Raw genomic sequence first — 448,859 nt, 5'->3', positions numbered from 1 at the left:
CTGCTCGCCTGCCACTGTCCATCACTCCCAGTCGGGGTTCGCGGGTGGTCTCACCGGGCCGAGTGGCCCGTCCCGCACGCCTCAAACCTCACTGTGGAGCCGGACGTGGTCGACGGCGGTGAGCCTCAGTGCCCCTTCGTGGCGACCGTGAACAGGCGGCGGAACGGGAGGACCGTGCCGTAGGACGTGGCCGGGTAGGCGACGCGGAGGAGGTCGCGGTATTCGGTGACGAAGGTGTTGCGGGCCTCGGGGTCGTCGGCGAGGGCGTCGAGGACGGGGCGCAGGCCGGTGCCCTTGACCCAGTCGAGGGCGGGGTCCTCGCCGAGCAGGACGTGCTGGTACGTGGTGGTCCAGACGTCGGTGACACAGCCGAGGCGGGCCAGGCGGTCGAGGTAGACGCCGGGGGCGTGGACGGAGTCCCGGGGGCGCAGGACGTCACCGAGCCGGGCACGCCAGCGCGGGGAGGCGCCGAGGTCGCGCATCAGGGCGTGCAGGGGCGCGTCGACGTTGTGGGGGACCTGGAAGGCGAAGGTGCCGCCGGGTGCGACACCGTCGAGCCAGGCGGGGAAGGCGTCGAGATGGCCGGGGACCCACTGGAGGGCGGCGTTCGAGACGAGCAGGTCGTACGTCTCGCCGGGCGTCCAGGTGGTGAGGTCGGCGTGCGCGAAGTCGAGGCGGGGGCCGGCGTGCGCGCGGGCGTCTTCGAGCATCCGCGGGGAGTTGTCGTAGCCGGTGACGCGGGCGGTGGGCCAGCGGTCGGCGAGGACGGTGGTGACGTTGCCGGGGCCGCAGCCGAGGTCGCCGATCCGGGGCGGGTCGCCGGGCAGGGCCGGGACGCGGGCGAGGAGGTCGGCGAAGGGACGGGCGCGGTGGCCGGCGTGACGCAGGTACTGGGCGGGGTCCCAGGTGGGGTTGCTCGTCATGCTTCCATCCTTCACCCCCTCTCTCGATATCAAGAGACTCGACATCAAGAGACTTCACGTCGACACAACCACTACACTGATCGTCATGGAGGACGAGGTCGATCGGCTGGTCGCAGCGTGGCGCCGGGAGCGCCCGGACCTCGACGTGGAGCCGCTGGAAGTACTCAGCCGGGTGAGCAGACTGGCCCGGCACCTGGACCGCGCGCGCCGTCTGGCGTTCTCCGAGCATCAGCTCGAACCCTGGGAGTTCGACGTCCTGACCGCGCTGCGGCGCGCGGGCGCCCCCTACCAGCTCTCCCCGGGGCAACTGCTGACACAGACGCTGGTCACCTCGGGCACGATGACGAACCGCATCGACCGGCTCACGAAGAAGGGCCTGGTGGAGCGGCTGCCGGACCCCAGCGACCGGCGCGGTGTGCTGGTCCGGCTCACGGACGACGGCAAGGACCGCGCCGACCAGGCGCTCGCCGGACTGCTCGACCAGGAGCGGGCGATCCTGGCCGAGCTGTCCCACGCCCAGCGCGGTGAACTGGCGGCGCTGCTACGCCAGTTGACCGCCCCGTTCGACAACATCCCCGGTTAGGTCCACGGGTCCCACCCCGGCCCGGCGGGCCAGCGCGACCGCGGCGAGCGTCGAGTGGACGCCGAGTTTGCCGAGGACGTTCTGCATATGGGTGCGGACGGTGTGCGGGGAGAGGAACAGCCGCTCGGCGACGGCCTTGCGGCCCAGCCCGGCGACCATGCAGCGCAGCACCTCCCGTTCCCTCGGCGTGAGGGACTCCACCAGCCGCTCGCTCTCGGTGCGGTGCTTGCGGGCGGCCGTCAGCTCCCGCAGCACCCCGGTGAGCAGGGCGGGCGGCAGATGCGTCTCCTCGCGCAGCACCCCGCGGATGACGGTGAGCAGCCGCGACAGCGAGCAGTCCTTCGCCACCCAGCCGGAGGCACCGGCCTGGAGGGCGAGGGCCGCGCGGCGCGGATCGTCCTTCTCGGCGAGGACGACGATCCGGATGTGGGGCTGCGCGCCCCGCACTCCGGCGACGAGCGAGATCCCGTCGACCGGCCCGTCCTCCCCGACCTCCTGCACGGGCACCGCCGGCCGTAAGCCGGGCAGGCCGGCGCCGAGATCGGCGTCGACGAGCAGCACGTCGTAGCGGCGCCCCTCGGCGGCCGCGCGCTCCAGCGAACGCAGTGCCGCCGGGCCGCTGCCGGCCGCGGAGACGTCCACGTCCGGCTCGGCGGCCAGCGCCGCGGCGAGCGACTCGGCGAAGATACGGTGGTCGTCGACGACCAGGACTCGGATGCGAACCACGAAACCCCCTTCCCCAAGCTCCTTGTCAGAGCAGGGGATACCCCAAGTTCCGGAGACGGAGAACGACAACCTGCGCGGGTACGACGCCCGGAGAGGATGCCGATGCCGCACGGCCGCCGCCGTGCAGAGACTGCTACCCCCACCGCGGGCGTCGTACCCGGCTGTCTCGCCCCCTGATCGGCACCGGCCCCCACCGGCGCTGTTCACAGGGTAGGGCTGCGGGCGGGCGGCGGTAGGCGAATTGCGGAACTGGTTGGCCAGCGCGTTTATGGTGTGCTGCATGTTCCGTATGGAGACAGAAGTCGACAGGGCGCGGCGCGATCTTCTTCGTTCCCGGCTTCTCGACGCCAACACGGCGGCCTCCCCGGTCCTGCGTGCCCTGCGCGGTACGCCGGCGGAGCGGGAGGCGCCGCTGCACGTGTGGGCGTCGGACGCCGGGGGCGCCCTGGCGGGCGGACTGGTCGGCCACACGTGGGCGGGCTGGCTGCACGTCACCTACCTGTGGGTCGACGAACGGCACCGCGGGGCGGGGCTCGGCGCCCGGCTCCTCGCGGAGGCGGAGCGGGTGGCCCGCGAGGACCGGGACTGCCGTCATGCCCGCCTGGAGACCTGGGACTTCCAGGCCCCCGGCTTCTACCGCAAGCAGGGGTACGAGGTGGCCTGCGTCATCGAGGACTACCCGCCGGGCCTGACCGAGTACACGCTGACCAAACGGCTGGGCTGAGCGGGGAGTTCAGAGCAGCCCGGCGCTCTCGACGACGGCGTCGGCCTCCCGCGCCTCCTCGGTCCCGGCGGGGTGGACCACACCGAGCAGGAACGCGGAGCGGCTGTCGTCCACGGAGACGAGCGTGAGCCGCAGATGGCCCTCGCCGCCCGTCTCCTTGTCGGTCGTCCTCAGTACGACGGTGTGGGCGGGCCGCCCGCCGACCTCGACGGCACGGGACTCCTCGACGCGCGAGGTGCCGTCCGGGTAGAAGAACTCGGCGTTGGACCGGGCCGCGCTCTCGGCCCGGGCCCGCAACCCGTCCCGCGTCACGGCCTCCCCCTTCCCGGCCAGCACGATACTGCCGCCCTCCGCGTCCATACGCCGTGTGACGGAGGAGGTGAACCCGGGAATCAGCCCCTCCTCGTCCCCGGCGGTCCACCCTTCGGGAACCCCGTACGAAACCCCGGCAACGGCGTCCGACACCCTCGGCCGCCCCTCCAGCGGGCGAACATCACGGGCAGCGGACGGGGACACCCGCGACCGCGCCTCGTCCACCGCCCCGCCGTCCCGAGCACTGGCCCGCCACGCGGTGAACCCACCGGCGGCCAGCAGAACCGAAACGGCCACGAGAAGAACGACCCTCCTCCGAGCCCCCCGACCGGCGGGAGACTGCGGGGAAGATTCTGCGGAAGGCATCGAATGCGTCATGCCCCCACCCTCCCGCCCCCAACTCCCGCTTCCCTGAGCACGCGTACTCAGTCAGCTACTCAACATCGCGGAGGCTCGGGAGGCATCGGAGGGTAGGCAGGCCGCGGCGGAACGGGCCGCCGCATCCCGACCGGCGGAGGCGGAGGGGGTCCGTCCGGCACCCTGAACCTGGGCCGGGGCGGGGCGGGCGGCCCGACCGGGGGGCGGCGCGGACGGTGGCGGAGGCGGCACGTCCGGCGCCCCCGACACCACCGGCCCCCCGGCCCCCCGGCCCGCAACCGCGCGACAGCCTCCTCGGCCCGACGCCGGGCCCGGGGATCGTCGTCCCGCTCGAACCGCATCCGGACGCCGACGTAGGGACCGTAGTTGTCGACGCCGACGAGCCGGTAGCCGAGAGCACGGCCGATCTCCTCGACCCGACCCAGTCCAGCCTGCCCCACCATCAACGCGACCCGCCCCCGCCCGTCGAACTCCGTGACGATCTCCTCGTCCGTCACGGGCTCTCCTCGTAGCGCGGCAGTTCCGCGGGCAGGTCCCGTCCCTTTCCACACTCGGCCAACTCGTAGGTGTGCCGGCTCATCCGGTACGCGACATCGGTCAGGATCTGCCGCAGTTCCGCGCCCGTCACCCTGCTGTCGTCGCTGACGCTGAACTCGGTGACAACGCCGTACTCCGCGGAGGCGTTGTACGAAGGAACACTGGGCGGCTCACACGGCACGTACACCCTGGCACTGCGGGACGCGAGTTTCGCCACGGCCTCGATGCCCCCGTCCGCGGAGACATGGGCGACCCTGTCGCCACTCCCGCTTCCCCGAGAGCTCTTGAGCCACTTCTCCCTTGAGACGGGCAGCACTTGCGCACGACCGTCGAGGTAGGACCCCTCACTCGTGTTGACGTGGCAGTAGAAGGCGAGGTCGGGTCCGGCGCCCTGAACACGGGACCCTGCGTCCGCCGCGCGCGCCTGCGGCAGCACCCGGGTGACCGTGCCCCGCTCGAGCGTGCCGTCGCACATGTCCCCAGGGAGCAGATGGAGCCCCTTGACGAAGAAGATCCACGTCCCACCGCCCAGGAGGCACACCAACGCCAGGCCGGCAGCGAATCCCTTCGCGCTCGCCCGCGTCGCAGCCCGCCGCTCCCTGATCCGACCGACGCCGTCAGCCACCCCGGCCCTCCCCCATGTCCGTACGACCGCCCCGCACCCTACCGACCGGCGCGGGGCAGTCCGGGGTCAGGAAACCCGGTGTGCCCCCTGGGACGGGACCGCTTCGAAGACTCGGGGGGCCGTGAAGTCCGCTGTGGCGAAGGCTTCCTCGATCGTCTTGGTGAGGGTTTCCGCGTCGGCCGCTGTCGTGAGGACGATCGCCGAGCCTCCGAAGCCGCCGCCCGTCATTCGGGCGCCGAGGGCTCCCGCGGTCACCGCCGTGTCGACGACCAGGTCGAGTTCGGGGCAGGAGACGCGGAAGTCGTCGCGGAGGGAGGCGTGGCCCTCGGTGAGGACCGGGCCGATGGCGCGGGGGTCGCCGGATTCGAGGAGGGAGACCACCCGTTCGACGCGGGCGTCCTCCGTGACCACGTGGCGGACGAGGCGGCGGACCTCCTCCTCGTCGCCGAGGCGGGCCAGTGCCGCGTCCAGGTCGGCGAACGGGATGTCCCGCAGCGCGTCGACGCCGAGGAGCGCCGCGCCCTTCTCGCAGCCGGCCCGGCGCTTGCCGTACTCGCCGCTGCTGTGGGCGTGCTTGACCTGGGTGTCGACGACCAGCAGCCGCAGGCCCTCGGCGGCGAGGTCGAAGGGGATCTGCTTCTGGGAGAGGTCCCGGGTGTCGAGGAACAGCGCGTGGCCGGCCTCGCAGCAGGCGGACGCCGTCTGGTCCATGATGCCGGTGGGCGCGCCCACGTAGACGTTCTCCGCGCGCTGGCAGAGGCGGGCGAGCTGCCAGCGTGCGAGCCCGAGGCCGTACAGGTCGTTCAGCGCGAGCGCGACGACGACCTCCAGGGCCGCCGAGGAGGACAGCCCCGCGCCGGTCGGCACGGTCGAGGCCAGATGGACGTCCGCGCCGGTGATCGGGTGCCCGGCCTCGCGCAGCGCCCAGACGACCCCCGCCGGGTACGCCGTCCAGTCGTCGTCGGAGCCCGGGGCGAGCGCGGCCACGTCGAGTTCCGCGACGCCGCCCTCGACGTCGGCCGAGTGCAGCCGCAGTCTGCCGTCCGTGCGCCGGGACACGGCCGCGAGCGCGGTGTGCGGCAGCGCGAACGGCATCACGAAGCCGTCGTTGTAGTCGGTGTGCTCGCCGATGAGGTTGACGCGGCCGGGCGCCGCCCAGACCCCGTCGGGTTCCGTGCCGTAGAGCGCCTTGAAGGCGTCCCGGACCTGCTGTGCCCCCACTACTGCTCCTTCGCGATGTACTGCGCGAACTCCCAGGCGTCCGCGACGATTCCGGCGAGGTCCGCGCGGGTCGGGTTCCAGCCGAGCCGCTCGCGGGCGGTGGCCGCCGAGGCGACCAGGACGGCCGGGTCGCCGCCCCGGCGCGGGGCCAGGACCTCGGGGATCGGGTGCCCGGTGACCTTGCGGACGGTCTCGACGACCTCGCGGACCGAGAAGCCGTTGCCGTTGCCCAGGTTGCAGATCAGGTGCTCGCCGGGGGCCGCCGCGGCGAGGGCGAGCAGATGGGCCTCGGCGAGGTCGGCGACATGGATGTAGTCGCGCACGCAGGTGCCGTCCGGCGTCGGATAGTCGTCGCCGAAGACGGAGACGGCCTCGCGGCGGCCCTGCGCGACCTGGAGGACGAGCGGGATGAGGTGCGACTCGGGGTCGTGCCGCTCGCCCTGGGTGCCGTACGCCCCGGCCACGTTGAAGTAGCGCAGCGAGACCGCGGCGAGGCCGTGCGCCGCGGCCTCTCCGGTGATCATATGGTCGACGGCGAGCTTGGTGGCGCCGTAGGGGTTGGTGGGGCTGGTCCGCGTGGTCTCCACGATCGGGACCTGCTCCGGCTCGCCGTAGGTCGCGGCGGTGGAGGAGAACACCAGCCGGCGCACGCCCGCCTCGCGCATGGCGGCGAGCAGGGCCATCGACCCGCCGACGTTGTTCTCCCAGTACTTCTCCGGCTTGGTGACGGACTCGCCGACCTGCGAGGACGCGGCGAAGTGGAGCACACCGTCGAAGGAGGCGTCGAGCCACTTGCCCGCGTCGCGGATGTCGCCCTCGACGAAGGCGGCGCCGGCCGGGACGCCCTCGCGGAAGCCGGTGGAGAGGTTGTCGAGGACGACGACCTCGTGCCCCGCCTCCAGCAGGTGCTGGGCGACCACCCCGCCGACATACCCCGCACCACCCGTGACCAGATACTTTCCGCTGCTCATCAGCTCGCCACCTCTCGCAGTCGCTCGGCCGCGCGCTCCGGCGGCACGTCGTTGATGAACACGCTCATGCCGGATTCGGAACCCGCGAGGAACTTCAGCTTGCCGGACGTCCGGCGGACGGTGAAAAGCTCCAGATGGAGCGCGAAGTCGTCGCGGTTGACGCCCTCGAACTCCTCCAGCCGGAACGGCGCCTGGTGCCAGGCGGCGATGTACGGCGTCGGCGGCTCACCCTCACCGAAGATACGGTCGAAGCGCCTCAAGAGTTCCAGGTAGACCTGGGGGAACTCTGTGCGCGCGGCCTCGTCCAGCGCCAGCAGATCGGGCACGCGCCGCTTGGGGTACAGGTGCACCTCGTACGGCCAGTGCGCCGCCCAGGGCACGAAGGCCGCCCAGTGTTCACTCTCCAGGACGACCCGCTCACCGGCGAGTTCACGCTCCAGGACGGCGTCGAAGAGGTTCTCCCCGCCGGTCGCCTCCTTGTGGGCCGCGAGCGAACGCAGCATCAGCGCGGTGCGCGGCGTGGTGAACGGGTAGGCGTAGATCTGCCCGTGCGGGTGACCCAGTGTCACACCGATCTCGGCGCCCCGGTTCTCGAAGCAGAACACCTGATCGACGGAGGGCAGATGCGACAGCTCGGACGTGCGGTCCGTCCACGCGTCCAGGACGAGCCGTGCCTGCGCCTCGGTCAGATCGGCGAAGGACGCGTCGTGGTCGGAGGTGAAACAGACCACCTCGCACCGCCCGGAGTCGCCGGCCAGCGAGGGGAAACGATTCTCGAACACGACGACGTCGTACGAGGAGTCCGGGATCTCGCTCAGCCGGTCGCCCTGGGAGGGGCACAGCGGGCATTCGTCGGCCGGCGGGTGGTAGGTGCGCCCCTGCCGGTGGGAGGCGATCGCCACGGAGTCGCCGAGCAGCGGGTCCCGGCGTACCTCCGAAGTGGTGACGGTGCGGTCCAGGGGACGGCGGTCCACCGCGTCGCGCACCGAGTCGTCCCGCTGGTCGTAGTAGATGAGCTCACGACCGTCGGCCAAGCGGGTCGAGGTCTTCTTCACCGCGACTCTCCATCCGTACACCGATCGATATCGACATTGCCGGTCAGTCTTCAGACAAGTCTTCAAACAAATCTTCAAACAGAACCGAACACATCAAACCACAAACCCCCACGGTAGTCACCATCACAACCGAACAAAGACCACCAGACAAGGTTGGCTCCGGATGCACACCCCCACATATGCCCCCACATATGCCGCCACGCCCGGCCAGGTGCACGGCCCCGCGCACGCCCTGGACCTGGCGGCCGAGCTGCGACTCCCCACGAACGCACTCGACTACACGATCCTCGGCATCTACTTTGTCGTCGTCCTGGGCATCGGCTTCGCCGCCCGCCGGTCGGTGAAGACCAGCCTCGACTTCTTCCTCTCCGGGCGGTCGCTGCCCGCCTGGATCACCGGCCTGGCCTTCATCTCGGCCAACCTGGCGGCCACCGAGATCCTCGGCATGGCCGCGAACAGCGCGCAGTACGGCGCGTACACCGTCCACTGGTACTGGATCGGCGCCATCCCGGCCATGGTCTTCCTGGGCCTGGTGATGATGCCCTTCTACTACGGCAGCAAGGTCCGCTCGGTCCCCGAGTTCCTGCTGCTGCGCTTCGACAAGGGCGCGCATCTGCTCAGCTCGCTGCTGTTCGCCTTCGCGGCCATCCTGATCGCGGGCGTCAACCTGTACGCGCTGGCGATCGTCGTCGAGGCGCTGCTGGGCTGGCCGCAGTGGGTCGCGATCGTGGTCGCCGGGTTCTTCGTCCTGGCGTACATCACGCTGGGCGGTCTGTCCTCGGCGATCTACAACGAGGTGCTCCAGTTCTTCGTGATCCTGGCGGCGCTGATCCCGCTGACCGTGCTCGGTCTGAAGAAGGTCGACGGCTGGGGCGGTCTGACGGACTCCCTGACCGCCTCGCACGGCGACGACTTCGTGACCGCCTGGGGCGGCACGGGCATCGGCAGCGACAACCCGCTCGGCGCGAACTGGCTGACGATCGTGCTCGGCCTCGGATTCGTGCTGTCCTTCGGCTACTGGACGACGAACTTCGCCGAGGTGCAGCGCGCCCTGTCCGCCAAGAACCTCTCGGCGGCCCAGCGGACGCCGCTCATCGCCGCGTACCCGAAGATCTTCATCGTCTTCCTGGTGATGATCCCGGGCCTGGTCGCCGCGGTGCTGGTCCCGAAGATCGGCACGTCCGGCTCGGACCTCCAGTACAACGACGCGATCCCCTACCTGATGCAGGAGCTGCTGCCGAACGGCGTGCTGGGCATCGCGGTGACGGGCCTGCTCGCGGCGTTCATGGCGGGCATGGCGGCGAACATCTCGTCCTTCAACACGGTGTTCACCACCGACATCTGGGCGAAGTACGTGGTGCTGGGGCGCGAGGACGCCTACTACGTCCGCTTCGGCCGGCTGATCACCGCGATCGGCGTGATGGCGTCGATCGGCACGGCGTTCCTCGCCTCCTCCTTCTCCAACATCATGAGCTACCTCCAGACGCTGTTCTCCTTCTTCAACGTGCCGATGTTCGTCGTCTTCATCGTCGGCATGTTCTGGAAGCGGGCGTCGATGAAATCCGGCTTCTGGGGGCTGCTGGCCGGCACCACGGCCGCGATGATCAACTACTTCGTCCTCTACAAGCAGGACGTCATCGGCATCCCCACCGACCAGGGCGCGAACTTCGTCTCCGCGATCGCCGGGTTCGTGGCGGGCGCGGTGGTGATGGTGGCGGTGTCGCTGTTCACCGCGCCGAAGCCGGAGGAGGAGCTCCAGGGCCTGGTCTACGGCACGGTCTCCCCCGGCATGGCCGAGCCGCCGGCGGCGGGCGACGACGCCTGGTACCGCAAGCCGGCCCTGCTGGGCTGGGGCGCCGTGATCCTGGCCGCCGCCTGCTACATCCCGTTCTCGTTCTGACCCGGCCGCGGGAGACTGGAGAGACCATGTCCGAGCAATTCGACCCCGCCGACCGCCCCGACTCCGACGAGGCGGCCGAGCGGCTGCGGCGCGCGGGGTACTCCGAGGCGGACGTCCAGCGCGAGGTCACCGAGCTGGAGCAGAAGTCCGAGACCGCGGCCCGCATCTTCGACCTGCGGCGCATCATCGGCGGCCTGTTCGTCCTGTACGGCGTCATCCTCACGATCACCGGTCTGACCGACAGCGACGCGGAGATCGACAAGGCGCAGGGCATCAACATCAACCTGTGGACCGGCCTGGGCATGCTGGCCCTCGGCCTGTTCTTCCTGGCCTGGCTGTGGCTGCGCCCGACGTCGCACCCGACGCCGTCGCTGCCGGCGGAGACGCTGGAGAAGGACGAACAGTAGGGGGCCCGGAGCCTGGATGCCGAACGGGGCCGGTTCCGCCGAGCAGTACGGCGGTTCCGGCCCCGTAGGGCGTCGAGGGGGGCGTTACGTCAGCCGAGGAGGCCGCCCAGGAGGCCGCCCGACTGCTCCGTGCCGATGCCCGAGCCCGTCAGCGTGCCGCTGTCGTTGCCGTTCACACAGCTCTGCTGGATCGCGGTCGACTCCGTGAGGTTGCCGAGGAGCGGCAGGTTCAGGTTCGGGATGTTGATGAGCCCGTTGTTGATGGAGGGCTTGGTGGCGGCGCCCTGGGTGCACTCGCGGCCGGAGCCCCCGTCACCGGCGGCGGCGACACCCGCGCCGGCCATGCCGAGGCTGCCGATCATGGCGGCCACGAGAGCGACCTTGTGAAGCTTGCGCATTGCTTTCCTTTTCGCTTGTCAGACGTGTTTCGTTACAGAACGAAACGGTGCAGTTACGCACAGTATGTTAGGCTTATCCGTTTTGCACCTCACCACGCCTGAGCGACACCGAGTTCACACCACACGAGCTTCCCGCCCCGCCCGAGCCGGGAGAGGGGCTGCCACCCCCAGGTGTCGACACAGGCCCGCACGAGGGCGAGCCCGCGCCCACGCTCGGAGTCGACGAGCTTGCCGAAGTCACCGGGCGGCTCGGGAGGCCGGGGGTCCCCGTCCCAGGCCCCGACCTGACCGCCAGATCTCCCTCGCCCAACTCCGTTGCATCCTGGATCAGATCGAGCAGAGCCACGTCACCGTGAGGGTCATCCCCATCGATCAGGACGGCTTCGCCGGGGCCGGAGCCTCGATGGTGTACGCCGGCGGGCCGCTCCCCCGGCTGGACACGGTTCTCCGCGACGCGCCCACAGGGGTCGTGTTCGTCGATGCGCAACCGCAGTTGGAACACCTCCGAACACTCCTTCGTAAGGTGGAGGAAGCATCCCTGGACGCGGCAGCATCGCGGGACTTCATCCACCGCCTGACGAAGGAACTGTGAGGCCCTCCATGAACCAGACCCTGCGCTGGCAGAAGTCCACGTTCTCCGACGGCGGCGAAGGAGACACGTGCGTCGAACTCGCCGTCTCCCTCACCACCCTCCACCTCCGCGAAAGCGACACCCCGGGCACCGTCCTCACGACCACCCCGTCCGCCCTCGCCAGCCTCCTGAAAGGCATACGCACCGGCGGACTTGAGTCCGGATGATCGCCTACGAGACCCTGACCTGGCAGAGGTCCACGTCGGCGTCGATCATCTTCCGCACATGCTCCGGCAACGCGTCGCGCGCGGCCTGGGCCTTGAGTGTCCAGTCCATCTGCCAGGGCGGGCCCATGAACTCGTCGGTCACTGGCCGGGCTCCAGTCGTTGCACCTGGTAGCGGATGTGCGACACCTCTTCGAGGATCGCCCTGGCCTCGGCGAGGTCGGTGGACTCGGCGGCGCGGTGTTCCAGGCCGTTCACATGGGCGTCGAGCTTCGGATCGCGGGCGATCGCGTACTCGCCCCACCAGCGGGCCATGAACGCGGGCACGGTGCTTATGTCGTACGCGTCGGCGACAGCCCACTTCCAGTGCTCGTCGAAGTCGGGGAGCAACTGGGGCGCGTTCTGGGCGATGGCCTCGCGCAGTGCCTTCGGGGTCCGCTCGGGCATGGGCGGGGCGACCGGTGCGGGTTCTGCGGGGTGGGCAGTCATGACCGTTGTGCTCCTTGGTGCTCCTCAGACACGCCGTGCCTACGACGATAGCCCGCGGCCGCGAAGGAAAGGCAACGGATCGGACGAGGCACAACCGTCCGGGCGCCCCCTTACTCCGGGCTCGGCGTGCCCTTGGGACGTGGGAGGAACTGGTCCGCGGCCATCATGAGGATGCCGGTCAGGAGGAGCGCGCTGCCGGTCAGGGTGCCTGCCTGGCGGATGCCCGAGGTGTCCACCAGGAAGCCGAAGACGAGCTGCCAGCACAGGGCGAAGGCCGCCAGCAGTTGGCCCGCGCCGTGGAGGCGGAGGCGGTGGACGTGGCGGCGGTTCCAGGGGAGGACCCAGCCTCGGGTGATCGCGGCGATGCCGGACGCGGCGAAGAGGGACGACAGCAGCACTATCGCCGCGATCAGGTACAGCTTCATGGCCTCTCCGTCCCCCGTCGTGATGATCAGCCTATCGTTCAATCGCGTACTACGGGACCCGCCCGGTCCAGCAGACCCGTGCGGGCGGCCAGTGCGGCCGCCTCCAGGCGGGAGCCGACGCCGAGTTTCATCAGGACGCGCTGGACGTGCGTGCGGGCCGTGGAGGGGGCGATGCCCATGCCCGCGGCGATCAGGCGGGTGTCCTCGCCGTCGGCGACCCGGACCAGGACCTCGACCTCGCGCGGGGTGAGCATCTGGAGCAGCCGCTGCCCCTCGTCGTCCGGCTGGGCGGCGGGGTTGAGCAGCTCGCTGAAGGCTCCCTGGAGCAGTTGCGGGGCCACCGCCGCCTCACCGGCCCGTGCCTTCATGATCGCCCGCTCGACGCCCTCGATGCGCTCGTCGTGCCGTACATAGCCGGAGGCCCCCGCCGCGAAGGCCGCCGCGATGCCGCGCGGGTTCGGCACCGGGCCGAGGACCAGGACCGCCACCTGCGGACGCTCCCGCTTGATGCGGACCACCGGGTCGAACATGCCCGGCTCGGCCGGGGTCGCCGTACCCAGCAGGCACACCTCGGGTGCCCGGGTGATCACCAGCTCCGCCGCGCCCGCGGCCGGTGCCGCCGCGGCGAGCACCCGGTGTCCTCGCAGCTTCAGCGCCGAGGCCAGCGCCTCGGCCAGCAGGCGGTGGTCGTCGACCACCATCAGCCGCACTCCCATCGAGCCAACCCCCCAGTCCCCCCACGGAACACGACATGCATGGCACACGGACAAGGGGTGCCCCCCGGCACCCCGTCCTTCATGCCCCCGGAAGCTACACGCTTGTTCGACGTTGCGCTCCCCCTACCCATGAGAAGTGCCCCGGATCGCCGAAATTCCTCGGATTCGAGGGTGATGAGCGGTACGTGCACGGCCCCGCCCCTGAGCAGGGACGGGGCCGTGAGCCACCGAACTAGTACTACTAGATGATCAATTGGTCCTGCCGAACGCCAGCGCCAGATACTCCGGGTCGCTGGGCGTGGACACGTCGGCGTACACATCGGACATGAACAGCCGGCCGTCGGCGTAGATGAACTCCGAGTACTCCGGCAGCATGCCGGTCTCCGCGTCCACCGACTCCTTCGCGTCCGAGTTCTGGAGCAGCACGGTCTCCTTGAAGGAGCCGCCGTCGATGCTGACGACCTGTCCGCCCTTGTCGTACGGCGGCCGCTTGTAGGCGATCAGGCTGTTGCCGTCCATCCGCAGCGGGTAGATCGTGTAGCCGTCGCCCGCGTCGGCGCGCTGGCCGGTCTGCTTGCCGGTGGCCAGGTCGAACGCCACGATCTCGTTCGTCCGGCTGTACTCGGCGGTGCCGTCGTGCTCCTCGGTCGGGATGTAGATCCGGTCGTTGCCGACGGCCAGGCCCGAGCACTGCTCGATCCGTGTGATGCCCTCGCAGTCGGCCGCGAAGTCGTCGCCCGGCGCGGAGATACGGGTGCGCAGCTCGCCCGTCTTGTTGTCGATGGAGAAGAAGTCGGAGATCCCGCTGCCGTCACCGGCGCTGTCGCCGACGTCGGCCGCCACGACCAGCGGCTCGGTCGAGACGATGGACGCGTACTCGATGCCCTGGGTCATCTTGTACTCGGAGATCACCTTGCCGGAGGCCGGGTCGATGGTCTGGACGTGGAGCTGCGGGTCGTCGTAGCCGCCGCACTTGCGCAGCGCCACCAGCTTGGGGCCGCCGCCGTACCCGGCGTCGTAGCAGGTGTCGCTCGTCTTGGGCGCCCAGAGCTGCTTGCCGCTGGCGATGTCGAAGGCCGCGCCGCCGTCCGTGCCGCCCACGGCGACGGTGTTCGCGCTGACGGTCACGTTGTCGAAGTCGATCTGGTAGTCGCCGGCCGTGACCGACTTCTTCCAGAGCTGCTTGCCCGCGCTGAGGTCGATCGCGGCGACCTGGTCGCAGCGGGCGGTGTCCTCCTTGCTCGCCTGGAAGACGATCGCCGTGCGGTGGTCCTCGGTGGCGAACCGGCTGGCCTCGCACACCGGACCCGGCAGCGGCACCGACCACAGCTTGGTGCCCTTGTCGAGGTCGTAGCCGGAGACCTCGCTCGCCCCGGTCTTCACATACGCCTTGTCCGTCAGCCAGGAGCCCCGGACGCTGATGTTGTCGTCCTTCTTGACCGGGGGCATCGGCACCTTGAAGAGCATGGTGGCCGCCGGGTCGTCGGGCGCCTTCTCCCCGCCGGACGTGCCGCCGGAGCCGCCCTTGTCGTCGCCCTTGCCGCCCTTGGTGCCACCGGTGCTCGTGGTGTCCTTCTTGCCGCCGCCGTCACCGGAGTTGGCGTACCAGATGCCGCTGCCGACGATCAGCGCGATCGCCACGACCGCCGAGACGATGATCGCGACCTGCGCGTTGATCTTCTTCCCGCCGCCCGCGCCGGGGACCGGCTGGGCGGGCATGGGCAGGGTGGGCCCGCCCGGGTAGCCGTAGCCGGGGGCGGCCGGGGGCTGCTGGCCCGGGTAGCCGTAGCCCTGCTGGCCGTAACTCTGCTGGCCGTAGGGGGCCGGCGGCTGCGGGGACTGCGCGTACGGCGACGGCGCGGGCGCCTGGCCCGGGTAACCGTAGCCGGGCGCCGTCGGGGGCTGGGGCGGCTGCGGACCGCCCGCCTGCGGATAGCCGTACGCCGGGGCCGGCGGGGTCGGCGGCGCGCCGGGCGGGACCTGGCCCGGGTAGCCGTACGCCGGCTGCGGCGGGGTGGGCGGGGTCTGCGCGGGCGGGACGGGCGGGGCCGCGCTCTGGTGCGGCATCGGGCCGCCGCCCTCGGGGGTCTTGCCGAGCTGCGGGCCCCCGGGCGGGGCGAACGGCGGGGCGGCAGGCGGAGGCGTCTGGGGTGCCTGCGGTGTCTCCGGCGGGCCGAAGCCCCCCGCGGCGGCCGGAGCCTCCGGTGCGGCGGGCGCGGGCTGCGGCGGGGTGTCCTGCGGTCCGTCCACGGCTCCCGTCCGCGCCGCGTCGTCCTGCGGTACGGCGTCCCGCGGCGGCGTGTCCTGCGGCTCGGGCGGGCCGAAGGCGCCCGGCTGCGGAGCGCCCTGCTGCGGGGGCTGGTCCTGGGGCGGCTGGTTCGGGGGCGGCGGCTGCGTCATGGTGTGGGTACCTCGGGAAAGCTCAGACGTGCGGCGGGCTGGCGGACAGGGCGGGAACGGCGGCGGGTCGGCGCACCAGGCGCCCTACTTGCCGTAGGCGAGCATCAGCTTCTCCTTGTCCTCGTCCCGGCCCGTCAGTCGCGTGGTGGAGATGTAGAAGCGCCCGTCGGCCCAGGCGATGTCGCGCGAGGAGAAGCCGCGCTCGATCGCGGTGGTGCCCTCGGGCAGTTGCAGCAGCTTCACCGGCTGGTGCGCGGACCCGGTCGTCGGGATCGACACGACCTGTCCGGGCTTGCTGTAGGACGCCTCCATGTAGGCGACGAGCTTGCCGCCCTCGACGGACACCGGCAGCATCGACGAGTCGCCCGGGGACTTCGCCCGCCACTTCTCCTTGCCGTTGGAGAGGTCGATCGCGACGATCTCGTTGGGGCCGGTGGTGGCGGAGGTCGGCAGGTACAGGGTGTTCGCGTCGGCGACCGCGCCCAGGCAGCCCTGGAGGTCGCGCTGGAGGACGCCCCAGCCGCACTCGGGAGCGAAGTCCTCGTCGAAGGCGACCTGGGAGCGGAAGCCGCCGGTCGGCTTGAAGGCGGCGATGTTCCAGGTGTTCTTGTCGCGGTTGGTGCTGTAGACGACCAGCGGGTCGACGGAGTAGGTCCGGGCGACCGTCCACCCCTTGTCGAACTTCTGGGTCCACTTGACCTTGCCGGTGGCCGGGTCCAGCTCCTGGAGTTCGTCGTGCTCGTCGGGCTTGGTCGCCGCGCACGAGGACACCGCGATCAGCCGGGCGCCGCCCGCGAACGCGCTCGGGAAGCAGGAGTCGCCGTACTTCTTCTTGTCGAACAGCTTCTTGCCGGTGCGCACGTCGTACGCGGTGCCGGACATCGAGCGGCCCACCATCAGGGTGTTGCCCGTGACCGACATGCCGATGCTGCTCGTGCTGTCGAACAGCGCGCCGTCGGCGACCTCGGCGGTCCAGCCCTTGGCGCCGGTGTTCAGGTCGATCTGCTGGAGCTGGTTGCAGTTGGCGCGCGAGGTGGTGCCGCTCATGTACGCGACGACGACCTTGTCGTCGGCCGTCTTCTGCGGGGTGACCGCGCAGATCTTCTGCGGGAACGTGATGGTGCCCCAGGCGGGACGGCCGTCGCCGACGGTGTAGCCGACGAGGTCCTTGTACGCCGCCTTCACCGCCGTCGTGGACGTGATCCACATGCCGGGGGCGTCCGCGCCGGAGCCGGGGGCGTCCGGGGCCTCCTTGTACCAGAGGACCTTCGCCTCGCCGGGCTTGCGGCCCTCGTTGAAGTCCTCGGACTCCTCGGCGCCGTCGCCGCTGCCGTCACCGGGGTTGACCGGGGACTCGCTCGCGGTGGCCTTGCCGTCGTCGCTCGGGCCCGCGACCGGCTTCTTCTTGCCGCCCTCGTCGTCGCCGCCCATGGTGACGGCGACCACGGTGCCGCCGATCACCAGCAGGGCGGCCACGGCCGCGCCCGCGATCAGGGCGGGGCGCCCCTTGAAGGGGTTGCGCGAACCACCGCCGCCCGGCGGGACGCCGGGTGCGCCGGGGAACTGCGGCGGCTGCGGGTAGCCGTATCCCGGCTGCTGCGGGGCGTAGGGGCCGGGCTGCTGGGCGCCGTACGGGCCGGGCCGGCCGTAGGGTCCGGGCTGCTGCGTGTAGGGGCCGCTCGGCTGGCCGTACGGGCCGGGCTGCGGCGGCTGTTGGGGGGAGCCGTACCCCGGCTGGGCGGGGGGCTGGGGCGCGCCGAAACCACCCTGCGGCGGGGTCGGCGGGGCCGCCGGTGGCACGGCGGACGGGGGCTGCGGCGGCTGGGCCGGGGCCTGCGGCGGCTGGTTCTCCGGCGGGCCGAACCCGCCCTGCGGCGGCTGATTGGGCGGCTGAGCCATCAGCGTGCTCCCCCTCGTCACTGATTTTTAGCCAGCCCTTTGTATCACCCACCTACGACAGCCCAGCGGCCCTGTCCGCCCCTGTTCCCAAGGGCGGACCGGCCCGTGACGCCCTCGTTATGCGCCTTCACGCACCCTTCACGCGGCGCACGCGCCCCCGACGCACGCCCCTGAGTGCGGTCCGGTGGAGGGCGAGCGTGCCGCTGTCGGGGCTACGCGTCCTCCGCCAGTTCCAGCCAGCGCATCTCCAGCTCCTCGCGCTCCCCCGCCAACGTCCGCAGCTCGGCGTCGAGTTCGGCGACCTTCGCGAAGTCGGTGGCGTGGTCGGCGATCTGGGCGTGCAGGGTGGACTCTCGTCCGGAGAGCTTGTCCAACTGCCGCTCGATCTTCTGGAGTTCCTTCTTGGCGGCGCGCTGGTCGGCCGCGCTCTTCTCGGTGGTAGCCGGCTTCGGCGCGGCGGCCGGGGCCGAGGCGGCGGCGGCCTCCTCCATCCGGGCCCGGCGCTCCAGGTACTCGTCGATGCCGCGCGGGAGCATCCGCAGGGTGGCGTCGCCGAGGAGGGCGAAGACGCGGTCGGTGGTGCGCTCGACGAAGAACCGGTCGTGGGAGATGACGATCATCGAGCCGGGCCAGCCGTCGAGGACGTCCTCCAACTGGGTGAGGGTCTCGATGTCGAGGTCGTTGGTGGGCTCGTCGAGGAAGAGGACGTTGGGCTCGTCCATGAGCAGGCGCAGGAGCTGGAGGCGGCGGCGCTCACCGCCGGAGAGGTCGCCGACGGGCGTCCACTGCTTCTCCTTGTTGAAGCCGAACGTCTCGCAGAGCTGACCGGCGGTCATCTCCCGGCCCTTGCCGAGGTCGACGCGCTCGCGCACCTGCTGGACGGCCTCCAGGACCCGCAGGTCGGGGGCGAGTTCGCCGACCTCCTGGGAGAGGTAGGCGAGCTTCACGGTCTTGCCGACGACGATCCGGCCCGCCGCGGGCTGCACCTCGCCCTCGGTGCGGGCGGCCTCGGCCAGGGCGCGCAGCAGGGAGGTCTTGCCGGCGCCGTTGACCCCGACCAGGCCGATGCGGTCGCCGGGGCCGAGGTGCCAGGTGATGTGCTTGAGCAGCACCTTGGGGCCGGCCTGGACGGACACGTCCTCCAGGTCGAACACGGTCCTGCCGAGCCGCGACGACGCGAACTTCATCAGCTCGCTGGTGTCGCGGGGCGGCGGCACGTCCTTGATCAGCTCATTGGCGGCCTCGACGCGGAAGCGGGGCTTCGAGGTGCGGGCGGGGGCGCCGCGGCGCAGCCAGGCCAGCTCCTTGCGGACCAGGTTCTGCCGCTTGGTCTCCTCGGTCGCGGCGATCCGCTCACGCTCGGCGCGGGCGAAGACGTAGTCGGAGTAGCCGCCCTCGTACTCGTGGACGGTGCCGCGCTGGACGTCCCACATCCGGGTGCAGACCTGGTCGAGGAACCAGCGGTCGTGGGTGACGCAGACGAGGGCCGAGCGCCGGGCGCGCAGGTGGGCGGCGAGCCAGGCGATGCCCTCGACGTCGAGGTGGTTGGTCGGCTCGTCGAGGACGATCAGGTCCTGCTCGTCGATGAGCAGCTTCGCGAGCGCGATACGGCGGCGCTCGCCACCGGAGAGCGGTCCGATGACCGTGTCCAGCCCCTGCGGGAAGCCGGGCAGGTCGAGCCCGCCGAACAGCCCGGTGAGCACGTCACGGATCTTGGCGTTGCCGGCCCACTCGTGGTCGGCCATGTCCCGGATGACCTCATGCCGGACGGTGGCGGCGGGATCGAGGGAGTCGTGCTGGGTGAGCACGCCCATCCGCAGCCCGCCGGAGTGCGTGACCCGCCCGGTGTCGGCCTCCTCCAGCTTGGCCAGCATCCGGATCAGCGTGGTCTTCCCGTCGCCGTTCCGCCCGACGACCCCGATCCGGTCCCCTTCGGACACACCGAGCGAGACACCGTCGAGCAGGGCACGGGTGCCGTACACCTTGCTGACGTTCTCGACATTGACCAGATTGACGGCCATTTCTCTCCTGCCCGGGGGGATCGATCGACCCTCAAGGGTAGTCGCGCGGACGACCGTCCGGTCGGGGCGTCCACGGGGGGCGCCTTCCGGGGGACGGGCCCGCCCTACGGCGGCCACGGGCGCCGGCCCGGTCGCGGCGACGACGGCGACGGCCGAAGCGGTGCCGTCAGGCGATCGGCGCGCGGGTGTCCGTCTCCGGCGCCGTCCGCTTCGTGGGGCGCGCGGCGGGACGGGCAGGCCGACTCCGACCCGTCAGGTGATGATCGTCGCGCCCGGGGCCGGGGACGAGGTCGGGCGGACTGTGCGGCAGGTGGTCGACGTGCGCAGGGCGTCGGCGATCTTTTCGGCGGAGGCCGCGTCGCGGGCGAGGTAGGCCGTCGTGGGGCCCGAGCCCGAGACCAGGGTGGCGAGGGCGCCGGCCGCGTGGCCCGCGGCGAGGGTGGCGGCGAGGTCGGGGAAGAGGGACAGCGCGGCGGGCTGGAGGTCGTTGGAGAGGTGGGCCGCGAGCGCGTCCGGGTCGCCCTTGGCCAGGGCGTCGAGGAGTTCGGGGGACGCCACCGGCTCGGGGATGTCGAGGCCCTCGCCGAGCCGGTCGAACTCGCGGAACACGGCCGGCGTCGACAGCCCGCGCACGGCCATCGCGAACACCCAGTGGAAGGTGCCGCCGACCTCCAGCGCGGTGAGCTTCTCGCCGCGCCCGGTGCCGAGCGCGGCCCCGCCGACCAGGCTGAACGGCACGTCACTGCCCAACTCGGCGCAGATGTCGAGGAGTTCCTCGCGGGACGCGCCCGTGCCCCACAGCGCGTCGCAGGCGAGCAGCGCACCCGCGCCGTCCGCGCTGCCGCCCGCCATCCCGCCGGCGACGGGGATGTCCTTGGCGATGTGCAGATGCACGTCGGGGCTGCGGCCGTACCGTTCGGCGAGCGCGATCGCGGCCCGCGCGGCGAGGTTCGTCCGGTCCAGGGGGACCTGGTCCGCGTCCGGCCCCGCGCAGGTGACCGTCAGCGCGTCGGCCGGGGTCGCGGTGACCTCGTCGTACAGGCCGACCGCGAGGAAGACGTTCGCCAGGTCGTGGAAGCCGTCCGGGCGCGCGGCACCCACCGCGAGCTGGACGTTGACCTTGGCCGGCACACGGACGGTGACGCTCACTCGGACCCCTTGCTCTCGGCGTGCTCGGCGATGCGGGCGAACTCCTCGACGGTGAGCGACTCCCCGCGCGCCTGCGGGGAGACCCCGGCGGCGACCAGGGCCGCCTCGGCCGCGGGCGCCGACCCGGCCCAGCCGGCGAGGGCGGCCCGCAGGGTCTTGCGGCGCTGGGCGAACGCCGCGTCGATCACGGCGAACACCTCCCGCTGAGAGGCGCTCGTCTTCACCGGCTCGCTGCGGCGGACCAGCGAGACGAGCCCGCTGTCGACGTTCGGCGCGGGCCAGAAGACGTTCCGCCCGATCGCCCCGGCCCGTTTGACCTCGGCGTACCAGTTCGCCTTCACGGACGGCACGCCGTACACCTTCGAGCCGGGCGCGGCGGCGAGCCGGTCGGCGACCTCCGACTGGACCATCACGAGGGTGCGCTCGATGCTCGGGAAGGTCGCGAGCATGTGCAGCAGGACCGGCACGGCCACGTTGTACGGCAGGTTCGCCACCAGCGCGGTGGGCGCGGGCCCGGGCAGCTCGGTGACGTGCATCGCGTCGGAGTGCACCAGCGCGAACCGCTCGGCGCGCTCCGGCATGCGCGCCTGGATCGTCGCGGGCAGCGCGGCGGCCAGGGTGTCGTCGATCTCGACGGCGGTGACCCGGTCGGCGGCCTCCAGCAGGGCCAGGGTGAGGGAGCCGAGCCCCGGCCCGACCTCGACCACCACGTCGTCCGGCCGCACCCCGGCGGTGCGGACGATACGGCGGACCGTGTTGGCGTCGATCACGAAGTTCTGGCCGCGCTGCTTGGTGGGCCGTACGCCGAGGACCGCCGCGAGTTCGCGGACGTCGGCGGGGCTCAGGAGGGCGTCGGGGGTGGGGCTGCTCACGGGACAAGGGTACGGGGCGGCGACACCGGGCAGCACTGACACCGCCCCCGCCCGAAGCCGGCCAGATCCGAAGAACGGCCCTAGCCCTGCAAGCGTGCCCCGCAGTGCGGCCACGGGCTCGCGCCCCTGCGGACGTACAGCTTCTTCGCCCTGAACGTCTGTTCGGCCGCCGGTGCGTCCTGCGGGCGCCCCTTGCCGCCGAGGCTCTGCCAGGTGCGGGTGTCGAACTGGTAGAGCCCGCCGTACGTGCCCGAGGGGTCGACCGCGCCCGGCCGGCCGCCGGACTCGCAGGCGGCCAGGGCCTGCCAGTCGAGCCCGTCCGCGCCCCGCACGGAGGTGGGCAGCGGCCGGGTGCCGACCTTGACGAGCTGCGCGCGGGGCTCGCGGACGACCTCGGTCCGGATCCGCCGCGGCCGCTGCTTCACGCCGTTGACCGTGCGCACGGAGTACGTGATCCGCCGCAGCCCGGCGCGGCCCGGCCGCTCCACCACCTCGGTGCCCCGGAACAGGGTGGGGTCGTCGGTGCGCCGCACGGCGTACGCGATCGCCTCGTCGTGCACCTCGTTGCCGCCGGTGATCCGCAGCACGGTGACGGTCTGCCCGTCGCGCGGGAAGCTGCCCGCCGGGACGGAGGTGGCGTCCTGGCCGCGCAGGGTGATCCCGGCCTCCTGGACCGCCTCGCCCACGGTCGCCGCGTTGGTGCGGATGGTGCGGGCCCGGCCGTCGGCCATGACGGTGACCGCACGCTCGGTGCGCACGTCGAGCGTGAGCCCGGCGCGCCCGATCCGCTGGGAGCGCGCGAGCGAGAGATACGCGCCCTCCGCACGCACCCCGAGCTGCCGCAGCGCGCCCTCCACCGTGCGGGCCGTCGTCCACACCTCGCGCCGCTGCCCGTCCAGGGTGAGCCGTACGGGACGCCCGTAGTGGACGGCGATCTCGTCGCCGTCGCCGAGGGCCGTACCGGGGGCGGGCGTGACCACGTCGTGCGCCCCTACGCGTACGCCCTCCTCGGCGAGCAGTTCGGTGACGTCGTCGGCGAAGGTGTGCAGGGTGCGGGGCGTGCCGTCGACGGTCAGCTCGACCGCCTTGTCCTCGGCGACGAACGCGGTGGTGCCGCCGGCCAGGAAGGCGACGACGAGCGCCTGCGGCAGCAGCCGGCGCAGCGCCGACTCGGGGCGCTCGGCGTCCCGCCGTCGGCGGCGCGCGGCCCGGCCCCCGGCCCCGGCGCCCGCACCGGCCCCGACGCCGATCAGGGTGGGCGCCTCGGAGCCGGGCACGGTCCGCTGCGGCGGCAGGGGGTCGGTGAGCTGGAGCGTCGGGGGCGGCTCGGACGCCGCCTCGTAGGCGGGGTGGTAGGTGTCCTCGTAGCCGTACGGGCCGCCCGCACGATGGGCCTCGTCGTAGGCCCCCGGCGCCGCGTACACCCCGTACGCCAGCGTCTCGGCCTCGTGCAGGCCGGTGTACGGCTCGGGATCGGGGGGCTGCGCGTACCGCGCATCCGGCAGGTACTGGGAGTTGCTCACGCCGACACGCTCCAGGGGTCCTGGGAGTCCGGAGAGTCCCGACCCGGGGGTCCGGATCGGGGCCCCCAGAACCTAGCGGAGCGATCGTCACTCTCCAAAGCGACGCGGCTACTCAGGGTTGTGTTCGGATGTCCCGGCGCCCGACGCCTCAGTAGTCGAACGCGCGGGCGGTGTTGGCGGCCAGCGCCGTGGCGAGCGTGTCCTCGTCGGTCCCGCGCACGGCGGCCATCGCGCGCACGGTGACCGGGATCAGATACGGGGCGTTGGGCCTGCCGCGGTGGGGCGCCGGGGTGAGGAAGGGAGCGTCGGTCTCCACCAGGACCAGGTCGAGCGGGGCGACGGCGAGGGCGTCCCGCAGGTTCTGGGCGTTCTTGAAGGTGACGTTGCCCGCGAAGGACATGAAGTAGCCGGCGCGGGCGCACACCGCGGCCATCTCGGCGTCGCCGGAGTAGCAGTGGAAGACGGTCCGCTCGGGCGCGCCCTCCTCCTTCAGCACGCGCAGCACGTCGGCGTGGGCGTCGCGGTCGTGGATGACCAGGGCCTTGCCGTGCCGCTTGGCGATCTCGACATGGGCGCGGAAGGAGTGCTCCTGCGCCTCCTTGCCCTCGGGGCCGGTGCGGAAGTAGTCGAGCCCCGTCTCGCCGACGCCCTTGACCTGCGGGAGCGCGGCCAGCCGGTCGATCTCGGCGAGCGCCTCGTCGAGCGCCGCCGTACCGCCCGCCTCCCGCGCACCTTGCCGGGACCAGCCGTCGGGGTCGCCGTGCACGATGCGCGGTGCCTCGTTCGGGTGGAGGGCGACCGTCGCGTGGACGGCGTCGTACGCGGCGGCCGTCTCGGCGGCCCAGCGCGAGCCCTTGAGGTCGCAGCCGACCTGCACGACCGTCGTCACGCCGACCGACGCGGCCTTCGCGAGCCCCTCCGCCACCGTGCCGGACTGCATGTCGAGGTGGGTGTGGGAGTCGGCGACCGGGACCCGCAGGGGCTGCGGGAGCGGTGGGGCGGTGCTGGCGTCGGCGTTCGAAGGCATGCCCCGATCCTACGAAAGGGGCACGCCCCGGGTCCTCCCCGTTTCCCTCAGCCCGCCTTGCGGTGGAAGGGGTGCAGAAGGTCGGACAGATGCCAGTGGTGGTGCGGCGCGGCCGCCGGGTCCGTCGTCCCGGCCGGTTCCTCCGGGGGCGCGGGGCGGGTCCGGCGCGCGGCCCCGAGTACCGACGAGACCTGTCCCGCGCGCATGATCCGCACGACGTGCCCGTCGCAGTACTGGCACGCGGGGCGGCTCAGCGGCGACGGCACGACCCGGCCGTCCGCGACGTAGAGGACGAACGTCTGGCCCTCGGCGTCGGTGTGGTGCTCGATCTCGTACGACTGTTCCCAGCCGTGCCCGCAGCGCATGCAGGCGAAGGAGTAGGACTCGTGCACGACCGGGGTCGTCACGGTGCGCGTGCCGGTCTGCCCTGTGGTGTCGCTCATGCCGGCTCCTCATGGTCCGCTGGAGCGGGACGGCTGCCGTCCCACGACCCAGTGGACGCCCGCGCCGACGCGAATGCACGGGGCCTGTCGAGTGTTGGGTCCGATTTGGACCTTCCTTGCCAAAACGGGCCGCCGGCAGGGGGCGGAACTTTGCCTTCCGCACTGGCGCTTTGCCCCCGCATGGGGCGCATGCTCATCGGACATGCGCCCTGCTCAGAGGGGGTGTGAGCCCTTTGAGAGCCGGTGTGCTCCACGGGCTCGGCAAGGACTCGGCAAGGGCTCCGCTACGACGCCCCGCCCGTCCCCTTGCCCGCCCCCTTGGCCGCCACCACCGCGTCGAACACCTGCCGCTTGGGCAGCCCCGCCTCCGCCGCGACCGCCGAGATGGCCTCCTTGCGGTGCTCGCCGGCCTCCTCGCGCGCCCGGACCCGGCGGACGAGTTCCGCCGCGTCGAGTTCCTCGGGGCCGCGCTCGGGGGCGCCGGAGACGACGACGGTGATCTCGCCGCGCACGCCCTGCGCCGCCCACTCGGCCAGCTCGCCGAGCGGACCGCGCCTGATCTCCTCGTAGGTCTTGGTCAGTTCGCGGCAGACGGCGGCCCGCCGGTCGGTGCCGAAGACCTCGGCCATCGCGGCGAGGGTGTCGTCGAGGCGGTGCGGGGCCTCGAAGTAGACGAGGGTGCGCCGCTCGTCGGCGACCTCCCGCAGCCGGGACAGCCGTTCGCCCGCCTTGCGCGGCAGGAAACCCTCGAAGCAGAAGCGGTCCACGGGCAGCCCGGACAGGGCGAGCGCGGTGAGCACGGCGGACGGCCCGGGGACGGCCGTCACCTTGATGCCCTGCTCGACGGCGGCGGCCACCAGCCGGTAGCCGGGGTCGGACACCGACGGCATGCCCGCGTCCGTCACCAGCAGCACCCGCGCCCCGCCGAGGAGGTCCTCGACCAGTTCGGGGGTGCGCGCGGACTCGTTGCCCTCGAAGTACGACACCACCCGCCCCTTGGGGGTGACCCCCAGGCCCTGGGTGAGGCGGCGCAGCCGGCGGGTGTCCTCGGCGGCGACGACATCGGCCCCGGCCAGCTCCTCGGCCAGCCGGGGCGGCGCGTCGGAGAGGTCACCGATCGGGGTACCGGCGAGGACGAGGATTCCGGGCGGGGTTCCTGGCTGGGTTCCTGGAGCGACTGTCACGTTTCCCATCCTCGCAGGGGCGAGCGGGGCCCATGCACGGGACTCACACAGCGCGGTTCCCTACGATGGCGCGGTGACCAGTACCGCGTCCTCCATGGACTCCACGGGTTCCACGGGCTCCACCGGCATCAAGGGCTCCGCCGGCGCCACCGACGACCACCGGCTCGCCCCGCCGGAGCACGACCGGCGGCCGTCGTCGTGGCAGCGGCGGCTGCGCCGATTCGGCCATGCCGCGGTCCCCTCGGGCGATGTCCGGGAGCGGCTGGTGCCGCCGTACGCGAAGCCCTCGCCCCGGCTGTGGCGGTCGCTCGGCGTGCCGCCGGTGTGGACCGACCGGATCCTGCGCTGGTCGGGGTGGGGCGGTCCGCTGCTGGTGACGCTGGTGGCCGGGGTGATCCGGTTCTGGAACCTGGGCAGTCCGAAGGCGGTGATATTCGACGAGACGTACTACGCCAAGGACGCGTGGGCGCTCGTCCACCGCGGGTTCGAGGTCAACTGGGACAAGAACGCCAACGACGCGATCCTGTCTTCCGGGGGCCATGTCACGATCCCCTCGGACGCGGCGTACGTGGTGCATCCGCCGGTCGGCAAGTACGTGATCGGGCTCGGTGAGCTGATCTTCGGTTTCGATCCGTTCGGCTGGCGGTTCATGACCGCCCTGCTCGGCACGCTGAGTGTGCTGATGCTGTGCCGGATCGGCCGCCGGCTGTTCCGCTCGACGTTCCTGGGCTGTCTGGCCGGCGCGCTGATGGCCGTGGACGGGCTGCACTTCGTGATGAGCCGCACCGCGTTGCTCGACGGGGTGCTGATGTTCTTCGTGCTGGCGGCGTTCGGCTGTCTGGTGGTGGACCGCGACCGGGCGCGCGAACGCCTCGCGGCGGCGCTCCCGCCGGACGCGGACGGCCGTCACCGCCCGGACGCGCACATCGCGGAGACCACCCGGCTGGGGCTGCGGCCCTGGCGCTGGGCGGCCGGTGTGATGTTCGGCCTGGCGATCGGCACCAAGTGGAACGGCCTGTACATCATGGCCGCGTTCCTGCTGATGACGCTGCTGTGGGACGTCGGCTCGCGCAAGGTGGCGGGCGCCCGCCGGCCGTATCTGGCGGTGCTGAAGCACGACACGGGCTGGACGTTCCTGTCGACCGTCCCGGTCGCGCTGGTCACCTACCTGGCCTCCTGGACGGGCTGGATCCTCTCCGCGACGGACGGCTCGGGCGGCTACTACCGCGACTGGGCGGCGAACGACGGCAAGGGCGGCGACTGGACCTGGCTCTTCCCCGACTGGCTGCGCAGCCTGTGGCACTACGAGCACGAGGTGTACCAGTTCCACACCCACCTCACCTCGCCGCACACGTACCAGTCCAACCCGTGGTCCTGGATCCTCCTGGGCCGCCCGGTGTCGTACTTCTACGAGTCCCCCGCCCCCGGCGCGGACGGCTGCCCGACGGACGCGGGCGAGAAGTGCGCCCGCGAGGTCCTGGCCCTCGGCACCCCGCTGCTGTGGTGGGCCGCCTGCTTCGCGCTCCTGTACGTCCTGTGGCGCTGGCTGCTGCGCCGCGACTGGCGCGCGGGCGCGATCGCCTGCGCGATCGCGGCGGGCTACCTGCCCTGGTTCCTCTACCAGGAGCGCACGATCTTCCTCTTCTACGCCGTCGTCTTCCTGCCCTTCCTGTGCCTCGCGGTCGCGATGATGACCGGCGCGCTGGTCGGCCCACCCGGCTCCTCGGACACCCGCCGCGTCGCCGGCGCGACGGCCGCGGGCGTCCTGACCCTCCTGATCGCCTGGAACTTCATCTACTTCTGGCCCCTGTACACGGGCGAGGCCATCCCGATCGACGACTGGCGGTCACGTATGTGGCTGGACACATGGGTCTAACGATTCCGGCAACTGCCGCCCCACACGCGCCCCTCCCTGTCTATGGTGAGCCCGAGCAGATGCTTTCTGAACGCGTTCAGAAAACGCCCGCGAGGGCATCGACGGGGAGGGTTCGCACATGCGCAAGGGGGCCAAGGCCGCGATAGTCGGGTCCGTGTTCACCGTGATGGTGGGCGGGGCCGCGTACGGGGCGTTCAACATCGTGGACGCCTTGAACGGGGGCGGCCCGGGGGCCGGTGGGAGCGGTCCCGCGCCGGTGCGGACCGGGCCGCCCAGCGGGTCGGAGGTGAAGGAGACCAGCGCCGCCTTCTTCGCGGCCTGGGAGAAGGGGCAGCCGAGTGCCGCGGCCGCGCTCACCAACAACGCGCAGAAGGCCGAGGCGCTGCTCACCTCCTACGACGGCGCCGCCCACATCTCCGGGGTGAAGATCACCCCCGGCGCGGCGGGCGGGGCCACCGTCCCGTTCACCGTCAAGGCCACGGTGTCGTACGAGGGGAAGAGCCGGCCGCTGGCCTACGAGAGTGCGCTGACGGTGGTGCGCGGGGTCACCACCGGCAAGGCGCTGGTCGACTGGCAGCCCTCGGTCGTCCACCCCGAGCTGAAGGACATGGACGACACCCTGGTCACGGGCGAGTCCGCGGCGCCGCCGATCGAGGCGGTGGACCGCGACGGCAAGGTGCTGACGAAGGAGAAGTACCCCTCCCTCGGGCCGGTCCTGGACCAACTGCGCGCCAAGTACGGCGACAAGGCCGGCGGCACGCCCGGCGTCGAACTGGCCGTCCATCACGCCGAGCCGGAGACCGCCGACTCCCCGCTGCTGACCCTCACCGAGGGCAAGGCGGGCCGACTGCCGACCACGCTCAGCGCGCGCGTCCAGGCGGCCGCGGAGAAGGCTGTGACCAAGTACCCGGAGTCGTCGGTGGTGGCCGTCAGACCCAGCAGCGGCGAGGTGCTCGCGATCGCCAACAACCGCACCGACGGCTGGAACGCCGCCGTCCTCGGCCAGGTCGCGCCCGGCTCCACCATGAAGATCGTCAGCGCGGCCACGTTCATCGACAACGGCGTCACCACCGCGAGCGGGCCCGCGCCCTGCCCGTCCGAGGCCGTCTGGCAGAGCCAGACCTTCCACAACATCGACGGCATGAAGCCCGACGAGAACGCGACCCTCTCGGAGAGCTTCGCCCGCTCCTGCAACACGGCGTTCGTGAAGTACGCGGACGACCTGAAGGTGGACACCCTCACCGCCGAGGCCCGCGACCGCTTCGGGATCGGCCTCAACTGGCAGACCGGCATCGTCTCCTTCGACGGCTCCGTCCCGGCCTCCGGCGGCCCCGACACCGCGGCGAACCTGATCGGCCAGGGCCAGGTGCAGATGAACCCGCTCACCATGGCCTCGGTGACGGCGACCGCGATGACGGGCGCCTTCCGCCAGCCGGTGATCGTGCCGCAGAGCCTCGACGGCCGTGAACTCGCCCGCGCGCGGGGCCTCTCGGCCGGCACCGTGTCCCAGTTGCGGGGCATGATGAACCGCACCGCGACCAGCGGCACCGCGGCCGGTGTGATGTCCGGTCTGAGCGGCCGGATCGGCGCGAAGACCGGCTCCGCCGAGGTCGACGGCCAGGCCAAGTCCAACAGTTGGTTCACCGGCTACCGCGACGACGTCGCCGCGGCGGCGATGGTCCAGGACGGCGGCCACGGCATCGACGCCTCCGGCCCCCTGGTCGCGGAGGTGCTGCGGGCGGGGTAGCCGGGCGGGACACGGGGGGTGGCTGACGTCACACATGGCGTCACCCCCGCCGGACGGGACTCTAGGGTGGTGTTCGTCGTTGGGTGGGTGAGGGCAGCGAGGGCATCGGGGCGTGGGGGCCCCGCCCCTGGGGATCCGGAGGATCACAGGCCGTGGGCAAGAGAAGACGCGTCGACGAGCGGCGCACCAAGCGGCGGCCGGCCGTCGTCGGCGGCATGGTCGCGGTGGTCGTCGGCGCCACCGGCGTCGGCGTCTACGCGCTGTACGGCGGCGCGGCCGCCGAGGACGGCGCGGGCGGCGAGAAGAAGGCCGCCGTCAGGACCGGCCCGCTGTCGGCGGCCGAGGTCACCACCGCGGCGGAGACGTTCCTCACGGCCTGGCAGAAGGGCTCCGTCACCAAGGCCGCGGCCGCCACCGACGACACGGCGGCCGCCACCGCCCTGCTCACCGGCTTCGGCAAGGACGCCCGCATCACGGACGTCACCCTCACCCCCGGCACCCGCACCGGCGACAAGGTGGCGTTCTCCGTCAAGGGCACGGTCACGTACAAGAAGGTCAGCAAGCCGCTCGCCTACGACAGCGCGCTGACCGTCGTCCGGCGGGCGCAGGACGGCAGGCCGCTGGTCGACTGGGAGCCGTCCGTGGTCCACCCCGACCTCACCGAGGGGGACACCCTGGTGACCGGCGAGGCCGGCGATCCGCCCGTCAAGGCGCTGGACCGGGAGGGCGGGGAGCTGACCACCGCGAAGTACCCCTCCCTGGGCACCGTGCTGGACGGCCTGCGCGAGAAGTACGGCAAGAAGGCCGGCGGTACGGCCGGGGTCGAACTGCGCGTGGTGCGCGGCAAGGCGGCGAAGGCGAAGAAGGTCTCCGACAAGACCCTGCTGGAGCTGAGCAAGGGCACCCCGGGCACCGTCGAGACGACGCTCAGCCCGGCCCTCCAGGCCGCCGCCGAACAGCAGGTGGCGTCCCGCTCGCGGGCGTCGGTCGTGGCGCTGCGTCCGTCCACGGGCGAGATCCTCGCGGTGGCCAACAGCAACCGCGGGTTCAACGTGGCGCTCCAGGGCTCCCTGGCCCCCGGTTCCACGATGAAGGTCATCACGTCGTCGCTGCTCATCGAGAAGGGCCTGGCGTCGGCGGACAAGGCGCATCCGTGCCCGAAGTACTTCACGTACGGCGGCTGGAAGTTCCAGAACGACGACAAGTTCGAGATCAAGGGCGGCACCTTCAAGGCGAGCTTCGCCCGCTCCTGCAACACGGCCTTCATCAGCCAGGCCCCCGAGCTGGACGACGACAGCCTGACCAAGCAGGCCCAGCAGGTCTTCGGTCTGTCGCTGAACAACTGGTCGGTGGGCGTGCCCACCCTCGACGGCTCGGTGCCGGTGCAGTCGAAGGCCCAGATGGCGGCGGAGCTGATCGGGCAGGGCGGGGTGCGGATGAACCCGCTGAACATGGCGTCGGTCGCGGCGACCGTGAAGTCCGGCACCTTCCACCAGCCGTATCTGGTCGCCCCCTCGGTCGACGGCCGCACCCTGGCCACCGCCGCGCGCGCGATGTCCGCGGACACGCTGGCGCAGCTCCGGGAGCTGATGAACTACACCGCCGGGTACGGCACGGCCGCCGGGGCGATGTCGGGCCTGGGCCCGGACTACGGCGCGAAGACCGGCTCGGCGGAGGTCGACAACCAGGAGAAGCCCAACGGCTGGTTCACCGCGTACCGGGGTGATCTCGCGGCCGCCGGTGTCGTCCAGGCGGGCGGCCACGGCAGCGACACGGCGGGGCCGATCGTGGCGGCGCTGCTGAAGACGGGCGGCTGAACGCCGTACGCCCGGGTCAGAGGGACTCGGTGGTCGTGGTGGTCAGCGCGGCGACCGGCAGGCCCTCCGCGTAGGTGCGGCGCAGAAATCTGACCAGCGCCTTCGACTCGAACTGCACCACCGACACACCGTGCGCGGAGTGGAACTCGACGACGGCCTGCACCCGGCCGCACGGCCACACCCGCACCTCGCCGGTGCCGGCCGGTGCGCGCAGCCCCTGTTCGAGGAGCGTGCGGGCGAAGGTCCACTCGTGCCGGTCGGGGAGCCCGACGCACACCGAGCGGGGATCGTCGTCGGGGTCGTAGCGCAGGACGACGGGGACGGCCGTGCGTTCCTCCTCGACCATGTCCGCGTCGGTGACGATATGGGCGCGCGCGTACTGCTCGACTACGGACATCGGCCGACCCTCTCACGCAGCGTGACCTGGGCGGAAGTCGTCGCACGGAAGCCGCGGCGACCACTTCCTCCTCCAATGTCGCACATCTGGCGGAATATGCCCTTTCGTACCCCGCCTCATCTCACATCCGCGATAAAACCAGCCACTCGCTCTTGCGAACCGTTCGCATTAAGCCACTATCATCGAACGGTGCACGTACCCGACGGATTCATCAACGCCCCGACCTCCGCCGTCGCCGGAGTCGTCGCCGCCGGCGCCATCGCCGTGAGCCTGCGCGGCGCGCGCCGTGAACTCGACGACCGCACGGCCCCGTTGGCCGGCCTCGTGGCGGCGTTCATCTTCGCCGTGCAGATGCTGAACTTCCCCGTCGCGGCGGGGACCAGCGGCCATCTGCTCGGCGGCGCGCTCGCCGCGATACTCGTGGGCCCCTTCACCGGGGTCCTGTGCGTGTCCGTGGTCCTGCTGATGCAGGGCATCCTCTTCGCCGACGGCGGTCTGACCGCGCTCGGCGTCAACATCACCGTCATGGCCGGTGTGACGACGGTCGTCGCGTACGCCGTCTTCCGCGGTCTGCTCAAGGTGCTGCCGCGCAGCCGCCGTTCGGTGACCGCGGCCTCCTTCACCGCCGCGCTGCTGTCCGTGCCGGCCGCCGCCCTCGCCTTCACCCTCATCTACTGGATCGGCGGCACCACCGACATCCCGATCGGCAAGGTCGCGACCGCCATGGTCGGCGTGCATGTGCTGATCGGCATCGGCGAGGCCGTGATCACCGCGCTGACCGTGGGCGCCGTCATCGCCGTCCGCCCGGACCTGGTCCATGGCGCGCGCGGTCTGACGCCCCGGCTCCGGCTCCGGGTCAACGGCGAACTCGTGGACGCGCCCCCGGCCGAGGAGGCGCCCACGGCGCCCGTCGCGGCGCGCACCTCCCGGCGCACGCTGTGGATCGGCGGCCTGGTCACCTCGCTCGTCCTGGCCGGCTTCGTCAGCTTCTACGCCTCCGCCAACCCCGACGGCCTGGAGAAGGTCGCCGCGGACAAGGGCATCGACAAGAAGGTCGAGGACCACGCGGCCGCCGACTCCCCGCTCGCCGACTACGGCGTCAAGGACGTGACGAACGCCCGGCTGTCCGGCGGCCTCGCGGGCGTGATCGGCGTCGGCGTGACCGTGGTCGCGGGCAGCGCGGTGTTCTGGGCGGTGCGCAGGCGCCGTGCGGAGGACGTGTCCCCGGCGAGCACGAGCGTCTGACATGGGAGCGGGGCACGCCCACCGGCTGTACCGGCACGGGCACTCGCCGGTGCACGCGCTGCCGCCGCACACCAAGCTCGCCGCCGCCTTCGCCTTCGTGGTCGTCGTCGTCTCGACGCCGCGCGAGGCGATGTGGGCGTTCGGGGTGTACGCGCTGCTGCTCGCGGTCGTCGCGCACCGCGCGCGCGTACCGGCCGGCTTCCTGCTGAAGCGGCTGCTGATCGAGGTGCCGTTCGTGGCGTTCGCCGTGCTGATGCCGTTCGTGGCGGAGGGCGAGCGGGTGGACGTCCTCGGCCTGTCCCTCAGCGTCAACGGCCTGTGGGGCGCCTGGAACGTGCTCGCCAAGGGCACCCTCGGCGTCGCCGCCTCCGTCCTCCTCGCCGCCACCACCGAGCTGCGCGCCCTGCTGCTCGGCCTCCAGCGGCTGAAGCTGCCCCCGCTGCTGGTCCAGATCGCCTCCTTCATGATCCGCTACGGCGATCTCATCACCGACGAGATGCGGCGCATGCGGATCGCCCGGGAGTCCCGCGGCTTCGAGGCGTCCGGGGTCCGTCACTGGGGGGTGCTCGCGAAGTCGGCGGGCGCGCTGTTCATCCGCTCCTACGAACGCGGCGAGCGGGTGCATCTGGCCATGATGAGCCGGGGGTACGCCGGTGCGATGCCGGTGATCGACGAGGTGAGCGCGACCCGGGCCCAGTGGTCGTACGCCTTCGCCCTGCCGGCCGCCGCGCTGGCGGTGTGCCTGGTGGGGTGGACGCTGTGAGTTCCGACGACTTCGCCGGCCGTGGTGGGATGGATTCCGTGAGCACTGCTTCCCTGGAGGTCTCCGGCCTCGCCTTCGCCTATCCCGACGGCCATCAGGCCCTGTTCGGCGTGGACTTCTCGGTCGCGCGCGGCGAACGGGTCGCGCTGCTCGGGCCGAACGGCGCCGGCAAGACCACCCTCGTGCTGCATCTGAACGGCATCCTGAGCGGCGGCGCCGGCACGGTCACGGTCGCCGGACTGCCCGTCGGCAAGCGGCACATGGCCGAGATCCGGCGCAAGGTCGGCATCGTCTTCCAGGACCCGGACGACCAGTTGTTCATGCCGACGGTCCGCGAGGACGTCGCGTTCGGCCCGGCCGCGGCCGGGGTGAAGGGCGCCAAGCTGGAGGAGCGGGTGGACCGCGCGCTCGGGCAGGTCGGCATGGCCGAGTTCAAGGACCGCCCGCCGCACCACCTCTCCTTCGGACAGCGCCGCCGGGTCGCCGTCGCGACGGTGCTCGCGATGGACCCCGAGATCCTGGTCCTGGACGAGCCGTCCTCCAACCTCGACCCCGCCTCGCGCCGTGAACTCGCCGACATCCTGCGGGCGTTGGACGTCACCGTCCTGATGGTCACGCACGACCTGCCGTACGCCCTCGAACTGTGCCCGCGCGCCCTCATCCTGAGCGACGGCGTGATCGCGGCCGACGGGCGCACCGGCGAACTGCTCGCCGACGAGGCGCTGATGAGCGCGCATCGGCTGGAGTTGCCCTTCGGGTTCGACCCGCGCACCGCGACAATGGGCGCGTGACGAACCAGGAGAGCGACGGCTCACTGCTGCTCGACGACCAACTGTGCTTCGCGCTGTACGCGGCCCAGCGGGCGGTGACCTCCGCCTACCGTCCGCTCCTCGACGAACTCGGCCTCACCTACCCGCAGTACCTCGTGCTGCTGGTGCTGTGGGAGCGCGGCGAGACGACCGTCAAGGAGCTGGCGGCGGCGCTGCGGCTCGACTACGGCACGGTGTCGCCGCTGCTGAAGCGGCTGGAGGCGGCCGGGCTCGTGCGCCGGGAGCGCGCGGCGCGGGACGAGCGCTCGGTGCTGGTCGCGTGCACCGGGCGCGGCGAGGAACTCAAGGGGCGCGCGGCGCGGGTGCCGGGCGCACTGATGGCGGCGACGGATCTCGCGGACACGGAGGTCGCGCGGCTGCGCGAGGAACTGCGGCGGCTCGCGGACCGGGCACAGGCGGCGGCGGGACGGCTCGATGATGGTTACCTGAGGTAACTTCCCCCTGCCGAGAGACTCTCGACCTACCGGCCGGTACCTTGTGCACGATGCAGTTGGGCACAATGCTGGGAGGTCCCCCGCCGTGACAGAAGGCGCCGAGACGGAAGCGGTCGACACCCGTCCGACGAAGATCATGTACGTCGCCGAGGCCACCGCGCACGGCGGCCGCGACGGCTTCGTGACCAGCCAGGACGGGCAGATCAAGCTGAAGGTGGCGATGCCGCCGGAGCTGGGCGGGGACGGCAACGGCACCAACCCCGAGCAGCTCTTCGCGGCCGGCTACAGCGCCTGCTTCCACAACGCGCTGATCCTCGTCGGCAACCGGGCCGGCTACGACCTGGCCGGCTCGACCGTCGCCGCGAAGGTGGGCATCGGCCCCAACAGGACCAAGGGGTACGGCCTCGCCGTCGCCCTCAGCGTCTCCCTGCCGATCCTCGACGCCGGCCTCGCCGAGAAGCTGGTCGACGCGGCGCACGAGGTGTGCCCGTACTCGAACGCCACCCGCGGCAACATCGACGTGACGATCCTGCTGGGCTGACGCCGGACAGGAATCAGTGGCCGGACGCGGGTGTTGTGGTGAGCGTCGAAGGCGATGTGGCGGAAAAGGGGCGGATGGACGTGGGCGTGGACGTGCACGGTGCGGTGGCCGAGGGCTACGAGCCGGTCCGGGAGGCGTTCGTACGCAACTTCGAGACACTCGGCGACCGGGGCGCGGCCGTGGCCGTCTACCGCGACGGGCACAAGGTCGTGGACCTGTGGGGCGGCACCCGGGACGTCGACGGCACGGCCCCCTGGGAGCGGGGCACCGCGCAGATCGTGCGGTCCGCGACCAAGGGCGTCGCCGCCGCCGTCCTCCTGCTGCTGCACCAGCGCGGCGAACTGGACCTGGACGCGCCGGTGGGGGCGTACTGGCCGGAGTACAAGACGGCGGGCAAGGAGCGGACCCTGGTGTGGCACGTGCTCGCCCACCGGGCGGGCGTGCCCGCGCTGGACCGGCCGCTGACCCCCGCCGAGGCCGCCGATCCCGACCTCGGCGCCGCGGCCGTCGCGGCACAGGCCCCGGCGTGGGAGCCGGGCACCGACCACGGCTACCACGCGCAGACCTATAGCTGGCTGACGGGCGAGCTGGTGCGCCGGGTCACCGGGCGCAGCGTCGGCGCGTGGATCGCCGACGAGATCGCCGGACCGGCCGGCGCCGACCTGTGGCTCGGACTGCCCGAGGCGCAGCGGGCGCGGGTGGGGCGCGTGGGGAAGATCGACGCGCCGGCGCCCACGGGGGCGCTCAGGACCAGGCCCAAGCCGGCCGTCACCGCCGCCTGGACCGACCCCTCCTCCCTCACCCGGCGCGCCTTCGCCGCGATCACCCCGCTGCCCGACGAGAACGACCCCGGCTACCGCGCGGCCGTCCTGCCCGCCTCCAACGGCATCGCGACGGCGGACGGCCTGGCCCGCTTCTACGCCTCCCTCATCGGCGAGGTCGACGGCGGGAAGCGGCTGTTCACCCCGGAGACGGTCGAACTGGCCCGCGGTGAGCGCTCCGCCGGACCGGACCGGGTCCTGGTGGTCCACACCCGGTTCGGCCTCGGCTCGATGCTGCACGGCGCCGCGTCCCCGCTGCTGTCACCCGCCTCCTTCGGCCACCCGGGCCGCGGCGGCGCCCTCGGCCTCGCCGACCCGGAGTCCGGCCTCGCGTTCGGCTATGTCACCAACGGCTTCCGGACGAGCGTGACGGCGGACCCGAGGGCCCAGGCCCTGCTGAGAGCGCTGCGCACGGCTATACGTTGATCGGGTGCGAGGTCCGCCCCGACGCCTCGTCGATCTCCGTGTGCGCCTTGGTGAGCAGCCGCATGGCGATCTCGTTCAACGCGCGGGCGCCCGCTATCTCCTCGCCCACCCGTGGCTGGTCGGAGTCGATGGTGTGCCGCACCGCGTGCCCGTGCGCCCGGACCTCGGTGCCGTCGGGCAACCGGACCAGGGCCGCCGCGTCCGTGCGCCGCCCGTCCTCCTTGAACTCCAGCTCGACATGCCATCCCACAGTGGTGTGCATCATGACGATCACCTCCGGAAGACCTGCTTCCAGGGTGCGCCTCCGCACGCGCCCCCGCACCCAGTCACCTCCGGCACCGTCCGGAATCCCCGTTGCGACGGAGGATGCCGGCGCACTACCGTCGGCCGGGTGACTGCCGGGTCGGCCTTGGGCCACGCACGAGTGAGACGCCCGGCCTCGGCGTGATCCCGGGGCGGGCCAGAGCCCCGCCACCCTCTCCGTCCTCCCTGCTGCTCTTCGGCACCACCACCCCAGGACACGGAGACCCTTCACATGACCGCACTCGCCCGGCTCGACCACACCGCCGTCTACGCGAGCGACCGCCGCCGCTCGGCGGAGTTCCTCGCCGACGTCCTCGGCCTCACGGTCGGAGCCCCCTTCGGCCCCTTCCTCCCCGTCGACCTCGGCAACGGCGTGACCCTCGACTACTACGAGAAGCGCGACGAACCGATCCAGCCCCAGCACTACGCCTTCCTCGTCCCCGAGGAGGCGTTCGACGCGATGATCGCCCGCCTGGAGGCCCGTGGCGTCACCTACTACGCCGACCCCTCCCACACCGAACCGGCCCGCATCAACCACCTGTTCGGCGGCCGCGGCGCCTACTTCCCCGACCCCGACACCCACAACATGGAAATCCTGACCCGCCCTTACGCCCGCCCGTAGGGCGCGTCACCCCCGGCGGCAGACGAGGATGCCGCCCAGGCACGTGACTTCGAAGGCCCGGTGCCGCGCGATGCGTTCGGCAAGGATCGCGCGGGCCCGGTCGATCGTGGCCTCGAACGGCACGTCGTGCTGGTCCGCCCATGCCCGGTAGGAGGCCATGTGCGCGATCACCGGTTCAGGATCGTGGACGGTGATGGTGCCGGGCAGCTCGATCGTCTCCACCTGGCCGAACTCCTCTCCCAGGTAAGCCGGGGCCTTCTCCAGAGAGAACCGGGCGCTGAGCGAGATGCGAGCCGGACCACGCCCGGTGCCGAGCACGTCACCCGCGGCCCGGCGCCACAGGCCGTCCAGTTCACCCTTGTCCCGGTCGCTGTTGGTGGAGACGATCACCGACCCGTCGCGGGTGACGACGCGAGACAGCTCCCTGACCGCCCGCGGGATGTCGGGAACGTGGTACAGCATGTGCAACGCCAGGACGCCGTCGACGCTCTCGTCGGCCAGTGGCAGGCGGGTGGCATCCGCCACGGCGACCGGGCCGGGCACTCCGGCGAGGATGCCGGGGGCGATGTCCAGACCGAGCAGCGACAGATCTGGCCGGTCCTCGCGAAGCCGCTGGACGAACTTGCCGTTGCCGCAGCCGACATCGACCACCCGCCCGCGCACGCCGCTCAACCGGTCGGCGACGATGCCGGGCAGGTCGTAGCGCGGTGTCTGCCACTGGTACAGCGACTGGCGGGCGGCGAGATCCCGATCGCTGCTGTAGGCGCTTCCGGCGAGGCGGCCCCGGTCGGTGACGGCGGCGGCGCGTGCGGCGGACAGGTCGGTCACGTCGGCGGCTCCGGAGGACGGGCGGCGGGCGAGGCCGCGAGGACGGCCGTGTGCTGGAGTCGGTCGCGCAGGTGCGCAGCCTGCGCGACCCCACCGTACTGCGGCCCGCTCAGCTCCCGGCCCAGAGCGACGAGCCGTCTCACGATGCTGGCCGACATGCGCTTCGGCGAGGAGTCGAGGACGAAGCCGAGCATCGCCTCGGTGCCGTCCAGATCGCCGAGCAGCAGATGGCCGCGGGCGAGATCGACATGGGCGGCGAACAGATCACCCACCGACCGGTCGTCGTCCTCGGCACTGCGGTAGAGCCGGATCGCGGTGTCCGCGCTGACCACGGCCTGTCGGACGTGCTCCCGCCCGCCCAGTGCCAGGTGACTCGTACCGGCGTACGTGAACTGCTTGGCCGCCGGGAACGCGAAAACGCCGGGCACCTCGTCCTGCTCCGCCATGGCCTCACGAAAACGCTCGGCGTCCGCCAGCGCGGCCACCACGCCCACCCGGTCCCCGGCCATGGCGAGCGCCCGCGCTTCCAGGCTCGCCAGCCGGGCCCCGATGCTCCCGCCGGCCCGGTGCTGTCGCCCCATCTGTGCCAGTCGTGCCGCCTGCTCGTACCGTCCGGTCCAGTAGGCGATCAGGGATTCGACGGCTCGTACCCAGGCCGACATCCCTTCGTGGCCGGCGGCCTCCGCGCACATCCGGGCGGTACGGGCGTGCGTGGCCGCGGAGTCATAGTCACCCAGGTCCAGACAGACGTGGGCGGACAGGCCGCACAGACGCGAGGCCGCGACGTACAGGTCGGTGGTCTGCCGGGGATGCTGCCGCCCGCGCAACAGCTCGAACACCCCGTTCCGCAGTCGCTTGATCTCGACATACAGCTCCAGCAGGGGGTGACTGACATAGCTCCGGGCCAGCCGGGCGACATCGGCTTCCACCTGCTCCACGACGAGCACGTCGGCGTTGCGGTGCACGATGAACCGGGCGAACTCCGCCGACTCCACCGCGTCCGCCGACACGGCACCCGTGGGTAGGCCCGAACGCCCCAAAGCAACTGCCGACAGCCCCTGTTGCGGAACTTCAGTGCTGCTGCCGCTCCGTCGGCTCTTGCTGACCCCGACCGCCCGGTCGAGCTCCGCGGCATCGACGCCGAACACCAGAGCCAGGTACTTCCGCGTGTACGGCACCGGGATCCGCACCTCGCGCTCGTAGCGCCCGATCTCCTTGCCGGTCTTGGTGGCGCGCCCCTCCAGGGCGTTGAACTCGTCGGCCACCCGCTGCTGGGACCAGCCGCGCTCGGTACGCAGCACGGTGAGCAGTGCGCCGATCCCCCTGTCGCCCATCCCCTCTCCCCGTCGCCGTGAGGTCTGGCCCCCATAGTGGCCCCTCGCATGGCCCCCGCGCTGGCTCCCGACCCGAACGAGCGACAGCGGTTGGCTGTTGGTCATGCCCAGCAGACTGTCCGAGCCGGACGCCCTCGCACCGGATCAGGCCGCCGACGGTGCCGTCGAGCGAGAGACGATGCTCTTCCACCGACGCCGGATGACCCCGAGTGCCGCCCGCTCCTTCGTCGCCGAGACGCTTGCCCGATGGGGCCGGACCGAACGCCTCGACGACATCCGACTGTGCACTTCCGAACTCGCCACCAACGCTGTCCTGCACGGCGCGCCCGCGGGCGGTCGGATCCTCGTACGCGTCGAGTTGCACGCCGGTGTGCTGCGCGTCGAGGTGCATGACGCGGGCAACGGCACACCCGTCGAGCGAGAGGCGCGGAGCACCGACTCCGGCGGCCGCGGCCTCTTCCTCGTCTCCGCGGTCGCCGACCACTGGGGCGTGGATGAACGCCATGGCCCCGGCAAGTGCGTCTGGGCGGCGTTCCGCCTCGGCCCCGACTCACCCCAGGGGGACATCCCATGACGACCCACCCCACCTCACCGACCACCGTCCTCGCCAACGCCCTCCATCGCGCCGAGGACATCCTGCGTCCACGCATCCGGGCCACCGCACCCCAGCGGATCGTGCTGATCGTCGGCACTCAGATCAACGGCGCCCCGCACATCGGCACCTCACTCGTGCAGTCCCTGGCCTTCGCCATGGCCGGCCGTCTGCGCGACCGATTCGGCATCCCGTCCGAAGTCCTGTTCAGCGCACTCGACAACGCCCCCTACGAGCTGACCACCGACCCGGTCAGCGGGCATCGCTACCAACGCGCCTACGCCCAGGCTCTGGGTGACCAGGCACTGAGCGACCTCGTCGGAGCCCTCTACGAGCCCCTGTTCACCGCGCTGTCCCGGCGGCTGGACGTCCCCCACCAGGTCGAGACCTACAGTCGTCAGCAGGGCGGCGAGTCGTTCCGCCGGACCTGGCTGCGTCTGTTGCCCCGCATCGACGCCGCCCGCTGGTGGCTCGCTCCCTCCACCGGTATCCCGCACCTGCGCATCCCCTGCCCGCACCACGGCTGCGGTTGGGCCGAGAAGCACGCCGAGCGCACGCATGTCCGCCTCACCGACCGCGAGACTGCCCAGGTGGTCGCGGTCTGTCTCCATCACGGCCCCTTTCGGACCGCCGTCACACGGGCCGGAGGCGCCTACCTCGACCTGGCCACGCTGTACCGCAACCTGGTCAAGGAGCTGGCCCTTTCCGACTCCCCCGGCACCCTGCACGTCATGGTCAAGGGTGGGGACTGGGTCTTCGGATGCCATCTGGTCGACGAAGCCCTTCAAGCCGTCGGCCTCACCCGTGGCCGGCTTCCCGCTCGCCTCTTCTGCCCGCAGGTCGTCACCGACACCGGCGCCAAACTGTCCAAGTCGCTGATCCGCGAGGGCCACGCGCCCTTGCCCGAGGGTGCGTCCGACTGGATGCTCGACACCCGGCGATGGCCCGGCACCGTCGGAGAGTACGCGGATCAACTGCTGTCCATGACCGATACCTTGCTGTCCTCGCCCCCCGCATTTCTTCCGTTCGTACTCGGCCACTGAGATCGGCCGCATGATGACCGCACAGGCATCCAGGAGTGTTCCCGCCCCATGACACACACCAGCCCTCGTGTCCGCGAACTCCACCTCTACCGCGAGTACTTCGACCTCGTCACCGCAGGAGCCAAGACCATCGAGGTACGGGTGAAGTACCCGCACCTCGCGGACCTCGCCGTCGGCGACATCCTTCGCTTCCGCATCAAGGGCACCGACGAGACCTGTGACGTGAAAGTCGAGCGGATCACCGAGTGCCCCGACTTCGAAGCCCTGCTCGACGGCGAGGGGCCGGCCTCGGTGAACCCGACCGCCACCGGCGAACAACAACTCGCCAACATCCGCGCCATCTATCCACCGGAGAAGGAGTCCCTCGGCGCCCTCGCCATCCAGATCACTCCGCCGGACCGTCGGACACTCTGACCCGCGCACTCGGTACCCCCGGGCCACGTCACCCGGCGTGCAGCATCAACCCGATCCCCGCCACCAGCAGCACCGCCGCCGCGACGCGCGGAGCGCCGAAGCGTTCCTTGAAGAAGAGGGCGCCGATGGCCGCGCCGACGATGATCGACGACTCGCGCAGGGCCGCGACCGGGGCCAGTTCGGCTCGGGTCTGGGCCCACAGGACGAGGGCGTAGGCGGCGACCGAGAGGGCGGCGCCCAGGAGGCCGAGGGCGGCGAAGGGGCGGAGGAGGGACGGGGTGCGGTCGCGCCAACGAGCCACGGCGTAGGCCGGGATGACGACGCCCTGGATCGCCATCAGCCAGGCGATGTAGCCGAGCGGGGAGTCGGCGGCGCGGACGCCGAGGCCGTCGACGACGGTGTACGCGGCGATCGTCAGGCCGGTCGCCAACGCGGCGCCGATCGCCGCCCAGTTCGGCCGCCGTCCGCGAAGTCCCCACAGGGCGACGCCGGTCAGGCCCGCGCAGGACAGCGCGATGCCGGCGGCGGCCCAGCCGTCGGGGACCTCGTGGGCGAACACGGCGGCCAGGGCGGTGACGACGAGCGGCGCGGAGCCGCGCGCGAGGGGGTACGCCTGGCCGAAGTCGCCCAGCCTGAACGACCGCATCAGCAGGGCGTAGTAGGCGATTTGACATCCTCCCCCTCTTAAAAGAGGGGGATTCCAACCCATGTGGGTTGGGGTTCACGGACGCTCGACCGCTTGATGGGCGGTGTCGTCCCTCCGGCACCGGCTGTGCGCCGGGGGCGTGGGATACCGCCCTGTCCTGCCGCGACGTTGATTGCTGCGTTGCTGTCCGCGTTGCAGGTGAAGCCGCAGGAGGAGCAGACGAACTCGGCTTGGCTCTTGCGCGAGTTCTTGTCGATCCAACCACAGGCACTGCACCGCAGACTCGTGTAGGGGGCGGGAACATCCTCGACCCGGCCGGGCGCCTTGTGCCCGGTACGCTGCCGCAGGAGGCCCCAGCTCTGGGCGAGGATCGCCCGGTTAAGACCGGACTTCTGTGCCACGTTCCTTCCGGGTTGCTCCACGGCTCCCTTCGCGGAGCGGGTCATGCTCTTGATGTTCAGTTTCTCGAACCGCACCAGGTCATAGGAGCGGGCGAGCATGGTGCTGGTCTTCTCGCACCAGTCCTTGCGCCGGTTCGCCTCCCGCGCCTTGAGCCTGGCCACCTTCGCGTACTCGGCCGACTTCCGGGCGCTGTCCTTCCTCGCCCGTGCCGCACGCCGTTGATGCTTGCGGATCCGGGCGCGTTCCTTGAGGGTGAGCTGCGGGCAGTTCAGCTTCCGGCCGTCCGACAGGGCAACGGTGACTGTGACCCCCCGGTCGATGCCGATCACCGTGTCCGTGCCGGGCGCCGGGACCGGCTCAGGGACGACGGCGAAGGCGATGTGCCACTGCCCGCTGCGGAAGATGACCCGGAACGTCTTCGCGGCGGGCAGCCGCGCGCCCTTGCCCCGGACGCTGAGGCGGAAGCGGACCCAGCCGCAGCCCGGCACCTTCACCTGCGCCCACCGCCGGTTCAGCCTCTGCACCACGACCGAGCGGCCCATGACCTGCCTGCCGGTCTTCGCGTTCAGCTTCGCCGACCCGTCCGCGTGATGTTCCGGCACACGGTCGGTGCCGATGACCCGGAAACCCTCGTGCACATGCTTCCTGCGCCAGGTCGGCTCACCGAACCCGGACGTGAAGCGGGCGTTCTTGGCCCGGGCGAAGTCCTTGAGCGCCTGCTGCTGCACATCCGCGTTCCCCGAACCCAGCCACTCGTTCTCGCGCCGGGCCTCGGTGAGCTGACGGCACTGCTCGACGAAACCCGGCGCGGACCTGCGCCACCGGCGCCAGTGCGCATGCTGCTCGACGGCGAGATTCCAGACGTAGCGCGCGTGCGCGCAGTGCGTGAGCATCTGCTCGGCCTGCGCGGGCGACGGATACATCCGGAAACGAGACATGCCGCGAACCTAGCCACCCCGTTCCCCACCCGCGCACGCCTTCGACCAACATCACCCATGAGAGTGACCGGCAACGCCTTCGTCCATCTGGGCAACCCCGACCGCAGGGCCCTCAACCCGCCGACATCACGAACGGTTCGAGGACGGTCCCAGCCCCACCCGCCGTCCCTCCCGAGACGCCGAATCCCCCTGACGGCGATTCGGCTCCCCCTGCCCCGCCACGCGGGAGCGGGCATTCACCCCGGCCCTGAAGGACCGGGCACCCCACCCGACAAGCAAGGTGGATGCCGGCCGAACCGAACAGATACGGCCAGGCTCCGGGTGCCGGGGTGCGGGTGAAGGGCAGGAGGGCGAGGCCGATGAGCATGCCGCCGCCGGAGATCAGCGTGAAGCCGACGAGTTTGTCGGTGATCCGGTGGGCGATGGCGTTCCACCCGGCGTGGGTGAACGCGGCGAGCAGGACGGCCGTGGTGACCAGCGGGGTCACGAGGTGCGCTCGCGCACGTCCACCAGGGTCGCGGCGGCGTGGGCGACCAGGGCCTCGGGGGCCATGGGGAACACGGTGTGCGGGGTGCCGGCCGCCGCCCACACCTCGTCGTGCGCGAGCAGCGACCGGTCGGCGAGCACCCGGGTCCGGGTGATGTGCCCGAAGGGCGGGACGCCGCCGATGGCGTACCCGGTGGTCTCCCGTACGACGTCGGCGGCGGCCCGGGTGACCCGTTCGGCGCCGAGTTCCCTGCGCACCAGCTCCACGTCGACCCGGGAGGCGCCGTCCATCAGGACGAGCACCGGTTCGCCGTCGGCCGCGAAGATCAGCGACTTGCAGATCTGGCTCAGCTCGCAGCCGATCGCGGCGGCGGCCTCGGCGGCGGTGCGGGTCGCGTCGGGGAAGCGGCGGACGCGCGGCTGCACGTCGTCGAGACCCAGGGCGTGCAGGGCTTCGGCGAAACGGGGGTGGGCGGCTGTCGTCATGGACGGCACGTTAGTGGTGCGTGCCGAACCCGGGCGACTGCATTGTGGGGTCGGGGTCGGGCGCGGGGACCGCGGCGGGGCGCTCGTCCTCGCCGAGCATCATGTCGGGGTCGAACATCACGATGACGGCCGCGATCAGCAGCACCGCCAGCGGGCCGGCCAGCATGAGCAGCAGGAACGCCAGCAGGCTCGCGGACGACTGGGAGATGGCGGTCCCGCCGTGGAGGTGGACGGAGACGCCGGCCATGCCGGTGTAGTGCATGCCGGTCACCGCGACGCCCATCACGAGGCTGGCGCCCAGGCTGGACCAGAGCCCGTGGACGGAGACGGCCGCCCACAGCGCGGCGGTCGCGGCGACGACGGCGATCACCACGGACAGGACGACGGCCGGGGTCGAGTAGTGCACGGTGCCGCTGGTCTGGATCGCCGCCATGCCGAGGTAGTGCATGGCCGCCACCCCGAGCCCGGTGACGACGCCCGCCACCCCGAGATTGAGCGGCGCGGCTCCGCGGTAGCCGACCAGGAAGACGCCGACGGCGACCACGGCGATCGCCACGAGGAGGCTGAGCAGGGTGGTCGCGGGGTCGTAGGTGACCAGGGCGCCCTGGACGCTGAAGCCGATCATCGCGATGAAGTGCATGCTCCAGATGCCGCAGCCGAGGGAGACCGCGCCCAGCATCAGCCAGCCGGCGCGGCGGCCGCGCTGGGCCCTGCGGAGCGAGCGGGTGGTGCACCGCAGTCCCAGCGCCGCGCCCAGACACGCCATGACGTAGGCGGCTATCGGGGTCACGGCGCCGTAGTAGAAACCGGAAACTGTGGCGTTCATGGGGAGGTGGATCTCTCTGCCTGGAGCGTGCGTGCATGAAGGAGCCGGGCGATCAGTTTTCGCCAACTGGCCAGTTAGTTACTGATTCAATCACACGAGTGCACATTTTCCTTACATTCGCCCCCGCGACCGGCCGGGAGCGGACACACCCGCACACACGACGGCGCGCCCACCCCCGAAGGGATGGGCGCGCCTTCCGCGGTGTGCGGCGTCAGTGGCGGTCGCGGCCGTCGTGGCCGTGGCGGCGGTCGTTGTCGTTGCCGTGGTGACCGTTGCGGCGGTCGTCGTTGCCGTGGCGGCGGTCGTCGCCCCAGCCGCCGTGGTGGCGGTCGCGGCCCCACGAGGCGGAGTCGACGAAGCGGCCGCGGTCGGTGCGCAGGGTGGCCGTGTCGGAGCGGTTGTCCCACACCTCGCGACGGCGGTCCTGGAAGACGTCCGTACGGGTGTCGCGGCCGACACCGGTGTGGACGCGGACGGTGGCGCGGGGGGCGAGACGGTAGTTGCGGAACGTGTAGGTGTCACCGTCCCGGTCCGAGAGCTTCCACCCGTTCAGGTTCACCGTCTGGCGGGTGGTGTTGGTCAGCTCGACCCACTCCTGGTTGAGGGAGCGGGCGGAGCGGTCGTTCCGGCCCGGCGCGTCGTACTGCACGGCGCTGATCTTCACGACCGGCCGGTTCGGACGCGCGTCGGCGGCGGACGCCGGCAGCGCCGCCGCCCCGGTCACGGCTGCGGCGGCGAGAGCCGCGGCGGCGAGACGGCGGGCGGAAACAGCGGAAACGGACACAAGATCTCCTTGCTTTGTGCGGGTTGCGACCACTTGGTCGCAGAGCTCACACTTGCGCATCCGATCCGCCACAAGTGACTCGATGGCGCCGTCCGTTACATATCCATCACATATCGGTGACAGTCGACTGCAATGTCCATCAATGCCCTGAATAGGCAGAAGTGCCGACGGCGACGGCGTTCCGGGGACCCGCACGGCCGGGCCGTCACCCGAAAGTGGGTCACAAAGCAGGTCACCACAGAAAAGTGCCGGTGAGGGCGCCCCGTCCCCACGGAGCCCTCACCGGCGGTCTTTTTCAGCAGGTCCGGGCCGTCAGGCGCGGACCAGTTCGCGGTCCTCGTCACCGGCGTCGGACCGCGTGCGCAGCCCCTCGCCCTCGACGTCCACGTTGGGCAGGGCGCGGTCCAGCCACTTCGGCAGCCACCAGGCCCGCTTGCCGAGCAGCGCCAGCACCGCCGGCACGATCGCCATGCGCACGATGAACGCGTCGAAGAAGACGGCGATCGCGAGGCCGAAGCCGATCATCTTGATCATGGACTCGCTGGATCCGATGAACCCGGCGAAGACGGCCATCATGATCACCGCCGCGGCCGTGACCACCCGGGCGCCGTGCCGGAAGCCCGTCACCACCGCCTGGCTCGGCTTCTCGCCGTGGACGTACGCCTCCCGCATCCGGGTCACGAGGAACACCTCGTAGTCCATCGCGAGGCCGAAGACCACGCCGACCATGAAGATCGGCATCATCGACATGACCGGCCCGGTCTCCTCGACGCCCATCAGGCCGGAGAGCCAGCCCCACTGGAAGACCGCGACGACCGCACCGAGCGCCGCCATCACGCTGAGCAGGAAGCCCAGGGCCGCCTTCAGCGGGACCAGGATCGAGCGGAAGACCACGATCAGCAGCAGGAAGGCGAGGCCGACCACCAGGATCAGATACGGGATCAGCGCGTCGTTGAGCTTCTGCGACACGTCGATGTTCATCGCCGTCGAGCCGGTGACCAGCACCTCGGCGTCCGTGCTCGCCTTGATGTCGGAGCCCTTGTCGCGGATCGCGTGGACCAGTTCCTCGGTGGAGGCGGAGGACGGCTTGGAGTCCGGGATGACGGTGATGGTCGCCGTGTCGCCGGCCTTGTTGGGGGCCGCCGGGGTCACGGTGACCACGTCCTTCAGGCCCTTGATCTCGTCGCCGACCTCGGTGAAGGCGGCCTTGGCGTCGTCGCTGCCCTTGGCGTCGACGACGATCATCAGCGGGCCGTTGAAGCCGGGGCCGAAGCCCTCCGAGAGCAGGTCGTACGCCTTGCGCTGGGTGGTGGACGTCGGCTGGGCGCCGTCGTCGGGCAGGCCCAGTTCCAGCGAGGCCGCCGGGACGGCCGCGGCACCGAGGCCGAGCACCCCGAGCAGCAGCACGGCGACGGGACGCCGTACGACGAAACTCGCCCAGCGGGTGCCCATGTTGGGCTTCGCGGCCTTCGCGGCGGACTTGGCGCGGCCGCCGCCGAGCAGCTTGCTCTTCTCGCCCGCCGGACGCACCCGGCGGCCCGCGAAACCGAGCAGCGCGGGGATCATGGTGAGCGCGATGAGGACCGCGATGACCACCGTGCCGGCGGCCGCGACGCCCATCTTCGTCAGCATCGGGATGTTGACGACCGACAGACCCACCAGGGCGATGACGACGGTCAGTCCGGCGAAGACGACCGCGGAGCCCGCGGTGCCGACGGCGCGGCCCGCCGCGTCCTCACGGCTGCGGCCCTCGGCGAGTTCGGCGCGGTAGCGGGAGACGATGAACAGGGCGTAGTCGATACCGACCGCGAGGCCGATCATGGACGCCAGGGTGGAGGTGGTGGAGCCCAGGTCCAGGGCGGCGGCCAGCGCCGCGATCGTCGAGACACCGATGCCGACGCCGATGATCGCGGTCAGCAGCGGCAGTCCGGCCGCGAGCAGCGAGCCGAAGGTGATGACCAGGACCACCGCGGCGATCGCGATGCCGATGATCTCGGTGGCGCCGGTCTCCGGGGTCGTCTGGAGCGCGTCACCGCCGATCTCGACGGTCAGTCCCGCGTCCCGTGCCTCGTCGGCGGCCGTCTCCAGCGCGTCGCGCGAGGAGTCCTCCAGCTCCATGCCGGAGACCTTGTAGCTCACGGAGGCGTAGGCGATGGAGCCGTCCTTGCTGACGGCGTTGCCCTCGTAGGGGCCGGCGACGGAGGCGACCTCGGAGCCGTCGGACAGCTCCTTCACGGTCTTCTCGACGGTGGCCTTGTGGGCGGCGTCCGTCATCTTCTCGCCGTCGGGGGCCTTGAAGACGACCCGGGCGGTGGCGCCGTCGGCGCTCATGCCGGGGAAGCGCTGTTCGAGGAGGTCGAAGGCCTTCTGCGCCTCCGTACCCGGAATGGAGAAGGACGAGTTGCCGGCGGCGGGCGCGGAGGCCGCGCCGACGCCCGCGAGGGTCAGCAGGGCGACCCAGATCAGGGCGACGAAGTGCCGTCGCCGGAAGGCGAGCCGGCCGAGTTTGTAGAGGAACGTGGCCACGGAGGCGTACTCCCGGTCAGGTCGTGTGCGGTACAGGGCAGGGGTGATCAGCCCGGCGCGGAGGCAGGGGTGATCGGCCCGACGACGTGAGCGGTGACGTCAGGAAGGGCGGACCGCGGGGACGGTCGGGTGGATCAGGAGGTGGGGGCGCCGAGGGCGGGGAGGACCACGGCGTCGATGTACGAACGCATGAAGGCCTGGGTCGGCGGCTGGTCGTCCAGCAGCGCCCGGGTGGCGAAGCCACCGACCATCATGTGCAGCAGGAACTCCAGGGCCGGACAGTCCGGGCGGACCTCGCCCCGGTCGACGGCGCGCTGGACCACCTGGTGGAACCCGTTCATCTCGGGCTCCACGAGCTGCGCCCGGAACGCCTGGCGTAGATCGGGGTTGTTGTGCATCGCCATGGCGACACCCCGCATCAGCGCGGAGTTCTGCTCGATGGTGCAGTCGTCCTCGAGCATCACCAGGGCGTGCAGGTCACCGCGGAGGGAGCCGGTGTCGATCAGGTCGGAGTGGTCCGGCTTGCTGTGTCTGAGCGCCTTCACGACCAGTTCGGCCTTGCCGCCCCACTGGCGGTAGAGCGTGGCCTTGCTGGATCGGGTGCGGGCGGCGACGGCGTCCATGGTCAGGGCGTCGTAGCCGACCTCGCGCAGCAGGTCGAGCACGGCCGCGTACAGCTCGGCCTCACGCTCGGGCGTGATGCGACTGCGACGCACCGTCGTGGTCTCAGTCATGCCCCTCACCCTTCCTGCTCCGCCGGTCCGGCGTCTCGGTGTTGCGTACTCCATGAAGATACCCCTCGCCTCAACGAAACGAAACCGTTTCGTACGTGTGCTGGCTCACTTCTGTGAAGAGCACATAAGAAGGCGCCCGGGACGGCGCACCGGCGCGGCACGAGTTGCCCGGCCCCAGTCACCGGAAAAGCATGGGGAGGTGAGCTATCTGCGTCTGCCCCACATCAACGGTGACCTGCTCTGCTTCGTGGCCGAGGACGATCTCTGGCTGGCCCCCCTCGACGGCCCCGGCCGCGCCTGGCGGCTCACCGTCGACCGCACCAAGGCCGGACACCCCCGCTTCTCGCCCGACGGCAGCCGGATCGCCTACACGACCTGGCACAGTCTCGTCCCCGAGATCCATCTGACCCCGGTCGACGGCGGCCCAGGGCGGCGGCTGACCTACTGGGGCAGCACCGACACCCAGGTCTGCGGCTGGACGCCCCCCGACGCCGACGGCCACAGCGACATCCTGGCCGTCACCTCCCAGGGCGAGCCCTTCTCCTACTTCACCTGGGCCTACAAGCTCCCCACCGACGGCTCCCCCGGCCGCAAACTGCCCTGGGGCCCGGTCACCGACCTCCAGACCGCGGACCTCGACGGCGAGCACCGCACCCTGCTGCTCACCGGCACACCCCCGCACGAACCCGCCGCCTGGAAGCGTTACCGGGGCGGCGCCATGGGCCGGCTCTGGCTGCACGGACAGCGGCTGCTGCCCGACCTCGACGGCCATCTCGCCTGCCCGCTGCTGGCCGGCGGCCGGGTCGCGTTCCTCTCCGACCACGAGGGCGTCGGCAACCTCTACTCCTGCGCCTACGACGGCACCGACCTGCGCCGGCACACCGACCACGACGCGTTCTACGCCCGGCACGCCTCCACCGACGGCACCCGGATCGTCTACCAGTGCGCCGGCGACCTGTGGATCGTCGACGACCTCACGGCCGGCTCCGAGCCGCGCCGGCTCGACGTGCGGCTGAGCGGACCGCGGGCCGGGCGGCGGCCCTACCAGATCCCGGCCGCCCAGCACGTGGACGGCATCTCCGTCGACGAGACCGGCCGGGCCAGTGCCGTGATCGTCCGCGGCAGTCTGTACTGGCTCACCCACCGCGACGGCCCCGCCCGGACCATCACCGACACCCCCGGCGTCCGGGTCCGGCTGCCCGAGATGCTCGGCTCCGGCGGCCAGGTCGCCTACGTCACGGACGCCGAGGGCGAGGACGCCGTCGAGATCGCCTATCTGCCCCGGGCCACCGGTGACCGCCCGCCCCGCCGGCTGGCCTCCGGCGAACTGGGCCGGGTGCTGGAGATGATCTCCGACCCCGAGGGCGAACGGCTCGCCATCGCCGCGCACGACGGCCGGCTCCTCCTCATCGACGCGACCGAGGACTCCAACGGGGAGGTGACCGAGCTGATCGCCTCGGTCAACGGGCCCGTCCGGGACCTGGCGTTCTCCCCGGACGGGGCCTGGCTGACCTGGTCGCACCCGGGGATCGGGCGCTCGCTGCGGCAGATCAAGATGGCCCGCATCAAGGACCGCCTGATCGTCGACGTGACCAATGGCCGGTTCGAGGACGAGAACCCCGTCTTCACCCGCGACGGCCGCTATCTCGCCTTCCTCTCCTGGCGCGGCTTCGACCCGGTCTACGACGTCCACACCGGCGACCTCTCCTTCCCGCTCGGCTGCCGCCCCTACCTCGTGCCGCTGTCCTCCGCGACCCCCTCCCCCTTCGCGCTCACCCCGGAGGGCCGTCCCGCCGCCGGGGGCCTGGACCCCACCGAGGACGAGAACGGCGCCGACGGCACGGTCACCGTCGAGGTCGAGGGGCTGGAGAGCCGGGTGACGCCGTTCCCCGTCTCCGCGTCCAAGTACTCGGCGCTGTACCCGGTGGCCGGCGGCGGACTGGTGTGGCTGCGCTGGCCGATCTCCGGCGCGCTCGGCGAGACCTTCGCCAACCCTGACGACACCAGCGGCCGTCCGACCCTGGAGTACTTCAACATCAGCAAGGCGAAACGGTCCGAACTCGTCGGCGACCTCGACTGGTTCGCGGTCAGCGGCGACGGCACCCGGCTGGTCGTGGTCGACGAGGGCGAGCTGCGGGCCGTGCCGTCCACCGAGTCCGGGGACCTCGACTCGACCGTCTGGATCGACCTGCGCCGCATCCTCCACGAGGTCGACCCGGGCGCAGAGTGGCGCCAGTCCTACGACGAGGCCGGGCGGCTGACCCGCGCCTACTTCTGGGACCCCGGAATGTGCGGGATCGACTGGGACGCGGTCCTCGACCAGTACCGCCCGCTGGTCGAACGGGTCGCCTCCCCCGACGAGTTCGCCGATCTGCTGCGCGAGGTGCTGGGCGAACTGGGCACCTCCCACGCCTACGTCACCCCCGCCCGCCGCAACGAGGGACCACCCCACTACCAGCGCCGCCAGGGCCTGCTGGGCGCCAACCTCGTGCTGCGGGACGGCGGTTGGACCGTGCGGCGGATCCTGCCCGGCGACTCCTCCGACTCCAAGGCCCGTTCACCGCTGGCCGGCACCGGCATCCGCGAGGGCGCGGTGCTCACCCATGTCGACGGCCGCCCCGTGGACCCCGTGACCGGCCCCTACCCGCTGCTGGCCGGGGCGGGCGGTACGACGGTGGAGCTGACGTTCACCCCCGCCGAGGGCGAGGCGGGCCGCTCCCGCCGGGTGGCGGTCGTCCCGCTGATCGACGAACGCCCCCTGCGCTACCAGGACTGGGTGGCCAAACGGCGCGCGGTGGTACGGGAGTTGAGCGGCGGCAAGTGCGGCTATCTGCACATCCCCGACCTGGGCGGCTCCGGCTGGGCCCAGTTCAACCGCGATCTGCGCATGGAGGTGTCCCGGCCCGCGCTCATCGTGGATGTGCGCGGCAACGCCGGCGGCCACATCAGCGAACTGGTCGTGGAGAAGCTGACCCGCACCATCCTGGGCTGGGACCTCACCCGCAACGCCCAGCCGGTGTCGTACGCCTCCAACGCCCCCCGCGGCCCGGTGGTCGCGCTCGCCGACGAGGCGACCTCCTCCGACGGCGACATGATCACCGCGGCCTTCAAACTGCTGGACCTCGGCCCCGTGGTCGGCCAGCGCACCTGGGGCGGAGTGGTCGGCATGACCGGCCGCCACCAGCTCGGCGACGGTACGGTGATCACCGTACCGATGAACGCGGCCTGGTTCGACGCGTACGGCTGGTCCGTCGAGAACCGCGGCGTCATCCCCGACCTGGAGGTCCTGCGCACCCCGCTCGACTGGGCCGAGGGCCGCCACGCCCAGATGGACGACGCGATCCGCCTGGCCCTGGACCTCCTCACCACGAACCCCCCGGCATCCCCCCCGGACTACAGCACGGCCCCCAACCGCTCCCGCCCGAAACTCCCACCCCGGCAAGGTTCTTGAGACGCGGGAGCTGTGTTCTTCAGGGGCGCGGGGAGCTGGCGCTTTCAGAGACGCCGGGAGCTGTGTGCTTTTCGGGGCGCGTGGAACTGACGTCTTTCAGAGACGCCGGGAGCTGTGTGCCTTTAGGGGCGCGGGGAACTGCGCGACCAGCCCCCACGCACCCGCACCCGACAACGCACCGCACCGCACCGCACCGCACAACGCAAGGCGCCCTCCCCCCGAAGGGGAAGGGCACCCTGCATCACGCGTGCGACGTCGGTCAGACCTCGTCCCGCGTCAGACGATCCTCGTCCTCGCGCCGCATCCGCTCGGACTCCGCGTCCGTCTCATGACGACGACCACGCTGCTGGACCTGCTCCTTGGCCTGCTGGGCCTTCTGCTTGGCCTGCTGCTGCCACTGCTCGGACTGGTCCTTGAACTTGTCCTTCGTACCCATGTGGGTTCACTCCTGTGGGAGATGAGGGGGGTTGAGGCCCCTTGCCGGGGCCTCGACCAGATTCACACGGGCGGACACGGAGCGCATGTCGATCAACTACGCTGCGTAGCGCGGGCCTCCTCGCGGGCCTCCTCGTCCGCCGCCCCGCCCGCCCCGACCAGCCCGGTCCGCATGCCCGCCAGCCGGGGCGCGAACCGCTTCATCTCCCGCTGCCCCACCGTCCCGATGAGCCCCGGCAGATATCCGCGCACCCCCTGCATCCCGCGCAGCCACCACTGCCCGTACACATGCGAGGAGCGCCGCTCGATACCGGCCACGATCCGGTCGACGGCCGGACCCAGCGGATACGTCTTGTTCGACGGCCACGGCAGCCGCTGCCGCAACTCACGCATGACGTCCTCCTGATCGGCCCCGCGCACCATGTCCGTGTCGGTCCAGGACAGATACCCGACGCCGACCCGCACCCCCCGGTGCCCGACCTCGGCGCGCAGACTGTGCGCGTACGCCTCGACGCCCGACTTGGAGGCGCAGTACGCCGTCATCATCGGCGCCGGGGTGATCGCGGCCAGCGAGGCGATCTGGAGCAGATAGCCGCGGCTCTCCATCAGCAGCGGCAGGAAGGCGCGGGCCGTCACCGCCGAGCCGATGAGGTTGACCTCGATCACCCGCCGCCAGGCCAGCGGATCGGAGTCCACGAAGGGCCCGCCGCTCGCCACGCCCGCGTTGGCGACGACGGCGTCCACCTTGCCGAAGCGCTCCTTCACCTCCGCCGCGACCCGGGCCATCGCCTCGTGGTCGGTGACGTCGGCGTACCAGTGGCCGCTCTCCCCGTGCAGCCGCTCGGAGACCTCCTTGAGGAGGTCCGGCTCCAGGCCGACCAGCGCGATCGTCGCGCCGCGCGCGGACAGCTTGCGGGCGAGCAGCTCGCCGACGCCCCGCGCCGCGCCCGTGACGACGACGACCTGTCCCTCCAGGCTCACCCTGCTCATGCGCCCTCCTTCAACTGCGTGTACGTGGTGACGAGGGTCCGTATCCGCCCGCTGACCAGCTCGGGCGCCTCGACCGGGGTCATATGGCCGAGGCCCGGCAGTTCGGTCAGGCCGAGTCCGGCCGGCAGCGCGTCGGCGATCCGCCGGGCGTGCACCGGCGGGGTCATCCGGTCGCCGGAGCCGACGATCACGGCCGTCGGCACCGTCAACTCCCGTACGGCGTCGTCGAGATCGAGCGTGCTCAGCACCTGCGACCAGGCGTGGCGCACCCGGCGCGGGCAGGCGTGCACGATCCGGGCGCACGCCTCCACCATGTGCGGGGCCGAACCGGCGCCCATCGTGGCGTACTTGAGGATCTTCTTGGCGACCGGCGTGACCGGTCCGAGGGGCGCCTTGGACCCGAGGACGTGCCCGGTCAGCCAGGTCCGCAGCCGCCCGGCCCGCAGTGGTACGACGGTGGACTCGTCGACCAGCCGTGAGGCACCGGTGCTGCACAGCAGGACGGCGGCCGCGTGCGCGCGGAAACGGTCCCTGCGGGCCGCCGCGAGCACGGTCATCCCGCCCATCGAGTGACCGGCGATCACCGCCTTCTCGCCGGGCGCGAGGGTCGCGGCGAGCACCGCCTCCAGGTCGTCGGCGAGCACGTCGGTGCTGCACACCGGGCTGGGCTCGGTCCGTCCGTGGCCGCGCTGGTCGTAGGCGATGACCCGGTGGTCGACGGCCAGGTCGCGGATCTGCGCGGCCCAGAAGGCGGTGGAGCAGGTCCAGCCGTGGGCGAGGACGACGGCCGGGGCGCCGTCGGGGCCGTGCACCTCGACGTGCAGCCGGGTGCCGTCGGCGGAGACGGCGGTCAGCTCGCGGCTCACGCGGTCACCTCGTCCTTGTCGTCCTTCTTCGCCTTCTCGCCTTCGGAGTTCGCGGCGGGCGCGCGCAGCACCTCGTACTCCGCGAGATCCACCCGGCGGGTCGCGCGCCGGAACTCCCCTGTCGTACCGGGCCAGATGGTGGTGTTGCGGCCGCTCGCGTCCAGGTACCAGCTCGTGCAGCCGCCGGTGTTCCACACCGTGCGCTTCATCCGGTCCTGCACCCGCCGGTTCCAGGCGTGCACCGCGCTCGGGCGGGCGTCGAGGGCGGCGCGGCCTCCGAGGACGTCCAACTGGCGCAGATAGTCGGCCATGTAGTTGAGCTGGGACTCGATCATCAGGATCATGGAGGAGTTCCCGAGGCCGGTGTTGGGCCCGATGATCGTCATCCAGTTGGGGAACCCGGACGCGGCGGCGCCGCGCAGGGCCTCCATCCCGTCCTTCCAGCTCTCCGCGAGGGTCCGCCCGTCGGCGCCCACGACCCGCTCGGCGATCGGCATGTCGGTGACATGGAAGCCCGTGCCGAAGACGATCACGTCGGCCTCGGTCTCGGTGCCGTCGGCGGCGATCAGCGTGGACCCGCGGACCTCGCTCAGCCCGCTGGCGACGACGTCCACATTGGGCTGGGTGAGCGCCGGATAGTAGGTGCTGGAGAGCAGGATCCGCTTGCAGCCGATGCGGTAGTCCGGGGTGAGCTTGGCGCGCAGGTCCGGGTCCTTGATCGACCGGGCCATGTTCTGCTTGGCGAGCTTCTCGACCAGGCCGAGCTGGTTGGGGTGCTTGGTGAACGCCTGCACCTGGAGTTCACGGATGCCCCAGAGCAGCCCGCGGCGGAGCTGGGTGGTCAGCGGCAGCGCCCGGTGCAGCGCGCGCTCGGCGCCGGAGATGGCCCGGTCGACGCGCGGCATCACCCAGGGCGGGGTGCGCTGGAAGAGGGTGAGCCGGCCGGCCTTCGGCTGGATGGCGGGCACGATCTGGATGGCGGAGGCGCCGGTGCCGATCATGGCGACGCGCTGCCCGGTGAGGTCGTGGTCGTGGTCCCAGCGGGCCGAGTGGAAGACCTTGCCGGGGAAGGAGTCCAGACCCGGCACCTCGGGCACCTTCGGGTCGGACAGCGGGCCGGTCGCGGAGACGACGACGTCGGCGGAGTACCGTCCCGCGCTCGTCTCGATGTCCCAGCGCAGTTCCTGGGCGTCCCAGGTCATCCGCCGCACCTCGGCGCCCAGCCGCAGATGCGGCCGCAGCCCGAAGGTGTCCGTGACGTGCTCCAGATAGGCGCGGATGTGCTCCTGCCCGGAGAAGGTGCGCGGCCAGTCCGGATTGGGCGCGAAGGAGAAGGAGTACAGATGCGAGGGCACGTCACAGGCGCACCCCGGATAGCTGTTGTCCCGCCAGGTGCCGCCGACGCTGTCGGCGCGCTCCAGCACGACGAAGTCGGTGATCCCCTCCCGGCGCAGCCGTACGGCGGCTCCCAGCCCGCCGAACCCGGATCCGATCACCGCCACGCGTACGTGTTCGGCCATCCCGTCACCTCCCGGTGCGACTCTGCCAGTGAACACTGGCGCAGTTGGACTGTAGAGCAGCTCCGTACCGAGCGGTAGGGGCCGGAAGAAAGCAATTCACATCAGCGGCTGCCGCCGCGGGTACCCGCGGTACAACATAGGCTTCGCGCGTGGCAGACAAGCGTGAGTACCGCATGGAGGAACTGGCCGAGCGGGCCGGGATCAGTGTGCGCACCCTGCGCTTCTACCGCGAGCGCAAGCTGATCCGGCCGCCGCGCCGGGAGGGCCGTATCGCCTGGTACGACGACAGCCATCTGGCCCGGCTGCACACCATCGCCGCCCTGCTGGAACGCGGCCACACCCTCAACGGCATCGCCGAACTCGCCGACGCCCTCGACCACGGCCGGGACGTCGCCGACCTGCTCGGCGTCGACGGACCCAGCGAGGAGGAGCCGGTCCGGCTCACCCCCGAGGAACTCGCCGCCCGCTTCGAGGGCCAGGTCACGACGGAGAACCTCGCCGCCGCCCTCGACCTCGGCTATCTGGGCACCGACGGCGACGAGATCGTCCACATCAGCCGGCGTCTGCTGGACGTCTCGGCCGCCCTGGTCCAGGAGGGCATCCCGCTCGCGGACGTCCTCGCCGCGGGGAAACGGGTCCGCGAACACGCCGACGCCCTCGCCGAACTCTTCACCACCCTGGTCCTCCGCCACGCCGGCGAACCCTCCCTCCCCCGCCTGCGCCCCCTGGCCCGCAGCGTGGTCGAGGCGGAACTCTCCCTGGCCCTGGACCGCCGCCTGCGCAAGGCGGAGGACGGGGCGTCTCCGGGGTCTCAGAGGTCGTAGACGACGGTCACCGGCGCGTGGTCCGACCAGCGCTCGGGGTGGGTGGCGGCGCGCTCCACGGTCGCCTTGACGGCCTTGGCCGCGAGCCCGGGCGTCGAGACGTGGTAGTCGATGCGCCAGCCGGAGTCGTTGTCGAAGGCCCGCCCCCGGTACGACCACCAGGTGTACGGTCCGGCCACGTCCGGGTGGAGAGCACGGACGACATCGACGTAGCCGCCGTCCTGCGGGGTGAGGACTTGGGTGAGCCAGTCGCGCTCGACGGGCAGGAAGCCGGAGTTCTTGGTGTTGGAGCGCCAGTTCTTGAGGTCGGCCTGCTGGTGGGCGATGTTCCAGTCACCGCAGACCAGGACCTCGCGGCCGTCGGCGGCGGCGCGCTCGCGCAGGTCCTTGAGGTAGGCGAGGAACTCGGTCATGAACCGGTCCTTCTCGTCCTGCCGGGGGGTGCCGACCTCGCCGGACGGAAGATAGAGGGAGGCGATCGTCACACCGGGCAGATCGGCCTCGACGTACCGGCCACTGGCGTCGAACTCGGTGGAGCCGAACCCGATCCGGACGGCGTCCGGCTCACGGCGGCTGTAGAGGGAGACACCGGCCCGGCCCTTGGCGGCGGCGGGGGCGTGGGTGACGAACCAGCCCTCGGGTGCCCTTACCCCGTCGGGCAGTTGCTTCGCCTCGGCGCGCACCTCCTGGAGGCACAGCACATCGGCGGAGGTCCCGGCGAGCCACTCCACGAAGCCCTTCTTCGCGGCGGCGCGCAACCCATTCACGTTCACGGAGGTCACGGTCAGCACCCGGGCACGATACCGGCCGATTGTGTATACATCTACTGTGAACGACACGCACATACGCCGGGTGCCCTTCGACCACCCCGACGCCGTCAAGCTCAACGACGAGGTCCAGGCCGAGTACCACGAGCGCTACGGCGACGGCGGCGACGCCACGGTCCTGAAGCCCGCCGACTTCGAGCCGCCGCGCGGCGTGTACCTCATCGCCTACGACGCCACGGACCGCCCCGTGGCCACCGGCGGCTGGCGCAGCCAGGACGCGAACGGCGAGGGCAACCAGGACGGCGACGCCGAGCTGAAGCGCATGTTCGTGATCCGCGACATGCGCGGCCGGGGCCTCGCCCGCCGGATGCTGCTCGCCCTGGAGGACGACGCCCGCACGGCCGGCCGCACCCGCATGGTCCTGGAAACCGGCACCGAACAGCCGGAGGCGATCGCCCTCTACACCTCCAGCGGCTACGAACCCTGCGTGAAGTTCGGCTACTACCGCACCTACGACTCCAGCCGCTGCTACGCCAAGCCCCTCAACTCCTGACCCGGCCTGCCCGGCCGTCACCGCGCCCACATCGCGGTGACGGCACGCGAGTTGCCGCAGAAAAACACGATAGAGCCCCGTCGGCTTCCGCCGACGGGGCTCTATGCTGCGTGGACCTGAGGGGATTTGAACCCCTGGCCCCCTCGATGCGAACGAGGTGCGCTACCGGACTGCGCCACAGGCCCTTGCAACGAGTGAAACTCTAGCATCCCCGTCGGGGTGCTCGGTAATCCGTTCCTCGGGGTCCCGGTGCAGGTCACTCGTTGGCGGCGCGGGGGCGGTCGCCGTCCTCGTACTGGTCGAACAGGGGTGTGCGGCCCCGTTCGCGGGCGCGCCGGGCGGACGCGGCGCGGCGGGCTCCGCTGTGCTTGGCACCGTCGCCGTCGCCGGCACCATCGCCCTCGTCGGCGGCGTCGGCGCCCTTCCGGTCGGCCTCGCCGTCCGACGGTTCCGCGCCGGGCGTCTCCTGGTCCCGGGTGACCGCGCTGGAGCGGGCCGAGCTCCACGCGTCCGGGGTTCCGAGGTCCACGTCGGACGTGGCGCGCGGGGCGACCGGGGCGGTGACGTACGTCGGCAGGGGCACCGGTACCGGGTCCCAACTGTCGCCGTGGCCGGGGCGGCGCTGGCGTTCGCGCTGCTGGTCGACCCACTCCGCGTGGTCGGTCTGCTCGACGAGCGCGCGGCGGTCGGCGGCCAGGGCCAGCAGGCCGGGGTCGGTCTCCGGTTCGGGGACCTCGTGCGGCTCCTCTGGGCCGGCCTCCGGACCGTTGTCGGCCGCGCCGGACGGCGGGGACGACGGGGTGCGGCGGCGCGGCTGGCGCTCCCGCAGCCGCTGCGCGGCGACCTCGGCCTGCCTGCGGTCCATCTGGTAGGCGAAGCGGCGGCGTTCCTGGGTGCGCAGATACGCGATGTACGTGCTGAGCAGCAGGGCCGGCACGGCCGGCGCCCAGAGGAAGGCGAGCCCCCCGACCGCCGCGACGACCGCGCCGAGCGTGAAGGCGAGGAACAGCAGCACGGTGGTGCGTCTGCGGCGCGCGAGCACCTTCGAGCGCTGGGCGCGCGCGGCGGCCGCCTCCGCGGAGGGCGAGGGCGTACGCCGGGCGGCCGGGATCCGCGGGGGTGCCGGGGCGGGGGCGCTGTCCGCGGGGGCGGGGGCGGGCGAAGGGGCCGGTGCCGGTTCGCGGGGTGCCTGCGGCTCCCCGCGGTCCTGGCCGCCCTCGCCCTCCGGGGCGCTCCGTTCCTGGACCGTCGCCTTGGGCTGGGGCCTGGTCGGGGGCATGGCGAAGGCCCGGACGTCCACCGAGCCGGTGGGGGCGTCCGGAGCGTCGGCGTCGGGCTCCCCCTCCTCGGTGGAGCGCGCCCGCAGGTCCTTGGCGTACCGGCGCTCCATGCCCGCCCGTCCGGACAGCAGCCGGATGGCGGTGCTGAAGCGTTCCGTCGGACGGGCCTCGTTCAGCTCGTCCTGCCTACGGAGCCACATCGGCACCAAGTAGGCGGCCCAGGCCCCGACGATGACTGCGTAGAAGAGGCCGCTGCTGCTCACGTCTCACACGGTAGAGGGGTTTGCGTGAGGCCATCCGCCAATTGAGCCGGTGTGTCGCACGATCTGGCTGATATTTCGAGCTTTTTTTGTGATCGATGCGATCAGCGGGCCACCGAGGGAGCGAATTCATTGCCCCGAGTCGGTCATGACTCGATCAGCGCTCCACCATTTTCGAACACTTATTCAATTTCCGGGGCCGGCCGGATTCCCGTGCTCGGAGCGGTGCTCCTGCCTGGGGCGGGTGCGCCGCCAGCGGTTCATCAAGCCCTCCGGCACTTCCTCCGAGGTGAGCGCGAACACCAGATGGTCGCGCCAGGCGCCGTCGATGTGGAGATAGCGCGGCCGCAGCCCTTCCTCCCGGAATCCGAGTTTCTCCACGACCCGCCGGCTGGGGCCGTTCTCGGGGCGAATGCAGACCTCGATGCGGTGCAGTCCGACCGAGCGGAAGCAGTGGTCCACGACGAGTGCGACGGCCGTCGGCATCACCCCGCGGCCGGCCACCGACTGGTCCACCCAGTAGCCGACGTGCCCGGAGCACATCGATCCCCAGGTGATCCCGGCGACCGTCAACTGCCCGACGAGGCGCCCCTGGTACTCGATGACGAACGGCAGCATCCGGCCCGCGCCAGCCTCGGAGCGCAGGTGCCGGACCATCTGACGGTAGGTCGGCCGGTGTGCGATGGGGCCGCTGGGCGTGGGCGGCGGGATGGTCGCCTCCCAGGGCCGCAGCCAGTCCCGGTTGCGCCGGTTCACCTCACGCCAGGGCCGCTGGTCGCGCAGCTTTATGGGCCGCAGGAGGATGTCGCCCTCCGCGAGCACGACGGGCCAGGACGGGCTGTTCAGCTCGCACCCCCGTGACTGGGTCTGGAGTGGTCGCCGCCCCGGAGCTGGTCGACGGCGTGGATCAGCAGGGGCTCCAGGACGGCCAGACCGTCCTTCACCCCGCCGGTGGACCCGGGCAGGTTGACGATCAGCGTGCGCCGCGCCACCCCGGCCAGACCGCGGGAGAGCGCCGCCGTCGGCACCTTGTCCCGGCCGTACGCCCGGATGGCCTCGGCGATGCCCGGCACCTCGTGGTCGACGACCCGGCGGGTCGCCTCGGGGGTGCGGTCGGTGGGCGAGATCCCGGTGCCGCCGGTGGTGACGATCACGTCGTAGCCGCTCTCCGCGCCCTCGCGCAGCGCGGCCTCCACCGGGTCGCCGTCGGGGACCACGCGCGGGCCGTCGACCGTGAAGCCGAGGCGGGCCAGACCGGCCGCGATCAGGGGGCCGCCCCGGTCCTCGTAGACACCGGCGGCGGCCCGGTTCGAGGCGGTCACCACCAGCGCGCGATACGGCGTCCCGCTCATGTCCGGCTCCAGTCGCCCGACTTCCCGCCCGTCTTCTCCTCCACCCGCACGTCCGTGATCACCGCTTCCTTGTCGACGGCCTTGACCATGTCGATCACGGTGAGCGCGGCGACGGAGACCGCGGTGAGCGCCTCCATCTCGACGCCCGTGCGGTCGGTCGTCCTCACCGTGGCGGTGATCTCCACGGCGTCGTCCGCGACCGACAGGTCCAGCTTCACACCCGACACCGACAGCGGGTGGCAGAGCGGGATGAGGTCCGGGGTGCGTTTGGCGCCCATGATGCCCGCGATGCGCGCGGTGGCCAGCGCGTCGCCCTTGGGGACGCCCTCGCCGCGCAGCAGCTCGACCACCCGGGACGACACCAGGACGCGTCCGCTGGCGCGGGCGGTGCGCGCGGTGACGTCCTTGCCGGAGACGTCGACCATCCGGGCGGCGCCCGCGGCGTCGATGTGCGTCAGTCGGTCCTGCGTACTCATGCGGTGTGGCGCTCCCGGTCCGGGCCCTCCGCCGTGCGGCGCGGGGCCTGCTGTGCGCGACACGCTACCCCCATGTCGGCGCGCCGGGCGGAACGGGATCGTCCTGTGGACGGACCCGCGCGCGTGCCCTCCGCCGACCGGTGGCCGGCTCAGCCGAGGAGGACGACCTCGACCTCCGTGCCGGGGGCGACGGACTCCACGTCCTCGGGGACGACGATCAGCGCGTCGGCGTGGGCGAGGGCCGCGACCAGGTGCGATCCGGCGCCGCCGACCGGGCGGACCGTGCCGTCGGTGTGCGTGGCGCGCAGGAACTGTCTGCGTCCCTTGGGCGAGGTCAGGGCGCGGTCCGCGGTGAGCTTCGCGCGCGTGGTGGGCCGGTGGACGTCCTGGAGGCCCATGAGGGTGCGGATGGCGGGGCGCACGAACAGCTCGAAGGAGACGTACGACGACACCGGGTTGCCGGGCAGGGCCAGCAGGGGGATGTGGTCGGGGCCGATGGAGCCGAACCCCTGGGGCTTGCCGGGCTGCATGGCGAGCTTGCGGAAGTCGATGCCGGCGCCGGGTTCGTCCTCGTCGCCGACATGGGACAGCGCCTCCTTGACGACGTCGTAGGCGCCGACGCTGACCCCGCCGGTGGTGACCAGCAGGTCGGCGCGGACCAACTGGTCCTCGATGGTGGAGCGCAGGGTCTCCGCGTCGTCGGCGACGGCGCCCACCCGGTAGGCGATGGCGCCCGCGTCCCGGGCGGCGGCGGTGAGGGCGAAGCTGTTGGAGTCGTAGATCTGACCGTCGCGCAGTTCCTCGCCGGGCTGGACGAGTTCGCTGCCCGTGGACAGGACGACCACGCGCGGGCGCGGGCGGACCCGGACCGTGCCGCGGCCGATCGCGGCGAGCAGGGCGATCTGGGGCGGTCCGAGGACGGTGCCGGCCTCCAGGGCGCGGTCGCCGGCCTTCACGTCGCTGCCCTTGGCGCGCACGTGCGCGCGTGCCTCGGCGGGCCGGTACACGCGCACGTGCCCGGACGCCTGCTCGGGGGCGAGGCTGCGGGCGCGCATCTCGCCGACCGGGCCCGCGCCCAGTCCGCCGTCGGTCCACTCGACGGGGACGACGGCCTCGGCGCCGGGCGGCAGCGGGGCGCCGGTCATGATCCGTGCGGCCTGTCCGGGCCCCACCCTGAGCAGACCGGACTGGCCCGCCGCGACGTCCCCGACGACCTCCAGGACCGCCGGGAACTCCTCGCTCGCGCCCGCGACGTCCGCGACCCGGACCGCGTACCCGTCCATGGAGCTGTTGTCGAACGGCGGCAGGGAGACCGGCACCGTGACGTCGTCGACCAGGACGCAGCCCTGGGCGTCGGGGAGTTGCAGCTCGATGGGTTCCAGGGGGCGGACGGTGGCGAGGATGTCCTCCAGGTGCTCGTCCACCGACCAGAGGTGGTCCTGGCCGGTCGGGCGGGGCGCGGTGCTCAAGGTGGCTACATCTCCTCGGTGACGTAACTGCGAAGCCAGGACCGGAAGTCCGGACCCAGATCTTCACGTTCGCACGCGAGTCTGACAATGGCACGCAGATAGTCGCCGCGGTCGCCGGTGTCATAGCGGCGGCCCTTGAAGACGACGCCGTGCACCGGGCCGGCCGCCTTCTCGTCCTGGGCGAGCTGCTGGAGGGCGTCGGTGAGCTGGATCTCGCCGCCGCGGCCGGGCTCGGTCTTGCGCAGCACCTCGAAGATGCCCGCGTCCAGGACGTAGCGTCCGATGATGGCGTAGTTGGAGGGGGCGTCCGCCGGTTCGGGCTTCTCCACCAGGCCGGTCACCTTGACCACGTCGCCGTCGGCGGTGGTCTCGACGGCGGCGCAGCCGTAGAGGTGGATCTGCTCGGGGGCGACCTCCATGAGCGCGACGACGCTGCCGCCGTGCTGCTCGCGCACCTCGATCATGCGCTGGAGCAGCGGGTCACGGGGGTCGATGAGGTCGTCGCCGAGGAGGACGGCGAAGGGCTCCTGGCCGACGTGCGGGGCGGCGCACAGGACGGCGTGTCCGAGGCCCTTGGGGTCGCCCTGGCGCACGTAGTGCATGGTGGCGAGGTCGCTGGACTCCTGGACCTTGGCGAGGCGCTGGGCGTCGCCCTTCTTCTGGAGGGCCGACTCGAGTTCGTAGTTGCGGTCGAAGTGGTCCTCGAGGGGGCGCTTGTTGCGGCCGGTGATCATGAGGACGTCGTCGAGGCCGGCGGTGACGGCCTCCTCGACCACGTACTGGATCGCGGGCTTGTCCACGACCGGCAGCATCTCCTTGGGAGTGGCCTTGGTCGCCGGCAGGAACCGGGTGCCGAGGCCGGCTGCGGGGATGACAGCCTTGCTGATCCTGGGGTGCGACTGAGTCATGCCGGCAACCTTATCCGGTGGCTTTGTGCGGAATCTGTAGCTCCGGTTAATTAGTGCTCATATGAACCGATTGGAGTGGAACGGATGCCGACGATGCGTCACGGAGGGGCCGGAGCAGAGTCTGACAAACATATGTTGCGGCGAGAGTTCCTGGCCGTGAGGAACAGGTTGACGGCGGACGACCTGCGGGTGACCGCGGCCGCGCTGGCCGACCGCGCCCTGGAACTTCCCGAGTTGGCGCACGCGCGCACGGTGGCGGCGTACGTCTCGGTGGGCGCCGAGCCCGGCACCCGCGCCCTGCTGGACGCGCTGCACGCGCGGGGCGTGCGGGTCCTGCTCCCGGCGCTGCTGCCGGACAACGACCTGGACTGGGGCGCGTACACCGGCGAGGACTCGCTCGCGCGCGTGCGGCACGGCGGCCGGATGGAGCTGCTGGAACCCGTCGGCGAGCGGCTCGGCCCGGACGCCGTGACGGCGGCCGACGTGGTGCTCCTGCCCGGACTCGCGGTCGACGCGCGCGGGATGCGGCTGGGCCGCGGCGGCGGCTCGTACGACCGGGTGCTGGCCCGGCTGGACGGTGCGGGGGCCCGCCCGGCGCTCGTGGTGCTGCTCTACGACACCGAGGTCGTCGCCCGTGTCCCCGCGGAGGCCCACGACCGGCCGGTGCGGGCCGTGGTGACGCCGTCGGGGATCCGCCGCTTCGCCTGACGGGCCGTGACCGGCAAAGAAGAAGGGCCCCTCCACACGCGTGTGGAGGGGCCCTTCCGTGTGCCGCGTCAGGGCTTGAGCAGGAGGGTGTCGCTGGTGCTCTCCTCGACGGCCTTCTTCGAGAACGCCCAGTCGAGCAGCTCGCCCTTGGCCCACTTCCCGGTCTGGTCCGTGTAGTGCGCGCTGAAGGCGTGCCCGGAGGCGCCCGTCAGGTTGATCCACTTGGACTTGTCGGGGTCGGCGAGGTTGACCACCATCCGCATCGACGGCACCCAGACAACGCCGTAGCCGCCCGCCGCGTTCCAGCCGGTCGCGTCGACCGCCGCCTCGCCGCCGCCGAGCTTCCAGGGGCCGCGGTTGAGGACGTACTGGATGAAGTCGGGGCCGCTGGTGCCCAGGGTCTGGTTCTTCAGGAACAGGCGGTGCAGCCGGCCCCAGCTCCAGGTGTCGATGTCCTTGCCCAGCTCCGCGGTCAGCTCCCAGCGGGCGTCGATCATGGCGCGCTTGAGCAGGTCGTCACGGTTGCGGTCGGCGCCCTGGCGGGTGCCCGACTCGGGCGTGGTCCACCAGTCGCTGTCCGGCTTGTCCATGAGCTTGCGCACCACCTGGAACCAGCGGTCGCCGCCGTCGGGCTGCGCCTGGTCGGGCTCGCGCTGGCCGCACTCGCGGACCTTCTGGGTGTTGTCCACGGGGCTGGTGCTGTTGGCCGGGTCGACCAGCAGGCACTGCCCCTCCACCCGCAGCTCCTTGGGCAGCTTGTTGCCGAAGGCCAGCTTCAGGACGTTGCGCCAGACCGCGTTGAAGTAGGCGGCCGCGGCCGAGTCGGCGTCCTGGGTGAAGTTCCAGCCCTGGAGCAGGTCCTGCGCCTCGCGGACCTCCGGGTCGTCGACGTCGATCTTCAGCAGGGTGGGCACCAGCACCTGGGCGATCTCGCTGCTGTTGTCCGTCTGCATCTGCCGCATGTCGTCGGTGGAGATCTTGCCGCCGCCCTTGAGCTTGTTCTTGATCAGCTCGGTGATCCGCTGGCTGCGGGTGCCGTAGCCCCAGTCCGTGGTGAGCGTGTACGGCACCTTGTCCTGGTCGATCACGGCCTGGTTGGCGGTGACGATGTAGCCGCGGTCCGGGTTGTACTCGTAGGGCAGCTCGTCGAAGCCGATCCAGCCGGTCCACTTGTTCTCGGACTCCCAGCCCGCGACCGGGACGGACCCGGTGTCGCCCTTCGCGCGCGTGGGGATGCGGCCGGGGAGCTGGTAGCCGATGTTGCCCGCGGTGTCGGCGTAGACCAGGTTCTGCGACGGCACGTCGAACTGCTTCGCCGCGTCCCGGAAGTCGTCCCAGTCCTTCGCCCGGTTCATGGCGAAGACCGCGTCCATGGTGGTGCCCGCCTCCAGCGCGGTCCACTTCAGGGCGATGCCGTAGCCGTCGCCCCGGTCGGGCGCCGCGTTGTCGACGGTGGCCTTCTGGCCGACCTTCACCAGTTCCTTGCTGCGGTCGGACAGCAGGGGCATGCCGTCCTGGGTCTCCCGGACGACGATCTTCTTGGCGTCCCCGCCGGCGACCTCGATGGTCTCCTCGCGCGTGGTGAAGGGCCGCACCTTGCCGTCGTAGAGGTAGCCCTCGCCGGAGAGCTTCTCCAGGTAGAGGTCGGTGACGTCGGCGCCGGAGTTGGTCATGCCCCAGGCGATGTCCTGGTTGTGGCCGATGACCACGCCGGGCATGCCGGCGAAGGTGTAGCCGGTGACGTCGTACTGGCACTTGGCGGAGACCGCGCGGCAGTGCAGGCCCATCTGGTACCAGACCGAGGGCAGCGACGCCGACAGGTGCGGGTCGTTGGCCAGCAGCGGCTTGCCGGTGATCGTGTGGTCGCCGTCGACGACCCAGGAGTTGGAGCCAATGCCGTTGCCGTTCACACCGACCGCCGCGGGCAGGTCGTCGAGGACGTCGTAGAGGCCCACGAGCTGGCCCTGGAGGCCCGAGGTGTCCGAGGAGGTGCCGGAGCCCGCCGCGGTGCCGGAAGACCCGTCCGTGGCGCCTGTGGCGCCCGCGGTGCCGGTGGCGCCTTCAGTGCCCGCGGTACCCGTGGCGTCCGAGGAGCCCTCCTCCGAGCCGCTCGCCCGGAACGCCTTGTTCAGGGCGCTGTACTCGCCCTCCTGGACGATCGTGTTGGGCTCGCCGTCGACCTTGTACGGGTAGGCCGGGTAGAGGTCCTCGATCTGCTGCGGGCCCAGTCGGCTGGTCATCAGGGCGCGGTCGATCTCGTCCTGCATGTTGCCGCGCAGGTCCCAGGCCATCGCCTTCAGCCAGGACACCGAGTCGACGGGGGTCCACTCGGCGGGCTTGTAGTCGTTGACGAAGCCGAGCGCCGCGTACTCCAGGGAGATCTCCTCGGCGTCCTTGCCCGCGAGATAGGCGTTGACGCCCTTGGCATACGCCTGGAGGTACTTCTTGGTGGAGGGCGACAGCTTCTTGTCGTACTCCTCCTTCGCGACGCGTTCCCAGCCCAGGGTGCGCAGGAACTCGTCGTTGTCGATCTGGTCCGCGCCGAACATCTCCGACAGCCGGCCGGACGTCAGGTGCCGGCGGACGTCCATCTCGTAGAACCGGTCCTGCGCCTGGACGAAGCCCTGCGCCATGAAGAGGTCCTCGTCGGAGGAGGCGTAGATCTGCGGGATGCCGTGGCCGTCCCGCTTCACGTCGACCGGGCCCGAGAGGCCGTCGAGCGTGATCGAACCCGTCGTCTGCGGGAACGAGGCCCGGACGGTGCTGATCGACCAGTACGCGCCGAACGCGATGCCGCCGATCAAGGCCAGCACCAGCACAAGCACGATAAGACGGGCTTTGCGCCCCTTCTTCCTGCCGGACTTGCCGGGCTTGTCACCCGTTGAGGCGGTGGTGTTGGGGGGCATCGCTGTCCTTGCTGTCCTAACGCGAGCGGCAGGCGGTCCTGGAGTGCTGGAGCAACCATAGGCGCAGGGCCTCACGCGACTTGACGCGGACCGGGGAACCAGCACGGAAGGATGTTCGATCTTGCCGCGCCGAGCGTCAAGGAATCGTCAAGAGTTAGGTAAGGTAACGAAGTAGTTGGACCCGTGGCGCCGCCGCTTCGTGTCCACTGGAGAAGTGCGCCCGCGCGCGGCACGAACGCGCGCCAGGGAAGGGAACCGCCGCTGTCTGTCCACGACCTCAACGAACTGCTGCTCGTCTGCTCGCTCGTCCTGCTCCTCGCCGTCGCCGCGGTCCGGATCTCCTCACGCAGCGGGCTCCCCAGCCTGCTCGTGTACCTGGGCATCGGCGTCCTCATGGGCCAGGACGGCATCGGCGACATCAAGTTCGACAACGCCGAGCTGACCCAGGTCATCGGCTACGCGGCCCTCGTCGTGATCCTCGCCGAGGGCGGTCTGGGCACGAAGTGGAAGGAGATCAAGCCGGCCCTGCCGGCCGCCACCGCGCTGGCCCTGGCCGGGGTCGCGGTCAGCGTGGGCGTCACCGCCACGGCCGCGCACTATCTGATCGGGCTCGAGTGGCGCCAGGCGCTCATCATCGGCGCGGTCGTCTCCTCGACGGACGCGGCGGCGGTGTTCTCCGTGCTGCGCCGCATCCCGCTGCCCGCGCGCGTGACGGGCACCCTGGAGGCCGAGTCCGGCTTCAACGACGCCCCGGTCGTGATCCTGGTCGTCGCCTTCTCCGCCTCCGGTCCGGTGGAGCACTGGTACGTGCTGGTCGGCGAGATACTGCTGGAGCTGGCCATCGGCGCCGCGATCGGGCTCGCGGTGGGCTGGCTGGGCTCGTGGGGCCTGCGGCACGTGGCGCTGCCCGCCTCCGGCCTCTACCCGATCGCCGTCATGGCGATCGCCGTCACCGCGTACGCGTCCGGCGCCATGGCGCACGGCAGCGGCTTCCTCGCCGTCTACCTCGCCTCGATGGTCATGGGCAACGCCAAGCTGCCGCACTGGCCCGCCACGCGCGGGTTCGCCGAGGGGCTCGGCTGGCTCGCCCAGATCGGCATGTTCGTGCTGCTAGGCCTGCTGGTCACCCCGCACGAACTGGGCGACGACGTGTGGCCCGCGCTGATCATCGGGCTGGTGCTGACCATGGTGGCCCGGCCGCTGAGCGTGGTGGTGTGCCTGACGCCGTTCCGGGTGCCGTGGCAGGAGCAGACCCTGATGTCCTGGGCCGGACTGCGCGGCGCGGTGCCCATCATCCTGGCGACGATCCCCATGGTGCAGGGCGTCGACTCCAGCCGCCGCATCTTCAACATCGTCTTCGTCCTCGTCGTCGTCTACACCCTGGTGCAGGGGCCGACGCTGCCCTGGCTGGCCGGCAAGCTGCGGCTGGGCGGCGACAGCGAGGCCACCGACCTCGGCATCGAGTCGGCGCCCCTGGAGCGGCTGCGCGGGCATCTGCTGTCCGTCGCGATCCCGGAGGGCTCCCGGATGCACGGCGTCGAGGTCAACGAGCTGCGGATGCCGTCCGGGTCCGCGGTCACGCTCGTGGTGCGCGACGGGACGTCGTTCGTGCCGATGCCCACGACGGTGCTGCGGCACGGCGACGAACTCCTCGTCGTCGCCACCGACCCGGTCCGGGACGCGGCCGAACGACGGCTGCGCGCCGTCGGCCGCGGCGGCAAGCTGGCCGGCTGGCTGGGCACGAACGGCAGCACCCGCGCGGGACGCGAGGTACGGCGGGACGCGCGTTAAGGGCGTATTGCGCGCTGCTCACACGGGTGTCATTCGGAGGCCGGGGCGCCCGTGGTGCTCCTTTTCACAGGTGTGCGCGGCGACACCCCTGTACGATGAAGGCGCACCTTGATCGAACCAACTCTGCCTGACGCAGAGCTGGCGCGACCGTATGGCGGCCGGGACGCACCCTCCAGAGGGCGCCGGTATCTACCGCAGCGCGCAAGAGGACAGCTCTCGGCGCCCGCCCCGCACCAGGGGCCGCGCTACCAGGCGGCAGAAAGGCACGGGCCGTGGCATCCACGGTCACCTCCGAGCCGTCGAAGGAGTCGAAGGACTCGTCGGCCTCCGCCCGCCCCGGCTACGGGCACCTGCTGCGCACCCGCGGCGCCTGGACGTTCCTGCTCCCCGGCTTCGCCGCCCGCCAGCCGTTCGCGATGCTCACCCTCTCCATCGTGCTGCTCGTACAGCACACCACCGGCTCCTACGGCGCGGCCGGCGCCGCCGCCGCGGTCACCGGTGTCTCCATGGCGCTGTTCGCCCCGTACAGCGGCCGGCTCGCCGACCGCTACGGGCAGCGCGCGGTACTGATCCCCGGCGTGCTCGTGCACACGCTGTCCGGGCTCACCCTGACCGCGCTCGCGCTGGCGCACGCCCCGCTGTGGGCGCTGTTCGCGGCGGCCGTGCCCACGGGCGCCTCGGTCCCGCAGATCGGGCCCATGGTGCGCGCCCGCTGGGGCGTGAAGCTGAAGGGCTCGCCCCTGCTGACCACCGCCGCGGCCTTCGAGTCCGTCACCGACGAGCTGACGTTCGTCCTCGGCCCGCTGCTGGCGACCGCCCTGTGCACCGCCGTGAACCCGGCCGCCGGTCTGGTCACGGAAGCCTCGCTGACCCTGGTCGGCGGTCTGCTGTTCGCCGCGCAGAAGAGCACCCAGCCGGCGGTCGCCGCCGCCGGGCACACGCGCGTGGAGCACGCCTCCGCCCTGCGGATCCCCGGCGTGCGCGTGCTGATCATGGCGTTCCTGGGCATCGGCGCCGTCTTCGGCGGTATGCAGGTCTCGCTGGCCGCCTTCACCGAGTCGATCGGCGAGCCCGGCCTCAACGGCGTCCTGTACGGCACGTTCGCCGCCGGCAACATGCTCTCCGGCCTGGTCTGCGGCGCGATCGCCTGGCGGGCCGCCCCGCAGCACCGCCTCGTCGTCGCCTACGCCGCCCTCGCGGTGACCGCCTCCGGCCTGTGGGCCGCGCACTCGGTGCTGGTGCTGGCCGGCCTCGGCCTGCTGGTCGGCATGTGCATCGCGCCCGCGCTGATCACCGGCTACACCCTGGTCGAGGGCCTGGTCCCGGCCGGGGCCAGGACCGAGGCGTTCACCTGGCTGACCGGCGCGGTGGCGCTCGGCCAGGCGGCGGCCGTGACCGTCGCCGGACAACTGGAGGACCGCCTCTGGGGCGGCTCCGGGTTCCTGGTCCCGATGGGCGGCACGCTGCTGGCCCTGGCGACCCTGCTGGCCCTGCGGTCACGGCTCGCGGCCCGCCCCCGGGGACGCACCGTGGCACGTGGCGTCGGTCACCGCGTGCCGGTGACAGTGGACTGAACCCCGGGAATACGTCACTATGGACCGTCGTTAGCACTCATCGAGTGAGAGTGCCAGGAGGAAGACAGTGCCGACCTACCAGTACCAGTGCACCGAGTGCGGCGAGGGCCTCGAGGCGGTGCAGAAGTTCACCGACGACGCACTGACCGAGTGCCCCGCGTGCCATGGCCGCCTCAAGAAGGTGTTCTCCGCGGTCGGCATCGTGTTCAAGGGCTCCGGCTTCTATCGCAACGACAGCCGCGGCTCCTCGTCGAGCAGCTCGCCGGCGTCGTCCGCGTCGAAGTCGTCGACGTCCACCTCGGACTCGTCGACCTCCGCCTCGTCGGCGTCCTCGGCCTCGTCGTCCTCGACGTCGTCCGCGGGCTCGAAGTCGTCGAGCGCCGGCACCTCGGCGGGTACCTCCGCCGCGTAAAGATCCGCTGCCCGGACCCTGCCGTCGTACGACGGCGGGGTCCTCGGCATTTCCCGCGGAACGGCGCGCGTTAGTGTGCTGGGCATGGCGAACGCAGAGATCGGCGTAATCGGCGGCTCGGGCTTCTACTCGTTCATCGACGACGTGACCGAGATCCAGGTGGACACCCCCTACGGGCCGCCCAGCGACTCCCTCTTCCTCGGTGAGATCGCCGGCCGGCGGGTCGCCTTCCTGCCCCGGCACGGACGCGGCCACCATCTGCCGCCGCACCGCATCAACTACCGGGCCAACCTGTGGGCGCTGCGCTCGGTCGGGGCGCGCCAGGTGCTCGCGCCGTGCGCGGTGGGCGGTCTGCGCCCCGAGTACGGGCCGGGCACGCTCCTCGTCCCCGACCAGCTCGTGGACCGTACGAAGTCCAGGACCGGCACCTACTTCGACGGGCTGCCGCTGCCCGACGGGACCGTGCCCAACGTGGTGCACGTGTCGCTGGCCGACCCCTACTGCCCCACCGGACGCGCCGTCGCGCTGAAGGCGGCGCGCGGCCGGGAGTGGGAGCCGGTGGACGGCGGGACGCTGGTCGTGGTCGAGGGGCCGCGGTTCTCGACCCGAGCGGAATCGTTGTGGCACCAGGCGCAGGGCTGGTCCGTGGTGGGGATGACGGGCCATCCGGAGGCGGCGCTCGCCCGTGAACTCGAACTCTGCTACACGTCGTTGGCCCTGGTCACCGACCTGGACGCGGGCGCGGAGTCCGGCGAGGGCGTGTCCCACGAGGAGGTCCTGGAGGTCTTCGCGGCCAATGTGGACCGGCTGCGGGGGGTGCTGTTCGACGCGGTGGCCGGGTTGCCGGCGGCCTGGGAGCGGGGGTGTCTGTGCGTGGGGGCGTTGGGGGGTATGGATCCGGGGTTCGTGCTGCCGTAGGGCGGGGGGTGCGGCCAGGGGCGCAGCGGGCGGGGTGGGCGCGGCGGGCGAGGCGGTGGAACTCCTCGTTCGGGTGAGGGAGTTATCCACAATCACGTGGTCGTCCACGGGCTTCGGCGGGCGGCGGTGAGACAGGGCATCGTGGCTTCGCAGGCCGATACGCCGGCCTGGCCGATTCCCTCGTTCCCGCAGGTGGTGAGCCCCTTGTCCCTTCCTCCTCCCTCGCACCCGGTCCCTCCGCCGTGCGAAGTGCCGCTCTTCGCTCCGGTCCGCGTCCGCGGCGGCCGGTACCGGCTGGCCCGGCTCGTCCGGAACCGGCGGCGGGCCCTCGCGGCCGGTCTCGCCGTCACGGCGGTCGCGCTGGTGGCGGCCGCAGGCCCGCACAACGGAGGACCCGCACGGGGTCATCCGGGGCCCGGGTCGGAATCAGGACCGGCACCGGGCGCCGGCTCCCGTGAAGGGCCGCCCACGTCCGCGCGGTCGTCGGCGAAGGTGACGGCTCCGGTGCGGATCGCCGACGCGGCCACCGTCCGGCTGTTGCGGCCGGGCGACCGGGTCGACGTCATCGCCGCCGAGCGGACGGCGTCGGGGGACGCGGCCGAAGTGGTCGCGCGCGGCGCCCTGGTGACGAAGGTTCCGGAACCCCTGGAGTCCTCGGCCGCGGGTGCGCTGATCGTGCTCTCCGTGCCCCGGTCGACGGCCGTACGCCTGGCGGGCGCGGGCGCGACGGCCCGGTTGGCGGTGACCTTGTGGTGATGTCAAGTACCTCGTTCGTGCTACCGAATTGGACACGCCCGGCACGCGGTGACGTAGGTTGCGGAGCTGTTCGTTCCACAACCTGTGCAGACGAGGAGTGTCCCCGAGGTGAGCGAGAAGAAGGACACGAGCATCCTTCAGGGCTTCAAAGCCTTCCTGATGCGCGGCAACGTCGTGGACCTGGCGGTCGCGGTGGTCATCGGCGCCGCCTTCACGAACATCGTGAACTCGGTGGTGAAGGGCGTCATCAACCCGCTGGTCGGCGCGATCGGCACCAAGAACCTCGACGGCTACAGCACCTGTCTCCAGGACCCCTGCAAGGTCTCGGCGGACGGCACGGTGATCACCGGCGTCCCGATCCTGTGGGGCACGGTGCTCAGCGCCACGCTGACGTTCGTGATCACGGCGGCGGTCGTGTACTTCCTGATGGTCCTGCCGATGTCGAAGTACCTGGCCCGGCAGGAGGCCCGCCGCAAGGCGAAGGAAGGCACCCGCGAGATGATCGAGGTGACCGAGCTGGAGGTGCTCAAGGAGATCCGCGACGCGCTGGTCGCCCAGCGCGGCTCGGGCCACGACGGGCGCTAGCCACGCTGTTCGGGGCCCTGCGGGGAACGCTCCGCGGGGCCCGGACGGGCCGGATCCGCGGCCGGCTTCAGATGTGGTGCGGCGGCTTCTCGTCGAGGAAGCGCCTGAGGTCGGCGGCGCTGTCCCCGGAGGGCGCGGGCCGCTCGCCCCAGCCGCGGTCCGTGTCGTCCGAGGACTGCTGGTCCAGCGGGTCGTCGAAGACCAGCGCGGCCTTCGGGGCGCGCGGCTCGGGAGCGTCGGAGCCGGCGGGACCGGCGGGGGCGGGGGTGCTCATGCCTCCAGGGTACGGTCCCCGGTCCCCCGGACGACGTCCACGCCCTCCCCAGGGCCCCTCCCTCACCCTCCTGACCAGCCCTTCTCCCGACGCGCCGACCCCTTCCGGGCCGTGCGCCGCTCCGCGAGATTTTCGGCCGGATATCTGCTGTGCTGTGACGCATGACGCCCAGCTCCACACCGCCGGCCTCTCCGCCCGGCCCTCCCGAGCACACCAGGCCCCTGCGCCGCCTCACCGCCCGTGGACGCGGCGAGGCACGCCGCGTCGCCACACCGCTGGAACTCTTCTTCGACCTGTGCTTCGTGGTGGCCATCGCCCAGGCGGGCGCCGAGCTGGTGCACGCGGTGGCCGAGGGGCATCCGGGGGAGGGCATCCTCAACTACGCGATGATCTTCTTCGCCATCTGGTGGGCGTGGATGAACTTCACGTGGTTCGCCTCGGCGTACGACAACGACGACGTGCTCTACCGGGTCGTCACGCTCGTGCAGATCGCCGGTGTGCTGGTCCTCGCGGCCGGGGTCTCGACGGCGTTCGAGGACCACGACTTCCTCGCGGTCTGGCTGGGCTACGCGATCATGCGGCTCGCCCTGTGCGTCCAGTGGCTGCGGGCGGCCCGGGCGGGCGAGGGCCCGGAACGGACGACCGCGCTGCGGTACACCGGCGGCGTGCTGCTCTGCCAGGTCGGCTGGCTGGGGCTGCTGGTGCTGCCCGAGGGCGGCAGGCCGTGGGTGTTCCTGGTGATGGCCGTGCTGGAGATGTGCGTGCCACTCTTCGCCGAGAAGGGCCACCAGACGGCCTGGCACCCGCACCACATCGCGGAACGCTACGGGCTGTTCACGATCATCGTGCTGGGCGAGACGATCGCGGCGGCCACGGTCGCCGTGAAGACGGGCATCGACGAGCACGACGCGCTGGACGAGCTGCTCCCGATCGCCGTGGGCGGGCTGCTGATCATCTTCGCCGCCTGGTGGATCTACTTCGTGGTGCCCATCCACGGCCATCTGCGCTCCAACCGGCAGGCGTTCCTGTGGGGCTACGGCCACTACGTGGTGTTCGCCTCGGCCGCGGCGATCGGGGCGGGCCTGGAGGTGGCGGTCGAGCAGACGGTCGGCAAGGCCCATCTCTCCACGCTGTCCGCGTCGGCCGCCGTGACCCTGCCGACCGCGCTGTACCTGCTCGCCGTGTGGGCGCTGCACGCCCGCCACTACAAGGTGGGGCTGGCCCAGCAGTTGGTGCTGCCGGTCACCGCGCTGCTGGTGATCTGCTGCACCTTCCTCGGCGAGTGGGCGGTCCTCGCGGCCGGCCTGGTGGCGACCCTGGCGGTGGCGACCGGGACGACACTCGCGGCCCGGTCGGCGTCGAGGGCGAGGGCGGCGCGGGCGGCGGGGTAACCCGGTCGGCTGGCGCGGCCCCGGCGCCCTCCCCTCACCTTCACCTTCTCCCGCCGCTCCCCCGGGTCTCCCCCGGCCCGTACAGCTCCGCGTACGAGTGCCAGGCGCCGCCCTGTGACCGGGTCGGCTCGGCCGCGCGGACGGCGCGCACGATCGCGCGGGTCACCATGTCGGCGCCCGCCGCCAGGACGTCGTTCAGGGCGAGCGGGTGGGAGGTGTCGAGCGGGCGGGTGCCGGTGGCCAGGGCGAACACCGTGTCGCCGTCGTGGAGAAGGTGCACAGGGCGTACGGCGCGCGCGATGCCGTCGTGCGCGGTGCCGGCGAGCTTCTGCGCCTGGGCCTTCGTCAGGTCGGCGTCGGTGGCGACCACCGCGAGGGTGGTGTTGAGGGGCGGTGGGGCGTTCTTCGCGGCGCTCTCGGCGAGGCGGCGGCGCGCGTCCTCGTGGACGTCCGCCGCCGGGTACGTCACGCGCCCCTGGAACAGTTCGCCGTACAGCGCGCCGGTCTCGGGGTCCATGACCGAGCCCGCCGCGTTGGCCACCACCAGGGCGGCGACCGTGATCCCGGAGTCGAGGACCGTGCTCGCGCTGCCGACACCGCCCTTCATCGGTCCGACGAGAGCACCCGTGCCGGCGCCCACGCAGCCCTGCGGGACGGGCGCGCCCGGCCGGCTCGCGGCGGCCGCCTCGACCGCGGCCCGGCCGGTGGCCGCGTCGGGGCGGGCCCGGAAGTCGCCGCCCCGGCCGAGGTCGAAGACGCAGGCCGCCGGGACCACCGGGACGACGTGCGCGGGGTCCTTGCCGACGAGCACTCCGCGGCGCTGCTCCTCCAGCCAGGCCATCACGCCGGAGGCCGCGTCCAGACCGTAGGCGCTGCCGCCGGTCAGGACGACCGCCTCGACGCGCTGGACGAGGTTGCGGGGGTCCAGGACGTCGGTCTCCTTGGTGCCGGGGCCGCCGCCGCGCACGTCCACGGCGGCGACGGCGCCGCCCTCCGGTGCGAGCACGACCGTCGTGCCGGTGAGCCAACCGTCGCCGGTGTGCGAGGCGTGGCCGACCCGCAGACCGGCGACGTCCGTCAGAGCGTCAACTGTCATGCCGGTCAGTCTCACCCGGCGCGGCGGGGGTTTCGCCGAGGCGGCCGGGTGAGGGGGCGCGCGGCGAGCCGGGTCATTGTCCCGGTTCTGTCACGCGATCGTGTTCATGCTGACCGGGAGGGAACCCGTCCGGCGGCACGACCCCTCCTTCTCCACGTACTGGAGCGGATCACACCGGATTTCCGCACATCACACGAAGCTGGAGCAGCCCGTGACAACGCCGGACATAGCAGCGCGGCGCACCCTGGGGGCCTGTGCCGCCCTGGTGATCGGCGCACTGACCCTCACCGCCTGCGGCGGCAGTGCCGACGCCGGGAAGGACGACTCCAAGGGCGGGTCGGCCGCCAAGACGTCCACCGCGAAGATCGTGATCTCCGCGAAGGACGGGTCGACGGGTGCGTCGATCAACACGACGGGTGTGAAGGTGAGCGACGGCCGGCTCACCGAGGTCAGGATGACGGTGGCGGGCGGCGGCGAGTCCGTGCCGGGCACCCTGTCGGCGGACGGCTCCAGTTGGAAGCCGAAGGAGCAGTTGGAGCGCGGCACGAAGTACGAGATCTCGGCGACCGCGAAGGACTCGAACGGCAAGACGGCCGCCGCCAACTCGATCTTCACCACGGTCACCACGTCCGACAGCTTCATCGGCACCTACAGCCCGGACAACGGCACGACGGTCGGGGTCGGGATGCCGGTGTCGTTCACCTTCGACAAGGCGATCAGCGACAAGAAGGCCGTGCAGTCGCACATCAAGGTCACCTCCAGCAGCGGTCAGAAGGTCGCCGGGCACTGGTTCGGGGAGCAGCGGCTGGACTTCCGGCCCGAGGAGTACTGGAAGGCCGGCTCCAAGGTCACGATGAAGATCGACCTGGACGGCGTGGAGGGCGCCAACGGCGTCTTCGGTGTGCAGAAGAAGACGGTGACCTTCACCATCGGGCGCTCCCAGGTCTCCACGGTCGACGTGAACACGCAGACCATGACGGTGGTGCGGGACGGGCAGACGCTGAAGTCGGTGCCGATCTCCTCGGGCAGCGCGCAGCACACCACGTACAACGGCCAGATGGTGATCTCGGAGATGTTCCCGCAGACCCGGATGAACAGCCAGACGGTCGGGCTGGGCGGGGAGTACGACATCCCGGACGTGCCGCACGCGATGCGTCTGACGCAGTCCGGCACCTTCATCCACGGCAACTACTGGTACAACAAGGGCAATCCGCCGTTCGGCCGGGAGGGCACCAGCCACGGCTGTGTGGGCCTGGCGGACGCGCAGGGCGCGCAGGGCGACACCCCGGCCAAGTGGTTCTACGACAACTCGCTGATCGGCGACGTGGTGATCGTGAAGAACTCCCCGGACAAGACGGTGGCGCCGGACAACGGGCTCAACGGCTGGAACATGTCGTGGGCCGAGTGGACGGCCGGCAGCGCCGGCTGACCGGGAGGCCGGGAAGCCGAGCACGGGGCTGACCAGGGGCTGACCAGGAACGGGCCTTCGACCGGCCATTTCTGACAGATCGTCGGGCCGCGCGGGAACATTTCGCGCGGCCCGGCCGTTTTCCCGGTGTACGTTTTCTCGGTTCCAGGACGCGATGTCCGACCGAGGGGCTACGGTATGCACCCACAAGGTGACATGCAGCAACGCCGGGAGAAGCCTTGAGCGTTCCGTACGAGACCGCAGCGTACGAACCAGCCGAGTCGCCCGAGTCTCCGGAGGAGCACCTCGCGCGACTCCTGGGTCGCGCCCTGAACTCGTTCGAGCTGCCGGACGACACGATAAGGCGGCTCGACTGCGCGCTCGCCCACGACAGCTCGCTGCACTCCGCGCACCACAGCGCGGGACTGCACCGCGAGACCTACCGGCACACCTGGCTGCTGGCCGACGGCTGCGCGCTCACCCTGTGGGAGCTGGTCCACAACACCGCCCTCGGCAGCGAGCCGCAGCACGAGGTGTATGTCGACGAGGAGGAGCTGCGCACCGCCACGGCCCGGCTGCCGCTCCCCCAGGACGCGCCGGACTTCGAGCTTCCGGTGATGGTGTCACTGGCCCCGGTCCGCGCGCCCCGGCATGTGTATGTGCCGGACGACTCGGCGGACCACGCCCGCCGGCTGCTGCGCCGCGCGGAGAACTCCGACTGCCCGGGCGCGGACACGGCGGCGCTGCTGACGACGGCGTTCGCGCACCAGATCACGCAGGCGTTCGGGCGGCCGTGCCGGGCGGGGCGTATCGGGCTGGGCTTCGCGCTCTACGAGCACGCGTTCCTGCTGCGGGACGGCCGGGAGATCTCCCTGTGGGAGGTCGAGCACACGGCGACGCCCGACGGACGGCACATGTGCGAGGTCTACCCGACCGAGGCGGAGGCCCGCGAGGCGATGGAACGGCGGGCGGCGCAGGTGCCGTAGAAGCTGTGGGGCTGTGGGGGCTGTGGGGGCTGTGGGGCCCTCCGGCGGGGCTTCGCTAGCCGGAGGCGGGGTCCGGGCGGCCGTCGCCGAGTTGCCGTACGAGGCCGGCGAAGGCGTCCTGTTCGGCGGGGGTCAGTTCGACGGCCTCGCGGTGCGGGCCCGGCTGGAGCTGGCTCGGCAGCGCGGGCAGCGTGGGCGTGGGGTACGCCGGGTGCGCGGGGCGGGCGGCCCGCGCGGAGTTCGCCGCGGCCTCCTCCCGGAAGCGGCGCAGCATGCGGTTCATACCGATCAGCCAGGCGATGGAGGCCAGGGCGAGGAAGGTCATCCCCGTCAACTGGGAGATCGTGAGGTGCAGCGGCATGCGGTCCAGTAGACACCACGGTCCGGGGCTTTCACCCCGGACCGTGATGTATCTCGCAGGTAGTACAGGTCACGCCAATGCCCTGTACGGAGCGAATCAGTTGTAACAGCGCGGTTCGGCCGTCACGCCGCCACCGGCTGCTTGCTCTGCCCGCTCTGCGCGGATATCGCGCCCGCGCCGTCCCCGGCCGCCGCCGGGCCGATGCCGCCCGGGACCGGCTTGCGCAGGCCCTTGAGGGCGACGACCAGGGCGGTCGTGACACAGACACCGGCCGCGATGGCGACCAGGTAGAGGAACGGGTTGCCGATCAGCGGGACCACGAAGATGCCGCCGTGCGGGGCGCGCAGGGTGGCGCCGAAGGCCATCGACAGGGCGCCGGTGACCGCGCCGCCCGCCATCGAGGCCGGGATGACCCGCAGCGGGTCGGCCGCCGCGAACGGGATCGCGCCCTCGGAGATGAAGGAGGCGCCCAGGACCCAGGCGGCCTTGCCGTTCTCGCGCTCGGTCCGGGTGAAGAGCTTGCCGCGCACGGTGGTGGCCAGGGCCATCGCCAGCGGCGGGACCATACCGGCCGCCATCACCGCGGCCATGATCTTCATCGCGGAGTCGCTCGGGCTGGCGACCGCGATACCGGCGGTGGCGAAGGTGTAGGCGACCTTGTTGACGGGGCCGCCGAGGTCGAAGCACATCATCAGGCCGAGCAGGGCGCCCAGCAGGATGGCGTTGGTGCCGGTGAGGTCGTTCAGACCGTCGGTGAGGGCCTTCTGCGCGGAGGCGATGGGCTTGCCGATGACGACGAACATCAGGAACCCGACGATCGCCGAGGAGATCAGCGGGATCACCACCACCGGCATGATGCCGCGCACCGCCGCCGGGATCCGCACCTTCTGGATCGACAGCACCACGCCACCGGCGATCAGACCGGCGGCGAGTCCGCCGAGGAAGCCCGCGTTGATGGTGACGGAGATCGCGCCGCCGACGAAGCCCGGGACGAGCCCTGGCCGGTCGGCCATGCCGTAGGCGATGTACCCGGCGAGGACCGGCACCAGGAAGCCGAAGGAGACGACGCCGATCTGGAAGAGCAGCGCGGCCCAACTGTCGGCCTGGGTCCACGTGAAGTGGTCCATGACCGACGGCGCCTTGTTGATCTCGTAGCCGCCGATCGCGAAGCCGAGGGCGATCAGCAGACCGCCGGCGGCGACGAACGGGACCATGTAACTGACGCCGGACATCAGCCACTTGCGGAGCTTGGTGCCGTAGCCCTCGGAGGAGTCGCCGGCGCGTTCCACCGGGGTGCCGGGGGCGGCGTCGGCCGTGACCTCGCCGCGTTCGGCCTTGGCCCGCACTTCGGCGATCAGCTCGGCGGGACGGTTGATGCCCGCCTTCACCCCGACGTCGATGGTGGGCTTCCCGGCGAAGCGTTCCTTCTCGCGTACGGGGACGTCGTGGGCGAAGACCACGCCGTCCGCGGCGGCGATCACGGCCGGGTCGAGACGGGTGAAGCCGGCCGAGCCCTGGGTCTCGACGGTCACCTCGACGCCCGCGTCCCGGCCCGCGTTCTCCAGGGACTCGGCGGCCATGTAGGTGTGGGCGATACCGGTGGGGCAGGAGGTGACGGCGACGATCCGGAAGGGCCGCGCGGGGGACGGCGGCGCGGGTTCGGAGGGCCTGTCGGGTGTGGTGGCCGTGGCGGCGTCGGCGGAGGCCGCCGCCGACGCCGCCACGGAGTCCTCGGAAGCGGCTTCCGCCTCGGGGGTCTCGTCCCCGCGGATCAGCGCCGCCGCCGTCGCCGCGTCGTCCGCGGAGCGCAGCGCGTCGGTGAACTCGCTGTTCATCAACTGCCGGGCCAGGGAGGACAGGATCGTGAGGTGCGCGTCGTCGGCACCGGCGGGCGCGGCGATGAGGAAGATCAGGTCGGCGGGGCCGTCCGCCGCGCCGAAGTCGATGCCGGCGGCGCTGCGCCCGAAGGCGAGCGTCGGCTCGGTGACGTGCTCGCTGCGGCAGTGCGGGATGCCGATGCCGCCGTCGAGGCCGGTGGGCATCTGGGCCTCACGGGCGGCCACGTCGGCCAGAAAGCCGTCGAGGTCGGTCACCCGGCCCAGGGCCACCATGCGTGCGGCGAGCGACCGGGCCGCCGCTTCCTTGGTCTCGGCGGACAGGTCGAGATCGACCAGGTCCGCGGTGATCATGTCGCTCATCGCGAGCTCCTTCGCACGCGTATCGCCCGGGATGTGGGGAGGGCGAGGGTGGGGACGGGGGTGGGGTGGGGGGAAGCAAGGGGGAAGGGGAGGGGGCAGAGGCGGGTGGGAGTGCCGGCGGTCAGGGCGCCGCACCGCGCGGGGAGTAACAGCAGGGGCGGCGTCATAGCACCGGCTCCCTCAGCTCGCGGTCCGTCGGGATCTCCGCCGTGACCGTCACCGCCGCCGGGTCCAGATCGTCCGGGGTCGGCATCACGCTGCCGGGAAGCTGGACGGCCGCCGCTCCGTGCGCGACGGCGGAGACCAGCGCCCCCGGACCGCGCCCGCCGGCGACGAGGAACCCGGCGAGCGAGGAGTCCCCGGCGCCGACGTTGCTGCGGACGACGTCGACCCGCGCGCTCGCGAACCAGGTGCCCGTGTCCTCCACCAGGAGCTGGCCGTCGGCGCCCAGGCTCGCGAGCACGGCGCGGGCGCCCATCGCGCGCAGTTCCTCCGCTGCCTTCACCGCGTCCCCGACCGTCGCCAGGGGGCGTCCGACGGCTTCCGCGAGTTCCTCGGCGTTCGGCTTGACCACGTCGGGCCGTTCCCGCAGCGCTTCCAGAAGGGCGCGCCCCGAGGTGTCGAGGGCGATCCGCGCGCCCCCGGCGTGCGCCCGGGCGACGACCTCGGCGTACCAGGAGGGTGCGAGGCCGCGGGGCAGGCTGCCGCAGCAGGCGATCCAGTCGGCGCCGCGCGACTGCTCGCGCACGGTGTCCAGCAGCAGTTCCTGTTCGGCCGCGGTCAGTTCCGGGCCGGGTGCGTTGATCTTCGTGAGGACGCCGTCGGGTTCGGCGAGCGCGATGTTCGACCGGGTGGCGCCCGCGACCGGCACCGGCGCGACCTCGATGCCCTGCGCGTCGAGCAGTTCGGCGACGAGTGCGCCGGGCGCACCGCCCAGGGGCAGGACGGCGACCGTGCGCCGTCCGGCGGCCGCCACGGCGCAGGAGACGTTCACGCCCTTGCCGCCCGGGTCCATCCGCTCACCGGTGGCCCGGACGACCTCGCCGCGGTCGAGGGCGGGGACCTCGTAGGTGCGGTCGAGGGAGGGGTTGGGGGTGACGGTGAGGATCACGCCGCCGCCGGTCCCAGTCGTGCCGGTCCCACTCGTGCCGGTCCCACCCGTGCCGGTCCCGCTCATGCTCGTCTCGCTCATGCTCGTACTACTTCCGTGCCGCCGCGTTCGATCGCGGCCGCGTCCTCGGGGCTCAGCCCGCTGTCGGTGATCAGGAGGTCCACGTCGGCCAGGTCCCCGAAGCGGGCGAAGTGCTCCTGCCCGTGCTTGGAGGAGTCGGCGAGCAGCACCACGCGGCGTGCGGCGGCGACGGCCGCCCGCTTCACCGCGGCCTCGGCGAGGTCCGGGGTGGTCAGCCCGTGCTCGACGGAGAAGCCGTTGGCGGCGAGGAACAGCACGTCGGCGCGGATCTCGCCGTACGCGCGCAGCGCCCAGGCGTCCACGGCGGCGCGCGTACGGTGGCGCACGCGCCCCCCGATGAGATGGAGCTGCATGCCCGGGTGGTCGGCCAGCCGGGCCGCGATGGGCAGGCTGTGCGTGACGACGGTCAGCTCGGCCTCCAGCGGGAGGGCCGCGGCCAGCCGGGCGACGGTCGTACCGGCGTCGAGGATCAGCGTGCCCTCGGCGGGCAGTTCCGTGAGGGCCGCCTTGGCGATGCGGTCCTTCTCGTCGGTGGAGGTGCCCTCGCGTTCGGCGAGGTCGGGCTCGAAGTCGAGACGGCCGGCCGGTATGGCTCCGCCGTGGACCCTGCGCACCAGACCGGCCCGGTCGAGGGCCTTCAGGTCGCGGCGGATCGTCTCCGCCGTGACCTGGAACTCCTCGGCCAGCGACAGGACGTCCACCCGGCCGCCCTCACGGGCGAGCCGCAGGATCTCCTGCTGCCGCTCCGGTGCGTACATGTCCGCCCGCCTTCCGTTCATCTGTGTTCGATGCCCGAACTTGTGGTTTCACTCGGAGGCTACGCCCGGATTTCCGGAAAGTAAACAGGTTCGGGCCCGGTTCGGACATGAACGGACTTTCGCGCCCCACTCCCCGCCCACGCGCGCGGAAGGGCCCGGCGTCCGTAGACACCGGGCCCTTCGACGGTCGTGGCGCGCGAGCGTTCACACGTGAACGCTCAGCCCGCGAGCGCGCCCTCCCGCTCCTTGGCGGGGGCGGTCCCGGAACCGTCGTCCGCGCCTCCCTCCAGATGCTGCGCCGGCCGCTTCGGCAGGGCGAACATCAGCAGGAAGATGACCGCCATCACCGCGGCCACCCACCCGAGGGCGTGCTCGAAGGCGTTGGCGAAGGCGGGGCCCACCTCGGAGCGGGTCAGCCGGTCGCCGATCTCGCCGAAGAAGACGACGGACACCAGGCCGAGACCGAGCGCGTTGCCCATCTGCTGCACGGTGTTGATCAGCCCGGACGCCGAACCGGCGTGCTCGCGCGGCACCTCCGACAGCACCGCGTCCGTCAGCGGCGCCACGATCAGGCCCATGCCGACGCCCATCACGATCAGGGGCAGCGCCATCTGCCAGGAGGCGATGCCGAGGCCGTAGTGGTCGGACTCCCAGAGGTAGAGCAGGACACCGGCGGCCATGGTCAGCGCGCCCGCCTGGAGCACCTTGCGGCCGAACCGCGGCACCAGCTTCTGGACGGACAGTCCGGCGGCCGTGGAGACGGCGATCGAGAACGGCACCCCGGTCAGACCGGCGCGCAGCGGGCTCCAGCCCAGGCCGATCTGCATGTACAGCGTCCACACCAGGAAGAAGATGCCGAGGCCGATCCCGAAGACGGTCTGCACGGCGATGCCCGCGGCGAAGCTCTTCACCCGGAAGAGGGAGAGTTCGATCAGCGGCGAGCCGTCCCGCGCGCCCTTGCGCCGCTCGTACGCGACGAGCGCCCCGAACACCACCAGCGACCCGGCCATCATCAGGTGCCCCCACAGCGGCCAGCCCAGCTCGCGGCCCCGGGTGAGCGGGTAGATCAGCATCAGCATGCCGAGCGTCACGAGCGCGACACCGACGAGGTCGAGCTTGAGCGCCTTCGGCGCCTTGGACTCGGTGATGAAACGGCTGCCGAGGATCAGACCGGCGATGCCGACGGGCAGGTTGATGAGGAAGATCGGCCGCCACTCCAGCCCGAACAGGTTCCACTCCGTCAGCAGCGCGCCGAGCAGCGGACCGGACACCGCCCCGAGACCGACGATCGCGCCGAACAGCCCGAAGACCTTGCCGCGTTCGTGCGCCGGGAACGTGGCGTGCACGATCGACAGCACCTGCGGCACCATCAGCGCCGCCATACCGCCCTGGAGGATGCGGGAGGCGACCAGCATCTCGGGGTTGGCGGCGAAGCCGCAGAGCGCGGAGGCCAGGGTGAAGCCGCCGATGCCGAGCAGGAACAGCCGCTTGCGGCCGTGGATGTCGCCGAGCCGCCCGCCGGTGATCAGGCCCGCGGCGAAGGCGAGCGCGTAGCCGGCGGTTATCCACTGGATCTGGCTCTCGGAGGCGCCGGCCTCCGCCTTGATGGACGGGATCGCGATGTTGACGATCGTGACGTCGACGAGGTCCATGAAGGCCGCGGTCATCACGATCGCCAGGGCGAACCAGCGACGACGGTCCGGCGCGGAGCCAGCGCCGAGGTCCGAAGGGGTTTCGGTGGAGGTCATGGAACAAACCTAGATCCTCATTAGGTCAGATCATGTCCTAGTGGTACGGCATCCTCGAACTCATGACGACGGACACCCCGGCCCGGCTGCTCCAGCTCCTCTCCCTCCTCCAGACACCCCGTGAATGGCCCGGCGGCGAACTGGCCGACCGGCTGCGCGTCTCCCGCCGTACGGTTCGGCGGGACATCGACCGGCTGCGCGAACTCGGCTATCCCGTCCAGGCGACCAAGGGCTCGGACGGCGGATACCGGCTGGTCGCGGGCAAGGCGATGCCGCCCCTGGTGCTCGACGACGAGGAGGCGGTGGCGATCGCGGTCGGCCTGCGCGCCGGCGCCGGGCACGCGCTGGAGGGCGTGGACGAGGCGTCCGTGCGCGCGCTGGCCAAGCTGGAGCAGGTCCTGCCGGCCCGGCTGCGCCACCGCGTCTCCACCCTCCAGGCCGCGACGACCCCGCTGACCAGCGGTGACGGTGCGAGCATCGCCCCCGAGACACTGACCGTCATCGCCTCGACGGTGGCCGGGCAGGAGCGGCTGCGGTTCGGCTACCGCGCCAAGGACGGCATCGAGTCCCGCCGCCTCACCGAGCCGTACCGGCTGGTGTCGACCGGCCGCCGCTGGTACCTCGTGGCCTACGACCTCGATCGCGGCGACTGGCGCACGTTCCGCGTGGACCGCGTGAGCGACCCGTTCGCCACCGGCGCCCGCTTCATCCCGCGCGAGCTGCCCACCGGCAGCGCCGCCGAGTATCTGCGACGGTCGATCCACCGGCGCCCCGACGCGAACGAGTACACGTACGACGTCACCTTCGCGGCACCGGCGGAGTGGGTCGCCGCCCGGCTCCCGGCGTGGCTGGGACGCCCCGAGGACATCGGTGACGGTGGCGACGGCTGCCGGCTGCGCGCGTCGACCAGTGATCCCCTGGAGTGGGTGGCGATGCGACTGGCCCTGCTGGGCTGCGAGTTCACGGTCCGGGAGCCGGTGGCGCTGACGGAGTGCGTACGGGAACTGGGCGGGAGGCTGGCTCGGGCGGGGGCGCCGGACCTCCGGGGCCAGGAGCCGGATCTCCAGGGCTAGGAGGCGTCTCTGTCGGCGTCGGTGTCACCCTCGGTCCACGCGAACCCCCGGAGCGCCCGCAGGTTCCGCAGTGCCCGTTCCGCCGGGCCCTGTGCTCCGCTGGGCGGGAGATCGGTGGCGGCCCAGCTCTCCACGGCGACACGGACGGCGGCGCTGACGACGGCCGCGGCGAAGAGCTGATGCGGCCCCACGGCGACACCCTCCGCAGCCTCTTCGACCTCTTCGGCCCCCTCAGCCTGCTCGGCGTGCTGCTCCGCCCTGCCCACCAACACCTCGGCGAGCGTGGTCTCCGAGGTGTGGCAGACCTCCGCCCACACCTTGCCGAGGGCGGGGCTGGTTCCGGCCAACCGGATCAAGGTGCGCACCCATTCCCAGGACGACGCCGACACCATCCGGCCGGGGACCAGGGTGTGCCGTACGGCATGTTCCAGGGCTTCCGGCACGGGGAGTTCCGCCGGGGCCTCGCGGACCGCTTCCGCCCAGCGGTCGGCGCCCGCCGCGTAGAGCGGGGCGACGGCCTCCTCCTTGGTCGCGAAGTACCGGTAGAAGGTGCGCGGGGCGATACCCGCGGCCTGCGCGATGTCCTCGGCGCGGGTGGCCTTGAGGCCGCGGTTGACGAACAGGCCGGCCGCTGCCCGGGCGATCTCCATCCGGGTGGCCGCTTTGCGCCGCTCGGTCAGCGAAGCCGAGGCGGGGGTGGAGCTGATCACCTCGGCAGGCTATGCCCATGTGGCACAATCTGCCATTCGGGCGGGCCACCCCGTGGTTCAGGTACGGGGTGCCCCGTCTTCTTCGGCGCGCCCGCGGGTTGCCCGCCTTTCCGCTCGCAATCCATGAGCTCACTATCCATAAGCTCGCCATCCATGAGAACGAGCCGGGCCCCGGCACCCAGGGGGAGGGGCGCCGAAGCCCGACTCGGGGAAAGTCCCGGCGCCGGGGGGGGATGTGCTCCGGGACGTGGCTCAAGTGGGTTCTCGTACGCGGTACTTGTACTCGGTCGAGCGGATCGGGCAGATCAAGTGGATCGAGCGGTACTCATCGAGCAGTACTCATCGAACGGTACTCACCGGACCGGCTGCGGGGTCCGAACGCCCGAACTCCCGTGCCTTGAAGTCATGTTCCCCCCGTCCCGCCGCTTGAAGCGGCGTTGTATCGCCATGTTCGCGCGGGCTTTCGCCACCTGGCGCACGCGGGCGGGCACGGCCAGCCCAGGGCCGGCCGCACTTCGCCCCACTTGCCCGCGACAGCGCTTCGGCTCGCCCTACGCCGCCGCCTCGAACCCGGTGTCCCGCGCGAGCTTCTTCAGCTCCAGCAGCGCGTGCTTCTCGATCTGCCGGATCCGCTCCCGGGTCAGTCCGTGCTCCTTGCCGACCTCGGTGAGCGTGCGCTCCCGGCCGTCGTCGATGCCGTACCGCATCTTGATGATGGACGCGGTGCGGGGGTCGAGGCGCTCGATCAGGCCGTCGAGTTCCTCGCTGCGCAGCAGCGTGAGGACGGACTGCTCGGGCGAGACCGCGGACGTGTCCTCCAGCAGGTCGCCGAACTGCGTCTCGCCCTCGTCGTCGACCGACATGTTGAGCGAGACCGGGTCACGGGCCCAGTCGAGGACGTCGACGACGCGCTCGGGCGTGGAGCCCAGCTCGGCGGCGATCTCCGCGGGCTCCGGGTCGCGGCCGTGCTCGCGGTTGAACTCCCGCTGCACACGGCGGATCCGGCCCAGCTCCTCCACGAGGTGGACGGGGAGCCGGATGGTGCGCGACTGGTCCGCTATCGAGCGCGTGATCGCCTGGCGGATCCACCAGGTGGCGTACGTCGAGAACTTGAAGCCCTTGCGGTAGTCGAACTTCTCGACGGCGCGCACCAGGCCGGCGTTGCCCTCCTGGATCAGGTCCAGCAGGGGCAGACCGCTGCGGGGGTACCGGCGGGCGACCGCGACGACCAGACGGAGGTTGGAGCGGATGAAGACGTCCTTGGCGCGCTCACCGGCGGCGACCAGGGCCTCCAACTCCTCGCGGGTCGCGTCGGCCTTCGACTCCTCGAATCCGTCGAGGACCTGCCGCGCGAACACACCCGCCTCGATGATCTGTGACAGCTCGACCTCCTTGGCGGCGTCGAGCAGCGGTGTGCGCGCGATCTCGTCGAGATACATGCCGACCAGATCGCGGTCGGCGATTTCGCCGCCGTGGACGCGAACACTGCTTGCCGCGTCGGCCGTCTCGCCGGTGGCGGACTTACGACGGGCGACGGCACGGGTTGCCATGCGTGCTCCCTTGCGATGGTGGGGTCAGCGGGTGGTCCGTGGACACGGGGCACTCGCTCAGGCCGTCCCCGGACTCTCACCGGGACTCTGCTCGGGTGCCCTGCATCTGATGGAAACAACGACTGGAATCAGGACAGAATTCCCAACCCGCACCCCGATTTTCCTGATCATGCAGTACCCTGCCCGGCCACACGAGGAGGCACGATGTCGTCGGAACGTACAGAGGTGCAGGTCAGGCCGGGAGTCGAGGCGGACCTCGATGTCCTCACGGCCCTCTACAACCACTACGTACGTGAGACGCCCATCACATTCGATACCGCGGTTCTCACTCCGGAAGAGCGCCGCCCTTGGCTGCTCTCCCACCCTGAAGACGGCCCGTATCGCCTGTTGGTTGCCGTGTGCGCGGACTCACAGGAAATTCTGGGGTACGCCACATCCAGCCCTTACCGGCCGAAGGCCGCCTACTCGACGTCGGTGGAGGTGTCGGTGTACCTCCGCCCGGACGCGGGCGGCCGCGGCGTCGGCACGCTCCTCTACAAGGCGCTCTTCGCGGCGCTGGCCGGGGAGGACCTGCACCGGGCGTACGCGGGCGTGGCCCAGCCGAACGAAGCGTCCGTGCGGCTGCACGAACGCTTCGGTTTCCGGTACGTCGGTACGTACCGCGAGGTGGGCCGCAAGTTCGGCCGGTACTGGGACGTGGCCTGGTACGAGAAGGAGCTGTGAGGCACGAAGCCGGGTGAGGCCGCTCAGCCGAACTGCACCGACCTCTTCGCCAGCCCCATCCAGAACCCGTCGATCACCGACTTCTGCGTGTCCAGCTCGCCGACGACCTCCGCCGCGCCCATGGTCACGAAGAGCGGCGCGAAGTGCTCGGTGCGCGGGTGGGCGTACCGGCCGGCCGGGGCCTTGTGCAGGAAGTCGAGCAGGGAGTCCCAGTCACGGTCCTCCATGGCCCGCCGTCCCCAGTCGTCGAACTCCGCCGACCAGCTCGGCACCCCGCTGTGCCGCAGCGCGGCGAGGTTGTGGGTGAAGAACCCGGAGCCGACGATCAGGACGCCCTCGTCGCGCAGGGGCGCCAGCTTGCGGCCGATGTCCATGAGCGCGACCGGGTCGAGGGTCGGCATCGAGATCTGGAGCACGGGGATGTCGGCGTCCGGGAACATCTCGACGAGCGGCACGTACGCGCCGTGGTCCAGGCCGCGGTCGGGGATGTCCTGTACGGGAACCCCGGGGGCGCGCAGCAGCTTGCGGACGCTCTCGGCGAGCGCGGGCGCGCCGGGGGCGCCGTACGTCACCCGGTAGTAGTGCTCGGGGAAGCCCCAGAAGTCGTAGACCAGGGGGACGGGGTCGACCGCGCCGAGGGCGAGGGGGGCCTCCTCCCAGTGGGCGGAGACCATGAGGATCGCCTTGGGGCGGGGCAGTCCGGCGGACCAGGCGGCGAGTTCACCGGGCCAGACCGGGTCGTCGGCGAGCGGCGGGGCGCCGTGGCTGAGATACAGGGCGGGCATACGCTCCGCGGGCACCTGAGATACGGCGGACATGACGGCCACCCCTTTTCCCGAGTTTGCTTGAAAACTAAAACGTCTACACGGGACAACGTACGCCTGATTGGTTTAAAGTTCAAGGAGGAGCCGTCTACACAGTGAAGTGGTGGAGTACATGAAGAACGCGTCCGCCGACGGGCCCCAGTGGCTCACCGCCGAGGAACAGCTCGTCTGGCGGTCCTACCTCCATGCCACCACCCTCCTGGAGGACCACCTCGACCGCCAGCTCCAGCGGGACGCGGGCATGCCGCACATCTACTACGGCCTGCTGGTCAAGCTCGCCGAGTCCCCCGGGCGCCGGCTGCGGATGACCGAGCTGGCCATGGACGCGAAGATCACCCGGTCCCGTCTCTCGCACGCCGTCGCCCGCCTGGAGAAGAACGGCTGGGTGCGCCGCGAGGACTGCCCCTCCGACAAGCGCGGCCAGTTCGCCGTCCTGACCGACCAGGGCCTGGAGGTCCTCGGGCGGGCCGCGCCCGGCCATGTCGCCGTCGTCCGCGCCGCGCTCTTCGACCGGCTCACCCCCGAACAGCAGAAGTCCCTCGGCGAGATCATGGAGATCGTCGCCGAGGGACTCCAGCCCAACGAAGCGGGTGCGGACCTGCCCTGGCTCCGCTAGGTCCTGACGACAGGGCCTGGAGCAGGTCCTTCAGAGGATCTCAGAGGATCAGTGGGCCATCACCGGCACCGCGCCCTCGGCCTCCTGGTCGCCCGAACCGGCCGTCGCGCCCGCGCCCAGGTCGGGCTTGCCGGCGTTGACGAGGGTGAAGGCGATCGCCGCGGCGGCCACCAGGATCCCGACGGCGAACCAGATCGCGCTGGTGTAGCCCTCGACCATGCCCTCCAACTGCACGAGCTGCTGCTGCGGCCGCGAGGTGGCGGAGGCGATGTGGTCCTTGATGTACGCCGTCGTCGCGGACGCGGCGATCGTGTTCAGCAGGGCGGTGCCGATCGCGCCGCCCACCTGCTGCGAGGTGTTGACCATCGCGGAGGCGACACCGGCGTCACGCGGCTCGATGCCGTACGTGGCCAGGGACATCGCCGGCATGAACGCCGTACCCATACCGAGGCCGAGCAGCAGCATCGCCGGCAGCAGGACGGCCGCGTACGAGGAACCGATCTCCAGACGGGTCAGGAACAGCATGCCGAGCGCGGCGACCAGGAAGCCCGGGCCCATCAGCAGCCGCGGTGCGACCCGGGTCATCAGCCGGGTGCCGATCTGGGTGGAGCCCGTGATCATGCCCGCGATCATCGGCAGGAAGGCGAAGCCGGTCTTGACCGGCGAGTAGCCCTTCACGATCTGGAGGTAGTAGGTGAGGAAGAGGAACAGGCCGAACATCGCGATGATCGCGAGGCCGAGGGAGAGGTAGACACCGCCGCGGTTGCGCTCGGTGATGACCCGCAGCGGCAGCAGCGGGGCCTTGACCTTCGACTCGACGACCACGAACGCGGCCAGCAGCACCGCCGAGGCGACGAACATGCCGACGGTCACGGAGTCGCTCCAGCCGTCCGACTCGGCGCGGGTGAAGCCGTAGACCAGCGAGACCAGACCGAGCGTGGACAGGACGACGCCCGGGATGTCGAGCGCGGAACGGTTGCGGCCGCCCTCCGGCTCACGGATGACGAAGTACGCGCCGGCCGCGGCGACGATCGCGAACGGGATGTTGACGAAGAACGTCCAGCGCCAGTCCAGGTACTCGGTGAGGAACCCGCCGAGGATCAGACCGACGGCGCCGCCGCCACCGGCGATCGCGCCGTAGATGCCGAACGCCTTGGCGCGCTCCTTCGCGTCCGTGAACATCACGGCGAGCAGCGAGAGCGCGGCGGGCGCGAGCAGCGCGCCGAACGCGCCCTGGAGCGCGCGGGCGCCGAACATCATCGCCTCGTTGGTGGCCGCGCCACCGAGCGCGGAGGCCACGGCGAAGCCGCCCAGACCGGTGACGAAGGCGCGCTTACGGCCCCACAGGTCGGCGATCCGGCCGCCGAAGAGCAGCAGACCACCGAAGGCAAGGGCGTAGGCGGTGACGATCCACTGCCGGTTGCCGTCGGAGATGCCGAGGTCCTGCTGGGCGGAGGGCATCGCGATGTTCACGATGGTCGCGTCGAGGACGACCATGAGCTGGGCGATGGCGATGAACGCCAGGGCCTTCCAGCGGTTGGGATCGGGAATGCCGGTCGCGCCGGACGCCTTCTGGGCTGTTTGAGACATGGAGGTACCCACTTCGGGACTTCGTGACGGAAAAAAGGTGAGATAAGGGGCGGCGCGTCGGTAGGGACGGCCGTACGAATGACTAGCTAGATGACTGGTTGGCTCACTGGGCCTGGCGCAGATCCTCCATGGTCACGGCCGTGCCCGGCAGGGCGGAGCGGGCGGGGGCCCGCAGCCCGTCCAGGAACAGTTGGAGATGCCGGTGGACGAACCGGTCGGCGCTCAGGCAGGCGGTGCCCGCCGGGGGCCGGCTGAGCTGGGCCACCGCGATCATCAGGTCACCGACGCCGACGTCGGTCCGGAGCTGCCCGGCCTCCTTGGCGCGGTCCATGACCTGCTCGATGATCTGCTCGGCACGTTCGCGGGCGGCCTCCAGGTCGGGGTGGTGCTGGTCGAAGGTGCTGGCGACCATCGGGCACAGCGCGCTGATCCGCTCGTCGGCGGCGGCGTGCACGAACCGTTCCAGCGCCCCGAACGCGTCGCCCGACTCGGCGAGGGCGAGCTGACCGGCCTGGACCGTACGGTCCAGCACCGAGCAGACGACCTCGCGAACCAGTGCGTCGCGGTCGGGGAAGTTGCGGTACACCGTGGCGTTGCCGACGCCGGCCCGGCGGGCGATGTCGTCGAGCGGGACGTCCGGGCCCAGCTCTACGAACATCTCGCGGGCGGCGGTGACGATCCGCTCCCGATTGCGCAGAGCGTCGGCGCGGGGCCGGGGTGCCTTGCGCACGGCGGGGGTCGCGGTCGCGGTCTCCACGGCGTACTCCTCGGGTCTCGGAGGCTCTCGGATCGGATGGCTCGGATGGAACGGGTGGAACGGGTGGAACGGGTGGAACGGGTGGAACGGATCCGGGGATCCACTCCCCGTTTCACTCGGACACAGGGCTAAACGGGGAGGGGGTCCCCGGTTATTTCCCGAACGGAGAACTTTTCTGATGTGACGTGGATCACGCATGCCGAGGAGGCCGTGAGGGCGGCCTCAGGGTCGGCCGCAAAGTCCTCATACCTCCCGGTAACCCACGATCGGCCCTCCCGGCGCGCGGACCGCGACACGCCGACAGAGGGTGAATGCGAGGGTGCAGCCGGTGACGGTGGCTGCCTGGAGCGAGAGGCCCCTGCATGCAGCCGCAGCCCGAGACCGAGCGTCCCTCCCCGGCCGCCGCCGGGGAACCGCTCCGCCGACGGATACGCCCGCGCCGCGCCGCAGCCCTCGCCTCCGTGACCGTCCTGACCCTGGCCGTCAGCACCTCCGCCGGCACCGGCCGGCTCACCCCGCCCGCCGGATCCACCCCGGCCGGCGCCGGCCCCGTCTCCCTGGCCCGCTCCTCCGCCCTCGCCCCCTGCATGATCACCGGCGACGCCGCCGTACAGATGTCGGAGGGCGTCCCCACACCCGGCGGCTACGCGCGCTCCACCGGCACCGTCCGCGCCCTCACCCTGATGATCGACTTCCCGGACGCCCCCGGCGAGGGCAGCGCGCGCTCCCGCTACGAGGAGTTCTTCCCGCAGACCGGAGAATGGTTCCGCACCGCGTCCTACGGCCGCCTCGACTACCGCGCCGAGACCCCGATCAAGCGCTGGCTGCGGATGCCGAAGCCGTTCCGCGCGTACGGCATAGAGCGCGGCGCGCCCTTCGACCCCGGCTACCGCGAACTCGTCCAGGACATCGTGGCCGCCGCGGACCCGACGGTGGACTTCCGCGCGTACGACCTGCTGAACGTGCTGGTGACCCCGAACGCGGGCCCGTCCGCGCTGGACACGGTCCTGTCGGTGACGTTCGCCGGCAACCGCGAGGCCCCGGTCGCCGACGGTGTCCCGGTCGCCAACGCGTCCTTCGTCTACTCCCGCCAGGACGACGGCTCCGGCTCCTACGACCGCACCGGCTACCGCGTCCTCCCCCACGAGAACGGGCACGTCTTCGGCCTGCCCGACCTCTACACCCAGGAGGGCGGGGGCGCGGTCGGCCACTGGGACATCATGAGCGAGGACTGGGGCGCCAACAACGACCTCCTCGGCTGGCACAAGTGGAAGCTCGGCTGGCTGGACGCGACCCAGATCGCCTGCGCGGCCCAGCCCGGCACGACGACGGAGTACACCCTCACCCCGCTCTCCCGCACCGGCGGCCCCAAACTCGTCTTCGTCCCGACGGGCCCCCGCACCGGCTATGCCGTCGAACTGCGCACCCGCGGCGGCAACGACGAGACGGTGTGCCGCCCCGGCATCCTGATCTACAAGGTCGACGCCGACGTCGACACCGGCATGGGCCCGGTGACCGTCTACGACTCCCGCACCGACAGCGGCGGCTGCACCCGCAGCCCCAACGTCCACGCGGAACTCTCCGACGCCCCGTTCGCCCCCGGCGAGTCCTTCCTCGACCGCAAACACGACATCCGCATCACGGTGACGGCGGCGGACCTGAAGGGGGATTACCGGGTGCGGGTGAGGAGGGGTTGAGCGGCTGAGCAGCCGGCTAACGCCCGCCCACCTGCCGAACCACACCCGCTACACTGTCGGCGGTGACGCAACCGTCACTGCCGCCTTCGTAGCTCAGGGGATAGAGCACCGCTCTCCTAAAGCGGGTGTCGCAGGTTCGAATCCTGCCGGGGGCACGGGTCAGGGGCCAGCTCAGGAGGACTTCCTCCGAGGCTGGCCCTTCGCGCTGGGCGATCGGCCTACGGCCGCTGTCGGACCCGTCCGCCAGACTCCCCCCATGCTCACCGCGACAACCGGCCGGGGCCACGTGGTCAAACGCCCCTCGAAGGCGACCATCGGAACCATGCTCGCCAACCTGCGACGCGGCAACGAGCACCTGGTGCCCGCACGCACAGCCACCGAGCTCTGCCAGACCAAGACCGTCTCACAAGAGAAGGTGATGCACGCCCTCCTCAACTGGGCGTCCGACAAACCGAACTGGCATGACGGCTTCATGTGAACCAACATCGGCAACATGCTCACGCCGGACGCCTGATGACCGGTGAGGCTCTCAGGTGGCGGGGAGTTGGTAGGTCAGGACGTAGGCGTCGGCTGCCATGACGGTGTCGCAGACTTCGACGGCCCGCCCTTCGGCGTCGAAGGCAGTGCGGATGAGGTGGATGACGGGCACGCCGGCCGCGAGGTGGAGTGTCTTGACTTCGCTGGGTGTGGGCATCCGGGCGCGGATCTCCTCGTCGAAGTGGTCGAGGTGGTGGCCGAGTTCTTCGAGTCGGGCGTAGATGCCGCCGGGCCCGGGGTTGGGTTCGGCGATCTGCGTACCGCGCACGATGTCGAGCGGGAGGTAGGAGGTGGCGAACTCGACGGGCCGCCCGTCCAGGAGATACCGACGCCGACGCGCGAGCACCCGCCGCAGGGAGCCCAGCCGGGCGGAGACATCGGGGCCGGCCTTCTCCTCCTTCACCTCAAGGCTGTCGACCTGGGGATGGCCACCGGCGGCGTCCGCTTCCACGAGGAACGCGGACTTGCCCTCCTCCCGGTGACGCCGGGCGAACCGGTCGGAGGCGAGGCGCCGCACCGGCGGCCGCGGTCGCACGAACACGCCCTTGCCGTGCTCGGCGTGCACCAGCCCCTCACCGATGAGGACGGAGAAGGAGTTGCGGACGGTCATGCGGGACACCCCGTAGTGGTCCACCAACTCGGCCTCGGAAGGCAGCTTCTCGCCCTCCCGGAACCGCCCACGGCCGATGGCGTCGCGGAGTTGGTCGGCGATCTGCCGGAAGACCGCACGATCACTCGTGGGGTCGAGATCGCCGAGGAGGCCGGAGGGAAGCGAGGGGCTCACGCATGTACTCCTTTAGATATCTAGACGAGTGGGTGAGTGTGGTTGCTACGGTGGTGAGCCTAGCCATCCGAGAGGGCCCAGGAACGTGAGCACACAACGCCCGCACTCCGTGAGCGTGGCCGGCGTCGTCGTCGACGACCGGGGCCGGGCCCTGCTCATCCAGCGCCGCGACAACGGCAAGTGGGAGCCCCCGGGCGGCGTCCTCGAACGCGAGGAGACCATCGGCGAGGCCCTGCAACGCGAAGTCCTGGAAGAGACCGGGGTGAAGATCGCCCTCCCCGCGACCCTGACCGGCGTCTACAAGAACATGAGCGGCCTGATCGTCTCCCTGGTCTTCCGCTGCGAGGCCGCCGACGGCACCCCCACCACCGGCGACGAGACCCGCGCCCTGCGCTGGGCCACCCGCGAGGAAGTCGCCGAACTCGCCGACGAGGCATACGCGATCCGCGTCACCGACGCACTCGACGCGGCGTCTCCGCCGGCCGTCCGCGCCCACGACGGCGTGAAACTCGTCTAGCCCGAACCCGCTGCACATGGCGGCCTATGAGCATGGAGGAACTTGTATGCACGAGTATATGAGTACGGTGCGAGTCTGGGGCCTGTCCTGCCCGGGCTTCCCGGAAGAGGTCAGCCGGGCCCGCCGCTGGACCCGCGACATCCTGCACGGCTCCCCTTTAGCCGACGACGCCGAACTGATCGTGAGCGAGTTGAGCGCGAACGCGATCCTCCACACGGCCAGCGGCCGGGAGTCCGGCAGCTTCCACCTGGCCGTAGCCGTGTCCGCCCAGGTGGTTGCTGTTTCGGTGACGGACGACGGAGGTACGGGCACGGCCCCCAAGGCCGAGCACCAGAACCAGGACGCCGAAGGCGGCCGCGGACTCGGCATGGTCAGCACACTCGCCCACCGAATCGTCGTCCACCAGAGCAAGGCCGGCCACACGGTCACCGCGGAACTCTTCACGAACGGCCACTCATGCTGAGGGCGACGACCCGGCCCGGCTTCTGGTGCGAGTGCTGGACGCGAAACCTGGACGACGGACATCCGCCAGCGCTCTTCGGCTCCTACGCCGCGTACACCGAAGTCGAGGCGAACAACTGGATCTCCACGATCCTGCGCACCATCTCACCAGCACTCGACACGGACGCGTCACAAGCAGCATGGGAACGGCTCCACGACCACCGCGTAAACACCCGACGAGCCCTGCTGCACCGCATGCCCTGGACGGTGTCTGTCACCCACGCCCGCACACACATCACCTGGACCGTGAGCCCAGTGAACTACCTGCCACTCGCACACCGCCAGAGCACCGAACTCCCCATGTGCGCACACACCTTCAAGCCCCTCGGGCCCCGAACGACGGACTGAGTTACAACTTTCCCTACTGGTTTCGAGGCGGCTCGCGCCACTCCCCGCGCGGCCCGGCCCCTGGCCGGGCCTGCGCTCCTGATGGCGTCGTAAGCCGTTGGTCTTGTTCCTGCTGGCAAACGTCTTGAGTGAGCCGACATGCGGTGATCCGTAGCCGCTCCTGATGCCTGACCTCCCGCGACAGAGTCGGCCCCGCAGGCCGGCTTACTCGTTCGTTCCAAACCGTGCGAGGGTGGCGGGGCCGGACCGCGCTCTGGCCTTCGTCCCGCGCGGACCACACCCGCCACGCCCACCGAAGGACACAACAGCGGCCTCGATGGCTCGTGGTCCAAGCCGCCGCCAGGGAACACCTCTCACCGCTGGGAGAACTCCAGTTCCGCTGCTGACCGAAACTCCTGACGACCGGTGGGATTGCGAACGACCGATCGGATGACAGGCCCTTCCCACGACATCGCCCTGCTCGACAACACCGGCATCCTCCTCGCCAAGCTCCGCAGCGATGACAGCCCCGGGGGTCTGACCCAGCTCCTCGACCTCCTGGCCCTCCACGGCAACCCGATCCCGTCGCCATCGAAACCTCTCACGGACTCCTCGTCACCTACCTGCGCGCCACCGGTCGGCCGATTTACGTCATCAGCCCGCTCACCGCCGCCCGCTACCGCTACTCACTCAGCCGCAAGAAGTCCGACCACCTCGACGCCAAAATCCTGGCCCACATCCTGCGCGCCGATACCCCCGAACACCGCCCCTTGCCAGCCGACAGCCACCTTGCCCAGGTCACCACCGTCCTGGCCCGAGCCCAGCAGGACGCTGTCTGGGACCACGTACAGAACAGCAACCGGTTGCGCCCCACCTGCGCGAATACTTCCCTGTCTTCCTCAGCGTCTTCAGGAACTTCCGCGAAGGCCTCGCCTTCTGTCGCACCCTGCTCGCCGCAACACCCACGCCTACGCATGCCGCACAGCTCACCCGCCCGCAACTGCGAGCCATCCTCAAAAGGGCCGGCCACCAACGTGAGCTCGCCAGCGAAGTCGGACGCCTCCACGGCAGACTGCGCGAGCCTCAGATGCATCAGCCACCCCTGGCCAAGAAGGCGATGGGCACCAAATCCCTCGCCTTGCTGCGGCAGTTCGAAGCGGCCTGCACCAGAGCCGACGAGCTGGAGGCTGCGGTCGTCGACGCCTTTACTGCACCCGAGGATGCCGAGATCGTCACCGGCTTCCCCGGCCTCGGCCACCTCACCGGCGCCCGCATCCTGGCCGGGCTTGGCGACGACCACACCCGCTTCACCACCGCCCGCGCCCTCAAGGCCTACGCCGGATCCGCCCCCATCACCAGACCCTCGGGACGCAAGACCACCCTCCTGGCCAGGCATTCGCCTCGGCTGGCCGCATCTGGGCCTTCGCCGCCCTCACCGCATCAGCCGGAGCCCGAGCCCACTACGACCACCGCCGCACAGCCGAGGAGCGCCACGTCGCAGCACAACGCAATCGGGCCGCGACCGTTGAGCGGTCCTTCATCAAAGAAGGGGTACATCGTGGCTTTCCTGGCCCTCCAACAGCCCGCGAATCCGGTACATTTACCCCTCTCAGGGAGGGGCACGATGACCGACGCCTTGGATGCCGCACTTGCGCAGCGTGACGATCTCGACCAGTACGGCTCTGCGAAGCGAATGCTGTTCGCTTTGCAACTATCACTCGATTTGGAAGACATCCATAGCGTCGCTGCTACAGCCCTGACAGATGGACCTGATGACAAATCGTGTGACTTGGTCTACATCGACCGCGACTCGCGATCGATGGTTCTTGCTCAAGGCTACGAAGCAACCAAGGTAAACCAAACGCAAGCCCCACTTGCGAAGGCCACTTCACTGCACCAGGCCGTGAATTGGCTCTTTGGTTCACACTCTGAGAACGATGTACCGCAAAGGCTGCGTAGCGCTTGGAAGGAACTTCACGAGGCGCTCACGGACGACGCCATCGACTTCATTGATGTCTGGTTCGTTCACAACCTGCCTGAAAATCACCAGATCGCTGAAGAGTTGGACGCGGTAGCGAAGGCTACTTACGGGATTATCGCAGCCCGATACAACGTCGACGGAATGTCCGTAGTGGGTACAGAGGTTGGCCGCGAAACGCTATCAGACAGGTATGAAGGATCTCGGACACCTATTCTCGTCGGGGATGAATTCTCCATCCCCGTAAGCGGCGCATTCACCGAGAATGGGGAGAATTGGTCGGCGCTGTGCGCTAGCATTCCGGCATCCTGGCTGCGCTCTCAATTCTCTGAACACCGGGAGCGGCTCTTTTCGGCCAACATTAGGGGCTACCTCGGAAGCACTCGCTCGCAGAGTAATATTAATAATGGAATTCAAGCTACGGCCCGCACGCAGCCTGGGCGGTTCTGGGCTTACAACAATGGCATTACAGCCCTTGTTCACTCGTTTGATTACTCTGGTGGCAATTCGGTAAAGATCACCGGTATTGCTATCGTGAATGGCGCCCAGACTACGGGTGCGCTCGGCTCAACCGACAGTGAAAAAATGGAGGAAGTCAAACTTCTCGCCCGCTTCATCAAGTGTGACGACTCGGCCACCGTCCAGGACATCATTCGCTATAATAACCGACAGAATCCGACCCAGGCGTCCGATTTCCGCAGCAATGACCGGGTGCAGTCGAGGCTCGTAAGAGAGTTCGCCGGCCTCGGTGTCGTTGGTTACAACGGGGGGCGTAGAGGCGGAGCGGAAGATGTTATCCGACGTCCAGGCGAGAATCAGCTTGCAGCCACGGTGGCCGCTCAGGCGCTGGCATCCTTTCATGGACGTCCGGATGTTGCGTACCATGAGAAGGGGCAGATCTGGGAGCAGGATGCAATCTATAGCACTGTTTTTCCGGAACGCGTCAGTGCACGCCACATCCTTTTTGTGTACAGTCTTCTGCGTGCTCTTGAACAGAGCAAGACGGGCCTAAGTTCTCGATCTGGGGCAGTGCAAACCCAGCGCGACCAGGATCTGGCAAAATGGTTCGGCATGCGAGGATCCACATTCCTTGCCGTCACCGCAATTGGCGCATCAATCGAGAGTGTTCTGAACGTTCCGATTCCCGATAGGTACAGCCTAGAGTTTTCGAAGAATCTGGCTATCCCCAAAGCGGTCGAGGCCTGGCTCCCAGTTACCAAGGCGCTCTTGGCGCTGGCGCCCAATCAGCTTTCCGCCCCTCTTTCCAGCACCGGAGGACTGCGCAATCGGGCGGCTGTCGACTCTGCGATTAGCACATTCACGGCTGTCGTTTCCGCCACCAGTCAGGTAAACGAGCCCATCTATTCTGCATTTGCTGAAATAGTGAAGGCGTAGGCGGGACTTTCCTGATTCTCGTCAGATGCTTCTCGCGGTTCAGGAGTGAACGGATCAGGGATTCTCCACCTATTCTCTCTCTATCGAAAAGCGGTTCGCGTACCTGACTCTCCCGCACGGACCTGCCGCCATGGCTTGCTCTGATCGACAGCATGGCAGCCTGGCTGAGGCCGATGGAGGTGCGTCGACTGCACACCCGTGCGTGGGCAGTCGGCGCACCCGCCGTCGTGACTGACTTTCGTCGGCTGAGGCTCCGACACTCCCGGACTTCGCCAAGGAACCTCTTTAGGTGAAGAGACCGTGCCATTCGGGTGCCAGATCCTGCGGGGAACAGCGGGGACTGGTCCCAGGTACAACCAGGGCTCCAACACCACTTCGCCACAGGTCAGCGCAACAACCGCCGCCAAGAAGCTCAAGCTTCCCAAGCTGAGGGCTGGCCCCTGCTCCGCCCCCGCGGCCACCCAGCCGGAGTCTTGGCAAGGGCTGCTGGCAGCATATGGGCAAGCGACCAGATCTCGCTGGCAGACTGCGGCCAATGAAACAGCCTGCCCGTCCGCCTTTGATCCCGCAGCCCATGCGCTCGCTCCGCGGCAACGAGCCAATCATCGGCGTCCCGGACGCAACCGTTGTCGACTTCTGGCGGTTCGCCATGCCAGACATCCGTATGAACAACACACGCGGCCTGTTCGCCGAATTCCTGGTGCACCAGGCAATCGGATCCCACGAGCCCCGTGTGGAATGGGCCAGCCACGACGTCGAGACCAACGACGGACTGCGCATCGAAGTCAAGGCCAGCGGCTACCTACAAGCCTGGGAACAACGGACACCGTCTCAAATCCGCTTCAGTGGGCTCCGCGCTCGCACGTGGTCACCTGATGACGGTTACTCAGGCGCCAAGTCGTGCAACGCCGACGTCTACGTCTTTGCTGTCCAGACCGCCCGTGAACACGCTGCCTATAACCCACTCGACACAGCCCAGTGGGAGTTCTACGTACTCCCACACCCAGTAGTCGCCGCCCTGGACGCAGATAGTGCCAGCCTGGGCGCGGTTCGCGCGGCGGCGGGCCCACCAGTGTCCTTTGCCACCCTCAGTGACTGCATCCGATCGGCTGATCCCCGCCCCGGCGCCACCGGCGACTGGCGGGATCCTCCTGCCACAACCGTGCCAGATACAGGGGTCAAGCACGGTCAACACCGGTGCCCCGCAGTCGAGTACTCACCCGCAGCCCTGGCCGACGAAACCGCAGCTCAGCCGAAGGATGGCACATCGCCACCCGCGCCGTAGAGGACATCAACGCTTTTTAGTCGCTCGGCAGACACGGACGCTCCTTCGATCACCTCGGGAACCTGCGTGTTATGCCTGCACCCGGAGATCGCTCATAGCTAGGCATACTCGGCGACGAAGTCCGGGCGGTATGCGGCTCGGTAGTCGTCGAGCGCCCGCTGAAGCATGGCGGCCCCGCGGGGAACGTGGGCCGCGAGCTGGTCCCAGCCGAGGAAGCGCACATGGTCGGGGATCCAGACCAAGCCGGTGATCGAGTCCCAGAAGGCATCCCAGTTCATGCCGTAGAAGCCCGGGAAGCCCAACTCCCGCATCAGGAGCAGGTGCAGGGCGCGCTCGTCGGTCACCTCGCTGACGTCAATGGTGATCACGGCGACATGCTTGCACGTGGTTGTGCCGTTCCGACATCCACGAGCACGGGCGGCGCAACCAGCAGCCGCGTGCGGCACCGGTTCGCGAGCCGTAGAACGACCGGGGAGAACCTCACCACGCACGGCATACTTGAAGTATGGCGACTCGGAAGATCACCATCACCGTGCCGGAAGAGCTGGTGGAATCGATCAAGGAACGCGTCGACGCGCGCGGGGTGTCCAGCTACATCGCCGCCGCAGCCGCGCATCAGGACGCCCTGGACCGACTGCGCGAATTGGCCGAACGCATCGAAGACGAACACGGCGCAGTGACGGACGACGAGCAGCAATCAGCGCTGGACCGCATCGCAGCTATGGACAGTTGGCACGACGGGCAGCGGCCACATTCGGACGAGGTCGCCTGAGCCGTACGGGCCGGGTAAAGCTGCACCGTCCGCCACAGCGCGTCTTCGTGTTCGACTTCGAGGCTCTCTCCAAAGCGGTTCAGGGCGATCGGGAGATGACTGCGCTGATCAAGGCTGCTCCACGGCTCGACATCCCGATCATCGCCTCGGCCCTCACGACCTTGGAGGCGTGGGATCCACGCGAAACGTCGCGGCAGGCACTGTGGAACTGGACTCTGTCCCGGATTCGCGTAGTACACACGGACGACCAGGTGATCGCCATGGCGCGCGGCATGCTGAGGGCAGCCGGCCCGCACGGGCACAAGTACGCCATAGACGCCGACCTGGCAGCCGTGTCCGGCCGGGAAGCCGCGCAGGGAGCGTAGGCGACCGTCTTCTGAGGGGCCTCGGCTGTCGCGCTAGTCGCAGCACATGACCGTACGATGCGGGCATGACCACAAGCCTGGTGTTCAGGAGTCGCCCCGGTGGGCGGTTCCTGGTGCTGGTGGTCATGGTGGTGCTCTGTGGGTTGTTGGGTATGCATGGGCTTGCTCCCGGTGGGGTGCCGGAGGGGCACTCGATGGTGATGGCTCAGGCCGCCGTCGGGGAGCATGTGGACGACGGTTGTTCGCACACCAGTGATCACCTCGATCACGCTGACGGCACCTGTGCGGCCGCCGGGATCGGCTCGTCGTATGCGCCGCCGGCACTGAGTGCGGCCATTCTCGACGTGCCTGTCTCTTCCGCCTTGTCCGTCGATGCGCCCGCTTCGGCCGAGAGCGGGCGGGCGCCGCCCGATCTGTCCGAACTGCAACTTCTGCGGATTTAGAGCTGCCCGCACGGCGCCGGCCTCTGAGCCGTGTCGTGCTCGCGCACGCCCTGAAATCCGCGAACCCCGCGTGGCCTGTCGTGGTCGCGTGTGAAGGAGTTGCATCTTTCATGAACAGTAAGCGTTTCCTCGTTCGGCATAGCGTCGCGGTAGTTGCCGCCGGTGCTGCGGCGCTCGTTCTGGTCGCCTGTGGTGGTGACCGCGACGGCGACGGCGGGAAGGCCGCGTCGGCGTCCGCCGCCCAGAGCACGTACGGCGCGGCCGACGTCGCGTTCGCCAAGGGGATGATTCCCCACCACCGTCAGGCGGTGGAGATGGCCGGGCTCGCCGCCGGGCGGGCCCAGTCGGCGGAGGTCAAGAAGCTCGCCGAGGGCATCGCGAAGGCCCAGGGGCCCGAGATCGAGACCCTGTCCGGTTGGCTCGCCTCCTGGGGTGAGGAGGTGCCCGCCCCCGGCGCCATGGATCACTCCGGGCACGGCGACGTGCAAGGCATGATGAGTGGTGAGGAGATGGGCCGGCTCCACGACTCCTCCGGTGCCGCGTTCGACACCGCCTTCCTGCGCATGATGATCGAGCACCACAAGGGTGCCGTCGCCATGGCCGAGACCGAGCAGGCGGACGGTGCGTACGCCCCCGCCAAGGCGATGGCCGGGGACATCATCACCTCGCAGACCGCGGAGATCACCCGGATGAGCGCCCTGCTCGGCCAGGACTGATCGCGGGTGCGGGGCGGGCTACGTCGCCGTCTGCCCGCCCCGTGCCCTTCTCCGGCCTGCCGACCTGCCCCAGTAAGCGCATGCTGGCCTCTGTCATACTCGTGAAGCTTTCTTCACATTAGCTTCACGAGTATGAAGATCCTAGAGATTCTCTGACCGCGCGTCAGGGGGAGGGTGTGCGGGCGGATATGAGAGTGCGTCGCTGGTGGGGGACGGGCGCGGTCGTTGCGGCGGGCGTGTGTGGGACGTTGGTGGCGCAGGGGGTTTTCGGGGGGTTTGGTGGTGATGGGAGTGGTGACGGCAGGCCCGGGGCCGTCACGCACGACGTGCGGTCCGCCGCGCTCAAGGTGAGTGGGGGCGGTGGCTCCGCCGCTCTGGCTCCCCGCGACACCGAGGTGTTCAGCATGCTCGGCGTCACCTGGGAGAAGCCTTCCGCCAAGGTCGCCGGCACCGTCGAGGTGCGTACCCGGGCGGTTGGTTCCGGGCGGTGGTCGGACTGGCTGAGCCTCGACGGTGACACCGGTGCGGGTGAGAACGGTGCCGCACGGGGTGGGACCGAGCCCGCGTGGGTCGGGCCGTCCGACGGTGTCGAAGTGCGGGTGGGCGGTAAGTCGGGGGCGCGGCTGCCCGAGGGGCTTCGCGTGGACATGATCGGCGGCTCCGGCAAGGGCTCCGGCTCCGGCTCCGGCTCTGGTGGCGACCTTGAGCCCGCCGCCTTCGTCGCCGACGGCGACAGCAGTGACGAGCCCTCCGCCCCCGAGACCGAGTCCGAGAGTCCCTCTACTTCGGCCGCCCCGGGCGGGGCCGACGGCACCACCGTCGAGCCATCCCCGTCCCCGTCGGATTCGGAATCGGGATCGGTGACGGGCGAGCCATCCAGCCCCGCGTCCCCGACCTCCTCCTCGTCCCCGTCCGACACCCCCGCCCCCAGCGAGTCCACCTCGGCGACCGTATCCCCGTCCCCGTCCGCCTCCGTCCCCACCGCCCCGCCCTCCACCGTCCCCCAGCCCCCCATCACCCCCCGTTACGGCTGGAACGCGGACGAAGGTCTCAGCCCGGAGGAGCCGAGCTACACGCCGGACGGGAAGATCAAGGCGGTCGTGCTGCACCACACCGCTCAGAGCAACGAATACACCTGCGCCGAAGCGCCCTCCATCATCAACTCCATCTACACGTACGACGTGAAGACACTGGGCTGGAAGGACCTCGGCTACAACTTCGTCGTCGACAAGTGCGGCACGGTGTACGAGGGCCGCAAGGGCGGCGTCGATCTGCCGGTCGTGGGCGCGCACGCCTACGGGTTCAACTCGCAGACCACCGGCATCGCGGTCCTGGGCACGTACACCGACTCGGTGCCCTCGCAGGCCGCGATGACGTCCGTCGCCCGGCTCGCCGCGTGGAAGCTGGGCCAGTACGGCATCGCACCCGACTCGACCGTCACGCTCACCACCGCCCTGGACGGCCAGAACCTCGCCGGCAAGTCCTGGGGTCCGGGCGAGGAGATGAGGCTCCCGGCGATCCACGGTCACCGCGACGGCTACAACACCCTGTGCCCCGGCGACGCCTACTACGCCGCGCTCGGCACGGTCCGCGAGCTGGCCGCCGGTCCGGTCACCGGGCTCGCCCTGACCTCCGTCACCGGCACGACGGCGATCGGCTCGACGCCGTACACCAGCGGCCCCGTCACGGTGAACTGGTCGGCCACCACCCCGGCCGCGCTGATCTCCGAGTTCCAGGTGCTGGTCGACGGGAAGACGGCGGCCACGGCCAAGGGCAGCGCGACCTCCGCCAAGGTCACGCTGGGCTCCGGCAAGCACCAGGTGCAGGTCAGGGCCGTGCACCAGTCCGGCAGGACGGCGACCAGTACGGCCGTCACCGTCGTCGCCGACACCACCGCGCCCACCTTCACCACCAAGCCGAACCTGGCCCTCCGCACCGGCACGGTGACCGCCACGGCCGTCCCCCTGACCCTGAACTGGAAGGCCGCCGACACCACCGCCCTCAAGGAGGTGCGCCTCACCGCCCCGGCCAAGACGTACGGGCCGACCGTCACCACCGCCCAGCACACCGCCAGGCCCGGCGCCGCGACCGTATGGTCCATGAAGGCGTACGACATGGTCGGCAACACCGCCACGGCCTCGGTCACCGGCACCCCGGTGATCCTCCAGGAGACCTCGGCCAAGCGGACCGGCACCTGGACGTCCAAGTCCTCCACCAGCTACCTGGGCGGCAAGTCCCTCACCAGCAAGACCAAGAACGCCTCACTGACCTGGACCTTCACCGGCCGCTCGGTCGCCTGGGTCGTCTCCCGGGCCTCCACCTCCGGCCAGGCGTACGTCTACGTCGACGGCAAGAAGGTGACGACCGTGGACCTCAAGTCGTCCACCACGTCCTACCGCAACGCGATCTGGACGAAGACCTGGTCCTCCGCCGCGAAGCACACGGTCAAGATCGTGGTGGTGGGGACGTCCAAGCGGCCCACGATCACCACCGACGGCCTCGTGTACCTGAAGTAGGAGCACCCAAGTCGAGTCCACGTACACGGCGTTGAACCGTCAGCCCTGTGCAGCAGCGGGCACCCCACCCGTCATCCCCGTCCCCACCTTCGCCCTCTAAGGTCATCCGGTGACGAACAGCAGTGCGCGCAAGGTGGGGATCCGGGAGCGGCTCGCATCCGCGGGAGCGGAATGGGGTGCCGCTCTGCTCGTTGCCGTAGGGGCCGGGGTGTTGCGGTTCTGGGGGCTGGGGCGGCCTCGGGGGCTGGTGTTCGACGAGACGTATTACGCCAAGGACGCCTGGGCGTTGCTGCGGCTCGGGTATGAGGGGAGTTGGCCGGACCGGAAGACCGCCGATCCGGGGATCCTGGCGGATCCGCAGGTCGTGCCGCTCTCCGACGCCGGGGCCTTCGTCGCGCATCCGCCCGCCGGGAAGTGGGTGATCGCCGTCGGGGAGTGGGCGTTCGGGCTCGATCCCTTCGGCTGGCGGTTCATGACCGCGCTGCTCGGGACCCTGTCCGTGCTGATGCTGTGCCGGATCGGGCGGCGGTTGTTCCGGTCCACCGTGCTGGGGTGTCTGGCCGGGGTGTTGATGGCCGTCGACGGTTTGCATCTGGTGATGAGCCGGACCGCGCTGCTCGATCTCGTCGTCATGTTCTTCGTCCTGGCGGCGTTCGGGTGTCTGCTGCTCGACCGGGACGGGGCGCGGGCGCGCCTCGCCGATGGGCAGGCCGCCACCGGGTGGCGGCCCTGGCGGATCGCCGCCGGGTGTCTGCTGGGGCTTGCCGCCGCCACCAAGTGGAACGGGCTTTATTTTCTTGCCTTCTTCGTGGTGCTCACGCTCCTGTGGGACGTCGGCGCGCGGCGCGTCGCCGGGGCCCGGCGTCCGTACCGGGCGGTGCTGCGCAGGGACGCCGGACCGGCGCTGCCGTCGCTCGTACCGGTCGCCGTCGTGACGTATCTGGTGACGTGGACGGGCTGGTTCCTGTCCGACGACGGCTACGGGCGGCACTGGGCCGACGGCCGCGGCGGCCCCTGGTCGTGGATACCGGCCCCGTTGCGGAGTCTGTGGCACTACGAGGCTCTGGTGTACCGGTTCAACGTCGGGCTTCATACGCCGCACAAGTACGAGTCGAATCCGTGGAGTTGGCTCGTGTTCGGCCGGCCCGTGCTGTTTCACTACGAGTCGTCGGGCGGCGGCCGTGTGCAGACCGTTCTCGCCCTCGGCACACCGCTGTTGTGGTGGGCGGCGTGCGCCGCGCTCGTGTACCTGCTCTACCGGTGGGCGCTGCGGCGCGACTGGCGGGCCGGGGCGGTCCTGTGCGCGGTGGGCGCCGGGTATCTGCCCTGGTTCCTGTACCAGGACCGCACCGTCTTCTCCTTCTACGCCGTCGTCTTCGTGCCGTATCTCTGTCTGGCCGTGGCGATGCTGCTGGGTGCGCTCCTCGGGCCACCGGGGGCGGGACGGCCGAGGCGCGTGCGGGGTGCGGTGGCCGCGGGGGTGCTCGTGCTGCTCATCGTCTGGAACTTCGTCTACTTCTACCCGCTCTACACCGGGCAGAGCATTCCCTACGACGGCTGGCGGGCCCGGATGTGGCTCGACACCTGGGTGTGACGCCCATGACGCCCATGACGCCCATGCTCCGGGGCACGTCTCAACCGCCGCACGCCGTACGGATCTTGTAGAACGTGCTGAGGTAACGGGCGTGGTACGTCGCGTCGGCGATGCGGACCAGCGCCTCGTCGGCCGAACGCAGCGACGAGCCGATGAAGTTGGCGCTCCCGGTGTAGACGCGGGGCGTCAGGTCGCCGTTGTAGTCGCCGTCGATCAGCATCTCCTTGTTGTGCGGACGGACGTCGATACCGGGGCCGTTGGGGATACGGCAGCGGCGGTGCTGGATGCCCGCGGCGGTCAGCCGGGTAGTGATCGCGGAGTCGCTCTCGGCGTAGACGATGTCGATCCAGCAGCCCCTGGCGCGGAGTTGGGCGAGTTTCTGGGCGACCTGGACGCGTGAGCCGTAGAAGCTGTGCATCACGATGCGGATGTCGGTCTGGTGGCGCAGCCCGTCCGTACCGGTGTAGGTGCAGCGGACCTCGTTGAGCGCGTTGACGACGGTGTCGGTGGCCGGGTTGTAGTACGAGCGGTCGGCGCGCGGGAAGAAGAAGGCGCGGTACGGCGATCCGGTCGGAGTGGAGAAGTAGGCGTTGTTGTTGCCGCGGACGAGGGTGCGGCCGACGCGGAGCCTCTCGTGGTAGGTGACGTATCCGTCGTAGACCGCGTCGTCGGCGAAGGTGACGGCGTCGTTGAAGGACTCGACCTTGTACCAGTGGGAGAGGTTCGAGGAGGTCTGGAAGACGACCTTGGAGTAGCTGGTGCCGTCGTCGAAGGGGCCGATCCGGGAGAAGACGAAGAACTTGTTGTGGTTGTAGGCCGGTTGGGGCGGGGCGACGGCCAGGCAGCCGCGCTGGACGTCGTCCACGCCGTCGGCGTCCTCGAACCTGTCGTCGCAGACGACGATCCAGGAGCGGGCGGAGTCGTTGGTGCCGAGGCCCGCCTTGAGCGTCTGGTAGGGGGCGTTGGGGTACTCGACGCCGTCGCCGTTGACGTACGTCGAGTCGTCCACGACGAGTTTGACGTCGACGCCGCGACGGTGGGCGGCGAGCAGGGCGTTCGCGACCTCCTGGTCGTTGAACTCCAGTACGGCGCCGCGGATCTGGGCGCCCGCCGGGGTCGCGTCGATGAGCTGGACGAGCTGGGTGAAGACCGCCTTCTGCTGGGCCGGGGTGCCCAGCGGGTCGTTGAAGACGGGGCCGTCGACGACCGGCTTGGTCAGCGCGGCGGCCGGGGTCGCACCGGCGAGGACGAGGGTCGCCACCAGGGTCAGGACGGCGGCGACGGCGGCAGCGGCCGTGCCGGGCGCCGTGCGTGGACAACGGGCGGAACGCGGTCGCTTCGTCGCAGGCGTCATCGTCGCTTTCCTACTTTCACGGACCTTCACCGGGCCTTCACCAGGCACGCACGGGGCATGCACGGGAACAGTGAGATGAATTGCCCGTGAAGACACGCAAAAGCTCGTAAAAGTAGGAAAGTCATCCGAAAATCGGCGCTTCGGCCGTACGCCCTGGCCCCAATGAGTGACGCGGCGTCAGTCGTCCGGCCACAGCGACGGCGTCGGAGGGCCGCCCGTGACCCGGTGGTACGCCGCCCGCGCGTGCACGACGCGGGCCAGGGCCGTGCCGAGGAGGGTGGCGGCGCACAGGCAGGACAGCCAGAGAGTGTCCCGGTGGCCGGCCCAGGTGAGGGTGCCGGCCGGCGGGATCGCGAAGCCGTTGAGGAACAGCCAGCACAGCACGGCCGTCCCGGGCGCCGCCGTGAAGCGGGCGCACACGCCGAGCAGCAGGGCCAGCAGGGACAGCGCGGCCAGGGCGGGTCCGGGGTGGTCTCTGCCCACCAGGAACGTGTGGACGGCGACCAGCGTCAGCGCCCCGCCGCCGGCGGTGGCCCACACCAGCGGGGTCGCGACGGGTCGGGGCACGGGACGTGAGCCGGTCCGGAACGCCACCCACTCGACCATGCTCCACGTCTCCTTCCGGTCCTCCCCAGGCCCGCGGGGCACCGGCGGCCACGCCGTCATGGACCTCGGCCATTGTCCCACCCGGCGGTGGGGGCCCGTCCCGGTGCCTGAAATCCGTGCTGGCTAGGGTGTCAGGGGCGGTTGTTCGACGTAACGTCGCTTTCAGACAGCGCGCACCATGCAGCGCACAACATGCAGGACTCAGCAGACAGGGGGCAGTCGTGGGTGGTCCGCGCCTGAGCAGTACGCCGTTGCCGGGGATCGGGGTCCGCTACGACCTGACCACGCGGGAGCAGCGCCGGCTGTCCGTCGTCGCGCACCGCGACGGCACCCGCACGCTCAACGCCTACCAGGAGGACGATCCGGACGCCTGCGCCCTGTCGGCCCGGCTGACGGCGAACGAGGCGGCGGCGCTGATCGACGCGATGATGCCGACGCACCACAGCCCGAACCTGCTCTCCACCACCGAACTGGGTCTGGTCGCCGAGCGCATCGAGCTGTCGTCCGTGTCGTACTGGAACGGCCGGCTCCTCGGCGACACCCATATGCGCACCGAGACCGGGGTGTCGATCGTGGCGGTGCTGCGCCGCGCCGAGGCCGTGCCGTCGCCGAAGCCGGACTTCCGGCTGGTCGGCGGCGACATCCTCATCGTGATCGGCACCCGGGAGGGCGTCGACGCGGCGGCGGCGATCCTCGAACGGGAGTGACCGGGACCCCGCAGCCGACAGCCGGTCTCACACGGGGCGCAGCGGCCGCGCCGGCCAGTCCAGCAGCCGGGCCCCGATCACGGCCGTGTGGAGCATGTACCGCTGGGCCGGGTCGGTCGGGTCCGTGCCGGTCAGCGCGTGGACCCGGTCGAGCCGGTAGGTGAGGGCCCGCACACTGAGCGACAGCCGCCGGGCCGCCGCCGCGGCCACGCATCCGGTGTCGAAGTAGGCGCCGAGGGTCTCCAGCCAGGGCACCGCTCCCCCGCGGGCCCCCTCCAGCGGCCCGAGGACGTTGTGGACCAGGTCGACCAGCGCCTGCCGGTCCCGCGCGAGCACCGGGAAGACGAGCATGTCGGCGGCGCGCAGCAGCGGCTCGTCGAAGCCCATCCGCTGGGCCACGTCCAGCGCGTTGAGCGCCTCCTCGTAGCTGTGGCCGATGCCGAGCGTGCCGGGCCGGGGGCGGCCGATGGCGGCCTGGGCCCGGTCGCCGGCGGCGGCGTAGGCGTGCTTGGCGAAGTGGGTGAGGACGTCGTCCTGGTCGGAGGGGGCGACGCACACCATCCGGCCGTCCTTGGTGGTGAACAGGATGCGCCGGTTCTCGAACCGGGCGAACAGTTCGCTCGCCACCTGACGGGGCACGGGGTCGGTCTCGTCGTACTTCTCGGGACCCTCGGCGACCGCGACCGCGTGGGCGCGGGACAGCCGGAACCCGAAGCGTTCGGAGCGGGCGGCGAGCGCGCCGGAGTCGCCGCGGCCGTGCAGCAGGTCGTCGATGAACTCCCGGCGGGCCGCCTCCTCCTTGCGGATCACGAGGCGCTGGGCGCGCTCGTAGCCGTCGGCGAAGGCGTCCATGGCCTGTTCGACGACGGCCAGGACGCTGTCCGAGTCGGCCGCCCGCGGCCTGCCTTCGCGGCCGGCCACGAGGTGGGCGCGCACCAGGCCGCGCCAGCCGTGCCCGGCCTCCGCGGCCCGCATGCCGAGCGCCCGGCGGGACTCCAGCTCGTCGCGGGTCAGCCGGCGGCCGGTGGTGGCGGCGTCCGCGACGATCTGCTGGAAGCCGTCGAGGAACGGGGCGTAGGACAGGCCCTCGTCGGCACCGGTCGCCCCGAGGGTCTCGGCCTCGCGCGGTTCTTGAGCAGCCGGCTCCGGCTGCGGCGCCGGGAACGCGGCCGCCGCGCCGTGCGCGAGCACCGGCCGGCTGCCGTACTCAGTGGCCTGCATGGACGGCTCCCGCGGCGTCGGCAGAATCGGCATCAGCAGCACCGGCGACACCAGGGGCATCGGTGACACCAGAGGCATCACCGACACCAGCGGCATCAGTCGTACCAGAAGCATCGGTCGTACCAGAGACATCGGTCGTACCAGGGGCATCGGTGGCACCGGCTGTCCCGACAGTACCGGCCGCGCCCTTCGCACCCACCGCCCCGGTCCCCCGGCCGGAGCCGGTCCGTGCCGTGATCCTGCGGGCCACCGGCTCCGTCCAGCGCGCGGCCAGCGGTCCCAGGACGACCAGGATCAGCACGTACGCCGTCGCCAGCGGTCCGATACGGGGTTCGACCCCTACGGCGAGACCGGCGATGACGATGGAGAACTCGCCGCGCGCGACCAGCGTGCCGCCCGCCCGCCAGCGTCCCTTGACGGAGATGCCGGCACGCCGCGCGGCCCAGTAGCCGGTGGCGATCTTCGTGAGGGTGGTGACGGAGGCCAGCGCGAGCGCCGGGAGGAGCACCGGCGGGATGGCCGAGGGGTCGGTGTGCAGGCCGAAGAAGACGAAGAAGACGGCGGCGAACAGGTCCCGCAGCGGGGTGAGGAGACTGCTGGCGCCCTCGGCGACCTCACCGGACAGCGCGATGCCGACCAGGAACGCGCCGACGGCCGCCGAGACCTGGAGGTGCTGGGCGATACCGGCGACGAGCAGGGTCAGGCCGAGCACGACGAGCAGCAGCATCTCGGCGTTGTCGGAGGAGACCGCGCGGCTGATCACCCGGCCGTGGCGCAGGGCGACGTAGAGGACACCGCCGACCGTGCCCAGGGAGATCAGCAGGGTGACGGTGCCGCCGGCCAGGCTCACCCCGGCGAGCAGGGCGGTGAGGATCGGCAGGTAGACGGCCATGGCGAGGTCTTCGAGGACCAGGATGCCGAGGACCACCGGGGTCTCACGGTTGCCGAGTCGGCGCAGGTCGCCGAGGACCTTGGCGATCACGCCGGACGACGAGATCCAGGTGACCCCGGCGAGTGCGACGGCGGCGACCGGGCCCCAGCCGAGCAGCAGCGCCATGACGGCGCCGGGGGCGGCGTTGAGGACGAAGTCGACGGCGCCCGAGGGGTACTGGGTCTTGAGGTTGGTGACGAGTTCGGAGGCGCTGTACTCCAGGCCGAGCAGGAGCAGCAGCAGGACGACGCCGATCTCCGCGCCGGTGGACACGAACTCCTCGCTGGCGCTCAGCGGCAGGATGCCGCCATGCCCGAAGGCGAGGCCGGCCAGCAGGTACAGGGGTATCGGGGAGAAACCCACCCGTCCGGCGAGGCGTCCCAGCAGGCCCAGGACGAGGATGATGGCGCCGAGTTCGATGAGCATGGCTGTGGTGTCGTGCACGGGCGTCTGTCCTCCGTGTCGATTCGGTGGCGGCGTCAGTGCCGTTGCGGGTGCCGGCGGCGCGCTGTTCGGCGCGGATGGGCCGTCCGTCCCCTACGGGGCACGGGCGGGGCCTTAGGGGGGCGGTCGGGTTCGGGTCGGGGTTCCCGTACGGGTCGTACGGTCGCGGGTGCGGGTCGTACGGGCCGGGTGTACGGGTCGGTCGTACGGGTGGCGTACGGTCGTCGGTCACGTGCGGGGTGTGGTGGGTGTGGGGTGTGCGCCGGTGCGTCGGGCCGGTGGCCCCGTCGGAGATGCGGCGGGGCTACGGCGTGCTGGTGCGGCGGGTGAAGGGAGACGTGCGGCGCGGGGGCGGCGGGGCCTGCCGGAGCGCCGGGCGGTGACTCAGACCGCGGCGTCGGTATCAGGAACGCGGTCGCGAGCGGCGTTGTCGACGCGCACGTGGATGACTCGACCCATGTCACGCCCCCTCTGCTCGCGTCGGTGCCGGTTGCACGTACGAACACCCCGCCGGAGCGGGCACGCGCCCGGGCGGAGTGTAAGTGTTTGGTAAAGGAGTCTACCTCATACCGGCAACCGAAGATCACCTGAACCGGCGGAGCAGGGGTTTACGCAGGTCAGGGCAGAGCAGGTCGGGTCAGGCCCGGTCAGCGCCGGTGCGGCCGACGCCGTCCGCGCGGCCGGTGCGGGTCGAAGAGCTGACCCGCCATCCCGGCGAGCACCAGCCCGGTGGCGATCAGCAGCCCGTCGGGGATTATCACCCCGGTGATCAGTACGGCGAGGGCGACGGCCAGCGCCCACCAGGCGCCGGTACGGCGGTACTCACGGGGCCGGGAGGGGCGGCCCGTGCTCATGGCCCGGGCGAACCGGGGATCGTCGCGCTCGAACCGTGCCGCGAGGGCGATCAGCCTCTCGTCGTCGAACTGGGCGGCCATGGCTTCTCCTTCCCGGAACGGGACGCGGCACGGCGCGACGCGGTTCCCCCACCGGTCGGGGGCGGGCGTCGACGGAGCCGAGCGTGAACGGTGAGCGTGAGGGGTGAAGCGAGGTGAGGTGAGCGTGACGAGGCGGGTGTGCGGGCGGGTGGCGCGGGGCCGTTCGTCCGATGCCGGCCCCGGCGCGGGAGACGTGCTGCGGCTGTCTCGACCGACTTCAGCCTTTCGCCCTTCGGCGTCTCCCGCCATCAGGCTCACCCTGCATTCTTCCTGGGGCCCGACCCCTACAAACGCCCGTGCGCGTCCCCCATGTCAGGGGTGGAAACCGGGGCCTCCAGCATCTGGTCCGCGACGTCGGGCAGTCAGCCGTAGCCATGTACGAGTGAGTGTCGTTGTCAGAGCGTGAATCTGACGGAATGGGCGACGAAGGTCGGCCACGGAGTCGTTCGTGTCGAGGCCACCTCGTCCGCCACGGGCCGACGCTCTCCGGTGCTGGAAGCCTCCGAGCATGGCTGACCTCCGCCCGATCACCGCGCCGTTCGTCGCTCCCGGTCCGTCCGGTGTGGCGGTTCGTGGCCGACTGAGGGATCTCACGCCCGAGGACAAAAAGGTTCTGCGCACGGTGGGTGCGCATCTGGGCTCGCTCGCCTCGAAGGACCTCAAAGCGCGTTGCCGGGACGGCCTGGAGCACTCCGCCCAGTCATGGGCGGCCCGTAAGCGAGAACTGACGGCCGAGTCGTCGTCCAGGTGGGCCGGGTCGATCACGAAGGCCACGCATGATCAGTGGGCACTCGCCCGGCGCGGCCAGGCAGCGCACACCCAGTCCCTCGAAGCCGGTGTCACGACGATCCGGCACCGGCTGGCGCTGCCGGTCGGAAAGAAGGGCACCAAGCGGACGCCGGGCGGCTACCGCTGCGCGCACGAGTGGTTCCACAAAGCACGCCGGCTGCATGTGCTGGAGAACCGGCTCGACCAGGTTCGGGCCGACCGGGAAGCGGGCCGGGTGCAGGTCGTGCGGGGCGGCAGACGTCTGCTGGGCACCCGTCACCACCTCGAGCAGGCGCAGCTCACCGAGGCCGAGTGGCGAGAGCGGTGGGAAGCCGGGCGCCGGTTCCTCCGAGCGGACGGCGAGTCGGGGAAAAGGTTCGGCAACGAGACGATCCGCATCACGCCCGAGGGCGAAGTGTCGATCAGGCTCCCGGCCCCGCTCGCCGACCTGTGCAACGCCAAGCACGGCCGGTACGTACTCGCCGCGAAGGTGCGCTTCCCGCACCGGGGGCAGGAGTGGGCCGACCGTGTGGAGGCGAACCGGGCCGTGGCCTACCGCATCCACTACGACACGGGGCGCGAACGCTGGTACGTGGACGCCTCCTGGCAGATCCCTCCCACCTTGCCCATCCCGCTCGAAGCCGCCCTCGTCGAGGGTGTGATCGGCGTGGACACCAACGCCGATCACCTCGCTGCCTGGCGCCTCGACACGCACGGCAACCCGGTCGGGCGGCCGCGCCGGTTCTCCTACGACCTGTCCGGCTCCGCCCCGCACCGCGACGCCCAGATACGGCACGCCCTCACGCGCCTGCGGAACTGGGCCAAGACCTGTGGCGTCAAGGCCATCGCGGTCGAAGACCTCGACTTCCAGGCCGAGAAGACAAGAGAGAAACACGGGCGCAAGCGCCGATTCCGGCACCTCGTCTCCGGCATGCCGACCGGCAGGCTCCGCGCCCGGCTGGCCTCCATGGCCGACGCCACAGATATCGCGATCATCGCCGTGGACCCGGCCTACACCAGCAAGTGGGGCGCCCAGCACTGGCAACAGCCGATGACCGGCCCCACCCGCACCACCACCCGGCACGATGCGGCGAGCATCGCGATCGGACGACGCGCCCAAGGACACCCGATCCGGCGACGGACGGCACCGCCCCGTGCACACCAGAGCGATATGCACGGGCATCGGACCGACCAGGCCGACCGGCGTGCCCCTGGACGTGAGGAACCCCGCCCCCGCACCCCCGGACCACGGACACGATCCGTGCCGCCGAACGCGGCGAGCACGCGGGCGACCAGGACATCCACAACCGCTCGGGGTGTCCGCGGTGACCAGGCATGGGTCCAGGACTCACTCCTGCTCACCGATTAGGAACGGTTACATGGGTGCTGTCACCTACATGGGTGCTGTCACGGATGGCAGCCGTGCGTGTCACCGAGCAGGCTGAATCGTGGAGGCCCGGTGGGTGCGGTGGGCCATGTCGAGGAGGCGATGCGTGGTGCCCCTGTTCTGGCGGATCTTCCTGCTGAACGCCGTCGTGCTGGTGACGGCCGCCGCGCTGCTGCTGGGACCGGTCACCGTCTCCACGCCCGTCCTGCTCACCGAGGCCGCGGTCCTCACCGGCGGGCTGGCCGCGATGCTGGTGGCCAACGCCCTGCTGCTGCGGGTCGGGCTCGGCCCGCTCCAGCGCCTCGCCCGCGCCATGCGGACCACCGATCTGCTCCGCCCGGGGCGGCGCCTTACGGTCCATGGGCACGGTGAGATCGCCGAGCTGATCGCGGCGTTCAACGCCATGCTCGACCGGCTGGAGGACGAGCGCGCCACCAGCAGCGCCCGCGCGCTCTCCGCCCAGGAGGCCGAGCGTCACCGGATCGCCCAGGAGCTGCACGACGAGGTGGGCCAGACCCTCACCGCCGTCCTCCTCGAACTCAAGCGGGTCGCCGATCACGGGCCGCCGGAGATGCGCGCCGAACTGCACCAGGTGCAGGAGACCACCCGGGGCAGCCTGGACGAGATCCGCCGGATCGCGCGCCGGCTGAGACCCGGCGTCCTGGACGAGCTGGGCCTGGCCAAGGCCCTCAAGGCGCTCGCCACCGAGTTCACCAAGCCGGGGCTTTCGGTACGGCACCGGCTCGACCCCGATCTGCCGCCGCTCGGCCGCGACGCCGAACTCGTGCTGTACCGGGTGGCGCAGGAGGGGCTCACCAACACCGCCCGCCACTCGGGTGCCCAGCACGCCGAACTCGCCCTGCACCGCACCCCGGCCGGCGTCGGGCTGATCGTCCGGGACGACGGCAAGGGCATCGGTGACGCGCCCGAGGGCGCCGGTATCCGGGGCATGCGCGAGCGCGCCCTGCTGATCGGCGCCGACCTCGCGGTGGGCTCCGGTCCGGCGGGGGGCACGACGGTGTCCCTGACGGTGCCGGTGCCCACCCGTCCGAGAGCCACCGCCGACGCCGCCGACATCGACCCGCACAACGACACCGCCACCACCACCGACAGCGACAGCGACAGCGATGTTCTTCACGCAACCGTCCCCGACCCCGACCGGACGCCCTGACCTCATGACCGACCAGTCCGTGAACCAGTCCGTGAATCAGTCCATGAAGCAGACCGAGAACCCGCCCACCCGGATCCTTCTCGCCGACGATCACGCGCTCGTGCGGCGCGGGGTGCGGCTCATCCTGGACGGGGAGTCCGATCTCGTCGTCGTCGCCGAGGCCGACGACGGGGCGGAGGCCGTCGCGCAGGCCCGTGCCCTCCGCCCCGATCTGGCGATCCTCGACATCGCCATGCCCCGGCTGACCGGCCTCCAGGCCGCCCGGGAACTCTCGCGCGTCCTGCCCGACCTGCGCATCCTCATCCTGACCATGTACGACAACGAGCAGTACTTCTTCGAGGCGCTCAGCGCCGGCGCCTCCGGGTACGTGCTGAAGTCGGTCGCCGACCGCGATCTGGTCGAGGCGTGCCGGGCCACGATGCGCGGGGAGCCGTTCCTGTATCCCGGCGCGGTCAACGCCCTGGTGCGCAACTACCTCGACCGCGTCCGGGAGGGCCGCGCGCTGCCGCCGCGGGCCATCACCGAACGGGAGGAGGAGATCCTCAAGCTGGTCGCCGAGGGGCACACCTCCCAGGACATCGCGGATCTGCTGGTGATCAGCCCCAAGACGGTCGAGCGTCATCGCGCCAACCTCTTGCAGAAGCTGGGGATGAAGGACCGTCTGGAACTCACCCGCTATGCGATCCGGGTGGGGCTCATCGAGCCGTGAGCGGGTCGTCGTCCGGCACGGTGACCGGCTCCCGCTCCGGCGAGGGCCTGCGCTTCAGCGAGGGCTCCCGGTCCGGTTTCCGAAGCGAGGGCTGCCGCTCCGGATCCCGCTCCGCCTCCGGCCCGCCCGCCGACGCCGACACCGACGGCCGCACGTCCTCGACGCCGCCCTCGGCCCCCCTCGCGTGCTCGGCGTCCCCAGCCGCGTCCCCGACCACATCCCCGGCGGCCGTCTCCACAGCGGCGTCCGCCCGCTTCCGTCCCGCCCCCATCGCCCTCAGCACCCATGCCAGCAGATGCGCGCGTCCCGCGACCACCGGGCCCAGGACGGCCAGCACCAGCACGTATCCGGCGATGAACGGTCCCAGCCTGCGGTCGAGGCCGGCGCTCGCGGCCATCGCGGCGAGGATCAGCGCGAACTCCCCGCGGGCGACCAGCGTGGTGGCGATGTCCGCGGCGTGCGTCGGGCCGTAGTGGTACAGCCGGGCGACGAGCAGACCGGCGATGACGTTCATGACGATCGTCAGGGCGGCCGCGGCGGCGACCGGGCCGGCGACCGCGGCGACGACACCGGGGTCGATGGCGAGCCCGAAGGCGAAGAAGAAGATCGCGGCGAAGGCGTCCCGCAGCGGATGGACCAGTTTGCGGATCCGGGGGCCGGACGGGGTCCCGGCGAGGATCAGGCCGACCATGAAGGCGCCGATGGCGTCGGCGACCCCGAGGAGTTCGGAGACCCCGGCGACCAGGACGGCCGCGCCGAGGAAGCTGATGACGAGCAGTTCGTTGTCGCGGACCTGGATGAGACGGCCGATCAGCCGGATGCCGTAGCGGGCGGCGGCCGCCAGCACCAGCAGGAACCCGAACGCCTTGCCGGCCTCCAGGACGATGTTCGTGACGCCCTGGGCGCCGCCGATGACCGGCTGGAGCGCGGCCAGGTAGAGGGCGAGGAAGATGTCCTCGACCACGATGACACCGAGGATCAGCCGGGTCTCGGGGCGCCCGATCCGGCCCTGGTCGATCAGGATCTTGGTGACGATCGCGGACGAGGAGATGCCGAGGACCCCGGCGAGCACCAGCGCCTCGCGGACGCCCCAGCCCAGGGCGAGGCCGAAGCCGAGGCCGGCTCCGACGTTCAGCGCGAGATAGATGCCGCCCGCGGCCAGCAGCCGCCGGCCGCCGCTGCGCAGGTCGTCGACCTGGAACTCCAGCCCCAGATAGAACAGGAGCAGCACGAGACCGAGCGCGGAGAGCATCTCGAAGTCGTGCGCGTCCTGGACCAGGACGAGCCCCGGGGTGTGCGGGCCGAGCAGTATGCCGGCGAGCATGAACAGCGGGATGGTCGGGAGTCCGATCTTGCCCCCCAGCCGGGCGAGAACGGCGGCGGCGACGAAGGCGCCACCCATGGCCAGCAGCGTGTCAGCATGTCCCACGGATCACCGCCTTCGCATGCGTGTACGGTCGTCGCGGTCGCTTCACATCGCGGGGCTGGATACCGGCCCTCCTTCGTTCACGGCGTGCGGTGGGTGTGATCCACGCTTTCACGACCGTGCCCCCCACAACCATCGGTGCCGACCCCCATTTCCACTGGGGGCCGGCACCCATGAGAAGGTAAAGCCGCAGGTCAGTCGGTTACTTCGACCTTCCCGTTGAGCGCGGCCGGGTCCGTCGTGGCGGCCGCGCCGGCCGTGCCCGCGGTGACCTCGGCGGTCTTGCCGTCGCGGCGGGTGATGCCCTTGAGCAGGTCGGCGAGGTCGAAGCCGGTGGTGGCGCCGAGGAGTTCCATGCCCTGGGCGACGTTGTCGGCGACCGCGCGCGGCAGGCGGCCCGCGCCGTCCGTGGAGATCACGGTCATCTTCTCGATCGCGCTGAGCGGCTCGGACGCCTTGGCGACCACCTGCGGCAGCACCTCGACGAGCATCTGGAGGACGGCCGCGTCGCCGTACTGGTCGAAGGCGTCGGCCTTCTTGCGCATGGCCTCGGCCTCGGCGGAGCCCTTCGCGGCGATCGCGGCGGCCTCGGCCTCACCCTCGATCCGGACGGCGTCGGCAAGCGCGGCGCGGTGCGCCTTCTCGCCCTCACCGGTGAGCCGGGAGCGCTGGGCGTCGGCCTCGGCCTGCTTGACCAGGGCGACCCGGCGGGCCTCGGCCTCCTGCTCGGCCTGGTAGCGGGCGGCGTCGGCGGGCTTGCGGACCTTGGTGTCCAGCTCACGGTCGGTCAGCGCGGCCTGGCGCTCGGCGACCTTCTCCTGCTCGGTCAGGACCTCCTGCCGACGGGCGGCCTCGGCCAGCGGGCCGGCCGCCGCGGCGCGGGCCGCGGCCTCGTCGGTCTCGGCCTTGATCTCGGCCTGCTTCAGCGCGAACGTGCGCTGCGCGACGGCGATCTCCTCCTCGGCCTTCAGCCGGGCCTGCTCGGCGGCCCGCCGGGCCACGGCCTCGGCGATGTCGGCCTCCTGCTTGGCGCGGGCGGCCTCGGGGCGGCCGAGGTCCTCCAGGTAGGAGCCCTCGGTGGTGATGTCCTGGATCTGGAAGGCGTCCAGCACGAGGCCCTGGCCGGAGAGGCTGGCCTCGGCCTCCTCGGCGACCTGTCCGGCGAACGCGGCCCGGTCCCGGATGACGTCCTCGACGGACATCCGGCCGACGATGGCGCGCAGCGCGCCGGACAGCACTTCCTGGGTGAAGCCGACGATGCCGTCCTGCTGCATCAGGAACCGCTGGGCGGCGGCGCGGATCGAGTCCTCGGTGCCGCCGACCTTGACGATCGCGACGCCTTCGAGGTTGGCCTTGATGCCGCGCAGGGTGACCGCGCCGCGCACGGCGACGGGGATGTGCCGCGAGGACAGGTCGAGGGTGAAGCGCTGCTGCACGAACGGCACGACGAACACGCCGCCGCCGACGACGACCTTCTGGCCGCTGTTGTCGGTGAACACCCGCCCGGTCTCCGGGTCGGTGGCCGTCTTGCCGCGCCGGCCGGTGACGATGAACGCCTCGCTCGGTCCCGCCACCTTGTAGCGGGTGACGACGACGAGCGCGAGCAGCACGAGGAGGACGAAGACCCCCACGACCGCGAGTACGACTGGACTCATGAGAGTGCCCCCACATCACATACGGAAAGAACGGATTGAACGGAAGGAGATCGGGTTCGGCGAGCTTCAGCGGTCGACGGGGCGGACCACGACGGAGGTCGCCGAGGGCGCCGCCTCCACCCACACCTCGGTGCCCCGGGCGATCGCCACCGCGCTGCGCGCCGCGCATTTCACCGGCTGCCCGGCGAGCCGCAGCAGCACCTCGCCGTAGCCGCCGACGGGAATGGCGGTCACGACCCGGCCGGCCGTGCCCACGAGGTCGTCCCCGCGCGGTGCGACGGCGGTCCGCCCGCGCATCAGGGCGCGTGAGAAGCGGTACGTCGTCCAGGCCGTGCCCGCGCCGAGAACGGTGCCGACGGCCGTGGCGCCCACCGGGCCCGCGCCGGCCGCCCCCATGGCGATGGCCCCGCCGAAGCCGAGCATCGCCGTGAACCCGGCGATGACGGGCAGCGAGAGCCAGCCGTCGAACAGGCCGTCCAGCGCGCCGTCGAAGACTCCCTCAAGAATTCCGTCGAAGGCCAGCGACAGGGCGAGCAGCGCGACCCCCGTGAAGCCGAGTCCGAGAAACCAGGCCATGCGCACCGCCCCCCTCTCACCTGCCGCCGGTCTCCGGCGTGAGCCGATCCTCGCATACGGGTGCCACCGGGTTCATTGCCGTGTTCCGGCAGTCTTGGCGCCCTTTTCCATGCCGTACTCACGCGTACGTGACCATGTCCTCACCCTCCGGTCCGGGCCGGTTCCTGTCACCGTCGCGTCACAGGTCTGCTATCGGGCGAACCTTCTGGTTCGTCCGCTCTGTCTGCCTGCACGGGGCGCCGAGAGCCGGTGCCCGGACGATCTGCCTCGGGGGACTCGATGCGGTACGGACACGGTGTGCGCAGGACGCTGGTGACGATGGCGGCGGTGGCGCTGGCCGCGGTGGGGACGGCCGGGTGCCAGCCCGGTGACAGCGAGGTGGGGGCGGGCGGGGACCCAGGGCAGCCGAGCGGCTCGACCACGAGCACGCCGAGCACGCCGGACGCCTCGGGAACGCCGGGTAGCGACACCCCCGCCCCCTCCGCCGCGAAGTGTGCCGCCGACGCGCTGGAGGTGGCCGCCCGGCAGGCCGCCGAGCGGCCGCAGGGCACGGGGACCGGCGCGGCGGTCGTGACGTTCACGAACGTGTCGGGCACCCCGTGCGTCCTGGAGGGCCACCCGTCGGTCGCGGGCGCCGGCAACGGCTCGCCCGAGCACAACTCCCCGCTGACCGTGACCCCCTCCGGTTCCGCGGCGCCGGTGACGGTGGCCGCGGGCGGCAAGGCATGGGTGAAGCTGACCTTCGTGCAGGTGCAGGGCGAGGGGGACGGCTACTGCGCCTCGGGCGCGGACCCGCTCACGTACCCGACGCTGGTCATCGGCCTGCCCGGCTCGGGCGCACACCAAGTCGCCCTGGACGACGGGGTCTTCGCGGAATGCGACAACACGGTGACCGTCACCGCGGTGTCGACGACGGAACCCGCCTGACCGGCGGGGCGGGCGGGGCTGTACGTGGACGGGGGCGGGCGAGGTGGTCGTGCGGGCGCCGGAGTTAGCATCCGAGGCATGACTACTGATGCCGCTTCCCCCCTCGCCGTCGAGATCGGTGCCCTCAAGGGTGGCTCCGCGGAGCTCGCGCAGTACGCGGGCCGGGCCGTCCTGATCGTGAACGTGGCCTCCAAGTGCGGTCTGACCCCGCAGTACACGGGTCTGGAGAAGCTCCAGGAGCGGTACGCCGCGCAGGGCTTCACCGTGCTCGGGGTGCCCTGCAACCAGTTCCTCGGGCAGGAGCCCGGCAGCGCCGAGGAGATCGCCGAGTTCTGCTCGGCCACCTACGGTGTGACGTTCCCGCTGACCGAGAAGGTCGAGGTGAACGGCGACGCGCGGCACGCCCTCTACGAGCGTCTGGTGGGTTTCGCGGACGCGGAGGGCCACACCGGTGACATCCGCTGGAACTTCGAGAAGTTCCTGATCGGCCGGGACGGCACGGTCGTCGCCCGGTTCTCCCCGCAGACCGAGCCGGAGTCCGCCGAGGTCGTCGCCGCGGTCGAGGCGCAGCTCGCCGGTTGACCCTCCCCCAGGGGCAGAGTCGAGCCTTCTCCTCGCCGGGCGGAACGGCCGCCCGGTGACGGAGGACGACATGGTGGACGTGTCCGGGGACGGCGAGCTGCTCACGATCGGCGCGTTCGCCGCGCGGGCCCGGCTGTCGGCCAAGGCGCTGCGGCTCTACGACCGGCTGGGCCTGCTGGCGCCGGCCCGGGTCGACGCGGTGAGCGGTTACCGCTACTACCGCGCCGGCCAGGTGGAGCGGGCCCGGCTGGTCGCGCTGCTGCGGCGCCTCGACATGCCGCTCGCCCGGATCGCCGAGGTGCTCGACACCCCGGAGCCGGACGCGGCGGGCGAGCTGCTGGCCGCCTACTGGGCGGACGTCGAGAGCCGGTTCGCCGCGCAGCGCGCGCTCGCCGGGTACCTCCGTGGCCGACTGTCGGGGAGGAGTTCCGAGATGTACGAGAAGTTCGAGATCAGCCTGGTCGAGGTGCCCGAGCAGGTGATCATCGGGGAGACACGGCACACCCTCGCGGAGGAGCTGCCGGTGTGGATCCCGGCGTCCCTCGGCCGGCTGGAGGAGGCGGCCGGCGGATGCGGAGGGATCACCGCCGCTCCCTTCGTCGTGTACTACGCCGATGTCTCCGAGGAGAGCGACGGCCCCGCCGAGTGCTGCGTCCCGGTCGCGGACGGGGACGCCGCGCGGGCCTGGGCGGAGGGCCAGGCCCGGACCCGCCAGATCCGGGCCCGGGTGGAGCCGGCCCGGCGTCTGGCCCGGACCCGGATCACCAAGGCCCAGGTCGCCGCCCCGCAGATCCTCGCCGCCTACGAGGCCGTGGAGGCGTGGATCGAACGGGAGGGCTGGGAGTACGACGGTCCCTGCCGCGAGATCTACTTCGCGGACTGGGACGCGGCGGGCCCGGAGGACCCGGTGTGCGACGTGGCGTTCCCGGTGAAGCGGCCGTAACGGCTGCCCCGGGGAAACGCCGAGCCCCCTCGGCTAGGACGGCGAGCTGGTCGAGGGGGCTCTTTGGGTGGTACCTGTGCAGTTGTCGTGCGTAACCGGCCGAGGCTGAGGGAGGTGCCCTATGCCTTGACCGATGCCACGAAGACGTTCCAGGCGTCGGCGGGGAAGGCCAGGGTCGGGCCCTCGGTGACCTTGGAGTCGCGGACGGCCATGGCCGCCGGGACGGGGGACTTGATCTCGACGCACGCGCCGTTGCCCTGGGAGTAGGAGGACTTGACCCACTCGTTCGCGGCGCCCTGCTGGATTGCCATGTTCGCTCCGGTAGTCAGTTGCTGAGTTGCTGTCACCACGCCGTGCGTTGGTCTCCGTCTGCACGGCAAGGATTGCGCCAACGTTGTTGCTTGATGGCGTGATCGACGCTACTCGCCAACATCGGGATGCGGAGCGGCCGTTCACCCGACCGGGTGGCATATTCCCCGGGGACTTCCGTGCGGCCCGGGCGAGGGTGTACCTTGCGGCGCCTCACCTCGCCCAGGGGGCTACGAGCGGGCTACGGGGCCTCTTCCCGGGCGTATTCCTTCGCCGCCCGCTGGATGAACTCCCTTGTCTGGTCGGCGTTCAGGGCCTGGGCCCGCAAGTGCTCGTACATCACGCTGTACTTCTGCACGTCCTGCGGCTTCTCCAGGTACAGATCGCTGGTGACGCCCTCGATGTAGACCACGCTGGAGTCGGCCGCGTCCGGGAACTCCAGGATCGCGTACTGCCCGCTGACACCGGGGTGCGCGCCCATCGTGAACGGGATCAACTGCACGGTGACATGCGGGAGCTGGGACATCTCCAGCAAATATTCGAGCTGCTCGATCATCACCTGGCGGTTGCCGACCCGGCGGCGCAGCGCCGCCTCGTCCAGGACCGCCCACAGCCGCAGCGGGTTCTCGCCGGTGGAAATACGTTCCTGTCGGCGCAGCCGCACCTGGATCCGCTTGTCGATGTCCTGCGGCGGGGCCTCGGGCAGCGCGCCCGAGATCAGCGCCTCGGCGTACTGCGGGGTCTGGAGCAGACCGGGCACGACCTGGGGGTCGTAGACGCGCAGGCTCGCCGCGTCGGTCTCCAGACCGATGTAGACGCTGTACGGGACGTCGCCGAAGGCGTGCCACCAGCCCTGCTGGCGGGAGTCCTTGGCCATCTCCATCAGCGAGTCGACCATCCGCTGGTCCTCGACCTCGTACACCCCGCACAGGTCGCGGACGTCCCGCTGGCTGATGCTGCGGCGGCCGTTCTCCAGCCGGCTGATCTTCGACTGGGACACCAGCAGCCGCTCGGCGACCTCCTCGGCTGTCATGCCCTTGAGCTCACGGAGCCGGCGCAGCTCCTGGCCCAACCGGCGTCGCCTGACGGTGGGATTGACATTGGACGCCACGGGACGCGCACCTCCGGCTGCATGCCTGTATTCGACACTTTGTGTATCTGCTGTTCAGCAGACTGCCACCAAGGCACTTTCCACCGCTGGAAAACGGTGGATATGCGGGCGGTACACGCCAGTTCGGATCAGCCTCGGTCGCCTGCCGTGACATGCGTCCGCGCGGGACGGTGACGTCGTCACCGTCCCGCGCGGGCCGCGGCGGCTCCCGAACGGGTCGTAGGGGGCCCGTCGGCACTGCTGCCGACGGGTCCCGTCTGTTTCCTGCCGTGCGCCGTCCTGCCGGCGCGGTGTCGTGGAACTGCGGCTCAGTGGGCCACGACACGCGCCATCGGACCGCGGCGCGGCTGCGCCGGAACGCCACGGGCGGGTTCCGGAGCGGGCCTCGGTCCTGGTCCGGCCTGTCGGCCGGCCGGGGCCGCCGGGTTGCGGCGTGGCTGGGCGGCCGCGCCGTTCTGGACGTCCATCACGGCGTGCGCCACGAGTCCGCCCATCGGGTCGTGCCTGATCAGGTCCCGCAGCCGGGAGCGGGACGAGCGTCCCTCGTTCCCCGGATACAGGTGCTTGCCGAGGCCGACCGCGTGCGCCAGTGCGGCGAGCGCCGCGGTCCGCGGGTCCGGCGGGACGCCGGTGCGGATCGCGGAGTCCAGCCGGGCCCTGATCTCCCGGCTGATCTCGGTGTCCGTCGCCTGATAGCGAGTCGTCGGCAGCACTCCGCACATCTGTCCCGCCACGGCATGCACCATGCCGCACCGTTCGAGATGCGAGAGGTAGGTCTGGCGTAGCCCGAGACGCGGCCCGCCGATCCAGTGGACGGCCCGAACCGGAGCGCCACGCCTTCGCAGCAACTCCAACGCGCAGTCCAGTGTCGGATCTCCTGTCGGCCGTGGGGACACCACGGCGATACGATCCCCGTCAGGGGCTATCCGTCCGGCCAGCGCCAGCTCCACTAGCTGTGCTCCGGCCAGACCAAGGTCGAGCGACTGCGGCTGTGCGGTGGTACCCGTGGTCGGGTCCAACGCCAGCAGAAGAAGCTCTTCCGGAATCGTTCTGCGGCTCCTGCCCATCCATGCCTCCCCGCGTGGATGAATGACAGGGTGACCCCTCTCACATTGGTCTGTCGAGGGTGCGTGACCTGTTTGTAGTGGAACCAGTAGGTATGTCGTTCTCGTCTACCGCAGGAGCCGAGCCCACGACACAGGACACTGGTACATGGTTCGGACAGGCCCACGAGGCGGTCCCGGGCGGGCGGTTCGAGGGCAGCACATGCAACGAGGAGGCATCGGTGGCGGGCGAGTCCCCCGACAGGTCGAAGCAGCGCGAGTCGTCGGCGGAACCGACGTCGGGGAGCGCGGGCACGGTTCCCGAATCGCGCGAGCCCCGCGATCCGCGCCTCGCGGTGGCACGGGACGGCGACGCCCCGCGCGGCGGCGTGGACACGGCGACCCGGGTCTTCGCCGTACGCGAACTGGAGACCGAACGGGACGCGGGGGCGGCGACGGGGGTCGCGACCGGTGACCTGACCGGAGGATCCGCCGACGACTCCACCGGCTCCGGGGGGAAGCCCTCCGGCGACCGGGACGAGGAGACGGCGGACGGCCCGAGCGAGGGATCGGTCGGCGGTTCCGGCGGGGGGTCGAGCCGCGGGTCGACCGACGGCCTGAGCGACGAGCCGACCGACGACGTGACCGACGGGCCTGACGGCGAGTCGGCCGACGACTCCGGGGACGATCCGGCTGACGGCCTGGACGGTGAGCCGACCAGCCCTGCGGGCGAGGACACGGCCGCGGACGCGGGCGGGGCCACGGATCGGTCGACCGGCGGGTCGGACGACGGCCCGGGCGATGAGACCACCGACGACTTGGCCGGGGGCCCGGACGGCGATGCGGTCGCCGGGGTGGTCGGCGGGTCGGGTGCAAGCTTGAGCGACGAGTCCACCGGCGAGGTCTCCGACGAGCCGGCCGGCGGGCCGACGGACGGCTCGGCCACCGGCCTGAGCAGCGCGCCCATCGACGACGTGGCCGACGGGCCTGTCGGCGAGTCGGCCAGCGACTCCGGTGACGAGCTGGCTGACGGCCCGGACGGCGAGCCGACCAGCCCCGCGGGCGACGGCACGGCCGCGGATGCGGGCGAGGCCGCGGCGGACCCCGAGACCGCCACGGCCGGTACGGCCGACGGCGGCACGGCGGAGACCGCGGACGCCCTGGCTCGCCCTGCGGGCGGTGACGGCGCGACCCGAGACGCCGACGACGCATCCGGGGACGCAGGCGACACCGGGGACGACGCCTGGCCCGCCGCGGGCGATGACGCGACCCGGGACTTCGGCACCGCCACGGCCCGCGCCGCGGGCGCCGCCGATGACAAGACCTCCGCGAGCGCAGGCACCGTCACGGCTGACGCCGATGAGGCCGCCGGGGGCGGCAGCACCCAGGGCGCCGAGGAGGGCCCTGAGGGGGCTTCTGAGGTCCCCGGGGAGCCCGGGGGCGGGTCGGACGCCTCGGGCGGCTCCGAGGGGGCCGACGGGGGTGATGAGGGCCTCCCGGCCGCCGTGGCCCGGTGGGCGACCCCGGCGAAGCCGTACGGCAAGCCCGCGGCGGATGAGGCAGCCGGTGGCGAGCCCCACACGGACGAGGCCGACACGGGCAGAGCCATTGGCAAGCCCGGCGCGGACGAGGCCGGTGGCGAGCCCAACACGGGCAAGGCCGACGCCAAGGCCGACACGGGCAAGGCCGGTGGCAAGCCCGGCGCGGACGAGGCAGCCCAGGCCGAGCCCGGCACGAAGAGGGCCGGGGCCAAGACTGACGCGGACACGGCCGGGGCCAAGACCGACGCGGACACGGCCAGGGCCAAGAGCCACGCGGACGGCACCGGCGCCAAGGCCAAGCCCGCGTGGGCCGACTCCTCCCCCGTCGATCAGCCCACCGCCGTCTTCAAGGCGCCCCGGCCCAAGCCCGCCGTCGACCAGCCGACGACCATGCTGAAGCTGGGCGGGGCCACCAAGCCCGCCGAACCCGCCGAGGCCGAAAAGCCAGAGGCGCCCGCGCCCGCGCCCGACCAGCGCACCAGCAAGTTCGTCGCTCTCAAGCCGGACGTCACCGCGCTCGTCCCCCAGATCGGCCCCGAGCGGACCACGCAGCAGCCGTTGCCGCCGAAGCCGCCGCTGGATCTGCTGGCCGAGCTGACGAACACCCCGCCGCCCCCGCCGACCCCCCTGCGCACGCTCGGCCGGCGGATCAAGATCTGGACGCCGCTGGTCGTCCTGCTGCTCGTCGTCTTTGCGATCGCGCAGGCCGTACGCCCGCTGCCGGCGACCGCGCTGGAGCTGACCGCGAAGGACTCGTACACCTTCGAGGGCGGCAAGCTCGGCCTGCCCTGGCCCAAGGAGGGCCAGGGCGCGATGGACGTGAACGGCATCGGCACCATGGACACCTTCGGCGACCAGAAGCCGGTCGCCATCGGCTCCGTCGCCAAGGCCATGACGGCGTACGTCGTCCTGAAGGACCACCCGCTGAAGTCCGGCGAGGAGGGCCCGGCGATCCCCGTCGACGCCACCGCCGAGAAGGAGGGCGGGTACGACAAGGACGGCGAGTCCACGCTCAACACCGTGAAGGAGGGCGACACCCTCACCGAGCGCCAGGCCCTCTCCGCGATCATGATCCCGTCGGCGAACAACATCGCCCGGCTGCTGGCCCGCTGGGACGCGGGCACCGAGGCGGAGTTCATCCGGAAGATGAACGACACCGCCAAGGAACTGGGCATGACGAACACCACGTACACCGACGCCTCCGGCCTCAAGGAGACGACCGTCTCCACCGCCGCGGACCAGGTGAAGCTGGGCAACGAGCTGGTGAAGATCCCCGCGCTGGTGGAGATCACCAGGCTGCCCGAGTGGATCGACCCGTCGGGCCAGAAGTGGCGCAACTACAACACGCTCGTCCCCTACAACGACGCCATCGGCATCAAGACCGGCTCCACCAGCAAGGCCGGCGGCAATCTGCTCTTCGCCGCCACCAAGGAGAGCGGCGGCGAGACCGTCACCGTCGTCGGCGCGATCCTCGGCCAGCACACGGCGCCGATCATCGACACCGTGAACGCGGTCAGCAAGACCGCCCTGCTGGCCGCACAGGACGCCATCACCTCGGCGAAGATCCTGAAGAAGGGCGACGTCGTCGGGTACGTGGACGACCGGCTCGGCGGCCGCACCCCCGTCGTCGTCACCAAGGACGTCGCGGCGGTCGGCTGGGCCGGGCTGACGGTGAAGCTGTCGTTCGCCGCCGACGAGGTGCCGCACACGGCGAAGGCGGGCACCCAGGTGGGCACGCTCACCGTGGGCGACGGCTCCTCCGGCGCGGTGAAGGTGCCGGTGGCGCTCCAGAGCGACCTGTCCGAGCCGGGCTTCTCGGACAAGCTGACGCGCATCACCTGACCTCGCCCCACCTGCGCAGCTCTCCTCCACCCCGCCGGGCAGCCGCCCGGCGGGGTGCGTGCTAGCGTCACGAAACGGGACAGGTCGGCGGCCGCGGTGACGCGGCCGTGACGCGGGCGCGAACGGGACGCGGCCGAGCGGGAAAGACAGGACACGGGGAGTGCCTTCGAGTGGCCACTGCGGAGCCGACACGCGCCGACGACACCGGTCCGGACCCGGAGCGCGGCCCACGGGCGAAGGTGCCCGCACCCCAGTCCGGTGACCACGACCGCGACGGCGAGAACACCGGCGACCGCCGGGACGACCGGCGGCTCACCCGCGTGAGGGCCGCCCTCGACCGGCACCCCGTGCTCTTCGTCACCGCGCTCTCCGGACTGCTGCACGTCGTCTGGTTCTTCGCGTTCGCGAACAGCGGTGGCGATCTGGCGGCGCAGGACGCGTGGGCCGAGTTCGTCGGCCGACACCCCGACTCCGCGTACAACCTCGCCTGGTACGGCGGGATGCACCCGGTGTCGTACAGCGTGGTGTCGCCGTATCTGATGTCGGTCCTCGGTGTGCGGACGACCATGATGATCGCCGGGACGATCTCGGCGGCCCTGCTCACCCTGATCCTGCTGCGCTGCCGCCCGGTCAAGAAGCCGCTGTGGCCCGCGCTGGCGGGCGTCTTCGCGCTGCTGTGCAACGCCGCCTCGGGGCGGGTGACCTTCGGTCTGGGCAACATGTTCGCGCTGGCCGCCGTCGCCGTCGTGTTCTGCTGGCCGTACCGCTGGCGCTACAAACGCTGGGCGAAGGCGCTGTGCGCGGCGCCCCTCGCCGCGCTCGCCACCATGGGCTCACCGGTGGCGGGGCTGTTCGTGGGGATCGTCGCCGTCGCGCTGTTCCTCCAGAAGCGGCGGCCCGGCGCCTGGGCGCTGGGGCTCGCCCCGACGGCGGTGGTCGCCGTGTCCGCCTGGCTGTTCCCCTTCTCCGGCACCCAGCCGATGTCGTTCGGCTCGGCGTCGCTGCCGCTGCTGTACTCGGCGATCGTGTTCGCCGTCGTGCCGCGCGACTGGAAGACCGTACGGATCACCGCGGCCGTGTACGGGCTCGGGGTCCTCGCGGTGTGGATCGTCAGTTCGCAGATCGGGTCCAACATCACGCGGCTCGCCATGCTGTTCTCGGGGGTCGTGCTGATGGCCGCGCTGCCGTTCGCGGTGCCGCGCAGCCGCAAGTGGTACGTGATCGTCGTGGCGTCCGCCGGGTTCGTGACCTGGATCGGCTTCAAGTCGGTGGACGACGTCGTACGGACCACCCCGGCGGCGTCCTGGGCGCGCGAGCTGGCGCCGCTGGTCAACGAACTCCAGGGGGTCGGCGCGGAGAAGGGCCGGGTGGAGGTCGTACCGGCCCGCTCGCACCGCGAGGCGTCCGCGCTCGCGCCGTACGTCAATCTGGCCCGGGGCTGGAACCGGCAGGCCGACATGGAGCGCAACCCCCTCTTCTACGACGACACCCTCAACTCGGCGAACTACCACGAGTGGCTCCAGCGCTGGGCCGTGCACTTCGTGGTCGTCCCGAAGGACGCGCTGGACGGGGACGGCGGCGAACGGGAGCGGGAGCTGGTGCAGCGCGGGCTGCCGTATCTCCAGCAGATCTGGGGCGACGCCAACTGGCAGCTCTTCCGGGTGACCGATCCGGCGCCGCTCGCCGAGCCCGACGCGGTCGTGGAGCGCGCCGAGCAGGGCGAGATGACGATCCAGGTGAAGAAGGCCGGCCGGATCATGATCCGGATCCCGTACTCGCCGTGGCTGAGCGTCGTCGACGAGCAGGGCAAGAGCCTGAAGCCGCCGCAGGAGACGGACACGTCCAAGGACCGCGCCGAGGGCGAGAAGCGGACGTACGACAACGTCAACGGCTGTCTGTACGAGACGGAGGAGGACGCGGAGGGCGACCGGTGGACCATGCTGCTCGCCCCGGAGGCCGGTGTGTACCGGCTGGCCGCGCCCTACCAACTGCCGCGCGGCACGCCCTGCCCGGACGAGCTGAGGTGAGCCGGGCCGCGGTGTGCCGCGGTCAGCGCAGGGCGGAGACGTGGGTGTCGGTGCCCGGCACGGTCGGGACGAACGGGGCGAGCAGTTCCACGCGGCGGCCGGGTCCCGACGCGGCGATCTCGGTGTCCAGGCCCGTGAAGTGCTCCTCCCAGCACTCCCGCGGGTCCCGCTCCAGGAACCACAGCAGGGTCAGCCGGGTGCCGACGCCCTCGACCTGCTTGACGTAGGTCATGCGGTCGCCGGGCAGCGGCGTGGGGCGGAAGACGGTGACCAGGGCGGCCGGGGAGCCGGCGAGCCGCGCGGGCAGGTGGCGGGCGCGCAGCCACTCCAGCAGGCCGGCGCACTGTTCGGGGGTGTCGGTGTCGATCACCTCCAGGACCAGACCGGCGTAGGGGTGGTCGAGGGCGTGGACGTCCCTCGGTCCGGCGGCGCCGTCCCGGTAGACCGTCGCCGCGTGGTCCTGGAACGCCGTGAAGACGTGGGTGCGGTCGCGGTAGACGCGCGCGTCGCGGTTCAGGCGCCGGTTGATGGCGACGGTCCAGCGCATGTGGTCGTCGTAGCGGCCTTCCGTGATCCAGTAGACGGACAGATAGCACCCGGCCGTCACCGGCTGCGCGACGGCCGACTTCTCCGGGGAGCGCAGGAGTTGCAGATCGCGGGTGGCCACCCAGCGGCGTCCGGCGAACATCCAGGGCATGGCCATCGCGCCGGCGTAGTAGTGGTCGTCCTCGTACCAGCGGTTGTAGGCGTACTCGTGGCCCGGGTGCGGCTCGACCATGGTGATCAGGGCGTGTCCTGGGCGGACGCCGTAGGGGCCGGTGGAGGCCAGTTCGGCGTAGAGGTCGCCGCGGGTGTCGTCGCTCATGCCCGTTCCCCTTTCCTTCGGTCGCCCATACTCTGACGGACCGTCAGATGATGCGCCAGAGCGAGGGAGGCTCTCATGTCGCTGCTCACGGACAGGACCGTGGTCGTCTCGGGGGTCGGGGCCGGGCTCGGGCACCGGGTCGCGGCGGCGGTGGTGCGGGACGGCGGGAACGCCGTGCTGGGGGCGCGGACGGAGGCGGCGCTCGCGGTCTGCGCGGCCGAGGTCGATCCCGGCGGGGCGCGCACGGCGTACCGGTCGACGGACATCACCGACGAGGGGCAGTGCGAGGCGCTGGCCGGGCTGGCGCGGGAGCGGTTCGGGCGGATCGACGCGGTGGTCCATGTGGCCGCCTGGGACGGGTACTTCGGCGGTCTCGCGGACGCGGACTTCACGACCTGGCAGAAGGTGATCGACGTCAATCTGCTGGGGACGCTGCGGATGACCCGGGCCTGTCTGCCGCTGCTGCGGGAGCGCGGCGGGTCGGTGGTGATCATCGGGACGCAGTCGGCGGTGGCCGCGCCCTCGCAGGTGCGGCAGGCGGCGTACGCGGCCTCCAAGGGGGCGCTGACCAGCGCGATGTACTCGCTCGCCCGGGAGCTGGGGCCCGACCGCATCCGGGTCAACACCGTACTGCCGGGCTGGATGTGGGGGCCGCCGGTGCAGGCGTACGTACGGTTCGCGGCGCACACGGAGAAGGTGCCGGAGTCCGAGGTGCTGCGGCGGCTGACGGAACGGATGGCGCTGCCCGCGCTGGCGACGGACGGGGATGTGGCCGACGCGGTGGCGTTCCTGGTGTCGGACCGGTCGCGGGCGATCACCGGACAGTCGTTGCTGGTCAACGCGGGTGAGCTGATGCGATGAGTTCATATCTGTGAACCAAGGCCATCATCTCGAATGATTTTACCTCCCTTTGACCTCACGCTCACTTGTCGTGCTCACGCGGCAGCACCCACGATGAGCGCCGGTCGACCCTGGGAGGACGCACATGAACGGTCTCGACTGGGCCGTGCTCATCGGCTATTTCGGCGTGATGGTCGCCATCGGCGTCTGGTCGCACAAGCGCGTGGACAACGTGAGCGACTTCTTCACCGCCGGCGGGAAGATGCCGTGGTGGCTCTCGGGCATCTCGCACCACATGTCCGGCTACAGCGCGGTGATGTTCACCGGTTACGCCGGTATCGCCTACACCTACGGCGTCACGTCCTTCGTGACCTGGTCGTTCCCGATCGCCCTCGGGATCGCCGTCGGCTCGAAGCTGTTCGCGCCGCGTATCAACCGGCTGCGCTCACGGCTGCACGTGGCCTCCCCGCTGGAGTATCTGAAGACCCGCTACGACCTGCGCACCCAGCAGGCGCTGGCCTGGTCGGGCATGCTGCTGAAGATCGTGGACGTCGGCGCCAAGTGGGCGGCGATCGCCACCCTGTTGTCCGTCTTCACCGGTGTCTCCCTGAACCAGGGCATCCTCATCACCGGTGTGATCACCGGCATCTACTGCACGATCGGCGGTCTGTGGGCCGACGCGCTCACCGAGTTGGGCCAGTTCGTCATCCAACTGCTCGCCGGTGTCGCGATGTTCGTCGCGGTGGTCCTGGAACTGAACGACAAGGGCATCGGGTTCCTCGGCGCCTGGGACGAGCCGGCCCTGAAGGGCCACGGCGAGCCGCTGGTCGGGCCGTACGGGACCGTGTTCCTGCTCGCGTTCCTCTTCATCAAGCTGTTCGAGTACAACGGCGGCATGCTCAACCAGGCCCAGCGCTACATGGCGACCCCCTCGCCGCGCGAGGCCGAGCGCTCGGCCCGGCTGTCGGCGGTGCTCTGGCTGGTGTGGCCGCTGGTGCTGTTCTTCCCCATGTGGATGTCCCCGCTGCTGGTCGAGGCGCAGAAGCCGGACGGCTCGGACTCCTACGGCCTGATGACCGAACAGCTCCTGCCGCACGGGCTGTTGGGCCTCGTCATCGTCGGCTTCTTCTCGCACACCATGGCGATGTGCTCCTCCGACGCCAACGCCATCGCCGCGGTGTTCACCCGGGACGTGGCACCGGTGCTGTCCGCGAGGGCGCGGTCCTGGAACGAGCGCAGCGGGCTGATCGCGGCCCGGCTGACGACGGTGGTGTTCCTCGCGCTGTCCATGGCGGTGGCGACGCAGGTCAACTCCCCCACGTTCAAGGACATCATCACCGTCGTGATCAAGTGGGTGGCCGGTCTCATGGGCCCGATCGCGATCCCGATGATGCTGGGTCTGCTGCGCCCCTTCCGCCGCTCGGGACCGACCGCGGCCCTGACGAGCTGGGCGCTGGGCCTGCTGGCGTTCTGGCTGGTCAACTATCCGATCAACTGGAGCGTCGACGGCGGGGTGCCCCTCCAGTACCAGGTCTCGGTGCCGCTCGCCGTCTCCCTGGTGCTGTACGTGCTCATCGGCTTCCTGAAGCCGGAGGACACCCCGGAGCGGCTGGCGGTCGTCGAGCGGGTCAACACGGACGACGACTCCTCGGGCGCGGCGGCGGCCGTCCCGGGCCCGCGGGACGCGGCGGTCCCCGCCAAGGACTGAGGGTGCCGGGACCCGTCTGCGACGATGACGTCATGGACGAAGAGGTCATTCCGGTGCTCCGCGTCGCGGACGCCGCCGCGGCGGTCGCGTGGTACGAGCGGCTGGGCTTCGCCAAACAGTGGGAGCACCGCTTCGAACCGGGGTTCCCCACGTTCGTCGAGGTGTCCCGGGGCGGGGTCCGGCTGTTCCTGTCGGAGCACACGGGCGACGCCCGCCCCGACACGCTGGTCTATCTCCGGGTGCGCGATGTGGACGCCGTGGCCGCCGAGTTCGGGGTTCCGGTGGAGGACGCGCCCTGGGCCCGGGAGGCCGAACTGCGCGACCCCGACGGCAACCGGCTCAGGGTCGGCACGCCGAACGCCTAGATTCCGCGCGGGTCTAGATTCCGCGCGGGTACCGGGTCAGCCAGCCCGGGGAGGCGCCCGTGGGGTCGTGGAGGGCCGGGCCCTGGGTCATCTCCATGGCGAAGTCGTCGGCGAGTTCGAGGATCGTGGGACGGCCCTCCAGTTCGGCCAGCCAGGCCGGCGGGAGGGCCGTCTCGCCGTGCAGGGCGCCGAGCAGACCGCCGGTGAGGGCGGCGGTCGCGGCGGACGGGCCGTCCTGGTTCACCGCGAGCCGCAGCCCGTGCCGTACGTCCTCGGCGACCAGCGCGCAGTACACGGCCGCCGCCAGGACTCCGGGCGCCGCCCCCTCCCCCACCAGTTCCGCCACCCGCTCCGGTCCGGGCAGCCCCTGCCGTACGGCGCCCAGGGCGTGCTGGAGCGCCGCCGAGACCGGGTCGTGCCCGGGGCGGGCCGCGAGCAGGGCGAGGGCGCGCTGCACGGCGCCGTCCAGGCCGTCGCCCCGGGCCAGCGCGTGCACGGTGACGGCGTACGCGCCCGCCGTGAGGCAGGCCGCCGGATGGCCGTGGGTCTGGGTCGCGCACTCGACGGCGAGCTGGGCGACGAGCTGCGGCTCCCAGCCGACGAGCAGCCCGAAGGGCGCGGAGCGGACGGTGGGTTCGGGCCCGTCGGCGTCGGGGTTCTTGGGCACGTCGAGGGTGCCCGGATACTCGTCGCCGAGCCCGGTGAGCAGCGGGCGGGTCGGGTCGCGGCGGGCGTACAGCCACTCCTCGCGGACCAGCCAGCCGTCGTCCTTGCGCAGGTCGGGGCCCCAGTCGCGCTGGGTGGCCGCCCAGCGCAGATACGCGCGGTGCAGATCGGTCGGCGGATGCCAGGCGCCGGTGTCCCGGCGGACCTGGGCCCGGATGAGGCCGTCCACGCTGAACAGGGTGAGCTGGGTGAGATGGGTGACGGCGCCGCGGCGGCCGTGGGCGGGGGCGAGGTCGACGACGCCCTCCGGGCCGTGGAGCCGCCGGATCCCGTCGAGGGCGAGCCGGTCGACGGGCGCCCCGAGGGCGTCCCCGACGGCGGCGGCGAGCAGCGTGCCGCGTACCCGGCTGCGGAAGTCCTGCTGATCGGCGCGGCCCCAGACGGCGCCGGTCGTCGTACTCACCAAGTCCTCCCGGGCACCGACCGCACGTACGACGACCGTCACTTTAATCGAATACCGGGGGCCCGCCGCGCCGGACGGGGGCGGCGGGGTGGAGGGGTGATGAAGACCTGGTGGGGTAGGGAAACCCGCATGACCACCCCCACCTCACGAACCTCCCACGCCTCGCGGCTCGTTCCCCTCACCGCGACCGTGCTCACCGCGAGCGTCGCGCTCTACATAGCCCTGGTGGCGTTCGGGAACATCACCGACTTCGGGACCAATCAGCAGTTCGTCCGGCATGTGCTGGCGATGGACACCACGTTCAAGGACGAGGACCTGATGTGGCGGGCGGTGACGAGCACCGGGCTCCAGGACACCGCCTATGTCGCGATCATCGTCTGGGAGGCCCTGGCCGCCGTGCTGCTGGCCGCCGGGACCTGGTTCTGGGCGCGCCGCGACCACGCCCGGGGGCGGGCGCTGTCGACGTACGGCCTGCTGATGCTGATGCTGCTGTTCGGCGCCGGGTTCATGGCGATCGGCGGGGAGTGGTTCGCGATGTGGCAGTCGGACACCTGGAACGGGCTGGACGCGGCGACCCGCGTCCTCGTGTTCGCCGGGATCGCGCTGCTGGTCAACCATCTGCCGGCCGAGCGGCCCTCCGTCTGACCGACGGCGGCTGCTCGACGACGCGGGCCTTGGTGCCCAGGTCGGCTACTCGACGACGCGGACCTTCGTGCCCAGGTCGCCGAAGGCCCACAGCGCCGCCCCGTCCGCCGTCGGCATCCGGATGCCGCCCGTCCGGGCGCCCTCGGCGGCCGGGGGCGGCGAGGAGCCGTCGACCGCGTTGGAGAAGGCGATGTTCACTCCGGAGACGACGGAGAAGTAGATGATGTGCTCGATCTCGACCCCGTCGGAGCCGGTCGTCGCGGCCTTGCGCACGGAGATCGTGTAGGTGCCGGGCCCCGGTTCGACGGTGCCCGGCCAGACCGTGAAGGTGCGGCGGGCGGTGTCGTCGGCGTCGACCAGCCAGACCCGGTGGTCCGACAGGTCGTAGACGATCCGGCGCCCGCTGCCCGAGCCCTTCGGCACCCCGGTCCGCGCCGGGGCGGCCGAGGGCTTCGGGGACGCGGACGCCTCGGCGCCGGGGGCCGCGGACGCCGTCGCGCCCGGACGGACCGCCGCCGCCGTGGGATGCGGGCCCCGGTCGGCCTGCACGGTCAGCACGGCGACCCCGGCGAGGGCACCGGCCGTCAGACCGGTGACCCAGACCCACGAGGGAAGCCGTCGGGCAGCCACGGGCACGCATCTCCTCAGCTACAGGACCTCATCCAACAGAGGTCGGATCATCGTACTCACTCCAGGACGGGCAGAAGTTCCGGGAGATGCCCGTCCGAGTCCCGCGCGGCCCGCTGCCGCTCCTCGGGGACCTCGCCGTACAGGGTCGTGCGCGGCTTCGCGGGCCGGCCGGCCGCCTCGGCGACGGCGATCAGGTCCTTGACCGACTTGTAGGAGCCGTAGGAGGAGCCGGCCATCCGGGAGATGGTCTCCTCCATCAGCGTGCCGCCCAGGTCGTTGGCGCCGGAGCGGAGCATCTCCGCCGCGCCCTCGGTGCCCAGTTTCACCCAGCTCGTCTGGATGTTGGGGATATGGGGGTGCAGCAGGAGCCTTGCCATCGCCGTCACCGCCCGGTTGTCGCGCGCGGTCGGGCCGGGCCGGGCGATGCCCGCCAGATAGACGGGGGCGTTGGTGTGGATGAAGGGCAGGGTCACGAACTCCGTGAAACCGCCCGTCCGTTGCTGGATCCCGGCCAGGGTGCGCAGATGGCCGAGCCAGTGCCGGGGCTGGTCGACATGGCCGTACATCATGGTCGAGCTGGACCGGATGCCCAGCTCGTGCGCGGTGGTGACGACCTCGATCCAGGTGGCCGTCGGCAGCTTGCCCTTGGTCAGCACCCAGCGGACCTCGTCGTCGAGGATCTCGGCGGCGGTGCCCGGGATCGAGTCGAGCCCGGCCTCCTTGGCGGCCGTCAGCCACTCGCGGATCGACAGACCGGTGCGGGTCGCGCCGTTCACCACCTCCATCGGCGAGAAGGCGTGGACGTGCATGCCCGGGACCCGCTCCTTGACGGCCTTCGCTATGTCGAAGTACGCCGTGCCCGGCAGGTCGGGGTGGATGCCGCCCTGCATGCACACCTCCACCGCGCCCACCTCCCACGCCTGCTGGGCGCGGTCGGCGACCTGGTCGAGGGAGAGGGTGTAGGCGTCGGCGTCGGTGCGGCGCTGGGCGAAGGCGCAGAACCGGCAGCCGGTGTAGCAGACGTTGGTGAAGTTGATGTTCCGCGTGACGATGTACGTGACGTCGTCCCCGACGGCCGAGCGGCGCACGTCGTCCGCGATCCGGGTCAGCGCGTCCAGCGCCGGTCCGTCGGCGTGCAGCAGGGCGAGGGCCTCGGCGTCGGTGAGCCGGGTCGGGTCGTCGGCGGCGGTGCGCAGGGCCTCGCGGACGTCGGTGTCGATGCGCTCCGGTGCCATGCCGGGGGCGGCCGCCTCGCGCAGGGCGCCCCAGTCGCCGTACACCTCGTCGAAGTCGTCGCGGCGGTCGGCGGTACGGCCGTCGGTGTCGATGGTGCGGTGCAGATCGGTGCGGCCCGACGCGGTGAACGCCTCGTCCGGCTCCTGCCAGGGGCGGCCCTCGACCACGGCGTCCGGCACCGCGAGGCCCGTCTCCGGGTCGGCGAGCGCGCGCACGTGCGGCAGCAGCCGCGGGTCCAGCCAGGGTTCGCCGCGCAGCACGAACTCCGGGTACACGCACAGCCGTTCGCGCAGCTCGAAGCCGGCCGCGCGGGAGCGTTCGGTCAGCTCCTCGATCTGCGGCCAGGGGCGTTCGGGGTTGACGTGGTCGATGGTGAGCGGGGACACCCCGCCCCAGTCGTCGATCCCGGCGCCGAGCAGCCGCTCGTACTCGCTGTCGACGAGGTTGGGCGGCGCCTGGAGGTTGGCGGCGGGGCCCAGGATGTGCCGGGCGACGGCCACCGCGGCGACCAGCTCGTCCAGTTCGGCGTCCGGCATACCGCGCATCGCGGTGTCCGGCTTGGCGCGGAAGTTCTGGATGATCAGCTCCTGGACGCCGTGGTAGGCGCGGGAGATCTTCCGCAGCGCGAAGAGGGACTCGGCGCGCTCCTCGTACGTCTCGCCGATCCCGAGCAGGATCCCGGAGGTGAAGGGGACGGAGGAGCGTCCGGCGTCCTCCAGCACCCGCAGCCGTACGGCGGGTTCCTTGTCCGGGGAGCCGTGGTGCGGGCCGCCGGGCTCCGACCACAGCCGGGTCGCGGTGGTCTCCAGCATCATGCCCATGCTGGGTGCGACGGGCTTGAGGCGCTGGAAGTCGGTCCAGGTCATGACGCCCGGGTTGAGGTGCGGGAGCAGTCCCGTCTCCTCCAGGATGCGGATGGAGATCGCGCGGACGTAGGCGATGGTGTCGTCGTAGCCGTGCGCGTCGAGCCATTCGCGCGCCTCCGGCCAGCGGTCCTCGGGCTTGTCGCCGAGGGTGATCAGGGCTTCCTTGCAGCCGAGGGCGGCGCCCTTGCGGGCGATGTCCAGCACCTCGTCCGGGGACATGAACATCCCGTGGCCGGCCCGGCGCAGCTTGCCGGGGACCGTGACGAACGTGCAGTAGTGGCACTTGTCCCGGCAGAGCCGGGTGAGGGGGACGAAGACGCTCTTCGAGTAGGTGATGACACCGGGCCGGCCGGCCGCCGCGAGGCCCGCGTCACGGACCCGGGCGGCCGACGCGGCGAGGTCGTCGAGCGCCTCGCCGCGGGCCTGGAGCAGGACGGCCGCCTCACCGACGTCGAGGGCCACGCCGTCCCGGGCGCGTTTGAGGGCGCGACGCATGGAGTTCTCGGTCGGGCCGGTGGCGCCGGGGCGCTCGGTGGGGCCGGTTCCGGAGTTCGCCGAAGTCGTCATTCCTTGAGCATACGTTCGGGCTGGTCAGGCGCGGGGGTGGGACGTCGGGTGCGGGACGTCGCTGCGGGACCGGGCCCGAGACGTGGGCGTGGGCGTGGGCGGACACTGCGCCACGGGGGAGGCGGAGGTCCGCCCACGCCGATGGGGGCACGCCAGGCCGTAGGCGCGGCTCCCGGGAAGCAGCCTGCCCATCGGCGCTCGAGGCGCACTGGTCGATCGGTCACCACCTGCTGAATCGTGGAATCTTCATCGTTCTCCCTTGTGTCCTCCGCGGCTCCACCGGCCTTCGAGCGGGACTCCCTAACGTCGGCCCGACGGGTATGGAAGGGGACGCGGACATGGGACGACGCCTGCTGGCATGGCTGCTGCGCGAGTTCGGGGCCGGACTGGCCTCGATGGGCCAGTACTTCGGGGCCCTGACCCCTCCTGAGTGCTACGGCCGCGTCTCCTGGACCCCGACGGAGCACGCCCCGGCGACGGGCCACGCCCCCGACGGCCCCGATCCGGACTCGGCCCTGTCCTCCGAGGAGCGGGCCCAGTGGCGGGGACTGGTACGGCAGTTGAAAACCCCCGAGGCGGCGGACCGCCGCCATCGGCCCCACTGACGGTCCCCCTCTGCTCCGGCACGAGCGCCGACGCTCCCGGTCACAGGGCCGGCTGCCTGCGTTTCCCCGCCGTCACCTTCCCGTTTGTCCCGCGACGCCATGCAGGCTCCTCCGCGGCCTTGAGGGGGGCGGTGCCCCCCCCGCTCGCCGCACCGGGCCTGCCTGAACGGCTTGCTGGACGTATGCGGGTCAGGGCCCGGCGCGCCGGAAGCACGCACCTGCCCACGGCGGGGCCGTCCTCCGGGCGACGGCGGGAAACATGACGAGGACCTGAGTGGGCACCAGGGCTGGGGGCCACCTGGGCCGTCGGGATCGTCTGGCCACCGCGACCGCCGCGCCCGTCCCGGCGGCCACGCCCAAGCAGACCACCAAGGCGGTGCGGCTGCCCAAGCCACCGAACTGCCTGGGCCGTCGCAGTCACTCCGGACGCCGGGGCCGACGGGGCCGCCGCCAGGGCTGGGGGCCACCCCGGACCACCGCTACCTGGCCCAAGCGGCCACGTCCACGCGGACCGCCAAGGCGGGAAGCTGTCCAAGCCTCCACAACCGCCGGGGCCTTCGCAGCAACTCCGGCCGCCGGGACAGACCTGGCCGACCTGGCCGACCTGGCCGACCTGGCCGACCTGGCCGACGGGATCGTACTGGTCACCGCGACCGCCCGGCTGTCCCAGCCGCCAGGCCACCGGGGCCGGCCGAAACCACACCCGGCCGCCCAGACCACCGGGACCGCCTCAGCCGCCGAGCCGCCGGACCCCACCAGGCCCGCCAGGACCCCTGACTCAGCCGTCCGCGCCGCCAGGCTTGCCGGGGCCGCCCGGACCTTCGAACCCGGCAGAACCCACAGACCCGCCAGGCGCCCCGAGTCCGCCAGGCCCACCAGGCCCACCCGGACCCCCGGGGCCGCCCGGACCGCCCAGACCGCCGGGGCCGCCCGGGCCCCCGGGGCCGCCCGGACCTCCGGGGCCGCCAGGCCCGCCCGGCTTCTCCAATCGGGCGTCCTTTAGCAGTAGGGCCAGGAGGAATGCCGCCAGTAGGACCGGGACGGCCGACAGGAAGACCGTGGACAGGGCGTCGCTGTACACCGCGGCGATCTCGCTCAGTGTGCGTGGGGGGATGGTGGCCGTTTTCGACGGGTCCCAGGTGCCGGTGGTGATGCTGTCGGCCGTGGTGGGCGGGAGGCGGTCGGGGGCGACCGCGGCCAGGCGGGCGTTGAGGATGGAGCCGAAGACCGTCACGCCGAAGGCCGTGCCGAGGTTGCGGGCCAGGCCGACCGTGGAGGTGCTGACGCCGATCTGGGCGCGAGGCGCCGTGGACTGGGCGACGAGGGTGGTGACCTGGGAGGACAGGCCGACGCCCACGCCCATCACGGCGAGCAGCGCGGCCACCACGGCGGTGCCGGTGTCCTCGGTGGTCGTCGCCATCAGCGCGGCGGCCGTCGCGGCCAGGGCGGTGCTCACCACGGGGAACCACTTGTAGCGCCCGGTCTTCGCGATGATCTGTCCGGCCACGACGGTGGCGACGGCCATGCCGATCATCGCGGGCAGGAAGAGCAGACCCGTGTCGGTCGCGCTGACTCCCTGGACGGCCTGGAACAGCAGCGGCACGAAGGTGACGCAGCCGAAGAAGGCGAAGCTCACGGCGAAGGCGACCACCACGCAGATGGTGAACGTGCGGTCGCGGAAGAGTCCGAGGGGGACCACGGGCTCCGGCGCGGAACGCTCGTGGCGCAGCCATACGGCGGCGAGCAGGACGGCACCCACCCCGAGGAGGAGCACCACCGGATCGCCCCAGCCCTCGCGGCCGGCCCGGTCCGCGCCGAGGACGAGGCAGGCGATGAGGCCGGCGAGCAGGACGGTGCCCAGGTGGTCGATGCGCGGCCGGGCCCCGGAGCGCGGGCCGGCCGGGAGGAGGGCGCGGATGCCGACGAGGGCGAGCAGGCCGAGCGGCAGGTTGACGTAGAAGATCCAGCGCCAGCCGAGCTGGTCGGTCAGGACACCGCCGGCGAGCGGGCCCGCGAGGTTGGCGATGACCATGACTCCGGCGAACCAGCCCTGGTACTTGGCGCGTTGCCGGGGCGGCATCAGGTCGCCGAGGACGGAGAAGGCGCTGACCTGGAGACCGCCGCCGCCGAGCCCCTGGAGCGCGCGGAAGGCGATGAGCTGCTCCATCGATCCGGCGGCGCCGCAGGCCGACGATCCGATCAGGAAGATCACGATCGCCGACAGATAGACCGCCCGCCGGCCGAAGAGATCGCCCAACTTCCCGTAGATCGGCATGGACACGCTAAAGGTGAGCATATAGGCCGTGGAGGTCCAGGCGTACAGATCCAGAGCACCCAGCTCACCTGTCAGGCTCGGCCCCGCGGTCGCGGTGATCGACTGGTCGATCATCGACATCATGCTCGTCAGCAGCAATGCGGCGAGCAGCAGCGGAAAGCGGGGTGGCAGCGGGGGTGAGGCCGGATCTCCCGCGGCCACCCCCCGAGCGCGCGCCGGACCGGCTTCGGTCATCGATCCTCCAGAGGCGGTCGGTACCAGATAAGCGGACTTCCGCAAGTGTATGACATCGACATATAAATGTCCTGTGCGATTGACCACGCGCAGGTGGGAGGGCCCGCCCGGCCGATCGCACGGGGACCGGTCCAGGACCGCTCAAGCGGTCGTCAAGCGGGCGGGGGTCAAGTAGCGACACGCACCCAGGAAGTGCGGCAAGCACCGACGAAAAGCTTCAGGCCGTGAGAACGATGCAAGCGAAACGGGAGGGTCAGTGCTCCAGATAGGGCTGCTCGGAACGCTTCAGGTCGTCCACCGGGGCGTGGACGTCACGCCGTCCGCCCCCAAGGTCAGACAGGTGCTGGCACTGCTGGCCCTGCGGACCAACTCCACAGTCCCGCTCCACCAGCTCGTCCAGGAACTGTGGGAGGAGCGCCCGCCGTCCAGCGCCGCGACCACCCTGCAGACGTACATCTACCAACTGCGCAAGCTGCCCGGACTCTCCGACCAGCAGCCGGGCTCCCCCGGCACCGGCCACGCGCTCGTGACCACCCCCGGCGGCTACCAGTTGTCCGGACCGCACGGCTGCCTCGACACCCAGGAGTTCGCGGAGCTGGCCGACCGGGGCAGAGCCGCCATCGAGAAGGGCACCGTGGCCGACGGCGCCGACCTGCTCCAGCGGGCCCTCGCCGTATGGCGGGGGCCCGCTCTCGGTGACATGACCCCCGGTCCGGTCGTCGGCATCGACGCGCTCAGGCTGGAGGAGCGCCGCTACGAGGTCCTGGAGCAGCGCATCAACGCCGATCTGCTGCTCGGCCGGCACCACCAGTTGATCAGCGAACTGACCGCGCTGGCCGCGGACAACCCCACCCGGGAGGGCCTGCACGCCAAGCTGATGCTCTCCCTGCACCGGGCCGGCCGGCGGCCGGAGGCGCTGGAGGTGTTCCAGCGCCTGCGCGGCGTCCTGGCCAGGGAGCTGGGTCTGGAACCCTGCTCGGAACTCCAGCGACTGCACCAGCAGTTGCTGGCCGGGGACAGCCGGCTCGACCTGCCCGAGGGGCAGCTCACCGTGCCCACGGCGCCGGGCGGCGAGCCGCCCGTGACCCTGCCCGCCCATGTCCCGCTGATCGGCCGGCGGACCGAGTGCGCCCAGGTCCGCAAGGCGCTCACCGAGTACCCGGAAGGCCAGGGTCCGATGTGCGTGGCCGTCGGAGGGCCGCCCGGGGCGGGGTGCACGGCGGTGGCCGTGGCGGTCGCCCACCGCCTCGGGGACGTCTTCGCCGACGGCCGGCTGTACGTCTCCTTCGGCGACCCGGCCGCACCCCGGCCGGTCGAGGACGTGCTCGCCGACGTGCTCATCGCCGCCGGGCACCGGCGCGCCGAGCTGCCGGAGGGGCGGGCCGCGCGCGCCCGGCTGCTGCGCGCGTGGACCGCGGGCCGCCGGGTGCTGCTGGTGGTCGACGATGTGACGTCGAGTCATCAGATCACCGATCTGCTGCCCGCCGACTCCGGTTCGGCCGTCCTCGTGGCCGGGCTGCGCCGGCTGAGCGGCAGCCGTATCCGGATGCGCGTGGACATCGGACCGCTGCGCGCGGAGGACGCAGTGGACCTGTGCCGCGCCACGCTGGGGCGCGGTCCGCAGCTCGCCGACGAACCCGGACTGCGGACGCTGCTCGACCTCTGCGACCGTCTGCCCGGGCCGGTGCTCGACGCGGTGAATCTGCTGGCGCTGCGGCCGCACTGGACGGTGTGGCGGCTCATCGACTGGATGAACCGCGAACGGCAGCAGACGGGCGCGGCGCAGCGGACCCACCCCTGTGACCGTCTGATCCGCCGCAGCGGCTGCCTGGACCCCGGTCTGCGCGAGACGCTCGGCAAGCTCGCCGCCCGGCCGCAGAACGTGGTAACGGTGGAGGAGGTCGCCTCGGTCCTCGGCCGCAGCACCATGGAGGCCGAGGAACTGCTGGAGGAACTGGTCGAGTTGTTCCTCCTCGACGTCGAGCTGTCCGTCGGCTGCTCGCCCTCCGAGGGCTTCTTCCAGTACCGGCTGCCCCGGCTGCTGCGCACCGCCTTACGGGTGGCACCCGCCTACGCCTGACGGCCCCGCCTCCGGCGGCCGCGCGCCGGGCGGCACGGGAGCACCGGTCCCGTGCCGTCCGGCGCGCCGGCGCGTGCGCCCTCACAGATCCAGGACGCCGCCCCGGTCGCGGAGCCAGCGGTCGACCTGGACGACCATCTCGACGTTCATCCGGTGCAGCCAGTCCTGGGCGGCCGCCTCGCCCTCGGGGGTGATGACGGCACGGGCCGCCTCCAGGTCCAGCAGCGGCCGTACGGGCGACGCCGGATCGGCCAGCACCTCGGCGAACTCCTGGTGCAGGGCCTTGGTGTAGGTGGCGTCCTGGCTCACCGGGAAGGGGGCCTTGGGCCGCTCCAGGACCTGTTCGGGCAGCAGGTCCGCGGCGGCGGCCCGCAGGAGGCTCTTCTCCCGGCCGTCGAAGGTCTTCAGCCGCCAGGGGATGTTGTACGCGTACTGCACGAGGCGGTGGTCGCAGAACGGCACCCGCACCTCCAGGCCGGAGATCATGCTGAGCCGGTCGTTGCGCTCCAGCAGCCGGGGCAGCCAGTGGGTGAGGTGGAGGTGGCAGACCTCGCGGGCCCGGCGCTCCTCGGTGTCCTCGCCGGGCAGCCGGGGGATGCCGGCCATGGCCTGCGCGTACCGCTCGGCGTAGTAGGAGCCCATGTCCAGGCGGGACTTGAAGGCCGGGGAGAGCAGCCCCTGCCCCAGGCCCTCGCGGGTGCCGGGGTGCCACTGCTCGAAGGCGACCCACGGGAACTGCTCCTCGTACGCCAGGTCGGGGATGTGCACCCAGCTATAGCCGCCGAAGATCTCGTCGGCGCTCTCGCCCGTGAGCGCCACCTTGGAGTGCCGGCTCACCCCGGCGAACGCCTGGTACGTGGAGGTGTCCATGTCCCCGAACGGCGCGGGAATGTCCTGGGCGCGCAGCACGGCCCGGCGGGCGGCCGGGGCGATGAGGTCCGCGGTGGTCAGCTCGATCTCCAGGTGGTCGGCGCCGATGTGGTCGGCGACCGCGCGCGCGTAGGGCGCGTCGGGGGCGCTGCGCACCAGGTCGGGCTGGAAGTTGTCGCTGTATCCGCTGTAGGTGACGGTGGTGGTGCGCACCCGCCCGCCGTTCTCCGCGGCGAGCGCGCGGGCGGCGAGCGCGGCGACCGTGCTGGAGTCGAGCCCGCCGGAGAGCAGGACGCTCAGCGGCACGTCGGAGACCAGTTCGCGGGCGACACTGCTCTCGAGCAGTTCCCGCACGGTGCGGACCGTGGTGTCGAGGTCGTGCTCGTGCGGGCGGGCCTCCAACTGCCAGTAGCGGCGCAGGACCGTGCCCCCCTCGCCGTGGACGAGGGTGTGGCCGGGGGGCAGGTCGCGGATGGCGCGGTAGACGCTCTCGCCGGGCGCGCGCGCCATGGAGAACAGCACGCGCAGTCCGTCGAGGTCGACCGTGGGCCGCACCGCCGGGTGGGCCAGCAGGGTCTTGGGCTCGGAGGCGAAGACCAGGCCGTCGGCGACCGGCGCGTAGTACAGGGGCTTGATGCCGAAGCGGTCCCGGGCCAGGAAGAGGCTGCGGCGGCGCGGGTCCCAGACGGCGAAGGCGAACATGCCCTCCAGGCGCTCCACGCACCGCTCGCCCCACTCCAGATAGGCGTGCAGGACCACCTCGGTGTCGCTGCGCGTGGTGAACCGGTGGCCGCGGCCGGCCAGTTCGGCGCGCAGCTCGCGGAAGTTGTACACCTCGCCGTTGTAGGCGAGGACCGCGAGCGGCTGCTCCCCGTCGGCCGGGTCCTCCACCGGGACGTCGGGGCGGGCCGCCGTCATCGGCTGATGGCCGCCGGGTACGTCGATGACGGCCAGCCGGGTGTGGACGAGCGTCGCGTGCCCGTCCCGCCACACGCCCCGGTCGTCCGGGCCGCGGCAGGACATCGTCCGTGCCATGCCCTCCGGGAGCCCGGGGTCCTCTCGGGCCGGTCCGCCCTCGCGGACCACCCAGCCTGCGATGCCGCACATGGGGAATCCCCTTCCGTGTCCGGTGAGTTGCGTCGGCCGCAACCGTCGTCCGGGGCGCTCGAAACGGCGTGGAGGAGCGATGGACCCCAGGTCACTCCGGCGCCGCTCCCCGGCGGAAGGCGGGCACCAGGAACGCCCCGACCGTGAGGTGCAGCAGGACCAGGGTGATCCGGTTGCCCGCCGAGAGCCCCTCGGCGAACAGCGGGGCGAACAGCGACAGCACGAGCACCGCCACGGCGAGGACGGTCCAGACCGTACGCGCGCGGCCGGGCGCGAAGCGCTCCAGCAGGGCGAGCAGGCCCCAGCCCAGCAGGGAGACCACGGCGATCGAGACGACCACGACGGTGAACGGCAGTTCGCTGGTGGACGTGGAGCCGGGGCCGTCCGGGACCCGCAGGTCCAGGTCGAACAGGCCGTGGGCGACGAGCCAGATCAGGGCGCCGGCGAGGACCGCGCCGACGACAGCGAGCGCGCGGACGCGCACCCGGCTGTCGCCGCGCGCGCCGGAACGGGCGGGGGTTGCGGACATCCGGACCTCCTGGGAAACGGGACGACGGCCGACCGGCCGAGGATCACTGCCTTCAGCACATGTATGACGTTAGCACATGATTGCCCGGGACCCAACGCTGTCCGCCCCACATACGTGCGGGTACCGTTGAACACGTGAGCGCTGCGAACATCTCCGAGGACGCGGAGACGACGACGGAACACCCGACCGCCCGGCCCGAGGTGCTGACGGCCGTGGAAAGGGCACTGATCCGCATCCGCCGGCGGCAGTCCCGGCGCACCCTGGCGCGCCCGGTCGTGCAGGGCATGTCCGAGCCGGTCGACCTCAGCACCCTGGCGGTGGTCGACGCGGTCGACGAGGGCACCGGCGAGGGCAACAAGGACGTGACCGTGGGATTCGTCGCGGACCGCCTCGCCATCGACCCGTCCCGGGCCAGCCGGATCGTCGCCGACGCGGTCCGCACCGGATTCGTGCGCCGCGTCGCCTCCCAGGAGGACGGACGCCGTAGCTGCCTGGAGCTGACCCCGGCCGGCGAGGCCGCGGTGGCGGCCGCCCACCGCACCCGCCAGGACTTCTACGCCACCGTCCTGGAGAACTGGGACCCGGCCGAGCAGGAGGAGTTCGCGCGCCTGCTCACCAAGTTCGTGCACGCGCTGGACGACGCGGCGGGCGGCTGACCGCCCTTCGAGTGAGCTTCGAGACCGCCCGGCGAGGCTGACGGTGCCAGAACCCCGCATCGACGGCGCGTCGGAGCCCCGCTGCCGCGGGGGAGTTCGCGCCCGGTCCCGAAGGAGGCGCGACGGTGAGCACGACCGACCGGACCACAGGGGCACAGCCCCCGAAGGCACGGGGCGACCGCCGGTCGCCCCGCACCGCGACGACGGCCCCCGGGCCCCCCGCCCGGCAGGACTCCACGGCCCCGCCCCCGCGCCCCCCGGCCGCCGTCGGCTGGGCCTACCTCATGGTGATCGTGGCGACCCTCGCCGCGATCGCCAGCAACGTCTTCGAGATCAGGCACCAGGTCGAGACCGGCGTGGCCGGCGCCGCGACCACCGGTGACCTGGCCCTCACCATCGCCTTCTGCGCGCTGTTCGGCTTCTTCGCCGAGATGCTCCGGGCCGGCCGCCAGTGGGGCCGGGTGCTGCTGACCATCTTCACCTCCCTCGGCCTGGTCTTCACCGGCCTCGGTCTCGCCCAGCTCGGCGGCCGGCCGCTGGTCGGCCCGCTCCAGGCGAGCCTCGCCGTGGCCAGCCTGATCCCGTCCGTCATCGGCCTGGTCCTGATGTACGTCCCCTCCGTGAACCGCTGGATGGCCGCGGTCCGCGACCGCAGCCGGACCATCTCCCCGCGGCTGCGCAAGGCGGTCCTCACCGTCCATGTGGCGATCTCGGTCGGCTGGCTGGGCCTGGTGACCGGGATGTTCGCCATGTCGGTGACCGGAGCCACCACGCACGACGCCGAGCTCCAAGCCGCGATGTACCGCACCATGTCGCTGCTCGACGAGATCTTCCTCGGCATGACCAGCATGTTCGCCCTGATCAGCGGGGTCGTGGTGAGCGCGGGCACCAAGTGGGGCCTGCTGCGCCGCAGATGGGTGGCCACGAAGTTCTTCCTCACGATGGGCGTGATGATCCTCGGCTTCTCCGTGATCCATCAGCTCATCCTCGAGGCCAACACGCTCGTCGACGAGGGCGCGCCCGTCCGCGGCGGCCGGCTGGACGGCGTCGGCTGGGCGATGAGCGGCACCGCCCTCCTCGCCCTGCTGGCCCTGGTCTTCATGACCGCCGTCTCGACGTACAAGCCCTGGGGCACGACCCGTTGGAACCGCACCCCGGCCGCGAACGCCGCCACGAACGCCGCCGCGCGCACCGCCCCGCGTCCCGCCCGCCCGTCCGTATCCGAAGGACAGTCATGACAGCGATCCAGGACACCCAGGTCCTGCGCCACAGCCGTATCCTCTCGGTCGGCGTGCACCGGCCGCGGCGGTCGGTGCCCAACAGCGAGATAGCCGGACGGACCGGGCTCGACCCGGACTGGATCGAGCGCCGCTCGGGCATCCGCTCCCGCCGCTACGCCGGGCCCGAGGAGACCCTGCCCGCCATGGCGACGGCCGCCGCCGAGAAGGCCCTGGCCGCCGCCGGCATCGGCGCCGACCAGCTCGGCACCGTCATCGTCGCCACGATCACCTCGATGGAACAGATGCCCGCCGTCGCCGTGGAGGTCGCGCACCGGCTGGGCGCCGCACGGGCCGCCGCCTTCGACGTGTCGGCCGCCTGCGCCGGCTTCTGCCACGCCGTCGCCCTCGCCTCCGATCTGGTCCGGCTCGGCCGCTCCGAGTACGTGCTGGTCATCGGCGCCGAGCGGATGACCGACATCCTCGACCACCAGGACCGCGACACCGCCTTCCTGTTCGCCGACGGCGCGGGTGCCGTCGTCGTCGGCCCCTCCGACGAGCCCGGCGTCGGCCCGGTCGTCTGGCGGGCCGACGGCACCCGCAACGCGGCGCTGAAGATGACCGCCCCGTGGCACGACGGCACCGGCCTCCGGCCCGACGACCGGCCGGCCATCACCATGTCGGGCTGGAAGGTCTACCGCTGGGCCACCGAGGAACTCGTGCCCGCCGCCACCCGGATGCTGGAGCTGGCGGGCGTCACCGCCGATCAGCTCGACGCGTTCATCCCGCACCAGGCCAACATGCTCATCACCGACCATGTCGTCGGCGAGCTGGGCCTGACCGAACGCACCGCCGTGGCCCGCGACATCGTCACCTCCGGCAACAGCTCCGCCGCCTCCATCCCGCTCGCCATGGAGGAACTCCTCTCCTCCGGCCGCGCCCCCTCCGGCGGCCTCGCCCTCCTGATCGGGTTCGGCGCCGGCCTGGTCTACGCGGGACAGGTCGTACGGCTCCCCTGACCCGCGCCCACGACAACGGGCGCCCGGCCGGTCGGCGGTCCGGGCGCCCGTTCCCATGCCGTACGACGCCGTACGACGGCCGCGCAGCCCGCCGCACCGCCCGCCACGCACGGCGACGCCGCGGGGAGGAGGACTCCCCGCGGCGTCGCCGTGCGTGCTCGTCGTCAGTACGCGGCCGCCACCTCGAACAGGGCGAACGGGCTCGGACGGCCGCGGTCCTGGAAGGCCCGCAGCGGGGACGTGGTGCCCCGGTGGGCCGCCCCCTCCTCCCAGGCCCGGAAGGCCGCCAGGCTGTCCCAGGCGCTGAGGACCGCGTACCCGCCGGGGGCGGTCAGGTCGCGCAGCAGCTCGTTGCCCAACAGCCCCGGGGTGCCGTCGAGTTCCTTGCTGATGAGGTGGTACGCCTCCTCGACCTCCGGCACCTGCTCGGCCTCCGCCCGCAGATGCAGCAGCACCCGGACCCGGCCGGGGGCGGTGCTCATCGGACGCCCTCCAGGACCTGCATCATCGCCAGGGAGCCGCCCTCACGGTACGGGTGCAGCTTCTCCCGGTGACGCACATGCCCGGGGCTGCTCTCGAACTCCAGGAACGCCTCGCGGTCGGTCCAGTCGCTGACCACGTAGTAGACGTCGTCCTCCAGGGCGCTGCGGGCGAGCGCGTGCCCCAGGTTGGCCGGCTGGGCGGTGACCTCCGCGCTGCCCTGCGCCCAGACCTTCTCGAAGTCGGCCGCCATGCCCGCCTTGACCCGCACGGTCAGCAGCACCCGGAACGGGCCGCTCTCCTCCGCCATCTCAGACCCCTCCGTCGACATGCAGGGTCTCGCCGTTGACGTACGTGGACAGGTCGCTGGCCAGGAACAGCACGGCGCCGGCGATCTCCTCCGGGCGGCCGAAGCGGCCCAGGGCCATCATGCGCAGATAGCGCTCGTTGTAGGCGGCCCGCTGCTCGTCGGTCAGCTCGTCGGGTTCGGCGGTGTCGATGACACCGGGCGCGACCACGTTGAACCGGATGCCCTTGCCGCCGAGTTCCTTGCACAGCGAGCGGGTCAGGCCCACGAGTCCGGCCTTGGACGCGGTGTAGTGGCCGCGCAGCGGAATGCCGGCGACGGCGCCCCGGGAGCCGATGTTGATGACGGAGGAACCCTCGCGCAGCAGCGGCAGCGCCTTGCTGATGACCATGAACGGGCCGGTGAGGTTGGTGGTCAACACCCGCTCCCACTCCTCGAACGGCAGCTTCGCGAACGGGATCTGGCTGATCACGCCCGCGTTGTTGACGAGGACGTCCAGCGTGTCGAACCGGCGGCGGGTCTCCTCCAGGAGCCGTTCCACTCCCTCGGCGGTGCCGACGTCCGCGCGCACCAGCACATGGTCACCGCCGATCTCCTTCAGCTCGCGGGCCAGGCTGTCGACGGCCTCGCCCTCCTGCCGGTAGCAGGTCACCACCGTGGCGCCGGCCCTGGCCAGGGCCAGGACGATGGCCCGCCCGATCCCCCGGCTGCCACCCGTGACCAGCGCGTTCCTGCCGACCAGTCGAAGTTCCATGCCATCCTCCGTGCTCTCGCGGCCCGTGCCGCGTCCGATCGGATCGGTCCTTGTCTCACCGGGCGTCGGGGACCGGGCGGCACTCCAGCACCGCCCAGCGCCCCGCGACCGGCTCGTTCACCAGCTCGAAGCCCGCCGTCGCGAGCAGCGCGCGCCACTGGTCCTCGCCGCGCTCCCGGCCGCCGAACCGGACGAGCATGTCCAGGTCGAGCAACTTGCCGCGGTCCCAGTCGTTGGCGGGACCGACCAGGAACTCGCAGATCAGCAGGCGTCCTTCGGGCACGTCCCGCAGGGCCTCGTGGATCCGGCGCAGGATCGCGGCGGCCCGTTCGTCGTCCCAGTCGTGCAGGACGGCCTTGAGGACATAGGCGTCGCGGCCCGCCGGCAGCTCGCCGAAGAAGTCGCCCGGCACCACCTCGACGCGGTCGGCGACCCCGGCCTCCTCCAGCAGCTTGGGCGCCTCGTCCACCACCGCGGGCCGGTCGACGAGCGTGCCCCGTACCCCGGGGTGGCGGGCGAGCAGCTCGGCGAGGAACAGGCCCCGGCCGCCGCCCACGTCGGCGAGGCGCGGAAAGCGGCCGAAGTCGTAGGAGTCCAGCAGCATGCGGGAGGTGGCCCGGCTCATCCCGGTCATCGCCCGGTCGAACAGGGCGCCCGCGGCCGGGTCGCGCTCCAGGTGCTCGAAGAAGCCGTGGCCGTAGACCTTCTCGAACGCGGGGCGGCCGGTGCGCACGGTGTGCATCAGCTCGCCGTAGGAGCGCCACAGCATGTCGTCGCCGTTGTAGAGGACCATGTCCCGCTGGCTGCCGGGCACGTCGGCGCGCAGGGCCTGGCCCATGTCGGTGAGCGTGTAGCGGCCGTCGGGTTCCTCGGCGAGGACGCCGAACGCGGCGGCCACCCGCAGCACCCGGCCCAGCGCGTCCGCGTGGGTGCCGGTCCGCTCGGCGAGGGCGGCGACCGTGAGCGGGCCGTCGGCGAGGGCGCCGGCGATGTCGAGTTCGGCGACGACGTGCAGCACGCGGGAGATGCGCTTGCCGTCGGTGAGCAGCAGCAGCCGCACATGGGGCGGCAGCGCGGCGGTCATCGCCGGGCCGACCACTGCGGTCATGGAGTTGTCCACACCTTCTCCTTCTCAGATGAGTACGGCGGCCGCGGCGACGTTGGTGAGCAGCGCGGCGACGGCGAGCGAACCGCGCACCCGGTTCCAGCGGATCCAGCGCTCCCGGGGGTCGAGCCGGTCGAAGTCCGCGGGCAGGTCCTGCGGATCGAGCGTGGACAGCCACCGGTTGATCGGGACGTTGCGGGTGAGCGACACCGTCATGGCGGCGGCCAGCAGCAGCGCGGCGAGGGCGGCGAGCAGACGCACCGCGGTCCGGTCCCCGAGGGCGGCCAGGGCCAGGTCGCACAGTAGGCAGCTCAGCAGCGACACCGGCATGAACGGGTCGAACCGGGTGACGAGCCCCTTGTGCACGGGCACGTACATCCCGGTGGGCAGGGTGGTGAACAGGGGCGCCGCCAGAACGGATATGGCCAGGCCGCCGGCCGCGAGGCCGCCGGCGAACAGTGCTACGGGCAGCAGGATCTGAACCGGCTCGACCACGACTCCACCCTCCGGACCTGTCGCCGCCCGGTGCGGCGAACACCTGCCACGACTGTCCGGGCCGGCGGTCGAAGCGAACTCGAAGACCGCTGGACGATCACGGGCGGCGCTCGTGTCGAGCACCGCTCCACAGCGAATCGAGCAGGCCGGGGCACGGTGTCGGACACCACAGCCAAGGGCCGCAGGACCGGGAGTCGTCATGCTCGAAGAAGTGCTGAGCGGGGTCGTGCTGATCGGAACGGGCACCGTCACGGGCGTCTTCGTGGCGGTGCTGGTCAGCGTGGGTCCCGCGATGTCCGCCATGGACCGCGCGGACTATCTGCGGGCCCACGCCCTGCTGGGCAAGGGGTACCACCCGCTGATGCCGCTCCTGGTGAACGCGGTCACGCTGAGCGGGTTCGCCCTGGCCTTCCTCGCCGAGGGGCCGGGCCGGGTGCTGTTCCCGCTGGTCTCCGTGCTGCTCATCGGGGTGCAGGCGGTCTCGCACCTCGGCAACGTGCCGATCAACCGCTCGCTGAGCACGCTCGCCGCGGACGGCCCCTGGCAGGACCCGCGTCCGCTGTGGCGGGCCTGGCACCGGCTGCGCACCGCGCTGGCCGCGGTGGCCCTGGTCGTCGTCACCTTCACGGTGGTCACCACCCGCTGAAGTTCCCAGAGTTCCGACAGGAGGAACCGTCATGCCTCTGGACGCCATCACCTACCGCGTCCGTCCCGGCCACGAGGACGAGCTCACCGAGGTCTTCTCGCCGCACAACTTCACCCGGGTCGACTCCCCGATCATCAGGGACCCCGCGGGCGCGGAGGTGGGGATGCTGCTGGGGACCGGTCTGTTCGTCCAGGACGACGTCATGGTCCGGGTGATCCATCACGACGGCGTGGGCGCGGCCCAGGTCGCCCAGCACATGTCGGTGCAGAAGGGGGTGCGCGAGGCCGAGCGGGCGATCAGCCCCTATCTGACCGAGCTGCGGGACACCGAGACCCCCGAGGGCTTCCGCCGTCACTTCCACCGCAGTCTGATGACGGTGCTGGAGCAGCACAGCCCCGACGAGCGGCCCGCCCTGGGCACGGTCGCGCTGCGCTATCCGCTGCGGCCGGGCGCCGGCGCGGAGCTGACCGCGTCCCGCAAGACCGTCAACAGCAAAGCCTCCCTGACGCTGGCACGGGAACATCCGTCGATCATCCGCACGGCGCTGTTCCTGCACGAGGACGCGCTGGTGCGGGTCGTGCAGTACGACGGCCATCCCTACGACGTCGTCGGCTACCTCACGGACCGCTGTCACGGACAGGACGCCGAGCGGTGGCTGGACCCGTACCTGGAGGGCGACGGACGGCCCGAGCATCCGGACGCGTATCTGGCGCTGGTGCACGAGCAGGCGATGCTGATGATCGCCCACATGTCGGCGCTGGGGGTCGGCTGACACCGCGTCCCCCGTACGGAAAACGCCGCCGGTGCGCACCGGCGGCGTTTTCCGTACGTCCCCAGGTGCTGTCAGACCTCGGGGTGGTCGAACCACTCGCCCAGCTTGGTGCCCATCAGCGGGCTGCCGCGCAGCTTCAGCTTCCCGGTCAGGAACGCCTTCGCGCCGGGCAGTTTGCCGACGCCCATGGCGAGCATGTCCGGGAACTTGATCCCGATGGTGATGTCCGGGCTCTCGTGGAGGCCCTTGTCGGTGCGGCAGGTGCCGCCCTCGACGTGCACGTAGTGCAGTTTCTGGCCCTCGGCGGAGGCGATGTCGAACTGGAAGACGCCCTTCTGCCCCTTGGCCTTCTCGGGGTTGAACTCCGACACCAGGAGGTCGAAGATCAGCGTGAGGGCGGCGTCCAGACCGCCCGGGCGGCCGGCCACCGTGGCCTCCAGCGATTTGGCCGGCACGGACTCCACCAGCTCGATCAGCTCGGTCACCTGTTCGGCTTGCGTGCTCATGCGTTCCTCCCGTTGGTTTTCAGCCGGCCACTTCGTGGCGGGACAGGTCGGTGCTGGACAGGTCGGTGACGGACAGGTCGGTTGCGGACAGGTCGGTTGCGGACAGGTCGTGGAGCGGTTCCAGCAGGCTCATCGCGCCGCCCTCGCGCATCGGCCAGAGCCGTTTGAGGTACGCCTGCTGGGCGTCGCTGCGTTCGAAGGCGCGGAACGACGGCTCGTCCGTCCAGTCGGTCAGCACCGTGTAGCAGCCGTCCAGGCCGGCCTGCCGGTACAGGCGCTGGCCGTGGTTGTCGGGGAGCAGGCGGACCTCCTCGGCGTGGCGGCGCCACAGCTCCTCGAACTCGCTCTCGCGGCCGGGCGCGATCCTGATCTCCAGCAGGACCCGCAGCCCGGCGCTCACCGCGGCACCGCCTGCCGCGCGGCCTCCTCCACCAGCCCCTTGATCCGGGCCATCTCCCGCCGGGTGTTGGTGTTCAGCCGCTCCGCCATCTCGGGGTCCCCGAAGGGCAGGCCCTGGCGGACCGTGAACTCCTGCTGCCAGCGCATCTCCACGCCGGACTCGGTCGGGGTGTACGACCAGTACAGGTTCATGAACTCGAACGGGCCGGTCTCGATGCGCCGGGCCCGCACGGTACGGGTGACGGGGTCCGGGGTGCGCTCGGAGACCCAGCTCCAGACCTGCCCCTGCTCGTCCGGGTGGAGGGTGAGCCGGAAGCGGACGGTCGCGCCGTCGCGCTCCAGGATCTCGGCCGCCGCGTACTCGGAGAACAGCTCCGGCCAGGACTCGACGTCGTTCGTCATGTCCCACAGCAGGTCCATGGGCGCGTCGACGACGATCGCGTTGTCGGTACGGGCCATGTCAGACCGCCGCCAGGCTGGTGTTGACGTAGTCGATCACGGCCTGCGGCGACTCCATCGACTCGATCGCCTCGTCCGGGATCTTCAGCCCGTACTCGCGCTGGAGCTGGCTGGCGATCTCCAGCACGGCGAGCGAGTCGTAGCCGAGGTCCGTGAAGGGTGTGCCGAGGTCGCCCTCGGTGATCTCCTGGCCGTCGGCCTCGCCGATGCAACGGCCGATGACCGCCTTCAGGTCGTCGAAGCTGATGCTGCTCATGTGTTCCTCCTGGATGTCGGCCGTTCCTCCGGGAAAGCGGCACGGTTCGGCGTACGGGGTGGGGTGGAAGGGCGCGGTGGGCGGGGCGGGCGCTCCGGTCACGCCGCGCGCAGCACGACGGCCGCGTTGAAGCCTCCGTAGCCCCGGGCGAGGACCAGGGCGGTGCGCAGGGTCGCCTCGCGGGGCCGGTCGGTGACCAGGTCGAGGCGGTGGGCGGGGTCGGGGCGGACGTTGACCGAGGGCGGGATCACCTGGTCGCGCAGGGCCAGGACGGCCGCCGCCACGTCGAGGGCGGCGCCACCCGCGTAGAGTCGGCCGGTCATCGTCTTGGGCACGGTGACCGGGACCCCCGCCGGGCCGAAGACGCCGGTGACGGCCTCCGCCTCCTGGCGGTCCAGTTCGGGGACGCCGTAGCCGTCGGCGAAGACGACGTCGATGTCCTCAGGGGCCGTGCCCGCGTCCGCGAGGGCGAGTTCCAGCGCGCGCCGGATGCCGGGCGGGCGGCCCGAGCCGGGGCGCGGGTCGGTGGTCGCGGCGTAGCCCGCCAGCTCTGCGTAGATCCGGCCGACGCCCCGGGCGCGGGCGTCGGCCGCGCTCTCCACGACGAGGATCGCGCCGCCCTCCCCGGGCACATAGCCGCCGGCCGCCGGGTCGAAGGGCACGAAGGCGCGCTCGGGGCGCGGCTCCTCGCTCAGCCGCCCGTTGGAGAGCTGGCAGACCAGCCCGTACGGCGACAGGGAGGCGTCCGTGCCGCCGGACAGGACGAGCCGGGTGCCCTTGGCGAGGACCCGGCGGGCCTGGGCCAGGACGTCGAGGCCGCCGGCCTGCTCCGAGCAGAGCACCCCGCAGGGCCCGCGCATGCCGTGCCGGATGGACAACTGTCCCGTGGTCGCCGCGTAGAACCAGGCGATGGACATGTAGGCGCCGACCGCCTGCGGCCCCTCGGCGTAGAGCTTCTGGAGCTCGCGCTGGCCGAACTCGACCCCGCCGGAGGAGTTGGCGGTGATGGCCGCCATGTCCAGGTCGGCGAGCGAGTCCCCGGCCACGCCCGCGTCGGCGAGGGCCTCGTTGGCGGCGGCGAAGGCGTACTGGGTCATGGCGTCGGTCTCGGCGACCAGCCGGGCCGGGGCGTGGTCGGCCGCGCGGAACCCGGTGGCCTCGCCCGCGACGGTGACCGGATAGCCGGCCGGGTCGAAGCGGCTGATCCGGCCCAGCCCCGAGCTGCCCTCCAGGGTCGCCCGCCACCAGGTCTCCCGGTCCAGCCCGTTGGGCGCGACGACCCCGACACCGGTGATGACGGGCGCGCTCTCCCGGTCGCGTACGGCGCTCACGCGATCCTCCTCGGCGAGGTCAGCACGACGGCGCTCTGGAAGCCGCCGAAGCCGCTGCCGACGCTGAGCACCACGTCCAGGTCCGCCTCGCGCGCGGTGCCCGGCACATAGTCCAGATCGCACTCGGGGTCGGGTTCCTCGTAGTTGGCGGTGGGCGGGACCGTGCCGCGGTCGATGGCGAGGGCGCTGGCCGCGATCTCGATGGAGCCGATCGAGCCGAGCGAGTGCCCGACCATCGACTTGATGGAGCTGACGGGGATCCGGTAGGCGTGGTCGCCCAGGCTGCGCTTGTAGGCGGCCGTCTCGTGCCGGTCGTTCTGGCGGGTGCCGGAGCCGTGGGCGTTGGCGTAGTCGACCTCGTCCGGGTTGATCCGGGCCTCGTCGAGCGCCGCGGTGATCGCCTCGCCCATCTCCCGTCCGTCGGGGCGCAGTCCGGTCATGTGGTAGCCGTTGGCGCGGGCCGAGTACCCGGCCACCTCGCAGTAGATCCGGGCCCCGCGGCGGCGGGCGTGCTCCAGTTCCTCGACGACGAACACGGCCGAACCCTCGCCGAGCACCAGGCCGTTGCGCCGCCGGTCGAACGGACGGCAGGCGTGTTCGGGGTCGTCGTTGCTGGTGGAGGAGGCGCGCAGGGTGTCGAAGCAGGACACGGTGACCGGGTAGATCGGCGCGTCCGTGGCCCCGGCGACCATCACCTCGGCGGAGCCCTCGCGGATCAGGTCGACGGCGTACCCGACGGCGTCGATACCGGCGCAGCAGCCCGAACTGACCACGGTGGAGGGCCCTTCGGCGCCGACCGCCCAGGCCACCTCGGTGGCCAGGGAGCTGGACATCACGTACGAGTACAGGTGCGGCACCCCGTAGTCGGGGTCGACCAGCCACCGGCGGCCGTTGTCGCTGACGGTGCGGTACTCCTGCTCCATGGAGATCGCGTTTCCGACGCCGTTGCCGATGCTCACGCCCCGGCGGTGCGGGTCGGCGGCGGCCAGGTCGAGGCCGCTGTCGGCGACCGCCTCCCGGGCGGCGGCCAGCGCGAACTGGCCGGCCCGGTCGGTGCGCCGGATCTCCTGGTACGACAGTCCGGCCCGCTCGGGGTCCCAGTCGACCTCGGCGCCGATCCGGCTGCGGAACGGGGCGGGGTCGAAGAGGGTGATGCGCCGGGTCGCCGTACGGCCCTTGACGATCATCTCCCAGAACTCCTCGCGGCCGGGCCTGCCCGGGGCGACGACGCCGATGCCGGTGATCACCGCGCGGGCGGTCATCGGGCGTCCCCCACTTCGGGCAGGGTCCCCTCGCCCGGCAGCGGCTCGCAGTCGACGTGGCCGAGTTCGGGGCGGGGTGCGAGCGGGCCGAGGAAGAAGGCGACGTGGGCCTGCTCGTCGCCCGGGTTCTCGATGCGGTGCCGTACGCCGATGGGGACCATGAAGGACTCCCCCGGCCCCAGCACCAGTTCCCTGCCCTCGACCCGCAGCAGGATCCGGCCCCGGATGGTGTGGAAGAACTCCTCGGAGTACGGGTGGTAGTGCTCGGAGACGAACTCGCCGGGCTCCAGCGTGCCGACGCCCATGAAGCCGGACGTCGCACCGCAGGTCTTGGGGCTGAGCAGTACGCGTAGATCGCCCCCGCGCCTGCGGTTGGGTTCCACGTCGTCGAGGGCGACCTTGATGAGGTCGGTGGTCTGCATGGTTGCTCCACAGGAGTGGGGAGTGGGGATCCCGGTCTGGCGGGGAGGTGTGCGGCGGAACACGGAAGCGGCAGTCAGGGCGTCCAGGTGTAGAAGGGCTCGGCCATGGAGTCCTTCGGTTCGCGCCACGCGGGGTCGTAGGGCGTCATGTACTGCTGGAGCCGGACGTTGATGTCCTCGTAGAGCGGGTGGCTGCGGGCCTGGTAGAGGCGGTCGCCGATGGCGTCGTCCGCCTCGACCAGGTGGAAGTACAGCCCGTGGAAGCGGAACAGGGTCCGGCGCTGGACGCCGATCATGTGCGGCAGGTCGGTGGCGTCGGACTCGGCGAAGAGTGCCGCCACCTTCTCCGCGTCGGCGTGGTCCATCCGCGCGACGATGAGGGTGCGGTGAGCCATGGGTTCTCCCTCGGGGAAAGGGACAGGAGCGGACAGGGACGGAGGGCTCGGACTCGGCCTGAGCGGGGCGTCGTCCGGCCTGATTTCGATGGTGGTTCGGCCGCCTAGAGGGGGCGTCCAGGCCAACTCGACATCAGATTCGAACGGTTCTGCGGGCCAGGGCGAGCGCGGTGGCGACGGCCGTGGCGGCGAATCCCGACAGGTAGACCCACAGCGGCAGGACACCGACGAGGTGCGAGAGCTGGCCGCCCGCGCCGGCGCCGAGCGCGGCGCCCAGGTAGAAGAGGCCCATCATGCGGCTGCGGTGGCCGTCGGGCGCGGCCTCGGCGGTGGTGCTCAGCCCGACAGGACCGAAGACCAGTTCCCCGCAGGTCATGAGCAGGAAGGCGCCCAGCAGCCACAGCGCGGACACCTGACGGCCGTCCGTGGCGAGGGCCGCGCCGGCCGCCAGCACCAGGAAGCCGCCCGCCGCGCACAGCAGTCCGGCGGAGAACTTCCGTACGCTGCCGGCGCGGCCGCCGATCCGCAGCCACAGCCAGGCGAAGAGCGGGGCCAGCAGAAGCAGGAACAGCGGGTGCGCGGACTGGAACCAGCTCGCGGGCACCGTGAACCCGGCGATCTCCCGGTCCGTGTGCTCGCGCGCGAACAGCGAGAACACGGAGCCGAGTTGGCCGTACATGGCCCAGAACAGCACCGACGGCACGAACACCACCCGGTAGGCGCGGATCCGTTCGCGGGCCGCGTCGTCCAGGCCGCCGTCGGCGCGCAGCAGCCGGCGGAAGGCGACGACGGGCAGCACCAGCGAGGCCAGCCCGCACAGCGCGAGCACCGGCCGCAGCAGAACCCCGCCGGCCGCCGTCACACCGGCCGCGACCAGTACCGCGGCGGCCAGGGCGGTCCACGCGCCGCGGACGAGGCGGCGCTGCGCGGCGGGCGGCAGCGGGCGGCTCGGGCCCGTGTGGGCGCCGCGCAGCGAGGAGGCGCCCCACACGTACTGGAGGACGCCGAGGAGCATGCCGACGGCGGCGGCCCCGAAGCCCAGGTGCCAGTCCACGCGTTCCCCGAGGGTCCCGGTGACCAGCGGGCCGATCAGCGCGCTGACCTGGATGCTCATGTAGAACAGCGAGAAGGCGGCCCGGCGTCGCGCGCTGTCGGCGCCCGGGTTCATCTGGTCGAACATCACCGGCAGGTTGGGCTTGAGCAGCCCCGTGCCGCAGGCCACCAGCGCCAGCCCGGCGTAGAACCCGGCGCGGGCCGGGAACGCCATGCACAGATGACCGGCGGCGATGACGATCGCGCCGGTCAGCATCGCCCGGTGGGTGCCGAGCACCCGGTCTCCGAGCCAGCCGCCGGGCATCGCGGCGAGGAACGACGCGGAGACGTACAACCCGAACAGCGCGCCCGCCGTCCCGTCGGAGAGGCCGAGCCCGCCGTCCGTCTCGGGTGCGGTCGCGTAGAGGAACAGCAGGGCCTGCATGCCGTAGAAGCTGAAGCGTTCCCACATGTCGGTGAGGAACAGGGTGCTGAACCAGCGTTCACGCAGCAGGGTCCAGACGGGGCGGTCGGCGGGGGCGGTCTCGGCGCGGACGGTGGCCGGGGGGCCGCTCACAGGGAGATACCGCCGTCGATCTGCACCACCTGACCGGTGACGTAGTCCGCCCGGTCGGAGAGCAGGAACGCCACCAGCTCCGCGACGGACTCCGGGGTCCCGAAGCGGCGCATGGCGATCCTGCCGACGGCTGCCTCACGGGCCTTGTCCGTCATGCCGTCGAGCATGTCGGTGTCGATGAACCCGGGGGCGACCGCATTGACCCGCACCCCGTAGGGCGCGACCTCCTTGGCGAGGGCGCGGGTGAGTCCGTTGAGTCCCGCCTTCGCGGTGGCGTAGTTGGTCTGGCCGGGGTTGCCGTACACGCCGATCACCGAGGAGACGTTGACGATCGCGCCCGACCGTCGGGAGATCAGGCCGCGCAGCACCGCGCGGGAGACGTGGAACGCGCCGTCCAGGCTGGTGCCCACGACCGACTGCCAGTCCCGCGCGGACATCAGCGCCATCGGACGGTCGCGCAGGATCCCGGCGGAGTTGACCACACCGTACGGCGGGCCCAGTTTCTCCTCGCACTCCTCCACGAAGGCGCGGACCGCGTCGGCGTCGGTGACGTCGCACACGACGTGATGGACCGGCGCGCCCGCCTCGGCGACCAGCCGGGCGGTCTCCAGGGCCGCCTCGTCGGCGGCGCGGGAGCAGAATCCGACGGCATGGCCGGAACGGGCCAGCCGGACGGCGATCGCGCGGCCGATGCCCCGCGATCCACCGGTCACCAGTACACAGCGGTTCTCCTGCATCCGTACCTCCCGGCGCGGCGGTGCGGCGGCACGGGGCCGCCGTGACCGCGGAGGGCCCGCGGTCACGGCGAGGATCGGCGAACGGCCTCGAGGGAGCCTCGAAGGGGTTCGGCCAGGCTGCCGCCCATGGTGGAGAACCTCTTCGAACAGAACCTGCTGTGGGCGGTGCTGGCGGCGGTCTGCTGGCTGTTCGCCGCGCGCGGCGCCCGCCGTCTGGCGACCCGTCCGCACTCACGCGCGCTGCGCCGCCGGGCCCGCCTGGGCCTCGTCCTCCTCGTCACGGCCCTCCTGACCCTCACCGTCCGCGCCGCCCTGGGCGTGGCCCTGGCCGCCGAGACGGACTGGTGGGGCGCCACCGACTTCCTCCTGCTGGCGGTCGCACCACAGGTGATCGTGGGCGCGCTGGTGGCATGGCTGAGCGTGCCCGCGTACTGGCGCCTGACGGGGTGGGGCCGAGCGGCACGCCGGTCGGGCGGGCCGAGGTCGGGTGCCGGCCCGGGCGGGCCGGGGACCGGCGACGACACGGCGGACGACGTCGCGGACGGCGCGCGCAAGCCCACGGAGCCCTACCGGGCCCCGGCCGCCGCCGCGCGCCCACATACGACGAACCCGGCGCCCATGCCCACCCCTGCCCGCCTGGCCGCCCCCTCGGGCAGGGGCACGGCCGCCCTGACGAGAACCGGGCGTCCGACCACCACCGACCCCGTACCCACCCCGACCTCCGAGGCCGGGACCACGGCCGGAACCGAGGCCGAGGGCGCCACCCCGGCGTCCTCCACCGTGCCGACCCCCGCACCCTCCGCCTCCGGCCTGACCGGCCCCGCCGTCAGAGGCACGGCCGCCCTGACCAAGACCGAGGCGGGGACCGAGGACGCCGCACCCGCGCCCTCCGGCCCGGCCGGCCCCACCGGCGAAGGCACGACCCCCCTCACGGAGACCGGCCCGCCGACCGCCGAGGTCGGGAGCGCGGCCCAAGGCGACGTCCAGGGCGCCCCCACCCCCGTCACCCGCTCCGCCGCCGCCGACCCCCGGCTGGTCGTGCCCGTGCGGGTGGGTGGGGTCGCGGTCGGGCTGGGGGCGCTGTTCACGCTGCATCCGCCGGCGCCGCCGTACACCGCGTTCCTCGTGCTGGAGATGACCCTGCTGGCCCTGGCGGCGAGCGGGCTGGTGCTGGTGCAGCAGCGGCGGCGCGTCGCGGTCGGGGCGCCGGGGTGGCGTCCGGCATCGCGCGGGCGGCGGCTGGTCCGTTCGCTGGCCGTCGTGACCTGCGGGGCCCTGCTGATCGCCGGCGGGTACGGTCTCGCGGCGCGGGAGAGCCGACTGCCGGACCGGATGGCCACCGCCCACCACCACGCCTACGACACCGGAGGCGGGCCAGGCCCCGGCGCCGCCCCGGCCCGTTCCGTCACCGATCTGACCGGGCCGTCGACGGGTGCGGCCGACCGGCGCTTCACCCTCACCGCCGGCACCCGGACGGTCCGGCTGGCGTCGGGCGAGACGGTGGACGCGCTCACCTTCAACGGAGTGCTGCCGGGACCTGAACTCCGAGTGACACAAGGAGAGTTGGTCGAGGTCACGCTGATCAACCAAAACGTGACGGACGGCGTCACCGTGCACTGGCACGGCGTCGACGTGCCCAACGCCGAGGACGGCGTGGCCGGTGTCACCCAGGACGCGGTACGGCCCGGCGGCCGGCACGTGTACCGCTTCCGCGCGAACCGCACCGGCACCTTCTGGTACCACGCCCACCAGCAGTCCAGCACCGCCGTGGCCCGCGGCCTGTTCGGCGCCCTGGTCGTGACGGACGCGGCACGGCAGCCCGCGCCGTCGGACGGCGTCGACCGCACGGTCGTGGCGCACGCCTGGTCCGTCGGAGACACCCGCGGCGGCGGTTCGGCGGTGCGCGGTTCCGGCGGCGCGCTCAGCGGGCGCAACGGCCTGGGCGGCGACCTGCGGACGGCCTTCGGAGACGACACCGGCGAGCAACGGGAGCGCGTCGCGGCGGGTACGCCGGTCCGGCTGCGCCTGGTGAACGCGGACAACTGCCCCCGTACGTACGCGCTGACCGGAACGTCGTTCCAGGTCGCCGCGATCGACGGAAACGAGGTGTCGGCGCCGACCGACCTGGACGGCACGCTGCTGCGGGTGGCGGGCGGCGGCCGCTACGATCTGACGTTCCGTCAACCACGGGGCGCGGTAAGGCTCACCGTGACGGGAGACGCCAACGCCGGTGCCGGCAGCCAGGGTTTCGAGGGCTGCGGCGAGGACGGCGCGTACGGCACGCACGGAACCCGTGAGTCCCCGTCGCTGATCCTGGCCCCGGACACGGCGTCCGAGGCCCCCGCCGCCGACACCGGCGCGCCCCTGTTCGACCCGCTGCACTACGGCACCGCCACCGGCCCGCGCCCCCTCACCCCGGACGACGGCGGCTTCGACCGTGACTTCCGCATGGTCCTCGGCAACAGCGTCGGCTTCTACGACGGCGCCCCGATGATGCTGTGGACCGTCAACAACGCGGTCTACCCGGACATCCCGTCCCTGCTGGTCGGGGAGGGCGACCTGGTGCGGGTCACGTTCCTCAACCGCAGCCTCGACGACCACCCGATGCATCTGCACGGCCACCGCATGCTGGTGCTGTCCCGGGACGGCGAGCGCGCGGACGGCAGCCCGTGGTGGACGGACACGCTGAACGTGGCGCCCGGCGAGCGGTACGAGATCGCGTTCCGCGCCGACAACCCGGGCGTGTGGGCGGACCACTGCCACAACCTGGACCACGCCCGGGACGGAATGGTCCTGCACCTGGCCTACGACGGCGTGAGCAGCCCCTACGAGACGGGCGCGTCCACCGGCAACACGCCCGAGTGACCGGGCGCCCCGAGGAGGCCCTCGGCGGCCAGCCGCGCGCGGGCGGCGCGGACGGCCCGCCGGTCCTCCTCGGGGCCCAGGGCCCGCGCCGGCAGGGTGCCGATCACGGCGCTGCGGCCCGACCGCACCGCCCGGTGGCCGCGCGCCAGCACGGTCAGGCTCTGTCCGGGCCCGGCCTCCACCAGCAGCCGGTCGCCGTCGCCCAGCAGCCGGTCCAGCGTCGGCCAGAACAGCACGGGAGCCGTCGGCTGCTCCGCCCAGAACCGGGCGCTGAGCACGTCCTCCTCGCGCACCGGCCGGGCGAGGTACGCGGAGTAGAGCGGCCGGCGGGGCGCGGACCGCCGTACCGTGCGCAGCAGTGTCTCCGTCCCGTGCGCCACGGGGGCGAGGGCCGGGCTGTGGTACGGGGTGCGGGTGGCCAGCCGCCGGCTGGTGCGGCCGTCGGCGGCCAGCCGGCGTTCCACCACGCGCAGCGCCCGCTCCGGGCCGGACAGGACGGTGTGCCGGGGCGCGTTGAGCGCGCCCACCACGACGCCGTCGCCGAGGTACCCCGACAGCTCCGCCGGGGTCGCCGCGACCGCGAGCATCCCGCCGGGCGGCACGGCGCGCTGCGCCCCGACCCGCTCCCGCAGCAGCATGACCGCGTCGGCCAGGGAGAGCACCCCGGCGAGGACCGCGGCGACGCACTCGCCCATGCTGTGGCCGAGATACGCGGCCGGGCGCACGCCCCAGCTCTCCACCAGCCGGCCCATCGCGTAGTCCACGGCGAACAGCAGGGGCGCGGCCCGCTCGTCGGCGTCGAGCGGCGGCGCGGGCTCCCGCGTCAGCCAGTCGGCGCGCACCGCCCCGCCCTCCGGTCCGAGCAGGTCCAGTACGGCGTCGACGGCCCGGGTGAAGACCGGTTCGTGCCCGTACAGGCCGGCCGCCATACGGGCGTGCTGCGCGCCGGTTCCCGGGAACAACAGGGCGACCGAACGCTGACGACTCTCACGACCAGATGACATGCCGCAAGGCTGGCGCGGCCGGTTGGAGCCGTTCTCCATCCGGGGGTGGAGGCGGGGTCGAGTCCGTCTTGAGCACCCGGGCGCACGCTGCCCGGTATGAGCGTTGTCGACGAATCGCCGGCGGGCGTCAGGGCCGCGCAGGACAGTCGCCCCACCGCCGGCCCGGCCACCAGCCCCACCGACCATGTCACCGACCGGTCCGCCGACCGTCTCGCCGAACTCGCCGATCTGCGCGAGAAGGTGCGGCGGGGTCCGAGCGAGCGGGCGACCGAGGCCCAGCACGCGAAGGGCAAACTGACCGTCCGGGAACGGCTCGCCCTCCTCTTCGACGGGGGGACGTTCACCGAGACCGAGGAACTGCGCCGGCACCGCGCGACGGGCTTCGGCCTGGAGCACCGCCGTCCGCACACCGACGGCGTCGTCACCGGCTGGGGCCGGGTGCACGGCCGTACCGTCTTCGCCTACGCCCATGACTTCCGCATCTTCGGCGGGGCCCTCGGCGAGGCCCACGCGGAGAAGATCCACAAGCTGATGGACCTGGCGGAGTCCGCCGGGGCCCCGCTGGTCGGGCTGTGCGACGGCGCGGGCGCCCGCATCCAGGAGGGCGTCACGGCCCTGGCGGGCTACGGCGGCATCTTCACCCGCAACGTCCGCAACTCCGGTGTCATCCCGCAGATCAGCGTGATCCTGGGTCCCTGCGCCGGCGGGGCGGCCTACTCGCCCGCGCTGACCGACTTCGTGTTCATGGTCCGCGGCACCGCGCAGATGTTCGTCACCGGCCCCGACGTGGTGCAGGCGGTCACGGGCGAGGTCGTCTCGCACGAGCGTCTGGGCGGGGCGGACACCCACGCCACGCTGTCGGGCGTGGCGCACTTCGCGTACGACGACGAGGCGTCCTGCCTGGAGGACGTACGGCATCTGCTGTCGATGCTGCCCGCCAACAACCGCGAACTCCCGCCGGCCGAGGCGGGCACCGATCCGGCGGACCGTCGCACCGACGCCCTGCTCGACCTGGTGCCCGCGGACCCGGCCCGCTCCTACGACATGCGGGCGGTGATCGCGGAGATCGTCGACGACGGCGACGTCTTCGAGGTGCAGGAGCACTGGGCCGCCAACATCGTGTGCGCCCTGGCCCGGCTCGACGGCCGGGTCGTCGGGATCGTCGCCAACCAGCCGTCCGTGTCGGCCGGGGTGCTGGACATCGACTCCTCCGACAAGGCGGCGCGGTTCGTGCAGACCTGCGACGCCTTCAACGTCCCGCTGGTGACCCTGGTCGACGTGCCCGGCTTCCTGCCCGGCGTGGACCAGGAGCACGGCGGCATCATCCGGCACGGCGCCAAACTGCTCTACGCCTACTGCAACGCCACCGTGCCGCGGGTCCAGGTGATCCTGCGCAAGGCGTACGGCGGCGCGTACATCGTCATGGACTCCCGCTCCATCGGGACGGACGTGTCACTGGCCTGGCCGCACAACGAGATCGCGGTGATGGGGGCGGAGGGCGCGGCGGGAGTGATCTTCCGGCGGGAGATCGCGGCCGCCACCGACCCCGAGGCGACCCGCGCCCGGCTGGTCAAGGAGTACCGCACGGAGCTGATGCACCCCTACTACGCGGCCGAACGCGGGCTCGTGGACAGCGTCATCGACCCGTCCGAGACCCGGGCCCGGCTGATCGACGCGCTCGCCATGCTCCGCGCGAAACACGCCTCGCTGCCGAGCCGCAAGCACGGGAACCAGCCGCAGTGAGCACGGCCTGGGACCCCGGTGCCGATGCCCGTGCCGGTGCCGATGCCGTGGTGCGGGTCGTGCGGGGCGCGCCCGGCCCCGACGAACTGGCCGCCGTCGTGGCGGTCCTCACCGCCCTGCGCGCGGCCGGGGCCTGCTCCGGCCGCACCGCCGCGCAGGGCCCTGCGAGGGCGGTGTGGCCGGACGCGGACCGCCTGTTCACGCGGGCGGCCTCCGCCTGGACGGCCGCCCCCGGGCCCCGCTGGCGGGACTCGCCCCACGACTGACGCCCTGTCCGCCGACGGCCGGACGTCACACGAAGGGGGCCAGGTCGTCGAGCACCCGCAGCACCTCGCTCTCCCCGGCCGGCGGGAGCTGGAGTACGACCTCCTCGATGCCGAGGTCCGCGTAGTGGGCGAGCTTGCCCGCCGACGGGAGGACGGCGTACGGGACGATCTGGAGCGCGGACGGGTCGCGGCCCGCGTCGGTCCACGCCGAGCGCAGCGCCGGCACCGACTCGGACAGGCCGCGCCCGCCGATCGGGAGCCAGCCGTCGGCGTACTCGCAGATGTGGGTGAACAGTTTGGGCCCGGCCGCCCCGCCGATCAGGGTGCGGGGGCCGACGACCGGGCCGCGCGGCTTCTGCGCCGGCTTGGGGTGGGCGTGGCTGGCCCGCACGCGCGCGTACGGGCCGTCGTAGGCGGTGGGTTCCTCGCTCCACAGGGCCCGCATCAGCCCCATCCGGTCGCGGACCAGCTCGCGCCGGGTGGGCCAGTCGACGCCGTGGTCGGCGGCCTCCTCCACGTTCCAGCCGTAGCCGAGGCCGAGGGTGAAACGGCCGCCGGAGAGGTGGTCAAGGGTGGCGATCTGCTTGGCCAGGTCGATCGGGTCGTGCTGGGCGACGAGCGTGATGCCGGTGCCCAGGCCCAGAGCCTCGGTGACGGCGGCGGCCTGACCGAGCGCCACGAACGGGTCGAGGGTGCGGCCGTACTCGGGCGGCAGCTCACCGCCCGCCGGGTACGGGGTGGTCCGCTCGGCGGGGATGTGGGTGTGCTCGGGGAGGTAGAGCCCGGCGAAACCGCGCTGCTCCAGCTCACGGGCGAGGCGGACGGGGGTGATCGTCTCGTCGGTGAGGAAGATGGTGACGGCGATGCGCATGGGGGCGGCCTTTCGTCGCGGGACCGTGGCTTCCTAGTGGCTTCCTGATGGCTTCCCGGGGTGCCGCCCTCATCTGTACCGGGAGAGACGCCCACTGTCCATACCGACCGGTCGGCCCAGTGCTCCCTCAGCGGCCGGCCCGGCGCCGTACCTCGATGATCGTGGCGACCGCGTGCAGCCAGCGGGCCGCCGTGTCGTCGGTGGCCGGGTCCTGGGTCGACGTGCCTTGAGGGGCTGGGCCTTGGGGGGCCGGGCTTTGAGGGGCGGAGGCGGCCGCTTCCAGCCAGTCGCGGGCCAGGGCCGCCGCCTCGGGGCGGGGCAGCGGTTCGGGGAGGTCCGCGGCGGCGCGGACACCGCCCGCGCGGACCACCTCCGCCAGATAGGCGACCGAGCGCGGCTCGGTGTCCAGCCGGTCGAGGAGGACGGCCGCGCCCACCGCGCCGTCGCCGAAGAGGGACGTGCGCAGCGGGCCGGGGGCGGCGGTCAGGCCGTAGCGCAGGAGGGCGGTGATGTCGAGGCCGGCGAGTTCGTCCTCGGTGTGCCCGGGGTGCTCGGTCTGCCCGGGGCGCTCGGGGTGTGCGGGGTGTTCGGGGTGTTCCATCGTGGGCCTCATTCGACCGTGACCTTGTAGGTGATCCGCTCCGGTTCGGTGGGCGCGGCGCCGTCCGTCGGGGCGGGGGCCGGGGTGCCGTCGCCGGTGTCGCAGGTGCTGGAGAACGTGCAGTGCAGGAGCACGATCTCGGTGCTGCCCGCGCCGGTCGCCTCGAAGGTGAACGTGACGTCCGTGCCGGAGCCGGGTGCCGCGTCGCCGTCCGACGCCGTCTCACGGCCGCGCTCCCGCACCACCGCGCCGTCCGGCTTCGGGTCCACCAGGTACCAGTGGGAGCGGGTGGAGGCGTTGTCGGCCACGGTGAGCGTGAAGCGCTCGCCGACGCTCGCGGTGACGGTGGTGTCGTCCACGGGGTGGCTGGTGGGCTCGTCGTCGCCGGATCCGCAGCCGGTCAGCGCCGCGGCTGTCACCAGCAGCGCGGCCGCCGCGAACACCGTGCCGCGCGTCCTACTGCGGGACATAGACCTGGTACGCGTTGTTGAGTTCACTGTTCGAAGCCTTGCCCATGTTGCCGTTGATGAAGTCGTCCTCGCTGACCCATGTGGTCGTGCCCCAGGGGTTGTAGATCTGGAGCTTGTCGCCGTCCTGCCCGATGATCATCATCGCGTGGGCGCCGGTGTCGCCGGAGACGTCGACCGGGACCGGCTTGCCCTCGGCGACCGCCTTCTCGACGTCGTCCAGGATCGCCCGGCGGTCGTCGGCGCTGTCGAGGTCGTGGCGCCGGTAGTCGTCGCCGGTGGCGCTGCCGAGGGTGGAGTCGGCGATGCGTTCCTGGCCCTCCTGGCCCATGCCGGTCCAGTTGTCGCCGCCCTCGCCCTCGGTGTGCAGCCGGTGCTGTTCGGCCACCAGGCGCTGCCGGAAGGCGTCGGGGTCGTCCTCCTGGCCGCTGGGGCCGCCGGTGAGGTCGAGGGCGTAGAGCGGGTCGAGCATGGCGCGGGCGTTGACGGTGGAGGAGGCCACACAGGTGCCCTCGGAGCCGTCGCCGCCCTGGATCCAGAGCTGGTTGTGGAAGAGGACGGAGTCCTTGTTGTTGTTGGAGCCGTCCTGGGCGAGGCCCTCGTCGTCCATGCTGTCCTCGGCGGTGACCACCGGGGTGAGGTGCCGGCGCAGCCACTCGGGGTCCTTGCCCGCGATCTTGCCCTGGAACTCCTCGATCTCCTTGACGCTGTGGCCGGCGGCCAGCGCCTTCATCAGATAGGCGCGTTCCTCGGGGCTGCCCGCCTGCGCCAGCATGCGTTCCATGGCCGCCTCGTCGGGGCCGCTGAGCCGGTCCATGCGCTGGCCTGCGCGTTCCAGGTCGCCGGCGCTGAGGATCTCGTTCAGCTCAGTGGGGGTGTTGGCGGCGCCGGTGTCGGCGAGCATCAGCTTGTCGACGGCGGTCAGTTCGCCGGTCTTCATCTTCCCGGCGCGTGCCTCGGCCGCCCACTTGTTGAGGTCGCGTACGGCGACCCGTACGGCGTCCTCGGCCGTGACGGCGGCCTTGTGCATCAGCTCGATGCCGTCGGAGGCGACGGAGCGGGCGGCGAGCCGTGCGGCCTCCTCGCCGTCGTCCTCGTGCCAGTCGTCGAAGAAGCCGTCCCGGCCGCCCAGGCTGCTCTTGGCCTGCCCGAGCTTGCCGCGGCCCTCGGTGTCCTGCTTCTGCGCGACGGTGAGCGCGTCGGCGAGGGTGAGCAGCACGACGGCGCCGCCGCCGAACGCCTCGCCCATCTGGAGGACGGCGCGGTCGGCGGCGGACACCACCTCGGAGGCGAGCACGCTGGTGTCGCCGACCCAGACCTCGGGCAGCCCCTTGCGGGCCACCCGGTCCACCCGGTCGTAGACCCGGCCGACGTCGTCGATCTGGTCGCGGTAGCGCTTGCCCAGCGTCTCGATGGTGCCCGGGTCGCCCTTGGGGGCATCCACGGAGAGCGCGCTGTCGATCATGTCCAGCAGGTCGTTCTTGCTGCCGGCGCCGGGTATCTCCTCGCACAGCCCGGCCAGCCGGGCGCGCCGGCCCGCCGGGGAGTCGGCGGGTCGCAGGGAACCTGTCATCGCGTGGTCCGCCCCGTCCTGTCTCGCGGTGTTGATGTACTGGTGCTGGGGTGTCGGGGGTGGCCGCTCAATAGCTCGACAGGACGGAGGAGCGCTCGGCGGGCGCCGGCATGGCGCTCAACTGCCCCTCGCTCACGGCGATTCCGCTGACGCCGGTCTCCACCAGGCCGTCGCTGCCGGTGTAGGCGCCCTTGGCGAGATGGACCTTGCCGGCGAGTTCGTGCAGGGCCGACTCCAGAGTGCGGGCCTCCGCCTCCCAGGCGGCGATGAACGCGTTGACGGCCGTCGCGGCGTCGGTGCCGCCGAGGGTGTCCGCGGCGTAGCAGAGCGAGGGGGCCACGGCCGCGCGGACCTTGCCCATGTCGTCGCCCGCGCCGTCGAGTTCCTTGGCCTGGCCGGTCATGCCGGACTTCTTGATCTGGTAGCCGTCCGAAGAGGCCATCGACTTTCCCCCGTACTGTCTCGCCGCCGCCGCTCGCGACCGCGGGGAGGCTAACACGGCCTCGTGTGGATGCCGTGGACGAGGTGTGAGCGGTTCACGGCATCGCGAGGTCGGCGACCACCGCGGCGTGGTCGGAGGGCCAAATGCCGTCCACGGGCCCGTGCCCGGCCCGCCGTACGGCCCGCACATGCCCCTCGCCGACCGGTCCGGGCGGCCCCACATGGATGTAGTCGATCCGGACGGACGGCTCCAACAGCCGTGCGGCATAAGGATTCTCGGCCGACCAGGTCGCGGCGGGCGCACCCGGCTCTGCGTACTCCCAGGCGTCGAGAAGGACTTGACCGGGCACGGCGGACGAGGTCTTGTACCCGCCGAAGAGACGCACCTCGTCGGAGTCGGGCCAGGCGTTGAAGTCACCGGTGACGACGGCGGGGAACGGGGTGTCGCCCTTGTGCCGCGCCACGAACCGTGCGAGCGAGCCGACTTGCTCCTGCCGGACGGCCGAGGCACCGGGCGCGGAGGTGAGGTGGGTGGTGAAGAACGGCACTTCGCGGGCGGGGGCGGCCAGCCGCGCGTAGAGCGCGAGGCGACCGTCGGCGAGGTCGTCGGGGACGGGCAGCAACAGGGTGTCCTGCGCGATGACGGGCCACCGGCTGAGAACGGCGTTGCCGATGTCGACGCCGCCTTCCTCCCCCTCCGGAAGCCTCCGCCGCCACCGCTCGGGCGCGGGCGAGGGCGCCCAGGCCCAGTACAGCCCCAACTCGTCGGCGAGCCACCCGGCGAGATTCTCACCCCCGGCGGCCCACACCTCCTGAAGCCCCACCACATCCGGCCGCAACTCCCGCAGCACGGCGAGAATCGCCTTCTGCCGAGCCTCCCAGGGCCCGAACCGCCACCACAGATTCCAGGTCACCACACGCATGCCCCACCACCCGCCGTCGCCCCACCGGTGTCGGGGACCATTGAAGCAACAGCACCTCGTGCGAAGGAGTGCGAAGGAGTGCGAAGGACCATGTCACGGCCGAGCAGTGATCTCCGTTTCCGTGCGACGACCGGTTTTCAGCGGTATGTCGCCAACCCGGTGCTGCGCAGACTGCCGTTCCACACCGTGCTGGAGACCACCGGGCGGGTCTCGGGGCTGCCGCGGCGGACGCCGTTGGGCGGGCGGCGAGTCGGGGACTCGTTCTGGCTGGTGTCGGAGTTCGGGGAGCGTTCGCAGTACGTGCGCAACATCCTGGCCGACCCCCGGGTCCGGGTCCGTCTCCGCGGCCGCTGGTACACGGGCACGGCCCACCCCCTCCCCGACGACGACCCGGTGGCCCGCCTGCGCACGCTCCCCCGCTTCAACAGCACGGGCGTCCGCACCCTGGGCACGAACCTGCTGACGATCCGGGTGGATCTGGACCAGGGTTGAGGGACGGGTATCAGCCTGGCCAGACGATCGACTGGATCTCGCTCTAGGCGTGCAGCGCGCAGAAGCCGACGTCGCGGCCCACACTGCTCCCTCTTTGCGGCCCCGTTCGACAGTGCTCAACCTCGGCGAGCGGCGCCGTCCGGCCACACGACGTTCACAGGCACACCCGCAGCCTGCGCTTCAAGGACCGTGTCGGCCGTCCCGCCGCCCTTGCCGCCGGGCGGTTCGCCGTTCCATACGGCGACGAGTCGGTCCGCGCGGTCGATGAGGACGGCGTTGGCAGCCTCGTACGCCTGCCGGTTCGCCGACTCGTGTGGCAGGACGAGAACTTCGCCGGCGGCTTCGACGAGGCGGTCGAACAGGGGGGCGTGGTCGGGCTTGACCTTGTTCCGGCGGTAGTCCTGGGAGGGGATGACAACGGTGAGACGTCCGCCGGCGGCGAGGACGGCTTCGGCGAACAGAGAGTCGGCACCCTTGGCGATGCAGGAGACGCCGACGAGGTCACCGTCGGCGGCGTACTGTTTGAGCAAGTCGTCCAGGGCGGTGCGGACCAGAGGGATGCTGTCCTCGGTCAGATCCATGTGCCCGGTCACCGCGATGGTCGTCACGGTCACGTACCCCCTTCAGGTCGACAGCAGGTCGCGGATCCTATCGCGGGCCTCGCGCACGGGCCGGGCCGCGCTGTTGCCCACGGTGTACGGGTAGAGCTCGCCGAGCTGGGCGCGCACACGGCTGGAGCGCGTGGCGCGCGCCGCGTCCACCGCGCGGTGGGTTTCTTCAACCGCCCCGGTCAAGTCACCGAGCAGCAAGTGGCACTGGGCCAGATGGCCCCGGCCGGTGCTGGGCCGCTCGGCCGGACGGAAGCCGTCAGCCCGCAATCGGCTCACCCCGGCCAGACGATCGACTGGATCTCGCTGTACGCGTGCAGGGCGTACGAGCCGACGTCGCGGCCCACGCCGCTCTTCTTGAAGCCGCCGAAGGGGGCCTCCATGTTGCGGGCGACCGTGTTGACGCCGACGCCGCCGGCGCGGAGGCGGCGGGCTACGCGGAAGGCGCGGGCGATGTCCGCCGACCAGACGTAGTCGATGAGGCCGTAGTCGGTGTCGTTGGCGAGGGCGATGCCTTCCTCCTCGTCGTCGAAGGGGATCACCGTCACCACCGGGCCGAAGATCTCCTCCCTCGCCACCCTCATGTCGTTGGTGCAGTCGGCCAGGAGGGTGGGGGCGATGTAGAAGCCACGGTCCAACGAAGGGCGTTCGCCGCCCGTCACCACCGACGCTCCCTCCTTGCGGCCCAGTTCGACGTACGACTCCACCCGGTCGCGGTGGGGGGACGAGATCACCGGGCCTACGACCGTGGTGCGGTCACTGGGGTCACCAACCTTCAAACGGCCCGCATAAGCAGCCAGTTGGGTCACCAGACGGTCGTACACCCCCCGCTGTGCCAGGACCCGCGTCGGTGCCGTGCAGATCTGGCCGCTGTAGAAGGAGAACGTCGTTCCGATGCCCGCCACCGCCGACGGCACGTCCGCGTCGTCGAAGACGAGGGCCGCGCCCTTGCCGCCCAGTTCCATGAGCTGGCGTTTCATGTCGCGGCCGCACGCCTCGGCGATGCGGCGGCCCACGGCCGTCGAGCCGGTGAAGCTGACCATGTCGACGTCCGGGGACTCCACCGCCGCCTCGCCGACCGCCACCGAGCGGCCGGAGACGACGTTCACGACGCCGGGCGGGGCGCCGGCCGCCTCCAGGGCCTCCGCCATGCGGTAGACGGACAAGGGGTCCTGCGGGGCCGGTTTCACGACCACCGTGTTGCCCATCGCGAGGGCCGGGGCCACCTTGCCCGCCGCGTTCGCCCAGGGGTTGTTGTAGGAGGTCACGCAGGTGACGACCCCGACGGGCTGGCGGACGGCCAGGGCGCCCATGACGGCCGCCCGTCCCATCGGTCCGGCCTCGTTGACCTGCGGCGGGATCGCCCACTCCGCCGGTTCCACGCGCGCGTACCGGCGGAAGCGGGCCGCGGCCACGCCGACCTGCATGCCGCGCGCCGTCCCGGTCGTCGCCCCCGTCTCGGCGCGGGCGAGGGCGGTGTACGGCTCCGCGTGGGCGCGGATCACTTCCGCCGCCCGGCCGAGCACCGCCGCGCGCTCCTCCGGCGGGGTCCGCGACCACGGCCCGAACGCCTCCCGGGCCGCGGCACACGCGTCCCGCACCTGGTCCGGCGAGGCTTCCGGTGCCAGGCCGACGCACTCCTCGGTCGCCGGGTCGGTGACCTCGTAGTACCCGCCGTCCGGCTCGGTCCACGCGCCCCCGACGAACAGCCGCTGCCCGCCGCTCACCGGGTGCTCACGGTCCTGGTGTCCCGGCCCGAGCGCAGGACGCGGCCGGGCACCGCGCCGGTGACCACGTCGTCGCGGATCGCGGCCACGCCGTTGACCCAGACCGCGCGCACCCCGAGCGCCCGGGAGTCCAGGCGGGGGCTGTCGCCCGGCAGATCGTGCACGAGGGTCGCCTTGTCGGCGTCGATCCGCTCGGGGTCGAAGAGGACGAGGTCGGCGTGGAAGCCCTCCTCGATCCGGCCGCGTCCGCGCAGCCCGAAGAGCCGGGCCGGATCGTCGGTGAGCATCCTCACCGCCTGTTCGAGCCCGACGAGCTTCCGCCCGCGCAGACAGTCCCCGAGGAACCGGGTGGTGTACGGCGCCCCGCACATCCGGTCCAGATGGGCGCCCGCGTCGGAGCCGCCCAGCAGGACGTCCTCGTGCTGCCAGGTCTCCGCGCGCAGCGCCCAGGACGCGGGGTCGTTGTCGGTCGGCATGGGCCACAGCACCGTGCGCAGGTCGTCGGCGGCGCAGATCTCGACCAGGCAGGCGAAGGGGTCCAGGCCGCGTTCGGCGGCGATGTCGCGGACGACCCGGCCGGTGAGGCCGTCGTTGGCGGCGCTGTAGGTGTCGCCGATGACGTACCGCCCGAAGTCGGTCAGCCGCCGGAACACCCCGGCCTCCTTCGAGGCGGCGTGGCGCAGCATCTCGGCGCGGACGGCGGGTTCGCGCAGGCGGGCCATGCGCTCGGGGACGGGCAGGCCGAGGATCGGTCCCCAGCCCGGGATGAGGTTCAGCGCGCAGAACGTGCCCAGGGACATGTTCATCGGCGTGAGGATCGGCATGGTCAGGGCGACGACCCGGCCGCCCGCCTTCCGGGCCCGTTCGCTCGCGTGGAGCTGGCGCGGCACGCGCTGCGGGACGGCCGCGTCGACGGTGAGGACGTTCCAGTTCAGGGGGCGTCCGGCGGCCGCGCTCATCTCCACGAACAGATCGATCTCGGCGTCGCTGAACTGGTCCAGGCAGCCCGCGACGATCGCCTCGATCTGGGTGCCCTCGTGCTCCCCGACCGCCCGGGACATGGCGAGGAGTTCCTCGGGGCGAGCGTGCCGGGAGGCGACGGGACGGCCGTCGCCGTCGGAGTGGGTGGAGGACTGGGTGGTGGAGAAACCCCAGGCGCCCGCGTCCATCGCCTCGTGCAACAGCCTCACGATCGAGAGGAGTTGCTCGTCGCTCGGCTGCCCGCCGATGGCGTCCGGGCCCATCACGTGCCGTCGCAGCGCGCAATGTCCCACCATGAAACCGGCGTTGACGGCGATCCGCCCTTCGAGCGCGTCCAGGTACTCCCCGAAGGTGCTCCAGGTCCAGGGCGCCCCCTCCTCCAGGGCGACCAGGGACATGCCCTCCACCTTGGACATCATGCGGCGGGTGTAGTCGGCGTCCTCAGGGCGGTCCGGGTTGAGCGGGGCGAGGGTGAAGCCGCAGTTCCCGGCGGCGACCGTGGTCACCCCGTGGTTCAGGGACGGGGTGGCGTACGGATCCCAGAAGAGCTGGGCGTCGTAGTGGGTGTGCGGGTCCACGAAGCCGGGGGCGAGGACGAGCCCGTCGGCGTCCTCGGCGGTCCGGGACTCCTCGGTGACCTCGCCGACGACGGCGATCCGGCCGTCCCGGATCCCGACGTCGGCGATCCGGGCGGGCGCGCCGGTCCCGTCGACTACGGTGGCGCCCTTGATGACGTGATCGAGCATGGCTGGCTGCCTCCTCGGATGCGCGGCGCTCAGACGGCCTGCCGGAACCGGGTCGTGCGGTGGACGGGGTCCGTGTCGATCTTCGGGATCACGTGCTCCCCGATCAGCCGGATCGTCTGGAGCGTCTCCTCCTTCGGCACGCCCACCGGCAGTCCGAAGGAGAGCTGGTCGGCGCCGGCCTGTTCCCAGCGCTTGCACTGGCGCAGCACCTCGTCCGGGTCCCCGCAGATCAACAGCTCCTCCTCCACGAGGAGTTCGACGAACTCGGGGGTGTACTCGGGGAGGGTGTCGGGCCACACCGGGAAGCCCTCGGGGCGCGGGAAGGTGTCGTGGTAGCGGAACACCAGCGACGGCAGATAGTGCAGCCCGCCGTTCACGGCGATCCGGATCGCCTCGTCGTGGGTCGGCGCGCAGATCGCGGTCGTCGTCACCATCACGTTGTCGTTGACGAAGTCGCCGATCGGCTCGGCGTCCACGATCGCCGTCTTGTACTGCTCCAGCACCCATTCCATGTCGGCGACCTTCTGGATGCTGAAGCCCAGCACTCCGAGCCCCTTGCGCGCGGCCATCGCGTACGACGGCGGCGACCCGGCCGCGTACCACATCGCCGGGTGGGACTTCCCGTACGGCTTCGGCAGGATCTTGCGCGGCGGGAGCTGCCAGTGCTTGCCCTGGAAGCCGACGTACTCGTCCTGCGTCCACATCTTGGGGAACTCTGCGATCGTCTCCTCCCAGATCTCCTTGGTGTGGTTCATGTCGGTGATGCCGGGGAGGAAGCCGAGGATCTCGTGCGAGCCGGCGCCGCGGCCGCTGCCGAACTCGAAGCGGTTGCCGCTGAGATGGTCGAGCATGGCGACCTTCTCGGCCACCTTCACCGGGTGGTTGACCTGGGCGAGCGGGTTGAAGATGCCGGAGCCGAGGTGGATGCGCTCGGTGGCGTGCGCCAGATAGCCGAGGAACACGTCGTTGGCGGAGAGGTGGGAGTACTCCTCCAGGAAGTGATGCTCGGAGGCCCAGGCGTACTTGAAGCCCGAGCGGTCCGCCTCGATGACGTACTCGGTCTCCTCCATCAGCGCCTTGTGCTCGGCGAGCGGATCGGTCTCGGCGCGCTTGCCCACGTATCCCTGTACAAAGAGCCCGAACTCCACGGAGGTTCACCGTCCCAGGTTCTGGATGGGGTTCGACCGAGTCCGGTCGACCACGATTAACTGACGATCCGTCAGAACTCCTCGACGGTCAATAGCTGACGGCTCGTCAGGTTACGTCAGATGATGGACACGCCCGCCAGCCAGCCCCCGTCGATCACGAACGGCTGCCCGGTGATGTACGAGGAGTCGTCCGAGGTGAGGAAGAGCGCCAGCCGGGCCACCTCCCGCGGTCTGCCGATCCGGCCGAGCGGCACCAGCTTGCGGTAGAGCCCGTCCAGCGCCCGGCCGGTCTCCTCCGGGTCGGCGTCCGGGTCGAGGAGGGACGGGTTGGACATCGCGGTGTCGATGGCGCCGGGGCAGACCGCGTTGACCCGGATCCTCCGGGGCGCCAGCTCCAGCGCGGCGACCCGGGTAAGCCCGAGCACGGCGTGCTTGCTGGCCGCGTAGGCGCCCACGGCCGCCATCCCGGTGAGACCGGTGTAGGAGGCGGTGTTGACGATCGTGCCGCCGTCGGTCAGCTCCGGCGCGACGGTCCTGATCCCCAGGAAACAGCCGACCTGGTTCACCTGGACGACCTGGAGGAACTCGTCGAGGGGCGTGTCCACGAGGGCGTTGAAGCGCAGGATCCCCGCGTTGTTGACGAGCCCGTCGAGCCGGCCGTACGCCTCCTTGGCGGCCCGTACGGCGGCGGTCCACTGTTCCTCGCGGCCGACGTCGAGATGGACGTAGAGCGCGCCGATCTCCTCGGCGAGGGCCGTGCCGGGGCCGTCGAGGACGTCCGCGACGACGACCTCGGCGCCCTCCTCCCGGAACAGCCGCGCCTCCTGCTCGCCCTGGCCGCGCGCGGCGCCGGTGACGAGGACGACCCGTCCGTCGAGCTTGCCCATGCGGTGCTCCTTCGGTCAGAGGTGCGGTTGGTGTACCAGGGGGCTCGGTCAGAGGTGCGGGGCGACCTCGGTGCCGAACGCGGCGATCTGGTCCGTGAGTTCGGCCAGGTCGCGGCTGCGGAAGCGGACCTGGATCTGGTCGACGCCCATCGCGGCGTAGGCGCGCAGCGATTCGGCGAGGGCCTGCGCGGGGCCGGTGAGGGTGCGGCGGCCGACGTCCCAGGCGGGGGTGCCGACGTACAGCGGCTCGGTGAGGGCGCCGACGGTGAGGGGGCGGGTGATCCCGGCGTCCTCGCGCAGCCGCCGCAGCCGCTCGATCTGGGCGGGCAGCCGGTCCCTGGGGTCGCCCTGGGGCAGCCAGCCGTCGCCCTTGAGCGCGGCCCGGCGGACGGCCGCGGGCGAGGACCCGCCGACCCACAGCGGGACCCGGTCCTGGGCGGGCCGGGGGCGCTGTCCGAGCCCCTCGAAGTCGAACCGTTTCCCGTGGTGGGCCGGGTACTCCTCCGGTCCGAGCGCGGCCCGCAGCGCGTCGATCGTCTCGTCCAGGACGGCGCCCCGCCGCTCGAAGTCGACCCCGAGGACCTCGAACTCTTCCCTGACGTGCCCGGCGCCGACCCCGAGGATCAGCCGGCCACCGCTGAGATGGTCGAGGGTGGCGTACTGCTTGGCGGTGAGGAGGGGGTGGCGCAGGCCGACGACGGCGACATGGGCCAACAGCCGGACGCGCTCGGTCACGGCGGCCAGGTGGGCGAGGGTGGCCACGGGGTCGTACCAGACGGTGCTCATCGCGCCCGCGAGCCGGCGCGGGATCGCCACGTGGTCGCAGACGGCGATGTACGCGAACCCGGCCCGGTCGGCGGCCCGCGCGACCGCCACCAGCTCGGCCGCGCCCGCGTCGGCCTCCCAGGGCTCGGCGTAGATCGTGGACTGGGACTGGACGGGGAGCTGGATGCCGTGCGCGAGGCTCACCGCGGGCTCCACAGGCCGTCGGGGGTGAGTCCGAGCAGGTCGATGGCGTTGCCGCGGACGATCCGTTCGACCACGTCCGGGGCCAGGTGGCCCATCTGGGCCTCGCCGACCTCGCGGGACTTCGGCCAGGTGGAGTCGGAGTGCGGGTAGTCGGTCTCGTACAGGACGTTGCCGACGCCGATCGCGTCCAGGTTGCGGAGCCCGAAGGCGTCGTCGAAGAAGCAGCCGTAGACGTGGTCGGCGAAGGTCTCGGACGGCGGGCGGTGGACCTTGTCGGCGACGCCGCCCCAGCCGCGGTTCTCCTCCCAGACGACGTCGGCGCGCTCCAGGATGTAGGGGATCCACCCGATCTGACCCTCGGCGTACATCACCTTCAGGTCGGGGAAGCGTTCGAACTTGCCGCTCATCAGCCAGTCGACCATCGAGAAGCAGCAGTTGGCGAAGGTGATGGTGGAGCCGACGGCGGGCGGGGCGTCCGCGGAGGTGGACGGCATACGGCTGCTGGAGCCGATGTGCATGGCGACGACCGTGCCGGTCTCGGCGCAGGCCGCGAGGAAGGGGTCCCAGTAGTCGGTGTGCACGGACGGCAGGCCGAGGTGCGGGGGTATCTCGGAGAAGGCGACCGCCCGCACCCCGCGGGCCGCGTTGCGCCGCACCTCCGCCGCGGCCAACTCGGCGTCCCACAGGGGGATCAGGGTGAGCGGGATCAGCCGGCCGCGCGCCTCGGGGCCGCACCACTCCTCCACCATCCAGTCGTTGTAGGCGCGCACGCAGAGCAGGCCCAGCTCGTGGTCGGCGGCCTCGGTGAAGGTCTGCCCGCAGAACCGCGGGAAGGTGGGGAAGCAGACGGCGGACTGGACGTGGTTGACGTCCATGTCGGCGAGCCGGGAGGGGACGTCGTAGGAGCCGGGGCGCATCTGCTCGTAGGTGATGACCTCCAGCTTGATCTCGTCGCGGTCGAAGCCGACGGCGGTGTCCAGGCGGGTGAGGGGGCGGTGCAGGTCCTCGTAGACCCACCAGTCGCCGACCGGTCCGTCGTCGCCGGGCTCGCCCATGACGGGCTTGAACCGGCCGCCGAGGAAGGTCATCTCCTTCAGCGGCGCGCGGACGATCCGGGGGCCGGTGTCCAGGAACTTCTTCGGCAGGCGGTCCTGCCAGACGGTCGGGGGTTCGACGGTGTGGTCGTCGACGGAGATGATCGCGGGGAGGGGGGTGGTGGGGGTCCGGGGTGTCGATTCGGCTGAGGTCTCCATGGTGGGCACGGTAGCGCTGATCTGACGGATCGTCAGCTAACGTACGCGCCGAGCTGTGGGCCGAGGGGGACCGGGGTGGGCCGAAGTGGGCCGCCCGCTTGTGAGGGGCATGTGAACCGTGTGCGCAGCGGCGGCGTCCGGAACCTCGGGAGGCTGACGGTTCCGCCCGGAGAGGGCAAACTGACCTAGTAGTGCAGAAGCTTGTTAGGGGAGCCTGATGGACGACCGTGGAGGACACGGCGGCCCGCGTGTGCCGAGGCAGTGGCGTCCCGGCCCCTCCGGGGAGCCGGCGGCGCTCCGCTTCGACGTACTCGGACCGGTGCGCGCGCGGCGCGGCGAGGAGCCGCTCGCCACCGGCTCCCCCCAGCAACGCGCCTTGCTGGCAGCCCTGTTGCTGCGCGAGGGCCGGACGGCGACGGCGGCCGAGCTGATCGACGCGCTGTGGGGCGAGGACCCGCCGTCGCAGGCGCTGGCGGCGGTGCGGACGTACGCCTCGCGGCTGCGGAAGGTGCTGGACCAGGGTGTCCTGGTGAGCGAGTCCGGCGGGTACGCGGTGCGCGGACTGGGCGACGGCGCGCTTGACCTGACCGTCGCTCAGGAGTGGTCGGCACAGGCGGAGAAGGCGCGCGGCACGGGTGATCTGACCCTGGCCCGGGACCTGTTGAACCGCGCCCTCGCCCTCTGGGACGGCGAGGCGCTGGCCGGCGTACCCGGCCCGTACGCGGAGGCCCAGCGGGTCCGCCTTGAGGAGTGGCGGCTCGGCCTGCTGGAGTCCCGGCTGGACATGGACCTGGAGCAGGGCTGCCACGCGGAGGCCGTCTCCGAGCTGACGGCGCTGACGGCGGCGTATCCGCTGCGCGAGCGGCTGCGGGAGCTGCTGATGCTGGCGCTGTACCGGGCCGGCCGGCAGGCCGAGGCGCTGGCGGTCTACGCCGACACCCGGCGGCTGCTCGCGGAGGAGCTGGGGGTGGATCCGCGGGCGGGACTGCGGGAGTTGCAGCGCAGGATCCTCCAGGCCGACCCGGAGCTGGCCGAACCGTCGGCCCCGGCGGCGCAGCCTGCGGTGGCGCCGGTACGGCCCGCGCAACTCCCGGCGAACGTACCGGACTTCACCGGCCGGACGGCGTTCGTGAAGGAGCTGAGCGAAGTGCTGGCCGGGGCGTCGGGAAGCGGCGGCGGTCGTCGTGGCGAGGGCGACGCCGGCCGGGTGATGGCGGTGTCGGCGCTGGCCGGGATCGGCGGGGTCGGCAAGACGACGCTGGCCGTGCATGTGGCGCACCGGGCCCGACCGGCTTTCCCCGACGGGCAGTTGTACGTCGATCTCCAGGGCGCGGGCGCGCGGGCGGCCGACCCGGAGACGGTCCTCGGCTCCTTCCTGCGGGCGCTCGGCACCGCGGACTCGGCGATCCCGGACTCGCTGGAGGACCGGGCGGCGCTGTACCGGTCGGTGCTGGACGGGCGACGGGTCCTGGTGCTGCTGGACAACGCGCGGGACGCGGCGCAGGTACGGCCGCTGCTGCCGGGCACCGAGGGGTGTGCGGCGCTCGTCACCTCGCGGGTGCGGATGGTGGGTCTGGCGGGCGCGCATCTCGTCGACCTGGACGTGATGTCGCCGGACGAGGCGATCGCGCTGTTCACCCGCATCGTCGGCGAGGAGCGGGTCGGCTCGGAGCGGAAGGCGGCGCTGGACGTGGTCGCGGCCTGCGGTTTCCTGCCGCTGGCCATCCGGATCGCGGCGTCACGGCTGGCGGCCCGGCGGACCTGGACGGTGTCCGTGCTGGCGGCGAAGCTCGCGGACGAACGGCGCCGGCTGGACGAACTCCAGGCCGGGGACCTCGCGGTGAAGGCCACCTTCGAGCTGGGCTACGGGCAGTTGGAGCCGGGCCAGGCGCGGGCGTTCCGGCTGCTGGGCCTCGCCGACGGCCCGGACATCTCCCTCGCGGCGGCCGCGGCGGTCCTCGACCTGCCCCCGGAGGACACCGAGGACCTGCTGGAGTCCCTGGTCGACACGTCCCTCCTGGAGTCCGCCGCCCCCGGCCGCTACCGCTTCCACGACCTGGTCCGCCTCTACGCCCGAGCCTGCGCCGACCGCGACGAACGCCCTCCGGGCGAACGAACGGCGGCCCTGTCCCGCCTGCTGGACTTTTACCTGGCGACGGCGGCGGGGGTGTACGCGATCGAGCGGCCGGGGGACCGGCTGGTGGACCATCTGGAGGCGACCGAGTATCCGGGGCTGACCTTCGCGAACGGGTCCGCCGCCCTGGACTGGCTGTACAGCGAGGCGGCGGCGTTGCTGGCCTGTGTGCGGCAGGCGGCGGGCACGGACCGGCTGCGGCGCGCGGTCGACCTGCTGTGGGCGTCCGGCGACCTGGCCGAGTCGGGCGCCAACTCCCATCAGTACGAGGCGACCGCCATGGTGATGTGCGACGCCACCCGCGCGGCCGGCGATCCACGGGCCGAAGGCCGGGCGCACAACGCGCTGACCAGCGTGCTGCTCGTGTCCGGCCGCATCCAGCGGGCCGCACGCGAGTCACGCCTTGCGATGGAGCGCGCCACGGCCGCCGGTGACACGACCGCCGCGAGCTGGGCCGCCCAGGACCGGGGTCTCGCCGCTCTCCACCAGCGCCAGTACGCCGACGGCAAGGCCTTCTTCGACCAGGCCATCGAGGGCTTCCGGGCCACCGACAACGGACTGTGCGAAGCGGCGGCCCTGTGCAACCTCTCACGGGCCCATATGGGCCTCGGCAACATGGAGAAGGCCGTCGACTTCGCCCAGCAGGGACTCGCCGTGCACATCGAGGTCGGCAGCACCGTACGGCTGGCCAACGCCTACTACGCCCTGGGGGTCGCGCTGACCGCGGCCGGCCGGGACGCGGAGGCCCTCGCCCAGTTCTCCGAGGCCCTGACGATCTTCGCCGAGCACCGGCAGCGGCTCTGGGTGGGGACCACCCACTTCAGAATCGCGCACGCGCATCTGTCCGCGCGGCGCCCGGCCAAGGCGGCCCAGCACGCGGAACAGGCACTCGCCATGGGGTGCATCGGCGGCGACCGGATGCGCGGGAACGTCCTCACCCTGCTCGGGCGCGCCCTGTCCGGGCTGGACCAGCCCGACCGGGCCGCCGCATGCTGGCAGGAGGCGTTGCATCTCCACGAGGAGAACGGGGCGCCCGAGGCGGACGAGGTGCGGGCCCTGCTCGCCGACGGCACCAAGTCGCGCTGTTCCCAGGGCGAGTGAGGGCCGTTCAGCGTTTGTTTATCGGCGCCCGGCATGCTCATACGTGTCACACCGTCGCGTCGGGGGGCAGACGGTCTGACCAGGAGCCCGACCGGTTAGGGTGCGGCTCCGAACGCCCGTCCAGTAGCCCACGGGGGAGCCGCTGGACGGGCGTTCCTCACTCATCAGCACCGCAGTCAAGGAGCCCATCCCATGAGCGACGAGAAGACTCCGACCGAGGCCGTCCCCGCGACGGACACCGCCGACGCCCAGCCGGCCGACGCCGACGCCGGCACCCAGGGCACCGACGCCCGGACCGGTGACGCCCAGCCGGAGGACGGCGCCGTCACGACTCTCGACCACTACATGCCGGCCCCGCCGGCCCTGGGCCGGGACGGCAAGTAGCGCCCGCCCGCGCGGAGTACGAGAAGGCCGCCCCCGACGCGATACGCGTGTCCGGGGCGGCCTTCTTCGTACGACCCGTGCGACCTGTACGACGGTTCAGTCCGTGCCGAATTCCATCGCCGCCCTGTCCAGCAGCGCGTCGTCCTCGTCGACCTCGCCCCGGGAGGCGATGGCCTCGGCGCCGCCCCGGGGCATGTCCGGCATGGTGCCGATGAGGCCCGTCGCGGCGGCCTGGGCCGCGCCGATCGCCGGGCTGCCGGTGCCGATCAGGCCGAGGCCGGCGTACTGCTCCAGCTTGGCGCGCGAGTCCGCGATGTCGAGGTTGCGCATGGTGAGCTGGCCGATCCGGTCCAGCGGGCCGAACGCGGAGTCCTCGGTGCGCTCCATCGACAGCTTGTCGGGGTGGTAGCTGAACGCCGGGCCCGCAGTGTCGAGGACCGAGTAGTCCTCGCCGCGCCGCAGCCGCAGAGTGACCTCGCCGGTGACGGCCGCGCCGACCCACCGCTGGAGGGACTCGCGGATCATCAGCGCCTGCGGGTCCAGCCAGCGGCCCTCGTACATCAGACGGCCGAGACGCCGGCCCTCGTTGTGGTACTGGGCGAGGGTGTCCTCGTTGTGGATGGCGTTGACCAGCCGCTCGTAGGCCGCGTGCAGCAGGGCCATGCCGGGCGCCTCGTAGATGCCGCGGCTCTTCGCCTCGATGATGCGGTTCTCGATCTGGTCGGACATGCCCAGGCCGTGCCGGCCGCCGATGGCGTTGGCCTCCATGACCAGGTCGACCGGCGAGGCGAACTCCTTGCCGTTGATCGTCACGGGCCGGCCCTGCTCGAAGCCGATGGTGACGTCCTCGGCGGCGATCTCGACCGACGGGTCCCAGAACCGCACGCCCATGATCGGCTCGACGGTCTCGACCCCGGTGTCGAGGTGCTCCAGCGTCTTCGCCTCGTGGGTGGCGCCCCAGATGTTGGCGTCCGTGGAGTACGCCTTCTCCGTGCTGTCGCGGTACGGCAGCTCATGGGCGAGCAGCCACTCCGACATCTCCTTGCGGCCGCCCAGCTCGGTCACGAAGTCCGCGTCCAGCCAGGGCTTGTAGATCCGCAGGTGCGGGTTGGCGAGCAGACCGTAGCGGTAGAACCGCTCGATGTCGTTGCCCTTGAACGTCGAGCCGTCGCCCCAGATCTGGACGTCGTCCTCCAGCATCGCCCGCACCAGCAGCGTGCCGGTGACGGCACGGCCGAGCGGGGTGGTGTTGAAGTACGCCCGCCCGCCCGAGCGGATGTGGAACGCGCCGCAGGTGAGCGCGGCCAGGCCCTCCTCGACCAGAGCCGCGCGGCAGTCGACCAGGCGCGCGATCTCGGCACCGTAGGTCTTCGCGCGGCCGGGCACGGAGGCGATGTCGGGCTCGTCGTACTGGCCGATGTCGGCGGTGTAGGTGCACGGGATCGCGCCCTTGTCGCGCATCCAGGCGACGGCGACCGAGGTGTCGAGACCGCCGGAGAAGGCGATACCGACGCGTTCCCCCGTGGGCAGGGAGGTGAGGACCTTGGACATAGGAAGAGTATGCACCACAACGCATGGTCATGCAAAGCGTCATGCGAAACCTTGCACGGAGCCTTATACGGAGCCCTGCGCCGAGCCGCTTCCGGTGACCCGCCCTCCGCGCAACTCCCCCTTCACCACCTTCCCGCTCGCGTTCCTCGGCAGCGCGCCCACGAACTCCACCTCCCGCGGCACCTTGTAGTTCGCCATCTCGCGCCGCGCCCAGGCGATCAGATCGTCCCCGGTGAGCACCGACCCCCGGCGCCGCACCACGTACGCCCGCCCCACCTCACCGAGCCGCGCGTCCGGTACGCCGACGACGGCGACGTCACTCACATCGGGATGCAGGCCGAGGAGCTGCTCTATCTCCGCCGGGTACGCGTTGAAGCCGCCGACGATGTACATGTCCTTGATCCGGTCGGTGATCCGCAGGTTGCCCGCCTCGTCCAGCACCCCCACGTCCCCGGTGCGCAGCCAGCCGTCCGGCGTGAGGACCTCGGCCGTGGCCGCCTCGTCCTCGTAGTAGCCGCGCATCACGTTGAACCCGCGGACCAGCACCTCCCCCGGCTCCCCCGGGGACGCCGCCACCCGCACCTCGACACCCGGGATCGCGCGGCCCGACGTGGACGCGATCACCGTCGGATCGTCGCCGCGCCGGCACATCGTGACGATGCCGCTCGCCTCCGACAGCCCGTACGCCGTCAGGACCGTGTCCACGCCCAGCTCGCTGCGCAGCCGCTCGACCAGCCGCAACGGCACCACCGCCGCGCCGGTCACCACCAGCCGCAGCGCCGACAGGTCGTGGGCGTCGCGCGAGGCGTGGTCCAGGAGGGCCTGGTGGAGCGTGGGCGGGCCGGGCAGCACGGAGACGCGCTCCGCCGCCAGGTTCGCGAGGACCGTGTCCACGTTGAACACCGGCTGCGGGATCATCGTCGCGCCCCGCGTCAGACAGGCGATCACACCGGCCTTGTAGCCGAAGGTGTGGAAGAAGGGGTTCACGATCAGATAGCGGTCGCCGCGCTCCAGACCCGCCAGCTCGCTCCAGATCGCGTAACCGCGCAGGGTCTGCGCGTGGGTGATGACCGCGCCCTTCGGTCGGCCCGTCGTACCCGAGGTGAAGACGATGTCCGACGGCCAGTCCGCCCGGACCGCGTCCGCCCGCACCCGGACCTCCGCCCCGCTCACCCCCTCCCCGCTCGCCAGGAAGTCCTTCCAGGTACGGAAGTCGACGGGGGCGTCGTCGGAGAGAACGACGACCTGCTTGAGCGCGGGGAGCCCGGGAAGGGGACCACCCGGGGCGGGGGCTGAGGCACCCGCGCCCGCCGCCCTCCTCAGGGAAGCCACGTACGACGTACCGAGGAAGGTCCCGGTAACGAAGAGCAGCCCCGCCCCGCTGCGCCGCAGCACGTCCGCCGCCTCCGTCCCCTTGAAGCGGGTGTTCAGCGGCACCAGGACCGCGCCCGCCGAGACCGCGCCCAGCGCCGCGACCATCCAGTCCAGCGAGTTGGGCGCCCAGATGCCGACCCGGTCGCCCGGCGCGACGCCGTTCGCGAGGCACGCGGCCGCCGCGCGTTCGACGCGGACGCCGAGTTCGGCGTACGAGATCCGGGTACGGCCCTCCACCACGGCCTCGGTGTCCGCGTACCGTTCCGCGGCCCACCGGACGAGGGCCGGAATGCTCTCCCACTCCATCGCAGCCTCCACTCCACCCCGGTAGCTGACTGACCGTCAGATTAACGCTAACCTGACGGCCTGTCAGCTCGCCCGTCCGTCTGCGGAGGTGTGCGCACGGTGACCGGAGGACCAGGCGTCAAGGACGCCACAGCGATCGTCGGCATCGGCCAGACGCCCTTCGCCAAGAGGCTCCCCGAGGACGAGAGGACGCTCGCCTGCCGTGCCGTCCTCGCCGCCCTGGACGACGCCGGGATCGCCCCCGGCGAGGTCGACGCGCTCGCCTCCTACACCATGGAGGAGACCGACGAGGTCGAGCTGGCCAAGGCCGTCGGCCTCGGTGACCTCACCTTCTTCAGCAAGACCGGCTTCGGCGGCGGCGGTTCCTGTGCGACGGTCGCCCATCTGGCCGCCGCGATCGCCGCGGGCCAGGCCACGGTGGGCGTCGCCTGGCGCTCCCGCAAGCGCGGCAGCGGCCCCCGCCCCTGGACCAACACCATCGCCCAACTCCCCACCCCGGCCCAGTGGACGCGCCCCTTCGGCCTGCTCCGCCCCGCCGACGAGATAGCGATGCTCGCCCGCCGCTATATGCACGAGTACGGCGCGACCCGCGACCACCTCTTCAACGTCGCCCTCGCCTGCCGCAACCGGGCCAACCAGAACCCGGCCGCGATCATGTACGACCGCCCGCTCACCCGCGAGATGTACATGACCTCCCGCTGGATCAGCGAACCGCTCTGCCTCTACGACAACTGCCTCGAAACCGATGGCGCGTTGGCCTGCGTGATCGTCTCCGCCGAACGCGCCCGCGACTGCCGCCGCCGTCCCGTGTACGTCCACTCCGCCGCGCAGGGGCTGCCCGCCCAGCACCACGGCATGGTCAACTACTGGAACGACGACCCGCTCACCGGCCCGTCCTGGACCGCCGCCCGACACCTTTGGAAACACGCCGACTTCACGCCCGCGGACGTCGATGTGGCCCAGATCTACGACGCGTTCACCCCGCTCGTCCCGCTCTCCCTGGAGGGCTACGGCTTCTGCGGCCGGGGCGAGGGCGGCGCCTTCACCGAGGGCGGCGCGCTGGAGATCGGCGGACGGCTGCCGGTCAACACGGGCGGGGGCGGGCTCAGCGAGGCGTACGTCCACGGCTTCAACCTGATCAACGAGGGCGTCAAGCAGTTGCGCGGCACCGCCACCGCCCAGGTCCCGGGCGCCGCGACCTGCCTCGTCACCGCCGGCGAAGGCGTCCCCACCTCCGCCCTGCTGCTGAGGAGCTGACCCGTGCTGAGTCCCGTCACCGACGCCGACGGCGCCCCCTTCTGGCGGTACGCCGCCCAGGGCGAACTCCGCGTCCAGACCTGCGCCGACTGCGCCGAACCCCGCTTCCCGCCCCGCCCCTGCTGCCCCCACTGCCAGTCCTTCACGAGCGAGTGGCGACGGGTCTCGGGCCGAGGCCGCATCTGGTCCTACGTCGTCCCGCACCCCCCTCTCCTCCCCGACTACGCCGCGCAGGCCCCGTACAACGTGATCGTCGTCGAACTCACCGACGCGCCCCGCATCCGCCTGATCGGCAACCTGGTCACACGGGCGGGAGCACCCCTCAACTCCTTCCCACCGGACCGCATCCGCATCGGCGCCCGAGTCCAGGCGGTCTTCGATGACGAGGGGTTGCCGCGCTGGATCCTGGAGCGGCCATGAGCATCCGCGTGACCACAGACAAGAACACAGGCGTGGCGATCGTCACCCTGAACCGCCCGGCGCGCCTGAACGCGATGGACACGGCGACGGCGGACGAACTCCGCGCCACCTGGCAGGAGTTACGCCACGACGACACGACACGGGCGGTGGTCCTCACGGGCACGGGCACCCGAGCCTTCACCACCGGCCTGGACCGCGACACGACGGTCCCCCAGCCCAACTCCCCTTTCATGCAGGACGATCCCCTCCTCACCGTGGGCCCGAAGGCGAACGACCTGTGGAAACCGGTGATCGCCGCCGTGGAGGGCATGGCCTGCGGGGGCGCCTTCTACCTCCTCGGCGAGTGCGAGTTCATCGTCGCCGGCGCCGGGGCGGTGTTCTTCGACCCGCACACCACGTACGGCATGGTCAGCGCGTACGAGTCGATCCTCCTGGCCCACCGCATGCCGTACGGCGAGGCGGCCCGCCTGATGCTCATGGGCACGAGGGAACGCCTGTCGGCGGAACGGGCGTACGCGATGGGCCTGGTCAGCGAACTCACGGAGGTGGGCGGGGCGTTGTCCGCGGCGACGGCTTGCGCGACGACGCTCGCGGCATATCCCTCCACGGCGGTCCAGGGCACGGTAAGGGCCCTCTGGACGGCAACGGAGGCAACCCGCACAGCGGCCTTCTCCCACGCCCCCCACCTCATCACCCTGGGCAACCTGCCGCCGGCCGAGCAGAAAGAACTCTTCACGAACCGCCCGCCGCAGCAACCCCGAATCCGCTGAGGGTGAAGTCACCCGCGTTCACCGTGCAGGATTGCCGCCCTTGCCGCCCAGGCCAGAATGCTCTGCCCCCGCACGGACAGCCCGAGGCGGTTCCAGTGGAAGAGCACGTGGTAGCTGAGCACCTGCCTCAGACCGCGGTCGAGCGTACCCGTCTCGACCGCCCGGCCGAGTTCCTGGCCGGTGGCCCGGAAGGCGGCGGCCCACGCGGAGACGGGCTCCAGCGGACCGCCGGAGTGCAACAGGGCGTCGCTGTCGGCGAAGAGCAGAGGACGGATCTCCTGGGCGCGAGCGCGAAGGAGATCTGCCGGAACATCGCCGACGGCCGACCGGTGTTCGTCCGTGATGACGCGGTGCCAGACATCCCCCTGCTCGTACCACTCCAGTCCGGCGGCGCGCATCATGATCGTGCAGAGGAGCACGGACAGCTCTCGTGGCCCCACGGCCAGGTCATCGCGCTGCCGTAGTTGCTGCGCTTCTCGACTGTCGGCGATGAACAGCCCGTGCGCGGCCGCCATTGCGGCCGGACCCCCGAACGCGGCCGTCTCTGGCTCGTAGACGCCCGGCCACCACTGGTGCAGATGTCCTTCCGAGACGAGGCGGTCGAAGCCGTCGCCGATGGCCACCTTGGTTCCGGTCGCGGATCGCAGACGAAGACGCAGGCGCCAGCACGGGTGCTTGCGGGTGTACCACCAGCCGTCGATGGTCCGGGCAGCCTCTGCCTCCCGCAGCACGGGGAGCACGTACGCGGTGAAGCTGGTGTCGGCGTTCGACCAGTCGGTGAAGCGGAGGTACGCCTGCCACCAGTCGGGCGTGGCGGCGTGGCGGGCCAGGGCTTCCCGGCCGGCACGGTCGTACACCGTCACGGCGTCGGACAGGGTCGTCGGGTCCATGCGGTACCGAGCTGCGGCCTCGGCGATGGGCAGGCCGGTGAGGGCTGTGATGACCGCACGCTGAATCGGGCTGGGTTCCGTCTGGATCAGTTGATCAGGAGACATGCGTCCCATCCGGTGCTCGGGGCCTGCTGTGAGGCGTAGGTGGAGAGGGCGAGCGCGGTGCCGGTGTCACCGTTGATCAGCCCTGGCGTCGGGAGGCCGCCGGGCCGGGCGTGTGCGGTGAGCGTGTCTCCGAGCCGTCCGGGAAGGGTCCGAAGGCGGGGGTCGAGGGCATCGGCGGCGGCGCGGACGGCGGTCTGGTAGATGCCCGCCCAGCCGTGGCACAGGCCGGTGTCGGTGATATGGGCGAGTTGTTCTGGATCGGTCAGGGCGCGGTACAGGGCGTCCTCGTAGAGCGTCTGAAGGTCGTGGGCGCGCAGTGCGATCCCAGCGAGTTGCCCAGCCCGTGCGATGCCCGTCGCCCCGTAGCACCAGCTCGGCCGGGCTGGGGCGCCGTGGTGAGGGAGTCCGCGGTCGAGGTCACGGCGCGAGATGTGCTCCGGCCACCAGGGGCCGGAAGGGCCGGGGCGGCGCCATGCGTCGAGGTGTTCGCAGATGGTCCACATGGCGTCGCGGTGGCCGCCGACGGTGATGCCTCGGCGCATGGCCTGAGCCAGGAGGAGAAGCGGGCCGGTGACGCCGTGTGCGGCACCGAAGTTGCCGTGGCCTCCGGGGAATTGGGGGGATTCGCCGCGGGTGGGATCGTGGCGGACCCACCAGCCTGGCAGACCTCGACCGCCGGGGGCGAGCGGGCGGGTCAGGACGACGAGGTACCGAAGGACCCGTTCGAGTGCGGGCCCTTCGGGATCGGTGCGCAGTAGGTACGCACCGATGCCGGTGAGGCCGTAGAAGAGGTCGTACTCGCCGAACGTGGGGAGGTCCCGCCTGCGGACGCGGCTGAGCGCGGCGTCGACGCGACGATGGGCGAGGTCGGTGATGTGCCGGTGGAGGATCTTGCGCGCCGAATCGTAGAGATGCTGGAAGGGTGGCGGGACGGTGCTGAGGAGGAAGCCGACAGCGGGGGCGCCCAGGTACAGCCCCGCGGTGTCGGCCGCGTTGATGTGCCCACTGGCTGCGGCGGTGATCCACCGGTGTGCGAGGCGCCAGGAGCTGCCATGCCGGCCGGCCGTCTCGACGTGCAGCAGGCTGATCCCTGCGGCACCGTCGGCGAGGGACTGCACCGTCCAGGGCTCGTCCGCGGGTGACGGCGACGGTTCGGCCAGGTGAGCGGCGTACTGCTCCAGGGTCGCCGTGGCAGTGGCGGTCGGCGCGTTCATCGGCTCGCCATCCTGTGCTGGAGGGCCGCGGTCCGTACCAGCCGGAGCGTTGTGGCTTCGCCGCGTGGGTGGACGCCCAGCGCCCGGACGTGGTGCTGGTGCAGCAGGGACCGGGCGACGCCGAGCGGATCGCGCTCCGCTGCCAGGGTGTTCCGGTAGGTGTCCAGCACTGCCGCACGGGACTGCCACGCTTCGGTGACCAGGGAGCCACCGGGAAGAGCCGCGAGAACCGAAATGCCTTCAGGTGCAGCGAGTTGGATCACCTGGCTGAGCAGGGACCGGTCCAGCCGACCGTTGCCCTGGGGAAGGTTGCGCACCAGCCACTCTTCGGCCTCACGCACGCTCGGGGCGAGGTGGGCCACGAGGTTCAGGGCGCCGGCCGCCGCGAGTGCCTGGGGTGCCAGGGTGTCGGTGCGCTCGGCAAGCCGGATCTGCGCGAGAACGGCGACGGAGTCCGCCGCGAAGACCTCGTGCGCGGCGGTCATTGCCTTTCCGTGGCCGAAGCGCCCGGTCTGCGGCTGATAGGTGGCCAGGGACAGTCCGGACACCATGCCGAGGGCGCGCAGGGTGTCCGCCCAGGTGCGAACGTGTTCGGCTGCGGTCGCGTACGCGCTCTGTGGCAGGTGCAGCGTGATGTCGAGGTGCTGATCGGCGTCCGGGCGGGCCATCTCCCGATGCCGGGTGAACCACCACATCGGTGGGCTGTTGCCAAATGCGGCGAGCAGGCGGGGCAGATACCGGCTCAGGATCTCGTCGTAGCGTCGCGGGTGGGCGTGAAGCCGCGCGTGAAGGATGTCGCCGCCGCCGGGCAGATGCCGGCCCGTGGTGACTGGTGTGGCGGGGCGTGGTCGGGGCACGTCGGTGCTCTCGGTTCGAGGGCGGCCGAGGGACACCCACACTTCGTGCGCCCGCCCGATCCAGCCATGGGCGTCACCGTCCGCAACCTCACGCAACTCCAGGCGCCGGGAGTTCTCCAGGTGGGTCCGAAGCACCCGGCGGTGGACCGGGTGGGACAGGTCCAGCGGGAGGCGCTGGTCGTACTCGATCACGGCGATCTGCTCAGGAACGCGCAGCCGGTCACGCCAGGCGTCGAAGACGGACTCCCACTGCTCCGTCGTGACCTTGCGACCGGGCAGTTCTTCAGCCATCAGCAGCCATCGGGCCTGAGCGAGGGTGGTACGGCGATAGGGCACTCGCGGCAGGAAGGGGAGGCGGGCACCGGCGCCGAAGTCGAACGGCTTGTAGGCCGCGTACCGAGCAGTTGCCACCTCGGCAAGGAAGCGGGCCAGTGGCGGGGTCTGGGTCCCGCCTTCCAGAGCGTGCAGGACCCGTACGGCGATGCGTCGGCCGGTGGAGAACTGCACGAGGTGGAAGCTACGGGAGTCAGCGGTGACGGCGATGTCGGTGAGCTGGATCGCCGTCTCGTCCGCCTCCCGGTGGCCGGACAGCTCGATGACGTTCGGCAGCAACTGCTGTGTACGGGTGACGTTCTCGCTCCGGCGGCGGCGCGGCGGGAACACGAGCTGTGCGGGAAGGACATCGGGGCCGCCGCGGTAGGTGGCGGCGAGAGCGTCCTGTTGTTCGGGCGGCAGGACGTGGGCAAACCGGCCGGCCATGCTGCTGCCGGGCCGAGGAACCGCGGTCAACAGCACGTCGAAGATGCCTCGGGCCAAAGCCTCGGTGCTGGGGGCGTGGACTTCGAAGGCGGCCTCCACCCGGGGCGCCAACAGCCGCTCGTCCCGTCCGGCTGCCCTCTCCAGGGCGTCGACCGTCGCGTCGGTCAGCAGGAGTTCGTCGCGCCCTTCCAAGAGGACCTGTTGTACCAGGGCCAGCAGCAGTTCGTCACGGTCGGTGAGCGGCTTGGGCGCGGCATCGCGTTCGGAGCCGAGGTACCCGGCGGGAAGACCGAGACCACTGTCGGCGACCAGGTCCATCACCGGCACGAGGGCGCCGACGCCGTACCGGGCCCGGAACCGGCGGTGATAGTCGCGCCAATGCTGATACCCGTAAGGCTGCGCCGTGGTGCGGTACAGGGCTGTGACGGCTGCTTGGACTTCGGCGATGACGGCACGAGGGATCTGCACTTCGCAGTCGAGGGCCGTGTCGATGAGCAGCGGTGTCGACGTCACGGAGGTGAGGGCACGCATCCGCGCTGTGAGCGTACTCACGTCGGCTCTGGAGGGCGTGGGCCCGCGTAAGGACGCGTCATCGCGCACCACGTACAGCGTGCGCACCAGGTCCCGCACGTCCGGGATGCCGTCCGCGTGATGCCGGTCCAACTCTCGGCACAGGTGCTGGAAGGCGTCCACAGTGGTCATGGGCGCCCACAGGCTGGTGATGAGGAACTGCTGCTCGATCAGGCCCACGAGGAGGGCGTCCACCTCCTCCATGGTTGCCAGGGGAAAGCTGCCGCGCAGGTGCGCGTGAAGGTCGGCGTAGGAGATGGGGGCGCGGGCCGCAGCCATCGCGGCGGCCACCGGCCGGGCGTTGCGGACGGAGGTCTCGACCGGCGCCATGAGGTGGGTGTGGCCGTCGGAGGGCAGTCCCGGCGCCACCAGCCGGTCACCACGTACGTGAGCGGCGTTGTTGGCGATGAGCGGCAGCCGCTTCAGCAGTTCGGGGCTGCGCTGGAGGCGAAGGATCACGTCGGTGACCCACTCGGCGTCCGGCCGGACCGTCACGCGGTGCTTGTCTCGCCATCGCACGCTCGGCAGCGGTCCGACGGTCACGGGGACGGTGCCTGCGAACAGTCCCAGCGGAGTCGGGCGGTGCTGCCACCGCAGAAGGTAGGAAACCGTCGACAGCGCGGTGCGGCGAACGCGCCGGGGGTCGGTCTGCCGACCGCGGACGACGGCCTCGATGGCCTGGGAGAGAACGGGGGTGGCCAGCTCCAGCGCACCGCGGAAGTCGTCGCGCTGCCAGACGCGGCTCAGCCATCCACAGGTCATGGCCACGTCGTCCAGGTCGAGTTCACGGGGTACGTCCGCCGGTTCGGCGCTGGTCGTGGCGCGCAACATCGCGGCGCCCTGCCACTGGTAGTTGGCAACTGCTCGGGAAGCCATGCGGCCCTTCCTTCAGGCGACGCGTGGGAAGAGGGACACGGCCGGTGGGCCGGATGCGGTGCTTCGGCCCACCGGCCAGGGGTGCCCCGGGTCAGGCCGGGTCCTCCACGAAGGAGTTGCAGGCGGAGGAACCGGTCGCGCAGGTGGTGCCGCAACCGTCGCCCGTGGTGCACATGAGCTTGCCGTGCGGGTACTCCGCGACGACGACCTTCACGTCCAGAGGCGCGAAGTCGTCATCGTCCAGGCTCGGCGGCGGGGTGAGAGTGGCGCTCGTCATGATGGTGACCTTCCTTGTCTGCGGGTGGTGCGGGACGGCCTGACTCTTGGCGTCACGCCGAGGGCCAGGAGAGCGAGATCCGGCTGTGCACCTTGTCGATGACCCGATCCGCCCGGATCCGGTCGCCGGGGGTGCCGGCCGGATAGACCCGGATGACCGGACCGGGGCCGCCGCGGCGGTTGGTCTCCCAGTCGCGCAACACGCCGGCGACCTGGTCGGCGAGCTGCTTCGCGTTCGGACCGAGCGCGTGCACGCCGTACTCGACGTGCTTGTCGTCCTCGGTGCGGCGGGTGACGAGGTAGGCGAAGGAGTCGTCCTCGACGGCGGCGAGAGCGAACCTCTTGTTCGACGGAGCGACCAGGCCGGTGTCCAGGTCGTCGTCGACGGCCATCACGCAGAAGCCCGGCAGGCTGATCGCCATCGTCATCTGGAGTGTGTCGAGGAGTTCCCGCAGCGCGACGGTGACACCGGTCCACATCTCGTGGCGCGGTGTCGTGACGGCGTTGTCCAGCCTGTGCGGGTCGGTCGGCAGACCGTCGTCGAACCGCAGCCCGATCTCCGGGGTGCCGTTGACGAGCAGGAGTTCCTCCCGGTGGGCGGTCGAGCCTTGCATCGGCACGAAGCCGCAGATCAGCGCCGACTCACTCTCCAAGTGGTGGCCGTGCTCGCCCGTGACCTGGGTGAAGGAGACCGATCGGGTCAGGCCCCGCATCCGCAGCGGCACCACGAGCCGGCCGCCGGTCTTGAGCTGCGCGGTCCAGGCCGGGGCGATGTCCCAGGCCCCGGCGGTCACCATGACGACGTCGACCTCACCGAGATCCGGGATGGGATCGGCTGCGTCGGCGGTGACGACGCGCACGGTGTCGTACCCGTGGGCGTCCAGGAGCCGCCGAGCGCGACTGGTGACACCGGGGTCGATGTCCACCGTGACGACCTCGCCGTCCTCACCGACGAGTTCGGCGAGGTAGGCCGCGTTCAGCCCGCCCGAGCCGATCTCCAGCACGCGCATCCCAGGTCGCAGCCTGGCCTGCTCCAGCATCATGGCCTGGATCTGCGGGGCGGAGACGGAGCTGAGCTGCACGCCGTGCTCGTCCGTCTTGGTGATCATGGCGGCGTACGGGTCGTACGCCTTCGCCAGCGGTGTGTCGGGAGTGAACTCGTGGCGGGGCACCTTGCGCATCGCCGCTTCGATCTCCGGGGAGGAGATCGTGCCGTCCGCGCACAACTCGTCCACCACCGTGTTCCGCAGGCGGGCCGCCTCGTCCGGTTCGACGGTCGTGTTCGTCATGAGATTCCTTCGGTCGTATGTGTCAGAGGGAAAGGCCGACCGGCAGCAGCGGGCCGGAAGGCTGTCAGCGGTCGTGCCGGACGGCCGTCCGGACTGGGGGCTGTCCACATCGAGGAGTGGTGGCTCCTGCGCTGGGCGCCCGTCGGCCCCGGACGTACTCACCGGGCTCCCCCCGTCGGGATCTTGATCTCAGCCCAGGTGACCTTGCCGTCGGGGTGCGCGTCGTAGCCCCAACACGCGCTCAGGGCATCGACCAGACTCAGCCCCCGGCCGCATTCGGCGTCGTCAGCGGCCTTCCCCAAACGCGGTGCGGACTGGGACCTGTCGGTGACTTCGATGCGCACGGAGCCGTCGCCGCGGCGCTCGACGGCGACCTCGGTCAGGTCTGTCCCGGTGTGGTCGACAACGTTCGTCAGCAGTTCCGAGACGATGGCCTCACCGCAGTCGGAAAGGTCGCCTTCCATGCCCCAACCGGTCAGAACTCCAGTGACGAAGGCGCGGGCACGACCCACGGACTCGGGGACGCACGGCAGTTCCGCGCTGCTGCGACCGGGGGCGCCGGTCGCATCGGTACTTGCGGCAGTCATGGTCACGAGGTCTCTTCCTCCGGCGTGGGGTACCCGGCTCTGGCAGGGGAAGCAGAGCCGGGCTTTCCTCCGTGCCGTCGTGCAGGAACCCGCTCGACGGCTGATGACCAGTCAACGAGCTGAGGGTGGAAGGCAACAGGAACAGGTTCGGTTTCGTGCAAGCCCACCACCGGAAGACTTTGCGTTCGCATTACCCGACGCCTGGGCGGCAGAGTGACGGCAGCGCTACGTTCGATACATGGGAGCGAATCTCATCCTTCAAAGCCGGATTGATCAACTCGGCCTGACACAGGACGAGTTGGCCGCTCGACTCAACAAGGCACTACTGGAGATCACCGGTAGGCCGGGGGAAATGTCGGCGCGGACGGTCCGCAATCTGCTCAACGGGTCGAGTCGGCGTCCAATCGGACGTACTTGCGCGGCACTTGAGCATGTGTTCGGCTGCCCCGTGACGGACTTAGGGTTCAGCGCACCCAGCTCCATGCAACACCCCCCGGAGGATCCCGTGCGGCGTCGCGCCTTCATCGTCTCCACCACCGGATCGGCGGTCGGGGCCGTCCCGGTCGTCCAACAGCGCCGGTCGGTGGGTATGGCTGATGTGGTCCGAGCCGCAGCGGGCATGAACAAACTCGTTGAGGCGGACGACCGCCAAGGCGGGCGCGCTTCGTTGGCGACGGCCGCTCTCACAGGCCGGGCCAGGGTTCTGGAGCTCCAGCAACGGAACGCAGGCGAGCGGGTGCGCCGGGCCCTTTACGCCCTCGCAGCCGAATACACCACCATCGCGGCGTGGGCGTGCATCGATCTACGGGACCTGGACGCGGCACGGATGCACCTGCACGAGTCGACCACGTTCGCCGGCCTGTCTCAGGACCCTGCCACGGGAATGCGCGTCTGGATCAACATGGCGATGCTGGCCTACCAACGGAAGAACGGGCCGGAGCAACTCGCCGCGGCGCAGGCCGCCACCGCGTCCCGGGCCGCTCGCAGGGACCCCTTCTTCGGCTCCATGGGCCGCGTCCGCCTCGCCCTTGCCCACTCGTCGTTGGGGGACCCGCAAGCCGCCAAAAGGGCTGTCGGTGCGGCACAGGAAACCCTCGGAAAGGCGGCTGAGGACGAGCGCCCCCGGTGGACCGCTTTCTACGGGGCTGCCGAACTCAACCACCTCGCGGCCATCATCCTGAACCACAACGGCGAGTCCGTCGACGCCGAGGCCATGGCGCATCGCGCGCTGGCCAGGATCCCGGCGGAGTTCCGCCGCAACCGCGCCCTGGCCACATGTCAGCTCGCGCTCGCGCAGCTCCGGCAGGGAGAGCCGGAGCAGGCCACGACAACCGCCGCCACCGTCTTCGCGATCATGGACGGCGCTCCACTGCCTGGACGGATGCGCACGCTGATCGGAGACTTCCACCGCGACCTGTTCCGGCTGGCGCCGTCCACGGCGTACGCCCGGGACTGGGCAGACCGTATGCGAGATGAATGGAGTCGAGCGTGACCAGGGTGATCGACCTGCGGCACTACGGCGAGGGAGGACTCCCCGAGGGTTTCAGGCAGATGCTGATCGATGTGCACGCCGACTCCTACGCCGACGCGATGGACGACGAGTTCAACCAGCGGTTTCCCTGGTTCGTCGATCACTGGTCGGGGATGGACGGCTTCACCTGTGTCGTGGCCTTCGACGGGGACGAGCCGACCGGCTTCGCGTACGGTGCCCCGCTTCAGCCGGGCCGCGAATGGTGGCGCTCCACCGGGTTCGAGCCGGACGGCGGCCGCGCCGCGACCTATGCCGTCTCGGAGGTGATGGTGCGCCCGGGGTGGCGGAAGCAAGGCATCTCGGAGCGTCTGCACGAGGCCCTGTTGAAGGAACGCGGTGAGGATCTCGCGGTGCTGCTGGTCGACGTGACTCACCCGAAGGTCCAGGAGCTGTACGAGTCATGGGGCTACGAAAAGGTGGGCGAGCAGCGGCCGTTCGCCGACTCACCGCTGTATGCCGTCATGGTGAAGAAGCTGGTCTGACGCCATCCGTTCCCCGGGCTCACCGGGACCTTGTCGGCCGGGTTTCGGTGGGGCGCGGGGCTCCTTAAAGAACTGGGGAAAGAACTCCCGCCCACCCACCCTCCCTGGTCGCGAGGGGCGCGTCACCCGTCCGGGTGACTGGCTTGCAGGTGCGGGATGCGGGCGGTTACGTGAGCACCCAACCGTGCACAGCCGCTGATGCACCGTCCAGCCATGCAAGCGACGGCCGAGGACGGCCAAGACCCCTCCATGCCCGAGCAGTACGGCTGGCGCTTCCTGCGAGCCGCCTACTCCCGGCTCACCACCGCCCGGGCCCAGGAGACCGCGCAGCACGTCCTGATGCGGGAGGCCATCATGAAGACCAGCGGACTGGCCGAGCGGCTGCGCGCCGCACAGGACGCGCTGCGCGAGAGCGTCGGCTGAGAACACGGGGCAGGAGAGACAGCGGATGGACATCGGCAGCGCCGCGCTGGTCGTGATCGACATGCAGAACGGCTTCGTGAACCACCACAGCCGTCACGCTGTTCCTGTGGTCTCCGACCTGGTCGGCACGTGGTCCGCTGCCGGCCGACCCGTGATCTTCACCCGGTACTTCAATTACCCGGACAGCCCCTACGAGCGCTTCTTCCAGTGGCACCGGCTCCAGGAAGCGCCCGAGACCGACATCGTCACCGAGCTCGCCGAGGCTGCCGCCCACGCACACGCGGTCGTCGACAAGACCGGGTACACGCTTTTCACGGCCGAGGCCACTGAACTGGTCCGCCGGGCCGGCTGGACCGACCTCGTCTTCTGCGGGATCGCCACGGAGAGCTGTGTCCTGAAGTCCGCCGCCGACGCCTTCGAGCACGGCTACGTGCCCTGGATCGTCACCGACGCCTGCGCCAGCGACGCGGGCCCGGACGTCCACGACGCCGGCCTCATCGTCGCCCGTCGTCTGATCGGAACAGGCCAACTCGTCGCCACCGAGCACGTGATGGGTCAACTCGCCGCGTACGCCGGAGCACCGGTGCTGGAATAGGCCCATGGCCGACACGCTGTACGACACCGACCTGATCATCATCGGCGGCGGCCCGGCCGGCTGCGCCGCCGCCCGCATGGCCGCCAGCGTCGGCATGCGCTCGATCCTGGTCGAGCCGGACCGGCTGTGCCGCAACCTCTACCGGATTCCGGCCCTGAACAATGTCCTCGGCGGCTACACCGGCGGCGCCGAACTGGCCGACTCCATCGTCGCGGAGTTGAAGGACACGGAGCTGTGCCGCCTCGAACTCGGCCGACACGTCACCGAGCTCCGCGCCGACGACGACCGCGTGACCATCACGGTGGACACCGGCGCCCGTCTCACCGCTCCGCACGCCATCGTCGCCACCGGAGTCGGTCCCCTCCAGCCCCGCGACGTCACGTGGATCACCGCCCCCGACGGCCTGACCCTGCCCCCGCTCTGGCAGGCCGAGGCGGACGACGCCGAAGGCCGCACTCTCCTCGTCCTCGGCGGCGACCGCCCGATCGGTACCTTCCTGCGCGCCCATCCGACCACCGACACGCGTCTACTCGTGGCGTACCCGGCGGCCGACGCGTACAAGGTCGAAGAGATCCGCGAGGACCCCCGAGTCTCGCTCTTCCCCGTCGAGCATCTGACGTTGGATCTGACGGAAGGCACTTCGGTGTCAGCGGAAGTGGTGGGTCACGACGGCGTACGGCAGATGATCACGGCGGGTGCCGCCTACCTCAGTATCGGGAACGCACCGACCTCCCCGTCCGGCGACCTGACCCGTGGCGTGGACGGATACTGCCCGCCCGCGGACCAGCACCCTCGCGTCATCGTGGCCGGCGACCTCCGCTCCGCCCGCTTCCAACGGATCATGACCGCCCTGGGGTCCGGCAGCGAGGCCGCGCTGCATGCCTACTACGCGGCCCGGGAACTGCTGGCCAAGGACTGAAGACCCGCACCAGCACGCACCAGCGCGCTCCAGCGGCAGCCGCGGGCACCCGCCGGCCGTCCCGGTGAGGGACGGCCCCGGTCCCCGGTCAAGCCGTACGCGCCGTCCCCGTCCCCTTCTCCGCGTCCAGGGCGTATACGCAGCGGTCCTTGCTGCATGCGTAGACCACGCCGTCTCGGACGACCGGGGAGCCGGTGATCTCGCCGCCGGTGGCGAGTTTCCAGCGGAGGCGGCCGTCGTCGGCCTTGAGGGTGTAGAGGAGGTGGTCGGAGGAGCCGAAGTGGATGCGGCCCTCCGCGACCGCCGGGGCGCCGACGATGTCGCCGCCCGCCTGGAAGCGCCACTTGGGTGTGCCGGTGACCGCGTCCAGGGTGTAGAGGCCCTTGCCGCTGCCGACGTGGACGTGGCCCGCCGCGACCAGCACCGGGTCGATGGAGGAGCGGGCCTCGGTGGCGATGCGCCAGCGGTCGCGGCCGTCGCCCGCGTCGAGGGCGTACACCGTGCCGAGGTAGTCGGCGAGGTACACGCCGCCGCCGGTGACCGCGGGGCCGGGGACGAAGGTGGGCGGGGAGAGGAAGACCGCCGGGGCCTCGAAGTGCCAGCGCACCCGGCCGCTCGTGACGTCCACGGCGAGCACCCGGGTGCCGGCCGTGAGGTAGACGTGGCCGTCGGGGGCGGGCGTGACCCGGACCGGGACGCCGCCGCAGGAGGCCGCGTCGCCGATGGGGTACGCCCAGCGCTCGTCGCCGGTACGGGCGTCCAGCGCCCGCAGCCGGGCGTCCTGCCACACGAAGACGGTGCCGTCGTGCAGGGCGGGGCCCGCCTCCGGGGACTCGAAGTCGGTCTGGCAGCCGGTGAGTTCCCACAGCTTCTGCCCCGTGGACGCCTCCCACGCCTGGACGCCGCCGCCGCGGGTGCCGGTGACGACCGTGCCCCGCTCGGCCTTGAGGGAGTACACCCACGCGTCCGTCTGGAGCCGCCACAGGTCACCGCCCTCGCGGGCCTCCAGGGCGAAGAGGGTCGGGCCGTCGGAGGCGTGCACCCTGCCGTCGGCGACCGCCATCGACCAGGCCACGTCCCGCGTCTTGAAACGGCGCCTGCCGGTCGCCACGTCCAGGGCGTGCACCTCGAAGGAGGTGACGTAGACGAGGTCGCCCGCGACCGCCGGGGTGCCCCACACGTCGTTGGACATACGGAACCGCCACGGGCGCCAGCCCGCCGGGGTCTCCGGGGCCGGCGGCAGGGCCGGGGCCCCGTGCGGCGCGGGCAGGGCGGTGTCGGCGCCGTTGACGCCGGGGCGGATCCGGGTCCAGGAGGCGACTAGGCCAGGCTCGGGCACCGGCGCCTTGACGGCGGCCGTGGCGCGGACGTCGGCGACGCGCGGGCCGGGCCCGATCGGCACGGCCGCGCCGGCCAGCAGCACCGGGCCGGTGTCCGGGGAGCCGACCGCGACCGGCGCGGGCAGCGCCGGCACCGGGGGCACGGGCGGAGCCGGCACCACCGGATCGTGCACCGGGGGCGGGGGTACGGCGGGACGGGCCATGCCTACTCCACCGCCGCCACCGCCGCCACCGCCCACGCTGCGCGGAGTCGTCGGTGCCGGTCTCACCGGCCGGAGGCCACCGCGGCGGGTCTCGATGAGCGTGACGGCCTTCTCGGGCAGCCACGCCGACGCCGTACCGCTGTCGTCGGAGCCGGAGCCGAAGAGGTGCGGGGCGAGCTGGGCCTGGAGGTCGGCCGGGTTGGGGCGGGCCGTCGCCTCCATCTGCATACAGGACTCGATCAGCGGCCGCAGCTCGTCCGGGAGGCCCTCCAGGTCCGGGCCCTCGCGCAGCAGCATGAACACCGTCTCGACCGGGTTCGCGCCGCGGTACGGGGGGTGACCGGTGGCGGCGAACACGAGCATCGAGCCGAGCGAGAAGACATCGCTCGCGCCGGTGACACTGCGCGAGTCCTTGGCCTGCTCGGGGGACATGTAGGCGGGCGTACCGACGGCGACGTTCGTCATCGTCAAACGCGTGTTCGAAACGCCGGACGCGATACCGAAGTCGATCACCCGGGGGCCGTCCTCGACGACGAGGACGTTCGACGGCTTGAGGTCACGGTGGACGAGGCCCGCGCCGTGGATCGACTGGAGCGCCTCCGCGACCCCGGCCGCCAGCCAGCGCACCGCCTGGGCCGGCATCGGCCCGCACTCGTTCACTATCTCCTCGAGGGAGGGCGCGGGGACGTAGGCCGTGGCCAGCCAGGGCACCGCGGCGCGCGGATCGGCGTCGACGACCGCGGCCGTGTAGAAGCCGGAGACCGCCCGCGCCGCCTCCACCTCGCGCGTGAAGCGCACGCGGAAGAGCTGGTCCTCGGCCAGCTCGGTGCGGACGGTCTTGATCGCCACGCGCCGGCCGGACGCGGAGCGCGCCAGATAGACCAGCCCCATGCCGCCGGCCCCCAGCCGTCCCAGCACCTCGAACGGACCGATCCGCCGCGGATCGTGCTGCGTAAGCTGATCCACCACTTGCCTGCCACCTCCCCGTACGGGCCCTGTCACCCACTTGTGTACACGGCCCCGTGCAGCGTCTCACCACCGCACCGCCATGGCGGCACGCGCACCCTGATTCTTCCTAACCGGGCGGCCGGTTGCGAACCCGGGGGCAATCGGGGTGTCTCATCTCATATGCGGGCAAGATGTGGGCAAGACGCGGGCACGCACGGCCACCGCGCGGGTCTCCCGCGGTCGATCGTGTACGTTCCGTGCGCCGCTCAGCGCTGGAGCAGCGCGAACGACGCCCCCTGATTGTCCGTGACGACGGCCACCGTGCCGTACGAAGCGTCGAACGGTTCCGCCTGGACGCGCCCGCCGAGCCGGTTCACGGCGCCGACGGCGGCCGCGCAGTCCTCGACGCCGAAGTGCACCAGGAAGTGCGGCGGCATGAACTCCGCGAAGACGTCCCCTACGGGCGCCCGCCCGAAGTCGGGCTCTGCGCCGGGTCCGAAGAGGGCGTCGTGGAAGAGATGGCCGTAGAAGGTGTTCGCGGCGGCGGTGTCCCGGGCGTAGAGCTGGGCCCAGGCGAAGGAGCCGGGGGTGTGCCGCAGGCCGAAGCCGGGGTGGCCGCCGGGCGGCGCGGCGGCCTGCCAGAGGCCGAAGACGGCGCCCTCGGGGTCGGAGGCGAGGGCGGCGGTGCCCGCGCCGTCCACCGGGTAGGGGTCCATCACCACCTGTCCGCCGGCGTCCCGGATCCGCCGTACGGTCGCCTGGGCGTCCGGGGTCGCGAAGTACACCGTCCAGACGGTGGGCATCCTGCCGTCCGTCTTGGGGGCGAGCCCGGCGACGACCGCGCCGTCCAGCCGGGCCCATACGGCACCGCCGGAGCCACCCGGTCCCCCGGCGCTGCCGTACGCGTCCTCGAACGTCCACCCGAACAGCTCACCGTAGAACCGCCTGCCCGCGTCCACGTCGGGGAGCTGCGCGTCCACCCAGCAGGGGACGCCCTCGGGGTATCCCTGCGGGGATCCCCCTGTGTACACCGATGCCCTGTTTTCGGCCATGCTGCCAAACTAACGGCGCACTCCGCGGCCCGCAGACCAGGCACACCCGCCTCCGCACCCTCGCGCACCCCATTTGCAGTCGGCCGAATCGCGCTCCGATCACCCCTCGGTAAGCTGACGGCATGACAGGACAAGTGCGTACCGTCGACGGCCGCGTGGCCGGTCGGCGCGGGCAGGCGACGCGGCAGAAGCTGCTGGACTGCCTCAGCGAGATGCTCAGCTCTTCTCCGTACCGCGACGTCAAGGTCATCGACGTCGCCCGGAAGGCGGGCACTTCGCCCGCGACCTTCTACCAGTACTTCCCGGACGTCGAGGGCGCCGTCCTGGAGATCGCCGACCAAATGGCCGCCGAGGGCGCCGGGTTGACCGAGGTGCTGGAGGGCCGTTCCTGGGTCGGCAAGGCGGGCTGGCAGACGGCGCAGGAACTCGTGGACGGATTCCTGGAGTTCTGGAAGAGGAACGACGCGATCCTGCGCGTCGTCGATCTCGGCGCGGCCGAGGGCGACAAGCGTTTCTACAAGCTCCGCATGAAGATCCTGAACTCGGTGAACAACTCCCTCGCGGACGCCGTCACGGAGTTGCAGTCCAAGGGCAAGGTCGACAAGGACGTGAACCCGGCCGCGATCGCCGGTTCGCTGGTCGCGATGCTCGCGGCGGTCGCCTCGCACCAGAAGGGCTTCCAGTCGTGGGGCGTCAAGCAGGCTGAACTGAAGCCGAATCTGGCCCTGTTGGTGTATCTGGGCATCACGGGCAAGAAGCCGACGAAGTAGGCGAAGCGGCGAATCAGCCGAAGCAGCCGAAGCAGTCCAAGCAGGCGATCGAGCAGCCTGCGGCGCCAAGTCCTGTCTGGCGGGCGGTGGTTCACCGGGTGGACCACCGCCCGCGCCGCTGCGCGGGGCCCGCGCGGGAGGCGCTCACGCGGGCAGCGGCCGGTCCTTCACCACGTGCTTCATCACCAGCGTGGACGTCAGCCGCTGCACCCCCGGCAGGGTCGCGAGCCGTTCGTCGTACAGCCGTTGGAAGGCCGCGAGGTCGGCGGTGGCCACCCGCAGCAGATAGTCGGGCTCCCCGAAGAGCCGCTGGGCGTCCAGGACGTGTTCCACCTCGCCGACCGCCCGTTCGAACTCCACGACCGTGTCCCGGTCCTCCTGCCGCATGGACACGAAGACCAGCGCCTCGAAGGCCAGCCCGACGGCCGTCGGCTCCACCATCGCCCGGTAGCCGCTGATCGCCCCGGACCGCTCCAGCTCGCGCAGCCGCCGGTGGCACGGCGAGACGCTGAGGCGCACCCGCGCGGCCAGCTCGGTCACGGTCAGCCGCCCGTCCTGCTGAAGCTCGGCAAGAATCTTCCGGTCCACGTCGTCCATGAGGGAAATCTTCCCCCACCGTCCCGCATTTCGGGAAAACATCGGGAACACTTTCGGCCGCATCGCGCCTAATGTCCCCCTCATGGACTCCGCCACCCTGCTCTCCTTCCTCGCCCTCGATCTGCTGCTGGTCTGCGTACCGGGCGCCGACTGGGCGTATGTGATCTCCGCCGGGCTGCGCGGCCGCTCGGTGGGCGCGGCGGTGACGGGGCTGGTCAGCGGTTACGCCCTGCACACGGCACTGGCGGCGGCCGGGCTCGCGGTGCTGGTGGCCGGTTCCCCGGCGCTGCTCACGGCGCTGACGGTGGCGGGGTCGGCGTATCTGGTGTGGCTGGGGTGGAGCGTGCTGCGGCGGCCCGGGGTGCCGGGGGCGGGCGAGACGGTCACGGAGGGCGGGGCGCGGGTGTTCCTGCGGGGCGCCACGATCAGCGGCCTGAACCCCAAGGGGCTGCTGCTCTACCTCTCCGTCCTGCCGCAGTTCCTCACCCCGGGCGAGGGCCACCTGCCGGTCGCCGCGCAGACCGCCGCGCTCGGCCTGCTGCACATGGCGTGCTGCGCGGCCGTCTACCTCACGGTGGGCGTCCTGGCCCGCACCCTCCTCGGCGCCCGCCCGACGGCGGCCCGTGCGGTGACCCGCACGTCGGGCGCGGCGATGCTGGCCATCGGGGCGTTCCTGCTGGTCCAGCGGGCGTTCTGAGGCACGGGGGCAGTCCCGACGGCCGCCGGGCGGCCCCGGCGGTCACGGGCCGGCCCCGGCGGCCTCCGCAGTCGCCGCTCGGCCTCGGCAGCCGCGCCGCGCAGTCCTGGCGAACGCCACCAAGCCCCGGCGGTCACCGGCCTCGGCAGTCGCCACTCAGCCCCGGCGGTCGCCGACCAGCCCCCGCTGTCGCCACCGCGACGCTGGGCATCGGAGCCGGACTGCTGATCCAGCGGGCGTTCCGAGACGCCGGACCGCCCACCCCGGCGGTCGTCACTCACCCCGCCGTTCCAGCCGGAACACCCGGATCTCCCGCTCCACCCGGGCCTGGTACGTGGCGTACGGCGGCCAGAACCGCAGCAGGTCCTGCCATACGGCCGCCCGCTCCTCGCCCGTCAGCAGCCGGGCCGTGACCGGGACGTCCGTGCCCTTCCAGTTGATGTCGGCGTCGGGGTGGGCCAGGAGGTTGGTGGTCCAGGCGGGGTGGCCGGGGCGCCCGAAGTTGGAGCCGACCAGGGTCCAGGCGAGGCCGTCGGGCGTGGGCATGCAGGCCAGCGGGGTGCGCCGGGGCAGGCCGCTGCGGGCGCCGGTGGAGGTGAGGATCACGCCCGGCAGCATCAGGGCGCTGAGCAGCAGCTTCCCCCGGGTGAGCCGGTGGACGGCGCGGTCGAGGGCCGGGACGACATGCGGGGCGACCTTCGCGAAGCCCCGGGTCGAGGAGACCTTCCGCACCGCGCGGACGGCGAGGGCGGCGCGAACACCGGCGCCGGCACCGCCGTCGGCACCACCTCTGACACCGGGACCGCCGCCACCATCTCCGACCCCGCCTCCGACGCCGGTCACACCGCCACCTCCGCCCCGGAGAAGAGCCCCGCCTCGTCGGCCGCGTGGGCGCGCAGCCGGTGCACCGGCCCGAAGAGCAGGTCGTCGCCCGCCGCGCGCTTGAAGTACAGATGCGCCTCGTGCTCCCAGGTGAAGCCGATGCCGCCGTGCACCTGGATCGCCTCCCCCGCGGCGGTCCGCAGCGCCTGGAGCGCCTGGGCGAGCGCGAGCCCGCCGGCCCGTTCCCCGTGCCCTGCCGCCCAGGCCGCGTAGTAGGCGGCGGAGCGGGCCGCCTGGAGCGCCACGTACACATCGGCGAGCCGGTGCTGGACGGCCTGGAAGGACCCGATCGCCCGCCCGAACTGCTCCCGCTGACCCGCGTACTCCACCGTCCGCTCCAGCGCCCGTCCGGCGGCCCCGACGGCCTCGCAGGCGAGGACGGCGGCGGCGGAGTTCCCGGCCGCCGCGAGCGCCCCGGTGACGTCCCCGTCCTCCCCGCCCAGCGGTTCGGCCGGCACGTCACGGAGCTGGACGCGCCCCTGCGGCCGGGTCGCGTCCAGAGCGGTCTGCCGTACCCGGACGAGCCCGGGGGCGTCCCCCGGCACCAGGAACAGCAGCACCCGGGACCGTACGAACCCGCCGGTGTGCGCGGCGACGACCAGCAGCCCGGCGCTGTGCCCGTCGAGCACCTGGGCCGCCTCCCCGTACAGCCGCCAGCCGTCCCCGGTCCGGCGTGCCTGGATGCCGCCGGCCCGTCCGTCCCCGGCCCAGGCGCCGTCGTTCGCGCAGGTCAGGGCGAGGGCGGTGGTGAGCCGTGGGGCCGGGACGGCGAGCGCGGCGGTCAGTGTGCCGTCGGCCAGCCGGGGCAGCAGGGCGGTGCGCTGGGCGTCGGTGCCGAGGGCGAGGATGAGCGGCGCGGCGAGGACGGACGTGGCGAGGAACGGGGAGGGGGCGAGGGCCCGCCCCAGCTCCTCCGCGGCGAGGGCGAGGTCCGTGACCGGGCAGCCGACCCCGCCGTACGCCTCCGGCAGGGCGAGCCCGGGCAGGCCCAACTGGTCGGCGAGGACGGTCCACAGGGCACGGTCGTGTCCGGCGGGGGTGTCGACGGCGGCGCGCAGTTCCTCGAAGCCGCAGCGTTTGTGGAGGAGTTCGCGCAGCGTGCGGCGGATCTCGTCCTGTTCGGCGGTGAAGCTGGGGTCCATGGCACTTCCCTCCGCATCTGACGGTCCGTCATATTAGGAGCCCGGCAACGAGATGCACAGAGGGAGGTGACCGTCGTTGGTCTCAGGAAACCGACGCGTGGCCGTGGTCGGCGTGGCCCTCTCCGACTGCGGCCGGGTGGACGACGCGACCGCGTACGCCCTGCACGCCCAGGCGGCCCGCCGCGCGCTGGCGGACGCGGGCCTCGACCGGTCCCGGGTGGACGGCTTCGCCTCCGCGGGGCTCGGCACCCTGGCCCCCGTGGAAGTGGCCGACTACCTGGGGCTCCGCCCCACCTGGGTGGACTCCACCTCGGTCGGCGGCGCGACCTGGGAGGTGATGGCGGCCCACGCGACCGACGCGATCGCGGCGGGGCACGCGAACGCCGTCCTGCTGGTCTACGGCTCCACGGCCCGCGCCGACATCCGGGCGGGCCGGCGCACGGGCACGTTCGCGTTCGGCGGGGGCGGCCCGCTCCAGTTCGAGGTGCCGTACGGCCATACGCTCGTCGCCAAGTACGCGATGGCCGCCCGCCGCCACATGCTGCGATTCGGCACGACGATCGAGCAGTTGGCGCAGATCGCGGTCCAGGCGCGGGCGAACGCCGCCCTGAACCCGGAGGCGATGTTCCGCGATCCGGTGACGGTGGACGACGTGCTGTCCGGCCCGATGATCGCCGACCCCTTCACCAAGCTGCACTGCTGTCTGCGCTCCGACGGCGGCGCCGCGGTCCTGCTGGCGGCCGAGGAGTACGTACGGGACTGCCGTACCGCGCCCGTGTGGGTGCTCGGCACCGGCGAGCACGTGTCGCACGCGAGCCTGTCGGAGTGGGAGGACTTCACGGTGTCACCGGCGGCGGTCAGCGGGCGGCTGGCGTTCGCACGGGCCGGGGTGCGGACGGACGAGATGGACTTCGCGGAGATCTACGACGCGTTCACCTACATGACGCTGGTGACGCTGGAGGACCTCGGCTTCTGCGCCAAGGGCGAGGGCGGGGCGTTCGTGGAGAAGGGACGGCTCCTGGTGGCGGACGGGGAGCTGCCGGTGAACACGGACGGCGGCGGCCTCTCGGCCCAACACCCGGGAATGCGGGGCCTGTTCCTCCTCGTGGAGGCGGTACGGCAACTGCGCGGCGAGGCCGGGGAACGACAGGTGCGGCGCCCGGACGGCCAACTGCCGCGGCTGGGGGTGGCGTCGGGGACGGGAGGGTGGTTCTGCTCTTCGGGGACGGTGGTGTTGGGGCGGGAGTGAGGGTCGGCCCGCGGGGGGGGTGGGCCCGTGGGGGGTGGGCCGCGTAACGTTCGCCACGTTCGGCACACGTGGGCCCCTGAACCACGTAAGGATGCCCCCGTGCCCTCCGCCCCGCACCGCCGCCACCGCGCCCGCCCCGAGCGGCGTACCGCCCGCGCCTCGGTCGTCTCCGTGACGGCCCTGGCCGCCGTGGCGCTCGTCGTGTCCCTGGTCGTGGCCTTCCGCCCCGACGGGGGCTCCGGCGAGCCGGCCGCCGCCCCCGCGGCGAGCGCGAAGGCGAGCGCCTCGCCGTCGGTCTCCGCCGAGCCGTCCTCGGCGTCACCGAGCCCGACGGCCGGGAAGAAGAAGGAGAGCGCCTCCCCGAAGCCGACCCCTTCCGTCCCCTCCCCCTCCACCTCCGCGCGGCCCGCGCCCCGCACCCCGGCGGCGACCGGCTCCCTCGCGGGCCGGATCCGTCCCGGTGCCACCTATCGGGGCGTGGCGACCTCGTACGACATCGGGGACGGCGACGGCGCCTGTTCCTTCGGTCCGTCCTCGGACGTGATGACCGCGGCGATGAACACGGCGGACTACGAGACGTCGAAGGCGTGCGGGGCGTATGTGCAGGTGCGGGCGGGCGGGAAGTCGATCACGGTCCGGATCACCAACGAGTGCCCGGCGCCCTGTGTGGCGGGTCAACTGGACCTCAGCCGCCAGGCGTTCGCGAAACTGGCCCCGCTCTCGGCGGGCCGTATCACGGTCGACTGGAGTCTGCTGAGCCCGGCGACCTCGGACACGGTCTCGATCCGCTACAAGACGGGCTCCAGCCGGTACTGGTGCGGGATCCAGGCGCTCGGCCACCGCAATCCGCTGGCCCGTCTGGAGGTGCGTACCGGCGACGGCTCGTGGCTCAGCCTGCCGCGCGCGGAGTACAACTACTTCCTCTCCGAGCAGGGCACCGGCTGCGGGGGCACGATCCGGCTCACGGACATCTACGGCGAACGGCTGACGGTGGAGGGGCTCGCGGTGCGGGCGGAGGCGGTGCAGGGGACGGGGGGGCAGTTCGCGCGCCGCTGACGCGGAGCGGGGGGCGTGGTGAGGCGGCCGGACACCCGGATACTCGATCCATGACCAGGGATCTTGATGAACTGCTGCGATCGCTCCGGGTGTGGGCGCCCGGCGTAACCGAACTGCGGCCCTTCGACCCGGCGTCGGCCCCCGGCTCCCCGCTGGCCCTCTTCACGGAGTGGTTCGCGCAGGCGGTGGCGGCGGGTGAGCGTGAGCCGCACACCATGACCCTCGCGACGGCGGACGCGGACGGGATGCCGGACGCGCGGATCGTGATGCTGCACGGTGCCGACGCCGACGGCTGGTCCTTCGCGACGCACGCCACGAGCCGCAAGGGCCGGCAGCTCGACGCCCGCCGGTACGCGGCGCTGACCTTCTACTGGCCGGTGCTCGGCCGCCAGGTCCGGCTGCGGGGCCCGGTCTCGATCGCCCCCGCCCGGGCGGCCCAGGCCGATCTGCACGCGCGCTCGACGGGGGCGCTGGCCGCGGCGCTGACCGGGCGCCAGAGCGAGCCCCTGGCCTCCCTGGAGGAGCTGGCGTCCGTCTCCGACGCGGCCTGGCGCGAGGCCCGGGCGGACCCTACGGCGGAGTCGCCGACGTGGACGCTGTACCACCTCCACCCCGAGGAGGCGGAGTTCTTCCAGGGCGACGAACGGCGGCGGCATGTGCGGGTGACGTACCGCAGGGAGGGTGAGGGCTGGGTCCGGGGCCTGCTGTGGCCGTGAGACACCGGGGGTCTCAGACCTCGCCGCCTCTGAGATAGCCGACGGCCCCCGCCCGCGGCAGAACGGCCCACATCCGGGTGCCCCCGCCCGGTTCACGGGCCCCGCCGATGCCCCAGTCGCCCCGGCAGGCCCGGACGACCTCGTCCAGGAGCCGCAGGGTGGCCCGCCGGTTCAGCACGCAGAGGGCGCCGAGGCGGGCGTGGGTGTGACGGGGGTGCCCGTCGTACACGGTCACCCGGAGGGCGGCGTCGCGGTACCGCAGCGACACGTACATCTCCTTGGTGAGGGAGAGACGGTAGGCGCAGGTGGTCAGCTCACTCACCACCTGCACGACCGGCTCGGCCACGTCGTCCAGCCGGTGCGCGCGGAGGACGGTACGGGTGGTGGCCCGGGCGACACCGGGACTACGGGGCGCCGCCGGAAGGGTGAAGCTGTAGCAGAGATCCTCGGGCCGACTGGCGACGAACGGGACGTCACCCTTGGCCGAGACCGGCGACAAGCAGGACACGACGTCGAGATGCACGGCAACTCCCTTTCCTCACGGGGGGTTTCTCCCGGTGGCCTGTCTCCCTGCCACACGCCCACCCCTCCCAGGGAAGGAGAAGCGGAGCGGACGTGCGTGATGCGCTTCCGGGCGAATCCGGGACGACTCCGTGGTCGTCCTGTTACAGACAGTAGAAGAAGTCGGTGGCACATTGCCACTCATTCGCCAGAATTACCACTTCCGTGGTGGACCGGACCCGCCCGGAACGGCAGACTGGCGCCGCGACCATTGGAGGAAGTGACACATGCCGCCACGGGCAACCCCCAGCGAACGTCAGAAGCGCCTGGGTGCCGAACTGCGGAAGATGCGCCTCGCGGCGCAGGTGAGCACGGAGTACGCGGCGGGGCTGCTGGGCATCGACCGGGCGAAGATCTCCAACATCGAGGCCGGCGTCCGGGTCATCTCACCAGAACGTCTGCGGACCCTGGCCTGCAACTACGACTGCCACGACCACGCGTACGTCGATGCGCTGGCCGACATGGCGGCCCCGAGTCCCCGGGCCTGGTGGGACTCGTACCGGGGTCAACTCCCCGCCCCGCTCATGGACATCGCGGAACTGGAATGGCACGCCCGGCGGGTCAGGGCCGGTCTGGCGATGCACGTACCCGGACTGCTCCAGACCGATGCCTACGCCCGCACCCTGTTCGCGGCCGCGCTTCCGCCGCTCTCCCGGGCCGAGGTGGAGCTGCGTGTGGCCCTGCGGCTGCAACGCCAGCAGGTGCTGCATCGCGAGGACCCGATCGGATACGTCGGCTACGTCCATGAGGCGGCGCTGCGCGTGGAGTTCGGCGGCGCCAAGGTCATGCGGGCCCAGCTCGATCAGCTCTGCGAGCTGTCCGAGAGCGAGAACATCGACGTACGGGTCATCCCCTTCCGTGCCGGAGCCTTCCCCGGCGCCGGACAGGCCGTGATCTACGCGGAGGGCCCGGTGCCTCAACTCGACACCGTGGAACTGGACTCGGCGCACGGTCCCGAGTTCCTGCACGGACAGTCCCAGCTCGACAAGTACCGCTCGCACCTGGACTGGATGGAGTCGGCGTCCTTGTCCCCGGCCGACTCCCGTGACTTCATGCACCGCATCGCAGGCGACCTCTGAGGAGCCCTCATGAACCAGATCACCTGGGAAGACCCCTACTGCGCCGAGGGCGCGAACTGCTTCCGCATAGGCACCGACCCGGCAGGCAACGCCTACATAGCCGTCACCGGCCAGGAAGACACCCCCCTCACCGACACCCAAGAAGCCCTCCGCGCCTTCATCCTCAACATCAAGGCAGGCAAAGCCGACCACCTGCTGTGAACGAGGAGCCCTCCATGAATCACATCACCTGGGAAGAGCCCTACTGCGGCGAAGGCAACAACTGCTTCCGCATAGGCACGGACACCGCAGGCAACGCCTACATAGCCGTCGCCGGCCAGGAAGGCACCCCCCTCACCGACACCCAAGAAGCTCTCCGCGCTCTCATCCTCAACATCAAGGCAGGAAAGGCCGACCATCTCCTGTGAACGGCAGGGCTCGCAAGAGCCGTTACTCCTGACCTGCATCCCTGGTCAGCGCTGCCAATAGCTCGGGGTCGGCGTGGATCTCCGCCGTGTGCTGCCAGGCGATGAGGAGTTGGGCGATGGACGCGTCCTTGTCGGCGGAGTCCGGCGCCCCCAACGCGTCGGTGAGTTCGGCGGTGAAGACCTGGACGTCGGCCTCGGGCAGGAAGCGGACCCACGGGAAGGTGGCAGGGTTCTCTGAGGGCATGGTGTCGAAAGTACGTCGGCAGCCACCGCCTTCGCCGCGGCCAGCACCACGCTCACCCGAATGAGCGCCCCACCTCCGGCTCCCCATCCGTAGACAAGCGGGCGTGGAGGTGGACGTCTCGGTATGCGTCGCGGCGGTTGGACTCCCACATCGCGCCTCGTAGTGTGCCCTCGGGGAGGTAGCCGCAGTGTTGCGCTGTGCGGCAGGACGCCTCGTGGCCCAGGGCGTGGCCGAGTTCCAGGCGGTGGAGGGCGAGGTCGGTGAAGGCCCAGTGGGACGCGAGGAGGAGGGCGCGGGTGGCGACGCGGCGGCCGCGGGCCTCCGGGAGGACCCAGTAGCCGACCCGGGCCACGCTGATCACCCGGTCGATCGCGTGGACGCCGATCTGGCCGAGCACAGCCCCGTCGCGGGCGTCCGTGACGCAGAAGGTCATGCCCGTGCCGGCGGTCATGTCCGCCGCCCTCGCCTCCAGCGCGGCCCGCGCACCCGCGAGGTCGGTGATCGTCCGCAACGGCGTGTTCCAGCGCCGGAACTCCTCGTCGACGTGCCCGCGCAGCCACGCGTCCACGTCACCGGGGTCCTCCGGGTCCCAGGGGCGAAGCAGCAGGTCATGGCCGTGGAGAATCATCCCGTCATTGAAACACCCGGCCCACACGCCGGACCGAACACCGGTACCCCCTCCCGGAACCGCACCTCCAGCACCATCCCCACCCGCGGCTCACGCACATCCACCACCTCCGTCGACATCCGCGGCCCCTCCGCGAGGTCGACCACGGCGGCGACGTACGGCGTGCGCTCCCCGAAGGGCGGCAGGTCGTTGCGGTGGACGACGGACCAGGTGTAGAGCGTGGCCCGGCCGCTGGCGTTCTCCCAGGTCACGGACTCGCTCCAGCAGTACGGGCAGAACTCCCGCGGATAGTGGTGGGCCCGCCCGCAGTCCCCGCAGCGCCGGATCAGCAGCCGGCCCTCCGCCGCCGCGTCCCAGTACGCGCGCGTGAAGGCGTCCGCCTCGGGAAGGTCGTACCGCCGCGTCTCGGCCATCGTCACCACCGCCCTCCCCGGTCAGAACCATCCCAGCGCACTGTCCACCGACCACGTCTGCCACGCCATCCCGCCCAGGCCGACGAGCGAGATCAGCGCCATCATCCCGTTCTGCCCCTGCTCGGCCCAGTCATGGATCATGAGGACGAGATAGATCAGGTTGAGGAGCAGTCCGGCCGCCAGGGCGATCGGTGTGAGGAAGCCGAGGACCAGCCCAAGCCCGAGGGCCAGTTCGGCGTAGATCACGACGTACGCCATCACGCGCGGCCGCGGCCGTACGACCACGTCGAAACCCGAACGGACCGCGTTCCAGCGGTGCTTGGCCGCGATCTCCGCCGCCCAGGCGATACCGCCGCCCTCGAACCAGCTCCGCCGGTCCTTGTGCCGCCAGCTCTCCAGCCACCACAGCCCGAGCCCGATCCGCAGGACGGCCAGCCATTCCGCACCCGTGAGCCAGATAGCGTCCATGGATCTGACGGTACGTCAGATCCAGCACACCGGGAAGCCCCGCCTTCACGACCGGGTGAAGTACGTCACCGGTCCCACCCACCACTCCCCCAAGCGTGATCGATCCGCAACCAATTCCGGTCTTGACCGAGACCCATCAACCGCGCACGTGATTACGCTCGCGCTCATGGAAGACTCCGCACCGCCCGCGCCCGGCAACGGGCCCACCCCCGCTCCCGCGGCGACCACCGGCGCCGCTCCCGCCGCGAACCCCGCCGACCGCCCGGTCTACGTGGTCGGCGGCGGCCCCGGCGGACTCGCCGTCGCGCACGCCCTGCGCGCCCGGGGGATACGCGCGGTCGTGGTGGAGAAGGCCGAGGTCGGAGCGTCCTGGAGCCGCCACTACGACCGGCTGCGGCTGCACACCACCCGGCGGACGTCCGCCCTCCCCGGGCTGAAGATGCCCCGCCGCTTCGGGCGCTGGGCGAAGCGGGACGACGTGGTGCGGTACCTGGAGAAGTACGCCGAGGTCCATGAGCTGGAGATCATCACCGGCGTCGAGGTCTCCCGGATCGAGCGCTCGGCCGACGGCACCGGCTGGCTGCTGCACGGCACCGGCGGACGGGAGCTGACCGGCGCGGCGGTCGTCGTCGCCACCGGCTACAACCACACCCCGCACCTGCCGGACTGGCCGGGCCGCGAGACCTACGACGGCGACCTCGTGCACGCCGCCGCCTACCGCGACGGCACCCCGTACGCGGGCCGGGACGTGCTCGTCGTCGGCGTCGGCAACACCGGTGCCGAGATCGCCGTCGACCTGGTGGAGCACGGGGCGTCACGGGTGCGGCTGGCGGTCCGCACGGTCCCGCACATCGTGCGGCGCTCGACCGCCGGCTGGCCCGCCCAGTACAGCGGCATCCTGGTCCGGCGGCTGCCCGTCGGCCTGGTCGACCGGATCTGCCGGGTCATGGCGCTGACCCTGCCCGATCTCTCCGCGCAGGGGCTGCCGCGCCCCGACAGCGGGCTCTACACCCGGGCCCGGGAGGGTGCGATCCCGGTGCAGGACGTCGGTCTGATCGACGGGGTGCGCAAGGGCCGTATCGAGGTGGTCGCCGCCGTGGACGCCTTCGAGGAGGGCGGCAAGGTGCTCCTCGCGGACGGCACCCGGATCTCGCCGGACGCCGTGGTCGCCGCGACCGGTTACGTCCGTGCCCTGGAGCCTCTGGTCGGCCATCTCGGCGTGCTCGACGAGCGCGGGCTGCCCCTCGCGCACGGCCCGCAGGCGCCGAAGGACGCGCCCGGCCTGTACTTCACCGGGTTCACCACACCGATCAGCGGCACCCTGCGCGAGCTGGGCATCGACGCGGAACGGATCGCCAAGGCCGTGCGCCGGCAGTTCCGGTGAGGACCCGCGGCACCCAACTCCTTTAGCCCGCACCCCGCTTACTCGTGTGCCGAATGTGACGCGAGCGTTGTCCCGTGCCCGCGCGCGGAGCCAGAATGTGAGCCCTGTTCATCTTTCCGGCTCCGCCCGCCCCTCTCCTACGGAGGCCGCACGTGGCAAGTGAAGGACCGCACACGGCAAGTGGAAGACCGCACACCGCGAACGAAAGACCCCTCTCCCGCCGCTCCCTGCTCGGCCGCACCGCCGCCGTCACCGCCGTCGCCGCCGGCGCGACCGCCCTCACCGCGGCCTCCGCCGGTACGGCCGCCGCGGCCACCCGGGACGTGGACGTCGCGATCGTCGGCGCCGGTCTGGCCGGTCTCACCGCGGCCCGCGACCTGGTCGCCGCCGGGCGGACGGTCGCCGTCCTGGAGGCCCGCGGCCGCGTCGGCGGCCGGGTGCTCGGCCTCACCCTGCCGAACGGCGAAGTGACCGAGGGCGGCGGCGAGTTCATCGGCCCCACCCAGACCCGCATCAAGGCCCTCGCAGACTCCCTCGGCGTAGGGACCTTCGCCACCTACAACACCGGCAAGAACCTCCTCTACAAGGACGGCAAGAGGACCCCCTACGCCACCGACGGCCTGCTCGGCTCGGTCCCGCCGGTCGACGTCGCCGGTCTCGCCAACGCGGCCGCCGTACAGGCCGCGTTGGACGACATGGCCAGACAGGTGCCGGTGGACGCGCCCTGGACCGCGGCCAAGGCGGAGGAATGGGACCGGCAGACCTTCGAGACCTGGCTGCGCGCCAACGCCGTGATCCCGTCCGCCAAGTTCCTGCTGGACGTGGCCTGTACGTCGATCTTCTCGGCCGAGCCGCGTGAACTCTCCCTGCTGTTCGTGCTGTTCTACATCGCCGCCGCCGGAGAGCCCGGCACACCGGGCACGTTGGAGCGGCTGACCGAGACCGCGAACGGCGCCCAGGAACTGCGGTTCGCCGGCGGCTCGCAGCAGGTGCCGGAGAGGCTGGCCGCCGCGCTCGGCGACCGGGTGGTGCTGAACGCCCCGGTGCGCACGATCACCCGGTCCGGCGGCGGCTCGTACGTCGTGACGGCGGACGGCGTCACCGTCACGGCGAAGCGGGTCGTGGTCGCCGTACCCCCGCCGCTCGCGGCCCGGATCTCCTACGACCCGCTGCTGCCGGCCGCCCGGGACCAGCTCACCCAGCGGCTGCCGATGGCCTCGGTCGGCAAGGCGATCGCCGTCTACGACACCCCCTTCTGGCGGGCGGACGGCCTCAACGGCCAGGTGGTGAGCGACACCGGGGTGATCAGCTCCACCTTCGACAACTCCCCGCCGGACGCCTCCTTCGGCGCGCTGATGGGGTTCATCGAGGCCGACCGGATGCGCGAACTGGACGCGGCGGGCGAGGCGGAGGTCAGGGCGGCCGTCCTCAAGGACTACGTGACCTACTTCGGCGCGAAGGCCGCCTCCCCCACGGCGTTCGTCCTGCAACGCTGGAACAACGAGCGCTACACCCGGGGCGGCCCCGTCTCCATCGCCACGCCCGGCGTCCTGACCCGGTACGGGCGCGCCCTGCGTGAGCCGGTCGGCGGCATCCACTGGGCGGGGACGGAGACGTCCGTGCACTGGATGGGGTTCATGGACGGCGCGGTGCGGTCGGGCGAGCGGGTGGCGCGGGAGGTGCTGGCCGTCCTGTAGGGCAGCCCTCGCACCCGTTCGTCCTTTCTGTGTGCACACCCATTCCTGACACTCTGTCAGTTCTGTAATCTGACAGAGCGTCAGTTACTTGGCGGTCACAGTGCAGTCCCAGTCACACAGGAGCGGGGCGGACCGATGCTTGGATCAACCCACGGCACCCTCACCACCGACTCCCGCCGGGCCCGTGTCCTCGCCTGCGGCGAGCAGCCCGGTCCGGCCGTGCACGGGCGGCCGGCCGACACGGACGACCTGGACGTCAGCGGCCGTCCGCTGTACGCCGACACCCCCGATCTGGACCGGTTCTTCCGGCCCGGGTCGGTCGCGGTCGTCGGCGCCTCGGACACCGAGGGCCGCCCGAACACCGGCGTCACCCGGCAACTGGTGCGCTGGGCCGAGCGGGTGGGGGCCCGGCTGCACCCGGTGCATCCCACCCGCACCTCGGTCTTCGGCATCCCCTGCGTGCCCTCGGTGACCGAGCTGCCCGAACAGGTCGACGTGGCCGTGCTGTTGGTGGCCGATCCGCTGCCGGTGATCGAGCGGCTCGCGGAGGCGAAGGTGCGGTTCGTGGTCGTCTTCGCCTCCGGCTTCGCGGAGACCGGCGAGGCGGGCGCCGCCGCGCAGGCCCGGCTCACGGCGGCGGTGCGGCGCTCCGGGATGCGGCTGCTCGGGCCCAACACCAACCTCAACGCCTTCGAGTTGTTCCGCGACGACCTCAAGGGCCCCGCCATCGCCCTGATCACCCAGTCAGGGCACCAGGGCCGCCCGGTCTTCGCCCTCCAGGAGAACGGCGTCCGCCTCTCCCACTGGGCGCCGACCGGCAACGAGGCCGATCTGGAGACCGCCGACTTCCTCTCCTACTTCGCCGAACACGCCGACGTCGGCGCCATCGCCGCCTATGTCGAGGGTCTCAAGGACGGCCGCGCCTTCCTGCTCGCCGCCGACCGGGCCGCCCGGCGCGGGGTGCCGGTGGTCGCGGTGAAGGTCGGCCGCACCGAGACCGGAGCCCGCACCGCCGCCTCCCACACCGGGAAACTGACCGGCGCGGACGAGGTGGTGGACGCCGCGATGCGCCAGTTCGGGGTGATCCGCGTCGACGGTCTGGACGAACTCCAGGACACCGCCGCCCTGTTGGCGCGGGCCAGGCCGCCGCAGGCCGACGGGGTCGTCGTCTACTCGATCTCGGGCGGCACCGGCGCGCACGCGGCCGACCTCGCGACGGCGGCGGGGCTGCGGCTGCCGGTGTTCTCACCGGCCCGCCAGGCCGAACTGCACCAGTGGATCCCCGAGTACCTGAACGTGGCCAACCCGGTGGACAACGGCGGTCATCCGGTGGGCGACTGGCGCGGCCGGAGGATCATCGACACGATCCTCGCCGACCCGGCCGTGGGCGTCCTGATCTGTCCGATCACCGGCCCGTTCCCGCCGCTCAGCGACCGTCTCGTCCAGGATCTGGTGGACGCGGCCGAGCACACGGACAAGCTGGTGTGCGTGGTCTGGGGCTCCCCCGTGGGCACGGAATCCGCTTACCGGGACGTCCTGTTGGGCTCCTCGCGGGTGGCCACCTTCCGCACCCTCGCCAACTGCGTCGCCGCCGTCCGCGCCCATCTCGACCACCACCGCTTCGTCCGCGACTACCGCTCCCCCTTCGACCAGGCCCCGCGCACCCCGTCGCCGTCCTGCCGCAAGGCCCGGATGCTGATGCGGCCGGGCCATCAGCTCAGCGAGCACGCGGCGAAGCAGCTCCTGCGCGCGTACGGCATCCGGGTCCCGCGCGAGCAGCTCGTCACCAGCGCGGCGGCGGCCGTCCGGGCGGCGGGGCTGGTCGGCTACCCGGTGGTGATGAAGGCGTCCGGCGGCCAGATCGCCCACAAGACCGAACTGGGCCTGGTGAAGATCGGTCTGACCTCGGCCAGCCAGGTCCGCGACGCCTACCGCGAGCTGACCGACATCGCCCGCTACGAGGACGTCGGCCTGGACGGCGTCCTGGTCTGCCAGATGGTCGAGCGGGGCGTGGAGATGTTCGTCGGCGTCACCCACGACGACCTGTTCGGGCCGACGGTGACGGTCGGGCTGGGCGGGGTGCTGGTGGAGGTCCTGCGGGACACCGCGGTGCGCGTGCCGCCGTTCGGCGAGGACCAGGCCCGCGCGATGGCGGCCGAACTGCGCGGCCGGGCCCTGCTGGACGGCGTCCGCGGCCGTCCCCCGGCCGATCTGGACGCCCTGGTGGAGGTGATCCTGCGGGTGCAGCGGATGGCGCTGGAGCTGGGCGACGACCTCGCCGAGCTCGACATCAACCCGCTGATGGTGCTGCCCCGGGGGCAGGGCGCGGTGGCGCTGGACGCGCTGGTGGTGTGCCGGTGACGCGGCCCGGCCCCGGGATCCTGGTCACGGTGGACGGCCATGTCACCCGCCTCACCCTCGACCGGCCCGAGGCCCTCAACGCCCTCACCCCCGCCCTGCGCGACGAGCTGATCGCGCTCCTCGCCGACGCCTCCGCCGATCCGGACGTCCACGCGGTGATCCTCACAGGAACCGGCCGCGGCTTCTGCGCGGGCGCCGATCTGCGGGGCGGGGCGGGGGCGGGTGCGGGTGAGCGGGGGGCCGGGAGGCGCTTGGCCGAGGAGCGGGGAGCCGGAGGGCGCTTGGCCGGGGGGCGGGGGGCTGGAGAGCGCGTGGGCGAGGAGCGCGGGGGCGGAGAGCGGAGAGCCGGGGAGCCCGCGGCCGAGGAGCGCGGGGCCGAGCAGCGCGGGGCCGAGCAGCGCGGGGCCGAGCAGCGCGGGGCCGAGCAGCGCGTGAGCGGAGAGCGGAGGGCCGGGGAGCGGAGGGCCGGGGAGCGGAGGGCCGGGGAGCCCGTGGCCGAGGAACGCGGGGCCCGAGAGCGCGTGGCCGAGGAACGCGTGGGCCAGCAGCGGGAGACCGGAGAGCGCGTGGCCGAGCAGCGGGGAGCCCGAGAGCGCGTGGCCGAGCAGCGCGTGGGCGGAGAGCGGAAGGCCGGGGAGCCCATGGCCGAGGAGCCCGTGGCCGAACAGCGCGTGGCCGGGGAGCCCGTGGCCGAGGAGCCCGTAGCCGAACAGCACGTGGGCGGAGAGCGGAAGGCCGGGGAGCCCATGGCCGAGCAGCGCGGCGCCGGAGAGCCCGTAACCGAACAGCACCCGGCCGCACAGCACGGCGCCGGGGAACCCGTAACCAAACAGCACGTGGCCGGGGAGCGAAAGGTCGGGGAGCCCGTGGCCGAACAGCGCCTGGCCGGGGACGTGGCCCGCACGCTCCGACTGGGCGCCCAGCGGCTGATCTCCGCCGTCCTCGACTGCGAGAAGCCGGTGATCGCCGCCGTGAACGGCACGGCGGCCGGGCTCGGCGTGCATCTCGCGCTCGCCTGCGATCTGGTACTGGCCGCCGAATCGGCGCGTTTCATCGAGGTGTTCGTGCGCAGGGGCCTGGTCCCGGACGGCGGCGGCGCCTATCTGCTGCCCCGGCTGATCGGCCCGCAGCGCGCCAAGGAGCTGATGTTCTTCGGCGACGCGCTCACCGCGGCGGACGCCGAACGCCTCGGCCTGGTCAACCGGGTCGTCCCGGACGCCGACCTGCCCAAGACCGCCCACGACTGGGCCGCCCGGCTCGCCGCCGGCCCGACCCGCACCCTGGCCCTGACCAAGCAGCTCGTCAACGCCTCCCTCGACACCGACCGCGCCACCGCCTTCGCGGCCGAGGCCGCCGCCCAGGAGATCAACATGACGACGGCGGACGCCCGGGAGGGCGTGGCGAGCTTCGTGGAACGGCGCGAGGCCCGCTTCCGGGGCCGCTGACCCCGGCGGACTTCAGGACGACGCCCGCTCCAGGATCCGTACGTCCCCCGCGTCCGGATCGCCCAGCACCGCGAAGAGTTCGGGGGCCCGGTCCGTGCCGCTGATCGTCCAGGTCAGCTCGTCGCCGCAGCCGCTGCCGGTGCCGCTGCCCGCGGCGATCCGCAGGACGACGGCGTCCCGGCGGGCGTGGTCGTCGGCCCGGCCGAGCGCCCACGTGCCGGTGCCCTCGCAGACGATCACCTCGCCGTAGGAGCCGGGCTCGTCCGCCGGGATCCCCGTCAGCTCGGCCCGGCCGCCGGGCCGCAGCAGCAGCTCCGCGCCGTCCGCGCCGCGCCAGACGCCGGCGAGCCGGTCGGCGGACAGCTCGGGCGGCTCGTACTCCTCGATCAGGCCGGTGGCCGTGGCGAGGAGGCCGCCCAGCACGGTGAGCACGGACAGCGCGACGGAGGCGGCCCCCGCCCGCCACCAGATGCCCCAGGTTCCCCGGGGACGCCGCCGCGTCCGGTGCACGGCGAGGACGGGCAGGACACCGAGCGCCGTAAGCGCCCCTGCGGTGGTGCCGAACGGCAGTCCCCACAGGGCGGCCGCCACGCCGGCCCACGCCACCGCGACCAGCGCCGTGCCCAGCAGGTGCCGTACCCACTCGGGCCAGGGCAGGGGGCGCAGCGCGGTGCGGGCGAGGGTGAGGGCGGGGAGGGTCTGCGCGCAGGCGTGCGCCAGGCCCAGGAACGGCAGGTACAGGGGCGCGAAGACCGTCAGGCAGGCCAGTCCCCAGGTGGGGCCCATGAGGCCGTAGTCCTCGGTGTCCAGCCGCTGGAACCACCACAGCAGGATGACCACGGGGAGCTGTGCCGCCCCGGCCGCCGCGGCGGCGGACTGCACGCCTTTCCCCCAGCTCAGACCCGTCTTCGTACGCACGTTCTCCCACCCCATGGGCGGCAGCGTACGTGATGCACACCCCTTCCGATCTGACGCTCTGTCAGTTTCAATGGGCGGTGTGATGGGACACGCGGGGATGGCGGCGGCGGCCGTCCGGTATCTGCGGGCACGGCCGGTCGAGGCGCTGCCCCGGCCCGAGCTGCGCTGCGTGCGCGACGACGAGCGCGCGCCGGTGGACCGGGCGGAGTTCCGGCGCGTGCTGGGGGCGTTCGCCTCGGGCGTCACCGTGATCACCGCCCCGGCGGGCGACGGCGAGCCGGGCCCCGCCGGGTTCGCCTGCCAGTCCTTCTCGTCCCTGTCCCTGGACCCGCCGCTGGTCGCCTTCATGGTCGGCCGTACGTCGACGACCTGGCCGCGCATCGCCCGCGCGGGCGTGTTCTGCGTCAACGTGCTGGGCGCGGACCAGGCCGCCCTGTGCCGGGCCTTCGCGGTGAGCGGCGCGGACAAGTTCGCCGGGGTCCGCCACGACCCCGCGCCCGTCTCCGGCGCGCCGCGCCTGGCCGGTGCCCTCGCCTGGATCGACTGCGCGGTCCACGCGGTCCACACCGGCGGCGACCATCTGATCGTGGTGGGCCGGGTGACCGCGCTCGGCACGACGGCCGACGAGGAACCGCCACTGCTGTTCCACCGGGGGCGGTTCCTCTGAGGCCCTGGGCGGACCACGTCTGAGGCCCTAGGCGGGCAGGGCGCCCGTGGGCACGGGAGCCGCCGGGCGGCGTCGGATCACCAGGGCCATCAGGGCCGCCGCCGCGCACAGCGCGCCCGAGGCGTACCAGACGACGTCGTAGGAGCCGAAGGTGTCGCGGGCGACGCCGCCCAGGAAGGCCACGAGCGCGGCGCCGACCTGGTGGGAGGCGAGGACCCAGCCGAAGACGATGGCGCTGTCCTCGCCGTACTGCTCCCGGCACAGGGCCAGGGTGGGCGGGACGGTGGCGACCCAGTCGAGGCCGTAGAAGACGATGAAGAAGATCATCGGCGGGTGGACCGAGGGGGCCAGGAGGAGGGGGAGGAAGAGGAGCGAGACGCCGCGCAGGGCGTAGTACACGGCGAGCAGACGGCGCGGTTCGAAGCGGTCGGTGAACCAGCCGGATGCGATCGTGCCGACGACGTCGAACACCCCGATGACCGCGAGCAGCGAGGCCGCCGCGGTGATCGGCATGCCGTGGTCGTGGGCGGCCGGCACGAAGTGCGTCTGGATCAGGCCGTTGGTGGACGCGCCGCAGATCGCGAAGGTCCCGGCGAGCAGCCAGAACGGGCCGGTGCGAACGGCCTTCAGCAGGACGGTGACCGTGCGGCGGGCGGCGCCCGTCACCGGCGGCGGCTTCTCCACGAACTCCTTCGCCCCGTACGGCGCGACGCCGATGTCGGCCGGGTGGTCGCGCAGCAGCAGCCAGACGAAGGGGACGACGGCGAGGGCGGCCAGCGCGACGGTGACGGCCGCCGGACGCCACTCGTACCGGGTGACGATCCAGGACAGCAGCGGCAGGAAGATGAGTTGGCCGGAGGCGGAGGCCGCGGTGAGGATGCCGCTGACCAGGCCCCGGCGCTCGGTGAACCAGCGGTTGGTGACCGTCGCGGCGAAGGCCAGCGCCATCGAACCGGAGCCGAGGCCGACCAGCAGGCCCCAGCAGAGCAGGAGTTGCCAGGCGGCCGTCATCCACACGGTGAGGCCCGAGCCGACGGCGATCACGGTCAGCGCGACGGCGACCACCCGGCGGATGCCGTACCGGTCCATCAGCGCGGCCGCGAACGGCGCGGTGAGCCCGTACAGCGCGAGGTTGATGGAGACGGCCGCGCCGATCGTGCCGCGCGACCAGCCGAACTCCTGGTGCAGCGGGTCGATGAGGAGGCTCGGCAGCGAACGGAAGGCGGCCGCGCCGATGATCGTGACGAAGGTGACGGCGGCGACGAACCACGCGCGGTGGATCCGGGCCGCCTTCTTCGGGGACCGCGCCCCGGCCGGGGCGGGCACTTCGCTTATCTGGGACACGCCGTACAGACTCCAACATCCATGCACCTTCAACTAGTGGCCCGAGGGTCAGCATTCGCTAGGATCGGGCCATGCCGCAGGAAGCCGTTCCGGCCGCCCACCACCCGCACCGCGTCGTCGTGCTCGCCCTCGACGGGCTGATCCCCTTCGAGCTGGGCATCCCGCACCGCATCTTCGGCCGCCCCAAGGACGCCGAGGGGCGACCGCTGTACGAGGTCGTGACCTGCTCGGTCCGGCCGCCGGGGCCGGTCGCGACGGACGCCGACTTCGCCCTGATGGTCGACCACGGCCCCGAGACGCTCGCCACCGCCGACACGGTGGTGGTCCCCGCCTCCTACGAGCTGGGCCCGGTCTTCGAGCGGGGCGTGCTCACCGAGGAGCTGGCCGCCGCCCTGGCCCACATCCGCCCGGGCACCCGCCTCACCTCCATCTGCACGGGCGTGTACGTGCTGGCCGCCGCCGGTTTCCTCGACGGCCGCCGCGCGACCACGCACTGGGCCGAGGCCGACCACATGCAGAAGCTCTTCCCGCGCGTGCGCGTCGACCCGGACGTGCTGTTCGTCGACGACGGGGACGTGCTGACCTCGGCCGGCGTGGCCGCCGGGATCGACCTGTGCCTGCACATCCTGCGCCGCGACCACGGCACCGCCGTCGCCAACCACGTGGCCCGCTACACCGTCGTCCCGCCGCACCGCGACGGCGGACAGGCCCAGTACATCGCCCGGCCGGTGCCCGACCCCCAGCAGTCGAGCACGGCCTCGGCGCGGGCCTGGGCACTGGCCCGGCTGCACGAGCCGATCCAACTGCGGGACATGGCCGCCCAGGAGTCCATGTCGGTCCGCACCTTCACCCGCCGCTTCCGCGAGGAGGCCGGTGTCAGCCCCGGCCAGTGGCTCACCCAGCAGCGGGTGGAACGGGCCCGCCACCTCCTCGAGTCCAGCGCCCTCTCCGTCGACCGCATCGCCCACGACGCCGGCTTCGGCACGGCCCAGTCCATGCGCCAACACCTCCAGACAGCCCTGGGGGTGACCCCTACGGCCTACCGCCGGACGTTCCGCACGGAGCGGGAGGAAACGACCGAGAGCGCCTGAGGGGGCGTGGAGGGTGTCACGCCGAGGCGCGGACGAGCATCGTGCCGACGGTCCGTCCCTCCGGCGGGTCGATCACAGACACGCCCACGCCGGAGAAGCCGTGCCCCGTCAGGATGCGCCGCCACTCGTCCGGGGTGCGGTCGTACCGCGGTCCGGCTCCGGCGGGCCTGGGCCCCCGGCCGCCCGGAGGCAGATGCGAGAAGGCCAGCATCCCGCCCGGTGCCAAGCGTGAGCGGATCAGCGGGAGCAGGATGTCCGGGTCAACGAACCACACGGCGCCGAAGATCGAGAGCACGACGTCGAACGTCTCGCCCGTCTCCCTCAGAAACGCCGTCGCCTCCGCCGTACGGAACTCGAGCCCCGGCAGATGCCCCCAGCGCTCCACCGCGCCCGCCTCCCGCGCGGGGGCGACGTCCACGCCTCGCCCTGTCGCACCCAGCGTCACGAGATGCGCGAGATTACTGCCGCTCCCCGACCCCAACTCCAGTACCCGACGCCCCGCCACGGCCCCCAAAACTCCCTCGTCGGGCCCGTGATCGGCGTACTGCGTCCAGTTCAACCAGGTCGCATCCCCCTTGGCATTCACGGCTCTGCGCGGCTTGCTCCCGACCGCGTACCTCTCCCAGGACTCGGCCAATGACATGCGGTGATCCTTTCCGGCAGGAGGGGCCCACCCAACTTACGGAGGCGGGCCCCAACTCACCCTCCGCTCACTCCTACTTGGGCGAGTCGTGGCACCCGGCGTGGCACTGATTGCAGTCGGCCGCCTCCGCCATGCCCCACAGGTCGGGCTCGATCTCGAACCCGGCCACCCTGATGGCCTTGATCGTCTGTTCCAGGACGAGCGGGCCGCCGGTCTTGAGGTCGTGGCCGTCCAGCGACGCCTTGTCGTCACCGACGCGCTGAACGCCGGACGCCGCCCCCGGAAGTTCCGGCACGTGGTGGATGTACCGGCCGAAGTGCCGACTGGTGAAGTGGTGGTACGGAATCGAGTCGAGCATGAACGAGTGCCATGCCTCGTCCACCTGCTTGGACGGGCCCATGAGAAGGCCCGGGTTCTCACCGCACGTGACCAGGTAGGCGATGGCCTGTCCGAACTTGGCCTCCGCGAGTTCGCGTGTGTTCTCCGGGTTGCGGAGGAGGAGAGCCACCTCCCGCTCCCACACGTCCGGGGTGACGTACGCCTTCGGGTCGCGGATCACTAGTGCCGTGCTCATGCTGGCTTACCTCCACGTGGTTCGGGGGTCCGTGGTACTCCGGTCATGCCGCCCACCCCTGCATTTGGGGCACGAGCACGGCGGCATCAGGCCGGTGGCAAGGGGTTCTCCGCCCTCACCCTCGTACAGGGATCGCGACTCGGTCCGAGTGCCGTCGACTCTCACCGTGTATGCGCTGATACGGATGGACATGACGACCATGTTCCGGATCGATCACGACCATCGCGGCGACGTTCGAGGCGTCCCTCGGGGGTCGGGTCGACGTCACCCGGAGGGCGTCAAACCGGTGTCATTGGAGACGTGACGTAGCTACTCTCGGTTCATGACGACTGCGGCTGAGCGTGGACGAACCCCCAATGACGTGCTGGCGTCCGTGCGCAAGTCGATGAACCTCAGTCAGGACGAGTTCGCCCGGGGCTTACGTGACGTGGGCGAGGAGCTGGGGGAACCGAACGACGCCTCCAAGCGGCTCGTGCAACGCTGGGAGTCCGGGGAGACCAGGACCTGCCGCCCGCTCTATGCGCGGGCGCTGAAGCGGTTCACCGGCCGTGCTCCCGAGTCGCTGGGGTTCGCGATCCCGATGGCACGCGTCCACTCGGACGGGGCAGGAGGCCACGACATGGAGACCGGGGAGGTCGGCACAGCCGACGCTGCCACGAGCCCGCAGCCGGAGCTGCGGAGCGACTACGGGGGCATCTGGCTGTCCCGGTACGAGTTCTACTCGTCCAGCCGGGACCAGACGTTCGACTGCAAGCACCACGTCGTGATCGTCCAGCACGGCAACCGGCTGACGGCTCAGAGCCTGCCCGGAGCATCGACCAACCCGGACAGCCCGCTGTCTCTGGATCTCACCGTCGACCGGAACGTCGTCACCGGTACCTGGACCGAGCAGACGGCGGCCGACGGGTACTACCAGGGCGCCCGGTACCACGGTGCGATCCAACTGCTCACCGAGCCGACGGGTCGGCGTATGGCAGGCAAGTGGGTCGGGTTCGGCAAGGACTTCGATGTGAACACGGGCCCGTGGGAACTGCGCCTGCTCGACCGATCGACAGGCCGCGCGAGCATCGAGCGGTACGCGACCACACCGGAGTGAGGTGCGGAGCACCTCCAGACGGCACTGAGGGTGACCCCGACTACGAACGCGCCGTCGTCAGAACGTGAGCACCCCCCGGGCCACCCGGCCCGCCTCCGCGTCCTCGGCTGCTTCTTCGAAGTCCTCCACCGGGTAGGTGCGGGTGACGAGTTCGTCGAGGAGGAGGCGGCCCTCGGTGTAGAGGGTGGCGTAGAGGGCGATGTCGTGCTGGGGGCGGGAGGCGCCGTAGCGGCAGCCGAGGATGGACTTGTCCAGGAAGAGGGAGGAGACGACGAAGGACGCCTCCGCGGTCGCTGCCGGCATTCCGAGCAGCACCGCCTGTCCGTGCCGGTCGAGGAGATCGATGGCCGCGCGGACCAGTTCCACCCGGCCCACGCACTCGAAGACATGGTCCGCGCCCGTCGGCAGCACCTCCCGTACGCCGTCCACCGAGGTCAGGAAGTGCGTGGCCCCGAACCGGCGGGCCACCTCCTCCTTGGCCGGGTTGGCGTCCACGGCGACGATCCGCAGCGCGCCCGCGAGCCGCGCGCCCTGGAGGACGTTCAGCCCGATGCCGCCCGTGCCGATGACGACGACGCTCTCGCCGAAGCCCACCCGGGCCCGGTTGAGCACCGCGCCGACCCCGGTCAGCACCCCGCAGCCGATCAGCGCGGCGGAGGTCAGCGGTATGTCGTTCGGTATCCGCACCGCCTGGACCGCCTTGACGACCGTCCGCTCGGCGAAGGCGGAGGTGGAGGCGAACTGGTGCACCGGGCGCCCCGCGCGCGTGAACGGCCGCCCCGGGCGCCCGATGGCCCTTCGGCACATCGTCGGCCGTCCCCGGTCGCACTCGGCGCAGGCCCCGCAGCTCGCCAGCGTGGACAGTGCCACATGGTCACCGGGCCGGACATGGGTGACCCCGGCCCCGACCTCCGCCACGACCCCGGCGCCCTCGTGCCCGAGGACCACCGGCGCGGGGAACGGGATCGTCCCGTCGATCACCGACAGGTCGCTGTGGCACAGCCCGGCCGCCGCGACCGCCACGAGCACCTCCCCTGGCCCCGGCTCCCGCACCTGGAGGTCGTCGACGACCCCGGCCCGTTTCCCGTCGAACAGCACCCCTCGCATCAGACGACCCCCTTGCGCTCTCTCGGCAGGCCGAGCACCCGCTCGGCGATGATCGTGCGCTGGATCTGGTCCGAGCCGCCGTAGATCGTGTCGGCCCGGGAGAACAGGAACAGCCGCTGCGCCTCGTCCAGTTCGTACGGCGCCGAGGGCGACCAGTCCGAGGGGCCCGCGCTCGCCGGTGCGCCCCGCACCCCCACCGCGGCCTCCCCGAGCCGCTGGTGCCAGCCGGCCCACAGCAGCTTGGCGACACTGGGCGCGCCCGGCCCGCCGGAACCGCCCAGCGTCCGCAACGCGTTCCACCGCATGGTCCGCAGCTCGGCCCACAGCCCGACCAGCCGTTCCCGCGTCACCGGGTCGTCGGCCGCCCCGGACTCCACGGCGGCCCGGATCACCCGCCCCAACTCCTCGGCGAACCCGATCTGCTGGGCGAGCGTCGACACCCCCCGCTCGAAGCCGAGCAGGCTCATCGCGACCCGCCAGCCGTCCCCCTCCGCGCCGACCACGTGCGCGGCGCGCGCCCCGTCGAAGAAGACCTCGTTGAAGTCGCCGGCGCCGGTGAGCTGGCGGATCGGCCGCACCTCGATACGGCCCGGCTGGTCCATCGGCACCAGCAGGAAGGTCAGCCCCCGGTGCCGCGTCGACTCCGGATCGCTGCGGGCCAGCACGAAGCACCAGTCGGCCTCATGGGCGAGGGAGGTCCAGATCTTCTGGCCGGTCACCCGGAACCCGTCGGCCGACCGCTCCGCCCGGGTGCGCACCCCGGCCAGGTCCGAGCCCGCGCCGGGCTCGCTGTACCCCTGGCACCACAGCTCCGCACCCGCCGCGATCGGCGGCAGGAACCGGTCCTTCTGCTCCGCCGAGCCGTGGGCGAGCAGGGTCGGCGCGAGGAGGTTCTCCCCGATGTGCCCGGAGCGCGCCGGGGCCGCCGAGCGCGCGTACTCCTCGGCCCAGGCGACCTGTTGGGTGAGGGTGGCGGTCCGGTTGCCGTACCCGCCCTCCCGCCAGCCCAGGCCGATCCATCCCGCGGCGCCGAGCGTCCGCTCCCAGCCCCACCGGTCCGAGGCCCCCGGCGCGTGCTCGGCGAGCCAGGCACGCGCCTCGGCACGAAAGCCGTCGTCCACCGCATCGAACCCGAAATCCACGTGCACCTCCCTGAGCGAACGGCACCCACACCCGCATGTCCGGCCACACACCCCGCACCCACCCCGGGCACGGGACCTCACCCGTTGGGCCGCGCCCCCTCCGCCGCCGCCCGCCGCATCTCCTCCAGCCGCTCCAGCATCGGCATCGGATCCGTCCCCACCGACCCCGGCAGCGCCTCGGCGATCCGCTCCGGAGTCCACGCGCCCTGTTCCGCGTAGGCCGCCCGCAGCTCCCGCGGCTGGGCCCACACGGCGATCTTCGCACCGGCGACCGTGTAGACCTGTCCGGTTATCCCCAGCTCGGCCGCGCGGTCGGACAAAAGGTAAATCACCATGGCGGCGACGTCCTCCGGCTCGCCGATCTCCGCCAGCTCCGTCGGCACCCCCGCCGACATCCGGGTCCGCGCCACCGGCGCCACCGCGTTCGCCGTCACCCCGTACCGGTGCAGACCGAGCGCCGCGCTGCGCACCAGCGAGATGATCCCGCCCTTCGCCGCGCTGTAGTTGGCCTGCGACACCGACCCCTGATGGTTGCCGCTGGTGAAGCCGATCAGCCTGCCCGAGCCCTGCCGGCGCATCACCGCGGCGGCCGCCCGGAAGACCGTGAACGTGCCCTTGAGATGGGTGGCGACGACCGGGTCCCACTCCTCCTCGGTCATGTTGAACAGCATCCGCTCGCGCAGGATCCCGGCGACGCACACCGCCCCGTCGAGCCGTCCGAACGCCTCCAGGGCGGTGTCCACGACCCGCTGCCCGCCCGCCATCGTGGAGATGTCGTCGGCGACGGCGACGGCCTGTCCGCCGGCCGCCTCGATCTCCTTGACGACGGCTTCGGCGACCTCGCTCGCGGGCGAACCCCCGTCCACGGCCACGCCGTAGTCGTTGACGACGACCCGCGCACCCTCGGCCGCCGCGGCCAGCGCGACCGCCCGCCCGATGCCGCGCCCCGCGCCGGTGACGGCTATGACCCTGCCGGCCAAGAAGTTCCCCACGCCTCTCCCCTTCCAGCGGTTTCTGACGGACGGTTAGATGCTCTCGGAACCGTATCTGACGGTCCGTTAGATTCTACGTCCCGCCGGACGGGCGAGGACAAGCCCCGGGAGGCACCGGATGGCACTGCCGAAGGAGTTCCACGACATCGCCGGGCGCGTCCGCAACTGGGGGCGCTGGGGCGCCGACGACGAGATCGGCACCCTGAACCTGATCACCGACGAGGTGGTGCGCCGGGCCGCCGCCGAGGTCCGCACCGGCCGCCGGGTGCCGCTGGCGCTGCCGCTGCGCGAGGACGGCGTGCAGACCGGGCTGATCCCGGGGCGGATCAACCCGCTGCACACGATGGTGCAGATCAACCAGGAGATCTTCGGCCCCGGCACGGTGGCGTGCAGCGACGACGCCGTGACGATGGGCCTCCAGGCGGGCACCCACTGGGACGCGCTGACCCATGTCTCGCACTCCGGGACGCTCTACAACGGCCGTCCCGCGCACACCGTCACCGCGCACGGCGGCGCCGAGTTCAGCGGGATCGGCACGGCGCGGCACGTCGTCTCGCGCGGGGTGCTGCTGGACGTGGCCCGCGCGCGGGGCGTCGACCGGCTGCCCGGCGGGCACGCGGTCACCCCGGAGGACCTGGCGGCGGCGGAGGAACTGGCGGGCACACGCGTGCGTACCGGTGACGTCGTGCTCGTACGGACCGGGCAGATCCAGCTCTACCTGGCCGGCGACAAGCACGGGTACGGCTTTCCCTCGCCGGGTCTGTCGATCCGTACGCCGGAGTGGTTCCACGCGCGGGACGTGGCCGCCGTCGCCAACGACACGCTCACGTTCGAGATCTTCCCGCCGGAGATCGAGGACCTGTGGCTGCCGGTGCACGCGCTCGACCTGGTCGAGATGGGGATGCTCCAGGGCCAGAACTGGAATCTCGAAGAGTTGTCCACAGCCTGTGGAGAAGCGGGCCGGTACGCGTTCCTGCTGTCGGCCATGCCCGAGCCGTTCGTGGGCGGCACGGGCACGCCGGTGGCCCCCGTAGCCGTCCTGTAGCCGCCCCGCGAGACCCCGGACGGCCCCAGACGGCCCCGGACGGCGGCGCTCGGCTGCCCGCCCCGAGCACGGCACCGCGCGCCGCCGTCCCACCCCGGCGTACCGGCACCGGTTCCCCTCAGGCCCCGAGGGAGCCGACGCCGTGTCACGACCCGCGCTCGGCGAGGGACTCCGTCACCGAGACCCTTGCCGTCCCCTCACGGCGAATCGCTGCCACAAGCGTGATCAAACGGACAGGGCCCGTCAACACCTGGAAGGGGATTTATCACTTACGCCCGATGCGTCACGGCGCGCACGGAAGCACGTCCGGGGCGCACCGCGACCGCTCCCGACCGGACGACAGCGCTTTCTGCGACCGTGCACCACCGTGCACCACCCCAGACACCGTCACCGGTCACACCACCTCGAAGGCGAACCCCTCGTAGGCCGACGCGTGACAGACCGCGCCGCCGTGGCCCGCCATGCTCCCGTGGTCGTCCAGGGGCCCGCGGTCCGCCGTACCGCCCCGCTCGGCCGTCTCCTCGTACGGCCGCGCGCAGCGGTCCAGTTCGCACCAGATCCGCTTGCCGCCGCCCTCGACGCTCCAGCCCCAGCGGTCCGCGAGGCCGTCGACGAGGGCGAGGCCGCGCCCGTTGGTGGCCTCGTCGCCCGCGCAGCGGGGCACGGGGGCCCGCTCGCTGCTGTCGGCCACCTCCAGGCGGACGGTGGCCTCTCCGTCGCCGTCGTGGCCGGGCAGGGACAGCCGGAGCACGGCCGGACGCCCGGTGTGCAGCACGGCGTTGGTGACGAGTTCGGAGATGAGCAGGATCAGGGTCTCGGCGAGCGGTTCGTCGGGCCCTATCCCGGACCCGGCGAGGCGCGAACGGGCCCACCTGCGGGCGCGCCCCACCTCAGCGGGGTCGGGCCGGATCTCCAGTTGCACTTGAAGCACCTGCACCGCTCACACCATCCGAACCGGCGGACACATGGCCGTGCGCCACGCAAGCCACGCGAGTCGCGGGCGCACCATGACGACGAGAGCCACGATCGTAGCCATTTTCTGCATGGCCAGAACAACGGCCAGAGGCAAGGTGACGGAACGTGAATCCCTTACGAGACAGCTTGGTTGACGGACAGTCACCTCAACAAGCGCTTCGGGCATATTCCAGCGCGAAGGATTACTCGTGCGGCATACTGTGCGACGCTCGCCCAGGGGAGTCGAACAGGCGCGGTCCCGCCGCCCGTCGACCCTGCGAGTGGCGGCGCGCACCGCCGGATCCGGCTCCGCCCCGGGGGCGTGGCCGGCATGGCTCGTGCCGAGAACCACTCGCATCCCACAGAAGGTACCGGAGCACCCCGCCGACTCCGGGCCGTGACGGGTCACGCATCGGACACAACCCGATATCGACGCTCAGTGATTCCGGTATGCCACAATCCGCGACATCCGTACGGCCGGGTTCCGCTACCGGCCCGCACCGGACAGCAGTTCGCGCGCGAGGAGTTCCTCGGCGTCCGCGCCGCCCCCCGCGCGACGGGCGCGCACCCAGGCCCGTTTCAGCAGCAGATGGACGTCCGCCTCCCAGGTGAACCCCATGCCGCCGTACACCTGGAGGCAGTCACGGGCGCCCCGTACGGCCCCCTCGTCGGCCAGCAGACGGGCCGCCGCGATGTCGGCGGGGTCCGCGGTCACGGCGGCCGCGTAGAGGGCCGCACGGGCCGTCTCGACGCGCGCCAGCAGGTCCGCGCACAGATGCTGGACCGCCTGGAAGGACCCGATCGGGCGCCCGAACTGCTCGCGGGTCCGCGCGTGTTCCACGGCCAGCTCGCACGCGCGCGTGGCCGTGCCGAGCTGCTCGGCCGCCGTGAGGAGGACGGCGACGGGGTCCGGGGCGCCCCGCGCGCGCACCCGGTGCAGCGGCGTCAACGGGTCCACCGAGCGCAGCGCCACGGCCTCCCCGGGACGGGGACCGGAACCCTCGGCCTCCCCAGGACCGTCCTGCCCCTCGGCCTCCCCAGGGCCGGGCGGCACGTCGGCCTCCCCAGGGCCGGACGGCACGTCGGCCTCCCCAGGGCCGGGCGGCATGTCGGCTTCCCCAGGACCGGACGGCCCCTCGCCTTCCCCAGGACCAGGCGGCCCCCCGGCTTTCCCGACACCGGGCGGCCCCCCGGCTTCCCCGGGACCGGGCGGCCACCCCTCGCCCTCCCCCAGGACGACGTCCGCCGCGTCCCGCCACTCCAGCAGTCCGCCGCCGTCGGCGGCCGCCACGACCGTCGCCCCCTCGGCCGCGCCGGGTACGGTCCCGGCGGCGAGGTGGGTGGCGATCAGGGGCCCGGGCAGCAGCACCCGGCCGGCCTCCTCGAACAGCAACACGGCCTCCGGCAGCCCGAGTCCGACCCCGCCCTCCGCCTCGGGCAGCCGTAGCGCGAAGAACCCGGCCGCGCCCAGCTCCCGCCACAGCGCCCGGTCCAGGCCGGGCCGTCCGACGGCGGCCCGCAGCGCCTCCCGGTCGAACCGCCGCGCCAGCAGTTCACGTACCCCGGCCCGCAACGCAAGCTGGTCGTCGCTCAGTTGGAAACGCATGTCATCTCCCCCGCTCAGCGCCCCCTGGGCAGGCCGAGGATCCGCTCGGCCACGATGGTCCGCTGGATCTGCGAGGTACCGGCCGCGATCGTGTACGACAGCGAGGAGAGCCGGTCGAGCACCCAGGGCCGGTCCAGGTCGAGGGCGTCGTCGCCCAGCACCTCGGCCGCCGCGTCGTACAGCTCCTGACGCGCGTGCGAGTACCTCAGTTTGAAGACCGAACCGCCGGGGCCGGGGACCGCGCCGGCCGCGGCCGCGCTCACGTTCCACTGCGTGAGCCGCCACAGGGCGCGGAACTCGGCGTCCAGCAGGCCGAGCCGCCGGCGCAGCGCCGGATCGTCCCAGCGGCCGTTGCGGCGCGCCTCACGGGCCAGTTCGCCGAGCACGCGCCGGCAGGCGACGACCTCGCCGACGAAGGCCGTGCCGCGTTCGAAGGACAGCGTCACCATCGTCACGCGCCAGCCGTCGTTCTCCGCGCCCACCCGGTGCGCCGCCGGCACCCGCACGTCGTCGAGGAACACCTCGGCGAACTCGGCGGATCCGGCGAGCGTGCGCAGCGGGCGGACCGTCACGCCGGGCGCGTCCATGCGCAGCGCCAGCCAGGTGATGCCCCGGTGTTTGGGGGCGGCCGGGTCGGTGCGCACCAGGAGTTCGCACCAGTCGGCGACCTCGGCGTGGGAGGTCCAGATCTTGGAGCCGCTCACCACGTAGTCGTCGCCGTCGCGCCACGCGCGTGTGCGCAGCGACGCGAGGTCGGATCCGGCGCCGGGTTCGCTGAACCCCTGGCACCAGACCTCCTCGCCGCGCAGGATCGGCGGCAGCCAGCGCTCCCGCTGGGCGGCCGTCCCCTCGGCGGCGATGGTCGGGCCCGCGTGCAGCAGTCCGACGAAGTTGGCGCCCACATAGGGCGCGCCGGCCCGTTCGGTCTCCTCCAGGAAGATCATCCGCGTGGCCGGGGAGGCTTCCCAGTGCACGTCCGCGTATCCGGCGTCGTACAGGGTCCGTTGCCAGCCGAGGTCGTGGGCGCGGCGGCCGGGCCAGTCGTCGGGGGGCGGCGGGGGCGGGAGCGTGGGCAGCACCTTGCCCAGCCACTCCCGCAGCCGGGCGCGGAACTCGGCCTCGCCAGGGGTGTCCGAGAGATGCACTAGTCGTCCAGGTCCAGGCCGAGCATGCGGATGGCGTTGCCGCGCATCAGCTTGTGGACCGTCTCGTCGTCGAGGCCCTTGACGTGGTCGAGGGCGACCTCCTTGGTGTGCGGGAAGGTCGAGTCGACGTGCGGGTAGTCGGTCTCGAAGGTCGCGTTGTCCCGTCCGACGACGTCCAGGGAGGCGACCCCGTGCTTGTCGCGGAAGAAGCAGCAGAACATCTGCCGGTAGTAGTACGTCGACGGCGGCTCCGGGATCAGGTCGCGGACGCCGCCCCACGCGCGGTGCTCCTCCCACACGTCGTCGGCGCGCTCCAGGGCGTACGGGATCCAGCCCATCTGGCCCTCGGAGTACGCCAGTTTGAGCCGCGGGAAGCGGACCAGGACGCCGCTGAAGAGGTAGTCCATCATCGAGGCCATGGCGTTGTTGAAGGACAGGGACGCCTGGACGGCCGGGGGCGCGTCGGGGGAGGCGGCCGGCATCTGCGAGGACGAGCCGATGTGCATGTTGACGACCGTCTCCGTCTCCTCGCACACCGCGAAGAACGGGTCCCAGTGGCCCGAGTGGATGGACGGCAGCCCGAGGTGGGTCGGGATCTCGGAGAAGGTCACCGCGCGCACCCCGCGGGCCGCGTTGCGCCGGATCTCGGCGACCGCGAGGCCGATGTCCCACAGCGGGATCAGACAGAGCGGGATGAGCCGGCCGCCGCTGTCGCCGCACCACTCCTCGACCATCCAGTCGTTGTAGGCGCGCACACAGGCCAGCGCGACCTCCTTGTCGTGCGCCTCGGCGAAGGTCTGCCCGCAGAAGCGCGGGAACGACGGGAAGCACAGGGACGCCTCGACATGGTTGAGGTCCATGTCCGCGAGGCGCGCCTTGGGGTCCCAGCAGCCGCGCCGCATCTCCTCGCGGGTGATGCCCTCCAGGGTCATCTCGTCGCGGTCGAAGCCGACGGCGGCGATGTTGCGCTTGTACGGGAACTTGAGGTCCTCGTAGATCCACCAGTCGGTGGGGGTGCCCGCGGGGTCCATGGTGATCTGGTACTTCCCGGCGACGTAGGCGAGTTCGCCGATCCCGGCGGTGAGCGGCTGCGGTCCGCGGTCGTGGTACTTCCGCGGCAGCCAGGTCGAGAAGAGGTGGGCGGGTTCGATCACATGGTCGTCGACGCTGATGATGCGGGGCAGTTCCGTCATGGTCCCCTCCGGCCTGAGGCATGGGTCCGGCGCTCACGACACTCATCTGACGGTTCGTCAGATATCACTCCCCCGAAGGCTAGTCCCGCGACTCTGGACCGACAAGGCGGGCGGCCCTACGCTCTGCGCACGATCTGACTGTCCGTCAGGTCACGTCATCCACCGGCAGGGGGCCGCCGTGCACCAGACCGCCCACGAGCTGACCGCCCGCGAACTGAGCGCGTCCCGCACCCTGTGGGACCTCCTCGCCCGCCGCGCCGCCCTCACCCCCGACGGGCCCGTTCTCCTCCAGGACGACCGGGTCCTCACCTTCGGCGGGCTCCACGACCGCGCCGAGCGGGTCGCCGCCGGCCTGTACGGCATGGGGGTGCGCCCGGGCACGGTCGTGGCCTGGCAGCTCCCCACGCGCCTGGAGACGGCCGTGCTCTCGTTCGCGCTGGCCCGGCTGGGCGCCGTCCAGTCGCCGGTGATCCCGTTCTACCGGGACCGCGAGGTGGGCTTCGCCCTGCGCGAGTCCCGCGCCGAGTTCTTCGCCGTACCCGGCGTCTGGCGCGGCTTCGACCACGGCGAGATGGCCCGCCGGCTCGGCGCCAAGGGTGTCTTCGAGGCGTACGACGACCTCCCCGAGGGCGATCCGCGGGTGCTGCCCGCGCCGCCCGCCGAGGGCACCTCGGTGCGCTGGATCTACTGGACCTCGGGCACCACCTCCGACCCCAAGGGCGTGCTGCACACCGACCGTTCACTGATCGCGGGCGGCTCCTGCCTCGCGCACGCGCTGCGCCCCACCGCCGAGGACGTGGGCTCGATCGCGTTCCCGTACGCCCATATCGGCGGCCCCGACTACACCGTGATGCTGCTGCTCTACGGCTTCCCCGCCGTGCTGTTCGAGCAGTTCGCGCTGCCCGGCGCGCTGGAGGACTACCGGCGGCACGGCGTGACGATGGCGGGCGGGTCGACGGCGTTCTACTCGATGTTCCTCGCCGAGCAACGCGCGCGGCCCGGAGCCCCGTTGATCCCCTCGCTGCGGCTGCTCGCCGGGGGCGGGGCGCCGAAGCCGCCCGAGCTGTACCACGCGGTGGTCCGCGAGATGGGTGTGCGGCTCACCCACGGGTACGGCATGACCGAGGTGCCGATGATCACCATGGGGGCGCCCGACGACACCGACGAGAACCTCGCGACGACCGAGGGACGGCCACCGGCCGGCATGGAGATCCGGATCGCCGGCGACGGGGAGATACGGCTGCGCGGGGAGGCCGTCTGCCGGGGGTACCTGGACCCGGCGCAGACCGCGGCCGCCTTCGACGCGGACGGGTTCCTGCGCACCGGGGACCTCGGGCGGCTGACCGCCTCGGGGCATCTCGTGCTCACCGGACGGCTGAAGGACGTGATCATCCGCAAGGGCGAGAACATCTCCGCGAAGGAGATCGAGGACCTGCTCGCCGCCCACCCGGCCGTCGGGGACGTCGCGGTGATCGGGCTGCCGGACGCCGAGCGCGGGGAACGCGTCTGCGCGGTGGTCGAACAGCCCGCCGGGGCCGAGGCGTTGACCCTGGCCGCGGTGACGTCGTATCTGCGCGCGGCGGGACTCGCCCCGCACAAGGTGCCCGAGCAGATGGAGGTGGTGGACGCCCTGCCGCGCAACGACACCCTGCGCAAGGTGCTCAAGTACAAGCTGCGCGAGCGGTACGCGACGGGCGGGTGACGGGGGGCGAGTGGCGGGGAGCGAGTGGCGGAGGGCCGGTGCGGGAGTGCCGGTGCCGGACGGCTACTCGGGGACCGTGAAGTAGCGGGCGAACGCCGGGACGATCTCCGTCTCGCCGACCCGGCCGTCGGCGTCGCCGTCGAGCGCGGCGGCGCTGGTGCGGGCCACCTCCGCGGGGACGCCCAGGGCGGTCAGCAGGCGCGCGGTGTCCTCGACCGTGGCGCGGCCGTCGCCGTCCAGGTCGGCGAGGCGCAGGGCGGCGCGCAGGAAGGGGCGGGCGATCTCGGCGAACCGGTCGGGGTTGTCGCGCAGCCGCTTGACCGCGCCGGTCACGAACTCGTCCCGGGTGATGCGCTGGTCGCCGTCGCGGTCGGCGATGCCGGCCATGCCCTGCCAGAACGCCTCGGCGCCCGCGTACAGGGCCTGGCCCTTGTCGGAGCGGGCCACGGTGCCGAACTCGGCGAGCAGCGCCTGCGCGGCGGCGGCGAAGTCCACGCGGTCGATGTAGCCGTTGCCGTCCTGGTCGAAGGTGGCGAACCGGGCGGCGATCCTGCGTTCGTACTCGCTGCTGACCATGTCTCTCACGCCGCCTCACGTCGTCACGTCGGATGTCTGCGGGGTGTGCCCCGGCACGGAGCGTACGACGCCGGCGCCGCGCGGGCGCCGGGGAGGTGACGGCTGTGCCAGGACCGGGGGGAATTCGATACCTACGCGTGTCACGCGGACGGCGGCTCCGCACACGCGCGTGTCACACCGAGAGCGGCTCGGTCCCCTTCTCGTCCACCGCCTCCGCGAGGTCGCCGTACACGTCGAAGAGGCGGCGCACACCGAGCGCGCCCAGGACCCGGTTGACGTGCGAGCCCTCCGCGGCCCCGCGCGCGGGCAGGATCAGTCTGAGGCGGCCCCGGCAGGAACGGATCAGCCGGCGGGCGGCGATCAGGACGCCGACGCCGCTGGAGTCGCAGAAATACACCTCGGAGAGGTCCAGGACGAGATCGTGGCGGCCCTCGGCCACCTCGTCGTGGACCCGCTGACGCAGCACCGGCGACGTCACCAGGTCCAGTTCGCCCGACACATGGAGCACGGCCCATCCGCCCCGCTCGCCGCCGGTCACTTTGAAGGCCACCACCAAGCCTTTCCCTCGCCGAAACGGAAGCTGTCCCTTCGCTTCCTTGCAGCGCGGCTGCCCAGCGGCGCTGCCCCAAAACCCGGCGCTGAAAACAGAAAACGCAGGAAACAGGCTTGTTTCAATCACTTCCAGTCCTGTTCGATCCCTCTCAGTCGGAGTCGATCAGGTCTGATCGCGCGAAGGGAGGGTAGGGGCCCAATACCACCACCCGCCCGGCAGGGGGCGCACATTGCCACAATGGGGCGTGCGTCGTCGGACGTGCCGACTACATTCGAGGGGGGAGTGGACGCACGCTGGACACACGCACGAGCACGGGTGAGGGGGCCGTATGACCACGAAGGACGCACCGCCCCGCTGGGACCGCAGGATGCAGCAGCGACTGGCACGCGGTGAGGCGGCCGCCCTCGGCGAGCTGTACGACCGGTTCGCTTCGCTCGTGCACGGACTCGCCCACCGCGTGCTCGGGGACGAACGCGCGGCGGACGGCGTCACCCGCGAGGTCTTCGCCCACGTCTGGGAACACCCCGACACCTACGATCCCCAGCTCAGCCCCCTGCGCACCTGGATCGCCGCCCTGACGCACCGCCTCGCCGTCCAGCGGCTGCGCGCCACCGAGACCGCCGCGCTCGCCGACGGCGGCCCCGGCACCACCGAAGAACTGGAACTGAAGGTGCGCCACGCCTCGGTCGCCGCCCGCGCCGACTACATCGTCCAGGCCATGCCCGCCCCGCTGCGCGCCGCCCTGGAACTGGCCTATTTCCAGCGCCGCGACTACCGCCAGACCGCCGCCGACCTCGGCGTCACCGAGGACGAGGCACGCCGCAGGCTCCGTCTCGGCCTCCAACTCCTCGCCACGGCCCACGAGACCGCTCCCCCGGGCGCCCCGCCCGGCTACGGAGGTGCGGCGTGAGCGGCACGGACGGCTTCCAGGCGTACGACGGTGACGGCGAGGAGGACGACGACAGGCGGCGGCACGGCGCACCCGACGGCACCGGCGGCGCGCGCGGCGCGGACACGCCCCCGCCCACGCCCACGCCCCCGCCCCCGCCCTCGGCCCGTATCCCGCTGCCCCGCGCCTCCGTCGAGGACACCGGACTGCCGCTGCCCCCGGCGCCGCTGCGCCTGGAGCACCCGGTGCTGAAGTCCCTGCTGGGCGCGTGGGCGCTCGCCGCCTGCTCGGCGGAGGAGACGGCGGCCGTCGAGGAGCACCTCGGCGACTGCGGCGCCTGCGCCGACGAGGCCCGCCGGCTGCGCGAGGCGGTCGGGCTGCTCCAGCGCCCGGAGAGCCTGGACCTCGACCCCGGCCTGCGCACCCGCGTCCTGGAGGGCTGCCTCGACCGGCGCCCGCCGCACATCCCGGTCCCCGCCTGGGCGGCCTCGTACGACGCCGAGACCGCGCGTCTCGACGCCCTGCTCCAGGACTTCGGCGACGCCGAATGGCATGCGCCGGTGCGGCTGCGCTGGTACCGGGGCGAGGGCTCGCAGACCCGCCGGACGACCGTGGCCGGGGTGATCGCCCATCTCGTCGCGGTGGACGGCCTGGTCGCCGTCGCGCTCGGCCTGGACGACCCGCTGGGCACCGACGACCCCGACAAGCGGGACACCCGCACGCCCGGCGAGCGCACCGAGGCGTACTGGGACGCGGCGCCCTTCCCGCGCACCCGCTCGGTGCGCGGCCCGTGGCGCGAACAGACCCACGCCCTGGTGCGGACCGTCTCCTTCACGGGCGCAGGACCCGGCACGCTCCCGGTGTCGTACGGGCCGTTCGACCTGCCGCTGCGGGACGCGATGCTGGACCGCGCCTTCGAGTGCTGGGTGCACGCCGAGGACATCGCGGACGCCGTCGACTACCCGTACGCGCCGCCCGCGCCCCGCCATCTGCACGCGATGATCGACCTCGCCGCCCGGCTGCTGCCGCAGGCGCTGGACGCGCGCCGGCGCGCGGGGCTGGGCGCGCCCGCCGAGCGCCGTCTGGTGGCGGCCGGGGCGCCGGGCCGCAGCCTGCGCCTGGAGATCGAGGGCGAGGGCGGCGGCCAGTGGCTGATCCCGCTGGACTCCCCGGCGGCGGTGGGCTCCGCCGCGCACGAGGTGGCCCATGTCGCCCTGGACGACGTGGAGTTCTGCCGCCTGGCCGCGGGCCACGTTCCTCCGGAGGAAGCGGCGGCCGGGCAACTGGGCGACCGCGAGGCGATCAGGGACGTACTGTTCGCGGCGGCGAGCCTGAGCCGGATGTAGGGGGGCGATCGGTTTCGTGGGCGGCTGCGGGCCGTCCGTGGCCGGTCGCGCAGTTCCCCGCGCCCCTTGACGAGCGCCCGGCGTAGAAGGGGCGCGGGGAACTGCGCGAACAAGCCCCACGCACCCGCAGCCGCCCGCGAACGGATCGCCCCGAGCTGTCAGGCGAAAACGACCGTACGCCGACCGTTGAGCAAAATACGCCGCTCCGCATGCCACTTCACGGCCCGCGCCAGCGCCTGGCACTCCACGTCCCGGCCGACCGCCACAAGCTGGTCCGGAGTGACGCCATGCCCCACCCGCTCGACCTCCTGCTCGATGATCGGCCCCTCGTCGAGGTCCGCGGTGACATAGTGCGCGGTCGCGCCGATCAGCTTCACCCCGCGCGCGTGCGCCTGGTGATACGGCTTCGCGCCCTTGAAGCTCGGCAGGAACGAGTGGTGGATGTTGATGATCCGCCCGCTGAGCCGCTTGCACAGGTCGTCCGAGAGGACCTGCATGTACCGGGCGAGGACGACCAGTTCGACGTCCTGCTCCCGCACGATGTCCAGCAGCTTCGCCTCGGCCTCCGCCTTCGTCTCCCGGGTGACCGGGATGTGGTGGAAGGGGATGCCGTACGAGCCGACCAGCTCGGCGAAGTCGGTGTGGTTGGAGACCACCGCGGCGATCTCCACCGGCAGCGCGCCGATGCTCGCGCGGAACAGCAGGTCGTTCAGGCAGTGCCCGAACCTGCTGACCATCAGGACGATGCGCATCTTCTCGTCGGCCCGGTTGATCTGCCAGTCCATCTGGAAGGAGTCACCGATCGCCGCGAAGCTCGCGCGCAGCTTGTCCAGGGTGACGGGCGCGTCCGCCGAGAAGTGCACGCGCATGAAGAACAGACCCGTGTCGTGGTCACCGAACTGCTGGCTGTCCTCGATGTTGCAGCCGGTCATGAAGAGATAGCTCGACACGGCGTGCACGATGCCCTGCTTGTCCGGGCTGGAGAGCGTGAGGACGTACTGGTCGGCCGGGACCGCCGCGGCTCGGGTGGACTGCTCGTTCATGCAGCACAGGGTCTCATGACCGCGCGCGCGTGCGAGGGCTCCGTCCGCTACGCGGACCGGGTCATGATCCGCAGGACCTCCAGGGTGCGCGGCGGCGCGTCCGGGTCCTCGCCGTCGGCCACCGCCATCCGCACATGCGCGTCGCGCGCCGCCCGCACGGCCTCCGGCCAGCCCTCGTTCTGGACGTAGACGGAGACGTGCGCGTCCGGCCCGACCTGGTGCATGATCCGCAGCACCCGCAGCACGGCGGTGTCCACGAGGGCCGCCTCCTGCGAGTCGCGGAAGATCGTGCCGACGTACTTCTCGGCGGACCAGTTGTCGAGCCAGGTGTCCTCGACCAGGCGGTACACGGCGTCGGTGACGTCCCCGTACCCGTCGACACCGGCCAGCCAGACGTTCTGCTGGAACACCGGATCGGAGAGCATGTGCAGCGCGGAGCGCACATTGCTGCGCCAGCGCCACCACGGCATGTCGTTGAGTGGCATGCCGCCCATGGTGGGGGAGCGACGGCCGCGACGGGAAGAGTTCTCCGAACCTTGCACGGTGATAGATCGTACGTTTTCCCGTCCCGGGGGCCTCACCGGCCCCCTTCCGCCCCGGTAATTCACCTTCCCGTCACCCGGTGTTGAGCAAGGGTCACTCCTGGGTTATCGATGTGACGGAATCGTGCGTGTCCATGACCGGCAGGCGACGCATGTTCCATGGACGCACCTCCCTCCCCGGGTCCCCCCGCCGCACCGGGCGCGGCAGAGCCTCCGCCCTCGCGGCGGGCGCGCTGGCCGCCTGTGCCTCGCTCGTCGCCGGATGCGGGGTGGTCCCCGGGACGGCGGCGGGTTCCGGGGACGGCCCGATCGTCGTGATGACCTGGGCGCCCGAGGGCACGGCCGCCACCAACATGCCGGGAATGCCCGCCTTCGCCCGCGCCTACGGCCGCTGGATCAACGACCAGGGCGGTCTGAACGGCCGCAAGCTCAAGGTCCTGACCTGCAACGACCACAACGACACGGTGGGCGCCGCGGACTGCGCCCGGCGCGCGGTCAAGGAGGGCGCCGTCGCGGTCGTCGGCTCCTACAGCCAGCACTCCGCCGCGTTCTTCCCGCATCTGGAGGGCGCGGGCATCCCGTACATAGGCGGCTACGGCGTCACGAACACCGAGTTCACCAGCCCCCTGTCCTACCCGGTCAACGGCGGGCAGCCCGCCCTGCTGGCCGGCCTCGGCAAGGAGCTGGCCGCGAGCTGCGGCCCGGTCGCGCTGGTGCGCCCGGACACCATCGCCGGTGACGCCCTGCCGGGCATGCTCAACGCCGGGCTGCGGGCGGGCGGCCACGCGGACGCCCGGGACCAGCTCGCGGCGGAGGACGCCACCGAGTACTCCGCGCAGGCCGAGAGCGCCCTGGGCGCGGCGACCGGCGGCTCCGGCGCCGCCGGCTCCTCGGCGGGCTCCTCCGCGGACGGCACGCGGGGCTGTGTGGTGCCCGCCCTCGGCGACCGCACCAGCACCTTCATGGACTCCTTCCGGCGCACCCGCGCCGACTATCCCGACGTCCGCACGGGCAGTGTGCTGGGCAGCGTCGACCAGACCGTGATCGACGCCACCGGCGGCGGCTCGGGGCCGTACGAGGGGGCGTACGTCACCGGCTGGTACCCGGTGGCGAGCGACAAGCGCTGGGCGCCGATGAAGAAGGTCATCAGCGAGGCGGCCTTCTCGGACACCCGGATCAGCCCGAACGACACCGGCGTGCAGACCACCTGGATCGCCTACACCGTGCTGCGCAAGGCCGTGGAGTCCCTGGAGGGCGGTGACGTCACCGCGACGCGGGTGCGGGGCGTCCTGGACCGGGCGTCCATCGGCACGGACGGTCTCACGCCGACGCTGCGCTGGCAGTTCTCCGGCCCGCTGGGCGCCATCGGCTTCCCGCGCATGGTCAACGCCGACGTCACCCTCCAGACCGTGCGGGAGGGCCTGCTGGTCGCGGCCAAGCGCGGCTTCGTGGACACGACCACGACGCTGGAGGCAGCGGAGATCGACTGACCGGCGGCCGCCGGTCAGTCGATCAGCCGCTCACAACTGGGTCGGCTGGCGCTGGGTCAGGCCGTACTTCCGGGCGATCGCGTTCCACAGCTCGGCCGCCTGCGCCTTCTGCGTGGAGGCGGTGCCGCTGTCCCGGTTGCCCTGCTGGGTCTCGGCGGTGCCGCGGGCCTGGCCCTTCTTGCAGTTCCGCTTCCGGTTCTGGGCGACCTGGTCGGCCCAGGCCGCGTAGTGGTCGTCGGCGGACGCGGACGCCTGCCACGCCTTGGTGAGCGCGGCGGTCAGCGCGGCGTGGTCCGGGAGCTGGTCCACGGACAGATCGGCCAGCTTCGTCACCAGGTCGGTGCGCTGCCGGCCCGCGTCCCGCAGGTCCGAGGCGGCCTGCTGGAGGTTGCTGCACGCCTTGACGTCCGCCACCGCGGCGATCACCGCGGCCCGGCTGCTGCCGCTGTCCGCGAGCAGCTTGTCCAGCGCGACCGCCTGCTCCTTCGCCGCGTCCGCCTTCGCCGAGGGCGACTGTTCGGCCGCGGGCGCCGACGCGGCGACGTTCTTGCTGCCGTCGTCGCCCCCGTCGTCTCCCCCGCCGCCGCCGAGCAGCGCGCCGGCGCCGACGCCGAGGACCGCGAGGGCCACGCCGATCGCCGCGATCAGCGGAACCCGCGATCCGGTCCGGCCGCCGCGGCCGCCGCCTCGGCCGTCGTCGCCGTAGTCGTCGTCGCGGGAGACGGGCGGGATGAACGGTGGCGCGGTGCGTCCGGCGGCGGGGCCGGTGCCGTAGCCCTGGCCCTGGCCGGGGATGCGCGGCAGATGCTGGGTGGCGCCGGCCGGTCCGTCACCGCCGGGGCCGTCCCGGAAGAGGTTCTCGAAGCCCGCGGGGGGCTGGGGGCCGCCGCCGGGCGCCGGGTACTGCTGTCCGGGCACCGGCGGGATGTACTGGGTGGCGTCGGCGTCGGAGTGGGCCGCGCCCGGGGTCGGGCCCTGGGCGGTGTGCCGGGCGCCGAGGTAGTGCGTGGACTCGGCCGGGTTCTCGGGCGGCAGCGCGCCCGGCCCGACCGGCGGTATGTACTGCGTCGCGCCCTCGTCGCCGCCGGGCGCGGCGGGCACGGGCGGCAGGTACTGGGTGCGGCCGTCGTCGGCCGGACCGGCCGCGACCGGCGGGATGTACTGGGTGGCGCCCTCGTCCACCGGCGGCAGCGGCACACCGGTGGACGCGTGGACACCGGTGGCCCCGTGGCCGCCGCCGTGCCCGCCCTGGCCGTACGACGGCTGCGGCGGGCCCTGGTCGTACGACGGGGCCGGCGCTGCCTCCGGAGGCAGCGGGCCCGCTCCCGCGCCCCAGGCGTCCGGCTGCGGGGTGCCCCACTGCTGCGGGGCGGGCGGCTGCTGGGCGGGCGGCTGCTGCTGGGCGGGGCCCCAGGGGTCGCCCCAGGTCTGGCCGGCGGCCGGCGACTGCCCGTCGTACTGCTGCTGCCCGTACTCCTGCCGCCCGTACTGCGGCGAGCCGTACGCGCCCGTGGGGGCGGCCGGCTGCGATCCGCCGGGCGTCATCCCCGGAAGCAGGGGTTCACCACCGTCGGAGGGCAGCACGATGCCTTCGCGCGCGGGCCGCGCCGAGGGCTCCTCGCCCTGTCCACTCTGCGTCACCGGGACTCCTGTGCCTGGGAAACCTTCGGAACCGTCGGCTCACGCTACCGGGTCCCCGGAACCCCGTGCCACGCAGCTCAGGTGGTGATCTCCCTCCCAGGTCTCCCTCCCGGGTCTCCCTCTCAGGTCTCCCTCCCGGCGACGCAGGTGACACGGCCGAAGCGCGGTCGCGCCCGTTCAGGCCGCTGTCTGGAGATCCAGCCGGGCCCCGAACTCCCTTACCACCGGCTCCTCCCGGTACGGCTCCAGCCGTTGCTGAAGGTCCTCCAGATACTCCGCGCCCCGGTTGGAGCGCAGGGTGCCGAGCAGTTCGACCGCCTTCAGGCCGGTGTGGCAGGCGAGTTCGACCTCCCGCTGCTGCACCTGAGCGGTGGCCAGCAGCACATAGCCGATCGCGCGCCGGCGCGCACGGCTCTGCGGATGCCCGGCCAGGGACTGCTCGGCGCAGCGCGCGGCGGCCTCGGCCTGCCCCAGGTCGCGGTGGCAGTGCGCCAACTCGTCGGCGAGATACGCCTCGTCGAAGTGCGCGATCCACGCCGGGTCGTCGCCGGCCGCCGGATCGGCCGCCTCCAGCGCGGACACCGCCCGGCCGGAGGAGAGCTGCGCCGCGCGCGCGTCGCCCAGCAGCGCGTGCCCGCGCGCCTCGGCGGCGTGGAACATCGCCTCCGCGCGCGGGGTGACCCGCCCGCGTGCGCCTTCCTGGGCGGCGCGCGCCAACTGGGCGATCTCGCGCGGGTTTCCGAGCTGGGCGGCGAGATGACTCATGGACGCGGCCAGGACGTAACCGCCGTAGCCGCGGTCGCCCGCGGCCTGGGCGAGGCGCAGCGCCTGGATGTAGTAGCGCTGGGCCAGGCCCGGTTGGCCGGTGTCGACGGCCATGTACCCGGCCAGCTCCGTCAACCGGGCGACGGCGGCGAAGAGTTCGCGGCCCACCGCCTCCCGGTAGGAGCCGGCCAGGAGCCCCGAGACGACGCTGTTGAGGTAGTGCACGACGACCGGGCGGACGTGTCCGCTGCCGTACTGGTGGTCGAGGTCGACCAGTGCCTGGGTCATCGCCTTCACGGCGGCCACGTCGGACAGTCCCACGCGCGGTCCCGCCGTCCGCGCCACCTGGGCGTCGGGCGACGAGATCAGCCAGTCGCGGCTGGGCTCGACCAGCGCGGACGCCGCGACCGAGGACCCGGTGAGGAAGTCACGGCGGCCCACGTCGCTGCGCCACAGCTCGCAGACCTGCTCGATGGCCCCGAGGACGGTCGGCGAGAACTGGAGGCCGACGCCGGAGGCGAGGTTCTTGCCGTTGGCCATGCCGATCTCGTCGATCGTGACCGTCCGGCCGAGCTTGCGGCCGAGCGCCTCGGCGATGATCGCCGGGGCGCGTCCGCGCGGCTGCTGTCCGCGCAGCCAACGGGCCACGGACGTCTTGTCGTAGCGCAGGTCGAGCCCGTGCTCGGCGCCGCACATGTTGACCCGGCGGGCCAGCCCGGCGTTCGAGCAGCCCGCCTCCTGGATGAGCGCTTGCAGCCGTTCGTTCGGCTGCCGCGCGACTAGCGGCCTCGCGGCCATGGGCACTACCCCCTGTGGAGTTCCGCACCGAAAAGTTCCGGCCGGGAAGATCAATGCCCCGCACCCATGACGAAAATGCGAGGCATGAGAGGATTGCCGACTGTCTCCGGGTTCCGACGGATGCCCGCCCCCTTCGTGACTACCCGCTCCCGCGCCCGTTCCTGCCGCGCGCCCCCGCCCGTGCACCCATGCGCCCCGGACGCGGACCCGATGCTCCCGCCGACCGCCGTCGGGGTGGGCGTAACCCCTGGTGACCGCGGGAGTTGTGCTGATCGTGGAAGAGACCATCGCCGGCGCCGACGCCACCCAAATCCCGAAGCAGCGCGGGGAATCGCTGCTGGAGACCGCCGTCCGCTATGCCGAGGAACGTCATTGGGACGTCTTCGCCGGCACCTGGCTGGAAGCCGTCGACGGGGTGCAGCGCTGCTCCTGCGAGAACACCGCGTGCGATGCGCCCGGTGCGCACCCCACGCGCCCCGACTGGGCGAGCCAGGCGACGGGCAGCGCGACCGTCGCCCGCCGGATGTGGCAGAAGCAGCCGACCGCGTCCATCCTGCTGCCGACGGGGCGCACGTTCGACGCGATCTCCGTCACGGAGACGGCGGGGTTCCTGGCGCTCGCGCGGATGGAGCGCATGGAGCTGACGCTCGGTCCCGTGACGCTGACCCCGGACCGGCGGATGCACTTCTTCGTGCTGCCGGGGGCGGCGGCGAAGGTTCCTGACCTGGTGCGCAAGCTCGGCTGGTCGCTGTCGGCGCTCGATCTGGTGACGCTCGGCGAGGGCATGTACGTGGCCGCGCCGCCGACCCGGTTCGGGCAGCGCGGCGCCGTGCAGTGGGCCTGTAGGCCGACGGCGGCGAACCGCTGGCTGCCGGACGCGGAGGAGTTGATCTCCCCGCTCGCGTACGCGTGCGGCCGCGACCGGTAGGGCGTCCGTACCGGTCCCGGCCGGTCCCGTCACCGTAGGGTTCCGGCATGACGTCCGTACGCGTGCGCAATCTCTGGAAGCGGTTCGGTCAGCAGGTCGCCGTCGCCGGGATCGATCTCGACCTTCCCGCCGGGAAGTTCATCGGCCTGGTCGGGCCGAACGGCGCCGGGAAGACCACCACCCTGTCGATGGTGACCGGACTGCTGCGGCCCGACGAGGGGACGGTCGAGGTCGTCGGGCACGACGTGTGGCGGGATCCGGTGGAGGTCAAGGCACGCATCGGCGTCCTGCCGGAGGGACTGCGCCTGTTCGAACGGCTTTCCGGTCGTGAACTGCTCGTCTACAGCGGGCGGTTGCGCGGACTGCCCGGCCCCGAGGTCGACAAGCGGGCCGGGCAGCTCCTCGACGTCCTCGATCTGTCCGGCGCGCAGCACAAGCTCGTCGTCGACTACTCCACCGGTATGCGCAAGAAGATCGGGCTCGCCGCCGCGCTCCTCCACAACCCCGAAGTGCTCTTCCTGGACGAGCCGTTCGAGGGCGTCGACCCCGTCTCCGCGCAGACCATCCGGGGCGTCCTGGAGCGGTACACGGCCTCCGGCGCCACCGTGGTGTTCTCCTCCCACGTCATGGAGCTGGTCGAGTCGCTGTGCGACTGGGTGGCCGTGATGGCCGCCGGGCGGATCCGGGCCCACGGTCCGCTGGCGGAGGTGCGCGGGGCGGCGCCCTCGCTCCAGCAGGCGTTCCTGGAGCTGGTCGGGGCGCAGGGCCGGGACGCCGGGTCCGATCTGGACTGGCTCGGCGGCGGGGCCGCCCGATGACCCCGCTGGTCTCCACCGTCGTACGGCTGAAGCTGTCGCTGCTGCGTAACGGACTCCAGCGGTCCGCGGGCCGGCGGGCCGCGTACATCGCCTCGGCCGCCTTCGTGCTGCTGTTCTCCGCGGTGCAGCTCATCGCGCTGATCGCGCTGCGCGGGCACGCGCACGCCGCGTCGCTCGTGGTGCCGCTGGTGGCGGTGCTCGGGCTGGGGTGGGCGGTGATGCCGCTGTTCTTCCCGAGCGGGGACGAGACCCTGGACCCGACCCGGCTGGTGATGCTGCCGCTGCGGCCCCGGCCGCTGGTGCGGGCGCTGCTCGCCGCCTCGCTGGTCGGGATCGGGCCGCTGTTCACGGCGGTCCTGCTGGCCGGTTCGGTGATCGCGGTGGCGCACGGCGCGGCCGCGATCGCGTTCGGTGTGGCCGGGGCCGTGCTCGCGCTGCTGGTGTGCGTGGCCCTCGCCCGCGCCGTCGCGGCCGCGAACATCCGTCTGCTGAGCAGCCGCAAGGGGCGTGATCTCGCGGTGCTCAGCGGGCTGGTCGTCGCGATCGGCGCGCAGGCCGTCAACTTCGGTGCGCAGCAGCTCGGATCGGGCGGGCTCGGCCGGCTCGACGCGGTGGCGGACGTGCTGCGCTGGCTGCCGCCCGCCTCGGCGATCGGCGCGGCGGACTCCGCGAGCGACGGCTCGTACGGCGTCGCCGTCGCCCAACTGCTGGTCAGCGGGGTCGCGCTGGCGCTGCTCCTGGGCGTGTGGACGCGCAGTCTGACCCGGCTGATGGTCTCGCCGGACGGCTCCACCCTGCTGGCCGCCGAACCGGCCGAGCGGGAGCGGCGCGGCGCGTCGGGACTGGCACGGCTGCTGCCGGGCGGGCGGACCGGCACCGTCATGGAGCGCAGTCTGCGCTATGTGTGGCGGGACCCGAAGACGAAGGCGGCCTGGGCGACTTCGCTGGCGATCGGGCTGATCGTGCCCGTCTTCAACGCGCTCCAGGGCACCGGCTCGGTCTACTTCGCCTGCTTCGCCGCGGGGATGCTCGGCATCCAGATGTACAACCAGTTCGGGCAGGACACCTCCGCCTTCTGGATGGTCGCCATGACGATCTCCTCGCCCCGGGACGCGTACGTCGAGCTGCGCGCGCGGGCGCTGGCCCTGCTGGTGATCACCCTGCCGTACGCCACGCTGGTGACGGTCCTGACGACCGCGCTGCTGGGCGCCTGGGAGCAACTGCCCGAGGTGCTGGGGCTTTCGCTGGCACTGCTGGGCGCGATGCTGACGACCGGCGTCTGGACCTCGGCGCGCTTCCCGTACTCGATCCCGCAGGAGGGCTACAAGAACGTGGCGCCGGGCCAGACCGGGCTCGCCTGGATCTCGGTGTTCGGCGGCATGGTCTCGGCGGCCCTGCTGTGCGCCCCGGTGATCGCGGTGACGATCTGGCTGAACGTGAGCGCGGGCGGCGACGCGTGGACCTGGCTGCTGCTGCCGGGGGGCGCGGCGTACGGGGCGGCGCTCACGCTGCTGGGGCTGCGGCTGGCGGCGCCGCGGACGGCGGACCGGCTCCCGGAGATCCTGGCGGCGGTGAGCAAGGCGTAGCCGGGCCCTCGGGTCTCCTACGGGGTGCTACGGCGTGACGGGGTGCTACGGGCGTGTACGGGGTGCTACGGGCGTGTACGGGGTGCTACGGCGTGCTGAACACCGAGTCCAGGAACGGTTCGATCGCCGTGCGCCAGCCCTCCGGCTGGTCGTAGTGGACGAGATGGCCGGCGTCGGCGACTTCCGCGTACTGCCCGCGCGGCAGGACGCGGACCATCTCCTGGGCCTCGGCGCGGCCCAGTTCGCCGTCGAGACCGCGGACGACCAGGGCGGGGCAGCGGACCTGCGCCAGCTCCTCCCAGTGGGCGTCGTAGACCCAGGTCTCGCGGGACTTGAGCATCTGCTCGGGGGCGAAGACGGGGCGCCAGCCGTCCGGGGACTCCTGCATCACCTCGGCGTAGAACTCGCCGCGGGAGGCGTGCGGGCGCTCCACCCAGGGGTCGTCCTCGCCGAACCACTTGCGGACGTCGGCGAGGGTGGCGAAGGGCAGCGGCCAGGACTTGAACCAGTCGGCCCACTCGCGCTGGGAGGCAGCGCCGAGGGCGGAGGCCCGCATGTCGCAGATGACCAGGGCGCGCACCAGGTCGGGGCGTTTCGCGGCGAGCTGCCAGGCGGTCAGCGCGCCCATGGCGTGGCCGATGAGGACGGCGGGGGCGAGGCCGAGCTGCTCGATGGCCGCCTCCAGGTCCTCGACGTACGCCTCGCGCGTGAAGGCGGCCTCCGGGGGCTTCTCGCTGCGGCCGTGGCCGCGCTGGTCGAGGGCGACGGCGCGATGGCGCTCGGAGAGCCAGCGGGCGGTGGACGCCCAGTGCGAGGCCCGGCCCATCAGCCCGTGCAATAACAGGACGCCCGGCCTGTTCTCGGGTCCGGCCGGGGTGTCCGGGGGCCCGGTGCGCTCCCCGGTGGACTGGGCGGGGATCACGGCGTCCGCCCCGTCCTTCGGCGGGTCACCGAACTCCCAGGCCGCGAGGCGTACGCCGCCCGCCCCGGTCACGTCGATGCGTCGCGCCATAGGTCCTGGCACCCCCTAGCCGTCGTACCGCTTGTGCTGCCGCCGCCTGCTGCCGCTGCTGCCTTGGATCAGCCATGGAACCGCGCACGCCCGGTGCGCTCCGTCACGCCATCACACGCAGAGTATCGAATGCCTATTCGAAAAACGTCGCATCCGCGAGCAACACCCCTCGTTCGAGTGACCACCCGCAAGGAATGATCGCCGTCGTCGAGGGGAGATCTTCAACGGGAGGCGGACCGCTCGGGGAAAACGGTCCGAGGGGAACGACCTTGAGAGCTCGGGGCTCCAGGTCGTACCAGGGGAGGACAGGCCCCGGTGCCGCACGGCACCGGGGCCCTCCACATGTCCGCGGCACGCCATCCCCGCCCCCTCAGGTCATATGCCTCACGCCAGCCTGGCACGCCGACGGCCGCCGCGCTGCGATTCGACACAGAACCTGAGCGGCCATCAGAAGGCGACCGGCCGTCAGAACCGCCTGAACCGCGGGAAGTCAGCGCTTCGCGACGAACACGTGCGACGCGACGTCCGCCTCCAGCTCGGCCGCCTCGCCGCCGCTGCCCACCAGCACCCCGCCGGCCGACTCCGTCACGCTCACCACCGAACCCGGCTGCACACCCGCCCGGCGCAGCGTGTACATGAGCTGCGCGTCGGTCTGGATGGGCTCGCCGATCCGGCGCACCACGACGGTCTTGCCCTCCAGGCCCGGGTCGAGGTCGGCCAGCGAGACCATGCCCTCGTCCAGGAACGGATCGGCGCCGTCCTTCTCGCCCAGCTCCTCCAGGCCCGGGATCGGGTTGCCGTACGGCGACTCGGTGGGGTGGCGCAGCAGCTCCAGGACGCGGCGCTCCACCGCCTCGCTCATCACGTGCTCCCAGCGGCAGGCCTCGGCGTGCACCTGCTCCCACTCCAGGCCGATCACGTCGACCAGCAGGCACTCGGCCAGCCGATGCTTGCGCATCACGCGCGTGGCCAGCCGGCGGCCCTCGTCGGTCAGCTCCAGATGCCGGTCGCTGGCCACGGCGACCAGGCCGTCCCGCTCCATGCGCGCCACCGTCTGGCTGACGGTCGGTCCGCTCTGATCGAGCCGCTCGGCGATCCGGGCGCGCATGGGGACCACACCTTCCTCCTCCAGCTCGAGGATGGTGCGGAGATACATCTCCGTGGTGTCGATCAGTCCGGACATTCGTGCCCCTCGATGAGATCTGCCGAAGGCTCGACGGCTCTCCGGCGCGTGCGCGTGCGCTGGCCCTGACGTCAATTCTGCCGGATACCACTGACAAGCGTGCCGCGCCGGTGAAACGAGGTGGTTACACCCCGCTTTCGGGACCCCGTCCCCGGCCCGTCCCCGCCCGTCTCCCGCCCGGCACACCGCCCCGCGCCGCCGTATTGACAGCGCACTGGTCCAGACCGCACGGTGATCCGCGACACGGACACGCGACGCAGAATCTCGACACGGCAAAGGGGCCCTTCGGATGAGCGACCGCCAGCTCGGCGCGCAGTTCTTCGACGCCGCGATCTCGCTGCTCCAGCGGGTCCGCGACGAGGAGGCGGAGGCCGTCGAGGCGGCCGCCGCGCTCCTCGCCGACACGGTGGCCGACGGCGGCCGCCTCTTCGCCTTCGGCGCCGGGCACTCCTCGCTCCCCGCGCAGGACGTCGTCTACCGCGCGGGCGGTCTGGCCCTGATGAACCTGCTGGTGGTGCCGGGTGTCGTCGGCGTCGACGTCATGCCGGCCACGCTCGGCTCCGCCCTGGAGCGTGTCGAGGGGCTCGCGAGCGCCGTCCTGGACACCGCCCCGATCGGCGCCGGCGACGCCCTGGTGGTCATCTCGCTGTCCGGCCGCAACGCGCTGCCCGTGGAGATGGCGAGCAGCGCCCGCGCGCGGGGCATCAAGGTCATCGGCGTGACCTCGGTGGCGTACGCCTCCGAGACCACCGCCCGGAACCCGTCGGGGACCTTCCTCAAGGACCACTGCGACGTCGTACTGGACTCGAAGATCGCCGTCGGGGACGCGGAGCTGACCCTCGACACGGTCCCGGCGCCCTTCGCGCCCGCCTCCACCGTCGTCACCTCGGCCCTGCTCCAGGCGGTCATGGCCACCGCCGCCGGCGACCTCGCCGCGCGCGGTGTCGAACCGCCGCTGCTGCGCTCCGGGAACGTCGACGGCGGCCACGAGTGGAACACGCGGATCATGCGGGAGTACGGCGACCGGATCTTCTACCGGCGCTGATCGCCGCCGTTGCCGCCGTTCCCGCCGCTTCGGGTGAGGTCGGCCAGGTCCAGCGCCGCCGCCATCCGCACGGCCACGTCCTCGGCGTAGGCGGCGTCGGCCCGCTGGAAGGCGCTGCGGCCCGCCCCGCGCAGGAACGTGACGACACCGAGGGTGCGGCCCCGGCTGCGCAGCACCGCGCACAGGGCGTGCACGGTGTCCTCGGGCCACAGGCGGGCCCGCGCCCACTCCCGGGCCGCCTCGGCCGGTACGGATCCGGCGCCGGCCCGCACCGAGCCGGCCCGGGCCACGCACTGGAGCACGGGGTGCGTCTCGCCGTAGCGGACGGGCAGCCCGGCGTGGCCGGTGAGCGCGCTGGGGCCCGGTCCGCCGGACGGCGTGGCGGCGGTCCGCACCAGCCGCGGCGGGCCCTCCGGGACGGTGGTGGCCGACCGGGGGGTCAGGAGCCGGTCGAGGACGGCGTGGTCGGCGAACCCCGCGAGCGCAAAGTCGAGGTGGACCGTGGCGGCCTCGGTGGGGTCCTCGCACTCGGCCGCCGCGCGGGCCGCCCGGTGCAACTGGTTGGCGCGGAAGCGCAGCAGCGCCGCCTCCTGCTCGCCCTGCTTGGCCTCGGTGACGTCCTGGAACAGCCAGCCCACCCCGAGCGGCACCGGCTCCTCCGCCAGCGGCGAGGCCAGCCGCAGGAAGCCGCTGCGCCAGCAGCGCCGCCGCTCGCCGTCCGGGGTGCGCACCCCGACCCACATCTCGGCGGGCGCGGGCGGCGCGCCCTCGGCGAGGACGTGCGTCAGCGCGTTCTCCAGCTCCTCCACGCCGCGGGTGAGCAGTTCGCCCAGCGGACGGCCGAGGACCGCCGTACGGCTGGTGCCCAGCGCGCGGGCGGCGTGCGCGTTGACGACGGCGGGGCGCAGGTCGGCGTCGACCAGGACGACACCCCAGGAGGCGTCGTCGAAGAGGGCCTCGCTGAGCGCGATGGACCGCTCCAGGTCGATCTGCGCGTGGACCTCGCTGAACGCGCAGTACAGCCCGGCGGGCCTGCCGTCGGGCCCGCGCACGGCCGCGGACTGGGTCCGCACCAGGACCCGGCCGCCGTCCTTGGTGAGCAGCGCGAACTCGTGGACCTGGCGGCCGGTCGCGCGCATCGCCGACAGCAGCCGGTTCTCGATCTCCTCGGCGTCCGCCTCCCGCACGGCCCATCCGGCGAAGCCCGGCCGGCCCACCGCCTCGGCGGCGCTCCAGCCGAGGATGCGCTCGGCCTCGCGGTTCCAGTGGGTGACGACGCCGTCCGCGTCGAAGGCGCACAGGGCCGCGTCCATGCCGTCGAGCAGCGCGGCGAGCAGGTGCGCGCCGCCGGGGCCCTTGGGGCCGTCCGGCCGCTCGGGCTCGTCCGGCCCCAGCTCGTCGGTGGTCCCGCTACGCCGGGAAGCACTCACCTGGACCCCCTGACAGGTTCGCTCGCTTGCCCTCATTCAACTCGAACGTGATGCAGCACACACGCAGTTCCCGCAAGATTGCGGAGGAAGTTCGCGGACGTCAGCCGCGGGGCGACACGCTCGCCAGCCGCAGGTCGACCCATTCGTCGTGCTCGCCGTCCAGCACGTACCGCTCGGTCTCGACGAAGCCGCGCGCCGCCGCGAACCGCAGCCCGTCCTCGTTCACGGCCAGCACACACGTCTCGACCGCCCCGGCGCCCAGCACGCGCGCGTGGGCGAGCGCGTGCTCGTACAGGGCGCCGCCGTAGCCGCGGCGGCGGTGCGCGGGCAGCACGCGCGCGATGACGGTCGCGGGCCCGCCCTCGCCCTGCGGCGGGCGGACCGTGGAGCAGCCGACGAGGACGTCACCGGCGTAGGCGTTCTCCAGCCGGTAGCGGCCCGCCCGCTCCCGGACCTCCTCCAGGGAGAGCGCGGCCGGCGGGACGATCACGTTGTGGACGTGCCGCCAGTCCTCCAGGGCGGCCTCGCCGTCGACGGCCTCGATACGCAGATCAGTCATGGCGGCAGGGAACCGTGCGCCCACGCGCGCGTCAATGCGTTTCCGCGTGCCGTCGCGTTCGCCCCGCGAAAAGTTCGCTTCCCGAAAAAACGGTTGATGGTGCGGCGAGGCCGTTCTTAAGGTGGGCAGCACACTGAAAGGAGGTGGTTCGGCAGATGTATGAGAACCGGACGCGTGAGGTGGCTGCGGGCTAGCGGCCCGTCACCACATCCAGTGCGGTGCCGGACCAGCACGTGTGAGACGCGTGCAGCCGGCCAATCCGACGCAGTCACCCGACCCGCGAGTCGCCGGTACGTCCGGCCGGCCCTCCCCTGGGAGGACCCGACTCGCGGGTCGTCTGCGTTTTTCGGCGGCCATGGGCGGCCCAAGCGGAAGATCTTCGGGACGTGGCGGGCGTCACGGAGAGATCTTTCGGCAGGCAGTAGGGTGGGGACATGCTTGCGCTCGTTCGACGCCGCCACGTGGACTACGTCCGCGTCACAAGCATGGGCTGTCGACGCTCCTTCTGAGCCGTCCGGCCACCTTCACGGTCACAGCCGTCCGTCCGCCGCTCTCCGTTCCCCGTTCTCCGTTCTCCGGGCGGCGTTCGTCGCGGCTCACCCGGCTCATCCGCCGCATCCCCTCTCCCGTCCTCCCACCGCACGGACACAGCAATGACGAACGCGTCGACGACTCCGTCGTACCAGCAACTTCCGATCATCGACCTCTCGGCCGCCGACGGCGGGCCGCAGGCGCGTGCGCTGCTGCACGCGCGGTTGCACTCCGCCGCCCACGACGTCGGCTTCTTCCAGCTCGTGGGGCACGGCGTGCCACCGGAGGAGACGGAGCGGCTGCTCACCGCCATGCGCGCCTTCTTCGCGCTGCCGGAGGCCGACCGGCTCGCGATCGACAACGTGAACTCGCCGCACTTCCGGGGCTACACCCGCACCGGCGACGAGCGCACCGGCGGGCGGCAGGACTGGCGCGACCAGCTCGACATCGGCGCCGAGCGGCCGGCCCGCGCGCCAGGGCCGGGCGAGCCCGCGTACTGGTGGCTGGAGGGCCCGAACCAGTGGCCCGCCGCACTGCCCGAGCTGCGCACCGCCGCGCTGGCCTGGATCGACCGGCTCAGCGCGGTCGCCGAGCGGCTGCTGCACGAACTGCTCGCCTCGATCGGCGCGGCCCCCGACTTCTACGACGCGGTGTTCGGGGAGCGGGCGCATCCGCATCTGAAGCTGGTGCGCTACCCGGGCAGCGCGGGCGACGGCTCGGGCCAGGGCGTGGGCGCGCACAAGGACTACGGCTTCCTGACGCTGCTGCTCCAGGACCGGATAGGCGGGCTCCAGGTGCAGCGCGAGGACGGCCGGTTCCACGACGTGCCGCCGCTGCCGGGCGCCTTCGTGGTCAATCTGGGCGAGCTGCTGGAGGTGGCGACCGACGGGTATCTCGTCGCCACCAACCACCGGGTGGTGTCCCCGCCGAGCGCGGTCGAGCGGTTCTCCGTGCCGTTCTTCTACAACCCGCGGCTGGACGCGCGCGTGGAGCCGCTGGTGTTCCCGCACGCGTCGGCCGCGCCGGGCGTGACGGACGATCCGGCCAACCCGCTGTTCGCCGAGTACGGCTTCAACGAGCTGAAGGGCAAGCTGCGGGCGCATCCGCTGGTCGCCGAGCGGCATCACGCGGAGCTGCTCAGCCCCGCGTGACGGCTCGGTCCGTGCGGATCGCGGTTCAGCGGATCGCGGTTCAGTGGTTGGTGTCCGCGTAGCCCTCGATCTCCTGGGGGCCGCGGGCGCCGGGGCCGATGTAGCGGGCGGACGGGCGGACCAGGCGGCCGGTGCGCTTCTGTTCGAGGATGTGGGCGGACCAGCCGGCGGTGCGGGCGCAGGTGAACATCGAGGTGAACATGTGCGCCGGTACCTCGGCGAAGTCGAGCACGATGGCCGCCCAGAACTCGACGTTGGTCGCGAGGACGCGGTCCGGGCGGCGGGCGTGCAGCTCTTCGAGGGCCGCCTTCTCCAGCGCCTCGGCGATCTCGAAGCGGGGTGCGCCCAGCTCGCGGGCGGTGCGGCGCAGCACGCGCGCGCGGGGGTCCTCGGCGCGGTAGACGCGGTGGCCGAAGCCCATGAGGCGTTCGCCGCGGTCCAGGGCCTGCTTGACGTAGGCGGTGGCGTCGCCGGTGCGCTCGATCTCCTCGATCATGCCGAGGACGCGGGAGGGCGCGCCGCCGTGCAGCGGCCCCGACATGGCTCCCACGGCGCCGGAGAGGGCCGCGGCGACGTCGGCGCCGGTGGAGGCGATCACACGGGCCGTGAAGGTGGAGGCGTTCATGCCGTGCTCGGCGGCGGACGTCCAGTAGGCGTCGACGGCGGCGACGTGCTTGGGGTCGGGCTCGCCCCGCCAGCGGATCATGAAGCGTTCGACGACGGACGCGGCCTTGTCGATCTCGCGCTGCGGCACCATGGGGCGGCCCTGTCCGCGGGCGGACTGGGCGACGTAGGAGAGGGCCATGACGGCGGCCCGGGCGAGGTCGTCGCGGGCCTGCTCGGCATCGATGTCGAGGAGCGGTTTGAGGCCCCACACGGGGGCGAGCATGGCGAGCGCGGACTGCACGTCGACACGGATGTCGCCGGAGTGGACCGGGATGGGGAAGGGCTCGGCGGGCGGCAGACCGGGATTGAAGGCGCCGTCGACGAGCAGCCCCCAGACGTTGCCGAAGGAGACGTGGCCGACCAGGTCCTCGATGTCGACGCCCCGGTACCGCAGGGCGCCGCCTTCCTTGTCCGGTTCGGCGATCTCCGTCTCGAACGCGATGACTCCTTCGAGCCCGGGTACGAAGTCGGACATCGGGCGGCTCCTCGTGATGTGGGCGACGGATGGCGCCGGCGGGATCCGCGGTCCGGTGCACGCGAGGTGCGGGACTCGCGGTCATGGGCGGTCACCCCGGTGATGCCCCGTGCGGCCGACGGTCACCCACCTGGGATGGTCTCCACACCATATCCCTGAGTGTCACCTTTGGGGAGTGGTTGCGGCACTCAGTGCCACCTTTGCCGGGGTGCCGGTCCGCGCGGGCCGATACGGCAGGATGACCACCGTGACCGACGCACACGCCGTCTCCTCCGGCCCCGCCCCCGATCCCGCCGCCATGCGCAAGCAGTACCGGGCGGAGGGGCTCACCGAGGCGGACCTGGCCGCCACGCCCGTGGAGCAGTTCGCGCGCTGGTTCCGGGAGGCGGCCGTCGAGGCCCATCTGTTCGAGCCGAACGCGATGATCGTGTCCACGGCGGACGCGGAGGGCCGGCCCGGCTCTCGGACGGTGCTGCTGAAGCAGTTCGACGAGCACGGCTTCGTCTTCTACACCAACTACGACTCGCGCAAGGCGCGGGACCTCGCCGAGAACCCGTACGTCTCGCTGCTCTTCCCCTGGCATCCGATGGAGCGGCAGGTAATCGTGCGCGGGGTGGCCCGCAGGACCGGACGGGACGAGACCGCCGCGTACTTCCGCAGCCGCCCGCACGGCTCCCAGCTCGGCGCCTGGGCGAGCGGGCAGTCGTCGGTGATCGCGGGCCGGGCGGACCTCGACGCCTCCTACGCCGAGCTGGTCGCCCGCTATCCGGAGGGCGAGCAGGTGCCGGTGCCGCCGCACTGGGGCGGTTTCCGGGTGGCGCCGGAGTCGGTGGAGTTCTGGCAGGGGCGGGAGAACCGGCTGCACGACCGGCTGCGGTACGTGGCGGAGACGGACGGCGGCTGGCGCGTGGAGCGGCTCAGCCCCTGAGCGCTCCGCAGCGGCGGGCGGTCAGATCTTGCCCGCGAGGAACACCGTGCGGTGGCCCGGCCAGAACGCGGCCATCCGGGCGCGGAACGCCTCGCTGAGCCAGGGCCAGTTCCAGAACTCCAGGCCGAGGTGGGCGAAGGCCATGTGGTCGTCGGACCAGTCCCAGGCCGGGATCGGGACGGTCGCCCCGCACGCGGGGCAGTCGACCGCGCCCTCGCCGGTGCCGTGCCAGCGGTCGGCCTCGGCGGAGAAGAGCGAGTGGTCGGCGACGGCAGCCGCGCAGCGCGGGCACCGGGCGGACGGCGCGTCGGAGTCGTGGTGGTTGCTCCAGAAGACATGGCGTTCGGTGTGGACGACGACCCCTTCCGGGGAGCCCCAGCGGGCGTTCTCCACGGCCTTGTGCCAGTGCGGGCCCGGCGGATGCGCGGGGTGTTCGCTCAGGCCCCAGCCGGGCTCGGCGTCGGCGAGCACGATGCCCTCGGCCACCAGCCAGTCGACCAGCGGGCGGGCGAGGCGCGAGGCGTCCTCGGGCGTCGCGTCACGGTCGACGACCGTCTGGAATGTGTCACCCATGCCGGCCACCGTAGGCGAGGGCACCGACAACGAGGGCGGCGCCTGGGGAGGCACTCAGCCGAGCGCGTCGTCCAGCAGCCGTGCCCACTGCGCCACGACCCGCTCGCGGCGGCCCCCGTCGTCGGTGAGGAGGTTGGCGAGGCCGAGGCCGCGGGCCATGTCGAGGAGGCCCTGCACGCTCTCACGGACGCCGGGCACGGACTCGTCGGCGGCGAGGAGATCCACGGCTATCCGGTGCGTCTCGCGGCCGACGCGGGCCTCCAGCTCGGTCACGCGCGGGCCGAGCTGCTCCTCGTGGGAGGCGGCCACCCACAGGTGCAGGGCGGCCCGGAAGAGAGGGCCGGTGTAGAGGTCGACCAGGGCGGAGACCACCGCGTGCCGGTCGGCGCCGCCCTCGGGGAAAAGGGCGCGCAGGGCCGTCGAGCGTTCCTCCGCGACGTACTCGACGGCGGCGGTGAACAGGTCCTCGCGGGTGGGGAAGTGGTGCTGGGCGGCGCCGCGGGAGACCCCGGCCCGCTCGGCGACGGCCGAGACCGTGGAGCCCGCCCAGCCGTGTTCGGCGAGGCAGGCCACGGCGGCCTCCAGGAGCCGCTGCCGGGTGGCCCGGCTGCGGTCCTGCTTGGGGGCGCGGTCGCGGTCGACTGCGCTCACAGCACCCATGCGGGATCCCGTCGTTCGAGGAAGGCCGTCATCCCCTCGCGGGCCTGCGGGGAGGCGAACAGCCGGGCCGAGAGCGCGGTGAGCTGGGCCGCGTCCCGGTCGAAGGTCTCCAGCACCCTAGCCGTGAGCAGCCGTTTCGTCTCGGCCAGGCCCTGCGGTGCGGCTCTGCGCAGACCGTCGAGGACGGGCGCGAGGACGGCGTCCACGTCGTCACCCGCGGCCGTGAGCAGCCCCGCGCGGGCGGCCTCGGCGGCGTCGAAGCGTTCGCCGGTGAGGTAGTGCCGGGCGAGGGCGCGCGGGTCGGTGCGCGGGAGCAGCGGCAGGGAGATCACCGCCGGGGCCACGCCGATACGGACCTCCGTGAACGCGAACGTCGACGTGGTGGAGGCGGCGGTGATGTCGCAGGCGGCGAGCAGGCCCATGCCGCCGGCCCGGACGTGCCCGGTGACCCGGGCGACGACCGGCAGGGGCAGCTCCACGATCCGGCGCAGCAGGCCCACGAACGCGTCCGGGTCGGGCGGATCGCGCAGATCGGCGCCGGCGCAGAAGGTGCCGCCGGTGTGGGTGAGGACGACCGCCCGCACCTGGGGGTCGGCGGCGCAGTCGGCGAGGGCGTCGGCCAGGGCGCCGACCAGGACGGACGAGAGGGCGTTGCGGGTGTCCGGGGAGTCGAGCGCGAGGGTCTCGATCCCGCGCTCCCTGGCGCGCGCGAGGACGGTCATGCGGTCTCCCTGAGATGGCGGCGCAGGATCTTTCCGCTGGCGGCCCTGGGCACGGCGTCGATGAAGGTGACGTGGCGGACGCGCTTGTAGGGGGCGACGCGCTCGGCGACGTACATCGCGACCTCGCCCTCGGACAGGTCGGCGGCGGTCGGCTGGCGGACCACGAAGGCGTGCGGGCTCTCGTTGCCGTCGTCGTCGTAGACGCCGATGACGGCGGCGTCGGCGATGCCGGGGTGGGTGAGCAGCAGTGCCTCCAGCTCGGCCGGGGCGACCTGGAACCCCTTGTACTTGATGAGTTCCTTGACACGGTCGACGACGAACAGCCAGCCGTCGTCGTCGACGCGTCCGATGTCGCCGGTGTGCAGCCAGCCGTCGGCGTCGATCATGTCGGCGGTGGCGTCGGGCCGGCCCAGGTAGCCCTTCATGATCTGCGGGCCGCGGATGAGGATCTCGCCGCGCTCGCCGGGGCCGAGGTCCTTGCCGGGGTCGTCGAGGGAGACGATCCGCATCTCGGTGCCGGCGATGAGCCTGCCGACGGTGCCCGCGGGGGCGTCGGTCATGGCGTCGAGCGGGACGACATGCGTGCCCGGGGACAGCTCCGTCATGCCGTACGCCTGGCCGACCGGCGGCAGGCCGAGGCGCTCGGAACACGCGGCCGCGAGGGCGGCGTCCAGCGGGGCGGCGGCGCTGATCACGTACTTCAGGGACGACAGGTCGTACTGGGCGACCGCCGGGTGCTTGGCGAGGGCGAGGACGATCGGCGGCGCCACGTAGAGCGCGGTGATGCGGTGCTTCTGGATGGCCCCGAGGAACGTCTCCAGTTCGAAGCGGGGCAGGACGACGACGGTGGCGCCCTGCCGCAGCGGCGCGTTCATCAGAGCGGTGAGGCCATAGATGTGGAAGAACGGCAGGACGGCGAGGACGCGGTCGCCGGGGGCCGCCGAGATCGCCGGGGCGAGCTGGTCGAGGTTGGTGGCGATCTGCCGGTGGGTGAGCATCACGCCCTTGGGGACCCCGGTGGTCCCCGACGAGTACGGCAGGGCCGCCACGTCCTCGGTCGGGTCGACGGCGACCTGTGGCTCAGGGGCGGTGGAGGCGAGCATGTCGATCAGCGAACGGTGGCCGGGGGCGCTGTCGCAGACGAAGATCTCCTCGACGCCGCCGGCCAGGTCGGCGGCCCGCCGTGCCGTCTCAAGGAGCGGGGAGACGGTCACGATCCAGCGGGTGGCCGAGTCCTTGAGCTGCTTGGCGAACTCCTCCGCCGTGGCGAGCGGATGCACGGTCGTGACGGAGGCGCCCGCGCGCGTGGCGGCGTAGAAGGCGAGGGGGAACGCGACGGTGTTGGGGCTGTGCAGGGCGAGGACGTCGCCCTTGCGGACCCCGGCCTCGGCGAGCGCCGCGGCCACCCGCCGGTGGAAACGGTCGAGTTGGTCGTAGGTGAGGGTCGTGCCGTCCGCGCCGTCGATCAGCGCGGGCGTGTCACCGAACTCGGCGGCCCGGCCCAGCACCGCGTCGTGGATGGGGAGTTCTACGGGCGGTACGTCTGCGTACTGGCTGCGGAACATGGTTCCTCCTGGCACGACGGTGTGCTGACTAGTACGACTTGGGCAGGCCCAGCGTTTGATGCGAGATGTAGTTCAGAATCATCTCCCTGCTCACCGGCGCGATGCGAGCCACGCGTGAGGCCGTGATGAGCCGGGCGAGGCCGAACTCGGTCGTCAGACCGTTGCCCCCGAGGGTGTGCACGGCCTGGTCGACCGCCTTCACACACGCCTCGCCCGCCGCGTACTTGGCCATGTTGGCGGCTTCGCCCGCGCCGATGTCGTCCCCCGCGTCATACAGATGGGCCGCCTTCTGCATCATCAGCCGGGCCAGCTCCAGGTCGATGTGGGCCTGCGCGAGCGGGTGCGCGATGGCCTGGTGGGCGCCGATCGGCGTCTTCCAGACGGTGCGGTCACGCGCGTACTCGATCGCCTTCGCCAGGGCGAAGCGGCCCATTCCGATCGCGAACGCGGCCGTCATGATGCGCTCCGGGTTGAGGCCCGCGAAGAGCTGGAGCAGCCCCGCGTCCTCGTCGCCCACCAGCGCCTCGGCCGGCAGCCGTACGTCGTCCAGGACCAGCTCGAACTGCCACTCCTGGCTCTTGAGTTCCATCTCGATCCGGCGGCGCGAGAAGCCCGGCGCGTCCCTCGGGACGATGAACAGAGCGGGCTTGAGCCGGCCCGTGCGGGCGTCCTCCGTGCGGCCGACGATCAGGGTGGCGTCCGCGATGTCCACACCGGAGACGAACACCTTGCGGCCGGTGAGCACCCAGTCCGTGCCGTCACGGCGGGCCGTGGTGGTGATGCGGTGGCTGTTGGACCCGGCGTCGGGCTCGGTGATCCCGAAGGCCATCAGCCGGCTGCCGTCCGCGAGGGCGGGCAGCCACTCCCGCTTCTGCGCGTCGGTGCCGAAGCGGGAGATGACGGTGCCGCAGATCGCCGGGGAGACGATCATCATCAGCAGGGGGTTGCCGGCGGCGCCCATCTCCTCCAGGACGAGGGAAAGTTCGGTGATGCCGCCGCCTCCCCCTCCGTATGCCTCCGGCAGGTTGACGCCGATGTAGCCGAGCTTGGCCGCCTCCTGCCAGAGGGCGCGGTTGTCCGTTTCCTCGCCGGGGGTGGAGTGGCTCTTGGCGAAGGCGGATACCGCTGCGCGGAGTGCCTTGTGCTCGTCGGATTCGATGTGGGTGGTCACTGTGCTCCTTCGGCTGCGGCTTGTGTGTGGCTGGTCGCGCAGTTCCCCGCGCCCCTAAGGGTTGGTTGCCTCGACCACGGCCAAGAGGGCGCCCAGGGTCACCTGTTGGCCTTCTGTGACCGGTAGGGACGTGAGCGTTCCTGTCGCCGGGGCCGAAATGACGTGTTGCATCTTCATCGCTTCGAGCCAGACGATCGGTTCACCGGCCTGGACACCCGATCCGGTGACAAGGCCGTCCGCGATCTTGACGACCGTGCCGGGCATCGGGGCCAGCAGGGAGCCCGGGGCGCGCTGGGCCTGCGGGTCGGGGAAGCGGGGCAGGGCGGTGAGGGTGGTGCCGTTGACGTGGACCTGGTCGCCGTAGCGGGCGACCTCGAAGCGGTGCCGTACGCCGTCGGTCTCCAGGACGACCAGGGCGGGGCCGGCGTGCACGACCTGGACGCCCTCGGCGGTCAGGCCGGTCCGGCCGTGCGCGTAGGCGACCTCGGTCTCCTCACCCGCGACCGCGTAGCGCTTGCGCTGCGGCTGGGACGGCAGGTTGCGCCAGCCCCCGAAGCGGGATCCGGTGCTCGCCTCCGCCAGCGCGGCGGCGAGCGGGGCGAGGGCGGTGACCGGGTCGGCGGCCGGGGTGGTGAGGTCGGGCAGATGGCGGTCGTAGAAGCCCGTGTTCATACGGGCGGAGGTGAACTCCTCGTGGCGCAGGGAGCGGACGAGGAGGTCGCGGTTGGTGACCGGACCGTGCAGGGTGGTGCGTTCCAGTGCTCCGGCGAGCCGGCGGATCGCCTCCGCGCGCGTGGGCGCGTGGGCGACGATCTTGGCGAGCATCGGGTCGTAGTGGACGCCGATCTCGTCGCCGTCGCCGAAGCCGGTGTCCAGGCGGACGCCGGCGGGGACGGCCAGGCGGTGCAGGGTGCCGGTCTGCGGGGTCCAGCCGATCGCGGGGTCCTCGGCGTACAGGCGTGCCTCGACGGCGTGCCCGCGCGCGGGGGGCGGTTCGGCGGGCAGGGCGTGGCCCTCGGCGATCCGGATCTGCTCGGCGACCAGGTCGAGCCCGAAGACGGCCTCGGTGACGGGGTGTTCGACCTGGAGGCGGGTGTTCATCTCCAGGAAGTGCGCGCGGCCGTCGGCGACGAGGAACTCGACGGTGCCCGCGCCGACGTAGTCCACCGCGCGCGCGGCGCGTACGGCCAGCGCGTGCAGTTCGGACGTGAGTTCCTCGCTCAGGCCGGGCGCGGGCGCCTCCTCGATCACCTTCTGGTGGCGGCGCTGGAGGGAGCAGTCGCGGGTGCCGAGCGCCCACACCGTGCCATGGGTGTCGGCGAGGATCTGCACCTCCACATGGCGGCCGTGCTCCACATAGGGCTCGACGAAGACCTCGCCGTCACCGAAGGCGCTGGCTGCCTCGGCGCGCGCGGCGTCGAGCGCGGCGGCCAGCTCCTCCAGACGGCGCACGATCCGCATCCCGCGCCCCCCGCCGCCCGCGGCCGCCTTGACCAGCACCGGCAGATCGGCCTCGGTCACCGCGTCGGCGGCCAGGGGCGCGAGGCCCATCAGTTCCTTCGCGCGGGTCTTGGACGCCATGGCCTCGATCGCCTCGGGCGGCGGCCCGATCCACACCAGGCCCGCGTCGAGCACGGCGCGCGCGAAGTCGGCGTTCTCGGACAGGAAGCCGTACCCGGGGTGCACGGCGTCCGCGCCCGCGGCGACGGCCGCCTTCACGACCAGGTCGACGCGCAGATACGTGTCCGAGGGCGCGGCCCCCGGCAGCCGTACCGCGGTGTCGGCCACACGCGTGTGGAGCGCGTTCTCGTCGGCGTCGGAGTGCACGGCGACCGTGCGGATCCCGGACGCGCGGCAGGTGTCGAAGACCCGGCAGGCGATCTCGCCCCGGTTGGCGACGAGCACAGAAGTGATCACTGGTAGGTCCCTCACATCCGGAAGACGCCGAAGCCGCCGCGCGCACCCTCGTACGGCGCCGTGTGGACGGCCGACAGACACAGGCCGAGGACGGTGCGGGTGTCACGCGGGTCGATGACACCGTCGTCGTAGAGCCGGCCCGACAGGAACATCGGCAGCGACTCCGACTCGATCTGCTGCTCGACCATCGCGCGCAGCGCCGCGTCGCCCTCCTCGTCGTACGGCAGCCCGCGCGCGGCGGCCGACTGGCGGGCGACGATCGACAGGACGCCGGCGAGCTGCTGCGGGCCCATGACGGCGGACTTGGCGCTCGGCCAGGCGAACAGGAACCGGGGGTCGTAGGCGCGGCCGCACATGCCGTAGTGGCCGGCGCCGTAGGAGGCGCCGAGCAGGACCGACAGATGCGGGACCTTCGAGTTGGAGACCGCGTTGATCATCATGGCGCCGTGCTTGATGATGCCGCCCTGCTCGTACTCCTTGCCGACCATGTAGCCGGTGGTGTTGTGCAGGAAGAGCAGAGGGATGTCGCGCTGGTTGGCCAACTGGATGAACTGGGCGGCCTTCTGGGACTCCGCGCTGAACAACACGCCCTGGGCGTTGGCGAGGATGCCGACCGGATAGCCGTGCAGACGCGCCCAGCCGGTGGCGAGGCTGCTGCCGTACAGCGGCTTGAACTCGTCGAAGTCGGAGCCGTCGACGATCCGGGCGATCACCTCACGCGGGTCGAACGGCGTCTTGAGGTCCCCGGGGACGATCCCGAGCAGCTCCTCCGGGTCGTACTTGGGCGGCTCGGCCGGGCCCGGATCACCGTACGCCTTGCGGTGGTTGAGCCGGGCGACCACCCGCCGGGCCTGCCGCAGCGCGTCCCGCTCGTCGACGGCGAAGTAGTCGGCGAGACCCGACACGCGCGCGTGCATCTCCGCGCCGCCGAGGGACTCGTCGTCGCTCTCCTCGCCGGTGGCCATCTTCACCAGCGGCGGGCCGCCGAGGAACACCTTGGCCCGCTCCTTGACCATGATCACGTGGTCGGACATGCCGGGGACGTACGCGCCGCCGGCCGTGGAGTTGCCGAACACGACGGCGACGGTGGGGATCCCGGCGGCCGACAGCCGGGTGAGGTCGCGGAAGATCGCGCCCCCGGGGATGAAGATCTCCTTCTGCGAGGGCAGGTCGGCGCCGCCGGACTCCACCAGGCTGATGCAGGGCAGCCGGTTGGCGAGCGCGATGTCGTTGGCGCGCAGGGCCTTCTTCAGCGACCACGGATTGCTGGCGCCGCCGCGCACGGTCGGGTCGTTGGCCGTGATCAGGCACTCCACGCCCTCGACGACCCCGATCCCGGTGACGAGCGAGGCGCCGACCGTGTACTCGCTCCCCCAGGCCGCCAGCGGCGACAGCTCCAGGAACGGCGTGTCCGGGTCGAGCAGCAGCTCGATGCGCTCGCGGGCGAGCAGCTTGCCCCGCGCGCGATGCCGGTCGACGTACTTCGGACCGCCGCCCGCGAGCGCCTTGGCGTGCTCGGCGTCGAGGTCGGCCAGCTTGGCGAGCATGGAGTCGCGGTGGGCGCGGAAGTCGGGGCCGTTGGGGTCCAGCGCCGACGGCAGGACGGTCACAGCAGGTCCTCCGGGATGTCCAGGTGGCGGGAGCGCAGCCATTCGCCCAGGGCCTTGGCCTGCGGGTCGAAACGGTGCTGTGAGGCGACACCGGCGCCGAGGATGCCCTCGACGACGAAGTTGAGGGCGCGCAGGTGGGGTAGTGCGTGGCGGGTGACGGTCAACTCGCGGCTCTCCGGGAGCAGTTCCTTGAACCGCTCGACGGTGAGGGTATGCGCGAGCCACCTCCACGCCTCGTCGGTCCGTACCCACACTCCGACGTTGGCGTCCCCTCCCTTGTCACCGCTGCGGGCCCCGGCGACCAGCCCGAGCGGCGCGCGCCGCGACGGCCGTCCGGCGGGCGGCGGTTCGGGAAGGGGCGGTTCGGCTACGACGTCCAGGGCGAGGGTCTCGTCCACCGGGGCGACGGGAAGGCGGCGGCCGTCGGGCAGCACGGCGGTGTGCGGCACTTCGCCCTGCGGCACGTAGGCGGCCTCGAACACGCCGTAGGGGGAAGGCTTTCCGGGCGGGGCGAGGACGTGGAAGCCGGGGTAACTGGCGAGGGCCAGTTCGATGGCGGCGCCGGTCAACGTCCGCCCTACGACGGCTTGTTCGGGATCACGGACGACGAGTCGCAGCAGCGCGCTGGCGGTCTCCTCGGTACCGGCGTCGGCCTGGTCGGTGCGGACGAGATCCCAAGTGGCGTCCTGGGGCCTGGACTTGGCGAAGGCGTCCTCCATCTGCCCCTGCACCAACGCGGCTTTCTCCTCCACGTCGAGGCCGGTGAGGACGAAGGTGACCTCGTTGCGGAAGCCGCCGAGCCGGGTGCGGCCGACCTTGAGGTCCGGGGGCGGTGCCTCGCCGCGCACGCCGTCGATGCGGACCCGGTCGGGCCCGTCCGGGGTGAGCCGTACGGTGTCCAGGCGGGCGGTGACGTCAGGGCCGGCATACCGGGCGCCGCCGGTCTCGTACAGGAGCTGGGCGGTGACCGTGCCGACGTCCACGAAGCCGCCGGTGCCGGGGTGTTTGGTGATGACGCTGCTGCCGTCGGCGTGGAGTTCGGCGAGCGGGAAGCCGGGGCGGCGGACGTCTCCGTCGCGGAAGAAGGCGTAGTTGCCGCCGGTGGCCTGCGTGCCGCATTCCAGGACGTGCCCGGCGACGACGGCCCCGGCGAGCCGGTCGTGGTCGGTGCGGGACCAGCCGAAGTGGGCGACGGCGGGACCGGTGACGAGGGCCGCGTCGGTCACGCGTCCGGTGACGACGACGTCCGCGCCCTCGCGCAGACAGGCGGCGATGCCGAAGCCGCCGAGGTAGGCGTGGGCGGTGAGGCTGCCGGGGTGGCGGGCACCGAGGTCGTCGCCCTCGACGTGAGCGACGCGTACGGGGATGCCGAGGCGGTCGGCCAGCACGCGTACGGCGTCGGCGAGTCCGGCCGGGTTGAGCCCGCCCGCGTTGGTGACGATCCGCACGCCGCGCTCGCGGGCGAGGCCGAGGGTGTCCTCCAACTGGCGCAGGAAGGTGCGGGCATACCCGGCGGAGGGGTCCTTCAGTCGGTCCCGGCCGAGGATGAGCATGGTGAGTTCGGCGAGGTAGTCGCCGGTGAGGACGTCGAGTTCACCGCCGGTGAGCATCTCGCGGAGGGCGTCGGCGCGGTCGCCGTAGAAGCCGGAGAAGTTGCCGATGCGGAGGGGGGCGGCGGTCATGCGTCGTCGCCTCCCTTGGGCGCACGGCCGGCGCCGGGCGGGCCCGCGAACGCCTGGGCGATGTCCAGCCAGCGGTCCGCGTCCGCGCCGGTGGCGGTGAGGGCGAGGTCGGAGCGGTGGGCACGCTGGGTGACGAGGAGACAGAAGTCGAGGGCGGTGCCGGTGACGCGGTCGAGGGCGTCGTCGGGCCCGAAGGTCCACAACTCACCGTTTGGGGAGGTGAGTTCGATCCGGAACTCCTCCATCGGCGGGGCGAGGTCGTGCACGATGTGGGCGAAGTCGCGGGTGCGGACGCCGAGTCGGACGATGTGCCGGATGCGGTCGGTGGGGGCGACGGTGACACCGAGGGCGTCGGCGACGTCGAGTCCGTGCGCCCAGGTCTCCATCAGGCGGGCGGTGGCCATGGAGGCGCAGGACATGGGCGGCCCGTACCAGGGGAATCTGGCGCCGTCGGGGGCGGCGCGGAGCGCCTCGTCGAGCGCGGCCCGCCCTTCCCGCCAGCCGCTCAGCAACGCGGCGACGGACTGCCGTGCCCCCTCCTCGGCCCCCTCGTCCACGAAGGAGCCGGGGGTGGTGAGCGCCTTCTCCACCAGCGCGTGGAAGGCGTCCACGTCGGTGACGGCGAGCAGGGCGGAGTGGTCGGTCCAGGCGAGATGCGCGATCTGATGAGCGACGGTCCATCCGGGCGCGGGCGTCTCCCGGCCCCACTCCTCCGGCCCCAGCTCGGCCACGAGGGCGTCCAGGGCGTCACTCTCGGCACGCAGATCATCGATGACGGGCGTCGGGTCGGCCATGGGGGGAGCTTGGCAGCGGTCCCGGAAACAATCAAGCGTGCTTGCATGAATTTGTTCCGGAGACCACGCCAGGCCGGCCGACCGAGGAGACCGGCGTCCCGCGTCAGTAGTCGGTGAGATCCACGACGACATCGCAGTGCGGATCGTCGGAAGGCTGGTGCAGATGCTCGTTCGCCAGGAACGCCGGGGACACCAGGGAACCGAGCAGGCCAGGGCCTGTACGACTGATCAGCACGTCCACGCCGTATGTGCGGCCCCGTTCAGGCGAACGGAAATAGAGGCGCATGCGGTCGTCGCCCGTGATGACCGCACCGATGAACAGCGGCTTCCACGGCACGTGCGTGGTGACGAAGGAGCGCACGAGATCGAGCAGTCGGCCTGCGGCCACCTGTTCGATGTCTGGTTCGGGAGGATTCACGTCTTGGCCCATGCCGGACACTTGTTCCCCCGTTGGCTGGAGTTCGTCAAGAGGTGATTTTGGGGGCTCGGCGTCCCACCTGGGTCCTGACCGCGCCCATGCTCGCCGCGATGACCAGGGCGATCGCCGCCGCCTCCGTCGCCGTCAGGGACTGGTTCAGGATGAAGAAGCCTGCCGTGGCCGCGATGGCCGGTTCCAGGCTCATCATGATGGCGAAGGTGGGGGCGGGGAGGCGGCGGAGGGCCAGGAGTTCGAGGGTGTAGGGGAGGACCGAGGACAGGACCGCCACCGCCGCGCCGAGGCCCAGCGTCACCGGGTCCAGCAGCTTCGTGCCGGACTCCGCGAGGCCCAGCGGGAGGAAGAGCAGCGCACCGATCGCCATGGCGAGGGCCAGCCCGTCCGCCTGGGGGAAACGGCGTCCCGTACGCGCGCTGAAGACGATGTACGCCGCCCACATCCCGCCCGCCGACAGCGCGAACGCCACGCCCAGGGGGTCCAGGTTCCCGAAGCCTCCGCCGCCGCCCAGCAGGAAGACACCGGCCAGCGCCAGGCCCGCCCAGATCAGGTTCACCGCCCGGCGGGAGACCGCGACCGACAGGGCCAGCGGGCCCAGGACCTCCAGGGTGACCGCCGTGCCCAGCGGGATGCGGTCCACGGACTGGTAGAAGAGGCCGTTCATCGCGGCCATGGTGATGCCGAAGACGATCACCGTGCCCCAGTCGGTACGGGAGTGCCCCCGCACCCGGGGCCGGCAGACCACGAGCAGGATCACCGCCGCCACCAGCAGCCGCAGCGCCACCACCCCGAGCGCGCCCGCGCGCGGCATCAGCGTCACCGCCAGCGCGCCGCCGAACTGCACGGAGATGCCCCCGGCGAGCACCAGGCCCACGGGACCGAGGGAACCCCGGCGGCCGGTCTCGGGGAGGGTCGCCGCAGAAGCGGAGACGGAGGCGGAGACGGGCGCGGTGTCGGGGACGGTCACGGTGGGTCCTGGAGGGTTCTCGTAGGTCGACGACGATCGTCCGTCTCGACGATCGTTCATCTCGATGTACTGCCGAGTCCAGGCTAATAGACTTCGTCAGGAGTGTGAACCCATTACACCTCTGTCTCGGTACCTGAGATACAGAACGAACGCGCGATGCAGCAGCCGGTTCAGCGGAAAGTCCCACTCCCCCAGGTACTCCACCGCCTCCCCGCCCGTGCCCGCCTTGAAGCGGAGCAGGCCGAGCAGGTGGTTGGACTCCTCCAGGGTGTCGGTGATGCCCCGCAGGTCGTAGACGGCGGCGCCCGCCTCGTGCGCGTCGCACATCATGCGCCACTGCATCGCGTTGTTGGGCTGCACCTCGCGCCTGCGGGCGGTGGAGGCGCCGTAGGAGTACCAGACGTGCGTGCCGACCGTCAGCATCGTCGCCGCCGCGAGGACCTCGCCGTCGTGATGGGCGAGGTAGAGCCGCATACGGTCGGGGTGCTCGGCGTTCAGCGCGGTCCACATGCGCTGGAAGTAGGGCAGCGGGCGCGGGACGAACCGGTCCCGCCCGGCGGTCTCGACGTAGAGCGCGTGGAACGCCGGCAGGTCCTCCGGGCCGCCCCGGACCACCTTCACCCCGGCCTTCTCCGCCTTCTTGATGTTGCGCCGCCACTGCTGGTTCAGGCCGCCCTGGATCTCCTCCAGCGACCGCCCGGCGAACGGCACCTGGAAGACGTACCGCGGCTGCCCCGCCGCGAAGCCGTCCTCACCGCCCGCCTCGGCCTGCCGCCAGCCGGCCCCGCGCAGCCGTTCGGCGACGGCCGGGGCGCCGGGCTCCACGGAGGTCGGCTCCGCGTCCCCCAGCCGGTGCGCGTCCGGGTCGGCCACGGCCGCCTTGACGGCGTCCGCACTCCAGCGCCGTACGACGACGGGCGGGCCCATCTTCACCGAGAACGCGCCCCGCGCCCGCAGATGCGCCAGCATCGGGTCCAGCCAGCGTTCCACCAGATCGGGCGCGGACCAGTCCACGACCGGACCCTCGGGCAGATAGGCGAAGTATCTGCGCAGCCTCGGCAGCGGCCGCAGCAGCACCAGCCCCACGCCCACCACCGCCCCGCGCTCGTCGAACCAGCCCAGGCTCTCCGCCCGCCAGTCCGGCTTCACGTCGCCCCAGGCGGGGATCTGCATATGGCTGACGGAGGGGCGGGCCGCGACGAACGCCAGATGCTCGTCACGGGTGATGGGCTGGACACGCAGACGCATACGCCGGGCTCCCTCGGATCGGATGAACGCGCTGAACACGCCGTCACAGGACGTCCGTACGGTCGCCCCGGCCCAGGTAACCAGCTCCGCCGCGCTCGACTCCGCAGGCCCGTGACGCCTGCGTGTCCCTCACCCACCGTCCCCCGACGCGTCCAGCGCCGCCGCCAGCACCTCCGCCAGATGCTCCCCGCGCACCCCCGCCACCTGCTCCAACTGCGTCCGGCAGGAGTACCCGTCCGCCAGGACCACCGCACCGGGCGGCGCCGAGCGCACCGCCGGCAGGAGCTGTTCCTCCGCGCAGGCCACCGACACCTCGAAGTGGCCCTTCGTGAAGCCGAAGTCGCCCGCGAGCCCGCAGCAGCCGCCGCTCAGCTCACCGGTGACACCGGCGGCCGCGCGCAGCCGGCGGTCGGCCGCGTCGCCGAGGACGGCGTGCTGGTGGCAGTGGGTCTGGCCGACCGCGGGACGGCCCACGCGCGGCGGCCGCCAGTGCGGGGCGTGCCGCTCCAGCGTCTCCGCGAAGGTCAGCACCCGGGCGGCGAGCGCCGCGGCCCGCGGATCGTCCGCCAGCAGCTCGGGCAGATCGGTGCGGAGCGCTGCGGCGCAGCTCGGCTCCAGGACCACCACCGGCGCGGCCGTCTCCAGCACCGGTTCCATCAGGTCGAGCGTGCGCCGCAGCACCGCGCGCGCCCGGTCGAGCTGGCCGGTGGAGACGTACGTCAGCCCGCAGCAGACCCGCTCCCGGCGCCCGCCGAGCAGCACGGCCGCCAGGGCGATCGGGGACCTCGTGCGCCCGTCGCCGACCGGCCGCCCGCGCATCCGCAGCGTCGGCGGCAACGCCACCCGCAGCCCGGCCGCCTCCAGCACCCGCACGGCGGCGCGCCCGACGGAGGGCGACAGATGCTCGGTGAAGGTGTCGGGCCACAGCACGACGAGGTCCTCGCCGGACGCGGGCCGCCGACGGCCCCACCACCGGCTGAACGTCTCCCCCGCCAGCCGCGGGATCCCCCGCTCCGGGGCGATGCCGCCGACCGCCTTCGCCAGCCGGGCCAACGGCCCCACGGCGGCCAGCGCGTTGACGAGGGACACCACACGCGTACGGGACGCCCAGCGCAGCCACTGCGGGAGTCGGCCCATGCTGAGGTGCGCGGCGGGGCGGCGGCGTCCGGCGTAGTGGTGGTGCAGGAACTCCGCCTTGTACGTGGCCATGTCCACGCCCACCGGACAGTCCGTCCGGCACCCCTTGCACGACAGGCACAGGTCGAGCGCGTCGCGCACCTCGGGAGACCGCCAGCCGTCCGTCACCAGCTCACCGGCGAGCATCTCGTGCAGCAGACGGGCCCGCCCGCGCGTGGAGTGGGCCTCCTCGCCCGTCGCCCGGAACGACGGGCACATCACGGCGGCCCCGGACACCTCCGTCGTACGGCATTTCGCGACCCCGACGCAGCGCCGTACCGCCGCCGAGAAGTCGCCGCCGTCGGACGGGTAGCCGAAGACCACGTCGACCGGTTCGCGGGGCAGGACGGCGAAGCGGAGGTTCGAGTCGAGGGGCGCGGGCCGGACCAGCATGCCGGGGTTGAGGAGGTCGTCCGGGTCCCAGACGGCCTTGGCTCGCTCGAAGAGGGCGACCAGCTCGGGCCCGTACATCCGCGGCAGCAGCTCCGCGCGCGCCTGCCCGTCGCCGTGCTCCCCGGACAGCGAACCGCCGTGCGCCACCACCAGGTCGGCGAGTTCCTCGGAGAAGACCCGGAACCGGCTGACGCCCGCCGCGGTCAGCAGATCGAAGTCGATCCGGACGTGGATGCACCCGTCCCCGAAGTGCCCGTACGGCGTCCCGCGCAGCCCGTGCCCGGCGAGCAGCGCCCGGAAGTCGCGCAGATAGGCGCCCAGCCGGGCCGGCGGCACCGCGCAGTCCTCCCAGCCGGGCCACGCCTCGGACCGGTCCGGCATCCGGGTCGCCGTACCGCTCGCGTCCTCCCGGATCCGCCACAGCGCCCGCTGCCCGGCCGGGTCGGTGACGACGTCCGCGTCCACGGCGTCCGCCGCCCGCACGACCGTCTCCGCACGCGCGCGTGCCTCCGCCGCCGTGTCGCCGCCCGTCTCGACGAACAACCACGCCCCGCCGCGCGGCAGATCGGCCGGGGCCGGCACCAGGTCGGCGGCCATGCCCTCCACCGTCAGCGGGTGGTACGGCAGCAGCCCGGCCGCCGCCTCCGCCGCCGCGCTCTCGTCGGCGTACCCCAGCACCGCGAGGGCACGCGCGCGTGGGGCCCGTACGAGGTCCACGACGGCCTCCGTCAGCACGCCGAGCGTGCCCTCCGAACCGCAGAGGGAACGGGCCACGTCGGCGCCGTTCTCGGGCAGCAGCGCGTCCAGCGCGTATCCGGAGATACGGCGGGGCAGGTCGGGGAAGCCGGTGCGCAGGCGCGCCAGTTCGGCGTCGACCAGGGCCCGCAGCCCGTCCGGCGCTCCGGACCACCCCCGGCCCGGCCGCAGGCGCTCCCCGCGCGCGGTGACGACGGCCAGCTCGCGCACGCTGTCGGCGGTCGTCCCCCAGGCCACCGAGTGCGCGCCGCACGAGTTGTTGCCGATCATCCCGCCGAGCGTGCAGCGGCTGTGCGTGGACGGGTCGGGCCCGAACCGCAGCCCGTGCGGGGCGGCGGCCTCCTGGAGCCGGTCGAGGACCAGCCCCGGCTGCACGACGGCCGTACGCGTGCCGGGATCGAGGGCGAGCAGCCGGTTCATGTGCCGGGTGAAGTCCAGCACCACGCCCGTCCCGGTCGCCTGCCCCGCGATCGACGTCCCGCCGCCGCGCGCCACCACCGGCACGCCGTGCTCCCGGCACACCTCCAGTACGGCGGCCACGTCGTCGGCGTCCCGGGGCGCGACGACGCCGAGCGGCACCCGGCGGTAGTTGGAGGCGTCCATGGTGACCAGGGCCCGGGCCGTGACGCCGAACTCCACGTCACCCCGGACACCGGCGCGCAGCGCGGCTTCCAGATCCGTCATGGGTGCCAGCAAATCAGCCCACCCGGTGTTCGCCTCCCACGACGAAACGCCGTCTCACCCGACGGACGAGGTTTCGCCGAGGTTTCCTCCACCGGCTAACCTCCCTTCGTGGCTGAGATCCGGATTCCCGCTGACATCAAGCCCGCCGACGGTCGATTCGGCGCGGGCCCCTCCAAGGTGCGGACGGAAGCGCTGGACGCGCTGGCCGCGACCGGCACCTCCCTCCTGGGCACCTCCCACCGCCAGGCGCCCGTCAAGAACCTGGTCGGCCAGGTGCGCGAGGGCATCTCCGAGCTGTTCTCCCTCCCCGAGGGCTACGAGGTGATCCTCGGCAACGGCGGCTCCACCGCGTTCTGGGACGTCGCGACGCACGGTCTGATCGAGAACAAGTCGCAGCACCTCACGTTCGGTGAGTTCAGTTCGAAGTTCGCGAAGGCCGCCAAGCTCGCGCCCTGGCTCGCCGAGCCCACCGTCGTCTCCTCCGACCCCGGCACGCACCCCGAGCCGCGGGCCGAGGAGGGCGTCGACGTCTACGCCTTCACCCACAACGAGACGTCCACGGGCGTCGCGGCCCCCCTGAAGCGGGTCGCGGGCGCGGACGCGGGCTCCCTCGTCCTGGTGGACGCCACCTCCGGCGCGGGCGGCCTCCCGGTCGACATCGCCGAGACCGACGTCTACTACTTCGCCCCGCAGAAGTCCTTCGCCTCCGACGGCGGCCTGTGGATCGGCGTGTTCTCCCCGGCCGCGATCGAGCGCGCCGAGCGGATCCACGCGTCCGGCCGTCACATCCCGGAGTTCTTCTCGCTGCCGACGGCGATCGACAACTCCCGCAAGAACCAGACGTACAACACCCCTGCGCTGGCCACGCTGTTCCTGCTGAACCAGCAGTTGGAGTGGATCAACGGCCAGGGCGGCCTCGCCTGGTCCACGGCCCGTACGAAGGACTCCTCCTCGCGGCTCTACTCCTGGGCCGAGGAGTCCAAGCACGCGACGCCCTTCGTCACGGACCCGGCCAAGCGGTCCCAGGTCATCGGCACGATCGACTTCTCGGACGAGATCGACGCGGCCGCGATCGCCAAGGTGCTGCGCGCCAACGGCATCGTCGACACCGAGCCCTACCGCAAGCTCGGCCGCAACCAGCTCCGCGTCGCGATGTTCCCGGCGATCGCCCCGACGGACGTCGAGTCCCTCACGCAGTGCATCGACTACGTGATCGAGAAGCTGTAGCACTCCGCTCGGGGACGGGAAAGGGGCGCCTGGTGATCTGTCACCGGGCGCCTTTTCAGAACTGCGCGATGAAGGCCCGCCAGCCGTCGCGGGAGACGGTGAGGAGGGGGCCGTCGGTCTGCTTGCTGTCGCGGACGGCGTGGCCGTCGCCAGTGGTGGGGGCCACCTCGACGCAGGCGTTCTCCTGCCCCGAATAGGAGGACTTGCGGAATGGGCCCACGAGCTCAGTCATAGTCGATCTCCCTCGGGGTGGTCAGGAAGCAGCAGCGCTCAGAACTGCGCGATGAAAGCCCGCCAACCCTCACGGGACGCGGTGAGGAGAGGGCCGTCGGTCTGCTTGCTGTCTCGGACGGCGCGGCCGCCGGGGGCGGTGTCGGCGACCTCGACGCAGTTGCTTTCCGCCTGCGAGTACGACGACTTACGGAAGGGGCCTATAACCTCGGTCACGATGCGTCATCCTTCAAGCTCCGCAGTACGCCCCGGATGAGCTGAACGCTCGTGTCCGGCGCCAGTGCCGACGATCGTAGTAGGTCGTACATGTTGGCGTAAGCCGTGAGGTCTTCCGATCCCTCCAGGACCGAGGTGCCCCGCAGGTTCTCCAGGGCCACCGCTTCGACCACCGGCTCGGCATCGAAGCTGAAGGTGGAGAAGGCTGAGGTCACCGCTCCGAGTACCCCTGTGCTGTAGGGCAGCACCTGCACGGTGACGTTCTTCCGCCGGGCGATCTCAAGGAGTGCGGCGAGTTGCTCGCGATGAACATCAGTGCTCACCAAGGGATGTGCGATGACGGACTCCCAAAGGATCGCGGAGTACGTTGCCCCGCCCTCCTCGATCTTTGACTGCCGTCCCTCCCGTACCTTCAGCAACTGGGCAACACGGTCCGGCGCGATGTAGTTGGGGCTTCCCTCCGTGATCGCCGCGGCATAGGCCGGAGTCTGCAGAAGCCCCGGGACGAGCACCGGCTGCCACTCCCGGATGTACGTCGCGTCGTCCTCAAGGGCGATGTGGTCGACGTAGTCCGGGCGCAGGTGGGCGGCATGCTCCAGCCACCAGCCTCGATTCTTCGAGTGCTTGGCCAACTCCTCCAGCTTGGCCCGCACTTCCGGATCCGTGACGCCGTACGCGTCCAGCAGCAACCGCACCTCGATGACCCGTGCGGTGACATGCCCGCTCTCAAGTCTGCTGACTCGCGCCTGACTTGCCGCGATGATCTCCGCAGCTTGCGGCTGATCGAGCTTCGCGGCATGCCGGTACTGCTTGAGTGCCGTTCCCAGACGCCGACTTCGTACGGTCGGCCGTCCGCCTGCGGGCATGGAATCTCCCCTCGCCGGCGGCAACGATGCCACACAGGCCACCATGTTCGAGAGCTCATCACTCGATCGTGTAGACAACTGCATGCATTCACTTGAGATGGTCACACTGAAGACGAATTCACCTCTAGCTTCGTCCTCGTGCCAACGACCAAGACCTTCCTCATCCCCCAGCGCAGACGACACGTGTCAACAGCCCGGCAGAACGTGCGCGAGGCCCTGGCCGGCTGGGGGATCGCCGATGAACTCACCGACGACGTGGTCCTCTCGGCCGGAGAACTCGTGGCCAACGCCGTGACCCACGGCCGGGTGTCCCACGCCCAGGTCAGGGTCACGCTCACCTTGCAGGGGCCGTATCTCTTTCTGGAGGTCCACGACCCCGACCGGGACCGGCTCCCGGAACTGCGGGCCTGCGACCCGGACGCCGAGAGCGGACGCGGCCTCGCGCTCGTCGGGCGGCTGGCCCACGGCTGGGGACACGCCCAGCAGCGGTTCACGAAGTGCGTGTGGGCGCGCTTCCTGCTCCCGGAGGGGTCGCGTGTTCCGGCGGATCTATGAGGTGCTGACCCGGCGGCGGACAGAGGTTGAACCGCCTTCCCTCGCCGAGGAGGTCAGGGCGCCGGACCCGTACGTATGGCGACTCCCCGACCCGTACGAAGCCCGCTGGCGCCGGTGGGCCAAGCGCTCCCGGGCGGCCGGGTACCGGCTGCCGTTCCCGGCCGAGGACGCCTGCTGGCAGACACCGGCCCGCCCGGCCGGGCCCCGCTGGACGACGACCGACGACGTGGTGCGGCCGTACGTCCTCAGACCTTGATGCTTCGGCGGACGCGGGCGATGACTTGCTGGGCGTCCGTGCCGAAGACCGCTGACTCGGCGAGGGTGTCCCAGACGCGGCGGTAGAGGGCAATCGTTTCGGCGTCGTCCAGCCAGAGTTCGGCGTGCCAGTCCTCGACGGCGACCATGCGGTCGTCCAGCATGCAGAAGGAGTTGGCCGGCGGGAGGCGCAGGGCGCTGTCCAGGGGGACGATCCCGAGGTGGACGGTGTCCATGCCCACCATGCCGAGGAGCCGGTCCAGTTGGGCCACGAGCACCTCCGGCGGGCACACCTGGGCCCACAGGGCGCCCTCCCACATGAGGAGCTTCAACTGCTTGCCCGGCCGGTACAGCCACTCCTGCCGTCTCATGCGCGCCCGCACCGCGTCCTCGGTGTCCCGCGGGGAGCACCGGAGGTCCGTGTAGCGGTCGAAGACGTGCCGTGCGTAGTCGGCCGTCTGGACCATGCCGCTGATCGTGCTGTTCTCCCACATGAGGAGGGTGCGGGACTCGTCCACGAGGCTGTTCCAGCGCTCCTGGACCGGGCCGTGGCCCGCCGCGAGCTGGCGTCGCCAGGAGCGGATGTGGCTCTCGAAGCCCTTCAGCCGGGCGCGCAGTTCCGCGAACGCGGCAGGCTGCCCGACGGCCTCCGTCCATGCGCGGAGGTCGTCGTCCGTCGGGGTCTGCCTGCCGTTCTCCAGTTTGCTGACCTTCGACTGCGGCCACCCCAGCCGCTGGGCCAGTTCGGTGCCGGTGAGCCGGCCATCAGGGCACTCGGCACGCAATTCCCTGAGTCTTCGGCCCAGTTCCTCACGCGCCCTCTGATAGTCCGTGCTCACCGGTATCCGCTCTGACCCCTACGTGTCGCCGTCCAACTCAGCCTTGAACCGCTTCCACGGTACGGCGTGATGCCAGGCCGCGTCCCGCACCATGCAGCAGCGCACCACCTCGGCGGGCTCCGTGATCAGATCCACGTGGGTGAGTTCGTCGGCCTCGTCGAACCGGAGGAGGGCGACCAGGCGGCTGTCGAACAGCCAGAAGTCCTCGGCGGGGAGCCTGAGTCGGTCGGCGTCGGCCCGCCACAGGTTGCGGATGTCCTCACCGAAGCCGATGTTTCCCTTGGCGCTGCTGAGGAGGTAGCGCTGGCCGAGCGTGGCGGGCTGGTCCACGATGCGCACGCGTTCCATGCGCTTGCCCTGCTCGGTCTGGGCGCGGATCGTGTCGCGGAACCACCTGACCTCCGGGGCGTTGGCCCAGTCGTCGCCGACCGAGCCGGTGTCCACGAACTGCCTCCAGCGCTCGTTCTTCTCGTCGCTCGCGTACCGCCGCCGGGTCTCCAACCGCCACGCCGTGTGCTCGAACTTGCCGAACAGACTCTGGAACTCGTCGAGATCGATCGTCCGCACCTGCCGGTCCCGCTCCTTCGGGGTCCAGTCCACGAGCAGATCACGCGGGACCACGACGGCGACCTCCCCCTCCGAGAAGTGCTGGAGCTGCGCCAGATCGTCCGCGTCGGTGAGCGGAGGACCATGGACGATCACCTCGCCGCTGTCCAAGTCCTCGTGCACCGAAGGGCATCCGGTGACCCCGCTCCCGGTCCCGTTGAACCGCAACCGACGTGCCATACGCGACAACTCCCTTGAGACTCGACGATGTTGCTCCCCCAGCATGTCGGTGCCTCTGAGTGAATGTCCATGCATTCAGAGTGACGGCGTGAGAATAGTGGAGAATATTCTCCGATCGACCGCCCCTTCCGGCTCTACCTTCCTGACTGACAGCAACCGCCTCGCCACTCATGGCGAGCTACGGAAGGGCCCACCCATGCTCGACGCAACCAAGCTCTACGCCCTCGACATCACCTCCGCCTCGTTCAAAAGGGCCTGCGGCGGCAACACGCACCCGGACGGCGAGTCGTGCGTGACCCTCGCCCGGATCGGGGAGGACGCCTGGGCCCTTGGGGACAGCAAGCGGCCCGACGTGGCGCCGTTGCGGTTCAGTTCGGAGGAGTTGAGTGTGGCCGGGATCGATCCCACGCGGTTCGGGCTGGCCCTCTGAGCACGCGCGCCGGTGCACCACCACGGCTATCTGTGGATCGGCCCCAAGGACCGCTTCGATCAAGAGGCGTTACGGCGGCCCCCGCACCCCCAGCCGCCCCCGGCCGGGAGCCGGCCCGAGCTGGTTCAGCGGTATCGCGAGGTGGCGGCCGAGTTCCCCGGCTCGGACCTGCCGCCGCTGGAGACGGCGTACTGGCTCCTCAAGCCGCGCTCGTCGGTGCGCGGCACCTGGCAGGACCCGGAGGAGGCCGCGGCGTGGATCCGTGAACGGCTGGCCGAGGTGCGCCTCTCCGCGCATCTCGCTCACGCCGTCGAGCGGCTCGGGCGGGGCGGGGACGTGTCCCTCGGGTTCTATCTGGAGCGGCCGGTCTTCCTGTCGCTGGCGGTGGTGGCGTGTTCGCCGCGCCGTGAGCGGCACGCCGGCCTCGCCTGCCCGCTCGGCAAGTGAAAGGGGCGCCCTGTCGCAGGGCGCCCCTTCCGTCACGTCGCCGTGCAGCTCACCGCCGGTGCGCCCGCCCCGCCCGGTGCGGCCCCGAAGCCGAAGCTCGTCGACGTGCCGGGCGCCACCGTGCCGTTGTACGCCGCGTTGACCGCCGTCACCGTCCCGCCGCTCTGGGTGTACGACGCGTTCCACATGCTCGTGACCCGCTGTGCGCCGCTCCAGGCCCAGGTCACCTTCCAGGAGGACAGCGCCGTCGTCCCCGTGTTGGTCACCTTCACGTCCGCGTTGAAGCCGCCGCCCCAGTCGCTGCTGATCGTGTACGTGGCCGAGCAGGAAGCCGTCGAACCGCCGTCATCCCCTCCACCGCCCCCGCCGGCCGGGAAGCCCGGCGCCTTGATGCTCGCCAGGTAGCCGTCCTTCACCGTGTCCACGGTCTGCCAGTCGTCCTTCAGAATGCCGCCCGTGTCACCGGAGTTGGGGTTCCAGGACCAGAAAGTCCAGTGGAAGGAGTCGCCGCCGTACGTCGACGTGGGCCGCAGGTAGTCCACCAGGGCCGCCAGCCACCGCTGGTCCACCGTCGAGGCGAGCGTCGTGCCGAACTCGCCCAGCCAGACCGGCGCGATGTTCTGCTTGAAGAGGTAACCCCAGTACTTGTCCCAGACCCCCGGCATGTTCGCGGGGAACGACGGATCGCTGAACCAGCTCTGCTGGGCGACGCTCGTGGCGTAGTCGTGGGCCGAGTACACGAGCCGGCCGGGCACGTCGAGCCGTACCGGGTACTGGGCCACGCCCATCAGATTGCCGCCCCACCAGCCGGAGACGCCGTTGAAGGTCTGCACGCCCTCGACGAGGATCAGCAGGTCCGGGTTGACGGAGAGGACCGCGTTGCCGGCCCGCTCGGCGGCGAGCCGCCAGTCGGTCGCGGTGTCGCCGCAGCCCCAACAGGCGGGATCATGCGGCTCGTTGTGCAGGTCGATGCCGATGACGGTGTCCTGGCCCCGGTAACGGGCCGCCAGCGCCTTGAGGTTGGCGATCCACGTCGACTCGGGCACGGCCGCGGTGTACCAGAGCGCCGACTGCCCGGCGGCGTCCGGGCGGTGCCGGTCGAGGATGACCTTGAGGCCGCCCTGACCGGCGTACGCGACGATCCTGTCCAGGACGCCGAGGGAGCCGAGCCCTTGCAGGTCGGCGTTCTTGCCGCCGCTGAAGTCGATGCCGGTGGGGGCGGTGCCGCTCTTGAGGATGTCGTCGCTGTACGGGATGCGGAGAGTGTTGTACCCGAGCGACTTCATCTGGTCGATCATGCTCTTGTAGTCGCGGGACCAGAGGCCGTGGACGACGTTGTCGGCGGTCTCGAAGCCGAACCAGTTGATCCCGGCGATCCTGACCGGCTGCCCGGCGGAGTCGAGGATCTGGCGGCCGCTGGTGTGCCAGTAGCCGGCACCTGCGGCAGCCTCGACCGCCTGCGCGCCTGCCGCCAGGGGGAGCAGCAGGGCCGCGACGGCGACGCACAGCGCTCTGCGGAGGTTGCGGAACATGACGTTGCTTCCTCTCGGGGCGGCGCGGGTCCGGAACTATGGGAGCGCTCCCATACGCCGCGCACCTCCAGGAAACTGGGATGCCATGAACTCGTCAAGATGAGCGGCGGCACCCCGTGGCTGCCGCCGCTCACGCCTATCGGTCAGGCGCTCTCGACGGGCCCGTCCGTGCCTCCGTCGGTGCCCAGGTCCGTACCCCCGTCCGTACCTCCGTCGCCGCCCCCGGGGCCGATCAGCGAGGCGTCGATGCCGGCGATCCCGCCGGTCGCCGTGAGGCTCACCAGGACCCGCACCGGTGCGATCGGGTTCGGCGGGACGACCGGGTTGGGCGGCAGGACCGGGTTGATCTGGAGGAACGTCGGGAGCACGAGCAGCGGCGTGATCGGGTTCGGCGGGACGGTGACCCGGTCGACGTCGGCGCCGACGAACCGGTACGTGGCGCCCGTGACGGCGCCGACGCCCCTGGTGTTCCCCAGCGAGCTGATGACCTGTGCCGTACCGCCGCCGTCCGCGCCCGTCCTGGTGACGACGGTGACGTGGAGCGTGCCGGTGAGGTTGATCTGCTCCGAGGCGCCCGCGATCGGGCCGCTCAGCGCGATGGTGACGGAACGCCAGTCCACGCCCAGGGTGGGGACGGCGTGACCGGCGCGGGCCGGCTGGGCGGCGGCGGCCGTCGCCGACGGGACGGCGAGCCCCAGGACGGCGAGGAGCAGGCTGATCTTCACGGTGAACGTGCGGGCGGCGCGTATGGCATGACCGCGCATCGGGACTCCCATCGGTGAGGAGCGGGACCGTACGAAGCCGCCCCCGTCCCGCGAGACACCGCCAGCCTGCCGGGGCCGGACACCCACTGTCGCGCGGGACGGTCCGGACGGGTGACCCGGCCCGCGCACGCCGGTCGCCGACGCGCCGCCGTGCGCTCAGCGGCGCCGCCGCAACCGTCGTACGCCGAACGCGGCGATGGCCACCGCCGCGAGGGCGAACGCGCCCAGTTTCACCTCGCCGCCCGTCGAGGAACCGTCGTCCTCGCTCGTGGCGTTGTCCGAACTCCCTGAGCCCGACGGCGACTTGGAGTCGGCCGGGGCGTCGGGCGCGTCCTCCGCCACCACCGTGCTGCCGGTGCCCTCGCTGCCGTACATGAGCTTGCTGCCGTCGGCGGAGTAGGTGACGGACTCACCCTGCCGCTGGAGGGGCACCTCGAGGCGGCCCTTGCGGCGGAGGTCGCCGCCGTTCCACTCATAGGAGATGCCGCCGAAGTAACCGCGTACGGCGAGGTGGGTGCCGTCCGGGGAGAACGCGGCGTCGGTGGCCCACAGGTCGACGGGGGCGACCGGCTTGAAGACGTTCGTGCCGGAGGCGGCGAGGGTGGCCGGGCCCTCGTAGAGGTGTCCGCCGTCCTCCTGCTTGTCGATGATGTAGACCCGCCCGGTCTTGGGGTGCACGAGGAGCGACTCGGCGTCGCGGGGGCCGTCGGAGTACTTGACGATGTACTGCGTGGCGCGGACCGTCGCGTCGCTGAGCGTCTTCGGCTCGGGCAGCTTGTAGATCCACACGTACGGCCAGCCGCCGCCGAGGTTGTCGCCGATGTCGCCGACCCAGATCTCGTTGCCGGGGCCGATCGAGATGGCCTCGACGTCGCGCGGGGTGCCGATGCCGGTGAGGGTGAGGCGGGCGACGGTCTTCCCGGTCGCGCTGTCGACGGCGTAGAGGTAGGGGCCGTCGTCGCTGTCGTTGTGGGTCCAGTAGACGCCCGGGTGCTGTCGGGAGGCGGCGAGACCGCTGGACTCGGTGATCCGCGGGTCCTCGATCGTGAAGCCCTTGTTCCCGGCCTTGTCCCCGTCGTCGGCGGAGGCGGGTACGGCGAGCGCGGGTACGGCGGCCGCGCCCATGAGGAAGGCACCGGCGAGGAGGGCTCCGGCACGGCCGGCGAAGGGTCGTCGCATGCCCCAAGCCTGCCATCCCGCCCGCGGGTTCCGGGCACGCGTTCCGGGCGCGGCGATCACCGCGGCGCAGGTCGTGGCCGGGTCGTGGCCGGGCCCTGGCCGTGTCCTTGTCGGCCGTGGTGAGCCTCACACGCCCCCGGACTCCTGTGATCGTCCGGCGATCCCTCATCATGAGCGGATGCTTAGGTTCATGCCCGTGGGCGACTCGATGACGATCGGCAGCGCGGGCGAACACACATGGCGTTACCGCATGTGGCGGCACCTGTGCGCGACGTACGACGGCCCCTGCGCCCTGGTCGGCCCGCGCGAGACGCTCCACGACAAGCAGGCGGACGCGCCCACGTCGTACGCGTACGCCGAACCGGGCTTCCCGCGCGCCCATCTGGCCGGCTGGGGCGAGGGCTGGCTGCACATGGCCCCGCTGATCGGCGCGGCGGTGCGGGAGCACCGGGCGGACGTGCTGCTGGTCTCCCTGGGCCTGATCGACCTGGGTTTCTACACGAACGCCGAGCAGACCGCGGAGAACGTGCGGGCCTTCACGGCCGAGGCGCGCGCGGCGAACCCGGCGGTGCGGATGGTCTGGCTGCCGGTGATCCCCAACGTGCGCGCGGCGGACGACCCGCCCTTCGGCGCCGAGGTCACCGCCTTCAACGAACGCCTGGCGAAGGCGGCCGCCGACCTGGACACCCCGTCCTCCCCGATCCTCCTGGCCTCGGTCCCCGACACCTGGGATCTCCACACCGACACCTACGACGGCACCCACCCCAACGCACGCGGCGAACACAAACTGGCGGCGGCCTTCGCGACGGCGATGCATCAGGGGTGGGGGGTGGGCGGGGAGTACGAGGCCCGCGACTGACCGGGACGGACCGGCCTGGCTCGCCCCGGACCCCTTGCGTCGAGCGCACTCCAAGTCGTTGGCTGGGGTTCCATGAAGTACACGCAGCTCGGACGTACCGGACTCAAGGTCAGCCGTCTCGTCCTCGGCACCATGAACTTCGGCCCGCAGACCGACGAGACCGACTCCCACGCGATCATGGATTCGGCGCTGGACGCGGGTATCAACTTCTTCGACACCGCTAATGTGTACGGCTGGGGCGAGAACAAGGGCCGTACCGAGGAGATCATCGGCAACTGGTTCGCCAAGGGCGGCGAGCGGCGCGACAAGGTCGTGCTCGCCACCAAGGTGTACGGCAACATGGCCGCCGAGGGCGACGCCTGGCCCAACCACGACAAGCTGTCCGCGCTCAGCATCCGGCGGGCCGTGGACGCGTCGCTCAGGCGGCTGAAGACCGACTACATCGACCTGTACCAGTTCCACCACATCGACCGCCTCACGTCGTTCGACGAGATCTGGCAGGCGATCGACGTGCTGGTGCAGCAGGGCAAGGTCCTCTACGCCGGTTCCTCCAACTTCCCCGGCTACAAGATCGCCCAGGCCAACGAGACCGCCGCGCGCCGGGGCGGGACCATCGGGCTCGTCAGCGAGCAGTGTCTGTACAACCTGGCCGAGCGGCGCGCCGAGATGGAGGTGATCCCGGCCGCGCGCGAGTACGGCCTCGGCGTCATCCCGTGGTCGCCGCTGCACGGCGGGGCGCTGGGCGGGATCATCCGCAAGGAGGTCGAGGGCGGGCGCCGCGCGGCCGGGCGGGCCGCCGACACGCTGGCCGACACCGTGGCGCGTGGCCGGATCCAGGCGTACGAGGACCTCCTCGACAAGCACGGGATCGAACCCGGCGAGGCCGCTCTGGCGTGGCTGCTCACCCGGCCCGGCGTGACCGGACCGATCGTCGGGCCGCGCACCGCCGGGCAACTGGAGTCGGCGATCCGTGCGGTGGGGCTGGAGCTGAGCGAGGAGCTGCTGACCGGCCTGGACGAGATCTTCCCGGGACCGGGGCCGTCCCCGGAGGCGTTCGCCTGGTAGTCGGGGGGCTGCTTCGGGCGGGGGGAGGGCACCGAGACGCACCCGGGCGTCCCTCCCCCTCCCCTGCTTCTACTTCCCGACCGCGGCCGCCATCGCCACCACGACAAACATCAGCACGAGCGCACCGGCCATGATCCGGTTCCTGGTCTTCGGGTCCACGCGTCGAGCCTAACCGGCCCCGCCGAGCGGCCAGCGCCCGACCGGGTCGTAGCGGGGCTGCTCCCCCGGCATCCCGGACCGCGGCAGCCGGCTGCGTACGAGGGTCAGCTCGTCCACGGTCCAGGTACGGCCGGCGAAGGTGTCCAGCGCCTCGACGTACGGCGTCACGTCCACGGCGTCGCGGCTGCGGGCCAGGGTCAGATGCGCCTTGTAGCGGCGGTGTCCTCCCAGGTCGAGGCCCGTTTTCCGGCCCGCCGCCTCGGCCCGGTCCGCGAGCAGCCGCAACGCCGACACGTCCCCGGCAGCCCCGGCCCAGAGGGCCCGTCCGTGCCCGAACTGTCCCCCGCCCCGCACACCGAGCGCGAACGGCTCACTCCGGTGCGCGACCCGCCCCAGCCGCGCCGACAGCTCCTCCACGAGGTCGTCGTCGGCCTCGCCGTAGAAGGCGAGCGTGAAGTGCCACCCGGGCCGCCCGGTCCACCGCAACGCCTCCGCCCCGGGCAGCCGACGCAACTCCCCTACCTCGGCGGCGAGTTCCCGCACCACGTCGTCCGGCGGAAGCACGGCGGCGAACAGTCTCATAGGGCCGATTCTCCCGAACCGGGGTACCGACCGCGCGGCACAGGGCGGGTGTGGCCGTACTCACAGGGGGCGCGCCACCGGTAACGGCGGGTGCCCCTCCCTCCGGGACTACGCCCACGTCCGCTGCCGAGCCGGGCGCCGACGGGGACGCTCCCCCTTCCCGGGGAGGGCACGCACGGCGGCGCTGAACCGCTGGCCACCATGTGCACGGGCCCCGCCGGTGTCGAGGGGGGGGACCGCCCTGCCCCGGGACAGGCGCATCAGGCCCCCTCACGCCGCCGAGGTCAGTTCCCGGTCCCGGTCGGTCTTGTTCTCGCTCCGGCGAGGGACGAACCGTACCCGGGGATGGCCGTGGTGCCAGCCGACCGTGAGGCGGAGGTTGCCTACCCGGGTCAGGGTCAGGCCGATCGTGGCGGCGGCCAGGGCGGCCACCGCGCCGCCCGTCGCGAGGCCCGCTCGGACGCCGTACGCGTCGGTGATCCAGCCCGCGATCGGGGCGCCGACCGGGGAGCCGCCGAGGAAGACCATCATGTAGAGGGCCATGACACGGCCGCGCATGGCCGGGTCGGTGCCCATCTGGATGCTGGTGTTGGCGGTGACGTTGACCGTCATGCCGAACATGCCGATCGGGGCCATCAGCAGGGCGAAGAGCCACAGCGAGGGCGCGCCCGCCGCGGCGATCTCCACCGCGCCGAAGGCCACGGCCGCCGCGATCAGCACCCGCATCCGGGCCGTGCCGCGCCGCGCCGCCAGCAGGGCGCCGATCAGCGAGCCGACCGCCATCAGCGTGTTGAAGAGGCTGTACGCACCGGCGCCCGCGTCGAAGACGTCGTCGGCGAAGGCGGAGAGGTAGACGGGGAAGTTGAAGCCGAAGGTGCCGATGAACCCGATCAGGGTGATCGTCCAGATCAGGTCGGGGCGGCCCGCGACATAGCGAAGCCCCTCGCGGAGCTGGCCCTTGGCGCGCGGGGCGCGTTCGACGGCGTGCAGGTCGCGGGCCCGCATCAGCAGCAGGCCGGTGATGGGCGCGACGAAGGACAGGCCGTTGAAGAGGAACGCCCAGCCGGTGCCCACGCCGGTGATCAGCACACCGGCGACGGCGGGGCCGACGAGCCGGGCGGACTGGAAGTTCGCGGAGTTGAGGCTGACGGCGTTCTGGAGCTGGTCGGGGCCGACCATCTCGGAGACGAAGGACTGCCGGGCCGGGTTGTCGACGACCGTCGCGAGACCCACGGCGAACGCGGCGACGTACACGTGCCACACCTGGACGTGCCCGGAGAGCGTGAGCAGGGCGAGCGCGATGCCGGTGAGGGCCATCGCCGCCTGGGTGAACAGCAGCGTGGGCCGCTTGGGCAGCCGGTCGACGAGGACGCCGCCGTAGAGGCCGAAGAGCAGCATCGGCAGGAACTGGAGGGCCGTCGTGACGCCGACGGCCGTGGCGGAGCCGGTGAGGCTGAGGACCAGCCAGTCCTGGGCGATCCGCTGCATCCAGGTGCCGATGTTCGAGACGACCTGGCCGGCGAAGAAGAGCCGGTAGTTCCTCACCTTGAGGGAGGCGAACATCGAGGCGCGGGCGGGACGGGCGGGCGGGGATTCGGGGGTGGTCGGTGCGGGTGCGGAGTCTGCTCCGGGTCCCGGACTCAAAGGGTTCGCCTCCTGTGTGTCACGTCGTGCTGTCGGCGGAGCCGGGGAGCTAGAGATGCGCGAGCTTCTCCAGCACGGGTGCGGCGGCGCGCAGCTTCGCCCACTCGTCCTCGTCGAGGCCGTCGACCAGGGTGGCCAGGAAGGCGTTCCGCTTGCGGCGGCTCTCCTCGAGCATGGTCTCGGCCTGCTCGGTCCTGGTGACGACCTTCTGGCGGCGGTCCTCGGGGTGCGGCTCCAGCCGGACCAGGCCCTTGGCCTCCAGGAGCGCCACGATGCGGGTCATGGACGGCGGCTGGACGTGTTCCTTGCGGGCCAGCTCACCGGGGGTGGCGCTGCCGCACAGGGACAGGGTGCCGAGCACCGACATCTCGGTCGGGCTCAGCGATTCGTCGACCCGCTGGTGCTTGAGCCGACGGGACAGCCGCATCACGGCGGATCGCAGGGAGTTCACGGCGGCAGCGTCGTCGCCATGCGTAAGGTCCGGCATGTTCTTTAACATAACTCATTACTCTGGCTAAATACCACCCGGGGCCCCACCCGCGCTCCGCCTTGAGGAAACGCAGAATCACTCATACGGGTGATACGACCGCGGAACGGCTCCCACCACCCCGAACCGTGCGGCGACCCTCGTAGCCATGGGGACCAGTGTGCTCAGCCTGCGGATAGACGGGGAGCTGCTCGAACGGCTCCGCCACCATGCTGCGAAAAGGGGAATGAGCGTCCAGGACTATGTGATCCAGACGCTCATCCGTGACGACTTCGACGAGCGGTTCCAGGCCGCCGTCGAGGAGACGGAGAAGTTCTACGGGCTCACCTGAGCCCGTAGAACTCCCCGCGAACCGGCTCAGGTCAGACCGAGCGCCGGCATCAGGTAGTAGAAGGCGAAGACCGCCGAGACCACATACATGGGCACCGGCACCTCCCGGCCCCGGCCGGCCGCCAGGCGCAGCAGCGCGAAGGTGATGAAGCCCATGCCGATACCGTTGGTGATCGAGTAGGTGAACGGCATCATCACCATCGTGATGAACGCGGGCACGGCGATCGTGTAGTCGGCCCAGTCGATGTCCTTGACCGAGCCCGCCAGGATCAGGAAGCCCACCGCGAGCAGCGCGGGGGTGGCCGCCTGGGACGGCACCATCGTGGCGACGGGCGTGAGGAACAGCGAGACGGCGAAGAGGCCGCCCGTGACGAGGTTGGCGAAGCCGGTCCGGGCGCCCTCGCCGACCCCGGCCGTGGACTCCACGAACGCGGTGGTGGCGGAGGAGGAGCTGGCGCCACCGGCGGCGACGGCGAACCCGTCCACGAAGAGCACCTTGCCGATGCCGGGCATCTGGCCCTGGGCGTCGGTCAGCTTCGCCTCGTCGGAGACGCCCATGATCGTGCCCATCGCGTCGAAGAAGCACGACAGCAGGACCGTGAAGACGAACAGGATGCCGGTCAGCACGCCGACCTTGTGGAAACCGCCGAGCAGGCTGAACTCGCCGATCAGCCCGAAGTCGGGCGTGGCGACCGGGTTGCCGGGCCACTCCGGGACGGTCAGGCCCCAGGACGGGACCGTGGCGACCGCGTTGATGATCAGCGCGAGGACGGTCATGGCGACGATCGAGATGAGGATCGCGCCCGGCACCTTGCGGACGATCAGGGCGAGCGTGAGCAGGGAGCCCAGGATGAAGACGAGCACCGGCCAGCCGTTGAGGTGACCGTCGGAGCCGAGCTGGAGCGGGACGGTGGTGTGCGCGGCGTCGGGGATCCGGCTGACGAACCCGGAGTCGACCAGACCGATCAGCATGATGAACAGGCCGATACCGATGGAGATGGCCTTGCGCAGCCCGTACGGCACGGCGTTCATCACCCGCTCGCGCAGGCCGGTGGCGACCAGCAGCATGACGATGAAACCGGCCAGGACGACCATGCCCATCGCGTCCGGCCAGGACATCCGGGGCGCGAGCTGGAGCGCGACGACGGAGTTCACGCCGAGGCCGGCGGCGAGCGCGATCGGCACATTGCCGATGACGCCCATCAGCAGGGTGGTGAAGGCGGCCGTCACACAGGTGGCGGTGACGAGCTGGCCGTTGTCGAGCTGATGCCCGTACATGTCCTTGGCGCTGCCGAGGATGATCGGGTTCAGCACGATGATGTACGCCATCGCGAAGAAGGTGGCGAAACCGCCACGGATCTCCCTCGGCAGCGTGCTGCCCCGCTCGGAGATCTTGAAGTAGCGGTCGACCATTAGAGGTTCCTACGATCAGAAGTGGACAAACCCAAAACCGTTTCAGTATGAACGTATAAAACCGCGGAACGCCATCTCCGCGCGTAGACAAGCGCGGCCCGTAAGCTGTCCCCATGGCGAAGTGGACCCCCCAGCACGAGGCGCCGGAGCCCCTGGAGGGCCCCGTGGTCGCCACCATCACCGGCGGCACGATCCTGTGGTTCGTCCTCTTCCTCGTCCAGCTCCCCTTCTACGGCTGGTTCGACGACCACGGGCATCTGTGGTGGCTGTGGACCTGCCTGGCGGGCGGCGGGCTCGGGCTCATCGGCATCTGGTACGTCCGCAGGCGTGACGCCGCCATCAAGCGGTCCGAGGCGGTCCGGTAGGAACCGGCGTCTCCTCCCCAGGTCGGATCTTCCGGTCCGCCGAGGGGTGAACCCCCAAGTCCGCACGTACCGTCGATGGCATGACCCATATCGACGCCCCCGCCGGCCTGTCGACGGCCACCGGTCTGACCGCGGCCGAGGTCGCGGAGCGTGTCGCGCGCGGTGAGGTCAACGACGTACCCGTCCGCAGCAGCCGCAGCGTCGGCGAGATCGTCCGGGCGAACGTCTTCACCCGGTTCAACGCGATCATCGGCGTCCTGTGGGTGATCATGCTCGGTGTCGCGCCCATCCAGGACGGCCTGTTCGGCTTCGTGATCCTCGCCAACACCGGCATCGGCATCATCCAGGAGTGGCGGGCCAAGCAGACCCTGGACTCCCTCGCCGTCATCGGGGAGGCCCGGCCCACCGTCCGGCGCGACGGCGCCGCCCAGGAGGTCGCCACCGCCGAGATCGTCCTCGACGACCTGATCGAGATCGGCCCCGGCGACAAGATCGTGGTCGACGGGGTGTGCGTGGAGGCCGACGGGCTGGAGATCGACGAGTCACTGCTCACCGGCGAGGCCGACCCCGTCGTCAAGCACAGCGGCGACCAGGTCATGTCGGGCAGCTTCGTGGTGGCCGGCGGCGGCGCCTTCCAGGCCACCAAGGTCGGCCGCGAGGCCTACGCCGCCCAGTTGGCCGAGGAGGCGTCCCGGTTCACCCTCGTCCACTCCGAGCTGCGCTCCGGCATCTCCACCATCCTCAAGTACGTGACCTGGATGATGATCCCGGCCGCGTTCGGCCTGGTCGTCACCCAGCTCTTCGTCAAGAACAACGACCTCAAGGACTCGGTCGCCCGCACCGTCGGCGGCATCGTCCCCATGGTCCCCGAGGGGCTGGTCCTGCTCACCTCCGTCGCCTTCGCCATCGGGGTCATCCGGCTCGGCCGGAAACAGTGCCTCGTCCAGGAGCTGCCCGCCATCGAGGGCCTCGCCCGCGTCGACACGGTCTGCCTCGACAAGACCGGCACCCTCACCGAGGGCGGCATGGACGTCAGCGAGGTCCGGGTCCTGGACGGCGGCGACGGGGCGTACGTACGGCGGGTGCTCGGGGCGCTCGGCGAGTCCGACCCCCGGCCCAACGCCTCCCTCCAGGCGATCATCGACGCCTATCCGGACACCGACGCCTGGCGCTGCACCGAGTCCCTGCCGTTTTCCTCCGCCCGCAAGTACAGCGGCGCCAGCTTCAGCGAGGGCAACGGCGAGAACAGCACCTGGCTGCTCGGCGCCCCGGACGTCCTGCTCGACCCCGGCGACCCCGCCCTCGACGAGACCGACCGGCTCAACGAACAGGGGCTGCGGGTGCTGCTGCTGGCCCGCGCCGCCCGTGATCTCGACGACCCGGCCGTGGCCAAGGGCGCGCGGCCCACCGCGCTGGTCGTCCTGGAGCAGCGGCTGCGGCCCGACGCCGCCGACACCCTGCGCTACTTCGCCGAGCAGAACGTCCAGGCCAAGGTGATCTCCGGGGACAACGCGGTGTCCGTGGGCGCGGTGGCCGGAAAGCTCGGTCTGGACGGCCGTACGGTCGACGCGCGGCGGCTGCCCGGAGAGCGGGACGCGATGGGGCGCGCGCTGGACGAGGGGACCGTGTTCGGACGGGTCACCCCGCAGCAGAAGCGGGACATGGTCGGCGCGCTCCAGGCCCGCGGGCACACCGTCGCGATGACCGGGGACGGCGTGAACGACGTCCTCGCGCTGAAGGACGCGGACATCGGCGTGGCGATGGGCTCGGGCTCGGAGGCCACCCGGGCGGTCGCCCAGATCGTGCTGCTGAACAACAGCTTCGCCACCCTGCCGTCGGTGGTCGCGGAGGGCCGGCGGGTGATCGGCAACATCACGCGCGTGGCCACGCTGTTCCTGGTCAAGACGGTGTACTCGGTGCTGCTGGCGCTGCTGGTGGTGTGCTGGCAGGTCGAGTACCCGTTCCTGCCGCGCCATCTGACGCTGCTGTCCACGCTCACCATCGGGGTCCCGGCGTTCTTCCTGGCGCTCGCCCCCAACAAGGAGCGGGCCCGCCCGCACTTCGTGCGCCGGGTGATGCGGTACTCGATCCCCGGCGGGGTGCTGGCCGGGGTGGCGACCTTCGTGACGTATCTGATCGCCCGCCACCACTACACCGGGGAGGGGTCGCTGGACGCGGAGACCAGCGTCGCGACGCTCACGCTGTTCCTGATCTCGATGTGGGTCCTGGCGATCATCGCCCGCCCCTACACCCTGTGGCGGGTGCTGCTGGTGGCCTCGATGGGCGGGGCGTTCCTGCTGGTCCTGGCCGTGCCGTGGCTCCAGGAGTTCTTCGCGCTGAAACTGGTCGGCATGACGATGCCGTGGATCGCGGTGGCCGTGGCAGCGGTGGCGGCGGCCGCCCTGGAGGTCACGTGGACCTGGGTCGACCGCCGCTTTCCCGCGTGATGCCTGCTCCTGCGACTACTTCACGTCGATGAAGTCGCCCGCGGCGGAGACCGCCGGGGTGGTCGAGGTGCCCGCGAAGGAGTAGCGGTAGTAGCCGTCCGCCGACGCCTTGACCGTGGTCTTCAGCGTGCCGGTCGAGCTGGTCTTGATCGTCTTGACCGTGGTGTAGGTGGAGCTGCCCTTCTTCTTGAACTGGAGCTTCACCGACTGGGCCGCGTACCCGGCGTACTTGTTGGCGTCCCAGTTGGCGCGGGACAGCTTGCCGGTGACCGTGATGGTCTTGCCCTTCTTCACCGGCTCCGGGGCGGCGTCGACCGTCAGCTTGGCGGCGCGCTGGACCTTGACGGTGCCCAGGTTGCTCTGCCACTTCATGTCGTCCGCGGACGAGGCGTCGTTGGCGATGGCCAGGGCGCCGACCTTCCAGGCACCGGCGTCGCCGTTGCCCAGGTCGTCGTAGTCCGCCGGGGCGTCCGGACGGAACTGGATCTTGGCCGTGCACTTCAGGACCGTGGAGGAGGACGTGGTGCAGGTGCCCTCGTTGTCACCGAAGATGCTGTCCGACTGCTCGCCGAGCGTGGCACCGCGGTAGAGCACGGGGCCGCTGATGAAGGAACCGGCGCTGAGGTCGGCCGGCTTGGTGACGGTGTAGGTCACGTTGACGGTGACCTTGGTGGTGGGGCCGACCACGACGGTCTTGCCCGCGTTCACCTTCACGTTGGAGAAGGTGACGTTCGGCGCCGCCGCCGGCGCGGCCTGCGCGGCCGGGACGGCGAGGGCGGACAGGGCGAGGGCACCGGAGGCGGCGACCACGATGGCGCGCTTGCGCAAGGAGAACTCCCAGGTGAAACGGATCTGCGAAAGGAAGGAAGGAGACGGGCCTACTTGACGTCGACGAAGTCGCCCGCGGCGGTGACCGCCGGGGTGGTCGAGGTGCCCGCGAAGGTGTAGCGGAAGAAGCCGTCGGCGGACGCCTTGACCGTGGTCTTCAGCGCGCCGGTCGTGCTGGTCTTGATGGTCTTGACCGTGGTGTAGGTGGAGCTGTTCTTCTTGCGGAACTGGAGCTTCACCGACTGGGTCGAGTAGCCGTGGTACTTGCCGTCGTCCCAGTTGGCGCGGGACAGCTTGCCGGTGACCGTTATGGTCTTGCCCTTCTTCACGGGCTCCGGCGAGGCGTTGACCGTCAGCTTGGAGTACCGCTGGAGCTTGGTGGTGGCGATGCCGTCGGCCTCGGCGTAGCCGACCTTGCTCAGGTCGAGGTCGTCCTCGTCGACGCCGTACTGGTCGTTCCAGTCGATGACGTAGCCGACGGCCTTCCAGCCGGTGGCGTCGGCGTTCCACAGCTCGTCACGCGGCCGGATGTCGACGGTGCCCTTGCAGGTGGCGACCGTGGCCGAGGTGGCGGTGCAGGCGGGGTACTTGTCGCCCCACAGGACGTTCGCCGGGGCGCTGGAGGAGCCGCGGTAGATCAGCAGGTCGATCTCGGTGTCGGCGGCGTTCACGTCGATGTCGGCCGAGTGGGTCACCTTGAAGGTGACGGGCACGGTGACCTTGTTCGTGGTGCCGACGACGATCGGCTTGCCGTTGTTGATCTTCACACCGGAGAAGGTGGCGTCGAGCGCGTACGGCGTGCCCGAGGCGTAGGTGGTGGCGCCGGTGAGGGCCGACCGGCCGGAGGCGGCCTGGTGCAGGGCCTTCAGCGTGGCGGCCGGGTCACGCTGGTCACCGGCGGCCTGAGCGGCCGGGACGGCGAGGGCGGAGAGAGCGAGGGCGCCGGAGACGGCGGCCACGGTGGCACGGATGCGCATGGCTGTCCCAAGGGAGAAAGGGGCCGCGGCGGTTGGCTCCGGTCGGCCCGGGTGGTCGAGCCTCTCGGCTCGGGTGATCGGATCCCTGAGATCGGGAAAGGGGCGTCCTACTTGACGTCGACGAAGTCGGCGGCGGACGTGACCGCGGCCGTCGTCGAGTTGCCCGCGAAGGTGTAGCGGAAGTAACCGTCCGCCGACGCCTTGACGGTCGTCTTGAGCGCTCCGGACGAGCTGGTCTTGATCGTCTTCAGGGTGCTCCACGTGGTGGAGCCCTTCTTCTTGAACTGGAGCTTCACCGACTGGGCGCCGTAGCCGCCGAACTTGAGCGACTCCCAGTTGGCGCGGGTGAGCGAGCCCGTGACCGTGAGGGTCTTGCCCTTCTTCACCGGCTCGGGGGCGGCGTTCGTGGTGAGCTTCGAGGCGCGCTGGAAGTGGAAGGAACCGGCCTTCTCCTTCCACACGAAGTCGCCGTCCTTGGCGTCGATCCACGCGTCGACGTACCAGGTGCCGGCGTTCTTGTTCGAGTAGAAGTCCGTGCGCGGGTCCACCTTCACCGAGGCGGTGCAGGTGGAGGTGGTGGCGTTGACGACCTTGCAGACCGGCTTGCCGGTGATCTCGAAGCCGTAGTCGGGGCCCACGAGGGTGAACTCCTCGGCGCCCGCGATGCCCGAGTTGTCGGTGGCGGTGACGCTGACCGAGACGGTCTTCGCGGCGTTGGTGGTCATGGCCACCTTGTTGTCGCCGTCGACGACCACCTTGGTGATCCTGGTGTTGCCGGAGCCGGCGTCGAACGGGGTGATCTCGGTGGCCTGTGCCGCGGGAACGGACAGACCGGCGAGGGCCAAGGCGCCGAAGGACACGGCGGCGGTGGCGCGGAGACGCATATGGACTTCCCCCATGTTGGCGGGCCCGCTGAGCGTCCATCCCGGCGGGGCCCGAGTGTTCGGCGAGTCGGTCGTGACCGATGACTCGTCGAGTGAGACTCGCACCCCTGTCCGATGGTTGCATGTTCGACAAAGAAAATGCGGAGGACTTGTGTCCACCGCATTTTCTGTCGTCATGTGCCCCTGGCGGTCAGTCGAACCAGCGGTCCCGGGCCAGTTCGCGGGTGCGGGACGGGTCCTCCAGGAGGGCCGCGACCTCGAAGCGGCGGGGCCACTGGCCGGCCGCCCAGGCCAGGCCGGCGGCCACCCCCTCCAGGGTCGCGGCGTGCAGGACGCCGTCGTCGGTCAGCCGCCAGTCGATCTCCACCCCGTCGACCACCAGCTCCTCGTGCTCGACATAGGTGTCCGGGACGCGCGGACCCAGCAGCACCCGCACGGCCTCGGGCACGTCGTGCTCGGTGCCCTCGGAGTCGACCCGGCCGGTGACGGACTCGCTCAGCCGCCGCACCTGGAACAGCTCGGCCAGTTCGGCGGCCCGGGACGGCCGCACCGGCAGCAGCGGGACACCCCCGGTGAAGGGCAGCAGATCGGGCGAGTCGACGACGACCGCCTCGGCCGCGTCCACCACCTCCACCCGTCCGTCCACGACGGCGGCCAGCTCGTCCGGCAGGGTCACCTGCTCCGGGTCCAGCTCGGCCAACGCGCTGTACAGGCCGTGCAGTTGAGCGGCCGACACGGCACGCTCGGGGTCGGCGAGCCGCTCCAGCAGCTCGGCCGCGCCGCCGGGCTCGTCGAGGAGCGCGGCCACGGTGGTGCGCACGCCGAGCGCCCGCAGCACCTGCTCGTCGTCGAAACCGGTCGCGTCGGCCTCGTCGTACAGACCGCGCAGCAGGGGGTCGCCGCCCGCGGCGAGCAGGCCCGCCGGGCGGCGGCCGTCGAGCACCGGGTGCCCGCGCAGCCACCACGCCGTGTACGGCCGTACGGTCTCGTGGGTGCCGTCGGCGAGCAGGACGCGGACCGGCTGGGTGAGGGCGTCGCGCAGCGGCGGCCGGGCGAGCAGGGCGAGGGCCTGCGGCCAGCGGTCGTCGTCGACGAGGTCGAGGTCGCGGACGGCGACGAGTTCGGTGGCGACGGGCGGCACCGGGGAGTCGGGGAAGCGGTCGAGGATGTCCTCGGACCAGACGTCCACCGCGTCCAGCAGTCCGGCGTCGTCGGGTTCGGCGAAGTCGCCCTCGCGGGGCTCCAGTTCGTCCGGGTCGAGGACGACGTCGGTGGCGCGGACCAGGGCGAAACCGGCGAGCACCCCGCAGGCGGCGAGCGGCTGTTCGCCCCACTTGTCGACCAACTCGGAGTCCACCGAGGCGAGTTCGTCCTCGCGGATCACGGCGGCGAACGGGCTGCCGGGCAGCACGAGTTCACCGGCGGGGACGAGTTCGCCGTCCTCGTCGGGGAGCGCGAGCGCGCCCAGCCAGGGTTCGTCGCCGGGCTCCAGGTCCGCGTCTCGGACCAACGCGAGGACGGTGTCGGCGAGTTCCTCCGCGTCCGGGGTACCCCGGTCGTCGTCCCAGGCCCCGCCGTCGTCGTCCAGGGACGCGGCGACGGCGGCCCGCACCTGCGGGGTGGTCAGCACCGCGCGCGGGGTGGCGGGCAGGGCACCGAGCTTCTCCAGGAGCGGATGCGCGGCGTCCGGGTGGGCGACCTTGAGGCCCAGCCGGGCAAGCACGTCCGGGTCCGCACCGGTCCCGCCCGCGCCCGTCCCGTCGCGCCCCGCGTCCTCGCCGCCGGTGGGCAGCAGGATCTGGCGGGGCCCGATCGCGGTCCGGCGGTCGGCCAGCGGCACCGGAAGCCCCGAGAGCCGGTCCGGGTCGACCCCGGCGAGGCTGTCGTAGAGCCGGTACCACCAGTGCGGGTCCTTCTCCAGGCCGGCCAGCCGGTCGATCGCGTCGGCCAGCGGGATCCGCGCCACGTCGAGGGTGCGCAGCTCGGCCCGGCGTTCCAGACCGGCGGGCAGCAGGGTGGGCAGCACCTCGGCCAGCACCCGCACGGTGTCGGCGCCGGCGCCCTCGACGACCTCGGCGTCCCGGGGGCGCAGCGCCTCGGGAAGGTGGTCGAGGTGGTCGTCCTCCTGGTCGGCGGGGGTCGCCGCGGGCGGCAGGAACGCGGTCCGGGGCAGCCGTTCCAGGACGGCCCGGCGCAGGGCGCCGTCCAGCTCGCCCTTGCCCAGCGGCCCCGGCACCAGGTCGATGATCGCGGCGGTCACCGGCCGCCACTCGGCGAGCAGCGCGGTGTAGGCGTCGGCCGCGCGCTCCACCAGATGGTCGGTGAGCGGGCCGGGGGCGGCGTGCCGGCGGGTGGTGTCGAGCGGGAAGGACGCGATGAGCAGGGCGGGCACGCCGAGCCGCTCGTCGCTGGGGGTGGGGGCGTGCACTACGGGGCTGGTGCGAGGGGTCGCCGGGGCGCCGTCCGCGTCGACGGGCACGGCCCAGGTGACCGACCAGTGCGGCCGCAGCCGCTCCTCGACCGGGCGGTCGGCCAGCAGCTCGGCGGTGAGCGGTCCTTCGGCGGTGGCCGTACGCCAGCGGGTGGTGCCGTGTTCCGAGTCCGCTACGACGGTCAGGGCGCCCTCGGCGGAACGGCGCAGGGTGCGCGGGGTGCCGTCGCCGATCTCGACGACGACCTCCGCGAGGCCGGGCAGGGCGAGGAGCAGGGCGTCGTCCACGGCCGTGAGCAGCCGTTCGGCGAGGTCGGCGGCCGCGGCGTCGCGCAGCGGGAGGATGACGGCCGTGTCGTAGGGGTCGGGGGCGGTGCCCTCGGCGGCGAAGGGGAGCCGCAGCAGGGGCACATGGCCGTCGCGGCGGCGGATCTCGTCGCCGAGGCCGGGGCTGTGCCGGGCGGTGTCGGCGGCCAGCTCGCGGGCCTCGGCGAGGGACCAGCGCACCCCGCCGTGGCGGCCGACGACGGCGGGCTCGTCGGTGACGGCGAGCACCGCGGAGAAGCCGACGCCGAAGCGGCCGACGGCACCCGGGTGCGTCTCCCGCTTGGCGGAGGCGCGCAGGGTGGCGAGGGACTCGACACCGGCGGCGTCCAGCGGGGCGCCGGTGTTCGCGGCGACCAGGACGCCGTCGCGGAGGGTGAGCCGGAGCCGGCCGGGGACACCGGCGCGGGCGGCGGCGTCGGCGGCGTTCTGCGCCAGCTCCACGACCAGCCGGTCGCGGTACCCGCCGAGGACGAGGTCCTCCTCGGCGTTGGCGTCCTCCCGGAACCGGGCGGGACTCGTCGCCCAGGCGTCCAGGACTCCGCGGCGCAGTCGGGCCGTACCGAAGGGGTCCGCGCCCTCCGGTGCCGGCCGCACGAACTTGCTCACGTTCACTCTCCTCGTCGGCGTGAGGACGAAGGTACCGGGTACCGGCACCACCCCCGCCCGCCCGCCACCCCGGGGGCGACCGTCGCGAAGCGGCTAGGAGTGGCCCAGCTCCGCGGTGTCCTCGTCCGTCGCCGGGGGGACCGAGCCGGAGTCCGGGGCCGGGCGGAGCGGGAAGGGGTCCACCCGGGTCTCGTCGATGACCGGCGCGGGCGGGCGCGGGGGCGTCGGCATGACCGCCGCCTCCGAGTGGCCGCCGCAGCCGTAGGAGAGCGAGACGACGCGGCCGTCCGCCGGGGCGAACTCGTTGGCGCAGACGCCGAACGCCTGGCCGAGGGAGCCGCCGATCGGCTGGAGGAAACCGCAGCTCACACAGGTCGCGGGGGCCGCCTGGGCCATCGGGGTCTTGGCGCCGTACGCCTCCTCCCAGCGGTCGGCGGCGGTGTGCAGGCCGTAGCGGGACAGGACCCGGGCGCGGCGCATGCCGAGTTCCTCGGCGACCGCCGAGATCGTGCCCCGCCGGGGCACGGTGGGCAGCGCGGCCGTCAGGTCCGCGTCCTCCGCCTCGGCCAGCTCGGCCAGCTCCGCGGAGACCAGGGAGTTCGGCGGGGGCTCCTCCTCGCCGGTGTAGCCCGGTTCGAGCCGCAGGTCCTCGGCGTCGGTGGGCAGCAGATCGCCCGGGCCCATGTCGCCGGGGCGCAGCCGCTCGCTCCACGGCACCCACTCGGGCGCCAGGACCGCGTCGGGGCCGGGGAGCAGCACCACCTCGTCCAGGGTGACGGTCTTCGCGCGGGAGGCGCGGGCCACGGTGGCCGCCCAGCGCCAGCCGCGGTAGCCCAGCTCCTTGCACTCGAAGTAGTGCGTGACCACACGGTCGCCCTCGGCGACCACGCCCACGTGCTCGCCGACCACGCCGGGAGCCGCGGCCTCCTCGGCTGCGGTGCGGGCGAGGTCGACGGCCTCGGCGCACAGACGGTCGGGGGTGCGGCTTCGCGTGGTCGCTGCGCTCACAGGTATCGCTTCTCTCCTACGCCGTCTCTCGAGTGCGCCGGCCTGAAGGCGTGGGTGCGGACGGAGCGGACCAGGGGGCCGCGTCGACGTCCGCGCCCGATCGCGCTCGGGCGCACCTGCTGTCATCCATTCTGCGGGATGGCCGGGAGGCGCGCGGCCGAGAACAATCGCCACGGCGCGCTACGCACGCTACCTGTTCGCGGACGCTCGTCCTACACCGACGGGACGTTTCCCGCCCCCGACGCGCCCCCCGACCGTGCCCCGGGCGCCCCCGATCCGCGTCCCGGCCGCCCCCGGCCCGCGTCCCGGCCCTCACCCCGGCGGCCCCTCGACGCGCCCCCGAGCCGCCCCCGCCTCGCGCCCCGGGGCGGCTCCCGTCACCCCACGCGCCCCCGGAATCCCCGAATCCGACACCGCCGTACGCGCGGTAACCGCACTACGGAGGGCGTTCTCGGGGCACTATGACGGGGTGGCAGCCGCGAGAACACCCCAGGGCGCCACCGGGACCGGTGGGACGAAGGGGTTCAAGGGGAGGAGCCGGACCGGTGGTTCGGGCCGGGTCGGCGGGTCCGTCCGCGCGGTCGGACGTGCCCTGCACCTCCCGTTCACCGGCACCGCCCGCGGCATCCGCAGGGCGACCCACGCGCACGGCGCCGGTGAGTCCGGACTCGGCAAGCTGATCGAGCTGCACGCAGTGAACGGCGCCGGTGATGTGATGATCACCGTGGCGCTGGCGTCCACGGTGTTCTTCTCCGTGCCGACCGACGAGGCGCGCGGCCGGGTCGCGCTCTACCTCGCGATCACCATGGCGCCGTTCACCATCCTGGCCCCGGTGATCGGCCCGCTCCTGGACCGGCTGCCGCACGGACGGCGGGCCGCGATGGCGGGCGCCATGTTCGCCCGGGCGCTGCTCGCGCTCGTCCTGTCGGGGGCGGTGGTCACCGGCAGCATCGAGCTGTATCCGGCGGCCCTCGGCGTCCTGGTCTCCTCCAAGGCGTACGGCGTGGTGCGCAGCGCCGTCGTGCCACGTCTGCTGCCACCACGGTTCTCCCTGGTCAAGGCGAACTCCCGGGTCACCCTGGGCGGTCTGCTGGCCACCGCGGTCGCCGCGCCGGTCGGGGCGGGGCTCCAGATGGTCGGGCCGCGCTGGCCGCTCTACGGCGCGTTCGTGATCTTCATCGCGGGGACGGCGCTGTCGTTCTCGCTGCCGGCCAAGGTGGACTCCGCCAAGGGCGAGGACACGGCGCTGCTCGCCGCCGACGAGGAGCATCTGCACGGCCCGCACCGGCAGCCGGTCAAACGCCCGGGCCTGCGGACCGTCGGCATCGCCGTCACCCACGCACTGGGCGCCAACGCGGCACTGCGCTGGCTGTCGGGGTTCCTGACCTTCTTCCTGGCGTTCCTGCTGCGCGAGCACCCGATGACCGGGCAGAGCGCGGCGGTGTCGCTGGGCATGGTGGCCGTCTCGGCGGGCCTGGGCAACGCGCTCGGCACGTCGGTGGGCGCCTGGCTGCGGTCGAGGGCGCCGGAGCTGATCATCGTGACGGTGCTGGCGTTCGTGCTGTGCATGGCGATCACGGCGGCGGTGTTCTTCGGGGCGGTGGTGGTGGCGGGCCTGGCGGCGGTGGCGGGCTTCTCGCAGGCGCTGTCCAAGCTCTCCCTGGACGCGCTGATCCAGCGGGACGTGCCGGAAGCCGTCCGCACCTCGGCGTTCGCCCGTTCGGAGACGATGCTCCAGGTGTCCTGGGTGTTCGGCGGCGCGGTCGGCATCGCGATGCCGCTGAACGGCGCGCTGGGCCTGTCGGTCGCCGCCTGTGTCCTCGCCCTCGGCTGGCTGACCACGGTCCGCGGCCTGATCGGCTCGGCCCGCCACAGCGGCTCCCCGCGCTCCCGCGTGACCTGACGCCATCCGTCGGCACCACCCGTCGGCACCCCCGGCACCACCCGCGGGATCCCGCCGCGTGGCGTAACACACAGCCACGCCGCACCCCACGTAGAGAGAGCGCCGGGGCTGCCCGATAGCCTTCGGCCATGACCATGATGTCCCGCGGCGGAGCCGCTGATGTTCTCGGCGTTGCGCGACGCCGCCGTGCCGTCGCCGCCACCGGCGCCGTCTGTGCCGGACTGCTCGTCCTGTCGGCCTGCGACAAGCCGACGCCGCTGTCCACGATCACCGTCGGCCGGACCTCGGTCAGCTCCGAAGCCACCTGCGGCGGCCACGGCGACAAGCTCGATGCGGCCGATCTGACCAAGTGCCTCAAGGACGAGGACATCAAGTCGATCACGGTCGACCCGGACGAGACCGTCCGCTTCGGCGTCGACCCGGACGTCGCCGACAAGCGCTGGACGATCCTGATGAACGGCCAGCCGCTCACCGAGGACAGCGACAAGACCTACCGCACCATCCCGGGCAGCGTGTTCTTCAACGCCCAGTACGGCGCGCAGGGCGACTCCACCCTCGTCTCCATCAAGGCGGGCGACGGCAAGAAGGACAGCCAGGCGGTCACCGGCCTGTGGTCGTTCAAGCTGAAGAAGGACGACTGACCACGTCCCCCGTCCGCGTCCTCGTCGCCACCGCCGTCCCCGCCGAACGGGACGCGGTGGCCCGGGCGTTCCCGGACCCCGGCCGGGAGGTACGGCTGCCCGGCGCGGTCCTGCACCGCACCGGCGGGGCGTACGACCTCCTCGCCGCCGGGGTCGGCCCGGCGTCCGCCGCCGCGTCCGTCTCCGCCGCGCTGACCGCGGCCGCGCTGGCCGGCACCCCGTACGCGCTCGTCGTGTCGGCGGGCATCGCCGGCGGTTTCGCCCCCGGCGCGCCGGTCGGCTCGCTGGTCGTCGCCGACGAGATCACCGCCGCCGACCTGGGCGCCGAGACCCCGGACGGTTTTCTGCCGGTCACCGAGCTGGGCTTCGGCGCCGTCACCCACCGTCCGCCCGCGGCCCTGGTCCGGCAGGTCACGGACGCCACCGGAGCCCGCGCCGGCACCGTGCTGACCGTGTCCACGGTCACCGGGACCGCCGAACGGGCCGCCGCGCTGCGCGCCCGCCACCCGGAGGCCCTGGCCGAGGCCATGGAGGGCTTCGGGGTCGCCGAGGCGGCCGCCGCGCACGGCACGCCCGTCCTGGAGATCCGCGCGGTCTCCAACCCCGTCGGCCCCCGCGACCGTACGGCCTGGCGCATCGGCGACGCGCTCGCCGCGCTGACCGCGGCCTTCGGGAAGCTCGGGCCCGTCCTGGAGAGTTGGCACCCGTATGACCAGTGATCCTGACCAGAAGCTGCGCATCGCGTACTCGCCCTGCCCCAACGACACCTTCGTCTTCGACGCCCTCGCCCACGGCCGGGTGCCGGGCGGCCCGGCGCTCGACGTGACGTTCGCGGACATCGACCTCACCAACGGAATGGCCGAGCGCGGCGAGTTCGACGTCCTGAAAGTGTCGTACGCCGTCCTGCCGTACGTCCTCGACGAGTACGCGCTGCTGCCCTGCGGGGGCGCGCTGGGGCGGGGCTGCGGGCCGCTGGTGCTGACCCGGGAGCCCGGCATCGACCTCACCGGCCGGACCGTCGCCGTGCCGAGCGAGAAGTCGACGGCGTATCTGCTGTTCCGGCTGTGGGCTGCGGCCACCGTGCCCGGCGGGGTCGGCGAGATCGTGGTGCTGCCGTTCCACGAGATCATGCCCGCGGTGCGCGACGGCCGGGTGGACGCGGGACTCGTCATCCACGAGGCCCGTTTCACCTACCGCAACTACGGGCTGCACAAGCTCGCCGACATGGGCGAGCACTGGGAGTCCACCACCGGGCTGCCGATCCCGCTCGGCGCGATCATCGCCCGGCGGTCACTGGGCGCGACGGCCCTGACCGGGCTCGCCGACGCGATCCGCGCCTCGGTGCGCGCCGCCTGGGACGACCCGGAGGCTTCCCGCCCGTACGTGATGGAGCACGCCCAGGAGATGGACCCGTCCGTCGCCGACCAGCACATCGGGCTGTACGTCAACGAGTTCACGGCGGATCTGGGCGACGACGGCTACGCGGCGGTGCGGGGGCTGCTGACCCGCGCCGCGGCCGAGGGACTGGTGCCGCCCCTCGGCCCGGACGCGCTGTCGTTCCCCTGAGGGACTCTGAGGGCTTTCCCCCGAGGCTTTCCCCCGGGGGGTCCCCTGTCACACGTCCAGTTGGTCGGCGACCGCGCGCAGCAGACCGGCGATCTTCGCGCCGGACGCCTTCTCGGGGTAACGGCCCTTCTCCAGCATCGGGGTGATGTTCTCCAGAAGGGTCGTCAAATCCTGGACGATGGAAGCCAGTTCGTCGGGTTTCTTTCGCTGGGCGGCCGCGACCGACGGGGTCGGGTCCAGAACGACGACCGAAAGCGCCTGGTCACCGCGTTGTCCGGCGACGACGCCGAACTCCACGCGCTGGCCCGGCTTCAGCGTCTCGACTCCGGCGGGGAGGACCGAGGAATGGACGAAGACGTCACCGCCGTCGTCGCGGGAGAGAAAGCCGAAGCCCTTCTCACTGTTGAACCACTTGACCTTGCCAGTCGGCAAAGCACACACTCCCTCGATCCGTCCAGGGGCAGCCCGGACGCCCTTGATCTGCCGTCATGACAGCTTACCGGGGGTCTCTCCAGCCGGACATGCCTTAAAACGGTACCGAGCACCTGTCCGCCGCGAATGGCGCGCAGACGCTCGGTCGCGTGGGGGAAGGGGCAGAGTCAAGGGGGTGCGGGTGTTGAGGTTGTGCCTTTTCCAGCATGCGGCGTCAACGGTACTTTAGTGTGCGTCCACAAGCGTTTCTTCCCTCCTCCCGCCAGGAGCGTCGGTGAGTGATCCAAACAGCTCCCTCCCGGAGACACTCGCGCGTCTCCGTACGCTGATCGCCGAGAAGGGACTGCGTCAGGAGACGGTCTTCGACGTCCCGACGCTGTCCCGTGCCGCGGTGCTCGACGAAGCGGAGGTCCGGGCCCTGCTGGCGGGCGAGGAGCTGCATGACGGCGGCAGCGGTGAGGAAGCCGTCAAGGAGCGCGTCCGCAGTCGACTGGCCCGCACGTACCAGGTCTACCTCGACACGCACCGGGTCTCCTTCGCCGAAGGCATCCGGACCGTGGCGGCCCGGCTGGACATCTCGGAGATGTGGGCACGTCAGCTGGTCAAGGGAGTCAAGGTGCCGAGCGTCGGCCATCTGCCCCAGCTGGCCGAGTTCTTCGCCGTCGACCTGCACTTCTTCACCGACGCGGCTCCCGACAACCTGAACAGAGCCCTGCAACCGCTCCTGCGTGAACTGCAGTCGGAGGACCCGGTCGCCGAGCTGATGAGCGAGCACGGCCTGGCAGGCATCAGCTTCCGGGGACTGGCTCCCGAACGCCGGGCCATGCTCGCCGGGGTCATCAAAGCCGTTCTGGGGACAGAGAAGTGACCACCGATCACCCGGCGGTCCCGCCCTCGCCGAAGCCCGGCGTCCGCACCGTCAAGGACGCCAGTACAAGGACCATGAGGCGGCTCGCGAGCGACATCGTCGAGTGCCTGCAACCGCTGGGCACCGACGACGACCTGGCACCCGTGCTCAGTGACGCGCTCAGCCGCACGCGCGGCCGGCCCGTCCGCCTCCGCGAGGTGGTCTTCCCACCGGAGACGGCCAGCGGCTTATGGGTCGACGCGACCGACTTCGACCTGATCGTCTACGAGCAGAACACCGCCCCTGTGCACCAGCGCGTGATCATCGGGCACGAGGTCTGGCACATGTTCGCCGACCACTGCGATTCCGGGATGCTGCACGGTGCCGCCGCGGCGCGTACGCGGGGCGAGGGTCCGGCCGGTCCGCTGGAGGACCTGGTCAGAGAGGTCACCAGGCTCGACCGTGCCGAGTTGCCGTCCGTGGAACGAATGGACGCAAGCCTGCACATAGCCGCGCTGAGGGCCGAGAGCCCGGTCCGCGAGGAATCCGAGGCGGAGATGTTCGGTTTCCGGTTCGCCACCGCCTTGGAGGCCCTGCTCGGAGAAGATCGCGCCACGGCCGATCTGGAAGGCATCGCAGGCCGCATTCAAGTGTCCATGGCGCACCGAAAGCACCTGACCTGACGGATCGACGGTACGCGCTCAGACAGTCCGCAACGTATCGAGAAAGCACATCACGTGGAACACGGACCCAATAACCTCGCTTTCTACATATGCGGCTTTCTGCTTCTGCTGATCGGGCTGGTCAAACTGCCGGCGGCAATCGGTCGCCAGCGCGACATGCTGTTGCGGGCAGCGGTCCTGCTCCTCGTCATCGGGTCGACGGTCTTCTTCTTCGCCGCACCGGATTCCATAGCGCTGATCAATGATCTGAGCGGTGTCCCCAATTTCGCGGCGCCCCTGGCCTACACGGCCCTCACGGCCTTCTCAGGGGCGAGTCTCCTGCTCATCATCAACTGGCGCCCGGCTCGGCCCGAGCAGACGCGTCGCGCCTCACGCATATGCATCGCGGTGTTCTGCGTCGTGATTCTGGCCATCCATGTGCTGTTCTGGCTGGGTGACGCCCCGGTGGAACAGCGGACCCTTTTCGACGGGTACTACGCGAGCACACCGTACATCCGCGAGATGATCCTGCTCTATCTGCTCGCGCAGGGAGCGGCCACCCTGACCACGAGCATTCTCTGCTGGCGCTGGTCCCGGGAGGTCACCGGGTCCCTGCGGGCCGGACTCCTCATCCTCGTACCCGCATATCTCCTGCACGTGGTGTACGACGGCCTGAAACTTGTCGCGGTGGTGGCTCGCTGGAACGGCCACCGCTGGGACTTCCTCATCGATCAGGTCGCCCCGCTGGCCGCTGCGCCGTCCGCAGTGCTCGTCGTCACGGGCTTCGCTCTACCGCTCGCCGGCCCACGCGTGACCTTGACGTTTCACGCTGTGCGTCAGTTACAGGAACTCACTCCGCTGTGGAAGGAGCTTCAGGCCGTCCCGACACCGGGATCGGTGCGTACCGCTCTGCCGTGGTGGTCCGCGCCGGCCGTGCGGCTCACGGCTCGCATGACCGCGATCTTCGACGCTCTTCTCTCCATAGCTCCTTACTGCGACACCGAGGCGCGGGAGCGGGCCTTCGAGGCGGCGGTCCGCAGCGGAGAGTCCCCGGCGCGCGCCGAAACCACCGCGGACGCGGCCATGATCGTTGCCGCGGTGCAGCGCAAACAGAGCGATATCGGCCCTGGTGAAGCCTCGGCCTGCCCGACGTGGGGCACTCACGACCTCGTTCGTCTGTCCGGAACCCTCGACTCACCCATCGTCCGTCAATTCCGCCAGAACGGCGCTGCTGAAAGTAGATCGACATGAGCAAGCCGTCGTCCCCGGCACTCCGAAGAGCCGTGATCATCGGTGGCAGCATCGCGGGCATGCTCGCCGCGGCAGCGGTCGGCGACCACTTCGATGCCATCGACATCATCGAGGCCCACGAGGTGCCGAACGGCCCTGAGCCCAGGGCAGGCGTTCCCCAGGCGGCCCATTTCCACACGCTGCTGTCCGGCGGAGCGGAGGCGATCGAAGAGCTGCTTCCGGGCAGCGTCGCCGCGATGGTCGAATCGGGGGCAAACCGGGTCGCCGTCACCACGGACATGGTCATGTACGCCCCGGAAGGCTGGTATCGCCGCTGGCAGAATGCCACCCACTATCAGATCACCGCGAGCCGTGATCTGACGGACTGGGTGATCCGGCAGCAGCTACTGAGAAACACCAAGGTGACCATTCACCAGCGCACCCGGGTCATCGAACTGCTCGGTGACAAGCATCGCGTCACGGGCGTCCGTCTCCGCTCTTCCTCCGGTGACGAGAGCGAGATGTCCGCGCAGCTGGTGATCGACGCATCAGGGCGGTCGAGCCGGACGCCGCACTGGCTCGAGGACCTCGGCATCACCGGCCTCTCGGAGGCGCGCATCGACTCCGGTCTCAGCTACGCCAGTCGCGTCTATCAAGCTCCTGTGTCGACGCGCGGCTGGCCCGTCGTCAACCTACAGGCGGATTTCCGCAACGGGCAGCCACGAGCGGGCGGCATCATTCCGATAGAACGCGACCGGTGGCACGTCAGCCTCATCGGCCCTCCGGGTGCCGAGCCGGGCCGGGACGCGGATGCGTTCGAGCCGTACGCCAAGGAGCTGCGTCATCCCATCGTGGCCGATCTACTGGCTCGCGCGAAGCCGCTCACCGACGTGTCCCTCACCCGTACGACGGCCAACCGGCGCTACTTCTACGAACGCCTTCGCGGCTGGCCCGACGGGCTGATCGTGGTCGGCGACGCGGTCGCCGCCTTCAACCCCGTCTACGGGCAGGGCATGTCCGTGGCCGCACTCAGCGCTCTGGCGATCCGGCGCGCGATATCCGTCGGAGGACCGGGCCCCGGTGTCACCCGCAAGGCTCAGCGTGCCGTTTCCCTTCCGGTCGGAGCGGCGTGGTCGCTGTCCGTCGGAACGGACATCCACCGGCCGGACATCAAGGGCGGACGCCCCAACATCGCCGACCGTCTCCTCCAGCGCTACATCAGCCGTCTCTCGCTCACCGCCACCGGCTCCCACCTGGCTGCGACCGCGCTCACGGACGTCCTCATGCTTCAGGCGCCCCCCGCTTCCCTGATGGCGCCCAAGGTGCTCCTGGCGGCGTTCCGCGGCCCCGAACGGCCACAGCTCGACGGGCCGCCGCTGTCGCTCGCCGAGCGCAGGGTGTTGAGCGATTCCGACCTGGAGCCGAGCAACTGAAAGGTTTCCTCGCTGCCTGAAGGAGCGGCGCCCCAGGGAGCGGGGCGGGGGAACTACCCTGGTCCGGTGCGTGACAAAACCCAAACGAATTCCGCCGCTCCCGGTGACCGACTGATCCGTGCCGGCGCCATCGTGTTCTTCGTCGGCGCCGTGGCCACTCTCGTCACGGTCGCCCCGCTGTTCCTCGGAACGACGCCATTTCCGCCGTACATGTTCGGACTGAGCATGCTGATGGGCGTCGGCTTCCTGATCGCGGGGGGCGGAGTGCTGCGTTCCGCCGCGGCGGGGCGGCGTCAGGCGCGCGGCGCCGCGAGGTAGCCGGCCAGCCAGGCCGGGAACTCCGTCAGGTCGGCGAGGACCACGTCCGCGCCCGCCTCCCGCAGTTCCTCCGCCGGACACGGCCCGGTCGGCACGGTGACCGACAGGGCGTCGGCGCCGCGCGCCCCGCGGACGTCGCCCACGTGGTCCCCGACGTACACGCTCGCGCCGTGCTCGCGCAGCGCGGCCGACTTCTGCTCGGCCCACAGGTTGCCTATCACGGCGTCCGGGGTCAGGCCGAGGTGCTTCATGTGAAGCCTGGCGTTGGGCTCCCACTTGGCGGTGACGACGACGGCCCGGCCCCCGGCCGCCTGCACGGCCGCGATCGCGTCCCGCGCGCCGGGCATCTCCAGGGTGCCGGTGATGGCGTGCTCGGGGTACAGCGCGCGGTAGAGATCGGCGGTCTCCGCGATCCGGTCCGCCGGGAACCAGTGCGCCATCTCCTGCTCCAGCGGCGGCCCCAGCCGGGTGACCACCAGATCGGCGTCGACATACGTCCCGGTCCGCGCGGACAGCTCCACCCAGCAGGCGTGGATCCCGGGCCGGGAGTCGATGAGGGTCATGTCGAGATCAAAACCGACGGTGGGGGCGGAAGACGACGTCATGGGGGCCATTCTGCCCAGCAGGGGGAGCGGTCCTGCCTCCCGGCCAGGGTCTTCCCTTCGGGACTGGCCGGTTCGGAGGGACGACGCGTTCCGGCGGGGCGGAGCCTGGTGGGGCCGAGCAGGGCTCTAGCGGGTCTGGGGCGTGTGGAGGCCGGGCGGGGCCGGGCAGGGCCGGTTCCGGCGGAGTCCGGGCGGGGCCCGAGCGGGGTCCGGCCGGTGCGGAGCAGCGGCGCGTCACGGCGGGGCTGAGCGGGGCCGGGGGCATGCGGAGGCCGGGCAGGTCCGGGCGGGCCCAAGCCGGATCCGGCCAGTGCCGGAGCGGCGGCGCATCCCGGCGGGGCCGGGCGGGGCCCTAGCGGGTCCGGGGCGTGTGGAGGCCGGGCGGGCCCCAGCGGGACCCGGCCGGTGCGGAGCGGCGGCGCGCCACGGCGGGGCCGAGCGGGGCCCGGTGCATCCGGAGGCCCAGGGGGTCGGGGCGAGGCCCTAGCGGGTCCAGGACGTGCGGAGGTTGACCGTGCGCGGTCGGCGGGGCGGGGCCCGGTGAGCGCCAGACCCCCGCGGCCCCAGCGGGACCCGGAATCGGGGCCCTACCCCCGGCGTCGTGAGCGGTGGAGGAGGAACAGGGCCGTCGCGACGGCCGCGCCTTTCACCACCCAGGGCCAGGTTTCCGCGAGGGCGTCGCTCATGTGGCCGTCGGCGATGGGGGCGCCCCAGCGGCCCTCGGAGCGGCCCCACAGCCAGACCAGGCCGGCCGCGACCGAGAGGCCCGGCAGCCAGATGACGGCGAACTTCGTCTCCCGCTCGGTCAGCCGGTGCGAGGCGTAGGCGATCAGCCAGCCCAGGAGCAGCGCGAACCAGTTGCCGAGCACCGCGCCGGCCACGAGCGACGCGGCGGCCACGAGCAGCAGGGGGTTGTTCCAGCCACCGCTGCCGGTACCGGCAGCGGCATCCGTGTCGGCGTTCTTCCGGCGGCGCAGGGCGCGCAGCAGCCTCCGCCGACCTGGCGGGGCGTCCTCCTCGGCCGTCTTCTCCGTGACCGGCCCGGCCGCCGCCTGCTCCTCCGGGTCGGGCTCCGGGGGTGGCGGGGGCTTGAGGAGGTCCGGGATGACTCCGCCGACGAAGCCGGGCACCTCGTCGTCGACCTCGAAGGGGTCCGCGGTGCCGCGCCACCAGTCGCGCGGCCCGTCGTCGTCCACCGGTGTGCTCGGCCGGGGGCGCGGCACCTTGCCGAGCGGCACCTCGGGCCGCGGGCGGTCTCCGTCGGCGCGCTGCGCGGGCACGGACGGTGCCGGTGCCTGCGGGGCGGCGTCGGTGCCGTCGGCGGCGGCCGCGACGACGTCGTCCGGGTCGCCGAGGCGCTCGATGATGCGGCGCACGGCGGCGGGCGAGTCGACGGGCGCCTTGGCGCGGCGCCGGTCGATCTCGTTGCGCAGTTCGGAGACGAGCCGCATCCGCGTGGCCGACGACAGGTGCCGCTGGTGTGCGACGTCGCCGACGCGGCTCAGATACTCGTAGACGACCTGGTCGCTCTCGATCCCCACGGGGGCACGGTATCGCGCGCGGGCCGGGCGAAACGGTCCGTCGCCGAAGCGAGCGTCCTGGGGCGGCCCCGGGAGGGACGGCACCCGCTACCGTGGGCAAGATGAGCACCGAGGACCACCCGGCCCCCCGCTCCCTCGCGGAAGCGCTCCGCGGCAGGGACGACACCGCCCTCGGCGCCCTGCTGCGCAGTCGGCCCGACCTCATCACCCCGGTCCCCACCGACCTCACCCAGCTCGCCACCCGGGCCGGCACCCGCGCCTCGGTCGTCCGGGCGCTGGAGCGGCTGGACCGGTTCGCCCTCCAGACGGCGGAGGCGCTGGCGGTGGCCGGCGACCCGGCGTCGTACGACGAACTCCTCGGCCTGATGGCCGGGGACGACCGCGACCCGGAGGTGGCCGCCGCGCTGCCCGCCGCCCTGGCCGCCCTGCGCGAGCAGGCGCTGGTGTGGGGCGCCGACGACCGGCTGCGGCTGGTGCGCACCGCCCGTGAACTGCTCGCGCCGTCGCCGCAGCACCCGTCGCCGACCGGGCTCGGGCCGAGCGTGCGGGAGGCGACGGCGGGGATGTCGCCGGGCCGGATCCAGGAGATCGTGGCGGCCGTGGGCCTGCCGTCCACGCACGACTCGGTGTCCGCCGTTCAGGCGCTGGCCGCCCTGTTCACGCACCGCAAGAAGATGGCCCGGCTGCTCGCCGCCGCCCCCGCCGAGTCCCGCGAGGTGCTGGAGCGGCTGATGTGGGGACCGCCGTACGGGCAGGTCACGCACGATCCGGCGGCGCGGCTGCGCTGGCTGCTGGACCGGGGGCTGCTGCTGCCGACCGCGCCCGGGACGGTCGTCCTGCCCCGGGAGGTCGCCCTGCATCTGCGGGCGGGCCGGGCGCACCGGGCGCCGGAGCCGGTGCCGCCCGCGGTGCCGGCGGCGTCCGCGCACCGGCCGCAGGTGGTGGACGCGACGGCGGCCGGGCAGGCGTACACCGCGCTGGCGACGGTCGAGGAGCTGCTGACCGACTGGAACGAGGGCGGGCCCCCGGTGCTGCGGGCGGGCGGGCTGAGCGTGCGGGACCTCAAGCGGACCGCCGTCGCCCTGGACCTGCCGGAGCCGGTGGCCGCGTTCTGGGTGGAGCTGGCGTACGCGGCCGGGCTGCTGGCCTCCGACGGCGAGGCCGACGAGCGGTACGCGGCGACCCCGGCGTACGACGAGTGGCTGGAGCGGCCCGCCCCCGAACGCTGGGCGCTGCTCGCGCAGACCTGGCTGACGGCGACCCGGACCTCCGGTCTGGTCGGCGGCCGGGACGCGAAGGAGCGGGCGCTGTCGGCGCTGGGCCCCGGCCTGGACCGGTCGGCCGCGCCCGAGGTACGGCACCGGGTGCTGGCGCTGCTGGCCGTGCTGCCCGAGGGCGCGGCGCCGGACCCGGAGGCGGTGCTGGCCCGGCTGCGCTGGGAACGGCCGCTGCGGGGCGCGCAGAGCACACCGAGCGCACAAGGTCAGCGAACAGAGGAGGATCTTCGGGCCCGGCTGGCCCGCTGGACGCTCGCCGAGGCGGAGCTGCTGGGCATGACCGGCCGGGGCGCGCTGTCCGCGCACGGGCGGGCGCTGCTCGGCGCGCACACGGAGAAGACCCCGCGCACGGAACCGCACGGCCCGGGCGACAAGCTGCCCTTCCACCACCACCGCGCACCGGGCGCCCTGGAGCCCCTCTCCCCCGCCGAGCAGGCCGTGGCCGCCGCGGCCGCCGCCCGGCTGCTCGCGCCGCTGCTGCCCGAACCGCTGGACCACGTCCTGCTCCAGGCCGATCTGACGGCGGTCGCCCCGGGCCCGTTGCAGCGGCCGCTCGCCGCCGTCCTCGGGGTCCTCGCGGACGTGGAGTCGAAGGGCGGGGCGACCGTCTACCGGTTCACGCCCGCCTCCGTGCGCCGCGCGCTGGACGCCGGCCGGACCGCGGCCGACCTGCACGCCTTCCTCGCCGCGCACGCGCGCACCCCGGTGCCGCAGCCGCTGGCGTATCTGATCGACGACGTGGCCCGCCGGCACGGCCGGCTGCGGGTGGGCGCGGCCTCGGCGTATCTGCGCTGCGACGACGACACGGTGCTCAACGAGATCCTCGCCGACAAGCGGGCCGCCCCGCTGCGGCTGCGGCTGCTCGCGCCGACCGTGCTGGCGTCCCAGGCGGACCCGGCGGCGCTGCTCGACGGGCTGCGCGCGCTGGGGTACGCGCCGGCCGCCGAGTCCGCCGACGGCGATGTCCTGATCACCCGGGCCGACGCCCACCGCACCCCGCCGCGCACCCCGCCCGAGCCGGTCCCGGACGGCCCGCCGATGCCCGACGCCACACTCCTGTCGGCGGCGATCCGCGCGATCCGGGCGGGCGACCTGGCGTCCACGGCCCCGCGCCGCCCGGCCGACCCGGCGGCACCGCGGCCGGCCCCGGGCGAACTGCCGCGCACCAGCTCCGCGGAGACCCTCGCCACCATGCAGGCCGCCGTCCTCACCGGCGAGGCCCTGTGGATCGGCTACGTCAACGCCGAGGGCGCCGCCAGCCAGCGCGTCATCGCCCCGGTGCGGGTGGAGGGCGGCTTCGTCACGGCGTACGACCACACGGCGGACGAGGTCAGAACGTACCCCCTGCACCGGATCACGGGCGTGGCGGAACTGGCGAGTGACTGAACGGGCCCGCCTTCAGCAGTCCCCGACCGGCGCGTCCGCCGACAGCTCGAAGTGATCGCGGGCGGCCGTCTCCAGGGCGTCCGTGTCCGCGTCACCGTCCAGCCGGGAGGCCGCGAGGGCCCCGAAGTGGGCCTTCTCCCAGGCGCCGTGGCCCGCACCGTCCGGGGGCTCCTCCAGGGAGACGACCCGATAGGCGCCCGCCGTGTCCCGCTCCAGCCGGATCACCTTGGGAACCTGCGCCCCGCCGCACTCCTGAAGGGCACCGTCCCGCACGCCGTACTCCATGCACAGGGTGTCGACACCGGCCCGCACCCGGTCCCCGTCCTCACGCAGGAACACCTCCCGCGCCTGACAGAACCAGCGCGCCCGCAGCTCGGACAGCTCCGCGCCGGGACCGTCCCACCGCGCGTCGGCGACCAGCCGCGCCTCGATCGCGGGCCGCACCGCGTCCCACAGCCCGGTGTCCCCGGTCGTCCCCCGCGCCCACGCCCCGGTCGCCACCAACACCACCACGGCCCCGACCCCGGGCCCCCAGACGCGCACGGAACTCACCACAAGCCCCTCCCCGAGCCACACGCACTGCGCGGCTTCCCCCGAGAAGACCGCCGAAAGGGGTCCGGGGTTGCATCGGGCGTGCTCCGACTCGCCCATGGGGCACAGGGGTCGGGCTGGTCGGTCAGCCCACTGGAGACCCTGAACTCTCATGTACACCTGATACATTTGCGACATGAGTGAGCCGGTAGTCGAATCCATGGCCGAGGTCCGCAGTCATCTCGCCGATGTCATCGACCGCGCTCGCCGCGAGGCGACACCGACGATCATCACGCGGCGCGGCAAGCAGGAAGCAGTCGTGATCGACATCCAGGAGTATCAGCAGCTACGCCAGTTCGCCGAGGACGCCGAAGAGGCCTGGCTCAACCGGCTGGCCGACGAAGCCGAGTCCGAGGGCACCGACGGGTCGGTCTCGCTCGAAGAGATGGCCGCCCTGCTCCGCGACCAGCAGCACTGATCCGCATGGGGTACGTCACGCGCTTCACTCCGCACGCCCAGCGGGACATGCTCAAGATCCCCCGCCCCGACGCCCTGCGCATCCTGTACCGCCTGACCGAACTCCAGAAGGCGATGGACGCGGGAGACTCGGCAGCGTTCGATGTGAAGGCCCTCCGGGGGCACGACGCCCGATGGCGACTCAGGGTCGGGGACTACAGGGTCGTCTACACCATCGAGGACGGCCGGCTCATCGTATGGGTCCTGACCGTGGGCAACCGCCGCGAGGTCTACCGTCAAGTTCCTTGAACGGTCCGCGGGGCGGGTCGTCAACCGGTGACTCGGCCACCCCGGTACCCACCGTGGGCAGTGTCATCACGGGCGAAGCCCGGCCAGGGAGTTCAGCAGGCCGGCCAGGCGCTCCGCGTGTTCGTCACTGTTCCCCGCGCCAAGGGTGAGACTGCGGTAAGGGTGCTTCAGCAGGACGTAGCTGTAGGAGTAGCTGCCTCCCTGGCGGGGGTGACCGGGCGCCCAGTCGCTCTCTGCCGTGATCTCGTGGTCCGCCAGTTCCTTGTAAGTCAGGCGCCCTCCTCGTTTGGGCAGGTGGACCGCCGAGTCGGTGAAGACGAGGTAGCCGTTGTGGCTGCGCCACAGAGGGATGGCGTTGTTGAGGAGGGTCCAGCTGTGGCCTCGGTCCCGATAGCCGAGTATCTTCTCGCCGATCACGCCCGGCATGCTCTTCCGTAAATGCGGCAGCGCCGGATCGTCGTCCGGCGGTCCGACCACCAGGCCCAGGGCCAGCGGTGCGCTGCGCAGGACGCGGCAGATCTCCTCCTCGGACGCCGGGGTGATCGTTCCGCCCGCCGCCGTGCCGGGTTGTTGCCGCCGCGGACTGAGCGCGACCGTGACAGGTCTTTTGAGGAAAAGGGATGCCGTCGGCTGCTGGGCCTGTCCCGTGAAGCGCTGCCGGAGATATTCCGCCAGGTCGGGGAGGGAGACGACACCGTCCCGGTCGAGGTCGGCGTCGCCGGTCCTGAGCCCGTCGACAAGTGCGGTGACGTACAAGGAGGTACGGGGCGCACCGACCCTGCGAAACTTTCCCGAAGCTTCCATCGCCAACTGCACTTCGTCGGCGGAGGTCAGTACGGCGAAACCGGAGCCCGCGTCTTGCAAGCGGGCCCCCAGACCCACGGAGCTGGGGCCGCGTGCGGTCAGGACCCGCTTGGCCCGTCCGCTGTAGCAGCAGTCGATACTCAGGACGATCTGTTCCGAGGCGCAGCTTTCCAGGAGTTCGGCGATCAAGCCGACAGAGAATCCGCTGGCCTCGATGTGGTCGCTGCGCGAGTCGCGCAGTACCAGGTAGAGGCGGAACATGTCGTCGAGCCAGCCGTGGCAGGAGAAGTGGACGAACAGGACATCGGTCCGCCTGGCCTCCTTGAGAAGCTTGGACACAGCGAGTTGCGCCTCGGTGGCGGTGGCGTCGAACATCCGTTGCACGCTGTAACCGCCGATGTCCGGGCGGGACAGCACGGTGCTCAGCTCGGCAAGGTCGTGGAAGGGCGCGGCGAGTTCAGCGAAGGAACGGTCCTCGTAGCGGGAACAGCCGATGAGCAGAGCGCGCCGCTCGGTCACGACGAAGCTCCGTGCCCGTCCGGCGGACCGTTCGGCTCGTCTGGTGTGGGATTCAGATTCTCGGGAGCGCGAGTGGGGGCCGTGCCCTCGGTCCGGCTCTGCCGGTCGTCGAGCCAGGACTGGATCAGCCGCTGTTGGTCTTCTGAGGACAGCCCGGTCACCTCCAGTTCCTCTCCGCCCTGGCGCCTGACACGTACGCTCCGTCCGGGCCGCAGCGCCGACCAACTGCCCAGTAACTGGACGCCCTGAAGGATCACGGCTGCTACGGGAGCGAATTCGACCGACAGCCGGAGCACGTCGGCGAGCCCCTCACCGGCTCGAGACCCCGGCGGTGGAGGTTGTCCCGCGTTCTGCCGGGCGGTGGTACCGGACAACCGGTTCAGCTCACGGGTGAGCTGGGCGGACGCCAGCTCCATCGATCGGTCTCCGTCCCCCCTCCCCGGTTCCAGAACCACTTCGAAGCCGATCGCCCCGTTCTCCGCTTCCATGGCCTTCCCCGCCCTTCCGCACGCCGAGACAACTCCTCCCCGCCGGAAGAAGCGACGGGCTCATACCCTGTGACCGCGCTCCCACTCCCGCCGACGGGCCCGCCGCGGCCTGGACGACCGGGAGGGAGACAGCTCCTACTCGACGAACCTCCCGTCGCCCAGGACGATGTGCGGTCGGCTGTTGATCGCGTCCGGCGCCCATTCCAGGATGGCGACCTCGACCGTGATCAGGCTGGCGCCGCTCACGTCCTCTTTCACGTCGTGAACCTCACCGCTGCGCAGGGTGAGACTGCTGAGCGTCGATCCGTCGCGAGCCCTGATGCTGACCTGCGCCACGTATTCGGGCAGCGTGTCACCGTCGAGCCCGACCTTCGCCCTGAGGCCGGTCAGACCGGTGGGGACATTGAAGGAGAGTGGCTTCAGCTCCTTGGCGAAGACACCCAGTGCGAAGACGATGCTCCTGGGGACTGCGGTGTCGCCGAGTACGGCAGGTTTGTCCTGTTCGTTGTTCCCGTACCCCCCGATCGGTTTGACCTCCGTCAGATACCGCACCCGCACGTCGGACCGCGGCTCCGGCGTCGTTCCCGTGGAAGGCCACTGCTCGGACCCCGTCGGCGGTTCGTCGTCCGCGGTGCGCTCCTCCCGGGACGGGCCTTCGGCACCCCCACGCGCCGAAGGCGTACTGCTGGGGGATACCGGCGTGTCGGAATCCCTCGAAGGTTCGGTGCACACGGCGCCGTCCGCGCACAGCTTGCCGTCCCGGCCGGCCTGCTGGTTGTAGGTGTTGGTCTCCCCACAGGCCACCGTCACCGGCAGCAGCAGGCATACGAGAGCGGCGCAGCGGACCGTTCTCCCCCAGACACGCCAGGCCGACGTCCAGGTCATCATCACTCCCTCATCTACGGACAACCGGGGCTCCCACTGCTCCGTGGACCCCGCCGAGCGCTCCTTCGAAGGAGATCCGCAGCATCCCGACGCCCGAGATGTCAAAACCGGTCAGGGCGTAGCTCCTGCCGCGCTCCAGCGTCCCCGTGTGGAGAACCTGCCCTGTGCCCTGGTTGATCACGTTCAGTTTCAGCGCCCGTGTCCCGTCGTCGTCCCGGGAGTCGGCGGCGATTCCGAACGTCGCGTCGAGCTTGGTGTACCGGTCGGCGAGCTTCATCTGGAACCAGCCGTTCTCGTGTTCCCCGCACGCGAGCGTGCACTTGATGACGAAGCCGGTGCCGAAGGATTTATCGCCGACGACCACATCGTCGACGTTCCAGTCTGTGCAGATGCCTGTCCAACAGCCGTCCGCCGAGTCCTGCAAGCCACTCGGAAGGTTTCCGCCGGACAACGCGACCCGCACCGGGGCTGCTTCGCCCGAGACGGAACCGGTGGCGTTCTCCTGGCCGGTGCCCCCGTTCGAGCCGTCGCCGTTCGCACCGTCACCGCCCTCCGCCACCATCCGCATGCCGATGTCCCAACGCCGCCTAGCACGAGGCCTGTACGCAGACGGTGCCGTCCCCTCCGGTCTTCTGGTCCACAGTGGTGGAGTCCGACTTCATGAGGCCGGTGATGACTGCGGCGGCAATCACCGCCAGTGCGCCCAGGACGCCGACGATAATCTTGACTTTGTGGTCATCCGTCCAGGCCATTTGACCAACCTTCCTATGGCAAAGGGAGATTGATGGTGACACAGACCGACAGTGAGCACTGCGGAATATCAGATGCCGGTGGGTGCCGTGGCAGCCTCGTTACAGAGCTGCCGTAAACGTGCCACGCCCACAGGCTCCCCGCTGGACCTTGGTGCGGGCCTCACGCCGCAACGCATCCGCGATCAGACGTTCGGCGGTCGCTGCTTCGCCCGGCCGGCCATGGGCGATCCCCGTACCCACAATCAGCTTCGTCTCGTCGTAGTACGTCACCCAGGGTGGATCGGGGTCGCTCGCCCGACAGAAGCGACGCGGCCGGCCTCGACTCGTGGTCGGCCGCGTTCGACCGGAAGGAGAACAGACGTTGCCCGGGTCACCCCCTGAACTGCCGCTCGTGGTGCTCGACGCGCTCATGCCCACGTCCCAGCGCCTGGTCCTGGACCACCGGGGCTCCACGGTGTGGGAGGTGGAAAGCCATCGAGGCCACTACGCCGTGAAAGTCGGCCACCCGATCGAGGCCACGGAGGAATGGGCCGCCCAGCCCTGGACCGCCCTCGCGCCCGCACGTGAAGGGGCCGTTCTGCTGCGCCTCGGCCTGGTCGACCTCGCGTACGGCGAATGGGAACGCGGTACCTGGAACGTCCAGCCGTGGCACGAGGGTCCGGACCTGTACCGGCTCTGGGAGCCCTGCCGTGGACCGGACTCCTCCGTCGCGCCGCACACGGGCGTGGCGTCGGGCTGCGTCGAGGCGCTGGCCGAACTCCACGCCAAGGGCTGGGCACACGGTGACGTACAGCCCGCCCACTTCATCATCGGCCCGGAACGAACGCACCTCATCGACCTCGCCCTTGCCCGGGGCGGCCACGTGCCCGAGGGGTACGACTTCCCGTTCCGCGGCTGCCTCGTCCACTACGAAGCACCGGAGATCGCACGCAGCGTGCTCGACACCGGAGAAGCCGAGCCCACGCCGGAAGCCGACGTGTACGCGCTCGGCGCCTCCCTGCTCATCTCCGCCACCGGCTGGCGTGCAATGGAGTACCCGGACGACGCACCCCGCTCGGTACAGAGAGAGGCCGTGGCGAACGGTCGGCGCCGGCCCGTGAAGGCGCCCGGTGAGCTGGGCGAGTTGATCGACGCGATGCTCAGCCATGCGCCGCGGGACCGGCCCACCGTCCACGAGGTGGGCAAGGCTCTGATGAGCTGACTTCCGAAGCGCAGGTTCGTCACCGGGGAGAACAGATCATGACCCCGCCCGTACCGGTGACCGTTCTCCCAGGCCCCGGTCGTCCGGCCGTTAGGGTGCCGCTCATGTTCTTCCGCTGGGAATGGCTTCGGCCGGTGTTGACCGCGCCGATCGTGCCGACACTCGGCCCCGTCCACCCGCACGTCCTCACCGTCGACCTCTTCGAGGACACGCTGCGAGCGGCGGTCACCGGCCGGTCCTTTCTCCCCTACGACAAGGACCGGCGCTGGAGCGGCGAGAAGGACGAGACGGTCCTTCGCCACGGCGTGGTGCACCGGCCCGACCGCACGCTCGTCCCCACGCTGAGCCGACGCGGGCGCGGCGTCGTCAAGATGTTCGCCTATGGGCATCACGACGGTGTCGTGGACGAAGCCGCCGGTCTGGCCGCGCAGCTCGCCGCCGTGCACGGCGCGGCCGACGCGAGGGTCGTGCGTCCGCTCGGTCCCGAGACCGGGTCCCCGCGCGGCACCCGCGTCCAGCTCCAGGACTTCGCCGCCCGCGCGTGCCCCGACCCCGGCGGCCCGGTGCGCCCCGTCGCCGCATGGCCGGCCGCCGTGCGGGAGACGTTCGCCTCGTTCGCCACGGCCATGGCGGCCGACGGCCTGGCCTTCCTGCACCGCCGGATGCGGGAAGGCCGGTGCGGGCCGGTCCTCGCCGCTGCCGTCGAGGACCGCATCGTGGGTGCGATCGGTCCCCTGGAGGTACGCCCCGACGCGATCGGATGCCCCCAGCTCCTGCCCCAGTACTTCGGCGTCCTGCCCGAGGCCCGGGGACAGGGCCTGGGCCGCGTCCTCTGGCGGGCCGCGATGCACTGGGGCCAGTCCCGCGGCGCCGCCTACCAGCTCCTCCAGACCGAGGTCGGCGGCCCTTCGGATCTGCTGTGCCGGTCGGAGGGACTGGCCTCCCTCGGCTTCAGTCGTACGACACGGGTGTAGCCGCCGGGGCCCGGCCGGCGTCCCGGATCGCTCCGTCGTCACTCGCCCATGGGGCACACTGGACGTTTGGCCGTGCGGAAAGGATGTGCGTACGACGTGAACGGACCGCTGATCGTGCAGTCGGACAAGACCCTGCTGCTGGAGGTCGACCACGAGCGGGCCGACGACTGCCGTCGGGCCATCGCGCCGTTCGCCGAGCTGGAGCGGGCGCCGGAGCACATCCACACCTACCGGGTGACGCCGCTGGGGCTGTGGAACGCGCGGGCCGCCGGGCACGACGCGGAGCAGGTGGTGGACGCGCTCGTCGAGTACAGCCGCTATCCGGTGCCGCACGCGCTGCTCGTCGACATCGCGGAGACGATGGACCGCTACGGCCGGCTGACGCTGTCCAAGCATCCGGCGCACGGGCTGGTCCTGACGACCACCGACCGGCCGGTCCTCGAGGAGATCCTGCGCTCGAAGCGGGTCGCTCCGCTGGTCGGCGCCCGGATCGACCCGGACACCGTGGCCGTGCACCCCTCCGAGCGCGGGCAGATCAAGCAGACGCTGCTGAAGCTGGGCTGGCCGGCCGAGGACCTCGCCGGGTACGTGGACGGCGAGGCGCACCCGATCGAGCTGGCCGAGGACGGCTGGGCGCTCCGGCCGTACCAGAAGCAGGCGGTGGAGAACTTCTGGCACGGCGGCAGCGGGGTCGTGGTGCTGCCCTGCGGCGCGGGCAAGACGCTGGTCGGCGCCGGTTCGATGGCCCAGGCGAAGTCGACCACGCTGATCCTCGTCACCAACACGGTCTCGGCCCGGCAGTGGAAGCACGAGCTGGTGAAGCGGACCTCGCTCACCGAGGACGAGATCGGCGAGTACAGCGGTACGAAGAAGGAGATCCGCCCGGTCACCATCGCCACCTACCAGGTGCTGACGACCAGACGGAAGGGCGTCTACCCGCACCTGGAGCTGTTCGACTCCCGGGACTGGGGGCTGATCGTCTACGACGAGGTGCATCTGCTGCCAGCCCCGGTCTTCAAGTTCACCGCCGACCTCCAGGCCCGGCGGCGGCTCGGCCTGACGGCGACGCTGGTGCGGGAGGACGGCCGTGAGTCCGACGTCTTCTCCCTGATCGGGCCCAAGCGGTTCGACGCGCCGTGGAAGGAGATCGAGGCGCAGGGGTACATCGCGCCCGCCGACTGCGTCGAGGTCCGGGTCAACCTCACCGACTCCGAGCGGCTGGCGTACGCGACCGCCGAGGCGGAGGAGAAGTACCGCTTCTGTGCGACGACGGCGACGAAGCGGAAGGTGACGGAGGCGATCGTGCGGCGGTTCGCCGGGCAGCAGATCCTCGTCATCGGGCAGTACATCGACCAGCTCGACGAACTCGGCGAGCATCTGAACGCGCCCGTGATCAAGGGCGAGACGTCCAACGCGCAGCGCGAGCGGCTCTTCGACGCCTTCCGGGAGGGCGAGATCAGCGTGCTGGTGGTGTCGAAGGTCGCGAACTTCTCCATCGACCTGCCGGAGGCGACGGTCGCCGTCCAGGTCTCGGGCACCTTCGGCTCCCGCCAGGAGGAGGCACAGCGCCTCGGCCGGGTGCTGCGGCCCAAGGCGGACGGCCACCAGGCCCACTTCTACTCGGTGGTCGCCCGCGACACCATCGACCAGGACTTCGCGGCCCACCGCCAGCGCTTCCTGGCCGAGCAGGGGTACGCGTACCGGATCATGGACGCGGACGAGCTGCTGGCGGAGGAGAGCTGAGCGACCGGCTCGCTCACGGCGCCGGAAGCGTGAAGACCAGGAGCAGGACGAGCAGGGGCGGGACCAGGGAGACGGCGGCCACCCATATCCGGGTGACCGACCAGCGGCGGGTCCAGGGCAGCGCCCAGGCGGTGATCCAGGCGGCGTGGGTGAGGAAGCCGCCGAAGAACAGGGTGCCGTAGATCAGGTTCAGGGACGTCGTCAGGGCCTCCGAACAGCCCTCGGAGCCGCAGCCGTCGGTCGCCATCGCGGAGAATCCGCCGAAGATCACCGCCGTCGGCGCCAGCAGGGCCAGCAGCACCGTCGCGACCGTCGGGGCGATCCACGCCATCGGGTCGCGGTGGTCGCGCGGGGCGACGGGCACGGGCGCCATCGCGTAGGGGGCGAAGTAGGCCGGGTGGAGCGGCTGGGCCGGCCGCGGGGGCCGGCCGGCGACGTGCTGCTGTGGGCTCATACGACCAGTGAAGCCGCGAGGGCCCGCCGCCCGCACCGGTGCGGATACTCAGTCGGGCGCGTGTACATACTCAGCGGCGGCGGACGCCCGCCTCCTCGCCGTACTCGCCGAGGATGATCACGTCGAAGGCGGCGCCCGCGAAGACTCTGATCGCGCGCAGGGCGTCACCGAGGGGGTGCCGGTGGGCGTGGGTGAGGGGTGTCGCACCGGACGGGCGACCGGGGGCCGGGGTGATGGTCGCTGCACTCATGTCTCCATGGTGCGCGCACGGGCATAAAGGGGGCATCGGTCGAAGGTCCCCACTTGGCGTACTACCTGGGTACGGCCGTGGGGCCGTTCTCCCCTACGGGTCGTAGGGCCCGCCTCTCGGGGTAGCGCGGGGTGCCGGAAAACGCGTTGGCGCGCTTCCCGCCGCTCACCTAGAATCTCCGCTCTTGCCCGCCTCCCGTCGGAGTGCCGTCGTCCGGACGGAAACCGGACGGCATCGCCGTAGCCCAGACGGCATCGCCGTAGCCCAGCCCGTTCCCAGCCCGGCCCGGAGGCACCCCCTTGTCCACGCCGTCCACGTCCACGCCCCTCGACGACGATCCCCTCGGCCGGGAGCGCGCCCACCTCGCCTCCTCCCGGGCCGCCCTGCGGGCCATGCGGGAGGACGTCGAGTCGCTCGACATCAGCGACGTCACGGCGAACTGGGTCAACGCGCAGATCCTGGGCCGCCAGATCGAGGACCGTATCCGGGCGCTCGCCGACCTCAGCGACACCCCGCTGTTCTTCGGCCGGCTCGACTATCTGCACGCGCCCGGCGCCGAGCGGGCCGAGGGCGCGGAGGGGGAGCGCCCGGGGCCGGAGGCCGCTGATCAGAAGCTGTACATCGGGCGCCGGCATGTGCACGACGCGGACGGCGACCCCATGGTCATCGACTGGCGTGCTCCCGTCTCGCAGCCGTTCTACCGGGCCTCGAAGAAGGACCCGATGGACGTCGGACTGCGGCGCCGCTTCGGCTACACCGGCGGTGACCTGACCGCGTACGAGGACGAGCATCTCTCCGACCCGGAGGAGAGCGCCCGCACCAGCCGGCTGCTCCAGCAGGAGATCGAGCGGCCGCGTGTCGGCCCGATGCGGGACATCGTCGCGACGATCCAGCCGGAGCAGGACGAGATCGTCCGTTCCGGGCTGGGCGGGACCGTGTGCGTGCAGGGCGGGCCCGGCACCGGGAAGACGGCGGTCGGCCTGCACCGGGTCGCCTATCTGCTGTACGCGCACCGGGAGCGGCTGGCCCGTACCGGCACGCTGGTCATCGGGCCGAACCGGTCCTTCCTGCACTACATCGAGCAGGTGCTGCCCGCGCTGGGCGAGCTGTCGGTGCGGCAGGCGACGGTCGACGACCTGGTGGCCCATGTGGAGGTGCGGGGCACGGACGACGCGGACGCGGCGGTCGTGAAGGGCGACGCGCGGATGGCGGAGGTGGTCCGGCGGGCCGTCTACGCGCACGTCACGATGCCCACCGAGCCGGTCGTGGTGGTGCGCGGCTCCCGGCGGTGGCGGGTGCCGGCGTACGAACTGGAGGAGATGGTCCGCGAGCTGCTCGACCGGGACATCCGGTACGGCGCCGCCCGGGAGGCGCTGCCGCAGCGGATCGCGCACGCGGTGCTGGTGCAGATGGAACGTTCCGGTGAGGCGCCGGACGACCGGGTGCAGGACGCGGTCGCGCGCAACAGCGCGGTGAAGGCGGCGGTGAAGGCGGTCTGGCCGCCGGTCGATCCGGCGAAGCTGGTGCTGCGGCTGCTCACGGACGCGGAGTTCCTCGCCGAGCACGCGGCAGGGGTCCTCACCGAGGAGGAGCAGAAGACGATCCGGTGGGCGAAGCCGGTGCGGTCGGTGAAGTCGGCGCGCTGGTCGGCCGCGGACGCGGTGCTGATCGACGAGGCGACGGACGTCGTCGAGCGCACGCCCTCGCTGGGTCATGTCGTCCTGGACGAGGCGCAGGACCTCTCCCCCATGCAGTACCGGGCCGTGGGCCGCCGCTGCACCACCGGCAGCGCGACGGTCCTCGGCGACCTGGCGCAGGGCACCACGCCGTGGGCGACGCGCGGGTGGGCGGAGGCGCTGGGCCATCTCGGCAAGCCGGACGCGGTGATCGAGGAGCTGACGGCCGGTTTCCGCGTCCCGACGGACGTCATCACGTACGCCTCCCGTCTGCTGCCCCACATCGCGCCCGGTCTCACCCCGGTCGCCTCGGTCCGGGAGAACCCGGGCTTCTTCGAGCTGCGGCCGGTCTCGGACCCCGCCGAGGTCGTCGCCGCCTGCGAGGAGCTGCTGCGCCACGAGGGGTCGACCGGGCTGATCGCGGCCGACACACGGATCCCGCTCCTCGCCGAGGCGCTCGCGGCGGCGGGCGTCACCGCGCTCTCCCCCGGCGAGGAGACCACCCACGCCACCCGCCTCACCCTGGTCCCGGCGTCCCTGGCCAAGGGCCTGGAGTACGACTACGTGGTCCTGGACGACCCGCGCGCGATCGTCGACGCCGAACCCGACGAACGCACGGGCCTGCGCCGCCTGTACGTCACCCTGACCCGGGCGGTCTCGGGGCTTACGGTGACCCACGCGTCCCCGTTGCCGGACCAGCTCGGGGTCTGAACGACGGGGCGCCCGGCGCGCTGCCCGAGGAGGCGTCCGGCGCGCTGCCCGCCGGGGGCCACAGGGTGCCCGACAGGTCGAGCCATGACGGCACCCCGTACACCGCACGCACCGGCCCGCCGGAACAACTCGCGTCCGAGGCACGGCACTTGACGGCTCCGCCGACACAACCGCGCGGGCTGCGCGCCACGCCGGTCCGCACGCCCCTCCAGGCGGCCCCGCCGACACAGCCAGAAGCAGCCAGAAGGCTGCCGCTCGGGGGGGCGGCACACTGCGCCACGGGGGCCCGGTGCGCGGAACCACGGGGAACCCCGCGCACCACGTCCCGCGACCCCGCCGAACACCCCGACGGCTGAGCCCCGCCAGGGCGCCCGCGCCCGGTGTCCCGCCCGGCCTGCCGTCCCCCGCGTCGCGTCACGTGGCCGCCCCGTCGGAGGCGTCCCGGCCGGACCCGGCTACGGCGTCGGCGGGGTGTCCAGCGCCGTACGCCATTCCTGTACCGCCGCCGACGAGACCGGGCCCGTCCAGCCGTCCGGGCGGGCCGCGCCGCCGATGTGGAAGGCGGTGATGCCCGCCGTGCGGAGGGTGGGGACGTGGGCGAGGTGGAGGCCGCCGCCGACGAGGAGCTGCTGCTCGTAGCCCTGTTCGCCGGTGCGGGCCGCCTCGGCGAGGAGGGTCGGGAGGCCCTCGTCGACGCCGGCCGCCGCGCCGGCGGTCAGGTAGGTGTCGAGGCCGGGCAGGCCGTCCACCTGCTTGCGCAGGGTGTCGCGGTCGGCGGCGTGGTCCAGGGCCCGGTGGAAGGTCCAGGGGCGGCCGTCCAGTGCGGCGACGATCCGCTCCAGCGCGGCCAGGTCGGGCCCGCCGTCGGCGTCGAGGAAGCCGAGCACGAACTCCTCGGCCCCGGCCGACCGCAGATCACGCGCGGCGCGCGCGAGCCGGTCGACGTCCCCCGCCGCGAACCCGTCCGCCAGCCGCAGCATCACCCGCAGCGGGATCCCGACGGCGGCCCTGATCGAGGCGAAGACCTCGACGGGCGGGGTGAGTCCGTCCGCGGCCATGTCGGTGACCAGCTCCAGCCGGTCCGCGCCTCCCGCCTGCGCGGCGACGGCGTCCTCGGCGTCGAGGGCGATCACCTCCAGAAGTGCACGCTCGCTCATGGAACCCCATTCATCGACGTCGGCTACGGCATCGGACACCCGCACGATAGGTCTACACCAATTCAAGGGTATCCCCGTCCGCGCGACAATGAGGCCATGGCCGATCCAGACGCGCTGCGCGCCCGTTTCGCAGACACCCTCCAGGCAGCCCGCGACCACCGCGAGGGCCCCGACCCGGCGCTCTACGCCGACCGTCTCCTGACCCGCTGGCAGGAGCCGCAGCGCCACTACCACACGCTCACCCACCTCACCGCGGTCCTCGACCACGTGGACACGCTGGAGGCGTACGCCACCGACCCGGCCGCCGTCCGCCTCGCCGCCTGGTTCCACGACGCCGTGTACCTGCCCGACCGCTCCGAGAACGAGGAACGCTCCGCCCGGCTCGCCGAGCGCGCCCTGCCGGAGGCCGGCGTCCCCGACGCCCGCACCGCCGAGGTCGCCCGGCTGGTCCGGCTCACCGTCACCCACGACCCGGCCGACGACGACCGCGACGGCCAGGTGCTGTGCGACGCCGACCTCGCGATCCTCGCCGCGCCGCCGTCCGCGTACGCCGCCTACACCGCGGCCGTGCGCGAGGAGTACCACTTCGTGCCGAACGACGCCTTCCGCGCCGGCCGTTCCGCGATCCTGCGCCAACTCCTGGACCTGCCACGGCTGTTCCACACCCCGTACGGCGCCGCCGAGTGGGAGCCGACGGCCCGCTACAACCTGCGCGGCGAACTGGAGCTGCTGGACTCCTGATCCGGGACCCGGCCGCCGCCCTTGCGCCGCCGCAGCCCCGCCGCGTGCAGCAGCCGCACCACGTCACGGCTGCCGACCTCCACCGCGCCCGCGGCGACCAGATCGGCGTACCGGTGGGAGGGGATGTCGTAGTGGTCCCGCTCGAAGGCGCGCCGGGGCACGCCCGACTCCTCGGCGAACGCGTGCAGTTCGTCGTAGGAGACGTCGCTGACCAGGTGGGACCACATGCGCCCGTGCCCCGGCCAGTTCGGCGGGTCGATGTAGACCGTCACGACGGGGACGATCCGCCGAGGGCCGCGCCCAGCGCGCCCACCGCCGCGACCTTCACGCCCGCCTGGTGGCACACCCAGTGCGGATCGGGGCCCAGCTCCGGCTCCACGTCCAGCGCGTGCGGGTCGCCCGAGCCGCACACCGGGCACAGCGGCCAGCGCCCGTACCGCTCCAGCAGCGCGTCCTGCACGTCCTGCGCGACCAGCCCGGCCACATAGGGCATGCCGTCCGGCCACTGCTCCGCCCACCAGCGCCGCTGCACCACCGAGTCCTCGACCATGGACACCACGTCCGGCGCGGCGACCTGGTGCGCGGCCAGATCGGCCAGGACGAGGGCGCGCGCGGCGTGCAGCGTCCGCTCCAGGGGGCTCGGCAGGTCGGCGGAGGGATCCATGTCCCCATTGTGCGCGGTCTCGACCGCTCCTCGAAGAACGAAGGCGAAACGAAGGCGAAGGAAGGCGAAGGAAATACATTTCAGGAATGACCTCCCTCACCCCCTCCGACGCCCCCGACGGTCTCCGCGCCGAGCTGGACTCCCTGCCCACCGAGGCGTTCCGGCCGGACCTCGCCGAGATCGACCGGATGTCCACCCTCGACATCGCCCGGCTGATGAACGGCGAGGACAGCGCCGTACCCGCCGCCGTCGCGACCCAGCTCCCCCGGATCGCCGCCGTGATCGACGCCGTCGCCGAACGGATGGCCCGGGGCGGCCGGCTGGTCTACGCCGGGGCCGGGACGGCAGGGCGGCTCGGGGTGCTCGACGCGTCCGAGTGCCCGCCGACCTTCAACACCGCGCCCGGACAGGTCATCGGGGTCCTCGCGGGCGGCCCCGCCGCGCTGGTGACGTCGGTGGAGGGCGCGGAGGACTCCCGGGAGCTGGCCGCCGAGGACCTGGGCGCGCTCCGGCTGACCCCCGACGACACGGTGATCGGCGTCTCCGCCTCGGGCCGCACCCCGTACGCGATCGGCGCCGTGGAGCACGCGCGGGCCCGGGGCGCGCTGACCGTCGGGCTGGCCTGCAACCCGGACAGCGCGCTGGCGGCGGCCGCCGAGCACCGTGTCGAGGTGGTGGTCGGCCCCGAGCTGCTCACCGGCTCCACCCGGCTGAAGGCGGGCACGGCCCAGAAGCTGGTGCTCAACATGATCTCGACGATCACGATGATCCGGCTGGGCAAGACGTACGGGAACCTGATGGTCGACGTCCGCGCCTCCAACGAGAAGCTGCGCGCCCGCTCCCGGCGGATCGTCGCCCTGGCCACGGGCGCGCCGGACGCGGAGATCGAGGCGGCGCTCACGGCCACCGGCGGCGAGGTGAAGGACGCCGTCCTGGTGCTGCTGGCCGGGGTGGACGGCCCGTCCGCCGCCCGCCTTCTGGAGGAGTCCGGCGGCCATCTGCGCGCCGCGCTCGGCGCGTCGGGCGGCTGACCCGCACGCGCCGGGGGCCCGACCCGCACGCTCGGAAGGTGCCTATCGACGCCTCCACCACCGCCAGCGCGATCCTGCCGCTCGTCGGCGGCCCCGCGAACGTCACGTCCGTCACCCACTGCATGACCCGGCTGCGGCTGGCCCTGGCCGATCCCGGCCGGGTGGACGACGCCGCGCTGCGGGCCCTGCCCGGCGTGCTCGGCCTCGTCCGGTCCGACGGCACCTGCCAGGTGGTGCTGGGCCCGGGGGTGGTCACCCGGGTGACGGCCGAGTTCGAACGTCTGGTGGCCACGGCCCCGCCCGTCGGCGCCCCCGCTCGTGGGGGGCCGCTGAAGGCGGTGCTACGACGCCTCGCCGGGGTGTTCGTCCCGCTGATCCCGGCGCTGATCGGCTGCGGGATCCTGGCCGGGCTGAACGGCCTGCTGGTCAACGCCGGGCTGCTGCCGGGCCTCACCCCCGCCCTGGCCGCCGTCGCCGCCGCGTTCATGGCGCTGATCGCGGTGTTCGTCGGCTACAACACGGCGAAGGAGTTCGGCGGGACGCCGGTGCTGGGCGGCGCGGTCGCGGCGATCGTCGTCTACCCCGGGGTGGCGAAGGTGACGGCCTTCGGGGTGACGCTCTCCCCGGGCCAGGGCGGGGTGCTGGGCGCGCTGGGCGCCGCGCTCCTCGCCACGTGGGTCGAGAAGACGTGCCGGGGCCGGGTCCCGGACGCGCTGGACGTGCTGCTGACCCCGGCGGTGACGGTCCTCGTCGCGGGCCTGGGCACGCTGTACGGGATCATGTGGGCGGCCGGCGCGGTGTCCTCGGCGATCGGCGCGGCGGCGAACTGGCTGCTGGCGACGACCGGCGCCTTCGCCGGGCTGGTCCTGGGCGGGCTGTTCCTGCCGCTGGTGATGCTCGGCCTGCACCAGGCCCTCATCCCCATCCACACCACCCTCATCGACCAGCAGGGCTACACCGTCCTGCTGCCGGTGCTGGCGATGGCGGGCGCGGGGCAGGTCGGCGCGGCGGTGGCGGTGTACGTCCGGCTGCGGCACGACGCACCGCTCGGCGCCTCGCTGCGGACGACGATCCGCTCGGCCCTCCCGGCGGGCCTGCTGGGCGTCGGCGAGCCGCTCATCTACGGCGTCTCGCTCCCCCTCGGCCGACCCTTCCTCACCGCCTGCGCGGGCGGCGCGGCGGGCGGGGCGTTCGTGGGCTTCTTCGCGATGCTCGGCGACCGCGTCGGCGCGACGGCGATCGGCCCGTCGGGCTGGGCCCTCTTCCCCCTCCTCTCCGGCAACCGCGGCCTGGCCACCACCACAGCGATCTACGCGGGCGGCCTGGCCACGTCCTACGCGATCGGCTTCGCAGCGACGTACGCCTTCGGCGGGGTGAGGGAGGCGGTGGCGGCGCGCGGGGTGCCTGCGGCGGGGTGAGAACGGTGATCGCGGCGCGTACGGCGCCTGCGGCGGGGTGAGGACGGGCGGCTGCGGCCCGCACGGCGTCCGGTTCCTGAGGCGGTTTCCCCGGCCTCTCCACTCCCGGCCCGACGGAACCACATCTGCCGACCGTGGGCGCCCGAGGGCGCTGCCGCGGTCCCGCCGGGGTCCCATGGACCGGCGACTGACGAGCGGGGCGGGTCGATCGGACGCGAGACGCCCCGGCGGCGGCGGGTTGCTGGGGCTGCCCCTGCAACCCGCCGCCCCCGGATCATCGGCGCCTCCCCGGTCGCGGCGCCGCCCCCTACCCTTGGTGTCATGAACCACGCCCAGCTCGCCGCCCTGGGCCGTGCCCTCCGGCTGCTCGGGGAGCACGGTGACGCCCTGACCTCCGACACCACCGACGCCCGGCTGCACGAGTTCAGGACCGATCTGCGGCGCGCCCTGGAGCTGCTGGACGAGAGCGTCGGCACCGCCGCCCCCACCACCCGCTGCGCCGAGCACCCGAACGGCCCCGTGGACGAGGCCGCCCCCGACCTGTGCCTGCTCTGCGAGACACGCCGCCGCGCGGCCCGCCGAGCCGAGTTCAACGGCCCCGCGCCGCAGCCCGCGCACGCCCAGACCGCCCCCTCCCGGTACGGCACCAGCGCCGACCGCCCGCAGCCCCAGCAGCGCTGGCTGCCGGAACTGTGGAACGGCCAGGAGTGGCAGCTCTGCGGAACCCCGCGCCGCGACCGCCGCGAGGCCGAGCTGTACCTCGCCGCCCTCCGCCGCGGCTCGCGCCCCGCGATGGCCTACCGCCTGGTGCACGAGTTCACCGACTACGAGGTACTCCGCATCTGGGGCGAGCCCCGCCGCGTGGACATCGAGCCGCTCGGCAACCTGTAGGACCGTTTCCTGCGCCTCAAGGCAGCCTCCCCTCCCTGTTCAGGCGCCGCACCCTCGCCCTGAGCACCTCCCCCGGGGGCGCCTCCCGCAGGGACTCCGGTGGGCAGTCCCACTCGCGGCCGCCGCCGACGGGGCGCAACTGGACGTAACCGCCCTCGTTCCCCATCACCTCGCCGATCCGCCCGTCCCGCACGTCCACCGCGTACGGGCGCCGCGCCGGCTCACGGCCGTCGGTCGTCACCGGCCGCCTCCCGCAGTACGCCGGCCAGCCGCGCCGCGACCAGCGGGTGACACCGGCCGAGGTCCACCAGGGGGAAGGGCTGCGCCCCCGCCCAGGTCACGGGGTCCACCCGCAGCGACGGCAGGACGACACCGACGCCGCGCAACGCCTCGCGCAGGCGTTCCACCGCCTCCTCCGTGGACCCGATCCGCTCACCGACCGCTCTCTCGACCACGCCGATCCCTCCACGCTGAGTTCCGCTTTCACCACACAGCGTGGCGACGACAGCTCTAACCTGGCCAGATACGGCGCCCCAACAACGGTGGTTGTGCGACGAGGAGTTGCTGCCATGCCCGGACCGAAGGACCTCGACCCGTCGTCGTCCCCCCGCGCCCTGCTCGGCGCCGAACTCCGCCACGCCCGCGAGAAATCCGGCCTCAGTCAAGAAGCTTTGGGGCAGAGGTTGTTCGTGAGCGGTTCGTTCATCGGCCAACTGGAGGCGGGCACGCGACGCCTCCAGACCGACATGGCCTCGAAGGTCGACGAGCTGCTGAACACGGACGGCTTCTTCGAGCGGAACTGCACGGCCGCCGACAAGTCCCGGTACCCGAACCACTTCACGGAAGCCGTCGAGGCGGAGTCCATGGCGCAGACGATCAGGCAGTACGTGCCGTCGCTGATCCCGGGCCTGTTGCAGACACGCGCCTACGCGCAGGCCGTGTTCCGCGCCTACCAGCCGACGGCGTCGGACGACGAGATCGAGAACCTGGTCGAGGCCCGCCTGTCCCGGGCCCGGCTCATCGCCGATCCAACACCCCCCTTGTTGTGGTGGGTTCTGGACGAGGCGGCGCTGCGCCGCGTCGTGGGCTCCCCCCGGACCATGGCAGAGAACCTGCACCGGATCGCCGCGCTGATCCGCGGACACCGGATCATCGCTCAGGTACTCCCCTTCCGGGTGGGAACCATCGGGGCGCTGGGCGGCGGCATCAAGCTGATGACCTTCACGGACGCCCCACCCCTCGCCTACCTCGACGGGATCGGCATCGGCCAGTTGATCGACGATCCGGCCACCGTCGCGCGATGCGAGCTGAGTTACGATCTCCTCAGAGCCAGCGCGCTCTCTCCGCAGGAATCCCTGGCCTTGATCGAATCAGCCGCAGAGGATTACGCCCATGAAGCGGAACAGCCTTGAGCACAGCCTGAAGCAGGCCACCTGGCGCAAGTCCAGCTACAGCGGCGGCGGGGGCGGGAACTGCCTGGAAGTCGCCACCTGGCGCAAATCCACCTACAGCGGCGGCGATGGCGCCGACTGCCTCGAAGTCGCCGACGGACACGCCCCCTTCACCCCCGTCCGCGACTCCAAAACCCCCCTCGGCCCGAAACTCGTGTTCCGGGCCGAGGCGTGGTCCGCGTTCGTCGAGGGCCTCAAGAAGGGCTGACGTGAGGCCGCGTCACCCCGTGGCGAGCTTCCCCATGCCGTACACCGACGTGTACGCCAGCGAGCTGTAGTGCATCTTGCCCGTGCCGTCGGCGCCGGAGAGGATGCCCCGCGCCGTCGCCCCCGTCGCGCTGCTGGCGACCGCCCCGCCGCTGTCGCCGGGCTTCGCCGCGAACGTCGCCGCGGACTGCCCGTACACCACGCACCCGCAGGTGTCGCTGCGGCGGCTCGCGTTCGTGGACGTGATCTTGCCGCAGGTCGGGGTCGCCGAGTTCCGGCCGAAGAGGCACGAGCTGGACCCGACGGATCCGAGCGCCTGGTTCTTGACGACCCGGGCCTTGCTCGAATTGTTCTGGTAGAGCCACGGCTTCGCGTTGCTTGCGATCTTGATGAACCGCATGTCCGCGTGCGTGCCGCTCTTGAGGGCGTTGTCACCCGTCAACGTCCCGTACGCCGCACCGGACTTGACCGTGCCGCTGTTACGGCCCCAGTCGCAGTGGCCCGCGGTCACGGCACCCCAGGTGCTGCCCTTCTTGACGACCCACCCGACGGTGCAGCCGCCGCCGCTGGGCATGGTGATGCCGACGCCGCCGCGCCGGGGCGAGTCACAGACGGTGCGGGAGGTGCACGCCAGGTCGTCGGCGCCCTTGCTCGCGGTGATGTGCGTGGGAACGCCCAGCGTGCCGAGGGCCTCCCGTACGGCCGCCGGGTCGGTGCCCGGTGTCAGGGCGACATTGAGCCGGTTGGCCTGGACGTCCTCCTCGACGGAGGCGACGGACGCCGTGTCCGGGGTGGCGTCGTCCCACTCCCACACCGCCTTCATGGCGTCGGTGAGTTCCTGGGACGAGCGCTGGACGACCCGGAACTCGACGTCGGCGGCGGAGCTGCCCGCCGAGACGGCCTTGTCCGTGAGATCGTCCCGGGCGTCCTTGGCGGGCAGCGCGTCGGCGAACTGGACGACGAGGCGCCCGCCGTGCTCGGTGTCGAGGAACTGCCCGGCGAAGTTCTTCTCCTCGCCGAACTTCTGCACCACCGGCTCGACGGCGGCGGTGAGCGCGTCGCGGCGCTGCATCTCCGCGGTCTCGGCGGCCGTTCCGATGAAGCCCCACTCGTTGACGAGCGACGCCGCGTCCGCGTCCGTGGACACAGACGCAGACGCAGACGCGGGCACGGCGGAAGCGGGGCCGGTCCGCATGACCGAGGCCGGCGCGACGGCGCCGGCCTCGAAGCCGAACTCGCGGCGCAGCCGCTCCGATTCGGCGATGACATCCGCGTCCGCGGTGTCCGCCCGCCCCACCGCGGCGAGGTCCGCCGCACCGGTCGGTGCGGGCACCGCCGTCGCGGGATGGGCCACCGGTATGAGCATTCCGGCCGCCGCCAGGGCAGGCAGCACGACGGATCTGATCCTCATTCGAATTCCCCCATTGAAGTGTCAACTTCCTTGCGCCGACGGGTGCTTACGTGGTCAGCGTGAGCACCGGCGTGGTCAGCGCCTGGAGTGAACAGTAGGGTTTTCGAACAAATGAATCAAGGCGGTTCAGCTCAGCGTGCGCAGCGCCGCCGCGTCGTACGGGGCCAGTTCGTCCAGGCGGCCCGCGAGGACCTTCGCGGCCCACTCCGGGTCCTGGAGCAGCGCGCGGCCGACGGCGACGAGGTCGAACTCGTCGGCCTCCAGGCGGTCCAGGAGGTCGTCCAGGCCGCGCGTGCCGGAGCCCTCGCCGACGAACGCCCGCAGGAACTCGCCGTCGAGGCCGACCGAGCCGACGCTGATGACCGGCTTGCCGGTGAGCTTCTTGGTCCAGCCCGCGAGGTTGAGGTCGGAGCCGTCGAACTCCGGGACCCAGTAGCGGCGCGTGGAGGCGTGGAAGGCGTCGACACCGGCGGCGGCGAGCGGGCTCAGGATGGCCTCCAGCTCCTCCGGGGTCTCGGCGAGCCGGGCGTCGTACGCCTCCTGCTTCCACTGGGAGTAGCGGAAGAGGACGGGGAACTCGGGCGAGACCGTCTCGCGGACGGCGGCCACGATCTCGGCGGCGAACTTGGTGCGGGCGACCGCGTCACCGCCGTAGGCGTCGGTGCGCCGGTTGGTGCCGGCCCACAGGAACTGGTCGACGAGGTAGCCGTGCGCGCCGTGGATCTCGACGCCGTCGAAGCCGATGCGCTCGGCGGCGGCCGCGGCCTCGGCGAACGCGCCGATGACGTCGTCCAGATCGCGCTGGGTCATGACCCGGCCGGTGCCCTCGGTGCCGTCCACCCGGATGCCGGAGGGGCCGACCGCGGGCGCGTCCGCGAACGGCGGCTCGCCCTGCTTGCGCACCATGCCGATGTGCCAGAGCTGCGGCACGATCGTGCCGCCCGCCGCGTGGACGTCCTCGGCGACCTTCGCCCAGCCCGCGAGCTGCTCCTCACCGTGGAACCGGGGCACCCGGTCGCTCTGCCCGGCGGAGTCGTGCCCGACGTAGGTGCCCTCGGTGACGATCAGACCGACCCCGGCGGCGGCGCGGCGGGAGTAGTACGACGCCACGTCCGCGCCGGGGATGCCGCCCGGGGAGAACATGCGCGTCATCGGCGCCATCGCGATGCGGTTCGGGACGGTCAGGCCGTTGATCGACACCGGCCGGGACAGGATCTCGGCGGCGCGCGTGGTGCTGGGCTGGGTGACGCTCACGTGGGGGCTCCTCGTAACGGTTGACCAGGTGGTATGTGCACATGCATCAAGTGCTGCGTACGTCAACCAGCACGGCGGGCGGAGCATTCCGGCTCCGCCCGCCGCACTTCCTGTGATCCCTCACACGCCGCCCTGGGACGGAGGCCGTGTCAGGTGTTCTTGGTCTCCGTGTACGAGTCCGCGACCGTCACCTTGGCGTAGGAGTTGGAGACGGCGCAGCTACGGAACTGGTGGGAGACCGCCACCTGGTAGACCCGCTTCTTGATGCCGATCTTGTAGGAGACCCGCTTGCGGGCGGGTACGACGATCATGGTCGTCTTGCCCTTGGCGATGGACACGCCGGCCTCGACCGACACACCCATCTTGCTGTTGATCTCCGCCACGGCGATGTCGATCTTGCCGCCGATCTCCCCGCTGACGGTGCCCTTCAGGCTGGCGCTGATCTCCGCGCTGATGCTCTCGCGCACCGAGGCGCTGCTGCGGCGGTTGTCGATGGTCCCCGACGCCACCACCTTGTGCCAGGTGGACGAGATCTCCGTGTACTTGCGCTTGTAGACGTCGTCGCAGTCCGGGTGGGCGGCGGCCGGCGACGCCGACAGGCCCATCAGTCCACCGGCGAACACGGCCGAGGCGGCGGTGGCCGTGACGAACTTGCGCGTGGAAGTGCGCATGGTGTTTCCCCCTGTTGTTCTGTTGTGCTGCCCCGGCCTGGTCGGTGCCGGTGCGGTCCCCCAGAAACTAGCCACCGGCGGGCCCCGGCCACCACGTTTTTGATCAAGATCTGAGGTGGCTGCCGGAACCCGCCCCGCCAGGGGGAACGCCCGAGGGCGGCACCCCCGTGTCACAGGGGTACCGCCCTCGGTCAGACGTCGATCAACCGGAACCGGTCGATCAGAAGTCCATGTCTCCGCCCGGCATGCCGCCGCCGGCCGGGGCCGCGGCCTTCTCCGGCTTGTCGGCGATGACGGCCTCGGTGGTGAGGAACAGCGCGGCGATCGACGCGGCGTTCTGGAGCGCGGAGCGCGTCACCTTGGCCGGGTCGATGATGCCTTCCTTGACCAGGTCGACGTACTCGCCGGTCGCGGCGTTCAGACCGTGGCCCGGGGTCAGGTTGCGCACCTTCTCCACCACGACACCGCCCTCGAGGCCGGCGTTGACGGCGATCTGCTTGAGCGGGGCCTCCAGCGCGATGCGCACGGCGTTGGCGCCGGTCGCCTCGTCACCCTCGAGGTCCAGCTTCTCGAAGACGGAGGACGCCTGGATGAGCGCCACGCCACCACCGGCGACGATGCCCTCCTCGACGGCCGCCTTCGCGTTGCGGACGGCGTCCTCGATGCGGTGCTTGCGCTCCTTGAGCTCCACCTCGGTGGCGGCACCGGCCTTGATGACGGCCACGCCGCCCGCGAGCTTGGCCAGGCGCTCCTGGAGCTTCTCGCGGTCGTAGTCCGAGTCGCTGTTCTCGATCTCGGCGCGGATCTGGTTGACGCGGCCCGCGACCTGCTCCGAGGAGCCGGCGCCGTCGACGATGGTGGTCTCGTCCTTGGTGATGACGACCTTGCGGGCCTTGCCCAGCAGGTCGACGGTCGTGTTCTCGAGCTTGAGACCGACCTCCTCGGAGATGACCTCGCCGCCGGTGAGGATGGCGATGTCGTTCAGCATCGCCTTGCGGCGGTCGCCGAAGCCCGGGGCCTTGACCGCGACGGACTTGAAGGTGCCGCGGATCTTGTTGACGACCAGGGTCGACAGGGCCTCGCCCTCGACGTCCTCGGCGATGATCAGCAGCGGCTTGCCCGACTGCATGACCTTCTCCAGGAGCGGGAGCAGGTCCTTGACGTTGGCGATCTTGGAGTTCGCGATCAGGATGTACGGGTCGTCGAGGACGGCCTCCATACGCTCCATGTCGGTGGCGAAGTACGCCGAGATGTAGCCCTTGTCGAAGCGCATACCCTCGGTGAGCTCCAGCTCCAGACCGAAGGTCTGGGACTCCTCGACGGTGATGACGCCTTCCTTGCCGACCTTGTCCATGGCCTCGGCGATCAGCTCGCCGATCTGGGTGTCGGCGGCGGAGATGGAGGCCGTGGAAGCGATCTGCTCCTTGGTCTCGACATCCTTCGCCTGCTCGAGGAGGGCACCGGAGACGGCCTCGACGGCCTTCTCGATACCGCGCTTGAGGGCCATCGGGTTGGCGCCGGCGGCCACGTTGCGCAGACCCTCGCGCACCAGGGCCTGGGCCAGGACGGTCGCGGTGGTCGTACCGTCACCGGCGACGTCGTCCGTCTTCTTGGCGACTTCCTTGACCAGCTCGGCGCCGATCTTCTCGTACGGGTCCTCGAGCTCGATCTCCTTGGCGATGGACACACCATCGTTGGTGATCGTGGGGGCGCCCCACTTCTTCTCGAGGACGACGTTGCGGCCCTTGGGGCCGAGCGTCACCTTCACGGCGTCCGCGAGCTGGTTCATGCCGCGCTCGAGGCCGCGCCGCGCCTCCTCGTCGAACGCGATGATCTTGGCCATGTGAAGTGGTCCCTCCAGGACTGGGGGTGATTCTTCGGACCGCGCCCGCGCCCGCGACGGACGGCTCGCCGGCCCGTGGTTCCTTGCCCCACTTGGCCTGCGGGCCTCACCGACCCGGTCCTTCGTTGTCACTCTCACCTTCAGAGTGCTAACGCCAATGATTAGCACTCGGCATGGTCGAGTGCAAGCGCCTCTCACGGAAGGACCCGGCCCGTCGCCGGCGGGCGGAGGGCTTCCGGGCACGCCGAAGGGCCCGCACCCCGGGAGGCGCGGGCCCTTCGAAGATGAAACAGAAGAACGACGCTGTCAGTCGGCGCGTGCTTCAGCCGGTCGCCAGTCGGACCATGTCCGCCTGCGGCCCCTTCTGGCCCTGCGAGATCTCGAAATCGACCCGCTGACCCTCTTCCAGGGTGCGGTATCCGTCCATCTGGATCGCGCTGTAGTGGACGAAAACATCCGCACCACCGTCGACCGCGATGAAGCCGTACCCCTTCTCCGCGTTGAACCACTTGACGGTGCCCTGAGCCATGCCTAACTCCCCTATTACTGGCCCTTGCACAGATCCACACTTCGCGGATCCGGGTCAGACCTCACCCCCCAGTTGGTTGGGGGCGTGCGCCGGAACGCGTCGACCGCGGCTGAATGTATCTGTCCAACTGCCGTCTGCAACAGGTCAGTCGGACGAGAATTCCGGACGCACCCGATCCGGAATGTGGCGAGAATTCGCCAGAATTCAGGGCAAGTCGGGCCCGGCAAATGCCGCAAATGCCACGCAAGAGGCACGCACTTTGGCTACTTCTTGTCGGACGCGGGGCAGCGAAGAAAGACTCCGGATCAGGGTTTCGCGACCCGGTTCCCCAACTGTACCGCGCTCAATCACACAGAATTGCCCCCTCCGCTTCTCTTACGGAGGGGGCAATTCGATGAACGCTCGGTAATCGCTGTTACCGACGGTTACTACCGGCGGGTACTGAACACCGGTCAGCCACCGGTCAGCCGCCGGCGACGGCCGGGATGATCGAAACGCCGGCGCCGTCCGGGGTCGCCGTCTCCAGGCCCTGCTCGAAGCGGACGTCGTCGTCGTTGACGTACACGTTGACGAACCGGCGCAGCTTGCCCTGGTCGTCCAGGACGCGGGCGGCGATCCCGGTGTGGTTCTTCTCCAGGTCGGAGATGACCTCCCCGAGGGTCGCCCCGTCGGCGGACACCTCGGCCTGCCCGCCGGTGTAGGTGCGCAGGATGGTGGGGATACGAACGGTCACGCTCATGCCAGGCCAGCCTCTCGGAAGGAGTCGAGGTTCGGACGGATGGTGGCGGTGAGGCCGGTGCCGGCCACCGCGTCGAGGGTCTTGAGGCCGTCGCCCGTGTTCAGGACGACCGTGGTCTTCGCCGGGTCCAGCAGGCCGTTCTCGATGAGCTTGCGGGTGACGCCGACGGTGACCCCGCCTGCCGTCTCCGCGAAGATCCCCTCGGTCCGCGCCAGCAGCTTGATCGCGTCCACGATCTGCTCGTCGGTCACGTCCTCCACCGCGCCGCCGGTGCGCCGGGCGATGTCGAGGACGTACGGGCCGTCCGCCGGGTTGCCGATGGCGAGCGACTTGGCGATGGTGTCCGGCTTCTGCGGCCGTACGACGTCATGGCCCGCCTTGTAGGCCACCGACACCGGCGAGCAGCCCTCGGCCTGCGCGCCGAAGATCTTGTACGGCCTGTCCTCGACGAGCCCCAGCTTGATCAGCTCCTGGAGGCCCTTGTCGATCTTCGTGAGCTGGGAGCCGGAGGCGATCGGCACCACGAGCTGGTCGGGCAGCCGCCAGCCGAGCTGCTCGCAGATCTCGTACGCCAGCGTCTTGGAGCCCTCGGCGTAGTACGGCCTCAGGTTGACGTTGACGAAGCCCCAGCCCTCGCCGGCGGTGTCGCCGATCAGCTCGGAGCAGAAGCGGTTCACGTCGTCGTAGTTGCCCTCGATGCCGACGAGTTCACCGCCGTAGACCGCGGCCATGACGACCTTGCCCTGCTCCAGGTCGTGCGGGATGAACACGCAGGAGCGGAAGCCGGCGCGGGCCGCGGCGGCGCCGACCGCGCCCGCGAGGTTGCCGGTGGAGGAGCAGGACAGGGTGGTGAAGCCGAAGGCGCGCGCGGCCTCGATGGCCTGCGCGACGACGCGGTCCTTGAAGGAGTGCGTCGGGTTGCCGGAGTCGTCCTTCACGTACAGGCCGCCGGTGACGCCGAGTTCGCGCGCCAGGTTGTCGGCCTTGACGAGGTGGGTCCAGCCGGGGTTGAGGTTCGGCTTGTCCGCCACGTCGGCCGGGACGGGCAGCAGCGGGGCGTAGCGCCAGATGTTCGCGGGTCCCGCCTCGATGCGCTTGCGCAGCTCCTCGGTGTCGTAGGAGGAGAAGTCGTACGCGATCTCGAGCGGGCCGAAACACTCCTCGCAGGCGAAGAGCGGGCCGAGGGGCACGCGGTGGCCGCACTCGCGGCAGCTCAGCGCGGCGGCGGGGCCCAGGTCGACCGTGGGATTCGTGGTGCTTGCAACAGTCTGCGCAGCCATGTGAGGCGAGGCCCTTTCTCCTCATCTTCCTCACGACGCATCTCGCCGTGAGACGGATTTGGCACCTTCCCTCGCCGGGAGCCTCGCGTGTGGTGAACGAGACCGGTCTAGGTGGGTTGCCGGGGCTTCATCGGGCCGTGTCCCTCTGCCCCTCTGGATGAGCGGTATTCGGTTGTGAACGCCGGCGACCCCGGACATGCGATGGTCACCCGCGTTGTTCAAGACTGTAACCGAAGGCCAGGACAGTTGAGATAGTCGTCCGAACCGCGAGATGGATCACACGGTCACCCCCGTGCACCCTGTGTGATCACGACAGTGAGGAGCCGCAGACCGTGCTGGAAGAAGTCGAGCGCTGGCTGACCACCCGCTCCTGGTCCCTGGCCGATCGTCCGCTGCACCGGATCATGGCCGCGAAGCGCGCCACGGGTCAGTCGGTCTCCGTGGTCCTGCCCGCGCTGAACGAGGAGGAGACGGTCGGCGACATCGTCGCGATCATCCGTCACGACCTCATGCAGCAGGTCCCGCTGGTCGACGAGATAGTCGTCGTCGACTCGGGGTCGACCGACCGCACCGCCCAGGTGGCGGCCGCGGCGGGCGCCCGGGTCGTCCACCGGGACACCATCCTGCCGAGCGTCCCCGCCGTGCCCGGGAAGGGCGAGGTGCTGTGGCGCTCCCTGCTCGTCACGAGCGGGGACATCGTCTGTTTCATCGACGCCGACCTCAGGGAGTTCTCCTCCGACTTCGTCTCGGGCATCGTGGGCCCCCTGCTCACCGACCTGGGCGTGGACCTCGTCAAGGGCATGTACGACCGTCCGCTCGCCGGCGCCGCGGGGCAGGGCGGCCGGGTGACCGAGCTGATGGCCCGGCCGCTGCTCAACATGCACTGGCCGCAGCTCGCCGGGTTCGTGCAGCCGCTGGGCGGCGAGTACGCGGCCCGCCGCGGCCTGCTGGAACAGCTTCCCTTCCCCGTCGGCTACGGCGTCGAGCTGGGCATGCTGGTCGACGCCCTGCACCTGGTCGGCCTCGACGCGCTCGCCCAGGTCGACGTGGGCGTGCGCAAACACCGCCACCAGGACGGCCAGGCCCTCGGCCGGATGGCGGCGGCGATCTACCGCACCGCCCAGCTCCGCCTGGCCCGCGGCCATCTGATCCGCCCCTCCCTCACCCAGTTCGAACGCGGCCCGTCCGGCTTCGAACCCCACACCTACTCGGTCGACATGGAGGAACGGCCCCCGATGGCGGAGATGGCGGAGTACCAGTCCCGCAAGGTGGCGTAACTCCCGGCACGGGCGGGCCACCGTGCACCCCCGGCCCCGGAACCGGCCCGCCCCTCACGTGACGCCCACCTTCACTCCCCAGGGGCGCGGGGAACTGCGCGACCGGCCCCCCACGGACCCGCAGCCGCACTACCCGTCCCGCCGTCACCCCCGCCCGTGTAACACGCGCACCCCGCCGTATACGGCACCCGAACACGGCCGGATACCGACCCTCCGCTCGCCGTGACCGTACGTTTGAGCGTTTCCGTGCCGGGCTAGGTTGAGGCGTATGGCTACCACGCACGATGCTGCCGCTGCTCGGGGTGCCCAGGTGCTGGTCGCGTCCAATCGCGGGCCGGTCTCCTACACCGTCCGTGAGGACGGTTCGCTGGACGCGAGACGGGGAGGCGGCGGGCTGGTCTCCGGGCTGTCGGCGATCGGACCGGACGCGGGCGCCCTGTGGGTGTGCTCCGCGCTCTCCGACGGCGACCGCGAGGCCGTCCGGCGCGGGGTCGGCGAGGAGGGCGTGCGGATGCTGCCCGTCCCGGCCGACGTGCACGCCGACGCCTACAACGGCATCGCCAACTCCGTGCTCTGGTTCATCCACCACCTGCTGTACCAGACCCCGCTGGAGCCGGTCTTCGACGCGGAGTTCCGGCGCCAGTGGGCGTCGTACGAGATCTACAACCGGGCCTTCGCCGAGGCGCTGGCGGAGGAGGCCGCGCCGGGGGCGGCGGTCCTGGTGCAGGACTACCACCTGTGCCTGGTGCCGGGGATGCTCCGCGCACTCCGCCCCGACCTGCGCATCGGCCACTTCTCGCACACCCCGTGGGCCCCGGTGGACTACTTCGCGCTGCTCCCGTCCGACATCCGCGAGCAGTTGCTGCGCGGCATGCTCGGCGCGGACCGGCTGGGCTTCCTCACCCGGCGCTGGGCAGACGCCTTCACCGCCTGCGCCGCCGAGTTCGCCGGGGGCACGGGCGGCACGGAGGTGGGTGTCCACGGCCTCGGCGCCGACGCCGACTTCCTGCGGGAGCGCGCGCACCGCCCGGACGTCGAGGAGCGGATCACCGCCCTGCGCGAGGAGATCGGCGGCGAGGACCGCAGGACGATCGTGCGCGTCGACCGCACCGAGCTGTCCAAGAACATCGTGCGCGGCCTGCTGGCCTACCGGCAGCTCCTCGACGACCACGAGGAGTGGCGCGAGCGGGTCGTCCACGTGGCCTTCGCCTACCCCTCCCGGCAGGACCTCGCCGTCTACCGCGACTACACGGCCGAGGTGCGGCGCCTGGCCACGGAGATCAACAAGACGTACGGCACCCCCGGCTGGACCCCGGTCGTGCTGCACGTCAAGGACGACTTCGCCCGCTCCCTGGCCGCCTACCGGCTCGCGGACGTGGCCCTGGTCAACCCGATCCGGGACGGGATGAACCTGGTCGCCAAGGAGATCCCGGTGGTCTCCGACGAGGGCTGCGCGCTGGTGCTGTCCCGGGAGGCGGGCGCCTACTGGGAGCTGGGCGAGGACGCCCTCGTCGTCAACCCGTACGACGTCCTGGAGACCGCCCGCGCCCTGCACGAGGCGCTGGGCATGGGGCCGGAGGAGCGGGCCGAGCGCACCAAGCGGCTGGCGGCGGCGGCGACCGCGCTGCCCCCGGCCCGCTGGTTCCTGGACCAGTTGGAGGCGCTGCGGGAGATTCAGCCGGGCTGACCGAGCCGGGCCGCCAGCTCCCGCAGCAGCCCCACGACCCCGGCGGGCCCGTCGACGACGAGGTCCGCGCGCTCCGCGAGTTCGGTGACCTCGGTGCTGCCGCTGCACACCAGCAGCCCGGGCACCCCGTCGGCGCGGAGTTTCTCCACGGCGGCGAAGGCGGGCAGGTCGCCGAGGTCGTCCCCGGCGTAGAGGACCGACCCGGCGCCGGTCTCGCGGACGTGGTCGAGCAGGGCGACGCCCTTGTCCATGCCCGGCGGGCGCAGTTCGAGGACCATCCGGCCGGGCTCCACGATCAGCCCGTGCCGCGCGGCGAGGTCGCCGAGGGGCGCGCGCAGCTCCTCGAAGGCGGCCTGCGGGTCGTCGGCGCGCCGGGTGTGGACGGCGAGGGCCCGGCCGCCCTTCTCCTCGACCCGGACGCCCGGCCGGCCGCCGGCGGCGGCGAGGATCCCGGGGAGTTCGGCGCGGACGGCGGCGACGCCGGGGTGCGGGGGCGGGGCGGTGAGGGCGCCGGTGCGGGCGTCCCAGCGTTCGGCGCCGTAGTGCCCGAGGACGGTGAGGTGCTCCAGGCCCGGCACGCCCGCGAACCCGCCGTTGCGCACCGCGACCTCGGCGGGCCGGCCGGTGACGACGGCGACGGCGGCGACCTTCGGGGCCAGCGCGGTGAGCGCGGCGAGGGTGTCGGGGTGGGCGCGGGCGTCGTCGGGGTTCTCGACGATGGGGGCGAGGGTGCCGTCGAAGTCGAGTCCGACGAGGGTGTGGGAGGGCCGCGCGAGGATCGCGGCGAGGCCGTCCCGGCCGGCGGGGGTGGTGGGGGTGACGGGTGCGGGTTCCTTGGAGTGCGTCTCGTGGATGCCCATACGGCGACGATATCCGGCGGTCAGCGCTCGGCTCGCCGGGCCTCCCTGACGCGGCGCAGCCGGTTCACCGTGACCGGGTCGTGGGCCAGCGCCCGGGGATCGTCCAGGAGGGCGTTGAGGAGCTGGTAGTAGCGGACCGGGGAGAGGTCCAGCTCCTCACGGATGGCCCGCTCCTTCGCGCCGGGCCCGGGGAAACCGCGCCGCTCCAGGGCGAGGACGGCACGCTCGCGTTCCTCCAGTTCCGCTTCCATGCCCCGCACGGTATCCCCGGCCACCGACATCCGGCCCGCCGGCCCACCCGGCCCGGACCGCTCATTCCCCGGTTTCGTTCTCCACCCGTGAGGCCGTCTCCTGGAGGTCGCCCAGGACCGTGGCCGGGGAGCCGTTCGGGGTGACCGCGCGGCCTATCTCCTTCTTGATCTCCGCGCTGACCTGCGCCCATGAGGTCCGGCCGACCGGGTAGGTCTCGGAGAGCGCGAGTTGCTGGAGGAAGGGCCGCAGGTCGGCGTCCTCCTCGGCGGCGCTCATGACCTGGGAGGCGGAGTTGGTGACGGGCAGCAGGTCGTACTCGCGGGAGAAGGCGAGCACGTTCTCCTTGCTGTAGACGAAGTTGAGGAAGTCGCCGATCTGCCGGGCGTGGCCGTTCTCGCGGAAGGCCATCATCCAGTCGGCGACGCCCATGGAGACCTTGGCGGGACCGTCCAGGCCGGGCATCGGCACCATGCCGAACTTCACGCCCTTCTTGGCGGCCGCCTTCATCAGGGACGGGTGGCCGTTGAGCATGCCGACCTCGCCGTCGGTGAAGGCGGCGAAGGCGTCGGCGCGGTTCAGCTCGCCGGGCGCCACCGGGCCGGTGAGGCCCTTGCCGACCAGTTCGTTCTTCAGCCAGCCGAAGGTGTCGACGTTCTCGGTGGAGTCGATGCTGTAGCTGCTGACGTTCTGGTTGTAGCCGCCGTTGCCGCTGAGCAGCCACTGGAGCGTCTCGGCCTGGGCCTCCTCGGGGCCGAGCGGCAGGGCGTAGGGGTACTTCACGCCGTTCTGCTTGAGGGCGGCGGCGTCCGCGGCGAGTTCCTCCCAGGTGGTCGGCGGGGTGAGGCCGGCCTTCGCGAAGAGGGTCTTGTTGTAGAAGAGCAGCCGGGTGGAGGAGGCGAACGGCATGCCGTACTGCACACCGCGCACCTTGCCCGCGTCGGCGAGCTGGCTCACGAAGTCGGCCTGGACGGGGATGGAGAGCAGCTCGCCGGCCTTGTAGAGCTGGTCGTCGGCCGCGTAGTCGGCGTAGGCGCCGATCTGGGCCAGGTCCGGCGGGTCACCGGCGGCGACGCGTTCCTTGACCTTGGCGTCGACGTCGTTCCAGGAGTAGACGGTCACCTCGACGGTGACGTCCGGGTGCTGCTTCTCGTACGCCTTGACGACGGCGTCCCAGTACTTCTCGGAGCTGTTGGCCGCGGAGTCGCCGTAGTCGGCCGCGACCAGGTGGAGCGTGACGTGGTCGGAGCCCGAGGTGAGCCCGCAGCCGGCGAGGACCGCGGCCATGCCCAGCGCGGACACCCCCGCGACCGTCCCGGCGATCGTTCCCGGCTTTCCTGTCCGCCGCTGCACTGGAGTGTTCTCCCGACTGCTCACAAGTAATTGCTCCTACCAATGGACCGCTATCCGGATTAAGGTCTACACCACCTGTGTGGACTAGACCTCTTTCGGGGCCTTTGGGGCGGCACGGTACCGCGAACCCGCGAAGTGGACTAGACCTCTTGCGGGTACTCGGTCCACACTGTTCCCGTGAGACATGTCATCGCCCTCGACGTGGGCGGCACCGGGATGAAGGCCGCCCTGGTCGGGGCCGACGGCACCCTGCTGCACGAGGACCGCCGGGCCACCGGCCGCGAGCGCGGCCCCGACGCCGTGATCGCCGCCATCCTCGACTTCGCCGCCGACCTGCGCGCACACGGCACCGAACGGTTCGGTGAGCCCGCGGTCGCGGCCGGCGTCGCCGTACCCGGCATCGTCGACGAGACCCGGGGCATCGCCGCCTACGCCGCCAACCTGGGCTGGCGCGACGTACCCCTGCGCGACCTGCTCACCACCCGCCTCGACTGTCCCGTCGCCCTCGGCCACGACGTGCGCACCGGCGGGCTCGCCGAGGGCCGGGTGGGCGCGGGCCGGGGCGCCGACCGCTTCCTGTTCGTGGCCCTGGGCACCGGCATCGCGGGCGCCATCGGGGTCGACGGCCGGGTGGAGGCGGGCGCGCACGGCTTCGCGGGCGAGATCGGCCATATCGTCGTACGGCCCGGCGGGACCCCCTGTCCCTGCGGCCAGCACGGCTGTCTGGAGCGGTTCGCCTCCGCCGCCGCGGTCAGCGAGGCGTGGGCGGCGGCCTGCGGGGACCCGGAGGCCGACGCCGCCGACTGCGCCAAGGCCGTCACGTCCGGGGAGCCGAACGCCGTCCGGATCTGGCAGGGGGCCGTGGACGCCCTCGCCGACGGGCTGGTCACCGCGCTCACCCTGCTGGACCCGCGCACGCTCATCATCGGTGGCGGGCTCGCCGAGGCGGGGGAAACCTTGTTCACACCACTGCGGGACGCCGTCCGGCGGCGGGTCACCTTCCAGAAACTGCCGGCGATCGTGCCGGCGGCACTGGGCGACACGGCGGGCTGCCTGGGCGCCGGGCTCCTGGCCTGGGATCTCCTCGGCACGACGGACGGCGCGGACACGACTGGCAGCACGGAAGCGGCGGACAGCACGGAAGCGGCAGACGGCACGGCCACGACTGACGGTATGGAGGTAACACCCTGATGGTCACCCCCCTAGGGGCGCGGGACGACACGCGCCGAGCCACCCACGACCCGCGGCCCGCGGCCGGCCCGGCGCCCCTGACCCTGTCCGGCGCCCATGTGGTCCTGCCCTCCGGAACGGTCCGGGGCGGCCAGGTGACCGTCGAGGGCTCCCGTATCGCCGCCACGGCGTCCGAGCACGCCCGTGTGGTCGACGCCCGCGGGCACTGGCTGGTCCCCGGCTTCGTCGACATCCACAACCACGGCGGCGGCGGCGCCTCCTTCTCCGGGACGCCCGAGGACATCCGGCGGGCGATCGACACCCACCGCCGGCACGGCACCACCACCCTGGTCGCCTCCACCGTCACCGACGACATGGACTTCCTGGTCCGGCAGGCGGGGCTGCTCTCCGAGTTCACCGAACAGGGCGATCTCGCCGGGATCCACTTCGAGGGGCCGTTCATCTCGCCCTGCCGCAAGGGCGCGCACTCCGAGGAACTGCTGCGCGACCCGGACCCGGCGGAGGTCCGCAAGCTGATCGACGCGGCCCGCGGCCAGGCCCGGATGGTCACCCTGGCCACCGAACTCCCCGGCGGCCTGGACTCCGTACGGCTGCTCGCCGAGCACGGGGTGATCGCGGCGGTGGGCCACACCGACGCCACCTACGAGCAGACGGTCAAGGCCATCGACGCCGGGGCGACCGTCGCCACGCATCTGTTCAACGCCATGCCCGCCCTCGGCCACCGCGCGCCCGGCCCGATCGCCGCGCTCCTGGAGGACGAGCGGGTCACCGTGGAACTCATCAACGACGGCACCCATCTCCACCCGGCCGCCCTGGAACTGGCGTTCCGTCATGCGGGCGCGGACCGGGTCGCGTTCATCACCGACGCGATGGACGCGGCCGGCATCGGCGACGGCCGCTACATGCTCGGCCCGCTGGAGGTCGAGGTCAGCGAGGGCGTGGCCCGGCTGGTCGAGGGCGGCTCGATCGCGGGCTCCACCCTCACCCAGGACCGCGCGTTCAAGCGGGCGGTGACCGTCGACGGCCTCCCCGTCGAGGACGTCGTCGCCGCCCTCTCCACCAACCCGGCCCGTCTCCTCGGCCTCTCCGACACGACCGGCTCCCTCACCCCCGGCAAGGACGCCGACCTGGTCCTCCTGGACGAGAACTTCGACCTCAGGGGCGTGATGCGCAAGGGCGCCTGGGTGGTGGATCCCCAACTGGCCTGAATCGTCCCCCCGGAAGAGGACGGTGGCCGGCCCGAGGGCTGGGCCGGTCGCCGTCCTTTTGGCATGATCAGGGCCGACGGGCACGGGGCTGGGACAATCGGGGGAGGTCGCGGGTGATCCTCACGGTCACGTTGAACGCCGCTCTCGACATCACCTACCGCGTACCGGCGTTGCGGCCGCACGCCGCGCACCGGGTGACGGACGTGACGGAGCGGCCCGGCGGCAAGGGGCTGAACGTGGGCCGGGTGCTGGCCGCGCTCGGGCACGACGTGACGGTCACCGGGTTCGCGGGCGGCGGCACCGGCCGGCTGATACGCGAGCGGCTCACCGGGGTCGAGGACGCGCTGGTGCCGGTCGCGGGCCCGTCCCGCCGTACGGTCGCCGTGGTCGACGCCCGCACCGGCGACACCACCCAGCTCAACGAACCGGGCCCGCTGGTCGGCGCGGCCGAGTGGGCCGCGTTCCTGGGGGTGTACGGGGAGTTGGTGGCCGGCGCCGAGGCGGTCGCGTTGTGCGGCAGCCTGCCGCCGGGCGTGCCGGTGGGGGCGTACGCGGGCCTGGTCCGTACGGCACGGGCGGCCGGGGTGCCGGTCCTGCTGGACACGAGCGGGGAGCCGCTGCGCCGGGGCGTCGCCGCCCGCCCGGACATCATCAAGCCGAACTCCGACGAACTCGCCGAACTCACGGGGTCCCACGAGCCCCTGAAGGCCACCCAGGACGCCCGCCGCCGGGGTGCGCGGGCCGTGGTCGCCTCGCTCGGCGCCGAGGGCCTGGTGGCGGTGGCCGACGAGGGCCGCTGGCGTGCCGCCCCGCCGGCCCGGCTCCGCGGCAACCCGACGGGCGCGGGCGACTCCGCCTCCGCCGGCCTGCTCTCCGCCCTCGTGGAGGGCCTCCCCTGGCCCGCCCGCCTGTCCCGCGCGGTAGCCCTCGCGACCGCCACGGTCCTGTCCCCCACGGCAGGCGACTTCGACCGCACGTCCTACGAGGAACTCCTGGGCCGGGTCGCGGTGACCACGGAGGTCACCGCGGCCTGAGGATCAGCCCTTGGTGAGCCAGAGCTGGTCGAGGTTCACGTCGCACTTGTTGCCGTCGGCGCAGGTGACGTCGATGGTGTTCGTGCCCTTGGTCAGGTTCACGCTGGCCCAGGTGTTCTGCCAGCCCTTCTCCCAGTCGCCCTGGGGAGAATTGCTGAAGTTCTTCATGTTCAGCGCACGGGTCTGGGGGGTGCCGTTGACCACCAGCGTCGCGTCGGCGTCGACGCCCGGGATGCCGTACTGCACGTAGAGCCGGTAGCCGCCCGCCTTGGGGATGCCGTTGACCGTCCAGGAGACCTTGGCGCCGACCTGGTTGAAGCCCGTGACGTAGATCCCGCCGTCGGACTTGGCGCCCTTGTACTGGTTGGACGTGGTGGCGCCCCCCTCCAGCTTCAGCGCCTTCGCCTCGATCGTCGGCAGCTTCTCCTCCGTGGCCTCGCTGGTGGAGGACTCGCTCGGGGAGGCGCTCGCGGCGGCGGAGGGGGTGGTGGAGGGCTGGTCGCCGGCGTTGTCGCCGGTGCCGTCGTCCCCGCCCGTCATCGCGATGGCGATGCCGACGACGACCGCGGCGACCACCGCGACCGCGCCGATCAGCAGGCCCTTGGTGTTGGGGCCGCGGCCACGGCCGCCACCGCCCGGTACGGGCTGCTGACGGCCGGTCGGGCCGCCCGGGCCGCCGGGGAAGGTCTCGGGTGCGGCGTAGTTCGCGTTCGGCTGGCCGTACGCGCCCTGCTGGGGGACCGTCGGCTGCCCGTACTGAGCCGTCTGCTGCTGCGGCTGTCCGTACTGGCGCTCGCCTACCGCGCGCACCCGGCTGACCGAGTTCGGGTAGCCGTAACCACTGGAGGGCGGCTGGGCTCCGTTGGCCTGACCGTCGGCGTAGAGGTAGCCGAACGGGTCGTCGTCCTCGGGCGTGCTCGCGCCGTTGTTGCCGGGCGTCATCCCTTCGTACTCCTCAACAGGTGCGGGTCAACAGGTGCGGGGTTGATGCGATGCAATGCGATTCAGGGGTGAGAAGGGCGAGCCTACCCGCTCCGGGTGACCCGAACGGGTGACTCGGATCGCATCGACTCGGCCACGAAGACGCCCACCCGGCCCTGCCTGGGCCGATCCGGGACCGCGATCCGGGACTCATCCCGCCCGTCTGTGCTGTTTGGGACGGGATCGTTTCTCGACGTACATCCGCTCGTCGGCGGACTTCAGCACTTCGTCCGCGGTCATCCCGCAGTGCGCCCACCCGATGCCGAAGCTGGCGCCGACCCGGACGGCCCGGCCCTCGGCGCGGATCGGCTGGATGATCTCGTTGCGCAGGCGTACGGCGAGGTCCTGGGCGTCGGCGCGGCCGAGACCGTCGGCGAGGATGACGAATTCGTCACCCCCGAGCCGGGCGACGGTGTCGCCGTCGCGGACGCACTGCGACAGCCGCCGGGCGACCTCGATGAGAACCGCGTCACCCGCGTTGTGCCCGAACCGGTCGTTGATCGACTTGAAGCCGTCGAGGTCGCAGAAGAGCACCGCGAGCCCCTTGGTGCCGTCGTCGCGGCCGTCCTCCTCGGGGGCGGCGGTGTGCACATGGTGGTCGAAGGCGTCGAAGCTCTGCGCGCCGCCGGGCCGGTAGTCGAAGCCGTGCCCGTTGGCGTCGAAGGCGGGGTGGCCGTACGCCTGGTCCATGGCGTCGACGACGGCCGGGTGGGTGGACTGGGGGCGCTGGCAGATCCGGGCGGACAGACGCGAGCGCAGTTCGGCGGAGTTCGGCAGGCCGGTGAGGGAGTCGTGCGAGGCGCGGTGGGCGAGCTGGAGCTCGCGGCGCTTGCGCTCCTCTATGTCCTCGACGTGGGTGAGGAGGAAGCGGGGCCCGTCGGCGGCGTCGGCGACGACGGAGTTGCGGAGGCTGACCCAGACGTAGGTGCCGTCCCGGCGGCCGAGGCGGAGTTCGGCGCGGCCGCCCTCGGCGGAGGTGCGGAGCAGGGTGCCTATGTCCTCGGGGTGGACGAGGTCGGAGAAGGAGTAGCGGCGCATCGCGGCGGCGGGCCGGCCGAGGAGGCGGCACAGGGCGTCGTTGGTCCGCAGGATCCGTCCGTGCTGGTCGCCGCCCATCTCGGCGATGGCCATGCCGGAGGGGGCGTATTCGAACGCCTGCCGGAAGGACTCCTCGCTGGCGCGCAGGGCCTGCTGTTCGCGTTCGAGCCGGACCAGTGCCCGCTGCATATTCGCGCGTAGACGTGCGTTGCTGATGGCGATGGCCGCCTGGAACGCGTACATCTGGAGCGCCTCGCGGCCCCAGGCGCCGGGGAGGCGGCCGTTGCGCGGCCGGTCCACGGACAGGACGCCGATGAGTTCGCCGCCGGGCCCGGTGCCGGGCGTGGGGGGTGTGAACATCGGCGCGAAGAGCCGGTCGGAGGGGTGCCACTCGTTCTCGAAGCGGGGCGCGGGCCCGTCGGTGTACCACTGCGGTACGTCGTCGTCGTCGAGGATCCAGCCCTCGGTGTGGGGTATGAAGACCAGGTCGCCCCAGGTCTCGCCCATGCCGAGGCGGCGCTCCCAGGACTCGCGCGAGCCGACCCGGCCGGTGATCATGGCCTCGGCGGCGGGGTTCCCGGCGAGGGCGGCGACCACGAGATCGCCGTCGCCGCGCACGAGGTTGACGCAGGCCAGCTCGTAGCCGAGGGCGGTGACGACGCCGTCGGCGACGGTCTGCAAGGTGTCGGCCAGGCTGCGGGCCGTGTTCATGTCGGCCATGACCTGATGCAACTGTCGCAGGGACGCAAGGCGGACGTACGGTTCCGACTCGGTGTCCATGCTTCGCCCTCCCCCCGAGACTTCGCAGCGAATCAAGGGTTGTCTTCGGCGTGACGTCGTTTCTGGTGCGGTCCGTCGGTGTGAGTGTCCTGGTGACGTCGTGACGCCTCCGCCACTGAATCACAGCGCGCTGCCCACTCGGTACACAGGGTCAACAATTAATGCCCCTTGTGACTCAAGTCACATATAAACGTGAACAATTGAGTGGAGTTTCTGCGTTTTCCCTGTGTGTTTACTGAGCGTATGACGACACACGGCCGAGCGTACGGGAAGCCCCGCGGAATCGCCCCGGTGTCCGGAGATCGGTGACCGCGCCGAGATCTGCCGGCAATGTGCCACGGGATCCGCCGGGGGTCCTACGACCATGGGGGCGGCCGGGCTCGGACGGAAGCCCGATGCGGGCCCCGCGTGCCGGACATTAGCGTGCCGGACGTGCTGACTCCCGACGTGCTGAAGACTCCCCCTGTCCCCGCCCCCGCCGGGGCCCCCGGGCATGCTGTGGGGGTGAGCAACGACGAGTTCCGCGCGGTGATGTCCCGGCTGGCGGGCGGGGTGGTCCTGGTGACCGCGCAGGAGCCGCCGCTGGACCCGGACGACCCCGGCGCGCCGCAGGGCGAGTACGCCGGGATGACGGCCACCGCCTTCCTGTCGGTCTCCCTGGATCCCCCGCTGGTGCTGGTCAGCCTGCGCACCGGCTCCCGGATGGACGACCTGCTCGACGAACAGCCGCTGTGGGCGGTGTCGGTGCTCGCGGAGAGCCAGCGGCACATCGCGGGCCGGTTCGCGATGAAGGGCCGGCTCAGCGACCGGCTGCTCTTCGAGGACATCCCGTACACCCCCGGCGCCCTCACCGGAGCGCCCCTCGTGGGCGGCGCCCTGGGCACCCTGGAGTGCCGTACCGAGCAGCGGGTGACGGCGGGGGACCACACGCTGGTGATCGGCCGGGTGCTGGGCGCGCGGGTGCCGAGCGCGGAGGGCGGGCCGCTGCTGTATTTCCGGGGCAGGTACCGGCAGTTGGGATGACCGGGCGAATCAACCGAACGGACAACTGAACGGCAATTTCGTCCCGTCCGGATTAGTCACAGGCGCGAACACCGACGCCCCGTCAGGAATTCTCGTCCACCGCGAACTACGCGCCCTTTTCGCTTCCTTGACCTTGCGGACGACTGTCGGCAGACCTAGTCGGAAGCGAAGTCGGCCTTCACTTTCGTACACGTTCGCTGTGCCGTGCAATCAGCGCGATCGGCGCAATCAGCTCCAGTCGCGTCCGGAGCGGCCCCGCTTGGTCTCCGCGCGCTGTTTCTTCTCCCGCAGCCGGCGTTCGTTGATCCCGCGCGGGATGCGGGTCGCCCGGCGCGGCTTCGGCGGCGGGGCGGTGGCCTCCGCGAGCAGCGCGGCGAGGCGTACGGCGGCGGTCTCGCGGTTGCGCCACTGGGAGCGGTGCTCGGAGGAACGGACCGCGACGACGCCGTCGACGAGCCGCCCGGCGAGACGCTCCAGCGCCCGCGCCTTCCACACCTCGGGGAGGGCCTCGGTGCGGGCCAGGTCGAAGCGCAGCTCCACCTGGGAGTCGCTGGTGTTGACGTGCTGGCCGCCCGGGCCCGAGGACCGCGAGAACCGCCAGACCAGCTCCGCCTCGGGCAGGGCGACGGAGCCGCGGATGAGATAGGGACCGGACATGCCGTCCATGGTCCCCGCCCGGCCGGGCCCGCGTCACCCCAATATCGCCGCCGGGAGCGGCTGGCGGGGCCGGTGGAGGGACAGTTGGTAAAGAAAGTAAAGACACGGGGAACCTTCGGGCCCCTTGCTCGCGTTCATAGGGATAGCTGTAGCTTCGTGCCGCGAAGCCTCTACGCAACGAGGGAAAGGACTCCCAACCATGGCTGTAAGCCTGTCCAAGGGTGGCAACGTCTCGCTCACCAAGGAGGCTCCGGGCCTGACCGCCGTCACCGTGGGCCTCGGCTGGGACGTCCGCACCACCACCGGCACGGACTTCGACCTCGACGCCTCGGCGATCGCGGTCAACCCGCAGGGCAAGGTCTACTCCGACGGACACTTCGTGTTCTTCAACAACAAGCAGACCCCGGACCAGACCATCGTCCACACCGGCGACAACCGCACCGGTGAGGGCGCGGGCGACGACGAGGCGATCAACGTCAACCTGGCCGGCCTCCCGGCCGACGTCGACAAGATCGTCTTCCCGGTCTCGATCTACGACGCGGAGAACCGCTCGCAGAACTTCGGCCAGGTCCGCAACGCCTACATCCGCATCGTCAACCAGGCCGGCGGCGCCGAGATCGCCCGCTACGACCTGAGCGAGGACGCGGCGACGGAGACCGCGATGGTCTTCGGCGAGCTGTACCGCAACGGCGCGGAGTGGAAGTTCCGCGCGGTAGGCCAGGGCTACGCCTCGGGCCTGGCGGGCATCGCCCAGGACTTCGGCGTCAACGTCTGACGCGACCCGGATTCCTTGCACGGAGCCCCTGGTCCCGCTTTCGGGCGGCACCAGGGGTTTCGTATGCCGCGGACAGATACGAGGTCTGTGCTCGAGAAACAACCGGCGCGGGACCTCCCCCTGCCCCGCCCCCCATCGCAGCCAAGCCGTGTCTCATGCGGGTCCCCGGGCTGCTGGCCCCCCCGTGCGTGCGCGACGTGGCTTGCTCGACCGGCGCCGGGCTGCTCTCGGCCGAGAGGCCGAGCCGCCTGCCCAGGCCCCAAGTGATGTCTCGGCACTTTGGCTTGGGCCTGGGCCTTCCAGCGACCCAAAGGCTCCCGGTTCCTCGCCGTCCTGACGCCCCCGAGAGCCGACAGCTCCCTGACCGACGGCCTCGTCACTCCCCTCACCTGGGGCGAATAGTCGCCAAATTACATTTACGTTCTCGGGAGCGGAGGGAACGCGCAAGGGCTGATTCATGGGCACACTCGTGCGGAATGAAGAATTCCCTTCGTGGCGCGTTCTCTCCGATCCGACTCGAGCTCACAGAAAAGCGATCGAATGATTCGTGAGATTCACATATGGTTCAGCCGAGTGAACCGCATAGGCATGCGTTTGAGTGCGGTTCCCTGAAGCGGTGTCATGTCGCCGTGCGCCCACGCGCATGGCTAATGCATGGACGCCACCTGACGGCCTGACCAACCGTGAAAGGTAATCCCATCTGTGAGCAAGTACGTGATACCTCCGAGGTGGAAATTCGGCGGGCTCGGCCTGGTGACTGCGGCGGTTCTGCTGGCCACCACCTCCGCTGCGGCGGCCTTACCGACGCCGCCCCCGACTGAAACTGGCGCCACAACGGCGTCATCGGTAGCACCCCAGGCCGACACCATCCCGCCCACGCCATCGCCGACCGACGCCAGTGGCTCGGTCTCCTCGGAGCCGACGCGCGGGAGCGAGTCGCCCCCAGATCAGGCTTCAGTGACCGAGCCGACGGACGTTCCTCTGCCGCCGGGACAGGAGTTGAAGGCAACTCCCGAGGAGATCGCCGAAGCAAAGGCCGCAGAGAGCTACTGGACGCCCGAACGCATCGCCGACGCCGTACCAGTTGAGCCTGGCACGAGGGAGGCGGGCGGCGGGGGGAAGGACGCCGGGGGCGTCCCCTCCCCTGGGCAGAGGGTGGGCGCAGCTTCCGCGTTCGACAAACGAGGTGTGGCGACGGCTGGCGTCTTCCTCATCGCCGACGATGACGATCCACAGCCTGACCCCGGAAGCCGGGACCAGTTCTGTTCGGCCTCCACCGTCGCCTCCCCGACGAAGTCGCTCATCATCACCGCGGCTCACTGTCTCAACGACAACGACCGCTTCAAGTCCCTCGCCTTCGCACCTGGCTGGAAGCCAGACCCTGCGCACCGGGGCCGCGGGATTGCCCCCTACGGAATCTTTCCCATCAAGAAGGGGAAAGTCTGGATCGACGGACGCTACCTGGCCCAGGGGCCGACCAAAGCGGACGACTTGGACTTCGCCATCCTCAGGGCCGGCCCGAACTCAAAGGGCGAATTCCTGGAGAATGCAACCGGTATGGGAAATGAGCTGACCACCCTGCATTCTTCACAGCTCGCGCAGCGCAATGTCGCCCTCATCGGATTCCCGGGCGGATCGAAAGCACCGCTCGTCTGTCCTTCTTCCACCACCAAGGGATTCGAGGGCAGGTTCCTCGAAATCGCTTGCGACGGCTTCGCTCCAGGCGTCTCTGGTGGTCCCTTCCTGCGGAACTTCGACGGCAAGCGGGGCGACATCATCGGCGTCATCGGCGGCTACAAAACGGGTGGGACGCGGGACGATGTCTCGTACTCCTCCCAGTTCGACGCTGACGTGGTCCGTCTCTACAACCAGGCAGTCAACGACTACGCGCCCGACACTCCGAAGGGCACCGAGGGCATGGGAGACGCCAAGCTGTGGCGACACGCTATGGCCGCGACCTCCGGCACGTTCCACACCGAGTCGCAGAAGTACGGCGACTCCGACCTGATCGTCAAATGGAGCGACGGTGAGGTGACGCTCTACCCCGGAGACCAGAACCAGGGTTTCTACACCGGGTGCAAGGCCGGGCAGCCCTGCGAGGTGCAGTTGGCCAAGCCCAACGATCTCTGGAGCAAGTACGCCGACGTGGTCACCGCGGGCGACTACACCGGATCCAACGCTTACGACCTGCTGGTGAAGTGGTCGGACGGTGAAGTGACGATCTACAAGGACATCGACCAGAAAAGCAAGCTCCCCACCTCGTCGAGCGAGCACCCGGCGAACGAGATCAAGATCGCCCAAGCGGGCTCCGTCTGGAAGCATGCAAAGGGCATCGCGACAGGAAAGTACGGCGGCAACAAGTGGCCTGACGACCTCATCGTCCGTTGGGTCGACGGCGAGGTCACCAAGTACACCAACGTCGATGGCGCCGGCCTCCACGCGGAGACTCAACTGCTTGCCAAGAACAGTCTCTGGGCCAGCGACTCCATCCTCATCACCGGGGGTGACTTCGACGGGGACACCAGCGACACCAACCCGAACTACGACCTCTTCGTGAAGTGGTCCGACGGCAGCCTGACCATTTATCAGGATGTCGGCACCCGAGGTCTGGGCGGAAAGTCCACAGTGCTCGCGGCGAACGGCACCTGGCCCCATGCCCGTGTCATCGCAGCAGGCGAGTTCGGCGCCAACAACTGGGAGGACGACCTGTTCGTCCGGTGGTCGGACGGCGAAGTGTCCATGTACGGCAATACCCAGGCCGACGCGCTCGGACGCGAGTACCAACTGGTTCCGCCGCCGAACGGCTTCGCCGCCCCGAGGGCTGCACAGTCGAGCGATCCGTGCGCCCAGGTCTGTGGTCCCGAGCTGTACCGCCGCAGTACCCGATAGACCTGCCCAGCGCGTGGCGCCGCCTCCTCGGCGGCGCCACGTCCGCACTCATGACGGGAACCGCATGCGCACACACTGCACTCTCGCCCGCAGCATCGCCATCGCCCTCGCCTTCACCGCCCTGGCCACCGGCTGCACGGAGGAAGCGCGAAGGCCGAAGGAGACACCGGGCGGTGGAACGCCGTCCGTGACACAGCCCCCTACATGGGAGGGCAAGGGAGACCAAGAAGCGGCGATGAAGAGGGCCACGCGCGCGCTGAACGCCGTAGAGCCGGACAGCGCTGCACGCGAAGACGCGGGCACGGCTCCCCTGGCGGACGGGCTGGACCGGACCTTCACGGCGGACGGCGACCGCCCCTACACCTTCGACATCGCCTGCCAGGCCGCAGCGGCACCGCACACCGTCGTTCTGACTCTCGCGCGGGGTGACGCGGAGAGCGAGTGGGAGGTGGAGTGCGGCGACCGCGAGGCGGACCAGTTCAACATCCCCGCCGGGGCCCCCTTCACGGCCACGGTCGCACCGGCGAAGCCGGGCGTGGACGGTCTGGTCCTGTGGCGCCTGAACACCGTCGCTCCGGAGGACGTGGAGGACTGCGAGGACGACGTAGCGGGATGCGAGAACTGATGGAGGATGTCCCCCTCCCCTAGCCGATGCGCGCCCCCGTGCCGCTGACGCGGATCCTGGGGTCGCCCGTGTGCAGGGTGACCGTCAGTTCGCCGGGGCGGCCGAGGTCGTGGCCCTGGTGGAGGGTGAGGACGGCGGCCTCGGGGACCAGGCCGAGTTCACGGGTGTACGCACCGAACGCGGCCGCCGCCGCACCGGTGGCCGGGTCCTCGACGACCCCGCCGACGGGGAACGGGTCGCGGACGTGGAACACGGTGTCCGACTCCCGCCACACGAGCTGAACCGTGGTCAGATCTAGCCGGTGCATCAGCGCTTCGAGGCGGGCGAAGTCGTACGCCAGGTCCGCGAGCCGCTCGCGCGTGGCCGCCGCCAGGACTAGATGGCGGGCGCCGGCGAAGGCGATCCGGGGCGGAAACGCCGGGTCGAGATCGGCGGCGGGCCAGCGCAGCGCGGCCAGCGCCTCCGCGAGGTCGGCGTCGTCGATCCCGGTGACGTGCGGCTCGACGCTGGTGAGCGTGGCCGTGAGCGCCCCGCTCTCCTCCCGCACCGACACCGGCACGGTCCCCGCCCGGGTCGCGAACACCAGCTCCCCCGGCCCGATCCGCTCGGCCAGCGCGATCGCCGTGGCGACGGTGGCATGCCCGCAGAACGGCACCTCGGCCTTCGGGCTGAAGTACCGGATCCCGAACACCCGCCCCTCAGGCCCACCGAGCCCCTCCGGGGGCGGGGTCAGAAACGCGGACTCCGAGTACCCGAGGTCGGCTGCGATCTCCAGCATGTCGGCGTCGCCCAGCCCGACGGCGTCCAGCACGACACCGGCGGGGTTACCGCCGTCGGGGTCACCGGAGAAGGCGGTGTAGCGCAGCACCTCGGGCCCGGACTTGTTCGTCGTCATGGCGATCCCAACGTGAGGTGAGCCTGCGGCTATTCCGGCTCGTATCGCGCGGCGCTCTTGATGTCCCGTATCAGCCCCAACAGCCCGGCAGGTGCCACGACCAGCTCCGTCGCGGGTGATTCGCCCTCGCGAACGAGGATGTGGGACTCGGCGTCGGCGAGTTCGACGCAGTTCTCTCCCCCGGCTCCGGAGAACGACGACTTCTGCCACTGCACGGACATGGTGTGACCTCTCACAGTTCTCGTGTGATGTCGTGGACGAATCGGCGCGAGTCCTCCGTGTCGAGCGCAGCTCGCTCAGCAAGGTCGAGCAGTGTGCCGTACTTCTTGAGCTGGACGCCGCCGTCGAGGAGAACCCCGCCCACCACGCTGTCCACCTGGACGGTGTCCAGGCGCGGGACGACCCCGCCGGCGTACAGCACGGGCTGCGTGGCCTCCACGAACTCCTCGCTGGTGAAAGGGATCACCCGCAGGGTGACGGCGGGGTGCTCGGAGGCCTCCAGCAGGTGGACCAGTTGGGTCCGTGCCACCTTTCGGCCACCGACCCGCATCCTGAGAGCCGCTTCGTGGATGACCATGACGAAGGGCGGCGGAACGTCGCGTTCGAAGATCTGGCGGCGCTTCTGTCTGAACTCGACCCGCACATCCACTTCTTCGGCGGGGAGCACGGGGATATGGCCGCCGTAGACGGCACGCGTGTAGTCCTCGGTCTGGAAGACACCGGGAAGCGTCATCGGCTGGAGCGCCCGCAACGACGTTGCGTGATGCTCAAGTTCGGCCACGTCGAGGAAGCCGGGGGCAAGGACACCCCGGTACGCCTCCCACCAGCCCTGTCCTCGCGACTCACGGGTGATCGCGCACAGGGCGTCGATCAGGGCTGTGTCGTCGCACGAGTAGAACACCGCCAGCCGCCGGACCCGCTCCTCACTGATCCCCAGACGCCCCGCTTCGATATGGCTGATCTTCGCCTGATCGGTCGACAGCAGACCGGCGGCCTCGCGAGCCGTCCTCCCGGCGGATTCCCTCAACTTCCTCAGTTCCGAGCCCAGTCGGACCTGACGGGCGGAGGGATTGTCTCTCAGTGGCATGGATTCCGTTCCTCTCGGCAACCGAGTCTGCCGTGCCAGGCCGGACCGGTCCACTCGCCCGAGTGAATCATAGGGGGCAACCTTGCTCCGGAGCAAGGTTGCCCCTACCTTCGAACCGTCAACGCGCCCCTGCCTCACGGAGGTTGAAGTCCGTGCACGCCAAGCCCGTCGTACCGCAGAACTACCACTTCACCGCCCCCTCCTCCCTCCTCGCGCCCCGGATCTGCCGGGACACCGTGGCCCTCCTGCTCGCCGCCAACGGCCACACCGCCAACCTGGCCGACACTGCCCGGATCCTCGTGTCCGAAGTCGTCACCAACGCCGTCGTGCACACCGCCACCCCGACACTGCACCTGCTGACCTCGGTCACAGCCGACGGCGTACGGGTTTCCGTGTACGACGACGTCCCCGCCAAGGCGCCCATGACTCCCGTGGCCGCAACCGACGGCGAGGGCGGGCGCGGGCTGCGCCTCGTGCAGGCGCTCGCGCACGACTGGGGCGCCGGGTACCCCGGTCAGGCGCCTTTCGGATACGGCAAACGCGTCTGGTTCGAACTCCGTGATCCAACCGCACCCGCTTCCCACCGCTAGCCTGCGCCCCATGCTCCTCACGCCCTTGCCTCTCACCGTCGATCACGACATCCCGGGACCGCTGCTCACCGAGCTGACCGCGCTCTACGCCTCCGATCACGCCTTTCAGGCGCTCAGTGGGGACTTTCCCGAGCCGGGGAACATCCGGCCGGAGCAGGTCGCGGCCGCGCTCGCCGAGGAGTTGGCGCATCCGGACGCCGAGGTGCTGCTCGCCCGGAGCGCGGGGCGGCTCGTCGGGGTGGTGATCACCCTCGCCCGGCATCCCGACCCGGCCGACCCCGACCCGTGGATCGGGCTGCTGATCGTGGACGCCGCCGTCCAGGGGCAGGGGTACGGGCGCCGGATCGCCGAGCGGGTGGAGGAGCGGTTCCGGCAGGACGGCCGTACCGCCGTACGTCTCGCCGTCCTGGACGCCAACCCCAAGGGGCTCGCCTTCTGGACCGCCCTCGGCTACGAGGTGATCGCCCACCGCCCCGACCTCCGGCACGGCCGCTCCTGCACCGTCCTGCGCAAACGCCTGCGCACACCCCGCGCCGCCGCCCGGATCGCCGTGGTCGACCCCGAAGGCGCCGTCTTCCTCTTCCGGTACGACAACGTCGAGGTCGGCGTCCACTGGGCGCTGCCCGGCGGCGGACTGGAGCCCGGCGAGTCACCGCAGGAGGGCGCCCTGCGCGAACTGCGCGAGGAGACCGGCTGGACCGACCTGGCCCCCGGCCCCCTCCTGTGCACCTGGGAACACGACTTCACCCACTCCGGCGTCCCCGTCCACCAGCACGAACACGTCTACGTCACCGAAGGCCCGCGCCGGGAGCCCACCGGCCCCCACCTCGCCGCGGCCCACGCCACGGACGGCATCCTCACCTGGCGCTGGTGGCCCCGGGAGGAGCTGCGGAACGCCCCCGAGCCGGTCTGGCCGCCCGACCTCGCCCGGCTGCTCGACCGACGGGGCGGAACTCCCTGAGGAACTAGGGCAGTTCCGGCTTGCCCTCGCCGTACAGCCAGTCGTCCCAGATCTCGTCGAAGTCCGTGTCCGGCGCCTGGCGTTCCACATAGGCCGTGAAGTCGGACGTGGACGCGTTGCCGTGGCGGTGCTCGGCGGCCCAGCCCTGGACGATGTCGTAGAACGCGTCGTCGCCCACCGCCTTCCGGATCAGATGGACGACCATCGCGCCCCGCTGGTAGACCGGGCTGTCGGAGATCGTGTCGGCGCCGGACGGCTTGCCGGGCGGGTAGTCCCAGAGGTCCTCGTACCTGCCCTCGCCGTGCTCGTACAGCTCGGTGAAGGTCTCCTCCGCGGACTTGCCGCCCTCGTCCTCCTCCCACAGCCACTCGGCGTAGGTCGCGAAGCCCTCGTTGAGCCACATGTCCTGCCAGGTCTTCGGGGTGACGGAGTCCCCGAACCACTGGTGGGCGATCTCGTGGACGAAGGTCGCGGTGTCGGGCGCGCCGGCGAAGACCGGCCGGTTCTGGGTCTCCAGGGCGTAGTCGGAGTCCTCCGGCCGGTCGACGATCGCGCCCGTGGAGGAGAAGGGGTACGGCCCGAAGTTGTACTCCGCCCACTCCAGCACCTCGGGCAGCCTGGCCAGCACCGCCCGGCTCTTCGCGGCCTGCGTCGGGTCGACGGCGACGTACACCGGCAGTCCGTCCGGGGTCGTGGACCGGGTCACCTCGTAGCGGCCGATCGCGAGCGTGGCGGCATGGCTCGCCATCGGCTCGGCGGTGCGCCAGACGAACGTGGTGCGCCCGCCCTCGGTCCGCTCGCTCCTCAACTCCCCGTTGGACACGGCCGTCAGGCCCTTCGGGACGGTGACGGCGAGGTCGTAGGACGCCTTGTCGGAGGGGTGGTGGCTGCCGGGGAACCAGGCCATGGTGCCGGTCGGTTCGCCGAGCGCCAGCGCGCCGTCCGCGGTGGGCAGCCAGCCCTCCTCGGAGCCGTCCGGGTCAGTGATCGTCCGGGGCCGGCCGGAGTACTCCACCGTCACCTCGAAGGTCTCGCCCTCGCCGATCCGCTCGCGCGGGCGGACGGTCAGCTCCTGGCCCTCGCGGCCAGTGCCGGCCTCCCGGTCCCCGACCACGACCTTGGAGACGTCCAGCCCGGTGAGGTCCAGGTCGAACGCGTCGAGGTCCTGGGTGGCGCGGGCCGTGATCACGGCCTTGCCGGTCAGCCGGCCGGGCTCCTTGTCCGAGTCCGAGCTGTCGTCCGGCTCCCACGCCAGTGTCAGACCGTAGTGCGTGACGTCGTACCCGCCGTTGCCCGCCTTCGGGAAGTACGGGTCGCCCACACCGGCCGCACCCCGCGCCGAACCGCCGCCGCCCGAACCACCCGGGCCGCCCGAGCCGCCCCCCGAGCCGCCGTCGCATCCGCTCACGCTCAGGGTGAGTGCCGTGGTCAGGAGCACGGCGGCCGGGACAAGCCGTAAGGATCGGGACATGTCAGAGATCCTAAACGGCCCCCGGGCCGGGGCGGCGGGCGCGCCCCCGCCGGCGTGACACCATCCCTACGTGCTCGACATCGGCTACGCCCTCTCCAACCGCTTCCCGGACCCCCCGCAGACGGACTACCGCCGCGCGGACGTCCACACCCTGCGCCACGACCTGTTCTGCGGGGACGTCTACCTCGCCGACACCAAGGCCGACCGCGAGGTGTCCACAGCCTGGGGATGGGTGCCGGTGCTGGACTTCGCGTGGGCGCTGTGCGACATCGTGGAGCGGATCGACCGGGACCCGGCGGGCTCCCGCGCCTCCCGCCCCCAGTACGCCGAGCTGGACTTCACCGAGTCCACCGACCGCATGCTCTTCGAGCGCCGCTTCGGCTGGGTGGACATCGAGGCCGACTGGATGCCCGCCGAGGAGCCCCCGCTGACCTTCTCCCACGGCGCGCTGCGCCGCGAGGCCCGCGACTTCCTCCACGATCTGATCGCCGATCTGGTCGACCTGCACGAGGACCTGGGCGAGAACCCGGCGATCTGGACGCTCCAGGCCCGCTTTCCACGCATCGCCTGATCTTCCCGGCCCGTCGGGACTCCCTCGAAGTTACCTGACGGTATGGCGTGACTTCTCACGATCGCGGCAGTAGAACCCGTTTCACTCCACAGAGAGTGAGGAGCCGCGTGTGAACGACAATTCCCCACGTGAGACGCGTCAGAGAGGCGTATCTCGTCGAAGATTCATCACTGGAACTGGTTCTCTTCTTGGATCGGCGGCGCTCGCCGGGCAGATGATCCCGGCCCATGCCGCGACCGCGACCCCCACCGCGGTGATCGACCCCGGCGCCCATGTCCCCGTCCTCGTCATCGGCACCGGGTACGGCGGTTCCGTGGCCGCCCTGCGCCTGGCCCAGGCCGGGGTCGACGTGCACATGGTCGAGATGGGCATGGCCTGGGACACCCCCGGCCCGGACGGCAAGATCTTCGCCAACACCACGAGCCCCGACTACCGGTCGTACTGGCTGCGCACCCGGACCAAGCAGCCGCTGAGCAACTTCCTCGGTTTCCCCCTCGACAAGAACGTCCCGCGCTACACGGGAATCCTGGACGCCGAGGAGATGGGCGGCATCATCGTCTACCAGGGCCGGGGCGTCGGCGGCGGCTCACTGGTCAACGGCGGGATGGCCGTCACCCCGAAACGGGAGAACTTCGGCGCCGTCCTGCCGTCGGTGGACGCCGACGAGATGTACTCCGTCTACTACCCGCGCGCCAACGCGGCCCTCGGGGTCGGCACGGTCGACCCGGCCTGGTTCGAGACCGCCGACTGCTACCAGTACGCCCGGGTCGGCCGCAAGCACGCCCAGCGCTCGGGCTTCCCGTTCGTCTTCGTGCCCGACGTGTACGACTGGGACTACATGAAGCAGGAGGCCGCCGGTACGGTCACCAGGTCCGCGCTCGCGGGCGAGATCCTCTACGGCAACAACCACGGCAAGAAGTCCCTCCAGCAGACCTATCTCGCGCGGGCGAGGGCGACCGGGCGGGTCACCGTCTCCGCGCTCCACAAGGTCACGTCGGTCGCCCCGGCGAGCGGCGGCGGCTACACGGTCGTGGTCGAGCAGCTCGACACCGGCGGCAACGCCGTCGCCGTCAAGACCGTCACCGCGGACCGGGTGTTCTTCGCGGCCGGCAGCGTCGGCACCAGCAAGCTCCTGGTCAAGCTGAAGGCGACCGGCGCGCTGCCGGGCCTCAACGGCGAGGTGGGCAGGGGCTGGGGCGACAACGGCAATGTGATGTGCGGCCGCGCCAACCATCTGTGGGACCCCACCGGGTCCCTCCAGTCGTCCATCCCCTGCTCCGGCATCGACAACTGGGCCGCGGGCGGCGCCTTCGCCGAGGTCGCACCGCTGCCCACCGGCATCGAGACCTTCGCCTCGTTCTACCTGTCCATCACCAAGAACCCCCACCGCGCCCGGTTCACCTGGAACGCGGCCGCCGGGCGCGTCGACCTCGACTGGCAGACGGCGTGGAAGCAGCCGTCCATCGACATGGCCAAAACCATCTTCGACAAGATCAACGCGAAGGAGGGGACGATCTACCGCACCGATCTGTTCGGCGTCTACAAGATCTGGGGCGACCACCTCACGTACCACCCGCTCGGCGGCGCCGTGCTGAACCGGGCGACCGACAACTACGGCCGTCTGCACGGGCATCCGGGCCTGTACGTCATCGACGGCGCGCTGATCCCGGGCAACACCAGCGTCAACCCGTTCGTCACCATCACCGCCCTCGCCGAACGCAACATCGAGGCGATCATCGCCGCGGATCTCTAGCGCGACCCGCTTGTCCCCACCTGTGCGTGCTGACCTGTGCGTGCTGACCGGCTCAGTGCCCCGGCAGCACGCACATCGCGTCGAGACCCAGCACCCGGTTGAGCCGCCCGAACGCCAGCCACGAGCCGAGGCTCATGGTCAGCTCCACGATCTCGGCCTGGCTGTAGCGGGCGCTCATCCGGTCCCAGAACTCCTCGTCCAGGTTGTGGTGGTCCAGGGCGTACCGCTCCGCGTACTCGGCGGCCAGCCGGGTGCGCTCGTCGAAGGCGTCGGTCGTCCGCCACTCGGCCACCGCGCCGGCGAACTCCTCCTCGACCTTCAGACCGTCCCGCTCGGTCCGCCAGTCCAGGCAGAACAGACAGCCGTTGATCTGCGCGATCCGCAGCCGCGCGGCCTCGAACTCCCGCAGTCCCAGGGTCGTATGGGCGTAGACGGCCAGCGAGAAGTTCGCCGCGGCGGGACCGATGCCGGGGACCATGTCGCCCCAGACGTGCTCGATCGGGTGCTTGCCCTCGGGGATGTCGAGGTTCATCCGGAACTCCCTCCTCCAGTGGGGACGACCGTGTCACTTGGTACCGAGCCGGCCGACCGCCGGCCGCAACGGCACGTCGAGCGCGTCGTACAGCCCCGGTTCCGCCCCCACCAGCCAGTCGATCGCGCCGACCAGCCGGCCGACCGCGGTGGCGTTCCCGCCCGCGGACCGGTTCTCGCCCTCGTCGGTCGCCTCGACGGTGACCTCGATGCGCGGACGGCCCTCGATGATCACCCGGTGCGCCCCGTCGCCATGGGGCGGGGACGGCCAGTCCGGGGCGCAGGACGGATGGATCCGGGTGATGTGCTCGATGACCAGGCGGGGTTCGCCGTCCACGATCCCCTGCACCTCGAACCGCACCGCGCCCTGGGTGCCCGCCTCGAACACGCCCATGGTGCGGGTGCTCACCGTCGCGTCCAGCGCGCGGCGCCGCACGGTCTCGCGGATCTCGTCGAGTTCGACCCCGAGCGCCCTGGCCATCAGCCGGATCTGCCCGCCCCACACCATGGTCGGGACCGTCGGGGCGAGCATCAGCGGCTCGTAGTCCAGCGGCTGCCCCATCCCGACCAGGAACCGCACCGACTCCTCCTGCTCGTACGTGGAGTAGTCGAAGATCTCCTGGCAGCGGACGGCGTCCACGACCGTGCCCAGGCCGCTCATCAGCAGCGGCAGGACGTCGTTGCCCCAGCCCGGGTCGACGCCGGACACGAACAGCGAGCCGCCGCCGTCGGCTATCGCGGCGAGCACCGGGTCCCGGAACTCGGGCGGCGCGTTGCGCTGGTCGTAGAGCGGATACAGCGACGGCGTGACGACCACGGCACCGGCGCGGATCGCGGCGCCGATGTCGGCCAGCGCCTCGTCGGGCCGGATGTCGCCGGACGCGGCGTAGACCACGGCCCGGGGACGGGCGGCCAGTACGGCGCCGGTGTCGTCGGTCGCCGGGAGGCCCAGCACCCGGCCCAGACCGCCGAGTTCGCCCGCGTCCCGGCCGACCTTCCCGGGGGTGTGGACGAGCACGGCCACGAGATCGAGCGCCGGGTGCGCCTCGACCGCGCGGATCGCCGCGCGGCCGACATTGCCGGTACCCCAGACCACCGTGGGAATCATGCGCGGAGCTTAACCTGACGGACCGTCAGTTTCTATAGTCCTGCGCCTTCTTACGGCACCCCCTCAGCTCTCCATCCCCTCCACCCTGATCCCCAGCCGCGCCGCCAGCACCGGCGCCAGGTCGAAGAGCTGACCGGCGCTGATCACCGCCCCCGCGAGCCGGTCCGCCCCCGCCGCCAGGGTGAGTTCCGTCGCGCCGCGCAGGTCCACGTCGGTCAGGGTGACGCCGGTGAGGTCGACGGATCTCAGGGCGCAGTCCACGAACTCGACCCGCTCCAGCCGGGCCCCGCCGAAGTCCGGCTCGACCAGCACACAGGACTCGAAGACGACGTCCCGCAGCCGCGCCTGCCGCAGATTCAGGTAGTCGATCTTGCCGCCGCGGACCACCACCCGCTCCAGCACGGCGCCGTGGAGCTGGGTGCCGCCGAGCCGGGCGTCCACCAGCTCGACGTCCCGCAGGGTCGCCTCCGCCAGCCGGGTGCCGACGCCCCGGATGCCGGTGAGGACCGTGTCGAGCAGCCGGGCGTGGTCGAGCCGGGTCTCGTCCAGCGCGCAGCCGGTCAGCGCGCAGTCCATGAAACGGGCGCCCCCGCCGTCCTGCCCGGCCAGGTCCGTCCCGCCGAACTCCACCCCGTCGTAGTCCCCGTCGGGTTCGAGCCCGCCGCCCCCGAACGGCTCCAGCGCCGGCAGCCGCACCTCGGGCCGCCGCGCCCTCTTCACCCCGGCCGCCCTGCCCGCCCCGCCGGTCCCACCAGTCCCGCCTGCCCGTGTCCTCGCCATGCCCCCATGCTGCACCCCGCCACTGACAACGCCGGACGCACCCGCCCCTCACCTCTCTCACCCTCTTGACCTCAACCAAGGTCGAGGTTGAACAGTGGGAACCCTTCAGAGCCCTTCAGAGCACACCCACCGCTGCCGGACCACACCCACCACAGGGGGACCCCCATGCACGCCATCCGTCTCCACACCTACGGCCCGCCCGAGAACCTCACCTACGAGCGCGTCGAGGACCCCGCCCCCGCCCCGGGCCAGGTCAGGATCGCCGTGGAGGCGGCCGGGGTGCATCTGCTCGACGCCGCCCTGCGCGAGGGCGTCAAGGGCGGCCCCGCCCCCGAGCCGGCGCCGCTGCCGACGATCCCCGGCCGGGAGGTCGCCGGTGTGGTCGACGCGCTCGGCGAGGGCACCGACCGTTCCTGGCTCGGCAAGCGGGTCGTCGCCCACCTGGGCTTCGTCCCCGGCGGCTACGCCGAACTGGCCGTCACCGACACCGCCCGGCTGCACGAGATCCCGCCGCATCTGGACGCGGCCCACGCCGTCGCCATGATCGGCACCGGCCGGACGGCCCTCGGCATCCTCCGGCTCGCCGAGCCCGGCCCGGACACCGTCGCCGTGGTGCCCGCGGCGGCCGGCGGCATCGGCACCCTGATCGTGCAGTACGCCCGCGCCGCCGGTGCGACCGTCGTCGGGCTGGCCGGCGGCCCGGAGAAGACGGCGCTGGTCGCGGCGAACGGCGCCGATCTCGCCGTCGACTACAAGGACCCCGGCTGGCCGGACAAGGTGCGCGCCTTCCTCGGCGGCCGGGCCGCCACCGTCGTCTACGACGGGGTCGGCGGGGACGTGGCCCGCGAGTCGGTCGCCCTGCTCGGGCCGGGCGGGCGGCACCTCGTCTTCGGCTGGTCGTCGCAGGGGCTCGGCGCCGGACAGGGCGTGTTCGTCGAGGGCGTCTCCGAGTCGGCGCTCGGCCCGGCGATGCTGGAGCGGTCCGGCGGTCTGCGCGCGCTGGAGGTGCGCGCCCTCGCCGAGGCCGCCGAGGGCCGGCTGACCCCGGCCGTGCACCGTTTCCCACTCGCCGGGGCGGCCGCAGCGCACCGCGCCCTGGAGAGCCGGGGCACCACGGGCAAGGTGGTGCTGGAGCCCTGACCACGGGCCCCGCACGGGGATGCGATACGCCCCGTTTCATGGTCTTCTGGCCCAATGAGTGTCCCCCGGACAGGTGAACGCACGGGCCCGGCGGCGGACCCCGATCCCCGCCGCTGGTGGGGTCTGGTGATCATCGCCCTGGCCCAGCTCATGGTCGTCCTCGACGCGACGATCGTGAACATCGCCCTGCCGTCCGCACAGCGGGCCCTGGGAATCTCCGACGGCAACCGCCAGTGGGTCATCACCGCCTACACGCTCTCCTTCGGCGGGCTGCTGCTGCTCGGCGGCCGGGTCGCCGACCTGGTGGGCCGTAAACGGACGTTCGTGTTCGGGCTGATCGGCTTCGCCGCCGCGTCCGCGTTCGGCGGCGCGGCCACCACCGCGGGCATGCTGTTCGCCGCCCGCGCCCTCCAGGGCGCGTTCGCCGCCGTCCTCGCGCCGTCCGCGCTGAGCCTGCTGACGACGACGTTCACCGACCCCAGGGAGCGCGGCAAGGCGTTCGGCATCTACGGCGCGCTGGCGGGCAGCGGCGCGGCGATCGGGTTCATCGTCGGCGGACTGCTCACCGAATACCTGAACTGGCGCTGGTGCCTGTATGTGAACGTGCCGATCGCGATCGTCGCCGTCCTCGGCGCGCTCACCCTGCTGCACGACAGCCCCGGACACCCCGCCCGCCTCGACGTGCCCGGAGTGGTGCTGGGCTGCGGCGGCCTGGTGGCGATCGTCTACGGCGTCAGCGAGGCCGAGCCGCGCGGCTGGACCGATCCGCTGGTGCTGGCCCTGTTCGCGCTCGGGATCGTGCTGCTCGTGGCGTTCGTGTGGTGGCAGCGGCGGGCGCCGGTGCCGCTGCTGCCCCTGCACATCGTCAGGGACCGCAATCGCGCGGGCTGCTTCCTGACCATGGGCCTGGCGGTCATCGGCATGTTCGGCGTGTTCCTGTTCATGACCTACTACCTCCAGGTCATCCTGCGCTACTCCCCCGTGAAGACGGGCCTGGCCTTCCTGCCGCTGACCGTCGCGATCATCGTCGGCTCGACGCAGATCTCCGCCCGGCTGATCAACCGGGTCGCGCCGCGCATGCTGATGGTCCCGGGCATGCTGCTGGCCTCCGGCGGCATGGTGATCCTCACGCAGATGACGGTCGACTCCGCCTACGCGAGCGAGATCCTGCCCGCGCTGCTGCTGCTCGGCCTCGGCATGGGCCTGACGTTCATGCCGGTGTTCGCCACGGCCACCGCGGGGGTGGCGCCGCAGGACGCGGGCGTCACCTCGGCCACCGTCAACACCTCGCAGCAGGTGGGCGGTTCGATCGGCACGGCGCTGCTCAACACGATCGCCACCACCAGCGGCACCGCCTATGTCGCGGCCCAACTCACCGACCCGGGCGGCCGCGACCTGGTCACCCGTGAGGGGATCGTGCACGGCTACACGGTCGCCCTGTGGTGGGCCGCGGGGATCATGCTGCTGGCCGGTCTGGTGGCGGGCCTGATGGTCACCACCCGCCCCCCGCAGCACGGCGTCGCGGCCCGCTCCACGGTCCCGGAGTCGGTCGCCTGACGCCGAGCCCGGCTTCCTCCTGGGCTTCTGGGCTTCTGGGCTTCTCGGCTCCTACCGCCCCGCCACCCGGTCCGCGATCCGGGCCAGCCGTGACGACCCGGCGCTGTGGCGTTCGGTCTCCCGGCGGTCGGCGGCCCGGTAGGTGGCGTACATGCCCTGCACGCCCAGCCAGCGCAGCGGTTCCGGTTCCCAGCGGCGCACCTTGTGCCCGACCCACGGCAGTCCGGTCAGCTCGGTGGGCCCGGCCGCGCCGGAGTCCAGCCGGACCAGGTCGCTCAGGGTGCGTCCGGCGAGATTGGCGGTGGCGACGCCGGAACCGACGTACCCGCCCGCCCAGCCGAGGCCGCGGGACCGGTCCAGGGTGACCGTCGCGCACCAGTCGCGGGGCACGCCCAGCACCCCCGACCAGGCGTGCGCGATCCGGACCCCGGCGAGCGCCGGGAAGAACCGGACGAGGATCTCCCGCAGCGCCTCGACCGTCGCCGGCTGCGTGCGCCCGTCGTGGTCCGTCCGCGAGCCGTAGCGGTACGGCACCCCGCGCCCGCCGAGCGCGATCCGTCCGTCGGCGGTGCGCTGGGCGTACATGTAGGCGTGCGCCATGTCGCCCAGCGTCTCCCGCCCGTCCCAGCCGACCTCCGCCCACTGCGCGCCGGTGAGCGGTTCGGTGGCGATCATCGAGGAGTTCATGGGCAGCCAGGTCCGCTTCTCGCCCTTCAGCGCGGCGGTGAACCCCTCGGTGCAGCGCAGCACGTACGGCGCCCGCACGGTCCCGTACGGCGTGACGGCCCGCCCCGCATGGATCTCGGTCACCGGCGTCGACTCCCGGATCTCCACGCCGAGCGCCTCGACGACGGCCGCGAGCCCCTTCACCAGCTTCACCGGATGCACCCGGGCGCCGTGCGGCGTCCAGCTCGACCCGACGGCACCCGCGACCCGCACCCGCCCGGCGGTCTCCCGGGCGCCGTACAGCTCACGGTCCCGCTCCCCGTAGGTCAGTTCGTGCGCGTGGAAGTCCTTGAGCCGGGCGAGCTGCGCGGGCGTCCGGGCGACCTCCAGCACGCCGCCCCGGTGGACGTCGGCGTCGATCCCCTCGGCCTCCGTGACCCGCACGACCTCGCCGACGGTGTCGTTCATGGCCCGCTGGAGCCGTACGGCGGCGTCTCTGCCGTGCAGCGCGGCGTACCGGTCGCGGCCGGCGATGCCGTTGTAGAGCCAGCCACCGTTGCGCCCGGACGCGCCGTAACCGCAGAACCGCTGCTCCAGAAGGGTGATCCGCAGCCCGGGGTCGGCCTTCTTCAGGTAGTACGCGGCCCACAGCCCGGTGTACCCGCCCCCGACGATCACGACATCGGCGTCGGCGTCCCCACCGAGCGGCTCCCGCACCGCCGGAAGCCCGTCGTCCGCGTACCAGAAGGAAACCCCACCGTTGACGACCTCATACGCCGAGCTGCTCATGATCGGACGCTAACCCGGCCCGACGGCCCCTGTCTCCTTCGGATTCCGTACTCTTTCCCGTCCTCCGGCCAGCGGATGACAGGCGAGTCCCACGAGTACGGCGACGAAGTGACCGAGGTCGGTGAAGGTCGCCCCGGCGGTCAGCGGGTAGGTGACGAAGAGCAGCACGGCCGCGAGATACGGGTACCGCCACGGCGCCGGGATCCGGTACGTGAGCACCCCGACGACGCCCGCCAGCGCGTAGCTGACGCCGACGTCGAGCGTGTGGACCGCCGACGCGGGGGCGCGCCCGTCCGCTATGGCCAGCGCCAGCGCGCCCTCGCTGATCAGCGTCGCCAGCACATGCGCGGCCCCGCACACCACGAGCCACCGCAGCGTCCCCAGCCGGCGCTCCGCCTGCGCGTGGAAGACGGAGTAGAGCACGGCGTACGGCAGCCAGGACCCGCCGCCGGTCCACATCGCGCTGGCGACCAGCACCCGTACGGGGTGCGTGGACAGCTCATGGATGTTGGTGGACCGCCGCCGCAGGAACTCGTGTTCGAACGCGGGGGACATGTGGTGCAGGGCGACGGTGGTGACGAAGAGTATGCCCAGCCACAGGTAGGTCCCGGGGGCGCTGCGGACATAGGCCCACACGGCCGACCGGGCCTGGGAGATGCGGGGCCCCTTCACACCGGCCAGTATCCGTCGGGCGCCCGCGGGTCACCTGCGCTCAGCCGAGCCGCCGTCCCAGCTCCAGCGGGTCCGATCCCCGGTTCCCGAGCCGGGTGTACAGGGCGAGGGCGCGTTCGGGCGCGGCGAGGAGGGCCTCGCCCGCCGGGTCGCCGGTGGCGTGGGCCGCCAGGGCCAGGCCCGTCCAGCTCTCGGGGTCGCCGTCGCCGCGGACGATACGGTCCCGGAACGCCTCCAGCGCCTCCGCCGTACGGCCCGTGACCAGGGCGACGTCCTCGGGCCGGGCCCCTTCGACGACGGCGCCCGGGTCGTCGTCCAGCCCGGTCAGGCCCTCCGGATCGGCGAGGAGGCGGCGCAGCAGGACCGCCCGGGTGTCGAGCCCTCGGGTGGGCCGGCCGGGCACGAGGGCGGGCGTGCCGTGCTTCAGGGACTCGGTGTGGACCGTCCCGGGGTCGGGGTGCAGATGGTAGGCGCGCCAGGTCGCCCGGTGGTCCCGGACGGCGAGATCGGCCGCGGCCTGAACCCGCGCGTCGACCGGTTCGGCGAGCCAGGGCGTGAGCCGCTCGGTCAGCTCGGCGACGAGACGCCGCCCGAGATCGGTCAGACCGCCGTCCCCCGCGAGCGCCCTGAGCGCGTACGCCGTCTGCGTCCGCCACAGGGCGAACTCGAAGCGCCCCAGCGGGTGTGCGCGCCGCCGCCAGAAGCCGGTGACGCCGTGGAAGGCGTACACGCCTTGCAGCAGCCCCCCGAGCGGCCGTGGATCGTCGCGCCAGGGTGCGTAGTGGAGGCGAGTGCCGGGGTCGTCGTGGAGGGTGAACAGGTGCATGAGCGCGCTGAGTTTGTTGTGCTGGAACTCGTGCACCAGGGTCGAGGCGAACTGCTCGGCGTCGTCCGGGAGCGAGGCCAGCGCGGCCCCGAAGGCGTCGCCGGAGGAGGCGCTGTGCGGCCGGAAGCGTTCGGCGCGCGGCCGGGGTACGACCACGGACAGCCCCCGGGCCAGCGCGTCGGCCTCCTCCGCCCCGGTCTCCCGCAGCACCCGCCAGGCCCCGGCGAACAGGTCCCGCCAGTCGTCGGCGGAGCCGAGCGGTTCGGGCGCGGCGGGTCCGCGCAGCGCGCGGTAGGGGTCGAGGTCGTCGAGGAGCAGTGCGCAGCCGTCGGCGCGCAGGGCGGTCGGTGTGTGCCAGCCTGGCCCGGGGACGTCCCGCCCGGCGACGGTGACCCGCCCGGCGCCGTCACCGGCCACCCCGGCGACACCCCAGCCGCGCCCGCCGCCCTCCTCGGGCAGCCGCAGCGCCCCGACGAGCGGCAGGACGACCCACCCGTCCCGGACGGGGACGTCGGTGCGGAACGGGATCCCGGCGAGGACGGCCGCGCTCGCGGCGAGGGCGTGCAGATGCCCGGTGTGCACCCACAGCGGCGCCTCGTCCGTGGCGCTGCCGCGCAGCCGGCGCAGGGTGTGCGCGGCCCAGACGCCGACCGCCGGATACGCCAGCACCCGTTCCGCCGCCCGCGCGTCGGCCGACCAGGCCCGGGTCAGCAGCCGCCAGCCGTCGCCGGGCGGCGGCAACGGCCCGGCCCGCTCGGCGGGCGCGGCGTCCAGCACGGCCCGTACGACGAGCAGCCGCCAACTGCGCTCCCCGGCCCGCAGTTCCTCGACCGCCGTGCTCCCGCCCCCACCGCCGAGCAGCGCGGCGAGCGTCTCGGGGGCGAGGGTGTGGGACGGCGTCCGCATGTGCCTACGCCTCGCGCGGCGGCTGGTAGCCGCCGAAGCTGCCCTCGGGGTCGTCGATCCGGCCGAGCAGCCGCCGCAGGGACGCGTCGGCCGACGGAAGGTCCAGGGTGGGCCAGGCATCCAGCGGGACGCCGCCGAGATCGACCAGCTCGGACTCGACTGCCGGCTTCTGCATGCGCTGCCCCTGAACTCTGGAACCCTGAAACACCTATGCACAGCGTAAATATGATGGAAAGCCACCTTTTCGGCGGTTTTCAGACCACTTGATCGACTCTAGTGCATCACCGGCATCCGGCACCGCAGCCGCACGGAATCCGCCCGGATCGGATGACCGGATGCCCGGGGCGGGTAGAACCTGCCCGTGACGGAACGGGATCGACTGGAGCGACGGGATCGACTGGGTCGGCCCACGGGGAAGGCGCACGACCGCCCGGCGGGACTGGACCCCCTGCGCGTGGCGGAGGTGATAATCCCGGCCGCCCCGCGGACCGGCGCCCCCGGCCGCCGCGGCTCCGGCTACCGGGTCGGCACCCGCTGGCTGCTCACCGCCGCGCATGTGGTGCGCGGTCCGGGCGCGGACGGCGTCCGGGTCCGGTTCGAGGCCGACCGCGCCGACGAGTGGACCGCGCGGGCCAGGGTCGTCCTCGCCTCCGACCCGGCGGACGTGGCCCTCCTGGAGATCACCGACGCCCCTCCGCCCGGCCCGCACGCCGCCCCCGTCGCCCCTCCGGTCTACGGCGATCTGCCGGACGCGGACGTCCATCTGCCGTGCAGCGCGCTGGGTTTCCCCCGCTTCAAGCTCCGCACGGACCGTGCCCGCCCGGCGGACGACGGCTCGCCGTCCCAGTACCGGGACTCCTGCCACGTGTCCGGTCTGACGTCCGTCCTGTCCAACCGCCGCGAGGGCACGCTGGAACTGGCCGTCCCGCCGCCCGCCGCCGACCCGGACCCCGAACGCTCGCCCTGGGAGGGCATGTCGGGCGCGGCCGTCTGGCACGACGGCACGCTGATCGGCCTGGTGAGCGCGCACCACCGCGCGGACGGACCGGGCCGGCTCGCCGCGGTCCGGGTGAGCCGCTGGTACACCCTGCTCGACCGGACCGCCCTCACCACCCTGCACACCCACGCCGGACTCCCCCTCACCCTGGCCGACTTGACCCACCCGACCCCGCACCACGACACCCCGACCGTCCGTCTCACGGACCTCCCCGACGACCTCCCCCTCTCCGAACTCCACGGCCTGGTGGGCGCGTTGACCGCTCTCCCCACCGTCGCCCGGCGCACCACCCTCGACCTCGTCCTGTCCGGCATCGACCCGTCGATCGCCGCGATGAGCCCCCGCTCGGACTCCCTGCGCCCCGACGTCTTCGGCATCCTGCGCACCTGTCTGCGCTATCCGGGCACCCTGGATCAACTGCTGGAGGCGATACGGTTGTTGGAGGGCGACTCCGCCGGGGTGGCCCGTATGGACCGGGAGACGGCGGCACTGTCCCGGCGCAACCGCCGCGCCCCGGACCCACGATGACCTGATATCGCGCGCCCGGCGGGACCCGGGGTTTCATCACCCGTGCGGTGGGTCATCATCAGGAGGATGTGAGCAGCCAGCATCCAACGAGCCGGGGGGAAGGGGTTTGGCCGTCATGGAGCCGACTGTGGCCGCCGTCGAGTCCAGCCTGGTCGATCTCGCGGGGGTATCTCTTGAAACGCTGCGCTCCATTGACGACCGGATCCTCGCCGCCTCGGTGCGGGAGCTTCTTCCGGAGATCGACCGGCAACTGGCCAGTGTCAGCACCATCGACGGCGGTTCCATGCGCCGTGAATGACCCGTTCCGGGGCCGCTCGTGAGTGCTGAGCCCTCCCTGCCGCATCATCGCCTGCCCCTCGGTGTCGTGAGCGAGCTGATGCGGGGCGAGGGAAGCCCGGACACCCTCGGTCTCCTGCTGGCGGCCGAACGCAGCCGCCGGCTGCTGCTGTTGCGCATGCTCGACGACTCCATCGACCTCGGCCCCGCCTGGGAGCTGCTCAGCCGGGCGCAGCGCCACGCCCCTCAGGTCGTCGAGGACCTCATGATGTACCCGCAGACGGGCATGTGGCTGGCCACCGCCCTGCGCCGGCTGCGCGGGACGGCGCAGGGGGACGAGCCGCCCCTGTGGGTGGTCCTCGGTCATGTCCGCTCCCTCGCCGCCGCGGCGGGACTGCGCGCGGGACTGGACTTCACGCTCGACGACGTGCCCGTACGGCACGGCAGGGTCCCCCTGCCCACGCTCGGGTGCGCGGTGCTGCCGGTGACCGAGCCGTGGGCCACGGCCACCGTGCGGTCCGAGGGCGGCAGCGCCGTAGTGGAACGCGGCGCGGCCGCCGTCCCCCTGCTCGGTCCGCCGGGGCCGCGCTGGCATCCGGTGCGCCGCCTCACCGTCGGCCCCGAGGACCGGCGGCTGTCGATCACGCTGGACGACGCGGACCCCTACCGGACCTACCCCCGGCCGACCGAGCCCCGCCCGCTGTCGGACGAGGCCGCGGCCCACTGGCGGGGGCTGCTGGAACGCGCCTGGGCGGTCCTGCTCGACGAGCAGCCCGCCACGGCCGACGCCATGCGGTGCGGACTGCTCTCGCTGACACCGACCGTGGCAAGGGAAAGGTTTCGGCCGCGAAGTGTGACGTCGGGGGACGCCTTCGGAGGCATCGAGGCATCCGAACCGGACGACGCCCTCCAGCTCGCCGTGACCCTCGTGCACGAGTTCCAGCACACCAAACTCGGCAGCCTGCTGCACCTCGCGCCCCTGCTCACCGACGACACCGGCCCCGCCTCGCCCGAGGCGTGGTACGCCCCCTGGCGCGACGACCCACGGCCCCTCGAAGGACTGCTCCAGGGCATCTACGCCTTCGCCGGGATCACCCGCTTCTGGCGCGAGCACCGCAAGGCCGCGTCCGGGCCCAACCGGCTGGCCCATTTCGAGTTCGCGCTCTGGCGCGTGCATCTGACGAGGGCGATGCGGCAGATCCGCCGGCATCCGCGGCTCACCCCGCTGGGCACGGCACTGCTGGACACCCTGCGCGAGCACGGCGCCCGCTGGCTGACGGAGCCGGTCCCCGAGGAGTGGCTGACGCTCGCCCGGCTCTGCGCCGACGACCACGCCGCCCGCTGGCGGGCCCACCACCGCCGGCCGACCGCACCGGCGGTCGACACCGCCGTACGCGCCTGGCTGGAGGGCGCCAGCGAGCCGCCCCGCGCCTCGGTGTCCGGCTCCCCGCTCGTGCCCGACGCCTCGGCGCGCTGGCTGGACAGCCTGGCGGTCCTCGTCCGCTACCGCCTCAGCGGCACGGACGACGACCGGATCGCGCTCGACGGGCCCGAGAAGACGGCGGCCCGGGTCACCGGAGCGCTGACCGGCGACGCCCTGCTCGCCATGGGCGACCCCGAGGCCGCCCGCACCGCCTACCTGACGGACCTGGCCGCGGATCCCGGGCCGGCCGGCGCCTGGGCGGGGCTCGGCAGCGCCCTGACGAGGGCGGGCACCGACCCGGGGGCGGCCCGTCTGCTGCGCGGCCGCCCCGAACTGGCCCGCGCGGTCCACCGGGCCCTGACCGACGCCACGGGCACCGCGCCGGACCCGGTCCGCCTGGCCGCCTGGCTCGGACCGCTGGAGAGCTGACCCCGCGAGGTCACCTCACATCGGCATCGGATCGATGTCGCAGTCGCTCCGCAGCCGCGCCCTGGCCTGCGCCGTCGCCGGGTGGGGAGCGGACTCGACGGAAGCCAGACGCGGCTCGTCCAGGGCCCGTTCCAACCGGTCCAGGGCGTCCGCGCGCAGCGCCTCCCCCTCGGCCTCCGCACCGAGCGCGAGGAGATCCAGGGAGAGGTTCGCCGCGCCCACCAGGGTGGTCGGGTGGTCCTCCCCGAGCCGCGCCCGGCACAGCGCCACCGTCCGCTCCCCCAGCTCCCGGGCCTCCGCCAGCAGACCCAGCGCGCTCAGATCGCTCGCCAGGTTGATGGCACAGGCCAGCACGATCGGATGGCTCTCCCCGAGCCGACCGGTCAGCGACGCCAGCGCCGCCTCGTCCAGCTCCCTCGCGTCCCGCACCCGGCCCAGCAGCCGCAGCGTCACCGCGAGGTCGACATCGGCCGCCATGACATGCGGATGATCCGGCCGGAAGATGCCGCGGAAGCCCTCACACGCCTTCTCGCCACGCGCCAGAGCCCCTTCCAGATCGCCGTTGTGCCGCAGCGCCACCGACAGGGCGAGCGCGGCGGTCAGCGACTCCGGGTGGCTGTCGCCGTACCGGCGGGTGAACTGGTCGAACGTCTCACGCGCCAGTTGCAGGGCGGTGACCTGGTCGCCCTCCTTGCGGCACGCCTCGCTCAACTGGCGCATGCTCCGCAGCGTCGTGGGGTTCTCCGGTCCGAAGGTCGCCCGGTACCCGTCCACCACCGCCTGCTGGAGCGACCGCGCCCCGACGTAGTTGCCGGTCTCCCGTACGTCGACGGCGACGCTCGCCTCCGTCACCAGCGCCTGCTGGTGGTCACGGCCGAACAGCCGCACCTTCATCTCGTGCGTACGGCGGTCCAGCTCCAGCGCCCGCTGGAACTCGCCCATCAGCCGCAGGCTGACGCCGAGGTTGTGCGAGGTGATCAGCGTGGTCGGGTCGTCGTCGCCGAAGGCGCGCCGGGCCCGCTGGTAGGCCGTCTCGTCCAGCTCCGCACCGGCCTCGAAGTCCCCCTGGTGACGGCGCACCGACGCCTCCAGGTTCAACGCCACCAACGCGTCCTCCCGCGTGTCCTCCTGATCCGCCGGAGCCGTGCGCGTGTAGACGTCCTTGAGGACCGAGACGACCGCGGACGCCTCGTCGTGGCGCCCCACCATCAGGTACAGGAACCCCAGCCACCACCCCATCAGCAGCGTCTGCTGGTCCTCCTGGCCGAACAGCCGCTGCCATGTCTCCCACGCCTGCTCGGAGAACTCGATGGCGACCCGGTGATCACCCCAGTACCAGAGGTACTTGGCGACGTTCATCACCAGCGCCCGCACCCACGGCTGGTCGGACTCGACGGCGGTGGAGGCGATGACATGGCCGTAAAGCTCCGCGTACCGGGGCCAGTTGGCCGCCTGGTTGGGTCCCTTCGGGTCGGCGGCGGCCAGCAGCGTGTGAGCCCCATTGCGCATGCGTTTCTGTTCCTCGGGGGTCATCCGGTGGATCAGCACGGCCTGCACGAGGCGGTGCATCTCGATCGAGTTGGTCCGGTGGTCGATACGGGCGAGCGAGTAGCGGTTGATCTCCCGTATGGCCCGGGCCAGCCGCATCGGGTCGTTGAGCGCCCGGTCCAGGTCGGGGTCGATCCGGGAGCCGCCGAGGCCGGAGAAGATCGACCGCGAGATGGGGTCGGGCGCGAAGTAGGAGCACAACTGGAGCAGCCGCAGCGCGGTGGGGCTGCGGGTCTCCAGATGGTCGAGGGAGACGTTCCAGGCGGCGGCGACCGGAAGCTGGTAGTCCGGCGGCGGCGAGACCTCCAGCAGTTCGCTGCGCTTGTGCTCGAACAGCCGCAGATACTCCGACACGGGCATCCCCGTCTCGGCCCGCCAGGCCGCCGCCTGCTCCAGCGCGAGCGGCAGGTCGCCGAGCGCCTCGGCGAGCAGATCGGCGTCGGTGTCGTCGAGTGCCTCGCCGTAGGCACTGGAACGGCGCAGCAGTTGCTTGCTCTCCTCGCGCGTGAACACGTCCACTTCGAGGGAGGGCCCTACGACGCTCCAGCGCCGGTTGCGGGAGGTGACGAGGATGGTGCCGCTGCCGCCGGTGGGAAAGTAGTCGCGCACCCGCTCCGGGCTGTCGGCGTTGTCGAAGATCAGCAGCCAGCGCGAGTACGGCCGCCCCTCGCGCAGCGCCTCCCGTACGGCGGGCCCGGCGATGTTCGCCTCGGCACTGCTCACCAGGCCGAGCCGCTGGGCCAGTTCCACCAGCGCCTGGCCGATCTGACCGGGCCGCTCGGCCGGGATCCACCACACGATGTCGTACTCGGACTGGTGCCGGTACGCGTACTCGATGGCGAGCTGGGTCTTGCCGACACCGCCCATGCCGTGGATCGCCTCGGGCAGCACGGTGGTCGTACCCTCGGCCAGTCGTTCGCCCAGACGTTCGAGAAGGTCCACCCGGCCGGTGAAATTCGGGTTCCGGGGCGGGATGTTGCCCCAGACGCGCGGCGTCGTCGACTGCCCGCTCTCCACCGAGGGCTGCTGCTGGGTGGTCGCCATGTCCGTGGCTCCTTCTGAAGTTGTCCCGGACCGCCTGGGGGTCGGTGCGGACACGTCGTGTCCCTGGTGCGAGGCGGTCCGCGGGGCCGGGCCGCCGCCTCGATGAGCCGGCCCCGCGGACCGCCGCCGGGTCCCGTCCTTGCTCAGACTCACGCTGTGCTGCCGGTCGTACTCCTCCAGCGCCCGCGCCAGGCGCCCGGCCCGCGCGAGGAACCGCGGCCCGGAGAGCGCCGACAGGGCCGCCAGCTCGACCCGCAGAAAGGCCACGTTGCCCACGGTCACCCGCGGCACGCCGTCGCCGTCGCCGTCGCGCTCAGGATCCTGATCCCGTTCCTGATCGGGGTCCGGGTCCTCGTCCTGCGGCTCGGCCGCCGTCGCCGTAGCCGTCGCGGCCGTCGCCGCGGTCAGCGCACGGACGTCGTGCAGGACCCGTACGGTGTCCCGTCGCCGGGACAGGGCCAGTAACTCCGCGCGGATGTTGGGCCCGAAGGCGAACGCCACCCCGGCCGCCAGTTCGCCCTCCGCGCCCGCGGGCCGCACCAGCCCGCTCATCAGCAGCTCGCTGAGATGCGCGGGCCCGGCGCCGGGCGTGGACGCGGTGACGGCGTTCATCACGGGCAGCGTCAGCGGGGCCGCCGCCAGCCGGGTGGCCAGCGCGAACGCGGTCGGCGAGGCCGCCGCCCGGTACTCCGAGACCCGCTCCCAGGGCGGCACCGCGCTCGCCGGATCGGGCACGTCGTCGATCCACGGGACGGCGCGCGCCGCGTCCGCCCGCCGCTTCCACGCGCGGGCGCGCAGCCCGGACATCTCCGTCCAGCCCCGGCAGCGCCCGGTCACCAGGCCCACCCAGCCGGACAGGGATCGCTCGGTCAGCTCCAGGACGGGGACCGGCATCACCCCCGTACGGTCGAGGCCGTCGTCGGTGGCCTCCAGCGGGGAGGTGCGCAGCTCCCAGCGCAGCGCGGCGTTCGCGGCCCAGGGGCGGTCGGCCCGCAGCCGCATCCGCAGGACCTCGGGACCGGTGCGGAACCACAGCCGCTGCGGCGGGAGTTGGAGCAGGGCGACCGGTTCGGTGCGGCCGAGTTCGCGCAGCAGCGGCAGGACGGCGTCGGAGCGCCAGCCCGCCGCGAGGCCGTCGGTGAGGATCAGGACGACCCGGTGGGGGGCGTCGTCGGCGGGCAGTCCGGCGAGCCGGATCCGGGCGGGTTCGGTGTCGTCGGAGCAGAGCAGCCGGGTGGTGGAGACGGGGCCCAGGGTGCCCGCGGCGGCGACGGCGTCGACCAGCCGTGCGATGCGCGCGTCCCACACCCGCATGGTGACGTGGTCGTCCACGACGAACAGGACGGCGGGGCGCTCGGCGGGGTCCGCGTCCGGGGCGGCGAGTCCGTTCAGCGCCTCCAGCGCCGCGCGGAGGGATGCCTCGTCAGAAGTCGGTGCCGTCGCTGATCGTGAATCATCGTCACACCGCATAAGCACTCTCTGAGCGTCCAGGGCTGCTGGCCGCCGCGGAAAGCGGGAGGAGGCCCCGCATTGCGCGGGCATGCGTGACATCCACGCGCCCAGCCTGTCAGCGGTCTGCTCGGGGTGCAAGGCGGCAGGCCACAAAGGGTGGGACAACGGGGAACGGACACGCGGTCGTACCAACATGACACCGCGCCAGGGCGGACGCAAGGGTGCCTCGGGCGGGCCGGAAGGGGTGTCGGAAGGCGGGCCGGGAGGGGTGCCTAACGGACCGTCGGACGCGGGGGCGGGGGCGGGCGCCCCGCCACGGGCGGCCATGGCGGCCACGGCGGCTACACCGGCCCGGGCGGGGTCGGCTTGCGGTCGGGGTCGTCCAGCAGGATGGCCAGATGCCGCCCCACATGGTCGTGCCAGCCCTCGGGCCCGAGCGCCAGCGCCTCCTTCCGCCACTGCCGGATCCGGTCGGCGAGGCCCCCGAGCGAACGGTCCTGGAGGATCTCCCCGACGGCGTCGTGGAAGGCCGCGTCGGAACAGTCCTCCCGGTGCCAGATCATCGCCGGCACCCCGGCGCGCAGCCCGGCCAGCATCTCGCGGCGGCCCGCGCCCGCGTCCTCGCCGGGCGGCTCGCTGAGCACCAGGCAGACGGCGTTGCGGTCCTCCTTCAGCTCCCGCTCCAGATGGAAGAAGTACGCCCCGTCCTGCGCGGGCCGGCTCCAGTGCGAGTGACTGTCGGCCGGCCGCTCGCTGAACTGCCGCCACTTGGTGTGCCAGGGCCGGTGCCAGGCCGCCCGCTGCAACCGCTCCAGGGACCGCACGACGACCGGATAGTCGAGGGCGAGCGGAGTCGGGGAGGGAGAATCAGATTCCTTGGACCACCACTCGACGGGCTCGTTGAGCAGCTCCCAGGGCAGCACGAACTCCAGGATCACCGGCTGGCGCAGATCGGCCCACCGGCTCTCGGTCTCCTCCACCAGCCGCTCTACCGCGCCGGGCAGCTCGTCGCGCCGCAGATGGTCGGTCTCGCCGCGCACCGGGTGCCAGCCCTCGGAGTCGGACTGCCGCCAGTGCGAGAGGTAGTAGCGGTCGGCCTCGACCCGGTCCGGCTCGAACTGGATCAGCAGATACGCCGGCACCAGCGAGGGCTCCGGCCGCGGGAACTCCGAGTGCTGCCAGTCCGCGAGCAGCGTCTCCACCCCGAGCGGCCCGGCCTGCTCCCGGTTGAAACGGCGCAGCAGCTCGGCGGCCTCCGCCCGGCCGTCCTCCACCAGCCACTCCGCCGTCAGCGACAGGAACGCCATGCTCGGCGGCAGCTCACCGCGCGGGGTGTTCTCCCCCGCGAGCCGGAGGAACACCTGCCACGCCGTACGGCACCAGGCGGGCAGCTCCTGCACCCGGGACCGGGTGGCGCGGCGGGCCATCGCCGAGATGTCGGCGGCGCCGATCGACTGGAGGACCGGCTGTAACCCCCGCAGGTCGGCCTGGCCGAAGAAGTCGACTGCCTCCCACTCGTCCACCAGCGGCCACAGCTCGGCGACCGTCGCGGACTCCCGCTCCACGTACTCCAGCGACCGCACCAGACAGGCCAGCCCGTCACCGACCGCGGTGCACTCCCGCACCACCGTCAGCAGCCACGGCCGCAGCCGGTCCCCGGTGAGCGGCTCCACCCGGGCGCCCAGCTCACCGGAGAGCATGTCGCGCCAGATCTCCCGACTGGCCGCCTGCCCCACGGTCCCCGACCGCTGAAGCGCGTCCACGACAGCCGCGACCAGCTCGTTCCGCACCCGCTCCGGACTCCGCTCTCCCACCCCGTTACCTCCAGACAGCCTGCACGGTTCCCTGACGGTGCCGCCCAGGGTAGGCCGCCGGGCGGGGCGGGGGCAGCAAGTACCGCAGAAAGCGGAGAGAGAGGACGTGAGGGGAGAGGAGACCGCCGGTGACGATTCGGAGCCCCCTGTCGGACTCGAACCGACGACCTTCGCTTTACAAGAGCGGTGCTCTACCAACTGAGCTAAGGAGGCGCGCGTGCGTGGTCACGTACGTGCCCGTGCAGTGTACCCAGGTCGTCGGGGCGGCCCGTCGAAAATTTCCGCGAAGTTCACATGCCGCCGGGTACTGACAGATCGGGCGGACGGCAGGTAGCGTCTCGGGAAGTTCACTCAGGTGGACTACACCACACCACCTTCCTACAACGGATCGTCCGGCACGTTCCTGCCGGTAGAAGGGGGCCTCTGAGCCATGGCCACTGTTACGTTCGACAAGGCGACCCGGATCTACCCGGGTTCCACCAAGCCCGCGGTCGACGCCCTGGAGATCGACATCGCGGACGGTGAGTTCCTCGTCCTCGTCGGCCCGTCCGGTTGCGGCAAGTCCACCTCCCTGCGGATGCTCGCGGGTCTCGAGGACGTCAACGGCGGCGCCATCCGCATCGGCGACCGCGACGTCACGCACCTGCCGCCGAAGGACCGGGACATCGCCATGGTGTTCCAGAACTACGCGCTCTACCCGCACATGTCGGTCGCCGACAACATGGGCTTCGCGCTGAAGATCGCCGGCGTCAACAAGACGGTGATCCGCCAGAAGGTCGAGGAGGCCGCGAAGATCCTCGACCTCACCGAGTACCTGGACCGCAAGCCGAAGGCCCTCTCCGGCGGTCAGCGCCAGCGCGTCGCGATGGGCCGCGCCATCGTCCGTGAGCCGCAGGTCTTCCTCATGGACGAGCCGCTGTCCAACCTGGACGCCAAGCTCCGCGTCTCGACCCGTACGCAGATCGCCTCGCTCCAGCGCCGGCTCGGCATCACCACGGTGTACGTCACCCACGACCAGGTCGAGGCCCTCACCATGGGCGACCGGGTCGCCGTCCTCAAGGACGGTCTGCTCCAGCAGGTCGACACCCCGCGCAACATGTACGACAAGCCCGCCAACCTCTTCGTGGCCGGCTTCATCGGCTCCCCGGCGATGAACCTCGTCGAGGTCCCGATCGCCGACGGCGGCGTGAAGTTCGGCAACTCCGTGGTGCCGGTGCAGCGTGACGCGCTCTCCTCCACCACCGACAAGACGGTCACCGTGGGTGTCCGCCCCGAGCACTTCGACGTGGCCGGCGCCGACTCCGACCAGGGCCTCGCGGTCACCGTGAACGTCGTCGAGGAGCTGGGCTCGGACGCCTTCGTCTACGGCACCGCCCAGGTCGGCGGCGAGGCGAAGGACCTCGTGGTCCGCGTCGGCGGCCGTGACGTCCCGGAGAAGGGCAGCACGCTGCACGTCGTCCCGCGCGGCGGCGAGACCCACGTGTTCTCCACCTCGACGGGCGCCCGCCTGTCCGACTGACCCCGTCCCGGACGACCGGAACGGCGGCCGGAACGGCGGCCGGAACGGCGGTCGGACGACGATTGACGGAGAGGGCCCCGCGGACTGCCGCGGGGCCCTTCCCCGTTCCCCTCACAAACCCCGGCATCCGCGCCGTTTTCGACCCGTACGGCCCCTTGTCCGTCAACGCCCTACCCAAAAAGAGGCACCACTTCATCCCCCGTCCGGGTGACCAAATGTCGCCGGATGATTACCGGGCGCTACCCTCTCACGCGTGAAGCACTCCGCGAACCACTCCACCACCCAGCGCACGCGACGCGGCCAGGGCGGCCCAGCCCGCCGGATCGGCCGCTCGCTCGCCCTCGTCCTGCCCGTCGTCATGGTGCTCTCGGGGACCCTCGCGGTCACCCGGGTCAACTGGTCGGGGGACCCCTCGGACTCGGTGCTCACCGCCTCCGACGTCTCCACCGCGCACCAGGTCGCCCACAACGCCGCCAAGGCCCCGCAGGACGTCCTGCGCGACCGGTTGCTGACCGAGCTCCAGGAGAAGGACCCGGGCGTCGCCCTGACCCACCTCCAGGAAGCGGTGAACGGCAAGCCGTCCCTCGCCAAGCACTGCGCCTCGATCGCCCGCGCCCTGGGCCGGGCCGCGGTCCGCGCGTACGGCCCCTCCCGCGCCCAGTCCTACGCCCGCCCGGTCTGCGACACAGCCTTCGCCTCCGGCGTCCTGACGGCCAACAGCTAACCCCCACCCCGGGGGCCCGACCCCCGGGGCCCGGCCCCACCCACCCCCCCCTGGGCCATCCGGACGAGACCGAACACCAACGACAACACGGGCCACCGACGGCGGCCACCAGCACACCGCGCCCCCGGCAACCCCCTTGCCCCGGTACGGCACCTCACCGTCCCCGACACCGCCCGCGCCACGCACCGCCGACGACCGCACGCTTCTGGGCGGACAACCCCTGCCGTGGGCTCGCGCTGCCCGACGACCCGCACGACACCGCCCGCGCCGCGTGTGCCGTCGACGACCGCACCTTGGCCGGGCGGACGGGCCCCGCTGCTGGCCTCAACCCGTCCAGCGGCCTTCGCGGCAACTCCGCTGTACGGCGCCGCACGCGCCGCATGCCGTCAGCGACCGCCCACCTCCGCGCGGACGGGGGGCCTGCCACCGACCTCGCCCTGTCCGGCAGTCCGGGCGACACCACCTGCCCCACCCGAACCCGGGTCCTGCGGCCCCCGAACACGGCCGACTCCCGTGCCACGTGCCGTGGGCGTCCGCACGCCTCCAGGCGGACGGGCCCCTGCCACGGGCCTCACCCCGCCCGACGACCCGCACGACACCGCCTGCCCCACCGGCCCCGGCCCCCGCAGCAACTCACCGTGCACGACACCGCCCGCGCCGCATGCCGTCGGCGACCACACTCTTCCGGGCGCGGGCGCCTCCCGCAGGCCGCGCCCTGTCCGGCCACCCGCGCGGCGGCACCCGCCCCGCCGGACCCCGGCCCCTACGGCACCCCGAACACAGCCCACCCCGGTGCCGTGTGCCCGCCGCCCGCGGCACCTCGCGCACATCCCCACGGGGGCAGGGACCCACCCAACCCGACACCAGCCACCCACCCCTCCCGTAACACCCACCACGTACAGTTCCGCCATGACTCACCCGCACGCCGCCTCCCGTCCCACGCAAGCCGTTGTCCTGGCCGGGGGCCAGGGGTCGCGGTTGCGGCCGTACACCGATGACCGGCCCAAGCCGATGGTGGAGATCCCCGGGACGGGGACGCCGATCATCGGGCATCAGCTCGGCTGGCTCGCCGAGGAGGGCGTCACGGACGTCGTCGTCTCCTGCGGGCATCTCGCCGAGGTCCTCCAGGAGTGGCTGGACTCCGCCGACCTGCCCGTGAAGGTCACCACGGTCGTCGAGACCGAGCCCCTCGGCCGCGGCGGCGGTCTGCGGTACGCCGCCGCCCACCTGCCCCACCCGGACCGCCCCTGGTACGCCACCAACGGCGACATCTGGACCCGCTTCTCGCTGCGCGAGATGGCCGACTTCCACACCGAGCGGGACGCCGTCGCCACCCTGGCCCTCGCCCGCCCCCGTATCCCCTGGGGCGCCGTGCAGACGGACGGCTTCGGACACATCACCGACTTCATCGAGGCCCCGCCGACGACGTACGAGATCAACGCGGGCGTCTACGTCTTCTCACCGGAGTTCGCCGCGCTGCTGCCCGAGCGCGGTGACCACGAGCGGACCACGTTCCCGCACCTGGCGCGCGAGCGCAGGCTGGCCGGGTTCCCCATCCCGCAGGGCGCGTACTGGCGGGCCATCGACACGGCCAAGGACCTCACCGAGGCCGCGAAGGAGCTGGCCGCGCTGGGCCGTTGAGCCCACCCACGAAAAACGGGGGTGCCTCCGCGAGGCACCCCCGTTCCCATGCTCACCCGGAGACCGCTACCCGAGCAGGCCCCCCACCAGCCCCGGCTGCCCCGTCGAGGACGACGAACCGGAGTCCGAGCCACCGCTCGTCGCACCCCCCGTGCCGGTCGAACCGCCGGACGTGGGCCCGGAGCTGGTGCTCGGCGCCTGTTCGACCGGTTCGGGCTGCTGCGGCGGGGCCTCGCCGGCCGTGCCCTGGGTCTGGCTGGGCGCACCGGCCGTGCTGCTGCCGGCGTCCGTGGCCGGGGCGCTGCCCGTACCGGAGGTGCCGGACGTGCCGGCCGTGGGCGCCGCCGAGGTGGCCTCCCGGGTCGGCGAGGTGGACGCGGCGGGGCTGCCGCTCGCCGGGTGGGAGCCGGACTCCTCCGGCAGCGGCGTGCCGGGCAGTTCGTTGCGCGGGGCCTCGCCCGGTCCCGGTACGACGACCCGGTCCGCGTCCCGCACGGCACCGCCGAGCAGCGCGCCGGTCAGCAGGGTCAGACCGACGACGATCGCGGTGACCAGCGCACCCCGCCGCAGCACGTACCGGCGCAGCTCCCACAGGTCGGAGCGCGGGCCGAGCCGCCGCCAGGCGCTCGCGGCGAGCCGACCGTCGACGGAGTAGACGGGCGCGCCGGCGATGATCAGCGGCGACCAGGCGGCGAGGTAGATGATGTCGGGCGTCTGGTAGACCGGGACGGTCTTCCAGCTCACGGTGACGATGAGCGCGGCGGACAGCAGCGCGCCCACGCTCGCCGCGACCCGCTGCCAGCAGCCCAGGACGGTCAGGACGCCGACCACGACCTGGAGGAAGGCGATGACGAGCCCGGAGCCGACCGGGTGGTGCAGGGCGAACTGCCGCAGCGGCTCGGCGACTTCCCACGGGTGCAGGGTGTTGAGCCACTTCACCATGGAGCCGCGCTCGCCGCCGTCGAAGTAGACGGGGTCGCACAGCTTGCCCATGCCGGCGTACACGGACATGAAGCCGAGCAGGATGCGCAGCGGGAGGAGGACCACACCGAGGTTCATCCGGCGGCCGGGGAAGTAGGCGTGCCGGGCGTCGTCGTCGGCGTGCCGACGGCCACCGCGCGGCGCGCTCTCGGCGGCGGACGGTTCCTCGAAGTCGTCGAACTGGCCGTCGTCGTAGGCGGGTTCGTCGTAGGCGCTGCCGACGGGGCGCATCTGCGGCAGCAGTCGGTGCTCGCCGGCCACGGGCGCGCGCTGGGCGCCGACGATCGGGGTCTCGAGGGTCTGGGCGGTGAGGTCGGCGTCGTATCCGTCGTAGCCGGACCCGGTGTGCCCCTCGTAGCCGTCGTAGCCGCCGACGCCGACGCGCGGGATGACCTGGGTGGCTCCGGCGTCGGCGGCCGCCGGGTCGCCGTGGCCGACGCTGCCCGCCCGCACGGCCTGGAGCAGTCGGTGCGCGCCGGTGTCGTCGGGGGCGGTCTGGCCGCTCCAGACGACGGGCCGGCGGCGGGCACCGGCGGTGGCGCCCGCCCGGCCCGCCGTCCCGGCGAGGGGGACGCGCGGGGCGTCCTGAAAGGCGCTCATGTGCCGGGCGATCCGCGGGGATTGGCTGCGCCGCGCCGACGCGCCCAACTGCACACGGAAACTCGCGTGCGTCACGATGACCTGCGCCGGATCGCTCGGCACCTTCACCATGCTCAGCGCGGGAACGTCGTCGAAGCCCGACGAGCGGTCCCCCGTGGGAGTGCGGGGTGTTCTGGTGTCCACACTCATCTAACCGAGTGACGTGTGGTTAGGACACTGCTTTGACCCACCGGATGTGTCCGGACCGCGTCAAGGTTGCGCGACACGACGGAATTAACCCGTGTGGGTGAACCCCCAGGGCCCTCAGGACCCTCAGCGCCCTCAGACCCGGCGCCGAGCCGCCTCGTACAGCACGATGCCCGCCGCCACACCGGCGTTGAGCGACTCCGCGCCGCCCGGCATCGGGATCCGCACCCGGTGGTCGCAGGTCTCGCCGACCAGCCGGGACAGCCCCTTGCCCTCGCTGCCCACGACGATGACGACCGGCCCGTCCAGCGCCGGCAGTTCGCCGATCTCGGCCTCGCCGTCGGCGGCCAGACCGACGACCACGATCCCCGCCTTCTTGTACGCCTCCAGGGCGCGCGTCAGGTTGGTGGCCCGCGCGACCGGCGTACGGGCCGCCGTGCCCGCCGAGGTCTTCCACGCACCGGCGGTCATCCCGGCCGCGCGCCGCTCCGGGACGACGACGCCGTGGCCGCCGAACGCGGAGACGGACCGCACGACGGCGCCCAGGTTGCGCGGGTCGGTCACCCCGTCGAGGGCGACGATCAGCGGGTCCTGGCCCTCCGCGTAGGCGGCCTCGGCGAGGTCCTCGGGGTGCGCGTACTCGTACGGCGGGACCTGGAGGACGAGCCCCTGGTGGTTGAGGCCGTTGGTCATCCGGTCCAGCTCGGGACGCGGGGCCTCCATGAGGTTGATGCCGCCGCGCTCGGCCGCGAGCTGGAGCGCCTCGCGCACCCGCTCGTCGTTGTCGATGAACTGCTGGACGTAGAGCGTGGACGCGGGCACGCCCTCGCGCAGCGCCTCCACGACCGGGTTGCGGCCGACGACCAGCTCGGACGTGCCCTTGCCGCCGCGGCCGCGGGGCGCCGGACGGCGCTGGGTCTGCTTGGCCTTGGCCGTGGCGAGGCGGTTCTTCTTGTGTCCCTTGCGCATCTCGGCGGGCGGGGTCGGACCCTTGCCCTCCAGGCCCCGGCGCCGCTGGCCGCCACTGCCGACCTGCGCGCCCTTCTTGCCGGACATGCGGCGGTTGTTGGCTGCCATGACCTACCTGTCTGTGTGAGGCGCGCGGAAGCGCACGCCGTGCGTACGTACATGCAGTGTGCCGCCCGGACGGCCGGGCGGCACAATCGATCAAGAAACGGCGGCTACCGGGGGGCGAGCGACCAGCGCGGCCCGGCGGGGCTGTCCTCGATGGTCAGCCCGGACTGGTTGAGCTGGTCGCGGATGGCGTCCGCGGTCGCCCAGTCCTTCCGCCCGCGCGCGGCCTCCCGCTGGTCCAGGACCAGTCGTACGAGACTGTCGACGACGCCGTTCAGATCCTCGCCGCGGTCGCTCTCCCCGGCCCAGTGCGGGTCGAGGGGGTCGAGACCGAGGACGCCGAGCATGGCGCGCACTTCGGCGAGGCGGGCCACCGCGGCTTCCTTGTCGTCGGCGGCGAGGGCGGAGTTGCCCTGCCGGACGGTGGTGTGCACGACGGCGAGGGCCTGCGGGACGCCCAGGTCGTCGTCCATCGCCTCGGCGAAGGCCAGCGGGACCTCGGCGGCGGGCTCGACGACGTCCCCCGCCAGCTCGGTCACGCGCTGCACGAAGCCCTCGATCCGCGCGAACGCCGACTCGGCCTCGCGCAGCGACTCCTCGCTGTACTCGATCATCGAGCGGTAGTGCGGGGTGCCGAGGTAGTAGCGCAGCACGATCGGGCGCCACTGCTTGACCATCTCGGAGACCAGCACCGAGTTCCCGAGGGACTTCGACATCTTCTCGCCGCTCATGGTGACCCAGGCGTTGTGCACCCAGTACCGCGCGAACTCGTCGCCGTAGCCCTTGGCCTGGGCGATCTCGTTCTCGTGGTGCGGGAAGATCAGGTCGAGGCCGCCGCCGTGGATGTCGAAGGACGAGCCCAGGTACTTGTGCGCCATCGCCGAGCACTCCAGGTGCCAGCCGGGGCGGCCGCGGCCCCACGGCGTCTCCCAGCTCGGCTCGCCCGGCTTGGCCGCCTTCCACATGGCGAAGTCGCGCGGGTCGCGCTTGCCCGTCTCGCCGTCGCCCGAGGGCTGGAGCAGGTTGTCCAGCTCCTGGTTGGAGAGCTGGAGGTACTCCGGGTAGGAGCGCACGTCGAAGTAGACGTTGCCGTCGGACTCGTAGGCGTGACCGCGCTCGATGAGACCGCGCATCATCTCGATCATCTCGGGGACGTGCCCGGTGGCGCGCGGCTCGTAGGTCGGCGGGAGGCAGCCGAGGGCCTGGTAGCCGTCGTTGAACGCCCGCTCGTTCTCGTAGCCGATGGACCACCAGGGGCGGCCCTGGTCGTGCGACTTGGCGATGATCTTGTCGTCGATGTCCGTGACGTTGCGGATGAAGGTGACGTCGTAGCCCCGGTGGGTGAACCAGCGGCGCATGATGTCGAAGTTCAGGCCGGAACGGATGTGCCCGATGTGCGGGGCGGCCTGCACGGTGGCACCACACAGGTAGATCGAGACACAACCCGGCTGGAGCGGGATGAAGTCACGGATCTGCCGGGCGCTGGTGTCGTACAGGCGAATAGTCACCACTCCAGGGTAGTGGGCGCGAGGCGATGCCCCGAGCCCCTTCCCCCCAAGGGCCACACTTTCGTGACATGCGGTGCCATGGGGCCCGTCCGGGCGATGCCACCAGGCCCGATACGGCCGTGCCGCACGGGTCAGCCGGTACGGGCCACCAGTGCCGTGGCGATCGCCATGAGCCCCTCGTCGCGTCCGGGGAAGCCGAGCCCGTCGGTGGTCGCGCCCGAGACCGACACGGGTGCGCCCGCCGCCTCCGACAGCAGTTTCTGCGCCTCGTCGCGGCGCTTGCCGATCTTCGGGCGGGGTCCGACCACCTGGACGGCGATGTTGCCGATGGTGAAGCCGGCCGCGCGCACGATCCGGGCGGCCTCGGTGAGCAGGGTGACCCCGGCGGCGCCGGACCACTCGGGCCGTCCGGTGCCGAAGTGCTGTCCGAGGTCGCCGAGCCCGGCGGCCGAGAACAGCGCGTTGCACGCGGCGTGCGCGACGACGTCCGCGTCGCTGTGCCCGGCCAGGCCGGGACCCTCGCCCTCCCACTTCAGGCCCGCGCACCACAGTTCGCGGCCCTCCTCGAAGGCGTGGATGTCGGTGCCGATGCCGACCTGGGGAAGCAGCACGCCGGCCACGGGCTCAGAAGCCATCGTTGAGCCTCCTGCGGGCCAGGACCGCCTCGGCGAGGACGAGGTCGAGGGGCCGGGTGACCTTGAACGCCTCCTCGTGGCCGGGCACGACCACGACCGCCGGGCCGAGCCGCTCGACCATGCTCGCGTCGTCGGTGACGTCCTCGGTGACCGTCTCGTGGGCCCGCACCAGCGTGGCCCGGTCGAAGCCCTGCGGGGTCTGGACGGCCCGCAGCCGGGCGCGGTCCGGGGTGGCGACGACCGGCTCGGGGTCACCGGGCACGGCGGCCGGCTCGACCTCCTTGACGGTGTCGGCGAGCGGCAGCGCGGGCACCACGGCGGCAGCGCCGTCCCGGACGGCCTCGATGACGGCGTCCACGGTGTCCACGGGGACGAGCGGCCGGGCTGCGTCGTGCACGAGGACGATGTCGTACTCCGGCGGCAGCGCGTCCAGGCCGAGCTTCACGGACTCCTGGCGGGTGTCGCCGCCGGGCACCACGAGGAAGTCGGTGCGCTCGGGCAGGGCGTGCGCGTCGAGCAGCGACTTGACCTCGGCGGCGCCGTCCGGCGGGGCCACGACGACGACCAGGGAGACGGCGCGGGAGGCGGCGAGGGCGCGGACCGCGTGGATCAGCATGGGCGTGCCGTTCAGCGCGCGGAGCGCCTTGGGGGCGCCCGGACCGAGGCGTACGCCGCGTCCGGCGGCCGGGATCACGGCGGCCGTACGGGCGGACGTGCGGGCGTCCGTCGGGATGCCGGGGCGGGCGTCCGCGGTCGAGGGAAGCGAATCGTCAGACATCGGTTCCTGTCAGGTTTGTGTGCTCGGCCATGTTGGGTACGGACACAGCGTGCCGGGCGCGACGCCTTGACCGGACCCTTCCGTGACGTTCCGGTCGAGCCAGCGCCCCGGGCCCGGCACGCCAAGTATCGGGGTTTCCCGAGGCGTTTTCCCGAGAGGGTCCGACGCGACGTGGTGACCGCGACGTGGTGACGGGTCGACCTGGTGACCGCGGCGATGCGGACGCGAACATGCCGCAGCGCCCGGCGACGAGAAATACGTCATCGGGCACCGCGGCATTTCAGTGTTCTTCAGAGCGCTCTTCAGTGCTGAAGTCGGCTGGTGCCGGCGTCAGGACGCGAGAACCTCGTCGAGCAGGGCCTCCGCCTTGTCCTCGTTGGTGTTCTCCGCGAGGGCCAGCTCGCTCACCAGGATCTGGCGGGCCTTGGCGAGCATGCGCTTCTCACCTGCGGAGAGTCCACGCTCGCGCTCACGACGCCACAGGTCACGCACGACTTCCGCGACCTTGATGACATCGCCGGAGGCGAGCTTCTCCAGATTTGCCTTGTAACGACGCGACCAGTTCGTGGGCTCCTCGGCGTACGGCGCGCGCAGCACCTCGAAGACCCGGTCCAGCCCGTCCTGACCGACCACATCACGCACGCCGACGAACTCCGCATTGTCCGCTGGCACACGTACCGTCAGGTCACCCTGGGCGACCTTCAGCACCAAGTAGGTCTTGTCCACGCCTTTGATCTGGCGAGTTTCGATGGCCTCGATCAGCGCGGCCCCGTGATGGGGATAGACCACGGTGTCGCCAACCTTGAACGTCATGTGACAGGTACCCCTTCCGTGGCTATCCAGAGTAACACGGAAACTGCCGTTCCTGAATGGCGTTTTCGCAGGTCAGGGCATATCTCGGGGCTTGACAACAGCGACAGGGACGTGCTTCGAAGGGCTCGCGGAAGCAGGTATTCGCAGGTCGGAGGCGCTCTTCGAGGGGGGTGAAACGCGTACGTTACACGCATCCGGAGGCGGGGCCGAACGGTCGAACGTCCACATATGTCCGCTTCCAGGTGTGCGACTTCCGCTACTCCGTTCGGCGGCCCCTGGCCTGATACCGATCGTTTCCGGAATTGATCATCGGCCCTTCGCTCGCGCCCGTGATCAATTTCCGGGACGGCCCCGCATTCCTTCACGGAAAATCCGTGAACCGGCCTCCGCGGCGGTTATCCGAATGACGGACGAGCCGCGCCACGGCACAAGAGCCGGAGTGAAACGGAAGTGACTCACGAGTCACTTGTGGGTGAACGAGGTGGTCCGGAAGAGCGGGGGACAGCGGTGCACCGGGGAGCCCGGAAGGCGCTAGAGGCGGGTCGGGTGCGGCCCCGTGGGAACGGCTCGGTAACCTAAGGCCGCTGACAGACCCTTAGGGCGGCTTTATCACCAGGTGAGCTGCCCCTGTGCGTTCAAGGAGATGCCGCCGCCGTGAGCAGCAGCCTTCGACGCGGCGCCCTCGCCGCATCCGCCCTCGCGTTCTCGATCGCCACGCTCGCCGCCTGCGGCGCCGGCAACAACAGCCAGACCTTGGAGATCAAGCCGGACAACGCCGCGACCAGCGTCGGCGTCATCAAGGTGCAGAACGCCGTCGTGATCACCCAGCCGGCCCCCGAGGGCAGCGGCCCGGTCGCCGTCTCGGCCACCCTCTTCAACGGCGGTGACACCGACCAGACGGTGGAGTCGATCGAGGTCGAGGGCCTCGGCACCGCCAAGCTCACCCCCGCCGGGGGCAAGGGCAAGGTGACCGTCCCGGCCTTCGGCTCCCTCGTCATCGGCGGCGACGGCAACGCCTCCGCCGTCCTGGAGAGCCCCGGCGAGGACTCCCTCGACGGCAACGCCCAGAAGACCACCTTCACCTTCAGCGAGACGGGCGCGGTGACCCTGCGCGCCTTCGTCGTCCCCGCCGAGAGCTACTTCTCGAGCTGGGGCCCCAGCGACATCCCCTCGGCGCCGCAGCCGAAGCCGTCCGAGAGCGCGAGCGCCCCGGCCGGGTCCACCGAGTCCCCGGCGGCCGGCGAGAGCGCCGAGGCGAGCCCGTCGGACACGGCGTCGGCCCCGGCGGCGGGCGCGGAGGCCGGTACCGAGGGCACGGAGGAGGGCTCGGGTCACTGACCCGGCCCGACGGCAGCGGAAAGGGCGGCACCCCTCACGGGATGCCGCCCTTTCCTCACATACGGCCTACGGCTCGAACTTGTACCCCAGCCCCCGCACCGTCACCAGATACCGCGGCGCGCCCGGGTCCGGCTCGATCTTGGCGCGCAGCCGCTTGACGTGGACGTCGAGGGTCTTGGTGTCGCCCACGTAGTCGGCGCCCCAGACCCGGTCGATGAGCTGCATCCGGGTCAGCACCCGCCCGGCGTTGCGCAGCAGCATCTCCAGCAGGTCGAACTCCTTCAGCGGGAGGTCGACCTTGGAGCCGGAGACCGTCACCACGTGCCGGTCGACGTCCATCCGCACCGGCCCCGCCTCCAGGGCCGCCGGGGTCACCTCCTCCGGCTCGCCGCGGCGGCGCAGGACGGCCCGGATGCGGGCGACCAGCTCGCGGGAGGAGAAGGGCTTGGTGACGTAGTCGTCAGCTCCTATCTCCAGCCCGACGACCTTGTCGATCTCGCTGTCCTTGGCGGTCACCATGATCACGGGGACGTTGGAGCGGCCGCGCAGTTGGCGGCACACCTCGGTGCCGGGCAGCCCCGGCAGCATCAGGTCGAGGAGGACGAGGTCGGCGCCGTTGCGCTCGAACTCGTCGAGGCCGTCGGGCCCGGTGGCCGCCACGGCGACCTCGAAGCCCTCCTTGCGGAGCATGTACGACAGGGCGTCGGAGAAGGACTCCTCGTCCTCGACGACGAGCACACGGGTCACGGAAGGACCTCCGGGGCGGAAAGCGTCTGGTACGCGGTTGACTCGGGGGGTGTCTGGGCGGACGGCCCGTCCTCTTCGTCATCGTCGAGGTCGGGGTGCTGGAGTGCCCGGTCGCGGTCGCGGGCGGCGCCCGCCTCCGGCAGCCGCAGCGTGAAGGTGGAGCCCTGTCCCTCGGCGCTCCACACCGTGACCTCCCCGCCGTGCGAGGCGGCCACGTGTTTGACGATCGCCAGCCCGAGGCCCGTACCGCCGGTGGCACGGGAGCGGGCCGGGTCGACGCGGTAGAAGCGCTCGAAGATGCGCTCCTTGTCCTTGTCGGATATGCCGATGCCCTGGTCGGTGACGGCGATCTCGATCAGGTCCCCGCCGGGTGCGGTCACCCGGCGGGCGGCTATCCCGACGCGGGTGCGGGCGGGTGAGTAGTTGACGGCGTTCTCGACCAGGTTGCCGAGGGCCGCGGCGAGCTGGCCGCGGTGGCCCCAGACGCGCAGGTCGGCGGTGCCTCCGGCGGCCATGGTGATCTGCTTGGTGCCGGCCTGGTGCCGGCAGCGGTCGACGGCCTCGGCGACGAGTTCGTCGATGCCCACCGGCTCGGCGTCCTCCAGCGGGTCGTCGTTCTGGACCCGGGAGAGGTCGATCAGTTCCTGCACCAGGTTGGTGAGCCGGGTGGCCTCGATCTGCATCCGGCCGGCGAACCGCTGCACCGCCTCCGGGTCGTCGGAGGCGTCCATGACGGCCTCCGAGAGCAGGGAGAGCGCCCCGACCGGTGTCTTCAGCTCATGGCTGACGTTCGCCACGAAGTCGCGGCGTACGGCCTCGATCCGGCGGGCCTCGGTGAGGTCCTCCACCAGCAGCAGCACCAGCCGGGAGCCCAGCGGGGCCACCCGGGCGGACACGGCGAGGGCCTCGCCGCGCCCGGTGCCGCGCCGGGGGAGGTCCAGCTCGACCTGGCGTATCTCGCCGTCACGACGGGTGTCGCGGGCCATCTGGAGCATCGGCTCCACGGCGAGTTTCCCGCCCCGGACCAGGCCGAGGGCGTACGCCGCCGAGCTGGCCTTGACCACGGCGTCCGCCTCGTCGAGGACGACGGCCGAGGAGCGCAGCACGGACAGGACGGTGTCCACGCCCGGCGGAAGTACCGGGTCCGTGTGCAGGGAGGTGCGGGTGGGGCGGGCCTGGTCGCGCTCGCTCCAGCGGAACGCCAGCATGGCGATGACACCGGTGAGCACCCCGGCGATCGCTGCCGCTGCGGCGACCGCCGCGTTCACGTCCATGCGTCCAGGTTAGGCACGCGATCCGGCCTGGCCACAGCCATCGAGGTGCGACCTCGAACACTCGTCGCCCAGAGTTCACCTGGGAGCCAGTGGTGGTTCATTTGGGGTGACGCAAACCGACGCGTGCGGGGCCGACCGTGGCACCGTGGGGTTCCCGGCCCCCCGGAACTCCGGGATTCACGTGAGAACGACGTACGAGAGGGAAGCCTGATGCGGGACGCGTACCACGAGGAACTTGACTCGATCGGCGACAGCCTGGTGGAGATGGCCCGGCTGGTCGGGTCCGCGATCGGGCGCGCCACGACCGCGATCCTCGACTCCGATCTGAAGCTCGCCGAGAGCGTGATCGAGGCCGACCAGAAGGTCGACGAGCTCCAGCACGACCTGGAGGCCAAGGCCATAGCGCTGCTGGCGCGGCAGCAGCCGGTGGCGACGGATCTGCGGATCGTCGTCACGTCGCTGCGGATGTCCGCCGACCTGGAGCGCTCGGGCGACCTCGCCCAGCACGTGGCGAAGCTGGCGCGGCTGCGCTTCCCGAACCGTGCGGTCCCGCAGGACCTGCACGCCACGATCCTGGAGATGGGCCAGCTCGCGCAGCGCCTGATGGCGAAGGCGGCGGAGTGCATCATCACCAAGGACGTCGATCTCGCGCTCCAGTTGGAGACGGACGACGACGCGATGGACCTGCTGCACCGCACGCTGTTCCAGCACCTGATCGACGAGCGCTGGAAGCACGGCATCGAGACGGCGGTCGACGTCACCCTGCTGGGCCGTTACTACGAGCGGTTCGCCGACCACGCGGTGGCGGTCGCCAAGCGGGTCGTCTTCCTGGTCACGGGCGAGCACGCGGACGAGTTCCAGCCGGACATCCAGCCCGACATCCAGCCGGTGACGGGCACGGGGACGGACGGGGCCTGAGCGCACGGGACTGCTTTCGGGGAGTGCGCGAGCCACTGTGCGCCGTTGATGCGCCGGACGCAGCGGGCATGAAATGGGCACAGGCCCTACGCGTCCGGGAGGAACCCCATGGCCGAGTCCCCCAGTGTTCCCACGCCCGACCCGACCCAGGAACGCCCGACCGAGCAGCCCCCCGAGCCGAGAAGCCTCCCCCTCCTGGCCGCCTGCGGCTGCGGCTCCGGCTGCGGCTGCGGCTGCCAGTCGGGCAACCCTTGCCAGTGCGGCTGACCCTTCCGCCAACCCGGGACCCGGCGCCTTCCGGCACCGGGTCCCGCGGGGTCCCGCCTCACTCGCTCTGGGCGTCGCGCCGGCCGGTCAGGGAGTCGGGGCGCGGGAAATTGCCTTGGGGCCGGGACGCCGACGGCCGTTAAGGTCAGCGGGTGTCTCCGGCTCGTCGTCGACGGGACGGCCTACCGCCGGCGGCTGCGTCGCCGCCCGACCTCGCGGAGTGGGTGATGGCGGACGAGTCCTTCTTGCTGGTGTGCGACGCCGTGCCCCATGAGGTCGTGCTCACGGACCCCGGTGTCGATGTGCTGGGCGTCGTTCAGGTCGTGCGCCGGCTGGCAGGGCTGAGTCTCTGGCACAGCAAGGTCCTGGTGAGGCAGGCTCCTGTCGTGGTCCTCGTCGGCGTGGCCGAGGAGGAGGCGGTGGCAGCCGTGTCGGCTCTGCGGGACGCGGGGGCCCGGGCAGAGGCTCGCGAACAACCAGGGGCCTAGGCATGGCGTCCTCGATCGCGTCGACCGGCCGCCGTTCATGGACCGTTCATGGACCGGTCCCGGCGCTGCCTCGGTCGCTGCCCCGTTGCGCCACCTGGCTGCCCGTCCCCTGACCTCACTCCGCCACAGGGCTGTGTTCCCCTTCCGCAGCGCAGAATCACGCAGCGCAAAGACGACACCTCAACCGACGACAGTCAGCCACGCTGTGCCGTGCGCGTATCGGTCAGAAGGGAGGTTCGAGATCGCCGCGGCCATTGCTGTGCGGCCCCTGGTCCTCGGCCTCCTCGGAGAGAGGCTCTGGGCCGGGCGGATTGTGGCCCCATGCTTGGAGGGCTCTCCACGCGACACGACGGTTGGGGTCGTTGCTGCTGGTGTTCAGGATGCGGCGCGCGTGCACGGCGAGGTGAGCACGGTGCCTGGCGAGCGCGGGGTGTTCGGCGAGGAGGAGCGCGGCGATGACTGCGGCTTCACGCACATCCTCATGGCTGTCATGCAATAAAGGCGCGACGGCCCCGTAGAGCATCGGGCGCAGGTCCCGGAAGGCCGCCACGGTGGTGCTGCGGGTGAGGAAGCCGGGGAAGTACTCCTCGTTGCGGGCGACGACCTCGTCGGAGGCGTCGTGAAGCGTGGCGGCCAGCCAGCCCAACAACGTCGCGCGGATGGGGCTGTCGCGATAAGGCCGTCGCGTCATGGCCGCCGGGTGGGTGAGGATGCCGGCGACGTACATGACGGTGGGGGCGGTGGCTTCGTAAATGGTGTTCTGGTGGCCGACGAGCTCACCCAGCTCCCACAAGGTGGTGACTTGGACCTTGGGGTCGGGCTCCAAAAGTTGCGTCAGAACCTTGGGAAGGTTTTCACCGGACCCGAAAGCCGTCTGGAGCGAACCCCAGTCGGTCTCCGCCAGGACAACCTGGTGGGGCGGCAAGCCAGGCTCGCAGGGCGCCCCTGCATGGGAACGACTGTGGGTCACGGGCCAAACCTAGACCAGACTTCTGACAGCATCCCTTCCAGACCAGTCACGGTCTGCGGTCCTGCCACAGGCCGCTGCTGTACCGCTCAGTCGTTCGATCCTGCCGTATGACGCCCGACCAAGCATCTGAGGCCCCAGAGACGGCTCCAGCACAGCGACAAACCCCCTACCAACGGCAAACCGAAGGCAGGGGGCTTGATCAGTGCGTGTTACTTCTTCTTGCCCTGGGTCTGGCGGGCCCGTTTTCCGCCCCTGGTCAGCGGGCTGCGTACCCCAACTGACCTGCGGTTGGGCCGTCGTTGTTGGTCGTTGTTGGTCGTCGTCGGTCGACCTCGGAGGGCCCAGCGGGGGCCCAGGGAGGGCCCGGCGATGTCGCCACCGGACCTCACTCACGAAGAGGAGCAGCCTCACCAGACGTGCGAGAGCAGCCATCTCTTATGTCTCTACCGTGGGTGATCAACTTCTCTTGCGGCAGCGCCTGTTGTCAGTGGGGGCTGCCAGAATCAGGGCATGACCGCAGCTTCCGTTCCGTTCCAGGAGATCCTGCAGAACCCCGACAACTACTCACACGATGACTTCGCCCGCGCCCGTGCTGAGAAGGTTCTGGCCGTCAGCGCCACCCTTCTACATCAGCGGGGGCACGAGGACATCGCTGCTCTGCTGGCGCAGGCCGAGTTCTGCGACTTGGAGTACCAGGAGGAGGACTGGGGGAAGTCTTGGTTCGAAGTCGTGCTCGACTTCGACCACCCCCAGCTTGAGCGCTTCACCGAAGAGGTGCAGCAGCGTGCGCTGTCAGCCATGCAAGAGGTCTGCGACCGGGAGAACTTCGGCATCTCGGGGCTGCGAGCACGCGCCATCCTGCCCGAGGTGGGGGCCAACTGGCGGGAGCAATTGGCGGCCGGTGGCAAAGCGCGCCCTTCCAACCACGCCCGCAAGGTGCGGATTGGGCCAGCTCACCCGCAAGCTGACGGTCTGCACCTCACAAACGAGTGGGAGTGGCGTGTCTACGCTGTCCTGCGCGAGCGACAGCAGGAACTCCCAGACAACGACACCATAGGAATCGTCCCTCTCAGCGCGATGAAGGTGCGTGATCACGTTTTCGAGCCGGACCTGCTGGTCACCTACAGGGGATACGTAGGAGTGATCGAGGTTGACGGGCCGCATCACAAGGGCCGTAGCTCTGACGACAAGAGCAGGGAACGGCTTCTTCGGCACGCAGGGGTCAAGTACATCGACCGCATCGACGTCCGCGACGCAAGCGCGAAGGAGGAGGTCGAGAAGTTCGTCACCGACTTCCTCCGCCACCTCATCGGGTAGGCCGGGCAGCCGTGCGACTCCTGTTTAAGCCGCGAACGGGAGTCGCGCGGGCGCGGGCGTACGGTCCGTGAACCCGTGGTCTGCCGGCCGTGCGGCTCGCTGAGCAAGCCAGCCTGAGACACGTGGTCCGCCGTTCACCGCAGTGCCCTCCCGGACCGTACGGACGTACGTGAAGCCTTGGGCGAGGTAGTACCGCTGGAGCGCCCCGTTCGTCGTCCACGCGTCCAGCCGAACCCATCGGGCGCCCGCACGGTACGCACGTTCACCTGCCCAGTCGAGCAACCTGCCGCCTATGTTCTGGCCGGCGTACTCCCGCGCAACAGTGAGTTTGTTGACGAACATCGCCGGTTCGGCCAGTTCCTCGTCAGTCCACAGCCCGTCTTCGGCGTCTGGGGTCAGGGTGATGGTGCCGACAGTAGTGTGCCCGTCGCGGAGCATGAACACGGTGCCCGCTTCGATCGTGGCCAGCAGCTTGTCAGCCGGGTACGGACGGCTCCACTGATCAGATCCGAGACCGCGCAGCCAAGCTGCGGCTTCCTCACGGAAGGCCAACAGCTTGGATACGTCGTGCGGCTCTGCGGGGGTGATGATCACGTGTCTTCGCTCCGGGCGGCTAGGTTGCCGATCTCGTAGTTCATCCGGTTCAGGTCGCCCCGGAACGTCGTGATGGTGCATCGGATGGGACGGTCCACCGAGTAGCCCGTCCGCGTCCAGAGCATCACCGGAACACCCGCTCCGATCTCCAAGAGCCGCGCCTCCTCCGGGGTGGGCATTCGGGCCGCGATCTCGTCGAAGTACCCAACCTGCTCAATGCCTTGAGCAGCCAGGTACCGCGTTGTGCCCTCTTCGATGTCTCCAGGCTCAGCAAGTCGGGGCGACGCGTCGACCAGCCACGACGGATAGTAGGTGGCCTGCGTGGACCAAGGAACGTCGTCCACGTAGCGATGACAAAACCGCAATACCGTCTTCGTACTCTGCTCGACCTTGAGGCGCTCAGCGATCTCCTGCGACGCAGGCAGCATCTCGACACGGAACGTCTGGTGCGGCCGGCGCCCCGCGTTCGTGACGTCCGTGTTGTACGCGTCGCCGTTCTGCGGAAACGTCAGGTTCTCGAAGCGGGACGCGTTGAGCTCGAACACCTCGTGCGACTTGACCTCGTACCCGAGTCCCTGACTGGACGAGATCAGCCCCTCACTGACCAGCAGACTCAGCCCGTTGCGGATGGTGTTCCGCGACGCGTCGAAGCGCTGCTGTAGGTCGTTCTCAGAGGGCAGCCGCGATCCAGGCGCATGGGTGCCGTTGACGATCTCGCGGCGCAGGACGTCGGCCACTTGCCGGTACTTCGGCTGCTTGTTCATGGCCCCATCATGACGCACTCGCGCAACTTGTTGGTACATGCAGCCCCTAACCCCTTGACGCATCACTGTCCGTCAGTGCAGCATCACTGCATCAGCTTGTACCAACAAGCTGAGCAGGTGGTGTAACACCCCCAAGTGTGCCCGTCTGCGCCGAAAACTCAACAGCGTGATCCGCCACAGACACGACGGCCGTGACCATGCCGGCCGAGGTGAGCGGAGACCAGTCGGTCATCTCCCGTCAGGGACACGTGCCGACTCAAAAGAACGGATCTGCCCAAGGGCACGCACGCCGCGCGACGAGACCGGGATGCGATTCCTCGGAGGAGCGGGACTGAGGCACAGATCCATATCGCGCAGTACGGGCCGTCACCTCCCGCAAAAGGTGTCCGGCGCGGCTCAGGCCCGCGCATCTCCGACTTCCGCCGCATCCCTACGGCGGCCGGTTGCCTCCGCTGCACGTCTCGCACGTGCAGCGCTGAGGGGAGCCGGATGTTCCGACTTCAACGGCGCGCGACCCCGGTGCTCGAACACCGGGGCCGCTGTTCGGGCCGTTCCTTCGTGAGAGGAACTAAGACCCATGAAGCACATCGGTGCTGCTCAGGTGGTTGTTACCGCCGACGTTTTCGACCGTGAGCCGACGCTTGCGGAGCTGGACGCGATCGAGCTGGAGTCCCCCGTCATCCTGGCGGAGGTCGAGTTGCTGGACGCGCAGATCAAGACCCTGGACCGTCCCGTGAACGAGATGGACGCCCGCCGGATCCGCCGGGCCCGTCACCGGGTGCTCGCCGCGCGGCGGGACCTGGTCAACCGCACGGCCGGCGTGATGCTGCCGGGGGGTGCGGCGTGACCGGCACCGTCCGTTGCCCGGCCGCTCACCCCGACGACCCGACCGCGTGCGACGGCCCGGCCGTCGTGACCGTGCTGGATCAGTACAACGCCGGCGCGGACGGTTGCGAGCACCACGGTGCCCGGCTGCTGGCGTCGTTGGAGCGGGGCAGGGTCTACGCCCTGCCCGACGCCCCGTCGGGGGCGGCCATCCGCGTGTTCAAAGCCGCTGACGGCATCCCGCCGTTCGCCTGGTACGAGGACGCTCCGCGCACCCAGCCGAACCAGCGCAGCCACGCCGAGAACCGCCGCAAGGGAGGTACGGCATGAACGCCAAGACCGTTCTTCCCGCCGTCGCGATGACGGCGGTGTCCATGGTGCTCACCCTGGCCGTGGTCGTGATGTGGCTGGGCACCGCGATGCCGTGGCCCGTCGCGCTGGTCGTCGGTCTGGGAATCGACGGCGGATGGCTGGCCACCCTCGCCTATGAGCGTCGGTTGGCCGCGCAGGGCGACCACAGCCACGGCGTGACCGCCGTCGGATGGAGCTTCGGCCTGATCGCGACCGGGGTCCTGATCGCCCACGCCCTCACCGCCGAAGAGTCCACCGGGGCGTGGCTGGCCGTCGCGTGGCTCCCCGTCGCGGCCAAGGCCCTGTGGCTGGTGCACGGACTGTGGGAGCGCACCGCCCTGACCCCCGGCGCCCTCGGAGCGATCCGGGGAATCCAGCAAGAGGCCCGCGACGAGGCGGCCGTGGCGCGTGCCCGGCTGCGGGCGGACGCGGCCACCGAGGAGACGCGGCTGACGGCCGTGACGGCGGCCGGCGCGCGCGTCGCACGCGTCCAGGCCAAGACCGCCGCCACCCTCGCCGGGGCGTGGTCGACGCTGGAGACGGCGCGGCAGGGTGAGGACACCGGCAGGGCGCTGACCAGCGTGACGACCCCCGTCACGCCCGGCGTCACACCGGGCGTCACGCCCCGGTGGGAACTGCCGGTCTGGGGGCCCATCGAGCCGGTGTCCTCGCTCGCGCTGGAGTCTGCTCCCGCGCTCACGGACGCTCAGCTTGACGCACTGGTGGACGAGATCCGGCACAGCGAGACGCCCGCCCTGTCCTACCGCGAGATGGCCATCCGCTTCCGCGCGGCCGGCCACTCCGCGTCCGAGGTGCGCTTGCGGGCCGCGTGGAAGCGTGTCGTGGCCTGATGGGTGCGCTGCCGGTGTTCCGGTGGCATCTCGCCCCGGACGGCTACGCCACCCGCCGCCAACTTCGGGCGCGTGGCCTGCGCCCCGGCGGTCAGGACGTGGCCGCTCAGCTCGAACGGCCACGCCGCCGCCGGGGCCCGCTCATCGCCTACCTCTACCGCGTCGACCTGGCCAAGCCGGTACGTCCCATGACCCCCGCCCGGTGGGCGGCACTGGCCAAGGCCAATGCCGCCCGCCGCACCTGCCCCGCCTGCCGACGCGACGCCGGATACGTCATCCCGCCGTCGCTCGGCACGTGCGCGCCCTGCGCCTACCCCGACACCTCCCACTCCCCGAGGAGCGCCTGACCATGGGCAAGCCCGACACCCGCGCCATTGACCGCGAGATCACCAAGACCACGCGCAAGCTGGAAGCCGTCCGCCGGGGCGAGATGTGGCCCCTGAACAGCAGCGAGCGCCGCGCCGTCCTCGGGGCGCTCGCCGGCGGCTCGTACCGGGTCCTGCGCAGCAAGAGCACCACTCGGCAGGAGAACCGGCTGGAGTCCGTCTCGGAGCAGGCGGTCACCCGGCTGACGGCCGAGATCACCGCGCTGCACATCGAGCGTCAGCGGATCGTGCGCGAGTACGCCGCCGCCAGGGCCGCCAAGAAGTCGTCCGGCTGGTGGTGACGCCCCCGCCGCGCAGCACGTGAGCCACTCGCCGGGACGGCCCGCACCCGTCCCGGCCCCGCACCCTTCCCGCATGCCCTTTCCCGCCCCGCATGGGGGCGTTGAGGAGACGTCACGCATGTCCGAGAACGTCGTTCACCTGCACAAAGACACCACCCCCACCGTGACCACCCTGACCGTGGTCCCCGACCCCGCCCCGTCGGCACTCCCGCTGTGGGTCCGCTCCGGTCGGGCCGTGAAGACGGCCGTCACGCACGAGAACACCAAGACCGCCGCCCGTGCCGTCGCCCGGCACGGCCTGTACGTCGTCGGCGGGGCGCGGATCGTCGGCCGCCGCACGTGGGACGGCAAGACCGCCGCCCGCTACGAGCGGTTCATGCGCGCGGCAGAAGCCGCGGGCGACATGGACGCGGCCATGGAATGGGAGGAGCGGGCCCAGCGCTACCGCGACGCCCGGCACCGCCGCCGTATGGACCTGCTGCACTCGCCCGTCGACGCGGCCAAGGGCGTGGCGGTCACCGCCGGCATGGGCATCGGCTCCCTCGTCGCCCTCGGCGTCGTCATGGCCATAGCGACGAAGGACGTCACCGACGTCGTCACCCCGCTCATGGCCACCGTGGAGTTCATCAACCTCCTGATCACGATCGTTCAGGTGGTGTGGGGGCCGCTGGTCACCCTGGGCCCGTTCCTGGCCCTGCTCGCCCTGTGGGCGGTCGGCAGCAAGCAGCAAGCCGCACCCCAGTGGGCTCTTCCCGCCCACGTCCGCAGCGGCGAGGGGGAGCCGATCACCCCGTCCATCGTGGTCAAGGCCCTGCGCGACCTCGGCGTTCCCGCCCTGCGCAACGCCATCAAGGAGATGGGCGACGCCGGCGCGTCGATGCTGTCCCCGATCGTGATCGCCGGATGCGGTGTCGAGGTCGACGTCACGCTTCCGTCCGGGGTGTCCACGAACGAGGTGCAGAGCAAGCGGCGCAAGCTTGCTGAGAACCTGTCCCGGCACGAGCACGAAGTGTTCATCACCATCCCGCAGGCTGCGCGCACGGTGCGGCTGTGGGTCGCCGACTCCGGCGCCCTGGACGAGCCGATCGGCCCCTCTCCGCTGGTCACCGACGAGACGATGACCGCCAACTACGCCAAGGGCCGCGCACCCTGGGGTCAGGACCTGCGCGGCGACGCCGCCGCCTTGAGCCTGTATCAGCGGCACCTTCTGATCACGGGTCTGTCGAACCAGGGCAAGACCGCCGCCCTGCGCTCCCTCGCTCTGTGGGCGTCGCTGGACAAGCGGGTGGAGTTCCGGATCGCCGACCTCAAGGGCGCCGGGGACTGGGCCATGTTCGACGGTCTGGCCACCGTACTGATCCAGGGGCCGACCGATGAGCACGTGATCGAGGCGACCGAGATGGTCGAGGGCCTGGTCGAGGAGATGAACCGCCGCATCGCGGCGCGTCAGGCCGACCCCACCGTGGTGTTCGACCCGCTGATCGGCATCGTGGACGAGGCGCAGGTGGCGTTCATGTGCCCGGCCGTGGACGACGACAAGCGCCCCTACGGCGGCTCCAAGGCCACCTCCCGCTACTTCATGGCCGTGCGCAAGGTCCACAACCAGGGCCGTGTGGTCGACGTGCTCATGTACGAGGGGACGCAGGACCCCACCGACCAGAACCTGCCCAAGCTCGTCCGCGAGGGCGCCCACACGCGTGCCTCGCTCGCCCTGGGCACCGAAGCGCAAGCCGTCATGGCCCTCGGCGAGAAGGCCGTCAACGGCGGCGCCGCCCCGCACCTGCTCCGCCAAGGCCTGGACAAGGGAACCCTGGTCGTCGCCTCCGACGGCATCGAGATCCCCAAGGGACAGTCGTCCATCACCGTGCGCACGCACTTCATCGGCGACGACGACGCCAAGGCCATCACCGCCCGCGCCAAGGCCCTCCGCGCCGGCGTCACGACCCTGCACGCGGTGAAGCGGGACGAGGAGCGTGACCCGCTCGCCGACATCCTCACCGTCCTCGGCAACGAGAAGCGGGTGTTCACCCAGGACGTCATCAAGCGGCTGTCCGTGCTCAGCGAGGACGCTTACGGCCGCTGGTCGTTCGGCGACCTCACCCGCGTCCTGGACGCGGCCGGCATCGAGCCGAAGAAGTCCCACGGCCGCATGGTCGTCCGCGCCGAAGACGTCACCCGCGCCCTCGCCGACCGCGACGCCGAGGGTTCCGCTTCCGCCGCCGAGTAGCGGGGAGGCGCACCCTCCCGACGCGGGGAGGCGGGGAGAACTCCCCAACCGCCTCCCCCACCCGCCTCCCCCACAGTGATCAGCGAAAACACCGTTCCGGGGAGGCGGGGAGGCACCCCAGCTCAGACCCCGAAAACCCCCTCCACAGCGCCCCCGGCAAGGGGTGTCTCTGCCTCCCCAACCGAGCACCGGAAAGGATTCCGCATGTACCCCGAGACCACCCCCAACGCACCAGCCGTACGGACCCCGGAAGTCCACCACCCCACCCCGATCACCCCCGCCGCGCCGTACCCGGCGCCGCTCATTCCCGTCCAGCCGCACACCGTGCCGACGGTCGCAAGCGTCGTCCTCCCCGACGGCCGCGTCGTCACCGGCTACGCCGTCACCCCCATGCAGCCGGAACCGGTCGTCGCCAAGCCGGCCGTCTCACGGGCGGCGGTGAACGTCGCCCTCGGGGGCGTCGGGTTCCTCGCCGTGTGCGGGGGCCTGCTCCTGCTGACCACCTTCATCACGGCCCTGACCGCACTGGTCACCCAGCTCATCACGCTCGCTGCCGTCGTCTTCGGCGGCTGGATCGCCGTGCAGGTGCTCGGCAGCAGCCGACACGGTGCCGGGACGACGGTCAACATCCGCAAGGCCGTCATCAAGCGCAACCGCTTCTACCAGTAGCTACGCCAAGGGCGGCCCCCGTCTCGCCAAAGTCCGGGGCCGCCCTTGCCAACCAGCCAGCAACTGACCTGTTGGAGGTCTCCCAGCATGACGCAACCTGCTCTCTTCCGGCGAGTGCACGGCCGCAGGCCCCGCTTACTGGATCTGTTCTGCTGCCAGGGCGGCGCGGCCAAGGGCTATGCCGACGCCGGGTTCGAGGTGACCGGCGTCGACAAGGACCCCCAGCCCCGCTACCCGTACCGGCTCATCCAGGCAGACGCCATCGCGTTCGTCCTGGAACACGGCGCCGCGTTCGACTTCATCCACGCCTCTCCGCCGTGCCAGCACGACACCGAATGCCAGCGCATCCAGGGCAACGACCACCCCGACCTGATCGCCCCTACCCGTGCCGCGCTGGAGACGACCGGGCGGCCGTGGGTTATGGAGAACGTCCGGGGTGCGGTCCCGAAGCTGCGTGAGCCGGTGATGCTGTGCGGGCAGATGTTCGCCCTGGAGAACTACCGCCACCGGTTCTTCGAGACCGGCGGAGGCTTCACCCTCGACCAGCCCGGCCACCCCGCGCACCTGGTGCCGCAGGCCAAGATGGGGCGCCCCGTCCCGCCCGGGCACTACGGGCAGTTCGTCGGCAATTTCTCCGGGGTCCCCCTCGCCCGCAGGGTGCTCGGAGTGCCGTGGATGAACCGCGACGGCATCCGCGAGTGCATCCCGCCCGCCTACGCCGAACACATCGGCCACGTCGCCCTCGACCACCTCACCCCGTCCGGGCTGGAGGTGGCCGCGTGACCGCCGCCCCGAACCTGCTCGACACCGCGCTCATGCTGGCCTCACACGGCATCCCGCCCCTGCCCCTGCGGGCGGGGAAGGTGCCGTTCGGCAACTGCCCGGACTGCACCAGCAACGCGTGCGGCGGACGGCCGAACATGAAGACCCCCGGCCCGTGCCGGTGCCCCGGCGTCTGCCACGCGTGGGCCGCCGCCACCACCAACCCGCACATCCTCACCTCCCCACCGTGGGCCACGGCGTGGCGTCGGGCCGCCGCCGTCGCGTACCACCCCGGCGGCGCCGGCGTGACCGTCGTTGACCTGGACGACGCGGCGGCCGTCGCCTGGGCCCGCGCCACCCTGCCCGCCACGCTCACCGTGCCGACGACGCGGGGGGAGCACTGGATCTACCAGGGCGCCATGCGGTCCGTGAACGCCGTCCGCCCCGGCGTCGACATCAAGTCCCTTATGGCGTACGCCCGTTGGCTCGGCGGGGGCACGGGCGCCAGGGCCCCTCTCCCGGACGCTGTGCGTGCGCTGGCAGTAAAGGAGCCGTCCACGGCTCGCAGGGCGTCACAGAGCCTCACAGTGCCTCTGAGTGGTCACGGGGGCGAGTGCAGGCACCGCACGCCTACCTATCTGGACCGGGGGATCGCCATGGCCGAGCAACGCATCACCGAAGCCTCCAGCGCGGTGCACGCCACCGTGTACCGCACGTTCCTTGCCGTGCTGTCCACGCACGGCCGGTGCGGCTGTCTCACGGATGCCCATGTCGCGCGGCTGTTCACCGCCGCACAGGCCAAGGGCGAATCGCCCCGGCACTGCACCGATGCGTGGACCAACGCCCTGACCACGTTGGGACTGTGACCATGGCCGACGACGAGAAGAACCCTGCCCGCGAGATCATCACCGACTACGCACAGGCGCACTTCCGCTACTTCCGCACCGCCGACGGCACCGTGTACGCGCAGCGCACCGGCCACCCCGTCGCCCGCCCGATCCGCTCGCAGGGCACGACGGGAAGCCACCGGCAGGAACTCATGGTCGGCCTGTTCAGGGACGGTCTTGGCGTGTTCAACGGGACCGCGCTCAAGGAGGCACTGGACTTGATCGAAGCACTCGCGCTCACCGAGGAGGTGCAGCCCGTGCACATCCGCGTGGCCCCGGGGTTCGACGGGGCGACGTGGCTGGACCTGGGCCGCGCCGACGGGCAGTCTGTCCGAATCCACCCCACCGGCTGGGACATCGCCGTCCCGGACCCGCGTGAGGTGTGTTGGCGGCGCACCCAACTCACGGGCGAACTGCCGCTGCCGGTCAAGAACACGGACGGTAAGGGCATCGATCTGCTGCTGCGTCTGTGCAACTTCGCCAACGCCGAGACGGAGTGTCTGGCCATCGCGTGGCTGGTCGGGTGTCTCGGGCCGTCCGTGCCCGTCCCCGCCCCGTTCCTCACCGGGCCACAGGGCGCCGGCAAGTCCACCGGCGGCCGGATGCTCGTACGGATCATCGAGGGCATGACCGGGGACCTGCGCCGCGCCCCGAAGGACGAGGAGAACCTGCTCGCAGCCGTGGCGGCCGGATGGGTCACCGCCCTGGACAACCTCTCCCACATGAGCCCGGACCTATCCGACGCCATGTGCTGCATCGTCACCGGAGCCGAGAACGTCAAGCGCGCCCTGTTCACCGACGGGGACGTCTTCCGCGTCGGCTACCGCCGCCCCCTGCTCCTGACCGGCATCGACGTGGGCGTAATCCGCCCCGACCTCGCCGAACGGCTGCTGCCGCTGCGGTTGGAGCGGCCCCGGGTGCGGCGCACCGAGGATGAGCTGTGGACGGAGTACGCGGAAGTGCTGCCGGTCGTCCTCGGCTCGCTCCTGGACCTCACCGTCAAGGTCCGCGCGGCGGAGGCGGAGACCCCGACCGACCTGCGGATGGCCGACTTCGCGCACCTGTGCGCGCAGCTCGACGCGGCCACCGGGCTCGGAGCGCTCGCCGCCTACCGGGCCAGCCTGGACGACCTCAACGACGACGTCATCGAAGGTGACCTGCTGGCACAGACCGTGTTGCAGCACGCCGCCACTCTCGACGCGGGGGCGGAACAGCGGATGACGTCGACGGAGTGGCTGCACTGCCTCAGCCGCGTCTACACCGGCGAGGACTTCCGCCCCCTGCCCAAGGGCTGGCCGACCACGGGCAAAGTGCTCTCCGACCGCCTCAAGCGGCTACAGCCGACCCTCGCCGCCCGTGGCGTCCTCATCGACTCGGGCCGCACCCGAGAAGGCCGCTTCATCCTGATGACCCGCTCAACGGCCGCGCCCCCGCACGAACAGCAGGCGTTCTGACCCGCGCCGCCCGTACGAGCAAGAGGAGCACCACCGGGCATGCGTGCTCCTCTTGCTGTTCGGCGGCACCGCCGCCCTGCGATGAACGCGCCGCGAAGCGGCTCCGCATTCACTCCCTGACGCGCCACACCACCACAGACACCCCCCTCTTTTTTTCCTAAGTAGGGGGACGCTGCGTCACAGCGTCACACGATCTTGGAAAACGGCGGGTGACCTGCGCAGACGAGCGTGACGCAGACGCTCCTGGCTGCGTCACGCCGCGTCACCTGCGTCACGCGTGACGAACGGCCTGCGTCACGCGTGACGCACCCCCACCCGTCTGCGTCACGCGAAAACCGCAGGTCAGAGGCCTGCGTGACGTAGGTGACGCTGTGACGCAGAAATCCGCACCTCGGACACACACGGAGGCCGAGAGCCCCCGAAGCCAACGCGACTCAACTTCTGAGGACTCCATGAGCCGAACCCTTTCCGCTCAACCCGACCCCCGCGCCACACTCCGCAGCGGCTTGCCTGACCGGTACCTCACTCCCGACGACATCGCCGAGATCTTCGGCGTCCCCCTCGAAACCGTCTACCAGTGGCGCAGGAAGCGCACCGGTCCTCCCGGCTTCCGCGTCGGCAAGCACGTCCGCTACGACCCCGCCGAAGTGGGGGCCTACGTCGCTCAGCTCAAGAACGTCGACCGCGTCGCGGCCTGACGCAACCTCGCACACCGCCAGGGGTGGCCGTTGAGCGGCCACCCCTGATCCATGCCGAGAAGGGACTCCGCCTCCAATGGCAGGCAGCATCCAAGACCGCTGGTACAAGACCGAGACCGATGCCAACGGCAAGACCGTCCGCGTCAAGACCGAGCGCTACGGGACCGGGCTGCGCTACCGGGCCCGCTACTTCGCCCCCGACGGCAAGCGCAAGGGCAAGTCCTTCCCCGACGGACAGAAGCGGCTCGCTGAGCAGTGGCTGAGCAAGGTCACGGCGGACGTGGCCAGGGGCGACTACATCGACCCGAACGCGTCCCGGACGTCGTTTCAGGAGTTCGCCGAAGGCTGGCTCGCGAGCCAGAGCGGGGACCCGAACACCCGCGCGTCGATGCAGTCTCAGCTCAAGCTGCACGCCTTCCCCCGCATCGGGTCGCGGCCCCTGGGGTCCTTCCAACCCAGTCACATCCGCGAGTTCGTGACGCAGCTCGAAGCGTCCGGCATGTCCGGCGCGTACGCCCGCGTGATCTTCTCCAACGTTCGCGCCGTCCTGAGCGCGGCCGTGGAGGACGGCTACCTCCGCCGGAACCCGTGCAACTCGCGCACGGTGACGCTCCCCGAGATGGGCATGCGCCGTGTCGTTCCCTGGCAGCCGGACCGCGTCTTCGCCATGCGGGCCGCCATGGTCGAACGCTTCCGGACCATGGTGGACATGGGCGCCGGCTGCGGCCTACGGCAAGGCGAGATCCTCGGGCTGTCCGTGGATGAGCTGGACTTCGACAGCGGCACCCTGCACGTGGTGCAGCAGCTCAAGCTCAGCCTGAGCAAGGCTGTGTTCGCGCCCCCGAAGGGCGGCAAGCTCCGTGACGTCCCTCTGCCCGACCCCGTGGCGGAAGCGCTCAAGGAGCACATCAAGCGGTTCCCGCCTGTTGAGATCACGCTGCCTTGGATGCGGGCGAACGGCCGGCCCGTGACCAAGCGTCTGATCTTCACCGGGCCCAACGGCGGCCACGTCTGGCGTACCTCGCTGAATGAGGACCACTGGAAGCCTGCTCTGGCGTCCGTGGGCGTCATCCCCAAGGCCAAGAGCCGAGAGCACACCGCCGCGCGCGAGCACGGCATGCACGCCTTGAGGCACTTCTACGCGTCGGTGCTGCTGGACGCGGGCGAGAGCATCAAGGCCGTCAGCGAGTACCTCGGGCACTCCGACCCGGGACTCACGCTGAAGGTGTACGCGCACCTCATGCCGAGCAGCCGCGACCGGGCCCGGAAGGCACTCGGTCAAGCACTCCGGCCGCCGCAGGACCCGCCGCGCTGAGGTCCCACAGAGGGCCCAGGCCGCGAAAATGCCCCTGAGTCGCGCCATCTGCGCAGCTCAGGGGCATGATCATAAAACCTACTTCTTCTTGCCCTGGTTCTTGACCGCCTCGATCGCTGCCGCTGCCGCGTCCGGGTCGAGGTAGGTGCCGCCCGGGTTGAGGGGCTTGAAGTCGGTGTCCAGTTCGTAGGAGAGGGGGATGCCGGTGGGGATGTTCAGGCCCGCGATGTCGGCGTCGGAGATGCCGTCGAGGTGCTTGACCAGGGCGCGCAGGCTGTTGCCGTGGGCGGCGACGAGGACCGTGCGGCCGGTGAGGAGGTCGGGGACGATGCCGTCGAACCAGTAGGGGAGCATCCGGACGACGACGTCCTTGAGGCACTCCGTCTGCGGGCGCAGCTCCGGCGGGAGGGTCGCGTAGCGCGCGTCGTCGAACTGGGAGTACTCGGCGTCGCGGTCGAGCGGCGGGGGCGGGGTGTCGTAGGAGCGGCGCCACAGCATGAACTGCTCCTCGCCGTACTCCGCGAGGGTCTGCGCCTTGTCCTTGCCCTGGAGGGCGCCGTAGTGGCGCTCGTTCAGGCGCCAGGAGCGGTGGACCGGGATCCAGTGGCGGTCCGCGGCCTCGAGGGCGAGCTGCGCGGTGCGGATCGCGCGCTTCTGGAGGGACGTGTGCACCACGTCGGGCAGGAGGTCGGCGTCCTTCAGGAGTTCGCCACCGCGGACCGCCTCCTTCTCGCCCTTCTCGTTGAGGTTGACGTCCACCCAGCCGGTGAACAGGTTCTTCGCGTTCCACTCGCTCTCGCCGTGGCGGAGGAGGATCAGCTTGTACGGTGCGTCGGCCATGGGTCCGAGCGTAATGGACCGTCCTGGTGGCCCGCGTCCGCCGCTCATACCCCGGACTCCGCTCCCGGACTCCGCCGCTCACGCTTGACGGGATCTGTTAATTGAGTGGTGCTCCCCGCGGCCGCCTCCGTAAGTTGCCGTTGCCGCCTTCGCCACTTACACCCTCGGGGGGACTCCGCCATGTCCGTCGCCGTCGTCCGACGTGCCGCTCGCGAGACCCTCTCCGGTCTCCCCCGGGAGTTCTGGTGGCTGTGGACCAGCACGCTCGTCAACCGTCTCGGCGCCTTCGTCGCCACCTTCATGGCGCTGTATCTGACCCTCGACCGCGGCTACTCCGCCTTCTACGCCGGTCTCGTCGTCTCCCTGCACGGCCTCGGCGGGGTCGTCTCCTCGCTGGCCGGCGGCGTGATGGCCGACCGGATCGGACGGCGGCCCACCCTGCTCGTCGCGCAGACCGCCACCGCGCTCTCGGTCGCGCTGCTCGCGTTCATCACCGACCCCGTCGCCATCGCCGGCGTCGCCTTCCTGGTCGGCATGGCCTCCAACGCCTCCCGGCCCGCCGTGCAGGCGATGATGGCCGACATCGTGCCGCCCAAGGACCGTATCCGGGCCTTCTCCCTCAACTACTGGGCCATCAACCTCGGCTTCGCCGTCTCCTCCATGGCCGCCGGTTTCATCGCCGAGGTCAGCTACCGGGCCGGGTTCCTGCTGGAGGCGGGGATGACCCTCGTCTGCGCGGTCGTCGTCTTCCTCAAACTGCCCGAGTCACGGCCCGAACGGCAGGAGAAGGCCGGCCGGGAGGACTCCGTCGGGCTCGGGACCGTCCTGCGCGACACCCGGTTCATGAGCGTCGTGGGGCTGTCCTTCCTCGTCGCGTTCGTCTTCCAGCAGGGGGCGGTCGGGCTGCCGGTCGCGATGGGCGAGGCCGGGTTCACCCCCGCGGACTACGGCATGGCGATCGCCGTCAACGGCGTCCTGATCGTCGCCCTCCAGATCCCGGTCACCCGGTTCATCGAGCACCGCGACCCGCGCCGGCTGCTCGTCATCTCCTCCGCCCTCGCGGGGTACGGCTTCGGACTCACCGCCTTCGCCGGGTCGGTCGGCGTCTTCGCGCTCACCGTCTGCGTGTGGACGCTCGCCGAGATCGTCAACGCGCCGACCCAGACCGGGATCGTCGTCCGTCTCTCCCCCACCCACGGCCGCGGCCGCTACCAGGGCATGTACACGATGTCCTGGGCGGTGGCCTCGCTGGTCGCCCCGGTGATGTCCGGTTTCGTCATCGACCGGTTCGGCGCGGAGTGGCTGTGGGGGATGTGCGCGGTCGTGGGCACGGTGGCGGGCGCCGGGTACGCCGTCCTCATGCGGCGGCTCCCGGACGAGGAGGGGGACCAGGAGGGGCGGGCCCACGCCGACCGGACCGACGGGGAGGCTCCGGTGGTGGAGGCGAAGGGCGCCGAGGTGAGCGCCGCACCCGCCGCGCCCTGAGCCCCCGCCCGGCCCACCTGGCGGACGAGCTACGGACTCACCCGCCCCTACGGGTGCATCCGCGCCCCCTTCAGCACCTTGTCCACCGCGTTCCGCGGCCCGTACACCGCCAGCCCGACCAGATCCAGCTCCGCCGTCGGCACGGCCCGCACCGCCGCCCGGTTGTCGCGGTCGTTGCCGGTGGCGAAGAGGTCACCGGTGAACACCGCGCGCGGGAGCGAACGGGCCAGCACCCGCGCGTGGGCGGCGGTCAGCGTCTCCTTCGTCCCCTCGAAGACCAGCACCGGCTGCCGGAACATCGGCAGGCTCACCACCCCGTCCGCGTCCTCGTACGGCTCCCCGATCACCTCGGGGGCGGCCGTCCCCAGGCCGCTGACCAGGAACGCGGTGACGTTCAGCCGCTGCCAGGACTCCAGGTCGTCCCGCAGCAGGACGGCGATCTTCGTGTCGAAACGGACGGGGGCCTCGGGGTCCCCCACGCTCACAGTGCTCACGGTGCTCATGACGTGAGACTCCCGTCCCGCCCCCGGCTCGGTCTTGTACGTTCTTTGCATGGCCTCCCGGCATCCCCGGCATCCCCGGCCCTCCCGGCCCTCCCGGCCCCGGCAGGAAGTCTCCGCCTGGCGCCCGCGCGTCCCGGGCGTCGTCGAGGTCTTCCACGCCCGCTTCACCGAGTACGCCTACCCCATGCACGTCCACGACGCCTGGACGCTGCTCATCGTGGACGACGGCGCCGTACGGTACGACCTCGAACGCCATGAGCACGGCACCCCGCACGACACCGTGACCCTGCTGCCGCCGCACGTCCCGCACAACGGCTCCCCCGTCGACCCCGGCGGCTTCCGCAAGCGGGTGCTGTACCTGGACGCGAGCGTGCTCGGCGAGGAGCTGATCGGGGCGGCCGTGGACGGCCCCGACCTGCGGGACCCGGTGCTGCGGCGGCGGGTGGGACAACTCCACTCCGCGCTCGCCCGCCCCGGCGACGAACTGGAGGCGGACAGCCGGCTGACGCTGATCGGCGAGCGGCTCCGGGACCACCTGGGGCGCACCGAGGGTCCCTCGCGCCCCGCCCCCTCCTCCGACCCGCACCTCGCCCGCCGGCTGCGCGAACTCCTCGACGCGTACGTCGTCCAGGGCATCGGTCTGGAGGAGGCCGCGCGGGTGCTCCAGGCGCATCCGGCGCATCTGGTCCGGGCGTTCAGCGGGGCGTACGGCATCGCGCCGCACCAGTATCTGACCGCTCGCCGGATCGACCGGGCCCGCCGGCTGCTGCTGACGGGCCGTCCGGCGGCCGAGGTCGCGACGGACACCGGCTTCTACGACCAGGCCCATCTCACCCGGCACTTCCGGCGGTTGGTGGGGGTGCCGCCGGGGCGCTACTCGGGGTCGGCGCGCATGCGGTGATCACCTCACCTGGGGTGACTCAGTCGGCGGACCGCCGGGTCAGGTGGGCGAACGCGTCCAGATTGTGGGTGGGTTCGCCGCGGGACACCCGCCAGGCGTACTCGCGGCGGATCGCGGAGGCGAAGCCCAGCTCCAGCAGGGTGTTGAAGGCGCCGTCCGCCGCCTCCAGGACCTGGCCGAAGATCCGGTCGGTCTCCTCGGCGGTGACGGAGGCGAGCGGGAGGCGGGCGGTGACGTAGATGTCACCGAGCTGGTCGACGGCGTAACTCACGCCGTACAGCTTGAGGTTGCGCTCCAGGAGCCAGCGGTGGACGCCGGGTTCGTTCTCGTCGGGGTGGCGGATGACGAACGCGTTCAGCGACAGCGAGTGGCGGCCGACGATCAGCGAGACCGTCGTCTTCAGCTTGCGGGTGCCGGGGAGCTGGACGACGTAGGTGCCGGGTTCGGGGCGCTCCCACTCCAGCTCCGCGTCCGTGAGGAAACCCTCGACGATCCGCGCGGCCGCCGTCTGCTCCGTGTCCTGGCCGGAATCCCTGTCACCCATGCTGGGAGCGTACGCGACGGCGATGGGCCTGGGCGGCGGCCGTGTAGACGTCGGCGGTGGCGGCGGCCGCGGTGTCCCAGCCGAACGACCGGGCGTGCCGGGCGGCGGCCGCGCCCATCCGGGCGGTGAGTTCGGGGCCGTCGGCGAACCGCTCCAGCACGCGCGCGTACGCCGCCGGATCGTGCCCCTGGACCAGGAAGCCGGTCTCGCCGTCCCGTACGGCGACCGGCAGGCCGCCCACGGAGGCCGCGAGGACCGGGGTGCCCGCGGCCTGTGCCTCTATGGCGACCAGGCCGAAGGACTCGCTGTAGGAGGGGACGACGAGGACGGACGCGGCGCGGAACCAGTCCGCGAGCTGGTCCTGACCGACCGGCGGCCGGAACCGTACGACGTCCGCGACACCGAGCCGCGCCGCCAGCTTCTGGAGCCCCTCCGGCTTGGCGAGGCCGCTGCCGCTGGGGCCGCCGACGACGGGTACGACGATCCGCGACCGCAGCTCGGGGCGGTTGTCCAGCAGCTCCGCGACCGAGCGGAGCAGCACGTCGGGGGCCTTCAGGGGCTGGATACGGCCCGCGAAGAGGGGGATCAGAGCGTCCTGCGGGAGGCCGAGGCGGGCGCGGGCGGCGGCGCGGCCGTCGGCCGGGGAGAAACGGTCGAGGTTGACGCCCGGGTGGACGACGGCGACCTTGCCGGGGTCGGCGCCGTAGTGCCGTACGAGTTCGTCGGCCTCCTCCGCCGTGTTGGCGATGAGGCGGTCGGCGGCGGAGACGATCTGGGTCTCGCCGATCACGCGCGCGGCGGGCTCGGGGGTGTCGCCGTAGGCCAGGTTGGCGTTCTTGACCTTGGCCATGGTGTGCATGGCGTGCACCAGGGGGGCGCCCCAGCGCTGGGCGGCGAGCCAGCCGACGTGGCCGGAGAGCCAGTAGTGCGAGTGGACGAGGTCGTAGTAGCCGGGGCGGTGGCCGGCCCATGCCTGCATCACACCGTGGGTGAAGGCGCAGAGCTGGGCGGGGAGGTCCTCCTTGGCGAGGCCCTCGTAGGGGCCGGCGTCGATGTGCCGGACGAGGACGCCGGGTGCCATCTGGACGGTCGGCGGGAGCGCGGCCGTGGTCGCGCGGGTGAAGATCTCGACCTCGATGTTGATGGCGGCGAGGCGCTGGGCCAGCTCCACGATGTAGACGTTCATGCCACCGGCGTCGCCGGTGCCGGGCTGGTGGAGCGGTGAGGTGTGCACGGAGAGCATCGCCACCCGGCGGGGGCGGCGGTGGAGCCTGAGCCGCGACGGGGCCGCCGGTGAACGACGCCCGAGCCTGCTGACGTACTGGCTCACGTGGCCTTCCTCCTTGCTGCGGGCATGCCGGACGGAGGGGTGTGGGGCTCCCTCCACTGGGCGGCAACGCCGGAGGGCGCGATTCCCATTCCGGGCGGGTGGCGGCGGAGGGGATTTTTGCCTGAGCGTTACCGGGTATCGCTCAACCGTTCGAGACGCGGGTGCGTCCCTCTGCGGCCGCGTGCCTCCCGTGCTGTCCGCCTACCCTCTTTTCATGACCCCCCGCGCGCATCACCCCGTGGGCACCGTCACGCGCGGGACCACCAACCCCAACCGGCTGCGCCGCATGGACCGCTGGATCGCCGCGACGCACGGCGCCGAGCTGCGCCGCGCCGCCGACCCGGTGGCGGTCGACCTCGGCTACGGGGCGGCGCCCTGGACGGCCGTCGAGCTGCTGTCCCGGCTGCGGACCGTGGCGCCACGCACGCGTGTCGTCGGCGTCGAGATCGACCCGGCCCGGGTCGCGGCGGCCCGGCCGTACGAGCGGGAGGGGCTGGTCTTCCGGCACGGCGGCTTCGAGATCCCGGTGCCGCAGCGGCCGCACCTGGTCCGCGCCGCGAACGTGCTCCGGCAGTACGACGAGGACCAGGTCGCCGAGGTCTGGCAACGCCTGTGCGCACGGCTCGCGCCGGCGTCCGGGGGGTCGCGGGGCGGGCTGCTCGTCGAGGGCACGTGCGACGAGATCGGCCGGCGGCACGTCTGGGTCGCGCTCGGCCCCGAGGGCCCGCGCACGGTCACCTTCGCGACCCGCCTGGGCTCCCTGGACCGCCCGTCCGACCTCGCGGAACGACTCCCGAAGGCCCTGATCCACCGCAACGTCCCCGGCGAACCGATCCACACCTTCCTCCACGACTTCGACCGCGCCTGGGCGGCAGCCGCCCCCTACGCCTCCTACGGCGCCCGCCAACGCTGGCTCCGAACGATCCGCACCTTGACAACCACCTGGCCGGTGACGGACGGCCCCACGCGATGGCGCCAGGGCGAAGTGACGGTGGAGTGGGGGGCGGTGGCGCCTCGGGGGTGAGGGGGTGTCAGGCATACGGCTCCTGAGGCGCCGGCACCGGCACCGGCACCGGAGGCCCGCGCCGTCGTTCACCCGTTCGTGGAGGGTGGAACGATCTCCGTGGGCCGTTCGTCACATGGGCAGGGCGGTCGGCATGCCGTCGAGGGTGTGGGGGGGGGAGGAGTGGTCCCGTCGGGTCACGGCCTCTGTCGTTTTCCACCGTGACGTGGCACGATCCCCCGGGCACCGTAAGTTACTGACGGGAAATCAGTCGAGGGGACGGGGTATGGGGCGGAGCAAGCGCAGCGTGTACGCGGTGGCGGTGGCCGTCGTCTGCGCGGTGACCGTGCTGGGCGCACCCGGCATGGCGTTCGCGAGTCCGGCCCCGCCGGCCCCGTCGTCGGCGCCGACCACCAGCCCGGACCTGACCCCCGCCCCGAGCACGGACCTCGAAGCCGTACGCGAGAAGCTCGACGCGCTGTATCACGACGCCGCGGTGGCGACCGACGCCTACAACGCGGCGGAGGAGGCGGCGGAGAAGCAGTCCGCGGAGATCGTCGCCCTGGCGAAGAAGATCGTCGAGGGTCAGAAGAAGCTGGACGACCTCAAGGACCGCGCCGGCGCCGCGGCCCGCTCCCAGTACCGCACCGGCGGCCTGCCCGACGAGGCCCAGTTGATGCTGAGCGACGACCCGGGCGACTTCCTGGACGGCGCGGGCCGGGTCATCCAGGGCCAGCGCGCCACGAAGGGCCTGCTCGGCGAACTGACCCGGACACAGGAGGACTTGGAGCAGTACTCCCGGGACGCCTCGGCCCAGTGGCAGCAACTGGAGGCCAACCGCAAGGTCAAGGCGACCGCCCAGAAGCGGATCGAGAAGCAGATCGCCGCGGCGAAGAAGCTCGAATCGCAACTGGAGAAGGAGGAGAAGGAGCGCCTCGCCAAGCTCCAGGAGCAGGCCGCCCTGAACGCCCAGACGGCCTGGCTGGACACCGGGATACTCGACGAGATCGACGGCAAGGCGTCCGCGCAGGGCAAGAAGGCGATCAAGTACGCCACCGCGCAGATCGGCAAGCCCTACGAGTGGGGCGCCGAGGGCCCCGCCACCTACGACTGCTCCGGGCTGACCTCCGAGGCGTGGAGAAGCGCCGGCACCGCCATCCCCCGTACCTCGCAGGAGCAGTGGAAGCAGTTGCACCGGGTCGCCGTGAAGGACATGCGCCCCGGCGATCTGATCATCTACTTCGACGACGCGAGCCATGTCGCGCTGTACGTGGGGGACGGCGCGATCGTCCACGCCCCGCGCCCCGGCCGCGACATCACCCTGGCGGGGGCGGGCACGATGCCGATCCTCGGTGTGGTCCGCCCGGACGCGTAAGCCGAATCCGTACGACAGACGCGCAGGGCAAAGCAGCCGAAAGGGGTTAACTCTCTTGCCCGGCCCGCCGCGAGGCCGGGCAGGTGACCCCCACCACGTGACCCACGGCACCCCGGACGGCCGCCAAACTCCGTACGGACGTGACGTTCGTCATCCCCGCACCCGGCCCGCCCTGCCCAACTGCGGTAGGGATCGCGGCATATGACAGCGGCCTGAGATCAAGCTGGGTGTCGCACACCATTCCGCTGCGGCGCCTTCTGCCGCTATGGTCCCCGTCGGTGGGTCGAGGTCCCTCGCCCCCGCCATGCCCTCGGGGGGAGGGAAGGAACCAAGACGATGCCCGTACCCGTACCGCGGCAGAGAGCGATCCCGGCCGTGGAGAGTGGTCAGGCGCCGGCCGCGCCCACAGTCGGCGGCCCCTCCGAGGCAGCAGCCCCGCTCCACCGGGACCCCGCCCGCAAGGAAGAGACAGTTCGCAACGACGCGACGGCCGAGGACGACAGCGCACGCACCGCCACGTCCACCGCCACGCCCGCCCCCGCACCCACCACCGTGCCCCCGGCCGCCCCGCGCCCGGCGCCGCTCGGCACCTCGCACACCACCGCGCTCACCCTGCTGCTGATCGAGGACGATCCCGCGGCCGGCCCGATCGTCCCCGACCTGCGGGACTCCGACGGCAAGCCGATGCGCGTCCGCACCGCCCGCAACCTCACCGAGGCCGGCCGGCTGCTCACCGACGACGTGCACTGCATCCTGCTCGACCTGACGCTGCCCGCCCCCGGCCGCGCCGCCGACGGCGACGAACTCGCCGTACTCCGGCACGTCCTGGAGCTGGCCCCCCGGCACGCCGTGCTCGCGCTCACCGCGTCCGGCGACGCCGAGCGCGGCGCCGAGGCGGTGCGCGTGGGCGCCCAGGACTATCTCTTCCGCGACGAGCTGGACAGCCGGCTGCTGAGCCGCGCGATCCGCTACGCCGTGGAGAGGAAACGTTCCGACACGGCGGAGCGACGGCTGGCCGAGGGCCGGCTGCGGGCGCAGGAGAACGCCCGCCTGGAGCGCGGCCTGCTGCCCACGCCCCTGCTGGAGGGCTCCCCGCTGCGGTTCGCCGCCCGCTACCGCCCCGGCCGCTCCCGCGCCCTGCTCGGCGGTGACTTCTACGACACGGTCCGCACGCCCGACGGCACCGTGCACGCCATGATCGGCGACGTCTGCGGCCATGGCCCGGACGAGGCCGCGCTCGGCGTGGAGCTGCGGATCGCCTGGCGGGCGCTGACCCTGGCCGGGCTGTGCGGCGACGAGCTGCTCAACACGCTCCAGCAGGTGCTGGAGCACGAACGCGACGACGACGAGATCTTCGCGACCCTGTGCACGGTCGACATCGCACCGGACGGCCGCCGCGCGGGCCTGTGCCTGGCCGGCCATCCGGCACCGCTGATCGCCCGCCCCGACCGGCCGGCCCGGCTGCTGCCGTACGAGAACAACGGCCCGGCGCTCGGACTGCTGCCGGGTGCCCGCTGGCCGCGGATGCAGGTGGAGCTGGGCGCGCGGTGGAGCCTGATGCTCTACACCGACGGGCTGATCGAGGGCCGGATCGGCGACGGCCGCGAGCGGCTCGGCCAGGACGGCATGGTGGAGATGATCCGCCGCCAGATCGCCGAGGGGCTCAGTGGCGAGGAGCTGCTGCGGGCCGCGGTGAACGAGGTGCGCGAGCTGAACGGCGGCGAGCTGACGGACGACGTGGCGCTGGTCCTGCTGGACCGGGTGCCGTAAGCCGTACGCCCGCACACCCGCCTGTCAGGTCAGCCGGGGTGGGTGCTTACCGCCCGCCGTTGTACGGCCCGTACGGTCCGTCGCTGCTGGAGCCGCCGCCGCGCTGGCCGCGCCCGCCGCCGGGCAGGGAGCGCAGGGCCGGGCGGACGTCGACCATGTAGACGATCGTCGCGATCAGCCCGATGATCGGCAGGAACGAGAAGATGTTGAAGATCAGGTTCACCACGAAGGCGAGCCCGAGGACGATCAGCCAGAAGGGCTTGGTCTGCTTGTCGGCAGCCCGGTAGCCGTCCTCCCGGCGGATCGCGGCGTCGATCAGAGCGAAGCCGCTGAACACGATCAGAGCCAGGCTCAACAGCGCCAGGAAATTGTCGAACCCCTGCATCAGCACTACGTCCACCACCCGATTCGGCACGTCCCGGCTCGTACTTACGCGGTCACCGTACCCGCAACCGCGCCGCTCCTACCCGTTCAGTTCGTACAACGGGCCGGGCACCCGATGAGTGCCCGGCCCATGACCGTATGTCCACGTCCTCCGCGCCCAGCCGGGCCGCCGGTCTCACTTGGCCGGCGGAGTGGGCTTCTTCGCGGGGGCCTTGCGGGCGGCCGGGGCCTTCTTGGCGACCGGCTTCTTGGCGGCGGGCTCCGGCTTGACGGCGGCGGGCTCGGCCTTGACCGCGGCGGGGGCCGGCGCGGGGGCGGGCTCCGGCTTCGGCTCGGCGCTCGGCTCGACCGCGACGGCGATCTCCTCGATGCCCTCGGCGGCCTCGCCGCGCCAGGTCTTCACGGCCTGCTCGCCGTGCTCGGCGACCTTCTCGTAGGTCTCGCGGGCCTTGACGGCGTACTCGGCGGCGACGCCGACACCGCGCAGCGCGAGGTCCTGGGCGGACTCGCCGAGCTTCTTCAGATCGGCGTCGAGGGTGCTGCCGAGCTTCTTGATGTCACCGTCGAGGGTGGTGATGAAGTCGTTGACCTTGGCCTGGAAGGTCTCCTGCGCCTCCTTGGCCTTGGCACCGGCCTCCTTGGCGCGGGCAGCGGCCCTCTCCTGCACGGCCTTGGGGTCGGTGTTGCGGACGGCGTCGATCCGGGCCGGGGCCTCGGAGCGGAGCTGCTCGACCAGACCGGGCACCTTCTTCGCCTGCTGGAGGGCGAGGTCGGCCGTACCGGCGGCGAAGTAGAGCGGGGTCGGGTCGCTGAAGGTCTTGCGCAGATCGTCGGTGATGGCCATGGTGAAGCGTCCTCCCGGATGCGTGGGTCGTTCGTCGTGCTCTTCGTGTGCGTCGTGCTCTTCGTGCTCTTCGTGCTCTTCGTGTTCGGCTGAGGGTGGTACAGGTCCGCGGCGGGACGGCCGGTCCCCTGGTCCGGTCAACTGGCCGTCTGCTGCGGGCCGGTGTCACCGCCCGGCTCCGGGATGTCCGTCCGTCCGTCGTCCCGTCCGTCGCCGTCCGCGTGGCTCTCCCGGACGGTCTCGAATCCGTTCTCCTTGCGGAAGGACTCGTAGATCTGGAGGAGCGCCTGCTTCTGGGCCTCGGTCAGGGTGGGATCGGCGAGGATGACCGCGCGGGTCTCGACCTCGTCCCGGTCCCGCTCCGCGTCGAGGATGCCGGCCCGCACGTACAGCGTCTCCGCGGAGATGCGCAGCGCCTTGGCGACCTGCTGGAGCACCTCCGCGCTCGGCTTGCGCAGCCCGCGCTCGATCTGGCTCAGATACGGATTGGACACCCCGGCGGCATCGGCGAGCTGCCGAAGCGAGAGCTTGGCGTTCCGCCGCTGCTCGCGCAGGTAGTCACCGAGATTGCCGACGTTGAGCGATGCCATGCCTCCACCTTGCCCCACCCCCGCTAACTTTTGCAAGCACCTGCTTGCAAAAGTGTGTCGGGCGGGCGGGCGGGTGCGGGGCGGGGCGGGCAGTGTGTGTCTGTGTCGTTCAGCGCGCGATGATGCAGAAGGGGTGCCCGGCCGGGTCTGTGAGGACGCGGGCCCTGTCCCCGTGCGGCTGGTGGTCGGGCTTGGCCGCGCCCAGTTCCAGCAAGCGCGCCTCGGCCGCGTCCAGGTCCTCGTCGACCTTGAAGCAGATGTGGAGCTGCTGAGGGACGGTCTGGTCGGGCCAGCTCGGAGCGCGGTGGTCGTCGACGCGCTGGAATCCGATGAAGAGCCCGTGCTCACCGTTGAGTCCCGCGAAGTCGGCGTCCGACCGGGGATGCGGTTCGAGGCCGGTGGCCTGCTGGTAGAACGCGGCCAGGGCCAACGGGTCGGGGCAGTCGAGATTGATCGCGATCAACTTCATCGGTTCGGAGACTACGCGGCCGTGTCGGTGAAGCGGATCCGTACCGCGACCAAGGCGCCCCTCGCGTCCAGGTCGGCCGACACGGGGAAGTAGCCGTCGCCCCAGGTCGTCATCGCGCAGAGGAGGCGGGCGTCGCCGATGTCCACGGTTCCGGACTCGGTCTCGGAGGCGCGGACCTGGCGCATGACCTGCCAGTGGTGGGAGTGGGGGCGGAAGTCCACCATCAGGCCGCGCCCGGGCCGCTCCTCCTTCCACTTCTGCACGGCGAGGGCCTTCTCCACCGCCTCCGTCACGGCCAGCCCGGTCCATCCGCGGACACCGTCCTCGCCGGGTTCACCCAGTTCCGGTGCCGCGAACGCCTCGGCGGCCTCGTCCGCGGCGGCGCCCCAGAACGCGACGTCGGCCAGGCCGTCCACCGGATCGTCGTGCCGCCAGGCATTCAGGGCGTCGGCGTCACCGAAGAGCACGCGGCCCCAGTCGACGCCGATGTCACCCAACGGCACGGACGACTCCACCTCGGCGTCGCTCACCCGGACCGACATCTCCACCCAGCGCACACCGTCCCCGGCGTCGACCCGCGACGCCAGCACCGGCAGGTGCCGGTCACGGGGCACCCCGCCGACCACGACGACCGGCACCCCGAACATCAGAAAACTCCCCCCGCCTTCGGCGGCGGTCCGCCGCACGCGCTGCGCATGCGGCTCACGGCCCGGCAACGCCTCCAGCCGGGCATCCAGCCCGGCACCACGGCAGTGCTCCTCGAACATCGCCGTCAGCTCCGCCGCCCGGGAGGCGGGGATGTCGTGCAGCACCCGGCCCGGCTGCCGATCAAAACCACGGACCGCCTCCGGCGCATCCGGCCCGACCCCGACGAGATCGACCGAACCGAGCACGTCGGCGGCCATCGCCGGATCGTCGACGCCGAGCAGCGCCGGGTCCGTCTCCGCGGGCGACCGCTCCCCACTCCACAGCCCCAGATGCCCACCGTCCACCAGGACGAGAATCCCCGCCGGACAACTGATCTCACCGAGCCTGTAGATCGTTTCCATGGCGCGGGAGTCTACGGTCGCCCCTCCGTATGTCAGTGGCACCTGTGATCGTTGGCTCGTGGACGAGTTGATCGAGCGGGTCGACGAGCGGGACCGGGTGCTGGGCGTGGTGCGTCGTGACTGGGCTATTCGGCATGGGTGGTTGCACCGTGTCGCCGTCACGGTGTGCCGTGACCGGGACGGGCGGATCCTCGTCCATCAGCGCTCTCGGCACGTGCCCCGGTTTCCCGGGTGCTACGAGGTTGCGGTCGGCGGGGCCGTAGCCGTCGGGGAGTCGTACGAAGAGGCTGCGCGCCGGGAGTTGGGCGAGGAGATGGGCGTCGGCGCCGCGCGCGTCCGGTTCGTGGTCAGGTTCCTGAACCGGAGTGGGCTCAGCCCTCACTGGCTCGCCGTGCACGAGGCGGTCGTTCCCGACACTCTCGCTCCCAGCGCCGAAGAAGTCGCATGGCACGGGTGGTTGGAGGAGTCCGAGTTGTTCGCGTTCATGCGGCGGCAGGCCTTCACACCGGACAGCAGACCGATGCTCGACCGGTATCTCCGCGTGAAGGCGTCGACTCCGCCGTCCCAAGCGACGTTGACGAAGCCGATCTGATCGTCATGGCCCGAACCCAGCCGTCCCTGTCCCCGTCGAGCGGCTGGGGCAGGATGGGCTCAAGGCACTGCTGTGGCGGCGGGAGGAAGAGGGGGATCTGGGGCATGTCCGCAGGCGACGACTGGTATCTCACCGAAGACGTCGACGACTTTCTCGCGCGTGCCGGAGGGTTTCTGCGTTCGCGGCCCGGGGCGCACGTCATGCAGCTCACCTGGGCCGAGCGGGTGCGGGTGCGGGGTCTGGCCGCTCTCTTCGGTGTGCTGGAGCGGGGGAATGAGGTTCACGGCACCTTCTTCCGGCTTCAGGGCCGTGGTCTCGGCCTTTCCCCCCTCACCCCCGAGCACGCCGACTCCCTCGCCGCCCGGATGGCCGCCCAAGGGCACACCGTGCCGTCCGTCAGCGCGGACGAGCGGACCGCCGTCGCCTTCGCCGAGGCGTGGCGGCGGCACAGCGGGGCCGCGGCGACACCCCGTGACCTGCGGCTCCGTCTGTACCGGCTCGGCACGCCCACCCCGCCGGAGCCGCTGCCGGCGGGCCGGGCCCGTGTCCTGGGCGAGCAGGATCTCGACCAAGTCATCTTCTGGTGCGGCGAGTTCGCGAAATCCGTCGGTGAGGACGTCTCCCTCGACGCCGCCACCTGGGCCGGCAGCCGCTTCGCCGACAAGCGCTACACGCTCTGGGAGACCCCGGACGGCACCCCCGTCTCCGTCGCCGGCGCCAACCCGCTGATCGGCGGCCAGATCCAGGTGGACGTCGTCCACACCCCGGCCCACCTGCGCGGACGCGGCTACGCCGGCGCCGTCGTCACGGAGGTCGGCCGGGCCGCGCTGGCCGCGGGCGCGCAGGACGTCGTGCTGTTCGCGGACCTCGCCAACCCCACCAGCAACGCCCTCTACCAGCGCCTCGGCTACCGCACCCTCACCGACTGGGCGGGGTACGACTTCGACGGCGGATGAGGCCCCGGGGCCGAAGCGGAGGTCCGGGGCCCGGCCGGTAGGGTCCCGGCATGGTCGTCGCCCGTTCCGTCGCTCTGTTCGCCGTCGCCGCTCTCTTCGAGATCGGCGGTGCCTGGCTGGTCTGGCAGGGCATCCGTGAGCACAAGGGCTGGGTCTGGATCGGGGCCGGGGTCGTCGCGCTGGGGCTCTACGGCGTGGTCGCGACCCTCCAGTCCGACGACAACTTCGGCCGCATCCTCGCCGCGTACGGCGGGGTCTTCGTCGCCGGGTCCATCGCCTGGGGCATGGTCGCCGACGGCTACCGGCCCGACCGCTGGGACGTCGTCGGCGCCCTGGTGTGCCTCGCGGGGATGGCCGTCATCATGTATGCGCCGCGCGGGAACTGACCGAAAGAGTCAGAGGTCAACGGGCAGAGGTCATAGGTCAGCGGTCAGCCATCGGCCTTGCCGAACCACCTCCGGAGTCCGCCGACCAGCTCCCTCTGGTCCTCCCCCGCCCACGCCACGTGCCCGTCCGGCCGGAGCAGGATCGCCGGGACGTCGAGTTCCTCGCTGACGTCCACGACGTGGTCGACCCGGTCCGCCCAGCCCGCCACCGACAACCGCCCTGTCTGGTCGAGCAGGAGGCCGCGGCCGGTGCGCGTCAGCTCGTAGAGGCGGCCGCGCTTCAGGGTGATGTCCCGCATACGGCGGCCGAGCAGCTCATGACCGTCGCCGTCGCCGTCGCCGAAGTCGTAGCGGACGCCGATGGCGGTGATCTTCTCGATCAGGTAGCGGTTGACGTCCTCGAAGTCGATCAGTTCCGAGAGCAGCCGGCGCACCGCCTGCGGGCCGGGGGCGGTGGACATCAGCTCCATCTGCGCGCGGGTGTTGTCCAGTACGGCGGTCGCCACCGGGTGCCGTTCGGCGTGGTAGCTGTCCAGGAGGTCCGGCGGCGCCCAGCCGGCCACCTCGGCGGCCAGCTTCCAGCCCAGGTTGAACGCGTCCTGGACCCCGAGGTTGAGGCCCTGTCCACCGGTCGGCGGGTGGATGTGCGCGGCGTCGCCGGCCAGCAGCACCCTGCCGACCCGGTAACGCTCGGCCTGCCGGGTGGCGTCGCCGAAGCGGGAGAGCCAGCGCGGCGCGTGCACGCCGAAGTCGGTGCCGGCGTACGCCCGGAGCTGCCGTTTGAAGTCGTCCAGGGTCGGCGGGACGGTACGGTCCTCGGCCACCCCGTCGGCGGGTACGACGACACGGTACGCCCCGTCTCCGAGCGGCCCGAGGCCGAACCGCTTCTCGGTCTCGCGGACCCGGGCCACCACGGCGGCCAGCTCCTCCTGTTCTGTCGTCACCCGCATCTCGCCGAGCAGCGTCTCGACCCGGGCGGGCTCGCCGGGGAAGCCGACGCCGAGCAGCTTGCGCACGGTGCTGCGGCCGCCGTCGCAGCCGACGAGATGGCGGGCGCGCAGCCGGGTGCCGTCGGCGAGGTCGGCGGTGACGCCGTCGTCGTCCTGGCTCAGGCCGACCAGTTCGCTGCCGCGCCGGATCTCGGCGCCGAGGTCCGTGGCGTGCTCGGCGAGCAGACGGTCGGTGACGGTCTGCGGGATGCCGAGGACGTACGAGTGCGCGGTGTCCAGCCGGTCGGGCCAACGGGTGCCGAGGCCGGCGAAGAAGCCGCCGACCCTGTGCTGGGTGCCGTGCGCGAGGAAGCGTTCCAGCAGGCCGCGCTGGTCCATCACCTCGATGCTGCGCACGTGCAGACCGAGCGCGCGGACGACCGGGGTCGGCTCCGGATCCCGCTCCAGCACGAGCACCCGTACGCCGTGCAGGCGCAGCTCGGCGGCGAGCATCAGCCCGGTCGGCCCGGCACCGACCACGATCACGTCAGTCATGATTCCCCCTTGATTTCCGCTGGTCACGGGCTCGGCCGACGATTCTCCGCCACGACGGGGGCCTTGCCGCAAGCCCCCCTCTGCGCTATACGTTGAGAGTGGCGAGGAGTCGGGAACTCCTTGCCCTTTCTCATGTCACCGGGCTTCACCCCGGCTTCTGATCCACTCGCCCAGCGCCGCGAGGTCCGCGTCCACGAGCCCGAGCCGGTGATCCACGCGGTACAGCAGCGCGCGGCCGGGGTGACGGTCGGCCACCCAGGCGCGGTCGGCAGCGCTGATCTCGTCGTCCACCCACACGAACGGCCGCCCGGCGGCCCACTCGACCAGCGCCCGCGTCTTCCAGTGGAGACCTGCGCCGCCGGGCCCGTCCGCGTCCTCGTCGGCCTCGTCGGCCTCGTCGTCCTCGTCGTCCACGTCCGGCCACCGCACGACCGGCAGCGCGGGCAGACCGAGCCAGGGGGACAGCAGGTCGTTCGCGTCGTCCAGCCACGTGGTCGCCCACACCGGTTCGGCACCCAGGGCTCGCAGCCGCGGACCGAGGGCCGGGTCGAGGCGGGGCAGCAGGGGATGCGGCGATGTGCCGTGCACGGGGTGGGGGCCGGGGCCGCCGAACGGGATCAGGGTCCCGTCGATGTCCAGGAAGAGGAGAACGGAAGTCACCACCACAGCTTCCCTGTACGGCTTGACCTCAAGCTTGGTTGAGGTCGAAGACTGCGTACACGTATCCGGAAGCAGGCGTCACGACAGGGGTATGGGCATGCACGCGGTGCAGGTGAAGGCGTTCGGTGGGCCGGAGGTGCTGGGTGTGGTGGAGGTCGGCGAGCCGGTGCCCGGGGGCGGGGAGGTCGTGGTCGAGGTCGCGTACACCGACACGATCTTCGTGGAGACCCAGATCCGCAGGGGGCTGGCGCGCGCGTACTTCCCCGTCGTGCCGCCGTACGTTCCCGGCGGCGGGGTCTCCGGTACGGTCGCCGCGGTCGGGGCGGGGGTGGACGCCGGGTGGGTGGGGCGGCGGGTGGTGTGTCTGGTCGACGGCAGTTACGCCGAGCGGGTGACCGTGCCGGTGGGCGGACTGGTGCCGGTGCCCGACGGGCTGGATCTGCGGACCGCGGCCGCCCTGGTCCACGACGGTGTGACGGCGGCCGGTCTCCTCGAACGCACCGCCGTCTCCCCCGGCGACCGGGTCCTCGTTCTGGGTGCCTCGGGCGGCATGGGCACCCTGCTCGTCCAGGCGGCCCGGGCCCGGGGCGCGACGGTGGTCGCGGCGGCCCGGGGAGCGGAGAAGCTGGCCCTGGTGGCGGACCTCGGCGCCCACGCGACCGTCGACGTGTCCGCGCCCGGGTGGGTGGAGCGGGCGCGGGAGGTGCTGGGCGGCGGGGCGGAGGTCGTTTTGGACGGGGTGGGCGGTGAACTCGGGGCGGCGGCGCTTCCGTTGACCGTCGGGCTGGGCCGCTTCTCCGCGCACGGGGCGCCGTCGGGGGGCTTCGCGTCCCTCGACGCGGAGGTGGTCGACCGCCTCGGCATCACCGTCTTCGGTATCGCCGACGTCCGGTTCGGCCCGTCCGACCTTCGCCGGCTGACGGCCCACGCCCTCGCCGAGGCGGCGGCGGGGCGGCTGCGGGTGGTGGTCGGAGCGGTGTTCCCGCTCGCCGAGGCGGAGGCGGCGCATCGGGCGGTGGAGGGGCGGGGGGTGGTGGGAAAGGTGGTGCTGGAGGCGTCCGGTGCGCTGTGATCGCCCCGGCCCTCAGGCCAGCGCCAGTGCGAGGTACGGGTTCGCCGTCGCGGGGAGTGGCAGGCCCAGGGCGGCCGTCGCCGCGGCGAGGGTGGCGGCGTAGGAGTTCACGGCGCGGCTGACGTTCGGGACGTCCAGGCTGGCCCGGGTGACCAGGCGGTCGAGGTCGATGTACGCGGAGCGGACGATCTCGATGCGCCGGTAGACACCCCAGTCCCGCTGCCAGTCCTTGGTGTGCTCGGCGCTCAGCAGGCGCTCCCAGCGGCGGACCATCCGTTCCTTGATCTCCGGCCGGGTCGGGGTCAGATGCACATGCCGGACGAGGTCGTAGAGCGGATCGCCGACGAGGGCCATCTCCCAGTCGATGATGGTGACGCCCAGACGGTCGTCCCGGCAGACCAGGTTCCAGGGGTTGAGGTCGCCGTGGAGGAGGACGGGGGGGCGGTCGGTGACCTGGTGGCGGGAGAGGAGCTGGCGCAGGCGGGCGTGGTCGGGGAGGCCGAGGGTCCGGGCCAGTCTCAGGGACTCCACCGGCAGGTCCCGCACGAGGAGGGTGAGCTGTTCCGCCAGCCAGTCGTGGAAGCGGCCCGCGCCGGCGGCCGGATCCACCGCGCGGTAGTCGACCTCCGTCAGGGCGCAGAGCTGGTCGACCAGTCCGTCCGCTTCGTGCGGGAGGAGTCCGTTGACGGGGTGGCGGGGCGGCTGACCTCCCTGCGGTCCCACGTACGTGTGGATGGTGAACCGATCCTTCACGTAGCTCTCGCCCAGTGCCAGGACCTTCGGGGCGGCCACCTGGGCCCCGGACTCCTGGATGGCGCGCAGCACGGCGTGCTCGCTCAGATAACTGGGCTCGCGCCGCGAGACGTGCGGCAGCTTGCGCCGTACGACAACGGGTCCGGGGCTGCCGGGCACCCTGACCACGGTGTTGAGGTGCGCGGTGCCCTTGAACACCTGGTCGGCCCGGGCGGCACCCTCGGCAAGCAGTGCGTCGCGGACCGCGGCGTCGGGGAAGGCCGGGTGTTCCGGGAAACGCTGGTCGCGCTTCCAGTCCAGCGCCGTCGGCGGCCAGTCCCGTCTGACCAGGTCACCGCGCGAGGCCAGCCACCGGAAGAGGGCGCTCTCGATCTCTCCCGTCGTCGGCACGCTCCGCAGCCGCAGCGGATCGGCGGCAGTCGTCAGCGCCCTGTGCACTTCGGCCGTCGCCTCGTCCAGCTTTCTCGGAGTGAACGCGTTCTCCAGGGACTGCGCGGCACGCATGACGTCCGGGAACACGGACTGCGCCCGTTCGAAGCCGAGGTAGTGCGGTAGATCCCTGTGCAGGCCGTTGAGCACCGCGGGCCGGACCCCCAGCATGGCCTCGGCCCAGGCTTCGATGACCTCGTCCCACTGGTCCGTCGGGTACCGCATCCGCACGAGATGTGTCGCAAGGTCGTGCAGCGGGTCGCCGTAGGTCGCCAGCTCCCAGTCGACGCAGATCAGCGGGGGCTGTCCGGCGAACGACACGATCAGGTTGTCCCGGTGCAGATCCGCGTGGAGCAGGCTGTACGGCCGTCGCGCCATGGCGGGCACCCGGTCGGCGAAGTCGAGCAGGGCGCGCTCGGGAATGCCGAGCGCCGTGAACAGCCCACCGAAAGCAGTCCAATTGGGCCGACGGATCTGCTGGTCGGCGCAGCGAGCCAGCATCCTCAGGAAACCCTGGCTGTCGGTGTGGCCTGCGGGCCACCCCGCCGGCAGCGGCGGCAGCGCCGAGTGCCGTACCTCGGTCATCCGGGCCAGCAGCTCGGCCAGCGCCCTCACGAGCAGCGTGTCGACAGGCTTGCCGTTTCCGCAAAGGGTGGAGAGCGGCACACCTTCCACATAGCTGTGGATCGCGAACTCCGGTAGTTTCACCAGGCATTCCGGCGCGTGTGGCAGCACGCTTCGGACGGCTGCGAGGACCGCGGCCTCGTCGTGCCAGGTCCTGATCACCACCGGCAGGGCGTCCGCCCGCGGGACCCGGACCGTCACCGTGGTGCCCACCGGGCGATGCACGAGAGCCGCCACGTCCGGTGTCAGCGGGACCACGTGGTTGCGGTTGTGGTAACCGCTGAAGGGCGTCTCTGATCGGGCGACGGCCAAGAAGTGTCGGAGAGCGACCGCGGGCTGATCTTCGGTGGCCCGGCCCCGGAGGCGAATCCAGGGGAGAGGGGGCTCGAGCACTGGCCGCTCCGGATGTGACGCTCAGTCGAATGGGTACAGCAATCGTGAAATGCCGGGTGCCGCACCGCACGACCAGGATGACCGGCGGAGTGAGCACGGGGGTGGCATGTCACTCGTCTGCGTCAGGTCGTTCGAAATGGCTGGTTCGCCGTGTCATACGTACGGGCGGAGGCGTTTGTTCGCGCGCGATGCGGGGCATGCTAGCGCACCATCATGTCGACGGGGTTTCCGCGACGCGGTCCCATACCGAGTTGAACCACCGCTGCCAACTCTCGACGAAAAGCGTGTCGGGTGAGTCGGGATCGGTGTCTTTCACGAGCCGAGTGATCGGCGCCCCGAAACCCAGGACGTCCAAGGCATCGACCACCTCGCCCGAATCCAACTTGATGCTCCGCGGGACCACCTCATACGGGGCCAACAGCGCCTGCGTTCCGTTGAGCAGGTAGAGCTTGAAAGCTGGGGTGAGAGGAGCCCTGCGGACCTCGATACTGACGTCGGGGACGTATTCGGCCAGGGACATGAACATCCGGTGCACAGCCGCCATCGACCGCTCGGAGATCAGACGTAGGCGGTCGGCCAGGCGCGGGTCCGCCGGGTCGTCCCTCAGCCTCGGATAGGGCAGCGGCAGGTCCTCGGACGGCAGGATCAGACGCAGGGCAATGCTTTGGGGAGCGACGTACTTGCCGACGATCCGCTCCGCCTGGACCGTGAGATGAGCGGCCAGCGACTCCGCGGTCAACGAGTAGACGTCCAGCGCCACTTCGGAGTGCTCGAAGGCTTCGCTCAGTAGCGGCCCGAGCGTCGGCCCACCCCGCAGACGGCCGTCCTCGGTGGAAGAGCGTTGACTGCGCGGCACCTTGATCACCCGTGACCCGCTGCCCCGCCGGGGCTCGACGAGTTCCTCCTCGGCCAACTCCCGCAGGACCCGCTGCACCGTGTCACGGGACACGTCGAACTCCGTGGCCAGATCGCGCTGCGAGGGGAGGTACGTGCGCAGGGGATACACGCCGTCGGCTATCCGGGCCCGAAGTTCCTCCAGGATCCGATGGAACTCCCGCCCGCCACCTCCGCCACTGCCACTCCGTTGCGCCTCCACAAGGCGACCGTACCGCTCCCGGTCCAGTCACAAACCAATTTCAGTCAGGTTGAGGTGCCAACTGGCCTGCCGCTTAAGGATCAGCGCGCCCGGGGAAATCCACTTCACGACAACCAGTCCAATTGGACCGAGAGTTGCTCGCTTGACGGAGAGTGGCAGGGAGGTGGAAGGAAATGCTCCTGTTATCGGCACTACAGGGACTGCTGGAGATCACCGTGGGCGTGCTCGCGCAGGCGAGACTCGGCACCGTGGGACTGATTCTGCTGTTCGGGGTGGGGGTGGGCCTGCGGGCCAGGCACAACGGCCTGGCCGTCGGCGCCGCCGTCGTGCTGATGTTCCTGATGACGCAAGCATGACAGTTCAGGCTTGACGCCTTATCACCTTCAGGACGACATCCAGTGAGCCCACCACGGCCGTGGCGCCCGCGCCCCGCAGCAGCTTCTCCTTGCGCTCGGTGCGCGCGTAGCCGAGGAAGGGCACACCAGCCGCGCTGGCGGCCAGGAAGTCGGATGGGGTGTCGCCGATCATCAGCGCGTCGCCCGGAGCGGAACCCATGGCGTTCAGGGCCCGCTTCAGACAGTGCGGGTCGGGCTTGAGGAGGTGGAGGTCCTGGGTGCGGCCGTACAGGTGGGGGGCGAAGCACGCCGTCAGCCCGCGGCCCTCCAGGTACCTGCTCGCGACCCGGGGCGAGTTGTTCGTGGTGACGGCCAGCCGCGCACCGACGGCGGTCCAGGTACGGATCAGCGGATCGGCGTACGGGGTGGGCCACGCCGAGACCACCGCCCGCAGTTCCTCCTTGGTGAGACGTTCCTCGAGCTCCGCCACGAGGTCGCTGCCCGGATGTCTGCGGTCGACGGCGCGCAGTACGACATGCGGGTCCAGCGACTCCCGCTCCGGCTCCGTCAGCAGTCCGTGCAGCCCCCGCCCCTCCAACCACTCCACCAGCCCCTCCGCCACCCCCTCCGCCGAATGCCCCGCGAACAGCCGGCAGACCGGCCCGTCGAAGTCCCAGAGGACGACGCGCGCGCGGGTGATCACTTCGTGCAGGTCCGCCGCCTCGGTGCGGGTGTCGGAGGTCGCCTTTTGAGTCTGCCGCATATCAGAGGTCACTAAGAGAGTGTCAGGTCCGTCGTGATGGTTTCCCAGAGGGCGTCGAACCACTTCTGGGATTCCTCCACGAACGCGGCGTCGCGCTGACCGGCGGCCTTCTCGAAGGAGAACAGGAGGGACTCGGTGCCCAGGACGTCGTACATGTCGAGCGTCCCGGTGTCGGTGGGCTCCTCGCGGCGGGTGACCATGTAGTACGCCATCAGCGCCTCGGAGCCGTTGAGGAGGTACAGCTTCACGGGCGGGGTGAAGGGCAGCGCGCGGAAGGTGATGTGGACGTCGATCCCGTGCGAGCGCAGGGTCTGGAGGTTGTGCCGCAGGACATGGCCCTGGGCGTTGCGCATCGCCAGCCAGCGTTCGTGCACCGGGTCGTCGTCGCCGCGGCCCTCGACCGGGACCGGGAAGGCGAGGTCGATGTCCCGGGAGGGCAGCAGGATGCGGACGTCGATGCGCTCCGGGCGCAGGCTGCCGCCGTGGATCAGCCGCAGCGGTTCGCCGAGCGCCGGGATGAGGCTCTCGGCGGTCAGACAGGCCGCGTCGATGCGCACGTGCGGGGCGGAGAAGGCCGCGGTGAGGCGCGGGGAGAGGCCCACCATGGTGGGCTGGGGCTCGTCGTGGCCCGGGGCGGGCGGCTCGGCGATCCTCGGCGGGCTGCCCTTGCTGACGTTGGTGAGCAGTCCGTCGTCCTGGAGCGCGCGCAGGGCCTGGCGTACGGCGCCGCGTTCCACCCCGAACTCGTCGGCCAGCTCGGCCTGGGTGGGCAGGCGGTCGCCGGCCCGCAGTTCGCCCGCGCGGATGCGTTCCCGCAGGACGTCGGCGATCTCCTGGGGCGAGAGCCTTCTGCTGCCGTTCACTGCCACGTTCTCCTGGGTCACGACCAAACGCTACAACTTCCACCCATCTATGGGCAGTTGTTTGAAAGTTGTTTAGTAGTTGTCACCAAGTGGGGACAACATAGCAAGAGTTGGTTGCCAACTTAGTAGAGTTGGAGGAACCACATGCCCGTCCTCGCTGTTCTCTGCGCCGTCTTCGTCTTCGTCGTCGAGCGCACCATCGAGTGGAAGTACGGCACCGCCGGCGCCGTCGGCCTGCTTCTGCTCAGCGTCGGCATCAAGGCGAAGAGCCCCGCCCTCAGCTCCGTCGGAGCCGTGATCCTCGCCCTCCTGGCCTCCGGTCCCGCGCTCAACTCGTGATCCGTGATCCATGATCCGTGATCCACCCCGGATCCTCAGCTCGTGAGCTGGAGATCCGAACTGATCGTCTCCCACAGCGCGTCGAACCACAGACGCGACTGCGTCACGAACGCCGTGTCCCGCGGCCCCGCGCCCTGTTCGAAGGCGAACAGCACCGACCGCGTGCCCTCGGCGTCGTACATCTCCAGGTGCTCCTTGCCGACCGTCTGCTCATGGCGCTGGACCGTGTAGTACGCGAACAGCGCCCGGGTGCCGTTGAGGAGGTACAGCTTCACCGGCGGGGTGAACGGCAGCGCGCGGAAGGTGACGTCGACCTCGATGCCGTGCGTGGAGCGCAGGGTGAGCAGGTTGTGCCGCAGCACCTGGCCCTGCGCGTTGCGGTGGGCCACCCAGTGGCGTCTGAGGTGCCCGGCGGCGGCCGAGTCCACCGCGGCCGGGAAGGCCAGGTCGATGTTCCGGGAGGGCAGCAGGACCCGTACGTCGATCTTGGCCGGTTTCAGCCGTCCGGCGTGGATCTGGCGGACCGGTTCACCGATCGCCGCCGTCAGCGAGACCGCGGTCAGACACAGGGCGTCCACCTGGACATGGTCCGCCGCGAACGCCTCGGTCATCCGCAACGGCAGCTCCGCCATGGCGGGCCGGGGCTCCGTCCGGAACCCGGCGGGCGGACCGGGCGCGAGGGGCGTCAGGGCGACCGTCGCGGGGCTCCCCTTGGAGACGTTGGTGAGCAGATGCTCCGACTGGAGAATGCGCAGCGCCTGGCGCACGGCACCCCGCTCGACACCGAACTCGACGGCCAGTTCGGCCTGCGTGGGCATGCGCTGGCCGGGCCGCAGCACACCGGTTCTGATCCGGGTGCGCAGCTCGTCGGCCACCTCTCGGTGCGTCCGCTCGGCCCTCCTCCGCCCCTTGACGGAGGCATGTTCCGGCTCCACCACCGCACCGTACAACTTCCCGCCATCTTTGGGCAGTTCAAAGAGAGATGGTTATAGGACGCTTCCAAGCGGACATAAGTACAGTGAAGTTGGCAGCCAACTTCACCGACATGGTCAAGCTTTCATACGGTTGGCGGTCGGGCTCCCTTCCGGAGGGGAGCCGGGAGCCCGGACGGCCGGCACCGACGTACAGCCACAACTTCACATCGCGGCACAGCCACAACCGAACATCGCGCGCACAGCCACAACTGAACAAGCAGGCACCGCGACAAGCGACAAGCGACTAGCACAGCTACGGATGAGATCGACCGTCCCGTCGGACACGGCACACGGAAGGAGCCGGCCACAGAGCCAGAGTCACAGCCAGAGTCAGAACAGGTCCGGGCACCACGGTCGCGCGGACGAACGCAGCAGGGCGTCGGCCTTCCGGGCGGCGCCCGTTCGTTCTTCCCGGACCCGGCCCAGCCGCGCGAGCCGCAGCGCCGACTCGTCGCCCAGCCACAGCGACGCCAACTCCGCCACGTCCAGCGTGAGATCGGCGCTGCGGTCCGTCGGCGTGCAGGACGCCCCGTCGGGACCGGCGTCCAGCAGATACCGCCCGCCGGCCAGTCCGGCCCCGTCGGCCACCTCCAGCACCAGCGCGCCCGCCGTGTCGTACGTCCGCGCCTCCAGCGCCCGTACGACGTCCAGGATCCGTATCCACAGCCAGTCGGCCTGGGTGGTGATGCTCGCCGCGCGCGGGTCGGGCAGCAGCAGCGGCAGCGGGTCGTCCGGGGAGCGCCAGCCCGACTTCACGCGGGTGATCCAGTCGACGGAGCACAGGTAGTGCCACAGGGCGCGCTCGGCGGCCGGGGTCACGGAGAGGAGCCAGTTGACCGACGCGGTGTTCAGCGGCTGCTTGGCGTCGCTCCAGCGGTCGTCCGCCCGGTACGACACCGCGCCCTCGACCTCGTCGTCCGCCGAGCGGTACACGGCGTAGAACGGCTCGCTCCATTCGTCGCCGTACGGCCGCAGCACACCGGTGTTGACCTCCCACCAGCTCTCGTCCCGGCTGACCGCGCCGGGCTGGGCGGGGCGCAGCCGGGCGTGCAGCGCGGGGCCGAGCTTGCGGATCTCCGCGCCGTCGACCAGGTCGATACGGCCGCCGTCGCGCGGGTCCGGGACCGGGGCGCGCCCGTCGAGGCCGGAGCGGGAGACGTCGACCGCCCACTCGGTCATCGTGGTGGCCGGGCCGAAGCCGTAGCGGCCGTAGATCCGGTACTCGGCGGCGATCAGGGTGGCGAGCACGTCACCGCGCTCCTTCGCGGCGGCCAGGTCGTCCGACATCAGCCGGCTGAGGACGCCGCGGCGGCGGTGGGTGGGGAGGACGGAGACGTTGGTGATGGCGTCGGCGGGCACCGCGGCGCCGCCGACGGCGGTCACCTCCTGCGGGAAGGAGCGGAAGGTGCCGACGCACCGGCCGGCGTCGTAGGCGCCCGAGGTGCGGGAGCCGGGGGTGGCGGCGCGCCGGGCGGCCAACTGCTCCTCGGTCACCACCGGCGACCGCAGGAAGCCCGTCTTCAGGGCCCGCATCCAGTCGGCGAGGTCGTTGTCTTCGGTCTGACGGAACTCAAGTGCGGCGGAACGACGGCTCATACGCCCACGGTATGCAGCGGACCGGCCTCACCGCGGCCCATTTTCCGCACGCCGCGTGCCACCCCGCGCGGGCCGCTCACAGCAGCAGGTCGTCCACCTGGGCCTCGCCCTCCCGGTAGCGGCGGGAGATCTCGGCGCCCGCCCCGTCCGCGGTGTGCTGGAGGCGCTGGCGGCGGCTGGAGACCTGCTGTTCGTAGCGGACGAGACGGGCCATCGCCTCGTGCAGTTCCGGGTCGGTGCGCGCGACGAGGTCGGACAGCTCGACCTCGGAGAGCATCTCGGCGGCGAGCCGGCCGTACTCCTCGCTGTGCGGGGTGCCGAGCGTGACATGGCGGGCGGAGGAGCGCTGGCGGGCCGGGGCGTCGGTGAGGATCTCCGGCAGCCGCGCCACGACGGACGCCTCGGAGGCGGGCTGCGGCACGGTCACCGGGCCGAGGGCGGCCCTGGTCCCGGGCGCGGGCGCGGGGCCGCGGCGGGAGAGTTCCGCGCGCAGGATGTCGATACGGCCCTGGAGCAGCCGCCGTACATAGCTGAGGTCGGCCTCGTCGCGCTGGGCGTCCCTGCGCAGGGTGCGCAGTTCGGGCAGGCTCAGCCGGAGCAGCTCGTGCCCGGGCGGTCCGCCGGCCGGAGCCGGTGCCGTCGCCGGGCTGTCGCCGCGCTGTGGGGGCGGCCGGTGTGTCTCCAGCCGCCCGGTACTCGGTGTGCTCATACGCCTCAACCGTCCCCTCGACCGGCGTGTGCAAGCATCGTGCCACCCCAAGTGGCTGCAATGTGACCGAGTGCCCCCGAACGGCCCTAGATGGGACGTTAAGGAT

At 71.8% G+C, this 448,859-nt stretch carries 431 protein-coding genes, 3 tRNA genes, 9 pseudogenes and 1 riboswitch (1 of these 444 only partly in view); of the genes and pseudogenes, 191 read left to right on the top strand and 252 right to left on the bottom strand.

Features of this window, described 5'->3' with window-relative positions:
* Together G6W55_RS05330 and G6W55_RS05325 are read right to left on the bottom strand one after the other, a co-directional pair.
* Positions 1–15, bottom strand: partial view of a CsbD family protein gene (locus tag G6W55_RS05330; RefSeq protein WP_175519571.1) — the 5' end (the start) only. It extends 159 nt beyond the left edge of the window; 15 of the gene's 174 nt are visible here — the first part of the coding sequence; its start codon is at positions 13–15; the stop codon falls past the left edge of the window.
* Positions 16–125: 110 nt separating this feature from the next.
* Positions 126–923, bottom strand: coding sequence for a trans-aconitate 2-methyltransferase (locus tag G6W55_RS05325; protein WP_175519570.1), 798 nt, complete (start codon positions 921–923; stop codon positions 126–128).
* Between the two features lie 85 nt (positions 924–1,008).
* Between G6W55_RS05325 and G6W55_RS05320 the strand changes: the two genes are divergently transcribed.
* Positions 1,009–1,506 carry a MarR family winged helix-turn-helix transcriptional regulator gene (locus G6W55_RS05320; protein ID WP_079661767.1) on the top strand — a complete coding sequence of 166 codons (498 nt, stop codon included), beginning with the start codon at positions 1,009–1,011 and terminating at the stop codon, positions 1,504–1,506.
* On the opposite strand, the gene G6W55_RS05315 is transcribed toward G6W55_RS05320, so the two are convergent.
* On the bottom strand, positions 1,465–2,232 hold the full coding sequence (locus G6W55_RS05315; protein ID WP_030792557.1) for a response regulator transcription factor: 768 nt from the start codon (positions 2,230–2,232) through the stop codon (positions 1,465–1,467). The two genes, G6W55_RS05320 and G6W55_RS05315, sit on opposite strands and share 42 nt — an antisense overlap.
* Positions 2,233–2,500: 268 nt before the next feature.
* On the opposite strand from G6W55_RS05315, the gene G6W55_RS05310 reads away from it, so the two are divergent.
* Positions 2,501–2,956: an N-acetyltransferase gene (locus G6W55_RS05310; RefSeq protein WP_175519664.1), complete on the top strand. Its 456-nt coding sequence runs from the start codon at positions 2,501–2,503 to the stop codon at positions 2,954–2,956.
* A 9-nt stretch (positions 2,957–2,965) separates the two neighbouring features.
* On the opposite strand, the gene G6W55_RS05305 is transcribed toward G6W55_RS05310, so the two are convergent.
* The 5 genes from G6W55_RS05305 to galT form a co-directional block, all read right to left on the bottom strand.
* Positions 2,966–3,565, bottom strand: a complete 600-nt coding sequence (locus tag G6W55_RS05305; RefSeq protein WP_175519569.1) for a hypothetical protein — start codon at positions 3,563–3,565, stop codon at positions 2,966–2,968.
* A gap of 574 nt (positions 3,566–4,139) precedes the next feature.
* Positions 4,140–4,808: a hypothetical protein gene (locus tag G6W55_RS05300; RefSeq protein ID WP_175519568.1), complete on the bottom strand. Its 669-nt coding sequence runs from the start codon at positions 4,806–4,808 to the stop codon at positions 4,140–4,142.
* A 66-nt stretch (positions 4,809–4,874) separates the two neighbouring features.
* Positions 4,875–6,029: a galactokinase gene (galK, locus tag G6W55_RS05295; RefSeq protein ID WP_175519567.1), complete on the bottom strand. Its 1,155-nt coding sequence runs from the start codon at positions 6,027–6,029 to the stop codon at positions 4,875–4,877.
* Positions 6,029–7,000 (bottom strand): UDP-glucose 4-epimerase GalE, encoded by a 972-nt coding sequence (gene galE, locus G6W55_RS05290; RefSeq protein WP_175519566.1) that lies wholly within the window; start codon positions 6,998–7,000, stop codon positions 6,029–6,031. The genes galK and galE overlap by 1 nt, the downstream gene beginning before the upstream one ends.
* A complete protein-coding gene (gene galT / locus G6W55_RS05285; protein WP_175519565.1) occupies positions 7,000–8,055 on the bottom strand; it encodes a galactose-1-phosphate uridylyltransferase in 1,056 nt (351 codons plus the stop codon). The genes galE and galT overlap by 1 nt, the downstream gene beginning before the upstream one ends.
* Positions 8,056–8,218: 163 nt before the next feature.
* Here galT and G6W55_RS05280 point away from each other — a divergent pair, with 163 nt between their 5' ends.
* A complete protein-coding gene (locus tag G6W55_RS05280) occupies positions 8,219–9,955 on the top strand; it encodes a sodium:solute symporter family protein (protein WP_244369164.1) in 1,737 nt (578 codons plus the stop codon).
* A gap of 26 nt (positions 9,956–9,981) precedes the next feature.
* Positions 9,982–10,362 (top strand): hypothetical protein, encoded by a 381-nt coding sequence (locus G6W55_RS05275; RefSeq protein WP_244369163.1) that lies wholly within the window; start codon positions 9,982–9,984, stop codon positions 10,360–10,362.
* A gap of 89 nt (positions 10,363–10,451) precedes the next feature.
* Here the strand turns inward: G6W55_RS05275 and G6W55_RS05270 are convergent, their stop codons facing one another.
* Together G6W55_RS05270 and G6W55_RS38485 are read right to left on the bottom strand one after the other, a co-directional pair.
* Positions 10,452–10,760, bottom strand: a complete 309-nt coding sequence (locus tag G6W55_RS05270) for a hypothetical protein (protein WP_175519564.1) — start codon at positions 10,758–10,760, stop codon at positions 10,452–10,454.
* Between the two features lie 89 nt (positions 10,761–10,849).
* Positions 10,850–11,047: pseudogene (locus tag G6W55_RS38485) on the bottom strand (ATP-binding protein); the annotation flags it as partial.
* Here G6W55_RS38485 and G6W55_RS05265 point away from each other — a divergent pair.
* Positions 11,047–11,352 (top strand): annotated as a pseudogene (locus G6W55_RS05265) (Scr1 family TA system antitoxin-like transcriptional regulator); the annotation flags it as partial. The pseudogenes G6W55_RS38485 and G6W55_RS05265 sit on opposite strands and share 1 nt — an antisense overlap.
* An 8-nt stretch (positions 11,353–11,360) precedes the next feature.
* Positions 11,361–11,558 (top strand): DUF397 domain-containing protein, encoded by a 198-nt coding sequence (locus tag G6W55_RS05260; protein WP_175519563.1) that lies wholly within the window; start codon positions 11,361–11,363, stop codon positions 11,556–11,558.
* A gap of 4 nt (positions 11,559–11,562) precedes the next feature.
* On the opposite strand, the gene G6W55_RS05255 is transcribed toward G6W55_RS05260, so the two are convergent.
* From G6W55_RS05255 to rsmI, 13 genes are all read right to left on the bottom strand, one after another.
* Positions 11,563–11,700, bottom strand: coding sequence for a hypothetical protein (locus G6W55_RS05255; RefSeq protein ID WP_175519562.1), 138 nt, complete (start codon positions 11,698–11,700; stop codon positions 11,563–11,565).
* On the bottom strand, positions 11,697–12,044 hold the full coding sequence (locus G6W55_RS05250; RefSeq protein WP_175519561.1) for a hypothetical protein: 348 nt from the start codon (positions 12,042–12,044) through the stop codon (positions 11,697–11,699). Before G6W55_RS05250 ends, G6W55_RS05255 begins: the two co-directional genes overlap by 4 nt.
* Positions 12,045–12,154: 110 nt before the next feature.
* A complete protein-coding gene (locus tag G6W55_RS05245) occupies positions 12,155–12,469 on the bottom strand; it encodes a hypothetical protein (RefSeq protein WP_175519560.1) in 315 nt (104 codons plus the stop codon).
* 38 nt (positions 12,470–12,507) lie between these two features.
* Complete coding sequence (locus tag G6W55_RS05240) at positions 12,508–13,185, bottom strand: LuxR C-terminal-related transcriptional regulator (RefSeq protein WP_175519559.1); 678 nt, start codon at positions 13,183–13,185, stop codon at positions 12,508–12,510.
* 249 nt (positions 13,186–13,434) lie between these two features.
* Positions 13,435–15,585, bottom strand: a complete 2,151-nt coding sequence (locus G6W55_RS05235; protein WP_175519558.1) for a PQQ-binding-like beta-propeller repeat protein — start codon at positions 15,583–15,585, stop codon at positions 13,435–13,437.
* 84 nt (positions 15,586–15,669) lie between these two features.
* Positions 15,670–17,484 (bottom strand): PQQ-binding-like beta-propeller repeat protein, encoded by a 1,815-nt coding sequence (locus G6W55_RS05230; RefSeq protein ID WP_175519557.1) that lies wholly within the window; start codon positions 17,482–17,484, stop codon positions 15,670–15,672.
* A gap of 212 nt (positions 17,485–17,696) precedes the next feature.
* A complete protein-coding gene (locus G6W55_RS05225) occupies positions 17,697–19,505 on the bottom strand; it encodes an ABC-F family ATP-binding cassette domain-containing protein (protein ID WP_175519556.1) in 1,809 nt (602 codons plus the stop codon).
* A gap of 252 nt (positions 19,506–19,757) precedes the next feature.
* Positions 19,758–20,654: a 4-(cytidine 5'-diphospho)-2-C-methyl-D-erythritol kinase gene (locus tag G6W55_RS05220; protein WP_175519555.1), complete on the bottom strand. Its 897-nt coding sequence runs from the start codon at positions 20,652–20,654 to the stop codon at positions 19,758–19,760.
* The gene (gene rsmA / locus G6W55_RS05215; RefSeq protein ID WP_175519554.1) at positions 20,651–21,526 is read right to left on the bottom strand and encodes a 16S rRNA (adenine(1518)-N(6)/adenine(1519)-N(6))-dimethyltransferase RsmA; all 876 of its coding nucleotides are present in this window, start codon (positions 21,524–21,526) and stop codon (positions 20,651–20,653) included. The genes G6W55_RS05220 and rsmA overlap by 4 nt, the downstream gene beginning before the upstream one ends.
* A gap of 80 nt (positions 21,527–21,606) precedes the next feature.
* Positions 21,607–23,049, bottom strand: a complete 1,443-nt coding sequence (locus tag G6W55_RS05210; protein ID WP_175519553.1) for a resuscitation-promoting factor — start codon at positions 23,047–23,049, stop codon at positions 21,607–21,609.
* Between the two features lie 148 nt (positions 23,050–23,197).
* Positions 23,198–24,076, bottom strand: coding sequence for a TatD family hydrolase (locus tag G6W55_RS05205; protein ID WP_175519552.1), 879 nt, complete (start codon positions 24,074–24,076; stop codon positions 23,198–23,200).
* A gap of 47 nt (positions 24,077–24,123) precedes the next feature.
* Positions 24,124–24,519: a hypothetical protein gene (locus tag G6W55_RS05200; RefSeq protein WP_175519551.1), complete on the bottom strand. Its 396-nt coding sequence runs from the start codon at positions 24,517–24,519 to the stop codon at positions 24,124–24,126.
* A 284-nt stretch (positions 24,520–24,803) separates the two neighbouring features.
* On the bottom strand, positions 24,804–25,703 hold the full coding sequence (rsmI, locus tag G6W55_RS05195) for a 16S rRNA (cytidine(1402)-2'-O)-methyltransferase (RefSeq protein ID WP_309243633.1): 900 nt from the start codon (positions 25,701–25,703) through the stop codon (positions 24,804–24,806).
* A gap of 73 nt (positions 25,704–25,776) precedes the next feature.
* Between rsmI and G6W55_RS05190 the strand changes: the two genes are divergently transcribed.
* The 3 genes from G6W55_RS05190 to G6W55_RS05180 all read left to right on the top strand — a co-directional run bounded on the left by G6W55_RS05190 (position 25,777) and on the right by G6W55_RS05180 (position 31,143).
* Complete coding sequence (locus tag G6W55_RS05190; protein WP_375372431.1) at positions 25,777–27,579, top strand: dolichyl-phosphate-mannose--protein mannosyltransferase; 1,803 nt, start codon at positions 25,777–25,779, stop codon at positions 27,577–27,579.
* A gap of 118 nt (positions 27,580–27,697) precedes the next feature.
* Positions 27,698–29,326 (top strand): penicillin-binding transpeptidase domain-containing protein, encoded by a 1,629-nt coding sequence (locus tag G6W55_RS05185; RefSeq protein ID WP_175519549.1) that lies wholly within the window; start codon positions 27,698–27,700, stop codon positions 29,324–29,326.
* A gap of 152 nt (positions 29,327–29,478) precedes the next feature.
* On the top strand, positions 29,479–31,143 hold the full coding sequence (locus G6W55_RS05180) for a penicillin-binding transpeptidase domain-containing protein (RefSeq protein WP_175519548.1): 1,665 nt from the start codon (positions 29,479–29,481) through the stop codon (positions 31,141–31,143).
* Between the two features lie 16 nt (positions 31,144–31,159).
* Here G6W55_RS05180 and G6W55_RS05175 read toward each other — a convergent pair whose 3' ends face one another.
* Positions 31,160–31,540 carry an SsgA family sporulation/cell division regulator gene (locus G6W55_RS05175; RefSeq protein ID WP_175519547.1) on the bottom strand — a complete coding sequence of 127 codons (381 nt, stop codon included), beginning with the start codon at positions 31,538–31,540 and terminating at the stop codon, positions 31,160–31,162.
* A gap of 189 nt (positions 31,541–31,729) precedes the next feature.
* Between G6W55_RS05175 and G6W55_RS05170 the strand changes: the two genes are divergently transcribed.
* From G6W55_RS05170 to G6W55_RS05145, 6 genes are all read left to right on the top strand, one after another.
* Positions 31,730–32,785 (top strand): energy-coupling factor ABC transporter permease, encoded by a 1,056-nt coding sequence (locus G6W55_RS05170; RefSeq protein ID WP_175519546.1) that lies wholly within the window; start codon positions 31,730–31,732, stop codon positions 32,783–32,785.
* Between the two features lies 1 nt (position 32,786).
* A complete protein-coding gene (cbiQ, locus tag G6W55_RS05165; RefSeq protein ID WP_175519545.1) occupies positions 32,787–33,548 on the top strand; it encodes a cobalt ECF transporter T component CbiQ in 762 nt (253 codons plus the stop codon).
* A gap of 29 nt (positions 33,549–33,577) precedes the next feature.
* Entirely contained in the window at positions 33,578–34,339 is a 762-nt protein-coding gene (locus G6W55_RS05160) for an energy-coupling factor ABC transporter ATP-binding protein (protein ID WP_175519544.1), read from the top strand.
* Complete coding sequence (locus G6W55_RS05155) at positions 34,336–34,812, top strand: MarR family transcriptional regulator (RefSeq protein ID WP_175519543.1); 477 nt, start codon at positions 34,336–34,338, stop codon at positions 34,810–34,812. Before G6W55_RS05160 ends, G6W55_RS05155 begins: the two co-directional genes overlap by 4 nt.
* Before the next feature lie 136 nt (positions 34,813–34,948).
* On the top strand, positions 34,949–35,353 hold the full coding sequence (locus G6W55_RS05150; protein ID WP_205069698.1) for an organic hydroperoxide resistance protein: 405 nt from the start codon (positions 34,949–34,951) through the stop codon (positions 35,351–35,353).
* A gap of 86 nt (positions 35,354–35,439) precedes the next feature.
* Positions 35,440–36,600: a serine hydrolase domain-containing protein gene (locus G6W55_RS05145; RefSeq protein ID WP_175519660.1), complete on the top strand. Its 1,161-nt coding sequence runs from the start codon at positions 35,440–35,442 to the stop codon at positions 36,598–36,600.
* Here G6W55_RS05145 and G6W55_RS05140 read toward each other — a convergent pair.
* Positions 36,590–36,865: a DUF1876 domain-containing protein gene (locus G6W55_RS05140; protein ID WP_030792459.1), complete on the bottom strand. Its 276-nt coding sequence runs from the start codon at positions 36,863–36,865 to the stop codon at positions 36,590–36,592. The genes G6W55_RS05145 and G6W55_RS05140 overlap by 11 nt on opposite strands.
* Positions 36,866–37,135: 270 nt before the next feature.
* Here G6W55_RS05140 and G6W55_RS05135 point away from each other — a divergent pair, with 270 nt between their 5' ends.
* Positions 37,136–37,525 (top strand): VOC family protein, encoded by a 390-nt coding sequence (locus tag G6W55_RS05135; protein ID WP_175519542.1) that lies wholly within the window; start codon positions 37,136–37,138, stop codon positions 37,523–37,525.
* A gap of 6 nt (positions 37,526–37,531) precedes the next feature.
* On the opposite strand, the gene G6W55_RS05130 is transcribed toward G6W55_RS05135, so the two are convergent.
* Complete coding sequence (locus G6W55_RS05130; protein ID WP_175519541.1) at positions 37,532–38,353, bottom strand: class I SAM-dependent methyltransferase; 822 nt, start codon at positions 38,351–38,353, stop codon at positions 37,532–37,534.
* Positions 38,350–39,687, bottom strand: a complete 1,338-nt coding sequence (locus G6W55_RS05125; RefSeq protein ID WP_175519540.1) for an XRE family transcriptional regulator — start codon at positions 39,685–39,687, stop codon at positions 38,350–38,352. Before G6W55_RS05125 ends, G6W55_RS05130 begins: the two co-directional genes overlap by 4 nt.
* Positions 39,688–39,790: 103 nt before the next feature.
* Between G6W55_RS05125 and G6W55_RS05120 the strand changes: the two genes are divergently transcribed.
* The 3 genes and pseudogenes from G6W55_RS05120 (at position 39,791) to G6W55_RS05110 (ending at position 41,736) form a co-directional block, all read left to right on the top strand.
* A complete protein-coding gene (locus G6W55_RS05120; RefSeq protein WP_175519539.1) occupies positions 39,791–40,261 on the top strand; it encodes an ATP-binding protein in 471 nt (156 codons plus the stop codon).
* Positions 40,258–41,374 (top strand): annotated as a pseudogene (locus G6W55_RS05115) (hypothetical protein). The gene G6W55_RS05120 and the pseudogene G6W55_RS05115 overlap by 4 nt, the downstream one beginning before the upstream one ends.
* Positions 41,371–41,736, top strand: a complete 366-nt coding sequence (locus G6W55_RS05110; RefSeq protein WP_175519538.1) for an ASCH domain-containing protein — start codon at positions 41,371–41,373, stop codon at positions 41,734–41,736. The pseudogene G6W55_RS05115 and the gene G6W55_RS05110 overlap by 4 nt, the downstream one beginning before the upstream one ends.
* A 28-nt stretch (positions 41,737–41,764) precedes the next feature.
* Here the strand turns inward: G6W55_RS05110 and G6W55_RS05105 are convergent.
* The 8 genes and pseudogenes from G6W55_RS05105 to G6W55_RS05070 form a co-directional block, all read right to left on the bottom strand.
* A pseudogene (locus G6W55_RS05105) lies at positions 41,765–42,403 on the bottom strand (EamA family transporter); the annotation flags it as partial.
* A gap of 17 nt (positions 42,404–42,420) precedes the next feature.
* The gene (locus G6W55_RS05100; RefSeq protein WP_175519537.1) at positions 42,421–43,722 is read right to left on the bottom strand and encodes an RNA-guided endonuclease TnpB family protein; all 1,302 of its coding nucleotides are present in this window, start codon (positions 43,720–43,722) and stop codon (positions 42,421–42,423) included.
* Positions 43,723–43,996: 274 nt separating this feature from the next.
* Positions 43,997–44,209, bottom strand: a pseudogene (locus G6W55_RS05095) (EamA family transporter); the annotation flags it as partial.
* Entirely contained in the window at positions 44,206–44,694 is a 489-nt protein-coding gene (locus G6W55_RS05090; protein ID WP_175519536.1) for a YbaK/EbsC family protein, read from the bottom strand. The pseudogene G6W55_RS05095 and the gene G6W55_RS05090, both read right to left, overlap by 4 nt.
* A gap of 10 nt (positions 44,695–44,704) precedes the next feature.
* Positions 44,705–45,520 (bottom strand): MHYT domain-containing protein, encoded by an 816-nt coding sequence (locus G6W55_RS05085; RefSeq protein WP_175519535.1) that lies wholly within the window; start codon positions 45,518–45,520, stop codon positions 44,705–44,707.
* A gap of 211 nt (positions 45,521–45,731) precedes the next feature.
* Positions 45,732–46,304: a lamin tail domain-containing protein gene (locus tag G6W55_RS05080; protein WP_309243632.1), complete on the bottom strand. Its 573-nt coding sequence runs from the start codon at positions 46,302–46,304 to the stop codon at positions 45,732–45,734.
* Between the two features lie 312 nt (positions 46,305–46,616).
* A complete protein-coding gene (locus G6W55_RS05075; RefSeq protein WP_175519533.1) occupies positions 46,617–48,830 on the bottom strand; it encodes an MMPL family transporter in 2,214 nt (737 codons plus the stop codon).
* Between the two features lie 134 nt (positions 48,831–48,964).
* Positions 48,965–49,564: a TetR/AcrR family transcriptional regulator gene (locus G6W55_RS05070; RefSeq protein WP_175519532.1), complete on the bottom strand. Its 600-nt coding sequence runs from the start codon at positions 49,562–49,564 to the stop codon at positions 48,965–48,967.
* Positions 49,565–49,763: 199 nt separating this feature from the next.
* On the opposite strand from G6W55_RS05070, the gene G6W55_RS05065 reads away from it, so the two are divergent.
* Positions 49,764–53,015 carry a S41 family peptidase gene (locus G6W55_RS05065; protein WP_175519531.1) on the top strand — a complete coding sequence of 1,084 codons (3,252 nt, stop codon included), beginning with the start codon at positions 49,764–49,766 and terminating at the stop codon, positions 53,013–53,015.
* 259 nt (positions 53,016–53,274) lie between these two features.
* On the opposite strand, the gene G6W55_RS05060 is transcribed toward G6W55_RS05065, so the two are convergent.
* From G6W55_RS05060 to G6W55_RS05045, 4 genes are all read right to left on the bottom strand, one after another.
* Positions 53,275–53,451, bottom strand: coding sequence for a hypothetical protein (locus G6W55_RS05060; RefSeq protein WP_167797200.1), 177 nt, complete (start codon positions 53,449–53,451; stop codon positions 53,275–53,277).
* Between the two features lie 92 nt (positions 53,452–53,543).
* Positions 53,544–54,440 carry an SDR family oxidoreductase gene (locus G6W55_RS05055; RefSeq protein ID WP_175519530.1) on the bottom strand — a complete coding sequence of 299 codons (897 nt, stop codon included), beginning with the start codon at positions 54,438–54,440 and terminating at the stop codon, positions 53,544–53,546.
* A complete protein-coding gene (locus G6W55_RS05050) occupies positions 54,437–55,306 on the bottom strand; it encodes an alpha/beta fold hydrolase (protein ID WP_175519529.1) in 870 nt (289 codons plus the stop codon). Before G6W55_RS05050 ends, G6W55_RS05055 begins: the two co-directional genes overlap by 4 nt.
* Positions 55,303–56,826: an NAD(P)/FAD-dependent oxidoreductase gene (locus tag G6W55_RS05045; protein WP_175519528.1), complete on the bottom strand. Its 1,524-nt coding sequence runs from the start codon at positions 56,824–56,826 to the stop codon at positions 55,303–55,305. Before G6W55_RS05045 ends, G6W55_RS05050 begins: the two co-directional genes overlap by 4 nt.
* A 173-nt stretch (positions 56,827–56,999) precedes the next feature.
* On the opposite strand from G6W55_RS05045, the gene G6W55_RS05040 reads away from it, so the two are divergent.
* Complete coding sequence (locus G6W55_RS05040; protein WP_175519659.1) at positions 57,000–57,650, top strand: MerR family transcriptional regulator; 651 nt, start codon at positions 57,000–57,002, stop codon at positions 57,648–57,650.
* Here the strand turns inward: G6W55_RS05040 and G6W55_RS05035 are convergent.
* Positions 57,638–58,495 carry an exodeoxyribonuclease III gene (locus tag G6W55_RS05035; RefSeq protein ID WP_217686496.1) on the bottom strand — a complete coding sequence of 286 codons (858 nt, stop codon included), beginning with the start codon at positions 58,493–58,495 and terminating at the stop codon, positions 57,638–57,640. The genes G6W55_RS05040 and G6W55_RS05035 overlap by 13 nt on opposite strands.
* Between G6W55_RS05035 and G6W55_RS05030 the strand changes: the two genes are divergently transcribed.
* Positions 58,479–58,970, top strand: a complete 492-nt coding sequence (locus G6W55_RS05030) for a GNAT family N-acetyltransferase (protein WP_175519527.1) — start codon at positions 58,479–58,481, stop codon at positions 58,968–58,970. The genes G6W55_RS05035 and G6W55_RS05030 overlap by 17 nt on opposite strands.
* A 111-nt stretch (positions 58,971–59,081) precedes the next feature.
* Here G6W55_RS05030 and G6W55_RS05025 read toward each other — a convergent pair.
* From G6W55_RS05025 to galU, 7 genes are all read right to left on the bottom strand, one after another.
* A tRNA-Ala gene (locus G6W55_RS05025) sits at positions 59,082–59,155 on the bottom strand.
* Positions 59,156–59,226: 71 nt separating this feature from the next.
* Positions 59,227–60,513 (bottom strand): gephyrin-like molybdotransferase receptor GlpR, encoded by a 1,287-nt coding sequence (gene glpR / locus G6W55_RS05020; protein WP_175519526.1) that lies wholly within the window; start codon positions 60,511–60,513, stop codon positions 59,227–59,229.
* A 183-nt stretch (positions 60,514–60,696) separates the two neighbouring features.
* Complete coding sequence (locus G6W55_RS05015) at positions 60,697–61,332, bottom strand: GNAT family N-acetyltransferase (RefSeq protein WP_175519525.1); 636 nt, start codon at positions 61,330–61,332, stop codon at positions 60,697–60,699.
* 20 nt (positions 61,333–61,352) lie between these two features.
* Positions 61,353–61,862 (bottom strand): molybdenum cofactor biosynthesis protein B, encoded by a 510-nt coding sequence (locus G6W55_RS05010; RefSeq protein ID WP_175519524.1) that lies wholly within the window; start codon positions 61,860–61,862, stop codon positions 61,353–61,355.
* Entirely contained in the window at positions 61,859–62,338 is a 480-nt protein-coding gene (moaC, locus tag G6W55_RS05005) for a cyclic pyranopterin monophosphate synthase MoaC (protein WP_175519523.1), read from the bottom strand. The genes G6W55_RS05010 and moaC overlap by 4 nt, the downstream gene beginning before the upstream one ends.
* A 149-nt stretch (positions 62,339–62,487) precedes the next feature.
* A complete protein-coding gene (gene glp, locus G6W55_RS05000) occupies positions 62,488–63,807 on the bottom strand; it encodes a gephyrin-like molybdotransferase Glp (protein ID WP_175519522.1) in 1,320 nt (439 codons plus the stop codon).
* Between the two features lie 5 nt (positions 63,808–63,812).
* Entirely contained in the window at positions 63,813–64,715 is a 903-nt protein-coding gene (gene galU, locus G6W55_RS04995; protein WP_030792362.1) for a UTP--glucose-1-phosphate uridylyltransferase GalU, read from the bottom strand.
* A gap of 93 nt (positions 64,716–64,808) precedes the next feature.
* Between galU and G6W55_RS04990 the strand changes: the two genes are divergently transcribed.
* Positions 64,809–65,423 carry a 5-formyltetrahydrofolate cyclo-ligase gene (locus G6W55_RS04990; RefSeq protein ID WP_375372433.1) on the top strand — a complete coding sequence of 205 codons (615 nt, stop codon included), beginning with the start codon at positions 64,809–64,811 and terminating at the stop codon, positions 65,421–65,423.
* 68 nt (positions 65,424–65,491) lie between these two features.
* Here G6W55_RS04990 and G6W55_RS04985 read toward each other — a convergent pair whose 3' ends face one another.
* Positions 65,492–68,329, bottom strand: a complete 2,838-nt coding sequence (locus tag G6W55_RS04985; RefSeq protein ID WP_175519520.1) for a penicillin acylase family protein — start codon at positions 68,327–68,329, stop codon at positions 65,492–65,494.
* 183 nt (positions 68,330–68,512) lie between these two features.
* Between G6W55_RS04985 and G6W55_RS04980 the strand changes: the two genes are divergently transcribed.
* The 6 genes from G6W55_RS04980 to mscL all read left to right on the top strand — a co-directional run bounded on the left by G6W55_RS04980 (position 68,513) and on the right by mscL (position 74,365).
* The gene (locus tag G6W55_RS04980; protein ID WP_175519519.1) at positions 68,513–70,120 is read left to right on the top strand and encodes a potassium/proton antiporter; all 1,608 of its coding nucleotides are present in this window, start codon (positions 68,513–68,515) and stop codon (positions 70,118–70,120) included.
* A 272-nt stretch (positions 70,121–70,392) separates the two neighbouring features.
* Positions 70,393–71,694 carry an MFS transporter gene (locus G6W55_RS04975; RefSeq protein WP_175519518.1) on the top strand — a complete coding sequence of 434 codons (1,302 nt, stop codon included), beginning with the start codon at positions 70,393–70,395 and terminating at the stop codon, positions 71,692–71,694.
* Positions 71,695–71,761: 67 nt separating this feature from the next.
* Positions 71,762–72,106, top strand: a complete 345-nt coding sequence (locus tag G6W55_RS04970) for an FmdB family zinc ribbon protein (protein WP_175519517.1) — start codon at positions 71,762–71,764, stop codon at positions 72,104–72,106.
* 84 nt (positions 72,107–72,190) lie between these two features.
* Positions 72,191–73,024, top strand: a complete 834-nt coding sequence (locus G6W55_RS04965) for an S-methyl-5'-thioadenosine phosphorylase (RefSeq protein WP_175519516.1) — start codon at positions 72,191–72,193, stop codon at positions 73,022–73,024.
* Between the two features lie 249 nt (positions 73,025–73,273).
* Positions 73,274–73,780: a hypothetical protein gene (locus G6W55_RS04960; protein WP_375372430.1), complete on the top strand. Its 507-nt coding sequence runs from the start codon at positions 73,274–73,276 to the stop codon at positions 73,778–73,780.
* A gap of 108 nt (positions 73,781–73,888) precedes the next feature.
* Entirely contained in the window at positions 73,889–74,365 is a 477-nt protein-coding gene (mscL, locus tag G6W55_RS04955; protein ID WP_175519515.1) for a large conductance mechanosensitive channel protein MscL, read from the top strand.
* A 67-nt stretch (positions 74,366–74,432) separates the two neighbouring features.
* On the opposite strand, the gene G6W55_RS04950 is transcribed toward mscL, so the two are convergent.
* On the bottom strand, positions 74,433–74,639 hold the full coding sequence (locus tag G6W55_RS04950; protein WP_175519514.1) for a hypothetical protein: 207 nt from the start codon (positions 74,637–74,639) through the stop codon (positions 74,433–74,435).
* A 161-nt stretch (positions 74,640–74,800) separates the two neighbouring features.
* Between G6W55_RS04950 and G6W55_RS04945 the strand changes: the two genes are divergently transcribed.
* On the top strand, positions 74,801–76,030 hold the full coding sequence (locus G6W55_RS04945; RefSeq protein WP_175519513.1) for a low temperature requirement protein A: 1,230 nt from the start codon (positions 74,801–74,803) through the stop codon (positions 76,028–76,030).
* A 40-nt stretch (positions 76,031–76,070) separates the two neighbouring features.
* Here G6W55_RS04945 and G6W55_RS04940 read toward each other — a convergent pair whose 3' ends face one another.
* Entirely contained in the window at positions 76,071–77,126 is a 1,056-nt protein-coding gene (locus G6W55_RS04940) for a P1 family peptidase (RefSeq protein ID WP_175519512.1), read from the bottom strand.
* A gap of 211 nt (positions 77,127–77,337) precedes the next feature.
* On the opposite strand from G6W55_RS04940, the gene G6W55_RS04935 reads away from it, so the two are divergent.
* Complete coding sequence (locus tag G6W55_RS04935; RefSeq protein WP_175519511.1) at positions 77,338–78,555, top strand: Ig-like domain-containing protein; 1,218 nt, start codon at positions 77,338–77,340, stop codon at positions 78,553–78,555.
* Between the two features lie 218 nt (positions 78,556–78,773).
* On the top strand, positions 78,774–79,520 hold the full coding sequence (locus G6W55_RS04930; protein WP_175519510.1) for a DUF6227 family protein: 747 nt from the start codon (positions 78,774–78,776) through the stop codon (positions 79,518–79,520).
* Positions 79,521–79,575: 55 nt separating this feature from the next.
* On the opposite strand, the gene G6W55_RS04925 is transcribed toward G6W55_RS04930, so the two are convergent.
* From G6W55_RS04925 to G6W55_RS04905, 5 genes are all read right to left on the bottom strand, one after another.
* Complete coding sequence (locus tag G6W55_RS04925) at positions 79,576–79,881, bottom strand: hypothetical protein (protein ID WP_175519509.1); 306 nt, start codon at positions 79,879–79,881, stop codon at positions 79,576–79,578.
* A gap of 122 nt (positions 79,882–80,003) precedes the next feature.
* Positions 80,004–82,079, bottom strand: a complete 2,076-nt coding sequence (locus tag G6W55_RS04920; RefSeq protein WP_175519508.1) for a fructose-specific PTS transporter subunit EIIC — start codon at positions 82,077–82,079, stop codon at positions 80,004–80,006.
* Between the two features lie 163 nt (positions 82,080–82,242).
* Positions 82,243–83,190 (bottom strand): 1-phosphofructokinase, encoded by a 948-nt coding sequence (pfkB, locus tag G6W55_RS04915; protein ID WP_030792314.1) that lies wholly within the window; start codon positions 83,188–83,190, stop codon positions 82,243–82,245.
* A 77-nt stretch (positions 83,191–83,267) separates the two neighbouring features.
* A complete protein-coding gene (locus G6W55_RS04910; protein ID WP_175519507.1) occupies positions 83,268–84,029 on the bottom strand; it encodes a DeoR/GlpR family DNA-binding transcription regulator in 762 nt (253 codons plus the stop codon).
* 218 nt (positions 84,030–84,247) lie between these two features.
* Positions 84,248–85,777: an MFS transporter gene (locus tag G6W55_RS04905; protein WP_175519506.1), complete on the bottom strand. Its 1,530-nt coding sequence runs from the start codon at positions 85,775–85,777 to the stop codon at positions 84,248–84,250.
* A gap of 62 nt (positions 85,778–85,839) precedes the next feature.
* On the opposite strand from G6W55_RS04905, the gene G6W55_RS04900 reads away from it, so the two are divergent.
* Positions 85,840–86,850 (top strand): YafY family protein, encoded by a 1,011-nt coding sequence (locus G6W55_RS04900; protein WP_175519505.1) that lies wholly within the window; start codon positions 85,840–85,842, stop codon positions 86,848–86,850.
* Here G6W55_RS04900 and G6W55_RS04895 read toward each other — a convergent pair.
* Both G6W55_RS04895 and G6W55_RS04890 read right to left on the bottom strand, forming a co-directional pair.
* Positions 86,847–87,500, bottom strand: a complete 654-nt coding sequence (locus tag G6W55_RS04895) for a TetR family transcriptional regulator (RefSeq protein WP_175519656.1) — start codon at positions 87,498–87,500, stop codon at positions 86,847–86,849. The two genes, G6W55_RS04900 and G6W55_RS04895, sit on opposite strands and share 4 nt — an antisense overlap.
* 611 nt (positions 87,501–88,111) lie before the next feature.
* On the bottom strand, positions 88,112–89,110 hold the full coding sequence (locus G6W55_RS04890) for an RNA polymerase sigma factor RpoD/SigA (protein WP_175519504.1): 999 nt from the start codon (positions 89,108–89,110) through the stop codon (positions 88,112–88,114).
* Positions 89,111–89,314: 204 nt separating this feature from the next.
* Between G6W55_RS04890 and G6W55_RS04885 the strand changes: the two genes are divergently transcribed.
* Complete coding sequence (locus tag G6W55_RS04885; RefSeq protein WP_175519503.1) at positions 89,315–89,833, top strand: GNAT family N-acetyltransferase; 519 nt, start codon at positions 89,315–89,317, stop codon at positions 89,831–89,833.
* Between the two features lie 23 nt (positions 89,834–89,856).
* Here the strand turns inward: G6W55_RS04885 and G6W55_RS04880 are convergent, their stop codons facing one another.
* A complete protein-coding gene (locus G6W55_RS04880) occupies positions 89,857–90,651 on the bottom strand; it encodes a dioxygenase (protein ID WP_175519502.1) in 795 nt (264 codons plus the stop codon).
* A 118-nt stretch (positions 90,652–90,769) separates the two neighbouring features.
* Between G6W55_RS04880 and G6W55_RS04875 the strand changes: the two genes are divergently transcribed.
* A complete protein-coding gene (locus tag G6W55_RS04875) occupies positions 90,770–91,273 on the top strand; it encodes a MarR family winged helix-turn-helix transcriptional regulator (protein ID WP_175519655.1) in 504 nt (167 codons plus the stop codon).
* Positions 91,274–91,321: 48 nt separating this feature from the next.
* On the opposite strand, the gene G6W55_RS04870 is transcribed toward G6W55_RS04875, so the two are convergent.
* Together G6W55_RS04870 and G6W55_RS04865 are read right to left on the bottom strand one after the other, a co-directional pair.
* A complete protein-coding gene (locus G6W55_RS04870) occupies positions 91,322–92,863 on the bottom strand; it encodes an MFS transporter (RefSeq protein ID WP_175519501.1) in 1,542 nt (513 codons plus the stop codon).
* A 103-nt stretch (positions 92,864–92,966) separates the two neighbouring features.
* Complete coding sequence (locus G6W55_RS04865; protein ID WP_175519500.1) at positions 92,967–93,620, bottom strand: TetR/AcrR family transcriptional regulator; 654 nt, start codon at positions 93,618–93,620, stop codon at positions 92,967–92,969.
* Between the two features lie 362 nt (positions 93,621–93,982).
* Between G6W55_RS04865 and G6W55_RS04860 the strand changes: the two genes are divergently transcribed.
* From G6W55_RS04860 to G6W55_RS04850, 3 genes are all read left to right on the top strand, one after another.
* Positions 93,983–95,317, top strand: a complete 1,335-nt coding sequence (locus G6W55_RS04860; protein ID WP_175519499.1) for a M6 family metalloprotease domain-containing protein — start codon at positions 93,983–93,985, stop codon at positions 95,315–95,317.
* Positions 95,318–95,399: 82 nt separating this feature from the next.
* Positions 95,400–95,472 (top strand) — tRNA-Arg (locus tag G6W55_RS04855).
* Positions 95,473–95,573: 101 nt separating this feature from the next.
* Complete coding sequence (locus G6W55_RS04850) at positions 95,574–95,795, top strand: hypothetical protein (RefSeq protein ID WP_175519498.1); 222 nt, start codon at positions 95,574–95,576, stop codon at positions 95,793–95,795.
* Positions 95,796–95,846: 51 nt separating this feature from the next.
* Here G6W55_RS04850 and G6W55_RS04845 read toward each other — a convergent pair whose 3' ends face one another.
* A complete protein-coding gene (locus tag G6W55_RS04845) occupies positions 95,847–96,638 on the bottom strand; it encodes a GntR family transcriptional regulator (RefSeq protein WP_175519497.1) in 792 nt (263 codons plus the stop codon).
* 109 nt (positions 96,639–96,747) lie between these two features.
* Here G6W55_RS04845 and G6W55_RS04840 point away from each other — a divergent pair, with 109 nt between their 5' ends.
* The 6 genes and pseudogenes from G6W55_RS04840 (at position 96,748) to G6W55_RS04815 (ending at position 102,641) form a co-directional block, all read left to right on the top strand.
* Positions 96,748–97,155, top strand: a complete 408-nt coding sequence (locus tag G6W55_RS04840) for an NUDIX hydrolase (RefSeq protein WP_175519654.1) — start codon at positions 96,748–96,750, stop codon at positions 97,153–97,155.
* Positions 97,156–97,201: 46 nt separating this feature from the next.
* Positions 97,202–97,618, top strand: coding sequence for an ATP-binding protein (locus G6W55_RS04835; RefSeq protein WP_175519496.1), 417 nt, complete (start codon positions 97,202–97,204; stop codon positions 97,616–97,618).
* A complete protein-coding gene (locus G6W55_RS04830; protein ID WP_175519495.1) occupies positions 97,612–98,004 on the top strand; it encodes a hypothetical protein in 393 nt (130 codons plus the stop codon). The genes G6W55_RS04835 and G6W55_RS04830 overlap by 7 nt, the downstream gene beginning before the upstream one ends.
* A gap of 569 nt (positions 98,005–98,573) precedes the next feature.
* Positions 98,574–98,792 (top strand): annotated as a pseudogene (locus G6W55_RS38480) (transposase); the annotation flags it as partial.
* Between the two features lie 278 nt (positions 98,793–99,070).
* Positions 99,071–101,356 carry an AIPR family protein gene (locus tag G6W55_RS04820; RefSeq protein WP_254876099.1) on the top strand — a complete coding sequence of 762 codons (2,286 nt, stop codon included), beginning with the start codon at positions 99,071–99,073 and terminating at the stop codon, positions 101,354–101,356.
* Positions 101,357–101,891: 535 nt separating this feature from the next.
* Positions 101,892–102,641, top strand: coding sequence for a hypothetical protein (locus tag G6W55_RS04815; protein WP_175519493.1), 750 nt, complete (start codon positions 101,892–101,894; stop codon positions 102,639–102,641).
* Positions 102,642–102,739: 98 nt separating this feature from the next.
* Here the strand turns inward: G6W55_RS04815 and G6W55_RS04810 are convergent, their stop codons facing one another.
* A complete protein-coding gene (locus G6W55_RS04810) occupies positions 102,740–103,009 on the bottom strand; it encodes a barstar family protein (protein WP_175519492.1) in 270 nt (89 codons plus the stop codon).
* Between the two features lie 137 nt (positions 103,010–103,146).
* Between G6W55_RS04810 and G6W55_RS04805 the strand changes: the two genes are divergently transcribed.
* The 6 genes from G6W55_RS04805 (at position 103,147) to G6W55_RS04780 (ending at position 109,047) form a co-directional block, all read left to right on the top strand.
* Positions 103,147–103,413 carry a hypothetical protein gene (locus tag G6W55_RS04805; protein ID WP_175519491.1) on the top strand — a complete coding sequence of 89 codons (267 nt, stop codon included), beginning with the start codon at positions 103,147–103,149 and terminating at the stop codon, positions 103,411–103,413.
* Between the two features lie 47 nt (positions 103,414–103,460).
* Entirely contained in the window at positions 103,461–103,778 is a 318-nt protein-coding gene (locus tag G6W55_RS04800; RefSeq protein ID WP_254876098.1) for a hypothetical protein, read from the top strand.
* Positions 103,779–103,843: 65 nt separating this feature from the next.
* Positions 103,844–104,221: a DUF6153 family protein gene (locus G6W55_RS04795; RefSeq protein ID WP_175519490.1), complete on the top strand. Its 378-nt coding sequence runs from the start codon at positions 103,844–103,846 to the stop codon at positions 104,219–104,221.
* Positions 104,222–104,331: 110 nt separating this feature from the next.
* Positions 104,332–104,937, top strand: a complete 606-nt coding sequence (locus G6W55_RS04790) for a DUF305 domain-containing protein (protein ID WP_175519489.1) — start codon at positions 104,332–104,334, stop codon at positions 104,935–104,937.
* A 188-nt stretch (positions 104,938–105,125) separates the two neighbouring features.
* Complete coding sequence (locus G6W55_RS04785) at positions 105,126–107,453, top strand: peptidoglycan recognition protein (protein WP_175519488.1); 2,328 nt, start codon at positions 105,126–105,128, stop codon at positions 107,451–107,453.
* A gap of 133 nt (positions 107,454–107,586) precedes the next feature.
* The gene (locus G6W55_RS04780) at positions 107,587–109,047 is read left to right on the top strand and encodes a phospholipid carrier-dependent glycosyltransferase (RefSeq protein WP_309243638.1); all 1,461 of its coding nucleotides are present in this window, start codon (positions 107,587–107,589) and stop codon (positions 109,045–109,047) included.
* 40 nt (positions 109,048–109,087) lie between these two features.
* Here G6W55_RS04780 and G6W55_RS04775 read toward each other — a convergent pair whose 3' ends face one another.
* Positions 109,088–110,401 (bottom strand): phosphatidylserine/phosphatidylglycerophosphate/cardiolipin synthase family protein, encoded by a 1,314-nt coding sequence (locus tag G6W55_RS04775; protein WP_175519487.1) that lies wholly within the window; start codon positions 110,399–110,401, stop codon positions 109,088–109,090.
* Between the two features lie 177 nt (positions 110,402–110,578).
* Entirely contained in the window at positions 110,579–111,007 is a 429-nt protein-coding gene (locus tag G6W55_RS04770; protein WP_175519486.1) for a hypothetical protein, read from the bottom strand.
* A 221-nt stretch (positions 111,008–111,228) separates the two neighbouring features.
* Here G6W55_RS04770 and G6W55_RS04765 point away from each other — a divergent pair, with 221 nt between their 5' ends.
* A complete protein-coding gene (locus G6W55_RS04765) occupies positions 111,229–111,714 on the top strand; it encodes a TrkA C-terminal domain-containing protein (RefSeq protein WP_309243630.1) in 486 nt (161 codons plus the stop codon).
* A gap of 27 nt (positions 111,715–111,741) precedes the next feature.
* On the opposite strand, the gene G6W55_RS04760 is transcribed toward G6W55_RS04765, so the two are convergent.
* The 3 genes from G6W55_RS04760 to G6W55_RS04750 form a co-directional block, all read right to left on the bottom strand.
* Positions 111,742–112,935 carry a CdaR family transcriptional regulator gene (locus G6W55_RS04760; protein WP_175519485.1) on the bottom strand — a complete coding sequence of 398 codons (1,194 nt, stop codon included), beginning with the start codon at positions 112,933–112,935 and terminating at the stop codon, positions 111,742–111,744.
* The gene (locus tag G6W55_RS04755) at positions 112,922–114,310 is read right to left on the bottom strand and encodes a cation:proton antiporter (protein ID WP_309243629.1); all 1,389 of its coding nucleotides are present in this window, start codon (positions 114,308–114,310) and stop codon (positions 112,922–112,924) included. Before G6W55_RS04755 ends, G6W55_RS04760 begins: the two co-directional genes overlap by 14 nt.
* 647 nt (positions 114,311–114,957) lie before the next feature.
* Entirely contained in the window at positions 114,958–115,245 is a 288-nt protein-coding gene (locus G6W55_RS04750) for a DUF3040 domain-containing protein (RefSeq protein ID WP_175519484.1), read from the bottom strand.
* A gap of 508 nt (positions 115,246–115,753) precedes the next feature.
* Here G6W55_RS04750 and G6W55_RS04745 point away from each other — a divergent pair.
* The 3 genes from G6W55_RS04745 to G6W55_RS04735 all read left to right on the top strand — a co-directional run bounded on the left by G6W55_RS04745 (position 115,754) and on the right by G6W55_RS04735 (position 119,280).
* Entirely contained in the window at positions 115,754–117,382 is a 1,629-nt protein-coding gene (locus tag G6W55_RS04745) for a transposase (RefSeq protein ID WP_175519483.1), read from the top strand.
* A 127-nt stretch (positions 117,383–117,509) separates the two neighbouring features.
* Positions 117,510–118,571, top strand: coding sequence for a histidine kinase (locus G6W55_RS04740; protein ID WP_175519651.1), 1,062 nt, complete (start codon positions 117,510–117,512; stop codon positions 118,569–118,571).
* A gap of 4 nt (positions 118,572–118,575) precedes the next feature.
* On the top strand, positions 118,576–119,280 hold the full coding sequence (locus G6W55_RS04735) for a response regulator (RefSeq protein ID WP_375372428.1): 705 nt from the start codon (positions 118,576–118,578) through the stop codon (positions 119,278–119,280).
* Here G6W55_RS04735 and G6W55_RS04730 read toward each other — a convergent pair.
* From G6W55_RS04730 to G6W55_RS04720, 3 genes are all read right to left on the bottom strand, one after another.
* Positions 119,267–120,709: a cation:proton antiporter gene (locus G6W55_RS04730; protein WP_175519482.1), complete on the bottom strand. Its 1,443-nt coding sequence runs from the start codon at positions 120,707–120,709 to the stop codon at positions 119,267–119,269. The genes G6W55_RS04735 and G6W55_RS04730 overlap by 14 nt on opposite strands.
* Before the next feature lie 191 nt (positions 120,710–120,900).
* A complete protein-coding gene (locus G6W55_RS04725) occupies positions 120,901–122,361 on the bottom strand; it encodes a flotillin family protein (RefSeq protein WP_175519481.1) in 1,461 nt (486 codons plus the stop codon).
* Between the two features lie 66 nt (positions 122,362–122,427).
* Complete coding sequence (locus G6W55_RS04720; protein ID WP_175519480.1) at positions 122,428–122,937, bottom strand: hypothetical protein; 510 nt, start codon at positions 122,935–122,937, stop codon at positions 122,428–122,430.
* A 279-nt stretch (positions 122,938–123,216) separates the two neighbouring features.
* Between G6W55_RS04720 and G6W55_RS04715 the strand changes: the two genes are divergently transcribed.
* The 3 genes from G6W55_RS04715 (at position 123,217) to G6W55_RS04705 (ending at position 125,389) form a co-directional block, all read left to right on the top strand.
* The gene (locus G6W55_RS04715; protein ID WP_175519479.1) at positions 123,217–123,864 is read left to right on the top strand and encodes a DUF4232 domain-containing protein; all 648 of its coding nucleotides are present in this window, start codon (positions 123,217–123,219) and stop codon (positions 123,862–123,864) included.
* A 78-nt stretch (positions 123,865–123,942) separates the two neighbouring features.
* Positions 123,943–124,446: a glutathione peroxidase gene (locus tag G6W55_RS04710; protein WP_217686492.1), complete on the top strand. Its 504-nt coding sequence runs from the start codon at positions 123,943–123,945 to the stop codon at positions 124,444–124,446.
* A 55-nt stretch (positions 124,447–124,501) separates the two neighbouring features.
* On the top strand, positions 124,502–125,389 hold the full coding sequence (locus tag G6W55_RS04705) for a MerR family transcriptional regulator (protein ID WP_309243628.1): 888 nt from the start codon (positions 124,502–124,504) through the stop codon (positions 125,387–125,389).
* A 119-nt stretch (positions 125,390–125,508) separates the two neighbouring features.
* On the opposite strand, the gene G6W55_RS04700 is transcribed toward G6W55_RS04705, so the two are convergent.
* The 3 genes from G6W55_RS04700 to G6W55_RS04690 all read right to left on the bottom strand — a co-directional run bounded on the left by G6W55_RS04700 (position 125,509) and on the right by G6W55_RS04690 (position 127,876).
* A complete protein-coding gene (locus tag G6W55_RS04700) occupies positions 125,509–125,700 on the bottom strand; it encodes a DUF397 domain-containing protein (RefSeq protein WP_030784945.1) in 192 nt (63 codons plus the stop codon).
* Between the two features lie 239 nt (positions 125,701–125,939).
* The gene (locus G6W55_RS04695) at positions 125,940–126,809 is read right to left on the bottom strand and encodes a helix-turn-helix transcriptional regulator (RefSeq protein ID WP_175519478.1); all 870 of its coding nucleotides are present in this window, start codon (positions 126,807–126,809) and stop codon (positions 125,940–125,942) included.
* Between the two features lie 308 nt (positions 126,810–127,117).
* Complete coding sequence (locus tag G6W55_RS04690; protein WP_030784949.1) at positions 127,118–127,876, bottom strand: GPP34 family phosphoprotein; 759 nt, start codon at positions 127,874–127,876, stop codon at positions 127,118–127,120.
* Between the two features lie 218 nt (positions 127,877–128,094).
* Between G6W55_RS04690 and G6W55_RS04685 the strand changes: the two genes are divergently transcribed.
* Positions 128,095–131,235, top strand: a complete 3,141-nt coding sequence (locus G6W55_RS04685) for a D-alanyl-D-alanine carboxypeptidase (protein WP_309243627.1) — start codon at positions 128,095–128,097, stop codon at positions 131,233–131,235.
* A 170-nt stretch (positions 131,236–131,405) separates the two neighbouring features.
* On the top strand, positions 131,406–133,262 hold the full coding sequence (locus G6W55_RS04680; RefSeq protein WP_175519476.1) for an MFS transporter: 1,857 nt from the start codon (positions 131,406–131,408) through the stop codon (positions 133,260–133,262).
* Between the two features lie 22 nt (positions 133,263–133,284).
* Here G6W55_RS04680 and G6W55_RS04675 read toward each other — a convergent pair whose 3' ends face one another.
* Positions 133,285–134,127 (bottom strand): hypothetical protein, encoded by an 843-nt coding sequence (locus G6W55_RS04675; RefSeq protein ID WP_175519475.1) that lies wholly within the window; start codon positions 134,125–134,127, stop codon positions 133,285–133,287.
* A gap of 75 nt (positions 134,128–134,202) precedes the next feature.
* Here G6W55_RS04675 and G6W55_RS04670 point away from each other — a divergent pair, with 75 nt between their 5' ends.
* The 3 genes from G6W55_RS04670 to G6W55_RS04660 all read left to right on the top strand — a co-directional run bounded on the left by G6W55_RS04670 (position 134,203) and on the right by G6W55_RS04660 (position 137,040).
* Positions 134,203–134,988 (top strand): SDR family oxidoreductase, encoded by a 786-nt coding sequence (locus tag G6W55_RS04670; RefSeq protein ID WP_175519474.1) that lies wholly within the window; start codon positions 134,203–134,205, stop codon positions 134,986–134,988.
* Positions 134,989–135,112: 124 nt separating this feature from the next.
* Complete coding sequence (locus G6W55_RS04665; protein WP_175519473.1) at positions 135,113–136,675, top strand: sodium:solute symporter family protein; 1,563 nt, start codon at positions 135,113–135,115, stop codon at positions 136,673–136,675.
* A gap of 32 nt (positions 136,676–136,707) precedes the next feature.
* A complete protein-coding gene (locus G6W55_RS04660) occupies positions 136,708–137,040 on the top strand; it encodes a glyoxalase superfamily protein (RefSeq protein WP_175519472.1) in 333 nt (110 codons plus the stop codon).
* A 13-nt stretch (positions 137,041–137,053) separates the two neighbouring features.
* Here G6W55_RS04660 and G6W55_RS04655 read toward each other — a convergent pair whose 3' ends face one another.
* A complete protein-coding gene (locus G6W55_RS04655; RefSeq protein ID WP_175519471.1) occupies positions 137,054–138,169 on the bottom strand; it encodes an ADP-ribosylglycohydrolase family protein in 1,116 nt (371 codons plus the stop codon).
* A gap of 129 nt (positions 138,170–138,298) precedes the next feature.
* Between G6W55_RS04655 and G6W55_RS04650 the strand changes: the two genes are divergently transcribed.
* The gene (locus tag G6W55_RS04650) at positions 138,299–138,814 is read left to right on the top strand and encodes a DUF2165 domain-containing protein (protein ID WP_175519470.1); all 516 of its coding nucleotides are present in this window, start codon (positions 138,299–138,301) and stop codon (positions 138,812–138,814) included.
* A gap of 45 nt (positions 138,815–138,859) precedes the next feature.
* On the opposite strand, the gene G6W55_RS04645 is transcribed toward G6W55_RS04650, so the two are convergent.
* On the bottom strand, positions 138,860–139,450 hold the full coding sequence (locus G6W55_RS04645; protein WP_175519469.1) for a L,D-transpeptidase: 591 nt from the start codon (positions 139,448–139,450) through the stop codon (positions 138,860–138,862).
* Positions 139,451–139,500: 50 nt separating this feature from the next.
* Positions 139,501–142,113 carry a bifunctional FO biosynthesis protein CofGH gene (locus G6W55_RS04640; protein WP_175519468.1) on the bottom strand — a complete coding sequence of 871 codons (2,613 nt, stop codon included), beginning with the start codon at positions 142,111–142,113 and terminating at the stop codon, positions 139,501–139,503.
* Between the two features lie 338 nt (positions 142,114–142,451).
* Here G6W55_RS04640 and G6W55_RS04635 point away from each other — a divergent pair, with 338 nt between their 5' ends.
* Positions 142,452–142,718 carry a hypothetical protein gene (locus tag G6W55_RS04635; RefSeq protein ID WP_175519467.1) on the top strand — a complete coding sequence of 89 codons (267 nt, stop codon included), beginning with the start codon at positions 142,452–142,454 and terminating at the stop codon, positions 142,716–142,718.
* 778 nt (positions 142,719–143,496) lie between these two features.
* On the opposite strand, the gene G6W55_RS04630 is transcribed toward G6W55_RS04635, so the two are convergent.
* Positions 143,497–145,227: an MDR family MFS transporter gene (locus G6W55_RS04630; RefSeq protein ID WP_175519466.1), complete on the bottom strand. Its 1,731-nt coding sequence runs from the start codon at positions 145,225–145,227 to the stop codon at positions 143,497–143,499.
* 256 nt (positions 145,228–145,483) lie between these two features.
* Between G6W55_RS04630 and G6W55_RS04625 the strand changes: the two genes are divergently transcribed.
* On the top strand, positions 145,484–147,307 hold the full coding sequence (locus G6W55_RS04625) for an AfsR/SARP family transcriptional regulator (protein WP_175519465.1): 1,824 nt from the start codon (positions 145,484–145,486) through the stop codon (positions 147,305–147,307).
* A gap of 81 nt (positions 147,308–147,388) precedes the next feature.
* On the opposite strand, the gene asnB is transcribed toward G6W55_RS04625, so the two are convergent.
* Both asnB and G6W55_RS04615 read right to left on the bottom strand, forming a co-directional pair.
* Positions 147,389–149,284, bottom strand: coding sequence for an asparagine synthase (glutamine-hydrolyzing) (gene asnB, locus G6W55_RS04620; protein ID WP_175519464.1), 1,896 nt, complete (start codon positions 149,282–149,284; stop codon positions 147,389–147,391).
* Between the two features lie 91 nt (positions 149,285–149,375).
* Complete coding sequence (locus tag G6W55_RS04615; RefSeq protein ID WP_175519463.1) at positions 149,376–149,813, bottom strand: DUF6069 family protein; 438 nt, start codon at positions 149,811–149,813, stop codon at positions 149,376–149,378.
* Positions 149,814–149,947: 134 nt separating this feature from the next.
* Here G6W55_RS04615 and G6W55_RS04610 point away from each other — a divergent pair, with 134 nt between their 5' ends.
* From G6W55_RS04610 to G6W55_RS04600, 3 genes are all read left to right on the top strand, one after another.
* Positions 149,948–150,469, top strand: a complete 522-nt coding sequence (locus G6W55_RS04610) for a MarR family winged helix-turn-helix transcriptional regulator (protein WP_375372427.1) — start codon at positions 149,948–149,950, stop codon at positions 150,467–150,469.
* 125 nt (positions 150,470–150,594) lie between these two features.
* On the top strand, positions 150,595–151,707 hold the full coding sequence (locus G6W55_RS04605) for a hypothetical protein (protein WP_175519462.1): 1,113 nt from the start codon (positions 150,595–150,597) through the stop codon (positions 151,705–151,707).
* On the top strand, positions 151,704–152,705 hold the full coding sequence (locus G6W55_RS04600; protein WP_175519461.1) for a beta-ketoacyl-ACP synthase 3: 1,002 nt from the start codon (positions 151,704–151,706) through the stop codon (positions 152,703–152,705). Before G6W55_RS04605 ends, G6W55_RS04600 begins: the two co-directional genes overlap by 4 nt.
* Positions 152,706–152,869: 164 nt before the next feature.
* Here the strand turns inward: G6W55_RS04600 and G6W55_RS04595 are convergent, their stop codons facing one another.
* Genes G6W55_RS04595 through G6W55_RS04575 form a run of 5 tightly spaced genes read right to left on the bottom strand, consistent with a single transcriptional unit; the run spans position 152,870 to position 155,846 of the window.
* Positions 152,870–153,187 carry an antibiotic biosynthesis monooxygenase gene (locus G6W55_RS04595; protein ID WP_030785001.1) on the bottom strand — a complete coding sequence of 106 codons (318 nt, stop codon included), beginning with the start codon at positions 153,185–153,187 and terminating at the stop codon, positions 152,870–152,872.
* Positions 153,184–153,495, bottom strand: a complete 312-nt coding sequence (locus tag G6W55_RS04590) for an antibiotic biosynthesis monooxygenase (RefSeq protein ID WP_030785003.1) — start codon at positions 153,493–153,495, stop codon at positions 153,184–153,186. The genes G6W55_RS04595 and G6W55_RS04590 overlap by 4 nt, the downstream gene beginning before the upstream one ends.
* A 1-nt stretch (position 153,496) precedes the next feature.
* Positions 153,497–154,246, bottom strand: coding sequence for an SDR family NAD(P)-dependent oxidoreductase (locus G6W55_RS04585; RefSeq protein ID WP_030785006.1), 750 nt, complete (start codon positions 154,244–154,246; stop codon positions 153,497–153,499).
* Between the two features lie 55 nt (positions 154,247–154,301).
* Positions 154,302–155,354: a methyltransferase gene (locus G6W55_RS04580; protein WP_175519460.1), complete on the bottom strand. Its 1,053-nt coding sequence runs from the start codon at positions 155,352–155,354 to the stop codon at positions 154,302–154,304.
* A 24-nt stretch (positions 155,355–155,378) separates the two neighbouring features.
* The gene (locus G6W55_RS04575; RefSeq protein ID WP_175519459.1) at positions 155,379–155,846 is read right to left on the bottom strand and encodes an anthrone oxygenase family protein; all 468 of its coding nucleotides are present in this window, start codon (positions 155,844–155,846) and stop codon (positions 155,379–155,381) included.
* 199 nt (positions 155,847–156,045) lie between these two features.
* Here G6W55_RS04575 and G6W55_RS04570 point away from each other — a divergent pair, with 199 nt between their 5' ends.
* Both G6W55_RS04570 and G6W55_RS04565 read left to right on the top strand, forming a co-directional pair.
* Positions 156,046–156,492, top strand: a complete 447-nt coding sequence (locus tag G6W55_RS04570; protein ID WP_175519458.1) for a DUF1772 domain-containing protein — start codon at positions 156,046–156,048, stop codon at positions 156,490–156,492.
* 31 nt (positions 156,493–156,523) lie between these two features.
* On the top strand, positions 156,524–157,264 hold the full coding sequence (locus tag G6W55_RS04565) for a SchA/CurD-like domain-containing protein (protein ID WP_175519457.1): 741 nt from the start codon (positions 156,524–156,526) through the stop codon (positions 157,262–157,264).
* A 71-nt stretch (positions 157,265–157,335) separates the two neighbouring features.
* Here the strand turns inward: G6W55_RS04565 and G6W55_RS04560 are convergent, their stop codons facing one another.
* The 10 genes from G6W55_RS04560 to fabG all read right to left on the bottom strand — a co-directional run bounded on the left by G6W55_RS04560 (position 157,336) and on the right by fabG (position 164,640).
* A complete protein-coding gene (locus G6W55_RS04560) occupies positions 157,336–157,770 on the bottom strand; it encodes an SCP2 sterol-binding domain-containing protein (RefSeq protein ID WP_175519456.1) in 435 nt (144 codons plus the stop codon).
* A gap of 19 nt (positions 157,771–157,789) precedes the next feature.
* Positions 157,790–158,170, bottom strand: a complete 381-nt coding sequence (locus G6W55_RS04555) for an antibiotic biosynthesis monooxygenase family protein (protein WP_175519455.1) — start codon at positions 158,168–158,170, stop codon at positions 157,790–157,792.
* On the bottom strand, positions 158,167–158,628 hold the full coding sequence (locus G6W55_RS04550; protein WP_175519454.1) for an SRPBCC family protein: 462 nt from the start codon (positions 158,626–158,628) through the stop codon (positions 158,167–158,169). Before G6W55_RS04550 ends, G6W55_RS04555 begins: the two co-directional genes overlap by 4 nt.
* 1 nt (position 158,629) lies before the next feature.
* On the bottom strand, positions 158,630–158,884 hold the full coding sequence (locus G6W55_RS04545; RefSeq protein ID WP_030785025.1) for an acyl carrier protein: 255 nt from the start codon (positions 158,882–158,884) through the stop codon (positions 158,630–158,632).
* A 98-nt stretch (positions 158,885–158,982) separates the two neighbouring features.
* Positions 158,983–160,215 carry a ketosynthase chain-length factor gene (locus G6W55_RS04540; protein WP_175519453.1) on the bottom strand — a complete coding sequence of 411 codons (1,233 nt, stop codon included), beginning with the start codon at positions 160,213–160,215 and terminating at the stop codon, positions 158,983–158,985.
* Entirely contained in the window at positions 160,212–161,477 is a 1,266-nt protein-coding gene (locus G6W55_RS04535; RefSeq protein WP_175519452.1) for a beta-ketoacyl synthase, read from the bottom strand. Before G6W55_RS04535 ends, G6W55_RS04540 begins: the two co-directional genes overlap by 4 nt.
* Complete coding sequence (locus tag G6W55_RS04530) at positions 161,474–161,899, bottom strand: cupin domain-containing protein (RefSeq protein ID WP_030785034.1); 426 nt, start codon at positions 161,897–161,899, stop codon at positions 161,474–161,476. Before G6W55_RS04530 ends, G6W55_RS04535 begins: the two co-directional genes overlap by 4 nt.
* A 74-nt stretch (positions 161,900–161,973) precedes the next feature.
* On the bottom strand, positions 161,974–162,294 hold the full coding sequence (locus G6W55_RS04525; protein ID WP_175519451.1) for a TcmI family type II polyketide cyclase: 321 nt from the start codon (positions 162,292–162,294) through the stop codon (positions 161,974–161,976).
* 133 nt (positions 162,295–162,427) lie between these two features.
* Positions 162,428–163,903, bottom strand: coding sequence for a peptide MFS transporter (locus G6W55_RS04520; RefSeq protein WP_175519450.1), 1,476 nt, complete (start codon positions 163,901–163,903; stop codon positions 162,428–162,430).
* Entirely contained in the window at positions 163,900–164,640 is a 741-nt protein-coding gene (fabG, locus tag G6W55_RS04515) for a 3-oxoacyl-ACP reductase FabG (RefSeq protein ID WP_175519449.1), read from the bottom strand. The genes G6W55_RS04520 and fabG overlap by 4 nt, the downstream gene beginning before the upstream one ends.
* A gap of 126 nt (positions 164,641–164,766) precedes the next feature.
* Here fabG and G6W55_RS04510 point away from each other — a divergent pair, with 126 nt between their 5' ends.
* Positions 164,767–167,505 (top strand): multicopper oxidase family protein, encoded by a 2,739-nt coding sequence (locus G6W55_RS04510; RefSeq protein WP_175519448.1) that lies wholly within the window; start codon positions 164,767–164,769, stop codon positions 167,503–167,505.
* On the opposite strand, the gene G6W55_RS04505 is transcribed toward G6W55_RS04510, so the two are convergent.
* Entirely contained in the window at positions 167,466–168,509 is a 1,044-nt protein-coding gene (locus tag G6W55_RS04505; protein ID WP_254876097.1) for an acyltransferase domain-containing protein, read from the bottom strand. The two genes, G6W55_RS04510 and G6W55_RS04505, sit on opposite strands and share 40 nt — an antisense overlap.
* A 96-nt stretch (positions 168,510–168,605) precedes the next feature.
* Between G6W55_RS04505 and G6W55_RS04500 the strand changes: the two genes are divergently transcribed.
* Complete coding sequence (locus tag G6W55_RS04500; RefSeq protein WP_175519446.1) at positions 168,606–170,252, top strand: acyl-CoA carboxylase subunit beta; 1,647 nt, start codon at positions 168,606–168,608, stop codon at positions 170,250–170,252.
* Positions 170,249–170,518 carry an acyl-CoA carboxylase epsilon subunit gene (locus G6W55_RS04495; RefSeq protein WP_175519445.1) on the top strand — a complete coding sequence of 90 codons (270 nt, stop codon included), beginning with the start codon at positions 170,249–170,251 and terminating at the stop codon, positions 170,516–170,518. The genes G6W55_RS04500 and G6W55_RS04495 overlap by 4 nt, the downstream gene beginning before the upstream one ends.
* Positions 170,519–170,543: 25 nt before the next feature.
* On the opposite strand, the gene G6W55_RS04490 is transcribed toward G6W55_RS04495, so the two are convergent.
* The 6 genes from G6W55_RS04490 to G6W55_RS04465 all read right to left on the bottom strand — a co-directional run bounded on the left by G6W55_RS04490 (position 170,544) and on the right by G6W55_RS04465 (position 175,394).
* A complete protein-coding gene (locus tag G6W55_RS04490; protein ID WP_175519444.1) occupies positions 170,544–171,389 on the bottom strand; it encodes an LLM class F420-dependent oxidoreductase in 846 nt (281 codons plus the stop codon).
* A gap of 127 nt (positions 171,390–171,516) precedes the next feature.
* Positions 171,517–171,990, bottom strand: a complete 474-nt coding sequence (locus G6W55_RS04485) for a hypothetical protein (protein WP_217686490.1) — start codon at positions 171,988–171,990, stop codon at positions 171,517–171,519.
* Positions 171,991–171,998: 8 nt separating this feature from the next.
* Positions 171,999–172,460, bottom strand: a complete 462-nt coding sequence (locus G6W55_RS04480) for a protease inhibitor I42 family protein (RefSeq protein ID WP_175519443.1) — start codon at positions 172,458–172,460, stop codon at positions 171,999–172,001.
* The gene (locus G6W55_RS04475; protein ID WP_175519442.1) at positions 172,447–174,030 is read right to left on the bottom strand and encodes a peptidoglycan-binding protein; all 1,584 of its coding nucleotides are present in this window, start codon (positions 174,028–174,030) and stop codon (positions 172,447–172,449) included. Before G6W55_RS04475 ends, G6W55_RS04480 begins: the two co-directional genes overlap by 14 nt.
* A gap of 67 nt (positions 174,031–174,097) precedes the next feature.
* Positions 174,098–174,472 carry a hypothetical protein gene (locus G6W55_RS04470; protein ID WP_030785073.1) on the bottom strand — a complete coding sequence of 125 codons (375 nt, stop codon included), beginning with the start codon at positions 174,470–174,472 and terminating at the stop codon, positions 174,098–174,100.
* Between the two features lie 94 nt (positions 174,473–174,566).
* Entirely contained in the window at positions 174,567–175,394 is an 828-nt protein-coding gene (locus G6W55_RS04465; protein WP_175519441.1) for an endonuclease/exonuclease/phosphatase family protein, read from the bottom strand.
* A gap of 90 nt (positions 175,395–175,484) precedes the next feature.
* Between G6W55_RS04465 and G6W55_RS04460 the strand changes: the two genes are divergently transcribed.
* Positions 175,485–175,886: a nitroreductase/quinone reductase family protein gene (locus G6W55_RS04460; RefSeq protein ID WP_175519440.1), complete on the top strand. Its 402-nt coding sequence runs from the start codon at positions 175,485–175,487 to the stop codon at positions 175,884–175,886.
* 116 nt (positions 175,887–176,002) lie between these two features.
* Here G6W55_RS04460 and G6W55_RS04455 read toward each other — a convergent pair whose 3' ends face one another.
* The 8 genes from G6W55_RS04455 to G6W55_RS04420 all read right to left on the bottom strand — a co-directional run bounded on the left by G6W55_RS04455 (position 176,003) and on the right by G6W55_RS04420 (position 184,205).
* Complete coding sequence (locus G6W55_RS04455) at positions 176,003–176,494, bottom strand: hypothetical protein (RefSeq protein WP_175519645.1); 492 nt, start codon at positions 176,492–176,494, stop codon at positions 176,003–176,005.
* A gap of 15 nt (positions 176,495–176,509) precedes the next feature.
* Positions 176,510–176,773, bottom strand: a complete 264-nt coding sequence (locus G6W55_RS04450) for a hypothetical protein (RefSeq protein WP_175519439.1) — start codon at positions 176,771–176,773, stop codon at positions 176,510–176,512.
* Positions 176,770–178,221 (bottom strand): aldehyde dehydrogenase family protein, encoded by a 1,452-nt coding sequence (locus G6W55_RS04445; protein WP_175519438.1) that lies wholly within the window; start codon positions 178,219–178,221, stop codon positions 176,770–176,772. The genes G6W55_RS04450 and G6W55_RS04445 overlap by 4 nt, the downstream gene beginning before the upstream one ends.
* A complete protein-coding gene (locus tag G6W55_RS04440; RefSeq protein WP_175519437.1) occupies positions 178,218–179,948 on the bottom strand; it encodes an amidohydrolase family protein in 1,731 nt (576 codons plus the stop codon). The genes G6W55_RS04445 and G6W55_RS04440 overlap by 4 nt, the downstream gene beginning before the upstream one ends.
* Positions 179,949–179,977: 29 nt before the next feature.
* On the bottom strand, positions 179,978–181,096 hold the full coding sequence (locus G6W55_RS04435; RefSeq protein WP_078633855.1) for an LLM class flavin-dependent oxidoreductase: 1,119 nt from the start codon (positions 181,094–181,096) through the stop codon (positions 179,978–179,980).
* Positions 181,097–181,212: 116 nt separating this feature from the next.
* On the bottom strand, positions 181,213–181,983 hold the full coding sequence (locus G6W55_RS04430; RefSeq protein ID WP_175519436.1) for an SDR family NAD(P)-dependent oxidoreductase: 771 nt from the start codon (positions 181,981–181,983) through the stop codon (positions 181,213–181,215).
* 48 nt (positions 181,984–182,031) lie between these two features.
* Positions 182,032–182,952: a TIGR03619 family F420-dependent LLM class oxidoreductase gene (locus G6W55_RS04425; protein ID WP_175519435.1), complete on the bottom strand. Its 921-nt coding sequence runs from the start codon at positions 182,950–182,952 to the stop codon at positions 182,032–182,034.
* Positions 182,949–184,205, bottom strand: coding sequence for an amidohydrolase family protein (locus G6W55_RS04420; protein ID WP_175519434.1), 1,257 nt, complete (start codon positions 184,203–184,205; stop codon positions 182,949–182,951). Before G6W55_RS04420 ends, G6W55_RS04425 begins: the two co-directional genes overlap by 4 nt.
* A 217-nt stretch (positions 184,206–184,422) precedes the next feature.
* Here G6W55_RS04420 and G6W55_RS04415 point away from each other — a divergent pair, with 217 nt between their 5' ends.
* Together G6W55_RS04415 and G6W55_RS04410 are read left to right on the top strand one after the other, a co-directional pair.
* The gene (locus tag G6W55_RS04415) at positions 184,423–187,440 is read left to right on the top strand and encodes a BTAD domain-containing putative transcriptional regulator (RefSeq protein ID WP_175519433.1); all 3,018 of its coding nucleotides are present in this window, start codon (positions 184,423–184,425) and stop codon (positions 187,438–187,440) included.
* 192 nt (positions 187,441–187,632) lie between these two features.
* The gene (locus G6W55_RS04410; RefSeq protein ID WP_175519432.1) at positions 187,633–187,824 is read left to right on the top strand and encodes a hypothetical protein; all 192 of its coding nucleotides are present in this window, start codon (positions 187,633–187,635) and stop codon (positions 187,822–187,824) included.
* Positions 187,825–187,920: 96 nt separating this feature from the next.
* Here G6W55_RS04410 and argG read toward each other — a convergent pair whose 3' ends face one another.
* Together argG and G6W55_RS04400 are read right to left on the bottom strand one after the other, a co-directional pair.
* Positions 187,921–189,375 carry an argininosuccinate synthase gene (gene argG, locus G6W55_RS04405; RefSeq protein WP_175519431.1) on the bottom strand — a complete coding sequence of 485 codons (1,455 nt, stop codon included), beginning with the start codon at positions 189,373–189,375 and terminating at the stop codon, positions 187,921–187,923.
* Positions 189,376–189,438: 63 nt separating this feature from the next.
* On the bottom strand, positions 189,439–191,055 hold the full coding sequence (locus G6W55_RS04400) for a FadD3 family acyl-CoA ligase (protein ID WP_175519430.1): 1,617 nt from the start codon (positions 191,053–191,055) through the stop codon (positions 189,439–189,441).
* A gap of 99 nt (positions 191,056–191,154) precedes the next feature.
* On the opposite strand from G6W55_RS04400, the gene G6W55_RS04395 reads away from it, so the two are divergent.
* From G6W55_RS04395 to G6W55_RS04385, 3 genes are read left to right on the top strand one after another with little or no spacing between them, the layout of a single operon-like run.
* A complete protein-coding gene (locus tag G6W55_RS04395) occupies positions 191,155–192,312 on the top strand; it encodes a lipid-transfer protein (RefSeq protein WP_175519429.1) in 1,158 nt (385 codons plus the stop codon).
* Positions 192,313–192,315: 3 nt separating this feature from the next.
* Positions 192,316–192,732: a Zn-ribbon domain-containing OB-fold protein gene (locus G6W55_RS04390; RefSeq protein ID WP_175519428.1), complete on the top strand. Its 417-nt coding sequence runs from the start codon at positions 192,316–192,318 to the stop codon at positions 192,730–192,732.
* Positions 192,729–193,502 (top strand): enoyl-CoA hydratase/isomerase family protein, encoded by a 774-nt coding sequence (locus G6W55_RS04385; protein WP_175519427.1) that lies wholly within the window; start codon positions 192,729–192,731, stop codon positions 193,500–193,502. The genes G6W55_RS04390 and G6W55_RS04385 overlap by 4 nt, the downstream gene beginning before the upstream one ends.
* Before the next feature lie 8 nt (positions 193,503–193,510).
* Here G6W55_RS04385 and G6W55_RS04380 read toward each other — a convergent pair whose 3' ends face one another.
* The 6 genes from G6W55_RS04380 to G6W55_RS04355 all read right to left on the bottom strand — a co-directional run bounded on the left by G6W55_RS04380 (position 193,511) and on the right by G6W55_RS04355 (position 200,925).
* Complete coding sequence (locus G6W55_RS04380; RefSeq protein WP_175519426.1) at positions 193,511–194,497, bottom strand: thiopeptide-type bacteriocin biosynthesis protein; 987 nt, start codon at positions 194,495–194,497, stop codon at positions 193,511–193,513.
* Positions 194,479–195,711, bottom strand: a complete 1,233-nt coding sequence (locus G6W55_RS04375; RefSeq protein WP_175519425.1) for a lanthionine synthetase C family protein — start codon at positions 195,709–195,711, stop codon at positions 194,479–194,481. Before G6W55_RS04375 ends, G6W55_RS04380 begins: the two co-directional genes overlap by 19 nt.
* A complete protein-coding gene (locus G6W55_RS04370; RefSeq protein WP_175519424.1) occupies positions 195,708–198,773 on the bottom strand; it encodes a lantibiotic dehydratase in 3,066 nt (1,021 codons plus the stop codon). Before G6W55_RS04370 ends, G6W55_RS04375 begins: the two co-directional genes overlap by 4 nt.
* A gap of 91 nt (positions 198,774–198,864) precedes the next feature.
* Positions 198,865–199,050 carry an FxLD family lanthipeptide gene (gene fxlA, locus G6W55_RS04365; RefSeq protein WP_175519423.1) on the bottom strand — a complete coding sequence of 62 codons (186 nt, stop codon included), beginning with the start codon at positions 199,048–199,050 and terminating at the stop codon, positions 198,865–198,867.
* Between the two features lie 52 nt (positions 199,051–199,102).
* The gene (gene fxlM / locus G6W55_RS04360; RefSeq protein ID WP_175519422.1) at positions 199,103–200,338 is read right to left on the bottom strand and encodes a methyltransferase, FxLD system; all 1,236 of its coding nucleotides are present in this window, start codon (positions 200,336–200,338) and stop codon (positions 199,103–199,105) included.
* Between the two features lie 158 nt (positions 200,339–200,496).
* Positions 200,497–200,925, bottom strand: a complete 429-nt coding sequence (locus G6W55_RS04355) for an ATP-binding protein (RefSeq protein ID WP_175519644.1) — start codon at positions 200,923–200,925, stop codon at positions 200,497–200,499.
* 238 nt (positions 200,926–201,163) lie between these two features.
* On the opposite strand from G6W55_RS04355, the gene G6W55_RS04350 reads away from it, so the two are divergent.
* From G6W55_RS04350 to G6W55_RS04330, 5 genes and pseudogenes are all read left to right on the top strand, one after another.
* On the top strand, positions 201,164–202,417 hold the full coding sequence (locus G6W55_RS04350) for a helix-turn-helix transcriptional regulator (RefSeq protein ID WP_175519421.1): 1,254 nt from the start codon (positions 201,164–201,166) through the stop codon (positions 202,415–202,417).
* Positions 202,414–202,938 (top strand): GNAT family N-acetyltransferase, encoded by a 525-nt coding sequence (locus tag G6W55_RS04345; RefSeq protein ID WP_309243626.1) that lies wholly within the window; start codon positions 202,414–202,416, stop codon positions 202,936–202,938. Before G6W55_RS04350 ends, G6W55_RS04345 begins: the two co-directional genes overlap by 4 nt.
* 213 nt (positions 202,939–203,151) lie before the next feature.
* Positions 203,152–203,361 (top strand): annotated as a pseudogene (locus G6W55_RS04340) (hypothetical protein); the annotation flags it as partial.
* Between the two features lie 25 nt (positions 203,362–203,386).
* Positions 203,387–203,956, top strand: coding sequence for an isochorismatase family cysteine hydrolase (locus G6W55_RS04335; RefSeq protein WP_175519419.1), 570 nt, complete (start codon positions 203,387–203,389; stop codon positions 203,954–203,956).
* Positions 203,957–203,960: 4 nt separating this feature from the next.
* Positions 203,961–204,875 carry an FAD-dependent oxidoreductase gene (locus G6W55_RS04330; RefSeq protein WP_175519418.1) on the top strand — a complete coding sequence of 305 codons (915 nt, stop codon included), beginning with the start codon at positions 203,961–203,963 and terminating at the stop codon, positions 204,873–204,875.
* Positions 204,876–204,963: 88 nt separating this feature from the next.
* On the opposite strand, the gene G6W55_RS04325 is transcribed toward G6W55_RS04330, so the two are convergent.
* Together G6W55_RS04325 and G6W55_RS04320 are read right to left on the bottom strand one after the other, a co-directional pair.
* The gene (locus G6W55_RS04325) at positions 204,964–207,387 is read right to left on the bottom strand and encodes a PQQ-binding-like beta-propeller repeat protein (protein ID WP_175519417.1); all 2,424 of its coding nucleotides are present in this window, start codon (positions 207,385–207,387) and stop codon (positions 204,964–204,966) included.
* Between the two features lie 245 nt (positions 207,388–207,632).
* Positions 207,633–208,418, bottom strand: coding sequence for a VOC family protein (locus tag G6W55_RS04320; protein ID WP_175519416.1), 786 nt, complete (start codon positions 208,416–208,418; stop codon positions 207,633–207,635).
* Between the two features lie 134 nt (positions 208,419–208,552).
* On the opposite strand from G6W55_RS04320, the gene G6W55_RS04315 reads away from it, so the two are divergent.
* On the top strand, positions 208,553–209,188 hold the full coding sequence (locus G6W55_RS04315) for a TetR family transcriptional regulator (RefSeq protein ID WP_175519643.1): 636 nt from the start codon (positions 208,553–208,555) through the stop codon (positions 209,186–209,188).
* Between the two features lie 144 nt (positions 209,189–209,332).
* Here the strand turns inward: G6W55_RS04315 and G6W55_RS04310 are convergent, their stop codons facing one another.
* Entirely contained in the window at positions 209,333–209,785 is a 453-nt protein-coding gene (locus G6W55_RS04310; RefSeq protein WP_030785140.1) for an Lrp/AsnC family transcriptional regulator, read from the bottom strand.
* 82 nt (positions 209,786–209,867) lie between these two features.
* On the opposite strand from G6W55_RS04310, the gene G6W55_RS04305 reads away from it, so the two are divergent.
* Positions 209,868–210,482 (top strand): LysE family translocator, encoded by a 615-nt coding sequence (locus tag G6W55_RS04305; protein ID WP_175519415.1) that lies wholly within the window; start codon positions 209,868–209,870, stop codon positions 210,480–210,482.
* Between the two features lie 273 nt (positions 210,483–210,755).
* On the opposite strand, the gene G6W55_RS04300 is transcribed toward G6W55_RS04305, so the two are convergent.
* Both G6W55_RS04300 and G6W55_RS04295 read right to left on the bottom strand, forming a co-directional pair.
* Positions 210,756–211,214 carry a nitroreductase family deazaflavin-dependent oxidoreductase gene (locus G6W55_RS04300; protein WP_175519642.1) on the bottom strand — a complete coding sequence of 153 codons (459 nt, stop codon included), beginning with the start codon at positions 211,212–211,214 and terminating at the stop codon, positions 210,756–210,758.
* Positions 211,215–211,321: 107 nt separating this feature from the next.
* Positions 211,322–212,506 carry an acyl-CoA dehydrogenase family protein gene (locus G6W55_RS04295; RefSeq protein ID WP_175519414.1) on the bottom strand — a complete coding sequence of 395 codons (1,185 nt, stop codon included), beginning with the start codon at positions 212,504–212,506 and terminating at the stop codon, positions 211,322–211,324.
* A gap of 97 nt (positions 212,507–212,603) precedes the next feature.
* Here G6W55_RS04295 and G6W55_RS04290 point away from each other — a divergent pair, with 97 nt between their 5' ends.
* From G6W55_RS04290 to G6W55_RS04280, 3 genes are all read left to right on the top strand, one after another.
* The gene (locus G6W55_RS04290; RefSeq protein WP_375372426.1) at positions 212,604–213,755 is read left to right on the top strand and encodes an acetyl-CoA acetyltransferase; all 1,152 of its coding nucleotides are present in this window, start codon (positions 212,604–212,606) and stop codon (positions 213,753–213,755) included.
* A 99-nt stretch (positions 213,756–213,854) separates the two neighbouring features.
* Entirely contained in the window at positions 213,855–214,811 is a 957-nt protein-coding gene (locus G6W55_RS04285) for an expansin EXLX1 family cellulose-binding protein (RefSeq protein ID WP_175519412.1), read from the top strand.
* Positions 214,812–214,861: 50 nt separating this feature from the next.
* Positions 214,862–215,527: a pyridoxal 5'-phosphate synthase gene (locus G6W55_RS04280; protein ID WP_175519411.1), complete on the top strand. Its 666-nt coding sequence runs from the start codon at positions 214,862–214,864 to the stop codon at positions 215,525–215,527.
* A 13-nt stretch (positions 215,528–215,540) separates the two neighbouring features.
* Here the strand turns inward: G6W55_RS04280 and G6W55_RS04275 are convergent, their stop codons facing one another.
* Positions 215,541–216,050, bottom strand: coding sequence for an ATP-binding protein (locus G6W55_RS04275; protein ID WP_309243625.1), 510 nt, complete (start codon positions 216,048–216,050; stop codon positions 215,541–215,543).
* A gap of 265 nt (positions 216,051–216,315) precedes the next feature.
* On the opposite strand from G6W55_RS04275, the gene G6W55_RS04270 reads away from it, so the two are divergent.
* Genes G6W55_RS04270 through G6W55_RS04260 form a run of 3 tightly spaced genes read left to right on the top strand, consistent with a single transcriptional unit; the run spans position 216,316 to position 217,574 of the window.
* A complete protein-coding gene (locus tag G6W55_RS04270; RefSeq protein WP_175519410.1) occupies positions 216,316–217,167 on the top strand; it encodes a helix-turn-helix transcriptional regulator in 852 nt (283 codons plus the stop codon).
* A 9-nt stretch (positions 217,168–217,176) separates the two neighbouring features.
* Positions 217,177–217,368 carry a hypothetical protein gene (locus G6W55_RS04265; protein ID WP_175519409.1) on the top strand — a complete coding sequence of 64 codons (192 nt, stop codon included), beginning with the start codon at positions 217,177–217,179 and terminating at the stop codon, positions 217,366–217,368.
* Between the two features lie 14 nt (positions 217,369–217,382).
* Positions 217,383–217,574, top strand: a complete 192-nt coding sequence (locus G6W55_RS04260) for a hypothetical protein (RefSeq protein ID WP_175519408.1) — start codon at positions 217,383–217,385, stop codon at positions 217,572–217,574.
* 22 nt (positions 217,575–217,596) lie between these two features.
* Here G6W55_RS04260 and G6W55_RS04255 read toward each other — a convergent pair whose 3' ends face one another.
* Genes G6W55_RS04255 through G6W55_RS04240 form a run of 4 tightly spaced genes read right to left on the bottom strand, consistent with a single transcriptional unit; the run spans position 217,597 to position 219,327 of the window.
* Positions 217,597–217,818 carry a hypothetical protein gene (locus G6W55_RS04255; protein WP_175519407.1) on the bottom strand — a complete coding sequence of 74 codons (222 nt, stop codon included), beginning with the start codon at positions 217,816–217,818 and terminating at the stop codon, positions 217,597–217,599.
* Between the two features lie 52 nt (positions 217,819–217,870).
* The gene (locus G6W55_RS04250) at positions 217,871–218,446 is read right to left on the bottom strand and encodes a GNAT family N-acetyltransferase (RefSeq protein ID WP_175519406.1); all 576 of its coding nucleotides are present in this window, start codon (positions 218,444–218,446) and stop codon (positions 217,871–217,873) included.
* The gene (locus G6W55_RS04245; RefSeq protein WP_175519405.1) at positions 218,443–218,859 is read right to left on the bottom strand and encodes a Zn-ribbon domain-containing OB-fold protein; all 417 of its coding nucleotides are present in this window, start codon (positions 218,857–218,859) and stop codon (positions 218,443–218,445) included. Before G6W55_RS04245 ends, G6W55_RS04250 begins: the two co-directional genes overlap by 4 nt.
* A 21-nt stretch (positions 218,860–218,880) precedes the next feature.
* On the bottom strand, positions 218,881–219,327 hold the full coding sequence (locus tag G6W55_RS04240; protein WP_175519404.1) for a DoxX family membrane protein: 447 nt from the start codon (positions 219,325–219,327) through the stop codon (positions 218,881–218,883).
* A 166-nt stretch (positions 219,328–219,493) separates the two neighbouring features.
* Between G6W55_RS04240 and G6W55_RS04235 the strand changes: the two genes are divergently transcribed.
* The 5 genes and pseudogenes from G6W55_RS04235 to G6W55_RS04215 form a co-directional block, all read left to right on the top strand.
* Positions 219,494–220,711: an NAD(P)/FAD-dependent oxidoreductase gene (locus tag G6W55_RS04235; RefSeq protein WP_175519403.1), complete on the top strand. Its 1,218-nt coding sequence runs from the start codon at positions 219,494–219,496 to the stop codon at positions 220,709–220,711.
* A 152-nt stretch (positions 220,712–220,863) separates the two neighbouring features.
* Positions 220,864–222,408 carry an FAD-dependent oxidoreductase gene (locus tag G6W55_RS04230; protein ID WP_175519402.1) on the top strand — a complete coding sequence of 515 codons (1,545 nt, stop codon included), beginning with the start codon at positions 220,864–220,866 and terminating at the stop codon, positions 222,406–222,408.
* Positions 222,409–222,543: 135 nt separating this feature from the next.
* Complete coding sequence (locus G6W55_RS04225) at positions 222,544–224,769, top strand: acetate--CoA ligase family protein (protein ID WP_175519401.1); 2,226 nt, start codon at positions 222,544–222,546, stop codon at positions 224,767–224,769.
* Positions 224,760–224,978, top strand: a pseudogene (locus G6W55_RS04220) (enoyl-CoA hydratase/isomerase family protein); the annotation flags it as partial. The gene G6W55_RS04225 and the pseudogene G6W55_RS04220, both read left to right, overlap by 10 nt.
* A gap of 669 nt (positions 224,979–225,647) precedes the next feature.
* Positions 225,648–226,214, top strand: a pseudogene (locus tag G6W55_RS04215) (enoyl-CoA hydratase/isomerase family protein); the annotation flags it as partial.
* A 12-nt stretch (positions 226,215–226,226) separates the two neighbouring features.
* On the opposite strand, the gene G6W55_RS04210 reads toward G6W55_RS04215, so the two are convergent.
* Positions 226,227–227,147: a hypothetical protein gene (locus tag G6W55_RS04210; RefSeq protein ID WP_254876095.1), complete on the bottom strand. Its 921-nt coding sequence runs from the start codon at positions 227,145–227,147 to the stop codon at positions 226,227–226,229.
* Positions 227,148–227,214: 67 nt separating this feature from the next.
* On the opposite strand from G6W55_RS04210, the gene G6W55_RS04205 reads away from it, so the two are divergent.
* Complete coding sequence (locus G6W55_RS04205; RefSeq protein WP_175519639.1) at positions 227,215–227,799, top strand: flavin reductase family protein; 585 nt, start codon at positions 227,215–227,217, stop codon at positions 227,797–227,799.
* Between the two features lie 27 nt (positions 227,800–227,826).
* Here G6W55_RS04205 and G6W55_RS04200 read toward each other — a convergent pair whose 3' ends face one another.
* The gene (locus G6W55_RS04200; RefSeq protein ID WP_309243624.1) at positions 227,827–229,143 is read right to left on the bottom strand and encodes an MFS transporter; all 1,317 of its coding nucleotides are present in this window, start codon (positions 229,141–229,143) and stop codon (positions 227,827–227,829) included.
* Between the two features lie 71 nt (positions 229,144–229,214).
* Between G6W55_RS04200 and G6W55_RS04195 the strand changes: the two genes are divergently transcribed.
* The gene (locus G6W55_RS04195; protein ID WP_175519400.1) at positions 229,215–230,234 is read left to right on the top strand and encodes a GlxA family transcriptional regulator; all 1,020 of its coding nucleotides are present in this window, start codon (positions 229,215–229,217) and stop codon (positions 230,232–230,234) included.
* Positions 230,235–230,250: 16 nt separating this feature from the next.
* Here the strand turns inward: G6W55_RS04195 and G6W55_RS04190 are convergent, their stop codons facing one another.
* Both G6W55_RS04190 and G6W55_RS04185 read right to left on the bottom strand, forming a co-directional pair.
* Entirely contained in the window at positions 230,251–230,877 is a 627-nt protein-coding gene (locus tag G6W55_RS04190) for a trans-aconitate 2-methyltransferase (RefSeq protein WP_175519399.1), read from the bottom strand.
* 73 nt (positions 230,878–230,950) lie between these two features.
* Positions 230,951–231,451 (bottom strand): hypothetical protein, encoded by a 501-nt coding sequence (locus G6W55_RS04185; protein WP_217686488.1) that lies wholly within the window; start codon positions 231,449–231,451, stop codon positions 230,951–230,953.
* Positions 231,452–231,773: 322 nt separating this feature from the next.
* Here G6W55_RS04185 and G6W55_RS04180 point away from each other — a divergent pair, with 322 nt between their 5' ends.
* The gene (locus G6W55_RS04180; RefSeq protein WP_175519398.1) at positions 231,774–232,547 is read left to right on the top strand and encodes a DNA-binding transcriptional regulator; all 774 of its coding nucleotides are present in this window, start codon (positions 231,774–231,776) and stop codon (positions 232,545–232,547) included.
* Between the two features lie 57 nt (positions 232,548–232,604).
* On the opposite strand, the gene G6W55_RS04175 is transcribed toward G6W55_RS04180, so the two are convergent.
* The 3 genes from G6W55_RS04175 to G6W55_RS04165 all read right to left on the bottom strand — a co-directional run bounded on the left by G6W55_RS04175 (position 232,605) and on the right by G6W55_RS04165 (position 235,788).
* Entirely contained in the window at positions 232,605–233,654 is a 1,050-nt protein-coding gene (locus tag G6W55_RS04175; RefSeq protein ID WP_175519397.1) for a Zn-dependent alcohol dehydrogenase, read from the bottom strand.
* Entirely contained in the window at positions 233,654–234,796 is a 1,143-nt protein-coding gene (locus tag G6W55_RS04170) for an acyl-CoA dehydrogenase family protein (RefSeq protein WP_175519396.1), read from the bottom strand. The genes G6W55_RS04175 and G6W55_RS04170 overlap by 1 nt, the downstream gene beginning before the upstream one ends.
* Before the next feature lie 77 nt (positions 234,797–234,873).
* Complete coding sequence (locus G6W55_RS04165; RefSeq protein WP_175519395.1) at positions 234,874–235,788, bottom strand: SDR family oxidoreductase; 915 nt, start codon at positions 235,786–235,788, stop codon at positions 234,874–234,876.
* Positions 235,789–235,906: 118 nt separating this feature from the next.
* Here G6W55_RS04165 and G6W55_RS04160 point away from each other — a divergent pair, with 118 nt between their 5' ends.
* Positions 235,907–236,833 (top strand): cyclase family protein, encoded by a 927-nt coding sequence (locus G6W55_RS04160; RefSeq protein WP_175519394.1) that lies wholly within the window; start codon positions 235,907–235,909, stop codon positions 236,831–236,833.
* Between the two features lie 394 nt (positions 236,834–237,227).
* Here G6W55_RS04160 and G6W55_RS04155 read toward each other — a convergent pair whose 3' ends face one another.
* The 4 genes from G6W55_RS04155 to G6W55_RS04140 form a co-directional block, all read right to left on the bottom strand.
* On the bottom strand, positions 237,228–237,755 hold the full coding sequence (locus tag G6W55_RS04155) for an ATP-binding protein (protein ID WP_175519636.1): 528 nt from the start codon (positions 237,753–237,755) through the stop codon (positions 237,228–237,230).
* 519 nt (positions 237,756–238,274) lie between these two features.
* Complete coding sequence (locus G6W55_RS04150) at positions 238,275–239,393, bottom strand: acyl-CoA dehydrogenase family protein (RefSeq protein WP_175519393.1); 1,119 nt, start codon at positions 239,391–239,393, stop codon at positions 238,275–238,277.
* A gap of 14 nt (positions 239,394–239,407) precedes the next feature.
* Entirely contained in the window at positions 239,408–240,538 is a 1,131-nt protein-coding gene (locus G6W55_RS04145; protein WP_175519392.1) for an acyl-CoA dehydrogenase family protein, read from the bottom strand.
* Positions 240,538–241,731 carry an amidohydrolase family protein gene (locus G6W55_RS04140; RefSeq protein WP_175519391.1) on the bottom strand — a complete coding sequence of 398 codons (1,194 nt, stop codon included), beginning with the start codon at positions 241,729–241,731 and terminating at the stop codon, positions 240,538–240,540. The genes G6W55_RS04145 and G6W55_RS04140 overlap by 1 nt, the downstream gene beginning before the upstream one ends.
* 178 nt (positions 241,732–241,909) lie before the next feature.
* On the opposite strand from G6W55_RS04140, the gene G6W55_RS04135 reads away from it, so the two are divergent.
* Positions 241,910–243,433 carry a class I adenylate-forming enzyme family protein gene (locus G6W55_RS04135; RefSeq protein WP_175519390.1) on the top strand — a complete coding sequence of 508 codons (1,524 nt, stop codon included), beginning with the start codon at positions 241,910–241,912 and terminating at the stop codon, positions 243,431–243,433.
* 63 nt (positions 243,434–243,496) lie between these two features.
* On the opposite strand, the gene G6W55_RS04130 is transcribed toward G6W55_RS04135, so the two are convergent.
* Together G6W55_RS04130 and G6W55_RS04125 are read right to left on the bottom strand one after the other, a co-directional pair.
* Positions 243,497–244,009, bottom strand: coding sequence for an EF-hand domain-containing protein (locus tag G6W55_RS04130; RefSeq protein ID WP_175519389.1), 513 nt, complete (start codon positions 244,007–244,009; stop codon positions 243,497–243,499).
* Positions 244,010–244,181: 172 nt separating this feature from the next.
* On the bottom strand, positions 244,182–244,565 hold the full coding sequence (locus G6W55_RS04125; RefSeq protein ID WP_175519388.1) for an STAS domain-containing protein: 384 nt from the start codon (positions 244,563–244,565) through the stop codon (positions 244,182–244,184).
* A 325-nt stretch (positions 244,566–244,890) separates the two neighbouring features.
* Between G6W55_RS04125 and G6W55_RS04120 the strand changes: the two genes are divergently transcribed.
* Entirely contained in the window at positions 244,891–245,472 is a 582-nt protein-coding gene (locus tag G6W55_RS04120; RefSeq protein ID WP_175519387.1) for an RNA polymerase sigma factor, read from the top strand.
* Positions 245,469–246,797 carry a maleylpyruvate isomerase N-terminal domain-containing protein gene (locus G6W55_RS04115; RefSeq protein WP_175519386.1) on the top strand — a complete coding sequence of 443 codons (1,329 nt, stop codon included), beginning with the start codon at positions 245,469–245,471 and terminating at the stop codon, positions 246,795–246,797. The genes G6W55_RS04120 and G6W55_RS04115 overlap by 4 nt, the downstream gene beginning before the upstream one ends.
* Before the next feature lie 158 nt (positions 246,798–246,955).
* On the opposite strand, the gene purU is transcribed toward G6W55_RS04115, so the two are convergent.
* The gene (gene purU, locus G6W55_RS04110) at positions 246,956–247,840 is read right to left on the bottom strand and encodes a formyltetrahydrofolate deformylase (RefSeq protein WP_078633892.1); all 885 of its coding nucleotides are present in this window, start codon (positions 247,838–247,840) and stop codon (positions 246,956–246,958) included.
* Positions 247,841–247,887: 47 nt separating this feature from the next.
* Complete coding sequence (locus tag G6W55_RS04105; protein ID WP_078636998.1) at positions 247,888–248,388, bottom strand: hypothetical protein; 501 nt, start codon at positions 248,386–248,388, stop codon at positions 247,888–247,890.
* Between the two features lie 128 nt (positions 248,389–248,516).
* Between G6W55_RS04105 and G6W55_RS04100 the strand changes: the two genes are divergently transcribed.
* Positions 248,517–249,872 carry an ABC transporter substrate-binding protein gene (locus tag G6W55_RS04100; RefSeq protein ID WP_175519385.1) on the top strand — a complete coding sequence of 452 codons (1,356 nt, stop codon included), beginning with the start codon at positions 248,517–248,519 and terminating at the stop codon, positions 249,870–249,872.
* A 30-nt stretch (positions 249,873–249,902) separates the two neighbouring features.
* Here the strand turns inward: G6W55_RS04100 and G6W55_RS04095 are convergent, their stop codons facing one another.
* On the bottom strand, positions 249,903–251,513 hold the full coding sequence (locus G6W55_RS04095) for a hypothetical protein (protein WP_175519384.1): 1,611 nt from the start codon (positions 251,511–251,513) through the stop codon (positions 249,903–249,905).
* A gap of 177 nt (positions 251,514–251,690) precedes the next feature.
* Positions 251,691–253,076: a transcriptional regulator gene (locus G6W55_RS04090; protein ID WP_175519383.1), complete on the bottom strand. Its 1,386-nt coding sequence runs from the start codon at positions 253,074–253,076 to the stop codon at positions 251,691–251,693.
* A gap of 265 nt (positions 253,077–253,341) precedes the next feature.
* Here G6W55_RS04090 and G6W55_RS04085 point away from each other — a divergent pair, with 265 nt between their 5' ends.
* The 3 genes from G6W55_RS04085 to G6W55_RS04075 are packed head-to-tail and all read left to right on the top strand — an operon-like array spanning position 253,342 to position 256,408.
* Positions 253,342–254,004, top strand: coding sequence for a bifunctional DNA primase/polymerase (locus G6W55_RS04085; RefSeq protein WP_175519635.1), 663 nt, complete (start codon positions 253,342–253,344; stop codon positions 254,002–254,004).
* Between the two features lie 47 nt (positions 254,005–254,051).
* Positions 254,052–254,822 (top strand): ABC transporter ATP-binding protein, encoded by a 771-nt coding sequence (locus tag G6W55_RS04080; protein WP_175519382.1) that lies wholly within the window; start codon positions 254,052–254,054, stop codon positions 254,820–254,822.
* Complete coding sequence (locus G6W55_RS04075) at positions 254,819–256,408, top strand: transporter (RefSeq protein ID WP_175519381.1); 1,590 nt, start codon at positions 254,819–254,821, stop codon at positions 256,406–256,408. Before G6W55_RS04080 ends, G6W55_RS04075 begins: the two co-directional genes overlap by 4 nt.
* Before the next feature lie 85 nt (positions 256,409–256,493).
* Here G6W55_RS04075 and G6W55_RS04070 read toward each other — a convergent pair whose 3' ends face one another.
* Both G6W55_RS04070 and G6W55_RS04065 read right to left on the bottom strand, forming a co-directional pair.
* A complete protein-coding gene (locus G6W55_RS04070) occupies positions 256,494–257,420 on the bottom strand; it encodes an alpha/beta fold hydrolase (protein WP_175519380.1) in 927 nt (308 codons plus the stop codon).
* A gap of 490 nt (positions 257,421–257,910) precedes the next feature.
* Positions 257,911–258,603, bottom strand: a complete 693-nt coding sequence (locus G6W55_RS04065; RefSeq protein WP_030785279.1) for a metal-dependent transcriptional regulator — start codon at positions 258,601–258,603, stop codon at positions 257,911–257,913.
* Positions 258,604–258,892: 289 nt separating this feature from the next.
* Between G6W55_RS04065 and G6W55_RS04060 the strand changes: the two genes are divergently transcribed.
* Positions 258,893–259,648: an SIS domain-containing protein gene (locus G6W55_RS04060; protein ID WP_175519379.1), complete on the top strand. Its 756-nt coding sequence runs from the start codon at positions 258,893–258,895 to the stop codon at positions 259,646–259,648.
* On the opposite strand, the gene G6W55_RS04055 is transcribed toward G6W55_RS04060, so the two are convergent.
* Complete coding sequence (locus tag G6W55_RS04055; protein WP_175519378.1) at positions 259,636–261,114, bottom strand: PAS domain-containing protein; 1,479 nt, start codon at positions 261,112–261,114, stop codon at positions 259,636–259,638. The two genes, G6W55_RS04060 and G6W55_RS04055, sit on opposite strands and share 13 nt — an antisense overlap.
* A gap of 64 nt (positions 261,115–261,178) precedes the next feature.
* The gene (locus G6W55_RS04050) at positions 261,179–261,637 is read right to left on the bottom strand and encodes a GNAT family N-acetyltransferase (RefSeq protein WP_175519377.1); all 459 of its coding nucleotides are present in this window, start codon (positions 261,635–261,637) and stop codon (positions 261,179–261,181) included.
* A 653-nt stretch (positions 261,638–262,290) separates the two neighbouring features.
* Here G6W55_RS04050 and G6W55_RS04045 point away from each other — a divergent pair.
* Positions 262,291–263,319: an isopenicillin N synthase family oxygenase gene (locus G6W55_RS04045; protein ID WP_175519376.1), complete on the top strand. Its 1,029-nt coding sequence runs from the start codon at positions 262,291–262,293 to the stop codon at positions 263,317–263,319.
* 40 nt (positions 263,320–263,359) lie between these two features.
* On the opposite strand, the gene G6W55_RS04040 is transcribed toward G6W55_RS04045, so the two are convergent.
* Positions 263,360–264,460 (bottom strand): citrate synthase 2, encoded by a 1,101-nt coding sequence (locus G6W55_RS04040; protein WP_175519375.1) that lies wholly within the window; start codon positions 264,458–264,460, stop codon positions 263,360–263,362.
* Between the two features lie 238 nt (positions 264,461–264,698).
* Here G6W55_RS04040 and pdxH point away from each other — a divergent pair, with 238 nt between their 5' ends.
* Positions 264,699–265,388, top strand: a complete 690-nt coding sequence (gene pdxH / locus G6W55_RS04035) for a pyridoxamine 5'-phosphate oxidase (protein ID WP_175519374.1) — start codon at positions 264,699–264,701, stop codon at positions 265,386–265,388.
* A 21-nt stretch (positions 265,389–265,409) separates the two neighbouring features.
* On the opposite strand, the gene G6W55_RS04030 is transcribed toward pdxH, so the two are convergent.
* From G6W55_RS04030 to G6W55_RS03970, 13 genes are all read right to left on the bottom strand, one after another.
* Positions 265,410–265,961, bottom strand: coding sequence for a hypothetical protein (locus tag G6W55_RS04030; protein WP_217686487.1), 552 nt, complete (start codon positions 265,959–265,961; stop codon positions 265,410–265,412).
* Positions 265,962–266,015: 54 nt separating this feature from the next.
* Positions 266,016–266,621 (bottom strand): TetR/AcrR family transcriptional regulator, encoded by a 606-nt coding sequence (locus G6W55_RS04025; protein ID WP_175519372.1) that lies wholly within the window; start codon positions 266,619–266,621, stop codon positions 266,016–266,018.
* The gene (locus G6W55_RS04020; RefSeq protein WP_175519371.1) at positions 266,609–267,343 is read right to left on the bottom strand and encodes an enoyl-CoA hydratase family protein; all 735 of its coding nucleotides are present in this window, start codon (positions 267,341–267,343) and stop codon (positions 266,609–266,611) included. The genes G6W55_RS04025 and G6W55_RS04020 overlap by 13 nt, the downstream gene beginning before the upstream one ends.
* Complete coding sequence (locus G6W55_RS04015; RefSeq protein WP_175519370.1) at positions 267,340–268,908, bottom strand: 4-coumarate--CoA ligase family protein; 1,569 nt, start codon at positions 268,906–268,908, stop codon at positions 267,340–267,342. The genes G6W55_RS04020 and G6W55_RS04015 overlap by 4 nt, the downstream gene beginning before the upstream one ends.
* Before the next feature lie 28 nt (positions 268,909–268,936).
* Positions 268,937–270,079: an acyl-CoA dehydrogenase family protein gene (locus tag G6W55_RS04010; protein WP_175519369.1), complete on the bottom strand. Its 1,143-nt coding sequence runs from the start codon at positions 270,077–270,079 to the stop codon at positions 268,937–268,939.
* A 54-nt stretch (positions 270,080–270,133) separates the two neighbouring features.
* Positions 270,134–271,996: a biotin carboxylase N-terminal domain-containing protein gene (locus G6W55_RS04005; protein ID WP_175519368.1), complete on the bottom strand. Its 1,863-nt coding sequence runs from the start codon at positions 271,994–271,996 to the stop codon at positions 270,134–270,136.
* An 11-nt stretch (positions 271,997–272,007) separates the two neighbouring features.
* On the bottom strand, positions 272,008–273,606 hold the full coding sequence (locus G6W55_RS04000; protein WP_175519367.1) for a carboxyl transferase domain-containing protein: 1,599 nt from the start codon (positions 273,604–273,606) through the stop codon (positions 272,008–272,010).
* A complete protein-coding gene (locus G6W55_RS03995; RefSeq protein ID WP_175519366.1) occupies positions 273,603–275,288 on the bottom strand; it encodes an acyclic terpene utilization AtuA family protein in 1,686 nt (561 codons plus the stop codon). The genes G6W55_RS04000 and G6W55_RS03995 overlap by 4 nt, the downstream gene beginning before the upstream one ends.
* Positions 275,285–276,082 (bottom strand): TIGR03084 family metal-binding protein, encoded by a 798-nt coding sequence (locus tag G6W55_RS03990; RefSeq protein ID WP_175519365.1) that lies wholly within the window; start codon positions 276,080–276,082, stop codon positions 275,285–275,287. Before G6W55_RS03990 ends, G6W55_RS03995 begins: the two co-directional genes overlap by 4 nt.
* Positions 276,083–276,185: 103 nt before the next feature.
* Positions 276,186–276,521 (bottom strand): hypothetical protein, encoded by a 336-nt coding sequence (locus G6W55_RS03985; protein WP_175519364.1) that lies wholly within the window; start codon positions 276,519–276,521, stop codon positions 276,186–276,188.
* A 25-nt stretch (positions 276,522–276,546) separates the two neighbouring features.
* Positions 276,547–277,482 (bottom strand): EamA family transporter, encoded by a 936-nt coding sequence (locus G6W55_RS03980; RefSeq protein WP_309243623.1) that lies wholly within the window; start codon positions 277,480–277,482, stop codon positions 276,547–276,549.
* A 96-nt stretch (positions 277,483–277,578) separates the two neighbouring features.
* On the bottom strand, positions 277,579–278,730 hold the full coding sequence (locus G6W55_RS03975; protein WP_175519362.1) for a peptidoglycan bridge formation glycyltransferase FemA/FemB family protein: 1,152 nt from the start codon (positions 278,728–278,730) through the stop codon (positions 277,579–277,581).
* 129 nt (positions 278,731–278,859) lie between these two features.
* The gene (locus tag G6W55_RS03970; RefSeq protein ID WP_175519361.1) at positions 278,860–281,739 is read right to left on the bottom strand and encodes an FAD-binding and (Fe-S)-binding domain-containing protein; all 2,880 of its coding nucleotides are present in this window, start codon (positions 281,737–281,739) and stop codon (positions 278,860–278,862) included.
* 108 nt (positions 281,740–281,847) lie between these two features.
* On the opposite strand from G6W55_RS03970, the gene serC reads away from it, so the two are divergent.
* Complete coding sequence (gene serC / locus G6W55_RS03965) at positions 281,848–282,966, top strand: phosphoserine transaminase (RefSeq protein ID WP_175519360.1); 1,119 nt, start codon at positions 281,848–281,850, stop codon at positions 282,964–282,966.
* A gap of 55 nt (positions 282,967–283,021) precedes the next feature.
* Here serC and G6W55_RS03960 read toward each other — a convergent pair whose 3' ends face one another.
* From G6W55_RS03960 to G6W55_RS03950, 3 genes are read right to left on the bottom strand one after another with little or no spacing between them, the layout of a single operon-like run.
* Positions 283,022–283,198 carry a DUF397 domain-containing protein gene (locus G6W55_RS03960; RefSeq protein WP_175519359.1) on the bottom strand — a complete coding sequence of 59 codons (177 nt, stop codon included), beginning with the start codon at positions 283,196–283,198 and terminating at the stop codon, positions 283,022–283,024.
* Between the two features lie 38 nt (positions 283,199–283,236).
* Positions 283,237–283,413, bottom strand: coding sequence for a DUF397 domain-containing protein (locus tag G6W55_RS03955; RefSeq protein WP_175519358.1), 177 nt, complete (start codon positions 283,411–283,413; stop codon positions 283,237–283,239).
* Entirely contained in the window at positions 283,410–284,279 is an 870-nt protein-coding gene (locus G6W55_RS03950) for a helix-turn-helix transcriptional regulator (protein ID WP_175519357.1), read from the bottom strand. Before G6W55_RS03950 ends, G6W55_RS03955 begins: the two co-directional genes overlap by 4 nt.
* A gap of 138 nt (positions 284,280–284,417) precedes the next feature.
* Between G6W55_RS03950 and G6W55_RS03945 the strand changes: the two genes are divergently transcribed.
* Positions 284,418–284,834 carry an ATP-binding protein gene (locus tag G6W55_RS03945; RefSeq protein WP_175519356.1) on the top strand — a complete coding sequence of 139 codons (417 nt, stop codon included), beginning with the start codon at positions 284,418–284,420 and terminating at the stop codon, positions 284,832–284,834.
* The gene (locus G6W55_RS03940) at positions 284,815–285,090 is read left to right on the top strand and encodes a hypothetical protein (protein WP_175519355.1); all 276 of its coding nucleotides are present in this window, start codon (positions 284,815–284,817) and stop codon (positions 285,088–285,090) included. Before G6W55_RS03945 ends, G6W55_RS03940 begins: the two co-directional genes overlap by 20 nt.
* On the opposite strand, the gene G6W55_RS03935 is transcribed toward G6W55_RS03940, so the two are convergent.
* On the bottom strand, positions 285,080–285,928 hold the full coding sequence (locus tag G6W55_RS03935; RefSeq protein WP_175519354.1) for a helix-turn-helix transcriptional regulator: 849 nt from the start codon (positions 285,926–285,928) through the stop codon (positions 285,080–285,082). The genes G6W55_RS03940 and G6W55_RS03935 overlap by 11 nt on opposite strands.
* Positions 285,929–285,946: 18 nt before the next feature.
* Positions 285,947–286,714 (bottom strand): DUF6879 family protein, encoded by a 768-nt coding sequence (locus tag G6W55_RS03930; RefSeq protein ID WP_175519353.1) that lies wholly within the window; start codon positions 286,712–286,714, stop codon positions 285,947–285,949.
* A gap of 196 nt (positions 286,715–286,910) precedes the next feature.
* Here G6W55_RS03930 and G6W55_RS03925 point away from each other — a divergent pair, with 196 nt between their 5' ends.
* Complete coding sequence (locus G6W55_RS03925) at positions 286,911–287,144, top strand: DUF397 domain-containing protein (RefSeq protein WP_085211653.1); 234 nt, start codon at positions 286,911–286,913, stop codon at positions 287,142–287,144.
* Positions 287,145–287,156: 12 nt separating this feature from the next.
* On the top strand, positions 287,157–287,591 hold the full coding sequence (locus G6W55_RS03920) for a hypothetical protein (RefSeq protein WP_175519352.1): 435 nt from the start codon (positions 287,157–287,159) through the stop codon (positions 287,589–287,591).
* Positions 287,592–287,623: 32 nt separating this feature from the next.
* On the opposite strand, the gene G6W55_RS03915 is transcribed toward G6W55_RS03920, so the two are convergent.
* From G6W55_RS03915 to G6W55_RS03905, 3 genes are all read right to left on the bottom strand, one after another.
* Positions 287,624–289,123, bottom strand: coding sequence for a cellulase family glycosylhydrolase (locus tag G6W55_RS03915; protein ID WP_175519351.1), 1,500 nt, complete (start codon positions 289,121–289,123; stop codon positions 287,624–287,626).
* Positions 289,124–289,266: 143 nt separating this feature from the next.
* Entirely contained in the window at positions 289,267–289,887 is a 621-nt protein-coding gene (locus G6W55_RS03910) for a hypothetical protein (protein WP_175519350.1), read from the bottom strand.
* Positions 289,888–290,043: 156 nt separating this feature from the next.
* Entirely contained in the window at positions 290,044–291,066 is a 1,023-nt protein-coding gene (locus G6W55_RS03905) for a WD40 repeat domain-containing protein (protein ID WP_175519349.1), read from the bottom strand.
* 178 nt (positions 291,067–291,244) lie between these two features.
* On the opposite strand from G6W55_RS03905, the gene G6W55_RS03900 reads away from it, so the two are divergent.
* Together G6W55_RS03900 and G6W55_RS03895 are read left to right on the top strand one after the other, a co-directional pair.
* Complete coding sequence (locus G6W55_RS03900) at positions 291,245–291,925, top strand: GDSL-type esterase/lipase family protein (protein ID WP_175519348.1); 681 nt, start codon at positions 291,245–291,247, stop codon at positions 291,923–291,925.
* 72 nt (positions 291,926–291,997) lie between these two features.
* Positions 291,998–292,990, top strand: a complete 993-nt coding sequence (locus G6W55_RS03895) for an aldo/keto reductase (RefSeq protein WP_175519347.1) — start codon at positions 291,998–292,000, stop codon at positions 292,988–292,990.
* Positions 292,991–293,158: 168 nt separating this feature from the next.
* Here the strand turns inward: G6W55_RS03895 and thpR are convergent, their stop codons facing one another.
* The 3 genes from thpR to G6W55_RS03880 all read right to left on the bottom strand — a co-directional run bounded on the left by thpR (position 293,159) and on the right by G6W55_RS03880 (position 295,862).
* Positions 293,159–293,731 carry an RNA 2',3'-cyclic phosphodiesterase gene (gene thpR, locus G6W55_RS03890; protein WP_175519346.1) on the bottom strand — a complete coding sequence of 191 codons (573 nt, stop codon included), beginning with the start codon at positions 293,729–293,731 and terminating at the stop codon, positions 293,159–293,161.
* Positions 293,732–294,001: 270 nt separating this feature from the next.
* Positions 294,002–295,375 (bottom strand): MFS transporter, encoded by a 1,374-nt coding sequence (locus G6W55_RS03885; RefSeq protein WP_175519345.1) that lies wholly within the window; start codon positions 295,373–295,375, stop codon positions 294,002–294,004.
* 49 nt (positions 295,376–295,424) lie between these two features.
* Entirely contained in the window at positions 295,425–295,862 is a 438-nt protein-coding gene (locus G6W55_RS03880) for a MarR family winged helix-turn-helix transcriptional regulator (RefSeq protein WP_030785368.1), read from the bottom strand.
* 148 nt (positions 295,863–296,010) lie between these two features.
* Here G6W55_RS03880 and G6W55_RS03875 point away from each other — a divergent pair, with 148 nt between their 5' ends.
* A complete protein-coding gene (locus G6W55_RS03875; protein ID WP_030785370.1) occupies positions 296,011–296,193 on the top strand; it encodes a ribbon-helix-helix protein, CopG family in 183 nt (60 codons plus the stop codon).
* Between the two features lie 26 nt (positions 296,194–296,219).
* Here the strand turns inward: G6W55_RS03875 and G6W55_RS03870 are convergent, their stop codons facing one another.
* Entirely contained in the window at positions 296,220–297,605 is a 1,386-nt protein-coding gene (locus G6W55_RS03870) for an NCS2 family permease (protein ID WP_030785374.1), read from the bottom strand.
* Positions 297,606–297,718: 113 nt separating this feature from the next.
* Between G6W55_RS03870 and G6W55_RS03865 the strand changes: the two genes are divergently transcribed.
* Positions 297,719–297,970 carry a DUF2530 domain-containing protein gene (locus G6W55_RS03865; RefSeq protein ID WP_175519344.1) on the top strand — a complete coding sequence of 84 codons (252 nt, stop codon included), beginning with the start codon at positions 297,719–297,721 and terminating at the stop codon, positions 297,968–297,970.
* 80 nt (positions 297,971–298,050) lie between these two features.
* Positions 298,051–300,417, top strand: a complete 2,367-nt coding sequence (locus tag G6W55_RS03860) for an HAD-IC family P-type ATPase (RefSeq protein ID WP_175519343.1) — start codon at positions 298,051–298,053, stop codon at positions 300,415–300,417.
* 15 nt (positions 300,418–300,432) lie between these two features.
* Here the strand turns inward: G6W55_RS03860 and G6W55_RS03855 are convergent, their stop codons facing one another.
* The 5 genes from G6W55_RS03855 to G6W55_RS03835 form a co-directional block, all read right to left on the bottom strand.
* Positions 300,433–301,245 carry a hypothetical protein gene (locus tag G6W55_RS03855; protein WP_175519342.1) on the bottom strand — a complete coding sequence of 271 codons (813 nt, stop codon included), beginning with the start codon at positions 301,243–301,245 and terminating at the stop codon, positions 300,433–300,435.
* Positions 301,246–301,295: 50 nt separating this feature from the next.
* Complete coding sequence (locus tag G6W55_RS03850) at positions 301,296–302,222, bottom strand: hypothetical protein (protein WP_175519341.1); 927 nt, start codon at positions 302,220–302,222, stop codon at positions 301,296–301,298.
* A gap of 107 nt (positions 302,223–302,329) precedes the next feature.
* Positions 302,330–303,106, bottom strand: a complete 777-nt coding sequence (locus G6W55_RS03845) for a calcium-binding protein (protein WP_175519340.1) — start codon at positions 303,104–303,106, stop codon at positions 302,330–302,332.
* Positions 303,107–303,296: 190 nt separating this feature from the next.
* A complete protein-coding gene (locus G6W55_RS03840; protein WP_175519339.1) occupies positions 303,297–306,470 on the bottom strand; it encodes a sacsin N-terminal ATP-binding-like domain-containing protein in 3,174 nt (1,057 codons plus the stop codon).
* Between the two features lie 93 nt (positions 306,471–306,563).
* Entirely contained in the window at positions 306,564–307,478 is a 915-nt protein-coding gene (locus G6W55_RS03835; RefSeq protein WP_175519338.1) for a DUF3027 domain-containing protein, read from the bottom strand.
* Between the two features lie 469 nt (positions 307,479–307,947).
* Here G6W55_RS03835 and G6W55_RS03830 point away from each other — a divergent pair, with 469 nt between their 5' ends.
* The 4 genes from G6W55_RS03830 to G6W55_RS03815 all read left to right on the top strand — a co-directional run bounded on the left by G6W55_RS03830 (position 307,948) and on the right by G6W55_RS03815 (position 311,588).
* Positions 307,948–309,381: an MFS transporter gene (locus G6W55_RS03830; protein WP_175519337.1), complete on the top strand. Its 1,434-nt coding sequence runs from the start codon at positions 307,948–307,950 to the stop codon at positions 309,379–309,381.
* A gap of 128 nt (positions 309,382–309,509) precedes the next feature.
* Complete coding sequence (locus G6W55_RS03825) at positions 309,510–310,022, top strand: DUF2771 domain-containing protein (RefSeq protein WP_175519336.1); 513 nt, start codon at positions 309,510–309,512, stop codon at positions 310,020–310,022.
* Positions 309,992–310,741 (top strand): futalosine hydrolase, encoded by a 750-nt coding sequence (locus tag G6W55_RS03820; protein ID WP_175519335.1) that lies wholly within the window; start codon positions 309,992–309,994, stop codon positions 310,739–310,741. The genes G6W55_RS03825 and G6W55_RS03820 overlap by 31 nt, the downstream gene beginning before the upstream one ends.
* A complete protein-coding gene (locus G6W55_RS03815; RefSeq protein WP_175519334.1) occupies positions 310,731–311,588 on the top strand; it encodes a 1,4-dihydroxy-6-naphthoate synthase in 858 nt (285 codons plus the stop codon). Before G6W55_RS03820 ends, G6W55_RS03815 begins: the two co-directional genes overlap by 11 nt.
* Before the next feature lie 48 nt (positions 311,589–311,636).
* Here G6W55_RS03815 and G6W55_RS39190 read toward each other — a convergent pair whose 3' ends face one another.
* A complete protein-coding gene (locus tag G6W55_RS39190; protein WP_030785403.1) occupies positions 311,637–312,020 on the bottom strand; it encodes a cold-shock protein in 384 nt (127 codons plus the stop codon).
* 274 nt (positions 312,021–312,294) lie between these two features.
* Here G6W55_RS39190 and G6W55_RS03805 point away from each other — a divergent pair, with 274 nt between their 5' ends.
* The 5 genes from G6W55_RS03805 to G6W55_RS03785 all read left to right on the top strand — a co-directional run bounded on the left by G6W55_RS03805 (position 312,295) and on the right by G6W55_RS03785 (position 316,510).
* Positions 312,295–312,888, top strand: a complete 594-nt coding sequence (locus tag G6W55_RS03805) for a transcriptional regulator (RefSeq protein ID WP_175519333.1) — start codon at positions 312,295–312,297, stop codon at positions 312,886–312,888.
* Positions 312,885–313,550: a hypothetical protein gene (locus tag G6W55_RS03800; protein ID WP_175519332.1), complete on the top strand. Its 666-nt coding sequence runs from the start codon at positions 312,885–312,887 to the stop codon at positions 313,548–313,550. The genes G6W55_RS03805 and G6W55_RS03800 overlap by 4 nt, the downstream gene beginning before the upstream one ends.
* A 54-nt stretch (positions 313,551–313,604) precedes the next feature.
* The gene (locus G6W55_RS03795; protein WP_175519331.1) at positions 313,605–314,780 is read left to right on the top strand and encodes an MAB_1171c family putative transporter; all 1,176 of its coding nucleotides are present in this window, start codon (positions 313,605–313,607) and stop codon (positions 314,778–314,780) included.
* Entirely contained in the window at positions 314,777–316,192 is a 1,416-nt protein-coding gene (locus G6W55_RS03790; protein WP_175519330.1) for an NAD(P)/FAD-dependent oxidoreductase, read from the top strand. The genes G6W55_RS03795 and G6W55_RS03790 overlap by 4 nt, the downstream gene beginning before the upstream one ends.
* Before the next feature lie 66 nt (positions 316,193–316,258).
* Positions 316,259–316,510, top strand: a complete 252-nt coding sequence (locus tag G6W55_RS03785) for a hypothetical protein (RefSeq protein ID WP_175519329.1) — start codon at positions 316,259–316,261, stop codon at positions 316,508–316,510.
* On the opposite strand, the gene G6W55_RS03780 is transcribed toward G6W55_RS03785, so the two are convergent.
* Together G6W55_RS03780 and G6W55_RS03775 are read right to left on the bottom strand one after the other, a co-directional pair.
* On the bottom strand, positions 316,486–317,115 hold the full coding sequence (locus G6W55_RS03780; RefSeq protein ID WP_254876093.1) for an HAD family hydrolase: 630 nt from the start codon (positions 317,113–317,115) through the stop codon (positions 316,486–316,488). The genes G6W55_RS03785 and G6W55_RS03780 overlap by 25 nt on opposite strands.
* Before the next feature lie 587 nt (positions 317,116–317,702).
* Positions 317,703–318,656: a hypothetical protein gene (locus G6W55_RS03775; RefSeq protein ID WP_175519327.1), complete on the bottom strand. Its 954-nt coding sequence runs from the start codon at positions 318,654–318,656 to the stop codon at positions 317,703–317,705.
* A 101-nt stretch (positions 318,657–318,757) separates the two neighbouring features.
* Between G6W55_RS03775 and G6W55_RS03770 the strand changes: the two genes are divergently transcribed.
* Entirely contained in the window at positions 318,758–321,319 is a 2,562-nt protein-coding gene (locus tag G6W55_RS03770; RefSeq protein ID WP_175519326.1) for a helicase C-terminal domain-containing protein, read from the top strand.
* Between the two features lie 12 nt (positions 321,320–321,331).
* Here G6W55_RS03770 and G6W55_RS03765 read toward each other — a convergent pair whose 3' ends face one another.
* The gene (locus G6W55_RS03765) at positions 321,332–321,871 is read right to left on the bottom strand and encodes a hypothetical protein (protein ID WP_309243622.1); all 540 of its coding nucleotides are present in this window, start codon (positions 321,869–321,871) and stop codon (positions 321,332–321,334) included.
* Between the two features lie 175 nt (positions 321,872–322,046).
* On the opposite strand from G6W55_RS03765, the gene G6W55_RS03760 reads away from it, so the two are divergent.
* Entirely contained in the window at positions 322,047–322,328 is a 282-nt protein-coding gene (locus G6W55_RS03760; protein WP_254876092.1) for a type II toxin-antitoxin system Phd/YefM family antitoxin, read from the top strand.
* 5 nt (positions 322,329–322,333) lie between these two features.
* Positions 322,334–322,615, top strand: a complete 282-nt coding sequence (locus G6W55_RS03755) for a type II toxin-antitoxin system RelE/ParE family toxin (protein ID WP_175519325.1) — start codon at positions 322,334–322,336, stop codon at positions 322,613–322,615.
* Between the two features lie 66 nt (positions 322,616–322,681).
* Here the strand turns inward: G6W55_RS03755 and G6W55_RS03750 are convergent, their stop codons facing one another.
* The 5 genes from G6W55_RS03750 to G6W55_RS03730 all read right to left on the bottom strand — a co-directional run bounded on the left by G6W55_RS03750 (position 322,682) and on the right by G6W55_RS03730 (position 326,063).
* On the bottom strand, positions 322,682–323,938 hold the full coding sequence (locus G6W55_RS03750) for a caspase domain-containing protein (RefSeq protein ID WP_175519324.1): 1,257 nt from the start codon (positions 323,936–323,938) through the stop codon (positions 322,682–322,684).
* The gene (locus G6W55_RS03745; protein ID WP_175519323.1) at positions 323,935–324,426 is read right to left on the bottom strand and encodes a hypothetical protein; all 492 of its coding nucleotides are present in this window, start codon (positions 324,424–324,426) and stop codon (positions 323,935–323,937) included. The genes G6W55_RS03750 and G6W55_RS03745 overlap by 4 nt, the downstream gene beginning before the upstream one ends.
* A gap of 135 nt (positions 324,427–324,561) precedes the next feature.
* A complete protein-coding gene (locus G6W55_RS03740; RefSeq protein ID WP_175519322.1) occupies positions 324,562–325,311 on the bottom strand; it encodes a hypothetical protein in 750 nt (249 codons plus the stop codon).
* A gap of 10 nt (positions 325,312–325,321) precedes the next feature.
* Entirely contained in the window at positions 325,322–325,879 is a 558-nt protein-coding gene (locus G6W55_RS03735) for a hypothetical protein (RefSeq protein ID WP_175519321.1), read from the bottom strand.
* A gap of 19 nt (positions 325,880–325,898) precedes the next feature.
* Positions 325,899–326,063, bottom strand: a complete 165-nt coding sequence (locus G6W55_RS03730) for a hypothetical protein (protein WP_175519320.1) — start codon at positions 326,061–326,063, stop codon at positions 325,899–325,901.
* A gap of 361 nt (positions 326,064–326,424) precedes the next feature.
* Between G6W55_RS03730 and G6W55_RS03725 the strand changes: the two genes are divergently transcribed.
* The 3 genes from G6W55_RS03725 to G6W55_RS03715 all read left to right on the top strand — a co-directional run bounded on the left by G6W55_RS03725 (position 326,425) and on the right by G6W55_RS03715 (position 329,981).
* A complete protein-coding gene (locus G6W55_RS03725) occupies positions 326,425–327,264 on the top strand; it encodes a protein kinase (RefSeq protein ID WP_175519319.1) in 840 nt (279 codons plus the stop codon).
* Positions 327,265–327,368: 104 nt separating this feature from the next.
* A complete protein-coding gene (locus G6W55_RS03720) occupies positions 327,369–328,238 on the top strand; it encodes a GNAT family N-acetyltransferase (RefSeq protein WP_175519318.1) in 870 nt (289 codons plus the stop codon).
* Positions 328,239–328,334: 96 nt separating this feature from the next.
* Positions 328,335–329,981 (top strand): DNA repair helicase XPB, encoded by a 1,647-nt coding sequence (locus G6W55_RS03715; protein ID WP_030785434.1) that lies wholly within the window; start codon positions 328,335–328,337, stop codon positions 329,979–329,981.
* Between the two features lie 13 nt (positions 329,982–329,994).
* On the opposite strand, the gene G6W55_RS03710 is transcribed toward G6W55_RS03715, so the two are convergent.
* On the bottom strand, positions 329,995–330,435 hold the full coding sequence (locus G6W55_RS03710) for a hypothetical protein (RefSeq protein ID WP_244367930.1): 441 nt from the start codon (positions 330,433–330,435) through the stop codon (positions 329,995–329,997).
* A 70-nt stretch (positions 330,436–330,505) separates the two neighbouring features.
* Positions 330,506–330,685, bottom strand: coding sequence for a hypothetical protein (locus G6W55_RS03705; RefSeq protein WP_030785439.1), 180 nt, complete (start codon positions 330,683–330,685; stop codon positions 330,506–330,508).
* A gap of 299 nt (positions 330,686–330,984) precedes the next feature.
* Here G6W55_RS03705 and G6W55_RS03700 point away from each other — a divergent pair, with 299 nt between their 5' ends.
* Positions 330,985–333,072, top strand: a complete 2,088-nt coding sequence (locus G6W55_RS03700; RefSeq protein WP_175519317.1) for a UvrD-helicase domain-containing protein — start codon at positions 330,985–330,987, stop codon at positions 333,070–333,072.
* Positions 333,073–333,527: 455 nt separating this feature from the next.
* Here the strand turns inward: G6W55_RS03700 and G6W55_RS03695 are convergent, their stop codons facing one another.
* The gene (locus tag G6W55_RS03695; protein WP_175519316.1) at positions 333,528–334,229 is read right to left on the bottom strand and encodes a copper homeostasis protein CutC; all 702 of its coding nucleotides are present in this window, start codon (positions 334,227–334,229) and stop codon (positions 333,528–333,530) included.
* A 96-nt stretch (positions 334,230–334,325) separates the two neighbouring features.
* Between G6W55_RS03695 and G6W55_RS03690 the strand changes: the two genes are divergently transcribed.
* The gene (locus G6W55_RS03690) at positions 334,326–334,970 is read left to right on the top strand and encodes a hypothetical protein (protein ID WP_175519315.1); all 645 of its coding nucleotides are present in this window, start codon (positions 334,326–334,328) and stop codon (positions 334,968–334,970) included.
* Here the strand turns inward: G6W55_RS03690 and G6W55_RS03685 are convergent.
* Both G6W55_RS03685 and G6W55_RS03680 read right to left on the bottom strand, forming a co-directional pair.
* Positions 334,931–335,242, bottom strand: coding sequence for a DUF4031 domain-containing protein (locus tag G6W55_RS03685; RefSeq protein ID WP_175519314.1), 312 nt, complete (start codon positions 335,240–335,242; stop codon positions 334,931–334,933). The two genes, G6W55_RS03690 and G6W55_RS03685, sit on opposite strands and share 40 nt — an antisense overlap.
* Positions 335,239–335,634 carry a hypothetical protein gene (locus G6W55_RS03680; protein WP_175519313.1) on the bottom strand — a complete coding sequence of 132 codons (396 nt, stop codon included), beginning with the start codon at positions 335,632–335,634 and terminating at the stop codon, positions 335,239–335,241. Before G6W55_RS03680 ends, G6W55_RS03685 begins: the two co-directional genes overlap by 4 nt.
* 86 nt (positions 335,635–335,720) lie before the next feature.
* Between G6W55_RS03680 and murQ the strand changes: the two genes are divergently transcribed.
* From murQ to G6W55_RS03665, 3 genes are all read left to right on the top strand, one after another.
* Entirely contained in the window at positions 335,721–336,665 is a 945-nt protein-coding gene (gene murQ, locus G6W55_RS03675) for an N-acetylmuramic acid 6-phosphate etherase (RefSeq protein WP_175519312.1), read from the top strand.
* A 38-nt stretch (positions 336,666–336,703) separates the two neighbouring features.
* On the top strand, positions 336,704–338,083 hold the full coding sequence (locus G6W55_RS03670) for a PTS transporter subunit EIIC (RefSeq protein ID WP_175519311.1): 1,380 nt from the start codon (positions 336,704–336,706) through the stop codon (positions 338,081–338,083).
* A gap of 321 nt (positions 338,084–338,404) precedes the next feature.
* Complete coding sequence (locus tag G6W55_RS03665) at positions 338,405–338,974, top strand: hypothetical protein (RefSeq protein WP_175519310.1); 570 nt, start codon at positions 338,405–338,407, stop codon at positions 338,972–338,974.
* 16 nt (positions 338,975–338,990) lie between these two features.
* On the opposite strand, the gene G6W55_RS03660 is transcribed toward G6W55_RS03665, so the two are convergent.
* Positions 338,991–339,215: a hypothetical protein gene (locus tag G6W55_RS03660; protein ID WP_175519192.1), complete on the bottom strand. Its 225-nt coding sequence runs from the start codon at positions 339,213–339,215 to the stop codon at positions 338,991–338,993.
* Positions 339,196–339,429, bottom strand: coding sequence for a hypothetical protein (locus G6W55_RS03655; protein WP_254876126.1), 234 nt, complete (start codon positions 339,427–339,429; stop codon positions 339,196–339,198). The genes G6W55_RS03660 and G6W55_RS03655 overlap by 20 nt, the downstream gene beginning before the upstream one ends.
* Positions 339,430–339,543: 114 nt before the next feature.
* Here G6W55_RS03655 and G6W55_RS03650 point away from each other — a divergent pair, with 114 nt between their 5' ends.
* Positions 339,544–340,386, top strand: a complete 843-nt coding sequence (locus G6W55_RS03650; RefSeq protein ID WP_175519309.1) for a helix-turn-helix transcriptional regulator — start codon at positions 339,544–339,546, stop codon at positions 340,384–340,386.
* Positions 340,367–340,633 carry a DUF397 domain-containing protein gene (locus G6W55_RS03645; RefSeq protein ID WP_175519308.1) on the top strand — a complete coding sequence of 89 codons (267 nt, stop codon included), beginning with the start codon at positions 340,367–340,369 and terminating at the stop codon, positions 340,631–340,633. Before G6W55_RS03650 ends, G6W55_RS03645 begins: the two co-directional genes overlap by 20 nt.
* Positions 340,634–340,645: 12 nt before the next feature.
* Here G6W55_RS03645 and G6W55_RS03640 read toward each other — a convergent pair whose 3' ends face one another.
* The 7 genes from G6W55_RS03640 to thrC all read right to left on the bottom strand — a co-directional run bounded on the left by G6W55_RS03640 (position 340,646) and on the right by thrC (position 348,359).
* On the bottom strand, positions 340,646–342,043 hold the full coding sequence (locus G6W55_RS03640) for a S1 family peptidase (protein WP_175519307.1): 1,398 nt from the start codon (positions 342,041–342,043) through the stop codon (positions 340,646–340,648).
* A 126-nt stretch (positions 342,044–342,169) separates the two neighbouring features.
* On the bottom strand, positions 342,170–343,297 hold the full coding sequence (locus tag G6W55_RS03635) for an NADH:flavin oxidoreductase (protein WP_309243621.1): 1,128 nt from the start codon (positions 343,295–343,297) through the stop codon (positions 342,170–342,172).
* Positions 343,298–343,446: 149 nt separating this feature from the next.
* Positions 343,447–343,968 carry a hypothetical protein gene (locus G6W55_RS03630; RefSeq protein WP_175519305.1) on the bottom strand — a complete coding sequence of 174 codons (522 nt, stop codon included), beginning with the start codon at positions 343,966–343,968 and terminating at the stop codon, positions 343,447–343,449.
* 220 nt (positions 343,969–344,188) lie between these two features.
* Positions 344,189–345,811 carry a chaperonin GroEL gene (gene groL / locus G6W55_RS03625; protein ID WP_030785488.1) on the bottom strand — a complete coding sequence of 541 codons (1,623 nt, stop codon included), beginning with the start codon at positions 345,809–345,811 and terminating at the stop codon, positions 344,189–344,191.
* A gap of 322 nt (positions 345,812–346,133) precedes the next feature.
* Positions 346,134–346,340, bottom strand: coding sequence for a cold-shock protein (locus tag G6W55_RS03620; RefSeq protein ID WP_007493268.1), 207 nt, complete (start codon positions 346,338–346,340; stop codon positions 346,134–346,136).
* Positions 346,341–346,803: 463 nt separating this feature from the next.
* Positions 346,804–347,079 (bottom strand): ubiquitin-like small modifier protein 1, encoded by a 276-nt coding sequence (locus G6W55_RS03615; protein WP_030785492.1) that lies wholly within the window; start codon positions 347,077–347,079, stop codon positions 346,804–346,806.
* A complete protein-coding gene (gene thrC, locus G6W55_RS03610) occupies positions 347,076–348,359 on the bottom strand; it encodes a threonine synthase (protein WP_078633936.1) in 1,284 nt (427 codons plus the stop codon). The genes G6W55_RS03615 and thrC overlap by 4 nt, the downstream gene beginning before the upstream one ends.
* Positions 348,360–348,377: 18 nt before the next feature.
* Positions 348,378–348,523: riboswitch (SAM riboswitch) on the bottom strand.
* A 168-nt stretch (positions 348,524–348,691) separates the two neighbouring features.
* Between thrC and G6W55_RS03605 the strand changes: the two genes are divergently transcribed.
* Together G6W55_RS03605 and G6W55_RS03600 are read left to right on the top strand one after the other, a co-directional pair.
* On the top strand, positions 348,692–349,636 hold the full coding sequence (locus G6W55_RS03605; protein WP_175519304.1) for a glucosyl-3-phosphoglycerate synthase: 945 nt from the start codon (positions 348,692–348,694) through the stop codon (positions 349,634–349,636).
* A 268-nt stretch (positions 349,637–349,904) separates the two neighbouring features.
* Positions 349,905–351,323 carry a trehalose-6-phosphate synthase gene (locus G6W55_RS03600; RefSeq protein ID WP_175519303.1) on the top strand — a complete coding sequence of 473 codons (1,419 nt, stop codon included), beginning with the start codon at positions 349,905–349,907 and terminating at the stop codon, positions 351,321–351,323.
* On the opposite strand, the gene otsB is transcribed toward G6W55_RS03600, so the two are convergent.
* From otsB to G6W55_RS03585, 3 genes are all read right to left on the bottom strand, one after another.
* On the bottom strand, positions 351,311–352,183 hold the full coding sequence (gene otsB / locus G6W55_RS03595; protein WP_175519302.1) for a trehalose-phosphatase: 873 nt from the start codon (positions 352,181–352,183) through the stop codon (positions 351,311–351,313). The two genes, G6W55_RS03600 and otsB, sit on opposite strands and share 13 nt — an antisense overlap.
* A gap of 20 nt (positions 352,184–352,203) precedes the next feature.
* On the bottom strand, positions 352,204–352,434 hold the full coding sequence (locus G6W55_RS03590) for a DUF3263 domain-containing protein (protein WP_030785507.1): 231 nt from the start codon (positions 352,432–352,434) through the stop codon (positions 352,204–352,206).
* Between the two features lie 61 nt (positions 352,435–352,495).
* A complete protein-coding gene (locus tag G6W55_RS03585) occupies positions 352,496–353,719 on the bottom strand; it encodes an ABC transporter substrate-binding protein (RefSeq protein WP_175519630.1) in 1,224 nt (407 codons plus the stop codon).
* A 243-nt stretch (positions 353,720–353,962) separates the two neighbouring features.
* On the opposite strand from G6W55_RS03585, the gene G6W55_RS03580 reads away from it, so the two are divergent.
* The 3 genes from G6W55_RS03580 to G6W55_RS03570 all read left to right on the top strand — a co-directional run bounded on the left by G6W55_RS03580 (position 353,963) and on the right by G6W55_RS03570 (position 357,218).
* Positions 353,963–354,976, top strand: a complete 1,014-nt coding sequence (locus G6W55_RS03580) for an ROK family protein (protein ID WP_309243620.1) — start codon at positions 353,963–353,965, stop codon at positions 354,974–354,976.
* Complete coding sequence (nagA, locus tag G6W55_RS03575) at positions 354,976–356,184, top strand: N-acetylglucosamine-6-phosphate deacetylase (protein WP_175519300.1); 1,209 nt, start codon at positions 354,976–354,978, stop codon at positions 356,182–356,184. The genes G6W55_RS03580 and nagA overlap by 1 nt, the downstream gene beginning before the upstream one ends.
* Before the next feature lie 113 nt (positions 356,185–356,297).
* Positions 356,298–357,218, top strand: coding sequence for a 1-phosphofructokinase family hexose kinase (locus G6W55_RS03570; RefSeq protein WP_175519299.1), 921 nt, complete (start codon positions 356,298–356,300; stop codon positions 357,216–357,218).
* A 3-nt stretch (positions 357,219–357,221) separates the two neighbouring features.
* Here the strand turns inward: G6W55_RS03570 and G6W55_RS03565 are convergent, their stop codons facing one another.
* Positions 357,222–358,160, bottom strand: coding sequence for a CBM35 domain-containing protein (locus G6W55_RS03565; protein ID WP_175519298.1), 939 nt, complete (start codon positions 358,158–358,160; stop codon positions 357,222–357,224).
* A gap of 189 nt (positions 358,161–358,349) precedes the next feature.
* The gene (cdgB, locus tag G6W55_RS03560) at positions 358,350–360,017 is read right to left on the bottom strand and encodes a diguanylate cyclase CdgB (RefSeq protein ID WP_175519297.1); all 1,668 of its coding nucleotides are present in this window, start codon (positions 360,015–360,017) and stop codon (positions 358,350–358,352) included.
* A 504-nt stretch (positions 360,018–360,521) separates the two neighbouring features.
* Here cdgB and G6W55_RS03555 point away from each other — a divergent pair.
* Positions 360,522–361,040 carry a flavin reductase family protein gene (locus G6W55_RS03555; protein ID WP_309243619.1) on the top strand — a complete coding sequence of 173 codons (519 nt, stop codon included), beginning with the start codon at positions 360,522–360,524 and terminating at the stop codon, positions 361,038–361,040.
* 228 nt (positions 361,041–361,268) lie between these two features.
* Here G6W55_RS03555 and arfB read toward each other — a convergent pair whose 3' ends face one another.
* Positions 361,269–361,706 carry an alternative ribosome rescue aminoacyl-tRNA hydrolase ArfB gene (gene arfB / locus G6W55_RS03550; RefSeq protein WP_175519296.1) on the bottom strand — a complete coding sequence of 146 codons (438 nt, stop codon included), beginning with the start codon at positions 361,704–361,706 and terminating at the stop codon, positions 361,269–361,271.
* Positions 361,707–361,896: 190 nt separating this feature from the next.
* On the opposite strand from arfB, the gene G6W55_RS03545 reads away from it, so the two are divergent.
* From G6W55_RS03545 to G6W55_RS03535, 3 genes are all read left to right on the top strand, one after another.
* Positions 361,897–362,472 (top strand): TerD family protein, encoded by a 576-nt coding sequence (locus G6W55_RS03545; protein WP_030785528.1) that lies wholly within the window; start codon positions 361,897–361,899, stop codon positions 362,470–362,472.
* A gap of 702 nt (positions 362,473–363,174) precedes the next feature.
* On the top strand, positions 363,175–365,361 hold the full coding sequence (locus G6W55_RS03540) for a serine protease (RefSeq protein ID WP_175519295.1): 2,187 nt from the start codon (positions 363,175–363,177) through the stop codon (positions 365,359–365,361).
* A gap of 235 nt (positions 365,362–365,596) precedes the next feature.
* Positions 365,597–365,986, top strand: coding sequence for a hypothetical protein (locus G6W55_RS03535; RefSeq protein ID WP_175519294.1), 390 nt, complete (start codon positions 365,597–365,599; stop codon positions 365,984–365,986).
* Positions 365,987–366,005: 19 nt separating this feature from the next.
* Here G6W55_RS03535 and G6W55_RS03530 read toward each other — a convergent pair whose 3' ends face one another.
* Genes G6W55_RS03530 through G6W55_RS03520 form a run of 3 tightly spaced genes read right to left on the bottom strand, consistent with a single transcriptional unit; the run spans position 366,006 to position 367,968 of the window.
* On the bottom strand, positions 366,006–366,881 hold the full coding sequence (locus G6W55_RS03530) for a PhzF family phenazine biosynthesis protein (RefSeq protein ID WP_175519293.1): 876 nt from the start codon (positions 366,879–366,881) through the stop codon (positions 366,006–366,008).
* A 29-nt stretch (positions 366,882–366,910) separates the two neighbouring features.
* Positions 366,911–367,102, bottom strand: a complete 192-nt coding sequence (locus G6W55_RS03525) for a DUF397 domain-containing protein (protein ID WP_175519292.1) — start codon at positions 367,100–367,102, stop codon at positions 366,911–366,913.
* Positions 367,103–367,113: 11 nt separating this feature from the next.
* A complete protein-coding gene (locus G6W55_RS03520; protein ID WP_175519291.1) occupies positions 367,114–367,968 on the bottom strand; it encodes a helix-turn-helix transcriptional regulator in 855 nt (284 codons plus the stop codon).
* A 152-nt stretch (positions 367,969–368,120) separates the two neighbouring features.
* Between G6W55_RS03520 and G6W55_RS03515 the strand changes: the two genes are divergently transcribed.
* Both G6W55_RS03515 and G6W55_RS03510 read left to right on the top strand, forming a co-directional pair.
* Positions 368,121–368,558, top strand: coding sequence for an ATP-binding protein (locus G6W55_RS03515; RefSeq protein ID WP_175519290.1), 438 nt, complete (start codon positions 368,121–368,123; stop codon positions 368,556–368,558).
* Between the two features lie 10 nt (positions 368,559–368,568).
* Positions 368,569–369,519: a bifunctional GNAT family N-acetyltransferase/NUDIX hydrolase gene (locus tag G6W55_RS03510; protein ID WP_175519289.1), complete on the top strand. Its 951-nt coding sequence runs from the start codon at positions 368,569–368,571 to the stop codon at positions 369,517–369,519.
* A 4-nt stretch (positions 369,520–369,523) separates the two neighbouring features.
* Here G6W55_RS03510 and G6W55_RS03505 read toward each other — a convergent pair whose 3' ends face one another.
* Positions 369,524–370,990 carry a M1 family metallopeptidase gene (locus G6W55_RS03505; protein WP_175519288.1) on the bottom strand — a complete coding sequence of 489 codons (1,467 nt, stop codon included), beginning with the start codon at positions 370,988–370,990 and terminating at the stop codon, positions 369,524–369,526.
* 70 nt (positions 370,991–371,060) lie between these two features.
* On the opposite strand from G6W55_RS03505, the gene G6W55_RS03500 reads away from it, so the two are divergent.
* Both G6W55_RS03500 and G6W55_RS03495 read left to right on the top strand, forming a co-directional pair.
* Positions 371,061–371,561 carry a hypothetical protein gene (locus G6W55_RS03500; RefSeq protein ID WP_030785534.1) on the top strand — a complete coding sequence of 167 codons (501 nt, stop codon included), beginning with the start codon at positions 371,061–371,063 and terminating at the stop codon, positions 371,559–371,561.
* 214 nt (positions 371,562–371,775) lie between these two features.
* A complete protein-coding gene (locus G6W55_RS03495) occupies positions 371,776–373,314 on the top strand; it encodes a GMC oxidoreductase (RefSeq protein WP_217686481.1) in 1,539 nt (512 codons plus the stop codon).
* A 52-nt stretch (positions 373,315–373,366) separates the two neighbouring features.
* Here the strand turns inward: G6W55_RS03495 and G6W55_RS03490 are convergent, their stop codons facing one another.
* From G6W55_RS03490 to G6W55_RS03480, 3 genes are all read right to left on the bottom strand, one after another.
* Positions 373,367–373,846 (bottom strand): carboxymuconolactone decarboxylase family protein, encoded by a 480-nt coding sequence (locus tag G6W55_RS03490; RefSeq protein ID WP_030785541.1) that lies wholly within the window; start codon positions 373,844–373,846, stop codon positions 373,367–373,369.
* A gap of 33 nt (positions 373,847–373,879) precedes the next feature.
* On the bottom strand, positions 373,880–374,953 hold the full coding sequence (locus G6W55_RS03485) for a dihydrodipicolinate reductase (RefSeq protein WP_175519287.1): 1,074 nt from the start codon (positions 374,951–374,953) through the stop codon (positions 373,880–373,882).
* 63 nt (positions 374,954–375,016) lie between these two features.
* Entirely contained in the window at positions 375,017–375,733 is a 717-nt protein-coding gene (locus tag G6W55_RS03480) for a pentapeptide repeat-containing protein (protein ID WP_175519286.1), read from the bottom strand.
* A 165-nt stretch (positions 375,734–375,898) separates the two neighbouring features.
* Between G6W55_RS03480 and G6W55_RS03475 the strand changes: the two genes are divergently transcribed.
* On the top strand, positions 375,899–376,873 hold the full coding sequence (locus G6W55_RS03475) for a zinc-binding dehydrogenase (RefSeq protein WP_175519285.1): 975 nt from the start codon (positions 375,899–375,901) through the stop codon (positions 376,871–376,873).
* 54 nt (positions 376,874–376,927) lie between these two features.
* Positions 376,928–378,430 (top strand): MFS transporter, encoded by a 1,503-nt coding sequence (locus G6W55_RS03470; protein ID WP_175519284.1) that lies wholly within the window; start codon positions 376,928–376,930, stop codon positions 378,428–378,430.
* A gap of 51 nt (positions 378,431–378,481) precedes the next feature.
* Here G6W55_RS03470 and G6W55_RS03465 read toward each other — a convergent pair whose 3' ends face one another.
* From G6W55_RS03465 to G6W55_RS03450, 4 genes are read right to left on the bottom strand one after another with little or no spacing between them, the layout of a single operon-like run.
* Entirely contained in the window at positions 378,482–379,885 is a 1,404-nt protein-coding gene (locus tag G6W55_RS03465; RefSeq protein WP_175519283.1) for an FAD-binding oxidoreductase, read from the bottom strand.
* A gap of 9 nt (positions 379,886–379,894) precedes the next feature.
* The gene (locus tag G6W55_RS03460; RefSeq protein ID WP_309243618.1) at positions 379,895–380,557 is read right to left on the bottom strand and encodes a rhomboid-like protein; all 663 of its coding nucleotides are present in this window, start codon (positions 380,555–380,557) and stop codon (positions 379,895–379,897) included.
* A 40-nt stretch (positions 380,558–380,597) separates the two neighbouring features.
* Positions 380,598–382,289 (bottom strand): HEXXH motif domain-containing protein, encoded by a 1,692-nt coding sequence (locus G6W55_RS03455; RefSeq protein WP_175519282.1) that lies wholly within the window; start codon positions 382,287–382,289, stop codon positions 380,598–380,600.
* A 4-nt stretch (positions 382,290–382,293) separates the two neighbouring features.
* A complete protein-coding gene (locus tag G6W55_RS03450) occupies positions 382,294–382,464 on the bottom strand; it encodes a hypothetical protein (protein ID WP_175519281.1) in 171 nt (56 codons plus the stop codon).
* 279 nt (positions 382,465–382,743) lie between these two features.
* On the opposite strand from G6W55_RS03450, the gene G6W55_RS03445 reads away from it, so the two are divergent.
* From G6W55_RS03445 to G6W55_RS03435, 3 genes are all read left to right on the top strand, one after another.
* Positions 382,744–383,814, top strand: a complete 1,071-nt coding sequence (locus tag G6W55_RS03445; RefSeq protein ID WP_175519280.1) for a trypsin-like peptidase domain-containing protein — start codon at positions 382,744–382,746, stop codon at positions 383,812–383,814.
* A gap of 127 nt (positions 383,815–383,941) precedes the next feature.
* Positions 383,942–384,112: a hypothetical protein gene (locus G6W55_RS03440; protein WP_175519279.1), complete on the top strand. Its 171-nt coding sequence runs from the start codon at positions 383,942–383,944 to the stop codon at positions 384,110–384,112.
* A gap of 66 nt (positions 384,113–384,178) precedes the next feature.
* A complete protein-coding gene (locus tag G6W55_RS03435; RefSeq protein WP_175519278.1) occupies positions 384,179–385,942 on the top strand; it encodes an HEXXH motif domain-containing protein in 1,764 nt (587 codons plus the stop codon).
* A gap of 15 nt (positions 385,943–385,957) precedes the next feature.
* Here G6W55_RS03435 and fxsT read toward each other — a convergent pair whose 3' ends face one another.
* The 3 genes from fxsT to G6W55_RS03420 form a co-directional block, all read right to left on the bottom strand.
* Positions 385,958–390,313 carry an FxSxx-COOH system tetratricopeptide repeat protein gene (gene fxsT / locus G6W55_RS03430; protein WP_303049882.1) on the bottom strand — a complete coding sequence of 1,452 codons (4,356 nt, stop codon included), beginning with the start codon at positions 390,311–390,313 and terminating at the stop codon, positions 385,958–385,960.
* Positions 390,314–390,327: 14 nt separating this feature from the next.
* Positions 390,328–391,800, bottom strand: a complete 1,473-nt coding sequence (locus G6W55_RS03425; protein ID WP_175519276.1) for a hypothetical protein — start codon at positions 391,798–391,800, stop codon at positions 390,328–390,330.
* Positions 391,801–391,940: 140 nt separating this feature from the next.
* Positions 391,941–392,013: transfer RNA gene (locus G6W55_RS03420), tRNA-Thr, on the bottom strand.
* Positions 392,014–392,230: 217 nt separating this feature from the next.
* Here G6W55_RS03420 and G6W55_RS03415 point away from each other — a divergent pair.
* The 3 genes from G6W55_RS03415 (at position 392,231) to G6W55_RS03405 (ending at position 395,684) form a co-directional block, all read left to right on the top strand.
* Complete coding sequence (locus tag G6W55_RS03415; RefSeq protein WP_175519275.1) at positions 392,231–393,319, top strand: ABC transporter ATP-binding protein; 1,089 nt, start codon at positions 392,231–392,233, stop codon at positions 393,317–393,319.
* Positions 393,320–393,572: 253 nt separating this feature from the next.
* On the top strand, positions 393,573–394,043 hold the full coding sequence (locus G6W55_RS03410; protein WP_175519274.1) for a hypothetical protein: 471 nt from the start codon (positions 393,573–393,575) through the stop codon (positions 394,041–394,043).
* 909 nt (positions 394,044–394,952) lie between these two features.
* Positions 394,953–395,684 (top strand): nucleotidyltransferase family protein, encoded by a 732-nt coding sequence (locus G6W55_RS03405; protein ID WP_030795115.1) that lies wholly within the window; start codon positions 394,953–394,955, stop codon positions 395,682–395,684.
* Between the two features lie 66 nt (positions 395,685–395,750).
* On the opposite strand, the gene G6W55_RS03400 is transcribed toward G6W55_RS03405, so the two are convergent.
* From G6W55_RS03400 to G6W55_RS03375, 6 genes are all read right to left on the bottom strand, one after another.
* On the bottom strand, positions 395,751–397,454 hold the full coding sequence (locus G6W55_RS03400) for a DoxX family membrane protein (RefSeq protein ID WP_175519273.1): 1,704 nt from the start codon (positions 397,452–397,454) through the stop codon (positions 395,751–395,753).
* A 132-nt stretch (positions 397,455–397,586) separates the two neighbouring features.
* Positions 397,587–398,528 carry a 23S rRNA (guanosine(2251)-2'-O)-methyltransferase RlmB gene (gene rlmB / locus G6W55_RS03395; RefSeq protein ID WP_175519272.1) on the bottom strand — a complete coding sequence of 314 codons (942 nt, stop codon included), beginning with the start codon at positions 398,526–398,528 and terminating at the stop codon, positions 397,587–397,589.
* A gap of 104 nt (positions 398,529–398,632) precedes the next feature.
* On the bottom strand, positions 398,633–400,033 hold the full coding sequence (gene cysS, locus G6W55_RS03390) for a cysteine--tRNA ligase (protein WP_175519271.1): 1,401 nt from the start codon (positions 400,031–400,033) through the stop codon (positions 398,633–398,635).
* Positions 400,034–400,164: 131 nt separating this feature from the next.
* Positions 400,165–400,668, bottom strand: a complete 504-nt coding sequence (ispF, locus tag G6W55_RS03385) for a 2-C-methyl-D-erythritol 2,4-cyclodiphosphate synthase (protein WP_030795127.1) — start codon at positions 400,666–400,668, stop codon at positions 400,165–400,167.
* Positions 400,658–401,446: a 2-C-methyl-D-erythritol 4-phosphate cytidylyltransferase gene (ispD, locus tag G6W55_RS03380; RefSeq protein WP_217686480.1), complete on the bottom strand. Its 789-nt coding sequence runs from the start codon at positions 401,444–401,446 to the stop codon at positions 400,658–400,660. The genes ispF and ispD overlap by 11 nt, the downstream gene beginning before the upstream one ends.
* Before the next feature lie 330 nt (positions 401,447–401,776).
* The gene (locus G6W55_RS03375; RefSeq protein WP_003953493.1) at positions 401,777–402,259 is read right to left on the bottom strand and encodes a CarD family transcriptional regulator; all 483 of its coding nucleotides are present in this window, start codon (positions 402,257–402,259) and stop codon (positions 401,777–401,779) included.
* A gap of 654 nt (positions 402,260–402,913) precedes the next feature.
* Between G6W55_RS03375 and G6W55_RS03370 the strand changes: the two genes are divergently transcribed.
* A complete protein-coding gene (locus G6W55_RS03370) occupies positions 402,914–403,597 on the top strand; it encodes a DUF461 domain-containing protein (protein WP_175519270.1) in 684 nt (227 codons plus the stop codon).
* A 66-nt stretch (positions 403,598–403,663) separates the two neighbouring features.
* On the opposite strand, the gene G6W55_RS03365 is transcribed toward G6W55_RS03370, so the two are convergent.
* The gene (locus G6W55_RS03365) at positions 403,664–404,344 is read right to left on the bottom strand and encodes a response regulator transcription factor (RefSeq protein WP_010358452.1); all 681 of its coding nucleotides are present in this window, start codon (positions 404,342–404,344) and stop codon (positions 403,664–403,666) included.
* Entirely contained in the window at positions 404,341–405,618 is a 1,278-nt protein-coding gene (locus G6W55_RS03360; protein ID WP_175519269.1) for a cell wall metabolism sensor histidine kinase WalK, read from the bottom strand. The genes G6W55_RS03365 and G6W55_RS03360 overlap by 4 nt, the downstream gene beginning before the upstream one ends.
* Before the next feature lie 210 nt (positions 405,619–405,828).
* Between G6W55_RS03360 and phoU the strand changes: the two genes are divergently transcribed.
* Positions 405,829–406,536 (top strand): phosphate signaling complex protein PhoU, encoded by a 708-nt coding sequence (gene phoU, locus G6W55_RS03355; RefSeq protein ID WP_175519268.1) that lies wholly within the window; start codon positions 405,829–405,831, stop codon positions 406,534–406,536.
* A 494-nt stretch (positions 406,537–407,030) separates the two neighbouring features.
* Positions 407,031–407,291 (top strand): ribosomal protein L7/L12, encoded by a 261-nt coding sequence (locus tag G6W55_RS03350; RefSeq protein WP_175519267.1) that lies wholly within the window; start codon positions 407,031–407,033, stop codon positions 407,289–407,291.
* 223 nt (positions 407,292–407,514) lie between these two features.
* On the opposite strand, the gene G6W55_RS03345 is transcribed toward G6W55_RS03350, so the two are convergent.
* Positions 407,515–408,261, bottom strand: a complete 747-nt coding sequence (locus G6W55_RS03345) for a hypothetical protein (protein WP_175519266.1) — start codon at positions 408,259–408,261, stop codon at positions 407,515–407,517.
* Between the two features lie 510 nt (positions 408,262–408,771).
* Here G6W55_RS03345 and G6W55_RS03340 point away from each other — a divergent pair.
* Positions 408,772–409,578, top strand: coding sequence for a hypothetical protein (locus G6W55_RS03340; protein WP_175519265.1), 807 nt, complete (start codon positions 408,772–408,774; stop codon positions 409,576–409,578).
* Between the two features lie 24 nt (positions 409,579–409,602).
* On the opposite strand, the gene G6W55_RS03335 is transcribed toward G6W55_RS03340, so the two are convergent.
* On the bottom strand, positions 409,603–410,172 hold the full coding sequence (locus G6W55_RS03335) for a GNAT family N-acetyltransferase (protein ID WP_175519264.1): 570 nt from the start codon (positions 410,170–410,172) through the stop codon (positions 409,603–409,605).
* The gene (locus G6W55_RS03330; RefSeq protein WP_175519263.1) at positions 410,169–410,936 is read right to left on the bottom strand and encodes a GntR family transcriptional regulator; all 768 of its coding nucleotides are present in this window, start codon (positions 410,934–410,936) and stop codon (positions 410,169–410,171) included. The genes G6W55_RS03335 and G6W55_RS03330 overlap by 4 nt, the downstream gene beginning before the upstream one ends.
* A 577-nt stretch (positions 410,937–411,513) precedes the next feature.
* Between G6W55_RS03330 and G6W55_RS03325 the strand changes: the two genes are divergently transcribed.
* The 12 genes from G6W55_RS03325 to G6W55_RS03270 all read left to right on the top strand — a co-directional run bounded on the left by G6W55_RS03325 (position 411,514) and on the right by G6W55_RS03270 (position 421,642).
* Positions 411,514–411,783 (top strand): DUF6284 family protein, encoded by a 270-nt coding sequence (locus G6W55_RS03325; RefSeq protein WP_175519262.1) that lies wholly within the window; start codon positions 411,514–411,516, stop codon positions 411,781–411,783.
* Entirely contained in the window at positions 411,780–412,091 is a 312-nt protein-coding gene (locus tag G6W55_RS03320; RefSeq protein ID WP_175519261.1) for a hypothetical protein, read from the top strand. Before G6W55_RS03325 ends, G6W55_RS03320 begins: the two co-directional genes overlap by 4 nt.
* Positions 412,088–412,963: a protein spdB gene (locus G6W55_RS03315; RefSeq protein WP_175519260.1), complete on the top strand. Its 876-nt coding sequence runs from the start codon at positions 412,088–412,090 to the stop codon at positions 412,961–412,963. The genes G6W55_RS03320 and G6W55_RS03315 overlap by 4 nt, the downstream gene beginning before the upstream one ends.
* Positions 412,963–413,310, top strand: coding sequence for an RRQRL motif-containing zinc-binding protein (locus G6W55_RS03310; RefSeq protein WP_175519259.1), 348 nt, complete (start codon positions 412,963–412,965; stop codon positions 413,308–413,310). The genes G6W55_RS03315 and G6W55_RS03310 overlap by 1 nt, the downstream gene beginning before the upstream one ends.
* Before the next feature lie 2 nt (positions 413,311–413,312).
* Positions 413,313–413,630 carry a hypothetical protein gene (locus G6W55_RS03305; RefSeq protein WP_175519258.1) on the top strand — a complete coding sequence of 106 codons (318 nt, stop codon included), beginning with the start codon at positions 413,313–413,315 and terminating at the stop codon, positions 413,628–413,630.
* Positions 413,631–413,748: 118 nt separating this feature from the next.
* Positions 413,749–415,857, top strand: coding sequence for an ATP-binding protein (locus G6W55_RS03300; RefSeq protein WP_175519257.1), 2,109 nt, complete (start codon positions 413,749–413,751; stop codon positions 415,855–415,857).
* 204 nt (positions 415,858–416,061) lie between these two features.
* Positions 416,062–416,526 carry a hypothetical protein gene (locus tag G6W55_RS03295; RefSeq protein ID WP_175519256.1) on the top strand — a complete coding sequence of 155 codons (465 nt, stop codon included), beginning with the start codon at positions 416,062–416,064 and terminating at the stop codon, positions 416,524–416,526.
* 87 nt (positions 416,527–416,613) lie between these two features.
* On the top strand, positions 416,614–417,309 hold the full coding sequence (locus G6W55_RS03290) for a class I SAM-dependent methyltransferase (RefSeq protein WP_175519255.1): 696 nt from the start codon (positions 416,614–416,616) through the stop codon (positions 417,307–417,309).
* Between the two features lie 32 nt (positions 417,310–417,341).
* Complete coding sequence (locus tag G6W55_RS03285) at positions 417,342–418,154, top strand: bifunctional DNA primase/polymerase (protein WP_175519625.1); 813 nt, start codon at positions 417,342–417,344, stop codon at positions 418,152–418,154.
* Between the two features lie 2 nt (positions 418,155–418,156).
* Positions 418,157–419,629: an ATP-binding protein gene (locus G6W55_RS03280; protein ID WP_175519624.1), complete on the top strand. Its 1,473-nt coding sequence runs from the start codon at positions 418,157–418,159 to the stop codon at positions 419,627–419,629.
* Positions 419,630–420,081: 452 nt separating this feature from the next.
* Positions 420,082–420,327 (top strand): AlpA family transcriptional regulator, encoded by a 246-nt coding sequence (locus G6W55_RS03275; RefSeq protein WP_175519254.1) that lies wholly within the window; start codon positions 420,082–420,084, stop codon positions 420,325–420,327.
* 76 nt (positions 420,328–420,403) lie between these two features.
* Positions 420,404–421,642, top strand: coding sequence for a tyrosine-type recombinase/integrase (locus G6W55_RS03270; protein WP_175519253.1), 1,239 nt, complete (start codon positions 420,404–420,406; stop codon positions 421,640–421,642).
* 78 nt (positions 421,643–421,720) lie between these two features.
* Here the strand turns inward: G6W55_RS03270 and G6W55_RS03265 are convergent, their stop codons facing one another.
* Positions 421,721–422,482 (bottom strand): phosphoglyceromutase, encoded by a 762-nt coding sequence (locus G6W55_RS03265; RefSeq protein ID WP_175519252.1) that lies wholly within the window; start codon positions 422,480–422,482, stop codon positions 421,721–421,723.
* A gap of 180 nt (positions 422,483–422,662) precedes the next feature.
* Here G6W55_RS03265 and G6W55_RS03260 point away from each other — a divergent pair, with 180 nt between their 5' ends.
* On the top strand, positions 422,663–423,967 hold the full coding sequence (locus G6W55_RS03260; RefSeq protein WP_175519251.1) for an MFS transporter: 1,305 nt from the start codon (positions 422,663–422,665) through the stop codon (positions 423,965–423,967).
* 47 nt (positions 423,968–424,014) lie between these two features.
* Here G6W55_RS03260 and G6W55_RS03255 read toward each other — a convergent pair whose 3' ends face one another.
* Positions 424,015–424,521 carry a DUF2000 domain-containing protein gene (locus G6W55_RS03255; RefSeq protein WP_175519250.1) on the bottom strand — a complete coding sequence of 169 codons (507 nt, stop codon included), beginning with the start codon at positions 424,519–424,521 and terminating at the stop codon, positions 424,015–424,017.
* Here G6W55_RS03255 and G6W55_RS03250 point away from each other — a divergent pair.
* On the top strand, positions 424,520–425,371 hold the full coding sequence (locus G6W55_RS03250) for an AraC family transcriptional regulator (protein ID WP_175519249.1): 852 nt from the start codon (positions 424,520–424,522) through the stop codon (positions 425,369–425,371). The genes G6W55_RS03255 and G6W55_RS03250 overlap by 2 nt on opposite strands.
* Positions 425,372–425,390: 19 nt before the next feature.
* Here G6W55_RS03250 and G6W55_RS03245 read toward each other — a convergent pair whose 3' ends face one another.
* Positions 425,391–425,915, bottom strand: coding sequence for a YbjN domain-containing protein (locus G6W55_RS03245; protein WP_175519248.1), 525 nt, complete (start codon positions 425,913–425,915; stop codon positions 425,391–425,393).
* Positions 425,908–427,245: a D-inositol-3-phosphate glycosyltransferase gene (gene mshA, locus G6W55_RS03240; RefSeq protein ID WP_175519247.1), complete on the bottom strand. Its 1,338-nt coding sequence runs from the start codon at positions 427,243–427,245 to the stop codon at positions 425,908–425,910. The genes G6W55_RS03245 and mshA overlap by 8 nt, the downstream gene beginning before the upstream one ends.
* Before the next feature lie 214 nt (positions 427,246–427,459).
* Between mshA and G6W55_RS03235 the strand changes: the two genes are divergently transcribed.
* From G6W55_RS03235 to G6W55_RS03225, 3 genes are all read left to right on the top strand, one after another.
* Positions 427,460–428,269 (top strand): class I SAM-dependent methyltransferase, encoded by an 810-nt coding sequence (locus G6W55_RS03235; protein WP_175519246.1) that lies wholly within the window; start codon positions 427,460–427,462, stop codon positions 428,267–428,269.
* A 265-nt stretch (positions 428,270–428,534) separates the two neighbouring features.
* Entirely contained in the window at positions 428,535–429,623 is a 1,089-nt protein-coding gene (locus tag G6W55_RS03230; protein ID WP_175519245.1) for a C40 family peptidase, read from the top strand.
* A 336-nt stretch (positions 429,624–429,959) separates the two neighbouring features.
* Entirely contained in the window at positions 429,960–431,393 is a 1,434-nt protein-coding gene (locus tag G6W55_RS03225) for a PP2C family protein-serine/threonine phosphatase (RefSeq protein ID WP_175519244.1), read from the top strand.
* A 46-nt stretch (positions 431,394–431,439) separates the two neighbouring features.
* Here the strand turns inward: G6W55_RS03225 and G6W55_RS03220 are convergent, their stop codons facing one another.
* The 5 genes from G6W55_RS03220 to G6W55_RS03200 form a co-directional block, all read right to left on the bottom strand.
* Entirely contained in the window at positions 431,440–431,778 is a 339-nt protein-coding gene (locus G6W55_RS03220; protein WP_030795181.1) for a DUF2516 family protein, read from the bottom strand.
* 174 nt (positions 431,779–431,952) lie between these two features.
* Entirely contained in the window at positions 431,953–432,621 is a 669-nt protein-coding gene (locus G6W55_RS03215; RefSeq protein ID WP_175519243.1) for a hypothetical protein, read from the bottom strand.
* 137 nt (positions 432,622–432,758) lie between these two features.
* Positions 432,759–433,211 carry a helix-turn-helix domain-containing protein gene (locus G6W55_RS03210; protein ID WP_244367936.1) on the bottom strand — a complete coding sequence of 151 codons (453 nt, stop codon included), beginning with the start codon at positions 433,209–433,211 and terminating at the stop codon, positions 432,759–432,761.
* Positions 433,212–433,320: 109 nt separating this feature from the next.
* Positions 433,321–433,680 (bottom strand): VOC family protein, encoded by a 360-nt coding sequence (locus tag G6W55_RS03205; RefSeq protein WP_175519242.1) that lies wholly within the window; start codon positions 433,678–433,680, stop codon positions 433,321–433,323.
* Between the two features lie 11 nt (positions 433,681–433,691).
* Positions 433,692–434,729: a hypothetical protein gene (locus G6W55_RS03200; protein ID WP_175519241.1), complete on the bottom strand. Its 1,038-nt coding sequence runs from the start codon at positions 434,727–434,729 to the stop codon at positions 433,692–433,694.
* On the opposite strand from G6W55_RS03200, the gene G6W55_RS03195 reads away from it, so the two are divergent.
* The 3 genes from G6W55_RS03195 to G6W55_RS03185 all read left to right on the top strand — a co-directional run bounded on the left by G6W55_RS03195 (position 434,728) and on the right by G6W55_RS03185 (position 436,663).
* Complete coding sequence (locus G6W55_RS03195; RefSeq protein WP_175519240.1) at positions 434,728–435,321, top strand: NUDIX domain-containing protein; 594 nt, start codon at positions 434,728–434,730, stop codon at positions 435,319–435,321. The two genes, G6W55_RS03200 and G6W55_RS03195, sit on opposite strands and share 2 nt — an antisense overlap.
* 104 nt (positions 435,322–435,425) lie before the next feature.
* Positions 435,426–436,277, top strand: a complete 852-nt coding sequence (locus G6W55_RS03190; protein ID WP_175519239.1) for a GNAT family N-acetyltransferase — start codon at positions 435,426–435,428, stop codon at positions 436,275–436,277.
* Between the two features lie 50 nt (positions 436,278–436,327).
* The gene (locus tag G6W55_RS03185) at positions 436,328–436,663 is read left to right on the top strand and encodes a YnfA family protein (RefSeq protein ID WP_085211849.1); all 336 of its coding nucleotides are present in this window, start codon (positions 436,328–436,330) and stop codon (positions 436,661–436,663) included.
* Between the two features lie 44 nt (positions 436,664–436,707).
* On the opposite strand, the gene rox is transcribed toward G6W55_RS03185, so the two are convergent.
* Positions 436,708–438,147, bottom strand: coding sequence for a rifampin monooxygenase (gene rox, locus G6W55_RS03180; protein WP_175519238.1), 1,440 nt, complete (start codon positions 438,145–438,147; stop codon positions 436,708–436,710).
* A gap of 135 nt (positions 438,148–438,282) precedes the next feature.
* Entirely contained in the window at positions 438,283–438,807 is a 525-nt protein-coding gene (locus G6W55_RS03175) for an HAD domain-containing protein (RefSeq protein ID WP_175519237.1), read from the bottom strand.
* 97 nt (positions 438,808–438,904) lie between these two features.
* Between G6W55_RS03175 and G6W55_RS03170 the strand changes: the two genes are divergently transcribed.
* Positions 438,905–439,879, top strand: a complete 975-nt coding sequence (locus G6W55_RS03170) for a zinc-binding dehydrogenase (protein WP_175519236.1) — start codon at positions 438,905–438,907, stop codon at positions 439,877–439,879.
* A 12-nt stretch (positions 439,880–439,891) separates the two neighbouring features.
* On the opposite strand, the gene G6W55_RS03165 is transcribed toward G6W55_RS03170, so the two are convergent.
* Together G6W55_RS03165 and G6W55_RS03160 are read right to left on the bottom strand one after the other, a co-directional pair.
* Positions 439,892–442,078, bottom strand: coding sequence for an aminoglycoside phosphotransferase family protein (locus tag G6W55_RS03165; protein WP_175519235.1), 2,187 nt, complete (start codon positions 442,076–442,078; stop codon positions 439,892–439,894).
* A 211-nt stretch (positions 442,079–442,289) separates the two neighbouring features.
* The gene (locus G6W55_RS03160; protein WP_175519234.1) at positions 442,290–443,174 is read right to left on the bottom strand and encodes a GntR family transcriptional regulator; all 885 of its coding nucleotides are present in this window, start codon (positions 443,172–443,174) and stop codon (positions 442,290–442,292) included.
* 173 nt (positions 443,175–443,347) lie between these two features.
* On the opposite strand from G6W55_RS03160, the gene G6W55_RS03155 reads away from it, so the two are divergent.
* Entirely contained in the window at positions 443,348–443,530 is a 183-nt protein-coding gene (locus G6W55_RS03155; RefSeq protein WP_078633974.1) for a hypothetical protein, read from the top strand.
* Positions 443,531–443,534: 4 nt separating this feature from the next.
* Here G6W55_RS03155 and G6W55_RS03150 read toward each other — a convergent pair whose 3' ends face one another.
* Together G6W55_RS03150 and G6W55_RS03145 are read right to left on the bottom strand one after the other, a co-directional pair.
* Positions 443,535–444,335 carry an HAD family hydrolase gene (locus G6W55_RS03150; protein WP_375372422.1) on the bottom strand — a complete coding sequence of 267 codons (801 nt, stop codon included), beginning with the start codon at positions 444,333–444,335 and terminating at the stop codon, positions 443,535–443,537.
* Positions 444,284–445,162, bottom strand: coding sequence for a FadR/GntR family transcriptional regulator (locus G6W55_RS03145; protein ID WP_175519232.1), 879 nt, complete (start codon positions 445,160–445,162; stop codon positions 444,284–444,286). The genes G6W55_RS03150 and G6W55_RS03145 overlap by 52 nt, the downstream gene beginning before the upstream one ends.
* A gap of 117 nt (positions 445,163–445,279) precedes the next feature.
* Here G6W55_RS03145 and G6W55_RS03140 point away from each other — a divergent pair, with 117 nt between their 5' ends.
* Complete coding sequence (locus G6W55_RS03140) at positions 445,280–445,474, top strand: hypothetical protein (RefSeq protein ID WP_030795223.1); 195 nt, start codon at positions 445,280–445,282, stop codon at positions 445,472–445,474.
* A gap of 35 nt (positions 445,475–445,509) precedes the next feature.
* On the opposite strand, the gene G6W55_RS03135 is transcribed toward G6W55_RS03140, so the two are convergent.
* The 3 genes from G6W55_RS03135 to G6W55_RS03125 form a co-directional block, all read right to left on the bottom strand.
* Positions 445,510–446,409: a GntR family transcriptional regulator gene (locus tag G6W55_RS03135; protein WP_309243617.1), complete on the bottom strand. Its 900-nt coding sequence runs from the start codon at positions 446,407–446,409 to the stop codon at positions 445,510–445,512.
* 369 nt (positions 446,410–446,778) lie between these two features.
* Entirely contained in the window at positions 446,779–448,044 is a 1,266-nt protein-coding gene (locus G6W55_RS03130; RefSeq protein WP_175519230.1) for a GNAT family N-acetyltransferase, read from the bottom strand.
* Between the two features lie 76 nt (positions 448,045–448,120).
* Positions 448,121–448,753 carry an aerial mycelium formation protein gene (locus tag G6W55_RS03125; protein WP_078633978.1) on the bottom strand — a complete coding sequence of 211 codons (633 nt, stop codon included), beginning with the start codon at positions 448,751–448,753 and terminating at the stop codon, positions 448,121–448,123.
* Between the last annotated feature and the right edge of the window lie 106 nt (positions 448,754–448,859).

Origin of the sequence: Streptomyces sp. CAI-85 (assembly GCF_013363615.1) — a bacterium.
Lineage (GTDB): Bacteria > Actinomycetota > Actinomycetes > Streptomycetales > Streptomycetaceae > Streptomyces > Streptomyces antibioticus_B.
Note: the sequence above shows the minus strand (reverse complement) of the source record. Positions and strands in the feature narration are given on the sequence as shown.

Coding starts and splice junctions, on each gene's coding strand:
- G6W55_RS05325 (WP_175519570.1), bottom strand. CDS start 923: ATGACGAGCAACCCCACCTGGGACCCCGCCCAGTACCTGCGTCACGCC.
- G6W55_RS05320 (WP_079661767.1), top strand. CDS start 1,009: ATGGAGGACGAGGTCGATCGGCTGGTCGCAGCGTGGCGCCGGGAGCGC.
- G6W55_RS05310 (WP_175519664.1), top strand. CDS start 2,501: ATGGTGTGCTGCATGTTCCGTATGGAGACAGAAGTCGACAGGGCGCGG.
- galE (WP_175519566.1), bottom strand. CDS start 7,000: ATGAGCAGCGGAAAGTATCTGGTCACGGGTGGTGCGGGGTATGTCGGC.
- G6W55_RS05280 (WP_244369164.1), top strand. CDS start 8,219: ATGCACACCCCCACATATGCCCCCACATATGCCGCCACGCCCGGCCAG.
- G6W55_RS05275 (WP_244369163.1), top strand. CDS start 9,982: ATGTCCGAGCAATTCGACCCCGCCGACCGCCCCGACTCCGACGAGGCG.
- G6W55_RS05270 (WP_175519564.1), bottom strand. CDS start 10,760: ATGCGCAAGCTTCACAAGGTCGCTCTCGTGGCCGCCATGATCGGCAGC.
- G6W55_RS05260 (WP_175519563.1), top strand. CDS start 11,361: ATGAACCAGACCCTGCGCTGGCAGAAGTCCACGTTCTCCGACGGCGGC.
- G6W55_RS05250 (WP_175519561.1), bottom strand. CDS start 12,044: ATGACTGCCCACCCCGCAGAACCCGCACCGGTCGCCCCGCCCATGCCC.
- G6W55_RS05245 (WP_175519560.1), bottom strand. CDS start 12,469: ATGAAGCTGTACCTGATCGCGGCGATAGTGCTGCTGTCGTCCCTCTTC.
- G6W55_RS05240 (WP_175519559.1), bottom strand. CDS start 13,185: ATGGGAGTGCGGCTGATGGTGGTCGACGACCACCGCCTGCTGGCCGAG.
- G6W55_RS05235 (WP_175519558.1), bottom strand. CDS start 15,585: ATGACGCAGCCGCCGCCCCCGAACCAGCCGCCCCAGGACCAGCCCCCG.
- G6W55_RS05230 (WP_175519557.1), bottom strand. CDS start 17,484: ATGGCTCAGCCGCCCAATCAGCCGCCGCAGGGCGGGTTCGGCCCGCCG.
- G6W55_RS05225 (WP_175519556.1), bottom strand. CDS start 19,505: ATGGCCGTCAATCTGGTCAATGTCGAGAACGTCAGCAAGGTGTACGGC.
- G6W55_RS05205 (WP_175519552.1), bottom strand. CDS start 24,076: ATGCCTTCGAACGCCGACGCCAGCACCGCCCCACCGCTCCCGCAGCCC.
- G6W55_RS05200 (WP_175519551.1), bottom strand. CDS start 24,519: ATGAGCGACACCACAGGGCAGACCGGCACGCGCACCGTGACGACCCCG.
- G6W55_RS05185 (WP_175519549.1), top strand. CDS start 27,698: ATGCGCAAGGGGGCCAAGGCCGCGATAGTCGGGTCCGTGTTCACCGTG.
- G6W55_RS05175 (WP_175519547.1), bottom strand. CDS start 31,540: ATGTCCGTAGTCGAGCAGTACGCGCGCGCCCATATCGTCACCGACGCG.
- cbiQ (WP_175519545.1), top strand. CDS start 32,787: ATGGGAGCGGGGCACGCCCACCGGCTGTACCGGCACGGGCACTCGCCG.
- G6W55_RS05160 (WP_175519544.1), top strand. CDS start 33,578: ATGGATTCCGTGAGCACTGCTTCCCTGGAGGTCTCCGGCCTCGCCTTC.
- G6W55_RS05150 (WP_205069698.1), top strand. CDS start 34,949: ATGTACGTCGCCGAGGCCACCGCGCACGGCGGCCGCGACGGCTTCGTG.
- G6W55_RS05140 (WP_030792459.1), bottom strand. CDS start 36,865: ATGATGCACACCACTGTGGGATGGCATGTCGAGCTGGAGTTCAAGGAG.
- G6W55_RS05135 (WP_175519542.1), top strand. CDS start 37,136: ATGACCGCACTCGCCCGGCTCGACCACACCGCCGTCTACGCGAGCGAC.
- G6W55_RS05125 (WP_175519540.1), bottom strand. CDS start 39,687: ATGGGCGACAGGGGGATCGGCGCACTGCTCACCGTGCTGCGTACCGAG.
- G6W55_RS05120 (WP_175519539.1), top strand. CDS start 39,791: ATGCCCAGCAGACTGTCCGAGCCGGACGCCCTCGCACCGGATCAGGCC.
- G6W55_RS05110 (WP_175519538.1), top strand. CDS start 41,371: ATGACACACACCAGCCCTCGTGTCCGCGAACTCCACCTCTACCGCGAG.
- G6W55_RS05100 (WP_175519537.1), bottom strand. CDS start 43,722: ATGTCTCGTTTCCGGATGTATCCGTCGCCCGCGCAGGCCGAGCAGATG.
- G6W55_RS05090 (WP_175519536.1), bottom strand. CDS start 44,694: ATGACGACAGCCGCCCACCCCCGTTTCGCCGAAGCCCTGCACGCCCTG.
- G6W55_RS05085 (WP_175519535.1), bottom strand. CDS start 45,520: ATGAACGCCACAGTTTCCGGTTTCTACTACGGCGCCGTGACCCCGATA.
- G6W55_RS05070 (WP_175519532.1), bottom strand. CDS start 49,564: ATGACTGAGACCACGACGGTGCGTCGCAGTCGCATCACGCCCGAGCGT.
- G6W55_RS05060 (WP_167797200.1), bottom strand. CDS start 53,451: ATGGGTACGAAGGACAAGTTCAAGGACCAGTCCGAGCAGTGGCAGCAG.
- G6W55_RS05055 (WP_175519530.1), bottom strand. CDS start 54,440: ATGAGCAGGGTGAGCCTGGAGGGACAGGTCGTCGTCGTCACGGGCGCG.
- G6W55_RS05045 (WP_175519528.1), bottom strand. CDS start 56,826: ATGGCCGAACACGTACGCGTGGCGGTGATCGGATCCGGGTTCGGCGGG.
- G6W55_RS05040 (WP_175519659.1), top strand. CDS start 57,000: ATGGAGGAACTGGCCGAGCGGGCCGGGATCAGTGTGCGCACCCTGCGC.
- G6W55_RS05035 (WP_217686496.1), bottom strand. CDS start 58,495: ATGTGCGTGTCGTTCACAGTAGATGTATACACAATCGGCCGGTATCGT.
- G6W55_RS05010 (WP_175519524.1), bottom strand. CDS start 61,862: ATGAGCGGGACGCCGTATCGCGCGCTGGTGGTGACCGCCTCGAACCGG.
- moaC (WP_175519523.1), bottom strand. CDS start 62,338: ATGAGTACGCAGGACCGACTGACGCACATCGACGCCGCGGGCGCCGCC.
- galU (WP_030792362.1), bottom strand. CDS start 64,715: ATGACTCAGTCGCACCCCAGGATCAGCAAGGCTGTCATCCCCGCAGCC.
- G6W55_RS04990 (WP_375372433.1), top strand. CDS start 64,809: ATGCGTCACGGAGGGGCCGGAGCAGAGTCTGACAAACATATGTTGCGG.
- G6W55_RS04985 (WP_175519520.1), bottom strand. CDS start 68,329: ATGCCCCCCAACACCACCGCCTCAACGGGTGACAAGCCCGGCAAGTCC.
- G6W55_RS04965 (WP_175519516.1), top strand. CDS start 72,191: ATGGCGAACGCAGAGATCGGCGTAATCGGCGGCTCGGGCTTCTACTCG.
- G6W55_RS04950 (WP_175519514.1), bottom strand. CDS start 74,639: ATGAGCACCCCCGCCCCCGCCGGTCCCGCCGGCTCCGACGCTCCCGAG.
- G6W55_RS04945 (WP_175519513.1), top strand. CDS start 74,801: ATGACGCCCAGCTCCACACCGCCGGCCTCTCCGCCCGGCCCTCCCGAG.
- G6W55_RS04940 (WP_175519512.1), bottom strand. CDS start 77,126: ATGACAGTTGACGCTCTGACGGACGTCGCCGGTCTGCGGGTCGGCCAC.
- G6W55_RS04925 (WP_175519509.1), bottom strand. CDS start 79,881: ATGCCGCTGCACCTCACGATCTCCCAGTTGACGGGGATGACCTTCCTC.
- G6W55_RS04920 (WP_175519508.1), bottom strand. CDS start 82,079: ATGAGCGACATGATCACCGCGGACCTGGTCGATCTCGACCTGTCCGCC.
- G6W55_RS04910 (WP_175519507.1), bottom strand. CDS start 84,029: ATGTACGCACCGGAGCGGCAGCAGGAGATCCTGCGGCTCGCCCGTGAG.
- G6W55_RS04905 (WP_175519506.1), bottom strand. CDS start 85,777: ATGACCTCCACCGAAACCCCTTCGGACCTCGGCGCTGGCTCCGCGCCG.
- G6W55_RS04900 (WP_175519505.1), top strand. CDS start 85,840: ATGACGACGGACACCCCGGCCCGGCTGCTCCAGCTCCTCTCCCTCCTC.
- G6W55_RS04895 (WP_175519656.1), bottom strand. CDS start 87,500: ATGGAGATCGCCCGGGCAGCGGCCGGCCTGTTCGTCAACCGCGGCCTC.
- G6W55_RS04890 (WP_175519504.1), bottom strand. CDS start 89,110: ATGGCAACCCGTGCCGTCGCCCGTCGTAAGTCCGCCACCGGCGAGACG.
- G6W55_RS04885 (WP_175519503.1), top strand. CDS start 89,315: ATGTCGTCGGAACGTACAGAGGTGCAGGTCAGGCCGGGAGTCGAGGCG.
- G6W55_RS04880 (WP_175519502.1), bottom strand. CDS start 90,651: ATGTCCGCCGTATCTCAGGTGCCCGCGGAGCGTATGCCCGCCCTGTAT.
- G6W55_RS04875 (WP_175519655.1), top strand. CDS start 90,770: ATGAAGAACGCGTCCGCCGACGGGCCCCAGTGGCTCACCGCCGAGGAA.
- G6W55_RS04870 (WP_175519501.1), bottom strand. CDS start 92,863: ATGTCTCAAACAGCCCAGAAGGCGTCCGGCGCGACCGGCATTCCCGAT.
- G6W55_RS04860 (WP_175519499.1), top strand. CDS start 93,983: ATGCAGCCGCAGCCCGAGACCGAGCGTCCCTCCCCGGCCGCCGCCGGG.
- G6W55_RS04850 (WP_175519498.1), top strand. CDS start 95,574: ATGCTCACCGCGACAACCGGCCGGGGCCACGTGGTCAAACGCCCCTCG.
- G6W55_RS04835 (WP_175519496.1), top strand. CDS start 97,202: ATGCACGAGTATATGAGTACGGTGCGAGTCTGGGGCCTGTCCTGCCCG.
- G6W55_RS04830 (WP_175519495.1), top strand. CDS start 97,612: ATGCTGAGGGCGACGACCCGGCCCGGCTTCTGGTGCGAGTGCTGGACG.
- G6W55_RS04820 (WP_254876099.1), top strand. CDS start 99,071: ATGCATCAGCCACCCCTGGCCAAGAAGGCGATGGGCACCAAATCCCTC.
- G6W55_RS04815 (WP_175519493.1), top strand. CDS start 101,892: ATGAAACAGCCTGCCCGTCCGCCTTTGATCCCGCAGCCCATGCGCTCG.
- G6W55_RS04805 (WP_175519491.1), top strand. CDS start 103,147: ATGGCGACTCGGAAGATCACCATCACCGTGCCGGAAGAGCTGGTGGAA.
- G6W55_RS04795 (WP_175519490.1), top strand. CDS start 103,844: ATGACCACAAGCCTGGTGTTCAGGAGTCGCCCCGGTGGGCGGTTCCTG.
- G6W55_RS04790 (WP_175519489.1), top strand. CDS start 104,332: ATGAACAGTAAGCGTTTCCTCGTTCGGCATAGCGTCGCGGTAGTTGCC.
- G6W55_RS04785 (WP_175519488.1), top strand. CDS start 105,126: ATGAGAGTGCGTCGCTGGTGGGGGACGGGCGCGGTCGTTGCGGCGGGC.
- G6W55_RS04775 (WP_175519487.1), bottom strand. CDS start 110,401: ATGACGCCTGCGACGAAGCGACCGCGTTCCGCCCGTTGTCCACGCACG.
- G6W55_RS04770 (WP_175519486.1), bottom strand. CDS start 111,007: ATGGTCGAGTGGGTGGCGTTCCGGACCGGCTCACGTCCCGTGCCCCGA.
- G6W55_RS04760 (WP_175519485.1), bottom strand. CDS start 112,935: ATGCAGGCCACTGAGTACGGCAGCCGGCCGGTGCTCGCGCACGGCGCG.
- G6W55_RS04750 (WP_175519484.1), bottom strand. CDS start 115,245: ATGGCCGCCCAGTTCGACGACGAGAGGCTGATCGCCCTCGCGGCACGG.
- G6W55_RS04745 (WP_175519483.1), top strand. CDS start 115,754: ATGGCTGACCTCCGCCCGATCACCGCGCCGTTCGTCGCTCCCGGTCCG.
- G6W55_RS04735 (WP_375372428.1), top strand. CDS start 118,576: ATGACCGACCAGTCCGTGAACCAGTCCGTGAATCAGTCCATGAAGCAG.
- G6W55_RS04725 (WP_175519481.1), bottom strand. CDS start 122,361: ATGAGTCCAGTCGTACTCGCGGTCGTGGGGGTCTTCGTCCTCCTCGTG.
- G6W55_RS04720 (WP_175519480.1), bottom strand. CDS start 122,937: ATGGCCTGGTTTCTCGGACTCGGCTTCACGGGGGTCGCGCTGCTCGCC.
- G6W55_RS04715 (WP_175519479.1), top strand. CDS start 123,217: ATGCGGTACGGACACGGTGTGCGCAGGACGCTGGTGACGATGGCGGCG.
- G6W55_RS04710 (WP_217686492.1), top strand. CDS start 123,943: ATGACTACTGATGCCGCTTCCCCCCTCGCCGTCGAGATCGGTGCCCTC.
- G6W55_RS04700 (WP_030784945.1), bottom strand. CDS start 125,700: ATGGCAATCCAGCAGGGCGCCGCGAACGAGTGGGTCAAGTCCTCCTAC.
- G6W55_RS04690 (WP_030784949.1), bottom strand. CDS start 127,876: ATGGGCAGGAGCCGCAGAACGATTCCGGAAGAGCTTCTTCTGCTGGCG.
- G6W55_RS04675 (WP_175519475.1), bottom strand. CDS start 134,127: ATGAGCGACGACACCCGCGGCGACCTCTACGCCGAACTGGCCTCCACC.
- G6W55_RS04670 (WP_175519474.1), top strand. CDS start 134,203: ATGTCGCTGCTCACGGACAGGACCGTGGTCGTCTCGGGGGTCGGGGCC.
- G6W55_RS04665 (WP_175519473.1), top strand. CDS start 135,113: ATGAACGGTCTCGACTGGGCCGTGCTCATCGGCTATTTCGGCGTGATG.
- G6W55_RS04660 (WP_175519472.1), top strand. CDS start 136,708: ATGGACGAAGAGGTCATTCCGGTGCTCCGCGTCGCGGACGCCGCCGCG.
- G6W55_RS04650 (WP_175519470.1), top strand. CDS start 138,299: ATGACCACCCCCACCTCACGAACCTCCCACGCCTCGCGGCTCGTTCCC.
- G6W55_RS04640 (WP_175519468.1), bottom strand. CDS start 142,113: ATGACGACTTCGGCGAACTCCGGAACCGGCCCCACCGAGCGCCCCGGC.
- G6W55_RS04635 (WP_175519467.1), top strand. CDS start 142,452: ATGGGACGACGCCTGCTGGCATGGCTGCTGCGCGAGTTCGGGGCCGGA.
- G6W55_RS04630 (WP_175519466.1), bottom strand. CDS start 145,227: ATGACCGAAGCCGGTCCGGCGCGCGCTCGGGGGGTGGCCGCGGGAGAT.
- asnB (WP_175519464.1), bottom strand. CDS start 149,284: ATGTGCGGCATCGCAGGCTGGGTGGTCCGCGAGGGCGGACCGGCCCGA.
- G6W55_RS04615 (WP_175519463.1), bottom strand. CDS start 149,813: ATGTCCGCAACCCCCGCCCGTTCCGGCGCGCGCGGCGACAGCCGGGTG.
- G6W55_RS04600 (WP_175519461.1), top strand. CDS start 151,704: ATGACAGCGATCCAGGACACCCAGGTCCTGCGCCACAGCCGTATCCTC.
- G6W55_RS04595 (WP_030785001.1), bottom strand. CDS start 153,187: ATGAGCACCGCCCCCGGCCGGGTCCGGGTGCTGCTGCATCTGCGGGCG.
- G6W55_RS04590 (WP_030785003.1), bottom strand. CDS start 153,495: ATGGCGGAGGAGAGCGGCCCGTTCCGGGTGCTGCTGACCGTGCGGGTC.
- G6W55_RS04585 (WP_030785006.1), bottom strand. CDS start 154,246: ATGGAACTTCGACTGGTCGGCAGGAACGCGCTGGTCACGGGTGGCAGC.
- G6W55_RS04580 (WP_175519460.1), bottom strand. CDS start 155,354: ATGACCGCAGTGGTCGGCCCGGCGATGACCGCCGCGCTGCCGCCCCAT.
- G6W55_RS04570 (WP_175519458.1), top strand. CDS start 156,046: ATGCTCGAAGAAGTGCTGAGCGGGGTCGTGCTGATCGGAACGGGCACC.
- G6W55_RS04565 (WP_175519457.1), top strand. CDS start 156,524: ATGCCTCTGGACGCCATCACCTACCGCGTCCGTCCCGGCCACGAGGAC.
- G6W55_RS04560 (WP_175519456.1), bottom strand. CDS start 157,770: ATGAGCACGCAAGCCGAACAGGTGACCGAGCTGATCGAGCTGGTGGAG.
- G6W55_RS04550 (WP_175519454.1), bottom strand. CDS start 158,628: ATGGCCCGTACCGACAACGCGATCGTCGTCGACGCGCCCATGGACCTG.
- G6W55_RS04545 (WP_030785025.1), bottom strand. CDS start 158,884: ATGAGCAGCATCAGCTTCGACGACCTGAAGGCGGTCATCGGCCGTTGC.
- G6W55_RS04535 (WP_175519452.1), bottom strand. CDS start 161,477: ATGACCGCCCGCGCGGTGATCACCGGCATCGGCGTCGTCGCCCCGGGC.
- G6W55_RS04530 (WP_030785034.1), bottom strand. CDS start 161,899: ATGCAGACCACCGACCTCATCAAGGTCGCCCTCGACGACGTGGAACCC.
- G6W55_RS04525 (WP_175519451.1), bottom strand. CDS start 162,294: ATGGCTCACCGCACCCTCATCGTCGCGCGGATGGACCACGCCGACGCG.
- fabG (WP_175519449.1), bottom strand. CDS start 164,640: ATGCAGGAGAACCGCTGTGTACTGGTGACCGGTGGATCGCGGGGCATC.
- G6W55_RS04510 (WP_175519448.1), top strand. CDS start 164,767: ATGGTGGAGAACCTCTTCGAACAGAACCTGCTGTGGGCGGTGCTGGCG.
- G6W55_RS04505 (WP_254876097.1), bottom strand. CDS start 168,509: ATGTCATCTGGTCGTGAGAGTCGTCAGCGTTCGGTCGCCCTGTTGTTC.
- G6W55_RS04500 (WP_175519446.1), top strand. CDS start 168,606: ATGAGCGTTGTCGACGAATCGCCGGCGGGCGTCAGGGCCGCGCAGGAC.
- G6W55_RS04490 (WP_175519444.1), bottom strand. CDS start 171,389: ATGCGCATCGCCGTCACCATCTTCCTCACCGACGAGACGATCACCCCC.
- G6W55_RS04485 (WP_217686490.1), bottom strand. CDS start 171,990: ATGGAACACCCCGAACACCCCGCACACCCCGAGCGCCCCGGGCAGACC.
- G6W55_RS04480 (WP_175519443.1), bottom strand. CDS start 172,460: ATGTCCCGCAGTAGGACGCGCGGCACGGTGTTCGCGGCGGCCGCGCTG.
- G6W55_RS04475 (WP_175519442.1), bottom strand. CDS start 174,030: ATGACAGGTTCCCTGCGACCCGCCGACTCCCCGGCGGGCCGGCGCGCC.
- G6W55_RS04470 (WP_030785073.1), bottom strand. CDS start 174,472: ATGGCCTCTTCGGACGGCTACCAGATCAAGAAGTCCGGCATGACCGGC.
- G6W55_RS04465 (WP_175519441.1), bottom strand. CDS start 175,394: ATGCGTGTGGTGACCTGGAATCTGTGGTGGCGGTTCGGGCCCTGGGAG.
- G6W55_RS04460 (WP_175519440.1), top strand. CDS start 175,485: ATGTCACGGCCGAGCAGTGATCTCCGTTTCCGTGCGACGACCGGTTTT.
- G6W55_RS04440 (WP_175519437.1), bottom strand. CDS start 179,948: ATGCTCGATCACGTCATCAAGGGCGCCACCGTAGTCGACGGGACCGGC.
- G6W55_RS04430 (WP_175519436.1), bottom strand. CDS start 181,983: ATGGGCAAGCTCGACGGACGGGTCGTCCTCGTCACCGGCGCCGCGCGC.
- G6W55_RS04420 (WP_175519434.1), bottom strand. CDS start 184,205: ATGGAGACCTCAGCCGAATCGACACCCCGGACCCCCACCACCCCCCTC.
- G6W55_RS04415 (WP_175519433.1), top strand. CDS start 184,423: ATGGACGACCGTGGAGGACACGGCGGCCCGCGTGTGCCGAGGCAGTGG.
- G6W55_RS04410 (WP_175519432.1), top strand. CDS start 187,633: ATGAGCGACGAGAAGACTCCGACCGAGGCCGTCCCCGCGACGGACACC.
- argG (WP_175519431.1), bottom strand. CDS start 189,375: ATGTCCAAGGTCCTCACCTCCCTGCCCACGGGGGAACGCGTCGGTATC.
- G6W55_RS04400 (WP_175519430.1), bottom strand. CDS start 191,055: ATGGAGTGGGAGAGCATTCCGGCCCTCGTCCGGTGGGCCGCGGAACGG.
- G6W55_RS04385 (WP_175519427.1), top strand. CDS start 192,729: ATGAGCATCCGCGTGACCACAGACAAGAACACAGGCGTGGCGATCGTC.
- G6W55_RS04380 (WP_175519426.1), bottom strand. CDS start 194,497: ATGTCTCCTGATCAACTGATCCAGACGGAACCCAGCCCGATTCAGCGT.
- G6W55_RS04375 (WP_175519425.1), bottom strand. CDS start 195,711: ATGAACGCGCCGACCGCCACTGCCACGGCGACCCTGGAGCAGTACGCC.
- G6W55_RS04370 (WP_175519424.1), bottom strand. CDS start 198,773: ATGGCTTCCCGAGCAGTTGCCAACTACCAGTGGCAGGGCGCCGCGATG.
- fxlA (WP_175519423.1), bottom strand. CDS start 199,050: ATGACGAGCGCCACTCTCACCCCGCCGCCGAGCCTGGACGATGACGAC.
- fxlM (WP_175519422.1), bottom strand. CDS start 200,338: ATGACGAACACGACCGTCGAACCGGACGAGGCGGCCCGCCTGCGGAAC.
- G6W55_RS04355 (WP_175519644.1), bottom strand. CDS start 200,925: ATGACTGCCGCAAGTACCGATGCGACCGGCGCCCCCGGTCGCAGCAGC.
- G6W55_RS04350 (WP_175519421.1), top strand. CDS start 201,164: ATGGGAGCGAATCTCATCCTTCAAAGCCGGATTGATCAACTCGGCCTG.
- G6W55_RS04335 (WP_175519419.1), top strand. CDS start 203,387: ATGGACATCGGCAGCGCCGCGCTGGTCGTGATCGACATGCAGAACGGC.
- G6W55_RS04330 (WP_175519418.1), top strand. CDS start 203,961: ATGGCCGACACGCTGTACGACACCGACCTGATCATCATCGGCGGCGGC.
- G6W55_RS04320 (WP_175519416.1), bottom strand. CDS start 208,418: ATGGCCGAAAACAGGGCATCGGTGTACACAGGGGGATCCCCGCAGGGA.
- G6W55_RS04310 (WP_030785140.1), bottom strand. CDS start 209,785: ATGGACGACGTGGACCGGAAGATTCTTGCCGAGCTTCAGCAGGACGGG.
- G6W55_RS04305 (WP_175519415.1), top strand. CDS start 209,868: ATGGACTCCGCCACCCTGCTCTCCTTCCTCGCCCTCGATCTGCTGCTG.
- G6W55_RS04295 (WP_175519414.1), bottom strand. CDS start 212,506: ATGGACCCCAGCTTCACCGCCGAACAGGACGAGATCCGCCGCACGCTG.
- G6W55_RS04280 (WP_175519411.1), top strand. CDS start 214,862: ATGACCAGGGATCTTGATGAACTGCTGCGATCGCTCCGGGTGTGGGCG.
- G6W55_RS04270 (WP_175519410.1), top strand. CDS start 216,316: ATGCCGCCACGGGCAACCCCCAGCGAACGTCAGAAGCGCCTGGGTGCC.
- G6W55_RS04265 (WP_175519409.1), top strand. CDS start 217,177: ATGAACCAGATCACCTGGGAAGACCCCTACTGCGCCGAGGGCGCGAAC.
- G6W55_RS04260 (WP_175519408.1), top strand. CDS start 217,383: ATGAATCACATCACCTGGGAAGAGCCCTACTGCGGCGAAGGCAACAAC.
- G6W55_RS04255 (WP_175519407.1), bottom strand. CDS start 217,818: ATGCCCTCAGAGAACCCTGCCACCTTCCCGTGGGTCCGCTTCCTGCCC.
- G6W55_RS04250 (WP_175519406.1), bottom strand. CDS start 218,446: ATGATTCTCCACGGCCATGACCTGCTGCTTCGCCCCTGGGACCCGGAG.
- G6W55_RS04245 (WP_175519405.1), bottom strand. CDS start 218,859: ATGGCCGAGACGCGGCGGTACGACCTTCCCGAGGCGGACGCCTTCACG.
- G6W55_RS04240 (WP_175519404.1), bottom strand. CDS start 219,327: ATGGACGCTATCTGGCTCACGGGTGCGGAATGGCTGGCCGTCCTGCGG.
- G6W55_RS04235 (WP_175519403.1), top strand. CDS start 219,494: ATGGAAGACTCCGCACCGCCCGCGCCCGGCAACGGGCCCACCCCCGCT.
- G6W55_RS04225 (WP_175519401.1), top strand. CDS start 222,544: ATGCTTGGATCAACCCACGGCACCCTCACCACCGACTCCCGCCGGGCC.
- G6W55_RS04210 (WP_254876095.1), bottom strand. CDS start 227,147: ATGGGGTGGGAGAACGTGCGTACGAAGACGGGTCTGAGCTGGGGGAAA.
- G6W55_RS04205 (WP_175519639.1), top strand. CDS start 227,215: ATGGGACACGCGGGGATGGCGGCGGCGGCCGTCCGGTATCTGCGGGCA.
- G6W55_RS04195 (WP_175519400.1), top strand. CDS start 229,215: ATGCCGCAGGAAGCCGTTCCGGCCGCCCACCACCCGCACCGCGTCGTC.
- G6W55_RS04190 (WP_175519399.1), bottom strand. CDS start 230,877: ATGTCATTGGCCGAGTCCTGGGAGAGGTACGCGGTCGGGAGCAAGCCG.
- G6W55_RS04185 (WP_217686488.1), bottom strand. CDS start 231,451: ATGAGCACGGCACTAGTGATCCGCGACCCGAAGGCGTACGTCACCCCG.
- G6W55_RS04180 (WP_175519398.1), top strand. CDS start 231,774: ATGACGACTGCGGCTGAGCGTGGACGAACCCCCAATGACGTGCTGGCG.
- G6W55_RS04175 (WP_175519397.1), bottom strand. CDS start 233,654: ATGCGAGGGGTGCTGTTCGACGGGAAACGGGCCGGGGTCGTCGACGAC.
- G6W55_RS04160 (WP_175519394.1), top strand. CDS start 235,907: ATGGCACTGCCGAAGGAGTTCCACGACATCGCCGGGCGCGTCCGCAAC.
- G6W55_RS04150 (WP_175519393.1), bottom strand. CDS start 239,393: ATGCGTTTCCAACTGAGCGACGACCAGCTTGCGTTGCGGGCCGGGGTA.
- G6W55_RS04140 (WP_175519391.1), bottom strand. CDS start 241,731: ATGACGGAACTGCCCCGCATCATCAGCGTCGACGACCATGTGATCGAA.
- G6W55_RS04130 (WP_175519389.1), bottom strand. CDS start 244,009: ATGGTCAGCAGCGAGTACGAACGCAGGATCGCCGCCCGGTTCGCCACC.
- G6W55_RS04120 (WP_175519387.1), top strand. CDS start 244,891: ATGACCACGAAGGACGCACCGCCCCGCTGGGACCGCAGGATGCAGCAG.
- purU (WP_078633892.1), bottom strand. CDS start 247,840: ATGAACGAGCAGTCCACCCGAGCCGCGGCGGTCCCGGCCGACCAGTAC.
- G6W55_RS04100 (WP_175519385.1), top strand. CDS start 248,517: ATGACCGGCAGGCGACGCATGTTCCATGGACGCACCTCCCTCCCCGGG.
- G6W55_RS04090 (WP_175519383.1), bottom strand. CDS start 253,076: ATGGCCGCGAGGCCGCTAGTCGCGCGGCAGCCGAACGAACGGCTGCAA.
- G6W55_RS04080 (WP_175519382.1), top strand. CDS start 254,052: ATGACGTCCGTACGCGTGCGCAATCTCTGGAAGCGGTTCGGTCAGCAG.
- G6W55_RS04075 (WP_175519381.1), top strand. CDS start 254,819: ATGACCCCGCTGGTCTCCACCGTCGTACGGCTGAAGCTGTCGCTGCTG.
- G6W55_RS04070 (WP_175519380.1), bottom strand. CDS start 257,420: ATGGCGCGACGCATCGACGTGACCGGGGCGGGCGGCGTACGCCTCGCG.
- G6W55_RS04065 (WP_030785279.1), bottom strand. CDS start 258,603: ATGTCCGGACTGATCGACACCACGGAGATGTATCTCCGCACCATCCTC.
- G6W55_RS04060 (WP_175519379.1), top strand. CDS start 258,893: ATGAGCGACCGCCAGCTCGGCGCGCAGTTCTTCGACGCCGCGATCTCG.
- G6W55_RS04055 (WP_175519378.1), bottom strand. CDS start 261,114: ATGAGGGCAAGCGAGCGAACCTGTCAGGGGGTCCAGGTGAGTGCTTCC.
- G6W55_RS04050 (WP_175519377.1), bottom strand. CDS start 261,637: ATGACTGATCTGCGTATCGAGGCCGTCGACGGCGAGGCCGCCCTGGAG.
- G6W55_RS04045 (WP_175519376.1), top strand. CDS start 262,291: ATGACGAACGCGTCGACGACTCCGTCGTACCAGCAACTTCCGATCATC.
- G6W55_RS04040 (WP_175519375.1), bottom strand. CDS start 264,460: ATGTCCGACTTCGTACCCGGGCTCGAAGGAGTCATCGCGTTCGAGACG.
- pdxH (WP_175519374.1), top strand. CDS start 264,699: ATGACCACCGTGACCGACGCACACGCCGTCTCCTCCGGCCCCGCCCCC.
- G6W55_RS04030 (WP_217686487.1), bottom strand. CDS start 265,961: ATGGGTGACACATTCCAGACGGTCGTCGACCGTGACGCGACGCCCGAG.
- G6W55_RS04025 (WP_175519372.1), bottom strand. CDS start 266,621: ATGGGTGCTGTGAGCGCAGTCGACCGCGACCGCGCCCCCAAGCAGGAC.
- G6W55_RS04020 (WP_175519371.1), bottom strand. CDS start 267,343: ATGACCGTCCTCGCGCGCGCCAGGGAGCGCGGGATCGAGACCCTCGCG.
- G6W55_RS04015 (WP_175519370.1), bottom strand. CDS start 268,908: ATGTTCCGCAGCCAGTACGCAGACGTACCGCCCGTAGAACTCCCCATC.
- G6W55_RS03995 (WP_175519366.1), bottom strand. CDS start 275,288: ATGACCGCCGCCCCCCTCCGCATCGGCAACTTCTCCGGCTTCTACGGC.
- G6W55_RS03990 (WP_175519365.1), bottom strand. CDS start 276,082: ATGGCCGACCCGACGCCCGTCATCGATGATCTGCGTGCCGAGAGTGAC.
- G6W55_RS03975 (WP_175519362.1), bottom strand. CDS start 278,730: ATGCGTCTGCGTGTCCAGCCCATCACCCGTGACGAGCATCTGGCGTTC.
- G6W55_RS03970 (WP_175519361.1), bottom strand. CDS start 281,739: ATGACGGATCTGGAAGCCGCGCTGCGCGCCGGTGTCCGGGGTGACGTG.
- G6W55_RS03960 (WP_175519359.1), bottom strand. CDS start 283,198: ATGACTGAGCTCGTGGGCCCATTCCGCAAGTCCTCCTATTCGGGGCAG.
- G6W55_RS03950 (WP_175519357.1), bottom strand. CDS start 284,279: ATGCCCGCAGGCGGACGGCCGACCGTACGAAGTCGGCGTCTGGGAACG.
- G6W55_RS03930 (WP_175519353.1), bottom strand. CDS start 286,714: ATGGCACGTCGGTTGCGGTTCAACGGGACCGGGAGCGGGGTCACCGGA.
- G6W55_RS03925 (WP_085211653.1), top strand. CDS start 286,911: ATGCTCGACGCAACCAAGCTCTACGCCCTCGACATCACCTCCGCCTCG.
- G6W55_RS03915 (WP_175519351.1), bottom strand. CDS start 289,123: ATGTTCCGCAACCTCCGCAGAGCGCTGTGCGTCGCCGTCGCGGCCCTG.
- G6W55_RS03910 (WP_175519350.1), bottom strand. CDS start 289,887: ATGCGCGGTCATGCCATACGCGCCGCCCGCACGTTCACCGTGAAGATC.
- G6W55_RS03905 (WP_175519349.1), bottom strand. CDS start 291,066: ATGCGACGACCCTTCGCCGGCCGTGCCGGAGCCCTCCTCGCCGGTGCC.
- G6W55_RS03900 (WP_175519348.1), top strand. CDS start 291,245: ATGCTTAGGTTCATGCCCGTGGGCGACTCGATGACGATCGGCAGCGCG.
- G6W55_RS03895 (WP_175519347.1), top strand. CDS start 291,998: ATGAAGTACACGCAGCTCGGACGTACCGGACTCAAGGTCAGCCGTCTC.
- thpR (WP_175519346.1), bottom strand. CDS start 293,731: ATGAGACTGTTCGCCGCCGTGCTTCCGCCGGACGACGTGGTGCGGGAA.
- G6W55_RS03880 (WP_030785368.1), bottom strand. CDS start 295,862: ATGCCGGACCTTACGCATGGCGACGACGCTGCCGCCGTGAACTCCCTG.
- G6W55_RS03875 (WP_030785370.1), top strand. CDS start 296,011: ATGGGGACCAGTGTGCTCAGCCTGCGGATAGACGGGGAGCTGCTCGAA.
- G6W55_RS03870 (WP_030785374.1), bottom strand. CDS start 297,605: ATGGTCGACCGCTACTTCAAGATCTCCGAGCGGGGCAGCACGCTGCCG.
- G6W55_RS03865 (WP_175519344.1), top strand. CDS start 297,719: ATGGCGAAGTGGACCCCCCAGCACGAGGCGCCGGAGCCCCTGGAGGGC.
- G6W55_RS03860 (WP_175519343.1), top strand. CDS start 298,051: ATGACCCATATCGACGCCCCCGCCGGCCTGTCGACGGCCACCGGTCTG.
- G6W55_RS03850 (WP_175519341.1), bottom strand. CDS start 302,222: ATGCGCATCCGTGCCACCGTGGCCGCCGTCTCCGGCGCCCTCGCTCTC.
- G6W55_RS03845 (WP_175519340.1), bottom strand. CDS start 303,106: ATGCGTCTCCGCGCCACCGCCGCCGTGTCCTTCGGCGCCTTGGCCCTC.
- G6W55_RS03825 (WP_175519336.1), top strand. CDS start 309,510: ATGACCATGATGTCCCGCGGCGGAGCCGCTGATGTTCTCGGCGTTGCG.
- G6W55_RS03815 (WP_175519334.1), top strand. CDS start 310,731: ATGACCAGTGATCCTGACCAGAAGCTGCGCATCGCGTACTCGCCCTGC.
- G6W55_RS03790 (WP_175519330.1), top strand. CDS start 314,777: ATGAGCAAGCCGTCGTCCCCGGCACTCCGAAGAGCCGTGATCATCGGT.
- G6W55_RS03780 (WP_254876093.1), bottom strand. CDS start 317,115: ATGACGTCGTCTTCCGCCCCCACCGTCGGTTTTGATCTCGACATGACC.
- G6W55_RS03770 (WP_175519326.1), top strand. CDS start 318,758: ATGAGCACCGAGGACCACCCGGCCCCCCGCTCCCTCGCGGAAGCGCTC.
- G6W55_RS03760 (WP_254876092.1), top strand. CDS start 322,047: ATGAGTGAGCCGGTAGTCGAATCCATGGCCGAGGTCCGCAGTCATCTC.
- G6W55_RS03755 (WP_175519325.1), top strand. CDS start 322,334: ATGGGGTACGTCACGCGCTTCACTCCGCACGCCCAGCGGGACATGCTC.
- G6W55_RS03745 (WP_175519323.1), bottom strand. CDS start 324,426: ATGGAAGCGGAGAACGGGGCGATCGGCTTCGAAGTGGTTCTGGAACCG.
- G6W55_RS03740 (WP_175519322.1), bottom strand. CDS start 325,311: ATGACCTGGACGTCGGCCTGGCGTGTCTGGGGGAGAACGGTCCGCTGC.
- G6W55_RS03735 (WP_175519321.1), bottom strand. CDS start 325,879: ATGCGGATGGTGGCGGAGGGCGGTGACGGTGCGAACGGCGACGGCTCG.
- G6W55_RS03730 (WP_175519320.1), bottom strand. CDS start 326,063: ATGGCCTGGACGGATGACCACAAAGTCAAGATTATCGTCGGCGTCCTG.
- G6W55_RS03720 (WP_175519318.1), top strand. CDS start 327,369: ATGTTCTTCCGCTGGGAATGGCTTCGGCCGGTGTTGACCGCGCCGATC.
- G6W55_RS03710 (WP_244367930.1), bottom strand. CDS start 330,435: ATGAGCCCACAGCAGCACGTCGCCGGCCGGCCCCCGCGGCCGGCCCAG.
- G6W55_RS03705 (WP_030785439.1), bottom strand. CDS start 330,685: ATGAGTGCAGCGACCATCACCCCGGCCCCCGGTCGCCCGTCCGGTGCG.
- G6W55_RS03695 (WP_175519316.1), bottom strand. CDS start 334,229: ATGAGCGAGCGTGCACTTCTGGAGGTGATCGCCCTCGACGCCGAGGAC.
- G6W55_RS03690 (WP_175519315.1), top strand. CDS start 334,326: ATGGCCGATCCAGACGCGCTGCGCGCCCGTTTCGCAGACACCCTCCAG.
- G6W55_RS03680 (WP_175519313.1), bottom strand. CDS start 335,634: ATGGATCCCTCCGCCGACCTGCCGAGCCCCCTGGAGCGGACGCTGCAC.
- murQ (WP_175519312.1), top strand. CDS start 335,721: ATGACCTCCCTCACCCCCTCCGACGCCCCCGACGGTCTCCGCGCCGAG.
- G6W55_RS03665 (WP_175519310.1), top strand. CDS start 338,405: ATGAACCACGCCCAGCTCGCCGCCCTGGGCCGTGCCCTCCGGCTGCTC.
- G6W55_RS03650 (WP_175519309.1), top strand. CDS start 339,544: ATGCCCGGACCGAAGGACCTCGACCCGTCGTCGTCCCCCCGCGCCCTG.
- G6W55_RS03645 (WP_175519308.1), top strand. CDS start 340,367: ATGAAGCGGAACAGCCTTGAGCACAGCCTGAAGCAGGCCACCTGGCGC.
- G6W55_RS03640 (WP_175519307.1), bottom strand. CDS start 342,043: ATGAGGATCAGATCCGTCGTGCTGCCTGCCCTGGCGGCGGCCGGAATG.
- G6W55_RS03630 (WP_175519305.1), bottom strand. CDS start 343,968: ATGCGCACTTCCACGCGCAAGTTCGTCACGGCCACCGCCGCCTCGGCC.
- groL (WP_030785488.1), bottom strand. CDS start 345,811: ATGGCCAAGATCATCGCGTTCGACGAGGAGGCGCGGCGCGGCCTCGAG.
- G6W55_RS03620 (WP_007493268.1), bottom strand. CDS start 346,340: ATGGCTCAGGGCACCGTCAAGTGGTTCAACGCGGAGAAGGGGTACGGC.
- G6W55_RS03615 (WP_030785492.1), bottom strand. CDS start 347,079: ATGAGCGTGACCGTTCGTATCCCCACCATCCTGCGCACCTACACCGGC.
- thrC (WP_078633936.1), bottom strand. CDS start 348,359: ATGGCTGCGCAGACTGTTGCAAGCACCACGAATCCCACGGTCGACCTG.
- G6W55_RS03600 (WP_175519303.1), top strand. CDS start 349,905: ATGGCTACCACGCACGATGCTGCCGCTGCTCGGGGTGCCCAGGTGCTG.
- otsB (WP_175519302.1), bottom strand. CDS start 352,183: ATGGGCATCCACGAGACGCACTCCAAGGAACCCGCACCCGTCACCCCC.
- G6W55_RS03590 (WP_030785507.1), bottom strand. CDS start 352,434: ATGGAAGCGGAACTGGAGGAACGCGAGCGTGCCGTCCTCGCCCTGGAG.
- G6W55_RS03585 (WP_175519630.1), bottom strand. CDS start 353,719: ATGGCCGCGGTCCTCGCCGGCTGCGGGCTCACCTCGGGCTCCGACCAC.
- nagA (WP_175519300.1), top strand. CDS start 354,976: ATGGTCACCCCCCTAGGGGCGCGGGACGACACGCGCCGAGCCACCCAC.
- G6W55_RS03565 (WP_175519298.1), bottom strand. CDS start 358,160: ATGACGCCCGGCAACAACGGCGCGAGCACGCCCGAGGACGACGACCCG.
- cdgB (WP_175519297.1), bottom strand. CDS start 360,017: ATGGACACCGAGTCGGAACCGTACGTCCGCCTTGCGTCCCTGCGACAG.
- arfB (WP_175519296.1), bottom strand. CDS start 361,706: ATGGACGGCATGTCCGGTCCCTATCTCATCCGCGGCTCCGTCGCCCTG.
- G6W55_RS03545 (WP_030785528.1), top strand. CDS start 361,897: ATGGCTGTAAGCCTGTCCAAGGGTGGCAACGTCTCGCTCACCAAGGAG.
- G6W55_RS03535 (WP_175519294.1), top strand. CDS start 365,597: ATGAAGAGGGCCACGCGCGCGCTGAACGCCGTAGAGCCGGACAGCGCT.
- G6W55_RS03530 (WP_175519293.1), bottom strand. CDS start 366,881: ATGACGACGAACAAGTCCGGGCCCGAGGTGCTGCGCTACACCGCCTTC.
- G6W55_RS03525 (WP_175519292.1), bottom strand. CDS start 367,102: ATGTCCGTGCAGTGGCAGAAGTCGTCGTTCTCCGGAGCCGGGGGAGAG.
- G6W55_RS03520 (WP_175519291.1), bottom strand. CDS start 367,968: ATGCCACTGAGAGACAATCCCTCCGCCCGTCAGGTCCGACTGGGCTCG.
- G6W55_RS03510 (WP_175519289.1), top strand. CDS start 368,569: ATGCTCCTCACGCCCTTGCCTCTCACCGTCGATCACGACATCCCGGGA.
- G6W55_RS03505 (WP_175519288.1), bottom strand. CDS start 370,990: ATGTCCCGATCCTTACGGCTTGTCCCGGCCGCCGTGCTCCTGACCACG.
- G6W55_RS03495 (WP_217686481.1), top strand. CDS start 371,776: ATGATCCCGGCCCATGCCGCGACCGCGACCCCCACCGCGGTGATCGAC.
- G6W55_RS03490 (WP_030785541.1), bottom strand. CDS start 373,846: ATGAACCTCGACATCCCCGAGGGCAAGCACCCGATCGAGCACGTCTGG.
- G6W55_RS03485 (WP_175519287.1), bottom strand. CDS start 374,953: ATGATTCCCACGGTGGTCTGGGGTACCGGCAATGTCGGCCGCGCGGCG.
- G6W55_RS03480 (WP_175519286.1), bottom strand. CDS start 375,733: ATGGCGAGGACACGGGCAGGCGGGACTGGTGGGACCGGCGGGGCGGGC.
- G6W55_RS03475 (WP_175519285.1), top strand. CDS start 375,899: ATGCACGCCATCCGTCTCCACACCTACGGCCCGCCCGAGAACCTCACC.
- G6W55_RS03470 (WP_175519284.1), top strand. CDS start 376,928: ATGAGTGTCCCCCGGACAGGTGAACGCACGGGCCCGGCGGCGGACCCC.
- G6W55_RS03465 (WP_175519283.1), bottom strand. CDS start 379,885: ATGAGCAGCTCGGCGTATGAGGTCGTCAACGGTGGGGTTTCCTTCTGG.
- G6W55_RS03455 (WP_175519282.1), bottom strand. CDS start 382,289: ATGCGGACGCCGTCCCACACCCTCGCCCCCGAGACGCTCGCCGCGCTG.
- G6W55_RS03450 (WP_175519281.1), bottom strand. CDS start 382,464: ATGCAGAAGCCGGCAGTCGAGTCCGAGCTGGTCGATCTCGGCGGCGTC.
- fxsT (WP_303049882.1), bottom strand. CDS start 390,313: ATGGCCGCCCGTGGCGGGGCGCCCGCCCCCGCCCCCGCGTCCGACGGT.
- G6W55_RS03415 (WP_175519275.1), top strand. CDS start 392,231: ATGGCCACTGTTACGTTCGACAAGGCGACCCGGATCTACCCGGGTTCC.
- G6W55_RS03405 (WP_030795115.1), top strand. CDS start 394,953: ATGACTCACCCGCACGCCGCCTCCCGTCCCACGCAAGCCGTTGTCCTG.
- G6W55_RS03400 (WP_175519273.1), bottom strand. CDS start 397,454: ATGAGTGTGGACACCAGAACACCCCGCACTCCCACGGGGGACCGCTCG.
- rlmB (WP_175519272.1), bottom strand. CDS start 398,528: ATGGCAGCCAACAACCGCCGCATGTCCGGCAAGAAGGGCGCGCAGGTC.
- ispF (WP_030795127.1), bottom strand. CDS start 400,668: ATGGCTTCTGAGCCCGTGGCCGGCGTGCTGCTTCCCCAGGTCGGCATC.
- ispD (WP_217686480.1), bottom strand. CDS start 401,446: ATGTCTGACGATTCGCTTCCCTCGACCGCGGACGCCCGCCCCGGCATC.
- G6W55_RS03375 (WP_003953493.1), bottom strand. CDS start 402,259: ATGACGTTCAAGGTTGGCGACACCGTGGTCTATCCCCATCACGGGGCC.
- G6W55_RS03360 (WP_175519269.1), bottom strand. CDS start 405,618: ATGGACGTGAACGCGGCGGTCGCCGCAGCGGCAGCGATCGCCGGGGTG.
- phoU (WP_175519268.1), top strand. CDS start 405,829: ATGCGGGACGCGTACCACGAGGAACTTGACTCGATCGGCGACAGCCTG.
- G6W55_RS03350 (WP_175519267.1), top strand. CDS start 407,031: ATGGCGGACGAGTCCTTCTTGCTGGTGTGCGACGCCGTGCCCCATGAG.
- G6W55_RS03340 (WP_175519265.1), top strand. CDS start 408,772: ATGACCGCAGCTTCCGTTCCGTTCCAGGAGATCCTGCAGAACCCCGAC.
- G6W55_RS03330 (WP_175519263.1), bottom strand. CDS start 410,936: ATGAACAAGCAGCCGAAGTACCGGCAAGTGGCCGACGTCCTGCGCCGC.
- G6W55_RS03325 (WP_175519262.1), top strand. CDS start 411,514: ATGAAGCACATCGGTGCTGCTCAGGTGGTTGTTACCGCCGACGTTTTC.
- G6W55_RS03315 (WP_175519260.1), top strand. CDS start 412,088: ATGAACGCCAAGACCGTTCTTCCCGCCGTCGCGATGACGGCGGTGTCC.
- G6W55_RS03310 (WP_175519259.1), top strand. CDS start 412,963: ATGGGTGCGCTGCCGGTGTTCCGGTGGCATCTCGCCCCGGACGGCTAC.
- G6W55_RS03305 (WP_175519258.1), top strand. CDS start 413,313: ATGGGCAAGCCCGACACCCGCGCCATTGACCGCGAGATCACCAAGACC.
- G6W55_RS03300 (WP_175519257.1), top strand. CDS start 413,749: ATGTCCGAGAACGTCGTTCACCTGCACAAAGACACCACCCCCACCGTG.
- G6W55_RS03295 (WP_175519256.1), top strand. CDS start 416,062: ATGTACCCCGAGACCACCCCCAACGCACCAGCCGTACGGACCCCGGAA.
- G6W55_RS03290 (WP_175519255.1), top strand. CDS start 416,614: ATGACGCAACCTGCTCTCTTCCGGCGAGTGCACGGCCGCAGGCCCCGC.
- G6W55_RS03285 (WP_175519625.1), top strand. CDS start 417,342: ATGCTGGCCTCACACGGCATCCCGCCCCTGCCCCTGCGGGCGGGGAAG.
- G6W55_RS03280 (WP_175519624.1), top strand. CDS start 418,157: ATGGCCGACGACGAGAAGAACCCTGCCCGCGAGATCATCACCGACTAC.
- G6W55_RS03275 (WP_175519254.1), top strand. CDS start 420,082: ATGAGCCGAACCCTTTCCGCTCAACCCGACCCCCGCGCCACACTCCGC.
- G6W55_RS03270 (WP_175519253.1), top strand. CDS start 420,404: ATGGCAGGCAGCATCCAAGACCGCTGGTACAAGACCGAGACCGATGCC.
- G6W55_RS03265 (WP_175519252.1), bottom strand. CDS start 422,482: ATGGCCGACGCACCGTACAAGCTGATCCTCCTCCGCCACGGCGAGAGC.
- G6W55_RS03260 (WP_175519251.1), top strand. CDS start 422,663: ATGTCCGTCGCCGTCGTCCGACGTGCCGCTCGCGAGACCCTCTCCGGT.
- G6W55_RS03250 (WP_175519249.1), top strand. CDS start 424,520: ATGGCCTCCCGGCATCCCCGGCATCCCCGGCCCTCCCGGCCCTCCCGG.
- G6W55_RS03255 (WP_175519250.1), bottom strand. CDS start 424,521: ATGCAAAGAACGTACAAGACCGAGCCGGGGGCGGGACGGGAGTCTCAC.
- G6W55_RS03245 (WP_175519248.1), bottom strand. CDS start 425,915: ATGGGTGACAGGGATTCCGGCCAGGACACGGAGCAGACGGCGGCCGCG.
- G6W55_RS03235 (WP_175519246.1), top strand. CDS start 427,460: ATGACCCCCCGCGCGCATCACCCCGTGGGCACCGTCACGCGCGGGACC.
- G6W55_RS03230 (WP_175519245.1), top strand. CDS start 428,535: ATGGGGCGGAGCAAGCGCAGCGTGTACGCGGTGGCGGTGGCCGTCGTC.
- G6W55_RS03225 (WP_175519244.1), top strand. CDS start 429,960: ATGCCCGTACCCGTACCGCGGCAGAGAGCGATCCCGGCCGTGGAGAGT.
- G6W55_RS03220 (WP_030795181.1), bottom strand. CDS start 431,778: ATGCAGGGGTTCGACAATTTCCTGGCGCTGTTGAGCCTGGCTCTGATC.
- G6W55_RS03215 (WP_175519243.1), bottom strand. CDS start 432,621: ATGGCCATCACCGACGATCTGCGCAAGACCTTCAGCGACCCGACCCCG.
- G6W55_RS03210 (WP_244367936.1), bottom strand. CDS start 433,211: ATGGCATCGCTCAACGTCGGCAATCTCGGTGACTACCTGCGCGAGCAG.
- G6W55_RS03205 (WP_175519242.1), bottom strand. CDS start 433,680: ATGAAGTTGATCGCGATCAATCTCGACTGCCCCGACCCGTTGGCCCTG.
- G6W55_RS03195 (WP_175519240.1), top strand. CDS start 434,728: ATGGCGCGGGAGTCTACGGTCGCCCCTCCGTATGTCAGTGGCACCTGT.
- G6W55_RS03200 (WP_175519241.1), bottom strand. CDS start 434,729: ATGGAAACGATCTACAGGCTCGGTGAGATCAGTTGTCCGGCGGGGATT.
- G6W55_RS03190 (WP_175519239.1), top strand. CDS start 435,426: ATGTCCGCAGGCGACGACTGGTATCTCACCGAAGACGTCGACGACTTT.
- G6W55_RS03185 (WP_085211849.1), top strand. CDS start 436,328: ATGGTCGTCGCCCGTTCCGTCGCTCTGTTCGCCGTCGCCGCTCTCTTC.
- rox (WP_175519238.1), bottom strand. CDS start 438,147: ATGACTGACGTGATCGTGGTCGGTGCCGGGCCGACCGGGCTGATGCTC.
- G6W55_RS03170 (WP_175519236.1), top strand. CDS start 438,905: ATGCACGCGGTGCAGGTGAAGGCGTTCGGTGGGCCGGAGGTGCTGGGT.
- G6W55_RS03155 (WP_078633974.1), top strand. CDS start 443,348: ATGCTCCTGTTATCGGCACTACAGGGACTGCTGGAGATCACCGTGGGC.
- G6W55_RS03140 (WP_030795223.1), top strand. CDS start 445,280: ATGCCCGTCCTCGCTGTTCTCTGCGCCGTCTTCGTCTTCGTCGTCGAG.
- G6W55_RS03130 (WP_175519230.1), bottom strand. CDS start 448,044: ATGAGCCGTCGTTCCGCCGCACTTGAGTTCCGTCAGACCGAAGACAAC.
- G6W55_RS03125 (WP_078633978.1), bottom strand. CDS start 448,753: ATGAGCACACCGAGTACCGGGCGGCTGGAGACACACCGGCCGCCCCCA.